The organism is Streptomyces sp. NPDC045998, assembly GCF_056430285.1.
Map to the genome: position 1 here is coordinate 448125 of NZ_JBWKLJ010000002.1, position 344184 is coordinate 792308.

Consider the following 344184-nt stretch of genomic DNA (forward strand, 5'->3'; position numbering starts at 1 on the left):
CCTCGGGGACCACCACGTCGTGGACCCTCCACCCCGGTGGGCCGTCCGCCGGGTCCGGGCCCGTGCCCACGTAGTCGAGCGACGGGGAGCGGGCCAGGCCCGTGCCGATGCCCTTCAGGTACGCCTCCTTGCGCACCCACGCCCGCGCGAACGCCGCCGGCCGCTCCCCTTCCGGCAGCGCGGCCAACTCCCGCACCTCCGCCGGGTGCAGAGCGGACCGGGCGTCGGCCACCGCCTCGTACCCCGGCCCCTTCTGCACGTCCACGCCCACCGGCACGGCGGCGAACGCGAGCAGCACCAGGTCGTCGCTGTGCGAGAGGGAGAAGTGCACGCCCCTGTCGTCCTCCGCCGCCGGCCGCCCGTGCGGGCCGCCGCAGCGCGGGCAGGGGTCCCGCACCAGCCGTACCCGGTGCGGCGCCACCCCCAGACACGCCCCGAGGAGCAGCCGCAGCGCCACATGGGCGACGGCGTAGCTGCGGTGGTCCGCGCGCCGCCGGAAGGCGGCCGCCCGCCGCAGTTCCGCCGCGTCCAGGACCGCGGGGGCGAGCCGTACGCCCCGCTCGCCCTGCCGCCCCGCGTCCACCATCCACAGGGCGGGTCCGTCGGTGGACGTGGGCCGGGCCACGCTCTGGGGGTGCTCGCCCAGCACGAACTCCGCCGGAACGTACCGCCTGCGCCGCCGGCCGCCCACGCCCGGCCGCTCACGCCCGGTCGCGGTCGAGCAGACCGGACGTGACGTCACGGACCGACGCGCACCCGGTGAGGGCCAGCGCCAGGTCCAGCTCGGCGAGCAGGCACCGCAGGACGTGCGCGACACCCCGCCGGCCGTCCAGCGCCAGCCCGTACAGGTACGGCCTGCCGTACAGCACCGCGTCGGCGCCGAGCGCGAGCGCCTTGACGACGTCGGCGGCGGTGCGCACGCCCGAGTCCAGCAGCACGGGGACCGACGGGCCGACGGCGGCACGCACCGCCGGGAGGGCGTCCAGGGACGCCACGGAGCCGTCGAGTTGGCGCCCGCCGTGGTTCGACACGACCAGCCCGTCCGCACCGTACTCCAGCGCCCGGCGGGCGTCGTCCGGGTGCAGGACGCCCTTGAGCAGGAGGGGCAGCCGGGTCTGCTCGCGCAGCCACGGCAGGTCGTCCCAGCACAGGGCGGGGTGGGCGAAGACCCGCGCCCAGTGCGCGGTGACCGCCTCGTCCTCCGGGTCCGGGCCGAGCCCCTCCCGGAACGCCGGGTCGCTGGTGAAGTTGGCGATGCCCACGCCGTGCAGAAACGGCAGGTACCCCCCGTCGAGGTCCGCCGGACGGTATCCGAACGAGGGCGCGTCGACCGTCACGACCAGCGCCGTGTACCCGCTCTCCTCGGCCCGCCGCACGAACGACCGCGCCACCGCCCGGTCCGACGGCCAGTACAGCTGGAACCAGCGCGGCAGGTCCCCGGCCGCCTCCGCCACCTCCTCCAGCGGGTGCGAGGAGAGCGTCGACAGCACGAACGGCACCCCGGCCTCGCGCGCGCCCCGCACGGCGGCCCGCTCGCCCTCCGGGTGCACCACGGTCTGCGCGGCCACCGGCGCCAGCAGCACCGGCGCCGGCAGCCGCCGCCCGAACAGCTCCACGCCCAGGTCGCGCGCGGCGGCGCAGCCGCGCAGCATCCGCGGCACCAGCCGCCACCGGTCGAACGCCTCACGGTTCGCCCGGGCGGTCGCGCCGACACCCGCGTTGCCCGCCACGTACCCGTACGCGGTCGGCGCCAGCACCTCGCGCGCCGCCGCCTCCAGGGCCGTCAGGTCCGTGGACAGCGCGGGCCGTTCGCCGTCGCGGCCCGCGAGGTAGATGTCGCGCACCAGGTCGGCGGCGGCGACGGCGGTCTCCATAGCGGGTCCCCTCACGGCAGGTCGTCGCGGATGTAGCGGGTGAGCAGGGGAGCGGCGCCCGCGTGCCGGTCCGTCAGCCAGAAGTGGCCGCCGGGCAGCACGTCCAGCGTGAAGTCGCCGGTGGTGTGCCGCCGCCAGCCCCGCACCTGCTCGACGGTGTTCTTGGGGTCCGACACGCCGAGCAGCACGGTCGCGGAGGCCGCGACGGCCGCGTCCGGCGGACAGCGGTAGCGGCGCAGCGAACGGTGGTCGGCGCGCAGCAGCCGCAGCGCCTCCCGCACGGACTCCTCGTCCTGCAGGAGCGCCTCGGGCACCCCGCCCAAGCGCCGCAGCTCCGCCACCAGCTCGTCGTCGCCGCACGCGTCCAGGTCGAGCTCCTCCCAGTCCTGCGACGGCGGCCGGGCGGCGGACGCGAACAGCCGGACCACGGTGCCCCGCTGTTCGAGCAGCCGGGCGGTCTCGAACGCCACCAGCGCGCCCATGCTGTGCCCGAGGAGGAACAGCGGCCGCTGCGCGTACGGCACCAGCGCCCGCGCCGACTCCTCGGCGAGGGCGCCGATCTCCTCGGCGTACGGTTCCGCGCGCCGCTCCTGGCGTCCGGGGTACTGGACCGCGAGGAGCTCGATGTCGTCCGGCAGCGCCGCCGACAGCGGGCGGAAGGCGCTCGCGCAGCCGCCCGCGTGCGGGAAGCACACCAGCCGGGCGGCGCACGCTTCCTTCCCGTCGTACGTACGGATCATGACGTCTGCTCCCGCAGGTGGGCCACCAGATCGGCAGGGGTCGGCCAGTCGTACAGGAACGTGGCGGGCAGGCGTACGCCGGTGGCCTTGGCGAGCCGGTTGCGCAGCTCGACGGCGGTCAGCGAGTCGAGGCCGATCTGGTCGAAGACGCTGTCCGGTTCGACGGCCGTGCCGGCGGCGTGACCGAGGACGGCGGCGGTCTCGCGGCAGACGGTGCCCAGCAGGTCGTCGGGGGCCGCGGGGGCTGCGGGGGCTGCGGGGGCCTCCGGGGCCGGGGAGGCTTCCGTACCGGCGGCAGCCGGCCCGGACGCGGACACCAGGTCCCTCAGCGGCGGCGGTACGGGGCCCCCGGCGCCCAGTCCGTCGAGGTGCCACCGCGCCGCCACGGCGACCGGCTCGTCGCGGCGGACGGCCGCGTCGAGGAGCCGCAGGCCCTGCTCGACGCCGAGCGGCACGACGCCCGACCGCGCGATGCGGGCGGTGTCGGCGGCGGTCAGCCCGGCGCCCATGCCCGCGCCCTCCCACAGGCCCCACACCACCGAGACGCCCGGCCGCCCCACCGTGCGCCGGTGCTCCACCAGCCCGTCGAGGAAGGCGTTGCCCGCCGCGTACCCGGCCTGTCCGGCGGAGCCGAGCGTCCCGGCGACCGACGAGAAGGCCACGAAGGCGGAGAGGTCCAGGTCGCCGGTGAGCTCGTGCAGGTGGAGGGCCGCGTCCACCTTGGGCCGCAGGCTCCGGTCCAGTTGCTCGGGCGTGAGCGCGGTGAGCACGCCGTTGTCGAGGACGCCCGCCGCGTGGACGACGCCGCCGACGCGTACGCCGTCGGCGGCGAGCCCGGCCAGGGCGGTGGCCAGTGCGTCCCGGTCCGCCGCGTCGCATGCCACCGCGCGGACGTCGGCGCCCAGACGGCTCAGCTCGGCGCCGGCGTCCTCCTGCACGCGGCGGCCCATCAGGACCAGCCGCCGCACGCCGTGTTCGGTGACCAGGTGCCGGGCCACGAGCCGGCCCAGCCAGCCGAAGCCGCCCGTGATCAGCACGGCGCGGTCGCGGTCCCACGGCTCCCCGTCGTCCGGCAGGTCGAGGACCACCTTCCCGACGTGCCGTGCCTCGGCCAGGTACCGGAAGGCCTCCGGGGCTCGGCCGACGGGCCACGACGACACCGGCGGCGGCTTCAGGGCACCTCCGGCGAAGAGCTCCACGAGGGCGGTGAGCATCTCCCGGATGCGGTCCGGACCCGGTTCGCGCACGTCGTAGGCGCGGTACACCACGCCCGGGTGGCTTGCGGCCACCTCGCCGGCGTCGCGCCGGTCGGTCTTGCCCATCTCCAGGAACCGGCCGCCGTGCGACAGCAGACGCAGCGACGCGTCCGTGTACTCCCCGGCCAGGCAGTTGAGCACCACGTCCACGCCCCGGCCCTCGGTGGCGTCGCGGAACCGCCGCTCGAAGTCGAGCGTGCGCGAGGACGCGATCCGCTCGTCCGGCAGGCCGGCCGCGCGCAGCGCGTCCCACTTCGCCGGGCTCGCCGTGGCGTACCTCTCGGCGCCCAGGTGACGGGCGAGTTGCAGCGCGGCGGTGCCGACGCCGCCGGTGCCCGCGTGGACCAGGACCGCCTCTCCCGGGCGCAGACCCGCCAGGTCCACCAGTCCGTAGTACGCCGTGAGGTAGGCCACCGGTACCGCCGCCGCCTGCCGGAACGACCAGCCGTCGGGGATCGGGCACACCAGCCGGTGGTCGGTCACCGTGACCGGGCCCACGCCCGAGAACAGGCCCATCACCCGGTCGCCGGGGCGCAGCCCCGTCACGCCCGGGCCGACCTCGGTCACCACGCCCGCGCCCTCGCCGCCCTGGCCCGGGCCGCCCGCGTCCGGGTCGACGGAGGGCGGGATCATGCCCAGGGCGAGCAGCACGTCACGGAAGTTGAGCCCGGCGGCCCGCAGCCGTACCCGGACCTGGCCGTCGGCGAGCGGGGCGCCTGCCTCCGGCCAGGGCACGAGGGCCAGGTCGTCGAAGGACTCCCTGGCGACGTAGTCCAGCCGCCAGTCCGGTGCGTCGGCGGGCGGACGCAGCCGGGCAGCCGCGCCGTCGGGGGAGAGGGTGGGGCGGTGGGCGGTGCCGCCGCGCAGGGCGAGCTGCGGCTCACCGCAGGCCACCGCCGCCGCGAGTGCCCGGCGGGAGGTGGACGTCCCGTCCGTGTCGATCAGCGTGAACCGGTCCGGGTGCTCGCTCTGCGCCGCGCGCACCAGGCCCCACACGGCCCGGTGCGCCACACCGTCGGCCGGCCGGTCGCCGCCCGCGGCGCCCCCCACGGCGAACGCGCCGCGCGTGAGCACCACGAGCCGCGCGCCCGCCAGCCGTTCGTCGCCCACGAACCGCTGGGCGACGCCGAGGACGCGGTGCAGCAGCTCCCGTACGGAGCCGGCGCCGGGAGCCGTACCGGCGCAGGGGAGCAGGATCACGTCCGGGACCGGCCCACCGGAGGCGAGCGCGCCGGTCAGGGAGTCCCAGTCGGGGTGGACGTACAGCGCCTCCGTACCGAACTCCTCCGTTCCGGACCCCTCGGCGCTGTCGCCCAGCAGGGCCCAGGTCTCCTCCCGCACGGCCGGTGCCTCCGGCAGCGCGGGAAGGGGGGTCCAGGACGGCACGAACAGCCCGTCCCGGACCTCCTCGGCCCGGCTGCCCGGAAGGGGCCGCAGCGCCAGCGAGGCGACCGACACCACCGGACGCCCCTCGCCGTCGGACACGTCGACCGCCACCGCGCGCGTGCCCGCCGGGACCAGCCGCACCCGCAGCCGGGCCTCGGCGCCGCCGTGGAACCGCACCCCGGACCACACGTACGGGACGAGACCGTGGCCCGCGTCGTACGGGAGGGGGTGCAGGGCCGCGTCCAGCAGCGCCGGGTGCACCCCGTACGACTCCCAGCCGGACGGCCGCTCGTCCCCGAGCGCCACCTCGGCGAACAGCTCCTGGCCGCGCCGCCACAGTGCCCGTACGGAACGGAACTCGGGCCCGTACTCCAGGCCCCGGGCGGCGAGGTCCTCGTAGAACCGGTCGATCGGTACGGGCGCGGCGCCGGGCGGCGGCCACTCCGCCAGGGCGACCGGTGCCGGTGCGCCGGGGACGGAGCGGCCGACCGTACCGTGGGCGTTGCCCACCCACGCACCGGCCGTCCGGGAGTGGACGGTGACCGCGCGGCGGCCCGAGACGTCGGCCGCCGCCACGAACACCCGCAGCTCGGCCTCGCCCTCCTCCGGTACGACCAGGGGTGCCTGCAGGACCAGCTCCTCCACCAGGTCGCAGCCCGCCTCGTGGCCCGCCCGCGCCACCAGGTCCAGCAGCGCCGTACCGGGCAGCAGCACCTCGCCCGCCACTCGGTGGCCGGTCACCCACGGGTGCGTCCCGGCCGACAGCCGCCCGGTCAGCAGCAGCCCTTCCGGCTCCGGGACTTCGGTGGCGTCCGTCAGCAGCGGATGGTCCAGGGCTCCGGGGAGCGCGGCGGAAGGACGCGGCGTGTCCGCCGGCCGGGGGCCACCGCCGTCCATCCAGTACGTCTCCCGCTGGAAGGGGTACGTCGGCAGCTCGACGCGCCGGGCCCCGCGCCCGGCGAACACCGCGGCCCAGTCGACCTCGGCGCCGCACGCGTACAGCCGGGAGACGGCGGTCAGCACGGACACGGCTTCCGGCCCGCCGGGCGGCGCGGCGGCGACCAGCTCCCGCCGGGCCTCACCGGCATCGCCGAGGCAGTCGGCGGCCATGGCCGTCAGGACCGCCGCCGGACCGATCTCCAGGAACCGCGTGCAGCCGAGCTCCGCGAGGGTGCGCACCCCGTCCCGGAAGCGCACGGCGTGGCGGGCGTGGCGCACCCAGTACTCCGGGTCAGCGAGCTCGTCCTGCTCCACGGGCCGCCCGGTGTGGTCCGACACGACGGTGAAGCGCGGGGGCCGGCAGGTCACGCCCGAGGCGACCGTACGGAGCCGGTCCAGCGCCGGCTCCATGAGCGGCGAGTGGAACGCGTGGCTGACGCGCAGCCACACCGCCTTGCCCCCGCCCGCCTCGAAGCGTTCGACGACGGCGGCGAGCGCCTCCCGGTCGCCGGACAGGACGGTCGCGGCGGGACCGTTCACCGCCGCCACCGACAGCCGGCCCGCGTACTCCCCGGCGCCGGCCAGCAGCCCGGCGGCCTCCTCCTCCGAGGCGCGCAGCGCCACCATGGCCCCGCCGGGCGGGAGCTCCTGCATGATCCGCCCCCGGGTCGCCACCAGCGCGGCGGCGTCCTCCAAGGACAGCACCCCGGCCACGTGGACGGCGGCCAGCGCGCCGACGGAGTGGCCCAGCACCGCGTCCGGCCGTACGCCCCAGGACTCCAGGAGGCGGAACAGCGCCACCTCGTACGCGAACAGCGCGGGCTGCGTGTACTCCGTACGGTCCAGCAGCCCCGCCTCGGCGGAACCCTCCGGAGCGAACACCACCTCCCGCAGCGGGCGGTCCAGGTGCCCGTCCAGCGCCCCGCTGACGGCGTCGAAGGCGGCCGCGTACGCCGGGAACGCCGCGTACAGGTCCTGGCCCATCCGCGCGTGCTGGGCGCCCTGCCCGGTGAAGAGGAACGCGGTCCTGCCGTCACCCGCCCTGCCCCGGACCAGACCGGGCCGCTCGTCGGCACCGCCGGACAGGGCGTTGAGCCCGTCGAGGAGACCGTCCCGGCCCTCCGCCACCAGCACCGCGCGGTGCGGCAGCCGGGCGCGGGTCGTGGCCAGGGAGAACCCGACGTCGGTGAGGTCCGCTCCCGGGTCGGCGGACAGGTGCCGGTAGAGGCGGGCCGCCTGTTCGCGCAGGGCGGGCTCGCCGCTCGCGGACAGCAGGCACGGCACGGCGGGCAGCGGCGCGCGCTCCCGCTGCACATCCGGTACGGGCTCCGGGGCCTGCTCCAGGATGACGTGCGCGTTCGTGCCGCTGATGCCGAACGACGACACCGCCGCCCGCCGCGGCCGCCCCCGCTCCGGCCACGGGGCCGCCTCGCTCAGCAGCGCCACCGCGCCGCTCGACCAGTCCACGTGCGGGGACGGCTCCTCGGCGTGCAGGGTCCGGGGCAGGACACCGTGGCGCATCGCCATCACCGTCTTGATGATGCCGCCGACCCCGGCCGCCGCCTGCGCGTGGCCGATGTTCGACTTCAACGAGCCCAGCAGCAGCGGCCGGTCGGCCGGACGGGTGCTGCCGTACGTCGCCAGGAGCGCCTGCGCCTCGATCGGGTCGCCCAGCGGCGTGCCCGTGCCGTGCGCCTCGACGGCGTCGACCTCGTCCGGCGCGACGCCCGCCGCGGCGAGCGCCTCCCGGATCAGCTCCTCCTGGGCGGGACCGCTGGGCGAGGTCAGGCCGTTGCTCGCGCCGTCCTGGTTGACCGCCGAGCCCCGCACCACGGCGAGGACGGGATGGCCCAGGCGGCGGGCGTCCGACAGCCGCTCCACCACCAGCAGGCCGGCGCCCTCGGACCAGCCGGTGCCGTCCGCCTCCGCCGAGAAGGACTTGCACCGGCCGTCGGGCGCCAGCCCGCGCTGCCTGCTGAACTCCACGAACGGCATCGGCGTCGCCATCACCGTCGCCCCGCCCGCGAGCGCCAGCGCGCACTCCCGCCGCCGCAGCGACGCGCACGCCAGGTGCAGCGCCACCAGCGACGACGAACACGCCGTGTTGACGGTGACGGCCGGGCCCTGGAGGCCCAGGGTGTACGCGATCCGGCCGGACGCCACACTGCCGGTGCTGCCCGTCAGCAGGTACCCCTCGAACTCCTCCGGCGCGGGGGACAGGCGCGCGCCGTAGTCGTCGTACATGGTGCCCACGAACACGCCGGTACGGCTGCCGCGCAGCGACGCCGGGTCCACGCCCGCGTGCTCGAACGCCTCCCACGCCGTCTCCAGCAGCAGCCGCTGCTGCGGGTCGACCGCCTGCGCCTCGCGCGGCGAGATGCCGAAGAAGCCCGCGTCGAACAGGGCGGCGTCGTACAGGAACCCGCCCTCCTTGGCGTACGACGTACCCGGCTTGTCGGGGTCCGGGTCGTACAGGGCGGCCAGGTCCCAGCCCCGGTCCGTGGGGAACGGGCCGACGGCGTCCACCTCGTCGAGGACGAGCTGCCACAGGTCCTGCGGGGACCGCACCCCGCCCGGGAAGCGGCAGGCCATCCCGACGATCGCGACGGGCTCGTCGCCGCCTCCCGCGAGGCGCGCGTTCTCGCCCCGGAGCCGCTCGTTCTCCTTCAGGGCGGCCCGCAGGGCCTCGACGATCTGTTCGGGGGATGTGGGTGCCATCGCTTCTCTCCGTAGCTCCGGGGCTCCGTGGGCCGGGCTCCGTGGGTCAGTTCTCGCCGTCGCTGCCGTCGCCGCCGTCGTCGCCCAGTGCCGCGCGCACCAGATGCTCGACGTCCATCGAATCGAAGTCGGCCGGGTCGGAACCGGGGTCGGAACCCGAGTCGGAACCCGGATCGGAAACCGACCCGGCGGAAGGGGCGAGTTCGGTACGCAGCCGGTCCGCCAGCGCGCCCGGGGTGGGGTGGTCGAAGACCAGCGTGGGCGGCAGCTTCACGCCGGTCGCCGCCGTCAGCCGGTTGCGCAGCTCCACCGCGGTGAGCGAGTCGAACCCGAGGTCCTGGAACCGGCGGTCCGCCGTCACCCTGTCCGGCGTGCCGTGCCCCAGCGCGGCCGCGGCCTCCGCCCGGACGGCCTCCAGCAGGATGTGGCGGTGCTCCCCTTCCGGAGCCTGCGCCAGCCGCTGCCGCAGCGCCGCCGTCCGCTCCTCGGCGGCTCCCGGCGCCGCCACCGGGGTGGCACCACCTGACGCGGGGACGAGCCCGCGCAGCAGGGGCGGCGCCGTGGCGGCGTCCAGGGAGCGCGCGTCCAGGCGGGCGGCCGCCAGTACGGGTACGCCGGCGGCGCAGCCCGCGTCGAAGAGGGCCAGGGCCTCCGCGTCGGACAGCGGCGCGAGGCCCGCGCGCGCCAGGCGGTTGAGGTTGGTCTCGCCCGCCTGCCCGGCCATGCCGCCCTCGGCGGCCCAGGGCCCCCACGCGAGTGACACGGCGGGCAGCCCCTCGGCGTGGCGCAGGCGCGCCAGGCCGTCCAGGAAGGCGTTGGCGGCCGCGTAGTTGCCCTGGCCGCCGTTGCCCAGCAGGCCGATGACGGACGAGAAGAGCATGAACGCCGACAGACCGAGCCCGCGGGTCAGCTCGTGGAGGTGGACGGCCGCGTCCGCCTTGGGCCGCAGCACCCGGTCCACGCGCTCGGGGGTGAGCGCGTCCACGAGGGCGTCGTCCAGCACGCCCGCCGCGTGCACCACGCCCGTCAGCGGGTGTCCGGGGTCCACGGCGGCGAGCAGGGCGGCCAGGGCCTCGCGGTCGGCCACGTCGCAGGCGGCGACGGTCACCTGGGCGCCCGCCGCGCGCAGCTCGGCGGTGAACTCGGCGGCGCCGGGGGTGTGCTCGCCGCGCCGCCCGGTCAGCAGCAGCCGTCGTACGCCGTGCCGGTCCACCAGGTGCCGGGCGACCAGACGGCCCAGCGCGCCCAGACCGCCGGTGATCAGCACGTGGCCGTCCTCGCCGAACGGCGGCGGCGCCGACGGTCCCTGGGGCTGCGGCCTGCACCGGTGCAACGCCGGCACCGACACCCTGCCCGCGCGGACCGCGAGCTGCGGTTCGTCCGTTGCCGCCGCGCGGACCACCGTGCGGGCGGAGTCCGGGTGCCCGTCGGTGTCCAGCAGGGCGAAACGGCCCGGGTGTTCGAACTGGGCGGCCCGGACGAGCCCCCACACCGGCGCCTGGGCCGGGTCGGGCGCCTCGTCGTCGGCCACCGCGACGGCGCCGGTGGTGGCGAGGACCAGCCGGGAGTCGGCGAGGCGCGGCTCCGCCAGCCAGTGCTGGACGAGCGCCAGGGCCGTGTGGCTCACCTGGGCCGCGGCCGCGGCCGGAGAGGCCGATCCGCGGGTGTCCGGCGCCGTGGCGATGACGACGGAGGGCACCCCTGCACCCGGCTCGGAGCTGTCCAGGGCACGCCGCAGCGCCTCCAGGTCCTCGTACGCGTGCACCGTCGCACCCGACGCCCGTACGGCGTCCGCCAGGCCCGTACGGTCGCCGACGACCGCCCACACGCCGGACGGATCGGTTTCCGGCTGGGTGTCCGGCTCGGTCCACTCCACGGTGAACAGTCCGTCGGGAGCGGTCGCGGCCCTCTCCCGCAGCACCAGTCCTTCGGCGCTGAGCAGGGGCGTCCCGTCCCCGTCCGCGATCAGGAGCGCGTAGGTGCCCGGTCCGGCCGTGCCCGCTTCCGCCCCGCGCGGGACGAACCGTACGCGCAGGGGGCCGCTCGCCCGGACCGGAACCGTGTGCGCGGTCAGGCCCGTCCACGCGAACGGCACCAGGAAGCGTTCCTCCTCGCCCAGCAGCGCGTGCAACGCGGCGTCCAGGGCGGCGGGATGCAACAGGAAACCGTTTCCCTCGGCGTCCGTCCCGGCGACCTCCGCGTACAGGGCGGTCCCCTGGCGCCATACCGCGCGCAGGTTGCGGAAGGCGGGCCCGTACGCGTAACCCCGCTCCGCCAGGCGCGGGTAGAGGCCGTCGAGGGGGACGGGTGACGAGCCCTGCGGAGGCCACTCGGCGAGTCCCGTGGCGTCGGCCGTCCCCGTACCCAGCGTGCCCGTGGCGTGCCGGGTCCACCCGGCGCCCGGTACGCCCGCGGGCCGGGCGTACAGCGCCACGGTACGGGCCCGGTCCCGGGCCGCGGCGCCCACCAGGAGCTGGATCTCCACGGCCTCCGTCGCGGAGAGCGCCAACGGCGCTTCCAGCGTCAGGTCGGACACGTGGTCCCCGCCCGTCCGGCGTGCCGCGTACAGCGCCAGCTCGGCGACGGCCACGCCGGGCAGCAGCGGCTCGTCCCCGATCGTGTGGTCCAGGAGCCAGGGGGCGGCCGCCGGGTCCAGCCGTCCGGTGAACACCCACCCGCCGCCTTCGGCCAGTTCCGCGCCGCCGTCCAGGAACGGGTGACCCGCCGCGCCGGAGCCCGGTGCGGGGCGCGCGGACGGAACCGGCAGCCAGAAGCGCTCCCGCTGGTACGGGTACGTGGGCAGCGGAACGCTCCGCCCGCCCGGGAAGAACCCGCTCCAGTCGACGTCCACGCCGTTGACGTACGCCCGCGCCAGCCCCTCCACGAACGTCCGTGCCTCGGGCCGTCCGTGACGCAGCAGCGGCACGGCGACCACGTCCGCGTCGTGCTCCCTGGTCAGGTTCGTACCGACGAGGGCGGAGAGGATCCCGTCCGGGCCAAGCTCGAGGAATGTGGTGACCCCGTCGTCCTCCAGGGACCGCACCCCGTCGGCGAAGCGGACGGCCTCCCGCAGCTGCCGCACCCAGTAGTCGGGGTCCGTCAGCTGTTCGGCGGTGGCGGGCCGTCCGGTGACGTTGGAGACGACGGGAAGGGAGGGCGGCGCGAAGGACACGCTCGTCGCCACCTCGCGGAACGCGTCGAGGACCTCGTCCATGTGCGGCGAGTGGAAGGCGTGGCTGACGCGGAGGCGCGTGGTGTGCCGCCCGGCGTCCCGCCAGTGGGACTCGACCTCCGCCACGGCCCGTTCGTCACCGGAGACCACCACCGAACGGGGCCCGTTGACGGCGGCGACGACCACCTGCCCGCCGTGTGCCGCGAGCGTCGGACGGACCTCGTCCTCGGTGGCCTGAAGGGCCGCCATGGCGCCGCCCGCCCGCGCGGACTGCATCAGCCGTCCGCGCGCGGCGACGAGCGCACAGGCGTCGTCCAGGGTCAGGACGCCCGCGACGTGCGCCGCCGCGAGCTCGCCGACCGAGTGCCCCAGCAGGTGGTCCGGCACCACCCCGAACCCCTCCACCAGCCGGTACAGCGCCACCTCCAGGGCGAACAGCGCGGGCTGGGTGTAGCGGGTCTCGTCCAGCAGGTGTCCGAGATGGCCCTCGTCGTCCAGGACCAGGTCCTTGAGCGGGACGTCCAGGTGCGGGTCCATCGTGGCGCAGAGGTCGTCGAAGGCCTCGGCGAACGCCGGGTACGTGTCGTACAGCTCCCGGCCCATGCCGGGCCGCTGGCTGCCCTGCCCGGTGAAGAGGAAGGCGGCCTTGCCGCCCGCGCCCGCCCGGCCCGTCACGACGTTCGCCGCGTGTCCCGAGGTGGACGCCTCGCCGCGCGCGAGCGCGTCCAGCCCGGCGAGCAGCCCGTCGTACGCCTCGGCACCGGTCACGCCCTCGCCGAGGACGACGGCGCGATCGGTGAGCGCCGGGCGGGTGGTCGCCAGCGAGAAGCCGACGTCCGCCACGGACCACGGCTCCAGGGTCTCCGCCGCCGGCCGCCGCAGCTGCCCGGCCCGCGCGCGCAGCGCCTCCCCGCCCCGCGCCGAGAGCACCCACGGGACCGGACCCGCCAGGGTCTCGGGGACGCGCGGCGGTTCGGCGCGGTCGTCGGCGGGCGCCTGCTCCAGGACGACATGGGCGTTGGTCCCGCTGATGCCGAACGACGAGACGCCCGCCCGGCGCGGACGGTCGCGCTCCGGCCACGGACGCGCCTCCGTCAGGAGCGCCACCGCCCCCGCGCTCCAGTCGATGCGCGTGGACGGCCGGTCGACGTGCAGGGTGCGCGGCAGCAGCCCGTGCCGCATGGCCAGCACCATCTTGATCACGCCGCCGACCCCGGCGGCCGCCTGCGTGTGCCCGATGTTGGACTTCAGCGACCCCAGGTACAGAGGCTGTTCGGCGGGGCGGTCATGCCCGTACGTGGCCAGCAGCGCCTGCGCCTCGACCGGGTCGCCCAGACGCGTGCCGGTGCCGTGCGCCTCGACGGCGTCGACGTCCGCGCCGGACAGGCCCGCCACGGCGAGGGCCCGCCGGATCACCCGCTCCTGGGAGGGGCCGTTGGGGGCGGTCAGGCCGTTGCTGGCGCCGTCCTGGTTGACCGCCGAACCCCGGACCAGGGCCAGGACCTCATGGCCGTTGCGGCGGGCGTCGGAGAGCCGCTCCAGGAGCAGCACGCCCACGCCCTCGCCCCACCCCGTACCGTCGGCCGCGTCCGCGAACGCCCTGCAGCGGCCGCTCGGCGACAGCCCGCCCTGCCGGCCGAACTCGACGAACATGCCGGGGCTCGCCATCACCGTCACCCCGCCCGCCAGCGCGAGGTCGCACTCGCCCGCGCGCAGCGCCTGCGCGGCTAGGTGCACGGCGACGAGAGACGAGGAGCACGCGGTGTCGACGGTGACGGCCGGGCCCTGGAGGCCGAAGGTGTAGGCCACGCGGCCCGAGATCACGCTGGTGGAGCTGCCGGTGAGCAGATGGCCGCCGCTGTGGTCGTCGGCCTCGTGCAGCCGGGGGCCGTAATCCTGCGCCATGGCGCCCATGTAGACGCCGGTGCCGCTGTCGCGCAGCGCCTCCGGGTCGATGCCGGCCCGCTCGACGGCCTCCCACACGGTCTCCAGCAGCAGCCGCTGCTGCGGGTCCATGCCGGTGGCCTCGCGGGGGCTGATGCCGAAGAACTCCGCGTCGAACAGGTCGGCGTCGTGGAGGAAACCGCCCTCCCACGGGGAGTCGCCGGCCCAGCCGCGGTTGGCGGGGGAGGGGGACACGGCGTCCCGCTCGTCCAGCAGCAGCCGCCACAGCTCCTCGGGGGACGACACACCGCCGGGGAAGCGGCACGCCATCGACACGATCGCCACCGGGTCGCCGGCCGAGGGGGCGGGCGTCGCCGCCGACCGCGCCGGTACGGGCTCGGCTGCGACACCGACGGCGGCCTCGGACCCTCCCGCGGCTCCGTCGGCTCCGTCGGCTCCGGCCGCCTCGGACTGTCCGTCGGCCCCGGCGGCTTCGGAGACGAGGTGGGCGGCGAGCCGCTGCGGCGACGGATGGTCGTAGATCAGCGTCTCGGGCAGGGACAGCCCGGTGGCGGCCGCGAGCCTCTTCGAGAGCTCCACCCCCGTCACGGAGTCGAAGCCCAGCTCCTGGAAAGGCGCGGCCGGATCGACGGTGTCGGCCGGGTCGAGGCCCAGGACCGCGGCCACCTCGGAGGCCACCAGCCGGAGGGCGAGGCGCGACGCCTCCTCGGGGGAGTGACCGCGCAGGCCCGGGAACGCCGTCTGCGGCCCGGCGGCCGATGTGGGACCGGCTTCCTCCGCGGCCGCCTCACCGATCCAGCAGCGGCGGCGCTGGAAGGCGTACGTCGGCAGGTCGACCCTCGCGGCGTCGCGCGGGAACACCGGCCCCCAGTCCACCGCCGCGCCGCCCGCGTACAGCCCGGCCAGGGCCCTCAGGAAGCCCTGAGGGCGGTCCTCCTCGCCACGGCGCAGCGACTCCAGCGTGACGGCGGCCGAGCCCGTGCCCTCCAGCGCCTCCCGTACGGCCGCGAGCAGCACCGGCTCCGGGCCGACGTCGATGAACACGTCGTGGTCCGCGAGCGCACGCACGGCACGGCGGAACTCCGCCGCCCCCGGGTCCCCGCCCGGGCCCGCGTGGCGGTGTTCGGCGACAGCGCGGACGGCGTCCTCCAGGGACAGCGCGCCGGTGACGTACCGGGCGGCGAGCTCTCCTTCGCCGTGGCCCACGGCGGCGGCCGGCCGCACCCCGAAGGACCGCCACAGATCGGCGAGACCCACCATGACGGCGAACAGCGCGGGCGCGCCGGGAACCCCGGCCGTGCCGCGCAGCACCTCCTCAAGCGGCCGGTCCAGATACGGCGCGCACGCGCGGGCGCACGCGCCGACGCTCTCGCGGAAGACGTCCGAGGCGTCGAGGAGTCCGGCGACCGGGCCGGGGTCCCACCCTCCGGCGACGTCCAGCCCGGGGAAGGCGAACACGACCCGCTCCAGCGGCCGGGCCACCCCGGCGAGGTACGACGACGGCGCGCCCTCCGCGAGGGCGGCGAGCTCGGCGGCGAACGCCTCCCGCGTGCCGGCCAGCACGACGGCCCGGTGCCGGAACGCGGTCCGCGACACCGCGAGGGAGTGCCCGATGTCGGTGAGGGCGTCCTCGGTACGGGACGCGTACACGCGCAGCCGGTCCGCCTGCGCGCGCAGGGCCGCCTCGCTCTGCCCGGACACCACCCACGGCAGCACGGCGCTCCGGAAGGCGGCCGGTCCCGGCTCCCGCACGCCTCGCGCACCGGGCGGCGGCGCGGACACGACGATGTGGCAGTTCGTGCCGCCGATGCCGAACGCCGAGACACCCGCGACCGGTTCCTCCGGGCGCGGCCAGGGGCTCAGCGTGTCGTTCACCCGCATCCGGAGGCCGGAGAGCGGGATGCGCGGGTTCGGCGTGGCGTAGTTCAGGCTCGGCGGCAGCCGGCCGTGGTCGATGGAGAGCACCACCTTGAGGAGCCCGGCCACACCCGCCGCCGCCCCCAGGTGCCCCAGGTTTGTCTTGGCCGAGCCGACCAGCAGGCTTCCGCCGTCCGCCGCCCCTGCGCGCGCGGCGCCGAACACCGCCCCCAGGGCGGCCGCCTCGACCGGATCGCCGACCGCCGTGCCCGTACCGTGCAACTCGACGTACTGCACGTCCGCCGGATCCGTCCCGGCCCGCTCGCACGCGCGCCGCAACAGGTCGCGCTGCGCCTCCTCCCGGGGGACGGTCAGCCCGTCACCGCCCCCGTCGTTGTTGACGGCGCTGCCGCGCAGGACGGCGAGTACCCGGTCGCCGTCGGCCAGCGCGCGGGAGAGCCGCTTGAGGACGACGACGGCGCCGCCCTCGCCCCGTACGAAACCGTTGGCACGCGCGTCGAACGTGAAGCACCGTCCGTCCGGCGACAGCCCGCCGAACCTCTCGACCAGGGCGGCGCTCTCGGGCGCGAGAGCGAGTTCCACACCACCCGCCAGCGCGACCTCGCACTCCCCGGCCCGCAGGCTCTGGCACGCCGTGTGCACCGCGACCAGCGAGGACGCCTGCGCGGCGTCCACCGTCAGGCTCGGGCCGCGCAGGCCGAGGACGTACGAGAGGCGGTTGGCGATCAGGCCGCGGCTCAGCCCGGTGAAGGAGTGGTGCGTGACGGCGGAGGAGCCCTCGTCGCCCGGCCGGTGCACGAGGTGGGCGTAGTCGCCCGTCATCGCGCCGATGAAGACGCCCGTGTCCCCGTCCCGCAGCGCGGCGGGGACGATGCCCGCGTGCTCCAGCGCCTCCCAGCCCAGCTCCAGCACCAGCCGCTGCTGCGGGTCCGTCATCGCGGCCTCCCGCGGGGCGATGCCGAAGAAGGCCGGGTCGAAGCGGTCGACGGCGTCGAGGAACCCGCCCCTGTCGCCGCACACGACCCCGTCCGGCCGGTCGGCGGGGGGCCCGTCGGCCACGGCGCTGCGCCCCTCCGAGAGCAACCGCCAGTAGGCGTCGGGGTCCTCGGCGCCGGGGAAGCGGCAGGACAGGCCGACGACGGCTACGGGTTCGTCCACGGGTCCGCCTACGGGTTCGCCACGCATGCGTTGCGGTTCCTTTCCGCTGCTCACCACTCCACCAGCAGCCGTGACAGCCCACGTGTGAGCAGGCCGTCCTTCCAGACCACCGGTTCCGGCGGCCCGGCGGCGGGCCGCAGCTCCGGGAACCGGCGCAGCAGGCGCTCCAGGACGATCTGCACCTGGAGCTTGGCCAGCGGCGCGCCCAGGCACCGGTGCACCCCGTGACCGAAGGTCAGGTGGACGGCGTCACGCCCCTCCGGCACCAGGTGCTCGGGTTCCGCGAAGACCTTGCCGTCCCGGTTCCCGTGCAGCAGGGAGACGACGACTGCCTCACCCGCCGCGATGGTGACCCCGTCCAAGGGGACCGGTTCCACCGCCACGCGCGTGAAGCTCACCGGGGTGGCGGGGGTGAGCCGCAGGAACTCCTCCACCGCGGAGGGCAGCGCCTCCGGACGCCCGCGCAACTCCTTGTACGCATCCGGGTCCGACAGCAGCGCGAGCGCGGACAGGCCGATCTGGCCGACCGTCGTCTCATAGCCGGCCATCAGCAGCGTGAGCCCCATGGTGACCAGCTCGGCCATGGACATCTCGCCCTGGTCGTGCACCCGGATCATGGCGGTGAGCAGGTCGTCCTCGGGCCGCTCCCGTTTGCGTTCGAGCAACCCGGCCATGTAGTCGACCAGTTCGACGCGGCGCCGGGACTTCTCCTTCGGGGTGCTGGCCGTGATGTCGAACAGCACCTCCACCAGGTCCCGGAACCGGTCGCCGTCCTGTGCCGGAACGCCCAGCAGCGAGCAGAGCACGGCACGCGGCAGGGGCAGCGCCAGTTCCTCCACGAGGTCCCCGGGCGGCCCCGCCTCCACCAGCCGGTCGAGGCGCTCGTCGGCCATCCGCTCGATGGCGGGCGCCAGGGCCGCCATCCGGCGGCCGGTGAACGCGCCGGTCACCACGCGCCGCAGCCGGGCGTGTTCCGCCCCGTCCATGCTCATCATCGAGTCGGGCACCGGCTGGGCGTCGTTGAACTTCGGCACGTGCGGCTTGACCGCCTCCGCCCGGCTGAACCTCTTGTCGGTCAGCACCAGGCGCCCCAGCTCGTAGTCGCGCACCAGCCACACCATGTCGCCGGTCGGCGCGGCGACCGGGACGACGGCCTCCTCGCCGTGCGCCATGAACGCCGGGAGCGGGCCCAGCCGTTCCAGCCCGATCCCGTAGCGCGCGGGGCTCATCCGCGTACCTCCGCGCGCAGCAGCCGCTCCCGGTCCGGTGCGCCGGGCCCGGTGCCGGCCTCCGTACGGACGACCAGGTCGTCCACGATGCCGTGCGCGACGCCTCCGTCGCCGTCCGAGAGCGGCTCCGCCTGCCGTCCCGCGGCGGCGCGCTGCCGCTGCGCACCCGTACCGTGCTTCGCGAGCCGCCGCAGGAAGTCCTCGACCGTCTCCAGGTCGCCGTACGCCTCCAGCGCCGGCCGTACGTCCTCGACGAGCCGCTCGGCCTGCACCGAGGACGGCACGATCTCACCCGTCAGCGCGCACACCCCGTCCCCCGGCCAGCCGTCGCGCGCCGCGCGCCAGTACGCCGCGCGCAGCAGCTCGCTGCACGGCTCCGGGCCGGGGTCGCCGCGCCGCGCGCGGTCGACCGCGGTGGCCACGAGCGCCCTGACCAGCAGGGCGAGCGCCGCCGAGTCGTCCACGTCCACCGGGACGTCCATGGCCCGCACCTCCAGGGTCGGGAAGCGCGCGTGCGGCCGCAGGTCCCAGTAGGCGTACGCGGCGTCCGGCATCGCGTCCACGTCCTGCATGGCGGTGGCCAGCCGCCGGTAGTGCTCCAGGGAGTCGGCGTACGGAGGCGGGCCCCAGCACGGGAACTGGCCGCGCACCATGGAGCGCCAGCTCTCGTAACCGGTGTCACGGCCGTCGCAGTACGGGGAGTTGGCGCTCATCGCCACCAGCAGCGGCAGCCACGGCCGGACGTGGTTGGCGGCCAGGACCGCCAGCTCGCGGTCGTCGACCCGCACATGGACGTGGAGGGCGCAGACCTCGAAGTCCTCGAGGGCGCTGCGGTACTGGCCGAGGGCCTTCTGGTAGCGCGGATTCGCGCCGATGTCCGAGGGGCCGCCGTTCCTGAGGACGGGTGTGCCGGAGGCGCACAGGCGCAGGCCCTCCTCGCGGGCGGCCGCGGCGGCACCGGCGCGCAGCCGGGCCAGCTCCGCCCGCAGTTGCGCGCCGTCCGAGCAGGGCGGGGTCTTCACCTCGATCTGGCACTGGGTGTACTCGCCGGAGACCAGGTCGCCCAGCACCGGCGTGGCACGGGCGACGACGCGGGGGCCCGCGGACTCGACGGCCCGGCTGCCGGGATGGACGAGGAAGTGCTCCTCCTCGACGCCCACGGTCGGTGCCTGGCCGTCGCCGGCCGTGAGGTGATCGACCTGACCCTGAATGCTCATGTCGACATAATCATCCATATGTCCACTGATGTCGCATCGCTGTCAGCCGGTGAACCGCCCTCGGTCACCACGTGGACGGGCCACCCCGGGGCGAGGCCCGCTCGGGCTCGGTAGGCCGAGTGGGGGTACGCCCCCGAGAAGATCTGGAGACACGTGTGCAGGAGCAACACCGTCACCGCGCGAACCGCGACCACGATCGCGACGACGACCACGACCGCGACCACGACCATGACCACCACGAGGACCGCACCCGCCTCCGCGACCGCGACCGTGCCCGGCGGCCGCGGACGCGGAGGGCGCACCGGACGCGAATACGCGGCGGCGGACCGGCCCTTGGCGCGGTGCTCACCGGCACGGTGGCGGCAGCGGCCGCCACCGTCGTCGCCATGACCGTGGGCACCGCCCGCCCGGACGGCGACACGCAAGCCGTCGAAGCCGGAGTGGGCGGCCGGCCCGCGCACCCCCGGGCAGCCGCGGACGTGCCCCGGTCCGGCGTGGACAGGGCCCTCGGCAAGGCGGCCACGTACGCCGATCAGGTGGTCGCCCTCGCCAACTCCGAGCGGCGGAAGGCCGGCTGTTCCGCCCTGCGCGTCAACAGCCGGCTGAGGGCCGCCGCCCAGGGGCACGCCGACGACATGGCCGCCCGCGGTTACTACCGCCACGACACGCCCGAGGGCCGGGACGCCGGCGAGCGGATGGAGGCCGCCGGCTACAGCTGGAGGACCTGGGGCGAGAACATCCACCGCGGGCCGAGGAGCCCGGCGCGGGCCGTGCGCGACTGGATGAAGAGCCCCGAGCACCGCAAGAACGTCCTGAACTGCGCCTTCAAGGACATCGGCGTCGGCGTGAACCTCCGCTCCAACGGCCCGTGGTGGGTCCAGAACTTCGGCGTCCCGGACTGACGGCCGGCCCTTCCGGCGGCGTCCGCGACGGTGCGGGAGCCGCGCCCTCAACGGCGCTGGATACGGGCCGCCCTGGCCGCGATGTCGGGCAGCTTCGCGTACAGGGCGGCGCCCGGGCACCGGGTGGGATAGCCGTCCGCGTGCCCGCCGACCACCGGCAGCAGGGCCTTCGCGCCCTTCGGGTACCGGGCCTCGTCGTTGGTGGAGACCAGGGCGACGCTGCCGCGCGGGTCCGGCCCGAGGGGGTCGAGCTTCCAGGCGACCAGCCGGGCGATGGCGGCGAGCATCGGCTCCGGGACCGTCTCGCCGCCGTCGAACGTGCCGATCGCCGCGATGCCGACCGTCCCCTCGTTGAACCCCCGCGTGTGCGCCCCCACGACGGCCCGGTCGACCCCGCCCGCCCGGCCCTCGTAGACGGTGCCGCAGGCGTCGACGAGGAAGTTGTAGCCGATGTCGTCCCAGTGCCGCCCGTACGCGTGCCCGGCGTACAGATCACGCAGCGTGCGCGGCACACTCGCGCAGTCGTAGCCGTTCGGCGTGCTCGTGTGGTGGATGACGGCGGCCCGCACGGCGGGCGCGTACCGGACGTCCGGCGGGGCCGTGCCCACGGAGTCGGCCTGCCACGCGGCCCGGAGCACGATCGCGGGCCGGGGCCCCGGATGGCGGCCGCTCCCGGACGGCGCGCGCGCCTGGGCGACGTCCGCACCGGGCGGTGGGGCGGCGGACGGCGTGAGCCACGGCGAGGCGGCGGCGAACCCCGCGAGCACGGCGACGGAGACGGCGGTTCGCGACCGGCGCCTCCTCGGCTCACGCAGGCTCACCCATGCTCCTCGCTCCTCGCTCCCCGCCGGCCCGATCGGCCCCGCCGGTCCATCGTCACCACCCCGGCCCCCGTCGCGCCCGCCGGACTGCTCCGACCGGGATCCGGGCCGATTGTCAGTGGCGGCTTCTACTGTTCGGGAAGTGGGACCCGGGGACACGCCGCCGGGCCTGACCTGGGGAGAGGTCTGCCATGTCGAAGACGTATCTGGAGCTGTCGCAGGACGGTGGCGGTGCGCACAAGTTCTACGAAGTGACGGTGGCGGGGCAGGTCGTGACCGTGCGGTACGGCCGCATCGGCGCCGCCGGGCAGACACAGACGTCGACGTTCCCCACCGCCGAGAAGGCCCAGGCGGCGGCCGCCAAGAAGATAGGCGAGAAGGTCCGCAAGGGGTACGCCCCGGCCGTGCAGGGCCAGCGCGCGCCCCGCTCGGTGACGCGCCGCCAGGTGACGTCCGCGCCCTCCACGGCCCATCGGGTCGCGCCGGTGCTGTGGCGGTTCCGCACCGGCTCCGCGGCCTTCGGCATCCACATCGACGACGAGCGCTGCTGGGTGGGCAACCAGGCCGGAGACGTCTACACCCTCGCGCACGGCGGCGACGTCCTCGCCCGCTACCAGCTGCCGGACGGCGTCAAGTGCCTGGTCGCCGACGACTTCTGGATCTACGCCGGCTGCGACGACGGCCGCGTGTACGACCTGTCGTCGAAGCTGCCCTTCGCGGCGTACGACATCGCCGCCGACGTCGACATCTTCTGGCTCGACATCCACCAGGGCGTGCTCAACGTCGCGGACCGCGCCGGACGGCTCACCGTCATCGACCACGAGGACGAGCACCAGTGGTCGCGCGGCGGCCGGGGTGAGCACGCCTGGATGGTGCGCGCCGACGACCGGGCCGTCTACCACGGGCACACGCACGGCGTGACGGCGCACGCCCCGGACGGCGGCGCCGAGTTGTGGCACACGCCCACGCGCGGCGCGGTGCTCTTCGGCTGGCAGGAGGACGACGCCGTGTACGCGGGCACGGGGCAGCGCGTCGTACAGCGGCTGTCGAAGGCCACCGGCGTCATCGAGGCGACGTACGGCTGCGACAGTGCGGTGTACTCCTGCGCCACCTCGCCCGGCGGCCGGTTCGTCTTCGCCGGGGACGGCGCGTCGTCGGTGTACTGCTTCGACCGGGACGGCACACGGCTGTGGAAGCTCGGCACGGGCAGCGGCTCGGCCCTGTCCATGCAGTACCGCGACGAACGGCTGTACCTGGTCACCACGGACGGCTCGCTGGTCTGCGTGGACGCGAGCGAGGCGGCGATCGCGGCCGCCCAGCAGGGCACGGTGCCGGTGGCCCGCGACGTGAAGCTCGCCGCCGCCCTGCCCACCTACGCCCCGGCCACCGCCGCCGCCTCGGTGACGACGGTGACGGCGGCCCCCGCGGGCGCCGTGGTCGTCGAGTGCGTACAGGAGGGCGGCCGGACGCGGGTCCACGTGGTGTCGGACGGGTACGAGCGGTCGTGGAACGTCCAGTTCCCGCGCGCGATACGCGAGCCCGGCGCGCGGTACGTCGTCGACGCGCTGCACGCCGCGTCGGGCGGCTTCTACCGGGTGCGTGGTGACATCAGGCGGCTCCGGTGACCGGCGCGGGGTTCGAGGCCGCCACGGGCGACGGCCCCGCACCGGCGGACGGGACCCCTGCAGACGGGATCCCGGCGGACGGGACCCCTGCAGACGAGGCCTCGGCGCAGCGCCGCGCTGCCGAGGTGCGGGTCGCGTTCGAGGGGATGCTCCAGATCCGGCGGCTGACCGGCTCCCCGGGCGGCGACCCCGGGGCCGTGCCCGCCGCCTGGGAGCTGAACCAGCCCGTACGGGCCGTGGCGCTGGCCCTGGAGGCCGCCGGGATCACGCCCTCGGCCGTCGACGCGGAGGGCCGGCGCGTCAGGACGGGGTACCGCGTCACGGCGGGGGAGCGGCCCGGGACGGCGCGGGTGGAATGGCTCGGCCCGCCCGGCGGCAAGGCGGCCCGGGAGGAGGAGGCCGCCCTGTCCGCGTGCGCCCGGGCGCTGGACCCGCTGGGCTGGGAAGCGCTGCTCTACCGGGGCCCGCGCAAACGGCGCTTCCTGGAGGTGGAGCCGCCCCACGGCCACGGCCCGGCGTGATCCGGAACCCGGTTCCTAGGAGGTGTCTTGCCGATCTCCTAGGCGATCGACGCCGAGATGATGGCCGACACCGCGAGGTTGCACGACACCGTCACCCACACCGCCGGGTGCGGCTCCGGCTCGACCAGCGTGGCACCCAGCCGGCCCGGGGTGATCAGGTCCACGACCCAGAAGGCGACGGCCATCATCACCAGCCCCAGCAGGCCGAAGGCCGCCGTGGACACCAGCCCCTTGCCGAAGTCCGTGTACGTCGTCCAGATGGAGGTGAAGACGATCCCGCCGATACCGAGCAGGGCCGAGCTCAGCAGCAGGGCCGCGTTGCGGTTGCGCTGCTCCCAGATCTGCCGGCCGAGCTTTCCGGGCGTCAGCAGGTCCACCAGGACGATGCCGAGAATCAGCAGGACCACGCCCAGGGCTCCGTAGGCGGTGGCCCGGCCAAGTCCGTTGACGATGTCGCTCATTGAGATGCCGGCTCCGTATCGATGAAAAGATCGTGGTGATCGCGGTCAAGGGCGCGCAAAATGTAGCGCACCAGTTCGGTGCCGTGATCCGGCGGCCATGACCCGGACGGCCCAGCAACGGGGCGACTCGGGCCCGTACGGCGGCCAGAGTGGAGGCGTACGCCCCGCCCGCACGCCCCCGGGAGACCTCCATGGACCGCACCATCCGACGCGACCTCGGCCTGTTCCTCCTGCGGGCCGGCACCGGAGCGGTACTCGCCGCGCACGGCAGCCAGAAGCTGTTCGGCTGGTTCGGCGGCGGAGGCATCGCGGGCACGTCCAAGGCCATGGAGGCGATGGGCTTCCGCCCCGGCCGGCAGAGCGCGATCGCCGCCGGGCTCGGTGAGGCGGGCGGCGGAACGCTCCTCGCGCTGGGATTCGCCACGCCCGCCGCCGGAGCCATCGCGGCCGGTGCCATGGCCGGGGCGGTTGCGGTGCACGCCCCCGCGGGGTTCTTCAACCAGTCCGGTGGCTTCGAGTACCCGGCCTTCCTCGGCTTCACCGCCGCCGCCCTCGGTATGGCGGGCGCGGGCCGTTTCTCCCTCGACCACGCCACCGGCCACCACTTCGACCAGCCCTGGACCCTGGCGGCCGCCTTCGTCGGCAGCGCGCTCGCCGCGGCCGCCGTCATCGGCAAGCGCGTCATCGACCAGGTGAGCGAGGAGGGCAGCGAGGACGGCGCCCCCGGGAACGGCACCGCCTGACCCGTGCCTCACCGGTCGGCCGTGACCCCGCCCGCCGCCGTCCGGCCCTGCTGCTGGGCCCGGCAGTACGTGTCGCGTGTCGTGCGGTAGCCCGGGGCCTCCACCACGGCCAGCATCGACGCCCACTGCGCCGCGTTCGTCTCGATGGCGTCGGCCACGCGGGCGCGGGCGGCGGGGTCCCGGGCCTCCTCGGCGTCGCCGAGCTGCTCGGCGTAGGACCAGGCGCGCTGGCGCCACAGGCTGAACAGCCCGTGCGCCGTGTAACCGGCGATCGGGTTCCACCGGTCGTCGGCGAGCGCGACCAACGGGTCGTACCGCCGGGCGACTTCCCGTACGGCAGGGCCGTACGCGCGGTCCACCACCGCCTGGAAGCGGTCGTAGTCGCGCTTGCGGCTGGTGCCGTCGGCGCGGGTGAGGCCCAGCGCGGCGAGGACGTACGGCATGTCCCGCTGGATGTGCGCGTTGGCGCCCAGCAGGACGTCCTGACCGGCGTTCACATCGGAGGTGCGGGCCGCGTCGAAGGCGATCCGCCAGGCCCGCGGAACCGGACGGCCGGCGTCGTCGGCGCGGTAGGCGTCCAGGTACAGGTTGAGGAAACCGGTGTTCAGGTCGCCCGCCAGCCACTGCGGTTCGTCGAAGGAGCCCGGCCGCCGGACGGTGTCCTCCAGCGACTGCTGCAGATGCGTGTAGACGGACGGGAACGGGGCCCGGTGGTCGCACCCCAGACCGTCGCGGAGCCGCGCCAGTACGCGCTTCGCGTCGCGTACGCAGTCGAGCGCGGGGCCGTCACACGTCAGGCCCGGCGGCCGCGGCGCGGGCGCCGGTGCGGCCCCGGCGGGCGCCACCGCCGTCGCACACAGCGCACCCGAGAGCGCGAGCGCGCCCATCGCCCTTGCGACCCTGTTCCTCCACCACATCCTGCGGCCTCCCATCGCCCCGGTCGCTGCCCGGCGGCAGCAACGGGACAACGAAGCCCGCGCGTACGGGGTCACGAAGCGGAGGAGTCGGCGAAGGGCGGTCCCGGCTCCGCCATGGAAGGCCCCGGAGGGGACCGCCAGACGGTTCGTCAGGCCCGTGTGGCAGGGAAAGCGGAGACGCGTCGGCGGTCTGCCGGTCGGTGTGGCCCGTCGTGGCCGGCCGGGTGAGCGGGGCTGCCCCCGCCGAGGGTGCTCCGACCGGCGGCCGGGACGGCGTCGCCCCTGCCCGGCCCGTGGCTCTGCCCGAGCCGACGGGCCGTCCCCGCCGAGGCGCCCGGGCACCCTGGGCTCGTCCCCGGCCCCCCGGCCCTCGGCCCCCGGCCCCCGTCCCCGTCCCGTGTCATCGTGGTGTCATGACCATCGAGGTTCGCCCGGCGTCGGTCTTCGAGGACGTCCGTACCGTGCTCGGCCCGAAGTCACCCGGCGCCAACGTCTGCTGGTGCCTGAGCTACCGGATCCCGTCCAAGCTCAACAACGAGCTCCGCGGGCCCGCCCGGGGGGAGTACGTCGCCGGGCTGTGCCGTGACGATCCCCCTCCCGGGGTGATCGCGTACGACGACGGCGAGCCGGTCGGCTGGGCGGCCGTGGCACCCCGCTCGGACACCTCCTTCGCCCGCAACCGCAAGATCCCGCACGTCGACGACCTGCCGGTCTGGTCGCTGTGGTGCATCCGGGTACGCCCCGGATACCGCAAGCGGGGGATCTCCCACGCCCTCATCGCCGGAGCGGTGGAGTTCGCCCGCGCCCACGGCGCACCGGCGGTCGAGGCGTATCCCCTCGACAACTCCGCCGCCGGCGGTGCCAAGGTCGACCTGACGATGGCGTACGCCGGGATCCGGAAGAACTTCGAGCGCGCCGGGTTCGTCCACGCCGCCGACACCACCTCGGTGCTGGCCGGCCACCCCCGGGTGCTGATGCGGCTGGACCTTCGCACGGCGGCGGGACACCGGGGCGGCACACGGAAAGCCCCGTCAGCCGGGGGCTGACGGGGCTGTGACGCCCGGGGGTCAGGCGTGGGTGCGTCGACGGGCCCACATGGGGCTGACGACGCCGATCAGGAGAGCCGCGATACCCACCTGGAAGATGTGGCGGATCCAGTCGATGCCGCCCGTCTCCCGCACTCCGAAAGCGGAGGCCAGCGCGTTTCCCACGACCGCGCCGACGATACCGAGGAGGACCGTCAGCCACAGGGGGATGGGCTGGCGTCCGGGGAGGACCAGCTTGGCCACGAGACCAATGATCAGACCCGCGATGATGGCCCAGAGGAAAGTCACAGCGTCTCCTTCCGTTCTCTGCCCGACCTTCGGGTAACACTCCGCGTGCCCGCCCTCCGCCGCCCTATGCGTACGCCGTCGGACCAGCCCCGGTTGCGGGCCGGTGAGCGTGGATGTCCGATGAGCGGGTAACCGCTTCGCACATGTCCGACCGGGCGACCCTCCGCCGGCCCGGGCACGGGGCCGCGCGGGAGGCGACATGGCACGACGGTGGCACGGGCCCGGCATCGCCGCTGTGGCGGTGGTCGTCACGGTCGCGGTCACCTCGTGCGGCACGCTTCCCGAGCGGCGCGACCGCGCCACGGCGGAGGCCGTCCAATTCGAACGGGCGCTGGACGCCGGGCGGCACGAGCGCCTGTGCGCCGCCCTCGCGCCGTCCACCAGGGAGGAACTGGAGCAGTCGGCGGGACGGCGGTGCGAGCGGGCGATCGGCGAGGAGGACCTGCCGCGCGGCGGCGGCGTACGGGGCGTGGACGTGTACGGCGACCAGGCCCGGGTGGTCCTGGAGCACGACACCCTCTTCCTGGCGCGGTTTCCCGGGGGCTGGAAGGTGACCGCAGCCGGCTGCGTGCCGCGTCCCCAGCGGCCGTACCAGTGCGAGATCAAGGGCGGGTGAGGCACATGAGGACGTTGTTCGCGGGAACGCTGCTGGTGATAGTCGCCGGGCTGGCGTACTTCATGACGCTGGGGCTGACGCACCGATGAGCACGCCACCGGCACCCGGCCGGCCCGCCGCCGCGGACAGGCACCCGCAGGGGCACCGTGCGCGGCGCTTTCTGCGCGACAACAGCCTGGGACTCTTCTTCCTGGCGACGTTCCTGCTCGCCCTCGCGGGCCAGACCGTCGCGGGATACGCGGAGTTCGACAACCAGCTCGTATCCGACGGGATGGCCCCCATCGGCTTCGGCGCCTACCTGGCCTCGTCGGACTTCGCCGTCGACGTCACGGAGAACTGGCAGTCGGAGTACCTGCAGTTCTTCCTCTACATCTTCGCCACCGTCTGGCTGCTGCAACGCGGCTCACCCGAGTCCAAGGAGCTCGACAAGGCCGGCACCGAGTCCGACGAGGACCAGATGGTCGGCGAGCACGCCAGGAGGGACTCGCCGCGCTGGGCCGCGGCCACGGACTGGCGCGGATTCGTCTTCTCCCGCTCCCTCGGCCTGGTCATGGGCGCCATCTTCCTGCTCTCCTGGCTGACCCAGTCCCTCACGGGCGTCGCCGCCTACAACGAACAGCAGCTGCGCCGGCTCCAGGCGCCCAGCACCTGGACGGAGTACCTCTCCTCGGCGGACTTCTGGAGCCGCACCCTGCAGAACTGGCAGTCCGAGCTCCTGGCCGTCGCCTCCATGGCCATCTTCGCGATCTACCTCAGGCAGCGCGGCTCCCCGGAGTCCAAGCCCGTCGGGGCACCCCACTCCGCCACCGGCGTCGAAGGCTGAACCCCCCCGCCATGGCTGAGCCCCCGCCACGAGGCGGGGGCTCACGCGGGGACCTGCCCGGGGACGCCGCCGGGGACGGCGTGGCCGGCTCAGCCGGCGAGCAGGGACTCCTCCTGCGACGCCTTGCCGAGCAGCTGGTGGCGCGCGGCGGCCAGGGCGGACTCGCCGTCCTGCGTGCCGGTGGACACGCACAGCGTGTACGTGACGTCTTCGAGGCGCTGCTGCACCGCCGGGCCGCCGGCCTCCGCGCGGAGGGCCTTGAGGGTCTCGTACTCCTCGATCAGCTTCGACAGAACGGCCGGGTGAGCCATCAGCACAACAGATCTCCTTTCGTCTCCCGGCAGGCGCCGTACGCCCCGGGTGACAGCGCTGGTTCCCCGCGCGCGCCACTCCATGCGGGCCCGGCCGGGACGATGGCCGGAAACCGCCGGAGCGGCACTTCGCCGTCCCGAGATGCGTAAATTCCCCAATGGGGTGAACTGGTGTAGAAGTGCACGAAGGGCGGCGAGGGGGTCGATCATGGGCGACCGGAGCAGCGTCACCGTGGGAGTCCTCGGTTCCTACGGGGGCCGGAACGTGGGCGATGAGGCGATCCTCACCGCCATGCTGGACCGCATCAGGGCCGGGCGCCCCGACGCCCACCTCGTGGTCTTCTCCCGCCATCCCGACCGCAGCCGCCTCCTCCATCCCGACGTGGAGGTGGTCGGCTGGGAAGGCGTGAACAGGGAGCGGATCTCCGAGCACCTGCGCCGGCTGAGCGTGCTCGTGCTCGGCGGCGGCGGCATCCTTTACAACACCGAGGCCCGCCGCTACCTGCGACTGGCCGGGACCGCCCAGGAGCACGGCGTTCCCGTCTTCACGTACGCCGTCGGCGCCGGACCCCTCAGCGACGAGACCGACTGCGCGTGGGTCCGTACGGCGCTCTCCGGCGCGGCCGAGGTGACGGTCCGCGACGAGGAGTCGAAGCTGGTCCTGGAGGAGGCCGGGCTGAACCGGCCGGTCACGGTCACCGCCGACCCGGCGCTGCTCCTCGAACCCGGCGACGGCGGCGGCGCGCTCCTCCGGGCCGAGGCCGTGCCCAGCGGGGTGCGCCTCGTGGGCATGAGCGTACGGGAGCCCGGCCGGGCGGCCGAGCACCTCGACGAGGACGGCTACCACCAACTCCTCGCCAGCGTCGGCGACTTCCTCGTCCACCGGCTGGACGCCCACGTCGTCTTCGTACCGATGGAGCGCGACGACATCCGGCACGCGCACGCCGTGGTCGCCCACATGATCGAGGCCGAGCGCTGCCGGGTGCTGCACGGCAGCTACCGGCCGCAGGAGGTGCTCGACATCGTCAAGCAGCTGGACCTCGCCATCGGCATGAGGCTGCACTTCCTGATCTTCGCCGCGCTCGCGGGGGTCCCGCTGCTGCCCCTGCCGTACGCGGGGAAGGTCTTCGACTTCGCGCAGGAGATCGGCGCTCCGGCCCTGCGCGGCGTGGTCAGGGAGGCCGCGGGCCCCCTCCTGGCCGAGGTGGACCGCCTCTGGGACGAGCGGTCGGCCCGCGCGGCGCACACGGCCGCCCGGACGGCGGCGATGAAGGTGCGGGCCGCCGAGACCGCCGACCGGCTCCTCGCCTACCTGGACCGCATCGCTCCCCGCCCCCTCGTCCACGACGCTGCGTCGGCCACGGCCGCGGTCGGCTGACCGTACGCACCCTCGGCTCCCCAGGGAGGAACCGTGACCCATCTGATGCCGCCCCGGGTCCCCCGGAGCGTGACGCTGCCCCCGCGCCAGGCGCTGCACGCGGGCGCCACGCAGGTCCTGGTGATCGGGGGCGGACCGGCCGGCATCGGGGCGGCCATCGGAGCGGCGAACGCGGGCGCCGAGGTCGTCCTCGTCGAGCGGTACGGGTTCCTCGGCGGCAACGCCACCGCGGCGCTGGTCATGCCGTTGATGAGCTTCCACAACGAGGTCAAGCAGGCCGTCGTCGGCGACCCGTCCCGGCTGCTGCCGCCCGACCACGGCGAGGGCGAGCCGGTCGTCGGCGGTGTGCTGCGGACACTGCTCGACCGGCTGGTGAGCGCCGGGGCGGCGATCCGCCCCTCACTGGAGACCGGCTACACGGTCCCCTTCGACCCGGAGCTGTTCAAGCTCGTGCTGTACGAGCTGCTGGAGGTCCACGAGGTCCGCACGCTGCTGCACGCCTTCGCCTCCGGCGTCGTCGACCTCCCCGACCGCGCGCGTGCCGTGTTCGAGACCAAGTCGGGGCCGCTGGTCATGGACGCGGACGTGATCGTCGACTGCACCGGCGACGGTGACATCGCCGCCGCGGCGGGCGCCTCGTACGACATCGGCCGGCCGGAGGACGGCTGGACGCAGCCCATGACGCTGATGTTCCGGATGGCCCGCTTCGACCACGAGCGGTTCGCCGCGTACGCCCGCGCCAACCCGGACCAGTGGAAGGGCGTGCACGGGCTGTGGGACCTGGTCCGCGCCGCCACCGACGCCGGAGAACTCGACCTGCCCCGCGAGGACGTGCTCTTCTTCGCCACCCCCAACACCGGCGAGGTCGCGGTCAACTCCACCCGCGTCACCGAGGTCCTCGGCACCAGCGTCTGGGACCTCACCCGCGCCGAGTTCACCGCGCACCGCCAGATGGCGCAGATCGCCCGCTTCCTGAAGGACCGGGTGCCCGGTTTCGCCGACTCGTACGTCGTGCAGAGCGGCGTCCAGATCGGCGTCCGCGAGACCCGCCGCATCACGGGTGAGTACCAGCTGACGGGCGAGGACGTGCTGACCGCCCGCACGTTCGACGACGCCATCGCCCGCGGCGCGTACCCCGTCGACATCCACAACCCCAGCGGCCGCGGCACCACCCTCAAACGACTCCCGCGCGGCCGGTCCTACGACATCCCGCTGCGCTGCCTCTTCCCCCGTGACGTGGACCGGGTCCTGGTCGCCGGCCGCTGCATCTCCGGCGACCACGTCGCCCACTCCTCCTACCGCGTCATGCCGATCGCCATGGCCACCGGGCAGGCGGCGGGCGTCTGCGCGGCCCTCGCCGCCACCCAGGGCACACGCCCGCAGGACGTCCCCGCGACGGCGGTCCAGCGCGAGCTGCGGGCGCAGGGGGCGAGCCTGCACTGAGGTTCCTCACCGGGACGCCCGCCGAAGTGGCATGCCCCAAAGAGGAGTTCTCCCGCCGGACGGTGCGGCGGAGACTGGTGCCGGGTGCCGGGCCGACGCGTGACCCGGCCCCGCCCTCCGCCCCACCCCCTGCCCTGACCCCGGGAGACTCCGTGCACCCTCCGGCAACCGGCGACGAACCGGCGACCGCGCCTTCCCAGCAGCTGATGGACCTGGCCCGGCTGCACGGGATCGACACCGCGTACCGGGCCGAGGACGGATCCCGGGTGCGCACGCCCGCGCGCACCCTCGTGGCGGTCCTGCGCGCGCTGGGCGTCGACGCCACCACACCGGGCGCCGTCGCCGCGGCACTCGCGGCGCACCGGCGGCGCACCGCGGAACGCCTGCTTCCCGGGGACTGCGTCGTGGCGAGGCAGGGGCGTGCCGCCGCCCTCGGCGTGCCCGCGGCCGCGGACGTGTGGATCGAGCTGGAGGACGGCGGCAGGATCGGCCTCCCCGCCGGTCCGGACGGCGGGCCGCCGACGCGCGTCCTCGACGGCGTACCGCTCGGCTACCACCGCGTCCACGCCCGCCTCGGCAACCGTCACGACACCGCCTCCCTCATCGTGTGCCCCGAGCGGATCGCGCAGCCGGAGCGGCGGCTGTGGGGGTACGCGGCCCACCTGTACGCACTGCTCTCCGAGCGTTCCTGGGGCATGGGGGACCTGACCGACCTGGCGGACCTCGCAGGGTGGTCGGCGCGCGCACACGACGCGGGCTTCGTCGTCGTCAACCCGCTCCACGCGATGATGCCCGCGGCCCTCGCCGATCACTCGCCCTACTGGCCGTCCGACCGCTGCTTCCCCGACCCGGTGCACGTCAGGGTGGAGGACGTGCCGGAGTACGAGGCGCTCGACGCCCCGGCCCGCCGCGTGGTGGACGAGGTGGCCGCCGCCGCGGCCGCACTGCGGCAGGACGTGCTGAGCGGGCGGGAGCTCGTGGACCGGGACCGGGTCTGGGACCTCAAGCGGCGCGCGCTGCGTACCGTCCACCAGGCGGGGCTGAGGCCCGAGCGGGCCGTCGCCTACACGTCGTTCCTGGAACGGGAGGGGGAGCGGCTCGACCTGCACGCCACCTGGTGTGCCCTCGCCGACCTGCACGGCCCCGACTGGCGGACCTGGCCCGAGGGCCTCCGCGACCCGGCGAGCCCCGAGGTGGCGCGGGCGCGCGAGCGGTACGCGGACGAGGTGGACTTCCGCCGCTGGCTGGCGTGGATCACCGACGAGCAGATGGCGGGCGTGCAGCGGGCGGCGCTCGACGCCGGCATGCCGATCGGAGTGATCCACGACCTGTCCGTCGGCGTCCACCCCGGTGGGGCCGAGTCATGGGCCCTGCGGCACTGCCTCGCCCCCGGCATCACGGTCGGCGCGCCCCCCGACGTCTTCAACGCGCGGGGGCAGGACTGGTGCCTCCCGCCCTGGCGCCCCGACGCGCTCGCCGCACAGGGGTACGAGCCGTACGCCCGTGTGCTGCGGGGCGTGCTGCGGCACGCCGGAGCGCTGCGCCTCGACCACGCCATGGGGCTCTTCCGGCTGTGGTGGGTGCCCGAGGGGTTCCCCGTCGGTGACGGCACGTACGTGCGCTACGACCACGAGGCCATGCTCGCCGTCCTGACCCTGGAGGCGCACCGGGCGGGCGTCCCCGTGATCGGGGAGGACCTCGGCACCGTGGAGCCCGAGGTGCGCACGGAGCTGAGCGACCGGGGCATCCTGGGGACGTCCATGCTCTGGATGGAGCGGAGCGACGACGGCGCCGGGGGCTCGGTCCCCCGGCCGGCGGGGGAGTGGCGCGCGGGCTGCCTGGCGGCGCTCACCAACCACGATCTGCCCAGTACGGCCGCCCGGCTGACCGGGCGCCACGTCGACGTCCGGGCCCGGCACGGGATGCTCGCCGGCTCCGCCGAGCGGGAGCGGGCCGCCGCGGCCGCAGAGATCGCCGAGTGGCGGGAGGCGCTGCGCCGCGAGGGCCTGGCCCCGGCCGACGCGGAGGACCCGGTCGCGCTCACCACGAGCCTCTACCGCTACCTCCTGCGCACACCGGCGCGCCTGGTGTGCCTGTGGCTGCCCGACGGGGTGGGCGACGTGCGCTCCCCGAACCTCCCGGGCGTCTTCGGTGCCTACCCCAACTGGCGGCTCCCGCTGGCCGACGAGGAGTCCGTGCCGCTGTCCCTGGAGCGGCTGAAGGGTTCGGCGCGGCTGGACGCACTGGCGGACGTCCTGCGCGCGGGCTGAGGGCGTCCTGCGCGTGGGCCGCGGCCGGGCTGAGGGCGCATCACCGGGCGCGACCTCGCCCTCACGCCGCTCCCTCCGCCGCTCCTTCCGTCCTCTTCCCCTCCGCTTTCTCCAGCAGCCCGGTGAGCACGCGCTGTGCTCGCAGGCCGTCCTCGAAGCCGGCCAGCCGGTCGCTCTCCTTGCCGTGGACGACGGCGTCGACCCACTCACCGAGCTGACGGTGGAAGGAGCCGGCCCAGCCCGGCACCTCGCCGACCGGATCGGCGAAGGGACCCGGTGCGGCCAGGGACTCGCGGTGCCACTCGGTACCCGGCCGCACCAGCAGCGTCCCGCCCTGCCGTGAGTGGTAGGAGAACTCCCCGCCCGTACAAACGACTTCGAGGGAGAGGCCGGTCTCCTCCGGCAGCGAGGCCTTGGAGGCGGTGAGATGGAAGTACACCCCGTTGCCGAGGCGTCCCGCGACGAAGGCGTCGTCGTCGACGTCGACCGCGCGCCCCTGCTTCTCCGGTACGTGCGTGCGCAGGCGCGTCACGCACGACGCCGTGTCCACCTCGGCGCGGAACAGGTAGTGCAGCAGGTCGATGAGGTGGATCCCCAGATCTCCCAGCGCGCCGCTCGTCGAGCGGCCGAGGCCGCTGTCGCGCCAGGTGAACGTGGAACGGGTCAGCGCGCTGCCGCGCCGGAACGCGGCCTCCACCATCAGCGGCCTGCCCAGCTCCCGGGAGGAGATCAGCTGACGCATCCGCTCGACCTCGTCCAGGAAGCGGTAGTTGAAACCGACGCAGCATGTCAGGCCCGTGCCGCGGACGGCCCGTGCCATGGCCGCGGCCTCGGCGACCGACACCGCCATCGGCTTCTCGCAGAGCACGTGCTTGCCCCGGCGCACGGCCTCGGTGGCGAGGGTGTGATGGGTGTGGTTCGGGGCGGCGACGATCACCGCGTCGACGTCCCGGTACAGGCTCGCGGCGGAGGAGAAGGCGCGGCAGCCGAAGGCGTCCGCGGTCGTCCGGGCCCGGTCGGCGGCGACGTCGTGGAGGCCCACGAGCTCCGCCCCGGCGGTGGCGCGGACCGCTCGCAGGTGTGCGGTGGCGATGTTGCCCGCGCCCATGATCCCTATGCGCATCGAATCCCCGCCCCTTCCCGCGACCGGCCGCGGGTCTCCTCGATCGCGTGCCGGACGGCGGCGGCGTACGGGTGCGGTGACGTCCGGGGGTGCGCCGCCCGTGCCTCGGCGGTCGCGTTCGCCACGAGGTACCCGCGCCGCACACCCCGGAGCATGCCGAGGTCGTTGCCGCTGTCCCCGAAGGCGAGCGAGTCCGCCGCCGCGAACCGTTCGACCAGGTACGCGACGACGGCCCGCTTGCCTCCGGTGCGGGGCAGGACATCGACGTCGTAGGCGCCGTCGGGGTCACCCGCCCCCGGGTTGCACCGGTTGGTGCTGACGCCGAGCCCGGCGCGGGCGCAGGCCGCCTCGATGCGCCGCAGAGCCGCGCGGTCGGCGTCGTCGCCGCGCGACGTGTAGTAGTAGCTGTCCAGGAACTCGGCCTCCTCCCCGCCGCCCTGGGGGCGCAGCGGGATCCCCTCCCCGGCGAGCTCGGCGACCACACCGCCGACCGCGGCCTTGTCGTAGCCGCTGTCCCGGAGCCGCCGGTGCCATCGCTCGTCCCGCCGGGGGCCGTCGGCGGTGAAGTACGTCAGGTCCGTCCCCAAGGAGGCGGCGAGGAAGTGCGGCAGGACGCGCAGCCGGTGGCGGTCGGCCTTGGCCAGCACGCTGCCGGGCGAACTCCCGGTGACCCAGCCGAACAGCAGACCGCCGCGCGCGGCCTCCTCGACGAGCAGGTCCTCCAGGTCCACCAGGTCCTGGCGTTGCCGCGGGCTCGGGTGGTGCGCCAGGTACGTCTCGTCGAAGTCGCAGAAGACGGCGAGTTGTACGCCGCCGGGGCGGGGCGGGGGAAGCGGGGCCGGCCGGCTAGCGGGCACGGGATGCGCAGTCATGGAGGGCCTCGATGGTGCGGTTCTGCTCGGCGATCGACAGGGCGTTGTGCAAGGGCAGGTGCAGGACGCGGGAGTGGAGGTGTTCCGTGCGGGGGAGCCGGCGCGACGGCGGCAGGACCGTGTCCGACAGCGGCCGTTGCTCATGCGTCAGCACCGGGTAGTACACGTCCGTCTCGACGCGGTGCTCGGCCCAGAGGCGGTCGCGCAGCGCGTCGCGTGCGCCGGCGGCCGGCTCGACCTGGACCGGGAAGAGGTGCCAGGCGTGGTCGGCGGTGAATTCCGGCAGGCGGAGCGCTCCCGCCGCGGCGAGGTCCGCCAGGCCGTCCAGGTAGCGGGCGGCGAGGAACGCGCGCCGGTAGTTGGCGAGGGTCAGGTACGGCAGGAGGCCGAGCGCGATCTCGGCCTGCGTGTTGTCGATGCCGGCGTTGTACCCGAAGGGCTCGGACTTCACGTTCTTCCTGCCGGGTGAGAAGCCGTGATAGCTCACCGCCCGGCAGCGCTCCGCCAGTTCGGGTGCCCTGGTGACGACGGCCCCCGCCTTCCCGCAGAGGCCGAAGTTCTTGTACGGGTTGAAGCTCAGCGCCGCCGCGTCCGCGTGCTGCCCGACCTCCGTGACGCCGATGGCCTGGCAGGCGTCCTCGACGAGGGCGAGCCCGTACCGGTCGCAGACCGCGCGCAGCCGGGGCAGGTCGGCGAGCTTCCCGTGCAGATGCACCGGGAGGACGGCCCGGGTGCGCCCGGTGACCCGCTCGGCCACGGCGTCCGGGTCGAGGGTGTAGTCGTCCCCCACATCCGCGAGTACGGGCCGTGCTCCGCAGGCCAGTACGGCGTTCTCGGTGGCGGCGAAACTGTTCGCGGGCATGATGACCTCGTCGCCGTGGCCGACGCCCACGGCGCGCAGCGCGATGATCAGCGCGTCCGTCCCGCTGCTCGTGGCTACCACGTGAGGGACGCGCAGGAACTCGGCCAGCGCCGCCTCGAACCGGCTCACCCCGGGACCGCTGGTGAAGGCCCCCGTGTCCAGCACACCGGTGAACGCCCGTACCGCCGCCGCGCGTTCCGCCGCGGACAGCAGCCGGTCCCGGGGCAGGAACCGCACCTCGCCGGGGAGCGGGTCGTCCCAGGTGAAGACCGAGCCGCTCGGCGCGGGTGCCAACCGGGGCCCGCCCCGCTCCAGCGCCCGGGCCAGCTCCCGGTTGGCGAGAGCCGGGCCGCCGCGCACCCCGGTGACGTCGCGGCCCGCGCGGACGTCGCGCACCAGGCGGAACAGGCTGCGGCTGTCGCCGGACACCGTCGCCTGCCCGGCCTCTCCCGGCGCGGCCCGCGCCCCGGCTCCCGGCACTTCGGATACGGAGTGATGGTCCCTCGGCATGTGGATGGCTCCTGGGTATCGGCGGGCCGCGCCGGCTGCGTGGCGCGACGGGCAGCGTACGGCGGGCCGCGCCCGCGCGGGACCCCGCGCCGACCCGCCGTCCCGATGCCGTGCCACGGCGCTGAGCTGCGAAGACACCCACGCGACGGGATCTCGGTGCGGGCGCCAAGGCGCGCTCGCAGAGGTGGACAAGCGGCTATGCCCGAAGCGGCTCCTTGTCGGCCTTCCGCGCTCGTCGGTAGCGTCGTCGGCGGCCCTGCCGGTCGTGCCGACCACTCTCTGGGCAGACATTTCCGGCGGTGTTCCTCCCACGGCGAAGGCTGTGCCGAGACGGCTGCCATGACGACACGACACGACGCGCCGACACCGAGGTGGGGACAGCGATGACAGGCCCGGACTTCGCCGACGCGAGCTGCTACCACGCGGCCTTCGCCGTCCTGCTCACATCGATGGACGAGCCGGCCGACCCGGTGGCCGTGCTCGGCGCCAACGCGACCACGGGCGCGCGCCTCGACGAGGACGGCCTGCTCGTCTTCGACGACCCGCTGGAGATCCTCTCCCTCGTCCTCGCCCGCGCGGAGCGTCCGCTCGTGCGGCACAGGGTCGACGGCGCGCCCTCTTGGGCGGCCGCCGAACGCGCCCTGGCGGCCGGCCGGCCGGTCGCCGCCGCCGCGGACCCCTTCCACCTGCGCTACTTCTGGCCCGCGTACGGACAGAGCCACGACCTGCACACCGTCGTGCTGCGGGACCCCGACGCCGCGACGGACACCATCCGGCTGCTCGACGCGGGGGAGGAGGTCTTCTTCGACGGCCGGGTCCCCCTCGCGGAGGTGAGGAAAGCCATGTACGCCGAGGATCGGGGTCAGTCGTGGGTGGAGGCGGCGTGGGACCCCCGGCCCCCCGCCATCTCCACCGGTACGGCCGCCGACGGTCAACTGGGACGGATAGCCCAGGAGTTGACCGGAGACCCGGGGCGGTGGCTCACCGGCCGCGGCCTCGTCGAGGCCCTCACCGAGCGCCTCGACGACTACCTTCGGGCCGTGCGCGAGCGGCCCCGCCCCCGGGAGGAGGGGCCGGCCCCCGGGCTCGGCCGCACGCTGCCCCTCGGCCTGCTCTGGTACCACCACACGCTGCGCTGGCTCGCGCGGTGGCTCGCGCTGCCGGGCAGGCCCGGCACCGCGGCCGAGACCGCCGAGCGGGCGGCCCGGGACCTCGCCGTCGCCAACGGCCTCATGATGCGGCTCGGCGTTCTCGCGCCCGACAGCCCCCGGGCGGCGGCGTTCCGGACGGAGCTCGACTCCCGGCTCGCCTCCCTGGCCCGCGATGTGGCGGCGATCGGTGACGCGCTGGCCCGCGATGTGGCGGTGACCGGCGACGCGCCGGCCCGTGGTGCGGCGGCGACCAGCGACGCGCCGGCCCGTGGTGCGGCGGCGACCAGCGACGCGCCGGCCCGTGGTGCGGGAGGGGCCGCGTGACCGCGCCGCACGAGCCGGTGACCGGCCTGCCACTCGATCTGTCGGCGCACCGGAACAACACGGCCTGCTGGGCACCCGGCGCCGTACCGGTCGAGGGCTTCGGAGGCTTCGACGGCTTCGGACGCGCCCTCCCCGCCCCCGCCCTGTCGCCGCGCGCCGATGAGTTGCGGCTGCCCGCGGGCTTCGGCCGGGGCGCCGCGGACAACGTGACCTGCGAAGGGCAGGTGCTGACCGTGGACGGCGGCCCGCTGCGCGCGCTCGCCCTGCACCTCGTCGGCGCCGGGACCCAGGGCACCGTCCGCGAGACGTTCCGCCTCCGCACAGGCTCCGGCGACGTCACGGACGTCGACGTCCGGCTGGGCGACTTCCTGACCCGGGGAGCCGTCCCCGGAGCACGGTGCTACCTGGAGGCCGACTTCCTGTACGACACCGGGGGCCGACCGGAGCCGAGCGTCCGGCCCCGCCTGTGGCACGCCGTCGCCGCACTGCCGGGGCCGACGCCGTGCACCGGTCTCGCACTCCCTTTCAACCCCGACCTGCACCTGTTCGGCGTGTGGCTGAGCCCGGCCGACGACCGGGAGGAGCGGCCGTGAAGTGCCTCTATCTGACCCAGGAGCTGGCGCCCCACTTCGTGGAGGGTGGCCTCGGGCAGGCGTCGCGGGCGCTGTCCGCCGCGCTGCAACGCGGGTACGGCCTCCGCCACGACCTCTTCCTGCCGTACTACCCCCGCCTCGTACGGGAACGAGGGCTGCGCACCGAAGCGGTGCTGGCACTGCCCTCGGCCACGGTCGGCGGCGTCACCGCGCGACCCGTCGTCCACCGGCTGCTCGGCACCGGCGACGGACCCGAGGTGTTCCTGCTCAGGGCCGACGAGTGGTACGACCGCGAGGGCATCTACCGCGACGGGCGGTACGTCGAGTTCACCGACGCCGCCGAACGTGCCGCCTTCTACGGTCTGTGCGCCGCCCGTTGGGCCCGCACGAGCGGACGCGCCTACGACCTGGTCCACGCAAACGACTGGCAGTCGGGAGCCGCCCTCGCCCACCTGAGGGCGCGCCGCGCCGCGGCGACCTCGCCCGCCCTGCTGCTCAACATCCACAGCGCCCACTACTGGGGCGGGTTCCCGGCCGACCGGCTCCCTCTCCTCGGGCTCCCCGAGCGGTGCGCCGAGGAGCTCGCCGCGCGCTCCGCCGGACGACCCAGCCTGCTGCACCTCGGCATGCTGGCCGCGGACGCGGCGACCACCGGGAGCCCCGGCTACGCGCGGGAGCTGACGGACGACCTGGCCGGCACCCCGCTGGCCGGAGCCCTCGGCGCGCTCGAACTGACCGGGATCGTCGCCGGAGTCGACGCCGACGTGTGGGACCCGACCGCTCCCGGACGGACCTCGGCCCCGTACGACGCCGCATCCGTGGAAGAGGGCAAGAGCGCCAACAAGCGGGCCCTGCAACAGCGGCTCGGTCTGACCGTCGACCCCGCGCTGCCGCTGTTCGGTGTGTGCACCCGGCTGGTGGACGAGAAGGGCAGCGACCTGCTGCTCGACGGCCTGGGCCCGCTGCTCGTCGCCGGACGGGCACAACTCGTGGTCGTCGGGCCGGGGGACGACCGGTACCGTACGTCCCTCGCCGCTCTCGCCACCGCGGCCCCGGGCGCCGTACACCACAGCCCCGACTTCGACCAGGACCTGGCCTGGCTGGTGTACGCGGGCGCCGACTTCTCCCCGATGCCGTCCCGCGTGGAACCCTGCGGGCTCAACCAGCTGATCTCCATGGCCTACGGCACCCTCCCCCTCACCACTCCGGTCGGCGGCCTGCGCGACACGGTCACCGATCTGTCCGCCGACCCGCGGCGGGGCACCGGCCTGGTCATCGCCGATCACACCGCGCGGGCCGTACGGGACACCGCCGAGCGAGCGGTGCGCCTCCTCGCCGGTGACCGCTCCCACCTCACCGACCTGCGGCGAAGGCTGATGGCGCAGGACTGGTCGTGGGACCGCACCGCTCGGGAGACGGCGGCCCTCTACACCGGCCTGGTGGCGGCCGTCCGCCGACCCCGGCAGCTCACCGTCCCCTTCGAAGAACAGGCACCTTGACCATGGGAAACAACGGCGAACGCCGCACCGAGAGCGACGTCCGTGACTACGTACGAGGACTCCTGCGGGCCATCGACGCCCTCTCGCTGCGCGACGTGACGACGATGGCGCACCTGCTGGAAGAGGCCTATGACGCCGGGCGCACTGTCTTCACCTGCGGCAACGGCGGCAGTGCCGCGACGGCCTCCCACCTCGCGATCGACCTGGCCAAGAACACCCGGTGCGACGGCGCCCCGCCCCTGCGGGCGCACTCCCTGGTCGACCACGTACCCGCCCTCACCGCATGGGCCAACGACGTCGGCTACGACGCGGTCTTCAGCGGCCAGCTCGAAGGGTTCGCCGAGCCGGGCGACATCGTCGTCGGCATCAGCACGAGCGGCGACTCGCCGAACGTCCTCAACGCCCTGCGCACCGCCCGTAAGCTCGGCGCACGCCCCGTCGGCCTGCTGGGCCCCACCGGCGGCCAGGCCGCGGAGCTGTGCGACCACTGGATCGCGGCTCCGGCCGACTCGATCGAGGAGCAGGAGGACATCCACATGTCCCTGGCGCACATCCTGACCCGCCACATGCGCACCCATGTGCGGACCAGGGCGTCGGTGCGCTCCGCGACCGGGGGCGTACCGCGGTGACCGGTCGCCCCGCCGTCCTCCTCGACCGGGACGGCACGCTGACCGAACCCCGGCACTACCCGAGCCGGCCCGACGACCTCGTCCTGAGACCCGGAGTGGGAGCACCCCTGCGCTCGCTGACCGGGCTCGGAGTGGCCCTGGTCGTCGTGACCAACCAGTCCGGCATGGCCAGGGGCCTGTTCGGACGGGCCGAACTCGACGCCATGCACGAGAGGCTGACCGGCCTCCTCGCCGCGCAGGGGGTCCGTCTCGACGGCATCCTGGACTGCCCCCACCATCCGGACGGTGTCGTACCCGGACTGTCGGTGGGCTGTGCCTGCCGCAAACCCGAGCCCGGCATGCTGCTGCGCGCCGCGCAACACCACCACCTCGACCTCACGTCCTCGTGGATGGTCGGCGATTTCGACAGCGACGTGGAGGCGGGACGCCGGGCGGGCTGCCGCACGGCTCTCGTACGGGCGGCCGCCGACGAAGGATCCGCACCGCCGCCGACCGCCACCCCGGATCTGCGCACGGCCACCACCGAGCAGGCGCTGCGCCACATCCTCGGGTGGTACACGGCGGGAGAACGCCCGTGACGCGCACAGCCGGTTCCTTCACCCGGGCCGACGGGCGCCGGGTGCGTCTGTACGCGGACGGCCGTCGCGCCCCGGCCTCGTACGACGTGACGGACCCACCCGGCCGCACGAGCCCCGCGAGCGGGTCGCGGCTGCGCTGGGACGCGCTCGCCGAGGAGTGGGTGGTGATGGCCGCCCACCGGCTCAAGCGGCCCTTCTCCGCCGACACGACCGTGTGCCCGCTGTGCCCCGGCACGGGGGTGGAGCACGAGATCCCGGGCGGCGGGTACGACGTCGCCGTCTTCGGCAACCGCTACCCGGCGCTCGGCGCCCCCGGCCCGCAGGCCGCCCCGCCCGCCGCCCCGGGGCCGTTCACCGATGTCCCGGCCGCGGGGGTCTGCGAGGTCGTGTCGTTCGGCAGCTGCCACACGACGACCCTCGCCGAACAGCCGGTGCCCCGCGTGCGCACCGTGATCGAGGCGTGGGCCGACCGGACCCGCGCGCTCAACTCCCGTCCCGACGTGGCGCAGGTGGTCTGCTTCGAGAACCACGGCACGGCGGCCGGCGCCTCGCTCGCCCACCCGCACGGTCAGATCTACGGCTATCCGTTCGTGCCACCGCTCCTCGCCCGCGGCCGGGACGCGGCGCGCCGAGCCCGCCGCACGGGCGGCGGCTGCCTGTTCTGCGACACCGTCGCGGCGGAGGAGACCGCGGCCGTACGCGTGGTCGTGGCCGGGCGCCACTGGACCGCGGTGGTGCCCTACGCCGCCCGCTGGCCGTTCGAAGTGCACCTCTACGCGCGGCGCCACGTACCGGACCTGCCCGCGCTCGACGAGGAGGAGCGGGCGGAACTGGCGCTCGTCTACCGCTCGGTGCTGCGCCGGTTCGCGGCCGTCGCCGAGACCCCGCTGCCGTACATGGCCCTGTGGGTGCAGGCTCCGGCCCGCGAGGACCGCGACCTGGCCCATCTGCACGCCCGGCTGTTCTCCGCGCACGGCACCGACGGACACGTCAAGCGGCTCGCGGCGGGCGAACTGGGCACCGGAGCCTGGGTCAGCGAGGCCGACCCCGAGGGGGCCGCGGCGGCGCTGCGGGCGGCCGACACCCAGGAGGCGGGCGAGCGTACGACGGCAGCCGCGACCGGCGCGGCACGACAGGGAAGGGGAACGTCACCGTGTGGGTGAGCAGCGCGCCACTGAGGATCTCACTGGCCGGCGGCGGCACGGACCTGCCCAGCTACGCCGGCCGTTTCGGCGGCACGGTGCTGGGCGCGGCCATCGACCTCCGCGTCACCGTCGTGGGCCGGGACCGGCCCGCCGAGGCGCTGCCCGGCGCGGGCCCGCGCGTCTGCCTCGACTCGTGCGGGCGCCCCGAGGGCACGCACCAGGTGGCCAACCCGTTCGCGCGGGAGGCCCTGCGGCGCCACGCGCGCGACGGCGACGTGGACCTGGTCTCCTTCGGCGACGTGCCCGGCGGAACGGGTCTCGGCAGCTCCGCCGCGTTCTGCGTGGCGCTCACGGCCGGCCTCGCCGGACCGGGAACCTCCGGCGCGGCCCTCGCGGAGGCGGCCGGCGACATCGAGATGACGGGGCTGGGCCGCCCCGTCGGCCGGCAGGACCACTACCTCGCCGCGCTCGGCGGATTCCGGCTGCTGCACTTCGGCCGGGACGGCGGCGTCGACGTCGAGGACGTCCCCGTCGACGCCGCCACACGACGCCGTCTCGACGACGAGCTGCTGCTGTTCTTCACCGGAACCGTCCGCGACACCGGAGCCGTCCTCGCCGACCAGCACGCCCGGGTGACCCGGGGGGACGCCGACGCCGAACGGCGGCTGCACGAGATCAAGGAACTGACCGCACCCGCGCTGACCGCCCTGCGGGACGGCGACCCGGCCGCCCTCGGGCGGCTGCTGGGGCGTCACTGGGAACTCAAGCGAGGACTCGGGAGCCGGGTGACGCTGCCCGGCATCGACCACGCCTACCGCACCGCGATCGCCGCCGGCGCGACCGGCGGCAAACTGCTCGGCGCGGGCGGCGGCGGCTTTCTGCTGCTGCACGCCGACGCGCACAGCCGCCCCGACGTGCGGGCCGCGATGGCCGAGCTGGGCCTCGCCGAGCAGCCCTTCCACTTCGACACCGCCGGGGCCGGCCTGACGCTGCTCCCGCCGTCGACCAACTGAGGAGACAATCACTTGTTCGCGCCGTACCGCCGTCTGTTCGCCCCTCCGGGCACCATCGCGTTCACCCTGGCCGGGTTCTCCGGGCGCCTCGCCCTGGCCATGTACGGCGTCAGCACCGTCATGCTGGTGGCAGCCCAGCGTGACTCGTACTCGCTGGCCGGCGCCGTCGGCGGTGTCTCGCTGGCGATGACCCTGATCACCGTGCCCCGGATCAGCCGGCTCATCGACCGGTACGGACAGAGCAAGGTCGCCGTGCCCGCCGCCGCCATTTCGGCGCTCGGGTCGCTCGCCCTCGTGCTGTGCGCCCACTACGGCGCGCCGGTGTGGACCCTGTTCGTGACGGCGTCGCTGTCCACCGCGCCCAACGCCGGCGGTCTGGTGCGGGCCCGGTGGGCCGAGATCTACCGCGACGACGAGAAATCGCTGCACGTGGCCAACTCCTTCGAGCAGGTCCTCGACGAGATCTGCTTCATCGTCGGACCCATCGTGACCGTGGCCCTGTGCACCAGCGTCTTCCCCGAGGCCGGACGCCTGGTGGCGGGCGCCCTCACCCTCGGCGGCACGCTGCTGCTCGTGGCGCAGAAGTCCAGCGAACCCCCGGTCCAGGAACCGGAGCCGGCCGCCGCGTCGCCGCTCCGCAACCGCGGGCTGCGGGTCATCCTGCTGACCCTGCTGCTGACCGGTACCATCTTCGGCTCCCTGGAGATCGTGACCCTCGCGTACACCGAGCAGCTCGGCCATGCCTCCACGGCGGGTGTGGTGATCGGACTCCAGGCCGTGGGCTCCGCGATCGCCGGCGTCCTCTTCGGCATGGTGACACCCAAGGGGCGGATGACGACGCGCCTGCTCGTCTGCCTGTTCGGGATGGGTGTCCTGATGCTGCCGCTGCAGTTCGCCGGCAACCTGCCCGCCCTGTGCGTGCTGATGTTCGTCGCCGGAATGGCGAACACGCCGACGATGGTCACGAGCATGACGATGGTGCAGGAGCTGGTACCCCGCTCGCAGATCAACGAGGCCATGGCGCTCGCCGTCACCAGCATCCTCGGCGGTACGTCGCTGGGCTCGGCGATCGCGGGCCAGGTCGTCGACCGGGTGGACCCCGCGGCCGGTTACTGGATGGCACCCGGCGCCGCGGCGCTGGCGCTCCTCGTCGTGGGGATCGGGGCCCGCAGGATCACGGCCGCGGTGCCGTCCACCCCGGCGGCGGCGCGGGCGGCGACTGCCGCCGACGGCTGAGGAATCCTCTCCGGGGAGCCGGCCCGGCCGGGCCGGGCGCGACCGCGCCGGGCCCGGAAGCTCCGGGCCCGACAGCGGCCCGCCCGGCGCGGGTCCGTCAGACCAGCCCTTCCTGCAGGGCCGTGATGACCGCCGACGTGCGGTTGGGGGAGCCCAGCTTCAGCAGGATCGAGCCCACCAGACGCTTGGCGCCGTGGGTGGATATCCCGAGGACCCGGGCGACCTGCTTGTTGCTCATGCCCTTTGCCAGCAGCGCGAGCGTCTCCGTCTCCCGGGGGGTCAGGAACACGTTGCGGGGGCCCTGCCCCAGCGCCCGGGTGCGGGTGTGGCTGCCGGACAGCAGGCGACGGGCCAGCGTGGTCGGCATGGGCATCTCACCGGCGAGGGCGCGTCGCAGGGTGTCGTCGAGCGACGGTGCGGTCAGTTCGCTCAGGGCGAGGAAGCCGTCGACCGGGAGGGAGACGAAGAGTTCGCTGTAGCGGTCGTACGGCGCCTCACCCAGGACCAGGACGGTCGGCAGCGGCCGGCGGTCCCCTTCGCCGCGGGTGCCGAGCAGTTCCCACTGCTCCAGGGTGACGATGAGGACGTGGAAGTCGCCCGAGTCGACGGCCCGGGACCACGTGGCGGCGGACGCCGCTAACACCGTGCCGACGCGCGGCAGTCGGCGCATCACGCTCTCCAGGCCGGCGGCCACCACCGGATTGTCGACGAGCAGCAGCACATTGCAGGTCTCTGCTCCGGTGCCGGGCTCGGTTCTTGCGGCTGAGACGTCCTCGGTTCGAGTCACAGTTGCCCTCACATCGCGCACATCGGCGCCTTCGCGCACTGCCGGCCGTCCTGCCGCCAGTGAATGAATCACCACATCGGGCGCGGTGTCGCCGCCCCGTCGGTTCCAGGGGATCTTATGTTTCGGCCAAAGGGGTAGCAACGCCTTTCAAGTTCTTTCAGAATTTTTGCGGTTCGGGGGGCCGACCGATCCGAAAGACCTGAGTCGCGCTCAGGGCGGGATCACCGGGGCGGATGTGCAGCTCACGGCGCGACGGCACCATGACCACCGCGGCGACGGTCCGTTCGGCCCGGATGTCACCCCGGTCCGGCACGCGGATCGGGCGGGCGGACAGCAGCGCGAAGTGCCCCTCCGGCCCCGCGGACGGCGGAAGCCGGCGCAGGCCCTCGCGCGCCGCCTCGAGGCGGCGCAGGGAGGACCTGCGCGCGAAGGGGTTGAGCGCGTCGCCCGGGGCGAGACCGGGGTGCAGGAAGTGGTTGGTGTGGACGACGCGGCCGTCCTCGGCGGGGACGACCGCGAGATCGCCGCCGCGGAACTCCACGTACGCGGCCCTCCGCGGATCGCAGAAGGTGAAGGAGCGTGAGCTCGCCAGCGGCAGCAGGCGCCCGAGCTCCTCGACGGCGCTGTCGACGTCCGACGCCGTGTCCAGCAGGTGGCGTACGGCGAGATAGGGGGGAAGCCCCGGCTCCCAGTCGCCCCCGAGCACGAGGTTGATGCCCACCGCGAGGCCCTCGCTGTTGATGCCGAGGTAGCCGAGCAGCCCGCCGAAGCTCAGCAGGAGACTCCTGCGTCCGGTATCCGTCCGGCCGACGTCGAGGACGCAGATCTGATCGTCGAGGTGTCCGTTCAGGTCGACCGTCTGCGCCAGCACGGACGGGCCGGCCCCGGCGGACGGCGTGACGGCGTACGTCGTGCAGTCCCCGGCCGCCGGCACCCGGCGGTACCCCATGATCTCGCGGCGTATCTGCAGCAGTAGCGCCTCGTCGGGGGTGAGGCCCGCGCCGTGTGCCAACCCCCGTACCTCGTCGAGCACGTCCGGCACCGCGGCCCCGATCGCCGCGCGGTGGGCGGCGACGCGCGGACCCAGCTCGGCCTCCGTGACCGGCCGGGGCAGGAGGTGGTTCAGCCGCGCGAGACCGTCGTCCAGGAAGGCGCGCAGGGCCTTCGCCCGGGACGTGCCGTGCCGCACGCCCAGGGCGAAGGGACTGCCGGTGGCCCGCACGTACGGCAGGGGGAGGCCACCCGTGCGCATCAGGCCGCCCCCGGCACGGACGGTGGCCTGCTCGCCGCCAGATGGGCCTTCACCGCCGGCCACTCGGAGCGGATGACGCTGTAGAACACCGCGTCGCGGCGGCGTCCGTCCGGCATCGGGTTGAAGCTGCGCAGGGTGCCCTCCTCCCGCGCGCCGATGTTCCGCAGGCCCTTGCGGGCGCGCGAGTTGAGCTCGTCCGTCTTGAACTCGACGCGTTCGGCGCCGAGGCGCTCGAAGGCGTGCTCCAGGAGGAGGTACTTCGCCCAGTTGTTGACGCCGGCGCCCTGGAAGTCGACGCCCAGCCACGACCAGCCGATCTCGATGCGCCGGTCGGCCTCGGCGAGGTTGCCGAAGCTCATGCTGCCCGCCGTGCGCCCCGACCGCCTGTCGGTGATCACGTACACGGCCCGGCGGCCCGCCTCCTGGTCCGCCAACATCGCGGCGAAGAAGCGCTCGAAGTCGTCGTCCGACTCCACGCGCGAGACGAAGTACCGCCAGATGCTCGGTTCGAGGGCGATGGCGTGCAGCGCCTCGCGGTCCGACGGGGCCACCGGGCGGAGCAGTACATGCTCGTTCTCCAGAGGCGTCTGCAGCAGGTCGTTCCAGTTCATGTCGCGGGTTCAGCCTTTCGGTGCTGTGTCCGGCGGGGCAGCGGGGACACCGGTGGTGCCGTCGTGGATCTCGGCGCGATAGGTGTCGAGGATGCGGCCGCGCCGCGGTTTGTACTGAGAGGTGAGCAGGCCGTTGTCGATGGCGAACGGCGGGTCGGCCACCACCGCCCGCTTGATCCGGGCGTCCTCCCCGAAGCGGGCGTTGGCCGCCGCGAGACGCTCGGCGATCGCCCGTTCGTCGACGGGCCGGTCCGGCGGCGGCGACACCACGGCGACGAGGGCCGCCCGGTTCGGACAGAACAGCACGCACTCCTCGATGGCGGGACCCTCGCGCAGGAACTCCTCCACCGGACGCACGTCGATCTTCCGGCCGTTGCCGAGCACCAGCACGTCGTCGCCCCGGCCCCGTACGAAGAGGAACCCGTCCTCGTCGACGTACCCGAGGTCGCCGGTCCTGACCAGGCCGCCGGGGCCGAACACCCGCTCCGACTCGCCGGGCGCCGCATAGGCGTACGCCACGTTCACCGGGTGGGCGCTGCGGACGGTGATGAAGCCGTCCGCGTCGATGACGACCTCCTTTCCGGGCACCACGCGACCGACGCTGCCCTCCCGGTGGGCGCCCGGGTGGTTCTTCGCCACGATGCAGGTCTCGTTGAGGCCGTACCCCTCGAACAGGGGCAGCCCGGCGTCGGCGTAGAACCGCAGCATCGCCGGGTCGGCGGGCGCCGACCCCGTCCACAGGTACCGGATCCGGTCCCCGAACACCGCGGCGGCCCCCCGCGCCTCGACGGCGCGCCGCGCCAGCTGGAAGAAGGCGGGCACCCCCATGACGACGGTGGGCCGGGCCCGGCGCAGCGCCGGAAAGACGTCCGCGTACGTCGTCAGGGTGACGTCGTGTCCGAAGCACAGGGCCGAGTAGATCCAGTACCGCTGCTGGAGCAGGGACAGCGGGAGGAAGACGAAGAGATGGTCCCCCGGTCCGTGCGCGAACATCGCTTGCACGGCGCGCAGCGAGCTGTCGATGCTGCCGACCGTGGCCGCGAGCGCCTTGGGTTCACCCGTGCTCCCGGAGGTGAACTTGAGGGTGGTGACGTCCCGCTCGTCGTACACGACGGGTGCCGGAACGTCACCGGGCCGCGGATCGGCGGCCGCCCGCGCGACCTCGTCGATACCGCGCACACCGGGCACCCCCGGGGCCCCGGGCTCGTGCGACGGCTCGTCGGTGAACAGGACGGTGAGGTCGTAGCGGTCCAGGAGGCCCGCCGTGGCCTCGAACTTCCCCGGTTCCAGGCCGGCGGTGACGGCGCCGATCCGCAACGCGGCGAGATCCAGCAGCACCCACTCGAGGCAGTTGGCCGCGAGGACACCGACGCGGTCGCCGCGTCGCACCCCGAGGCCGGTCAGAAACCGCGCCACACGCCCGGACTGCTCGTACAGCTCGGTCAGTTCGAGGGAACGCGTCATCCCCGGCCGGTACAGCGTGATGCGGTGTCCGCCGGTGGGCGGCTCGGAGACGACCCGGTTGACCACGGACCCGGACAGCACGGTGCTCACGCGGCGCCCTCCCCGAGCGCTTCCCCGAGGACCTCTTCGGGTGACTCGCTGAAGAAGACTTCCCGGGCGAGGCGGACACGGCGGCCCGGCGGCAGCAGTTCCACGTGGTCCGGCCACACCGCGGGCACCGGATCGCCGAGAGCCGCGGCGAGCCGGGCGGCGAAGCGGGGCATCAGCGGGGCGGCGCCCCGGGCGAGCAACCGGGCGGCGGCCAGTTCCAGGGCGGTGGCCGTGCGCGCCTCGGAGCTCCACGGACCGTGCGTGAGCGCGCCGGGGTGCTCGGTGCGGGTGAAGCGGACGGTGTCCCGCACGATGCCGTCGAGGGCGGCCGCCGCCGCGTTGAGGGAGAATCCGTCCTTCCCGAGGCTCGCCGTCAGCTCGGCCAGACGTCCCGAGAGGCGGTGGAGGAAGGCGTTGTGCTGCGGCGTCCAGCGGCCCGCGTCCGGGGCCAGCCCCGCGTGGTCCTCCTCCACCCGGCGGCCGAGATCGCCGAGCCAGGCCTGCCAGCCGCCGATGAGCGTGTCGCGCAGGACCGTCTCGTACGCCCGGCGGCTGAAGTCGGTGCGGCGCCCCTCGGGCCGGGTGAGGCAGAGGTGGAAACGGACCGCGTCCACGCTCTCCGGGGTCAGGATGTCCTTGCCCCAGATGGCGTGCCGGCGGCTGGTGGAGAACTTCTCCCCTTCGAGAAGGTAGAACTCGTTGACGTGGTAGTCGATCCGCGGCGTCCAGGACGGGTGCGCGAGCCGGTAGAGCGCCGGGTAGAGGATCGCGTGGTAGAAGCTGTTGTCGTACCCGAAGAAGTGCACCAACTGCCAGTCGTCGCTGGGCCGCCGAGCCTCCCAGTCCCTGCCGAGCCCGCGTCCGAGGAGCTCGATGCCGTGCAGGAATCCGTACGCCATCTCCGGCCACACCCAGATCACCTGGCCCGGGGCGCCCGCCTCGGCGGGTGCCACGCCCCACGACGACGGGTGGGTCAGAGGCACGTCCAGGGTCCCGCGCCCGAGGACCCGTTCGGTGAGCTCCCGCAGCCGGGCGGGTACGCGCCCCGAGCGGTGGTGCTCGGCGATGTCCGGCCGCAGCGTGTGCAGCGGCAGGGAGTAGCGGGTGACGGAACCGACGGCGGGCGGGACCGCCGACCGCGAGGCGCGCGGGTCGACGAGATCGGCGCAGGCGTTCGGCTCGCCGCACTCCTCGCAGATGTTGCCGCCCGCCGGCGCCAGGCAGGACGGGCAGCCGCCGCTCACATCGACCTCGTAGAGGTAGCGGCCGCTCTCCGCGTCCAGCAGCGCGGGCCCCTCGGCCGGGGCCACCGCGCCCGAGGCGACGAGGCGGGAGAAGAAGGCCCGCAGGCCCTCCGGGTAGGAGCCGTCCCGACTGGTGGCCGTGTACTGGTCGGGCTCGATGTCCATCAGGGCGAGCGTCGCGGCGATCTCGGCACCGTAGTGCGCCGCCGCCTCGCGGGGCGTACGGCCCTCACGCCGTGCCACGTCGACGACATAGCTCTGGAAGTCGTCACTCCCGGTGAGATGGTAGGCCTCGACGCCGTTGAGCCGCTGGAATCGCACGAAGGCGTCCGCGCCCAGGTACGGGCCGGACAGATGCCCCAGATGCAGGTCGCCGTTGGGGGTGGGCGGTGTCGAGAAGACGAACACGGGGCGGTTCGCGTCGGCGGCGTACGCCTGACGCGAGGGGTCGGCCGCCGCGCGTGCGCTGCGCTCGGCGTCGCGCCCGTACAGCGTGAGGAAGACGAGATCCTCGTCGGACGTGTTCTCGACGGCGTGGGTCTCGAACGGGGCGAAGGAGACGACGGTCCCCGCGGACACGGGGTGCCGTTCGCCGTCCACGACGACCGCGCCCTCGCCGGAGACGACGACGAACATCTCGCTCTCGTCGTGCCGGTCGCTCTCGGAGCGGGCCCCCGGTGCGACCCTGACCCACCCGGCGCCCACCCCGAGTCTCTCCACCGTGGCCATGTCCATGCCCGCCATGGGGCGCAGGGCGTCGGGTCGGTAGCTGCTGACGATCACGAATCGCTCCTCGGTGCGGTGGGTAGGGCCAGCTCGTCGGCGACTCGCGCGGCGATGGCGGGTCCGAGCCGGTAGCCGGAGCCGTTCGCGGCGCCGGCGAACAGAAGGCGGCCGTCGCCCCCCAGGTCCCTGACCTCGGGCTCCCGGCCGACGCTGTAGGCGTCGCAGAAGACCCGGCCCGCCATCGGCCCGTCCGCCAGCCGGGGCGCGTAGCGGCGCAGGACGACCTCCGCCTCGCTCAGATCGTGGGCGGTCAGCCCGGCGGGGGAGGCGTCGGGGTCCACGTCCCACTGCCGGCACGTATAGCTGAACAGCCACCGGCCGCGTTCGCGCAGCGGCAGCAGGAAGGCGTCCTCGTCCTCGAACACGATGACCGGTGCGTCGCTCGCCGGCCGGCCGCCCACGTGGAGGGCCACCACCTTCTTGACGCGCGCGCCGAGGGGCGCCACCAGCTCGCGCCACGCGGGGTCCGCAAGCCACGGGCCCGGTGCCAGCACCACGCGACCGGCGGCGAGTTCCTCCCCGTCGCCGAGTCCGAGGCGCACCTCCGGCGTACGACCGTGCTCCACGGTGGTGACCCGGACGCCTTCCCGGACCCGGACCCGGTCGGGCAGGGCGTCGGCGAGCGCCCGCGCGAGCGCGTTGACGTCGGCGTACTGGCAGCCCTGGGCCCGCCACACCCGCGCGTGCGCGGGCAACGGGCCGAGGAAGTCCGGCACGCCGGGGAAGCCGGTGAACCCGGGCGCCTCGGCCAGGGCGGCGCTGTCCAGGTAGTGCTCCCGCAGCAGCGCCGTCCGCTCGGCGGACGCGACGACCGCCATCGGCAGGGGGTGGATCGGCAGCGGATGGACGAAGCGCTCCCCCCGGCCCGGTGACGTCCCGTCCGTCTCCGCCCGGCCCGTTTCCGCCCGGCCCGTCTCCGCTCCGTACGGCGACGCGTCGCCCGTCCCCGGCCAGTCCTCGGCGAGCCGCCGGTAGTACGTCTCGCTGTACCGGGTCATCGCGCGGACCCGCTCGCTCGCCCCGCGCGGGAAGTGCAGTCCCGCCGAGCGCCGGCTCGCCCCGCTGCCGACGGCGTCCCGCTCGACGAGCACGACCGACGCCCCCGGGGCCCGCTGGGATATCTCCCGCGCGACGAGCACTCCCACGATGCCGCCGCCCACCACGGCGAAGTCCACTCGCTCCCCGCTCATCGCGCGCCCGGCCCGTCCGCCGCCGACCACTCGATGAACGACGGCAGTTGCGCGTCGCCGCTCGTGCCGGTGATCCGGTCCAGGATGCGCCGGCTGCGCCAGGCGTTCAGGCTCAGATTGGGGTCGGCCAGGCCCCGCTGACGGCGGGCGGCGTTCTGCAGGAAGACGTTCCGGTCCGGCGGGCCGTCCCAGCGCACCGCGAAGTCGGCGTCGATCCGGAACTCCGGCCCCTCGCGCTCCAGCCGTGCGGCGATCGGGTCCAGGAAGTCGAGGGGAGCCTGCGAGAAACCGGTGGCCCACACGACGGCGTCGGCCGTGACCGTCTCCCGGGCACCCGGCTCTTCCCGGTGCGCGAGGGTGAGGTCCCAGCCGCGCTGGTCGTCGCCCGTCGCGGCGATCACCTCCCGGCCGGGGAGCAGGCACGTCGCGTCCTTCGCCCGCGTCAGGAACCGCAGCACGTAGACCTGCTGGTAGATGGCGCGCAGCGTCGATTCGGAGATGCCGTCGCTGCTCAGGACGTGCCGGGTGACGAAATCCTCGCGCGTCTCGCGCGGCAGCCGGAAGAAGTGGTCCGCGTGCGACGGCGTGTAGTAGTCGTTGGTGAACGGCGAGTCGTCGATGGGGAAGAAGTTGGATCTGCGGGACACCCATGTGACACGGCGCGGCCGCTCCTCCTCCGGACGGGAGATCAGATCGAGGAAGGCCTCCGCACCGGACTGCCCGCCGCCCACCACGCACACCCGCTTGTCGCGCAGCCCCCGGGCGCGGTCCATGAACGCGGCGACGTGGAACTGGCTCTCGCCCCGCAGCCCCCGCGCCTGAGCAGGCAGCCACGGCACCCTCCCGACGCCCACGACGACGTTGTCCGCGGTGACGACCTGGCCGGTGGAGTGCACGACGAACCGGTCGCCGGCGAACTCCACCCGCTCCACCCGCTCCCCGAACATGACATGCGGGTTCCGGCGCCCCGCCCAGTCCAGGTAATCCCGGAACTCCTGCCGGGGCACCTCGCTGAACTGCGCGTTGATGAAGTGGTGGATCCGTCCCTGCTCGTGCAGGTAGGAGAGGAAGGAGTACGGGTTCGTCGGGTCGGCGAGCGTCACCAGGTCCTTGAACAGCGCCACCTGGAGCGACGATCCGGCGATCTGCTGGCCGTCGTGCCAGCTGAACGCACACTTCGCGTCGAGGAAGAGGTGCGGCAGCGAGGGGTGCCGGTGCAGCAGTGAGGCCAGGCTGAGATTGGCGGGCCCGGCCCCGATGCCGACGCACGTGTAGTGCGGCCGGTCGGCGCCGCCGCCGGCCCGTTCACCGACCGGGTCCGGGAGTCGAGGATTCATCCGCCCCAGCCTTCAACACCGGTCCGCGCGGCGGCAGCCCCTCCTTGGGCTATGCCTGTTGCGCCAGCTCCCTGGAGCGTCCTTCCGAGCCTTGCCGGACCCGCGGGCACTCGACAGCCTGAAGAAGGTCGCCGTACCCCGGCCGTGGACCGGGCGGGCGACCGCCCATGCCGACCGTAAGAAGGGCACGCAGGTGAGCGCAGGACCCGGTTCCCAGGGAAGCCGTGATGTGACCGCGGAGGTGACGGGGACACTGGCGCGCATGGTGGGACGCGCCCCCGACAGCCTTCCGCCGACCACCCGCCTCGTCCAGGACCTGGACTTCGACTCCACCAGCGTCCTCGAACTGCTGATGCTGCTGGAGGCGGACCTGGGCGTCGAATTCGACCCGGACACCTTCGGACCCGGCTCCTTCGAGACGGTCGAAAGCGTCGCCGCCTACGTACGCCGGCACCTCGACGACACTCTCTAGGGGGTGTCGTGCCGATCTTGCCGGGCTCGCGACGCCTGGCACCGCTCCCCCAGAGCCTCGCCTGGGGGTGCCCCCACGCCGCGTTGTCGTCGGTCGCCACTGCTCCGCAGTGGCTCCCTCCTCCGCCTTGCGATCCGTCCCCTCGGCCCCAAGGGGCCTGGGGAGACCCCATGCACCAGACCCCGCTCACTGATCCGGCCTGATCGACAAGACACCCCCTAGGAGCTCCCGATGCGCCCCCGCACCACGGCGGACCTGCCGCGCCTCGTGTACGAGAGGGCGCGCGACGCCGGCCCGCGCGAGGCCCTGGCGGTTCAGCACGGCGCGCCGGACGAGGGCGGCCCTCCGGTCACCGGGCCCGGCGGGCACGCCATGACGCCACTGGACTTCCCGCTGCCCGCCGGGGCCCGGGTGCTGACGGCACCGATCCCCGCGCGTCTCGGCGTCGCCGTATGGCGCCACGACCCGCCGAACGGCGCGGCGGCGGCCGACTACGGCGGCTGGTGCGAGGCGCTCACCTGGCTTCGGCTCGGCCTGTGCGACCGCCTGCTCGACACCGTCCTGGCCCATCTCTCCGGCCGGACGTTCGGCGGTGAACCACTGCTGCGCCGGCAGCTGTTGAAGGGCGCCCTGGCCGACGTGGAGATCGAGCGGCACGAACTGCGCGCCCTGCTCGCGGCGGGCCCGAACACGGCCGGCGGGCCGTGCGTCACCGCCCTGGCCGACCTGCACGAACGCATCACGGACATGGAGCGCGCGCTGTTGCGGCTGAGCGGCGCGCACGGATTCACCGAGGACGGACCGGGGGCCCTGGCCCATACGTCCGAACTCCTGGGAGACGTGTACGTCGGCGGGGGAGCGGACGTGGCCGCATGAACCTTCCGCACGACTCGGACGAGCGCCTGGCGGCACTCCGTCGGCAGGCCGCCGCATGGGCGGCGGAACTCCGCTCGCACGCCCTGGCCTGGGAACACGCGCAACAAGCGGCGCCTGCCACGGCTGCGCGGCCGCCGGAGCTGGAGCTGCTCACCGCGCTCTGTCACCTCTCCCTCCCCGAACGGTACGACGCGCCGCCGGTGCACGCGCACGGCCATCGCTTCACGACCCCCACCGCTCTGGAACGCGTCGTTCTCACCGAGGAGGCCGCGTACGGCGACGCGGCCCTCCTCATGGCCGCACCGGGCGCGCTGACGGCGGGCCCCGTCGTCGAGGCGCTCGGCAGTACCGACCAGCAGGACTGGTTCTACGGCCGCCTGGCGGGCACGACCGGCTGGACCTCCCTGGCCATGACCGAAGCGGAGCACGGCTCGGACGCCGCGGGAATGCGCAGCGCACTGACCCGTCCGGAGCGGGAGGCGGGCACAGGCGCGTTCACGACCGACGAGTACGCCCTGACCGGGGCCAAGACGTACATCGGCAACGCCGCACGCGCCCACACGGCCGTCGTCTTCGCCCGGACGGGCGAAGGGCCGCTGGATCTGCGCGCGGCCCTCGTGGACCTGCGCGCGGCGGGCGTCACGGCGGCGCCGCTGCCGACGATCGGCCTCGCCGGAGCCCTCGGCACCCTCGGCTTCGACGCCGTCGGAATCGGTGACGACCGCCTCCTGGGCCGGCACCTGTCGCCGGTTAGGCGGGGCATGTGGGGCTGGCTGCGCGCCTTCAACCAGCTGCGGACGGCGGCCGCGGCCATGGGCGTGGGCATCGCCCGCGCCGCCCACGACTACGTCCGGGAGCACCGCAGGGCCCTGACGGCGGACGGGAAGGCCCGCCTGGAGGACACCGCCCGACGCATCGCCGCCGTCCGGGAGCTGACCTACCGGGCCGCCGGCGAGATCGAGGCGCATCCCGATCGGGGGCACCTCCCCTCCGTGGCCAAGGTCAGCGCCTCCCGCCTCGCCGAACGCACCACGCGAGACGCCCTCCGCTTCTTCGGCCCCGGAGCGCGCCTGGACCATCCCCTGCTCGACAAGTGGGCCAGGGACGCCCGGGGAGTCGAGTACCTGGAGGGCACGTCCGGCATCCAGCGGCTGCAGATCTACAACACGCTCGCACGGGGCGGACCCGCCGCCGGCCCGCCCACGGGTCCGGGGGCGTGACCGATGGACATCGCCCCCGACCACGTACACGTGTGGTGGATCGGCCTCGACGGCCACGACGCGGACCAGCTGGCCGCCCTCTACCGGGACCTCGGTCCGGCCGAGCGGCGGCGCCACGCCGACCTGCCCCGGCGGCTACCCCGCGCCCGCTACACGGTCGCGCACGCCGCACTCCGCCGCATCCTCGCGCGCTACGCCGGCACGGAGCCGGCCGGTCTGCGCATGAGCCGGAACCGCTGGGGCAAGCCCGCGCTCGACACGGGCGTACCGGCACCGCACTTCAGCCTCTCCCACGTCGAGGGGACCGCCGTCGTCGTCGTCACCCGTTCCCGTGCAGCCGGGGTCGACATCGAGCGCCGCCGTGCGGACGCCTTCACGGCCGCCGTGGCGGCACGCCACTTTCCCCCCGGCGAGGCCCGGTTGCTGGCCCGGTTGACGCCGGCCCGGCGCGGTGCCGTCTTCCTGCGGCTGTGGACCCGCAAGGAGGCGAGCGTCAAGGCGGTCGGTGGGCGGCTGGCCGACGGCCTGTCACTGCCGGTCGCGGGCGGGGGGCGCGGTCTCGTCCTGCCCTGCCCGTCGGGCGGAGGCGGCCTCCTGCGGGCACGGGACCTGCGCGCTCCGCGGAACCACGCGGCGGCCGTCGTGCTGACCGGTGCGGACCCCTTCCGGGTCGTGCACCGGTACTGGCACCCGTAGTCCACCGAACCGGCCGGCGCCGCCCAGGGCCCCGGCCCGCACACGACAAGGGTGATGAACCGACATGATCGTCATGGGCCTCAGCGGCCTCCCCAACGCGCAGGACCGGCTGGCCAGGGACACACCCGGCCTGCACCCGCTCGACGAGCGCAACTGCCAAGGTCTGGACAGCGCGGCCGCGCTGGTCGTCGACGGCCGGATCGTGGCCGCCGCGGCCGAGGAACGCTTCAACGGCGACAAGGGAACCGGACGGCTGCCGGTCCACGCGATCGACTACTGCCTGAAGGCGGCGGGGATCGGGCCCCAGGACGTGGACGTCATCGCGCACGGCTTCGACTACGACCGGCGGCGCAGGGTGTTCGCGGGCTCCCTCGACCACTTCGACGCGGTGCTGTCGGGGCGCACCGTCGTCGACGGCCTGACCGCCCACGGCTGGACCGGCGTGGCCGACCGCTTCCGGCAGGTGGACCACCATCTCGCCCATGCCGCCTCCGCGTACCTGCCCAGCGGCTTCGAGTCCGCGCTGTGCGTGGTGTCCGACGGCATGGGCGAGACGGAGTCGCTCACCGTGTACCACGCGCGCGACGGGCACCTGGAGAAGCTGCACTCCCAGCCGATCTCCCAGTCGCTCGGCTTCCTGTACTCGATCTGCACCCGCTACCTGGGCTTCGCCTCCAACTCCGACGAGTACAAGGTGATGGGTCTCGCCGCCTACGGCGACCCCGCCGCCTACCGCCCCCTGTTCCGGGAACTCGTCCGGTTCGACGCGCAGAGCGGCGGCGTACGGGTCGACTGGCCGCGCGGCAGCATGGGATCGCCCGAGCTGGGCTACCCGAAGGCGCTGGCGTTCCTCGCGGGCAAGGCGTTCCCGGTCGGCGACCAGACCGAGGGCCACCTGCCGGAGCACGCGGACTTCGCCGCCGCGCTGCAGGAACGGCTGACCGAGGTGCTGACGGAACTGGTGTCCCACTGGCTGGCCCGGACGGGCGAGTCGTCCCTCTGCCTGGCCGGCGGCACCTTCCTCAACTGCAAGGCCAATCAGGCGCTGTGTGACCTGCCCGGCGTGGACCGCGTCTTCGTGCAGCCGGCCGCGGGCGACGACGGCACGTCGCTCGGCGCCGCACTGTACGCCTCCCACGAGCGCGGTGCGCCCTACGCCGGCCCGCCCGCGGGCTTCGACCCGTACACCGGCCCGTCCTACGGCGAGTCCGAGGTCCGCGCCGAACTGGAACGGGCCGCCGCGTCCGGCGCGCTGCGCTGGCGTCACACCGGCTTCGGCGACGCGTACTTCTCCGCCGCGGCCGCCGACCTCGCCGCCGACCGCATCATCGGCTGGTTCCACGGCCGCATGGAGTTCGGCCCGCGCGCCCTCGGAAACCGCTCGATCCTGGGGCTGCCGGCGGGGCGGCGCATCAAGGAACGCATCAACGGCATGGTCAAGTTCCGCGAGCCCTTCCGTCCCTTCGCCCCCGCCGTCCTGGACGAGGACCGCGACACCCTCTTCGAGACGCGCGGGCTCTCCCCGACCGCGTACATGCTGTGCACGGCCCAGGTGCGCGAGCGGCACCGGGCGGATGTCCCCGGCATCGTGCACGAGGACGGCTCGGCCCGGATCCAGGTGGTGCGTGAGGAGGCCAACGAGGTCTTCTGGAGGCTGCTGCGCGAGGTCAAGCGGCGTACCGGATTCGGCTGCGTGGTGAACACCTCCTTCAACGTCAAGGGGCAGCCGCTCATCATGTCCCCGTCCGTGGCCCTCGAGACCTTCCTGAAGACGTCCATGGACCGGCTCTACATCGAGGGCTTCATCGTGGAGAGGGTGACGGACGGGCGGTAGGCCCCCGGACTCCCGAGCCGGCCGTCACCCGGCCGCCACGGGCAGCTCCAGGTGGGACCCGCGGAAGCGTTCCCGGAGGAGCCGGTCGTGGGTGACGACGACCAGGGTGCCGGTGTAGGGGGCCAGGGCCGCCTCGATCTCCTCCACCAGGGCGGGGGCCAGGTGGTTCGTCGGCTCGTCCAGCAGCAGGAGGTCGAGCGGGCCGGCCGTCACCAGCCGGGCCAGTTCGAGCTTGCGGCGCTGCCCGACCGACAGCTCCCGCAGCGGGACGGCGAGGTCGGCGGCGTGGAACAGGCCCAGGGCGAGGAGTGCGTCGGCGTGCTCGTCCGGCTGCCCCGCCCTGCCGGCCGCGAACGCCGCCAGCAGCGGCCGGTCGTCGAAGGCGGCACCGGGCGCGCCCTGCTGGCGGAGGAACCCCACCCGCGGCGGTCGGCGCACGGTGCCCGTGCCGGGCGTCAGCTCCCCGGCCAGCACCTGGAGGAGGGTGCTCTTGCCGGCGCCGTTGGGACCGGTGACGAGGAGCCGTTCGCCCGGGGCGAGTGTCAGGGACGGAACGTACAGCCGCCCCTCGACCGCGACGTCTTCCAGGTGCACCGCCGTCGACGCAACCCCCTCGCCCGCCGTGCCCTCGACGCGCCCGGTGAACCGCAGCGGCTGCGGAGGCGGCGGTACGGGGTGCTCCCGGAGCCGCTGCAGCCGCTCGCGGGCGTTGCGGATGCGGCTCTGGGCGCCGTGTGCCCGCGAGCGCGCCCGGAAGGCACCGGCGCCGCTGAACGCCCTCGGCCCCGTGCGGGGGATCTCGGCCAGGCGCCCGATGCCCGAGTCGGCGAGCTGTTCCTGCCGGGCGACCTCGTTGCGCCACCGCTCGTGCTCCCAGGCCCACCGGGCGCGGGCCGCCGCCTTGGCGGCGAGGAAGCCGGCGTATCCGTCGCCGTAGCGCCGCACCGTGTGCCGGTCGTGGTCCACTTCCAGGACGGTGGAGGTGACGCGGTCCAGGAACGCCCGGTCATGCGTGGCCACGACCACCGTGCCCCGGTGGCGGCGCAGATGGTTCTCGAGCCATGCCACGGCCTCGTCGTCCAGATCGTTGGTCGGCTCGTCGAGCAGGAGCAGCTCGGGGGAGGAGGCCAGGGTCGAGGCGAGCGCGAGCCGGGAGCGCTGTCCTCCGGAGAGGGTGCCCAGCGGACGCGTACGGTCCAGGGGCGCGTGCTCGCCGAGTCGGCGCAGGGTCACCTCGACGCGGCGGTCCGCTCCGTGTCCGCCGCGCGCCTCGAACGCGGCCACCAGGGCGGCGTAGTGCTCGAACTCGTCGGGGCCGGCGGTGCCCAGCGCGGCCTCCGCGCCGCGGATGCGGCGCTCCAGGTCACGCAGTTCGCCGAGCGCGTGGTCCACGGCGTCGCCCACGCGCGCCGAACCGGGCAGGTCGAGCGTCTGGCGGTGGTAGCCGATGCCGCCCGGCGCCGTGACGGTCAGGCTGCCGTTGTCGGCCGGCTCCCGCCCGGCGAGCAGCCGTAGCAGCGTGGACTTCCCGGAGCCGTTGTCCCCGACGATCCCGACCTTCTCGCCCGGTCGGATCGTGAAGGAGACGCGGTCCAGCACGGTGCGGTCGCCGTAGCGCTTGGTCACCCCGGCGAGAGCCAGCTGGGACGTGCCGGGAGAGGAGGCGGGAGGGGTGGTGGTGCCGGAGGGAGCAGGGTGCAAGAGCAGTCCTTTCCTGGGGGAACAGGGTGGTGCGGCAAGGCGGAACGAGGAACGGCCGCCGACCGATGGGCAAGAATCTAGACGAGACGTTCCGTCTCGTCAAGCGATGTGGATGTGCGTGGTGCGGTGCAGCGGGTTGACGCGGGAGCTCTCGCGCCCGTTAACTTCCGGAAGAGAAACAGAGTTTCTCCACTCGAAACGCCACACTGGTCATCGTCCCAGGATCGAGGTCCCGATGGCGCAAACCTCCCTCCGGCGAGGTCTCTTCGCCGGACTGCTGAGCTTCGCCCTGCTGGCGGCGGTCGGCGGCCACGCCGAGGCCCGTCAGACCGTGACGCCCGAGAAGCCGACGACCTTCCCCACCGGCTCGTACGCCACCAAGGTCGGCGCCGACGCCGCCGACGTGTACTACCCGGCGACCACGAGCCGCGGCCTGCCGGTGGCGCTGCTCCTCCAGGGCGCCAACGTCGACAAGGCCCACTACGAGGGCTTCGCGCGTACCGTCGCGGCCTTCGGCTTCGTGGTCGTCGTGCCCAACCACATACGTCCGGTGTTCGGGGTGCCGGGCCTGTGGGCCTCCTCGGACCAGACCCTGGGCGCGGTGGCGTGGGCGTCGGCGGAGAACGGCCGGGACGGCAGCCCGCTCGCCGGCCGCATCGACACCGGCACGCTGACCCTGCTCGGCCACTCCTTCGGCGGGGCCGCCGGGCTGACCGCCCTGCAGGGGCTGTGTGTGCCGCCCTTCTGCGCGGGGCTGCCGCCCGGCGCCGTCAAACCGGCGCAGCTGAAGGCGGCCGCCTTCTTCGGCACCAACAGCGTGCCGCCGGGCGGCGGGCCCGTCGGCCCCATCGACAACACCGGCGTACCGGTCGCCCTGGTCCAGGGTGACGCGGACGGCGTCGCCGCGCCCGCGGCCGCGCGCGACACCTACCGGGCGCTGACCGCCAAGCCCAAGGCGCTCGTCGGCCTGCACGGTGCCAACCACTTCGGGATCACCGACGTCCAGAACCCGCCGGGCGCGGCCCCGGACGCCTCTCCCCAGAGCCTGGACCAGACCGAGTCCATACGGGCCGCCGGCCGCTGGTCGGCCCTGTTCCTCAAGGCGTCCCTGGGCGACCCCGTCGCCGCCTCCTACGTGCGGTACTGGGGCGACGCCACGGACCGGACCGTCACCGTGGAGCAGGCGTACTGAGCGCACCGCGGCGGCGCTCCGCCCTGAGCTCGCGGAGGTAGGCGAGGGCGTCGACCTGGATCGTGTGACGTGAGGACGCGACGTACCGCCGTGCCGTACGGGCCCGGTACGTCGCGATCTCGCGCCGCATCGCCGCGCGCCCGGGCAGTGCGCACCTCCCCTCGAGGAGGTCGGCCACCCAGTGCGACTGGGCTTCCGCCAGCGGCATGATCGCGCCCAGCGGCTGGACCAGCCCGATGAAGTAGAGGCCCGGGTGATCGGGGTGCACCACCCGGTGGTAGAGCCCGATGTCGTTGCCGGCCGGGTCGACGATCTCGCGGCCGAGGAAGGGGAAGCTGATGGCGTACCCCGTGCAGTAGACGATCGCGTCGACGGTCTCGCGCGACCCGTCGGTGAACACCGCCTCCTTGCCGTCCAGGCGCTCGATCATCGGCTTCACGGTGATCTCGCCGTGCCCCAGCCGGGACAGCAGGTCGTCGGAGATCGTCGGGTGCGCGGCCAGCACCCTGTGGGCGGGCACGGGCAGGCCGTAGTCGCTCAACCGGCCGCGGCTGAGCCGCAGCAGCAGTTGGAGCCCCCGGTCCTGGACGGCGAGCGGCGCGCGGGCCAGCCAGGAGCCGGTGAGATGGTCCGTGGGTATCCCGAAGAGGTACTTGGGCAGGATGTGTGCGCCGCGCCGCATCGCGAGGAAGGTCCGCCGGGACACCCGGGAGGTCTCCACGGCGATGTCGCACGCCGAGTTGCCGATCCCGAGGACGAGGACCCGCTGGTCGGCGAACGGGTCGGGCGTCCTGTAGTGGTGCGAGTGCGTCTGCGTACCGGCGAAGGACTCCGAGCCGGGCAGCGGGGGGTCGGGCCAGCGCGGCTGCCAGTGGTGGCCGTTGGCGACGAGCACCGCGTCGTACGAGCGGACGGTCTCGTCCCCGCCGTCGCGGTGCCGCGTCGTGACGGACCAGCTCCGTCCGTCGGGGGACGGCTCGACGCGTATGACCTCCGTCCGGAAGGTGATGGACGGGCGCAGGCCGAAGTGGTCGACGAACTCGTCGAAGTACCGCGCGATGTGGAAGTGGCTCGGGTAGACGGGATACGCCTCCGACATGGGGAAGCAGGCGTACTCCATGACCTGCCGGGAGGTGTTGATGTGCAGGGAGCGGTACGCCGAGGACATGCCGTTGTCGTTGAGGTAGCGCCAGTTGCCGCCCACCTCCGAGCCGGCCTCGAAGCAGTCGTACGGGATCTTCCGCTCCGCGAGCACCTGGCAGGCGGCGATGCCCGAGGATCCCGCTCCTATGACGCAGACGCGTTTCATCACGAGCCTTCCGACGAGAGACGGACGGGGGTGACCACCCGGTCACATGACCGGTCGGTCACAGGGTGGGGCCGCACCTGACGGCTTGTCAACAGTCCTGTGCTACGCGGGGATTGACGTCGAACCGGTGCGTTCGCGACGATGACCGAGCGGTCACATGACCGCCCGGTCATACAGCGGGAGCACTCATGCCCACCTCCACCTGGACACACCTCTCGCCCGCGCGGCGCGAACGGGTCCTGGTCGCCGCGATGGACGAGTTCGGCACGCACGGCTACTCCACGGGAAGCCTCAACGTCATCGCCCGCGAAGCGGGAGTGGCCAAGGGATCCCTCTTCCAGTACTTCGCGGGCAAGCTCGACCTCTTCACGTACGTCGCCGAACAGACCTCGCTGCGCATCTACGCGGCGATGCGGCCGTGGCTCGACGGATACGACGGCGGCAAGGAGTTCACCACCCACCTCACCGACGCGCTGGAAGCGTGGCTCGACTACTTCGCCACCCACCCCCTGGAGCGCGGCGTCACCGCCGCCACCAACATGGAGATGGACCCGGCCGTCAGGGAAGCCGTGCGCGCCCCCGTCCACGGGCTCTACCTCGCCGGGCTGCGGCCCCTCGTCCAGCGGGCCGTCGAGGTCGGCGACATCCGCGAGGACGCGGACACCGACGCCCTGCTCTCCCTGCTGCTCCTGCTCCTGCCGCACCTGGCGCTCGCCCCCTTCACCCCGGGGCTCGCCGGACCCGTCGCCTTCGCCGAGGACCGGCCCGGGGCCCGGCGCACCGCGATCGAGCGGCTGGTGATCCCCCTCCTGGCCGGATTCGTCACGGAGGAACGCCCATGACCGCGACGGCCTTCGACTACGACGTCCTCGTCGTCGGCTCCGGGTTCGGCGGCAGCGTCACCGCCCTGCGGCTGACCGAGAAGGGCTACCGCGTCGGCGTCCTGGAGGCCGGGCGCCGCTTCGACGACGCCGACCTCCCGCGGACGTCGTGGCACGTGCGCGACTACCTCTTCGCGCCCCGGCTCGGCTGCACCGGCATCCTGCGCATGACCCTCCTCGGTGATGTGCTCGTCCTCACCGGCGCGGGCGTCGGAGGGGGCTCCCTCGGCTACGCGAACACCCTGTACGAGCCGCCCGCCGCCTTCTACGAGGGCTCGCACTGGGCCTCCCTGACCGACTGGCGCACCGAACTCGCCCCGTACTTCGACCAGGCCCGCCGCATGCTCGGCGTCACCCCCAACCCGCTGGTCACCGCCTCCGACGAGGTGCTGCGGGCGACCGCCCGCGACCTCGGCCGCGAGGACACCTTCCGCCCCACCCCGGTGGGCGTGCACTTCGGGCCGCCCGGCACCGCGCCCGGCACCGTCGTACCCGACCCCTACTTCGGGGGCGCCGGACCCGCCCGCGCCGCCTGCCTGCACTGCGGCGCCTGCATGACCGGCTGCCGCCACAACGCCAAGAACACCCTCCCCAAGAACTACCTGGGCCTCGCCGAGCGCGCCGGGGCCACGGTGCACGCCGAACGCACCGTCACCGACGTCCGCGCCCTCGGCGAGGGATGGGCCGTCACCTCCGTACACACCGGCCGGACCCTGCGCCGACGGACGCGGACCCTCACCGCGCGGCACGTCGTCTTCGCCGCCGGCGCCCTGGGCACCCAGCGCCTCCTGCACCGACTGCGCGACACCGGAGCGCTCCCCGGCCTCTCCCCGCGCCTCGGGCGCCTCACCCGCACCAACTCCGAGGCGATCCTCGCCGCCCGCTCCCGCGACCGGAACGCGGACTTCACCCGCGGTGTCGCCATCACCTCCTCCATCCACCTCGACGACACCACGCACGTGGAACCGGTCCGCTACGGACGCGGCAGCAACCTCCTCGGCCTGCTCGGCGCCCTCCTCGTGGACCCCGTGCCGGGCCGCCCCCGGCTGCTGCTGGGCCTGGCCGCCATGGCGAGGAACCTGCGCGACCTGCCCGCCCTGCACACCCCGCGCCGCTGGGCCCGGCAGTCCCTCGTCCTCCTCGTGATGCAGAGCCTCGACAACTCGGTCACCACCTACACGCGACGCGGTCTCCTCGGACGCCGGCTCACCAGCCGGCCCGGCGAGGGCGACCCCAACCCCACCTGGATACCGGCTGGACACCGGGCCGCGCGACACGCCGCCCGCCACATCGACGGCATACCCTGCGGCACGTGGGCCGACCTCTTCGACATCCCCACCACCGGCCACCTCATCGGCGGCTGCACCATCGGCGACACGGGCGAGACGGGCGTCGTCGACCCCTACCACCGGGTGCACGGCCACCCCGGCCTGCACATCGTCGACGGCTCCACCATCTCCGCCAACCTCGGCGTCAACCCCTCCCTCACCATCACCGCCCTCGCCGAACGCGCCACCGCCCTGTGGCCCAACAAGGGCGACCCCGACCCCCGGCCCGCCCCCGGCGAGCCCTACCGCACCCTGGCACCCGTCCCGCCGCGCACGCCGGCCGTGCCCGCCACCGCCCCCGCCGCGCTGCGGCCGGGACGAGCCGCCCCCAGGAAGGACACACCGTGACGGCCTACCCGCCCGAACCCTGGCACCTCGCCGGGCAGATGTACCTCTCCCTCTGGCTCGTACCGCGCCACGCGCTGCCGCCGGGCCTGCCGCCCGGCACCCGGCCGGTCACCGTCGCCGGACGCGGCGTGGCCGGTCTCGCGTGGATCGTGTACGAGCAGGACAGCGTGCTCCACTACAACGAGCTCCTCGCCGCCGTCCTCGTACGCGACGGTGCCCGCCCACGCGTCACCGTCACCGACATCTGGGTCGACAGCCCCGCCTCCCTGGCCGGCGGCCGGGAACTGTGGGGCATCCCGAAGGACCCGGCCTCCTTCGACCTCGACCGTCCGGCAGGAGGAGGCCTGCGCGCCACCGCCAAGGCCGACCACGGCACCCTGGCCTCCGCCGAGTTCGCAGGCGCCCGCCGCCTGCCGGGCCGCTGGCCCCTCACCTACCACGTCGCCCAGACCCTCCACGGGCGCCTCAAGACCAGCCCGGTCCGCACCCGGACCGGTGTCGCCCTCGCGAGCGGTGCGCGCTGGTCGGTACCCGACGACAGCCCGCTGAGCCGCTTCACCCGCCGGGCACCGCTGCTCAGCCTGGTGCTGCGGGACTTCCGCCTGCGGTTCGGCGCAGCCTCCTGACCCCATCCCACACCGAGGAGCCGTCATGCCCGACGCCGCGACCCTCTGCGAGACCTTCCAGCGCACCGCCGCCACCCGGCCCCAGGCACCCGCCCTCCACACCGTCCAGGGCGACGTGCTGACCTGGGCCCAGTACGCCGAGCGCGTCGCCTCGGTCGCCGCCGGGCTGCACGGCCTGGGCGTCCGGCACGGCGACACCGTGGCCCTGATGCTCACCAACCGGCCCGAGTTCCACGTGGCCGACTGCGCCGCCTTCCACCTCGGCGCCATACCGTTCTCGCTCTACAACACCCTGCCCCCGGACCAGCTCACCGACGTACTCGCCCGGGCGCGGGCACGCGTCCTCGTCACCGAGCGGCGCTTCCTGCCCGTGCTCCGGCGGTCCCTCGCCGGTACGGACGTCGCCCACCTCGTCACCGTGGACGGGCCGGCCGAAGGGGCCACCGAGCTGGCCGCGGTGGAGGCCGCCGCACCGGCGGACTTCGACGTCGCGGCGGCCTGGCGGCGCGTACGGCCCGGTGACGTCCTCACGCTCATCCACACGTCAGGAACCACCGGCCGCTCCAAGGCCGTGGAGGTCACCCACGCCGGCATGACGGCCCAGCTGGACGCCACGGAGCAGCTCCTCGCCATCACGCACGAGGACAGCCACCTGTCCTTCCTGCCCGCCGCGCACATCGCCGACCGCTGGGCCTCGCACTACACGAACATCCGCTTCGGCACCCGCCTGACCTGCGTACCCGACCTCAAGGAGCTGCCCGACGCCCTCACGTCCGTACGCCCCACCCTCTTCGGCGCGGTGCCCGTCGTCTGGCAGCGGCTGAAAGCCGGGCTGGACGCGGCCCTCGCCGCGGCCGACCCGGGACTGCGGACCCTGGTGGAGGGCTGCGTCGACACCGCACGCCGCCTCGGCCCCGGCCGGCGCGCCGGAACACTGACGGCCGAACAGGCCGAGGAACTCGACGCGGCCGAACCGGTCCTCGCCGAACTGCGCAAGAGGATCGGCCTCGACCGCGCCCGGATCTGCGTCACCGGAGCCGCCCCCGCGCCGCCGGAACTGGTGGAGTACTTCCACGCCCTCGGCGTGCCCCTCGGCGACGCCTGGGGCATGTCCGAGCTCTCCGGCATGGCCCTGATGAACCCGCCCGGCGACCCCCGGCCCGGCACCGTCGGCCGGCCCGTGCCGGGCGCCCGCATACGGGTCGCCGAGGACGGCGAACTGCTGGTGAAGGCGCCCTTCCTGATGCGCGGCTACCGCGACGAGCCCGACCTCACCGCACAGGCCGTCGACCCGGACGGCTGGCTTCACACCGGCGACCTCGTCACCGTCGACGGCGAAGGCAACGTCACCATCGTCGACCGCAAGAAGGACATCATCATCAACACGGGCGGCAAGAACATGTCGCCCACCCGCATCGAGGGTGTCCTGCGGGGCGCCTCACCCCTGATCGCACACGCCGTGGTCGTCGGCGACGGCCGCCCCTGCAACGTCGCCCTCATCGTCCTGGACCGCGAGGCCGTCGCCGCCCGGTCCACGGCCGACGTCGAGCGTGAGATCGCCGCCGCCGTCGAGGACGCCAACACCCGGCTCTCCCGCCCCGAACGCGTCCGCGCCCACGCCATCCTGCGCGACACGTGGGAACCCGGCGGGCCCGAGCTCACCGTGACGCTCAAGGTGCGCCGAGCGGCGGTGGAGCAGCGGTACGCGCAGCTCATCGAGTCGCTCTACACCCACTGAGCCGGGGGCACACGGTGTTCTCCCCGGCCCTCGCGCTGCTCGCCGCCGTGCAACTGGCGCTCGCCGCCGTCGCCCTGCGCGGCCCGCGCCCCGGAGCGTGGACCGCGCTGCTCGGCTGCGCCCTCGCGTACGACTCGGCCGTCGTCGCCGCCGGTACGGCGCTGGGCCCCGGCGCGCTCCTGGAGACGCTCAGCACCGGCCGGTACGTCCTCCACGCCCTGCTCACGCCGCTGGTGGTGCCCTGCGCGGCGATGCTGGTGCGCGGCGGGCGCGCGGTGGTGGCCGGGGCGTGGGGCACGGCGTGCGTGCTCGCCGCCGCCGGGGCCCGGGCCACCCTGCCGGGCCTGGACCTCGTACCGCGGCGGTGGGCGGACACCCTGCGGTACGCGGACGCGGAGCCCGGCAGGGTGCCGGTGGCCGCGGTCGCGGCGATGCTGCTGCTGCTCGGGGCGGGCGTGGTGCTCTGGCGGCGCCGGCGCGTGCCGTGGGTCGCCGCGGGGGCGGTGGCCGTGTTCGCCGCCTCGGCGGCGGCCGTGGCCGTGCCGCCGCTCGGCAACGCGGGCGAGGCGCTCATGCTGGCCGGGCTGGTCGCCGCACCGCGCGAGGACCGCGCAGGCGCCGGCTCAGTGGTCGCGCAGGAGTGACCCGGCGCCGTACACCTTGTCCTCGATGCCGTTGTCGCGCAGCGCCATCCACCACGTGGCGGCGTTGATGGCGATCACCGGAAGGCCGAGCCACCGTTCGGCCTCGTCGGCCAGCGCCACCATGGACAGGTTCGTCCCGCACTGGACGAGGGCGTCCACCCCGTCGAGCGCGGCAAGACCGGTCAGCGCCTCCCGCAGCCGCTCCTCCCCGACGTGGGCGATGGAGACGGCCGTCGGGCAGCGCAGGCCGGTCACCCCGGCGACGTCGAAGCCCAGTTCGCCGAAGAACCGCCGTACGTTCGCGTCCCCGACCGGCTGGTACGGCGTCACCACGCCGATGCGCCGGGCGCCGTACAGGCGCAGCGCGCGCTCGCACGCCTCCGCTCCGGTGGCCACCTGGAGCCCGGTGATGTCGTGGATCTGCTGCACGAAGGCCCGGTTGCCCGCCACCCCGCCCCAGAAGGTCTCGGCGGACATGCCCATCACCATGTAGTCGGGCTCGCAGGTCAGCACCCGCTCGCAGGCGGCGCCGATCTCGTCGCGTATCTGCTCCAGCAGCCGCTCCATGCCCGCGTCGCCCGCCATGTTCTGGTCGCGGATGTGGATGCGCGAGACGTGGGCGGTCACACCGGGCACCGCCATCCGGTAGAAGTCGGGCTCGACGATCGTGTTCGTACTGGGTGCGATGACGCCGAACGTGCGGCGCCAGCCGAGGGCGTCGGTCACAGGGGCACCTTCCGGAAGGAGGAGGCGGGGGCGGACAGGCGCCAGGCCGCGTACACGAGGGCGGCCTGCGTGAGGGTGTTGCAGGACTGCTCCACCCACTGCAGTGGAACGCTCTGGTCGGGCCGGGCGGCGAGCGGGCCGAGCGCGTACGTGCCCAGCAGCCACACACCGGTGGCCGCGGCCGCGCGGGGCTCCCCGGCCGCGCGCGCCAGCAGGATCAGCCGTACGCCGCAGACCGTCACCGCCGCGATCGTGAGCACCATCAGCGGCATCGTCGTGCGGAGCGCGAGGGAGCCGGTGGCGGCCGCCGCCCACGTCACGGCGAAGCCCCACAGCGGGGGAGTCCGGGAGGCCTGCGGACCCCCGGCCACGGGCACGCTGAGCAGCGCGTGCGCCAGGAGCAGGAACCCCAGCGCGAGGAGCGGGAAGAGCGCCTTGTTGAGGGGCTGGACGTCCGGCCCGTCCAGCGCCACGGTGAGTTTCCAGCCGGCCTTCGACAGGCCCCCGGCGAAGACCAGGGCGGCGCCGGCGGCCGCGACGGTACGGGCGCGGGGGACGGCACGGCCGACCGGCCGCACGAGCCGCGCGGCCGCCACACCGGTCAGCACCACCGGGACGAAGTCCTCCAGGGCGAGCGCGACGGGGTAGTCCACGGCGCTCACCGCTCCGGGACCGTCGCCGGGAGCACGTTCCTGCTCCGGAAAGCCGCGGCGGCGAACCGGGCGGCCGCCTTGCGGCGGGTCAGCCACGCCACGCGGCCCCCGTTGCGGGTGCGGTCGGCGAGGATCCGGTCCGCGAGCCACGGGGTCACCGTCTCCACCCGGTCGGCCAGGACGTCGAGGACCTTGCGCGCCTTCGCGTACTGCTCCGGGGTGTAGCCGTGGACCAGCAGGTCGGTCACGAGCATCCCGGGGGACAGCCGCAGCGCCCGCACATCGTGCGGGCGGCTCCCGGCCCGTTCGTCGAGGTCGGCGGCCACGGCCCGCGTCAGGTACGCGACCGCGCTCTTCGTGGCGCCGTACGCGCCGAGGCCGGGCAGCACGCGCCCGTCGGAGCCGAAGCCCTCCATGTTCCACAGCCGCCCCCGCCCCTGGGCGAGGAAGCCGGTCACCGCGACCGCCGAACCGTGCGCGGTGCCCAGCAGGTTCGCCGCCGTCACCGCCTCGACGTCCCCCGCGGTCAGTTCCCACAGCGGGCGGCGGGGAGCGGCGGCACCCGCGTTGTTGATCCAGACGTCGACCCGCCCGTAGCGGTCGTACGCGGCGTCCCACAGTGCCTGCACCTGTGCCCGGTCGGTGACGTCCGCCACCCGGCCCAGCACCCGGTCCGGGGGGCCGGGCGGCTCGCCCTCCCGGCGGCCGCACAGCGCCACGCGGCAGCCGCGCGCCAGGAACGCCCGTACGAGCCCCTCGCCGATCCCGCGCGTGCCACCCGTCACCACCACGACGGTGCCGCCGCCGACGGCTCGGCCGCTCACGACTCCGCCTCCCAGGTCAGCACGCCGTGCAGGACACCCGTGAGGACGTTGCCGCCGAACAGCTCGTACGTGACGGCCAGCCGCCCGCCCGCCGACATGCCGGCCGTGGCGTCCAGGGCGAACTCCCGCGCCCGCACCCGGTGGACGTCGCCGTCCGTGAAGTGCCACAGCGGGAAGTTCGCCCGGCCGAACGCCTGGGCGCCGCCCCAGGCGTCGGGCCCCTCCCAGAACTCCCGCGTCCCGTCCCGCCGCCGCACCACGGTGAAGGCCCGGTCGAGCCCGCCGCCCGTCCAGGTGACCCGGTGCTCGGCGCGCAACAGGTCCAGCGGGGTGAGCCGGTGGACGACCCGGACCGTGCCCAGTGGCTTCTGGTCCGCGCCCCACAGCTCGCAGTCGCCCGCGAACCTCCCCGCCTGCTTGGTCGGCAGGATCCACGGCACGGGGCCGTTGGCGGTCTCGGCGTCCCGGTGCGCGGCGACGGCCCGCCGGGTGGCGGGGTCGGTGTCGTGGTCCGTGGTCCTGACGTACAGGCCGTTGAAGCAGCCGACGACGGTCCAGCCCTGGTACAGGACCGAGGAGTAGACCTGGGTGGCGCCGTCGGGCAGGACGTGGTTCCAGGTGTTCAGGCCCACCTGCCAGCCGGGGCCGTAGTAGTGGGCGTCGACGAAGGAGCCGTACGGCTGCCCGCTGCCGTGGAAGTCGGGCCCCTGGTAGAGGCGGTTGTCGTCGGCGTCGCCCACGGTGAACGCGAAGGGCGCGGCGAGGCGGAACCGCCCGGCGAGCGGCCCGCCGCCCGTGAGGCCGCCGTCCATGCGGTAGACGGTGGCGCCGTCCTCCGCATCGGACGAGCGGCGGATGTCCTCGTAGCCGCACCAGGTGCCGTGGGCGTCGAAGAGGGACGGGCGGCCGTGCCACTCGCCCGCGATGCGCTGCTGCCAGGCGCTGGGGGAGGACGGGCTCATCGCGTCCCCTCCGGCCGTCCGGTGATCAGCAGGTGCCGCAGGCGGTCCGTCGTCGCGGGGCCGAGCAGCCGGTCGACCCGGTTCCACACCGGGTCGATCTCCCGGCTGAACAGCGCGGACCGCAGCCGCCGGTCCCGTACGGTCAGGTCGGTGCCGGCGAGTTCACCGGCCGCCTCGGCGGGCATCGCGGCGGCGAGCGACAGCCAGTGGTCCGCGTACTCCTCCACGATCGGGCCCACCGCGCGCAGGGCCGCCTCGTCGGCGCGGTGCACCAGCATCCACGGGGACATCAGGGACCGCTGGCGCGGACCGACGGCCGCCGCGGTGAGTCCGGGTATCTCGGCGGCGCGGGCGTGTGGCTTGGTGAGCGGCCCGTACACGGTGTCGGTGTACACCGGATGGGCGGCGAGGTCGGCCCGCTGCACCAGGTCCAGGTGGAAGGCGTAACCGCCGCCCGCGTACACCGAGTCGAGCGTGAAGTGGGGCAGTGGGCCGTCGTCCGCGCCGAAGGCGAACACCATGTGGCTGTCCAGCCCCGCCGCGGGCAGCACCAGCCCGATGTACACCACCGACGCGACGGACCCGCCGGGGTCGCCGGTGAAGTACCGTACGCGGCCGACCGGTTCGGGGAAGGAGGGGCCGCGCAGGGCCGCCCACTCGGTGGGCCGCTCCACCACCCCCGTTCCGGCGACGAGCCGGTCGAGGACCAGGGCCGACAGCTCGGCGGACGGGGACAGCGCCGTTTCCGACATGATCACTCGCTCTCGACGGTGGGGTGGCCGGCGGTGGGGTGGAAGCCGTGCGCCTTCTGTTCCCAGGCGCGGGCGAACTCGGGGACGTCACGCCGCCCCGGTGAGGGGATCACGGTGGCGGTGCGTGCCGGGACGTCGCCCGTGATGCGGTCGGCCGCACCGACCATCCACCCCTTCGCGGCCAGTTCCTGACGCTTGCGGCGGTACGCGACCGAGATCAGGTCCGACCGCAGGTGCAGCTCCGCGCCCAGGTCGGCGGGGAGCAGCTCGGGGCGGGTGCCGTCCACGACCGGGGCGTCCTGGCCGAAGATCTTCATGACGCGCTTGCGGGTGTTGCCGTCGGCCCACGCACCGGTGAAGAAGTCCCGCAGCGCCACCCACTTCACCAGGGTCGTCGTCTCGTCCACCGGGATGTTGGTGTCGTAGATGACCATGCTGCCCAGCGGCAGCCGCACATGGAGCTTGATCAGGTTCGGCAGCATCCAGCCGGCCGTGGTCACCACCGGCGGCCGGTCCTTCGCCCGCGCCCTGCGGTCGGCGTACAGCCGCGCCCACAGCCCCTTGGCGGTGGGCGGGTGGAGGGCGACCGTCGCGAAGGCCGACCACTCGTCGGGCTGCTCCAGCGTGTACTCCTCGACCTCCGGCCGGTCGGGGTTCCCGAAGGAACCCGCGTGGACGAAGGGGGTGTGCGCGATGTCGCAGCCGTTCTCCAGCACCCGCTCGTAGTTGGAGCGCCACAGGTACTCGCCCCGGACCGCCTTGAACCGGCCCCCGTTCTCGACCAGTTCGTCGAACTCGGGCCACACCGGGACCGGGGGCCGCTCCTCCGGAGGCAGGTCGCCGAGGAACACCCACACGAAGCCGTACTTCTCCTGGACGGGGTAGGCGTCCACCCGCGCCTTCTTCGGGATGCCCCGCCCCGGCTGGTTGGCCGGGATGAGCGTGCACGCCCCGTCCGCGTCGAACCGCCACCCGTGGTACGGGCAGACCACGCAGTCACCCGCCAGGGTGCCGGCGGACAGGGCCGCGCCCCGGTGCGCGCACAGGTCGGACAGGGCGACGGGGCGGCCGGCGCCGGTGCGGTACAGCACGAGCGACTGGCCCAGGCACACCACCTTCCGGGGCGTGCGCCCGACGCGGTCGGCGAACTCGACCGCGTACCAGAAATTCTTGAGCATCCGTGCCGCTCCTCATCGTTGGAGTGGGGAAGTCAGCGGCGACGCACCAGGGCGAGGCCGGGGTGGGGCGGGGCGAGCAGCGACGCGAGCGCGCCGTGGGCCGCGGCGTCGCCGCGCAGGTGGGCGGTGCAGAACAGCGTGACGAGCCGGGCCAGCAGGGCCCGTGCCGAGCGCTGGGCCCCACCGGGCCGCTCCAGGAACCCGCGGGCCGAGGTGGGGTCGTGCGGGTCGCACGGAGTGAAGTGCCCCGCGCCGGTGAGCCGCGCCCAGACGTGCGCGCCGTCCGCGTCCCGCAGCGCCTCGGCGAAGGTGCGCTCCACCGGATCGGACGCGCCCTCACCGCCGTACCGGTCCGTGCTCGCGGCGATCACGCCGTCCGTCTCGCCGGACAGCAGCAGGACCGGCGCGGTGCCGCTCACCGGCAGCACCGTGCCGGGCGGCCAGCCCAGCATCGAGGCGACCAGCGTATGGGCGCCGTACGTGAAGACGGCGCGGACGCCCGGCGTGAACCCGGCGGACTGCAGCGCCACGGTGCCGCCCGCCGAGTGCCCGCCCAGCGCGACGCGGTCCAGGTCGAGCAGGCCCGCCAGGGGTGACCGGCCCGCCGGCTCCCCCAGCGCGGTGAGCAGCGCCCCGATGAGCGGGGTGGTGGGCCGGGAGCCGTACCCGGCGGGGGACGCGGCGTCGAGGTCGACGGCCGGGGTCAGGCCGTGGCTGCCGGCGAACAGCTCACCCACCAGGTCCGCCGTGACCGTCACCAGGCCCCTCTCGGCGAGGGCGATGGCGAGCCAGCGGTACGCGTCCTGCCCGACGTTGATGCCGGGCAGGAGCAGCACGACAGGGTACGGGGCGCGGGACGGATCGGCCGGCACCTCGCCCGTCAGGCGTTCGGCGTCGGAACCCGTGTGCCGGGCGGGGTAGAACACGCGCAGGTGGGCCGTGTCGAACGGCTCCTTGAGACCGGGCACGCGGGTGGCCCACCACAGGGACCGCACCTGGCTCATGACGCGGGCCCGCCGTACCGGGGCAGTTCACGGTCCCCGCCCCACAGGGCGCGCACCAGCCGGCCGGTGGTCTCCTCGCCGAAGTACCGCACGCCCATGACGTTGGCGGGGTCGCGTTCGGCGATGTTGCGGCGGCTCGCCAGGTCGGCGGCGGCGAGCGCGGCCCGCTGCTCCTCCGGTACGGGCTCCGCCTCGTCCACCCACCCCAGCCAGCGGTCCACGTGCGCGTGCGTCAGCCGCCGCACGAGCGCGACGTGGTGCTCGTCGCGGGGCATCGCGTAGCAGTACGCGGTGGGGGAGAGGCTCGCCCGGATGAAGCCGGCGCGGCTGGTGAACCACGACAGCTCCGGGTTCTCCTCGCGTACGGACAGCCACTCCCGGGCGACGGGCTCGTAGTAGCGGTCGTAGTAGTCGCCGTCGGCGAGCAGGTTCGTACGCGGTACGGAGTCGAGGTAGAACCAGCCGCCGGGCCAGCAGAGCAGGGCGATGCCCAGGTGCGGGACGCGGATGTGCGGGCCCAGCCAGACCGTCAGGTGGAGGTTGGCGAAGCCGCGCGTGGGGTTGCCCAGCCACGAGTGCACCATCCAGTCGACCTCCGGGCCGGTGTACGCGGCCAGCGAGCCACCGGGGCTCGTGGGCGGTGAACCGTAGCTCTCCAGGTCCTTGGTGGACGGGTCCCGGTGGAGCTCGAAGCGGGCGTCGATCTTCTCCTTGAGCTCGATGAGCAGGGCCCGCCACTGCTCGAAGGTGTCGGTCACGTCGGTGACCGGGGCTTCGTCCGTCATGTCCTGGACGGCCTTGAGGGTGTCGCTCACGGTGCTCCTCCTGGGCGTGCGGCCGCGACGAGGGCCCCGGCGAGGTGCCAGGGCCGTCCGTCGACGAGGTCGGTTCCGCGCGAGACGAGACGGCGGGCGGCCTGGCCCGGCCGGATGGGGGCGAGGGTGAGGCGGCCGTCCGCCGGGGTGGTGTCGGGGTGGCTGATCCGGCCGTCGAAGGGCGCCGCCCCACGGGCCTGCCACAGGCCGAAGCCCCGCGGCAGGCGGTGGATCGCGCCGGTGGCGTGACCGGCCGCCACCACGTTCACGCGGTTCTCGGCGCTGCGCTCCGGGAGCCCGAGGGCGCTCTCCCAGCCCTCCGTCCCGGTGAAGCAGACGGCGGCCGTGTCCGCTCCGGCGAGCGCGGCGAGCCGGAAGGTCTCCGGGTACAGGCCGTCGTCGCCGACGACCACCGCCACCCTGCCCCACGGGGCGTCGTACGTGTGGAGCCGCGACCCGGGCGGACCGTCGGCCCAGGCCGCGTGCCGCGTACTGCGGTGCAGCTGGGACTGTACGAGGACGGGGCCGTCGGCACGGAGCAGGTAACCGGTGTGGACGCGCTCGTGGGGCAGGGTGCAGGCGAGGTACGTGTCGGTGCCGGCGAGCGCGCCGGTCAGCGCGGCCACTGCCTCCTTGGCCAGTGCCTCCTTGGCCGGGGCCGCGCCGGCCGCGGGGTCGACGACTCCGCCGGGGAAGCAGAACAGCTCCGGCACCACGACCAGCGACGCGCCCAGGGCGGCCGCCCGGGCGGTCAGCTCCGCCGCCTCGGCCACCGCGTCGCGCGGGTCCCCGGCCCCGGGGCGTACGACGGCGGCCGTCACCTCGTCGGCCCGCCGCCCCGCGAAGGGCGGCGCCGGGTGGGGCGGCGCCGCGAGGGGGGCGTACAGCTCGGGCCGGCGGGCGGCGAAGACGTCGGTGCCGTCCGGGCGCCGCTTGTCGTCGGCCCGCGCCGGCTCGATGTCGGCGACGACGACCGCCTCGCCCGTGCGCGGGGCCCGGGCGACCACGGTGCCGTCGGGCGCGACGATCTGGCTCTCCCCGGCCCCGTGGAGCGCTTCCCGGGGAACCCCCAGCCCGGCGGCGACGGCGTCGACGTGCTCGTCGGGCAGCAGGGGGCCGACCTTGTTGGCGGCGACGACCCAGACTCTGTTCTCCGCCGCCCGCACCGGGATGTGCAGCGACGCCTCGTCCAGGGCGAAGGAGTTGAGGCTGTTGAGGAGGACCTGGGCGCCGCGCACGGCGAGCCCCCGGCACACCTCGCTGATGACGCCCTCCATGCACGAGTACAGCCCGATCCTGCCGACCGCCGTGTCGACGACCGGCCCCGGGGTGAGGGCCGGGTCGAGGTGGTCCCGCTCGCTGCCCATCAGGACCTGTTTGTCCGCGTGGGCGAGGAGCGCGCCGTCGGGGCCGTACAGGAGACCGGCCGCGGTCACCCGGTCCCCGCCGGGTGCGGCCAGGGTGACGTGGGTCTTGACGAACACGCGGTGCCGCGCCGCCGCGGCGGCCAGCGGCGCCAGGAAGTCGTCACCGGGCCGGCACGCCCTGCGCAGCGCGTGCGCCCGGTCGTCGTACCAGGACAGGTGGTTGCAGAACTCCGGCAGCACCACCAGGCGGGCGCCGCGCCGCGCGGCCGCGTCGATCGCGCGGAGGCATGCGGCCAGGTTGGCGCGGCGGTCGCGGCCCACGGCGAACTGGGCCGCGGCGACGCGCACGGTGGAGCCTTCGGCCATGACAGCCTCCCGTGGTCACTGGTTCCCCTAGCGGAACAGTGTTTCCCCAACATACACTCGGCTGCCACCCCGCGACAGGGGTGGGAAGCGACGACCGACCGGAGGTTGTGCCGTGCTCGTCCATGTCGTCCTGATGAGGTTCACCGACCCCGCCGACGCCCCCGAGGCGAAGAGGAGGCTGGAGGAACTGCCCCCGCTCGTCGGCGAGATCGCGTCCATGCGCGTGGGCCTCGACGTCACCGGGTCGGCCGTCTCGTACGACCTGTGCATGACCACCCGGCACACCTCGGCCACCGCGCTCGCCGCCTACCAGCGTCACCCAGCGCATCGCGCGCTGGGTGACTGGCTGCGCCCGCGGCTCGCGGACCGGGCGACGGTCGACTACGTCGACTCAGGAGACTCCGGGAGGCCCTGGGACTCCGGAGGCTCCGGCGATGACGGCCGGTCGCGCCACTAGGAAGTGCGGCCGGGCAGCGTCTGGATGGTGCCCGCGGCGAGCAGGGACGCGTAGTACGCGCCACCGGGGTAGAGGTCCGCGGTGCGCGTCCCGTCGAAGGCGTCCTTCGCCCAGCCGACCGCGAGGGTCTGCAGCGCGGAGACGTTCTTCTGCTGCGGCGTGCCGCACAGCAGCGTGCCCGCGTTGTCGGTGGTGGAGCCCTCCGCGTCCGTGTGGGCGCCCGACGTCAGGCGTACGCCGACGAACGGGCGGGGCAGCAGCTGCTGGAGCGCGGCGGTGCCGCTGCCGCTGTTGTTGCAGCTGTAGCCGGGGGCGGAGACGGTCAGGATGGGCAGGGACGTCGTCGCCAGCTGGGTGAGCGAGGCGTCGGTGTTGTTCCCGATGAACGACTTCACCGGGTCCAGCAGGACCAGGCCGCGCACCTTGGCGAACGCGGCCGGGTGGTCGGCCCGCAGTCTCTGCGCCACGTACTCCGCCGCCTCGCCGCCCGCCGAGTGGCCGGCGAAGACGAACGCGGACGGCAGCGCGCCCAGATCGATGCGCCCGGCCTCGCTCTTGGCCGACGCGTAACTGCGGGCCAGTGGGGACGAGCCGCTGCCGGCGGAGGCGAACCAGGTCGCCACGTTGTCGAGGAACGGCTTGTTGTTCCCGATGTTCTGCAGCGTGCAGCCGAACATGTCCGCGCTGCGCAGGGTCGGGGCGAACACCAGGTATCCGGCGGCGGCGTAGCGGCCGGCCAGGTCCGTCATGTGGTCGTTGGCGCGGGCGAAGCCGTGCTGGAGCCAGACCAGGCCCTTCGGGGTGCCGGACGGGAAGTACCAGTCGGCGGGCTGGCGGTAGGTGAAGACCGCGCACGACACGTCGACGGTGGTGGACGCCTTGGTGACGGCGGACGCGGCGGTGGTGGCGGGCGCGGAATGGGCGGTGGTGGCCGGGACGGCGCCGAGGAGCAGGGCGGCAAGTGCCGGAACGGTCACCTTGCGCAGGGCGGGCAGGTGCATGCGATCCTCCGAGAGCGGGCAGCCGTTTCCGAGAAGGAAACTGAGTTTCTGCACGCGATACGGGGATGACAGCGGAGGAGGCCGGGCCTGTCAATACCCGCCGTCGAAGCGGAGGCGGACGCACCGCTACGGGACGGCGCTTACGCCGGGCCCGGGTACGCGCCGGGAGGCATCCCCGGACCGCCCGCCCGGAAGGCCGCGGGCGCGTGCGTGACACACGGCTGCGTGTAGCCGTACAGCCCCTCGGCGCCGTACTCCCGCCCGTGCCCGCTGCGCTTGACGCCGCCGAAGGGCGCCCGCAGCGACATCCCCGTGCGGTTGTGCGTGTTGACGAAGCGGAAACCGGCCTCCAGCCGCTGTGCGAAGGCGAACGCCCGGTCCTCGTCGGCGCTCCACACCGAAGCGCCGAGGCCGTACTCGGTGGCGTTGACGCGGGCCACCACCTCGTCCTCGCCGTCGTACGGCAGCACCGGGACCACCGGGCCGAACTGCTCCTCCCGCACCACGGGCGCACCGTCGTCCAGGCCCAGCAGCAGCACCGGCCGCACGAAGTGCCCGGCGGCGAGGTCCGTGTCCGGACACACCCCGCCCAGCTCGACGGCGCGTCCGCCCCGGTCCCGGGCGTCGGCGACGAGCCGCCGGACGCGGTCCGCCGCCTCGGCACTGATCACCGGGCCCACCGTCGTGGCGGGACGCAGCGGGTCGCCGAGCAGCAGCGCGCGCTCGGCCGCCGCGACGTACTCCGCCACGAACCGCTCGTACCGCCGCCGTGGCACGTAGATCCGCTTGACCGCCATGCACACCTGCCCGGCGGTGGCGAAACTCGCGAGCACCAGCCGTTCCAGGTCGCTCCGCGCCAGCCGCGCGTCGTCCAGGAGCACGGCGGCGTCGTTGCCGCCCAGCTCCATGGTGGTCGGCGTCAGCGCGGCCGCGGCGACCGCGCCCACGGCACGCCCCGCCTCCGGCCCGCCCGTGAAGGAGACCTTCCGGATGTCCGCGTGCCCGGCGAGGGCCCGCGCCGTCGCCGCGTATCCGTGGACGACGTGCACCAGCCCCGGCGGCACGTGCCGCGCGCACGCCTCCAGGACCAGCGACACCGCCAGCGGGGCCAGCGGCGAGGGCTTGACCACCACGGCGTTGCCCGCCGCCAGCGCGGGCGCCAGCTTCAAGACCGTGAGCACCACGGGCGCGTTCCACGGCGTGAGCGCCGCGACCGCGCCGAAGGGCCGGTGGCTCACCGTCAGCCGCCCTGCCGCGTCGTCGGTGACCCGGTCGGCGAGCAGCCCGGGCGCGTGCTCGCCGTACCAGCGCAGGACGGCCCCGGAGAAGCGGATCTCGCCCGCGCAGTCCGCCACCGGCTTGCCCGACTCGCGCGCCAGCAACGGCGCGGCCTCGCCCGCCACCTCGTCGAGCGCGGCGGCCGCGCGCACCAGCGCACCGGCCCGCTCCTCCGCCGGCTCCCCGGCCCAGGAGCGGGCGGCCGCCTCCGCCGCCGCGACCGCCCGGTCCACCACCGCGCCCCCGGCCACCGGCACGCTCCCCACGACCTCGTCCACCCGCGCCGGGTTCCGGCGGACGACGAACTCAGCGGACACGCACGCCCTCCTCCGTACCACCGGCCGGCCGCAGTGAGGCGATCATCGAACTGCGCAGCAGCGCCTCCCTCGCCCTGACCGGGTCCGCCGCCACGGCCCGCAACTCCTCGCGCACCGCCGCCCGGGTGGCCTCGTCACGCGCGCGCAGCCGTTCCCAGTTGCGATGCGTCTCGGCCCCGACGTACGTCAGGGCACAGCGGCGGCGCCCCTCGGCGGCCCGGGTCAGCTCCGCGTCCGGGGCCGCACCGGCGATCACGGCGGCGAGCGCGGTGCCCATGAGGACGGCGTCGTGGATGCCGCTGTTCATGCCCATGCCCCCCAGCGGGTTGTTGACGTGCGCGGCGTCCCCGCACAGCAGCACCCGGCCGTACCGGAAGCCGTCCGCCACCCGCTGGTGGACCCGGTACAGGCTGGCGTGCGCGACGCGCCACGGCCGGGCACCCGGGCACACGCCCCGGAGCCGCTCCGGGAGCCGCGCCGATTCGGCCGCGTCCGGTGTGCCGTCCGGCGTGGGCAGCAGCACCCGCCAGTGGTCGGGCGTGCGCAGCAGCACCAGCCACTCGTCCGGATCGAGGACGTACGCGATCGGCGCCAGGTCCGGCATCGCCGCCGTCAGGTCCTCGTCCAGCGAGGCGACGAGGAAGCGCTCGGGATACGTCACCCCCGCGAAGCCCGCGCCCACGGCCCGTCGTACGGCCGAGTGCGCCCCGTCCGCGCCGATCAGCCAGTCACCGCCGACCCGCGAGCCGTCCTCGAGCACCACCGTCACCGAACGGCCGTCCCGCACCACGTCCCGTACCGCGCGGCCGAAGCGCACCTCTGCCGCGGGGTGCCGGCCCAGCGCGTCGAGCAGGATCGGCGTCAGCTTGCTCTGCTCGCACTGCACGCGGTACGGGTACGGCGTGTCGTCCGCCAGCACCGCCAGGTCCAGCTCGGCGACCGGCTGCCCGGTACGGCGCTCGCGGTACTGGAAGGTGCGGGCGACCAGCCCCCGGTCGAGCAGGGCCCCGACGACCCCCAGCCCGTCGAGCATCTCCAGGGTCGGCGGATGGAACGTCGACGCCCGCGACTCCGTCGCGAGGCCCGCCCCCTGTTCCAGCACCGTCACCGCAATGCCGCGCCGGGCCAGGACGAGCGCGGCGGTCAGCCCCACGGGCCCCGCGCCCGCCACCAGGACACGGCTCACGACGCGCCCCCGGGGCGTGTGTGCAGTGCGAAGGCGCCCTCCACGCCGGTGACCCGGGCACCGGTGAAGTGCAGGACCGTCTCGTCCGTGCCCTCGTCCACGAGTCCGGACAAGCCCCACGCGGGGCGGGGCGTGTCGGGGTGCAGGCTCAGCAGGGACGAACCGTTGACCTTCACCTCGCCCGCCCGCACGCGCCGTGCGACGGCCAGCGCGGCCGTCTCGTCGGTGCCCACCACGTACCCCTCCAGCCCGTACCCGGTGGAGTTCGCCAGGGCCACGGCCTCACGCACGTCGGCGTACGGGTGCACGGTGGCCACCGGCCCGAAGACCTCCTCGCGCGTCGCCGCCTCCGGCGCGCCGGTCACCAGCAGGGGCGCCAGGTAGGTGCCCCGCTCCGGAACGCGGGCGAGGGCATGGGCCTGCGCCCCCGCACCGGTGAGCGCCTCGACCGCCGCCAGCGCCCGCGCACGGTGGCGCGAGTGCGCCAGCGGCCCGTACTCGGTGGCCGGGTCGAGCGGAGCGCCCACCCGCAGCCCGGCGAGCGCCGCCGCCGTCGCGTCGAGAACGTCCGCGAGCAGCGGCGCCGGCACGACGAGCCGGCCCAGCGCACGGCACCACTGGCCGTTCAGCGTGGTGAGCAGCTCGGCGGCGACGCGGCCGGCGACCTCCACGTCCGCGTCCGGCAGCACGACCAGCGGGTTGTTCCCGCCGAGTTCGAGCTGGACGGGCTTCAGCGCCCGCCCGCACACGGCGGCGACCTCGCGGCCCGCCGCCGTGCCTCCCGTGAACGACACCACCCGGATCCTGTCGTCCGCCACCAGCCGCGCCCCCGTGGCGCCGTCGCCGTGCAGCAGCTGTAGCACGGCCGGCGGCGCCCCGGCGGCGGCCAGCCCCTCGGCCGCCGCCTCGACCAGCAACCGCGTACCGTACGGGGCCAGTTCCGGCGCCTTGACGACGACCGGGCAGCCGGCGGCCAGCGCGCTCGCCGCCTTGTGGGCGGCCATGGGCGCGGGCGCGTTGTACGGCACGACGCACAGGGCGGGCCCGAGCGGCGCGCGGCGCACCTCGACCACCCGGCCGTCCGGCCGTACGGAGCGGGCGTGCAGCAGCCCGGCGCGCAGGCGCGCGGCGGCCAGGCGGAAGGCCCCTCCGACGATGACGCCGAGACCCGACGTCTGGGCCAGCGGGACGCCGGTGGCGTACGCCTCGGCCCGCACGATCTCCGGGACGCGGGCCTCGACGGCGGCGGCCGCCGCCTCCAGCGCGTCCGCCCGCTCCTCGTCGGCGAGCCCGCCCCAGCCCTCGTCCGCGTGGAGCGCCGCCGCGGCGGCGAGGGCGCGCTCGACGCGTTCGGGGGAGCTCGCGGCCGCCCGCCGTACGGGCTCACCGGTGGCCGGGTCCTCCAGCATCACGTCGAGTTCCAGGGCACACGGCTGCCGGTCACCGTCCACCAGGTCGGCGATCGGGTCGGTCGGTCTCACCGGTCGGCCTCCACGGTCGCGAACAGGGCGTTCTCCCGCGCCTCCGTGGCGATGCCGGCCACTTCGAGCCGGCCGCGTTCCGCCGGGAACGTCATCACCAGGCCCATGGCCAGGTCGCGCAGCGCACGGCCCACCGGCCCGTCCATCGTGGCCCCCGACGTGCCGCAGGCCTTCAACGCGCCCAGTGCCACCTCGAAGCACGCCTCGGTCACCGACCCCTTGCCGAGCCGCCAGTGCGTGAACACCTCGGACTTGGGCCGCACCGGCGGCTCGGACGTCTCCAGCTCCAACTGGCGCCGCAGCCACAGGTAGGCGGTCTGGAGGCGCTGCGTCATGTCACCGATGAGCACCTGGTGCACGGGGCTGGACGCGATGGGCCTGCCCGTGTCGGCGAACGTGCGACGCGTGAGGGTCTCCAGCGTGTGGTCGTACACCGCCTGCGCCGCGCCCGTGTAGACGGCGGCGATGGCGAGCTGGTTGCCGACGAAGCTGCCCCGGCTGACCTGGAGCATGCGGGTGAACGCGCCGGGGAGGGTGAGTGCGTGGTCCTCCGGGACGAAGACGCCGTCGAGCCGGATGCCGTGGTTGGCGCTGGCGCGCATGCCGAGGCCGTTCCACGGCTCGCGGGAGGCGACACCGGGCGCGGTGCGCGGCACGAGGAAGAGAGCGAGCGCGTCGGGCCCTTCCTTCCCCTCCAGCTTCGCGGTGACGAGGTAGGTGTCGGCGACGCCGGTGGCGCAGCCGAAGGACTTCTCGCCGGACAGCAGCCAGCCGCCGGGGGCCGGTTCGGCGGTGGTGGCGATGGAGATGTTCGCCCCCGCGCTCTTGGCCGACTCACTGGCGAAGTTGGCGAGCCACCGCCCGGAGGCCATCGTCGTCAGCACCCGCTCGGCGAAGGCGGTCACGTCGCCGGTCTCCTCCGGGGTGAAGAGCCCGGCCCGGACGGCTTCGAGGGGCAACAGCCCGCGCGAGGCGCTGGTGTTGTGGAAGAAGTAGGCGAGCGCGGTGGACGGGCAGGCGGTGCCCATGGCGTACGTCGCCGCCGCCAGGTCCCGCAGCGTTCCGCCGAGTCCGCCGTACTCCTCCGGGACGACCAGGCCCAGGAGCCCGGCCTCGCGCAGCAGCGCCACGTGCCCCGCGGGGAAGGCGGCCTCGGCGTCCGCCCGGGCGGCGGCGGCCCTCAGGGCGGGCAGGACGGCCTCGACGCGTTCGGCCCGGGCGCGTTCGGCCGGGGTCATGGCGTCGAGGAGGCGTTCGGCGGTCAGGCGGGGGGCGGTGGGTGGTGGGGACGCTGATGGCATGGGTGCGGCTCCTCACTGGCTTCGGGTGCCTGGGGTGGGGCGTACGGCGCGCTGCCGGTACGGGGCACGGTGCACGATCGGTACGGTGCGCGGCGCGCGGTGGCGCAGGCCCGCGGAGTGCGGGCGTGGTGCTGGGCGTGCGGTCGGCGCGCGGAGCGCGGGCGTGGTGCTCGGCGTACGGGCTCTCGGCGCGCGGGTGCGACGGTGGGTCCGGTGCGCGCCGGCGTGCCCTCACCCGGCGGCGTACCGTCACGAGCCGGCGGCCGGGCGCACCGGACCGCCTCGCCGCCGCCCGTACCCCAGGGCGTGCAGCTCGTTCAGGCAGGGGCGCAGGGCTTCCCGTTCCACCGGCGCCTCGACGCCGAGCCGCGCACACAGCAGCAGCAGGCGCTCGGTGGGCAGCAGCCCGCCGCAGCCGGCCAGACCGGTGTCGAAGTCCCGGACGCCGTTCTTCATCGCGGTGAGGGCGTTGACCAGCCCGAGGCCGTGATGGTCGCGCAGCGCCAGCCGCAGGAGGGCGTCTCCCGCCTGCGGTACGGCGTCCTGGAGGAGTCTGCGCAGATGGCGCGGGGAGCCGTCGTCGTGCTCCTCACCGCCCCGGGGCCCGGCTTCGTCCAGCGCGATCTCCCCGCACCCCGCCTCCCGCAGCGCTGCGACGGTCTGCAGAACGGCCCGTCCGCGCGCGGGGTCGAGGGCGTCGTCGACGCGCCCCACGACCGTGGCACCGGAGCCGGCCACCGCGGCGACGACGGAGGCGGCCGCGGCAGCGACGCCGTCCGCCGCGACGGTCACCTCCACCACCCCGCACCCGGCGGCCGTCGCCTCCGCCGCCTCGGCGGCGTCCCTCACCCGCACCGAGACGCGCTCCGGCAGGGCGGGCGAGCGGCGCAGCTCCTCGCGCGGCAGCCGTACCCGGACACCGGCGGCGCGGACGGCGGCCGCCAGCCGCGCCACGCGCCGCCGGTTCCCCGCCTCCGCCGCCAGCGTGCGGGCCAGGCCCGTGTCGGCGACGGCGACCTTCTCCGGGAGCGGGTCGGCGAGCTGGCCCCAGGAGCGGGAGTGGAACAGCAGCGGGGAGGTGATGCGGGGCACTCCGGCCGCGATCACCTCGCCCACGAAGATGGTGTGGTCCCCACCGGGGTAGACATGGCGTACCCGGCAGTCCACCCAGGCGGCGGCGTCGGTGAGTACGGGACTGCCGGTGGCGCCCGGCAGCCAGTCGCCCTCTGCGAACCGGTCGGTGACGCCCGGCGTCAGCCCGGCGAACCGGCGGCCGAGCCCGATGTGGTCGCGCCCCAGCACGTTCACGGCGAACACGCCGTTGCGCGTGACGAGTTCATGGGAGCGGATGCGGCGGTCGAGGCAGACCAGGACGAGCGGAGGGCGCAGACTGACGCTGCTGAAGGAACTCGCCGTCATCCCGTGGCGGCGGCCGTCGGGCCCGGCGGTGGTGATGATGCCGACTCCGCTCGGCCAGCGGGCCAGCACCCGGCGGAAGGTGGTCTCGTCCACGGCGGTACCGGTGTCCATCGCCACATCCGCCCCCACGTCGTTGTCTGCATCGTTTCCTGATGCGAAACAGTGTCACGCACACCGTAACGAGGCGCATGAGTGGGCGTCAAGGGACTGTGATACGTGGCCGGGGGAGTGTTTCCCATGGGGAAATCGCGCCCTATGCTGGGGCGTGGTCGGCGCCCGTCGCCCCGGCCGGCTCAGCACGCCCGCACCACACCGGGGGACACCGTGACCGACGAGAACAGCAGCGAGAGCGGCAGCGAGAACAGCAGCAGGTCCATCGCCGCGGTCGAGCGCGCCATGGACGTGCTCCTCCTCTTCGGCCGCGCCGGACGCCCCGATCTGGGCGTCACCGAGATCGCCCAGGAGCTGGGCATCACCAAGGCGGCCGTGCACCGCATCCTCACCGCCCTGCGCAACCGCGACCTGATCATCACCGACTCCGTCACCCGCCGGTACGCGCTCGGCCCCGCGGCCATCTCGCTCGGCCGCGCCTACCTGGCCCGTACCGACCTGCGCATCCTCGCCGCGCCCGAGCTGCGGCGCCTGGCGGACCAGTGCGGCGAGACGGCCACCCTCTCCATCCGGCGCGGTGACACCCGGCTGTACGTCGACCAGGTCGTGCCCGTCCAGGAGCTGCGGATGGAGGTCGCCCTCGGCATCCCCTTCCCCCTGCACGCGGGCAGTTCGTCCAAGGCCATGCTGGCCTTCCTGCCGGAGGCCGAGATCGACGCGTACCTCGACCGGCACGCGCTGGAGCCACTGACCGACCGGACCATCACCGACCCCGCCAAGCTCCGCAAGGAGCTCGCCGCCATCCGGCGCCGGGGCTACGCGACGTCCGTCGGGGAGCGCGAGGCCGGGTCCGCCTCCCTGGCGGCCCCCGTCCTCGGGCACGACGGCCATGTCATCGCCGTCCTGAGCGTCGCCGGCCCGCAGACCCGCTTCAAGCCCCGCATGGGCGAGTGCGCGCCCCTGCTGCTCGAGGCGGCCGAGCGGCTGTCGGCCGAGTTCGGCCACCGGCCCACCGCCGACTGACCGACGGGCGGGCCCGTGCCGCGCTCACAGGCTCGCTCCCGGTTTCAGTACGCCCAGCACCGCCGCGCCCAGGACGCAGCACCAGATGGTCGCCACGTACGGGACGCAGCCGTCCACCGCCCGCCGCAGCGCCCGCTCGGTCCCCGGCGTCGAGCCCTCCGCGCCGAGGGCCGCGAAGGCCGGGCCGAACGGCCGCAGGGTGAGCCGGATGCCGAGCCCGCACGCGAGGGCGACGGCGTACAGCGCGACCTTCGCGCCGAGCCAGCGCGGCTCCGTGGTCACCCCGAAGGGTTCGTCGGCGGCGAGCGTGTACGCCGCCACGCCGAGCAGCACCGCCGTCGCGGCGATGCGGACGGTCCAGTCGGCGCGCCGCACCCAGGGGCGCCGGCCCGGGCGGTGATGGTCCGCGACCGTCAGCCACAGCCAGCAGACGGCCCCGGCCCAGGTGGCCGTCACCGTCCAGCCGTTCAGGACGGCTTCGGCCCCGTGCGGCTCCAGCGCCATCAGCGTGACGCCGCTGGGCAGGAACAGCACCAGGCACACCTTCGGGCCGAGGTCGAGGATCCCCATGATGCGCAGGGCGGTGGCGCGGGCCGCGAACGGCAGCTCCGCACGCAGGACGTAGCGGCTGGAGACGTACACGCCCAGGTCGCCGCCGAGCCAGAACACGAACAGGACGAGGTGGAGCAGGATCCACCAGCCGTGCGGATGCGCGCCCATGGTGCCCTCCCTCACGCCCGGCCGTCGGTCTGGGCCGGGGAAGGGGTCGGGGCCGGGGTCGGGATCGGGGCCGTGGCCGGGAAGCCGCCGGCCCGCCCGAGCAGCGCGGGCGCCTCCCGGCCCAGCAGCGTGCCCAGCCACGTACCCGCGCCGGAGGCGGCGTCCAGGTCGATCCCCGTGCGCGTCCCCATCCGCTCCAGCAGGTAGACGAGGTCCTCCGTCGCGATGTTGCCGGTCGCCGCCGGGGCTAAGGGGCAGCCGCCGAAGCCGCCCAGGGACGCGTCCAGCCACGTGGTGCCCGCCGCCACTGAGGCCACGGCGTTCGCGTAACCGGTGTTGCGCGTGTTGTGGAAATGGCAGCGCAGCGGAACGCCGGGCGCGGCCTCCCGCACCGCGTGCAGCAGCCGGCCCACCGCGTCCGGCGCGGCGACGCCGATCGTGTCCGCGAGGGCGATCTCGGCGGCCCCGGTCGCCGCCCCGCGGCGCGCGATCTCCACGACGCGCTCCTCGGGCACCTCGCCCTCGAAGGGGCAGCCGAACGCGGCCGCGATCGTCAGCGTCGGAGGGGCGCCGGCCGCGTGCGCGGCCTTCGCGATGCTGGCCCACGCGCCGAGAGCCTCCTCCGTGTCCACCCCCTGGTTGCGGCGGCAGAACGTGTCCGTGGCCACCACCACGCAGTTGACCTCGTGCACCCCGGCGTCCACCGCCCGCGCCAGCCCCCGCTCGTTGAGGACGAGACCGCTGTAGCGCACCCCGTCCGGACGCGGCAGGAGCGCCATGACGTCCTCGGCGCCCGCCATCTGCGGCACCCGGTCGGGGCGGACGAACGCCACCGCCTCGATCCGCCGCGCGCCCGCCGCCACGGCGCGCCGTACCAGCTCGGCGCGCGACTCGGGGGTGAGGACGGTGCTTTCGTTCTGCAGGCCGTCGCGCGGTGCGACCTCCACCACGCCGACGGAGGCGGAGGGCGCGTGAGTCACTGACTTCCCCATCGAGTTCTCCATGCGCCGCATTCTGCCCTGCCGGTTCCTCTAGCGAAACGGCGTTTCCCAAAACTACACTCGCGGCCATGACTGGACCTCTGTCCGACATCCGTGTCCTGGAGACCGGCACCCTGCTCGCCGGCCCTTTCTGCGGCCAACTCCTCGGCGACCACGGCGCCGAGGTCATCAAGCTCGAAGACCCCGGCCGAGGCGACCCCATGCGCCAGTGGGGGCGTGAACGCCCCTACGGGAAATCGCTGTGGTGGCCCGTCGTCGCCCGCAACAAGAAGTCGGTCACCTGCAACCTGCGCCACCCCGAGGGGCAGGCCCTCGCCCGCGAACTCGCCGCGCGCGCCGACGTCCTGGTCGAGAACTTCCGCCCCGGCACCCTGGAACGCTGGGGCCTCGGCTACGCCGAGCTCGCCGCCCTCAACCCCCGCCTCGTCCTCGTCCGCGTCACCGGGTACGGGCAGAGCGGACCGTACGCGCCCCGTGCCGGCTTCGGCTCGATCGGCGAAGCCATGGGCGGCATCCGGCACATCACCGGCGAGCCCGACCGGCCCCCGTCCCGGACCGGCGTCTCCCTCGGCGACGCGCTCGCCGGCACGATGGCCGCGTACGGAGCCGTCATGGCGCTGCACGCCCGGGAGCGCACGGGCAGGGGGCAGGTCGTCGACTCCGCGCTGTACGAAGCCGTCCTCGCCTACATGGAGTCGCTGCTCCCCGAGTGGGAGATCGGCGGCTACCAGCGCGAACGCACCGGCGCCGTCCTCCCCAACGTCGCCCCCAGCAACGCCTATCCGACCGCCGACGGCGCCACCGTCCTCATCGCCGCCAACCAGGACACCGTCTTCCGGCGCCTGGCCGAGGTGATGGGCCGCGAAGACCTCAGCGACAGCCCCCACTACGCCACCCACACGGCGCGCGGGGCGCACCAGCGCGCACTGGACGACCTCATCACCGAGTGGACCGCGCGGCAGCACTCCGAGGACCTGCTCGCGGCCCTGCACGCGGCCGGGGTCCCGGCCGGCAAGACCTACACCGCCGCCGACATGCTCGCCGACCCGCACTTCGCCGCCCGCCGGGCCATCGTGCGCCTACCGCACCCGGACTTCGGCGAGATCCCCATGCAGAACGTCGTCCCCCGCCTCTCGGAAACCCCGGGAGCCGTCCGCTGGGCCGGCCCGGCCCTCGGCGAGCACAACGACGAGATCTACGGAAAGCTGCTCGGCCTCACCGACGAGCGGCGCGACGAACTGGCCGCGGAAGGGGTGATCTGACGTGTCCGCCGCGTCCGACGGCCTGGACGAGGACTACCGGGCCGCCGGATTCGGCCGCCGCGTCGGCTGGGGGCGGCGGCCGGCCGTCCTGCTGGTCGATCCGGTACGGGCCTACGCCGACCCCGACTCCCCGCTCTTCCTGCGGACGGCGGCCGACGCCCTCGCCGCCATGGCACGCCTGGCCCGCGCCGCCCGCCGGGCCGGCCTGCCGGTGGTGTTCACCGCCGTGCGCTACGCCCGCGAACCGGCCCTCCACGTACCGCACTTCCACCGCAAGGTCCCGGGCCTCGACGCGTTCCGCGCGGACAGCCCGCACGGCCGCTTCACCGCGGTGTGCCCGCCCGCCCCCGGGGACGACACGGTGTACAAGCACTACCCGAGCGCCTTCTTCCGCACCGGCCTGCACGACCGGCTGACGTCGTACGGCGTGGACACCGTCGTCATCGGCGGCTTCTCCACCAGCGGTTGCGTCCGCGCCAGCGCCCTCGACGCCCTCCAGCACGGCTTCCGGCCCCTCGTCGTACGCGAAGCCGTGGCCGACCGCGATGCCGCACCGCACGAGGCGAACCTCTTCGACCTCGATGCCAAGTACGCCGACGTCGTGAGCCTCGGCGAAGCCTGCGCCGCACTCGGCGGCGGCGGGTAGCGGACACGCGGACAGCCGAAGACGGGATGGGTGCCGGGCACCGGTTCACCGAACCGGTGCCCGGCACGCACGGTCTCAGTGCCGGGCGGCCTGTCGCCGGCGCGCCACGAACATCCCCCCGGCGCCGAGCACGACCAAGGCGCCGCCGATCAGCGCCACGGGGACCGTGTCGCCGGGACCGGTCTTCGGGAGGCTGGGCGTGGTGGCGCTGCTCGACGGCCGGGGAGCACCGGGGGAGGGAGCGCCACCGCCGCCCGTGCCACCCGTACCGCCACCGGTGCCGCCCGTGCCGCCGCCCGCGCCGACCGTCAGCGGCACCTGTGCCAGTTCCCTGGTCGCCGTGATGGAGACGGCGATGACGCAGGCACCCGCCTTCGCGGTGCAGTCGACCCCACCCACCTTCCCCTTGACGGTGATCCGCGCGGTGGTGCCGTTGGAGGACGCGCTGTGCCAGACACCGGACGCGTCGGTCCTCCCGATGACCGAGGACTCCGGTGCGGTGTCGCAGTCCGTCGGCTTGGCCGGGTTCGGCGTGCAGAGCCCGATCGGAACGAACGGCTGGTTGGGGCTGAGCCCCTTCGCGGAGACGGTGACCTTGTCACCGGGTGCCAGGCCGGTGGACTTGCTCACGGTCAGCGAGGGCGCCGCCGCGGCCGGGGCGGCGAGCGCCGTGACCGCGAGGGCCGCTCCCGCCGCGAGGGCGGCGGTGCGACGGGACGGACGCAGGGACGTCATGGTGTACCTCCGGTATCGGTGTGAGGGAAACGGGATCGACCACGTCGTGAGAGGACAAGGGACGAGACGGCGCACAGCACGGTCACGCCGGTGGAAGCGGCCCACAGGGCGGTGGACGGCCCGCCCCAGCGCCCGCCCCAGCGCCCGTCCGGCGCGGAGGAGGAGCCGGGGCCGGTGGCGGCGCTGCCGGTGCCCGAAGGCTCGCCCGGTACGGCGCCGCCGCGGAAACCCACGGGGATGTCGACGGTGTTGGCGGCACGCACGGCGGCGGGGGCCGCGGACGGCAGCGGGGAGACGCCCACCACGCAGGCGGTGGTCCGGCAGTCGACGCCGAGGAACCTGGCCCGGACGGTGAGTCTGACCGTGGGCAGCCGCCCGGAGCCGTCGATGTTGACCAGCGTGGCGCCGCCGCCCAGGTCGCAGTCGCCGATGCCGGTGTAACCCTCCCGGCAGAGACCGACCGCGACGGAGGGGAGACCCGGCCGGAAGCCCCGACCGGTGACGGTGACCTCCTGACCGTCGGTCAGCCCGACGGCCGCGGACACCTTCGCCGTCGCCGGTCCGTCCGCCGCCGCGGCGCTCGTGGCGCCGCCGACGCCGCCGCACAGGCAGAGGGCCGCGCACACCGCCGCGACGGCCGAGGCCCGTCCGGACGAACCGGACCGGGCCGACGCGGATCGTGTCATGAGGATGCCTTCCTGTCCTGCCGTACGCGCCGGGCGGGCGCGTGCGGCGCGTACGCCACGGCCGCGCCCACCGGCCACAGAGCGACCACCACCAGAGCGTCGGCGGCCGTGACCAGCCGCCCCGCCGCCTCCCAGAGCCCCGCACCGGCAACGGCCCCGCACAGCCCCCACGCGGCGTACCGGCCGGGCAGCAGGCGGGCGCACCCGGCCGCCACCGCGAGGACGCCCGCGAGCGCGAGGGTGAGCTGCCAGGCACTCGCCGCCACCGCGCAGGCGGTCACCGCCGCGCCCAGGGCGAGCAGGAGCAGGGGCGGCCTCGCGGCGGGAAGGCCGCGCCACCTGGGGCTGACCAGTGCCCCGGTCGCGAAGAAGCCCACGGCCACGCCCGCCGCGCCGGCCGTGAACAGGGCGAGCGATCCGCCCAGAAGCTCGAACCGGAAGACGGAGAAGTCCTGTGCGGCCGACAGGGCGGCCGCCGTGCCCGCCCCGACCGCCGCCCACGCGCCCCGCCGTGCGGGCGCCGCACCCCCGGCAGGGGCCGTCCCGCCGCCGGCCGCCGCCGGAATCAGCAGGACGGCCCCGGCGCAGCCACACGCGGCGAGCGCCGTGCCGGGCCGGTCCGCGAGCACTCCGGTCACCGCCCCCGCCGCGCCGAAGCCGGCCAGGACGCCCGCGTACCACGGCGTCGTACCGGGCTGCCGGGACAGCGCGGGGACCCCGAGGACGGCCGCGGCCGCCACCGCCGTACAGAACACCGCCGCCGACGGCCACACCCCCGCGACAGCCGTCAGCAGGCAGGCCACCGCGGCGTACCGGGCGGCGACCGCGGCCGAGAGGGACCCCGCCCGCCGGCGCCGCCGGGCGGCCGCAACCGCCGTGAGGCCGCTCAGCAGTCCCGCCGAGAGCAGCACGTAACGGAGGGCGGTGCCCGGCATCCCGACGACACCGCCGAGCAGCGGAGCGCCCACCAGCAGGGAGCCGGGTACGAGTCCGGCGGCGGCACCGGTGAACGCGTCCACGACGCGGGGCCGGCGTGGCTCGGCGGTCATGGGGTGCTCCTTCCGGAGCAGGAGGAAAGGGACGGACAATCGTTTCCAACAGGGAAACGCTGTTGCCTATCAGGCCCCCTATACAGCCCGTGCCGGGTCTCGCTGTCAAGGGTTGGAACGGGAAACGCTGGATCTGCATGCGAAACACCAACAGAGAAGCCTGCCTTGACCTCCGGAATCGGGCGCCGCTACGGTTGCCGCCGCTCGTTCCCCACCCCCGCCCGGCTTCCGCCGCGGTGTGCGTCGGCGTGCGTCGCCGAGGGGCGACCGCGCCCGAGGACGGATGGAGTGACCGTGACCCCGCGCTCTTGGCTGTACGTGCCCGGCGACCGGCCCGCGCTGCTGGGCAAGGCCCTCACCCGGGGCGCCGACGCCGTCATCGTCGACCTCGAAGACGCCGTACCGGTGTCCGCGAAGGAATCCGCCCGCGACCAGGCCGCCCGCTGGGCCGCCGCGCAGCGACCCGGCGGGCCGTGCTCCCTCTGGGTGCGGATCAACCCCGGCGAGGCCGGTCACGCCGACGCCCGGACGGTCGCGGCCCCGGCCCTGGACGGCGTGATCATGGCCAAGTGCGCCGGGCCCGACGACGTCCGCGCGCTGGACGCCGTCCTCACGGAACGCGAGCGCGAGGCGGGCGTCGCCGCGGGCCGGATCGCGGTGTCGCCGCTCCTGGAGGACGCCGCGGCGGTGCTGGCGGCACCCGCCATCGCCGCCGCCTCGCCACGCGTCGTACAACTCCAGATGGGTGAGGCAGACCTGTGCGCCGAGCTCGGCATGGAACCGGGGGAGGACGAGCGCGAACTGCTGGCCCTGCGCACCCACGTCCTGCTGGCGTCCGCCGCCGCCGGTATCCGCCCACCCGTCGGTCCGGTCTTCACCGACTACCGCGACGCGGACGCCCTGCGGCGCTCCACGCAAGCGCTGCGACGACTCGGCTACCGGTCCCGCGCCTGCATCCACCCGGCCCAACTTCCCGTCGTCCACGACGTGTTCACGCCCACGCCCGCCGAGGTGGAGCGGGCCAGGCGGCTGGTCGACCGGTACGAGGAGGCCGTACGCGCCGGGCAGGCGGTGCTGACCGACGACGGCCGGATGGTCGACGAGGCGGTCGTACGCGGTGCCCGCCGCGTCCTCGCGGCGGGCGGAACCGCATGACGGCGCCTCCTACCCGGTCCGCCCGCCCCGCGTGGGCAGCAGCCCGCGCAGGTCGCCGCGGCCGGGCAGCGCCCGTATCCGGGCGGCCAGCGCCGTGGCCTCCTCCTCCGGCAGCACGCGTGCCGCGTTGAGCCGGTACTTCGTCTCGAGCTCGTCCAGCGTGAGCGGGTTCCCCGGCCCGCCGCGCGAGGAGCGCACCCGGTGTTCCCAGCGCCGGCCGTCGTACGTCCGTACCCGTAGCACCGCGCCGAAGGACCGGGGGAACTCCTCGTCGCACCGCTCGTCCACGACCACGCCCACCTTCTCCGCCAGCGCCAGGCGCCGCTGGTCCCCGAACGCCTCCGGCGAGAAGTCGTCGAGGTGCAGGCCGAGCCCACCGCCCCCGATCAGTGCGGAGGCGACGGTGTACGGGCCGGAGAACTTCGCGTGGTACGGCATCGTGGGCCGGACCTTGAGCGCGCGCGGCTCGCCGATGGTCCGCAACGGCGCGGCGGCGACCCCGAGTTCGGCGGACTCCACAGCGTCCGGGTCCAGCCCGGCGGCACGCAGGGCCAGCGCGCAGTCGATCCCCGGGTGGGTGAAGTGGTTCGAGGGATACGGCTTGAACACGGTCCGCGGCAGCTCCCACGCACCGTCCAGGTCCATCCGGTCCAGGCCCGCGAGGAAGGGTCCCGCGTGCCAGGCGTCGTCCAGATAGGCGCGGAAGAACCCGAAGCGCCCCTCCAGTACGGTGGGCGGCCCGGTGATCCCCTCGGCGGCCAGCTGCGCGGCGCTGACACCGGCGTGCGCCGCCCATCCGCAGTGGACGCGCTTGACGGTCCCGCCCGTGCGGTTCGCCTCGACGATCCCCCCGCCGAGGGAGCACGCGATGCCGAGGGCGTCGGCGAGCCGGTCGCCGCCGAGGCCGTAGAGCAGCCCGGCGGCGACGGCGGCGCCCACGGTCCCGCAGATCGACGTGGCGTGCAGGCCCTTCTCGAAGAACACCGAGTTGCGCAGGGCCGCGTCGTACGAGGCGAGCCCGAGGCGTACGCAGACCTCGCCGCCGGCGGCCACGGCCGCGATCAGCTCGCGGCCCGACGCGCCCGCCGCCTCGCCCGCGGCGAGGGCGGCGGGCACCACGGACGCCGAGGGGTGCAGCACCGACGGCAGGTGCGTGTCGTCGAAGTCGAGCGCGTGGGCGAGCGTGCCGGTGAGCAGAGCGGCCCGGTCGGCGGGCAGCCGCTCCGCCGAGCCGATCACCGAGGCCTCGGGTACGCCGCCGGCCCGCCGCGCCATGCGCCCCACGGCGGCCTGCGCTTCGGACCCCTCGCCCCCTTCCAGCGCGGCGAGGCAGTTGCCGACGGTGTCGAGGATCCGGCCCACGACATCAGCCGTGACGGCGGGCGGCAGCGGCTCGTCCCGGGCCGCGGTGGCGAAGGCGGCGAGCCGGTGGGCGTACGGCACGGCCGGGGTGCCGGTCGCGTCAGCCACGCTCCACCACCGCCAGCGGACGGGCCGGCGCGCCGGTGGCGCCGACCAGCGGGAGCGGGGCCAGCACGAGGAGGAACTCGCCGGCGCCCGCGTCGGCCAGTTCGTACAGGCGCATGGTCTCCACGATGTGGATGCCCGCCTCCACCAGCAGGATCCGGTGGACCGGGAGGGTGGCGTGGCCCTTGCCGGGCGCGATGTGCTCGAACGCGATGGTCTCGCCGCCGACCAGCCGGACGCCCCGCTCGGCCAGCCAGCGCGCGGCTCCGGGCCCCGGCCCGGGAGCACCGCCGGTCGTGCCAGTGAAGGTGTCGGCGTCGTGCCAGAGCCGTGACCAGCCGGTGCCGACGAGCACGGCGTCACCCGGGCGGACGGCCGCACCCTGGCGGCGTTCGGCGGCGGCGAGTTCGCCGGCCGTCACCTCGTGTCCGGCGGGGAGCACCGGCACGCCGTGCAGCCGCGCGACGTCGAGGAGGACGCCGCGGCCGACGTACGGGGAGAACTCCTCGATGCCCAGCGCGCCGAAGCCCTCGTGGCTCTGCACGTCCCCCGCCCGCTTCCCGCCGTGCAGCCGCCCCTCGTGGGAGACATGGGCGAGCGCGTCGACGTGGGTGCCCACATGCCCGCCCGTGACGATGAGCTCGTTGGCCGCCGAACCGCCGTCCGCCCGCACCATGTCGCCGTGCCGGCGCTCCAGGAGCATCCGGTACGGCGGGTGGTTGGGGGACTGGGGCATGCCGCGGCGCATGGGCTGGGCGAGGTCGAACACCTCGGCCCGGGCGGTGCGTTCCCACAGGCGGCTCGTCGGGGTGGTCAAATGGCACCTTCCTCACGCAGGGCGGCGAGCTCGTCGGCGCCGAGGCCCAGCCGGCCGGCGAAGACCGCGTCGTTGTCGGCCCCGGGGCGGCGCCCGGTCCAGCGGATGGAGCCGGGGGAGTGGGACAGGCGGAACAGGACGTTCTGCATCCGCACCGGCCCCAGGTCTTCGTCCTCGACGGTGGTGAGCGAGTCCAGCGCCCGGTACTGCGGGTCGGCGAAGACGTCGCGGATGTCGTACACGGGCGCCACGGCGGCCTGCGCCTCGCCGAACGCGTCGAGGACGTCCGCGAGGTCCCGGGCCGCGATCCAGTCGCCCACGTACCGGTCGAGGAGGTCGGCGTGCGCGGCACGGCCCGAACCGGTGGCGAACCACGGCTCGGTGGTCACCTCCGGATGGCCGACCAGGGCCAGCACGCGCTCGGCGACCGACTGCGCGGAGGTGCTGACCGCCACCCACCTGCCGTCGCGCGTGCGGTAGGTGTTGCGCGGGGCGTTGTTCACCGACCGGTTGCCCGTGCGCCGCGGCACGACGCCCAGCTGGTCGTACGCCATCGGCTGCGGCCCGAGCAGCGTCAGCAGCGGCTCGATGATGGCCAGGTCGATGACCTGGCCCGGACCGCCGCGCACATCGCGGTGGTACAGCGCCGTCTGTACGGCCCCGGCGAGGGTGAGCGCGGCGACGCCGTCGGCGAGGCCGAAGGGCGGCAGGGTCGGAGGCCCGTCGGGTTCGCCGGTGACGGCGGCGAAGCCGCTCATCGACTCGGCGAGGGTGCCGAACCCGGGGCGCCCGGCGTACGGCCCGAACTGGCCGAAGCCGGTCACCCGGGCGACGATGAGCCGGGGGTTCGCCTCGTGCAGGACGTCCGGCCCGAGGCCCCACCGTTCGAGCGTGCCGGGGCGGAAGTTCTCGATCAGGACGTCCGCCCGCGCGGCCAGCCGGCGCAGCAGGGCCGCGCCCGACGGTGTGCCGAGGTCGATGGTGACTGTGTGCTTGTTGCGGGCCAGCGACTTCCACCACAGGCCGACGCCGTCCTTCGCGGGGCCGTGCGTCCGCGCGGGATCGTGCTTGCGCGGGTGCTCGACCTTGACGACGTCCGCGCCGAAGTCGCCCAGGATCGTCGCGGCCAGGGGCCCGGCGAAGAGCGTCGCGCAGTCGAGGACCGAGACGCCACACAAGGGGCCGTCGGACATGGGCTTTCACCTCCCGGTGCCGTGAGGGAAATCCTGTTCCTCATTGTGGAACGGGAATGCCGAAGTTAGCATGTGCCGTCACGGCCCGACAGGGGAACGCTGTTCCGTTCACCGAAACAGGCGGGGAGGCTTGGGGCTTCCCGGCCGACACCGGTATCCGACTCCGGCATCCGACTCCGTCATCCGACACCGGTATCCGACACCGGTATCCGACTCCGTCATCCGACTCCGGAATTCGTCTTCGGCATCGAAGGGGGTGGGGGCTGCTCTCCGCGGCCCCGAGCCATGACGCGCTACGACCTGCTCATCACGAACGGCACGCTCATCCAGCCCTACGTCGGCGAGGTGCGCGCCGACCTCGCCGTCAAGGACGGCCGCGTCGCCGCCCTGGGGCACGACCTGCCCACCGCCGACGCCGACGAAGTCCTCGACGCCACCGGCCGCGTCGTCCTGCCGGGGGCCGTCGACGCCCACTACCACCTGGGCATCTACCGCGACCTGGCGCTGGACGCGTACGAGGAGACCCGGTCCTCACTGGTCGGCGGCGCCACCACCGTGCTGTCGTACTTCCGCACCGGAGAGCACTACCTCAACCGCGCCGGGAGCTACGAGGACATCTTCCCCGAGGTCCTGCGGGCCGTGGCCGGCCGGGCGTTCACCGACTACGGCTTCCACCTCGCCCCGATGACCACCGGTCAGATCGGCGAGATCCCGCGCCTCATCGCCGAGCACGGCGTGACCTCGTTCAAGTACTACATGTTCTACAAGGGCTTCAACCTCGCCTCCAGCTCCCGCGACGCCCAGGCGTTCCGGATGGCCGACGACGGCCAGGAGTACGACCTCGGGCACCTCTTCGAGCTGATGGAAGGCGTCGCGGCGGCCGCCGCCCCGGGCCGCCCGGGCGGCCGCGTCTCCCTCTCCCTCCACTGCGAACAGTCCGAGCTGATGCGGCTGTTCATCGACCGCGTACGCAAGAACGGCGACCCGCAGACCCTCGCCGCCTACCACGAGGGCCGCCCGCCGCTCACCGAACGCGTCGCCATCGGCGAGGCCGTGACCCTGGCCCACGCCGCCGGCTGCCCGGTCAACCTGCTCCACCTCTCCGGCGCCGACGCGCTGGACGCGGCACGCACCGCCCGGCGCGCCCACCCGGGCCTCGACATACGCACCGAGGTCACCCTCCACCACCTGTGCCTGGACCACGCCTCGCTCGACGCGGCGGGCGCCGGGCTCGGCGCCAAGGTCAACCCGCCCCTGCGCACGCGCCACGACAACGACGCCCTGTGGGCCGGGGTGCTCGACGGTGACGTCGACTGGATCGCCTCCGACCACGCCTGCTGCATGGAGGAGCACAAGGGGGACGACCTGTGGCCCGCCCTGCCCGGGTTCGGCGGCACGGCACTGCTGTACCCGGTGCTGCTCTCCGAGGGCCACCACCGGCGCGGCCTGCCGCTGCACCGGGTGGCCGAGCTGGTGTCCGCCAACCCGGCACGCGCGTACGGCCTGACCCGCAAGGGCTCCCTGCTGGTGGGCGCCGACGCGGACATCGTCGTGGCCGACCTCGACCGACGGCGGACCGTGTCGGCGGAGCTCCTGCTGTCCGGCCAGGACCACTGCCCGTTCGAGGGAGTGGAGCTGCGCGGCTGGCCGGTCACCACCATCGTCGGCGGCCGCGTCGCGTACCGCGACGGCGTCGTGGTGGGCGAGCCCTCGGGCCGGTACGTCCGCCGGGACTGACCCGACGCGTACGTCAGTGCTCACGCAGCAGCGAGCCGGCCCCCTCCACGCGGTCCTCGATGCCGTGCTCGCGCAGCGCGTGCCACAGCGTCGCGCTGTTGATGGCGATCACCGGCTTGCCGAGCTCGGCTTCGAGCGCGTCGGCGAGCGCCACGAACGACAGGTTGGTGCCGACCTGCACGACGGCGTCCACGTCCGTCCCGTCCAGCTCGCCCACCACCCGCCGCAGCCGCTCGTCCGGTACGCGCGCGATGTCCATCGCGGTCGGGCAGCGCAGGCCGGTCACGGCGGTCACGTCGAACCCGGCCTCGGTGAAGAACCGGCCCACCTCCCGGTCCGCCACCGGCTGGTACGGCGAGAACACCGCGATCCGGCGGCAACCCAGCTCCCGCAGGGCCGCCCGGCACGCACTCGCCCCCGTCGTCACGGGCAGGCCCGTACGGTCGCGCAGCCGCCGCTCGAACGCCGCGTTGCCCTCGACCCCGCCCCAGAACGTCTCGGCCGACATCCCCATGACCATCCGGTCCGGCTCGGCCGTCAGCACGTCCCGTACCGCGGTGTCGATGGACGCCCTGATCTGGACCAGCAGCGCCTGGAAACCGCGGTCGTCGCCCATCACCGGATCGGGGATGTGCATCGACCCGGCGCGGTACGCGACGCCGCGGACGCCCGCGGTCCAGTAGTCGTGCTCGACCACGGTGTTGGTACTGGGGACGACCACTCCGAAGACGGCGCGCGGCCCGACGGCGTTGGTCACCGGTCCGCCCTCCCTTCCGCGCGCACCAGCTGCGCGAGCACCTCGTCCACCGTCCGGTGCGCCCTGGTCCGCCCGGTGGGCCGGTCGAGGAGCAGGGCCTCCACCAGCAGCGGCGACGCGATCGCCGCCACGGCGTCCTCGCGCTCCCGCCGGGCGACCCCGGCGGCACGCAGCGCGTCGTGGAACGGGGCCAGCAGGTCGCCGACGTACCGGCGCCGCAGCCCGGCCGTCGCCGGGTCGAGGGACGCCGCGGCGATCAGCGCTTGCAGGAACCCCCCGACGGGCTTGTCGCGCAGCCGGTTGCACAGCAGGTCCACCTCGGCGTGCAGATCGGCGGCGAGGTCGCCCGTCGACTCGCGCGGGGGCAGCGGAGCGACGTCGATGAGCGCCGCCAGCACGGCGTACGGAGTGGGCCAGTGCCGGTAGACGGTCGAACGGGACACCCCCGTCGCGGTGTGCAGGCGCTGCGGCGTAAGTGCCGCGGCCCCCTCCGCGAGGAGCAGCTCCAGGGCGGCGGTCAGCACGACCGTCGTGGTGTCGTCGGTGGGCCCCGCGGGCCGGCCGGGTCGCGTCATGAGATTAACGATACACATTGCACCGGTTATTGATAAGCGGTACGTTCCGTATCGGAAACCTCAGTGAGCCACCGGAGGAGGACCCATGCGCCCACACGTGGAGCTCGTCGACGAGCGCGACCTGATCTGGCACCCCGCCGAGTTCCAGCACGCGACGGGCACCGCCGAACAGCTCAACCTCAGCTACGACGAGGAGGACGGCTCGGCCTCCCTCAAGGTCCGTTTCACCGCCGACTGGTCGCGGCCCGCCGGCGTCCACCACGCGGACACGGAGTGGTACGTCCTCGCGGGCGAGGTCGCGATCGGCGACTCGGTCCTCGGTCCCGAGGGCTACTGGACGGCGCCCGCCGGCGTCCTCACGCCCCCGGTCCGGGCCGCCGCCGGCACCGAGATCCTCCTCTTCCGCGAGTACGGCGACTGGCGCTTCGACCCCGCCGACCGCGATCGGCCGGGCGTGCGCGAGGACCAGAGGCTCGTCGTCCTCCGGACCTCCGACATGCCGTGGATCGACGTCAGGGACGGCAGCCCCATGCGCTTCGACCTCGGCGGCACCCCCGTGCCGGGCCTGTACATCAAGCTCCTGCACCGCGACGAGAAGACCGGCTTCTACACCCGCCTCATCAAGGCCAAGCCGGGCTGGCGCGAGGAACCCCTGGCGCACCACCCGTGCAGCGAGGAGGCGTACTGCCTGGACGGCGCCTTCGAGTACAACTACGGCAAGATGTGGCCCGGCACCTACTTCTGGCGTCCGCCGCTGATCCGCCACGGCGACTTCACGGCCGACGCGGAGAAGGGTTGCACCTGGCTCGTCCGCTCCGACAGCGACCTCGTCGACTGGTACACCGACGACGCGCGCGTGGTCATGACCGGAGAGGCGCTCAACTGGGGCCCCGACCACCCCGACACCGCCCCGCCCCGCTTCATCGAGCCCGTTCGCTCCCGCAGCATCGGCCCGTGGGAGGACCCCTCGCGGCAGTGACGTCGCCCATCCGGCCGCCACCCCCGATGACGGCCGTGCCGGACCGGTTCCCGGGCGTGCCGTGGGCGTGTTGTGGAGGGGGTGTGTGGGGCGAACGACATGTAATCGTTCGTATGTACGGTGCGTGTTAGCCTGCCCGCGCTCATGATCGTATGCACACGGGGGAGGCACGGTGGTCTCTGACGGCTACCAGGTCAAGGCGGGTATGACCGGCCAGGCCCAGCAACTCGACGACGCCGGTACGGAGATGGACGCCGTCAGCGCGGCCGTCAAGCCGCGCACCACCTACTCGTACGGCAACGTCGGCGGCGAAGACGCCGCGTCGGCGCTGAACGCCTTCGTCAAGGCGTGGGAAGCCGAGGCCAAGACGGTGGCGTCCGCGCTGCACGAGCTCGGCGCCAAGGTGCAGCTGGCCAAGAAGGCCTACCGCGGCGCCGACGGCCTGGTGCAGACGCGGGTGGACGGCGTCCCCGCCGGCGGCACGAGCGGCCTCACCGACACATCGACACAGGGCGAGCGGCGCTCCTCGGCCCTCTCGACCTACTGAGGGGCGGACCGGTGTCCTTCTTCTCCTCCCCTTTCGACTCCCCGTCCTTCCGCCTCGACTGGCTCGCCGGGCTGTCCAAGAAGATGCTCGGTGTCGAAAGCAAGAACGAGCTCCTCGACCTGATCGACAACGCCCTCTCGGTGCCCGAACCGGGCGGCGACCGGGCCCTGCTGGAGGGCGTGGCGAGGCTCTACCGCAGCCAGGTCGACCCGGTGGGCACCGTCTTCGACAGGGTCGACCGGGTGGGACGCAAGGGCCTCCCGGAGGTGTGGGTCGGTGACACGAGCGTCCTCGCCTCCGACGCGGTGAACGCCACCGGGCGGTCCGTGACCCAGATGAGCGAGGCGTTCAACGGTTGCGCCACGACCCTGCTGAGGCTGGCCGACGCGATCGACGAAGCGCAGCGCAAGGACCAGGAGGGCCGCGGACAGCTGCTGGAGCAGAAGAAGATGCTCGGCGGCAGGGACGGCTTCTTCGACGACCTGCACGAGGACGACGAGGAGGAGTGGGACCGTCTGAACGCCGCCCACTTCGGCTCCTACGCGGTCGACATGATGCGCGCCGCCGTCTCCCAGGCGCAGGAGGCCTGCCGCAACGCGGCCCGCGAGCTGAACAAGTGGGCCGCCGAAGCGCGGGCCGGCAAGATGGGGACCAGCGAACTCACCGCCGTCGACAAGATCATGCTCGCCGACACCGGCGTCGCGGGCGCCCACACCGAGCTCAACGAGATCCTCACCCCCAGCGACCTGGCGCGCGCGTCGACCCGGATGGACCAGCTGAGCCTGGACGACGCGACGGCCATGGACCGGATGCTGGCGAAGTCGAACAGCCCGGAGGAACGGGCCTACCTGATGAAGGCCCTCGCCGCCGGGCACAGCGTCACCGAGATCGGGAAGTTCCAGGACAAGATCCACGGCAAGGACCCCGAGTGGATGCGCCGGCACCTCTCTCCGGTGGTCACCGGCGCGGACAGCATGAAGGACAGGGGCCTGGAGTCGGACGGCTCGAACGTCAACAAGGAACAGGTGACGTTCAACGGCCAGGGGTGGATCCAGGGCGGCGACGGCTCCGAGGGCACCTGCGTGGCCTCCTCCACCGTCACCTCCCGCGCCATGGTCGACCCGGTGTACGCCCTCCAGCTCACCGGCGGCCCCGACGGGCAGCAGGACGACCCCGTCGCCTTCAGGCAGCGCCTCGTGGCCGAACAGCACCGCCTGCACACCGAGGGCGAAGGCGGCGAGAAGTGGACCGGCATGGGCCCCGAGGGGCAGGAGCGGATCAACGACACCCACGTCGGCAGTGCCACCGGCACCGACTACCAGCGCCAGGACCTGAACAGCGCCGCCGACCGGCGGGCGGTCCTCACCGAGGTCGAGAAGTCGGTGGCCGAGGGGCGGCCGGTGCCGGTCGACGTCTCGGGCAAGGAGGGCGCCCACGCCATGACCATCATCGCCCACGAGGGTGACATGCTGCAGGTGTACAACCCCTGGGGCACGACCACCTGGGTCAGCGAGGACGACTTCATCAACGGCAACATGGGCAAGGCTTCCAGCAGTGATCTCCCCAACGCGTACAGTGTCTACCTTCCGCGCTAGCCGGGGCGGTGCCGCGATCGCGGCGGCCGCGCTCCTCGCTCTCGCCACGGGCTGCGGCCCGGGCGCCGACGACCCCGGCGGCTCCCCTCGTACCGTGAGCCACCCGGTGGAAGACACCAGCATCAGCGCCAAGCCGGGTGAGCGCTTCACGCTCACCGTCCACGAGAACGTCTCCACCCGCGAGTACTGGTACCTGGTCGACCCCCTGCCCGACGGCTCGGTGCTCGTCAGCAGCGACCAGGAGTACGTGTCGGACTCCGGCGACGAGGACGGTGGCGGCGGCCGGCTCACCTTCACCTTCGAGGCGAAGGGCAAGGGCACCACGCACTTCACGCTGCTGCACTGCACCTTCACCACCTGCAAGGGCAACACCTCCAGCGTGCCCCCCGGGGCGACCGGACCCTCCGCCACCCCGACCGCGGGGACGGCCACCCCCTCCCAGGCGCCCGAGCGCATCACCTACACCGTCACCGTCGGCTGAGCCGAGGCGGCCCCAGCCGGACGCGACGAGACACCCGAGGTCCCACCATGAACGACCCGTATCCCCCGGAGCTCACGGACGACGAGCTGGCCGAGCTCGACCTCACCGTCCTGCTGCGTTACGGCCTCCCCGCCGAGCCCGGACCCCGCCGCACCGCCCTGTTCGGCGACGGCGCCGCGGCCGCGGCTGTCCTCCTCGACCGCCTCGCCACCGAGCCGCGTTCGGTCGCCTTCCTCGCCGACACCGTCCGCGCCGGCGGCCTCACCCACGCCGTGGAGCTCCCCGAGCCCCTGCCCCGCCCGGAGGCGGCGGAGCTCGTACGGGAATGGCTGCGGGCCGGCACCGAGATCGCGGGCGGAGCCACCGCCGACGACACCGCGGCCACCTGGCTGCGCGCCGTGGCGACCCTCATCGAGGTGAAGCAGCTGAACCGGGCGCGGGGCCGGAGCACGGGGTCCGCGTAACCGCGCGGCCAGCCACCTCCCGCAGGACCCGGGGAAGAGCGGGAAATGTGCTAGTGTCATGCGTTTGCGTGGTAGTCGCGGTGGGCGATCTGCCTGTTCGGTTCCGCTGGTGCCCGGGCCGTTGATCCCCGCCGGGCCTTCCTCGGTACGTTCCCCTGCGGAAGGCTGTCCATGAAGCATCCCGGTGACTCCGGCACCCCCCACGGCGATGGAGCCCGGTCCCAGGTCACGCCCCCGGCCGCTTCCTTCGCCGGCCTGCCGGTGGAGGTACTGCGGACACTGAACGAACTCGGGGTGCGCGAACCCTTCCCGATCCAGGCCGCCACCCTGCCCGATGCCCTGAAGGGGCGCGATGTCCTGGGGCGCGGACGCACCGGATCGGGCAAGACGCTCGCCTTCGGCCTGCCGCTGCTGACGCGTACGGCCGGGCGGCGCGCCGAACCCAGGCAGCCCCTCGCCCTGATCCTCGTACCCACCCGGGAGCTGGCCCAGCAGGTCACCCAGGCACTGGCGCCGTACGCCGAGGCGCTGGGGCTGCGGATGGCCACGGTCGTCGGCGGTGTCTCGATCGGCCGGCAGGTCGCCGCGCTGCGCCAGGGCGCGGAGGTGGTCGTCGCCACCCCCGGACGCCTGCACGACCTGATCGAGCGCAACGCCTGCCGTCTGGGACGGGTGAGGATCACCGTGCTGGACGAGGCCGACCAGATGTGCGACCTGGGATTCCTGCCGCAGGTCGTCGACCTGCTCGACCAGGTACACCCCGACGGTCAGCGGATGCTGTTCTCGGCCACCCTGGACGGCGACGTCGACCAGCTGGTCCACCGCTACCTCCACGACCCCGTCGTCCACTCGGTCGACCCCTCCGCGGGCGCGGTCTCGGCGATGGAACATCACGTCCTGGTCGTCCACGGCCCCGACCGCTACGCCGTCACCACGGAGATCGCCGCCCGTGACGGCCGCGTCCTGATGTTCCTCGACACCAAGCACGCCGTCGACCAGCTCACCCGGCACCTGCGGGCCGGCGGGGTGCACGCCGGGGCCCTGCACAGCGGCAAGTCCCAGCCGCAGCGCACACGGACCCTGGCGCAGTTCAAGAACGGCCAGATCACCGTCCTGGTGGCGACCAACGTCGCGGCCCGTGGCCTGCACGTCGACGACCTCGACCTCGTGGTCAACGTCGACCCGCCCACCGACCCCAAGGACTACGTGCACCGGGCCGGCCGCACCGCCCGCGCCGGTGAGTCCGGCAGGGTCGTCACACTCGTGCTGTCGGGCCAGCGCCGCGAGACGAGCCGTGTCATGGCCGAGGCCGGCATCGAGCCGACCGTCACCAAGGTGCGCTCGGGCGAAGCCGAACTGAGCCGGATCACCGGCGCCAAGGCTCCTTCCGGCACCCCCCTTGACGGTGGGCCCGCCGTCCCCCGCCCCAAGAACGGCAACGCTCCCTTCCGCGGCCTCGGCACCAGCAAGGACCCCTCCCGCGGCGCCGGCGGCAAGTCCCGCAAGGCCGGCGAGGCTCGCAAGCTGGCCGAGGCCCGCAAGGCGGCCCTCGTGCGTCGCAACGGCTGAGAGCCGCTGGACCTTCTCCGATGAGGCCGCCGGCGCTCGCACTGCGCCCGGCATGACAAGCTGTGCTCGCCCACCCCCGAACCCAGGAGGTCACCATGACCGCAGAGCCCGTTCCTACGGAAGGTTCGGAGCCGGCCGCCCCCGAGACGTCCCCTCTGGCGCCGGACAGCGACGGCACGTACGACCTCAAGCGCAAGTTCCGCGAAGCCCTCGCGCGCAAGCGCGGCGCGCAGGCGGACGCGGCCGACGTCGCCGCCAACCGCGATGCGCCGAAGGTGCGCGCGGCGCACGGCCCCGCCGCGAGCCAGCGGTCGTTCAGGCGCAAGAGCGGCGGCTGACCCGACCGGCCCCGGGCTCCAGCCGCTGCGCCGGCACCCCGAGCCAACCCACTCGCGCTCCCGGCGCAGTGACCCGCCACGCGTACACCTGTGCGCGTGGCGGGCGAGGCGTAGCCGAGGTTCTCGCCGGTGCGGAATGGCCGAGGTGCGGTGGGCGCGGGCGATAGTCCGGACCTCCCCGACCTGACCGCCCAAGACGTCATCTCGTTTGGTGAGTCTGTGCGACGATTCGTCGGCCAGCAGGAAGCCACGAGCGGGGGCGAAGGCCGATGGAATACGTCAATCTCGACGCACAGGTCGGCGACCTGTCTGGGGTCTTGGACCCGGCTCACTACCTGGAGCATCTGCCCTTGATCTCTGGTGATCTGCCGCCGGGTGCCCGGTCCTTCGCCACTGATAGGGATCACTACGACTTCCGCAGCAGGCGATGTGTGAAGGACCTGACGCTTCGGGCCGTCCGGGGTGCCGGCGGTGAGGAGGCCGAGGTCGAGTTCCAGCACAACTGCTGGAAGCACGACCAAGACCTGGTCATCCGCTACACAGGAGTGTCCAGCTTCATCATCGATCCCACCGCCGAGGGCCGCGGGACCAACCTCGGGGCTGTGATGCTCGACGAGATTCTGCCGCACCAAGACGGCTGCACCCACGAGATCGCCTGCTGGGACGGCACACTCACCATTATCTGCCGTGACCTTCGGGCGACCTGGGCTGCGACCGACTGCTCAAGCGAGGTGTAGGCGCGACAGGTCGTAGGCATCGTTGAGCGGCTGGTGCTGGAAGCGCGTCGCGGCCTCAGGGGGGTGGTCGACGTCGGCACGGCGACCGAGAGGTCCTGGCGGCGATCGTGCTCGTGGCCACGTCGGGGCACATGGCTGCAAGTGCCGACAGGGGCGTTTCACCGTGGTGGTCCATTGCCGTTACTCGCCCGTGGCGGTGCGGCGATGCCTAATATGTGTGGTTGTGAACCTTCCAGCACGCGTTCGGCAGGCTCTCAACGAGGCTGTCCATCCGACGGAGTTCGAGCGGTGTGCCTGTGCCCTGTTGCAGTCCCGGTATCCGGGGCTGTCGGCGGTCGAGGGCGGCCACGACTTCGGCCGTGACGCAGATATCTACTTTCCTTCCGGCGGCACAGACTCCCAGGCACGGGGACGTCTTATGGTCACTACCGGTGATCCGGTAGCCAACGTCCGCAATGGTTTGCGGCGAATGCAGCAGGAAGGCTTGCGGGTCGACCTCGTGGTGGTGGCTTGTTCACAGCCCGTCAATGCCCGTACGCGCGAGGCCCTCTACACGCTGTGCTCCGACCGGGGGCTACCTCCTGCGCATATCTATGGCCAGGACTGGTTTGTTCGCGAGCTGGTACAGGACGCAGCCTGGCGCAGAAGTCTCGTGGGGATCGAGGGCCGTCTGGGTGCCCTACTCGAAGCGCCTTTGGACGCGCCGATGGGTAGATGCCTGCCCCCGCTGGTGGGCAGGCATCAGGAGGTTGATGCCCTGTCTGCTGCGGTCGACGCCAGCCGTGACGTGGTGGTCGTCGGAGTCCCGGGGGTGGGGAAAACACGGCTGACCGGTCAGTTGGGTGATAGAGCTGTGTACCTCGAGCCCACGGCGCTGGGCTATTTGCATGACGACCTGCAGCTGACGGCGCCGGACGCAGTGGTCGTGGACGATGCCCATGCTCGCCCTGATGCGGTACGTGCCCTCAGGCATGCGCGTCAACAGACGGGTTTGGCGTTCTCCGTCGTGACGACGACCTGGCCGGACCGGCTTGACGAGGTACGAGGATGGCTGCCTGAAGCGGTAGTCGTCGACGTCGGCCTCCTTGAACGGGCGGAGATGAACGTCCTGGTGACGTCCGCAGGAGTCACCGGGCACCGTTCCCGGACCGCCGTACTCGATCAGGCGGACGGCAGACCGGGCTGGGCGCTGGTGTTGTGCGAGTCGCTGGCCCGCGGCCAAGGCCGGGACGTCTTCAGTGGCAGGGCGCATGTGGCGCACGTCGAGAGGTATCTGCGCGAGGTGACCTCCTCGCACACGGTGCTGGATGCGCTCGCCTGCGTGGCAGCCCTGGGGGGCGCATCGCCGGAGATGCTGTACGCACTCGCACCCTTGGTTGGGGTGGCTCCGGCTGAGCTCTCGGGTATGGTTGAGGGTCTTGCACACAACGGCTTGGTGGAGTGCCGCGACGACATCTGGCACTTGCAGCCGGTCCTGCGAGCGGCCTTGGTGGCACGCTGGTTCTTCACCACACCGGTTCGGCGACCGTGGGCCACGCTGACGGCAGCCTTTCCCGACCATGCGCTGAGCCTGGCGTCGGCGGTGATGTCCGCGGCTGAAGTGTCGTCTTCCCAACGGGCACGGGACCAGGCTGAGGCATGGGTCCGATCGCTGCCAGCCGCCACGTCCTGGGACACCAGCACTTTCGCCGTGGTCGCACAGTACGCACGTCTGGACGCCTCCGCAGCCGAGTTCGCCACCAACGCGGCCTTGGTCGTCCTGGCGGCCCCCCGGGAACCGGACCAGGCATACGGGATGGCCATCGACCCCATCGGTGACGCAGCGGTCCGCCAACTGATCGAGAGCGCGCGCCAGTTCCTACTACCTGAAGCGATCAAGGGCCTGCTGGCCTTGGCCGTGGGTGACAGGCGACGCCGCAACTCAACCCCGGATCATCCGCTCCGGGTGCTCAGCGACTTGGCCGGTGTCATCGATCCCGATTTTGGCACGTCCCTCGCCATCCGTACGCGTCTGCTAGGTGCTGTGCTCGACTGGACCCGCAATCTCTGCAGAACCGAAGAGCAGTGGTGCGTGGCCACCGAAGCCTTGGCCGGTATCTTCAGCGTCGAGGTGTCAGGGAACTGGCAGGACCCCGGCGCGCTGAATACGGTCACCATCGCCAACGGCATCGATGCCGCGGACAATCTATTCGGTCTGCTCCGCTTGTGGGAGCAAGTAGTGCCGCTCTTGACCAGCGATGCGTCCGGCGGCGACAGAGTGCCCTGTCCGCCCCACGCGCTGATCGCGCTACTGGACATGGCGCTGGGGTGGATCCGTCTCGGCCTCGGCGTCGCCCTCAAGGGTCAGACTCCCTCGACCAAGCAGATGCAGTACGGTGCCGAGGGAGGCCGCCGTATTCTGGACACCCTCCATCCACTCCTGCAGCGCAGTGCTGGCACAGCGCTGCGTGCTCACCGAGAACTCACCCACATCCGCAACCGCGCCCGCGCGGCCGGGTATGAGCTGCCCGTCTTCGACATCGATCCCGATCTGCAGTCCTTCTGCGAATGGGGACGCATCGACTTCACAGACGACTACGAGACCGCCGCTGAGCAGGTTTCCTCCCACGCCGCAGCCTTGGCGACAAAGCTGGCGGAACTGGGTCCTGCCGCAGGAGTGGTCCGCTTCGATGTACTGGCTGAACAGGCACGCCTGGTCGGCTACCACACCGGTCATCTGACGGCCGTCCGCTTGGGCGAACTGATGGCTGACCCGGCTGCCTGGTACCGAGAGGCGGCCGCCTCGGGATGCAGGATGCTGCTGAGCGTCGCCTTGACGCGATGGCTCACTACGGACCCCGACGCAGTTCCGTCGGCCGTGTTGCGTGCAGCCTTGGACGACGCTCGCACCCGGCCAGCTGCTATCAGTGCGGTCCTTGTGCGCGGCGTCGTGGACCGGACGGGGGAGCTGGTGATCGAGTCGATGCGGGCCGACGACGCGGCTCATCTGGACAGGCTTTTCCACCGCGAGGCGGATGACGTCATGCATCGGCTGCTTGTCCATGCCGAACCTGCCATCGCCGCGAGCGCAGCGGTCAGCTTCGGCGTGGGCGCACGGCACGGACCCACCCTGCACCCTGACTGGCAGGCTGCGTGGCGCAGCGCCATTCACAGGATGCGCATCGATCACCTGGCGCAGCACAACCAGTGGAGAGCGGGCCAGGTACTCGCCTACATCGCCGAGCATGACGCCGACACCTTCGAAGGATGGTTCTGCCGTCGGCTGCAGGACATGACTGGCCAGGGCTGGTATGCCTCCCCCCTTCCCCATGATGGTGATGGCATCCTGGCCCGCCTACCCCGCCCGCACCGGCTGCGGCTCGCCTCTCGGTGCGTCGGTCTGCCCTGCATCGGCCCCAGTGCCCTGACCCATCTCGTCAACTCGGACATCGAGCTGGCCCGGCAGCTGCTCGACGAGTACGCCGTCACCCCTGACAAGCTGGTCGAGGCCCTATCCGGACAGCACAACACAGCCTTGGAACAGATCGGTCCGCTTCTGCTGGAGCGGGGGGTGCGCGCCGAGAAGATCGCTGCGGCCGCTGGCTGGTACGACACCTGGTGGGGAGATCGCTCACGCGTGCACTCCGAGCTTCTTGAATACTTCACCGCCCTCGCCGACCGTGTCCCAGCGCTGCAGGCGGTGGCAGCAGCGGGCCGCTCACAGCAGCAGGAGCTGCTCCGCGAGGCTGAAGAGCAGGAACGCACAGCGCGCGTCCGCGGCCGGTGACCACAGAGCGTGGGTCGCCGGCCGGCGGCCTGACACAACCGGCAACGCGGCCGTGTACAGACCGATCCGAACGGCCCGGGGCCGCGGGACCGGCACGGAAGCCAACAAGGAGCTGAGCGACACCGATGGATGCAGAAGACCGCGCGGGGCTGATCACCGCAGTCTCCGAGATGGCTGTGCTGCATGCTCTGCAGCTGGCCGGCAAGCGGATCCTGGGCAAGCACGACCGCTCGGTGCGCGGACCGATGAGGTCCGTCGAACCGTGGTCGGTTCACACGCACCTGCGCGTGAACGAGCAAGACATCGCTGCCCTCCTCAAGGACGCCTGGCACATTCCCGTCGCCGTCGGCTTGCCGGACAGTCTCATCGAAGCACTCGACCACCACACCCGCGCCCTGCTGGCAGCCGGCATCGAGTACCGACGCGACGATCTGCTGCTGACGCTTTCCCGGCCTCCTGTTCTGCCTGCTGTGCCTTGGGGGACTCATGGCGCTGATCGCGATGGTGCTTCCTAGCGTGAAGCGATGTCCTCACAACCTTCGAGTCCGACGTGTGCCGGTGTAGAGTGAAGAACGCCCTTGACCTGCAGAAAGCCGGCAGGGAGCCGTCTTTCAGGAGTCCAACATGCTGCGCACCATGTTCAAGTCCAAGATCCACCGCGCCACCGTCACCCAGGCTGACCTGCACTACGTGGGATCGGTCACCGTCGACGCCGACCTGATGGAGGCCGCCGACCTCCTCCCCGGTGAGCTCGTGCACATCGTCGACATCGACAACGGCGCGCGCCTGGAGACGTACGTCATCGAGGGCGAGCGCGGCTCCGGGGTCATCGGGATCAACGGGGCCGCCGCGCACCTCGTGCACCCCGGGGACCTGGTCATTCTGATCAGCTACGCCCAGGTCGACGACGCAGAGGCCCGCTCGCTCGTGCCGCGGGTGGTGCACGTCGACGCCGCGAACCGGATCGTGGAGCTCGGCTCCGACGCCTCCGCGCCCGTGCCCGGGAGCGACACCGCGCGCAGCCCGCACGCCGTTCCCGCCGCGCGGGGCTGAGCGGCCGGACCCGGTGGGGGCGCGCGGCGGCGGTCGCCACCCCGATGAGTGATCCGGGCGCGCCGGGGAAGGCGCAGCGCGAGAGGCTGGACGGGCCCGCCCGATCGGGCCCGCTCGATCACCGAGGGGATGGACGCCATGACCAATCCGCCGACCCCCGACCCCGTACCCCCAACGCCGCCGAGCCCGGTGCCGCCCGACCCGGTGCCGCCGACGCCCGTGCCCCAGCCCGGGCCGACGGGGCCCGAGCCGGGCCCCGCGCCCGGTCCCGTACCGGCTCCGCCGCATCCGGGGCCGCCGCCGCCCGGGCCTGCGCCGGATCCGGTGCCGAAGCCGCCCGGACCCGATCCCGTGCCGGGGCCGGAACCGGAGCCCGGCCCGATGAGCTGACCGGCGGCCGTGCGAGGATGCGGCGGTGCGTGAGCTGCCCGAGTTGATCGACGTCGACGACCCCGCCTGGCCCGAGATCCGGCAGGAGCTGGACTCCAGCCGGGTGCCGGTCGAAGTTGTGCCCGCCGATGGCCGGGCGGGACGCGCCGCGCTCCTGCAGCTGCAGATCACGGCCAGGTCCTACCTGGGTGCCTTCGTCCTGCACTGCGGCGGCCTGGTGCTCGACCACGGCTGGCTGCGCGTCTACGGAAGCCCCGCGCCCGGCAACCCCCGGGGCCTGCCGGCCCTGGCCCGGGTCAACGGCTTCCCCGCGGAGTTCGACGCCGCCTGGCAGGCCGAGGCGGGGCTGGTCATCGCGCACGACGTCCTCGGCGGCGTCTTCGCCGTCAACGGCGCCGCGCCCGAGGAGGCCGGACGGCCCGGGGCACCCGGCGAGGTGGTGTACTTCGCGCCCGACTCCCTCCGCTGGGAGGCACTCGGCGCCGGACACGGGGCATGGCTGTCGTGGATCCTCTCCGGTGCGCTCGAGGAGTTCTACGGGACACTGCGCCGGCCGGACTGGCGCGACGAGGTGCGCGCGCTGACCGCCGGGCAGGGGCTGTCCTTCTTCCCGCCCCTGTGGACGGCCGAGGCCCGGCGCGACCTGTCGGCCGCCAGCAGGCGCGCGGTGCCGATGGCCGAGCTCCTCGGGATGAGCCGCGCCTCCTGCCGGCAGCTCGACGGGGCCGACCCCGGCTTCCTCGGTGCCGTGTAGCCGCCCGCGCGGCGACCACCGCCGACGATGACACAATGGCGGCCGGCGCGAGCACGGTCGGAATACGCGGGGGACGCTGGGGTGGAACACAGGCCTGGAGCGAGCCGCGAGGCCGGGCGGCTGGTGGCATGGGCGGTCGCCGCGGTGGCCGCCGGTACCGTCGGCACCGTCGGGTACGCGCGTACGGGCGCCGAGCCGTCGGCGGTGGTCGTCGACGTGCTGACGGGCCTTACCTACGCGACCGCGGGCCTCATCGCCCTCTGGCGGCGGCCCGCCAACGGCATCGGGCGGCTGATGCTCGCCGAGGGGCTCACCTGGTTCATCGGGAACCTGCAGGGCTTCGACCAGCCGCTGCTGATCGGCATGGGGGCCTGGTGGGAGGCGCTGAACCTCGCCGTACTGGCCCACCTGCTGCTGGCCTTCCCCGAGGGGCGGGTGGCGCCGCGCCGGGCCCGGATCACGGTGGGCGCCGCGTACACGCTGGTGGCGGTGGGCGGACTCGTGCGGGCCCTGAGCTACGACCCGGCGGCCGACCCGGGCAGCTCGTACCTCCTCTGCGACGACTGCCGCGGCAACGCGCTGCTCCTCGTGCGCGACCCCGCCGTGTTCGCCGGCGTCGACCTCGCCTACCGGTGGGTGGGGGCCGCGCTCACGCTGTGGGTGGCGGTGCTGATGGTGAGCCGGTGGCTGGCGGGCAGCCCCGCGTACCGCCGCGTCCTGGTGCCGGTCGCCGTGCCGCTGGCGCTCACGGTCGCCTTCGTCGGCTGGGAGGTGGTGTACGTCCTCCACCCCGGGCTGCTGCGCGGCGGGGAACTGCTGCCCCTGGTGCTGTCGGACCTGGCACAGGTCGCGCTCCCCGTGGCCTTCCTGGTGGGACTGTTCCGGATACGCCTGCGACGTGCCGACGTCGGGAACCTGGTCATCGCCGCCGGGCCCGACCCGACGCCGTCCCAGCTGCAGACGGCGCTGCGTGAGGTACTGGGCGACCCGACGCTGCGGCTCGGGATCCCGCACGCCACCGTGTCCGGCCTGTACACCGACCCCGAAGGGCGCGCGATCGGCGGGCCGGGGTCGCGGGGCCGCCCGGGCGCCGGTGCCGCCGTGACACCGCTCGGACCCGGCTGTACGCCGCCGGCCGTGCTGGTGCACGACCGGGCGCTGGCGCAGGAACCGGAGCTGCTCGAAGCGGTCTCCGCGTCCGTGGGACTGTGCCTGCGCACCATGCAGCTCGCCGAACGGGCCGCACGGAACGCCGAGCGGGCGCGGGAGCTGCAGTTGCGCCTGCTGTCCGCGGAGGAGCAGGAGCGGCGGCGCCTGGAGCGGAACCTGCACGACGGAGCGCAGGGCCGGCTGGTGTTCGCGCTCATGGGGCTCCGCCGGATCGGCACCCAGTGGGGCCGCGACCCGCAGTTGCGCGCCGCGGTCGACGAGACCGAGCAGACGCTGCGCACGGCACTGACGGAGCTGCGGGAGCTGGCCCGGGGGTTGCACCCGGCCGTACTCGCGCGCGAAGGGCTGCGTGCGGCACTGACCGGGCTGGCCGACGAGTCGCCGGTACCGGTGGTGGTGATGGCCGATCCGGTCCGGCTGCCGGAGCTGGTGGAGGCCACGGCGTACTACGTGGTCAGCGAGGCCCTGTCCAATGCGGGCAAGCACTCGGGGGCGCGGGCGGTGACGGTCACCGTGCGCAGGGAAGGGTTGTGGGTGGTGGTCGAGGTGGTGGACGACGGCGTCGGCGGGGCCGATCCGGAGGGCCGCGGCCTGCGCGGGCTGGCGGACCGGGTGGCCGCCGTCGGCGGCAGCCTGCGGGTGAGCTCCCCGGCCGGGGACGGCACGCGGATCGAGGCGGAGCTGCCGTGCGCGTGATTCTCGCCGAGGACTCCGCTCTGCTGCGGCAGGGCCTGGCCCGCCTGATGGAGGACTGCGGCATCACCGTGGTCGCGCAGCTCGGTGACGCCGAGGGGCTCGTGGAGCTCGTGGACGGGACCGGGCCCGACGTGGTGGTCCTCGACATCCGGATGCCGCCGACCCACACCGACGAGGGCCTGCGGGCCGCGCGGGCCATCCGCCTGCGCCGGCCCGGCACAGGGGTGTTGCTGCTGTCCCAGTACGTCGAGACGGGCAGCGTGCTGGAGGAGCTCACCCGCGACGGACAGGGCCTGGGCTATCTGCTGAAGGAACGCGTCACGGACGCGCAGGAGCTCTTCGACGCACTGAAGAGGGTCGCCTGCGGCGAGTGCGTCCTCGATCCGGAGGTCGTGGCACGGCTGATGCGCCGCCCCGGGCCGGCCTGTCTGCTGGACACGCTGACTCCCCGCGAGCGCGAGGTCCTGGCCCTGATGGCCGAGGGGCGCTCCAACGAGGGCATCAGCGCCTGCCTGCACATCGCCGCCAAGACGCTGGAGACCCACGTCCGCAGCATCTTCACCAAGCTCCACCTCGAACCCGACCCGGGCGAGCACCGGCGGGTCCGGGCCGTCCTGGCGTACCTCCAGGCCTGACGAAGCGGCGTGCGGCGGCGCGGGCCGCTGCCCCACGGACGTCGCGGACGCGGCCGGCCGGTGTGACGGGCGTGGGCCCCCGTACCCGCGCCACGCCGTCCGGCCGCGTCCCCCGCCGCCGTACGTGGCCCCCTCACGTACGGTCCCCGGCGCACACGGGAGCGTCAGAGGCGCATCACAGCGCGCGGCAGTTGATCCAGTCGTCGGCCGCCTCGCCGGGGACGAAGCAGGTGACGGTCTTGGACACCTTCTTGCCCTTGTAAATGCCGGTGCCCTTGACCTTCACGTTGCCCTTCCACCACCAGCCATGGACCCAGGTCCAGGCATCCGGGGTGGCGATCCAGCGCGTGGTGACCTTGTCGCCGTGCTGGTTGTACCCCTCGAGCTGGATCTGGTCGGCATAGGTGGTGTGCACCTTGAGCTTGTTGCCGTTGCTGCCGGCGCTGGCGGTCGTGGCGCCCGACAGCGTCACCGCGGCCAGGCCGATGGACGCGATCCCCACGGTGGCGCTGCGCACGAGCTTCCTGGTCCTGTTCATGTGGAGCTTCCCCCAGTTCGTGGTCATCAGCGCGGTCATCGGCGGGCACGCGGCCGCAACACCCTTCCCCCGTCCAGGAGTCGCGACTTCGCGGTGCCCGCCGACCCGCGACACCGAATCTAGGGCTCCGCGCCCCGGGGCACATCAGGGCTAGCCCTGAGCCGGACGGAACCGTTCGGCACGAACGGGTTTTTGAGCGCCCCGCCGTGCCCCGCATGCCCCCTTGTCACCGCCCGTCGCTGCCCATAGCTTGGGCGCCTGCCGCTGTGTGCAAGGCAAGGGGGGAATGGGGACCATGGCCGTACGCGGACGACACCGCCGGTACCAGCCGAGCCGGATCAACCAGGCGTCGCTCACCGTCGCCGCGGGCGGTGCCGGAATGGCGCTCCCGCTCCTCGGGGCGGGCGCGGCGCACGCGGCGTCCGTGGACGTGTGGGAGAAGGTCGCGGCCTGCGAGTCCACCAACAACTGGAAGATCAACACCGGCAACGGCTATTACGGCGGACTGCAGTTCACCCAGTCGACCTGGGAGGCGTACGGCGGCACGCGCTACGCCCCGCGCGCCGACCTCGCCACCAAGGACCAGCAGATCGCCGTCGCCGAGAAGGTGCTCAAGGGGCAGGGCCCGCGCGCCTGGCCCACCTGCTCGGTGAAGGCGGGCCTCACCCGGGGCGGCGAAGCGCCGGACATCAAGCCGCAGGCGAAGGCCGCGGCACCCGCCACGAGCCGCGCCACGCCGCCCGCCAGACCACGCTCCGCCCCCGCGACGCCGACCACCGTGCCCGGGCAGCGCGAGAGTTACACGGTGGCGCGCGGCGACTCGCTCTCCGGCATCGCCGAGGAGCGGAAGGTCAAGGGCGGGTGGCGGGGCCTGTACGCCGCCAACCGCGCGGTCATCGGCGGCGATCCGGACCTCATCATGCCGGGCCAGAAACTGACGCTGCGTACGGCGCCGGCGAAGCCGCCGGCCACCCCGTCCGCGAAGCCGCCGGCCCCGTCGAAACCGGCGGCGAAGAAGCCCGCCGCGAGGCCCGCGCCGCAGCCCGCACCCAAGCCCCCGGCCGCGAAGAAGCCGGCCGCCAAGCCCGCCGCCAAACCGGCCTCCGCCACGAAGCCCCGGAGCGTGGGCTTCAGCGCCCCCGTCGAGGCCAACCCCGGTACCGCGTACCGCAAGGCTGGCTCCTCCTGGTCCAGCGGCTACCACACGGGCGTGGACTTCCCGGTCCCCACCGGCACCGCCGTCATGGCGGTTGCGCCCGGGCGCGTGGTGTCCGCCGGCTGGGGCGGCGCGTACGGCTACGAGGTCGTCATCCGGCACGACGACGGCAGGTACAGCCAGTACGCCCACCTGTCCGCGCTCACCGTCCGCGAAGGGCAGCGCGTCAACAGCGGCCAGCGGATCGCCCGTTCAGGATCGACCGGCAACAGCACCGGACCGCACCTCCACTTCGAGGTGCGGACGGGGCCGGGGTACGGCTCCGACATCGACCCCCTCGCGTACCTCAGGTCGGGTGGCGTACGGCTCTGACCCCCCGCCGGGAACCGTGCTCAGCAGGACGAGGCCGCCCGCCGCCACCACCCCGCACCCCAGCGCCAGCACCGTTCCCGGCACGCCGTACCGGAACTCCTCGCCGAACAGCGTGAGCCCCACGGCGGCGGCCACCACCGGATTGACCACGGTGACCGTCGCCAGGGGTGCCGTCAGCCCCGCGCCCCGGTACGACGCCTGCGACAGCGCCAGCCCGGCCGCGGCGAACACCGCGACGGTCAGCAGGCTCGGCCACTGGCCCAGCGGGTAGCGCGCGACGGAGCCGACCGAGACGAAGCCGGCCGCGACGGCCTTCGTGAACACCGACGCGGTCCCGAACGCCACGCCCGCCCCGGCGGCCAGCAGCACTCCGCGCGCCCCCGGCCGCCGGGCCAGGCCCCGCGCCGCCGCGTACAGCACGGCCACCGTCCCCGCGCCGAGCCCCGCCAGCAGCAGCCGGGCCCCGCCGTCCACCGACGGCGGCCCCGCCCGCCCCGTCAGCGCGAGCAGCCCGGCCAGCCCCGCCGTCGCCATGACCACGCCGCGCCAAGCGGCCGCCCCCGCCCGCCGCCGGGTGAAGAGCGCGGCCAGGGGGAGCGCGAACACGATCGTCAGCGCGCCCAGCGGTTGCACCAGGCTCAGCGGCCCGTACGCCAGCGCCACGACGTGCAGCAGCGCGCCGAGCCCGTTCAGCAGCACCGCCGCCCACCAGGCGGCGCAGCGCGCCGGCGCACCCGGGCGCGCCGCGACGCGCTCCTGCGTGATCGCCCCGGCCGCGTAGGCGACCGCGGAGACCAGCGACAACAGCACCGACAGGGCGAGGAGGCTCATGCCCCCCACGATGGCGCCCGAGATCGTTCCCGTCGTCGTCCCTGAGCACTCCATCGGTCGTACTCCCGATGGAGTACGGGAGTACGAGAGGGCCGTTTGGCGGCGAGGCCCCGCGCTGACGTAAAGTTCGGCTTTTGAAACGTGCCAGACGAGTGATCGAGGAACCGAAGAGGCCATGACGGTGACTGAAGAGAACCAGGCGTACGGGCCGGGCATCGACCCCGAGCGTCTGGCCGTCTGCCTGAGCGTCCTCGAGGAGCTCGACAAGCTGGAGGTCGACCACCCGGACGCGATCGCCGTCCGCCGTGCCACGGCCGGTATCTACCGCACCGTGAAGCAGCGCCGCCGCCAGGAGCGCCGGGCCGCCAAGACCGCCCACGACAAGGCGGTCACCGAGGCCACCGCCACCGGCTCCGCCGAGCGCATCGACGACGAGACGCAGGGCCTGCTGCCCTCCTCCTCGGTGAGCGGCGAGATCGCGGGCATCCTCCAGCGCCCCCGCTCCTGCTACATCTGCAAGACCCGGTACGTCGAGGTCGACGCGTTCTACCACCAGCTGTGCCCGAAGTGCGCCGCCGAGAACCGGGCCCGCCGCGACGCCCGCACCGACCTGACCGGCCGCCGCGCGCTGCTCACCGGCGGCCGCGCCAAGATCGGCATGTACATCGCGCTGCGGCTGCTGCGTGACGGTGCCCACACCACCATCACCACCCGCTTCCCCAAGGACGCCATCCGCCGCTTCAAGGCGATGCCGGACAGCGACGAGTGGATCGGCCGGCTGAAGATCGTCGGCATCGACCTGCGCGACCCGGCCCAGGTCGTCGCGCTCGCCGACTCGGTCGCCGCCGAGGGCCCGCTGGACATCCTGATCAACAACGCCGCGCAGACCGTGCGCCGCTCGCCGGGCGCCTACCGCGAGCTCGTCGCCGCCGAGTCCGCGCCGCTGCCGGCCGGCGAGCTGCCGCCCGCCGAGATCATCGGCACCTTCGGCAGCGGCGCCGTGGAGACGATGGCGGCCCTGCCGTCGTCGCGCAACGGCAGCGGGCTGTCCGCCCAGGAGGTGGCAGAGCTCGCGCTGGTCAGCGGCTCCGCGTCGCTGGAGCGGATCGCCGCGGGCACCGCGATCGACGCGGGCGGCCTGGTGCCCGACCTGGCGGACACCAACAGCTGGATCCAGACGGTTTCCGAGGTCGACCCGGTCGAGCTCCTCGAAGTGCAGCTGTGCAACTCCACCGCGCCCTTCATCCTGATCAGCCGGCTGCGCTCGGCGATGGCGGCCTCCCCGGCCCGGCGTACGTACGTGGTGAACGTCTCCGCGATGGAGGGCGTCTTCAGCCGCGGCTACAAGGGCGCCGGACACCCGCACACCAACATGGCCAAGGCCGCCCTGAACATGCTCACGCGCACCAGCGCCCAGGAGATGTTCGAGTCCGACCGCATCCTGATGACCGCCGTCGACACCGGCTGGATCACCGACGAGCGGCCGCACCCGGACAAGGTCCGGCTCGCCGAGGCGGGCTTCCACGCTCCGCTCGACCTGATCGACGGCGCGGCCCGGGTCTACGACCCGATCGTGCGCGGCGAGGCGGGCGAGGACCTGTACGGCTGCTTCCTCAAGGACTACGCGCCCGCCAACTGGTGAGCCCCGTCCGGTGACCGGATGCTTGCGGAGTGTCCGGAACCTGCCTATGTGACGCGTTCCATCGAGCGCAGGCGTGCTCATTTGGTTAACCTGGAGCGACGGTCGGCCGACAGGGATCCACGAAACCCCCTTCAGGCCGACCCGGGGACAAGGCCTGCCACCAAGGCTGCGGTCCCGCCCCAGTACCGGCGCCACCGCGACCGATCGGCAGCTATGTCCTCATAGGTTCGCGACACGAAGGAGTGCGCGGTGACACCAGAACTGACGAAGCAGGAAGAGCGTTCGGCGAGAGACGGCGACGGGTCCGGTCCATCGGACACGCTCGGCAGCCTCGAAGTGTGGGCCCGTTCGGCCCCCATCCGCCTGGCCGGATACGAGGACGACCTCGCCGAGCCGCACATCCTGCCCGGCATCGACTGAGCCGGATTCCGCTTCACACGCTTCGCCCGCGTGCCCTCCGTCTTCCGCCGGAGGGCACGCGCGTGTCGTCACCGCTCCCGTGCGTCCGCACCGGCGAGCCGCGTCGGCGGCATGAACTCGCGGACGTACGTCCGGTGCCACCAGGCGCCCGTGGCGCGCAGCTCGCCCCAGGTCGTGAACCGGTACCGGTAGAGCCGCGCGCGGACGACCACCGGCGGCCCGTCCGGGAAGGGGTTGCGCCGCAGCAGCCGGAGCGTGTCCCGGTCCCCGTCGAGCAGCCGCTCCACCAGCCCGCCGAACCAGGAGTGGGCGTACGCGGGGGACAGCGCCGCGAACCACATCATCCAGTCCAGCCGCAGGTGGTACGGGGCGAACTGGCGCGGCAGCCGGCGGACGTCGCCGGGCTTGCCCTTGAACTCGTACTCCCGCCACACCGTCCCCGCGTGGAGGACCGGCTCGTCCGTCCCCTCGATGACGATCTCGTGGCGTACGCGGCCGACCGTGCCGAACGCGCCGTAGGTGTTGACCAGGTGCAGCGGGTCGAAGGACATGTTCATCGCCTGGTGGCGGGAGAGCAGGTTGCGCACCGGGCGCCGGCTGAGGAAGAGCACCAGGGCGGTGACGGCGAGGACGAGGATCCCGTACCAGAGCGGGGGAGCGGGCAGCGCGGGCGGGTCGGTGACGAGCGAGCCGTCCACGGCGGAGGCGGCGAGCACGATCGTGATCCAGTTCAGCCAGGAGAAGTTGCCGGAGAGCACGAGCCACAGCTGAGTGGCGATGACCATGCCCGCCGCCACGCTCGCCACCGGCTGCGGCGTGAAGAGCAACACCGGGACGACCAGTTGCGTGACGTGGTTGGCCGCGACCTCCACCCGGTGCAGGGGCCTCGGGAGATGGTGGAAGAACCAGCTCAGCGGCCCGGGCATCGGCTGCGTCTCGTGGTGGTAGTACAGGCAGGTCAGGTCCCGCCAGCAGGGGTCGCCGCGCAGCTTGATCAGCCCGGCCCCGAACTCCACCCGGAACAGCAGCCAGCGCAGCAGGAACAGGATCAGCACGGGCGGCGCGGTGCGTTCGTTGCCGAGGAAGATCGCCAGGAAGCCGGTCTCCAGGAGGAGCGATTCCCAGCCGAAGCCGTACCAGGTCTGTCCGACGTTGACGATGGACAGGTACAGCGCCCACAGCACCGCCCACATCAGCATCGCCACCGCGAGCGGCACCGCGTCGCCCGCCCCCGCGATCAGCGCGGCGGCGAGCGCCGCGCCGCTCCAGGCGCAGAGGGCGAAGAACCGGTCCGAGTAGTGCCAGTGGAAGACGCTCGGCGCGCGGCGCGGCGGCACCCGCCGCAGGTAGGCGGGGACGGGCAGCATGCCCCGCTCGCCGATCAGCGCGCGGAACTGGAGCGCGGCGCAGAGGAAGGCGACCAGGTAGATCCCGGCGAGCGCCCGCTGGAAGACCAGTCTGCTCAGCCAGTAGTCGGACGAGGTGAACCAGAACCACTCCATCGGTTCCAGTATCGGCGGCGGATCATCCCGCCGCGATCTTTCGCAGCGTCCGGCCGAGGCGCCGCGCGTACCAGCGCTGCACCACGGGGACCAGCGGTCCGCCCGCGCGGGTGTACCAGCGGGCGGGCCGGCTGAAGGCCGTGACCGTGAACCACACCGACCCGTCCGCGCGCAGGTCCACGACGAACGACTCCTCGCCGCGCTCCGGGTGGCCCTGCCGGGTGCCGTACGCGAAGCCCGCGCGGTCGTCCTCGTACACCGTCCACACCACCTCGCAGGGCGCGGTGAGGCGCAGCGGGCCCAGGCCCATGGAGACCTCGACGCCGGCGCCGGGCTCCGCGCGCGGCGACTCGGCGCGGATCCGGGCGCCCGCGGCGCGGTGCACGCGCCAGGTGGTGACGGCCGTGCCCGCCGTGCGGAAGACGTCCCGGCCGCGGCCGAGCGGGACCTCCACGCGCAGGTGGTGGTAGCCGGAGGGGAGCGGGCGCGTGCGGGTGGCGCCGGCCTCGGGGTAGCTGAGCGGGGGCGTGCCGGCGGTGGCGAGGCTGCGGATGAGGCGGGTCATGCCACGGGCTCCTTGAGGCGTGTGGCGCGGGCGGGGGGTGCGGCGCGGGCGGGGGGTGCGGCGCCGGCGGGAGGTGTGGTGCGGGCGAGGCGTCGCCAGGCGAGCACCGAGCAGAGGGCGAAGCCGAGGGCGTTGCCGAGGCCGTGGGTGGCGGCCATCCAGGTCAGGCTCGGGTGGGGGAGTCCGGTGGCCTCCCCGAGTGCCCAGCTGAGCGCCAGCAGCATGGTCGCCACGAGGACGGCGGCGGAGACGGCGAGCATCCCTCTCGTGAGCCGGTCGGGCCCGTCGCCCCGGACATCCTGCCAAGTGAGCAGGGCGACGGCCCACATGCCGGCGGTGAGCACGAGTGCCCCGGCCAGTTCGGCCCAGTCGTCCAGGAAGTAGCCGAGCAGCACCAGCAGGGTGCCGAGCGGCACGCTCAGCGCGGCGAAGCGCCCGGCGGGCCGGTCCGTGGCCCGGCAGACGAGACCGGCCACCAGGGCGGCGGCGAAACCGGCGAAGTGGAAGTGCGGCACGGTCAGCGCGAGGATCTCCAGGTCGAAGCCGAACAGCGGGTGCCCGAGGCGCTCCGCGACCAGCGCCACCGCGGCGACCGACGGGCTCACGAGCGCGGTCGCCACGGCGATCCGGACCGGCGGCGCCGACGCGGACGTACGGACCAGGCGGCCCGGCGCGTGCAGCGCCAGGAGCGCGGTGCCGACCGCGTAGCAGCAGGCGAGCGCGGTGGCGGCGATGCCGCGCGGCAACCACAGCGACGCCGCTCCCGGCAGCGCGAACAGTGGCCAGACCGCCCGGACGGCCGCCGTCCCCCCGCCGTCCTCCGGATCGATCAGGCGCAGACCCGCCGGGACGATCACCAGCATGCCGAGGGCCACGATCAGCCCGACGAGCACGGACAACGCACCCACCCCCTTCCTCGCGGTTGAACATGTTCAATTCTCGGGCTGAGCCTAGAGGCTTCATTGAACGCGTTCAAGTCCCATGGAGGGTGGGTGCTTCCGGTTGCGGGGTGAGGGCGGATCCGGCAGACATAGAGGGCAACCAGGGGCAACCCGGGCAAGCAAGGCTGAAGCGAGTGTTGAAAGGCGGGAGGGCCTCCGTGCGTACCACCCCACGTCGTCGCCGGTACGGCGCGCTCGCCACGTTCGCCGCATCCACCGTCACCGCTGGAGTGCTGGCCACCGGCTGCGGTGGCGACGACGACGGCGGCAAACCCCGTGGCGGCGGAGCGGTGGAGGGCCTTCCCGGGCGGGGCGAGGTGCTGCTCCAGCCCGTCTCCGCCCAAGGCCCCGCCCCGTTCACCCCCTCCACGGTCAGGCCCTCACCCGACGCGCCCGGCTCCCCGCCATCGGCCGAGCCCGGCACCGCACCGGCGGCCGGCATCGTCTCCGGCGCCACCCCCGGTCTGTACGGCGGCGCGCGCTCGGTCGCCAGTTGCGACGTGGCCCGCCAGACCCGCCTCCTCACCTCCGACGACGCCAAGGCGGCCGCCTTCGCCCGGGCCGCCGGCGTCGCCCACACCCGGCTCGCCGCCTGGCTGGATGGCCTCACGCCCGTGGTGCTGCGGTCCGACACCCGGGTCACCGGACACGGTTACCGCGACGGCTCGGCCGCCGACTTCCAGGCCGTCCTCCAGGCCGGAACCGCCGTCCTGGTGGACGAGTACGGTGCGCCGCGCGTGCGCTGCGCCTCCGGCAGCCCGCTGCGCTCGCCGGTCCCCGAGGAGGGCGCGGTCGAGCACAAGGGGCAGCCCTGGCCCGGCTTCGACCCCGGACGGGTCGTGACGGTCAACGCCACCCATCACGTCGTGGACAGGCTGTTCATCGTCAGCGTCGTCAGCAACACGCTGATCGAGCGCAAGGCCGGCACCGAGGGAGAGCAGGACCGCGTCGTGACCGACGAAAGCGTCCTCGCGGCCGCGCGCTCCCCCGAATCGGCCACCTCTCCGCCCGCCGCGCCACAGCCCGCCGCGCCGCAGCCCCCGGCCCCCGAGCCCGCCGCCCCGCAGCCCGCGGCGCCCGAACCCCTCGACCCGGGCCCGGAGCCGGAGGCCGAGGCCGAGGTCGAGGCCGAAGCCGAAGCCGAGACCGAGTTCCAGGCCGGCGACGGCGCCCCCCAGGACGCCGGCGAAGACGCAGGCGTACAGGACCAGGAGGCGGACCAGGACCAGGAGGCGGACCAGGACCAGGAGGCGGACCAGGACCAGGGGCAGGGCCACCTCATGGGGCCGGACAACGCGGCCGTCGAGCCGGAGCTCCACGAGGGCTGACGGCCTTCGTGAACGCTCCCCACGCTCTCGCGCGCGGTCGAAAAAGCCGACGAATGATGGCAGAGTGGCCCCATGGTTGATCCGGCAGCGGATGCCCTGTCGCTTCCCGAGGACTGGCCCGCCCGCCCGGATCTGAGTCTGTCCCTCAACCGCATGGGCAGCTTCGACTGGGACCTGGACACCGGGCTGATGCACCTTGACCAGGCCGCCCTCGGCGTGTTCCAGGTGGACGCCGACGAGTACGACGGGCGGCCCGAGAGCCTCGCCCCGCGCGTCCCGCCGAGCGAGGCGATCCGCCTCGACGGCATGGTGACCCAGGCGCTGAAGAGCGGCGGCAGCCACTACGGCGCGTACTTCCGCATCCGCGACCGCGAGGGCAACCTCCGCTGGACCCACACCCAGGGCTTCATCCGGCGCGACGAGACCGGCCGCCCGCGCCGCATCATCGGCATCGTCCGGGACGCCACGCAGGAACTGACCGAGTCCACCGCGCGCATCGAGGTGGACGCCGAGCGGCGCCGCCAGACCAGCGTCGTGGAGTCCACCACCGCGGCCCTCGCGCACGCCCGCACCGTCCAGGACGTCATCGACGTCCTGCGCGACTCGCACGGCCTCGAACACCTCGGCGCGACCAGCGTCGTCATGGGCCTGCTGGAGTCGGGACGCATCCACCTGGTCGCCGACGGCCCGGACGGCTCCTTCGTGCCGGGGACCCGCTACACCCGGGTGGACGAGCAGTACCCGATGAGCGAGGTGATCCGCACCCTCGCGCCGCGGTTCATCGAGTCGCCCGAGGACTTCGCCGACTCGTACCCCATCCTCTGGCCGCACATCAGCGGCCTCGGCATCACCTCCGCCGCCTATCTGCCGCTCATCGCCCAGGCCCGGCCCATCGGCGCGCTCGGGCTGCTCTACAGCGACAAGTACGGCTTCTCCTCCGAGGACCGCAACGTCCTGGTCGCGCTCGGCAGCAGCATCGCCCAGAGCCTCCAGCGCGCCATGCTCTTCGAGCAGGAGCACGACCTCGCCGAGGGCCTCCAGCAGGCGATGCTGCCGCGCCGGATCCCCCAGGTGGCCGGGGCGCACATCGCCGTCCGCTACCGCTCCGCCCGGCTCGGCCGGGACATCGGCGGCGACTGGTACGACGTCATCCCCCTGCCCGGCGGCCGCGTGGGCGCCGTCATCGGCGACGTACAGGGGCACGACACGCACGCGGCCGCCGTGATGGGGCAGCTGCGCATCGTGCTGCGCGCGTACGCGGCCGAGGGGCACACCCCCGCCACCGTGATGGCGCGGGCCTCGGTCTTCCTGCACGAGCTGGACACCGACCGCTTCGCCACCTGCACCTACCTGGAGGCGGACCTGGCGACGGGCGTGGTGCAGATCGTGCGGGCGGGCCACGTCGACCCGCTGCTGAGGGACACCGACGGCAGCTGCCGCCGGGTGCCCGTCCAGGGGGGCATGCCGCTGGGCCTCTCGGCGGAGTTCGGGTGGTTGGACTATCCCGTCTCCATCCTGGAGCTGGACCCGGGCCAGGCCCTGCTGCTGTACACGGACGGGCTCGTCGAGCAGCCCGGTTCCGATCTCGACGAGGGCATGCAGTGGCTGACCGCGGTCGTACGGCACGGGCCGGACGACCTCCAGCTGCTCGCCGACCACCTGTGCGACGTGGTCGACGAGCGCGGCGGCGACGACGACGTGGCGGTCCTGCTGCTGCGCCGCAGGGGCGGCTACACCCCGCAGGCCGGCGGACGGCTCCAGCAGCACGTCGCGCAGAGCGATCCCGAGGCGCTGCGCTCGGCCCGCCACATGATCCGGGCGGCGGTACGCGCCTGGGGCGCGGCGGAACGGGCCGACGAGATCGAGCTCGTCGCCGACGAGCTGATCACCAACGCGCTGCTCCACACCGACGGCGGCGCGATCGTCACCCTGCGGATGCCGGCCGGCCACGAGCGGCGGCTGCGGGTCGAGGTGGAGGACCGCTCCAGCGCGCTGCCGCGCCGCCGTGAGGCGGGGGATTCCGGGGTGTCCGGCCGGGGCCTGCTGCTGGTGGACCGGCTCGCCGACGTCTGGGGGGTGGAGTCCCGCGGCGGCGGCAAGTGCGTGTGGTGCGAGTTCGGGGTGGCGGAACGGCCGGAGGTGCACAGGTCTTCGGTCATAGCGGAAACCCGCCCGACATGATTTGTTAACTGTCTGTAGAGCGATCGTGCTTGACCGTAACCGACCGAAGGCGATTGACTGCCGTTCCGTGGCCCCGCCCTCGACGACCTGGGGATTCCTTGAGCAGCGATCTGCTGGCACCGCTCGATCTGGCCTTCTGGCACCTCGAATCGGCCGGCCACCCCATGCACCTCGGCGCGCTGGCCCGCTTCGACCCCGCACCGGGGCCGGGTGACGCGTCACCCGACTCCGCACCCAGCGGCGCGTCCGTGCTCGCGCTGCTCGCCGAGCGCGCCGCCGCCATCCCGCGCCTGCGGATGCGGGTGCGGGACGTCCTGCTGCCGGTCGGCGGCGCCCGCTGGAGCGTGGACGAGACCTTCGACGTCCACCGGCACGTACGCCACGTCCGGCTCCCCCAAGACCAGGACGGCGACTTCGCCACCGCCGCCACGCGGCTCGCCGGGGAGCTGATGGAGCGCCCGCTCGCCCGCGAGCTGCCGCCGTGGGAGATGTACCTGCTGACCGGGGCCCCCGGCGGGCCCTTCGCCGTACTCGTCAAACTCCACCACGCCCTCGCCGACGGCATGCGCGCCGTCGCCATCGGCGCCGGGATCTTCGACGAGATCGCCGACGCCCGGCCCCGCACCGCCGCCACCACCACCGTCCGCCGTCCGCGCCCGGCGACGCCCCGCTCGTGGCTCCCCGGCCCCTGGCACGTGGCCGGTGTCGCGGGCGCCGTTCGCGGCCGGGCCGAGGAGCTCGGCCGCGCCCTCGGCGTCGGCGCCTCCGTCCTGGGCGCCTCCGCCGTGCGGGCCGGCCGCCACGACCCTCACGGGACCCCGGCGCTCGCCGCGGAATCCAGCGGCACACGACGCCTGGCCACTGCCGAGCTGGACCTGGAGGAGGTGCGCCGGGTACGCCGGGTGACCGGCGGCACCGCCAACGACGTGCTGCTCGCCGTGGTCGCCGGGGCGCTGCGCCACTGGCTGCTGGAACGCGGCGACCCGCTCCCCGCCGCCGACCCGTGCGCGCTGGTGCCCGTCTCGCGGCGCAGGCCCGGTGGCCGTGCGGGTTCCGGTTCCGGCTCGCCGCCCGACTGCGGCAACAGGTTCTCCGCGTACCTCCTCGACCTGCCCCTCGGCGACCCCGACCCGCTGAGCCGCCTCGCCGCCGTACGTCGCGGCATGGACCGCAACAAGGCGGCCGGGCCCTCGCGCGGTCCCGGGGCCGTCGCCGTGCTCGCCGACCAACTGCCGCCGCTCGCCCACCGCTTCGGCACACCGCTGGCCGGGGGCGCGGCCCGCATGCTGTTCGACCTCCTGGTGACCAACGTGCCCCTGCCCCGCTCCACGCTCTCCCTCGCCGGCAGCCCGCTGTGCGCCCTGTACCCGATGGCCCCGCTCGCCCGCGGCCAGGCCCTCGCCGTCGCCATGTCGCCGTACGGCGGACGCGTCCACACCGGACTCGTCGCCGACGGCCGGGCCCTGCCCGACCTGGACCGCATCGCGCACGCCCTGCACACCGAACTCGCCGCGCTGGTCAAGGCCACCGACCGTTCTTCCGGGTCCTGAGGCAAGCTGGAAGCATGCCCGAACTGCCCGAGGTCGAAGCGCTGCGCGAGTTCCTCGACGAGCACCTCGTCGGCAAGGAGATCGCCCGCGCCCTGCCCGTCGCCATCAGCGTGCTGAAGACGTACGACCCGCCGCTCGGCGCCCTCGACGGCGGCGAGGTCACCGGCGTGGCGCGGCACGGGAAGTTCCTCGACATCGCGACGGCCGGGCCGGCCGGAGAGCTGCACCTGGTGGTCCACCTCGCCCGCGCCGGCTGGCTGCAGTGGCGGGACGTCCTGCCCTCCGGCCCGCCCCGCCCCGGCAAGGGGCCGCTGGCGCTGCGCGTCGCGCTCACCGGCGGTGACGGCTTCGACCTCACCGAGGCCGGCACCACCAAGCGCCTCGCCGTCCACCTCGTACGTGATCCGGCCGCGGTGGACGGTGTCGCCCGCCTCGGCCCCGACCCGCTCGCCGACGACTTCGACCGGGACGCCTTCGCGGCGCTCCTCGCCGGGGAACGGCGCCAGATCAAGGGCGCGCTGCGCGACCAGAGCCTCATCGCCGGGATCGGCAACGCCTACAGCGACGAGATCCTCCACGCCGCCCGCATGTCGCCCTTCAAGCCCGTCCGGAACCTCACGCAGGAGGAGACGATCGCGCTGTACGAGGCGATGCGCGCGACCCTGCGGGAGGCGGTGGAGCGCTCGCACGGGCTGGCCGCCGGGCGGCTCAAGGCGGAGAAGAAGAGCGGGCTGCGCGTCCACGGCCGCACCGGGGAGCCCTGCCCGGTCTGCGGCGACACCATCCGCGAGGTCTCCTTCAGCGACTCCTCGCTGCAGTACTGCGCCACCTGCCAGACCGGCGGCAAGCCGCTCGCCGACCGCCGCCTGTCCCGCCTGCTGAAGTAGGTCTACGGCAGCACCGACACCAGCCGCCGCCCCTCGCGGTCGCGCACCTCCAGCCGGGCGATCTCGTCGCGCCGCAGCGCCGTACCGCCCTCGATGACGGGCTCGTCACCGTCCTCGTGACCGTCCACGGGCGTCGCCCAGCTCATCACCGGCCACTCCCGCCCGTCCCTCCCCACCACCACCAGGTCGCAGACGCGGGGCCCCCGCACCCCCGCCACCCGCACGGCCAGCTCCGTGCCCCACGCCCGGTCCCGCAGCGCCAGCGCCGCCGTCACCCCGGTGGCCGGGTCGGTCGCCGCGACCGCGGCCCGCCCCGGTGACGCCGGCTCGTCGCCGGCCACGAGGAGGGCGGCTCCGGGCACGCCGACCGCGAGTGCCGCGGCCGCCGCGACCAGGCGTCCGCGCCACCGGCGTACCCGTGGAAGCCGCGCGGCGCCGCGCCGGTGCCCCTGCCCGCGCCGCGTCCTCCGCCCCGGTCCCCGGCCCCGCCCGGGGCCGGCCACCCGTACCGCCACCCGTCCCGGCCTCGGCGGTTCCCGGCCGGTCAGCTGCGCCAGCGCCGCCACCGTGCCGGTGAGGTCCGCCAGCCGCATGGCGCAGGGCACGCACGCCGCGAGGTGCTCCTCGCAGCGCAGCGCGTCCGCCGGTTCCAGCACGCCCAGCGCATAGGCGGCGACATCGGCGGCACCGGCGGCATCGTGGTGCCGCTCCCGCAGACCCATGGCTGTGCCCCATTCCCCGTATCGTCGTCGTTCGTCAGCGTCCCGTCGGTGCCGGGATCGTCCCGCTGTGCCGTCGTGAACGAGTACGCAGACGAGCGGCTTCTCGCTCAATCACCCCGCGCCTACACTCCGCACCATGCTGCGCGTACTGGCCGTCGACGACGAGAAGCCCGCCCTCGAGGAGCTGCTCTACCTGCTCCGCCGCGACCCCCGGGTGCGCAGCGCGGAAGGCGCCACCGACGCGACCGAGGCCCTGCGCCGCATCGGCCGGGCCCTGGAGGCGGGGCCCGGCGGGGAGGAGGCCATCGACGTCGTCTTCCTGGACATCCACATGGCCGGGCTCACCGGCCTCGACGTCGCCCGGCTGCTGGCCGGCTTCGCCCGGCCGCCGCTGATCGTGTTCGTCACCGCCCACGAGGGCTTCGCCGTCCAGGCCTTCGACCTCAAGGCGGTCGACTACGTCCTCAAGCCGGTCCGCACGGAGCGCCTCGCCGAAGCCGTACGCCGCGTCGCCGACCTCACCGCCCCCGCCGACCGGCCGGGCGTCGCCGCGGCCCCGGAGCAGATACCGGTCGAACTCGGCGGCGTCACCCGCTTCGTACCGGTCGACGCCATCGCCTACGTCGAGGCGCAGGGTGACTACGCGCGCCTGCACACCGACGAGGGCAGCCACCTCGTGCGCATCCCGCTGTCCACGCTGGAGGAGCGGTGGGCGGCGCGCGGCTTCGTACGGATCCACCGCAGCCACCTCGTCGCGCTCGGCCGCATCGACGAACTGCGCCTCGACGCCGGGGCGACCACCGTGCGCGTCGGCAGCGCGGAGCTCGCGGTCAGCCGCCGGCACGCCCGCCAGCTGCGTGAGCTGCTGATGCGGCGCGTCCGGGGCTGAAACCCCCTACCCCGGGCCGGACCTGCTGCGTAGACTCCACAACCCCTGCCCTCGACCCACCAGCCCCGGACGACGATGCCCGCAGAGCAGCCCACCGCGCGCCGCCCGCGCCGCGAGACCGTGACCGGCGTGCCGCGCTCCGCCCGAAGGCCGCCCCGCGCGCCCGGTCACGCCCCGGCCCGCTCCGAGATCAGCGAGCAGACCTCCCTCGGCCACACCTACGTACGCTCCCTGATGCGCAGCCAGCTGCGCGCCGCGCTGTCGGCGCTCGCCACCCTCGCCCTGGTCGTCGGCACCCTGCCGCTGCTGTTCGCGCTGCCCCAGGCCCTCGACTCCACCGCGCCGTCGCCCGCGCCCTTCGTCTGGGCCGCCCTCGGCGTCGGCGTCCACCCCGTCATGTGGCTCGTCGCCCACTGGTACGTGCGCCGCGCGGAGCGCAACGAACGCGACTTCACCGGGCTGCTGGAAGGCCGGTCGGAAGGGCGGTGAACCAGACCTACGCGGTGGCCGCCGTCACCACCGTCGTCCTCGCCACCGTGCTCATCGGCTCCCTCGGCCTGCGCATCTCCCGCACCACCTCCGACTTCTACGTCGCCTCGCGGACCGTGCGCCCGGGCCTCAACGCCGCCGCCATCAGCGGCGAGTACCTCTCCGCCGCCTCCTTCCTCGGCGTGGCCGGACTCGTCCTGCTCCAGGGCCCCGACATGCTCTGGTACCCGGTCGGCTACACCGCCGGGTACCTGGTCCTGCTGGTCCTCGTCGCGGCCCCGCTGCGCCGCTCGGGCGCGTACACCCTCTCCGACTTCGCCGAGGCCCGGCTGGAGTCGCCGCGCGCCCGGCGGCTCGCCAGCCTCCTCGTCGTCGGCATCGGCTGGCTGTACCTGCTGCCGCAACTCCAGGGCGCCGGGCTGACGCTGGAGATCCTCACCGGGGCGCCCGAGTGGGTCGGCGGGCTCGTCGTCGCCGTCGTCGTCACCGGGGCCGTGGCGGCGGGCGGCATGCGCAGCATCACCTTCGTCCAGGCGTTCCAGTACTGGCTCAAGCTCACCGCCCTGCTGGTGCCCGCCCTCTTCCTCGTCACGGCCTGGCTCGGCGACGACGCCCCGCGCGCCCGCTTCGACGCGCCCGCCGTCTTCCGGGAGCACACGCAGGTCCGCGTCGACGACACCGTACGCATCGACGTCGACACCCCGCTCACCCTCACCGTCTCCGGCCGCGTTGACCGGGTCGCGTACGACGGCGGCCGCGTCACCCTCGCCGAGGGCACCCACCACGTCGAGGCCGGCACCACGCTCGGCTTCCCCGAGGGCGCCCGCGTCCCCGAGCGCGCCGCCACCGGGACCGACCCCCTCGGCTGGTCGCAGCCGCTGGCCGGGGGCCGCGACGGCGGCCAGCCGGACGGGCGGCAGCTGTACGCCACGTACGGGCTGATCCTCGCCACCTTCCTCGGGACCATGGGCCTGCCCCACGTCGCCGTCCGCTTCTACACCAGCCCCCACGGCCGCGCCGCGCGCCGCACCACCCTCGTCGTCCTCGGCCTGATCGGGGCGTTCTACCTCCTGCCGCCCGTCTACGGCGCGCTCGGCCGGATCTACGCGCCCGAGCTCGCGCTGACCGGCGCCGCGGACGCCGCCGTCCTCGTGCTGCCCGACCGGCTGGTGGGCGGGCTCACCGGGGACCTGCTCGGCGCGCTGCTCGCGGGCGGGGCCTTCGCGGCGTTCCTGTCGACGGCCTCCGGGCTGACCATGTCGGTGGCCGGGGTGCTCGGCCAGGACGTGCTCCCCTCGCGCGGCGTACGCCACTTCCGGCTCGCCGCACCGCTCGCCATGGCCGTCCCGCTGGGGCTGAGCCTGGTGGCGACGAAGGTGCCGGTGGCGGACGCGGTGGGCCTGGCGTTCGCGGTGTCGGCGTCGTCGCTCTGCCCGCTGCTGGTGCTCGGCATCTGGTGGCGGCGGCTCACCCCGCCCGGCGCCATGGCCGGGCTCGTCACCGGCGGCGGGGCCGCGCTCACCGCCGTCATGGCCACCCGGGCGGGCCTGGCCCCCGAGGGCTGGCCGCACACCCTGATGGCCTGGCCCGCCGTCTGGTCGGTGCCGCTGGGCTTCCTCACCATGGTGGGCGTCTCCCTGGCGACGCCCCGCCACGTGCCCGCCGGGACGCCGGCGATCCTGGCCCGGCTCCACCTGCCGGAGGGGCTCGTCGGCCGCCCCGACCGCGAGGGGGCCGAGCGATGAGCGGTACCCCCGGGACCCTGCTCGCCGCCCTCACCGCCGCCGGGGCCGTGCTCCTCGCCGCCGGGTTCGCGCTCGGCCGGCTCACCGCCCGCCGCGCCGGGCGGGACGTCCTCGACCTCGGCACCCCCGTCGAACGCGCCACCTTCCACACCCTGCACACCGCGTCCCTCGCCGCACCGCCGCTGCGCGCCGGGCTCACCGAGGACACCGCCCGCAAGGCCGCCCGGCGCCTGCGGCCGCTGCTCGGCACCGAGGCGCTCTGCCTCACCGACCGCACCGCCGTCCTCGCCTGGGACGGGCCCGGCGCCGACCACCACCGCGACCAGGTGATGGAACGGGTCGCCGAGCTGCTCGAATCGGGCCGCAGCCAGAGCGTGCGCACCGACTGCGGTGACCTGGACTGCCCGCTGCGCTGGGCGGTCCTCGCCCCGCTCACCGGCGAGGAGGGCGTGCTCGGCGCCCTCGTCGCGTACGGGTCGCGCGAGTCGGCCGTCCTCGTGCGGGCCGCGACCGAGGTGGCCCGCTGGGTCTCCGTACAGCTGGAGCTGGCCGAGCTCGACCTGTCCCGCACCCGGCTCATCGAGGCCGAGATCCGCGCCCTGCGGGCCCAGATCTCCCCGCACTTCATCTACAACTCGCTCGCCGCCATCGCCTCGTTCGTCCGCACCGACCCCGAGCACGCCCGCGAACTCCTCCTGGAGTTCGCCGACTTCACCCGCTACTCCTTCCGGCGGCACGGCGACTTCACCCACCTCGCCGACGAGCTGCGCTCCATCGAGCAGTACCTGGCGCTCGCCGGGGCCCGCTTCGGCGACCGGCTCCAGGTCACCCTGCAGGTGGCGCCGGAGGTGCTGCCGGTGACGCTGCCGTTCCTGTGCCTCCAGCCGCTCGTCGAGAACGCCGTCAAGCACGGCCTGGAGGACTCGCGCACCACCTGCCGGGTGACCATCGCCGCGCGCGACGCGGGCGCCGAGGCGGTCGTCACGATCGAGGACGACGGCGTCGGCATGGACCCCGCCGTCCTGCGGTCCATCCTCGCGGGCGAGCGCCCACGGTCCTCCGGCATCGGGCTGTCCAACGTCGACGAACGGCTGCGCCAGGTGTACGGGGACGACTACGGGCTGGTGGTGGAGACGGCCGTGGGCGCGGGCATGAAGGTGACGGTGCGTGTCCCGAAGTATCACGCGGGTGTGCACCGCACCCCACCCATGCCCGGCCAGGTATGAAAAGTCCCGTTTTGGGGACGCGGGTGCAGGGCGGCGACCGCTCCACGCGATCGCGGCCACCGGGAGGTATCCACCGGAAGGCAGCCACCGGGAGGCAGCCATGCCCATCCATGACCACTACGAGCTGGACTTCGGGCAGGACACAGTGGTGGAGGTGCACCGCACGGACCGCACCGGCGCCGGCGGGCACCCGGTGTACGCCGATGACACGGGAATCGTCCTGGCCGAGATCAGCGACCAGGGCGAAGTGCGGATGATGGCGAGCGGCGGCCACCAGGACCCCGCCGCGAGGGTCCGGGCGCGTCCCGTCCAGCCGCAGTGACATCCGCGCCGACACCCACGTGCCGCGCCCGCGTCCGCGTGCGGCGCATCGCTGACGATCGCCGCCGACGCACGCGTACGCGCATGGTCACGGGCGCGCGCTCAGTACAGGCGCAGCGCCAGGTGCCCGAGGGGCAGGCCCACCTGCCAGGCGGGCAGCCACACGCGTGCCGACTCGTCCACCGCGAGGCCGGCCGCCGGGGCGGCGGACAGCGCGCCCAGGTCCGTGGCCAGTAGCTGCGTGGAGTCCAGCAGGCGCCAGGTCTCGTGCGCGAGCGCGAGCCCCGCGTCCTGCGGGCGCGCGAGCTCCTCGTCCGCCGCGCGCCGCGCGGCGAGTCGGCCGCGGACCCAGGCGTCCCAGGGATGCCCGTACGCGGTGAGCGCGAGCCACTCGTCCAGCCGGGCCTCCGTCCCGGCCTCCGAGGAGACCACGGCGACCCCGTCGCATAGGTAGAACGTGAGCGCGAGCGTCCGGCGGCCCGCCCGGTACTCGAGCGAACCGGGCGCGACCAGTCCGCCCGAGCGCAGCAGCTCATCGGCTAAGTACTCGGCACACAGCCAGGCCATGGGGACCGCCAGCCCGCCCCCGTCGGTGCCGTTCGTGCTCTCGGGCCGCAACGTTCCCACCTTCTTCCGGACGTTCTTCCGTGCGCGGTGCGTGTTTCCAGACGACGAGCCTCCACCGTGGGACACGGCCGGGGGTGCGCTTTTGCCCAACTCGGTGCTGTGGTTTCGAATACGTTCCGGCCGCGGCCGTGACCCACGGGGGCTAGGGGGAACCAGAGCCGTCAGAGGCGTTCGGGGTAGCCCGGCAGGTACCGGCCGAGCGCCCGCAGCGCGTAATGCGAGCGCGACTTGACCGTCCCGGCCGGTATGCCGAGCTCCGCCGCCGCCTCCTTCACCGACAGGCCGTCGAAGTAGATCCGGACCAGCACCGCGCGGTGCTCCGGGCTCAGCTCCCGTACCGCGGCGCGGACGTCGAGGGCCGCCATCGCCGACTCGGTGGCGTCGGCCGGGTCGGGGGTGGCGGCGAGCGCGCCGTCGCCGATCTCGGTGGGGCGGGCCAGACGGGAGCGGCGGGCGTCGATCGCGAGGCGCCGCGCCACCGTGAAGAGCCACGGCCGCATCGACTCGTAGGGCGCCTCGAACGCCTCGGGGTGCTGCCAGGCGCGGACCAGCGTCTCCTGCATCAGGTCCTCGGCGCGCTGCCGGTCACCGTACGTCAGCCCGAGCAGGAAGTTCAGCAGCGCGTTGCCGTGCTCTCGCTGGAGCTCCGCCAGGGTCCGCTCGTCGGTGGTCGGCGTCGCCGTCGCCGTCGTCATCGTTCACATCCCTTCGCGCCGTGCCGCGTCACTCGGTCCGTATCCGAACGCATCCGGGCGCGGAGGGACAGGCGGCGCACCGCGATCTGCGACGAGCGGTCGCACCGAGCGACGAATGGTGCGGCGAACGGTCGGCCGGGGTGCGTTGATGCCCTTGGTCCGGTTCAGGCAATTTGTGTGATTTTCCGACTTAAAGGATTGAATGATTCGTGGATCCCGTAGGGATTTCAGGGAGCCAGCACCTGGTGCACCCCCACCCGAAGCCCTACGGAGCCCGGCCATGACCACCGCCATGACCACCCCGCGCACCCGCCCACGCATCCGACGCAAGACGGTGGCCGCGACCGCCGTACTACTCTCCGTGACGGCGGGCTGTGCGGGCGCACAGCCCGCCGGCGCACCCGCCGCGGCACGGCACGAGACCGGGGCCCACGACCGGTCGGCCGCAGCCGTGCCGTCCTCGGCCGGCGGCGCCGCCGCCCACTCCGAGCGGCGCGGCTTCACGCTCGTCGCCAGCGGCGACGTCCTGCCGCACGCCTCGATCATCCGCCAGTCCCAGGCGGACGCGAACGTGACCGGCGCGGGCGGCGGATACGACTTCGGCCCGATGCTCTCCGGCGCCAAGCCCGTCGTCTCCGCGGCCGACCTCGCCATCTGCCACATGGAGACGGTGTACGGCCCCGAGGGCGGCCCCTACACCGGCTACCCGTCCTTCAAGTCGCCGCCCCAGATCGCCACCGCGCTGCGCGAGACCGGCTACGACTCCTGCTCCACCGCCTCCAACCACACCCTGGACGACGGCCTCGACGGCCTGCGCCGCACCCTGGACGCCCTCGACAAGGCGGGCGTCCGGCACGCGGGGTCCGCCCGCTCCGCCGACGAGGCCGCGCGGCCCACCCTTCTGAAGGCGGGCGGCGCCACCGTCGCCCACCTCGCCTACACCTACGGCACCAACGCCGACCCGCTGCCGCAGGAGCAGTCCTGGGCGGTCAACCTCGTCGACGAGAACAGGATCGTCACGGACGCGCGGGCGGCCCGCGAGGCCGGCGCCGACGTGGTCGTGGTGAGCATGCACTGGGGTACCGAGTGGCAGACGGAAGTCGACCAGCAGCAGCTGAGCCTCGCCCGCTCCCTCACCGCCTCCGGCGCGGGCGGCCGGCCCGACATCGACCTCATCATCGGCACACACGTCCACGCCCCGCAGGCCTACGAGAAGGTGAACGGCACGTGGGTGGTCTACGGCATGGGCGACCAGATCGCCGGTGACATGATCAACAACCAGGGCGCCTTCGACCCGCGCGGCAACCAGGGCACCATCGGCCGCTTCACCTTCGCGCCGCCCGCGAAGCCCGGCGGCCGGTGGGAGGTCCAGAAGGCCGAGTACCTCCCGCACTGGTTCAAGACCGCCACGGGCCGGGTGATCAATGTCAACGCGGCGATCGAGCGGGGCGAGAAGAGCCTCACCGCCGTACGCGACGAGATCCGGCAGGCCGTCCTCAGCCGCGGCGCGGACAAGGACGGCCTGCTGATGGGGCAGTGAGGCAGGAGACAGTGAGGCGGTGAGCGGGAGGGTGGCGGTTACGCCTCCGGCCCGGGCGGCGGCGCCTGCCCCGTCCGGGCCTCGCTCCTCGCCAGGTGGGACCGGCGGTAGGAGTAGCCGAAGTACACCACCAGTCCCAGCAGGAACCAGACGGCGAACCGCGCCCAGGTCTGCCACTGCAGGAACGTGATCAGCCAGAGCGAGAAGACCACGCCGATGGCCGGCACGAACGGCATCCCGGGCGTACGGAAGGTGCGCGGCAGGTCCGGCCGCTTGTAGCGCAGCACGATGACGGCGACGCACACGACCACGAAGGCCAGCAGGATGCCGATGTTGGTCAGCTCGGCCGCCTCGTTGATCGGCAGGAACCCGGCGATCAGCGCCGACGCGATGCCCACGATCCACGTCACCCGGACCGGCACGTGGCGCGTGGGGTGCGTCTTGGCGAACCACTGCGGCAGCAGCCCGTCCCGGGACATGGAGAACCACACACGGGTGCATCCCAGCATGAACGTGAACATCACCGTGAGGATGCCGATGATCGCGCCCACCGCGATGACGTCCGCGAGCGCGTCGAGGCCCACCGACTGGAACGCCGTGGAGAAGCCGCTCTCCTTGTCGATCTCGGAGTACTTCTGCATGCCGGTGAGCACCAGGCAGGCCAGCACGTACAGCACCATCGAGACGGCGAGCGAGTACACGATCGCCTTCGGCATGTGGCGCTGGGCGTCCTTGGACTCCTCGGCCGCCGTCGACATCGCGTCGTAGCCGAACACCGCGAAGAAGACGGTCGCCGCCCCGGTGAACGCCCCGCTCACCCCGAACGGGAAGAACGGGCTGTAGTGCGTGGTCGTGATGTGGAAGAAGCCGACCACGATCACCAGGAGCACCACGAGCACCTTCAGCACCACGACGACCGTCTCGACGCGGGCCGCGTTCTTGATGCCGAGCGTGAGCAGGTACGCGATCAGCAGGCAGAGCAGGGCGGCGAAGAGGTCCACCTTGTGGCCCTCACCCGTGCCCGGAGCGCCCAGCATCCAGGCGGGCAGCTCCGCGCCCACCTCGTCCAGCAGGAAGGTGAAGTAGCCCGAGATGCCGATCGCGACGACCGACACGATCGCGGTGTACTCCAGCAGCAGGTCCCAGCCGATGAACCAGCCGGCGATCTCGCCGAGGACCGCGTAGCCGTACGTGTACGCCGACCCGGCCTTCGGGATGAGCCCGGCGAACTCGGCGTAGCTGAACGCGGCGGCCGCGCTCGCCACCCCCGCGATGAGGAACGAGATCAGCACCGCCGGACCGGCCGTGCCGTTGGCGACGGTGCCGGCGAGGGTGAAGATGCCCGCGCCGATGATGCCGCCCACGCCGATGGCGGTGAGCTGCCACAGGCCCAGTGTCCTGGTGAGGCGTTCCGCCGCCTCGCCCTCTTCGATGTGCTCGATCGGTTTGCGGCGCAGAATCCCCTGCCCCGCGCGGAGTCCGGCCATGGGCGTCACCTCTTTGCATACGGCATCGGCTGACGGCCGATCATGATGGCTCAGCCGCGGGCCGGGCGGAAGACACCACACAGCAGGGGACTCGATTGCGCCACTCGTCCCAACGAGTGCAATCGGAGGCCCCGGCCGGTGTGGGTCAGGGGGAGAGGGCATCCGCCATGCGAGTTATTAATCATGAAAAACGATCAGATGCCCACGGGGCGGCGGATGGTGTTGCGCATCGCCGCCGCGCTCGGGGCCACCACCACCGTCGGGCTCTTCGCATCGGACCGGTTCGGGTCGCCCGGGCGCACCGCCGCCCCGCCCGCCCCGTCCCCCCTCGCCCCGGGCCTCCCGGGTGGCCCCGGCGCCCCCGGTGTCCCCGGCGCCGCCGGCGCTCCGGGGCGGGCCGCCGTCGCGCCGCCCGCGGCCGCCGGGCCCCAGGCACAGGCCCGCGCCCGCCTCGCCCCCTCCGCGTACCGCCTCCAGCCCATGGCCGGGGACAGCCCGGCCCGCTTCCGCCGCGCCCTGCCGCCGGTGCGGCAGCGGCCCTTCCTGCGGATGTCCGGCACCGGCCGCACGATGGTCCTCTCCTTCGACGACGGGCCCGACCCCCGCTACACCCCCGCCGTGCTGCGCACCCTGCGCGCGCACGACGTGCGCGCGATGTTCTTCGTCTGCGGCGAACTGGCCGCCGCACACCCCGACCTGCTGCGCGAGATGACCGCCGACGGCCATGTCGTGGGCAACCACTCCTGGTCGCACCCGAACGTCACCAAGCTGCCCCCCTCGCGCATCCGCGACGAGCTCGGCTCCACCAGCGACGTGATCGCGCGCGTCACCGGCTCCCCGCCCCTGTGGTACCGGGCGCCGTACGGCGCCTGGAACCGGCACTCGTTCGAGATCGGCGCCGAGCTCGGCATGGAGCCGCTCGCCTGGACCGTCGACACCCTGGACTGGACCGAGCCCGGGACCGCGAGCATCGTCAGCCGGGTCCTCGACGGGGCGGGGCCGGGCGTCGTGGTGCTCTCCCACGACGCGGGCGGCGACCGCTCGCAGAGCGTCGCGGCGCTGAAGACCTATCTGCCCCGGCTGCTGGCGGCCGGCTACCACGTGACCGTGCCGCGCAGATGACGGCTGCGTACGGCACCGGCCGCCGGGGCGCGTACCCCGGCGGCCGGTACGTGTGCGGCGGAGCTCAGCGAGCCTGCACCATCCGCGCGAAGACCACCACGTTGCCGTCGTACCCGCCGGCCTTCGAGTAGCCGCCGCCGCAGGTGATCACGCGCAGCTCCGCGTGTCCGGTGTCGCCGTAGACGCGCACGCCGGGGAAGTCCTGCTTGGAGAACACCTCGATGCCGTACACCTCGAAGACCGCCACCCGGCCGTCGTAGCGCGTGACCTCCACCAGCTGGCCGCGCTTGACCGAGCCGAGCCGGTAGAAGACGGCGGGCCCCGACTCGTTGTCGACGTGGCCCACGACGACCGCCGTACCGCGCTGGCCCGGCGAGATGCCGTTCTGGTACCAGCCCGCCAGGTTCGGGTCCTGGGCCGGCGGGGCGTCGATCCAGCCCTCCTTGTCCAGACCCACGTCCATGATCGGGGCGTCGACGTTGACCGCCTCGATCCGGATGCGCGACGCGGGCGCGTATGCCAGTGTCTGCAGCGAGGCCGGCGGCGTGGGGGCCGCGGCGACACCGCGCTCCGAGGGCGTCGCGAGGGCCGCGGGCTGCGGCGGGCCGAGCTGGTCGTCAACGCCGTTCCGCACCATCGCGAGACCGGTGAGCATGACGAGGGCCAGTGCGCCCCACGGCGAGCGTCTCCGCCAGTCGAAGCCGGTGTGGTCCAGACCCATGGTTCTCCCTTCGAGGCGTCTGTACGCACGGTAAGGGCGGCGCAAGGGGCGGGCGATCAGTGAGGCGCGAACGGGTGGCGGGGGTGCCGGACGGGTGATGACCCATACGTGTAGTCGTCCACGACCGGCCTGACGGTCTGTGACCTGCGGCTCCGTCAGCTCCGTCGGCGCGGCGCCGGCGTGTCGCCTCACCGGTGTGGACCAATGCCCAAAATGCGGTGATCCGACTGGCTTGTGATGGTTCGACGTGGAGAGACGTACTCGTCGAATTTCCCGGAGCGCCGCTTCGGGGCGTCTTCCACTGGAGGTTCAACCATGCGTGCTTCACGCGCTCTCGCGGTGGCCGCCACCGCGTTCGCGGCCGTCGGAGTCTGCGCTCCGGCGGCCGTCGCCACCGGTGGTGGTACCGGCGGCAACGGTCCCACCAACGTCACCGTCCGTCCCACGCAGGTGCACCAGGGCGGCCAGCTCGCGGTGAGCGCCTCGGGGTGCAACCGCGGCGGCAGCGTCACGTCCAACGCCTTCCCTCCCACCGCACTGACCCTGAACCGTTCGGGCAACTCCGCCGCCACCCCCCGGATCTACGACCACGCCACGCCCGGCCAGTACAACCTGGCCGTCAAGTGCAACGACAGCGCCCTGGTCGTCACCCGCACCTTCACGGTCATCGCCGGCCGCGGCGCGCAGGGCGGCCTCGGCGGCTCCATGGCCCCGAGCTCCACCGAGATGGCCATCGGCGCCGCGCTCGTCGGCACGGCGGCCCTCGGCGGCGGGCTGTTCATCAGCCGGCGCCGCCGCCTGAGCGGCGGAAAGGTCTGACCGGCCGAACCTCCCGGTCGGCCGAATACGCCCGTCGCCCCGAGTCCTCGCTGAGGGCTCGGGGCGACGGGCTTTCGGGGCGGCGGGCTTCCCGCGGGTGGTTCTTCCTTCGGTGCTTTGGTGCTTCGGTGCTTCGGGTCAGTGGCGGCGGTGGTCGGCCCGGCGGCGCACCACGAAGATGACGCCGGTGGCCGCGGCCACCACCAGGCCCGTACCGAGGGCGAGCTGGCCGGTGTGCCAGCCGCCGATGCTGCCGCCGAGGCCGCCGCGCGCGCCACGGGTGGGTGCGACCGTCGCGGTGGCCGTCCTGGTGACGGTCGGAACGGCGGTGGACTTGGTCGTCGGGGTGGAGGTGGCCATGGCGATCCTGAGGTCCACGGAGCCGGGGCTGCCCCCCGCGCAGGTGAAGTTCACCGTGTAGACGGCGCCGCGCCTGGCGTCCCAGTCGACGGTGGCCGTCGCCGACCCGCCGGCCGGGATGGTCACCGTGTCGAAGACGCCCGCCGACGCCATGGCCGTACCCGGACAGCCGGGGGCGGAGAGCGTGATCCTGCCGCCCGGCTGCACGCTCGTCGGGCTGATGAGGAAGTCGCCCTGCTGCGCGGCGGCGGGAGTGGTGAGGGCGAGAGCGGCCGCTCCCAGCAGAGCGGCGGACGCGGCACGTATCGCGCGCATGGTCGATCCTCCGGGTCCCGAGGGGCAGCTGCGGAACGGATTTCCACAAAGGGTCTGATATGCACCTCGATGCCCGACACGCTAGGAGCGCTGTACCACACCCGCGATCCCAGACGGGCGAATGGGGCACCGGAGTCCCCCGGACGGCGGATGCCCTCAGCTCCGCACGTGCGGGAAGAGGGCGAGGAGCGGGTCGGGTGTCGCCGACACCCCGCGGCCGAACGGCGCGTCGAACGCCCAGATCAGGAACAGCAGGAACGCGATGAGCGCGCTGAAGAGACCGGCCAGCAGCAGCTCGCGGAACGTACGCCGGATCTGGAGCATGAAGATCATGCCGACGGTGACCAGGGCGCCGATGATCAGACCGAACCACACCACCCCCGGCATGGTGGCGCCCGCGCTCTCGGCGCGCGCCGCGCGGGCGTCGTCCACGAGCGCCACCTGGTCCACCAGCGGCTGGTACGCCTCGCCCTCGTGGGCGTCGGCGGGCCGGTAGTCGGTGACGCTCCGCCGCATCCGCTCCAGCAGCTCGGTGCCCTTCTCGGTCAGCTCGCCCCGCTCGGCCATGTGCGGCCACTCGGTGTCGACGACGTGGGACACGTACGCCCGTACGTCGTCGCGCACGCCCTCGCGCACGGCCTCGGGCCACACCTCGACGCGCCGGTCCACCTGGTACAGGGCCTGGGCCTCCTGGCGGACGGTGTCCTGGGCGGCGCCGCGCCCCTCCCAGACGCCGGCGATCGCGAGGCCGAGGACGATCGCGTACACCACGCCGATCATCATCGTCATGTACTCGATGACGTCCGGGGTCTCGCTCGGATCGTCGTCATCGCCGACCCGCCGGTTGTTGATGACGACGATGGTGAGGACGACGGCGCACGCGGCGGCCATCGCGATGGACAGAACAAGCCATTCCGACAAGGCGTCTCTCCGTCGGTGATTGTGAGTGCGGATGAGTGCGGGTGAGTGCGGTGAGCCCGGATCAGCGGGACGAGCGGCCGCGCAGCGCGGCGGCGGCGAGCACCGCGGGCGCCGTGACCAGGAGCATCACGGACACCGGGGACGGGCCGCCGTCCGGCTCCGGCGGCGCGATGCGCTGGTAGGCGGGCAGCGGCACGGGGGACGGGGGCGGGGGCGGCGCCGGGGCCGGCGGTTTCGGCGGCCGCGCGGACGGCGGTGCCGGTTTCGGCGGCGGCGGCGGTGGCGGCGGGGGAGGGGGTGGGGGCACCGGCGCGAGCCGTACGGGAGCCGGTGGTGGCGGCTTGGGTTTCGGTTTCGGCTTGGGCGTGGGCTTCGGCGTCGGTTTCGGTGCGGGGGGCGGTACGGGCTCCGGTGGCGGCGGGGGAGGGGGTGTCGGCGTGGGAGTGGGCGTCGGGGAAGGGGACGGCGACGGGGTGCAGGTGTCGCTCCCCGCGATCGCCACCGCGTTCTCCGGTCCCGAGGGCCCGATGACGGCGTGGGCGCAGCTGTCGGCGGCGGCGGGCAGCGGGACCACCAGCAGCCAGGCGAGGGTGGCGGCGGGAACCAGCCGCGAGACGATCATTGCGTACACGCCGAACAGCATGATCAGACCGGTGGCGCGGCAGGGCGCGAACCGGGGTGATTTCCCCTGAAGGAGCGGTTCCGCGGCGACCTGTGTTTGCCCGGCGGAGAAATTTTCGCTCGCCGCGTTGAACACCGGCCACCTCCCCGCCCGTACCTAGGACCGTGAACGGCGCACACGCGGCGCCGACAACCGGCTAGAACCCAACGGGAGTTGACATGAAGACCTGGCGGAACGCCTCGCTCGCGGTGACCGCGGCGGCCGTGCTGGCGCTGACGACGGCGTGCGGTCAGGAGAAGGGCACGCAGAGCCCCAACGGCCAGGCCGTCGGTGCAGCCGCACCCGCCGGAGCTCCCGCCGAGAACGCGGGCGGTTACGGCTCCGACGGCGGTTACGGCGCCGGAGCCTCGGCCCAGGGCGGCGCCGCCGCGGCCAAGCCGGCCGGTCAACTCGCCGTCTGGGACAGCAAGGAGTTCGGCAAGGTCCTCACCGACAGCGAGGGATTCACGCTCTACCGCTTCGACAAGGACACGGCGAGCCCGCCCAAGTCGAACTGCGAGGGCGAGTGCGCCAAGACCTGGCCGGTCGTCTCCGCCGACGGCGCCAAGCCCCCGGCCGGTGTCGACGCCTCCCTGATGGGCACGGTGACCCGCGCCGACGGCACCAAGCAACTCACCGTCGACGGCTGGCCGATGTACCGGTACGCCAAGGACACCAAGCCCGGCGAGGCCAAGGGCCAGGGCGTCGGCGGCACCTGGTACGCGGCGTCCCCCGACGGCAAGAAGGCGGCCCCCGGCAACGGCGGCTCCGGCGACGCGGAGAAGCCGGAGAAGCCGGAGGAGCCCGCGACCGGCGAGGGCGGCGGCGAAGGCGGCGGCGAGGACGCCGGCACCCCGGCCGACCCGGCTGGCCTGTCGGTCCGCAAGGACCCCAAGCTGGGCGAGATCGTCGTCGACAAGAACGGCATGACGGTCTACCGGTTCCAGAAGGACTCCGCCTGGCCGATGAAGACCGCCTGCACCGGCGACTGCCTCAAGAAGTGGCCGGTGGTCGCCCCCGTCGACAAGAACGACACCGAGGGCGTCAAGCTCAAGGGCTTCGTGACCTTCAACCGGCCCGACGGCATCAAGCAGCAGACCATCGACTGCTGGCCGATCTACACCTTCGCGGGCGACAAGAAGCCCGGCGACACCAACGGCCAGGGCGTCGGCGGCACCTGGTTCGCCGTCTCCCCCGACGGCAAGCTCGTCAAGTAGCCCGCCGCCCCCCATTCCCCCCACAGCCGGCCGGAGCGCCCAGCGCAGTCCCCACGCGCCTCCGGCCCCGGGTGGCCGGTCTCCCACCGGCCGGACACCCCGTCGGCCCGCCGGTCCACGCCCCCCGCGTGGACCGGCGGGCCCGCCCGCTCGTGCACCCCGTCCCACACCGCCCGTACGCTGCTCGAACTCCGCACGTGCCAAAGGCGTGTGACCAAGAACGGACCGCTATTTTCCGTTTCCTCTCGCCCTCCTGGCGGGCGATCAGTAGCCTCGGCTCGAACACCGGCCATGAACACGGCCGCAACCCCCGTGGCTACTTGTTGGAGACATCGATGGAGCGTCCCGCCTGGGTCCCGCCGGGTATCGACATTTCGGTGCCGAGCGTGTCCCGCATCTACGACTACTACCTGGGCGGCTCGCACAATTTCGAAGTAGACCGGGAAGCCGCCCGCAGGGCCATGGAGTTCATGCCTGGCCTGCCCAAGATCATGCAGTCGAACAGGGCGTTCATGCGCCGCGCGGTGCGGTACGCCGTGAGCGAGGGCATCACCCAGTTCCTCGACATAGGCTCCGGCATCCCCACCTTCGGCAACGTCCACGAGATCGCCCAAGGTGCCCGCCCCGACGCCCGCGTGGTGTACGTCGACCACGATCCCGTCGCCGTCGCCCACAGCAAGGCCGTCCTGGAGGGCAACGAGCACGCCGCCGTCGTCGCCGCCGACCTGCGCAAGCCCCAGGACATCCTCGCCGCTCCGGAGACGACCGCGCTGCTCGACCTGGACCGCCCGGTCGCACTGCTGCTCGTGGCCGTCCTGCACTTCCTGGAGGACGCCGACGACCCGCAGCGCTCCGTCGCCGAGCTGCGCGACGCCCTGGCGCCCGGCAGCCTGCTGATCGTCACCCACGCCTCGTACGAGGGCGTCCCCGTACCCCAGGAGCGGGCGGGCGGCGCGGTGGGCGTCTACCGCGACATCCGCAACCCGCTCGTCATGCGCTCGCGGCCGGAGGTCGAGCGGTTCTTCGACGGCTTCGAGCTCGTCGAGCCCGGCGTCGTGTCGATGCCGCACTGGCGGCCCGAGCCCGACAGCCCGGTCGAGCACGAGGATCCATACGCCTTCGCGGGCTTCGCAGGGGTGGGGCGCAAGGCGTGAGCGTGCCGCCGCAGGAATCCGGCGCCGGCTCCGGCGCGGAGCCGGACGGCCTCGAGGACAGACTCCGGCGGTTCGCGACGATCTGGAGCCGGGCGATCTTCCCGGTCACCGCCACGTCGCTGACCCGCCCCGAATTCGAACGGCATCTGCTGCCGCTCGCCCGGGAGCTGAGCGGCGCTCTGCACGCCCGGCCGTTCGACCCGGCGCCCGCGCACGGCGTCGGCGCCGCCCTGGTGGCCGCCCACTGCACCGACCCCGACGCGCTCAGCCGCACCCTCGGCGTGGTCGACTCGTACCTGGTGCTGTACTGCCGGGACGCCGAAGCGCCGCCGGGCCCGCCCGGGCCGCCCGACCTCCCCGCCGAGGAGCTCCGGGCCCGCTGCGCCCGGCTCCAGCACGCCCTGGCCGCCGGTTTCGCCCAGGCGCTGCGCGAGCGCACCCGCACCGAGCAGGAGTCCATCGCCCGCTCGGCGCTCTCGGCCCGCAGCTTCGCCGAACGGGCGCTGCACGCCAGCGAGGCCCGCTTCCGGGCGGTCTTCGAGGGCGCGGCCATCGGCATCGGCATCGCCGACCTCGAAGGCAACGTCCTGGAGGTCAACGGGGCCCTCACCCGCATGTTCGGCGGCCTCGAGCGCCATGTGCGCGGCCGCAAGGTGACCGAGTGGGTCCACCCCGAGGACGCCCCGCACGTCTGGAACCTCTACGGCGAGCTCGTACGCGGCGAACGCGACCACTTCCGCGTCGAGAAGCCCTTCTACCGGGGCGACGGGACCGTCCTGTGGACCAACCTCACCGTCTCCCTGCTGCGGGACACCGAGGGCAACCCGCAGTACACCCTGGCGCTGATGGAGGACACCACCGAACGCCGCCTGCTGAACCTGCGGCTGCGGTACGAGGCGACCCACGACGCGCTCACCGGGCTGCCCAACCGGACGCTGTTCTTCGAGCGGCTCGACAAGGCCCTCTCGGCCGGGGACGGCGCCCGCTTCGGGCTCTGCTACCTCGACCTGGACGGCTTCAAGGCCATCAACGACAGCCTCGGCCACGCGGCCGGCGACCGGCTGCTCGTGGAGGTCGCCGACCGGCTCCAGTCGGTCGCGACCCGGCCGGGGGAGATGGTCGCCCGCCTCGGCGGCGACGAGTTCGTGGCGCTGACCACCGGCACGGACACCGAGCGGCAGGCCGACGAGCTCGCCCACCGCATCCTCGCCGCCCTCGCCACGCCCATCCGGCTGGACGGCCGGGAGCTCACCGTGCGCGGCAGCGTCGGCATCGTCGAGGGGCCGGCGGGGGAACGCGGCTCCGCGGAGGTGCTGCGCAGCGCCGACATCACCATGTACCGGGCCAAGTCGGCGGGCGGCAACCGCTTCGAGCGGGCCGACCCGGAGGCCGACGCCCGCGCCATCACCCGGCACGGGCTGACCACCGCGCTGCCGGCGGCGCTGGAGCGCGAGGAGTTCTTCATCGAGTACCAGCCGCTCGTCCACCTCGGCGACGGCAGCGTGCACGGCGCCGAGGCACTGGTGCGCTGGTGCCACCCGCAGCACGGGGTGCTCGGCCCCGACCGGTTCATCCCGCTCGCCGAGCACACCGGGCTCATCGTGCCGCTCGGGCGCTGGGTGCTCCAGGAGGCGGTCCGCCAGGCCAGGTTCTGGAACCGGCGCCACTCCGACGGCGGGCCCCTGCGGATCAACGTGAACCTGTCGCCGACGCAGCTGCACCACACCGGCCTGGTCGCCGACATCGTCGACGTACTGGACCGCTTCGGGCTGGAGCCCGGGGCGCTGTGCCTGGAGGTGACCGAGTCGGCCCTGATCGGCGCCGACGAGGACCTGCTCAAGCCGCTGCGGCAGCTGGCCGAGATGGGCGTGGACATCGCCCTGGACGACTTCGGCACCGGCTACTCCAACCTGGCCAACCTGCGCCGCCTGCCGGTGAGCGTGCTGAAGCTGGACCGCTCCTTCACCCAGGGCATGCAGCGGCACCCGGCCGACCCCGTCGACCTCAAGATCGTCGAGGGGATCGTCTCCCTCGCCCACAGCCTGGACCTCGCGGTGACGGTGGAGGGCGTGGAGACCGGCGTCCAGGCCGAGCAGCTGCGGGAGCTGGGCTGCGACACCGCCCAGGGCTGGTACTACGCCCGTCCGGGCGCCCCCGACCGGATCCACTCGCTGGTGCTGGCCGACGCGGTCTGAGACCGCAGCAGGACCTTCTGGAGCTCGCGCGCCGCCCGCGGCGGTGCCACGTCGCTGCGGTGCGCGAGCGCGATCGTCCGGCGCAGACCGGGCCGCGCCAGGGCCGTCACCCGCAGGTCGCGGCCGGCCCTGGCCGCCACCATGCTCGGTACGACGGCCACCCCGAGCCCCGCCCGTACGAAGCCGAGCACCGCGTCCATCTCGCCGCCCTCGACCGTGAACGACGGCTCGAAGCCCGCGGCCCGGCACGCCGCGACCGTCAGCTCCCGCAGGTCGTAGCCGTGCCGGAACATCACCAGCGGCTGGTCGCGCAGATCGGAGATCCGCACCGGGCGGCGCGGTGGCGGCGAGGCCGCGGACGACACCACCACCAGGTCCTCCTGGAGCAGCTCGATGGTGGTGAGCGCGGGGGAGGGGGTCGGCAGCGGCAGCACCACCAGCGCCAGGTCGAGCGCGCCGCGCGCCAGCTCCCGTACGAGATCGTGGGAGCCGCTCTCCTCGATCAGCAGCTGGATCCCCGGATGCAGGTCGTGGAAGGTGCGCAGCACATCGGGGAGCAGGCCGGTGCACAGGCTCGGCGTCGCGCCCAGCCGCACCCGCCCGCGCCGCAGCTGCGCCACCTCCTGCACCTCGTGGCGCGCGGTGTCGGTGTCGGCGAGGATGCGGCGGGCCAGCGGCAGCAGCGCCTCGCCCGCGTCCGTGAGCGCGATGTTGCCCCGGGCCCGGCTGAACAGCTCCGCGCCCAGCTCCTTCTCCAGCGCCCTGATCTGCTGCGACAGCGACGGCTGGGAGACGTGCACGCGCTCGGCGGCGTGCGTGAAGTGCCGGGTCTCGGCGACCGCCACGAAATAGACGAGCTGCTGGAACTGCATATCTCCACGATAGGCCCGCTCGATAGCCGCTCGCTATGGAGATCAGCGGCACCATGTCTTGGACCTCTCACCCCTGCCCCGCCTAGCGTCGCGTGCATGGCTCTGGCAACGCGGACGGATCGACAACCGTCCCTCACGCGCACCTTCTGGCGATCCACCGTCGGCAAGAAGACGGTCATGGCCGTCAGCGGGCTGATCATGATCGGCTACCTCGTCGCGCACGTGATGGGCAACCTGAAGGTCTTCTTCGGCCCCGGCGAGTTCAACGCGTACGGCCACTGGCTGCGGACCATGGGCGCGCCGGTGCTGCACCACGAGTGGGGCCTGTGGATCGCCCGCGTGGTGCTGCTCACCGCCGTCGTCGCCCACGGCGTCTCGGCGTACCAGCTGAGCCGGCGCGACATCAAGGCGCGCCCGACCGCGTACGCGCACAAGCGCCGCCGCGCGAGCTACGCGACCCGCACCATGCGCTGGGGCGGGGTGATCGTGGCGCTCTTCATCGTCTGGCACATCCTGGACCTGACGACGCTCACGGTGAACCCGAACGCCCAGGCCGGCCACCCGTACGAGAACGTCGTGGCGACCTTCTCCACCTGGTACGGCAACGTCATCTACATCGTCGCGATGCTCGCCGTCGGGCTGCACATCCGGCACGGCTTCTGGTCGGCCGCCCAGACCCTCGGCGTGGGCAACGCCACCCGCGACCGCGCGCTGAAGGCCCTCGCCAACGGGCTCGCGCTGGTGCTGACCGCGGGCTTCGTCTCCGTACCCGTCGCCGTCATGACCGGAGTGGTGAGCTGACATGAGCTACCTCGACTACACGACCGGCGAGCCGGTGGTCGACAAGGCGGCCCCCGAGGGCCCCATCGCCGAGCGCTGGGACCGGCGCCGCTTCGAGGCGAAGCTGGTGAACCCCGCCAACCGGCGCAAGCACACGATCATCGTCGTCGGCACGGGCCTCGCGGGCGGCTCCGCCGGTGCGACGCTGGCCGAGCAGGGCTACCACGTCGTCCAGTTCTGTTACCAGGACTCGCCGCGCCGCGCCCACTCCATCGCCGCGCAGGGCGGCATCAACGCCGCGAAGAACTACCGCAACGACGGCGACTCCGTCCACCGCCTCTTCTACGACACCGTCAAGGGCGGCGACTTCCGCGCCCGCGAGTCCAACGTGCACCGCCTCGCGCAGATATCGGTGGAGATCATCGACCAGTGCGTCGCCCAGGGCGTGCCCTTCGCCCGCGAGTACGGCGGCCTCCTCGACACCCGCTCCTTCGGCGGCGTCCAGGTCTCCCGCACCTTCTACGCCCGTGGCCAGACGGGCCAGCAGCTGCTCCTCGGCGCGTACCAGGCCCTGTCCCGGCAGATCGCGGCCGGGAACGTCGAGCTGCACCCGCGCACCGAGATGCTCGACCTGATCGTGGTCGACGGTCGGGCACGCGGCATCGTCGCCCGGAACCTGATCACCGGCGAGATCACGACCCACTTCGCGGACGCGGTGGTGCTGGCCTCCGGCGGTTACGGCAACGTCTTCTACCTGTCGACGAACGCCATGAACTCCAACGCCACCGCCGTGTGGCGGGCGCACCGGCGCGGCGCGTACTTCGCCAACCCCTGCTTCACCCAGATCCACCCCACCTGCATCCCGCGCACCGGCGACCACCAGTCCAAGCTGACTCTGATGAGCGAGTCGCTGCGCAACGACGGCCGCATCTGGGTGCCGAAGGCGAAGGGCGACACCCGCCCGCCGCACGAGATCCCCGAGGAGGAGCGCGACTACTACCTGGAGCGCATCTACCCCTCCTTCGGCAACCTCGTCCCGCGTGACATCGCCTCCCGCGCCGCGAAGAACGTCTGCGACGAGGGCCGCGGCGTCGGCCCCGGCGGCCAGGGCGTGTACCTGGACTTCGCGGACGCCATCCAGCGGATGGGACGGGCTGCCGTCGAGGCGAAGTACGGCAACCTCTTCGACATGTACCAGCGGATCACCGACGAGGATCCGTACGAGGTGCCGATGCGGATCTACCCCGCCGTGCACTACACGATGGGCGGCCTGTGGGTCGACTACGACCTCCAGACCACCGTCCCGGGCCTCTTCGCCATCGGCGAGGCGAACTTCTCCGACCACGGCGCGAACCGCCTCGGCGCCTCCGCGTTGATGCAGGGCCTCGCCGACGGCTACTTCGTCCTGCCGTCCACCATCAACGACTACCTCGCCCGCAACCCGCTGACGGACCCGGTCACGGCCGACCACCCGGTGGTACGGGACGTGGTCGGGGAGACCGAGGACCGGCTGGCCCGGCTGCTCGCCGTCGACGGCGACCGTACCCCCGACTCGTTCCACCGCGAACTGGGCGAGCTCATGTGGGAGTTCTGCGGCATGGCCCGCTCCGATGAGGGCCTGCGCAAGGCGCTGGAGCGGATCCCCGCCATCCGCGAGGAGTTCTGGCGCCGGATCAAGGTGCCGGGCACCGGCGAGGAGCTCAACCAGTCGCTGGAGAAGGCCAACCGCATCGTCGACTACCTGGAGCTCGCCGAGCTCATGTGCCTCGACGCGCTGCACCGCACCGAGTCCTGCGGCGGCCACTTCCGCGAGGAGTCCCAGACGCCGGACGGCGAGGCGGCCCGCAAGGACGAGGAGTTCTCGTACGCCGCCGCCTGGGAGTTCGGCGGCACCGGCGAGGCGCCCGTCCTGCACAAGGAAGACTTCGTCTTCGAGTACGTCCACCCCACCCAGCGGAGCTACGCATGAAGCTCAAGTTGCGCGTCTGGCGCCAGAAGAACGCCGACGCCCCCGGCGCCATGGCCACCTACGAGGTGGACAACATCTCGTCCGACATGTCCTTCCTGGAGATGCTCGACACCCTCAACGAGGAGCTCATCCTCCGCGGCGAGGAACCGGTCGCCTTCGACCACGACTGCCGCGAGGGCATCTGCGGCGCCTGCTCGCTCGTCATCAACGGCGACGCCCACGGGCCGGAGCGCACCACCACCTGCCAGCTGCACATGCGGTCCTTCCGGGACGGCGACACCATCGACGTCGAGCCGTGGCGCGCCGCCGCCTTCCCGGTGGTCAAGGACCTGGTGGTGGACCGGTCCGCCTTCGACCGGATCATCCAGGCCGGCGGCTACATCAGCGCCCCCACCGGCTCCGCGCCCGAGGCGCACGCCACGCCCGTGCCCAAGGCGGACGCGGACTTCGCCTTCGAGCACGCCGAGTGCATCGGCTGCGGGGCGTGCGTGGCGGCCTGCCCGAACGGCTCGGCGATGCTGTTCACCTCGGCGAAGGTCAATCACCTCAACGTGCTGCCGCAGGGCGCGCCGGAGCGCGAGACGCGGGTGCTCGACATGGTGGCCCAGATGGACTCCGAGGGCTTCGGCGGCTGCACGCTGACCGGCGAGTGCGCGACGGCCTGCCCGAAGGGCATTCCGCTGCCGTCGATCGCCGCCATGAACAAGGAGTGGCTGCGCGCCACGCGCAAGGTGCGGCGCAGCTGATACGGGCATGATTCAAGCCACTTCACGGGCGTGACCCGGGCCACGCGCATCGCCCCGGAACGGAAGATTCTCCACGAGATGGCCACATTCTCCGCAAGAATTTCCGTCCGGGGCGAACGTGTGTCCGTGAACAGCAAGATCAACTTCGTTGAATTGTGCACCGAAGGTGGTGGGTTGTCCGTATCGCGGCCAACCCGCGCCTGCGGAATTCCAGGCTCCGAGAACCCCCTGTAGGCATGGGACGTGCCGGGGGCACATGACCAAGCCCCCGGTGCCGAAACACCACCGCACCACCAGGGGGTAATAGTCATGTCCAGAATCAGCCGCCGCCAGGCCCTGAGCGTCACCGCGGGCGCGGCACTCGGCCTCGCCGCCGCAGGCCGCGCGACCGCCGCGCCGGAGAGCGCCGCCTCCGGTACGACCACGTCCGGCAGGGCCGCCGCCGCGTCGGCGCACGGCTCCGGCCCCGCGCCCTTCGACGAGATATTCCTGGGCCGTCGCATCCAGGGCGGCTCCACGCAGAGCGGGGGCGGACACGACGGGGGACACCACGGAGGCCACGGCTCCGGCTACTCCGTGCGGATCGACGGCGAGGAACTGCACGTCATGCAGAACGCCGACGGCACCTGGATCAGCGTGATCAACCACTACGAGCCGGTCGCCACGCCCCGCGCAGTGGCCCGCGCCGCCGTCCGCGAACTCCAGGGCGCCTCGCTCGTCCCCCTCGCCACGTCCTGAACCGGAGCCGCACCACCATGACCGTACGCAAGAACCAGTCCCAGCTCACCGCCGCCGAGAAGAAGCGTTTCATCGACGCGGTGCTCGAACTCAAGCGCAGTGGCCGGTACGACTCCTTCGTCTCCACCCACAACGACTTCATCATGAGCGACACCGACAGCGGCGACCGCGTCGGCCACCGCTCGCCGTCGTTCCTGCCCTGGCACCGCCGATTCCTGCTCCAGTTCGAGCAGGCGCTCCAGGCCGTCGACCCGGCCGTCGCCCTGCCCTACTGGGACTGGACCGCGGACCGCACGGCGTCCTCCTCCCTCTGGGCGCCCGACTTCATGGGCGGCACCGGCCGCGCCCGCGACGGCCAGGTCATGGACGGACCGTTCGCCGCCTCCGGGGGCCGCTGGACCATCACCGTCCGCGTGGACGGCCGCGACTACCTGCGCCGCGCGCTCGGCGCGAGCGGCCGCCAGCTGCCCACGCGCGCCGAGACCGACTCGGTCCTGGCCATGGCGACGTACGACATGGCGCCCTGGAACAGCTCCTCCGACGGCTTCCGCAACCACCTCGAAGGCTGGCGCGGCGTCAACCTGCACAACCGCGTCCATGTCTGGGTCGGCGGCCACATGGCCACCGGGGCCTCCCCGAACGACCCCGTGTTCTGGCTGCACCACGCGTTCATCGACAAGCTGTGGGCCGACTGGCAGGCCCGCCACCCCGGCTCCCCCTACCTCCCGGCCGCCGGCACCCCGAACGTCGTGGACCTGCGCGACACCATGCGCCCCTGGAACGACGTGACCCCGGCGGACATGCTGGACCACACCCGCCACTACACCTACGACACGGCGGCCTGAGCCGCCGCGCCCCCTCGCGGGCCCGGCGCCGGTGTGGTGCCGGGGTCCGCGAGGCGGGTGCCGATTCGCGTGTGCGCCAGGCCCGCGAGGGCGGTTTCAGCGCGGGGCCAGGCCCGCGAGGCGGGCGAGGCGGCGGTAGGAGTCCACCAGCGCCGCGCCGTCGTACGTACTCGTCGTCACCAGCACCTCGTCCGCGCCGGTCTCCTTCACTGCCTCCTCCAGCGCGTCCCGCACCTGCTCCTCGGTGCCGTGGATGTGCCCCCGCAGCCCCGCCTCGTAGAACTCCCGCTGTTTCGGCGTCATCTCCAGGCCCGCGACCCGCTCCGGCGGCGCGAGCGGCGGGAAGTCGCCCTTCGTGCGGGAGTACGCCAGCGACCACGCCTCCGGCGTCAGCAGCCGCGCCGCCTGCTCCTCGCTCTCCGCGACCACCACCGTGCCGGCCACGACGACGTACGGCTCCTCGGCCCACGCGGACGGGCGGAAGGCGGCCCGGTACCGCTCGATCGCGGCCACCACCTTCGGCCGCCCCTTCAGGTCGCCTATCACCAGCGGCAGGCCGGCCGCCGCGGCGATCTCCGCGCCCTCACCGGTGGCCAGGACGAACGGCGGCACCCGCAGACCCTCGGCGGGACGCGCGCGCACCCGGGGGTGCGCCGACTGCGTACCGTCGAACCAGCCCAGCAGCTCCGCCAGCTGGGCGGCGAAATCGTCGGCGTCCTCCTTGTCCCGGCCGAGGGCCCGCCGTATGCCGTCCGTGAAGCCCACCGAACGGCCCAGCCCCATGTCGATCCGGCCCGGGAAGAGCGACTCCAGCACCCCGAACTGCTCCGCCACCACCAGCGGCTGGTGGTTCGGCAGCATCACCCCGCCCGTACCGACCCGGATCGTCCGCGTCGCGGCGGCGACGGCGGCCGCCAGCACGGTCGGCGCCGAACCGGCCACCCCCGGCACCCCGTGGTGCTCGGACACCCAGAACCGGTGGTAGCCGAGCGCCTCCACCTCCTGGGCGAGGCGCACCGTGTCGCGCAGCGCCTGGGGACCGTCCTGTCCCTCGCGGGTGCGGGAACGGTCCAGCACGGAGAACCTGGTCGAAGCGATCAATGAGCTCACGCCCCTTTCAACGCCTGGCGCGCGCGAGGATTCCCCACGGGGCCGGGGACGTGCCTACGCTGGGGCGCGTGACGCGAAACAGCAGGCCCCTGGCCGTCTTCGACCTGGACAACACCCTGTCCGACGCCCGCCACCGGCAGCGTTTCCTGGAGCGCAGGCCCCGCGACTGGGACGCCTTCTTCGCCGCGGCGCCACAGGACCCGCCGCTCGCGCGGGGCGTGGCCATGTGCCGGGAGGCGGCCGGCACGTGCGAGGTCGTCTACCTCACCGGGCGGCCCGAGCGGTGCCGGGCGGACACCGTGGCATGGCTGGCGGAACACGGCCTGCCCGAGGGCCGCATCCACATGCGGCGCAACGACGACCGGCGGCCGGCGCGCCACACCAAGCTGGAGACGCTGCGCAGGCTGGCGCAGCGCCGGGAGGTCCGCATGCTCGTCGACGACGACGAGCTGGTCTGCGACGCGGCCGAACAGGCGGGCTTCCCGGTCGTACGGGCCCGCTGGGCGGAGAGCTCGGACGAGCTGAAGCAGGCCCAGGAGAGGGAGGGCCGTACCTGAGCCGGAGGGCCGTCGGCCCTGAGCGGTGGGCTCAGGCGCCGTGCTCCGACGGCTCCTCCAGGCGGAAGCCGACCTTCATCCCGACCTGGTAGTGCGCGATCCGGCCGTCCTTGATGTGGCCCCGGACCTGCGTCACCTCGAACCAGTCGAGATTGCGAAGCGTCTCCGACGCGCGCGCGATGCCGTTGCGCAGGGCGTCGTCCACGCCCTCGTGCGAGGTGCCGACGATCTCGGTGACGCGGTAGGTGTGGTGCGACATGGAGGTCTCCTCGTTCGCCCGATGCCATCGCCCGGTGCCTTCGGCCGGAGCCTTCGCCCGGCGGTGCCTCCTTCCACGGTGCCCCACGGCGCCGGGGACCGCGAGGCGTCGGCGGCTCACGGGTGCGCACCCGGGTGCGCACCCGGGTGCGCACAGGGGTTGACCCGTTCATTGGTCCATACCAAAATCCAGCCATCACGCCCGTGGCGAATTCGTTCGCTTCCCCCCACGCCGGGTCCACTTCCTGTTCACGCAAAAGGTGCCCTACGTGAAGAAGCGCATCCTCGCCCGCGCCGCCGCGCTGACGACAGCCCTGGTCATGGCCATGACGGCGACCGGTTGCGGCGCCCTCGCCGGTGACCAAGCCGGTACGCCGACCGTCCGCGTCTGGCTGATGAAGGGCAGCGTCTCCGACGACTTCCTGGCGCGGTTCACCCGCGCGTACGAGGACGAACACGCCGTCGACCTCGAGATCACCCTCCAGGAGTGGACCGGCATCGGCAAGAAGGTCACCGCGGCCCTGCACAGCGGCGACGCCCCCGACGTCATCGAGGTCGGCAACACCCAGGTGGCCCGGTACGCCGCGACCGGCCTGCTGTACGACCTCACGCTCGAATCGGTCCGCGACCTGGGACAGGCGGACTGGCTGCCCGGTCTGAAGGAGCCCGGCAGCATCAACGGCGTCCAGTACGGCATCCCCTGGTACGCGGCCAACCGGGTGGTCATCTACCACAAGGACCTCTTCGCGGAGGCCGGCGTCACCACACCCCCGAAGACCCGCGACGAGTGGATCGAGGTCACCGAGAAGCTCGGCGGCGGCGGACGGCACGGCATCTACCTGGCGGGGCAGGACTGGTACACCCTCGCCGGGTTCATCTGGGACGAGGGCGGCGACCTGGCGGTGGAGAAGGGCGGTGAGTGGACCGGCGCGCTCGACACCCCCGCCGCCCTGCGCGGCATGGCCTTCTACCAGCGCCTCCAGGCGCTCGGCCCCGGCCCGAAGGGCGCGGACGAGGAGACCCCGCCCCAGGCCGGCGTCTTCGCCGAGGGCGATGTGGCCCAGATCATCGCGCCGCCGAGCGTCGCCGCCGCCATCGAGGAGCGCAACCCGGCCCTCAAGGGCAAGCTGGGCTTCTTCCCCATCCCCGGCAAGACCGCCGACACGCCCTGCGCCGTCTTCACCGGCGGCTCGGACCTGATCGTCCCGGAGAAGGCGAGGGAGCGGGACGCCGCCATCGAGGTCGTCACGGCGCTGGCGGGCGAGAAGTGGCAGACCGACCTCGCCCGGACCATGAGTTACGTGCCCAACAAGACCTCCCTGGCACGCGTCGTCGAGGGCCAGGAGGCCACCGCCGCCATGGCCGTGGGCGCGGCGCGCGGCCGGGCCACGCCGAATGCGCCCCAGTGGGCGGCGGTCGAGGAGGCCAACCCCATCAAGCCCTACATGACGGCCGTCCTGGAGGGCCAGGACCCGAAGCGGGCGGCGAAGGAGGCGTCGGACCGGATCACCCGGGCGCTCGCCCACTGACCGCCCCGCGCGCGGCCGGACCCGGGCGCGGGGCACGCGCCCGTGTCCGCGCGAGGAGCCCCCGCGCGGCCGACCCGCATCCGTGGCCGCACGCCGGAGCTTGGCGCGGCCGGCCCGCGCGTACGCGGTTGCCGGTGCCCGGCGGGGGACCCGCGTGCGTACTGGTTGCCGGTGTTGGTGTCGTCGGCCTGCGCGTACGCGATCGCCGGGGGCCCGGCGTGGGGCCCGCGTCCGTAGCCGCGCGGGAGGCCGGTGCGGCCGGCCTGCGTGTGTAGCCGGTTGCCGGAGGCCGGTGCGGCGCCCGCCCGCGTGCGCCCCGGCCGCCGGGGCTCGCTGCCGCCGGCCCGCGCGTACGCGGCTGCTGGAGCCCGCCGTGGGACCCGCGTCCGTAGCCGCGCGGGAGGCCGGTGCCGCCCGCCCCGCGTGCGTAGCCGGTTGCCGGAGGCCGATGCGGCGCCCGCCCGCGCAAACCCGGCCGCCGGAGGCCGGTGCGGCGCCCGCCCGCGTGCGCCCCGGTCGCCGGGGCCCGCTGTCGCCGGCCCGCGCGTACGCGGCTGCTGGAGCCCGCCGTGGACCCACGTCCGTAGCCGCGCGGGAGGCCGGTGCGGCCCGCCCCGCGCGTACCCGGGATTCAGCAGGCGCACATCCGCGCTCCGCCGGACGGTCATGTCGAATCCAGCCTGCCGCGGGAGAAGTAGGGGGCCGGGCCGGCGCAGTCGTGGCCCGCCGCCTTCCCTCCGGCAGAGGAGACCGCCATGACCGCATCCCCGACAGCCGCCCCCCTCCCGGTTCCCGCGGCCGCCCCCGCCCCGGTGCCCACCCCAGCGCCGGCTCACGCGGGACCCCGCCCCCGGTACGCCGTCTCCCTCGCCCGCGAGCAGGACGAGGTACGGGCGGCGCAGCGGCTGCGCCACCTGGTGTTCGCCGGGGAGCTGGGAGCCCGCCTCGACGGGCCGGAACCCGGCCTGGACGGCGACGCGTTCGACGCGTACTGCGACCACCTGCTGGTACGGGAGGAGGCGACGGGCGAGGTCGTCGGCACCTACCGGCTGCTGCCGCCCGACCGGGCCCGCGTCGCCGGGCGGCTCTACTCCGAGGGCGAGTTCGACCTCTCCCGGCTCGCCCCCATCCGCGACGACCTGGTCGAGGTCGGCCGCTCCTGCGTGCACCCCGCCCACCGCAACGGCGCCGTCATCTCCCTCATCTGGGCCGGCATAGCCCGCTACATGACCCGCACCGGACACGACTGGCTCGCCGGCTGCTGCTCCGTCCCGCTCGCCGACGGCGGCGCCCTCGCCGCCGCCACCTGGGACACGGTCAGGGCCCGCCACGTCGCGCCCGAGGAGTACTGGGTCACCCCGCACAAGCTCTGGTCCGCCGAGGGCGCGCCCCGCCACGCGGCCCGCACCGAACTCCCGCCCCTGCTGCGCGGATACCTCCGCCTGGGCGCCTGGGTGTGCGGGGCCCCGGCCCACGACCCCGAGTTCGGCGTCGCGGACCTCTACGTCCTGCTGTCGCTGCGCCGCACCAACCCCCGCTACCTGCGGCACTTCCTCTCCCTCGCCCCCGCCTGATGAACGCCTGGCTGCCCGCCTCCCCCTGCACCCCGGACCACTGCACCCGCCACCCCGGACCGCCCGCCCCGTTCCCGCGGGCCGTCCTCCGGCTGGCCGCGGGGGTCCTGGCCGTGCTCATCGGGGTGGTGTGCGCGCCGCTCACCGTGCCGCTCGGGCGGGCCGTACGAGGGCGTCTGACGCGGCTGTGGTGCCGGGCGGTGCTCCGCGCCTTCGGCGTGCGCGTACGGATCACCGGTACGCCCCCGGAAGGGACGGGCGCGCGGCTCGTGGTCGCCAACCACATCTCCTGGCTGGACATCCCGCTCGTCGCCGCCGTCCTGCCCGGCCGCATGCTGGCCAAGAGCGACGTGCGCCGCTGGCCCCTGCTGGGGGCGCTCGCCGCCCGGGGCGGCACCCTCTTCCTCGAACGCGACCGGCTGCGCGCCCTGCCCGCCACCGTCCGCGAGCTCGCCGTGGCGCTGCGCGGAGGCGCGCGCGTGGTCGTGTTCCCCGAGGGCTCGACCTGGTGCGGCCGCGCCGGAGGGCGCTTCCGCCCGGCCGCCTTCCAGGCGGCGCTGGACGCGGGCGCCGGCGTCCAGCCCGTACGCATCGCCTACGCGCCGGCCGGTCCGGCCGCCTTCGTCGGCGACGACCCGCTCACCGCCTCGCTGTGGCGGGTCGCGGCGGCCCGGGGGCTGACGGCGGAGATCCGGATCCTGCCCCCGATCCCCGCCGGCCGCCACCCCGACCGCCGCTCCCTGGCGCGCGCCGCTCAGGCCGCCGTAACCGGCGCCGCGGGCGTCGCCGGCGTGGCCAGCGACAGCGCGAACCTCCCCTCCGCGTCCGTCCACCAGTGCGTCAGCTCCAGCCCCGCGCCCGCCAGCTCCCGGCGTACGCCCTCCTGACGGAACTTCGCCGACACCTCCGTACGCAGCTCCTCGCCGGCCTCGAACGGCACCGCCAGATCCAGCTCCGGGATCTTCACGGTCACCGCCTCACGCGCGCGCAGCCGCATCTCGATCCACTCCCGCTCCCGGTCCCACACGGCCACGTGGTCGAAGTCGTCCGGATCGACGTCCGCGCCCAGCTCCCGGGCCAGGACGGACAGCACGTTCTTGTTGAAGTCGGCCGTCACCCCCGCCTCGTCGTCGTACGCCGCGACCAGCGTCCCTTCGTCCTTGACCAGATCGGTGCCCAGGAGCAGCCCGTCGCCGGGTTGGAGCAGCGTCCGTATGGAGCGCAGGAAGACGGCCCGCTCCTCCGGCAGCAGGTTGCCGATCGTGCCGCCGAGGAAGGCGACCAGACGCGGACCGGGGGTGCCCGGCAGGGCGAGCCCCCGGGTGAAGTCCGCGACCAGGGCGTGCACCTGGAGCCCGGGCCGCTCCGCGCTCAGCGCCTCGGCGGCACCGCGCAGCGCGCTCTCGCTGACGTCCACCGGCACATAGCCCTCCAGGCCCGGCACCAGCGCGTCGATCAGGTGGCGGGTCTTCTCGGACGAACCGGAACCGAGCTCCACCAGGGTGCGGGCCCGGGTGGCGGCGGCGATCTCACCGGCCCGGGCGATCAGGATCTCCCGCTCCGCGCGCGTGGGGTAGTACTCGGGCAGCCGGGTGATCTCCTCGAAGAGCTCACTGCCCCGCGCGTCGTAGAACCACTTCGGCGGCAGCTCCTTCGGCGTACGGGTCAGACCGTGCAGGACGTCGGCGCGCAGATCCGCCCCGGTGGCGTCCTCGGGCAGGGTGCGGGTCAGCAGGAACGGGCTCACGCGGGCGGCTCCTTGAGCGGGTTCGTCGATACGTCGGTACGGGTGGCGGTCAGCACGGTGCCGTCGGGCACCTCGCGCCACCGGGGATCGTCGTCGTACGGCTCCGAGGCCACGACCACGCGACGGCCGGGGCCGGTCAGATACCAGAGGGTGTCCCCCCAGGCGGTCGCGGTGATGGTCTCGCCGTCCGTGAGCAGCAGGTTCAGCCGCGACCCGGGGGCCGCGGCGGCGACCTCGTACACCGTGGCCGCCAGCGCGTCGGACGGCTCGTCCCCGGAGCGCAGCCGGTGCAGGACCAGCGCCCACACGAGCGCCGAGTCGTTCCGGGCCTCCAGGGACAGCAGCGCGTCCCCCGGCAGCTGCCGGGCCAGGGGCGCGAGGGAGCCCGGCCAGCCCCGCACCGCGCCGTTGTGGCTGAACAGCCACCGCCCGGCCGTGTACGGCGCGGCGGCGGCCTCCGCGTCGGCGCCCGACAGGGTGGCGTCCCGCACGGCGGCCAGCAGGGCACCGCTGCGCACCACCCTGGCCAGGTCGGCGAACGACAGGTCCGCCCAGATGGGCCCGGCGCGCCGGTAGCGGGCGGGAACCGGGTCCGCGCCCCCGTCCGCGTACCAGCCGATGCCGAAACCGTCCGCGTTGACCGTCCCGTGCCGCTGCCGGCGCGGCTCCCAGGACTGCCGGTACAGGCCGTGTGCCGGCTCCACGAGCACGTCCCCGAGCGGCACCTCCGGGCCGAGGTAGGCGAGGTGGCGGCACATCAGACGGCCTCCGCGTCCCGCGCCGTACGGAACCCGGCGAAGATCTGGCGCCGCACGGGCAGGTCCCAGTTGCGGAAGGTGCCCCGGCACGCCACCGGATCGACGGCGAAGGAACCGCCGCGCAGCACCTTGTGCGCCGGGCCGAAGAACACCTCCGAGTACTCGCGGTAGGGAAAGGCGACGAAGCCCGGGTACGGCAGGAAGTCGCTCGACGTCCACTCCCACACGTCGCCGATCAACTGCCGTACGCCCAGCGGCGACCGCCCCGCCGGGTAGCTGCCGGCCGGTGCGGGGCGCAAATGCCGCTGGCCCAGGTTGGCGTGCGCCGGGGTGGGGTCCTCGTCACCCCACGGGTAGCGGCGGGAGCGGCCCGTGACCGGATCGTGGCGGGCGGCCTTCTCCCACTCCGCCTCGGTCGGCAGCCGCCGGCCCGCCCAGCGGGCGTAGGCGTCGGCCTCGTACCAGCTGACGTGCACCACCGGCTCCTCCTCGGGCACCGGCTCGACGATCCCGAAGCGCCGCCGCAGCCACTGCCCGCCCTCACGGCGCCAGAACAGCGGCGCGCCGATGCCGTGGGTACGGATCTGCGCCCAGCCCTCGGGGGCCCACCAGCGCTCGTCGCGGTAGCCGCCGTCCTCGATGAAGGACAGGTACGCGCCGTTCGTGACGGGTACCGTGTCGATGAGGAAATCCGGCACCACGCGCGCGTGGGCGGGGCGTTCGTTGTCCAGCGCCCAGGGCTCGGCCGAGGTGCCCATGGTGAACGGCCCGCCCGGCACCAGCACCTCGGCCGGCAGTCCGCGCGTGTCCGTCGCCGGTGGCGGGGCGGGGGCGTCCAGCGCGGCCGGGCCGCGCCGCAGCTGATGCGTGATGAGCATGGTCTCGTCGTGCTGCTGTTCGTGCTGGGCGATCATCCCGAAGGCGAAGGCGGCGTCGGTCAGCGGCCGTCCTTCCAGCGGGGTGCGTTCGAGGACGTCCAGGGCCCGGCCGCGCACGTCGGCGGCGTACGCGCGTGCCTCCGCCGGGGCGAGCAGCGGCAGTGAGGGGCGGGTGGCCCTGGGGTGCTCGAAGGCGTCGTACAGCGAGTCGATCTCAGGACGCAGTGCCTCGCGGCCGGCGACGGCCCGCAGCAGCCACTGCTCCTCCTGGTTGGAGATGTGCGCCAGGTCCCACACCAGCGGGGACATCAAGGGGGAGTGCTGTGCGGTCAGTTCGGCGTCGTCCACGCAGTCGGTGAGCAGCGCGGTGCGCGCCCGGGCGGTGGTCAGCGCGTCGAGCGCCCGCCGCCGGAGCGTGTCGGGGTCGGTCATGTACGGACGTCCTTCCCGGGGGTGCCGGAGCCGGTCCCGGTGCCGGTCATGGGGGAGAGGTGGTCGTCTGCGGGGCACCGGCCCCGTATGACGTAGTGCTCGTGGAAGGCGGCCACCGTGTCCCGTACGGCCGGGGCGGCCCCCATGCGGGGCAGTGCCTCCAGGGCGAGCGCGAAGCACGAGACGGCGGCGGCGTGCAGCGCCGGGTGCGTGAGCCCGTCCCGGGCGGCGGTGGTCCACAGCGCGTCACGCGGCGGGCCGACGGGCCCGGTGTCGTCCAGCAGGGGGCCGACGGTGCGGTACGCCGCGTCGGCGGCCTCCGGGTCGTCGAACAGGGCGGCCGTGACGGCGAGCGGGACGATCCAGCCGTCCTCGCCGGACTGGGCGTCGATCATGCGTAGTTCGAGGTGGCCGCGCGGCCGTACGGGCGGGAAGAGGGTGGTCAGGTGGTAGTCGAGGTCGGCGCGGGTGGCGGGCCTGGGGCTCCGGTCGCGCAGCCACTGCCGGAACGTCAGGCCGTCCGGGACCGCCCACGGCCCGTCGTCGCCCCGCACGCACATCACCGGCGCGTCCAGCGCGTGCGCGGCCCACGCCGCGCGCGGTTCGGTGGCGAGGGGCGGCGCCATGCCCCGTACCGGGTCGAGCGCCGACCACAGCGACTGCCGCGTCGAACGCCACCCGGTGCGGGTGCCGTGCAGGGACGGCGAGTTGGCGAACGCGGCCACCAGGACCGGCCCGAGCGCGTGCGCCAGCCGCCAGCGCCGCTCGAACCCGAGCGGCCCGGGTTCCTCGTGCCCCGCGTCCAGACAGACCTGTACGGAGGCCGAGTCGCGCATCATGGCCCGTCCGGCCGGCCCCGACCGGTCGAGGTACGCCTCCATGGCGTCGTACCGCGGCTCGCGCAGCAGCCGGGCGCGCGGCGGCTGCCAGGGATCGGTGCCGAAACCGGCGAGGGTGAGGCCGAGACCGCCGAGCGCGCCGCGTACGGCGGCCAGATCGGCCGAGACGGTGGTGACGCACTCCATGAGGGAGGCCGCGGGCGGCGAGCTGAGCTCCAGCTGCCCGCCTGGTTCGAAGGTTAGCGCCGACCTCAGGGGCAGGGCGCGCAGCCGGGTGAAGGCGGCGCGCAACCGGTCGGCGGAGACGGTGAGTTGCGGGACGTGCGGTTCATGGACGAACCATTCCAGTTCGACCCCCGTGGTACGTGGAGGGCCTGTCTTGAAGCAGATGCATCGCAACAGGTCCTCGGCTTCGTCCTCGGAGAGCGGGGTGCCGCTCTCCGGCAGGTCGCGCGGTGGCATGGGACTCCTCCTGTCGAAGGGCTCCGTTCCACCTAAGCCACCGCTGTCCGTTCGCACAAGAGTGCCCCGGGGTGGTCGCGGGGCACGGTAAATCGTTTGCCGCGCCCCTGATTGACCCATGAGGATCAGGGGTATGAGTGCACGTTTGCGCGGGATCGCGAAGCAGACCGAGGAGATCGTCGCGGCGGGCCGGTACCGCGCCCCCGGAGGCCGCGAGGTGGGCCTCGAACCCGCGCTGGCCGCCGCCCTGGCCGGCACGCGGATGTACGGCCCCGAGCCCGTCCCCGTCACCCCTGACTCCGACCGTACGACGCGGTTCGAGGTCACCGGCGAGTCCAGCCTGGAGGCCGCGCACCGTCTCGTCGGCGCCGACCCGGACCGCCCGGTCGCCGTTCTGAACTTCGCCTCGGCGCGCAACCCCGGGGGCGGCTATCTCAACGGCGCACAGGCGCAGGAGGAGGCTCTCTGCCGCGCCTCCGCGCTCCACGCCACGCTGCTGCGTGTCCCCGAGTACTACGACCACCACCGCGCCGACCGCAGCCCGTTCTACACCGACCGGGTGATCCACTCCCCGGGTGTCCCCGTCTTCCGCGACGACCGCGGCCGCCTCATGGACGCCCCGTTCACCGTCGGGTTCCTCACCTCGCCGGCGCCGAACGCGGGCGTCATCCTCAGCCGTACCCCCGAGCGGGCCGGGCGCGTACCGGCGGCGCTCGCCTCCCGGGCGGAGAGGGTGCTGGAGACGGCGGTGGCGGGCGGCTACCGGCGCCTGGTGCTGGGCGCGTGGGGCTGCGGCGTGTTCCGCAACGACCCGGCGGGGGTGGCGGAGGCGTTCCGGGCCCTGCTGGCGGGGGACGGGCGGTTCGCTGGCCACTTCGAGGAGGTCGTCTTCGCGGTGCTGGACCGGACGGCGCAGGGCGCCACGCTGGGGGCGTTCCGGGAGGTGTTCGCGGGACTCGCGTCCCGCCGCTGAGGGGGGCCGGGCCGGGCCTTGCGCGGCGCCGGCCTGCTCCGACCTGACTCTGGCCTGACTCCGGCCTGCGTGGACACCTCGGCGCGGTGCCGTGGGAGGGCGACTGTCAGTGCCCCCTGCCATGCTGGATCACGGCGTCGAACCCGGCCTGGCAGGAGACCGGGTGGCGTCACGACCCGTGCATCGGAGGATCACCATGCTGACGACCGATTACGCGCCCGGCACCCCCAACTGGATCGATCTCGGCGCCCCGGACGTCGACGCCGCCGTCGCCTTCTACTCCTCGGTGTTCGGCTGGACCGTCCAGTCGGCCGGCCCGGACTCCGGGGGCTACGGCTTCTTCCAGCTCGACGGCCGGACGGTGGGCGGCGTCGGGCCCCTGATGGAGGAGGGCGCGTCCTCCGCCTGGACGACGTACTTCACGACGCGCGACGCCGACGCGACGATGGACGCGGTGCGGCAGGCCGGCGGCTCCGTGCGCGTCGAGCCGATGGACGTCTTCACAGCCGGCCGGATGGCCGCTTTCACCGACCCCACGGGCGCCGACTTCGCGGTGTGGCAGCCGGGCGACATCACGGGCATGGACGTGGTCATGGAGCCGAAGGCCCTGTGCTGGACCGAGCTCTACACGACGGACTCGGACGCCGCGAAGGACTTCTACCGCGCCGTCTTCTCCTGGGAGTACCAGGACATGGACATGGGCGACGGCGTGGTCTACAGCATCATCTCCGCGCCGGGCGGCGGCAAGGGGGGTGATACGGGACAGGGCGGGCTCATGCGCCTGGGGAAGGAGAACATCCTGGCCGGATCGACCTCCGAATGGCATCCGTACTTCGGTGTGGCCGACTGCGACGCCGTGTACGGCGCGGCCACCGGCCTCGGCGCCACGACCCTGGTGCCGCCGGTCACCGTGCCGGGCGTCGGCCGGATCGCCATGCTGACGGATCCGGCCGGCGCACCGTTCGCCCTGATCAAGGGGGACCCGACCATGACCTGACCCTGCGCGAGGGGCTGATCGTGGCCGATGATCCGACCGTGGTCCAGGGGCTGCCGAGCGTGCTCAGATCCAGCCGTCGAGCGCCGCCATGAAGGCGTCGAAGTCGTCCCGGTGGATGGTGTGACCCGCGCCCGCGACCGTACGCACCTCGAAGCCGCGCTCCACCAGCAGCGCGGCGCGCTCCGCCGACACGAGCATGCTCGGGTCGGCGAGCGTCACCAGCGACGGCACGACCGGCCGTGCCGGGAGCAGGTCCGTGCCGGCGACCGCCTCCAGCCCGTAGGCCGTGGCCTCGTCCCACACCTTCAGGGTCTCCAGCTCGATGTCGACGTCCACCGCCTCCCACCGCGGGTTCATCGCGGCGACCTGTTCCGCCGTCGCGGCCTTGGCCTGGGCGAAGAGCTCGCCCCGGTAGCCGTCGTCACCGGCCGGCAGGTGCCAGGCGGGGTCCGAGTAGACCGCGCGCCGCGGCGCCAGCCGCTCGACGGCGAGCGACAGGGTCAGCCCGCCCAGCGAGTGGCCTATCGCCAGCTCGGCCCCGGTCGGCAGGGTCTCGACGACGTCGTCGGCGAATTCCCGCGCCGTGTACGACCCCGCGCGGGCGCTGGCGCCGTGTCCCCGCAGGTCGACGGCGACGACCCGGTATCCCTTGTCGGCCAGCGCGGGTCCCACCCGGCGCCAGGTCCGGTGGTCCGCCATGATGCCGTGGATCAGCAGGGCGACCCGGTCGCCCTCGCCCCACGTGGTGGTGTGCAGCCGCACGATGAAGCCTTTCGTTCGCGGTGAATTGGGGGTGGAGGAACACAACAGGAGAGGGATCAGGACACGGTACGGATGGGCCGCACGGCAAGCGCGCCCAGCACCGACAACCCGGCGGCGACGAGGAAGAGCAGCGTGTATCCGCCGCCTATGGAGACGAGCACCGAGGCGAGGAACGGCGCGACGATCTGCGGCCCGGCGTTGGCGACGTTGAGCACGCCCATGTCGCGGGCGGCGTCCTCCGCCTTCGGGAGCACCATCGTGACGAGCGCCGTGTCGACCGCCATGTAGCAGCCGAAGCCGAGACCGTTGACCACGGAGAAGACCAGCATCGCGGTCCAGCTCGTCGACACGGCCGGGATCAGCAGGGCGATCGACGCCAGCAGCGCGGAGGCGCCCACGAACAGCTTGCGCCGGTCGAACCGGTCCGACAGCCAGCCGCCCACGACGGTCGAGACGGCCATCGCCACGGCGTTGACCGGCATCAGGACCGCCACCGCTTCCTCCGCCGCCATCCCGGCCGGCAGGACGGTGTGGTCCTTGAGGATGTAGAGCTGGAAACCGGCGACCGAGAAGTAGCCGAGGATCAGCAGCGCCCGCCCGATGAACGCCCACCGGAAGTCGTGCGCCCGCAACGCACCGCCGAACGCGGCGATCTGCGCCCGCACCGGCACCGGCGCACGCGCGGGCAGCCGCTCCTCCCGCGCCAGCCCGCTGAACAGCACGGCCGCCGCCGCGACGATCACGCCGAACACCAGGTAGCCGGTGCGGTGGTCGTCGGCGAACGCCGCGCCGAGCAGGGCGCCGGCGGTCGTCCCGACCGGCAGCCCCAGCCCGACGGCGGCCGACGCCCGGCCCCGCGCGGTCAGCGGCACCCGGTCGGGGACGACGGAGGTGAGGGCGGCCTGGTAGACGTTCATCACCGCCTGGCCCAGGCACCAGGCGATCGCCACCAGCAGGACCGTGTCGACGCTGCCGAGCAGCAGCATCACGGGCACCGCCAGCAGTCCGCCGGCCAGGATCCACGGGTTGCGGCGGCCGGAGCGGTCCGACAGCGCGCCGGCGACCGGGTTGAAAACGGTCGCGAAGACCGCCGAGACGCCGGACACCAGGCCGAAGCTGGCCACCTTCCCGGCGGGGTCGATGGCCTCGATGTGCAGGGCGAGCAGCACGCCCGGCACCCCGATGTACAGCGCGTACATCGCGGCGTTCCCGACGAGGAGCAGCGGCAGCAGTCCGCGTGTCGCCCGGCGCACGCCGACCGCGGACGGAGACGGAGACGGCGATGAGGACGAGGGCGAGGACGGCGACGAGGACGAGGGCGAGGACGGCGACGAGGACGAGGGCGAGGATGGCGAGGGCGAGGACGGCGACGAGGGGGACGGGGATGGGGGCGGGGAAAGGGCCACAGTGCCCTCCAGAGGATGGGGATTTATCCTGATGACATCGACCTGGTGACACGTGTCAGCGATGTGTGGCCCACTGTCTAGCACCCTCTTCCGGCCAACCGCCAGACCCGCGCGCCGACCGGTCTGGAAAGATGACGCGAGCGATGAGCCAGACACCCCGACAGCCCGCCGAACGCCCGGTCCCGACCAGCGCCGATGTCGCGCGGCTGGCCGGTGTCTCCCGGGCCACCGTCTCGTACGTGCTCAACAACACCTCGGCGGTCCGCATCAGCGAACCGACCCGCCTGCGCGTGCGCCAGGCGGCCGAGGAGCTCGGCTACGTCCCGCACGCCGCCGCCCGCAGCCTGCGCGCCGGCCATACCCGGATCGTGCTGCTGCCCACCGCGCACGTCCCCGTCGGCCCGCTCTACAGCCGCTTCCTCAGTGAGCTCCAGGCCGCCCTGCGCCGCCTGGACTACACCGTCGTGCAGTACGGCAGCACCGGCCTGGACGGGGACGAGGCGGCCCGCGCCTGGGCGGAGCTGCGCCCGGTCGCCGTGGTGTCGTTCGGCGAGGTGGCCCTGACCCCGTACGGCGTCGACGTCCTCAAGCGCTCGGGCGCCCGGGCCGTCATCACGCTGGGCCCCGAATCCGTCGAGGGGGCCCACACCCTGGCCATGGACCAACGGGAGGTGGGCGCGTGCGCGGGCGCCCACCTGCTGGAGCGCGGCTACCGGCGCATCGGCGTGGTGGTGCCCGAGGAACCGGGTCTGGAGATGTTCTCCGGGCCGCGCCTCGACGGTGTGCGTGCCGCGGCGGCGGGCGCCGGCGCCGAGATCCGGCCACTCCCGCTCGCCTACACCGAGGAGTCCGCCGCCGCCCTCGCCGCCCGCTGGCCCGAGCTGGGGCTCGACGCCGTCTTCGCGTACAACGACGAGTACGCCATGCTCCTGATGCGCGCCCTCCAGGACGCGGGTGTCGCGATCCCCGGCGACACGGCGCTCGTCGGCGCCGACGACCTCCTCCTCGGCAAGCTGCTGCGGCCCCGGCTGTCGACGGTCAGGATCGCCATGGAGACCGGCCAGCGCCTGGCCGGGCTCGTCGACCGGATCGTCCGCGACCCGGACGCCGCCCCCGAGCGGCACGACCTCATGGCGGCCCGGCTGATCCCCCGCGAGTCCACCTGACCTCCGCGAGTCCACCTGACCTCCGCGAGTCCACCTGAAGCGTGCCCGCTCGGGAACATCGTCCGCCCCGCCCCCGCCGGCGGCTGACGTGCGGGCGGCGCCGAACGTCTCTAGCGTCGCCTGCATGAGCACCGTTCCGCAGCGCTTCGAGATCCTTCTGGTCCCCGAGCACGCCGAGGGCCGTGACGCGGCGCACCTCGAAGAGGTCGCCCTCCGCTCGGCCGTGGTGCGCGCCACCGGCGAGGTGGGCGTGTCCGGCTACCCCCACTACGTCGGCGAGGGCATGGAGGCGGACATCGACCCGGAAACCCGCACGGTCGAGGGCCTGCTGGTGGACGGCGCGGAGCTGGACTACGGGCTCTCGGCGCGCGTGTCCGCCCGTACGGACTTTTGAGCGGTCGGCGTTGACACGGCGGCGGTCCGGAACGGAAACTCGGCTGAGGCCAGGGATGAAGAGAACTTCACCTGGCGAACGCCCGAGGTGACGTGGGAGAAACCCGATGAGCATCCGCGACGTCTACATCGTCGACGCCGTCCGCACGCCGATCGGCAGGTTCGGGGGTGCCCTTTCCTCCGTACGACCGGACGACCTCGCCGCCCACGTCGTCAAGGCGCTCGTGGACCGTACGCCCGACCTCGACCCGGCCCGGATCGACGACGTGTACGTCGGTGACGCCAACGGCGCGGGCGAGGACAACCGCGACGTCGCCCGCATGGCCGTGCTCCTGGCCGGACTGCCGGTCTCCGTGCCCGGCGTGACCGTCAACCGCCTGTGCGGCTCCGGCCTCGAAGCCGTCATCCAGGCCGCCCGCGCCATCGCGCTCGGCGACGCCTCCGTGGTCCTCGCGGGCGGCGTCGAGTCGATGTCCCGCGCGCCCTGGGTGCTGCAGAAGCCGGAGCGCGCCTTCCCCGCCGGGCACCAGCAGCTCCACTCGACCACCCTCGGCTGGCGCATGACCAACCCGAGGATGCCCGCCGAGTGGACCGTCTCCCTCGGCGAGGGCGCCGAGCTGATCGCCGACAAGCACGCCCTCACCCGCGAACAGCAGGACGCCTTCGCCCTCGCCAGCCACCGGAAGGCCGCCGAGGCCTGGGCGAAGGGCCTGTACGACGGGGAGGTCGTCCCGTACGACGGCGTCGACCTGACCCGCGACGAGTGCATCCGCGACACCACGTCCATGGAAGCACTGGCCAAGCTGAAGCCGTCGTTCCGTCCCGACGGCACGGTCACGGCGGGCAACGCCTCGCCGCTCAACGACGGCGCGGCCGCCCTGCTGCTGGTCGATGAGGAGGGCCTGCGCGCCTGCGGGCGCGAACCGCTGGCCCGTATCCGTACCTCCGCCGTCACCGGCATCGAACCGCAGCTCTTCGGGCTCGGCCCGGTGGAGGCGGTGCAGCGGGCGCTCACCAAGGCCGGCCGGACCTTCGCCGACCTCACCACGTTCGAGCTGAACGAGGCGTTCGCCGCGCAGTCGCTCGGCTGCCTCGCCGAGTGGCCGGACCTCGATCCGGCCGTCGTCAACCCGCGCGGCGGCGCCATCGCCATCGGCCACCCCCTGGGCGCCTCCGGCGCCCGCCTGGCGGGGGCCGTCGCCCACCAGCTCGCCGCCGCGGGCTCCGGCACCGGTCTGGCGGCCCTGTGCATCGGAGTGGGCCAGGGCCTCGCCCTCGTACTGGAACGCTAGGAACGCGGGGCGGCGCGGCAGGCCCGGGGGAGGGGCGGGTCAGCCCTGCGGGTCGGGGACGTCAGGGGGTCAGCCCTGCCCCTTCGTCTTGGCCTCCTCGATCGACGCGCGCACCTTGTCCATGTCCAGGTTGCGGGCCTGCCCGATCACGTCCTCCAGGGCGGCCTCGGGCAGCGCCCCGGGCTGGGCGAAGACCGCGACGTTGTCCCGGACGATCATCAGCGTCGGGATCGACCGGATCTCGAACGCCGCCGCCAGCTCCGTCTGCGCCTCCGTGTCCACCTTGGCGAACACCAGGTCCGGGTGACGCTCGGACGCCTTCTCGAACACCGGGGCGAACTGCCGGCACGGCCCGCACCACTCCGCCCAGAAGTCGATCAGAACGAAATCGTTGTCACTGACGACCTGATCGAAGTTGTCCTTGGTGAGCTCGACCGTGCTCATGTGCCTACCTCTTCCCGGTGTCCGTCGGTATGGCTGTCCCCGCACAACGGTGCCCGGGGCCTGCGCTATTCCCCCTGCCCGTGCGGTGGCGTCGTACACGCTCAGCACTTGACGGAGGCCTGCGAGGCGGCGATCGCCTGGTCCAGCGCCTCCAGCTGCGGCCTGATCCGCTCGGCGGCCTGGGCGCCGGTGGTGTCGCGCGGCAGGGCGTCGATGGCCCGGGCGAGGCCGTCGTACGCCTCCGTCACCGCGTCGGCCTTCGCCTTCCTGACCCGTTGCGCGCTGTGCGTGACGGTGTCGAGGGCGTACGCCACGTCGTCCCTCAGGTCCCTGACGTCGTCGAGCCGCGTCGTCGTCGGGCCGAGGTCGGCCAGCTTCCCGGCGTCCATGCGGAGCCCGCCGAGGTCCTCGCACAGCGTCTCGGTGGCGGCGCGCTCCTCCTCCGCGGGGGTCATGCGCGCGCCCGCGCACCCGGAGAGGGCGAGGGCGCCGGCCGCGCACAGCAGGAGCGCGGCGGAACGCGCCGCGGCGCGGTACGAGTGGAGGTGGACGCCCATGCCCCCATTGCACGGCCGGGCGGCGGGACGCGCCCCGCGGATGCCTCCGAACGGGCGAACGCCGCCGGCCTCAGGCCGGGAGCAGGCCGGGGCTGTCCCTCAGGGTGACGAAGGAGCCGGCCGTGGCGAGCGTTCCGGTGGGCGTGGTGACCGCCGAGACGGTCTTGAAGCTGATCTGGGCGTCGTAGGAACCGAGCCTGATCAGCGTGTAGCCGCGGCGGCCGTTGTAGAACTTCATGTGCGGGTTGGCCTGGGTGAGGGCGGCCCAGTTGGACGGTCTGTCGACGCCGTCCCGTCCACTGGTGAGGGACGTCGTGCCGATCTCCGTGCCGACCGTGCGCGAGGTGGGGGTGTCGAAGTCGGCCTTGAGGTCGAAGGCGTACGCGTCGTGCGCGTCGCCGGACAGCACCATCAGGTTCTTCACCCCGGCGGCCTGGGCGCCGTCGAGGATGCGCTTGCGGGAGGCGGGGTAGCCGTCCCAGGCGTCCATGGACAGCTTGTAGCCAGGTCCGGGGACGTTGCGCCGCTGGGCGAAGGTGACCTGCTGCGGTACGACGTTCCAGATGGCGCCGGAGTCCTTCCAGCCGTCGAGGAGCCAGCGCTCCTGCTCCGCGCCGGTCATGGTGCGGGCGGGGTCCTCGGACTCGGGGCCGGGGGTCTGCCAGCCGTCGCCGTAGGCCTGGTTGGAGCGGTACTGGCGGGTGTCGAGGATGTCGAACTGCGCGAGGTCGCCGAAGTGCAGGCGCCGGTACAGCCGCATGTCGGCCCCGGTCGGCTGCTGCGGGGCCCGGAGGGGCTGGTGCTCCCAGTACGCGCGGTAGGCGGCGGCCCGGCGCAGCAGGAACTCGGCGGGCGGTACGTCGTTCTCGGGTACGGCGCCGGCGTAGTTGTTCTCGGTCTCGTGGTCGTCCCAGGTGACGACGAAGGGGTGCGCGGCGTGCGCGGCCGTCAGGTCGGGGTCGGTCTTGTAGAGGGCGTACCGCAGCCGGTAGTCCTCCAGGGTGACCGTCTCGCGGTTGAAGTGCGCGGGCAGCTGCCGGTCGGTGTAGCGGCGGTGGCCGCCCGCCGCGTCGACGGGGTACTCGTAGATGTAGTCCCCCAGGTGGACCACGAAGTCCACCTCCTCGCGCGCGAGGTGCCGGTACGCCGTGTAGTAGCCGTCGAAGTACGCCTGGCACGCGACGGCCGCGAACGACAGATCGGTGCCGAAGCTGAAGTCCCCCGGCGCCGTACGCGTACGGCCCACCGGGCTGATCCAGGTACCGGCCCGGAAGCGGTAGTAGTAGTGCCGGTCCGACATCAGGCCCGGCACCTCCACGTGCACGCTGTGGGCGAACTCCGGATGCGCGGTGGCGGTCCCGCGTTCGACGACGAAGGAGAAGCCCTCGTCGTAGGCCACCTCCCACTCCACCTCCACCCGCTCGGCGGGCAGGCCGCCGTCCACTTCGTACGGGGCGGGCGCCAGGCGCGTCCACAGCAGCACGGATTCGGGCAGCGGGTCACCGGAGGCGACGCCCAGGGTGAAGGGATCCTTGGTGATCTTCCTGGCGTCCAGCTCGGGCGCGCTCGCGGCACCGGCGACGGGCAGATGGGTGGTGAAGGCCAATGCGGCGGCCGCCCCCGCGACGGTGAGGAACCGGCGGCGGCCGATGCGCTGGGCGGCGGCCCGGAGCTCGGGCAGGTGAGTTCTCATATGGTGCGTCATATGCCCGGTTCACCATCGTTATTGCCCTGCCCATCCGGGTGGTGTGCGGTCCGTGCCGTTGACCGCCCTCCACCTGACGTATGGTCACCGCCCATAACGCTGCTCGGCGACCGAGGGGTTCGCTAGGTTGAGCGGCATGAGCAACCTTGATCGTCAGGCCGCACCCTCGCTCTGCGGTGGCCGGGGATTCGTCGTCGCGGAGCCGGTACGCGAACTCCTGAGCCCCCGCACGGTCCGGCTCGGCGAATCCACCGAAGTGCGACGACTGCTTCCCAACCTCGGCCGCCGCATGGTCGGCGCGTGGGCCTTCGTGGACCACTACGGCCCGGACGACATCGCCGACGAACCCGGCATGCAGGTGCCCCCGCACCCCCACATGGGTCTCCAGACCGTCAGCTGGCTCCACGAGGGCGAGGTGCTGCACCGCGACAGCACCGGCAGCCTGCAGACGATCCGCCCGCGCGAGCTGGGCCTGATGACCTCGGGGCGCGCCATCTCGCACTCCGAGGAGAGCCCCCGGCCCCACGCCCGCTTCCTGCACGGCGCCCAGCTGTGGGTGGCCCTGCCCGACGCGCACCGGCACGTGGAACCCCACTTCCAGCACCACGCCGACCTGCCCCTCGTCACCGCCCCCGGCCTCACCGCCACGGTGATGCTCGGCGAACTCGACGGCACCCGCTCGCCCGGCACCACGTACACCCCCCTGATCGGCGCGGACCTGGCCCTGACGCGCGGCGCCGAAACGAATCTGCCGCTTGAGCCCGACTTCGAGTACGCGGTCCTCGCCATGTCGGGCGAGACCCACGTCGACGGCGTACCGGTCCTCCCCGGCTCCATGCTCTACCTCGGTTGCGGCCGCACCTCCCTCCCCCTGCGCGCCGAATCGGACGCGGCCGTGATGCTGCTGGGCGGTGAGCCGTTCGAGGAGGAGCTCGTCATGTGGTGGAACTTCGTCGGCCGGTCCCACGAGGAGATCGAACAGGCGCGCGAGGACTGGATGAAAGGCACCCGCTTCGGCGAAGTCGCAGGCTACGACGGGGGCCGGCTGCCCGCACCCGAACTCCCGCCGGTGGCGCTGAAACCGCGAGGGAGGGTCCGCTGACCCGCCCTCGGCCAGGATGGGCAGACGGCCTCGCAGTAGCGGGCGAAGCGGTCGAAGGGCCGGGCCCCGCCCGTCCGCCAGCGGTGGTCATTCAGCGCGGCGGTGAAGGGGCTGTTCACACGATGCTCCTCGTCGTTCAGGGGTGGGTTCCGGCCGCGGTTTCGGTGGTGTACTGCAGTCCGTGCCCGAAGGGATAGAGCGGATCGGGGCTCTCCTGCGGGACATCGGGACGGCCGGCCTCGACCTCGGCCATGGAACGGGGAAGCTGGAAGGGCAGCGTTCCCCGCGGGGCGGCTCTGCCGAACAGGACGTCGAGCAGCGCCCGGTCACCGGCGCCGTAGGCGGCGAGCAGGGCGGCGCAGCGGGCGGCGATTTCGGGGATGACGGCGGGCCGTTCGAGGTGGATGGCGACGATGGTGGGCACCGTGTCGAGCAGGGCGAGGATCTGCTGGAGGCGGTCGTGGCCGAAGTCGAGCCGGCCGGCGTGGAAGAAGGACTCGAACACGCCCTGGCGAGGCTCGTAGGGGGTGTTCAGGCGCAGCACCGCGAGATCGGCGTGGCGGGGGTCGGTGACGATGTCCGTGTACCCGGCGGCCACGGCCGGGTCGAGGCCCTGCACGTACAGTCGGGGGCGGCCGGTCAGGGGCAGTAGGTCGGCGCGGTTCTCCAGCAGCGTCAGCGAGCGGCGCTGGGCGGCCTCGCCGGCGGTACGGAAGTCGGCGCGGCCGACGATCTCCTCGGCGGCTTCCGGGTCGACGTAGCGGCGGTCGTCGAACAGGCCGAGGCGGAATTTCTCGGCCAGCAGGCGGGCGACGGAGGCGTCGAGACGGGATTGCGCCAGCCGTCCGTCGCGGACCAGGCCGGTGATCAGCTCGGGGCAGGCTTCGCCGCCGATCTGGTCGGCGCCGGCGTGCAGCACCTTCAGCGCCCGCTCCTCGGGCGTGAGGTGTTCCACGCCCCAGGCGCGGGCGGTATGCATCTCGCCCATGATCGGTCCGTCGTTGAGCAGCCCCCAGTCGGTGCAGACGATGCCGTCGAAGCCCAGCTCCTCGCGCAACAGCCCGGTGACGATGCCGTGGTTGAAGCCGAATCCGACCTCTTCGTACGTGGTGCCGACCGGCATGCCGTAGTACGGCATCACCTGCGTGGCCCCGGCGGCGATGGCCGCCCTGAACGGCTTGAGGTGGTAGTCGAAGAAGCCGCCCGGGTAGACCTGCTCCCTGCCGTAGGGGAAATGCGGGTCCTCGCCGTCCTTCTGCGGGCCCCCGCCGGGGAAGTGCTTGACCATCGCGGCCACGCTGTCCTGGCCGAGCTGCCCGCCCGGACCCCTTAGGCCGTCGATGTACGCGGCGGCCATGCGGGAGGTCAGGTCGGCGTCCTCGCCGAAAGTGCCCGAGATACGGGCCCAGCGCGGCTCGGTGGCCAGGTCGATCTGTGGGTGCAGGGCGACGCGCAGCCCGACGGCCAGGTATTCGCGGCGCACGGTGTCGCCGTACCGGCGTACCAGGTCGACGTCGTCGGCGGCGGCCAGGCCCAGGGTCTCGGGCCACTGGGAGAACGGGCCGGCCATCATGGCGGTGCCCGGGTTGTCGGTGAACGCGTGGCGCGGGTCGGTGGACAGCGTCACCGGGATGCCCAGCCGGGTGGCTGCGGCCTGTTCCTGCAGGCGGTTGTGGAGCTCGGCCATCTCGCGGGGGGTGCCGGCGCCCAGCAGGTTGAAGTGCGACATGAGCCGGTCGGACATCATCTGCTCTGCGGTGAGGCCGACGGGTGCGGGGTTCGCTCCGATGCCTATCGAGTGGTGGAACAGCAGCCCGGCCTTCTCTTCCAGGGTCATCCGGGGCAGCAGGTCGGCCACCCGTTCCTCGACGCTGCGGCTGGGGTCCTGGTACGGGTGGGTCACTGCTGCTCCTCGGTGGTGCGGTGGGGGGCGTGGAAGGTGTGGGTGCCCGGCCCGGCCCGTGTGGGTTCGGCGCCCGGCAGGTCGATGGTGGCTTCGGCGCCCCGGGGGACGGTGACGTCGACGGTGAGCTGCCCTTCGTGCAGGCGCCACGCCACCTCGGCCCGGCCGTATGGTGTCTCGTGCGCGGCATTCGCCCAGGTGAGGCCGGAGCCGGGGCGGGGCCGGACGAGCAGGCGGCGGTAGCCGGGGGCGGCCGGGGCGAGACCTAACGATCTGGGAGCGCTGGGACAGCCTGCTCCCCGACGGCAGGGTCAACCCCGGAGAGATGACCTCCTTCAACCACTACGCGCTCGGCGCGATCGCCGACTGGCTGCACCGCACCGTCGCGGGATCCCTCAGCGCCGGGATGAGCAGCGATATCGCCAGGGTCAGCGTGGTGAGCAGCGCTCCGGTCCAGAAGAGCCAGGCGTAGCCGCCGTCCTGGTAGAAGGCGGTGCCGTCCACGACGGTGCTGTGTGTCGCGAGGGCGGCGAACGAGAGGGCGGTGACGATGGCGCCGAAGAAGTTGACGAGCATGTTGAGCATGCCGCTGCCCAGCCCCTGCTCGTCCTTGGACACCACGCCGACGACCAGCGCCGGAGCCACTGCCACGACGAGACCGGCGCCGAGGTTGGCGAGGCACGAGGTGAGGACGAGTTCGGTCTCGTTCGCGTGGAAGAAGCCCACCAGGGCGTAGCCGACCGCCATCAGAGCCAGCCCCGTCCACCAGAGCAGGCGGGCATCGATCGTGCGCAGGAGGCGGCTGGCGACCATTCCGGTACCGAACATCACCAGGTTCCAGGTCACGCTGACGGCGGCGTTGTGCTGTGCGGTCCATCCCAGACCGGCGGAGACCCCGGGGATGTGCGGGTAGAGGGCGAGCAGGATCGCCATGGCCGGCATGGTGTAGGCGACGGCCTGAGCCAGCCCTCCGGTGACGAGGACCAGGGCGACCGGGCGGCGGCGGAGCACCTTCAGGTCCAGGATCGGGTGGACGCTGGAGCGCTCCACGAAGAGGAAGACGACCAGTGCGGCCAGGCCGGCGGCGAGCCAGCCGAGGGTCTTGGCGTCGGCCCACCCCCAGCTCTGCCCCTGGCCGACCGCGTAGACGACCGAGGTCAGGACCCCGCCGAGGACCAGACCGCCGAGCCAGTCGAAGCCGGGCCGGAAGTCGTGCCGTGGGGTCTGCGGCACCAGAAGGGCGATCAGCGCGAAGCCGACGACGGAGGCCGCGGCGAGGAACCACATCACGCCCTTGTAGCCCCAGATGTCGACCAGCCAGCCGGCCAGGAACGGCGCTGCCAGGGCCACCAGGCCGACGCTGCTGCCCAGGATGGCGCTGGCCGGCTTCACCAGCCGAGGCGGGAAGATGTCCCGCACGGCGGGGAAGGACAGGGCGCCGAACGGGCCGTAACAGCCGGCTATCGCCCGCCCGACCAGCAGCAGCCAGAAACTGCCCGCCATCGCGGCGATGACGTCTCCGATCACTCCGAGACCGGTCATCACGAGCATGAGCTGTTTCTTGCCGTACCGGTCACCCATTTTCATCACGAACGGCGTCAGCAGCGTCGAGACGAGGATGACGGTCAGACCGAACCAGGCCACCTGGGTGGTGTGGAAGCTCTGCGCCACGCTGGCGGTGGCGTTGGCCCCCAGAATGCCGGCGGCGGCCAGGAGCTGGGTCGGCCAGATGAGCGCGATGAGTACGGCGACCAGACGCGGGGTCCATCTCGCGGTGTCGTCGGACGATGCTGCGTCGAGCGGGGGGCTCGCAGACGTCGGTGTCATGAAGCCGCTCCTTTCGCGAACAGGGAAGGTCGGGGTCGTGCGCGGAACGGCATGCCGTCACCCAGGCTGACATCCGGCCACAGGCTCGAATCAGTCCCTCGCTTTCGGACGATGATGAAGCCAATGCTTAGTCGACACTAGGTATTGGGAGAGTGGCCTGGGTCACATTGATGGCACCTAGTACGGTTGTCCGTATGGCGACACCACGGGGGCCGCGCGGCGGCTACGCGACAGGGCTGGCCAGGCGCAACCAGATCCTCGAGGCCGCGCTGCTGCGCTTCGGCCAGGACGGTTACCGCAAGACCTCACTGGCCCGCGTTGCCCGCGATGCCGGAATCACCGATGCCGGGCTGCTCCATCACTTCGGAGACAAGCAGCAACTCCTGCTGGCCGTGGTGCAGTACTGGCACGAGCAGCTCGACGAGCGGTGGGTACGCGTGTCCGACTCCGTGCGGGACGCCTTCCGCTGCCACCTGGAAGACACCGCCGAATCACTGCACATGCCGGGGATCCTCGAACTCGCCGTCGTGGTGGGCGCCGAGGCCACCGCTCCCGACCACCCGGCCCATGACTTCTTCTCCCACTGGCAGGAGAAGGGCGTACGGGAACTCGCGGATCGCCTGCGCGCCGGCGCCGAGTCGGGTGAACTCAAGGCGGGCCTGAACCACGAGAGCATCGCCCGGGAGTGCGCGGCACTCGACGCCGGACTACGGCTCCAGTGGCTGGCCAGCGGGCGTTCCTTCGACTTGATCTCCGTGATGCGCTCGCACCTGGACAGCCTGATGAGCAGGATCGCGGCCGACGGTAAGGGGCTGTAGCGCTCGGAGGATGCCGGAGCGGGTCGGAAGCGCACCCGTGAGGTGCCGGCGGGTCACAGATCCAGGACGAGGCGCGGGCAGGCGGCGCGCGAGACGCAGATGAACATCGTGTCGTTGCGGGCCTGTTCGGCGGGGGTGAGCAGGGAGTCGCGGTGATCCACCACGCCGTCGAGGACCGCGGTCTCGCAAGTGCCACAGGTGCCCTCCTGGCACGAGGACAGGACCGGTACGCCGGCCTCCTCGACCGCCTGGAGGATGGTCTTGTCCGGCGGGACGGTCACGGTGGTACCGCTCCGCGAGAGTTCCACCTCGAAGGAGGTCGAAGGGTCGTCTTCCTCCCGCCCCTTCGGCGTGAACCGCTCCATGCGGAGGGCGCCTTCCGGCCAGGAGGCACACCGCCGTTCCACCGCGTTGAGCAGGGGCTCGGGACCGCAGCAGTAGACGAGGGTGCAGGGCGCGGGGCTGCCGAGCAGCCCGTCCAGGTCGAGGAGGCCGGTCTCGTCCTGCGGGCACAGTGCCACCCGGTGGGGGTGGTCCTCGGTGAGCTGCCCGGCGAAAGCCATGGTGGCGCGGCTGCGCCCGCCGTACACCAGCCGCCAGTCGGCGCCCCTCTGCTCGGCGGCGGCGATCATCGGCAGGACCGGGGTGATGCCGATGCCGCCGGCGATGAACAGGTAGCGGGGGGAGTCGACCAGCTGGAAGTGGTTGCGGGGGCCGCTCACCTGTACCGTGTCGCCCTCGGCCAACGTGTCGTGCACGTAGCGGGAGCCGCCCCGGCTCTCCGGCTCGCGCAGCACGGCCACCTGGAGGAGGGAGGAGTCCCCCGGGTCGCCGCACAGCGAGTACTGCCGTACCAGTTTGGGGCCCAGCACCAGGTCGACGTGGGCGCCCGGGGTCCATGCGGGCAGCCGCTCGCCGCGGGGGTGGGCCAGGCTGAGCTGGACAACGCCCTCGGCGAGAGGCTCCTTGCGCACCAGGGTCAGGTCGAGTTCGGCCCCGGTGGGTGGAGGGCTCGTGATGGTCATCGGTGGTCCTCGGGGTGCCCCAGCAGCCAGTCCCAGAGTCGCGCCGGGTCCTCGGACTCCCGCCGCGCACCGCAGTGACAGACGGCCGGCAGCCGGTCGGAACCGAGCACCCAGTGGATCCGGCAGACGTCCTCGCCGGAGAGGACGGGCGGATGGAGCGGGGTCATCGGGACACCGCCCGGGTCTGCGTCGCGGCCGCCTCCTGGGCCAGGCGGGCGAGGATGCGGCGGGCGGCGAGGCCGCCGGTGTCGATGTTGATGCTCAGCTCCTGGTAGCCGGCCTTCTCGGTGTCCAGGGACTTCTGCAGCACGTTGAGGGCCACGACGTCCTGCATGACCACCGTGTGGTTGTTGCTGCGCAGGAACCCGGTGACGGCCTCGTCGTCGAGGGCGAAGTCGCGGGCCACGGCCCAGAAGTCGTACGTGGTCTTCTCCGTGGAAGGGGTGATGCCGTAGACGACCTCCACGTGGAAGGCGTGCGGGTCGCTGCCGTCCGCGTTCGGTCCCGGTGCGCCGACAGGGGCGATACGGGAGTGGAGCAGGTAGAGACAGGGCGCGTGGTACTCGATGTCCTGCCAGCGGGTGATCCGGCCCTCGATGCCCGTCGACTTCGCGTAGAACGGAGGGCACTCGGCGTCGTCCATGTGACGGCTGACGTGGACGATGCCGGCCGTGTCGTCGACCTCCGTGGTGATGGGGGTCTCCGCCACCTCTGGCGTACCGATGTAGCCGCCGTGCAGGTAGGTCTCGTGGGACAGGTCCATGAGGTTGTCGACGAGCAGACCGTAGTCCGCGTCGATCGGTTCCATGCCGGACACGACGGTGTAGTCGGTCGAGTCCATCCAGGGAGCGCGGGGCGGCAGGGTGTTCCCCGGCTCACGGTCGCCGATCCACACCCATACGAAGGAGTCCTGCTCGACGATCGGGTACGTCCTCAGGCGCGCTGTGCGCGGGATGCGCTGCTGGCCGGGTACGAAGACGCAGCCGCCGTCGGTGCCGTAGGTGAAACCGTGGTAGCCGCACACCACCCGGTCGCCGTCCAGCCGGCTCGGCGCCTGCGACAGCGGGAAGCGGCGGTGCACGCACCGGTCGGACATGGCCACCGCCCGGCCGTCCTCGGTGCGGTACAGCAGGATCGGCTCACCGAGCAGGGTTCGTCCGAGCAGCTCGCGCCCGACCTCGCGGCCGTAGGCGGCGACGTACCACTGATCGCGTACGAAAGCGGTCATGATCGTTCCCTTCCGGGTGTGGGGTTCAGTGCGCGGTGGCCTGGGCCGCGGCGGCGGGCTTCGTGTCCCCTGCCGTGCGGGGGCGCAACAGCAGCAGGAGAGCCGCGGTGGCGACGTAGATGATGCTGACCGCCAGGTACAGGTTCTCCGGGGTCCAGCCGCTGTCGAGGAGGCCGCCCGCGACGGTCGGGGCCACGATCGCGCCGATGCGGCCGATCGCGAGGGCACTGCCCAGCCCGGTCGCCCGGACCGCCGTGCCGTACGTGGCCGGGGTCAGGGCGTACAGCCCTGCCACGGAGCCGTTGGCGAACAGGCCGATCATCGCGCCGAGGGTGAAGGCGACGCCGAGGGAGGACGTGGAGGCGATGAAGGCCGACAGCAGCACTGCGGTGGCGATCAGATAGGCCACGAGGACGGAGCGGAGCGCGAAGCGCGCGGCGAGCGCCCCGAGCGCGGCCGAGCCGAAGATGCCGCCGACGTTGAGCAGCGTCCCGCCGGTCAGGCCCTGGCTGCCGGAGAGCCCGGCCTCGACCAGCAGGGTCGGCGTCCAGCTGGTGATGAAGTAGAAGCCGGCCATGACGAGGAAGAAGGCCGACCACAGCAGCAGCGTCGAGCGGCGCAGCGCCGGGGAGAGCAACTCCCGGAAACCGGCCGTGATTCCGGTCGGCACGGCGGTGGGCTCGGGCAGGGTGTCCAGCGGCGGTCGACCCATGCGCCGGGCCAGGACGTTGATCCTCTCCAGGACGCCCTTGGGCCTGCGGGAGGTCAGGAATTCGACGGACTCGGGCAGCAGGAAGAAGGCCAGCGGAACGGCGACAGCGGTGGTCAGGCCGCCGGTCAGGAAGACCGAGCGCCAGCCGAACTGGCCGATCAGAGAGACGGCGAGCAGTCCGCCGACGGTGGCGCCCGCCGCGTACCCGGCGGAGTTCAGGCTGACGGCGAGTCCGCGCCAGCGGCGGGAGGCGTACTCGCCGGCGATGACGTTGCTGCACGCCAGGACGCCTCCGATGCCGACTCCGGTGAGCACGCGCAGCGCTCCGAGCTGGACGGGCGACTGGCTGACCGAGGAGAGCAGCATCCCGATGGCGGCCACGGACAGGCAGCCGAGGATGACCGGCCGGCGGCCGATCCGGTCGCCCCAGGGAGCGACGAACATCGCGCCCAGAGCCATGCCGACGAGGCCCGCGCTGAGCAGCAGCCCCAGCTCGGAAGAGCTGAGCTCCCACTGAGCCGACACGGCTTTGCCGGTGAAGGCCATGACGAGTACGTCGAAGCCGTCGAGCACGTTGAGCAGTACGCACACCGTGATCGCGCTCCACTGGAAGCGGCTCATCGGCCCCTCGTCGAGGGCGGTGCGCAGGGAGGGGCCGGTCACCGCAGAATTCCGGGAAGTGGGCAAGAGGGTGGCAGAACCATGGCAGCACTCCGTTGTCGACTGCGTGGTCGTCGTCGTGGTGGTCGGCGACACCCCGCCCGTCAGGCGGGGGCGGGCCCGGGCGGACCGGGGCCCGGGCGTCGCCCGGTGCGGACCATCGTGGGGTCGGCGCCCCCGGGGCACCAGGGGTCTTTCCGGATGCCGGGAAACATCTGCGCAACGTCGGTCGCGCGTGGGCCGGTACTGAGGATCAGGCGCGGGGCGGCGCGGTTCGGATCTGCGGCGTGACCATGGCGCGGGAGATCGCCCGGGCGCTGGTACAGACGAGCCGGGCCAGCGACTGCGCGGAGGTGCTGCCGTGGCGTACCACCAGAGAGACGGCGGCGATCACCGCACCCCCGCTGCCGCGCACCGGGGCGGCGACCGACAGGGCGTCCATCGTGACCTGGCGGTCGCTGACCGCGTAGCCATTGGTCCGCGTCTCGGCCAGCATGCGCCGCAACGCACGCGGATCGGTGACCGTGCGCGGCGTGAAGCGCTCGATGGGGCCGGCGAGCGCCTGATCCTGTACCTCGGAAGGGGCGTGCGCGAGCAGCACCAGCCCGACGCCGGTGGCCGTGAGGGCGAAACGCCCGCCCACGCGCGTCAGTACGGGCACCGCACCGGACCCCGCGATGCGCTCGACGAAGACGACCTCTGTACCCTCGCGCACCGCGAGCTGAACGTTCTCGCGGGTGATCTGGGAGAGGTCCTCCAGGAATGGCAGGGCCCGCTCGCGCAGGCCCTGTCCCCGCGGTGCGAGGGAGGCGACTTCCCACAGTCGCAGGCCGACGCGGTAGTACCCCTCGTCTCCGCGCTCCAGCGCTCCCCAGGCGATGAGCTCGCCCAGCATCCGGTGCACCGTCGACACCGGCAGCCCGGACCGCCGGGACAGCTCGCTCAACGTCATCTCCGGGCAGTTCGCGCTGAACGCACCGAGGATCTGCAGCGCGCGGCCGAGCACGGGCCCCGGACGCTGCGGCTCACGTACGAGCGAGTCTTTCAAGGCGCCCTCACCGATTCCCGACTGTGCGACTCGTCAAAAGCCGTGGCGGTCAGTGTGCAAGAAGGTCACGGCCACGTCGAGACGTCGAAACGTCCGTACTGGGGGGTCGAGAAGCTCGGACCCCGTGGACAACAGAGCGCGCACGCCCCATTGACGATGACGTGAGCCGCCTCTACGTTGAACCGCATCCCGGCACGATTGATTCGCATCACGGAACCCAGGAGGTTCTCGTGGCACTCGCTCCTGCTACTTCTCCCCTCTCGCGCTTCACGGTTGACGGGCGCTCGATTGTCATCACCGGTGCCACCGGCGCCCTCGGCAGTGCGGCGGCACGCGCCCTGAACACCCTTGGGGCTCGTCTCACTCTCGCCGGTGGCAACGCCGGCAAGCTGGACGCGCTCGCCGCGGAGCTGGACGGGCCGGGGCCCGTCGTGACCGTCCGGCGCAGGCCGGACACACCGGACGATGCCGAGGCGATCCTGTCGGCGGCGATGCGCACGTACGGTGGCGCGCATGGCCTGCTCGTCGCTTCCGGCATGAACCACGTCGCGCCGATCACCGAGATGAAGGTCGAGGACTTCGACGCCGTCCAGTCGGCGAACCTCCGCGGCTCATGGCTGATGTGCCAGGCGGCGGGGCGGCACATGCTTCGTCAGGGCGGCGGAGGCAGCGTGGTGCTCGTTTCCTCCACCCGCGGCCGGCTGGGGCACTCCGCCGGGTACTCCGCTTACTGTCCGTCCAAGGCCGCGGTCGACCTGCTCGGCCGCAGTCTCGCCGCCGAGTGGGGCAGTGCCGGGATCCGGGTGAACGTGCTGGCTCCCACGGTGTTCCGATCGGAACTGACCGCCTGGATGTACGAGGACGACGAGAAGGCCACCGCGACCCGCGAGGCCATGCTCGCCCGCATCCCGCTGGGCCGGCTGGCCGAACCGGAGGATTTCGCCGGGGCGTTGATCTACCTGCTCAGCGACGCCTCCTCCTTCGTCACCGGGCAGGTGCTGTATCTCGACGGCGGGTACACCGCATGCTGACCGTCGCCGTCGTCGGCGCCGGACTGATGGGCCGGGGCATAGCCGAGGTGTTCGCGGGCGCGGGCCACCCCGTACGTCTGCACGATGTCGACGCTGAAGCCCTGCACCGCGCGGTGGACAGCCTGCGGGACGTCGAGGGGGCCGTCGACGGTAGTGCCGACCTGGCCGAAGCCGTCACGGGAGCCGGCCTCGTCGTCGAGGCCATCGCCGAGAACCTGGACGTCAAACGACAGCTGTTCGCCCGCCTGGACCTCCTGTTGCCCGACGCGCTGCTGGCCAGCAACACCTCCGTACTACCGGTGAGCAGCATCGCCGAACGCACCTCCCGCCCCGAGCGGGTGGTCGGCACCCACTGGTGGAACCCACCCGGCCTGATCCCTGTGGTCGAGGTCGTCCGCGGGAACCACACCAGCGAGGAGACGATGGAGCGCACCGCCGCTCTTCTGACGTCCCTCGGCAAACTGCCGGTGCGCGTCGAGCGCGACGTACCGGGATTCGTCGGCAACCGTCTCCAGCACGCCCTGTGGCGCGAGGCGATCGCGCTGGTCGCGGACGGAGTGTGCACCGCGGAGACGGTCGAGATCGTGGTACGCAACACCATCGGTCTGCGTCTTGCCGCGATGGGTCCGCTGGAGAACGCCGACTACGTCGGGCTCGACCTCACCCTGGCCATCCACGAGGCCGTACTGCCCGACCTGAATCGCTCCCCGAGTCCGTCTCCGTTGCTGAGTGAGCTGGTGGCGGCGGGTGACCTGGGGGCCAAGAGCGGGCGCGGCTTCCTCAACTGGCCCGAGGGCGGGCGCGAGCAGGCAGGCGCACGCCTCGCCCGGCACATCGCCCGACAGCTCACGGCCGTATTGACAGCGGATACAGCGAAAGGCGAAGACCTTGACTGACACTTCTTTCACCTGGCCCCTCGGCCCCGACGAGCAGGGCCTGGAGTTCTATGACCTCTCCCACCCGTGGGGCCACGGGACGCCCTGCTGGCCGTACTTCGAGGACGTGAAGATCGAGCGCCTGCACAGCATGTCCAAGTCCCGCGTCCTGACCCAGCGGATCACCACCGTGATGCACTCGGGCACCCACATCGACGCCCCCGGCCACGTCGTGGAGAACACCCCGCTGCTCCACGAGATACCGCTCAGCTCCTTCTTCGGCACGGGTGTGGTCGTGTCGATCCCCAAGAAGAAGTGGGAGGTCGTCACCGCCGCCGACCTGGAAGCGGCCACTCCCGAGATCCGCCCCGGCGACATCGTCATCGTCAACACCGGCTGGCATCACACGTACGGCGACAACAGTGACTACTACGCCTACTCGCCCGGCTTCTACAAGGAGGCCGGAGAGTGGTTCGCCGCCAAGGGCGTCAAAGCCGTCGGCACCGACACCCAGGCCCTCGACCACCCTCTGGCCACCGCCATCGGCCCGCACGGCCCTGGTGCCCCGAACGGTCTTCTGCCGTGGGCCTGCGAGGAGTACGAGGCCGAGACCGGCCGCAGGGTCATCGATGACTTCCCCGAGTGGGAGCCGTGTCACCGCGCCATTCTGTCCAAGGGCATCATCGGGTTCGAGAACGTCGGCGGCGATCTGGACAAGGTCACCGGCAAGCGGGTCACCTTCGCGGCCTTCCCCTGGCGCTGGACCGGCGGCGACGGCTGCATCGTCCGCCTGGTCGCCATCGTCGATCCCACCGGCCGGTACCGGATCGAGACGGGCGAGCGCGGATGAGTCCCATGCGCGTCACTCGACTCGACCAGGCCCCGCCGTACCAGCCGCCGTTGCACCACGGCGTTGGTGCGCTGCGGCTGCAAGGCCACGAAGCCGGGCGGACCGCACGGTTCTGGACCGGCCTGTCGTACTACCTGCCCGGCGGAGCGGCGGACGCGGCGCCGACGGCGGGGGAGACCGTGTACGTCGTCCTCGACGGCGAGGTCGTGGTCACCGCCGACGGCCGCGACGAGACGCTGCGGCGGTACGACTCCGTACACCTGACCAAGGGCCAGACGCGTTCGGTGGAGAACCGCTCCAAGCGCCCCGCCACCCTGCTCGTCACCATCGCACTGCCGACCGGGGAGGACTGAAACATGGGCGTCGTCATCACCGTCGCGCCCACCGGGCCGATCGCCACCAAGGCCGACAACCCCCACCTGCCGACCTCCCCGGAGGAGATCGCCGACGCCGTCGCCGACGCCTACCGGGCCGGTGCGTCCGTCGCCCACCTCCACCTGCGCGACGAACACCAGCGGCCGACCGCCGACCTGGACACCGCGCGCCGCACCATGGACCTGATCGGCGAACGCTGCCCCATCCTGATCCAGCTCTCCACGGGAGTCGGGCTCGACGTGCCGTTCGAGGAGCGCGAGCGGCTGGTGGAGTTACGGCCCCGCATGGCCACCCTCAACCCCTGCTCGATGAGCTTTGGCGACGGCGAGTTCCGCAATCCGCCCGGCGGCGTTCGCCGGCTGGCGGCCCGCATGCGGGAACTGCGGATCAAGCCCGAACTGGAGATCTACGACACGGGGCACCTGGAGGCGTGCCTGCGGCTGTGGAAGGAGGGCCTGCTCGCCGAGCCACTGCAGTTCTCCCTCGTGCTCGGCGTCCGTGGCGGCATGGCCGCCACGGCGGACAACCTCCTCACCATGGTCCGCCGACTGCCGCCGGGCGCGATCTGGCAGGTCATCGCGATCGGACGGCACAACCTGCCGCTCACGGCCATGGGCCTGGCGCTCGGCGGCAACGCCCGCGCCGGTCTCGAGGACACCCTGCACCTGCGCAAGGGCGAACTCGCCCCCGGCAACCGGCCGCTCGTCGACCGGGCGGTCGCCCTCGCCCGCGACCTGGACCTGACCGTCGCCGGCGTCGAGGGGACCGAACGGCTCCTCGGTCTGCCGGCCCTTGCCTGACCGTCGGCTGCCGCGGCGCCACGTCGCGCAGGGCACTCCACCGTTCTCGTCCCGCCGTGGCGCCGCCACCCACCAAGCGATGCGGCCCGTGCTCACCGCCCCCGGAGCGATACGGCAGGCTGGCCCCGGAGAACGACGGGAGAAGGGAGCAGTCATGCCGGTGACGGACCAGTCGGTGGGGCAGGAGACGAAGCGGGAGGCCACTTCGGGCGGCATCCAGGTCATCGCGCGGGCCGCGGAGGTGCTGCGCCTGCTCCAGGCGGCCCCGTCCGGTCTGACCCAGGCCGAGGTGGTCGAGCGAATCGGCCTCGCCAAGTCCACGGTCCACCGCATCCTCGGTGCACTGGAGGCGGAGGGACTGGTGACCGTGGCCGGCACCCGCGGGCGGTACCGGCTGGGTCCGGAGATCCCCCGCATGGCCGCTTCCGTGCGATCAGCCATGATCGTCGACCTGCGTCCCTATCTGGAGGATCTCTCCCGCCTACTCGAGGAAACCGTCGACCTGTCGGTCCTTGAGGACCACCAGGTGGTCTTCGTCGACCAGGTCATCGCCGACCGCCGGCTGCGCGCGGTCAGCGCGGTCGGCGCCGGTTTCCCCCTGCACTGCTGCGCGCCGGGCAAGGCGCTCCTCGCCGCCCTCCCGGCGACGGCGCTGGAGGACGCCGTACCGAACCGGCTCACTGCCGAAACGCCGCACACCCTCACCACCCGCCCCGCGCTGCACCGCGAGCTCGACGTCATTCGCCGTACCGGCGTCGCCTTCGACCGCGAAGAGCACACCGTCGGCATCTCCGCGGTCGGCGTCGCCATCCGCACGGCGGCCTGGGGCACCGCGGCCATCAGCGTGCCCACCCCGACGCAACGTTTCACCGGACGCGAGCAGGCGCTCGCCGACGCGTTGCTGCACGCCAAGGACCGTATCGAAACCGACTTCGGACCCGTGAGGTCCGCGTCGTGAGGTCCGCATCGTGACGGCGACCCGTGACTCGGCTCCGGGCACGTGCTTCCCGCGTTCCCCTCCGGCACCTGTCCCGAGACCAAAGGAATCGCCACCATGACAGCGAAGCCGTCTCCAAGATGCCCGGCGCTGGTCCTTCCACAACGTCCCGCGGACGGACGGCTGTTCGTCCTGCCGGCCGCTCTCATCGCGATGTTCGAAGGCTACGACCTGTCCGTGTACGGGGCCACCGTGCCGGCCCTGCTCCATGAACCCGGCTGGAACCTGTCCAAGGGAGACGCCGGCGACATCGGATCGCTCGTCGCCGTCGGCATGCTCGTCGGTGCCGGCGTCGCCGGCCGGCGCCTGGGCACCCGACGCCTGCTCCTGAACGGCCTGTCGTTCTTCTCCCTGTGCATGCTCGGCTCCGCCCTGGCCGACAGACCAGGCGTGTTCGCGGCGTCCCGTGCTCGCCGACCGGCTCGGCCCCAAGCGCGTGGTGACCGGCGCGTTCCTCGCCGGCTCCGCCGGGCTGCTCGTGATGAGCCGCAGCCCGGCCACCTGGGTGCTGTACCTGTGCCTGCTCGTATGCGGCTTCGGACTGCTGGCGTGCCAGGCGCTCGTCAACGCCTACCTGATCGACCGCATGCCGGCGCGTCTGCGCGTGCCGGCCCTCGGCTGGGCGTTGTCCGTCGGCCGGCTCGGCGCCATCGCCGGCCCCTCGCTGGGCGGGCACATCCTCGACTCCTCGCTCGGCCTGGAATGGAACTTCTACTTCTTCGCCGCCACCGCCACCGCCGCCGCCACCGCCACCGCCGCCGTCGGCGCCACGGCGGCAATCGCCGTCCCGGCCCGGCCGGCCGGTCACCGTGCCCCGCGCCGGCAGACGGCACCCGTCGGTCCCGTCGCTTCCGCGGAGCGCGCCCCAGGAGGCTGAACCCGCATCCGCCACACGACGCCTTCACACCCGGGTCTCGCCTGTTCCCGCCGGGCGTCACCTCACCGGAAGCTTGCCGCGCACCAGAGGGAGGAACACCCACCATGAGAAAAATCGCGATCGAAGAGCACTTCACCACCTCCGCCCTGGCCCACTACAGCCTGCCCGCCGCCGTCTTGTTCGACCCGCCCCAATGGGACGCGGCCATGAGGCACTTGCTGGACTTCACCGATGTACGCCTGCCCCAGATGGACGAGTGCGGCATCGACATGGAGGTACTGTCCCTGACCGCGCCGGGCATCCAGGCCGAGACCGACACCGCCCTCGCCGCCAAGCGCGCGGCACAGGCCAACGACTTCCTCGCCGAGGTCATCGGCAAGCACCCCACCCGCTTCTCCGGCTTCGCGGCACTCGCCCTGCAGGACCCGGACGGTGCCGCGGCCGAGCTGGAACGAGCGGTCACTCAACTCGGACTGCGCGGCGCGCTGATCAACGGACACACGCACGGTGAGTACCTGGACGCTCCGACGTTCTGGCCGGTGTGGGAACGCGCCGAGGCCCTCGGTGTGCCGATCTACCTGCACCCGGCGAACTCCTACGACGTGTGGCACAACCTGCGCGGCCACGAAGAGCTGATCGGGCCGATGTGGAGCTGGGGCGTGGAGACCGCCACCCACGCCCTGCGCATCCTCTTCGGCGGTGTCTTCGACCGCTTCCCCGCCGCCACCCTCGTCCTCGGGCACATGGGGGAAGGGCTCCCCGGCATACTGTGGCGCCTGGACAGCCGCTGGGGCTTCCTCGACCAACGCGGCATCAGTCTGGCCAAGCCCCGCCCCTCCGACTACATCCGCGACAACATGATGATCACCACCAGCGGAGTGTGCGCCCACGCGCCTCTGCTCGGCAGCCTGCTGGCGCTCGGCGCCGACCACATCATGTTCGCCACCGACTATCCCCTGGAAAGCAACCGCGACGCCGTCCGCTTCATCGAGACGGCACCGATCAGCGAGACCGACCGCGCGAAGATCTGCCACCTCAACGCCGAGCGCCTGCTCCGGCTCTGACCTGGCCACCGGTGGACTGGATCACGGCTTCGAGGCTGGACCCGCGGAGCCGGTTGGCGGTCGTGCCGGGCACGGTGACCCGGCAGACCGACGAGTGGACGGCCGGAAGGGCGTGCCGCCTTACCTGCCGGTCCGGATGACGTGTGCCCATGGGGTACGACGACGTCGAGTTCGCCGCAGCGGCCGCCCGGTTGACGCGGCAGCCGGCTGCGGCCACCGCCGGGCTCGGTCGGGCGAGTGGTTTCCGCTACGGGCGTGCGGATACGCGTGGGCCTGCGGTGCAGGTGCGGGCGAAGTCCACGGAGGCGGCGAAGTGCCGCTCGACGTCCGCGTCCGGCAGGCCCGCCCACCCGTGGTCGGCGCCCGGGACGGGCCGGAAGTCGGCGTGGCCGCCGGCGTCCCGTAGGGCGGCGGCGAGTTGCTCGCCCTGGGCGAGGGGGATGAGCGTGTCGTCGGTGCCATGGAGGATGAGGAACGGTGGCGCGCCGGCGGTGACGTGGGCGACCGGGCTGGCTGCGCGGGCCCGGTCGGGTGCCTCCGTGATCGCCGCCCCGATCAGCAGGGCCTCGCGGGTGGTGGGGTCGGCGGCGTCGTAGGCGCCGGGCCGGGAGTGACGTGGCAGGGTGGTCAGGTCGGTGGGCCCGTACCAGGCGATGCAGCCGCTGACCGGGGTGGTGAGGGCGAGCAGGGCGGCGAGGTGGGCGCCGGCGGATTCGCCCCAGCAGACGGTCCGAGCGGTGTCCAGGCGGAGTTCGCCGGCTCGGGCGTTCAGCCAGGCGAGGGCGGCGGTGACGTCCTCGAGCTGGGCCGGGTAGACGGCTTCGCCGCTGAGCCGGTAGTCGAGGCTCGCTACGGCGAACCCGGCCCGCGCGATGCGCGCGAAGGGGCTGGGGCTCCAGTGGCGGAAGCGCGGTCCCATGTCCGTACGCGTGCCCGCGCGCCAGCCCCCGCCGTGGATGTAGACGATGACCGGCAGCGGGCCCGGCGGCTCGTCGGGCATCCACAGATCGAGTTCGAGAGGGCGCACGCCCACGCGGTTGGCGTACGGGACTCCGCGCAGCAGCCATATGCCGGGGGCGGACTGTGCGGCGGGCGGGAGGGGCAGCTGTGCGGGGTTGGGTGGGGCGAGGAATGCGGCGAGGTCGGACGTCCGCGGCATGGGTGCCTCTTTCGGGGCTGCGGGTTCACGGGGGGCGAACGCGTTGAGACCATCAGATGGCGCCGTCGGGGTGAGCGCGAGCCTGCCCCTGTGGTCTCAATGAGGGCGCGAGGGAACGCGGGTGGTTTGGGGAGCCGCCTGCTGGGCGCAGCCGGGCTGCGGGGCTTCGGAACGCGTGCGGCGGCGGGTCAGTCGGGTACCGAGCGCCGTGGCCGCGCGTTCGCCGAGGCCGACACCTAGCAGTCCGGCCAGGCCGAGCAGGGTAGGCGCGGGTGCGGTGAGCCTCAGTGCCCAGCACATGGCGCCCATTGCCAGCCCCGCGGCGAAGGAGATCACGGCCCGGCGCGCGATCGCCACGGGGCGGGTCCGGTGTTCGGTGGTCACAGCGCTCCCAGTGCGGTCTGCCCGACGACCATGCCGAGCAGGCCGAACATGGCGACGAGCGGGGGAGCGGGGGCCTTCACCCGCAGCACCGCGTACAGGGCGCCGACCAGTGCCCCGGTCAGCAGCATGTGGACGTATGCCACCGAGGTCAGCTCCCGGTGCGCCACTGGTGGCCCGGCAGGAACCGCACGTCGTACTGCTGCGGTACGGTCCCGAACTTGGGCGGCTCGGGCACGTACGGCTCGCGCGGCAGGCCGAGTTCCCCGGTCGGGGTGCCGAGGTTTTCGAAGAAGCGCTCGAAGGTGCCGCCCGGCCCGGCGGCCACGCCGACGACCCGGCTGTGGTGGCGCTCGATGCGGTACGCGTGCGGGCAGTTCTTCGGTACGAAGCCGAAATCACCGGCGGTGAGCAGCTTCTCGTACTGCTCGCCCTCCAGGTCTTCCACGAACATCCGTACCGCGCCGTCGGTGATGTAGAAGACCTCGTAGGTGTCGGCGTGGGAATGGGCGGGGATGGTGTCGCCCTTGGGGCCCTCGACAGTGAAGAAGTTGAAGGTGTTCTCGGTCTGCTCGCCGCCTGCGTAGACGGTGATCAGGTCGGTGAACAGGTGGGCGCGGTCGCCCATGCCCTTCTCGATGAAGTAGGGCTTTCCGGGCTCGGCGGGTATGTGTGAGTCCGGGCGGTAAAGACGGGCGAACTCCATGGTCATGGATACCTCCGGCAACGAAGCGATGAACGTCAGGGTACCTGACATATGTCGGGAGGGCGCCCGCCCGCGCTGTCGATATGCTCGAAACCCCATCCCGCGAGGAGCCATGACCACCCCCGCCCGGAACCTGCCCCAGTTGCTCACGGAGGCCAAGCGCTGGTTCGAGGACGCGTTGCTGGCCAGCATGCGGGCTGCGGGCGAGCAGTCTGTGACCGTGGGACAGGCCGCTGTCTTCGCCGCCCTCGACGAGGAGGGCACTACGGTCTCTGAGCTTGCCCGCCGGATGGGCGTGACCCGGCAGACCGTTCATCAGGCGGTGCACGGCCTCATCGGCATGGGGCTGCTGGAGCAGGCGCCCGACCCCGCCTCAGCCCGCAGCCGCCTGATCCGCGCTACTGCCGAAGGTGCCCGTGTCCACCGGCGCGCTCAGGACACCATCGCCGTGATCGAAGACGTCCTCGCCGAACGCATCGGTGCCGCCGCCGTCAGTGTGCTGCGCGAGGTGCTGACCACCCCCATGGGGGAGCCGCCCTTGGTGGAAGCGCCCTGACCGGCGCTGGTCAGCCGGCGGTGGCGAGTACGGCGTCGCCGTATCGGGATCAGATAGCTGCCGTCGGCGAGCGAGACACGCACGATGTACGCGCTGGGTGCCGTACGCGCCCTTCCTGCGGGAGTCGGTCGACGTCGTCGAGGTGACCGGCTCGATGGGGGCGAGGACTTCGAGGTTCTGGTGCTGGGCGGCGCCAGGATGTGATGTGGCTGCGTCCGGGCGCGCCCACACCGCCGAGTACCGCGATGTCGTCACCTTCGCAGGGAGGCTCCCATGTCCTCCGTGCCGCCCGTGGTTCAGTCGGCCTGGCTGCCCGTGTGCTTGGGCAGGAAGAACATCAGAGCCCACATCGCGGCGAAGGCGCCGCCGACCCACCAGAGGACGTCGGTGAAGGCGTCGCGGTTGACCGCGCCGTCGGGTGAGCCGCCGGTGGCGGAGAAGAACACGAGGGCGGTCAGCGCGGCACCGAAGGCGATGCCGAGCTGGGTGGAGGTGTTGAACAGTCCCGAAGCCGAACCGGCGCTGGAGTGCGGGACGTTGGCGAGTGACATGTCGGCGATCGGTGCGCCGATCGTGCCGAAGCCGATGCCGAGCAGCAGGAGCGGGACGGCCGTCGCGAGGATGGTCAGGTCGGCCTGCCGACTGCTGACCTGCAATCCGTACACCACCATCGAGGTAAGTGCGACCAGCGCTCCGGCCTGGGGCACGCGCCGTCCGAAGCGCACGACGGTCTTCATCGCGATCACCGCACCGGCCAGCTCGCCGAGGGCGATGACCACGAAGGCCAAGGCCGCCTCCAACGGGCTCATGCTCAGGCCGCGTTGCAGGTACAACGTCCAGGTGGTGAAGAACAGGCCGGACAGCAGGCCGAGCGTCAGTTGCGCGGACAGGCCGCCGGAGAACTCCTTGCCTCGGAAGAGCGACAGGACGACGAGCGGAGCGTCGTCTTTCCTGCGCTGCTGGTGGCACAGGAAGAGGCCGAGCATGAGGAGACCGCCAACCAGCATGGCGAAGCTCCACAGCGGCCAGTGATGGGCGTGCCCCTCAGTGAGCGGGAAGACGATCAGCACCATGGCCGACGCGGACAGTAGCATGCCGGGGACATCGAGGCGCTCGGGCTTGTGTGCGGTCGACTCGCTGATGAACTCGCGTCCGAGGATGATCACGGCCAGGCCGATGGGCACGTTGATCAGGAAGACCGGCCGCCAGGACAGCCCGAACAGGTCGGCGTGGGTGACCACACCGCCCAGGGCGGGACCCGTGACGGCGCCGACCGACAGGACGGCACCGTAGAGGCCGAACGCCTTGGTGCGCTTCTCGCCGTCGAAGGTGACGTGTACGGTCGCCAGGAACCTGCGTGATCATGACGGCGGCGCCGCCGCCCTGCAGCACGCGGGCGGCGATCAGCGTGCCGGGGCCGGGTGCGATGCCGCACAGCAGCGACGCCAGGGTAAACACGGCGGTGCCGATGAGGAGGACCTTGCGCCGACCGTACGCGTCACCGAGCCTGCCGCCGGTGATCAGCCCGAGGGCGAAGGTCAGCGCGTAACCGGAGGTCAGCCACTGCACCGCGGCCGGTCCGGCGCCGATCGACTCCTGGATGGCCGGAACGGCGGTCAGGACGACCGTCTGGTCGAGGGTGTCCATGAGTTCGGCGGACAGGACGACCACGAGGGCGATCCTGGCGGCCAGGGGCGTCTTCGCCGAGGTGCCGGACGGGGCGTGAGCCGGGGACTCGGGGGTGTGCTGCGGCTCGCTGCCGAGCGCGGGGGAAGCCACGAGGGGACTCCTATGTGCAGGAATCGGGGAACTCGCCGTCAGCCGCGCCGGGGGAGGAACACACGAAACCCGGGGCAGTCGGCAGAGCTGCACCCGGGGAATGACAGGAAACTGCGGGGGTGGGTGACGCGACTCAGGCCAGTGCGACGTCCGCCCCCGGACACGTTCCAAGATCAGAACGTGGGGGAATGCGGACGGCTACAGGGCCTGGGAGATACGTCGTCACCTCGAAACCACTACGGAAGGAACAAAGAAGTCAGACCCGCCCCGAAGGGGACTTCGGGGCGCGGACCCATCCACGGTACGGCATCTCCCGACCTGTGCGCACGCCGCGCGGGCTTCGTTCACGGGGCGGGCCGGACCCGCGTCAGAGGCTTTTGAAGGACGGGTCGGCCCTATGCGAAAGGCAGGGCTGGGTCGCGCACGGGCCCTGTGGGTACGCCTCCGAGGGGCGGCCGCACGGCCAGGCGGCCATGGCCGTGAGCAAGGTGGTCTCCACCAGCCTGTACGCGCCTTCGGTGCCGAGTTCGGGAAGATACCACTGGACCAGCTCGACCAGGGTCTGCGTGCTCTGCCAGGCCGCGTGCTTCTTTGCCCGGCCTCCTTCCGGGCACGCCGCATGGATCACGCGGCGCTACTACGAGCTGACGCCTGCCGGCCATCGCGCGCTTGACCAGCGCACCACCGAGTGGCCCCGCTTCCACGGTGGACCTACTCGCCCGAGGGGGCGGGAGCTCACCCAGTCGGCGAGTGTGAGGTTGTGAACGCCGTCGCCACGTAGGCGACGCCCGGCCACCCGATGGCAGGCCGTCGCCCTGCGCCGTCGGCCCCGGTTGCGCTACGGCGGCCGGACACGGGCCGCCAGAGCCGACGGGCGTCGGCGCTGCAGCATGGGCATGGGAACGGTGCGCGGCGCGGCCTGGCTCGTCCGCTGCCCCTGCAACGCTGCAACGCTGCAACGCCTTCTGGGCCCGACAGCCGGCCAGGCTTGCCCCTATTGCTTCTCGGGGTCTCGCGGTGTCAGGGCCGAGGCCTCGTACGCGAGGCCGGTCGGCACCGCGGCGTCCACGGCCCGGATCACCTTGGCGCACCCGCTGTACTTCTGGGGCGACAGCTCCATCAGGCAACCGGACGCCCCGAAGAGCGTGCGGTCGTCGCCGTCTCTCTCCACGCCGACGATCTCGTCGAAGCGTATGCGGTGCAGTCGTCCGTCCCCGTCGACCTCCGCCACGCCGTCGCCGGTCAGCACCAGCCGGGAGCGGCGCGCCGCGCCGTACCTCGCACGCGCCAGCAGTGGCGGCCGGAACACCTCGCCTGCCGGCAGCCCGTCGTGCTCACAGCAGGCCCCTCGAGGCAGCGGCGATCCGTCCAGGGCGGCCAGCCGGGGCTCGACATCCGGCGCCACGGCCAGCTGCGCGGTGACCAGGGCCTGCGCGAAGCAGGCTCGTACGTCCTCGGGTGCTACGGCACGAAGGGCGGCCAGCCGGGCTGCGGCGTCCCGTGACGGCAGTCCGAACAGAAGGGAAGCGGCAGCCATGTCCAGCTCCGCCTCCACGGCGCGGGGGTGAGCGTAGCTCTCCCGGAAGCCCTCGATCTCCTCCTTGAGCTCGTCCTCGGAGGGCAGCTCCCGGCCCAGGCGCAGCGCCTCCTGCCAGAGCAGCTCCGCTATCTCGGCTTCCTGCCCGGGGCGGGAGTCCAGTGAGAGCAGGGTGTCCAGGGTGTGCTCGTCACGCAGGCTCGACTCGACCTGGACCGCGTAACTCAGGCCCCGGCGGTGCCGTGCGAGCTCGGTGAGCCGGTGCTCGAGGAGCGCGACGCCGAGAGCGGCGGCCGCTGAGCCCAGGGGCATGGTCAGGGCGATGGCGGCGCCCTCGATCGGTGCCTCGTCCCAGGACGCACCGGTACGTGCGGCCGGGGTCGTGCGGTGCGGCGGCCGGCCCTCGGGCAGTGGGAGCCGCAGGTCCTGGGGCGGAGGGCCGGTGAGTTGGAGGACGGCGTTGGCGCGGGTGAAGTACGCGGCGGCGTGGGCCTGGACGGTGTCCGCGGAAAGCCGGTCGTAGCCTGGCCCGGTGTAGGGCGCAAGGCCGGGACCCCGGGCCCCGAACCGCTGGTTGAGCAGGAAGGCGGCGGCCGGGGACGTGACCGAGGACGCCTCGGCGGTCAGAATGCCCGCCTCGTGCTGGATCCGGTCCAGCGGCAGGTCGGACAGGCCGGCGCAGACCGCCGCCAGGAAGGCGGTGATCTGTTCCGGACCTCCGGAAGCGGTGAAGCGGGTGGCTTCCAGGTCGACGGAGGCGTTGTGTTCGTGGTGCAGGCGGGGCAGCGTGCTCATCACCAGGTGTTCGATGAGGTGGGTGACACCGATGGTGCGGAAACTCTCGTCCCGGGCACCGCACCCGAAGGTGAGCGTCGCGCTGAGGGGAGCCGGGCCCGGGGCCCACAGGACGGTGACACCGTCGACGGTGGTGCGCTGCATGGGCCCGACTTTACCGACAGCCCGCGCCGGCCCCGCGCCCGCCCCGCGCCCGCCCTGCGCCCACCCCGCGCCCGCCCCGCGCCGGGCCTACGACAAGAGCGCCCAGTCCTACGAAGGCGCCGTCACCGCTGCTGTGGGAGCAACGACGTCTTAGCCGGTGACGATCACCACATCGAGTCGTCGTGGGCCGTGCACGCCTTCGACGCGGGCGAGTTCGATGTCGCTGGTGGCGGAGGGGCCGGAGATCCAGGTCTGGGCGCGGGTCGGGTCGAGGCGTGGCAGGGCCTGGGGGACGGAGGCGACGACCTGGTCCTTGGCGCGTACGACGCAGACGTGTAGGTCGGGGACGAGAGTGAGGGCGCGGCGGCCCTGGCCGGGGCCGCCGTCCAGGACGATCGTGCCGGTCTCGGCGATGGCGAGGGCGCAGCCGGTGATCACGGCGTCCGTGGTGTCCAGTTCGTGTGGCGTGAGGGTGGCGTCCGCGTCGTGGTGCTGCTCGGCCGTCGTCGCGGACAGCCACACGGCGGGCAACCCGGGAGGCACGGCGACGGTGTGGGCGTCGTGCCGGTCGAGGAGTTCCGCCACCAGAGCGGGGAGCCCGGTCTCCGTGGTGCGATGAACGCTCGCGCGGTAGTCGGCGAGGTTCTCGTGGAGGAGGTCCAGGATGGTGTCCGGGGTGTCGGGGGTGTGGGTGGCGAGGTAGTCGCGTGCCGGTTCCGGGGCGAGTGGCGCGTCGGCGAGTGCCCGGCGGATGCGGTCCAGGACGCGTTCGCGGGAGTTCTGCTTCACGTGCGGTTCTTCTTCCACCAGTCACGGAACGGTTCGGCGGGCATCTCGGGCAGGTCGCGGCTCTCCGACCACGGGCCGACGCCCGGCCCGGGCAGCTTCCTCGGATGCAGCGCGCGCGTCCTCGACGCGACGCGCTCGCCGGCGGCGAGAACGCCGGGGTGGTCCAGGACCCAGCCGGCGGCCTTCATCGCGGCCTTCTCCAGCCGGTGTCCCTTCCCGCCCTCCCCGGCGACCTTCTCGCGGAGGTGGACCAGGACCTCGGGGATGTCGATGGCGACCGGGCACACGTCGTAGCAGGCCCCGCACAGGGAGGAGGCGTACGGGAGGGAGGCGTCGATCTCGCTCCGCGTGCCCCGTAGTTGGGGGGTGAGGATGGAGCCGATCGGGCCGGGGTAGACGGAGCCGTACGCGTGGCCGCCGGTCCGCTCGTACACCGGGCAGACGTTGAGGCAGGCGGAGCAGCGGATGCAGCGCAGGGCCTGGCGGCCGACCTCGTCGGCGAGGGTGTCGGTCCGGCCGTTGTCGAGGAGGACGAGGTGGAAGGCCGTCGGCCCGTCCGCGTCGGTGGTTCCGGTCCACATGCTCGTGTACGGGTTCATCCGCTCGGCCGTCGAGGAGCGGGGGAGCGTCTGGAGGAAGACCTCCAGGTCCCGCCAGGTGGGGACGACCTTCTCGATGCCGACGACGGAGATGAGGGTCTCGGGGAGGGTGAGGCACATGCGGCCGTTGCCCTCGGACTCGACGACGACGAGGGTGCCTGTCTCGGCGACCATGAAGTTCGCCCCGGAGATCCCGACCTTCGCGCGCAGGAACTTCTCCCGCAGGTGCAGCCGGGCCGCCTCCGCCAGTTCGGCCGGGCTGTCGGTGAGGTCGTCGGGTGCCTCCCGGCCCCACGTGCCCATCTCCGTACGGAAGATGTCGCGGATCTCGCCGCGGTTGCGGTGGATCGCGGGGACGAGGAGGTGGGAGGGCCGGTCGTCGCCGAGCTGGACGATCAGCTCGGCGAGGTCGGTCTCGTAGGCCCGGATCCCTTCGGTCTCCAGCGCCTCGTTGAGGCTGATCTCCTGTGTGGCCATCGACTTGACCTTGACGACCTCCCTTTCGCCGGTCGCCTTGACGAGGTCCGTGACGATCCGGTTGGCCTCGGCCGCGTCCGCCGCCCAGTGCACGGTGCCGCCGGCCGCGGTGACTGCTTCCTCCAGCTGGAGCAGGTAATGGTCGAGTCTGCTGAGGGTGAGGTCCTTGATCTGCTGGCCGGCTTCGCGGAGCCCGGCCCAGTCCGCGAGTTCGGACACCGCCACGGCTCGTTTGTCGCGGATGGTGCGGGTGGCGTGGCGCAGGTTGGCGCGCAGGGTGTCGTTGCGTACGGCGTCGTGCGCGGCCTTGGGGAAGGCCGGCATGCCGATGAAGGTCCCGCTCATGCCAGTGGCTCCTCTTCCGTGCTCGCGAGGATCTCGGCGATGTGCAGGGCGCGTTGCGGGGCGTCAAGGCGGCGCAGCATGCCGTCGAGGTGCATCAGGCAGGAGTTGTCGGCGCCGCACAGGATCCCGGCGCCGGTGGACAGGGAGTTGCGGATCTTGTCGGCGCCCATGGCCGCCGACACGTCCGGGTTCTTCACCGCGAAGGTGCCGCCGAAGCCGCAGCACTCCTCCGCCCCGGGCAGCTCCACCAGCCTCAGGCCCTTCACCGCCTGAAGGAGGCGGCGGGGGCGTTCCCCCAGGCCGAGCACGCGCAGGCCGTGGCAGGAGGGGTGGTAGGTCACCTTGTGGGGGAAGTACGCCCCCACGTCCGTCACGCCGAGGACGTCGACGAGGAACTCCGTCAGTTCGTACGTCCTCGGGACGAGGGAGGCGGAGGCCTTGGCCAGCGTGTCGCCGCGGCCCTCGGCGCGGGCCTTCCGGGCGATCCTCGGGTAGGCGTCGCGGACCATGGCGACGCAGGAGCCGGACGGGGTGACCACGTGGTCGTAGCCCTCGAAGGTGCGGGCCATTCGGTGGACCAGGGGTTCGGTCTCGCGGCGGTAGCCGGTGTTGTACGGGGGCTGGCCGCAGCAGGTCTGGCCGGCGGGGAAGTCCACCGCGACGCCGAGGCGTTCGAGGAGTCTGACGGTGGCGACGGCCGTGGAGGGGTGGATCGCGTCGTTGACGCAGGTGACGAAGAGGGCGACGCGCATCAGGGGTTCCTCGGGGCGCGGTCGAGTCGGGCGGCGGCCGCGTTCCATGCGGCGGGGTCACCCTGGGGGGCGTAGTGCCGCAGGTGCTGTGTGGAGGCGATCAGGCGGCGCATGTCGGCGAGGTCGCCGACCAGGCCCGCGGCGCGGGCCTGGACGAGGATGTTGCCCAGTGCGGTGGCTTCGGTGGGGCCGGCGATGACCGGCAGGCCGGTGGCGTCGGCGGTGAGCCGGCAGAGGAGGTCGTTGCGGGAGCCGCCGCCGACGAGGTGGATGCGGGTGATGTCGCGGTCGGCGAGCTCGGCGGCCTGGCGCAGGGTGCGGCGGTGGGCGAGCGCCAGGCTTTCCAGGATGCAGCGGACGACTGCGCCCCGGCTGCCGGGAACGCGCTGCCCGGTGCGGGCGCAGTAGTCCCGGATGCGGGCCGGCATGTCGCCGGGGGCAAGGAACTCCGGGGCGTCCGGGTCGACGAGGGAAGCGAAGGGTTCGGCACGGGCCGCGTCGGCGAGGAGCGTCGGGATGTGGGTGGGCGGGTCCTCCCTCCCCCAGGTGCGCCGGCACTCTTCGAGCAGCCACATGCCCATGGTGTTGCGCAGGTAGCGCACGGTGCCGTCGACGCCGCGTTCGTTGGTGAAGTTCGCGGCCCGGGAAGCCTCGCTGAGGACCGGGGTGTCGAGTTCGAGGCCGGCGAGCGACCAGGTGCCGCACGAGATGTAGGCGAAGCCGGGTTCGGTCGCGGGCACGGCGACGACCGCGGAGGCGGTGTCGTGCGAGGCGACCGTCGTCACCGGCGTCCGGGGATCGAGCCCGGTGTACGCGGCGACGTGGGGCAGCAGGGTGCCGGCCGGGTCGCCGGGCGCGCGCAACGGCGGGAAGAGGCCGGGATCGAGAGAGAGCCGGTTCATGAGGTCCTTGGACCAGGTGCCGGTGCGGGCGTCGAAGAGGCCGGTGGTGGAGGCGTTGGTCTCCTCGGCTCCGATGGACCCGGTCAGCCAGTGGATCAGCAGGTCCGGGATGAGCAGCAGCGTGCGGGCGGCCCGTCGCTGGGCGGTTCCTTCGGTGGAGGTGAGCTGGAAGACCGTGTTGAACGGGAGGTGCTGGAGGCCGGTGATGCCGTACAGCTCCTCGGGCCCGACCTTGGCCCAGACACGGGCGGCGGCGCCGTCGGTCCGGTCGTCGCGGTAGTGGAACGGGTGACCCAGCAGGGCTCCGTCCGTGTCGAGGAGGCCGTAGTCCACGGCCCAGGTGTCGACGCCGAGGGAGGCGACGCCACCGCAGCGGGCGGCCCCGCGCAGCCCGTCGAGGACGCCCTGGAACAGGGCGAGGGTGTCCCAGCGCAGACCGTCCGGCAGGCGCACGGGTGTGTTGGGGAAGCGGTGGACCTCGATGAGGTCGAGGTTGTCCGGACCTACCCGGCCGACGATCACCCGTCCGCTGGTGGCGCCGAGATCGACCGCGGCGAAGGCGGACGCGAAGGAGGACGACGGGGGAGTGGTGGTCACGTGGATACCTCTCCGGTGCGGGCGGCTCATCGAGGAGCACAGGGGGAAGAAGGGGCGGACCGGCGGCGCCCGGCGGGCACCGTGTGGGGGCCGGTTCCCGTACGGCGTTGCGCCGCCGGTCCGCGGAGGCACCTGGGGCGAGTGCGTCGGCAACCCGCCCCAGGGCGCTCAAAGGGGCCTCAGCGAAGGAAGGCCGCGGCGACGCCGGCGTCGACGGGGACGAGCAGGCCGGTGGTGTGGGTGAGGTCGCCGCCGGTGAGGGCGAAGACCGCGTTCGCGACGTGCTCGGGCAGGACCTCGCGCTTGAGGAGGGTGCGCTGAGCGTAGAACTCGCCGAGCTTCTCCTCCTCGATGCCATAGGTGGCGGCGCGCTGGGCGCCCCAGCCTGCGGCGAAGATGCCGGAGCCGCGCACGACCCCGTCGGGGTTGACGCCGTTCACCCGGATGCCGTGCTCCCCCAGTTCGGCGGCGAGGAGCCGCACCTGGTGGGCCTGGTCGGCCTTGGTGGCGGAGTAGGCGATGTTGTTCGGGCCGGCGAAGACGGCGTTCTTGGAGGCGATGTAGACGATGTCGCCGCCGAGGCCCTGCTCGATCATGACGCGCGCGGCCTCGCGGGAGACGAGGAAGGAGCCCCGCGCCATGATGCCGTGCTGGAGGTCCCAGTCCTGCGCGGTCGTCTCCAGCAGGGGTTTGGAGATCGAGATGCCGGCGTTGTTGACGACCAGGTCGACACCGCCGAAGGCGAGGACGGCCTCGCGGAACACGGCGCTGATCCGCTCCTCGGACCTGACGTCCACGGTGGCGGCCACGGCCTTGTCCGGGCCGCCCAGCTCCTCGGCCACGGCGGCGGCGTTCTCGCCGTTCAGGTCGGCGACCACGACACAGGCGCCCTCGGCGACCAGCCGGTGCGCGATCGCCTTGCCGATGCCCGAGCCCGCACCCGTCACCAGAGCGACCCGGGCGGCGAGGGGCTTCGGCTTCGGCAGGCGCCGCAGCTTGGCCTCCTCCAGCTCCCAGTACTCGATCCGGAACTTCTCCGCCTCCTCGATCGGCGTGTACGCCGACACCGCCTCGGCACCGCGCATGACGTTGATCGCATTGACGTAGAACTCGCCCGCCACGCGTGCGGTCTGCTTGTCCTTGCCGAACGAGAACATGCCGACGCCGGGAACGAGGACGATCGCCGGGTCGGAGCCGCGCATCGCGGGCGCGTCGGGGCCGGCGTGCCGCTCGTAGTAGGCGGCGTACTCCTCCCGGTACTCCGCGTGCAGCTCCCGCAGCCGGGCCACGGCCTCGTCCGGCGGAGCCGTGGGTGGCAGGTCCAGGACCAGTGGGCGCACCTTCGTCCGCAGGAAGTGGTCGGGGCAGGACGTGCCCAGGGCCGCCAGGCGCGGGTGCTGGTCGTGGGCGAGGAAGTCGAGGACGACCTCCGAGTCGGTGAAGTGCCCCACTTGCGGGTGGTCCTGGGAGGCCAGACCGCGGATCACGGGTGCGAGCGAGGCGGCCCGCTCCCGGCGCTTCTCCTCGTCCAGCGCCGCGTAGCCTTCCAGAGGCGAGCCGAACGGCTGCTTCCCGCCCCGCTCGGTGAGGAATGCCTCGGCCGTGCGGATCATCCACAGGGCATTCGTCTCGCACTCCTCGGAAGTGGTGCCCCAGGCGGTGATCCCGTGCCCGCCGAGGACGACGCCGACGGCCTCCGGGTGGGCCTCCTTGATCGCCGCGATGTCCAGACCGAGCTGGAAGCCGGGCCGGCGCCACGGCACCCACGCCACCTTTCCGCCGTAGCACTCCGCCGTCAGCTTCTCGCCGTCGGCGGCGCAGGCGAGGGCGATGCCGGAGTCGGGGTGCAGGTGGTCGACATGCCGGGCGTCCACCAGGCCGTGCATGGCGGTGTCGATCGACGGGGCGGTGCCGCCCTTGCCGTGCAGGCAGTAGTCGAAGGCGCCGACCATCTCGTCCTCGCGCTCGACACCGGGGTACACGTCCTTCAGCGCCCGCAGCCGGTCGAGGCGCAGCACGGCCAGGCCGGCCTCGGTGAGCGTGCCGAGGTCGCCGCCGGATCCCTTCACCCACATCAGCTCCGTGTCGGAGCCGGTGACGGGATCGGTGCCCCTGCCCTTGGCGGAGACGTTGCCGCCGGCGTAGTTGGTGGTGCGGGGGTCGGAGCCCAGCCGGTGCGCGCGGCCGAGGAGCGCGGGGACTTCGGGGTGGGTGGCCATGTGCGATCGGTCCTTCGGAGTCGACGTGCGCGGGAAGGGGGAAGGAGGGCGCCCCGGAGGGGCGGGCGTCCTACGGTCCTGCGGACGGAGCCCTGGGAAGCCGGGCGGTCAGGCTCCCCAGCCGGCCTGCTCGCCACCGACACGGTCGGTGGCGATCCGCTCCTGCCACCCCGAAGCGGCGTACGCGGCGACGGGGTCCGGTGCGAGCCCCTGTTCCTCGCGGACTTCGCGCAGCAACGGGCGTACGTCGCTGTCGTACGCGTCCATCAGCACGGCGTTCGCGGCGAGGACGTCACCGTCGCGCTGGGCGGTGGCGAGCGCGTCGACGTCGACGAGGAGGGCCTTGGCGGTGGCCTCCTGGACGTTCATCACGGAGCGGATCACGGCCGGGACCTTCGCCTCGATGTTGTGGCACTGGTCGAGCATGAAGGCGACGTTCGCGGCCGGGGCGAGGCCGCCGTTCTGCGCGACCTCGTGCATGATCCGGAACAGCTGGAAGGGATCGGACGAGCCGGCCATCAGGTCGTCGTCGGCGTAGAAGCGGGAGTTGAAGTCGAAGCCGCCGAGCTTCCCCTCGCGCAGGAGGAAGGCCACGATGAACTCGATGTTGGTGCCCGGCGCGTGGTGGCCGGTGTCCACGACGACCTGGGCCTTGGGCCCGAGCTTGAGACAGTGGGCGTAGGACGTTCCCCAGTCCGGGACGTCGGTGGTGTAGAAGGCCGGCTCGAAGAGCTTGTATTCCAGGAGGAGGCGCTGTTCGTCGCCGAGCCGCTCGTACACCTCGGCGAGAGCAGCGGCGAGACGGTCCTGGCGCGTCACGACGTCGTCCTGGCCCGGGTAGTTGGTTCCGTCGGCGAACCACAGTTTCAGGTCCGACGAGCCGGTCGCGTCCATGATGTCGACGCACTCCAGCAGGTGGTCGACGGCCTTGCGGCGCACCTTCGCGTCCGGGTGGCAGACGCTGCCGAGCCGGTAGTCGTCGTCCTGGAAGGTGTTGGAGTTGATCGCCCCCAGCCGCAGGCCGCGCTCCTTCGCATACGCGGCGAGCTCGGCGTAATCGTCGACACGGTCCCAGGGGATGTGAAGGGAGACCTTCGGGGCGATGCCGGTGAACTCGTGCACCTTCGCGGCGTCGTCGAGCTTCTCCCACGGCGTCCTGGGGACACCGGGCTGGGCGAACACCCTGAAGCGGGTGCCCGAGTTCCCGTAGCCCCAGGAGGGCGTCTCGATGGTCTGGGCCTTGAGCACGGCCTTCACGGCGTCCCGCACGGCAGTCATGGGGCAACCTCGCAACCAGGGCCGCGCTCTACCGCGTCGGCGTCATGAATCGTTTCATCGACACCGAAGCACGCATGTGTGGGGCGGTCAATAGTCCCAGCAGAACATGGTGAAAGGATTCACCCCGGGGGGTGTGGGGGCGGCCTAGGATGGCGAGCGCACGGATCCGAGGCGAAAGGGCGGTCGGCAGTGGTGGGCATCAAGGACGTGGCGCGCCAGGCGGGCGTCTCCGTGGGGACGGTCTCCAACGTCCTGAACAGGCCCGAACGTGTCTCCAGTGAGGTCCGGGCCCGTGTCCACGCGGCGATCGACCTGCTGGGGTACGTCCGCAGTGAGTCGGCGCGGCAACTGCGTGCCGGACGGAGCCGCATGCTCGGGCTGCTGGTCATGGACACCAGGAACCCCTTCTTCGCCGTCCTCGCCCAGGGCACCGAGCGGGTGGCCGTCGAAGCGGGCCTCGGTGTGATGGTGTGCAACAGCGCCGAGAGCGCTGCGGCCGAGCAGGCCTACCTGTCGTTCTTCGTCGAGCAGCGCCTGCGTGGTGTCGTGTTCGCGCCGGTCGCGTCCGACGGTGAACCGTGGGGGGCGCTGCGACGCGCGAACATCCCGTTCGTCATCGCCGACCGGGCGGTCGACGCGCAGACGGCCTGTTCCGTGGCCGCCGACGACGTCCTGGGAGGCAAGCTCGCGGGCCGGCACCTGCTCGCCGCCGGCCATCGGCGTATCGCCTACGTGCGTGGCCCCGGTCATCTGCAGCAGGTCCGGGATCGGCGCGAGGGCCTTGTCCGCGCGGTGGAGGAGTCGGGGCTCGGCGCCGACGCGATCGTCGACATCCCCGTCGAGAAGCTGGACGTCGGCGCCGGCCGGGACGCCGGGGCCCGGCTCATCGGCCTGTCCCCCCGGCCGACGGCCGTCTTCTGCGCGAACGACCTCCTGGCCCTGGGCGTCATGCAGACGGCCTTCGACACGGGCGTGCGTGTCCCGGACGACCTTGCCGTCGTCGGCTACGACGACATCGAGTTCGCGGGGGCGAGCCTCATCCCGTTGACCTCGGTACGCCACCCGGCCGCGGAGATCGGCCGTCTCGCGGCACGACTCCTGCTGGAGGAGCTCGAGCCGTCGGACCCGGAGCACGGCCATCGGCACACCGGCATCGTGCTCCAGCCGGAGCTCGTCGTGCGCAGGTCGAGCATGCCGCGGCCCTGACCTGGGTCTGCCCCGTGGTCCCGCCGCGCAGCGTCGAGAACTGCCGCCGGCGCGGGCGGGCGTGCGCCGGGCGAGCCGGGCGAGCCGGGTGAGGACGCGCATCGCGTCGTCCCGCTCCTCGCCGGGGAGGAGACACCAGCCTCGTGCTCCTCATGCGGCCCGCCCCCTGCGCCGCAACAGAGTTTTGTGTGAATCCCGTCACAGTATTGACAGTGGCTGGATCGCGGACCTAGGTTCACGCCCAGCCAATTGAAACGATCCAGAGCGTCTTTGGGCACCACTCCCGGACTGCACAGTCGCGGGGCCAAGAAGGGTGTACGCATGCTCAGATGGGGTTTGAGCGAACGATCACGCAGCGGATTCCCACGGTCGCCGGGTTCGGCCGCGGTGCGCCTGACCGCGACCACCGCGGCCCTGGCGTTGAGCCTGACCGCCTGCGGTTCCGGCGCGGACGATTCGTCGTCCGGGGACACCGTGACCATCACCCTGGAGGGCCCGAACCAGTGGAGCGAGAGCGGTTCGTCGTTCGGGAAACCGTGGGAGGAGCTCGTCGCATCCTTCCAGAAGGCGGAGCCGAACATCAAGGTCAAGACCGTCGTGCTGCCGCTGAACAGCTTCGCGCAGACGATCTCCACGCACCTCGCCGCCGGTACCGCACCGGAGTTGGTGTTCAGTCAGGTGCCTCACAAGCCGCACATGGTGCACGCCCTCGACGAGTACCTCGCGCAACCCAACCCCTACATCACGTCCGGACCGGGGAGCGAGAAGTGGGCCGACGCCTTCCGCAAGCGCTACTACGGGCTTGAGAATCCGGCGCTCCGGAACGCTGAGGGCAAGCTGGAGTTCGTCCCCTTCAACCTGGCCGGGACCGGGCTGTTCTACAACAAGGAGGCGTTCGGCAAGGCCGGACTGACGGGGCCGTTCAAAACCTTCGAGGACCTCATCGACGGGTGTGCCAAGCTGAAGGGGGCCGGCTACACACCGCTCGCGATGGACCGGTCCGACCTGGGCCCCGACTGGACGATGACCGCGATCAGCGGGATGTTGCTCGACAAGCACGTCGACCGGCTCAACGTCTACACGGCGGACGGCAAGCCCGGAAAGGCGACCTCGGCGACGGGCGAACCCGTCGTCACCAACAAGTCGCTCGCCAAGGCCGTGCTCTCCGGCGATCTGACGCCGAAGACGCCCGAGGCCGCCGAGTCGCTCAAGCTCCTCAAGAAGGTGTGGGACTCCTGCGTCGACAAGCAGTGGTCGGGCAACACCGAGGGACTCAACGGTGCCGTGGTCGGACTGCGTGACTTCGCGGCCGGCAAGGCCGGCATGGCGTGGGGGGTCAACTTCGGTATCACCTCCTTGCAGGACGTGACGTTCGACTTCGCCAGCATGCCGTTCCCGCAGATCACCAAGGAGTCCACGCCGCTCGCCCAGGGCGCTCCGGCGAGGTTCGGGGCAGGTGTCGGCGGCACCAACTACATGATTCCGTCGACCGTCAAGGGCAAGAAGCTCGAAGCGGCCGTGAAGTTCCTGCAGTTCGTCAGTTCGCCGGAGAACGCGCAGCCCTGGCTGAAGGCCACCGGTGGCATCCCCGCGGTCGAGGGCGCCTCCGGCGCCGACGAGACGAAGATGTTCGCCGAGGGCAGCTGGGGAGACCCGGTCCCCCTGGCCATGCCCATCGGGCCGCCGGGTGTGACCAGGCTCAGCCTCGTCGAGGGATGGCTGCTGGGCACGAAGTCACTGCCGGAGCAGCAGCGTTACCTCCAGGACCTGTGGATCAAGGGGCAACGCCAGGCCGTCAAGGACGGCAAGTGGGGGAACGAGCCTTGGGCGAAGTGAAGACCGGCGGAAACAGAGGGCGGGCGACCCGGCCGGTACCGGACGAGGCGCGACGCCCGGAAGGAGGAACGATGACGAGGGGCGGGAAAGGCGTTCCCTGGTTCGCCTATCTGGCCCTCGTACCACTCTTCGCGACGCTGGCCGTCTTCGCCTACTACCCGGCGGCGAGCGGAATCTGGCACTCGTTCTACGAATGGCGGCCGGGCTTCGACTCGCCCTTCATCGGACTGGACAACTACAGGGCCATGCTGGACGACGACCTGTGGTGGCGGTCGTTCCGCAATCTCGGGGTCATCTTCGTCTTCGGCATCACCGTGGCGTGGGCCATTCCGCTGCTCGCGGCCGAGCTCATCATCAGCCTGAAGAGCAAGCGCGCGCAGTTCTTCTTCCGCACCGCCCTGATCGCGCCCATGGCGTTTCCCGGAGTCGTCACGGTCCTGCTCTGGGCGGCGATGTACGAACCCAACAACGGCGTCGTCAACCGCCTCCTGCGAGCCGTCGGACTTGACGCCCTGGCACAAAACTGGGTGGGCGATCCGCAGTTCGCGCTGCTGTCGCTGCTGTTCATCGGTTTCCCCTTCGTCGCCGGACTTCCGTTCCTGGTGTTCCTCACCACCCTGCAGAACGTCCCGGCCGAGGTGTTCGAGGCAGCCGCCCTCGACGGCTGCGGCCGGCTGCGGCGGTTCTTCGCGATCGACCTTCCGCTGATGGCGAGCCAGCTCAAACTGCTGGTGTTCCTGGCGACGATCAACGTCCTGCAATACGGCTTCGCGGCGTACCTGCTCACCGGAGGCGGGCCCGACAACGCGACCGAGGTACCGGTGCTGCGCATGCTCGGAGTGGCGTTCCAGGGCAGCGAGTGGGGCTATGCCGCCGCGCTGTCCACCACGCTGTTCGTCATGACGATCCTCCTGAGCATCGTCATCGTGTTCGTCAGAAGAGAGGACCGGGCCGATGTCCGTCGACTCTGAGGTCCAACTCCGCCTGCACAGCGCCCCGGACCGGAGCGAACCGGGGCGAACCACGGTGGGGCCGGCCACGTCGCGCGGACGCCGGCGAGGCGACCAGCTCGCGATCAAGGGCGTGCTCAGTGTCATCGCGTTCGTCGGGCTCTTCCCGTTCCTCTTCATGCTCATGACGTCGCTGAAGACCAACCAGCAGTACTACGAGTCGTGGTGGCTGCCCAGCCTGCCGTTCCACTTCGACAACTACGCCAGGGCCTGGGAGCAGATCCAGCCGTACCTGGTCACCTCGGTGGTCGTGGCGATCGCCTCCAGTGTCGGAGCGCTCGCGCTGTGCATGGTGGCGGCGTTCGTCTTCGCCCGTTACGAGTTCTTCGGAAGGAACGTGCTCTTCGGGCTGGTCGCGGTGCTGCTCATGGTGCCGGGCATCTCCAGCCTGATCCCGATGTTCGTGCTCATGCGCGACATGGGTCTGCTCAACACCCGCATCGTGCTCGTCGTCCCCCACCTCGTAGGCGGCGCGGTGCTGGGAACTCTGCTGATGAAGACGTTCGTCGAGCAGCTGCCGCAGGAGCTCTTCGACGCCGCGCGCGTGGACGGCGCCGGTGGACTGCGGATGTTCGTCTCCATCATGGTTCCGTTGTCGCTCCCCGTCGTCGGAACCGTCGCGCTGGTGACCGTGATCGGCGTGTGGAACGACTTCTTCTGGCCCCTGCTCACCGTCACGGAGAACGATCTGCGCACCGTGTCGGCGGGGCTGCAGTTCTTCCAGACCCAGCACGCGACGGAATACGGCCCGCTGTTCGCGGGATACGCCCTCGCGAGCATCCCGCTGCTCCTGCTCTTCGTGTTCCTGTCCAAGCATTTCCTCGCCGGAATGCAGGGCGGCCTTGCGGGCGGCGGCACCGGAAAGTAGACCCCGGCCACGGCCGATCGGCGCGGGCCGAACGGCCACCCCCGCCGGCCCCGCGGCCGGGACGGCTCCAGCCAGCCTGAAACGAAAGGACCGCACCATGGGCACCAACGGCATCGGACGAAGACGATTCCTGCAGTTCGGCGCTGTCGGCACGGTCGCCGTGCTCGGCAGCGGCTTCTTCCGGGTCACACCGGCCGGTGCCGCGGAGCGCGCGGACACCGGGCCCTGGGAGTTCGATTCGGCTCGGGGCTTGTTCATCCAGCCGATCACCACCACCGGCACAGCCGTGGGGTGGGAATTCAACAAGGACGGCGACGCCGAAGGATGGACGGCGGCGAAAGGGCTGGCGCCGTTCGTCGTGCGCGGTGGCACACTCAGCACCAGCGTCACCGGCTTCGACCCCTGCATGACCGCACCGCCGTTGCACCTCAACGGCATCCGCGACCGCATCCTCCGGTTCCGGATGCGGGCGACCGCCGGTGAGAGCGTCTCGGTCTACTTCGCCACCGACAAGTCCCCGACGCTCGGCGTGGACAAGCTGATCGAGATACCGATCAAGGCCGACGGCGCGTTCCACGAATACACGGTGGATCTCGCGGCGAAGAACGCGCGGTGGCAGCAGGGAACGGTGCAGGTGTTCCGCCTGGACCGGGAGCCGCCGGGCGCCGACGGCGCCCAGATCGAGTTCGACTACATCCGTATCGAACAGCTCGGGGCCAGAATCGCGGTCGCGCCACTGATCGTACGGCCGGGCTCGGTACGCCCCGGTGAAGAGGTCACCCTGGCGGTCCAGCTGTCCAACGTCGGCGGCGAACCGTCCACGGCCTTCCCCGCGACGATCACCCTGCCGAGCGGGGTGAACCTCGTCACCGGTGGCGCGACCCAGCAGGCTCCCGTCATCGCACCCGACGGCACGGCTCAACTGCTGTGGACGGCACGCCCGACGGTCGACGTGCCCGGCGTGGCCACGTTCGCCATGGAGGTACCCGGCAGCCGCCAGCAGTTCGGCGCGATCCTGCCCATCGTCCCGGTGCCGCCCCCGTCCGCCCACTGGTGGCCCAGCGGTGTGCACGTCTTCCAGGACCAGGCAGGGCATGTGCACCTGCAGAACAAGAACGTCCGCGCGATCGTCGTCCGCGGCTCCGGCGGCTATACGCAGCTCCTCCTCGACGTCCGGACGGGCCAGGAGTGGAAGCGGATGGCGACGTCGCAGCCGCTCAGCTACCTCGTCGGTCCGGCAGCCGACGGCGTCCGGCTGATGCCGATCGTGCCGGACACCGCTCAACTGGCCGCCGACCACGTCGTCCTGACGGGGCAGGTGACGGACGCGGACGGCGTGCGATGGTCCTCGCACCTGCGGCTCGCCGTCAGGCCCGTGTCCGACGACGCCGGCTCAGCCGCACGCGCCGTTCAGGCCACGTACTCGATCACGCCCGATCGGCAGGCGAGACTGCTCGCCTTCGGCGGTCCCTCGCTCACCGCCGGCGAGGGCAGCTTCGGCAAGCCCAAACACATGGGGCTCTTCCCCGGCCTTGAATGGCTCGTCGCGGGGGAGAGATCGTCGAGCACCCTCGATGTCTGGCCACCGGACAACCTCCGTATCGCCCCGCATCCGCTGAGGATCACGGTCCCGGTGATGGCGATCTCCGGTGGCGGGTCGACCGTGTCGGTCGCCTGGGACACGAACCAGCGGTGGGACGGCCAGAACCGCTATCCCAGCGCACGGTTCGCCTCACCGAACTGGCTCGCCGGGCAGGCCAACCATCTGCTCTCGCTGTTCGTCCCGGCTGTCCCCAACCCGGTCCCGGAGAACGCACCCTGGGCGACGACGCCCCATTCCGCCGCAGCCGGCCGGCCGCTCTCCGTCACGGCCGACTTCATCGTCAACCCCTCCGACGACGTGCTCACCGCCGTCGAGGACTGGTACTCGCTGCACGGCGTCCCCGAGCCCGCCACGATGCCCTTCAGCTGGGAGGACGAGCTCGCGCTCGTCCGGCACGCCTACCTCACGTCCTTCTGGGATCCGGAGGTCAAGGGCTGGGCGGCGTGGTCCGGTCAAAAGGCATTCCCCTACGTGCCGTACGGGGTGAACCTGCATATCGCCGGACTGCTGACCACGAACGCCGACGAGCGCACGGCCGTGTTCCACCGGGTGCACGAATTCGTCGTCAACCTCCTCACCACCAAAGGCCGCACCGCGCTCGGCAACACGGACGGCACGTACAGCGGCTGGTTCCACGCGCCGTTCTACCTCGGCAACCTCGAAGGCGCCCTCACCGAGTTCGAGAAGAACAGGGACGCCAGAATCCGCACGCAACTGCCGTCCGGCGGCTGGGCCTTCAACCCCAAGGAAGCGGAAGACGAGATCCTGGGGGAACGCGGGACCGAGATCATGGGCGTCTCGACCGTCCACGCCCAGGGCCTCCTGCGCTATGCCCGGCTCACCGGGGACACCGTCGCCCATCAGGCGGGCATGCGGGCTCTCCAGTTCATCGAGCAGTTCAACGTGCCACGCGCCGTGGGCGTCTGGGAAATGCCCCTCCAAACGCCGACGCTGCTCGGCTCCGCGTACGGCATCGGCGCCTACACCGAGGCGTACCGGCTCACCGGCGAGACCCGGTACCTGAACCGGGCCGTCTACTGGGCGCGGACCGGACTGCCGTTCCTGTACACGTGGTCGGCGCCCGACCGGCCGTACATGCCGTACGCGTCCATCTCCGACTACGGCGCGACGATGTTCACCATCCCGTGGTTCGGCCGACCGGTGCAGTGGGTGGGCCTGGTGTACGCCTACTTCCTGCTCAGTCTCCTCGACGCCTCCGCGGACCCGAGCTGCACCAAACCGTTCCACCTGCCGGCCGACATCGGGGGGTTCCCCTGGCGCCGGATAGCCGAGGGCATCGTGATCAGCGCGCTGCACCAGCAGCGGACCACCGAGCCGTACAAGGGCGGCTACCCGGACAGTTGGCTCCTGGTCCCGAACACGCCGGTGAAGGACTTCGACCTCAACCCCGACGACATCCTCAAACCCATGGTCATGCTTCTCGGCCACCCCGTCGACGTGCAGACCGCGCTGATCCACCCGAACACCCGGGTCTCCACCGCCGCCGACGTGCTCGGCGCCGAGCGCACCTCATCGAGGCTGACCGCCAGGCTGGGATTCTTCCCGGGGCAGGTATCGCAGCTCCTCGTCACCGGGATACCCGCCCCGCGTTCGGTCCAGGTCGACGGTCGCGGTCTCGGCCCGGTCACCGACCTCGACGCCGCGCCGGAAGGGTTCAAGCACATCGCGAACGGCACCACGTTCATCAAGATGCGCCACGCCCGGCAGTCGACGCTGACCGTCGACTACTAGAGCGGGCGAAGGACCGAACCCTGTGGGTCACCGTACGAGAGGGAGCACCGTGCCGAGCAGCAAGCTGGAGCTGGATCTGGTCCCCATCCCGCCGGGAGCCGCGCAGACCGGGACGCCGAGCACGCAGGTCGAGGCCCTGGCCGAGCGTTTCGGAGTGCACCCGTCCTGGTTCGACGGCGAACTGCCCGGCGCCCGGGTCGAGCTGCCCGCGTACGCCATCGGCCGCACGCCCGTCACCAACGGGCAGTGGGCGCTCTTCGTCGCCGACGGCGGCGGCGAGGCACCCGACTGGTGGCGAGGCCCCACCCCGCCGGATGACCTGGCCGACCACCCCGTCACGCACGTCAACCTGCACGACGCCCAGGCCTTCGCCACCTGGGCCGGTGTGCGCCTGCCGTCGGCGGCGGAATGGGAGCGCGCCGCGCGGGCCGACGAACACCGCGTCTTCCCGTGGGGCGACGAGATGGAGCCGTCGCACGCCCACTACGACGCCGAAGGGACCGCCCCGGTGGGCTCGCTGCCGGCCGGGGCCAGCCCGTTCGGCGTCCTGGACCTGTCCGGCAACGTCGCCGAGTGGACCGCCGACCAGCCCGACCCCGCGACCGCGATCGTCAAGGGCGGCAGCTGGGTCACGACGGTGCCGGCCAACCTGCGGGTGGCCGCGGTCGGGCAGTCGGGCTGGGCGCTGAACCGCACGGACTACATCGGCTTCCGCGTCGCGCGAAGCCGCTGAGGAGTGAAACGATGAAGTTCGAGCCCATCGCCGGGACCATGAGCGCCTGGCTGAGCGAGGTGCCCGCCTTTCCCGGTGCCCGCTTCTCGCTCGCTTTTCCGGAGGCCATCGGCGATGCGGCATCCGCCGTCTGGTACACGACGCTGGTGCCGGAGTGGGAGCGGCAGGAGGCCCGTACATGGCGGGCCACCGGACGCCAACCCGGCGAGCTGGCCTACGAGATGACGGTCGACCTCTCCTCGGACGACGCCGTCGTGGTGTCGTACACCGTGGAGAACGAGAGCGACCGCCACTGGCAGAACGCACTGGCCTTCAACTGCCTGTCGTGCGGCGGTGCCCGGGACGTCAGGGACCACGACTGCGAACGGCACTTCACGGGCATCGCCGGCGAACCCGTGCCCCTGCTCTCCGTCCCGCGCCGGCACAGCACCCGCCCCACCGTGCAGTTCTACTCGACCGCCGGCGCGCCCCCCGCGACGGACCTGCCGTTCGTCTCCGCCTTCCACGCCACGCCCGATGTCGTCCTCGACCCGTGGCTGGCGGTGTGCAGCCGCGACAGCAGCCGGACCGTCGCCACCGTCGGCCGTCCGGCGGCGTTCCTGTTCCACAACAGGGAGTACTCCTGCATCCACGCGGCCAGCGGCTTCGGGGCCATCGCGCCGGGAGGGTCCGCCACCGCGGGCAACGACATGTTCTTCCTCGACGCGCCGCCGGCCGACGCGCTGACCCGTATCCGCGCCTCGATGGAGGTGGGGGTATGAGGCTCCCGGTGACGGGCCGCGGCGCCACCCTGGGGCGGTGGCCGTGACGCGCCCCGAGCTCGACGTCGACGGGTCGCTCCTGCTGCTCAGTACCGCAGGCGTGGTACACGCGGTCGACATCGCCGGTACGGCGCGGCAGGTAGCGTTCGGCCCGGGCCACCGGCTCGGCGCCGAGGAACTCAGGCAGCTGCGCGGCGGCCGGCTCGGCGCCGAGGCCGAGCTGCAGCTGGCCGGGGACGACCGCCCGCTCCCTCAGCACGGCACCCGGTGGACGGGCTGCGGCAGCACGGAGAGCACCACGGTCCACAGCCACCGGGCCGAACGGCTGGAGGACGGTGGCCTGCACGTGGTGCTCAGCTCGTCGGGCGACCAGGGTCTGGAGATGGACCTGCACTTCCTGGCGAGGCCGGGTTCCTCCTGCCTGACCCGCTGGACGAGCGTCCGCGCGACCGAGGTGCCGCTGACCGTCGACCACGTCAGCAGCGGCATGCTGCGCGGCCTGGCGGCGCACGGCGACTTCGACGCCCTGTGGCTGCACACCTACGACGGTGGCTGGTGCTGGGAGGGGACCCTGCGGTCGCGGCCGGTGACGGACATCGCGCTGTACCCGGAGTCCTGCATCAACGCCTGGTCGGTGGAGACGACCGGTTCCTGGCCCTCGAAGCACCTGCTGCCGTTCTACGTGCTCGAGGACCGCGCGACGGGCATCTCGTACGGCGTGCAGGTCGACGCCGCCGCCGGCTGGCGCATGGAGGTCGGCGCCGATTCCGGCACCGTGTACACGCAGGCCGGCGGCCCCCACTACGCCGGTGGTCACTGGCGCCACGTGCTGGGCAGAGGTGAACAGGTGGAGACGGTGCCGGTCGTGGTCGGTGCCGTGGAGGGCGACCGCGCGGAGGTGGTCGACGCCTTCCACCGGCACCGCCGACTGCACCAGGCACCGCGGGAACCGCGTCGCGGCGTCGTCTACAACGAGTACCACGCGACGATGAACACGCTCGACGCCTCCACCGTCGCGGCCCAGACGGCCGCGCTGACCGGCACAGGCGTCGAGACCTTCGTCCTGGACGCCGGGTGGTACGCACCGCAGACGCCCGAGGGGGAGATCGCCACCTGGTGGACCCTGGCGGGGGACTGGACGCACGACGAGAGCCGCTTCCCCGCGGGCATGAAAGCCCTGGCGGGAGACCTGCGCGACGCCGGGCTCGTACCGGGCATCTGGCTCGAACCCGAGGTCGCCGGGGTCGCCTCGCGCCTCGTGGCCGAGCACCCGGACTGGCTGCTGCGGCGCGACGGCCGGCTGCTGCTCGACGCGGGCCGGGCGTTCCTCGACCTGCGGCAGCCACAGGTCCGCGACCACCTGGCAGGCGTGCTGGACGGGCTCGTCGACGACGGCTACGCGTACTTCAAGTTCGACTACAACACCGAGGTCGTGCCGGGACCGGATGCGACACCGCACGGACCGGGGCACGGCGCGCTGGAGCTCGCCGCGGGCTGGCAGGCGGTGCTCGACGGGCTGCGCGCCCGGCATCCGCACGTCGTCCTGGAGAACTGCGCGAGCGGCGGCGGGCGTACGAGCTACGGCCTGCTGTCGCGCACACACCTCGGCAGCGTCAGCGATCACGGCCACTGGAACGGCGGCTGGCGCAGCTTCCCCAACGTGTTGCGTGCGGTGCTGGACGTACTGCACCCGTCGCAGGCCGTCAGCTGGGCCGTGCTCGAGCCGGACCTGAGCCTCGCCGAGACGCGCTACCGACTGGTCACAGGGCTGCTCGGGCGCATGACCCTGAGTGGGCCCGTGGACCGCCTCGACGAGGACCGACGGGCGCTGATGGTCGAGGCGGTGGCCTTCGCGAACGCCTCGGCCGACCTGCTCGCGAACGCGTCGGTGCGCCGGCACGGCCCCGAGCAGCCGCCGCACCGCACCGAGGCGCTGACGGCTCTGGAGCTCTTCTCCCCGGCCGGCTGCCTGCTCGGGGTGTGGCGGCAGAACACCGACGACGACCGGCTGCGGGTGCGCCCGCACGGGCTGCGCGAAGGACAGCGCTACCACGTCCGGACCTTCCCGGCGGGAGCGGCACCGCGGGAACTGACGGGCGGCAGGGAGCTCACGCTCCACCTTCCCGACCGGTTCGACGCCGTCGCCGTCGCCGTACGACCTGTCGACACGAACGGCCGGGAGGCGACATGACGCACCTGTGGACCGACGGCGCGCCGGAGATCGACGCGCACGTGGGCATCCGCGCGGTGGTCGACCTGCCGGAGCGGCGCCGTCTCGCCGTGCGCTTCTCCGCCTCGTGGTGGGCGGTGCTGCACGTCGACGGCGAGCCCGTCGCCGAAGGACCGCCACGCGCCCCCGCCGACCACCCGGAGCACGTGGAGACGGCGCTCGACCTCGCTCCCGGTCCGCACGTGCTGGCGTTCCACGTCGTGCACCCGGGCGTGCCAACCGAACAGGCGGCGGTCGTGGCGCCGCACCTGTGGGTCGAGGTCGAGGGACACCCCGGCCTCGACTGGCGGGCGGCGCCGCTGCGGGCGTACCGGCCGAGGGTCCGCCGCCTCAACGGCAACCTCGGTTTCGTCGAGTGGTGCGACACGCGCGAGCTGCCGGCGTGGACGGGCCCCGGCACCGCCGCCGACACATGGGCGCCCGCCGTACCGGTGCCCGGCCTGCCGGTCCCCGCTCCCGACATGGGCCCACCGGTGTCCCTCACCCCCCTCACCGCCGTACGCGTGGCGCAGGGGGAGTTCGTCGAGCGCCTGCTGCTTCCCGAGGACGACCCGGCCGCCACAGTGTTCGCGCGGCAGTTGGCGCCGGACGGACAGGTGCCCGCGCAGGGCGTGTGGGCGCGTTTCGACCTCGGCCGCGTCCGCCTCGGGCGCCCGAGCGTCGAGATCGGCGCGCCCCCGGGAGCCACCGTCGACCTGCTCTACAGCGAGGACCTCGTCGACGGCCGGGTCACGCCCTGGATCTCGATGAGCAACGGCCTGTCGGCGAACCTCGACCATTACGTCGCCGCCGACGGGCGGCAGCGGCTGGGGCCGGTGACCCCCCGCGCCGGGCGCTGGGTCGAGGTGCACGTGCTGGCCGAGGGCGCGCCGGTCCACATCGGGGAGCTGCGCTTCGACGAGCGCAGCAGCGCCCCCGCCGACCCGGTCGGCAGCCTGGCGACCGGTTCTCCCCGGCTCGATCGCATCTGGCAGGTCGGCGTCGACACGCTGCGGGCCTGCTCCGAGGACGCCCTGGTCGACTGCCCGGTCCGCGAGCGCGGCCAGTGGCTGGGCGATGCCGTGGTCGGCATGGAGATCGCCGCCGTCTCACACGGGGATCTGCGGATCGTGGAGCGCACGCTGCGGATGGCGGCCGGCTGCGCCGACGACGACGGGTTCGTGGCCGGTCAGGGGCCCGGCGCCGTCCGGCACCTCGCGTCGTACTCCGCGCTGTGGCCGGGAGCGGTGCTGCGGCATGCCGCGCTCACCGGCAGCCGCAAGCTGCTCGGCGAGCTGGCACCGGCCGCGGCACGCAACGCCGCGGCGTTCTGCGCCCGCCTCGGTCCCCAGGGGATCGAGGGGCCTCTGCCGTGGCCGTTCGTGGACTGGGGCGCCGCCGACGACGGCCTGTCGATCTCACTGCTGGCCCTCGACGGACTGGACGCCTCGGCCCGCTGGCTGCGCGAGGTGGGACACAGCGCCACCGCGGCCGTCGACGAGGCCGCCGCGGCGCTGCGCGAGACGCTGACCCGTCGCACGTCCGCCGAACCGCTCGGCTACCACGCGGCGTCCCTGGCGCTCCGCGCCGGAGTCCTGCCGCCGAGCGCCGAGCCGGCGGCAGTGCAGCTGGTGCTCGACCACCTCGACTCCTGCTTCCCCCTCGACGCCACCGGACCACGGCTGTCCAGCCACCTCGCCACGGGCGAGCGCTTCGTGACGCCGTACTTCCTGCACTTCTCGCTCATCGAGCTGGCCCGCCGTGGCCGGGCGCACGAGGTGCTCGAACGCATCGAGGGGCTCTACGGCTGGCTGCTCGACCAGGGAGCCACGACATGGTGGGAGAACTTCGACCCCCGGTGGAGCCGGTGCCACCAGTGGTCCGGAACCCCGACGTGGCTGCTGTCGCGGATGCTGCTCGGACTCTGGGTGGATCCCGACGGCGGACTGCGCCTCGAGCTGCTCGCCGGCGAGCGGGGGGCGTCCGGTCGACTGCCGCTTCCCGGCGGCGGAGTGGTGGAGGTGTCGTGGCGGCGGGACGACAAGGCGATACGCTGGTCGGCTCGTCCCACCGGACACGTGGAGCTGCGCCAGGGCGATCTCGTGCACACCCTGGAGCCCGGCGCGCAGCTGAACCTCGTCCTGCCGATGTGACCCTCCGTCGCACCCGTCCGCGGCGCCGTGTGCCTGGGCGATGACGCCGGACGCACGGTTGCCGGACAATCCGCTCATGGTCGGTGGGACGCCGTTCCCGGTCGTGAGCCAGGCGAACATGTACCAGTTCCAGCCCGGCGGGCGGCTGCGGCACGCGCGGGTGGAATCCCGCATGGTCCTCCTGTGCCGGAGAGGAGGCGGCCACGTCTGGGTCAACGGACAGCGCCATGCGATGAGGGCCGGCGTGCTCCTCGTCCTGCCGTGGGGGCGGTCGATCCGTTATGCCGCCGACGTGATGGACCCGTTCCTGCTCGCCGGCGCGCACCTCGTACCCGAGCACGACCCCGGGCACCGGGTGGTGGCCGAAGTGCCGCACGACCGCGACCACCCGCTCACGGGATGCGGGTGGCGGCGCGACGGCACGGTCCTTGCCGGCGGCTCGGTCGTGGTCTCCTCCGCCGAGGAACGCCCGCGGCTGGTGGACGTCTCCTTGTACGCGGTCGAGGTGTTCCGGCGGGGCGTGCCGGACGAGGGGCTGATGCGGGCGCTCGGGACGCTGCTCCTGCACGAGCTGTCGGAGTCGCTCGGAGCGGCCGGTCCCTGGTACGGGGCGCTCGTCCCCGACGATCTGCGGCGCGTGCTGCAGTACGTCGACCAGGAGCTGCACCATCGGCTCACCATCGGCGAGCTGGCTGGTGTGGCGGGCTGTGGCGTCGCGACGCTGACGCGCCGCTTCCGTCGGCACCTCGACACCTCGCCGATGGGCTGGGTCGCCGCACGGCGGATCGCCCGGGCACAGGAGCTGCTCCGCACCACCGGCCTCACGGTCGGCCAGGTCGCCCGGCGGTGTGGCGTGGCCGACCCGTACTACTTCTCCCGCCTGTTCAGGCAGCACGTCGGCCAGTCACCACGGGAGTGGCGAAGCGCCCAGCACGTCCTGTGACCGCGAAGGGGCGGATGCTCAAGTGGCCGGCGTCAGCGGAGGGAACAGGTCACCGTCGAGGCGGTCGCCGGGCAGGAGGCCGACGCCGTCCGTGACCGGGTGCGGACGGCCGTCGTAGACCGTGTCCGCGTCCATGTAGATCACGACGTGCGCGAGCCGTGCCGCGTCCGTGCGGTTGGGCAGGGCCATGTGGCCGGTGTAGCTGTTGTGGAAGGTGACGTCCCCCGCGCGCAGCGGGACGGTGACCCGCTCGCTCCACCGCAGTCCGGGGTCGATCTCGAACAGGTCCCCCTCCTTGTGCAGGTCCTGGGGCCGCAGCCCCGTGTGGGTGTGGGAGCCGGGCAGGAAGGTCATGCAGCCGCGCTCGGCCGGTACGTCGACGAGCGCCACCCAGGCGGACAGCGCGTGCCGGCAGGTCCGGTGCGGCCAGTACGGGTGGTCCTGGTGGAACTCGGTCGCGGTCTCGTGGTGCGGCGGCTTGACGAGCACCTGGTCGTGCCACAGGCGCAGGGGCACACCGGCCAGCCGGTGCGCCAGCGCCGAGAGCTTCGGGTGCAGGGTGAGCGCGCGCAACGCCGCGCTCGTGCGCCAGACGTTGACGTACTGCCGGAAGGCCCGCATCTCCGGGCCGGTCGACGACGCACCGGGCAGTTCGGCGGCGGCGCGGGCGTAGCCGGCGGCCTCGGCCGCCGAGAGGACTCCGGGCACGCGCACGAAACCGTGCCGCCGGTAGTGCTCCACGCTCTCTTCGGAAAGCTCCATCGTGCTCCTCGACCTCATCGGCCCCTGCAGGGGGTCTCTGCGATACCCCTCATGCTGGTCGCCCCGGTGGCGGCGGGGCTAGCCAACGACTCGCACGAGCTAGCACGATACCGATGTGCCGTACGAAGACACCCCGTCCGGTGGCCTGTTGCACGGCACCGGCCTGTTCCCCGCCCGGGTTCCGGTGCACACCGGCCGGCACCGGCTGACCGGCGACGTGCCCGGACACAGCCACGACTTCCTGGAGATCGCCCTCGTCGTCTCCGGACGGGGGCGGCACCTGACCGCGGCCGGGCGCCGGCCGCTCGCCGCAGGGGACGTCATCGTGCTCCGGCCGGGGCCTTGGCACGGCTACGTGGACTGCGCCGGCCTCACCGTGGTCAACTGCTGCTTCGCGGCCGAGCTGCTCCGCGCCGACCTCGCCTGGATCCGCACCGAACCGGCCGTCAACCACCTGCTGTGGGGCGGGCCGAGCGCGCCGGGCAACGCCGGGGTCTTCGGCTTCCGGCTCGATGCGGAACACCACACGCGATGCCTGTCGCTCCTCGGTGAACTGACCGCGGCCGCCGGGCACGACGGCCCGGTCCACAGAATCGGGGTCCTCGGCCGCCTCGCGGTCTTCCTCGACGCTCTCGCCGCGGCGGCACCGCAGGCACCCGCCCCGGCCGCGGCGGACGCACCCTCGGCCCACCCGCTCGTACTCGGCGCCGTACGGCTGCTGGAATCCGATCTCGCACAGGCCTGGACCCCGGCCCGGCTCGCCGCCGAACTCGCGGTCAGCACGGGCCATCTCACCCGGATGTTCACCAGCCACATCGGACTCCCGCCCATGGCGTACCTCGCCCGCGCGCGGGCGGAGAGCGCGGCGGCGCTGCTGCGGGGCACCACACTGCCCGTGGCGCGCGTCGGTGCCGCGGTCGGCTGGCCCGACCCGAACTACTTCTCCCGCCGGTTCCGGACGCACTACGGCCTCAGCCCGACCGCCTACCGCGCGGCGGGAGACGACGCGGGATGAAGGGGGATGACGGGGGATGAGACGCGCGCTACACCGCTACGGTGCCGGGGCCTGTCGCGACGCTCATCGAGCATGTCGTCCGGTACGGAACAGATGGCAGCCCGAACCGGCGGCGAAGACCGCGCAGCCGTCGTCCATCCGCAGGAACTCCGCGTCTCCGGCACTGACGTCCGCCGCGGCGCGGGCGGGGACCCACACCTCGGCGGCGGTGCCCACCGGCAGGCCGAGACGCAGAGTGAAGCCGCCGCCGCCCGCCTCCCAGCGGGTGGTGACCGGGCCGTACAGCGAGTCGAAGCGGGCGCGCGCCGCCGTCACCGCACCGCCGGGGCGGGGGCGGACGACCAGGCGCCGGAAGCCGGGCGCGGCGGGCGCGATGCCGGCGACGGTGGCGTACATCCACGCGCCGACCGCGCCGTAGGCGTAGTGGTTGAAGGAGTTCATCCCCGGGTCCTGGAAGCCGCCGTCCTCCCGCACGGAGTCCCAGTGCTCCCACATGGTGGTGGCTCCGCGGGCGATCTGGTAGCCCCAGCCGGGGAACGACTCCTGGAGCAGCAGCCGGTACGCCACGTCCGTGCGCCCCGCGGCGGTGAGGGCCCCGAGCAGCATCGGCGTGCCGAGGAATCCGGTCGACAGGTGCCCGTCCCGCGCCTCGATCAGCTCCACCAGGCGGTCCGCGGCCGGCCCGCGCTCCGGCTCCGGCAACAGATCCATGGACAGGGCGAGTACGTACGCGGTCTGGGTGTCGCCCTTGACGCGGGCGCCGCCCTGCGAGACATAGGCCGCGCGAAAGGCGCCGCGGACGGCGGCGGAGAGCTTCTCGTAGGGGGCCGGGTCGTCACCGAGAGCCCGCGCCATGCGGGCGACGAGGGAGGCGCTGTGGGCGAAGAAGGCGGTGGCGAGGACGTCCTTGGGCGTCTCGTCGCGGACGTTGAGCCAGTCACCGTAGCCCGTGCCGGGGCGCAGGTGCCCCTCGCTGTGCCGGTGCAGGTAGTCCAGCCAGCGCTTGGCCGGCTCCCATGCCTCCCTGAGGATCCGGGTGTCCCCGTACGCCCGGTACAGCGCCCACGGCACGGAGACGCCGGCATCGCCCCAGCCCGGCGTGCCCGCGCCCACCATGCCGATCTGCGGCGCCACATCGGGGAACGCGCCGTCCGCCCGCTGGGCGTCGTACAGGTCCCGCAGCCACTTGGTGAGGAAGCGCGCCGACCCCATGACGTAGGCCGCGGTGGGGGCGAAGACGCCGATGTCGCCGGACCAGCCGAGCCGCTCGTCGCGGGCCGGGGTGTCGGTGGGAACGGACAGGAAGTTTCCGCGCTGGCCCCAGGTGATGTTGGAGTGCAGCCGGTTGAGCATCGGTACGTCGGTCTCGAAGTCCATGGTGAACGGGGCCGAGGTGTGCATGACGCGGCCGGTCACCGCGTCCAGGGGCGGCACCCCGGGGTAGCCGGTCACCTCCACGTAGCGGAAGCCGTGGAACGTGAAGCGCGGCTCGTAGGCCTCCACCGGCTCGCCTCTGAGGGTGTAGGTGTCGGTGGCCCGGGCCGACCGCAGGTTTGCGGTGTGGAGCGTGCCGTCCGGGTTGAGCGCCTCCGCGTGGCGCAGCCGCACCACCGTGCCCGCCGCGCCGGAGACCTTCAACCGCACCGAACCGACCATGTTCTGACCCAGGTCGAAGACGAAGACCCCTGGGGCGACTTCGGTGACCCGCCGGGCGGGGAGCTCGCCCGCCACCCGGACCGGGGCATCGGCCTGGGCCACGATCGCGGGTGGTGGGGTGACCGCCGCGGCTTCCGCCGGCTGCCACCCGGAGTCGTCGAAGCCGGGCTGCGTCCAGCCGTCCGTCTCCCGCCGGGCGTCGTAGTCCTCGCCCCCGATCAGGTCCGCGGAGACCAGCGGGCCCGCCGCCGCACGCCACGCCTGGTCCGACACGATCCGCTCGGTTGAGCCGTCGGCGTACGTCACCTCCAACTGCGCCGACAGCAGGGGGCGTTCGCCGTAGTGGTGCCGGCCGAAGGAGGCGATGGTGCCCGCGTACCAGCCGTCCGCCAGGTGGAAGCCGAGCGTGTTGGCCGCGCCGCCGCGCAGCAGGTCGGCGACGTCGTACGTCTGGTACTGCACCCGCTTGCGGTAGTCGGTCCAGCCCGGGGCCAGCTCGTCGGCGCCGACGCGGCGGCCGTTGAGGTGCGCCTCGTACAGCCCGAGGGCGGTGGCGTACAGACGGGCGCGGGCGATCCGTCGCGCGGGGAGGCGGAACTCGCGCCGCAGTTGGAAGGCGGGGGACGCGGCGGGGGCCACCGCCCCGCGCGGGGCCGTACCCCAGGCGGCCCACTCGTCGGCGGCCGCCCAGGCGCTGTCGTCGAAGTCGGGGCCCGAGCAGTCACCCGCGGGTTCGCCACCGGTGGTCTTCCACGTACGGCATGTCCGCACGTGGCGTACCGCGTCGGCGGTGGTGAACTCCAGCACTCCGAGGAGGCCGGCCTCCCCGGACCCGGCGCTGCTCGTGTCGACGCGGACCGCTACGGCGGTGCGTCCCGGCCGCAGCTGGGCGGTGACCTCGGCCACGGCTGGACGGCGCCAGTTCTCCGCGGTGGGATCGGCGACCGTGTGCAGGACCTGGGTGCCGCCGACGTAGGCGGTCAAGCCGCCGTCGGCGGCCACCACCAGACAGGCCCGGCGGACACCTGGCGGTACGTCGATGACGACGCGGAACCAGCGGATCGCGGCGGAGGCTCCGGTCCCTGCCCGGCCTGGGGCGCTGCTGTCCGCCAGGCGAATCCACTGGGCCCCTTCCAGGGGCGGCACCCCTGGCAGCGGGGACGCTGCCGCCGCGTCCACCAGGGTCGTCGGGGCGCCGATCCACTGGCCGGCCCAGTCCGAGCCGTCCATGAGTCCGGTCTCCCACCAGGAGGGCTCACTCCATTCGCTCGCCACACCGTCCGCGTCCCAGACCCGCACCGACCAGTGGTAACGAGTGCGGGGGGCAAGCGCGGCACCGGCGTAGGGAACCAGCACCGACTGGTCGGAGGCCACGCGTGAACTGTCCCAGACATCAGGGTCGTCGAGCAGGTCGGCGCTGGTCGCGACGTGTATCTGGTAGGCACTCTGCGCCTGACCCGGTCGGTCGGAGAGCAGCTGCCAGCTCAGCCGCGGCCGTTCCGTGTCGAGCCCGAGAGGGCATGTGGCGTACTCGACGGTGGGCTTGACGACGTGCAGAACCCCCACGGGAGTGCCCCTCTCGGACGGCAGCGCCGACAGCACGATGGTGAATCGTTTCAGGAACGCTAGGAGGGTGCGCTGCGACGCGTCAACCCCGGCGAGCGGCCGGTGAGCTGTGGCGCGGCCCAGAGCCGAGAGCGCTGATCGGATCATCCATGAACGGAGCGTTTTCCCCATGGCGCGGCGAGGAAGCGCGTTCCTAGCCTGGGGCCATGAGCGAAACCATGTCCTCGGTTCCGGTGAAGCTCCAAGCCGCTGATCTGACGCCGTTCGAGGAATCCACCGAACTCCTCGGCCACCCCGACGAGCTGCGAGCCCGAGCCGAGCGCGACGGGTACCTCTTCTTCCGTGGACTGCTCGATCCGGAGCCGATTCTGCAGCTACGCTCCAAAGTCCTCGACGTACTGTCGGAGCATGGTCTACGGGCGCCGGATGCCGATCCGCTCGACGGGAAACTGGATCTCGCCCGGCTCAACCAGCTGCCCGCCGACCGGATGCGGGTCGACATCGGTGTCACCGCGGAGCTCTACGCCGCCCTGCAGAGGCTGCCCGAGCTGCATCGGCTGCCGCACCAGCCCGTGCTCCTGGACCTCTATCGCAAGCTCTTCGGCACCGACGACGTGTTCGTCCATCCGCGGCACATCATGCGCGCCATGACGGCGCACCCGTCGACGGGCGCGACCCCACCCCATCAGGACTTCCCGCTCGTTCAGGGCAGTACCGCAACGTGGACCTGCTGGTTCCCCGTCGGGGACTGCGGTCGTGCGAGCGGTCCGCTCGTCATCCTGCGTGGTTCCCACCGGCAGGGCCGCCTGCCGGTGGGAACCGGGGACAGTGACGGCTACTGGACCAACTGGGGGGCGCAGCTGTGCGCGCACGAGACCGACTGGGTCGGCGGCGATTTCGCCGTGGGCGACGTGGTGACGTTTCCCAGCCTCACGGTCCATCAGTCGTTGCCCGCGGTGATCCGCGACGAGGTACGCATCTCCATGGACGTCCGCTACCAGCGCGGCGACGACGTGATCGAAGCCCGCTCCCTGACGAACCATGCGGAGCGTTCCTGGGACGAGATCTACCAGGGATGGTCAAGCGAGAACGCGGACTTGATGTACTACTGGGACCCGAATCGGCTCTCGTACGTCCCGTGGGACGAATCGCTTCTCGAGCCCGGCGCCCGCAGAATCTGCTGACCGACAGCCCTGGCCGGAGGGCCCCCGCGGGGCTTCATCGAGTTGCCGTGATCCCGCGGGTCAGGCTCGGCAGAAAGGGACCGCCATGTGCTGCGACGACGAGCTGCCCCCCGCGGTCGGCGAGGCGCTGGCGCGCTACCGCGCGCTGCTCGCCGCATCCCCGCTGGACTGGGGGGCCGAAGCGCCCGACGTCATGTTGGACGTCCTGGATCTGGCCCGCCGCTGGGGTGTGCCGGCGCTCGGTCCGGTCCTCGCCGCCATGGGGGAGGACCGGCGCGTCGACCGCGCCGCCGCCCTCCGGCTGCTGGTGAGCGCGGACGCGCCGCTGCCTCCGGGTGTCGTGGTCGTCGACGTCCTGACCGGGACCGTGCGGTACGGCGAACCGCTGCACGTGCTCGACGGGTCCTGTGGCCCCGCGACCTGGTGTCCCGGAGGTGTGGTGGTGGTCGTCGTGAACGACACGCCCCATGCGGTCGACGTCAGGGGCGCGGTCGGCGCGTGGACGGTGGCGGCCGGTGCGGTCGGCCGGATGGAGCTGGAGCCGCAGCCGGGTCTCGCGTCGCTGCGCGCCGGTGCGGTGACGGTCGACCTGTCGGCCGCCGTGCGCCGCGTGCCGCCGGCCGTGCTGGAGCTCTCGGCCACCACGCCCGTCCGATGGAGCGTCGTCGACGCGGCGGGGCAGCCGTGGGCGCCCACCGGAGGCCGGCTGAAGTACGACGTCCACGACCGGCCGTTCTTCCACGCGCAGGAAGCGACGCTCGAGGTGCCGGCCGGCGTGGTGCGGGTGACGGCGGCGCGGGGTGCGCAGTACACCGCGGTCTCGGAGCGGGCCGAGCTGCCTGCCTGCGGCACGACACGGCTGCACCTCGAGCCGGAGCGCTGGTGGGACGGCGACGGCGGCGGATGGACCGGAGCCGACCTGCACGTGCACGCGAACTACTCGGGTGACCAGGTGGTCTCGCTGCACGACGCGGTCCTCATGCAGCAGGGCGAGGGGCTGGACCTGATGGGACTGGTCGCCGGCAACTGGCACGGCGACGAGATCTACGACCAAGCGCTCGTGGAGAGCCGGCTGGGCCGTCCGCTGCGGCACGAGCACGGCACGACGGCCTTCGGGGTCGAGTTCCGCAACGACCTGCTGGGCCACTTCCACGCCACGGGCGGGCACACCTCACCCGCTCGCTGGGCGACGGGGCACGAGGGCGGCTCGCACCCTTGGGACTGGCCCGCGAACGCGGAGACGGCGGCCGAGCTGCGCGCGGGAGGCGCGGCCATCGGCTACTGCCACCCCGTGGTCCGCCCGTTCCCCCCGGATGCCGAGTCGGCGCCGGATCACCTCTTCGACTGGGTGATCCGGTCGGTGGAGGCGCGGGAGCTGGTGGTGGACGCCGCGCTCGGCCTGGTCGACAGCATCGACCTGCTGTTCTCGGTCGACCCCTCCGGCCCGGCCGAGCTCTGGTACCGCCTGCTGGGCTGCGGGCTGCGGCTCGCGCCGACGGCCGGGACCGACGCCTTCCTGTCCTTCAGCCGGGCCGGTGCCTTCTCCGGCCCGCCGGGCTCCGGGCGGGTCTACGCGTGGACCGGGGGAGACCACGACCCGGAGGCGTTCAGCCGCGCTCTGCGCAGCGGCCCCGTCGTCGTCACGAACGGTCCTTGGGTCCGGCTGCGGGTGGACGGACAGGACGAGGGCAGCCGGATCGACGGCGCGGCCGGGCGGAGCGTGCACCTGTCGGCAGCCGCGTACGGGCCCCAGGCACGCCGGCTCGACGTGGTCACGGCAGGCGGCCGTGTGCTCGGCTCCGCCGAAGGCGACGGGCTCGACGGGCCGCTCGCGGTGTCGCTCGACCTGGAGGTGCGGGAGCCGACCTGGGTGGCGGCGCGCTGTACGGGCGGAGCGCACCCCGGCGTGCTGGCCGAGCGGGCGTGGTCGCACACCGGTGCCACATGGCTGGACGTGGACGGAGCCGGCGTACGGCGCGAGCCCGACCTCGCCTTCTGCCGTCGGTGGCTCGACCTGCTGGCGGGCTTCGTGCAGGAGCACGGCCGGTTCCACGACGACCGGCAGCGGATCGATGTGCTCGCGGCCGTCGACGCCGCCCGTCCCTTCTACGCCCCCGGGCCCGGGGGTGCGAGCGAGGTGACCGCTGCGCCGGTCGGCCTGCGCGACCGGCCTTGACCGTCGGCGTTCGGCGAACGGTGCCCGGAGTGCGGCACATCCCGACGCCGCGCGGCGGCGCTGCTCACGTCCCCGACGGCCGCGGCTGCTCCGGCGGAACCGAGCTCTCGGCGTCCGCCATCGACTGGTCCAGGTCGGCCTGGGTGAACTCCGTCCACGGTGGGATGTCGGGGAGCCGGCGGAGGAGGTCGTAGGCCTCCGGGATCTGGGGCCCGCGCAGGACGGGGCAGTGGCAGCCGGCGATGACCTCGGCGTTCAGGTGCTGGAAGTCGGTGACGACCTTCCCGAACTTCTGGGCGTCCAGCAGGGCGACCCAGGGGGAGACCAGCCTTCCGCCGAAGAACTGGCCGTCGCGGAATTCGTCCGGCGACAGCGCTGCCGTCTCGGGCATGGGGGCCGGCACGTTCGTGGCGAAGGTGTCGACGGCCCACAGGACGTTGGTCTTCGGGTCGAAGAGGGCGCGGGTTGTGGGGTTGTCGTACAGGGGTGGTCGCTTGGCGACCAGGGTGCGGTCGCCCGTGTCGATCGTGTCGCCGTCGGTCATGAAGCGGCACCGGTTGATGGGGGTCTCCCACTCCTCGGCCATGCGGCCGATGGAGAACCATGTCGTGAGCAGGGTCGCGTTCGGGCATTCCGCGAGAACCGCCAGGAGGTTGCCGGCGTGGTCGCGGTCGTCGTGGGTGAGGAAGATCCACCGTACGTCCAGGGGATCCACGACGGACCAGGCCGCCTCCAGCCACTGGGCTCGTACTGCGGGCGCCCCGGTGTCCACGAGGACCGGTTCGGCTCCCCGGATCACCATCGAATTCATCGGGAAGTGGCCGACCGGTGGGGCCTCGAGGGCCCACGGGATGACGAACGTCTCCTCGGCGATCTTGTACGGCTGCAGAAGGCTGAAATTTTCCATGGTCGTCATCGCTGCTCTCCCTGGGACGGAATCTCCGCAGCGTCCATGAATCCAGTGCAGCCCCGTGCCGGGCCGTCGTCAAACGCAGCACTCGTGACGGCGGCTTCGGTGGGCGCCGCGCTCGCCGTGGACGAGGTTCTCGACGAGGCGGTTGGTTCCGTACGACCGGCCACCATCCGAACGGCGCGGGTGTGCCGCGGCGGACGGTGACCGGGGTGCCGCCCGGAGGAGAGGGGGAACGCCCTCCGCTCGCGGCCGGGTTCGGCGCGGGGGAGGGGTGCGCTCGGGGTGCTCCTCCGGACGGCGGGATCGTTCGGGCGGGGTCAGGGCTTCGCGGTGTACACGACGCCGGGAAGGTTCCGCGCAGCGGCGCCCCACACCTGGTCGTGGAGGGAACCGTCGAGGCCGAGCGTGTACAGGAGGTAGGAGGTGGTCACGGAGCGGGTGAGACGCTGCTGCTCGGCGCGGGTGATCGAGCCGCTGTCGCAGCCGAATCCGCTGCTGTCGGTGAAGCCGCAGTGGAAGCCGCCGGTGATGACGCGGAGCTGGGTGGGAGCGGGCTTGGCGTCGTACATCCTGCGCTGATGGCCGTCGACGCCCGCGATGGTGTCCTTGCTGCCGCCGACGTACTGGACCGGGACGGACAAGGCCGCGGAGGCGGTGACCGCCGAGGGCTTGGTCTCGGCGGCGGCGAGCGTGCTGACGGACTTGACGGACGGGTTGCGGGAGGCGGCGAGGAGGGCCGCGCCGCCGCCCATGGAGTGGCCGGCCAGGGCGTAGCGGCTGGTGTCGACGGCGCCGGCGAAGCGGGATCCGGTGGTGGCGTTCTGCGTGGTGAGCCAGGCGAGGGCGGCGTTCAGGTCGTCGGCGAACCCGCTGTGGCTGGGGGAGAGGCCGCCCTGGGATTTGGGGGCGACGGTGATGAAGCCCCAGGAGGCGTAGTGGCGCAGGGTGCTCTCGTACGTGGAGATGTTCTGGAGGAAGCCGTGTCCGAAGGCGAGGCCGGGGTGGACTCCCCGGGCGACGGGGGCGTTGGCCCCGGCGGCCGCGCCCGGGTACCAGACGCGGGCGCTGTAGGAGCGGCCCGAGGCGGAGACGGTGAGGTCCGTGTAGGCGACGGGGTGGGGGCCGGGGGCGGCGGGATCGGCCGCGAGACCGGCGTGAGGCGTGGCCGCCGTGGCGGTGGGGGCGGTCAGGGTGGCGGCGACGGCCAGCATGATGGCGGGGACGGCGCGCAGAAGGGTGCGTAGCACGGGGTTGCCCTCCTCGGGGGTATCGGAGAGAGAAACGCTGTATGCCACTTCAACACACTGGCATGCCCCTGCCAATACGGACGGCGTTTCTTTCCGTGGAACACTGTTCGCCTTTCCGATCCGCCGGACAGATCAAGTGCCCCTTGGTTAAAGTCGGTTCGCTTCTGGCGAGCGCCCGGCGGGGCGCGTACACGGCGTGCCTCTGAGGCCGCGCGGGATTGTGGGGGGCTTCATGAACATCGAACTCGGGGACGCCGTCACCGCCTTGCGGGACAGCCTCATGGAGGCCGCTGCGAGCGGCGAGGGCCAGGACATCACCTTCGACGTCGGCCAAATCGAGATGGAGTTCCTCGTCGAGATCCGCCAGGAGGCCCGGGGCACAGCCGGCTTCCGGGCCTGGGTCGTCACCGCGGATGCGGAGGGCTCCGCGGCGCGCAGCCGCAGCCACCGTGTGCTGGTGACCCTCACGCCGCGTCGCGGGGGCGGCCCGGTGCAGATCTCCGCGGACGGGCGGGGTGCGGCAGTCGACGGCGAGGCTCCGGACGGCCGGGTGCGCGCTCGGCGGCCGCGATGACAGGACACGTGTCCCTCCTGCCGTGGCAGGACCCGTACGAGCCGGGGAGGTCTGTTGAGCGGTAAGCGCGTCGTGCGCGTGGCGGCGGCGGGTGGCTGGGCGGCCGGTTACGAGATCGCCCCGGGTCTGATCCTCACGGCCGCGCACGCCGTGGCAGCCGTGGGCTCGCCGGTCGCGGTCTCCCCGCTGGGGGAGGAAGAGGAAACCGACTACCCGGGGCACGTGGTGTGGCGGGGGATGCCGAAGGACGCCACCGAAGACGATGCGCCCGAAGTGGACGCCGCGCTGGTGCGCATCACCGCCGACAACTGGAAGCCTGCCTCCCCCGACCAGGTGCTGTGGGGCAGGATCGCCGGGGACAGCACGTCCGTCGAGTGGCGTGCCACCGGCTTCCCTCATTCCGAGCGGCGGTCCCGGGAGTCGGAGCAGGCAGAGGGGAAGATCAGCCCCCTCAGCGGGCTCGTCGGCGGCATGTACGTACTGGACTGCACGACCTACCGTGGCCGAGGCACCAGCGACTCGTCCTGGAGGGGTATGTCGGGGGCGGCCGTGCTGTGCGGCGACCTCGTCGTGGGCGTCGTGGTCAATGACGTGCCCGACCGCATCCCGGCGCGGCTGGAGGCGGAGCGGGCCGTCACCCTTCTGCATGACGATACGTTCCTCGCCGCCCTGGAGGAGTTCGGGGCTCATGGACCACACGTCCCCCAGCCGGTCGAATACGCCACTCTCGCCCACCCCGACCACCACGCCGCAACGCAGCCCGCTGCCGGCTCGGTCGTGGAACTGCTGCATCCGGCCCGGGCGGTCGTCCCCTTCCACGGCCGGGAGGAGGAACTGCGCGCACTGACCGCGTGGACGGAGCAGTCCGACGGCGAGGTCGCGGTGGTCCACGCCCCCGGCGGCCGGGGCAAGACCCGGCTCGTGGTGGAACTCGCCCGCCGCCTCCCACCCGAGTGGTCCGTCGTCTGGCTGCGGCCCGGTGCCAGGATGGAACCCGGAACCTCCGCGCCCGGCCTGCCCTTGCTCTTGGTGGTCGACGGTGCCGACGGCCGCATCGAGGAGACGCGTTCCGTCCTGGAGTTCACCGCACGGTATCGGGATACGCCGGTCAAGACCGTCCTCCTCGCCCGTTCCGCCGGCCACTGGCTCGAGGAGGTCACCGGGGACTCACTGCAGCTCGGATCGATGCTGTCGACCGCGTGGGTCCGCGAGCTTCCCGCGCTGCCGCTGGACGGCCTCGACGGTTACTTCACCGCTGCCCGCGCCTTTGCCGCAGCCCTCAAAAAACTCTTCGGAGAGGGAGGGCCCCGCTGGGCCGAGTACGCCGAGCGCCCCCCGCCCGAGCTGACGGAAAGCGCGCTCGGCTCTCCGCTGACTCTGCACATGGCCGCCCTGGTGCACCTCTTGGACGCGGCGCAAGGGGTGGCGCCCACCGCGGGCGACACCCCGGCCATCGAGAACGCTCTCCTGGCACATGAGCGCGTGCACTGGCGCGGCACCGCCGGGGCACACCGGATCTATCCCTCTTTCCTGTGGGACACGCTGGAGGACGCGGTGACCGCCGTCGTGGCCCTGGGGCCGCGCGGGCCGCGCGAGGCCGCCGCCGTGCTGGCCGCAGTGCTCGGCGACGGCAATGGCGGCGGGGTGCCCGGCGGAGTCCGTGCCGTGCACGCCTGGCTCCTGTCCGTACTGCCCACCGATGCGGGCACCGTCGGGCACCTGCAACCCGACCGGCTGGCCGAACGGCTGGTGGGCGGGCGTTTCCGCGACCGCCCCGACCTGGTGGACGCGCTGCTGCCGACCGTGACACCCGACCAGGCCGCCAGACTCCTCACCCTCGTCACCCGGGCCTCCGTACGGGGAGCCGGCCCCAGCACCGGGCAACTGACCGACTGGTGCCTGCACCACCCGGCGGTGCTCGGCCCGGCGGCCATCGCCCTGGCCTCCCGACTGGAGGATCCCGCCCCCCTGCTGGCCGCACTGGAGGCCCTTGCCGATCACCCCGGCACCACGCTCGACGAGCTGGAGCAACTGGCCGCAGCCGTCCCGGCCCATACGTACCTGCTGGCCCCCTGGGCACTGGACCTGCACCGGCGCATCGTCCGCGACCGCCAGTTGCAGGCCGCCGTCGACCCCGCGGCACGCCCGGGCCTCGCCGTCGCACTGCGGGAACTGTCCAAACGCCTGTCGTCCATGGGCGAGCGGGAGGAATGTCTCCGCACGGTGCAGGAGGCCCACGACCTGTGGCAGAAGATCCCGGCGGACCACCCGCGCCACCAGGCCGAACGGGGAGCCTGCCGCGTCAACGCGTCCATCTTCCTCGGCAATGTGGAACGCCGACGGGATGCGTACCGGGCCGCGGAGGAGGGCGTGGTCCTCCTGCGCGCCGCCCTGCGCCCCGACGAACCCGCAAGCCAGGTGAACCTGGTGAAGGCCCTCGATACGCTCGCGGTGGCCGCAGGCGCCAACGGAGACCACGACACCGCGTGGCGCGTGGCCGAGGAGTGCAGGCGACTGTGCGAGGCCCTCCAGGCCGGCGACCCCATGGCGCACACCCCTCTCTTGGTCAACCACCTGAACAACCACGCCATCGTCGCGCTGGAATCGGGTCGCCGCGACAGCGCCCTGAAGTCCGCCTGTAGAGCGGTCGAACTCCAGCGACGGCTCGCCGAGGACGATCCCGACACCCAGCTGGCTGGTCTCGCCCTGGTCCTCGCCACTGCCTCCTCCGCCGCACAGGGGGCCGGGCTTCACGGCGAGGCGCTGGACCACATGCGCGAGTCCGTGACCATCCGCCGACGCCTCGCGAAAGCGCGCCCCCAGGCGTACCAGGCCGACCTCGCCAACGCCCTCAACAGCCTCGCCATCGACCTCGACAACCTGGGACACCTCGACGAGGCACTCGACGCCGCTGAGGAATCGGTGCGGCTCTACCGGGACCTGGTCGAGGAACAACCGCACATCTACAGGCTCCGTCTGGCACTGGCACTCAATACCCTGGCTTTGAAACGCCAGGCCAACGGCTACCGCCGCCGGGCGCACCGCATCGCGAAGCAGAGCGTCCACTGGTACCGCGAACTCGTCCGCCTCGAGCCGGACGCCTTCCGCAGCCACCTGGCCATGTCCCTCATCACCCTCGCCGGCACGCTGAAGTCCGAGGAGAGACCACGGGAAGCGGCGGAGGCGGTCGGCCACCTACGGGAGGCAGCCGACATCCTTCGAGACCTGGCCGAGACCGCCCCCGGCGCCCACCTCCCGGACCTCGCCGCCTGTCTCAACAACCTGGCGGGCACCTACCTCCTGCTCGATGAACCGCACAAAGCCCTGGAGACCGTCGAACAATCCATGGACGTCAACAGTGCGGCGGAGGCGGACCAGCCGGCGGCCTTCGCCGAGCCGATGCTCAGGAACTGGCTGATCGTCTTCCGGAGCCACTGCGCCCTGGGGGAGTTCGCGGAGGCGCGCCGTGCAGGCGAGGAAGCCCTGAGACGGCTGCGTACGCTCAGCGTCGAGGCACCCGCACGCTATGAGACCGATCTGTGGGCCGTTCTGTCGGCCACGAGCGGCCTGCTGTGGACCGACAAGGGGTACGAGGAGTCTCTCAGGCGTTCCCGCGAAGCACTGGACATCAGAGACCGCTGGATACGGCGGAACTCCGGCCCGCACCGCACCGAGCAGGCTGACGGTCTCGAAGCACATGCGCGGCAGCTGTGGCTGTTCGGCCGTGTGACGGAGGCGGCCGCGGCCGCGGACGAGGCGTGCGCACACCGGCGCGCCGTACACCAGGATCGAGGCGACGACGCCACCCGACTCGCCAGGGCACGTTCCGAGGCCCTGCTGGCCGAGCTGCTGGAGACCTGCGGTCGCTGGCCGGACGCCCTGGAGCCCTTGGAAAGGGCCCTCCCCGGACTCCGTGCGCAGCACGCCTCTGATCCGCCGGGCCTTCGAGCCGAGCTGACGACCGCGCTTTTGCAGCGAGCCCGTCTGCTGTGGCGCGCCGGTGACCCGGCAGGCGCCGTCGCAGCCGTCGAGGAGGCCGTCGCGATCGCCCGCACCGACGTCGGACTGCTGCCCGGCGACACCGTGCTGGGCAACGCCCTGATGCACCGGGCCATGCTGCTGTCCGAAGTGGCGGCGGTCTCGGACACCGCCCCGCCCGAAGCCTCCCTGCCCTTGCTCGACGAGGCCGTCGACTTCTGCCGGGCACTCCCGGAAGACTTCTCGGCCGACCTGCTGCGCGCCGGCACGCTGAACGCATTCGCCAAGTGGGCGGTGGCAGTGCCGGGCAGAGAGGAGGACGGCGTCGCGGCGAACGAGCAGGCCGTGGACATCCTGCGCCGCTACGCCGACGGCCCTGCCCTGATGGGCCTCGCGCTGACCGAGATGCTCACGGAGCAGGCACGGGGACTCGCCATGACCGGACAAGCGCAGCTTGCCGGGGAAGTCGCCGAGGACGCGGTCCGGAGAGCACGCCTTCTCTCCTCCCAGGAACCGCACGCCCACCGAGAAGTCCTCGCCCACGCCCTCGCCGCCTCCGCGCGCGCCCGGTGGGCAGCGGGCGAACACTCGGATGCCGCCCGCGCCGCCTCCACCGAAGCCGTCGCACTGTTCCGCGTACTCGTGCAGGAACAGCCACTGGCCATGGCCCGGCGAGCCGCTGAAGCGGAGGAGGTCCACAAGCGGCTGCACACATGATGCCCGGGGACTGCGAACGCCCGCCTGCGAACCGTAAGGGCCTTGAGGTGGCAGGGAAAGATCAGGGCTGTACTTGCGCGAGGAGGAGGGCGACGTCGTCATGGCCCTCGGTGTGGTGCAGGCGGGCCAGAAGACGGTCGCAGGTGGCCTCCAGGTCGGCGTCCGGGGTGGCCAGGAGTTCGAGAAGCGTGTGCAGTCGGGCGTCGATGTCGGTGCGCCGGGTTTCGACCAGGCCGTCGGTGTAGAGGAGCAGGCGATCACCGGGCCCCACGGGGATGGTGGTGGTGCGGAAGGGCACGCCACCGACACCGAGCGGTGCTCCCGTGGGCAGGTCCAGCAGGATCGGTGCCTGGCCGGTGCGGCACAGGACCGGGGGGAGGTGGCCGGCGACGGCGATGCGGAGGCGGGAGGGGGCCTCTTCGTGCACGGCGTAGAGGCAGGTGGCGATGGACGGTTCGAGGGTGGCGGTGATCCGGTCGAGGTGTTGCAGGACCTGGTCGGGCGCGAGGTCGAGCTCGGCGAGGGTCTGTGTGGCGGTGCGCAGCCGTCCCATGGCGGCGGCTGCCTGGATGCCGCTGCCCATGACGTCACCGACGACCAGTGCCGTACCGCCGCTGGTCAGGGGGAGTACGTCGTACCAGTCTCCCCCGATTTCGGCGGCGGATCCGGCGGGCTGGTAGCGGCAGGCGATGTCCAGCCCCGGCACGGTGGCCGGGATGCGGGGCAGGAAGCTGCGCTGGAGCGTGAGGGCGGCGTGGCGCTGCTGCTGGTAGGTGCGGGCGTTGTCGATGCAGACGGCGGCCCGTGAGGCGAGTTCCAGGGCGAGGGCTTGGTCGTCGTCGGTGAAGGGCATGGGGTTGCGGGCACGCAGGAAGTCGACGGCGCCCAGAATCTCCCCTCGGGCGATCAGCGGAACGGCCAGGTAGGAGTGGGCACCCGCACGGGCGAGCACGGCGGCGGCCTGCTCGTCGGGCGCGATGCGCGCCAGGTCGCGATCGTCGACGTGGGCGACGAGGACGGGCCGGCGGCTGCGCACGCATCGGCTGATCAGCCGGTCGGGGCCGTAGCGCACCGGAGTCTCGGGCGGGTCGGCGGCCAGGGCGGCGGGGGTCGGGTAGGCGGTGTGCACGATGAGGGGCCGGAAGACCATGGACTCCGTAGCCGTGCTGGAGGCGGCCTCGGTCAGGGCGGTGTCGAGAATGTCGACGGCGGCCAGGTCGGCGAATTCGCCCACCGCCACCTCGGCCAGTTCCCGCGCGGTCTGTTCTACGTCGAGGGTGGTGCCGATACGGGCGGAGGCGTCGGCGATGACGGCCAGCCGGTGCCGGGCGCGCTCGGCTTCCGCTGCGACGCGGTGCCGCTCGGTGACGTCCACGACGGAGGTGGCCAGGCCCAGCACGGTGCCGGCGGAGTCCTCGAGCCGGTAGGTGGAGACCGACCAGGCGCGTTCGGTGGTGGGGTCCGCCGGTACGCGGCCGACGGTGTACTGATCAAGCAGAGGCGTGCCGGTGGCCAGGACGAGCCGCATCGAGGATTCCACCGCGTCGGTGTCCAGGAAGGAGAGCACCTCGCGCACCGGGCGGCCCAGGTGCTGGGCCGCCGACAGGCCGTTGAGGTGCACCAGGGCTTCGTTGACCGTCACATAGCGCAGGTCGGTGTCGATCACCGCCAGACCGATCGGGGACTGATCTATCAACCGAACGGATAGCGCCAGGTCTTGCTCGACCTGCCTCAGCACGCTCTGATCGACCGCGAGGCCCAGCGCGTACCGGCCTCCGTGTTCATCCTGCAGCCGCATGTTGCGGAATTCGAGCCAGCGGACACTGCCGTCCCTGTGGACGACCGGGAAGACGCCGGCCCATGTCTCACCGCCGTGCATCACCTTGCGGAACAAGGTCAGCACCTGATCGCGGTCCTGCTCGGCGACCAGCAATCGGGCGGCGTACCGCCCGAGGGCCTCATCCGCGCGGTAGCCGAGGAGCGCCTCGGCCTGCGGGCTCCACAGAACGATGCGGCCGTCCCGATCCAGCACCACCGGTGCCACTCCCAGGGCATCCAGGAGGCCTCCGGCCGGACCTCCGGCCACCTCTGCGCGGCCGACTGCTCGCAGGTGGGCCCCGGCATCAAAGCCGTCTGCCACTGCCATGACCGGCCACCCTTCTCAGCTCGGCGAAAGACCCCAGCTCGGCGAAAGAATCGATTCAGCCTGCACGACTGCACCGGGCGGCGAACACCTCCATCATGACGCGGTCCGCACTCGCCGTATGTCCACGAAGGACAGAGGGGAGGGCTCGGTGCGTCGGTGCCCGGCTAGGGAAGGCTCGTCCAGCCACGCGCGCACAGGGGCCGGGGGCCGGGTGCCGCGGTGGTCGCCGCGTACGTCCTCGGCAGCAGGCATCTGGAGCCGACGACCTCGATCGCACGGGCGACGGCCGGCTGGAGCGGACCCCGCGTGAGGAAGGCGGCGCCCGCGTGCAGGGACTCCTGCTGAGCCCACAGCAACGCGTTGACGCCGGAGCAGTCGCAGAAAGACAGGCCGGAGAGATCGATCAGCAAGGACGTGGGACGGATCCGAAGGCAACTGCGTACGGCGTGCCGAATCGCCGGTGCGCTCTCCAGATCCATCTCACCCGACAGTCGCAGGGCGCTCTGGTCGACCGCGAGTTTCGTCGCGACATGGAAGCGCGGAGGAGGAAGTGTCACGGGCGACTCCCGATGTTTTCGGTGTCCTGCGGCAGAAGGTGGAACACCGCCGGGCCGCGAGGCCCGGCGACCAACGGCGGAAGCCGACGTTCCATTTCTCACCCGCAGGTCTATCCCGCTTACGGCGCGCTACGCAAGGCTCGTGCCCGAGCCGACGGGCCGCCGCTGCCGGTAGGTGCCTCGGCACGGCAGGCCCGGTTCCGCGTGGCGCGGACCTCACGGGTGAACGGGACCCCCTACCGCCGCGGCTGCTGTTCCGCGATGACCGCCCAGTCGTCCGCCCCGCGACCGTCGGCGATGGCCTGATCGAAGACGGCCCGCAGCAGCTGACCGATCGGCATCGGAATGTCGTGGTCGATCGCCGCATCGAGCGCGAGGTTGAGGTCCTTGCGGCCCAGGACCGTGGTGAAGCCGGCCGGCTGGTAGCTCCGTTCGGCGATCATCGACCCGTAGCCTGCGTATACGACGCCCGGGAAGAGCGTCGAGCTCAGCAGTTCGACGAACTGCCCGGAGTCGACACCGGCGCCTTCCGCCAGGCTGACGGCCTCGCCCAGTGACTGGATCGCGCAGGCGATCAGGTAGTTCCCGAGGATCTTCACGGTGTTGGCCTGCTCCGGACGATCACCGAGTCGCCACGTCCGCGAGCCGATCACGTCGAAGAACGGCTGCACGCGGTCGATCAACCCGCCGTCACCGGCCGCAAGGATGTTGAGCGCCCCCGCTTCGGCGACCGGAACGCGGCCGAAGACCGGTGCTGCGACATACCCGACACCGGACGCGGCGTGCGCTGCGCCGATCCGGCGGGCCAGGTCGGCGCTCACCGTGGCGAGGTTGACGTGAACAGTCCCGCCCGGAGTCCGGGAGAGGACGCCGGAGTCGATGAACGTCTCGGTGACGGCCCGGTCGTCGGACAGGACCGAGAAGACCACCGGCGCCTGCATGGCCTCCGAGACGGAGGCGGCACGACGGGCGCCCGCCGCAACGAGTTGCTCCGCAGGTCCGTCGGAGCGGTTCCACACCACGACGTCGTGGCCGGCCTTCAAGAGGTTGCGTGCGATGGGCTTGCCCATCGCTCCCAGACCGATGACCGCGATGCTGCCCATGGAGAGCACGCCCCTTCTGCTGAACCGTCCAAGTCGGTTCAAGGATGTCACGGGGCTACCATCCTGTCGAACCGTCTAAGCTGGTTCGGCGAGGTGTTGTCGCACTGCGGAGGTGGGACATGACCGAAGACGTACGGCGGGTGTTCCGGATGGACAACGAGGTCCTGGCGTTCCGGTTCACTGCCACCGTCAGCGACAGAGCCGGTGCGAAGCCGAGAGAGCGGCTGACCGACCCCGCACGACTGAAGATGTGGCTGCAGGCCACAGGGCTCGACGTCACCGATGTGTCGACGACCGATCTGCAGGACGCCGTCGAACTGCGCGAGGCGATCTACCGCATCGGGTCGGCGATCGCCGCAGGTGAACAGCCGGACTCCAAGGACGTCCGCACCCTCAACACGACCGCTGCCGCGGGACACGCGAAGGCCGCGCTGGAACACGAACGCGCGGAATGGCACCTGACGGACACGACCCCTGTCGGTGACGCCCTCGGCGTCCTGGCCACCGACGCCATCCACGTCCTCGGGGGCCCTGATCGCAGCCGCATCAAGAACTGCGAAGGCCCCGGGTGCGCGGGGCTCTACCTCGACACCAGCCGTGGAGCCAACCGCCGTTGGTGCTCCATGAACACCTGCGGAAACAAGGTCAAGAAGTCACGACTCGCCGCGAGCTGACCCCGCAGCGTCGCGACCGGAGCCGGCCGTCGACAGCGTCATGACCCGCAACCGCCCGTGAAAAACCCGCCGTTCACGGCCGCTCCCGGTGGCGGCGCCGCCCCTTGGGCAGGGCGACCGGCTCCGTGCCGGTGACCACCCGGGTGACGAGGGAACCGAGGGCTTCCACGGTGAGGGTCACGGTGTCTCCCGGCGTGAGCGGCGGCGGGACCCGTTCGCCGTTCCGGCCCCACAGCTCGGCCAGGCAGCCGCCGTTGCCGCAGGTGCCGGAGCCCAGGACGTCGCCGGCGACGACCCGGGTGCCGCGCGAGGCGTAGGCGGCCATCTCCTCGAACGTCCAGCTCATGTTGGACAGGAGGTCGCTGCCGACCTCCTCGCCGTTGACCTCGGCCGTCAGGGCCAGCCGCAGGAACCCGTCGCCGTCGCGGTAGGGCTCCAGTTCGTCGGCGGTCACCAGATAGGGGCCCAGGGTGGTGGCGGTGTCCTTGCCCTTGCACGGGCCGAGCCCCACCGTCATCTCGGCGGACTGCAGATCGCGCGCGGACCAGTCGTTGAAGATCGTGTATCCCACGATGTGGTCCCGCGCCTGCTCCGGTGTGAGGTCGCGGCCGTCCCGGCCGATGACCGCCGCCACCTCGAGTTCGAAGTCGAACACGGACGATCCGGGAGGTACGGGGACGTCGTCGTGGGGGCCGAAGACGGCGTGGGGGTTGGTGAAGTAAAAGGTCGGCGCCTCGTACCACCGGGCGGGTACCCCGGATTCGCCGCTCACGGAGCGGCGCACGCCCTCGACGTGCTCCTCGAAGGTGACGAAGTCCCTGACGGAGGACGGCTGGAGCGGGGAGAGCAGCCGGACCTCGGAGACGTGCGGCCCGGGCGGTACGTCCAAAGCCGCGGCGCCGGCGGCGAGGAGGCCGGGCAGGCCGTCGGTGTCACGGATCAGACCGGTGAGCGAGGTGACTCCGGGCAGGGGGAACAGCGTGCCGTCGTCCTCGACGACGGCGACACGGGTCCGGTGCCGGTGTACGAAAGCGGCGAAGCGCATGATGCGGCTCCCAGGTGAGGGGGGACACGGGACTGAGCCGCCCGGGACGGAGAGGAGGCCCCCGGTTTTCGCCGGACGGTCCGGGACCAGCGGACCGAGCCCCGTGGACCAGGGCCGGGAACGCGGCGGCGTGGGCCAGGGCGGGACACCGCCGGCCGCGTTCCCGGGGATCGGACGGTCGGGAGGATCAGACCGGCGGGGCGACGAAGCAGCCGCGGTCGGGGTCGTTGAACGACTCCCTGGCGACGAGCTCGTTCATCGGGTTGGCGGTGCCCCACTGGTCGGTGACCTCGGGCCGGGAGAAGTCGTAGACGTGGGGGTGCCAGGTGTCCTCGTCGAGGTTCTCCAACTCGGTGGTGTACTCGACGGTGTTGCCGTGCGGGTCGAGGAAGTAGGTGAAGGTGTTGTCGCCGGCCATGTGCCGGCCCGGGCCCCAGATCTTCGTGTGGCCGGCCCGCAGGACCCGGCCCGAGCCGCGCATGTACTCGTCGATGCCGCGCATCTCGAAGGAGATGTGGTGCAGCGAGGTGTGCGGGCCCTTGGCAAGGGCCATGGAGTGGTGCCGGCTGCTGATCCGCATGAAGTGCATGACCTCGCCCACGTGGGGCGAGCTGAGCGTGTCGGACAGGCGGAAGCCGAGGTGACGCTCGTACCAGGCCCGAGTGCGCCCCAGATCGGGGGAGTTGAGGACGACGTGCGAGAGCTTGACCGGGATCGCCTCCTTCTCCTCGATCTTCCGGTGCGTGCGGACCCCGACGTCGGCGGAGACCTCGACGGTGCGGCCGTCGACGTCGAAGAAGCGGAAGCCGTAGCCGCCGCCGGGGGTGTCGACGGCTCCGGGCCGCGAGATCAGCCGGACGCCGCCGGCCAGGAGCTGCTCGGCCAGCGTGTCCACGTCGGCCGGGGTCGCCGCGCCGTACGCGACGAGGTCGAGGCGCTTCTCCCCGGCCTTGCGGAGCCGGACGACGTACTGCTCCGGGCTGCCCTCGGCGGCGAGGAAGGCGATGCCGGAGTCCTCGGCGACCTTGGTGAGCCCCCAGACACCGGCGTAGAAGTCGAGCTGCTTGTCGTAGTCGGGCACGGCCAGGTCGACGTGGCGCAGGTGGGTGAGCAACCGGTTGTTCGTCACGGGGTGCCTCCTCGGGCGGGGGAGAGGGTGAGCAGGGCGGTGGCGTTGGCGCCGCGGACGGCGTGGAAGTCGGCCTCGGGCAGGTCCGCCGCGCGGAGCGCGCCGACCGGGTCGTCGGACCCCATGTCGAAGGGGAAGTCCGAACCGAGCAGCACCCGGTCCGCTCCCACCGCCTCCACCAGGGCCCGCAGCACCCGCGGGTCGTGCACGAGCGAGTCGAAGTACAGGCGCCGCAGATAGCTGCTGGGCAGCCGGGCGCAGCCGGCGGACGCATCGGTCCGGGACCGCCAGGCGTGGTCGCTGCGCCCGATGTGGGTGGGCAGGTAGCCGCCGCCGTGGGCCGCGACGATCTTCAGCCCGGGGTGCCGGTCGAGGACGCCGGAGAAGATCAGGTGCGACAGCGCGACCGCGTTCTCGGTGGGCTGCCCCACGGTGTTGGACAGGTACCACCGGTCGAGCCGCTCGTCGAGCGTGCAGCCGAACGGGTGCAGGAACACGACCGCCTCCGTCTCCTCGGCGCGCGCCCACAGCGGCTCGTAGGCCGGGTCCGACAGCTCCCGGCCGGGCGCGTGGCTGGAGATCTCCACTCCGACGAGCCCGTGCTCCAGGGCGTGGTCCAGGGCCGGTACGAGGAGGCCGGGGTGCTGCAGGGGAGCGAGCCCCAGGCCGCGAAGCCGGTCCGGCGCCGCGGCGCAGTGCGCGGCCGTGGCCTCGTGGGCCAGCCGCCAGACCTTCTCGGCCGTGGGCGCGTCCGCCCAGGAGTGGTAGTGCGACGGCGAGGGGCTCACGAGCTGTACGTCGACGCCCTGGGCGTCCATCCGGGCGAGCCGGACGGCGGGATCCGTCAGGGCCGGGATCCGGTCGCGGACCATGGGGCCGCTGACCGCGAGCGCGGCGGAGCCGTTGCGGCGGGCGTCGAGCGCCGCGGCCTCGGCGTTCCCGGGCAGACCCGCGACGAGCGCGTCGATCTCCGGCAGCAGGACATGGGCGTGGACGTCCACGGTGGGCGCGGTCACGGCAGCTCCCGGAGCATGGTCATGGTGCGGGCCATGAGGCCGGGCACATCGGCGTCGCGGACTCCGTCCAGCAGCCACCGGCCCAGGCGGACGGAGGCCTCCACGACCGGGCGGACCCGGGCGATCCGGCGGTCGTGGTAGGCCTGGAGCAGCTCCTCGTCCCAGGTGCCGGAGGCGGTGAGCATCCGGGCGAGGACCCAGGCGTCCTCCAGGGACAGCGCCGCGCCCTGCGCCAGGGTGGGCGGGCAGCAGTGCGCGGCGTCTCCGACGAGCACGACCCGCCCGCGGTGCCAGGAGCCTTCGACGAGCAGCCGGTCGAACCAGGCGTAGTTGACCTTCGAGGGGTCGGTGATCGTCGCGGTGATCTCCGGCCACGCGCCGCCGTAGGCGGAGGTGAGGCGGACCATCTCCTGGGCGTAGGACTCGGGCGGTATGGAGGAACGGTCGCGGTTCCCCTCGACGACGTACGCGTACAGCGTGGTGGCGCTGGTGGGGCAGTAGCCGGCGATGAACGCCGGGCCGCCGTAGGTGAGGTCGGTGTGCTCGACGCCGACGGGGCGCGGGGCGGCGACGCGCCAGATGGCCATGCCGGTCGGTTCGGGCCTGTCGGTGATCCCGATCTGCGCGCGGGTGGCGGAGCCGAGGCCGTCGGCGGCGATCACGACACCGTAGCGGTGCTCGCCGCCGTCGCTGAAGCGGACCGAGACACCGGTGGCGTCCTGGTCCACGATCGCGGCGGTGGTGCCCAGACGGACGGTCGCGCCACTGGCGCGGACGGCGTCGATGAGGATCCGCTGGAGCCGGGGGCGCTGCATGCCGACGGTGGCGGGCAGGTCGTCGCCGCCGGTGCGCAGGTCGCGCTGGACGTGCAGGACGGTGCCGTCGGGAGCGGTGATGCCGACCGACCCGAAGGGGAAGCCGGACGCTCTCACCTCTTCCCAGACGCCGAGTTCGCGCAGGACGCGCAGCGCGTTGCCCTGGAGGGTGATGCCGGATCCCGCGGTGGCGTTCCAGTCGTCCTTCACCTCGACGAGGTCGACGTCGATCCCGCCGCGGCGCAGCAGGATCGCGGCGGCGTTGCCGGCCGCTCCGCCGCCGACGACCAGGACTCTGCGGGGTGTGCTGCTCATGGGGAACTCCCTCGTTCCTCGGGCGGGGTGGGCCCCGGGGTTACTTGACGGCGACGGGGTTGACGGGGGACCCGACGGCGCCGGTGATGGGCAGGGGGGCCGCGGTGAGCCAGAACGCGTACACGCCGTCGGCCGCGCAGTCCTCGGCGAGGGCCTCGAAGTCCCACATCTCGCCGATGAGCAGACCGATGTGCGGGATGGCGACCTGGTGCAGGGGCTGGAAGGCGTGGTCGAACTCGTTGGGCCGCACCTCGAAGCCCCAGGTGTCGGTCGCGAGCGCGGCGATCTCACTGCCGTGCAGCCAGGACGCCGTGGTGAAGGACAGACCGGGGGCGGCGCCGCCCGCGTAGTCGCCCCATCCGTCCCTGCGGACCCGGGCGAGCTGCCCGGTCCGTACGAGGACGATGTCGCCGCGGCCGACGGTGACGCCGTGGGCCTCGGCGGCGGCCCTCAGGTGCTCCTCGGTGATGGCGAACCCGTCGGGCAGCTCGCCGTTCTCGCCCGCGGTGCGGCCGACGTCGAGCAGCACGGCGCGTCCCGCGATGTGCGGGGCCAGGTGCTCGATGCCGGTGACCTGGTCGCCGTCGGAGGTGACGACCTGCTCGGCGGGCCGGCCGTTCCAGGCCTTGCCGTGGTCGAAGATGTGGCCCAGCCCGTCCCACTGGGTGGAGCACTGCAGCGGCATCGCGATCACGTCGTCGGCGCCGCCGATGCCGTGGGGGAGCCCCTGGTTGCCCAGGGCCGCGTCCGTGCCGGTGTCCAGCATGGTGTGGACGGGGTTGGTCCGGCGCCGCCAGCCCTTCTGGGGGCCGTCGATGTCGAAGCGCTGGGAGAGCGAGAAGCTGACGCCCCGCCGGACGAGCGCGGCGCCTTCGCGGCGCTTGGCGTCGTCGAGGAAGTTCACGGTGCCGAGACGGTCGTCCGCACCCCAACGGCCCCAGTTGGAGCACTCCTTGGCGGCCCGGGCGATGGCGCCCTCGGGGTCGGTGCGGTTCACATCCCCTCCGCGACACATCGGGTGCGCTGCGCGCCCAGGCCCGTGATGGAGGACTCCATGACGTCGCCGTCGCGCAGCAGCCTGCCCCAGTGCATGCCGTTGCCCGCCGGCGAGCCGGTGAGCACGAGGTCACCGGGCAGGAGCCGCGCCGTCTGCGAGGCGTACGCGACCATGCGGGCCACGCCGAAGATCATGTCCCTGGTGGACTCGTCCTGCATGACCTCGCCGTTGAGCTTCAGGGTCAGCCGCAGGTCGCCGGTGTCGCCGACGGACTCGGCCGGCACGATCCACGGGCCCAGCGGGGTGAACCCCGGCGCGTTCTTGCTGCGCAGCCAGTCCGTGCCGATCTGCGGCATGTCCCGCCGGAACACCGTCGCCCGGTCGGTCAGGTCGTTGGCGATGGTGTAGCCCGCGACGTACTCCAGCGCTTCCCCGGGTGAAACCCGGTACGCGGGCCGGCCGATCACCGCCGCCAGTTCCAGCTCCCAGTCCGGCTTCGCCGCCCAGGCCGGAAGCGTCACGTCGTCGTACGGGCCCGTGATCGAGGTGGGGAGGCCGATGAAGAGGTACGGGAGGTCCTCGGCGGCCCGCCGATCCATGATCTCGGCGGCCTCGGCCCGCCGCTCCTCCTCGGACCGCTCGTCGTCGGGCGCACGGTGTGCGATATGCAGATCGATGACGTGCCGACGGTAGTTGGCACCCGACTGGAAGACCTGCCGCGGTTCGACCGGCGCGAGGACGCGGAACTCCGACACGGGGCGTCGTACACGTCCCGGCTCGACGGCGAGTGCGCGGAGGCGCGGGAGCACCGTCGGCCACTGCTCCAGCAGGGTCCGCATCGTCAACGCCGGGTCGGCCAAGGCCGATCGAAGGTCCAGTACCCGCCCCTCGCCGTCGACGAGGGCGGGGAAAGCGGGGTGGTCGTCCGCGGAGAGAGTGCCGAGGGCGAAGGGCCCGGCGAAGAGATCAGAGGCGGATGGGGGTTTCACCGACGTGTCCTCCTGACTGCGATGGGACCAATCTGGACCGCCTCAAGCAATCAGGGAAATCGATTCCGTGGATCTGTACCATCGCTCTGGTGGATAGCCGCAGGCAGTGTCGTTCCGGAAGGGGTCCCGCCTCGTGAATCTGGCCCGCCTCGACCTCAACCTCGTCGTCGCCCTCCGGGCCCTGCTCGAAGAACGCAACGTGACCCGGGCCGGGCAGCGTGTGGGCCTGAGCCAGCCCGCCATGAGCGCCGCCCTGGCCCGCCTGCGCCGTCACTTCGGTGACGAACTCCTCTCCCGCGTCGGGAGCCAGTACGAGCTCACCGCGCTCGGCCAGGTCCTCCTGGACCGAACGGCCACCGCGTACGACGTCCTGGAGCGGCTCTTCACCAGTCAGGCCGCCTTCGACCCGGCCACGGAGACCCGCGAGTTCAGCATCCTCGCCTCCGACTACGCCGTCTCCGTCTTCGGAGTCGCGCTCGCCCGCGCCGTCCACGAGGAGGCCCCCGGCATCCGTCTGCGCTTCACCCGTACCCCGGTCACCGTCGTCGACGACACCGCGAGCCTGCTCAGCGCCACCGACGGCCTCCTGATGCCCCACGGCGTCATCAGCGGCTTCCCCGCCACCGACCTCTACGAGGACGGCTGGGTCTTCGTCGTCGCCGAGGACCACCCCGACGTCGAGGACCGTCTCACCCGGCAGGACCTCGCCCGCCTGCCCTGGGTCACCTACCAGCGGACCTACGACGCCCCCGCCGTGCGCCAGCTGGGCATGCTCGGCATCGAGCCCCGCGTCGAGGTCTCCGTCGACAGCTTCCACGCGCTTCCCGCCCTCGTGGCCGGCACCCGCCGCATCGCCCTCGTCCAAGCCCGTCTCGCGCGCCTGCTCTCGCCCATCGCGGCCGTACGCGTCTTCGAACCGCCCTATGAAGCCGTCCCGCTGCGAGAAGCCCTGTGGTGGCACCCCGTCCACACCCACGACGCCGCCCACATCTGGCTCAGGGAGACCGCGGCGAGGGTCGGCCGCCGACTCGCCGACGCGTCATCCTGAGACCTTCCCACGCGCCGCGAGCGAAGCGGTGATCACCGACGTGTACCAGCGGTAGGAGGCCTTGGGGGTGCGCGTCCCGGTGGGGAAGTCGGCGTGTACGAGCCCGAAGCGCATCGGCCGTGCCGTCCAGGTGATGACCCCCTGTCAGGGAGGGTTTTACTAAACCGGGAGTGAACTGAACCCGTTAACTAGACAACGTTGTCATCATGCAGGCAGAGTGACCGGCGCATCCCAGTTCGCTGCTACGGAAAGGCTGCACGCGATGGTGTACGGAGCGCTCGACATCGGGGGCACGAAGATCGCCGGAGCTCTGGTCGACACCGACGGGCACCTCCTGGTCCGGTCCCAGTCGGCCACCCCGGCGCAGGGCTCCGCGGAGGAGCTCATGGCGGCCGTCTCCGGGGTTCTCGGCGAGCTGTCCGTCCACCCGGAGTGGGCCGCTCTCACCTGCCTGGGCATCGGCAGCGCGGGCCCCGTCGACACGGTGGCGGGTACGGTCAGCCCGGTCAACATCCCCGCCTGGCGCTCCTTCCCCCTCGTGGACCGGGTGCGGGCGCACCCGTCGGTACCGGCCGGGATCCGGCCCGTACTCGTGGGCGACGCGGTGGCGATGACCGCGGCCGAGCACTGGCTGGGCGCCGCCCAGGGCGTGGACAACGCGCTGTGCATGGTGGTCTCCACCGGCGTGGGCGGCGGGCTGGTCCTGGGCGGAACCCTCCACGCGGGCAGGTCCGGTAACGCCGGGCACATCGGCCACATCACCGTCGAGCAGAACGGCCCCGCCTGCCCGTGCGGGGCGCGTGGTTGCGTGGAGCGCTTCGCCAGTGGCCCGGCGATCGCCGCCCACGCGCTGGAGTCCGGCTGGACCCCGCCGCCCGGCGCTCCCACGACGGCCAAGGAGGTCGAGGCCTCCGCCCGTGCGGGCGATCCGCGCGCGCTCGACGCGTTCGACCGCGCCGGGCGGGCTCTGGCCGCGGCCATCGCGGCGACGACGGCTCTGGTCGAACTCGACCTCGTGGTCGTCGGCGGCGGCGTCGCGCAGTCCGGAGAGGTGCTCTTCGGCCCGCTGCGGCGCCACTTGGCCTCGTACGCGGTCCTCGACTTCACCCGTGACGTACCGGTGGTGCCCGCCGGGCTCGCGCTCGACGCGGGGCTGATCGGGGCCGCCGCCGCGGGTGCCTCGGCGGCCGGCCTGTCGAAGGCGGGCTCCGGCGCCACCACACCGGCCGGCCCGTGAGCTGAGCGGCAAGCCCCCGGCATCCCGGTTCCGACCCAGCGACGCACTCAGGAAGAACTCGTGGAACTCCTCACCAACACCGTCCAGTCCTATGACTGGGGCTCCACCACCGCGCTGCCGCGCCTCATGGGGACAGCGCCCACCGGTGAGCCCCAGGCCGAGCTGTGGATGGGAGCCCATCCCGCCGCGCCCTCCCGGGTCGACCGCGGCCAGGGGCCGCTGCCCCTGGACGGGGTCATCGCCTCGGACCCGGCGGCGGAGCTCGGTGCCGAGACCCTGCGCCGGTTCGGGCCCCGGCTGCCGTTCCTCCTCAAGCTGCTGGCCGCCGACGCCCCTCTCTCCGTCCAGGTCCACCCCGACCTCGCCCAGGCCGAGGCCGGCTTCGCGCGCGAGAACGCCCTCGGTGTCCCCCTGGACGCTCCACACCGCACCTACCGGGACGCCCACCACAAGCCCGAGATGATCGTCGCGCTCACCCCGTTCGACGGGCTGTGCGGCTTCCGGGAACCCCGCCGGTGCGCCGAGCTGCTGGACACCCTGCGGGTGCCCGGGCTGCGCGCCCACGCCGAGGCGCTGCGCGCCCTCCCCGAGGAGGCGGCCCTCGCGCAGGTCTTCACCACCTTCCTCCACCCGCCGACGGGCCTTGTCGACGACGTCGCCGAGGCCGTCGCGGCGCAGGCCGCCGCCGAACCGGGCGGCCCGTACCCGGCCGACCTCCTCGCCTACGCGCGGATCGCGCGGGCCCGCCCGGGCGACCCAGGGCTACTGCCCGCGCTGATGCTGCGCCACATCACGCTTGCGCCGGGGGAAGCGTTGTTCCTCGGTGCCGGCATCCCGCACGCCTACCTCTCCGGCCTTGGTGTGGAGATCATGGCGAGCTCCGACAACGTCCTGCGGTGCGGGCTGACCTCCAAACACGTCGACGCGGGCGAACTGGCGAAGGTCGTCCGCTTCACGGCGAGGCCCACCCGCGTCCTCGCCCCCCGGGACGAGGCGGGCGAGCAGGTCTACCCGGCCCCCGTCGACGACTTCCGGCTGTCGCGGCTCCGGCTCCGTACGGGCGAGCCGCCGCGCCCCCTGCCGGCCGGAGCCCCGCAGATCCTGCTGTGCACCGAAGGCGAGGCACAGGCGGTCTCGGCCGACACCTCCCTGCGGATCGGGCCCGGGCGCTCGCTCTACGTCCCCGCCGTCGAGGAGGTCCGGGTGGCGGGGAGCGGCACGGTCTTCCGTGCCACCGTCGGAGCGTGAACCGGCCCGCACACCGCCCGCCAGGGCAACGGGCGTTCCGCCGATACAGAACAGCCCACTAAACTTAACCGGTTATGCCCACGCTATTGTTTTTGGCCGTACACGGCCTCTAGCCTCGTTCTCGGTCGCCGGGTGGGTCACGAACCCGCCCACGTCACGGCCGTAAGGGAATCTCATTCCCCTTCGGTGAACATTTCTCCCGCCGCTCGGCGAGAGCCGCGGAAACACCTCCGAGCAGCGGGCATGCGCCGGCCCCCGTCGTACGACCCGCCGCTGCGCGGGGCCGGCGGCACCGCACCTCCATGTCAGGAAAGCCGCACGCCCCGGACCCCGTGCCGCGGCGCGCGCGACCGAGTTGGGACACCACCACATGAACAGGAAACTGGCCACCGCCGCGGGAGCGTTGCTCGCCGTCGCCGCCACGCTGCTCACCGCGCCCGTCGCCGCCGGGGCCGCGGACACGTCCGGCTCCGGCTTCCACGTCCAGAACGGCCGTCTTCTCGACGCCAACGGGCAGGACTTCGTCTTCCGGGGCGTCAACCACGCGCACACCTGGTACCCCACCAGGACCCGCCAGGCGCTCTCCGACATCAAGGCGCTGGGGGCCAACTCGGTGCGCGTCGTGCTCAGTACGGGCGACCGATGGACGAAGAACGACGCGGCCGACGTCGCGAACATCGTCACGCAGTGCAAGGCCAACAAGCTGGTCTGCGTCCTGGAGGCACACGACACCACCGGTTACGGCGAGCAGAGCGGCGCCGTCTCCCTCTCCGAGGCGGCCGACTACTGGCTGGAGGTCGCGAACGCGGTCAAGGGCCAGGAGAAGTACGTCGTCGTCAACCTCGGCAACGAGCCGCACGGCAACACCGGTTACACCGCCTGGACGCAGGACACCAAGGACGCGATCACGCGCCTGCGCGCCGCCGGCTTCCACCACACCCTCATGGTGGACGCCCCCAACTGGGGCCAGGACTGGTCGCACACCATGCGGGACGACGCGCCGGCCGTCTTCGCCGCCGACCCGGACCGCAACACCGTCTTCTCCATCCACATGTACGGCGTCTACGACACCGCCGCCGAGGTCCAGGACTACCTGAACCGGTTCGTCTCCCGTGGACTGCCCATCGTGGTCGGCGAGTTCGGTGACGACCACTCGGACGGCAACCCAGACGAGGACGCCATCATGGCCACCGCCCGGCGGCTGGACCTCGGCTACCTGGGCTGGTCCTGGAGCGGCAACGGCGGCGGCGTCGAGTACCTCGACCTGGCCACCGGCTTCGACGCGAGCCGGCTCACCCCCTGGGGGCAGCGGTTCTTCAACGGCCCCGACGGCGTCCGGCAGACCTCCCGCGAGGCGAGCGTCTACGGCGGCACCGGAGGCGGCGGCGACACCCAGGCGCCCACCGCCCCCGGCGCCCCCACCGCGTCCGAGGTGACGTCCACCGGGGCCCGGCTGACGTGGCCCGCCGCCACCGACGACAACGGCGTCACCGGCTACGACGTCGTCCGCGTCAACGGGACGGCCGAGACGCCCGTCACCAGCACGACGACGACGAGCGCCACGCTCACCGGGCTGACCCCTGCCACCGCCTACACCTTCGCCGTGTACGCCCGCGACGCCGCCGGCAACCGCTCCGCGCGCTCGGCCGCCGCGACCGTCACCACCACCGGCGGGCCGGCCACCGGCACCTGCAGCGTTGCGTACCGGTTGCAGGACTGGGGCAGCGGCTTCAACGCCGACGTCACCATCCGCAACACCGGCACCCACACCATCAAGGGCTGGCAGCTCGACTTCGCCTTCCCGGGCGGCCAGACGGTGAACTCCGCCTGGAACGCCAAGGTGGTCCAGCAGGGCAACCAGGTCCGCGCCACACACGAGTCCTGGACCGAGACCGTCGCGCCCGGCGCCGCCGTGAGCTTCGGTTTCAGCGCCTCCTCCACCGGCGGCAACGGCGTCCCCGCCGCCTTCGTCCTCAACGGCGCCGCCTGCGCCAGGGACTGACCCACCGCGCCCCTGCCGAGCCCCTGCCGGGCCCGCGCCCCTGCCGGGCCCGCGCCGCGCAGGGCGCACCGGCGGCCTCCCTCCGGCGCGGTCCCGGCCGGTGGGGGCCGCTCCGTACCGCCCGAACACCGCCGGCCCCGCCGCCACCCCGGGCGGGCACGGGCCGGCCCGCATTCCGAGGAGCCCACCCCGGTGCCGTACACCGACCTGCCCCTGGACCATCCGGCGGCCCGGACCGCCGAACTCCCGGCCGAGCCGGCGGACTTCGACGCCTTCTGGAACGAGACGCTGCGGACGGCCCGGGAGGCCGGCGGCGATCCGGAGGTCCGCCCGGTGCCCGACTCGCCGCTGATCACCCTCGACACCTACGACGTGCGGTTCCCCGGCTGGGCCGGCCAGCCCGTCGCCGCGTGGCTCGCCGTGCCCTCGGAGGCCGAGGACCCCCTGCCGACGGTGATCACGTACATCGGGTACAGCGGCGGGCGGGGCGCGGCCACCGACCACCTCCTGTACGCGTCCGCCGGATACGCCCACCTCGTCGTCGACAGCCGCGGTCAGGGCCACGACACCCCCGACCCGCACCCGGACAGCGGAACCCACTGGGTCCACGGCTACATGACCAGGGGAGCGGAGGATCCGCACACCCACTACTACCGGCGCCTCGTCACCGACTGCGTCCGCGCGGTCGACGCCGCCCGCGCGATGCCCCACGTCGACCGGGACCGGATCGTGGTCCAGGGCGCCAGCCAGGGGGGCGGGCTCGCCCTCGCGGTCGCCGGACTCGCCGGCGACCACATCGCGGGAGCCCTGCCCGACGTCCCCTTCCTCTGCCACATCCGGCGCGGCGCCGAGACCGCGACCGAGGGGCCGTACACGGAGATCGTCGACTACCTGCGCCATCAGGCCCCCTACGCGGCGGACCGGGTCTTCGCCACCCTCGCCTACTTCGACGGTGTGCACTTCGCCCGCCGGGCCACGGCTCCCGCCCTGTTCAGCGCCGGCCTGATGGACCCCGTCTGCCCGCCGTCCACCGTCCTCGCGGCCTTCCGGAACTACGCGGGGGAGAAGGACCTCAGGGAGTGGCCCTTCGGCGACCACGCGGGGGGCGGGGGTGCCACCGCCGTCGAGCACCTGCGCTGGCTGCGCCGTCGGGAACTCGCCCCCGTGCGGCGGTAGGCCGACGGGGATCCGGCGGAGGCGGGCGGCGGGTCCGCCCGAAGCGCGAGGAAAGAGGCCGTACCCCCCGGGGAGGTACGGCCTCTTGTCAGGCGCGCGGGCTACGCACGCCGGGGCGGACCCGTGGAGCCCCGTGGTGTCAGCGACGGCGTCGGGACCTGGAGCGCCCCGCTGTGCGTGCCTTCGATGACCCCGAAAAGAGCGCGCGCGACCTCCTCGCCGAAGCGGTGGACGTCATGGCTCATGGCCGACAGCGGCGGGTGGGTGAGCCGGCACAGCTGGGAGTCGTCCCAGGCCAGCAACGACACGTCGTCCGGCACCACCAGCCCCATCTCCGATGCCACGGCGGCCCCTGCGACGGCCATGATGTCGTTGTCGTACACGATCGCCGTCGGACGGTCGCGTGCCAGCAGCAGCCCACGGGTCGCCCGGGCGCCCTCCTCGCCGGAGAAGCCGGTCGACACCTGGCGGCGGCCGTCGAGACCGAGCTCAGCCATGGTCGCCTCGAACGCCTCGGCGCGGATTCCGCTGTGCCCGAGCCCCGCCGGGCCGCCCACCCGTGCGATGCGCCGGTGACCGAGCGCCGCGAGGTACCTCACCGCGTCCGCGGCCGCCGTGGCGTCGTCCGTCCACACCGAGGGGAATCCGCCGGTCAGCGACGGATGCCCCACGGCGACCGCGGGAAGTCCCAGCGCCCGCAGGGGCGCCACCCGCGGGTCGGCCTGGTGGAAGTCGACCAGGATCGCCCCGCCGATCGTCTGGCCCCGCCACCACCCCTCGTACAGGGCGATCTCCTCGTCGAGGTCCCGCACCAGACGGAGCAGCAGCGAGCACGAGCGCTGCGTCAGGACGCTCTCGATGCCGGAGATGAACTCCATGTAGAAGGGTTCGAGACCCAGCAGCCGGGCCGGGCGGCAGATCGCCAGGCCCACGATGCCCGCCCGCTGGCCGGACAGGCTCCGCGCGGTCTGGTGCGGGGTCCAGTCCAGCTCACGGGCGACCTCGAAGATCCGCTCCCGGGTCGCCCGGGACACCCCCGGGCGGTTGTTGAACGCCATCGAGACGGCGCCCTTGGACACGCCGGCCCGCGCGGCGACGTCGTTGATGGTGACGCGCTGGGCTGGGGCGTTCACGCCGGATCCACACTGAACAGGGCCGCGCGCACCCGCTCGACGCCGTCGCCGTCGCCGACGTCCGTGCATCCGCTCACCCGGATGGTGGCCTCCTCGCCGGGGAGCAGCGTGAGCAGCCCACGGTCCGCGCTCGCCGCGGGGCCGAGCCGGTCGGCCTGGAGGAGGAGGTCTCTCACCAGGGTCCGTGCCGTCACCACGACGTCGACGGCCGCGTCCTGACCGGGGACGGCCTCCAGCCGGACCTCGTACCGGGCGGGCGGGTAGGCGAAGTCCTTGTCGGGGACGGGGAAGTAGACCGCGCGCAGCCCGTCGGCGTCGGCGACGAGGAACTCCTTGGAGGACCCCGGCGCGGGCAGCAGCTCCGCCGGCAGCGCCGGCTTGGCGACCGAGCGGGCGCCGGCCTCCACCTCGACCACCGCCTCCCGCAGGACGGTCCCGTCCGCGTCGATCCGCCGCAGGACGACCGACGTGTGCCAGGGCGCGCCCGACTGGTTGTCGACGGCGAGCAGCGGACCGTCGTCGCCGGGGACGAGGGTGAGCAGCCGGTCCGCGTACACCCGGCGCAGCTCGTGGTACAGCGGCTTCAGGCGGCCGTCACCGTCGATCGCGGACCACGAGCTGACCGGCCAGCAGTCGTTGAGCTGCCACACCACCGTGCCGGCGCACACGGGCCAGTTCGCCCGCCAGTGCTCGATGCCCGCCGCCACGGCCCGGGCTTGGACCACCTGGGCCAGATAGTGCCAGCGGTCGAAGTCGCCCTCGGGGAGCGGGAAGTGGCGTTCGATGCCCCGGTTCAGCTTGCCGTTGCCGTCCTCGGCCTTCTGGTGGTGCAGCATGCCGGGGGAGTCCGGGGCGAGTTCCTCGCCGGGCAGGGCGCGGCGCAGTGTCGCGAGGGCGGGCGGGGCCTGCCAGCCGAACTCGGCGACGAAGCGCGGCACGCTCGCCCGGTACTCGGCGTAGTCCCGGCGGTTCCACACCTCCCACGAGTGGTGGGTGCCGTGGCGGGGGTCGTTGGGATGGTGGTCCCAGGAACCGGACCAGGGGCTGCCGGCGGTGTACGGGCGGGTCGGGTCGAGTTCGGCGACGATCCGCGGCAGCACGCCGAGGTAGTACCCCTCGCCCCAGGAGTCACCCGAGAGCGGTGCCTCCCAGTCCCAGTCGCGGAAGCCCCAGAGGTTCTCGTTGTTGCCGTTCCAGAGGACCAGGCTGGGGTGCGCCATGAGGCGGACAACGTTGTCGCGCGCTTCGGCCTCCACCTCCCCGCGCAGCGGCTGCTCCTCCGGGTAGGCGGCGCAGGCGAAGAGGAAGTCCTGCCACACCATGAGCCCGAGCTCGTCGCAGACGTCGTAGAAGGCGTCGTCCTCGTAGATGCCGCCGCCCCAGACGCGGATCAGGTCGACGTTGGCCTCGGCGGCCTGGGTGAGCCGGGTCCGGTAGCGCTCGGGCGTCACGCGGGAGGGCAGTACGTCGTCCGGGATCCAGTTGACGCCGCGCGCGAAGATCCGTACGCCGTTGACGACGAAGGTGCAGCCGGTGCCGTGCGCGTCGGCCGAGCGGTCGAGCTCGACGGTGCGGAAGCCGATCCGGCGCCGCCAGACGTCCAGCGGCCCCTCCTCCTCGTCCAGCAGCGTCACGTCGAGCTCGTACAGGGGCTGGTCGCCGTAGCCGCGCGGCCACCACAGCCGCGGCTCGGGCACCGTCAGGCGCACCACGGCCTCGTCGGCGTCGAAGGAGACCTCGGCTGCGGCGAGGACCTCCGCCTCCTCGGCGGGGACGCGGGTCTCGAAGGCGCCCTCGTCCGTCGGGACGGAGGCCCGGGCGGAGGTTCGGACGGAGGTTCGGACGGAGGCGCGAGCGGTCAGCGGGCGGCCGGCGCCACGCGGGGTGCGCTCGACCCGGAGCCGGAGTTCGACGTGACCGGTCGCGCCGTCGACCGTGACGAGCGGACGGACCTGGTCCAGCCGGGCCGTCGACCAGTGCTCCAGACGCACCGGGCGCCACATGCCCGCCGTCACGACGGTCGGACCCCAGTCCCAGCCGAAGCTGCAGGCCATCTTCCGGATGTACTGGAAGGGCTCGGGGTAGACGTTCGGCCGCTCCCCGGTGAGCGCGCGGACCCGCTCCGCCTCCTCGTACGCCGAGGCGAAACGGACCTCCAGGAGGCCCGCGCGGCCCGTGACGTCGAAGCGGTGGTGGCGGTGCATGTTGCGCGTCGCGCCGAGGACGTCGTCGGCCAGGGCGATCTCCGTGGCGGTGTCCAGTCCCTCGAAGACGAGCTCGGTGCGCTCGTGGGTGCTGTCGTGCGCCAACTCGGTGACGTAGGACCACGCCTGTCGGCCGACCCACGCGACCTCGGTCTCGTTCCGCCCGATGAAGGGGTCGGGGATGACCCGCGCGGCGAGCAGATCGGTGTGGACGCAGCCGGGGACGCGGGCCGGAAGCAGCGCGTCCCCGTGGCGCAGGCTCCAGCCCTCGGTCAGCTGGGTGACGTCCTTCATGTGTGCGGCTCCAATCGCCTGTCTGCGGCCGGTGCGTATACGACCCCGACAACCTAGCCGTCCGGTCGGCCACTGTCTATGAACCGGTAAAGCTCTGCAGGCGATCACTAGCTGTCTGCGAAGACAGGTGCTCCACCAGGCGATCCGTAGCGAATCCCGGCTCCTCTGGTAACGATTGGGCATCGCGCTGGAATCAAGAGCTTTACCGGTTCACATCGTCCCTGCCATAGTGCCGACATCCCACTTTGACCTGAGCCGTAACCCTGAAGGAGTTGGGCACATGGGGAAGACGAAGGCGCTCACGGGCGCGCTTCTGACCGCCGCGACGCTGACCGTGGCGGGATGCAGTGGCGGCGCTACCGCCTCCGGCGAGACCGCGGCGGCGCCCGCCGACCCGAACGCGGTCTCCGGCGAGATCAAGGTCCTCACCCATCGCACCGACCTCGTCCAGAACGGCACGATGAAGCGGTACGCGGCGGCCTTCAACAAGACCTATCCCAAGGTCAAGGTGGAGTTCGAGGGCATCACCGACTACGAGGGGGAGGTGAAGATCCGCATGAACACCAAGGCGTACGGCGACGTGCTGATGATCCCCGCGGCGGTCGCCAAGAACGACTACCCGAAGTTCTTCGCCCCCCTCGGGAAGACCGCCGAGCTGTCGCAGAAGTACCGCTTCAGCGACAAGACCGACGTGGGGGGCAAGGTCTACGGCATCGCCCAGTTCGGCACCGCCAACGGCTTCGTCTACAACAAGGCGCTGTGGAAGAAGGCCGGGATCGCCGAGTGGCCGAAGACGCCGCAGGAGTTCACCGCAGCCCTGAAGGCGATCGAGGAGAAGACGGACGCCGTCCCGTACTACACGAACTTCAAGGACGGATGGCCGCTCGTCCAGTGGACGTCGAACGTGGGGTCGGTGACCTGCGACGCGAAGGCGACCGACAAGCTGGCCGGCCCGGTCTCCCCCTGGAGGGCCGGAGGTGAGCTCCACACGATCGACACGCTGGTCCACGACATCGTGCGACAGGGGCTCGCCGAGAAGGACCCCACCACCACGAACTGGGAGACCTCCAAGGCGCTGCTCGCCGAGGGCAGGATCGGCACGATGATGCTGGGGTCCTGGGCGATCACCCAGATGCAGGGGGCGGCGAAGGAGGCCGGCGGCTCCCCGGCGGACATCGGCTTCATGCCCTTCCCCGTCCAGAAGGACGGCGCGTTCTGCGCCACCCTGGTCTCCGACTACCAGCAGGCCGTCAGCGCCTACTCGAAGAGCAAGTCCGCGGCGCGCGCCTGGATCGACTGGTTCACCGAGAAGTCGGGCTACTCGGAGCAGGAGGGCGCGGTGCCCGCGGTGAAGTCGGCTCCCATGCCGGCCACCCTCAAGGACTATGTTGACAACGATGTCACCTTCGTGGAGCGCTCCGAGGCCGAGACGGCCGCGGTCAACGACATCGACAACGCCGCCGAGATCGGCCTGAACAAGCCGGACTACCGGCAGAAGCTCATCGACACCGCGCGCGGAACAGAGGAGGGCGGCCTCCAGGGCTTCTTCGCCGATCTGAACAAGCGGTGGGACGAGGCGGCGAAGACCGCCGGTTCCTGACACCGGCGGAGCGGGCCCCGGCCGTATGGGAGGCCGGGGCCCCGACCTCCCGCAGCCGCGGACACGAAAGGCCGACATGACCGAGACACCCCCCTCCTCATCCCGGACGACGTCCGTGAAGAGGCCGCGCCCGACGCGACACGACCACCCACCAGGTCCCGGCGACCCCACGGCGGGACGCGCGCCCGTTCACGCAGCCGGGCCCGCGACGGACGTCGCGCCCGTGAAGCGCCGCGACGGCGGCAGAAGCGCCTCGGGGCGCTCCTGGCGCCGCTCCCCGCTCCGGCGGGCCACCCCGTGGCTCTTCCTGGCGGCGCCGCTGGCGCTGTTGATCATGTTCACCTACGTCCCGGTGGCGAGCATGATCTCGTACAGCTTCACCGACTGGGACGGGGTGAGCCCCGACCGGAACTTCACGGGCACCGACAACTACGTCCGGATATTCACCCGCCCCGAACTCTTCCGGGTCTTCTTCGTCAGCGGCTACTACCTGGCCGCCTCCGCCTTCCAGATCGTCGTCGCGCTCTACTTCGCCACCGTTCTGAGCTTCAACCTCCGGTTCCGCACCTTCTTCAAGGGGATCCTCTTCTTCCCCTACCTCATCAACGGTGTCGCGATCGGCTTCGTCTTCCTCTACTTCTTCCAGGACGGCGGGACCCTCGACTCCGTACTGTCCTGGCTCGGCGTGACGACCGACCACCCCTGGCTCGGCGACCCCACCTCCGCCAACGTCTCCCTCGCAGGGGTCTCCGTCTGGCGCTTCACCGGACTCAACTTCGTCCTCTTCCTCGGCGCCATCCAGTCCATCCCGGCCGAGCTGTACGAGGCGGCCCAACTGGACGGTGCCGGCAAGTGGCAGCAGTTCCGCCACATCATCGCCCCGAGCATCAAGCCCGTACTCAGCCTCAGCATCATCCTGGCGATCTCCGGCTCCCTGTCCGTGTTCGAGATCCCCTACATCATGACCGGCGGCGCGACCGGCACCTCGACCTTCGTCATCCAGACGGTCAAGCTCGCCTTCCAGTTCAACAAGACCGGTCTGGCCTCGGCCGCAGCCGTGGTGCTGCTCGCGATCATCCTGCTGATCACCTGGATCCAGCGCCGGCTCGTGCCCGACGACAAGGTGGACCTCGTATGACCCCCCACGTCACGACCCCCCACGTCACGACTCCCCACGTCAGCTCCGCCCCGGCTCCGGCGAGTCGGCGCCGCCGCCTCCCCGTCGGGACCGCGCTGACCTATCTGTCGTTGGTCGCCGCGGCGGTGGTCGTCCTGCTGCCCCTGACCGTCGTCTTCCTCACCTCCCTCAAGACCTCCAGGGAGGTGACCGAGGGGGGAGCGCTCTCGCTGCCGGGCGACTGGCTGAACGTCGACAACTACGTCACGGCGTTCACCGACGGCAACATGCTCGCGGCCTTCGGCAACACCGCCTTCATCCTGTTCTTCTCCATCGGCGGCACCGTGGTCATCGGCTCGATGACGGCCTACGCGGTCGACCGCTTCGAGTTCCGGGCGAAGAAGGCGGTCATGGCGCTCTTCCTCGTCGCCACCCTCGTACCGGGGGTGACCACACAGGTCGCGACCTTCCAGGTCATCAACGGCTTCGGCCTGGTGGACACCCGCTGGGCCCCGATCCTGCTCTACATGGGCACGGATATCGTCTCCGTGTACATCTTCCTGCAGTTCATCCGCTCCATCCCCACCTCGCTGGACGAGGCGGCCCGTCTCGACGGCGCCAACACCTTCACGATCTACCGGAAGATCATCCTTCCGCTCCTCAAGCCCGCGATCGCCACCGTCGTCATCATCAAGGGGATCACCACGTACAACGACTTCTACGTCCCCTTCCTCTACCTGCACTCGGAGGACCTGGGGACCATCTCCACCGCGCTGTTCCGCTTCAAGGGGCCTTTCGGAGCGCACTGGGAGGCCATTTCCGCCGGCGCGATCCTCGTCATCCTGCCGACGCTCGTCGTGTTCCTGTCGCTCCAGCGCTGGATCTACAACGGCTTCGCCCAGGGGGCCACGAAGTAGCGCCCTGGGCGGTCCGCCGCTCGGACGGGCGGTCGGGGCGGGGGTCCAGACGGGGCGGGGATCAGGCCGGCGGAGCGGAGGTGCTGCCACGCGGCACGAAGCGCGCGTACTCCTCCTCCACGTCCGCGACCTCCTCACCCGCGATGACCGAGAGCAACGCGCGGGCCGCGCCCGCACCGTACGCGGGGATGTCGCGGGCCAGGGCGGACAGGGGAGGGCGGACCACCCGGGTGAGGGGAGACTCGTCCCAGGCCACGAGGGACAGGTCGGCGGGAATGCCGAGGCCGAGCTCCTGGGCCACGGACAGCGCCGCCACGGCCATGATGTCGTTGTCGAAGATCATGGCGGTGGGGCGTTCCGGTGCGATGAGCAGGCGGCGGGTGGCGCGGGCCCCCTCGTCTCCGGTGTAGTCGGTGTGGACGATCTCCGGTTCGGACAGTCCGGCCTCCGCGCATGCCGTACGGAGGGCGGCGTCCCGCACGGCGGTGTGGGCCAGGCCCGCGGGTCCGGCCACCCTCACGATGCGCCGGTGGCCGAGCGCCGCCAGGTACAGCACGGTCTCGCGCACGCTCGCCGCGTCGTCCGACCACACGGCGGTCAGGGTCCCGGAGGTGTGCGGCGGACCGATGGCGACACCGGGCAGGCCGAGGGCCTCGATCGCGGGTACGCGCGGGTCCTCGGTCCGCAGGTCGACCAGGAACACGCCGTCCACCCGGCGCTCTCCCCACCAGCGCCGGTAGACCTCCAGCTCGCGTTCGTCGCTGTCGGCCATCTGCAGCATCAGCGCGTACGAGCGCTCCGAGAGGACGCTCTCGATCCCGCTGATGAACTCCATGAAGAAGGGTTCGGTGCCCAGCGTGGACGCCGGTCGCCGTACGACGAGTCCGACGGCCTGGGCGCGGGCCCCGCTGAGAGCACGCGCGGCGCTGTTGGGGCGCCAGCCGAGCTCCTCCGCGATCGCCTTGATCGAGGCCCGGGTCGCGTCGGAGACCCCGGGCTGGTCGTTGAGCGCGTAGGAGACGGCCACCTTGGACACCCCGGCACGGCGTGCGATGTCCGCTATCGTCGGCCGCTTCACACGTCACTCCCGCCCTGAACAGGTCCTCACGTCCTGGTGACCTTACCTCTCCCGGCGGCGCCGAGATCCTCATGCTGCTCTCGCCGAGGCACGGTCCCATCCGCGACGAGAATCATGGGCCGGCCGGACGTCGCGGACCCACCGGATGCCACGCCCTCGGGCGGGCCCGCCCTTCCGTGCCGACCGACCACCTGTCTGCACTGCCCCAAGCGATGGCCCCCCGAGTACCGCCGGTAATGGGGGGGCTGGCCCCACCCAAGATCAACCGGACAGCCGGATGGCGGGGAGAACGCCGTGTCGGCGATCGTGGGGCTGTACCGAGCAAGTCGCCTACAGAGAAGGCAAGATCGTGCGCATTGTCACGGCCACCGCCGTCGCATTGGCCCTCGTCGGCGGAGCCGCGCCGGCAGCCACCGCCCAACAGCCGACCACCGACGGAATCTGGCGCATGGACGGCTACGGCACAGTGCTGTCCATCCGGAACGGAACTTTCCAGGAGTACCAGACCACAGCCGTCAGCTGCCTCATGGGCGATTCCGCGCAGCGGACCGGCCCCGGCACCTACACCAAGCCTGACGGCACTGTCCTCACGGTGCGCACCCAAGGAGGCCGCGACCGTGGGTCCATGCGGGTGGACGGCTCCGTCGGCGACCGGAACCTGCGCCGGATCCAGGAGTTGCCCGACGCCTGCACGCGTCCGGCCCCCGAGGGGCCGCTCGCCGCCTTCGACGTCTTCTGGCAGTCCTTCGAGGAGAACTACCCCTTCTTTGCCGCCAAGGGCATCGACTGGCACGCCGTACGCGACCGGTACCGGCTCAAGGTGCACGCGAAGACGACCAAGGACGAGCTCTTCGCCGTCTTCAGCGAGATGGTGAAGCCGTTGTACGACTCCCATGTCGCCGTTCAGGACGGTGACCGCATCTTCGCGCAGGTTCGGCCCGGCACCGTCCTGCCGACCGGGGAGGTGGACACCAAGGTCAAGAAGTTCATCGTGGAACGCGACCTCAAGGACGCCCGGAACCTCCAGGACTTCGCCAACGGGCGGATCACCTACGCCGACCTACCGGGCGGGCAGGGCTATGTGCGGATCTCCGGCTTCGGCGGATACGTGAGCGGTGGCGCCCCCTACGCCGCCCAGCTGGCAGAGCTCGACAGGGCGCTGGATACGGTCCTCAGCCAGGAGCGCACCCAGCGCCTGAAGGGGCTGATCATCGACCTGCGGATCAATGGCGGCGGCTCCGACGCCCTGGGAATCCATTTCGCCGAGCGCCTCACCGACATCCCCTACGTCGCCTACTCCAAGCGGGCCCGCAACGACCCCGCCGACCCCACCCGGCACACTCGCCCCCAGCCCGCGTATGTCACACCGGCCCAAGGCCCCCGTTACACCGGGCCGATAGCGTTGCTGACCGGCGGCTCGACCGTCAGCGCGGGGGAGTCCTTCACCCAGGCCCTCATGGACCGGCCCGGCAAGACGGTCCGGATCGGCCAGCCCACACAGGGGGTCTTCTCGGACGTCATGCTGCGCAAGCTCCCCAACGGCATGTCGGCCTGGCTGCCGAACGAGGAGTTCCTGACCCGGTCGGGCAGGACCTTCGACGGCAGGGGCATTCCACCGCACCTCACAGAGCCGGTCTTCACGAAGGAGGAGTTCGACGAGAAGAGGGACTCGGCTTTCGACAGGGCTCTGAACGTCCTGCGGAACTACGGCGGCACCAGGAGCTGACCCAAGAGCAGCGCGGCGGGGGCAACCCGTTGACCACGCGCGGAGCCCGACGGCGATGCGGCTGGCCGTGCAACCTGGGTCGAGGAGGATGTCGCGCGGGGTGGCAACGTTCGGCGGCTTCGACCGGCACGCCTGCGCCCAGCGCTGTCGGGAGCCCGCGCTGCGCCGGGTCCGCGCCGAGCGCGCCTCCCGGCAGGCCAAGGGCGGAGGCCGCGGTTTCGCAGCAGCCTGCTGCGCTGCGTACGACGGCGTAATCGGCGTAATCGTGGGAAGGGAGGCTCTGTCGCTGACGGGACCTCCCGGTCGGCCGCCGCGCCGCTGCTGTCGGCGGTACGGTCGGTCTCGGCAAGCCAGAGCGCGTGCCCGAGTAATACATACCGACGAGGCCGTCTGCGGTGAAGGCACGTCAGTCGGAGACCAGCATGATGAAGCGGTCTGGAAGACCCGCAACCCCGAGATCGACCGACTGATAGCGGTCAGGATCCTCAGCGCTGATGGCAGTGCGGACAACGACCGGCAGGCGGCAAGTGGCCCGCTCATTTCCCTGCGCTTCCCTCTCACCAAGCCGGGACCCGTACGCACCGTGCATGTCGACGACTGACCCGCCGCGCGATATCCGGCCAGGTCCGATGCCTTTGTGCCATTCGTCGGCAACCCGCCTCCAACATCAACGACACCCGGCTACACAAGGACGCTGGGGTGGCGCGCTGCCGCCCTGTCTCTGATGGCAGATCGTTGGGGGAGGTCTGGACGGTTGCTGACCATCAACGTGGCGGTGCTGCTCGCAGTCATCGTCTTCTTCCGGCTACGGCGCCGTACGCAAGCCCGCAGCCGAGTCGAGGAAAGGAACACTGCAATCCTCGTCCTGGCGCTGGGTGTCCTGCTGGCGCCCACCCCGGTCGGCCAGGGGATCATGAACCTCCTGGGACAGCTCGCAAGCGGCGTCACACAGGCCAGCCGGTGAACTCCCGCGCGCGCAAGGGCCGGAGGCCGGTCGGCAGGCGTCCGCCGGTGCGGCGTCGCACCCGCAGGACCAGCAAGCAGCGGCATGCAGAGGACCGGCTCATCGGCATCCTCGTGGCCACAGCCCTGGCCGTCGGCCTGGTGGTGGCCGTCGTCAACTGGCTGCTGACCCACTGGTGGGTCCTGATCGTCATCGGCACGCTCGCGCTGCTGGCCGGTGGCGCCTGGCTCCACCACAAACAGCAGCAGGCGCGGTGGGAAGCGGTCCGTGCGCAGGGTCTGCGGTACGCGACGCGGTACGTGACCTGATGCGCCGCGACGGCTGCCAGGACGCGGCCCGTGTCGGGGGCGGCGGCGACCTGGGCGCCGACGTGAAAGCCACCGACCCCTACGGACGGCGCTGGGTGATGCAGTGCAAACACCGCCGCAACGGCCTCGCCGGCTCAGCGGTGGGCACCCCTGACCTCCAGGTGCTCAACGGCACCGCCCGCCAGGTCCACGGCGCGGACGTCGCGGTCATCGTCACGAACGGCCGGGTCACCAAGCCGGCCGTGGCCTTCGCCAAGCAACAGCACCTCTACGTGGTCGACCGCCACACGCTCGCAACGTGGGCATCCGGCTCACGCCCGCTCTGGGAGCTGCTCCGCGCCGTCCCGCCGCCCCGCAGGCCGACTGCCTTCTCCTGAAGCTGCCCGAACCTCACGACCCCACCAGCCGGAGGAGCACCCGTAGGGCGGCGGTCACCGCGCCGACCGTGCACCTGAGGAAGGCATGGCCTTGCCGGGGGCTGGTTTGGAAGTTACCGAGGCCCCGCTGGTGGTGGCCGAGTTCGTCGGCGTGGCACCGGCCCGGTTGAGAAGCTTGGCCCCTGCGGCGGTCGACCTCGACGCTTTGGCCCGGCCGGCTACCGCGAGCGCCGTGCGGCCCGTCTATTCACGGCATCGGCGCTGGTCGGCGGGTGGCATGCGGGACCGGATCCTGGGTGCCTCCCGTGCTGAGGCCGGCCTCGCGGGCCGTATCGTCTGGAGCCTGGTGAGCGTCGACTCGACGTTCTGCCGTGCGCATCAGCACACGGCCGGGGCCCGTAAGAAGCCAGCCTCCCGAAAAAGATCGACGCCCCGGCACCACCGCCCTGACGAAGGGCTCGGGCGGTCGTAGGGCGGGCTGGCCTGCAAACTCCATCTCGCCGGTGAAGGCGGATGCCGACCGCTGGCGTTCCTGGTCACGCTGGGCCAGGGGTGACGCACCGCAGATGGGTCGAGGTTCCCGAACGCGTCCGCGTTCCCCGCCCGCAGGGCGGACGGCCACGCACCCGACCGGACCATCTCGGTGGCGACAAGGCATACAGCTCACGTCGCAACCGCCGCTACCTGCTAAGACCCGCCGGTTTCGGCAGCGCGATCTACAAACGCCGCAACGAGGTCGAGCGAACGATCAACCGACTCAAGAACTCCCGGACCACCGCAACCCGCTTCGACAAGAGGGCTTCCGTCTTTCACAGCATCATCACGGTCGCGGCGATTCGCCTATGGCCCCGGCCGTGATCCGCAGACGGACCGAATCAGTGAAGGGGGTCTTCGAGCGTCGGGACGCACGGGGACAGCAGCGTCTCCGTGTGCTCGGTGACCGTGCCCCGAGCGAGTCTCACCACACGTACCTCGTTCTCATGGGTTGGGTCCTCGTCGTCGCGAATGTGCAGCAGGCCGTAGGAGCCGGGAGCAACCTTCGCGACATGCTCGAACAGACCGACGACATCAGACGAGCGGTGATTGGAATGCCCCCCCAGGTGGATGAACGGCTCGCCGTTCATCCACCTGAGATCAAGGAGATAGGGACTAGCAATCCGGGCGATGCGAAGCCGAAGCTCATCCACGACCTTCCGCAGCCGGACGTCATCGTCGTCATCAACTGCGGTCTCCCTGACGGTGATCCAGCCGTGGTATTCGAACACGCCGCGATTCTAGTGAGGTCAGCTGCGCCTCAGCAGCCCCGTCCACGGCATGATCCGCCGGGCAGTGTCTGGCTCGCGGTCCGCTTCAGGCGACCGTCCTCATCGCTGCAATCAGCGAGTGACTGTGACCACCGTCCCGAGGAATGGTCGGGTACTCGGTCACTGCGAACGGGGTGCGGCTGAGCGTGGGGCAGGCATCGCCACGGCTCCAGGGCCCAACTCGATTGCCCTCGGTACCCGGCACGGTGTGACATGTGGGCATGAGCAGAATGGCGCAGATCATCGTGTTGGCGCGGTACGAGGACGAGGTGATGGAGCCGCTGACGCGCCCGGACGAGGCCCGCTCCTGGCGCGGCTGCTTCGTGCGGATCCCCTGGTTCGTAGGAGGCTGGCACATCGAGTTCGAGCGGTGGAACCAGCGCCGCGGCGTGCTCGAGGACCTGGAGTCCCTGCCGTGGAACGAGCCCGCCTGCGTGCAGGTCATGCTGCACGACGAGGACGACGACCTGTTCGGTCTGTGGATGTTCCGCGGCGGAGCTCTCGTCGAGGTAGGTATCCCCGGCACCCAGCGGGTGCACATCGCTGCCCCGCAGTGGGACGCGGACCCCGGTTTTCTGGTCCGGACCGGCCTGGGCAGGGGAGAGGACCGGCACTCGCCAGAGCACGTACAAGACCCGCGGTCGTGCTGGTGACCGGGGCCGGACAGGTGCTGAAGTCGCCGTCGCCGCTCTTGCTTGCGGCTCGACCGGTTTCCTCTGGATCCGCACGTGACCGGCGGACAGTCCTCGTTGATCCGGAGGCTCCAGCCGGCGGTTGAGACGGTGCTCTCACCCGGATGCGCGGCGAAGCCGGGGTCGCCGGTGCAGCGGGCGCCTTGCAGGACTTAGGTGATGTTGACCGCCTTCTGCCGTGGCCAGGCTCTACACCGACTGGGTCAACCCGCTTCGACCAACGCGCGCGGGCCGGCGGCCGGGGAATGAGGATCGGGAAGGCTGTCGGCATGGACGACTCCCCCTCCCGCGTCTTGCTGACCCTGCGGCGCTTCATCGGCGTGCCGCTGCCCGGCACCGACTACTACCTCCACGCCGCCTATCCGGCAGGCGAGGCGTCCTACCGGGTTCGTCTGGTGAGCGTCTCGTCGGGCAGCCTGGTCGTCGTGTTGCCCAGGGCCTGGCCCGATGGCGGACAGATCGGGACATGGTGGTACGCGGGAGCGCTGCGCGCGACCGCGCGGCTTGTTCACCGCGGTGGCCTGGCCGGCATCCCGTACGGGCACGAGCACAAGCACGCCGTCGTCGACGTGGAGGAACTCGTCGTACGGGGAGAGGTCTCTCAGAACTTCGAGGTCACCGCGTCGGATGCCCTCGACTACGTGGTCGGCGACCTCGTCGGCGATCCGCTGTGGCACGGCGCCGCCGCCTCCGTGGACTCCCACCTCTATCGGCTGATCGGCTTCGATCTGCGCACCCCCGACGTCGTACGCGTCTATCTGGCACGCGACGACCGCGTCCTCGGAGTCGATCTCGCCGTACGGGACGACGAGAGCGGCCAGCCGCGCTTGGTGGGCTGGTGGGCCTCGGCCAAGGTCATCGCCATCCTCAACCCGGACGCCCCCGAGACGCTCGCCGCACACCGTGTCCTCGGGATGAGCGACGAGGTCTGCGACGAGATCTACGACCTGACCCGGTGGGCCTGACCAAACACCGGCCCCTGCCGTGGCATGCCGCTCAGGGCTGCGTACGGTCTGCTCGCCGTCGATCCCTCGTGCGGACGTGGTGGCCCGGGGCGCGGTCGGCCATTATCGGACGACGCCGGCGTCGTAGCGTAGTCGGCGGTCCTCGCTGTCGCGGCCAGCCCTTTCGCAGCTCTTCGTGAGCACCTCCACCTACCTGCTGCCGCTGCGCTGTCCCGGCGCGGCCCCCTACGGACCCTCTAGGAGACGTGTGCGCGCCTGTTCCAGGGCATGCTGTCGGCGAACGAAGCCGGACGGCATCAGCGCACCTTCATGGTCGGCCAGTCCGCCGTCGACTACCGCGCCCCGCTGACGTACCACGGGGAACCAGCCGACGTGGAGGTCTGGATCATCAACTGCCGTGGGCTCGGCCAGAACGCGGATACGCCATCCGGGGCGGTCCAACGTGGTTCCGTTCACGTGAAGTGGCTCTGGCACAGCTACTGCGGGTGCGGCCGCGCTGAGTGAGCGGATCAGCTCGCGGTTGACCGACCCCGATGGCGAGAACGAACCTCGGTTGAGTCTCCGGCCTCGGCTGCAGACCTCTTGCTAAGGAATTGTTTCGCTGCCTCGACCGCTTCCCCGTTGAGTTCTTCGACGGACACTCCCCAGCTCTCCTCCCAGACGTCTAGGTTGTGCGCGCACTGCACAAGTGGTTCCAGCTCTTCGGGATAGCCGAGGTCGTAGGCGATGTCTGCCCGGATGAGGTGAGTACCGGCGGCGGGATCCAGCGATCCGTCGGCGATCTGGCCGGCGATCCAGTAAGCCAGCGCCCACTTTGCGGCCCGGGGGTCCGCGGGTGGGTGGAAGAGCAGTCCCAGTTCCTCCAGTACGTGGTCGAAGAGCTCCGGCGCTTCGGGCTCTTCACTCCGGAGGAGTCCAGCCAGCATGGCCAGAGACGGGCTCTCGACCCCCGCCATCAGCGCGTCCAGGCCTGCCTGGATGAGCCTGTCCGACCCGACATGCCTGCCGAATGCCCTTTCGCGCGCGAGGTGTCTGAGGTGATCGAGGGCGTCGTCGCTGGTCATCAAAGTCTTCTCCGTCGGCATCTGGAAGGGGAAGGCTTGCACATCCGCCGACGCCGCTGCCATCGCGTTGCTCCCGTCGTCGGTGGCAGGACCTAAGGACGCGCTTCCGCAGGAGGGCGAAGCCTGCCCGTCCGGCCTTCTGGCGCTTGGGCATCTTGATCCGGTTGACGTGCCTTCCACGACGCCTGAGCTCCAGGGCAGAGCCAGGCCGGCGATGACGGAGTCCGGGTGGCGTGCGATGCCTGTAGCAGTGGGCGGGGCACTGTGGGGGATGGCGGCCTCTGCGGTGGCCGTCCCCTCCCACAGGGGGGCCGCCGCGCTTGCCCTCTGGCACGGAGGGGAGGCGGAGCCACCAGCGGCCGGCCGTCTCGCCGATGAAGGGGCGCGGGGCTCGGACTTGCTTCCCGCAGGTGTTCGGCCAGGGCTGGCGTGAGGCGACGCGCGGGACGTGGAGGCGTTCAGGGACTTGGAGGCGTAGCCCCCGTGCCGTACAACTGACGTCGCGGTGGAGCGAATGGAGATGTCCTCGAGCAGTCCGGGGATGACTGGACCCGTCTGGACGAGGGCAACGAGCACGTCAACGGGCCAGCCACAGCCGAGGACCGACGCCCATCTGCACGCGCCGTAGCCTTCCTCGGCCGCCCCGTTCGCGCGCAGGCAGTCAGGCGGCTCCCTGATGCTTGGGTCAGCCTGGCTTGACCGCCAGCGTCGCAAAATAGGTCGACATGTATGGGGCGGATGCGTTGGATTGGTGAGGTGCTTCTGCGAAGCCGGTGAGGACGAACCCCGCGGCGAGTTGCCCGCCGATCTGGTCGGTGAGGGTGTGGCTATATTCAAGAGGGGCGTCCGCGCCGAACTTCGTGGCGCGTTCCTCGGCGGAGTACTGCGTGACATCGCTGTAGGGCAGCTTGTGCACGACGACCAGCTCGCCGCGCTCGTCGAGGGCCTCGTGGTCGAACAAGTACGCATCAGGGTTGAGGAAGCCCACGAGCAGAGTTCCGCCCGGTCGCAGGACGCGGAAGCACTCACGCCACACCGGTGCCAAGTCGGGTACAAACAGGTTCGAGACCGGGTGGAACACAACATCGAATGCTGCGTCGCCCAAGGCGCTGAGGTCGCGCATGTCACCCAGAACGGTACGTAGCTCAAGTCCGTCGCGCGCCGCCACCATCTGGTCCTGGCCGAGCTGGCGGGGCGAGTTGTCGAACACGGTGACCCGCGCCCCTGCGGCGGCGAGGATCGGACCCTGCTGGCCGCCGCCGGAGGCCAGGCACAACACGTCCTTGCCGGTCAGGTCCGTCGGCAGCCAGGAGCGGTCGACTGGCTCACGCCCGGTGAGAACAATCGACCAGTCGCCCATGCGGGCGCGCTCGACATCCTCAGCACTCACCGGCCTCGACCACTCGTTGCCCTCCTCGACATACCTGTCCCAGGCTGCCCGATTATGGGCACCGGGGTCGACGATAGGGTCCTGCACGTTCAACTCCCTGCTACAGCCAAGCGGACACCAGCGGTACCGACGGTTCGGCGCCGCTAGCCAACACGATCGCAGGTGCGGGCTCAACGAAATGTGTGGGCGTCGAGGTGCCCACGGGCCTGCCGGCGGTTGGGCAGCGGGTGCGTAGGCGCTGGTTGACGGGGTTGCGGAAGCCGTAGGCGTATCGCGGGCGACGGTCTTGATGACCCGGTTGGTGCCTGCGGAGCGAGTGCACAAGGCCCTCGTCTGCGGCTACACGATGCCGAACACCGTGCAGTCCCGGCGACGCTCTCGACTCGCTGTAGAAGTCGGGGCCGACTTGGTCGCCTCAGCTTTTCGCAGGAGCACCGAAGGGACCCCGAGATCCTCGCCGACGCTGCTCGTGCTGGACCGCTACCTCTTCGCACCGTCGCAGACGAGCCCGCCTCTACTCCTGTGCCCCGTACGTATCGCGGGCGCCGAGTGGGTCGATCTGGACCGACAACACTGATTCCAGCCACGAAGCGCTGCGACTTCGCGGTGGTGGAAGCGGTCGTTCTGGTGGAGCTTGACGCATCAGGTGCCGCCCTTGGTGCCGCGGGCCCGCCATACGGGGCTCTCCTTCCATGCCCAGGAGGCGTCTGTCCACGGGGTGATCCGGCCCACCGCCTGTTCGGCGAAGGCGCGCACCGCGTCCTCCGGTACGGCACCTCGGCCGCCGGCACCGGCGACCAGGGCCAGCCGGTCTGCGGACGGGGCGTAGGCGATCGGGTCGCCGGGTTCCTGGAAGTGCAGCGCGACCGTCGCGCCGGCCCGGTAGGCGTCGAGTCCGGCTCGGCAGTAGGCGACCATCGGCTCGGGTGGCTCGTCGAGCGGGAACCACTCCACCGCGTCGCACTTGTCCGGCTCCTTGACCCGCGGGGTGCCGTTCCAGCGGCGGACCTCGAAGAAGAACCCGACCCTCGCCTGCCCGCCCGGCGGCCGGTGGTGAACGGTGACGGCCGCCCGCACATCCGCAGGATCCACGACGAGACCGGTCTCCTCCCGCGTCTCGCGTACGACGGCGTCGACGACGGTCTCGCGCTCCACATGGCCCGACGGCGCGTGCCATAGACCGCTCGCGTACACCTCACCCGCCCGCCGGGACAGCAGCACTTCCGGGCCCTGTCCTCCGTCACGGACGGCGAGCAGGTGCACGTCCACCGGCACGGTGTACCGCCCGCCGGTGCTCACGCGCGGCAAGGCGGGGGTGTCGGCTCGGGGATGAAGCGGGCCGTGTTGGGTCACGAGTAACTCTCATCTGCTGGGGCGGCGAGCGGGGCGCTGGACGAGGGGCCTTGTGGGTGGGCGAAGGCGACCGGGTGGTGAGGTTCTCCGTCTGAAGCCGCGTTCGCATGCCGCTGGTGGCGCTCTTGACGGAGCGTTCGGTGCAGCCGACCTCTTGTGCGGTCGCCGCCGGATCGAGGCCGTGGGGGTGGGGCGTGCAGGGCAACGCCGATCCGAGGAGGCGGGGTCATGGCGCCTGCCGGGGGACGGTGGTGAGCGGGGGCAGTGTCCAGCTCAGTGACGTCGGGCCCGTCCCGGAGGTGACGCGCTGGGCCCCGGTGTCGCGGAGGTCGACCCGGTACCGCTCGGGCCGGCCGGCCTGCACCCAGCGGGCGTGGAGGTTCTCGAGCTCAGCCCAGACGTCACGCGCCCCATGGACGCGCACGACGCCGTCACCCGGGCCGGCCACGGCCCACGAGTCGTCCTCGGGTGCGACGATGGTCATCGCCTCGGCCTGAAAGTCCCGCACCGTGCCGGGGACCAGGTACGCGGCGGCGAGCCAGAATCCGTGGGCGTCGTCCGGCGGTGGCGCGAGCCGGGTCGCTCGCGCCCTGCCGGGGGCGGTCTTGACGCGGGCGCGGTGGCCCAGGGCGTTAAGCCACCGGTAGCCGAGCAAGGGCCGGTACCCGCGCGACCGGCCCCGCAGGACCGCTTCGACCGTGCCCGCCGGGTTACGGGTGACAAGCAACTGTCCGGGCCAGCTCGGCGTGCGGGTCACGAGCGTCGTGAGCAGCCGGCCGCCCGGTGCGAGCTGCTCCACCCATGCCGCCGGGACCTGGGGAACGCCGATGCCGGAGTGGATCCGGTCGTACGGTGCCCGCGGGTCGTGCCCTTCAAGCGCGTCACCCTCGATCACCTCCGCACCGACGCCGAGACGGTCCAGGTTCCGCTGGGCGAAAGCCGTCATATGGTGGTCCCGCTCCACGCCGGTGGCGAGATGGGGACCGGTGATGGCGGCGGCGAGCGCGAGGGAGACGCCGGGCCCGGGCCCGAGCTCCAGATACCGCTGCCCGGGTGTGAGTTGCATGGTTTGGAGGGCTTCGACCGTGGCGGGGGTGTAAGTGGACATGGAGGTCATGTGGCCGCCGGTCACCCGCCCACGGGGGAGGGCGTCGAGGGGTTCGCCGTCGCGCTGGAGCAGGACCGACTCGTCGCTGTGGATCAGTTCGAGCCACTCCTCCTGGTCGTCGGGGTGGGAGCCGTCGAGGAGGCGCCAGTCGATCGGGTCCGTGCCCGGGCCGCTGACCCGGACGTACGCGTGCGGGAGCAGCACCTCGCGTGGCAGGCGAAGCAGCGCGTCACGCAGCAGCGGATCGGTCAGGACGCCGTCCGCCGAGAGCCGGTCGACCATGTCGGCGCGTCGACGGCTCGTCGCCGTGTGGAGGTCAAGGGACATGAACGGCGTCCTTCGCGGAAGCGGGCATGGTGGTCAGACGGCGGACCGGCGAGGTCCACAGCAGTGCCGCCGGCACGAGGTAGAGCAGGGTTCCGGCGATCAGCGCGGCGTGTACCGAGGAGGCGGCGGCGATGGCACCGGCCGTCAGGGCGGCGGCCGGCCGCAGGCCGGTGACCAGCCAGACGGACGTCTGCTGGGCGCGCGACTGCAGCTCGATCGGACACAGCTGCTGGCGGAGAGACCGCTGCGTCGTGCCCGCCGCGACCGCGGCCGCCGTCCGCAGCGCGCCGGCGGCCGCGATCACGCCCAGCCACAATGGCCCCGGCCGGGCGACGAGAAGGGGTACCCCGCACACGGTGTACGCGAGGAACCCGGCCAACATCACGCGCGCCGGCCCGCACCGGTCTACGAGGCGGGTGGCGACTACCGCCCCCGCGAGGCCGCCGACGGCCGTGACACCCATGACGAGCCCCAGGCCGGTGCTGCCGGAGTCGAGCCGCGTCAACAGCGTGTACGCGAAGTAGGTGGTCACGATTCCGTCGGCGTACGCGTGACCCGCGAGCGACAGCACCAAGGGACGCTGTATCGGATCGTGCAGCACGTAACCGACCCCTTCGCGGATGGCCGCGAGCAGCCGCGCGGGCCGGTCAGGACTCTCCCGCCGCACCACACTGGGCCGCGGCCCGATCCGAGCGGCGTACCAGGCACTCACCAGGTACGAGGCCGCGTCCAGCCACAGGGCACGGACCCCACCGACGAGCCCCACGACGAGCGTGCCACCGTAGGCCCCGGCAGTGTCCGCCAACGAGAACGCGGCGGCGATCCTTCTGTTCGCCGGGTGGAGCTGCTGCCGGTCGACGATCTCCGGAACGATGGCGATCGACGCGGCCTGATGCAGCACGGTCAGCGCCCCCAACAGCAGCGCCACCGCGTAGAGGACGGCCACGGACAAGACCCCTGCAGCCCAGCAGACCGGCACCACGGACACCACCGCGGCCGCGGCGAGATCGGTGCCGACCATGATCCGTCGCTTGGGGTACCGGTCGCCGGCCACCCCGGCGGGCAGAGCGAGGACGAACGCCGGAACCGTGGACGCGGCGGCCAGCAGCGACACCTGGCCGGGGGAGGCGTCCAGCTCCAGAACCGCGACCACCGGGAGCGCCACGCCGTGGACCGATGCCCCCGCGAGGGTCACCGCCTCGCCGGCCCAGTACGCGCGAAAGGACCTGTTGTGCCGCAGAGGAACGCCTGCTCCGGCGGCTGCGGTGGGTGTTGCCGTGTCCCGGGCTGGGCTGTCGGCCGTCACGATCGGCTCCGTTGTGACCGGCGGACGGTGCTCAGCACCTTCGGCGTCCGAGACGCTGGCCGTGGCCGTGGCCTTCGGTGGTCTTGTGCGGCTTGCGGCAATGTGTTCCCTGTCGGAGGCGTGGTCGTGCTGTCGGCGTGTTCAACGACGCCGCCGCGATTTCGAACACGCGCTCTTTCGGACGGGTTGCGCACGCCGGAATTGAGGGGTTGCGCGCAGATGCGCAGTGCACCGATCCTTGCTGCGCAAGAGCGCGCGGCCGAGGGCGGATGGCCGAAACGCCGATGCGCCGATGCGCCGATGAACCGATGGCCCGCCTGGCGGGCGGGTCGCCGGGGTGGACCTGGATGTGGAGGGGGCGACAGCCGAGGGTGACGCCGTGACCGTGAACGCCAGCGGTTGTATGTCACCTCACGGCCGCGCCGCCGCGCTCCGGGCGGTCGTTGGACCCTGCGTACGGGAGGCTGGTGGGCTCGGCTACCGTCGGCACCGGCAGACGCAACCGGCGAACCGGACTAGTGACTGGTGGCCGGGCCACCTTGCCGGGAGCGGGCGCAGGCACAAGGAAAGGCAGACGATCCCATGGACCTCGTCCTGGATCCGCCCCGCGGCGCCGGCCCCGTACGGCTGGGCATGACGCTCGATGAGGCCGTCGAGGCGGTCGCCGCCTGGGGGACACCGAAGATCGCGTACGACCACGACGATCCGTCGACGACGATCCACACGGCGTGCGACGAGATCTGGGTCAACGTGCTGCTGGAAGACGCCGGGAAGTCCGTTACCGCGGTGGAGCTGTGGTGGCCGGGTGAAGGCCGCCACACCGACGTCCGCGTGCTCCTCGACGGCGACGACGTCTTCACGACACCGGCCGAGGACCTCTTCCGGCGGGCGGAGGAGCGCGGGTGGACGGTCGACCGGACCGATCACGCGTACCCGTTCATCCCCGGCGTTTCCCTGGGCTTCACCCGCCAGACCTCCCAGGAGATGCCCCGAACGCGAGGCGGTCTCCCCCTGTACGTCACCTCGGTCCTGGTCGGCGGCGAGCAGTACTACGGCGAGCACTACTACGGCGAACCGCTCGCCGGCCTGGTCTGAGCAACGTCATCGGTCGTCATCGGTCGTCATCGGTCGAGTGGCCGGTGGCCCGCCGGTGACGAGACCGCGCGGACCCGAGCCCGGTGGCGAACGGCGGACGCTCCCTACCGCCGCGGGCCGTGGCGCGTCACCCGGTGCACCGCCCACGCGGCGAGCGCCCACCCCGCCGCGGCACCGCCGTGGCGTGCCAGCGGGCCTCGTCCTTCGCCGCCACCGCCGATGCCGTGACCGGGTGACAACGCCATGCGCGCCGCGCCCTCCTGGCCGGCCAGGCCGCGCAGCACGGCGCGCGCCTCGTCCACGGCGCTGTCACCGGCCGCCAGAAGCTCCAGGCCCCGCCGTGCCACCTGCTCCTGTGACAGGTGCCTGCGCGCGAGCTCACCCATGACGTCCATCAGCGCTTCCCGGAACACTTCCGCGGCCGACAGATTCGGGGCCATGCCGCGCACCGTGCACTCGACGTTGGCCATGGACTTGCCCAACATGCCGATCATGGGGCTGGTACGGATCCCGCGCCGGGCGGCGCACCGCAGGATCGTGGACAGGGCCGAGCCGAGGTTCATGCCGTCGAGGCGGCTCATCGCCAACTGGGGCACCACGCGCGCCAGATCGTCCCGGAACCCCGGCAGGTCCGTGCGCGGGGTGGACCGGCCCAGTTCGAGCCAGGCGGCGGCCAGCCCCCGCGCGTCGTTCTGGGCGATGCTGGTGAACGCGAGCGCTCCCACCGTCCCGGTGTGCCGGTCGACGCGCCCGGCCATCCCCCAGTCGATCAGGGTCGCCCCCGTCTCGGGGTGCAGAAAGACGTTTCCCGGATGCGGATCGGCGTGGAAGAAGTGCTCGACGAAGTAGCCCCGGTACATGTACCTGAGCAGTTCGGCGCCCACCCGTTCGCGCTGCTCCTCGCACAGGTCGTCCGCCGCCCCGGCGCTGAGCGCCCGTCCGGGTGCGACGCTCTGGATCAGCACCCGCCGCCCGGCCTGCCGTACCGCGGGCACCGTGAGGTGGCGGAAGCCCGCGGCCGCCCGGCGGCCGGCCTCCATGTGCGCGGCCTCGGCGGTGAAGTCGAGCTCCGGCCGCATGTAGTCGAAGATCCCCTGCAGGACCGCGTCGAGGTCCAGCACCTCCGCGAGCCGGGGAGCCGCCCGCCCCGCCATCCGGGCCGCTCGGCCCAGCGCCGCCATGTCCGCCCGCATCCGGCCCGCGGCCCCGGGCCGCTGCACCTTGAGCACCGCGTGGCTGCCGTCGTGCAGCACCACGGGATACACCTGGGCCAGCGACGCGGAGCCGCAGGGCCGGCCGGTGTCGACCTCGCGGAACAGCCGCCGCCAGTCGCGCCCCAGCTCCTCCTCGAGTACCGGCTCGAAAGAGGCGAACGGCGCCACCGTCACCGCGCCCTGCAGCCGTTCCAGTTCCGTCACCAAGGCGCTGGAGACGAGATCCGGCCGGGTGGCCAGTACCTGTCCGACCTTGATGTAGAAAGGCCCCAGCGCCTCCAACGCCTCCCGGATCCGCCGCGCCCGGCAGCGCTGCGCGGCCACTCTGTCCTCAGGCGCATCGGCGTTCTCCCGGGCCGTGAGCACATCCTGCGCGAGCAGCCCGGCCAGCCGGGCCACGGCAACGCCCCGCACCCCTTCTCTTCCCACGGTCACCGGCCTCAGGCCCGTCCCAGCAGCTGGGTTCCGGACACGTGTGCTTCCCGGGCCATGAAGAACGCCGTGAATCCGTCCAGGAGTTCGGGCAGGCTGATGGTGCCGTCCTTGTCTACGTCGAGTTCGTCGAAGCCGCGGTCGAGGTCGCCCGGATCGATCCGTCCTCCCGCGAACACCGTGCGGTACTCATGCCGGTCGATGGCCCCGCTGCCGTCGGTGTCCACTGCCTCGAACATGGCGCGCACAGCATGGTGCACACCGTCGCGCACGTACGCCGGGTCCGCGTCGCAGTTGCGGAGCATCGCCGTGATCCACTCGTCCTTGCCGATGCTTCCGTCGCCGTCCGTGTCCATGGTGGAGCGCATGTGCTCCCACCACGTGGTGAATCCGGCGTACACCCTGTCCTCCTGCTCCGGGGAGAGTTCCAGCTGCCAACACAGGGCACGGGCCATGGCCTGGAGGTCGGGGGCGTCGATCCTGCCGTCGCCGGTCTGGTCGAGCACCTGCGAGAAGAAACGGCCCAGCCGGTCCTCCCTGGAGTCGCGGTCCCGCCCGCGGACGGCCGCGGACGCCACCGCTCTGACCAGCCCCAGGGGCCGGGACAGGAGACCGGCGCCGGGAAGCGTGAAGCCGCCGGGGCGCACCTCGTCCGCCTCGTCCAGGTCCCGGCCTGCCAGCGCGGCGGCGGCGATGGGCATGTACCGGCCGCCCACGGGCAGCGGTTCCATCGCGGCGCGCGCGGTGTGGTGCACGGTGCGCGACAGCGTACGGTCGGCCTGCCCCACGTGCAGATGGAGGCGCTCCCGGTACGTCCGCGGCAGCTGCGCTGCCACCGCGCCGGGCATCAGCATCGCGGCCGAGGAACGCATCATCGCCCACAGTGGCGGACACCACTCCAGCACCGACGGCGTCGCGGCACCCCGGTACATGTCCCGCATCAGGAAGCGCACTTCGGTGTTGTCCTCCAGCACCTCGCGCTGCATCCGCTCGAAGTACTCCCAGAACCCGTCGAGATCGGGCGGCAGCAGGTCGCGGTCCAGGCCGAAGGCCCCGAGAGTGGCACGCCACTCGTCGTACAGCCTCGCCTCGGAGACGGCCGAGAGCGGCCGGCCGGCGAGCCGCTCCATGCTGCTCATCGCCTCGAACACGGTGCCGAGCACCCAGGCCCGTACCTCCGGCTGCTCGGCGGTGTAGGCGCGGCCCCGCTCATCGGTGCCCTTGATGCGCCGGTGGGCGCGCAGGATCCGGTGCGCCTCCTTGTGCCGCTGCTCGGGCGGGGCGTAGACGAAGCGCTGCAGACTGATCAGGGTGTGGTCGACGCGTCGCCAGGGGTGGGTGCGATAGGTGGAGTGCTTGGCCAGGCCGGCGCCGACCACCGGGTGCGCCGCTTGCAGCACCAGCAGGCGGGGCATCACCAGGGCCATCCGCCACTGGCCCAGCAGACTCCAGGTCACGGACCCGGGGCCGGGGAAACCCATCCAGTCGATGGAGACTTCGGGCTCGGAGGCCGACAGGGGTGCGGTCATGTCGGGGCGCCTTCCATGGGCTGTCGCCGCGCGGCGAAGAGGACCTTGAGCGAGGGCATCAGGGGGGTTCGGACGGTTTTCCGCGTCAGATGGGGTCCGGCTCGTTCGACGGCCCGCAGCTGGATCCGGTGCACGTCGAGGAAAGCCGTCATGACAGGGGTGAACTCCGGCGGCAGGAGCGGCAGGACGGCGCCGGCCCGGTCGAGGGCCGCGCCGGCGAGCTCGATCTGCTCTGACAGCTGCCGACCGGTGTGCGGCAGGCAGGGCAGCCCGGCCCGCAGGTCGTCGGCGAGGTCGCTGAGGCAGTCGATGCGCTGCGCCGCCTCGGCCGCGTCGCGCAGCGCGCGGACCACCTGCTCTGTACGGCACCCTGGGTGGACTCCGCTGAGCAGGAGCATCAGCGGATGCGAGACGCGGTCCACGTACGCCTGGAAGCCGGCCTCCGAGCCGAAGTCGCGGTAGTCGAGGTCGCCGGCCATGCCGTCCATGAAGTCGCCCACCCACGCCTCGGGGAGCCCGGTGCGTTCCAGGGTGAGCAGCAGCGCGGCCAGCCGGGGATCGTCCGCACGGCGGTCGGTGAGAGCCGCCCGTACGGTGGCCTCCCACGTACGGAAACGCTGGGGGCGCCGGTCGACCGGTCCGCTGTCGGCAGCGGTGTCCGTGGCGTGAGCGAACGCGTACACGCACAGGATGTGCGGCTGCAGCCACAGCGGTGCGAGCAGCCGGGTGGCCGCATAGTAGGGAGGCTCGAGTCGGCGAACCTCGCGGGCGATATCGCGGTACGTGTTCCGCGCCAAAGGCTCGTGGATTCCGGCACGGTCCAGCACGACCCGGTACGAGACGGACGGTACCAGGTTCATTCAGGCCGCCCCCGCCTTTCCGAAACGGCGTTCCCGGCCGGCATAGTCGGCCACCGCCTGCCAGAGGGCGTAGCGGTCGAAGTCGGGGAAGAGTACGTCGGTGAAGTACAGCTCCGCATAAGCGCATTGCCACAGCAGGAAGTTGCTGATCCGGTGTTCGCCCGAGGTGCGGATGAGCAGGTCCACGTCCGGTACGCCGGGCTGGTACAGCCGGCTGGTCAGCGACGCGACATCGATGCGGTCGGGGCTCAGCCGTCCGTCGGCGGCGTCCCGGGCCAACTCGGCCGCCGCCCGCAGCAGTTCGTCACGGGCCCCGTAGTCGACACAGAAGACCAGGTCCAGCGTCCGGTTGCCGCGGGTGAGCTGTTCGAAGTCGGCGAGGGTACGGCCCAGTGCGGGCGGCACCCGGTCGCGCCGGCCGCACCACAGGGCCCGTACGCCCTTGGCGTGCAGTTCGGCACGGTTGTCGGTGACGAAATCGCCGATGATCTCCAGAGTCCTGGCGACCTCCTCCGGCTCGCGTCGCCAGTTCTCGGTGGAGAACAGGTAGAACGACAGGTACCGGATCCCCGCCTCCACGGCGCCGTCGATGGTGTCGAGCAGGCGCGGCACGGCGGCGGCGTGCCCGGCGTTGCGGGCCAGGCCGCGGCGAGCGGCCCACCGGCCGTTGCCGTCGACGATCAGGGCGACGTGTGCGGGCAGCCGCTCCGGCGGCACCACAGGCTCCCGGCCTCTGAACGAATGCGGCTCCGACGACAACGGGGTACCGGCCATTTAATTCCACCCTCCCATGAACGTGCTCCCGGCGTCGTTCGTACCCCACCCCCCACCGCCTGAATCGCTTCGGATTTTCTGTCGCACCGTTGTACGACGACAGAATGGATGTCTTTATTCGATGCTTCGATTCTTCGATGCTTCGATGATGCGATGAGGGGAGAGCGCGAAAAGGAGAATGCGCGCGCGTCAAAGGAGAAGGCAGAATGCGATTTTGCGGTGTAAGCGGTGAGGCGCCGGTCCCCGTCCCGTGCTGCCGACGGGAGGGGAACCGGGGGCCGCGACCCGGTCAGTGGCGGGTGACCGCCGTGGCGAAGGGCGCCGCGTGCGCGGGGACGGACGCGAGGAGGGCGACCCACGAGCCGTCCGCGAACCGGAGCTCCATACGGCCCCTTTGCAGGACGCCCATGGGGTTGACCTGCAGGGTGGCGATCGCGGAGCCGGCCTCCCAGCACAGCCGCATCTGCGGCGTCGGCTGCCACAACGGGGAGACGTCGCTCAGCGCGAACCAGCGCCTGTCGGTGACGGCCAGGATGCCCGTGACCGAGCCGCGTGTCTCGGCGAGGCGGATGAGGAAGTGCCCGGCCGCGCTCCGCCAGCCGCCTTCCATGCTCTTGCCGTGCATCAGTCGCGTACCGGCGTTCTCGACCGCGTCGGGCAGGCGGTCCAGCGCGTCCGCCGCGGCGGCCGGTCGTGAGCGGCGGGGGTCGAGGGCGGCGGAGGTGAGCAACTTCCGCAGGCGTCGGGGCAGTTTCTCCTCGACGCGCCGCTGGAGCGCCGACGGCTCGGGGCGGGCGAGCAGCGGTTCGGGCGGGGTGGGCACGCCGGGCGCGAGTTCGTACGAGCACGCGTCGATGAGCCGCTCCCCGCTCTCCAGGGCCTGCCGGGCTCGTTCGCGTGTTTCCTCGGTCAACGGGTGTGCTCCTGTGCGGTGTCGGGCTTCTGAGCGGGGCCGGAGGGGTGGCGCGGTCGACAGCGGGTCCGCACCCTGGGCGATTGGGCCCGACACGGCGGCACGGGTTTCTCGCACGGCGGACCGGGGTTCTCGCGGCGGCAGCGCACGCGCCTCGCCCGCCGGTCGTCTTCCAGGCCGACGGGCTGGTGTACGGCGCGCCCAGGCCCCGGCACGTGGACAGGCCGTCGGCTCAGTCCCAGATCACCTCCCGCAGTGGACAGGCTGGACACGAGCGGATTCCTTCGGACGAAGTGGGCGTGGACGGCGCCGGTAGGGGACCAACCGGGGCCTCCCTCAAACGAACGGACCGGGAAGTTGGCCGGAACCGCATCAGGTGAACCAAGCCGTCCGCAGCGACCCGATGGCACACTTGTGCCCTCGGAGTGGTCAAGTGCCTCTGGAGGAGATCGTCTTGGACCCTGCTGTCGCGGCCGTCGCCGCCACCGCCGCGACCACGCTCGTCACCGCGATGACGACGGACGCGTGGGACCACACCAAGCGGGGTTTCGTCCGGCTGCTCGGGCGCGGCCAGAGCGAGGAAGCGGCGGCCGCCGAGGCGGAGTTGGAGCAGGCCCGCGAGACCGTCCTCACCGCCTACGAGCGCGGCGACGAGTCGGCCCTGGGCGCCGCGCACGACGACTGGGCGGCCCGGCTCGGCGCGGCCCTGGAGAACGCCGACCGCTCGGCCGAACACGAGAGGCTGCTGCGCGAGCTGCTCGCCGGGCAGCCCGGCGCCGACGGCGAGATCCGCGCCCTCGGGGCGGCGCTGCGCGGAACGGCAGCCGGTGGCGTCTACACCCAGGTGAACCAGAACGGCGGCGCGGGCGCACAGGGTCCGGGCGCGGCCGTCACCATCAACCACCACCATTACGCAGCCGGCGGTGCACCGGCTCAGGCGCCCCTCGGTGAATCTTGACCGAGCCGCGCTACGAACAGCACGTCGCCGCCGGCGCGGTGGCGGCACAGGGCCCGAACGCGACCGCGACCGTCCACCACCACTACTACGGGGGGCGGCTGCCGGCGATCGAGGCGTTACCCGCCCCGGCCGCCCCGGACACCGCATGGCTGATGGCGCAGCCCAGCCGCCTCCTCGACGCACGGAGCCACGTCGTCCCCTTCACCGGCCGGGAGGCCGAGCTGGAACGGCTGCGGCAGTGGCGCGACGCGCGGGACACGCGGCTTTCGGTGCTCCTGCTCCACGCCCCCGGCGGGGAGGGCAAGACGCGGCTCGCCACGGAGTTCGCCGAGCAGTCCCGGAGCCCGGACCTGCCGGCGGCCGAACGCTGGGAGGTCCTGCAGGCGGGCTTGCGGAGCGCAGGCCCGCCCGCGGGCGACGTGGCCGCCTCCCCCGCGGACGGGGCCGGTGTGCTGCTCGTGGTCGACTACGCCGACCGCTGGGCGCACAGCGAGCTGGAGCGCCTGCTGTCCGACCCCGTCCTGCACCGGCAGCGGCCCACGCGCGTCCTCCTGATCGGCCGCACCGTCCGCTGGTTCGCCGCCCTGCGCGGTGAGCTCGCCGACCGCCGCGCCGCCACCGGCGACCTGCTCCTCCCCTCCCTGGACGCGGACCGGCTGCGGATGTTCACCGCCGCCCGGGACCGCTTCGCCGCACACGACCTGTACGGCCTGCCGGACACGGCAGCCGTCGGGCCGCCCGTTTCCCTGAACCGCCGTGGCTTCGGCCTGACGCTGAACCTGCACATGGCCGCCCTCGTCTCCGTCGACGCCCACACGCGCGGCGAACGGCCCTCCCTCGCGGAGCCGCACGAGCTGTCGGCGTACCTCCTGGACCGCGAATACCGGGCGTGGCAGCGGCTGTTCGACGCCGGTGGACACGGGCAGGACTACCGGACCCGGCCCGCGGTCATGGCCAAGACGGTGTTCACGGCCGCCCTCACCGGTGCCGTGAGCCACGACGCCGGGGCGCGGGCGCTGCGCGCCCTCGACCTGCCGGGCCACCCGCAGGACCTCCTCCTCGACCACCGGTTCTGCTACCCGCCCGCCGACCGCGAGCTGGTCCTGGAGCCGCTCTACCCCGACCGGCTCGCCGAGGACTTCCTCGCCCTGCTCACGCCCGGGCACGACATCAGCGCCTACGACCCCGACCCGTGGGCGAGCGGGGTCCCGGCCGTCCTGCTGGACGGCGAGCTGAGGCCCACCGTGGCCCCGCGGGCCGTGACGTTCCTCGCCTCCGCGGCCGACCGCTGGGCCCATCTCGGCGAGCGGGTGCTCTACCCCCTGCTGCGCGCCGAACCCGGCCTCGCGATCGCGGCCGGCAGCCCCGCCCTGACCGCGCTCGCCGCCCTCGCCGACCCGAGCGCCACCAGCGACACGAGCGCGCCCAGCGGCACGAGTGCCACGACCGGCCCGGCCGGGAAGGGCGTCGACCCCTCCCTGCTCGCGGTCCTGGAGGCCGTCGAAGCGGAACTGCCCTCGGGCCGCCACGCGGACCTGGACAGCGGCATCCTCGCCGTCGTCGAGACCCTGATCGCGCACCGTCTGGCCACGACCACGGACCTCGGCCAACGCGCCTGGCTGTACGGCACCCTGGCGTGGCGCCGGGCCAACGCCGGCCGACGGGAGCAGGCGGTCGCGCCCGCCGAGGAGGCCGTACGCCTGCACCGGGAGCTCGCCGCGAGCGACCCCGGCCACCTGCCGCAGCTGGCGAACGCCCTCAGCGTCCTCGGCGACCGGCTGTCCGCCGCCGGCCGCTGGGAGGAGGCGCTGTTCACCGCCGAGGAATCCGTGGCGATCAGCCGCAGCCTGGCCGCCGCCGACCACGCCGCTCACCAGGACCGCCTGGCGGACTCGCTGGCCGGGCTCGGCAACCGGCTCGCCCGGCACGGCCGGTCCGAGGAGGCCCTGGCCGCCACCCAGGAGGCGGCCGAGCTGTACCGGCGCCTGGCCGACGCCGACCCCGTGTACCGGCCCGACCTGGCGGGACTGCTCAACAACCTGGGTCTGCGCCTGGTCGACGCGGGCCGCACCGAGGAGGGCCTGGCCGCCGCCGAGGAGGCGGTCGAGCTGTACCGGCGCCTCGCGGACGCCGACCCCGACGGCGAGCGGCACCACTTCGCCATGTCGCTCACCAACCTCGGGGCCGCGCTGCGTGCCGCCGGCCGCCCCGAGGAAGGGCTGGAGATCACGGAGGTGGCCACCGACCTGTACCGTCAGCTGGCCGACGCCAATCCCGCCGCCCACCAGCCCGACCTGACGACCGCGCTGATCAGCCTGGGGGCGTTCCTCGCGGACCTGGGCCGCGGGGAGGAGGCCCTCGCCCCGGCCGAGGAGGCCGTGGCGATCCAGCGGCAGCTGGCCGACACCGACGCCGCCGCCCACAGCCTCGGTCTGGCCAAGGTCCTGAACGACCTCGGCAACCGGCTCCTCGCCCTGGGCCACGAGGAGCGGGCCCTGGCCGTCACCCGGGAAGCCGACGACCTCTTCCGGCAGCTGACGCTCGCCCACCCCACGGTCGACCTCCCCGAGCACGCGGACGTACGCGGCCGGCTGGCCCGCACCCCGAGCAGCGTCCGGGAGGAGGCGCTGGCCGCCACGCGTGCGGCGACCGAGCTGTACCGGCAGCTGGACGAGACGTTCTCCGGGGTCGAACGGGCAGACCTCGCCACGTCGCTGGGGAAGCTCGGCCAGACCCTGGCCCGCCTGGGACGTTTCGAGGAGGCCGTCACCGCCGTGGAGCGGGCCGCGGCCGTCCACATCGAGACCGGTGACCGCCGCCGCGCCGCCGAGCTGCTCCTCGAAGCGGGCCACGCGCTGATGGGCATGCGACGCTCCGAGGACGCGGCCGCCTTGTTCGACGGGGCCGCCGGCCATTTCCGCCGGACCGGTGACCGCGTCCTGGAAAGCACCGCGCTGACCAACCTCGGCACCGCCCTGGCCGACGACGGCCGCCACGACGAGGCCGTCGCCGCCGCCGAACGGGCCGCGGCCACCTTCCGGGGCGCCAGGCCGCGGATCTTCGAGGTGGCGGCGCTCACCAACCTGAGCAACGCCCTGACGGCCGCGCTGCGGTTCGCCGAGGCCGCCGAGGTCAGCCGGCGTGCCGCCGCCCTCTCCGACGAGACGGGCGACGGCCGCCATGAGGGCCTGCCGTTGCACAACCTCGGCAACGCCCTCCTCGGCCAGGGGCGCCACGAGGAGTCCATCGCCCCCTCGCGGCAGGCCGCGGCCGTCTACCGCGAGCACGGCGACCACCGCCGCGAGGCGGACTCCCTCAGCAACCTGGGCGACGCCCTGTACGAGACCGGCCGGCTCGACGAGGCGATCACCGCCTACCAGCGTTCGGCCGCGCTCTTCCACGAGAACGACGACCGCGGCAAGGAAGGCCGGGTGCTCAGCCGGCTCGGCACCGCCCTGCTGCGTATGCGGCGCTACGACGAGGCCGTCGCCGCCACGCAGCGGGGCGCCGCGGTGTGCCGGGAGCTCGGCGACCGCACCGGCGAGGCGTCGGAGCTGATCAACCTCGGAAACGCCTGTACGGAGCTGGGCCGTTACGCGGAGGCCGCCACCGCCTGCGGGAAGGCCGCCGCACTCCTGCGGGGGACCGGGGACCGCGAGCGCGAGGCCCATGCGCTGGCCAACCTCAACGAGGCCCTGACCAGAGCGGGGCGTTTCGAGGAGGCCGCGACCGCCTGCGAGGAGGCCGCCGCCGGTTACCGCGAGGCGGGCAACCGAGAACGCGAGCGCGTGTTGCTGCACACGCTCGGCATCCACCTCGTCCGGCTGCACCGGTCGGCCGAAGCGATCACGGCGTACCAGCGGGCGCTCGGCCTCTGCCGGGAACTCGGCGACCGCGACAACGAGCTGGCGGTGCTGTTCAGCCTCTCCCTCGTCCTCGTCTACGAGGGCCGGTACGCCGAGGCCGTACCGGTCTGCGAGCAGGCGGCCGCCGGTTACCGCGAGGCCGGTGACCCGGCGCACGAGGCCGAACTGCTCGACCGGCTCGCATCCGTACTCATGGAGCTGGGGCGCGTCGCGGAGTCCGTCGCCGCCCGCGAGCGGGCCATCGTCGCGTTCCGCGCCGCGGGCGACGCACGCGGCGAAGGAGCGGCGTACGGCGAACTCGGGGAAGCCCTCTACCGGTTGGGCCGGCACGCGGAAGCCGTCACCGCCGGCCGGCACGCCGCCGAGACGCACCACCGGTCCGGCGACCGCGCCCGGGAGGCCCATGCGCTCACCGTCGTCGGGCGCGGCCTGACCGGGCAGGGAAAGCCGAAGAAGGCCGTCACCGTCTGCAGGCAGGCCGTCGAGCTCTTCCGCGGGACCGGCAACGGCCCCGGCGAGGCCCAAGCGCTGCTCCACCTCGGCGACGCCCTCACGGCGGCGGGCCGCGAGGAGGAGTCCCTGGCCGCCGTACGCCAGTCCGTCGGCCGGTACCGCGCGTCGGGCGACCCACGGGGCGAGGGCCTGGCCCTGTATCGCCTGGGCGAGGCCCTCATGGGCGCGCGCCGGTACGAGGAGGCCGTCCCCACGTACGTGCGGGCCGCCGCCGCCTTCGGGGAGAAGGACCTCCCCGCCATGGAGGGGTCCGCGCTGCTCAACCTGTGCAACGCCCTGCGGGCACTGGGCCGGAACGACGAAGCCGTCACCGCCTACCGCCGGGCCGCCACCGTCTACCCGCGAACGGCCGACCGCGAGCGGGAGTCCCAGGTCCACTTCCACCTCGCCCAGCTCCTGGAGCAGATGGGCCGGAACGGTGAGGCCATCCCGTCCTACCGGCGCGCCGCGGAGCTGTTCCGCGACCGGGAGGACCGCGCCAACGAAGGGCAGGCGCTCTTCCGGCTCGGCATCGTGGCCGTGGGACTCCAGCAGTACGAGGACTCCGTCCCCGCGTTCGAGCGGTACCTGGAGATCTGCCGGGAGACCGGCGACAGCCGGGGAGAGGGCATGGGTCTGCTCCTCCTCGGCGGCCTCCTGGTGGACGTGGGACGGTACGAGGAGGCCGTCGCCGTCAACCAGCGGGCGGCCGAGCACTTCCGCCGCTCCGGCCACCGGGAGTCGGAGCAGCTGGCGCTGAGCCATCGCGAGAAGGCACTGCGCGCCCTGGGCCGCTGAGGTCCAGGGCCCCCGGCGCTCACACCGGCCGGAACGCCCGGCGGTACGACGAGGGCGAGACCCCGATGGCGGCGGCGAGGTGCTGGCGGAGCGAGGCGGCGGTGCCGAAGCCCGCGTGGGCGGCGACCTGGTCGACCGGCAGGTCGGTGGTCTCCAGCAGGCGCCGCGCGTGCTCGACGCGCTGCCGGGTGATCCACTTGCCGGGCGGCATCCCCGTCTCCTCGCGGAACCTGCGGCAGAACGTCCGGACGCTCATGCCGGCGTGCTCCGCCAGTTCGGCCAGGGTGAGCGGCCGGTGCAACTGCCCCACGGCGAAGTCGCGGGTGGGGGCCGTCGTGGCGTCCGAGGGCTCCGGCACCGGACGGTCGATGTACTGCCCCTGGCCGCCCTCCCGCCACGGGGGCACCACGCACAGCCGGGCCACCCGGTTGGCGATCTCGCTGCCGTGGTCGCGCCGCACCAGGTGCAGACAGAGGTCGATGCCGGAGGCCACCCCGGCGGCGGTGAGGACCTGACCGTCGTCGACGAAGAGCACGTTGGCGTCCACCCGGACCCGCGGGAAGGACCGCTGGAAGTGTTCGGCCTCTTTCCAGTGCGTGGTGGCGGGCCGGCCGTCGAGCAGGCCCGCGGCGGCGAGGACGTACGACGCCGTGCAGATCGAGACGATGCGGGCGCCCGCCGGTACCAGTGTCAGGGCCTGGCGCAACGCGTCCGGCAGCCACTCCCGTTCGGTGGCGGAGCCCTCCGCGGAGCCTCCGGCCGAGCCCTCGGCAGGGCCCCCGGCCGGGCCGCAGGTGAAGGGCGGGATGACGACCGTGTCCGCCGTCCGCAACGCCTCGCTGCCGTGGGCCACGGCGATGGTGAAGTCGGCGCTCGTGGTGACCGGCCCGCCGTCCAGACTGCACGTCGCCACCTCGTACAGCGGCTTCCCGTCCCGTCCGGCCGCCGTGCCGAAGATCCGCACCGGGATGCTGAGTTCGAAGGGATAGACACCGTCGAGGGCGAGGACGAGAACACGATGCATGGCAAGATCCTTTCAGGTGTTGGCAAGCTTGCCACTCGCTCCTCTCCAGCGCGTACGAAAAGCTTGATCACGACGGGCCGCGGTGGCCCGCCACGACGGGGAACGGGAGTTGACGATGCGCGCGATCGGCCAGGACGGATTCGGTGGGCCCGAGGTTTTGAAGGTCATGGAGGTGGAGCGCCCGCAGCCCGGTCCGGCCGAGGTGCTGGTGCGGGTCCACGCCGCCGGGGTGAACCCGACGGACTCCTGGCACCGCGCCTCCGGCGGCCTGGCCGGCACGGTGGTACGGCTCGGCTGGGACGTCTCCGGCGTGGTCGAGGCGGTCGGCCCCGGCGTGACCACGCTCGCCCCGGGCGACGAGGTGTTCGGACTGCCGCGCCACCCGCTCCCGGCGGGCACGTACGCCGAGTACGTGACCTCCCCGGCCCGGCACCTCGTCCGCAAGCCCGAGGCGCTGACCCACATACAGGCCGCGGCACTGCCGCTGGCCGCCCTCACCGCCTGGCAGGCCCTGGTCGACGTGGCCCACGTACAGGAGGGCCGGCGCGTGCTGGTCCACGCGGCGGCGGGCGGCGTCGGGCACCTCGCCGTCCAGATCGCCAAGGCCCGCGGAGCGCACGTGACCGGGACGGCCCGCGCGGCCAAGCACGCGTTCCTGCGGGGCCTCGGCGCGGATGAGCTCGTCGACTACACCGCGACCGACTTCGAGACGGCCGTCGCGCCCGTCGACGTCGTCGTCGACACCATCGGCGGCGCCTACGGGCCGCGCTCGCTGCGCACGCTGCGCCCGGGCGGCGTCCTGGTCTCCCTCGCCTCCCCGGCCGAGGCGTATCTGGCCGACGAAGCCGCCGCCGTCGGCCGGCGCGCCGCCTTCATGATCGTGGAAGCCGACCAGGCGGGCATGAGGGAGATCGCCGCCCTGGTGGAGAGGGGCCAACTGCGCCCGGAGATCGACACGGTGCTCCCGCTCGAACAGGCCGCCAAGGCGCACGAGCTCGGCGACAGCCGCCGCACCTCCGGCAAGATCGTGCTCACCGTCGCGGACTGACCGCCCCGACGCGTACCGAGACGAGGAAACACCCCGATGACCACCTTCGTCCTCATACCCGGCGCCTGGCACGGCGCCTGGACCTTCGAACCGCTGGCACGCGGGCTGCGGGAACACGGACACCACGCCTACCCCCTCACCCTCACCGGCGTGGGGGACCGCAGACACCTGCTCACCGCCACGGTCAACCTCGACACCCACATCGCCGACGTCGTCAACCTCCTGCAGGACGAGCAGATCACCGACGCCGTACTGGTCGGCCACAGCTACGGCGGCATGGTGATCACGGGCGCCGCCGACCGCGTACCCGAGCGCGTGGCCGGACTCGTCTACGTCGACGCGATGGTGCCCGAGAACGGCGACTCCTGCTGGTCGCTGGTCACCGAGCAGGAACGCGCCTGGTACCTGCAGGGCGTGGGCGAGACCGGCTACACCAGCGCACCGCTGCCGTTCTTCGACCCCCGGGCGACACCGCACCCCCTGGCGTCCCTGCTCCAGGAGATCCGGCTGGAGGGCGGGCTCGACCGCTTCCGCGGCAGGGACTACGTCTACGCCACCGGGTGGGACGGGCAGTCGCCCTTCACCGCACTCCACGAGCGCCTCCGCGACGATCCCTCCTGGCGCACGCACGCGGTGCCCTCCGGGCACAACGTGATGCGGGACGCCCCCGACGACCTGCTGAAGATCCTGCTGGCGGCAGCCCGGCCCCCATCCGGCGCGTCAGGGCATGCGGCTCCAGAAACCGACGATGTGCGTGCGGTGGTAGTCGACGGGGCCGATGCGCAGCGGCGCCAGTGAATGCGTGTACGGCGGGCCGCCCGCGACCCCCGGGCGGTGGGGGAGCTAGGCGGGCGGCCCGGGGCCGTGCGGCGCGCCGGTGCGGGCGAAGGCGGCCCAGCACCCGGTCATCGTCACCGGCAGGCGGCGCTGCGCCGGGGTGAAGAGGCCACTCTCCCGCCCGTCCCGGTGCTTCAAAACCCATGGACGGTTCGGCCATGGCGGTGGCAAGGTCGCCTGGCATGAACGAGCACGGAGTCCTCGCCCTGTCACCCCAGCCCACCATGACCGGTGAGCTGCTGTCGGCCGCCGCGCGGCGGCGGTCCATGCGGGTCGAGGTGCTTCCGGCCGTCGGCGCCGCGGGCCTCGGAGGTTCCGGGGACGTCCACTACTACGGTGGGCCCCGGTTCGCGGCGGGGGTGGTGGACGACCTCGGGATCGCCCTGCTGGAGCCGGCCGATGGCTGGCTGACGGCGCTGCCGTACGCGTACACCCTCCGACGGGTCGTCCAGGCCACCCTGGGCGAGGCCCGGCAGCTGACCAGGCCGGTGTTCGTGAAGCCCCCGAGCGACAAGAGCTTCCCTGCGGCGGTCCACGCCGATGGCAGCCGGCTGCCGTACGGGAGGCCGGGGGAGCCTGCACCGGACACCCCGGTTCTGGTCAGCGACGTGGTCACCTGGGCCGTGGAGTTCCGTCTCTTCATCCTGGACGGAGAGGTCCGCACGGGTTCGCAGTACGCCACCTTCGGACGGCTCGACGTGGCACCGCTCGACGGCCACCGTCACCGCGCCGCCGTGCTCGACTTCGCGGCGCGGCTCCTCGCCGCGTGCGGGGACACGCTGCCGAGCGCGGTGGTGGTGGACGTCGGGCTGGTGACGGCACCCGACCCCGGAGGAGCGGAGGGGTGGGCGGTGGTCGAGGCGAACATGGCCTGGTTCAGCAACTGTTACGCCGCCGACCCCGACCGTGCCTTGGACGTCGTTCTGCGCTCCGCGGGCCCCCGGACCCGTCTGGCGGCGAGCGACCGAGCGTGGGTCAAGCCCTCCGGGCGCCGTCCCGTACCGTGATAGCCGTTGAAGACGCCGCCGTTCCGGGCCGGGTGGGCCGGCAGCCTGCGCTCAGCGGTCGGCCGCCCCTCCGGGCCGCAGGCCGGGGTGGGCCTCGACCAACCGGTCCGGGGCTGCCTGTCTCCACGAGTCGACGAGGATGTCCCGCAGTTCGTCCAGGTCCTCCAAGGCGGCGAGCCGCACGCGGACCCATGCGGAGCTCGCCTCGTGCGGTGGGACCCAGAACTTCCCCGGCTCGGCGGCGATCAGTTCGGCGCGCTCGTGCTTGGGGCAGCGCACGGCGAACGACGTCTGGTCGTCGGGGATGGTGACGTACATCTTCCCGGCCACGCGGAAGGTGGGCATGCTCCATGCCTCCTTCTCCACCGTCTCCGGGAAGGACAGCGCGATACGGCGGACCTGCTCGGCATCGATCATGGCCACCACGGTAGCGAGCACCACTGACAGCCCACCTTCCGCAGCAGGTCAGACGCTTGCAGGTGCGTCCGCCTCGGCGCAGAGGCGGACGCCGAGGGGGTCGTTGCCCTGCGGGCCGTAGCCCGCGAACGTCACCGTGTCACCGGCGGCGGCCTCGCGGCAGGGCGCGACGGTGCCGTCGCGGTACTCCACCGTCACCCGGTGCGGCGCGCCGCAGTGGTTGCCGACGAGCGTGTACCGCCAGCCGGCGGCCAGTTCCAGGCACGCCGGAGCCGGTGCGAGGGAACCGGCCGACGCCGCCGTCGCGGCGGGCACGGGACCGACTGCACCGAGGGTCACCAGCGCAGCAACGCTGAAAGTTGAACGGAAAAACCGCTTCACTGCCACTCCTGTCTTCATGAGTTGAACGACAGGGTTAGTGTGCGTCGCCGTCGGCGCGGGTGGACAAGGTTCGCGCCGACCTGTCCGAAGGCCGTGTGTCGCCGATGTTTCCTCCGGATGACGCCCTCGGGACGACGCCTCCGCCGACCTGCGGCGTTCCGCTCGCCGTCACGTCGCCCGGCGCGCCGCAGCACCTGGCGCAACCCGCCGTTCGCACCGGTCACAGGGCGCCCACCTGCACCGCCGCCCCGAAACGGGCGCAACCTGTCCGAGCGGCCGAACACTTCGGCCGGAAATCGCGCATGCTCACGGCCGCTCCCCGCTCCCCGCTCCCCGCTCCCCGCTTTCCGCTCCGGCTCCGGCTCCGGCTCCGGCAAGGCCCGTATCGGTGTGCGGGCGTGCGGTGCCCCCGGGTCACCGCGCTCCCGCACACCGGGTTCGCCGGTTCCGGGTCTACGGCGCCATCTCGTAAGCCCCGGACAGCGCCTCGACCCGCTCCCAGACGCGCGCCGACCGGCTGTCGTCGACGACCGGGCGCCGGACCGCGTCCAGGGCCCAGCGCTGCTGCTCGGGCGTGGCGGAGTCCTTGCCGTACAGCTCGACGGCGTACGCGGAGAAGTCGCGTACGAGGACGGCGAACAGCTCGTCCAGGACGTCCTCGTCCAGGCCGGTCGGACGGGCCTGCTCCAGGATCAGCTGGCTGTGCACGACCAGGGCGAAGAGCTGGCCGACGGCGAGGAGGAGGTCCAGGTCGCGGCTCTGCTCCTCGTTCGGCGCGGCGGTGGTGACGAACGTGCACAGGGCGTCCGCCTGCTCGCGGAAGCGGGCCACGTTCGGCAGGTGCGCGAAGGCGTCGAAGGCGGGGCGCCAGTCGTGGAAGCGGATCGAGCCCAGGCCGCGGGCCGGCCCCTGCTGGAAGAGGAACGCGTCGTCGGCGGCGTCCAGGCGCGTCGGCACGGGGGCGTAATCGGCCGGGTCCAGCAGGTGGTTGCGCATGAACTTCAGGATCAGCGCCAGGTTGACGTGGACCGTGCCCTCGAGCTTCGGCAGGCTGCGGATCTCCACGGCCGCCTGCGCGAAGTACGTGTCCTTCTCGAACCCCTTGGCGGCGATGACGTCCCACATGAGGTCGATGACCTTCTCGCCCTCGGTGGTCACCTTCATCTTGGTCATCGGGTTGAACAGCAGGTACCGACGGTCGTCGGGGCCCGCCGAGCGGAAGTAGTCGACGGCGCGGTCGCTGAACAGCTTCATGCCGACGAGCCGGACGTACGCGTCGGTCAGTTCGCGGCGCACGTGCGGGAAGGCGGTGACCGGGCGGCCGTACAGGATGCGGTTCTGCGCGTGCGTGACCGCCTCGTACATCGCGTGCTCGCAGATGCCGATGGAGGCCGTGCAGAGGTTGAACTTGCCGACGTTGACGGTGTTGAGCGCGGCGTCGAACGCGGCCCGCCCGGTGTGCAGGACGTCCTCGGCGCGCACCGGGTAGCCGTCGAGCCGGAACTCGCTGACGTACTTCGACGAGTCGACGACGTTCTTCACCAGGTGGTACGCCGGGTGGCGGCTGTCCGCGGCGAAGAAGACGTACCCGTCCGGGCCCTCGACGTCGGTGCGCCGGCCGAAGACGGAGACGAGCCCGGCGGCGTTGCCGTTGCCGATGTAGTACTTCGAGCCGCTGGCCCGGAAGCCGCCGTCGCCGTCGGGCTCCAGCAGCATGTCCGTGGAGTAGATGTCGGCGCCGTGGGTCTTCTCGGACAGGCCGAAGGCGAACACCTCGCCCTCCGCGAGCAGTTCGGCGGCGCGGGCGCGGGCCGCGGCGTTGTCGCTCTGCCAGACCGGTCCGAGGCCGAGGATCGTGACCTGCCACGCGTACCAGTAGTCGAGGCCGTAGAAGCCGAGGATCTCGTTGAGGGCGGCGATCCGCGCGGTGTCCCAGCGCTTGTCCGGCTGTCCCTCGGCGGCGGACGCGGGCGTCAGGAAGGTCTCGAACAGCCGCTCCTTCGCCGAGAACGCGAGGAAGTCCGCCAGCCATGCGCGGGAGCGGTATTCCTCGATCAGCTTGCGCTTGCCGCGCTCCTCGAACCAGTCGACGGTGGCGCGCAGCAGCCTGCGGGTCTCGGGGTCGAAGTGCGCGGGGTCGTAGGTGCGCGGGTTGAACAGCAGCGGGTCAGCCATGGATGTTCGCCTTTCCGGCTTGGGGACAGGGGGGGGGAAGCACAGGGAGAGCCGACGGGGTTCAGCGACCGGAGCGGAGCCGGTGGAGGGTGGCGAGCACGTCGTCGAGCCAGGCGATCATCATCCGCTCGTACGCGATACCGCCCCGCAGCACCGCGTGTTGGAGCTCCCGCCCGGCATCGAACGCGCCGCCCGTGCCGCCGGAACCGTCCGCGTCGATGGAACCGCGCGTGCCGCCGGAACCGCCCTCGCCATCGGAACCGTCCGCGTCGACGGAACCGGGTGCGTCGACCGGCCTTCCGGGAACCCGGTCCGCGCCGAAGTCCCGCTGCTCTCCGGCGAGATAGTGCGCGAGCCGGTCGCGGTGCAGGCCCTGGTGGCGCTCCACCTCCTCGATCAGCGCGGCCGGGTCGTCGAAGGCGGCCCCCCGGATCTTCACGGCGAGGTCGTGCCGGACGCTCTCGGGCTCGATCGGATCGTGCAGCCACCGGGAGAGGGCCGCCCTGCCCGGGGCGGCGACCGAGTACTCCTTCTTGTCCGGCCGGGTCTGCTGCGCCACCTCGCGCACGTCGATCCAGCCGTCGGCCTCCATGCGCTTGAGCACGCGGTAGATCTGCTGGTGGGTGGCGGTCCAGAAGTAGCCGATGGACCGCTCGAAGCGCCGGGCCAGCTCATAGCCGGAGCCGGGCTTCTCCAGCAGGGAGACGAGGATCGCGTGCTCGAGCGCCATGCCGTGATCCTGCTATGCAACTTGTTGCATAGACAAGTCGTGGCGTCCCGGTGAGACCCGGCTCACTCGGCGGCACGCCGTTTCATCCGGGGTGTGAGCGGCTACCCGGAACGGCATGACCGGGATGAAACGAACGGGCAAGCTTCAGGGTGGGACCGCGGTGGTGCGGCGGCTCATGCCGTCGGCCGAAGGGCCCGGCCGCGTCCTTCGGGGCGCGGACGGGCTGGAACGGTGGTCCGGAGCCGACTGGCTGATCGGCGCGGTGCGGTCCGCGGTCCAGGCCGCCCCGCTGGGCGCCGCGCGGGACGTGCTGCACGGGCGCTGGCTCGGGCATCCCCTGCACCCGCTGATGGTGCAGGTGCCCATCGGGACGTGGCTGTCGGCGGCGGTGCTCGACGCCCTGCCCGGCAACCGCCGGGCCTCCCGGGCTCTGATCGGCGTGGGTCTCGCGACGGCCGGGCCCGCCGCGGTGGCCGGCTGGGTCGACTGGGCCGACCTCCCCAAGCAGCAGCAGCGCGTCGGGCTCGTCCACGCCGCCGGCAACATCACCGCCGTCGCCCTGTACGCGGCCTCGTACGCGGCCAGGCGCCGCGGCCGCGTGTGGCGGGGCAAGGCGCTGGGACTGGCCGGACTGTCGGCGGTCATGGTGGGCGGCGCGCTGGGCGGCCACCTCGCCTACCGCCAGGCCTCCGGCGCGAACCACGCCGAACAGGTGCCGAACATGACGGAGCCCGGCTGGCACGCCCTCGGGGACCTCGCCGACTTCCCGGTCGGCAGGGCGGTACGGAGCCATGTCGGCGAGGTGGCGATCATGGTGTTCCGCGAGCCGGGCGGAGCCGTCCATGTGCTGGCCGACCGGTGCAGCCACATGGCCGGACCGCTGTCGGAGGGCGAGATCCACGACGGCTGCGTGCGCTGTCCGTGGCACGGCAGCGTCTTCCGGCTCGCCGACGGCTGGAACGTCCGGGGCCCCGCGACGGCGCCTCAGCCGTCGTTCGACACCCGGGTGACCGACGGGCGCCTCGAAGTACGGCTGCGGCACCTCGCGGACGTCACGGCGGGCGCGGCGGCGGCGACCCGTGCGACCCGCGCGGGGTGACGCGGGTCAGCGGACGGGCCGTTCCGCGTCGGCGGATCGGAAGGCCGGGCGCCCTTGGCCTCAGAGGCAGATGTGGTACGCCTTGCGCAGGGTCTCGTGCACCGTCCAGGTCGTCCGGTCCCCTTCGCGCAGGACACACGCGTCACCCGGCCCGAGTTCCAGGGTGTCCCCGCCCTCGACGGCCACGGTGGCGCGCCCGCTGACGACGACGAACAGCTCGTTCGCCTCCGTGTCCGTCACCACGCCGGGCGTGATCTGCCAGATGCCGCGCACCTGCTTGCCGTCGGCGGACTCCCACAGCACCTTCCCGGTCACCACCGGGTCGCCGGAGACGATCTGCTCGGGGTCCAGGGGCTCGGGCTCCAGCTCGGCGTCGGGAACGTGCACCACGAAGGAGGACTGGTTCGTCATGGGCCCTGACTGTACGCACTCAAGGTCGAGGCGTACGGGGAGGGGGTCGCATGGATCCAACCGACCCGAAGGTCCGCAGCGTGTCCGAGGAGCTGAGAGCGGTGAGGCTGCGTCCGTGATCTTCACCCGCTCCCCGTTCCAGTCGATGACCGCCGCCACCCTCGAAGCCCACGACGCCCAGGTCGTCCGCGCCGGCGTCCCCCTCCTCCGCGACATCTCCCCGCGCGATCGGCGCGGGCAAGTCGACGCTGCTCGGCCTGCGGGCCCCCATCGGACACATGAACCCCCGCCACCCCCTCCGTTGGCGCTGCGCGTACGCGAGGTCGTCCTGACCGGCCTCACCGACTCCATCAAGCGCCTACCGCGCCGGCTGCCGTCCGCCGATGAGGAGGAGCGGGCCGACCGGCGGACGGAGATGCTCGCTGGCGGGCCGGAACGAGGCGCGCTGGTCGACGCTCTCCTAGGGGGAACGCTGCGGACCCTCATCGCCGGTGCGCTGATGCCGCGGCCGCGGCTCCTGTTCCTGGACGAACCGGCCACGGGGCTCGATGTGGGCGGCCGTGAGCTGCTGCTCGACCGGCTGGACACTCTGCGCGAGGCCCACCCCGGACTCGCCTCCCTGCTGGTGACCCACCACCTGGAGGAGCTCCCGGCCGGTACGACCCACGCGCTGCTGCTGCGGGCCTGACGCGCCCTGGCCTCCGGCCCGGTCGCCGAGGTGCTGACCAGTGACCTCGTCAGCACCTGTTTCGGCCACCCCGTCCAGCTGGACCGCAGGGACGGGCTGTGGAGCAGCTGCCCGCAGCCTGTGCAGTCCTGCGCCCGCGGCTTGAGCAGTTCGGCGAGCTGGCCTTCGGCGCGCGCGTGGTCGGCGGTGGCGCTGTTCAGCCGGCCATGGGCGGCGACGACCTGCTTGGCGGTCCTTCTGCGCTCAAGCTCGGCCGCCTTGTGCAAGGCCACGACCCGCCCGCCTTCCCCGATCGCGGTCTTCAGTGCCGCGTCAGTCTGCTGCCACCGCTGCGTTGCCTCACGGTGTTCGCGCTGCTTCTGCTCGTATATGGCACGGAGGCTGGCCGGGTCAGCCAGCGCGCCGCTGTCCCGCAGCTTCTTGAACGCTGCCAGTGCGGAGCGGGCCGCCCGGTATCGCGACGTTGCCTCGGAGTCGTTCTTCTCCAGGTCGGCCAAGGCCTCGTTCCACAACCCGAGAAGCACCTCCGCGCCAGGATCCGCGCCTCGTCCTTCCCGCCGCCAAGGGAACTCCCAGACGATCGTGTTCTGCCACAGCGCCATGACGGTGCCGTAGAAGTCGTCCAGGCCGACACGGGTTGCCCCGCGCACGGCGGCGGGCAGGCCGAGCAGGTCCTGGACGAAGGCCCCGGCTGTCGTCTCGCCGGGTTTGGTGCTGCTCACCGGCAGCAGGTGCTCGATCTCGTCCTTGTCGTCGAGTTCTTCGAAGACACCCGGGCGCGCGGGTTGGATCCACTGCGAGTGACCGCCGGGGCCCGCGATGCGGAAGACCAGCCGGACGTACGCGCAGTTGCGGACCTCCGGCATGACCGTTGCCGTCAGCAGGCCCAACGGGTAGAGCAGCGCCTCGAGGGCGGTGGACCGGAAACGACCACCGGCCGTACGGGTGACGGGCTCAGCATGGGGCCGGATCGCCCGCGAGCGGCACTGGCTGCCCGAGCCCGGCTGGGTGGACTGCAGGCCGCCGTCGGCATTGAGCACCGGACGACGGCCCGGTAACGACCCGTACGACGGCGTAGGCCGGCTGCCGGCGCGCACTCGCAGAGTTCGCCAGGTCAGTCCGAGGGCGGCAGGGCAAAGCAGTGCGAGGCGCCAAGGCTCCTAAAGCCTGCCTGCCCTTGGGTTGCGAGCTCAGTATGCGGCTGCTCGGCTCCCTCAGCGTTGGACGTGATGGCCTCGGTTCCAAGCTTCACGGCTAGCTCCGCCGAGGCAGTACTCGTTGCGGTAAGGGAGTCCAGGAGACGTGAGATCTCCTGCTCATGCGAGCCGGGTGTCTTGATCTTCCCGAGCTCGCCGCTGAACCGTCGCTCGGCTGCGCTCACGGCCTCCCAGGCGTATGCCGCCGTCTGGTAGTCCGCTGGCTGGTAGCCTCCGTCGTCCAGTACGAAGAGGGCGGTCGATGCCCTGGCCCACTTATCGACGAGCTCACCGTGCAGCCCGTCGCATGCGGCGTTGGCCTGCTTCACCCAGTCCTCCAGCGTGAACCGTTCTCTTGTCGTGATCGTGAAGATCAACCCTGCGATGCCGGCCAAACCGGCAAGCACCCCGATCCACCAGCCGACATGCCTGCTCAGCCGCCGTCCTGTCTGTGTCTTCCTGCTCTTCGCTCATGTCGGCAGGTTGCCCCGGCGACGCAAGGAGGGGGCGTCGGGGACCCGGAAGTGCACTCGCGTGGCTGGCTGTTCCACCGAAGATCGCCACAGCCCCACGCGTGCCGCAGACCCAGGCAAGGACTGCGGCACGGCTACAACTTCAGCCCCCGTTTCCGTGACCTGGACGACCAGCGGTTCCGGCGGGGCACGATGCCCGGCGACGGCCGCCCGACCCCGCTGGGGGCGGCGTTCGCCGAGTACGGGCGCATCGTCAAGACCGAGCACCTGCTGCGCGTGGTCGACCCGGTGGACGACACCTACCGTCGGCAGATGAACCGGCAGCTCACCGTGCAGGATTCCTGCCACAAGCTCGCCCGGAACGTGTGCCACGGCAAGCGCGGCACCATCCACCAGGCATACCGGGACGGGATGGAGGACCAGCTCGGCGCGCTCGGCCTGGTCCTCAACGCCATCGTGCTGTGGACCACGAAACACATCGACGCTGCCGTCGCCCGGCTCCGCGCCGAGGCCACGAGATCCGGGACGAGGACATCGCCCGGCTCTCCCCGCTCAAGCACCGCAACGTGACCTGCTCGGCCGCTACAGCTTCACCGCCTCGGTTCCTGTCGCCGGCGCCCTGCGCCCCCTGCGCGATCCGGACACGCCCGAACTGGGCGAGGACGACGGCGGTGAGCCCGCGTGGACCAGTAGCCGAAGGCGCCGTCAGTAAGGCGTTCACGCGGCTGACCCGCGATCACTGGTTGGAGCGCAGCTTGCACACGATGGAGACTCGTTTGGACCGGGTGCACTGGAAGCAGGTTCAGGATGCCAGTCACGCGTCAGCTCTTGAGCCTCCCATCCGTCGACGGATGGCTGCGGTTCCGCGTCTGATGTCCGTTCCCACTCAAGCTCGATCGGCGCGGCGGCGATGAGGGTGGGTCGACGGGACCGGTTCAGGGCTGTCGCCGCGGACAATACGACCGGGGCCGCAGCAAGTGCGAAACACACAGGCAGGGGAAGGCGGCCCACCAGTAGTCCTGTGGCAGCTGTGGCCCCCGCTGAACCGGCGTTGAAGGCAGTGTTGACCCATGCACCCGCTCTGGTGCGACTGGCTGGATCGGCGCACTCATCGGCGATTAGGTAGGCGGTGGTGATAGCCGGGGCGACGAATAGGCCGCCGAGTGCCGCCCACAGAATGAGCACGTGGGGATGGGGGGAAAGCCCCGTAGCGGCCAAGGGCAGGCCCAGGGCCGCAGCGAGGAATGCCAGCCGTAGTCTGCTTGAGGCGCGCCATGAGATGGCTCCATAGACCAGGCCGCCGATCGCGCTGCCCCCAGACAGCGCGGCCAGGACCCAGGCGACCACCTCGGGTTCTTCATATGCGTCAGCGAAGGCGATTACAAGGAGATCGAACGCCCCTAGACACATGCCCACCGCGGCGGAGACGGCGATCGCCTGACGCAGCCCGGAACCACCTTGGAGTAGCCGACGGGGGAGGGCAGGTCGTACACCGGAGACGAAACTCTCTGACGGCTCCGGCCTGACGGGGTCCTTCCTCGTGGCAGGCCAGCCGTGGACCGCCGGAGACGAGATGAGGGTGAGTGAGCCGGTCAAGACGAGTGCGGCGCTCACCGCAAGACCGACCGATGGTGCCGCGACTTGCACCAGCAGTCCGACCAGCAGCGGTCCTGTGACAAAGAGGAGCTCCTCTGCGACCGCGTCCAGACTGTACGCACGCTGCAACAGGCGCCGGTCGGGAACCAACTCACTCCACAACGTCCGCATCACCGGGCCGAGCGGCGGCGTACACGCGCCGGTGGGCACCGCCAAGAGCCCCAGCAAAACTCCTGACGCACCTGGCCGCGAGGTCGCGAAGGCCAGTCCGGTCAGCAACAGCGCATAGGCGGACGCCATAGGGAGCAAAGCTCGGCGTGGCCCGTGTCGGTCGACCAGACCGGCCCGGGCCGGTGAGAGAAAGACGCTGGTCAGCCCGAACAGGGCCATGACGGTGCCGGCTATGGCATAGGAGTCGGTGGCTTCTTTGATCGCCAGAACCAGCGACAAAGAGACCATTCCGTAGGAAAGCCGGCCCAGCAACGCCGCACCGAACGTGCGACAGGCGTAGCGGGTGCGCAGCACAGCCGCGTACGAAGGGGCCAGGGAAGACGAAGACATGATCACGTTCCTCGAAGACAGCGCCGAAGTGAGGCGCTCGCACGTGCATGGGCAGCGAGGACTGCGCCCAGTGGGCGCGGTCTGCACCGGCTGCTATGCACGAGGGAAGAACATGCGGGCACCGTAGCAGAACATGAGAACGAGCCCGGTCGCCCCCGCCCTCACAGCTGTCGGCAAACGATCGTTTGACGACAGGGTGTTCGCAGAACCACTTGGCGCTTTGCTGCAGTCTCGGGAGGTCAGGACCCGGATGGCGCCATCGCACCCTGCCAAAACGGCTTGCATCTTTGCCGTACTGCGTTGCCGGATCGCAGGGTGGGGTCATGAGCGAGCGAGAGATGACGCGAGTGGACGGGTACGGCCTGGGACGTGGTCGTGGTCGGCGGAGGGGCGGCCGGACTTTCGGCCGCGCTGACCCTGGGCCGGGTGCGTCGGTCGATGCTGGTGATCGGCGCGGGAACCGCGCAACGCCCCGGCCATCGGGGGCGGCGCGCACGGCATTCTGGGGCCGGGAGGGCATGTCGCCACTGGAATTGCTGCGACTGGGCCGGGAGGAAGTCGCAGCGTACGGCAGCCGGGTGGCGCAGGTGCACCGGGACGGTGAGGAGTTCTCGGTGGTCACCGAGGACTGACAGCGGGTGCGGGCGCGGCGGGTACTGGTGACAACGGGGCTGGTCGATGAGCTGCCCGACGTGCCCGGGCTGGCCGAGCGGTGGGGGCGCGATCCTGCACTGCGTGTACTGCCACGGCAGGGAGGTTCGTGACCGGGCGATCGGCGTGCTGGGCAGCTTCCACCGTGCATGTCCACGGTGCGTGTGCTCACGAAGAGCTCACCGGCGATCTCGCGGTTCGTCCGGCCGTCGGCCAGCAGGTGCAGCACCTCCCCCCGGCACAGTGCGATCGCCGAGTCGATGGCGTCGGCGACCGCGGCGTAGTCGGCCGCGTACCCGAGGGCCTCGCCCAGCTTGTAGTACGCCTCGCCGGTCGCCTCCGGCACTGTACGGAGAGGGCGAGCTCCAACCCGGACCGCGCGAGGGCGACTCCCTGGGCCCCGGTACCGAGGGCGGAGCGGAGGGGCCCTGCATCGCCAGCGCGCGGGCCTGCAGGTCCGTACGGCCCGCCGCCCGCGCGTCCTCGGCCACCGCCTGGTCCAGGCCCTCCGCGAGCCGCACCGCGGACTTCGGCTCGTCGGCCAGCATCAGCCGCTCCGCCGACGCTTCGGCCGCAGGCCCGCGCCGTGTACGCGTCGGCCGCGCTGCCGCGCTCGGCGACCGAGCGGGACCAGTCGCCCAGCAGCGCGGCGTTGGCCCCGCGCCGATGGGCCGACGCGGCGCGCGGGAGGTCGCCCCGGGAGCGCCTCGAGTAGCCCGGCGTACTCGGCCGCCCGGCCGACCAGGAGCGACCGCATCACCACACCAGACAGTCCAGTTCGCCCGTTCTGTCCCGGCCGGCGCCCTCCGTACGATGATCAGTTGCTCTCCTCGACCGACTGACCGACTGGCCGACTGACCGGCACCCCCCGCGGAGAAGGCCGACCTCGAGGCGTAGTGGCGCGATCCGGGCCCGGGCGTCTCCCTCCGCACCCGCCTGCGCCTGGTCCCGGCGGAAGAACAGCTGGACGCGCGGTTCCGCGGCGGCCCGGTCGAGCACGTGGACGGTGTGCACCAGGTGCAGGTCCTCCGGCCGCAGGAGGAGACCGGCCTCCTCGGCGGCCTCCCTCACCAGGGCCGACCGGACGGACTCGTACTCGACGTGTCCCGCGAGCGCGTGCCAGTGCTCGGCCGCGTACGCCACCTCAGGGTGGCGCAGTCCGAGGAGCGTGCGCCCGTCGCGCTCCAGGTAGAGGTGCGCGCCGATCACGTTCCGCACGGCGCCGGAACGCTGTTGCGGCACCGTCGCGAGCGCGGGCGCGGCGACGGAAGCCCGCCGGTGGTGGGCGAGGATCGCTTCGTACGCCCACGGACACATCGTCAGCCGCGCCATGGTCGCCACGTCGAACCAGCGGAACATGATGCCCTCGCCGACCGGCAACCGGTCGGCGTCGCCGTCCCACCGGCCCGTGTACACCCGGATGTGGCCCTCCGTCACCTGGGGGCCTTCGGCGCGCACCGTCGTGAAGGGCGTGAGGCCGGGGAGGACGAGTCCGGCCTCCTCGCGCAGCTCGCGGGCGATCGCCTCGTCGAGCGTCTCCGCCCCCTCGGGTGCGCCGCCGATCAGCGACCAGGTGCCCGGATCGCAGATGGGTTTGTGGGCGTCGCGCAGGTGCAGCAGGTACTGGCCGCGCGCGTCGGTGAGGATCACGGCGGTACTCGTGGCGGTGCCGGGGCCGCTGCGTCGCATGGGTGCCACCTTCCTGAAGGGGGCGGCGGGCCGGACGGACCCGCCACCCGTCACCGTATCGATGAGGGAAAACGCCTTCGTCCGCCGGACGTCACGCCCGTGCCCGGGGCACGTGGCGCACGCCTGCGCGGGGGTGAGCGCACCCGGACGGCCGCGGTCAGCCCTCGGCCTCCACCGGCATGGTGACGATGCCGTGGAAGGTCGGGTTCGGCGTCCAGCGCGGCCTGGAGAGGTCGTAGCGCGCGGCCACCCCGGGCATCCGGTCGAGCAGGCCCAGCAGCACCTCCTCGACCTCCGCCCGGGCGAACGCCGCCGCGATGCAGGCGTGGTACCCGCCGCCGAACCCGAGGTGCCGGCGGCCGGTGCGGCCGGGGCGGAAGACCCCGGGGTCCTCGAAGGCCTCCGGGTCGCGGCCGGCGGCGCCGAGGAAGAAGTAGACGGAGTCGTCGCCGCGGATCCTCCTGCCGTGCAGTTCGATGTCGTCCTTCGCGTGCCGGGTGACGTACTGCAGCGGTGCCTCGAGCCGGATGCACTCCTCCACCGTCGCGCTCACGCGGGCGCGGTCCGCCTTCAGCGCCGCGAACTCCCGCGGGTGCGCGAGAAGCAGGTGCAGGCAGTTGCTCAGCAGGTACTGCGGGATCTTGTGCCCGCCGAAGACGAGGTGGATGATCTGCCGGATCACCTCGGCGTCCGTCAGGGCCCCGGGCCCACCGGAGTCGTCGGCGTCCCTCACGACGAGCCGGGTGAGCAGGTCGTTCCTCGGGCTCCGGCGCCGCTCCTCGATCGCGCGGGTCAGGAACCCGACGATCTCGCGCAGGCTGCGCCGGGTCCGCGCACCGGTCTCGCGGTCGGGCGCGGCCTTGACGACGAAGTCCTGCATGAAGGCGGCGATGTCGTCGGACCATCCGATGAACCGCTCGACCTCCTCCGCCGGGATGCCGAGCATCCTGCCCAGGACCATGGCGGGGACCGGATGGGCGACCGCCTCCACGAAGTCGAAGGAGCCGCCGGTCCGTTCGAGGACGAGATCCAGCTGTTCCGAGACGATGCGCCGGATCTCGGGACGGATGAGGTCGATCTCCCTGCTCCAGAACGCGCGGTTCATGTGGCTGCGCAGCCGGGTGTGGACCGGACGGTCGTTGTAGACCATCCAGGCCGAGACGATGTCGACGATGTCCTGGAACCGCCCCTCCTCGCCCGGCGGAACGTTCCTCATCTTGTTCCTCACCAGCGGACCGGTGAGGAAGGCGTCCCCCACCAGGTGGGCGGACACGTCCGCGTAGCGCGTGATGAACCAGGACCGGGTCTCCTCGTGCCAGAACACCGGCTCCCTGGTGCGGAGCGCGTCGTAGATCTCGTAGCGACCGTCCTGGAAGCGTTCGTCGTAGAGGCTGAACTGCTCGAGGGAAGGAGTCGGCATGCCGGAGATCCTGCCCTGCCGGTACGTGTGTCGCGTGGACCTCGCCGGGGCCCATGCGTGCGCTTGGCGCGAACGCGGCGCCCGGGCGCACACCGGCGAGGCCGTGCATAGGTGAGGGGCCCGCGCGGAAGGATGCTCCTGCGCGCGCGGGCGCGTGGTGATCCGCCGAGCGCTTCGACCGGGAGGACCGTTGGACGCAGGGCAGCCGATGTCCGGGGCTGAGGGTCTCTCCCGCCGTGGATTCCTCGCGGGAGCCGGGGTGGCGGCCGGCACCGTGCTCGTCGCCACGGGGACCGGGGCCGGGGCCGCCGACGCCGCCACCGCCGCGGCCCCGCCGCGGCCCGCCGGCCCGCGCCTGGAGTTCACCGCCGCCACCAACGGCTCCGCCGACCTCCTGCCCGCGGGCGACCGGCTCATCGCCGAGGTGCAGCACACCCTGTGGTCGGTGCCCCGCGCGGGCGGCAGGGCCCTCCCGCTCACCCCGCCCGACCTGGAGCCGAACCGGCCGGCCGTCTCGCCCGACGGCGCGCTCGTCGCCTTCTGCGCGTACCGGGACGGCGGGTTCCACCTGTGGACCGTGCGCCCCGACGGATCGGAGCTCCGCCGGCGCACCGAAGGGCCCTGGGACGACCGGGGCCCGGCCTGGTCCCCGGACGGCACCCGGATCGCGTTCGCGTCCGAGCGCGGCGGCGATCCGGTGACGGGCGCGCCGTACCGGATCTGGGTGCTCGACCTGAGGGGCGGAGGGCTCACCCGGGTGACTGGACTGCCCGGCCAGGACGGCCCGTCGCAGGACGGCGCCTGGGAGGACTTCGACCCCACCTGGTCCCCGGACGGCGAACGGATCCTGTTCGTACGGGCCCGGGCCCTGACGAGCCCCACCGGCACGGTGACCCTGGAGGCCCGGACGGTGGCGGCCGTGGCCGCCGACGGGAGCGGCGCGGTCGACGTCGTGCACACCGAGCGCGCCACCGCCCAGGTCATGGCCCCGGCCGTCGCACCGGACGGGAAGCGGCTGGCGTACCTCCGGACCACCCCCGCGCCCCGGGGCTCCTGCACCCTCGTGGTCGACGGCGCGCCGGTGGCGGTCGACGGCGACATCGCGCCCGTACCGCCGCGCTGGACGGCCGACGGAGAGCTGCTGCTGACCGTCGACGGCCGCTTCACGCTCGTCCGCCCCGAGGCGCCCCACACCGCCGAACCGATCCCCTTCCGGGCGGCGCTGCCCGTGGAGCGGCCGCGCTACCGCGCCAAGGAGCACGACTTCGACGGCGACCGGCTGCGCCCGGTGCGCGGAATCCACCTCCCGGCGCTGTCACCCGACGGCCGGAGCGTCGCCTTCGCCGCGCTCAACTCCCTCTGGGTGGCCGGCACGACCGGCGGGCGGCCACCCCGCCGGCTGCTGCGCGCCGACGCCACCCGCTATGTCCTCGGACCCGTTTGGGCGCCGGACGGCCGGTCCCTGGTGTACTGCGACGACAGCGACGGCCTGCTGGGCGTGTACCGGCTCGACCTCGGCTCCGGTACGCGCACGGCGCTCGCCACCGGCGGCCGGGTCCTCCCGGCCCCGTCGCCCGACGGCACCCGGCTGGCCTGCCTCGACATGGCGGGCAACGTCATCCTCCGCGACCTGTCCACGGGAGCCGAACGCGTCCTCGCCGCGCCCCTCGGCGGCGGAGGGCTGCCGGGCCGGCCGAGCTGGTCCCCGGACGGCCGCCATCTCGCGTGGTGCGACCGCAACCGGCTGAACCGGCGCTTCCGCGAGGGCTACAACCTCATCCGGGTCGCCGACACCGAGACCGGCTCCACCCGCCTGCACGCCGTCCAGCCGCACGCCTCGATCTCCGACCGCTACGACTCCGGTCCGGTCTGGTCGCCCGACGGGCGCTGGATGGCGCTGATCGTCGAATCGGCGCTGTGCCTGCTGCCGGTGGCGCCGGACGGCACGCCCCGCGGCCCGCTGCGCCGGCTCGGCGACGAAGCGGCCGACCACCCCTCCTGGTCGGGCGACTCCCGCACCCTGCTGTACCTCTCCGGGGACCGGCTGAGGCTGCTGCGGCTCACCGGCCGGGAGGACGGCCGGCCCCGCACCGTACGCGTCCCCCTGGACCACCGGCGCCCGACGCCGGCCGACACGGTCGTACACGCGGGCCGGCTGTGGGACGGCACGGGCGGCGACACCTCGGTACGGGAGGACGTCGACATCGTCGTACGCCGCGGACGCGTCGCGTCGATCGAGCCGCACCGGCCGGCCCGCGCCCGGCCGGCACTGCGGCGTGTCGACGCCGGGCACGGCACGGTGCTGCCCGGGCTGTGGGACACGCACAGCCACCCCTGGCAGAGCACCTACGGCGGCCGCCAGACGGCCGCCCAGCTGTCGTACGGCATCACCACGGCCGTCTCGCTCGGCGGGTTCGCCTACGAACAGGCCCGCCTCCGCGAGGCGATCACCGCCGGGCAGCTGGCCGGGCCCCGCCTGCTGACCTGCGGCGAACTGCTCGACGGCGCCCGCGTGGCGTACAGCATGGGCAGAGCGCACCACACGCGTGCGGGCCTGCGGCGGTCCCTGGAGCGCGGGGCCGCGCTCGACTGGGATGTGGTCAAGACGTACGTACGCGCCCCGGCCTGGGTGATGGAGGAGGCCGCCCGCTTCGCCCACGAGCGGCTCGGCGTCCCCGCGGGCAGCCACTTCTGCTCGCCGGGCGTACAGACCGGGCAGGACCTGACCACCCATCTCCAGGCGACGCAGCGTGCCGAGTTCGGGCACGCGACGACGGCGTCCGGGCGGTCCTACCAGGACGTCGAGGAGATCTACACCGCGCGGGGCGTGGACTTCACGCTGATCGCCACGCCCTTCTCGGCGATGAGCCTGGTGGGCGCCGACCCCGGGCTCGCCCGCGATCCCCGCGTCACGACCGTCATGGCGCCCTGGGACACCGCAGCCGTACGGGAGCTGGCCGCGCGCCCGCCCAGTGAGGCGCAACTGGCCGCGCTGCGCACCGAGACTGGCCTGTACCGGCGGGTGCTCGCCGCGGGCGGACTGGTCGCCCTGGGCACCGACGCACCGATCGTGCCGGTGGGCCTCTCGCTGCACATGAACCTGCGGGCGATGCACCACCTGGGTGGCCTGTCCCCGGCCGAGGCCCTCCGCACGGCGACCCTGCTGGCCGCCCGTGCCTTCGGGGCCGAGCGCGACCTGGGGAGCCTGGAGGTCGGCAAGGTGGCGGACGTGACGGTGGTGGACGGGGATCCGTTCGCGGACTTCGACACGCTGGTGCGTACGGTCTCGGTGCTGCGGGGCGGGGTGCCGTACGAACAGGCCGCGCTCGTCGCCGCGTTCGCCGGTACCGGCAGGGGTTCGGGTACCGGCCGCTCCCAGGAGCCTTCCGACGCGGACTGGTCGGCCGTCGGGCGGCAACTGCGGCGGGACGGCTGCTGCGGCGCGGACGGCGGACTCGGCTGAGCTTCTCGGGACGCGTTTCTCGGGACGTTCCCTTTACACCCTCTTTACGTCTGGGTACCGTAGCGATGGGAGCGCTCCCAAGTGGCGGGGCAAACACGGTCAAGCAACGCATTGTCATGCGCAGATCATCACTGCCACTCGAAAGGCTCGAAGGGTGAGGCCTTGTGTCACGACGTAAGACGTACTCCCTGGCAACCGCCTTCGCCACGCTCCTGTCCGCGATAGGGCTGCTCCTCCTGGGGCAGAACACGGCGCAGGCGCACGGCGTCGCCATGATGCCCGGCTCGCGCACGTACCTGTGCCAGCTGGACGCCATCACGGGCACCGGCGGGCTGGACCCCACCAACCCCGCCTGCAAGGACGCGCTCGCGCAGAGCGGCGGCAGCGCCCTGTACAACTGGTTCGCCGTGCTCGACTCCAACGCCGGCGGGCGAGGCGCCGGCTACGTCCCGGACGGCAAGCTGTGCAGCGCCGGCGACCGCTCCCCGTACAACTTCTCCGCCTACAACGCGGCCCGCGCCGACTGGCCCAGGACGCACCTGACGTCCGGGGCGACGATGCGGGTGAAGTACAGCAACTGGGCGGCGCACCCGGGCGACTTCCGGGTCTACCTCACCAAGCCGGGCTGGTCGCCCACGAAGCCGCTGGCCTGGGGTGACCTCGACCTGATCCAGACGGTGACCAACCCGCCCCAGCAGGGCTCCGTGGGCACCAACGGCGGCCATTACTACTGGGACCTGAAGCTGCCTTCGGGCCGCTCCGGTGACGCGATGATCTTCATCCAGTGGGTGCGTTCGGACAGCCAGGAGAACTTCTTCTCCTGCTCCGACGTGGTCTTCGACGGCGGCAACGGCGAGGTCACCGGCATCCGGGGCTCGAACCCGACGCCGACGCCCACCCCGACCCCGACCCCGACCCCCACGCCGACCCCGACCCCGACCCCCACGCCGACCCCGACCCCGACTCCCACCGACCCCCACACCGGCTCCTGCATGGCCGTCTACAACGTGGTCAATTCCTGGAACGGCGGCTTCCAGGCCTCCGTGGAGGTGATGAACCACAGCACCACGCCGACCAGCGGCTGGGGCGTCACCTGGAAACCCGGCACCGGCACGAAGATCAGCAGCATCTGGGGCGGATCCTTGACGAACGGCGCGGACGGCACGGTCACCGTGCGGAACGTGGACTACAACCGGACGATCGGCGCCGACAGCAGCGTCACCTTCGGCTTCACCGCCACCTCGACGGGCAACGACTACCCGATCGGCATGATCGGCTGCGTCACCCCGTAATCCCGTCGCTCTCCCCGTCCTCCGCCGAGCCCCACGCGCCCGGCGGGGGACGCGTGCGTGATCGACGTCGCCGCGAGTGCGGTGTCCACCGCGAGGTCAAGGAGGTGCGGGCCGATGGCCCCGGTGATTACCCCGGAGGGAGCAACGGGCGAGGGCGCGGGCGGTAGGCGGAATCCGGAAGCGGTTAAGCATGTCTCTCGCCCCGGCCGAAACGCATCGTTCCCCGTACGCGTTTCGGGGTACCCAGCCGTGCAGTCCACTGCCACCGCCCACAGGAGGCCCCATGTCCTTCAATCCGCTGGAGCAACGCGGTATCCCGCTGGACCGTCAGCTCAGGAACTGGCGCGAGCTGAACGTCGAGCCCATCGACCCCGACCACTGCGACCCGTACACCCGCTGCCGCATCATCACGATGAACGGCATCGAGGTCGAGGCGATCCTCTTCAGCCACCAGCTCGCCCGCAACACCATCGACCCCGAGGTGAAGCGGCAGCTGGCCGAGACCCGCTACATCGAGGCCCAGCAACAGAAGGTCGTGAACTGGCTGCTGCCCGGCGTGTCGTCGGTCCTGGAGACGACGATCGCGTACGAGCAGGTCGCCGTGGACCTCACCGCCTGGATCGCGCGGATGGAGCCCGACCCGTACCTGAAGCAGGCGTACCAGTTCGGCGTCCTGGAGGACTTCGACCACCTGTACCGGTACGCGAACCTGTACGAGATGATCGAGCACCGCAAGGCGGAGTCGATCGTCGACAACCTCACCGAGATCATCCCGGGCCGCCCGACGAAGTACCACCACCGGCACCCCGCCGACAACGTCCGCGACCCCTACGACCGCGAGCAGACGAACCCGCTGTCGAAGCTGCACGCCCTGACCGTCATGTCGGCGGAGCAGCAGACGATGAACTTCTACATGAACACCGGCTCCACCTACATGGAGCCCATCGCCCGCCAGCTCTACCAGGAGATCGGGCTCATCGAGGAGGAGCACGTCACCCACTACGAGTCGCTGGTCGACCCGGGCGAGACGTGGTGGGAGCAGCTCGTGAACCACGAGTACAACGAGTGCTACCTGTACTACTCCTTCATGGAGCAGGAGAGCGACCCGAAGGTCAAGGCCATCTGGGAGCTGCACCTCAACATGGAGCTGGAGCACCTGCGCATCGCGTGCGACCTGATGCGGCGGCACGACGGGCGCGACCCCGAGTCGGTGCTCGCGCCCGAGCTGCCCAACGTGCTCACCTTCGAGCCCAACAAGGCGTACGTACGCGACCTGCTCGCCACCCAGATCGACCTCACCACCCTGGGCGCCGGCTATGTGCGCGAGGCCCACGAGCGGTTCGAGAAGATGCAGGCCGCGATCAACGGCGGCGAGGAGCCGCCCAGCGAGCGCGTCATGGCCCAGCACCAGGACATGTTCGGCCGCGAGTACCGCGTCGAGACCGAAGGACCGCACCCCGACCCCGCCCTGCAGGAGAAGTAGGAGGCCCGCCGTGTCCCCGATCGACACCCCCCACGCCGGCGACGACAACGCCCCGGACGACGACGTCGTTTCGCTGCTGATGCGCCAGCACGGAGACATCCGCAACCTCTTCGACGAGGTCGAGCGGTGCACCGGAGACGAGCGCCGGGAGGCGTTCCGCCGCCTGGTACGCCTCCTCGCGGTCCACGAGACGGCGGAGGAGGAGGTCGTCCACCCCTTCGCCCGCCGTTCGATGCCGGGCGGCGACGAGGTGGTCGAGGACCGTCTCGCCGAGGAGCACGCCGCCAAGAAGGTGCTGGCCGCCCTCGACGGCATGGACACCGACGACCCCGCGTTCATGCCGCAGCTGCTCGCGCTGCGCGCCGACGTACAGGCGCACGCCCGCGCCGAGGAGCGCTACGAGTTCACCCACATCCGGCGCAGCACGGACGGCGCGCGGCTCGCGGCGATGGCGCGGGGCGTCAAGGCCGCCGAGGCCATGGCCCCGACCCGGCCGCACCCCGGCGTGGAGTCGGCCGCGGCCAACGTCGCGCTGGGCCCGGTCGCCGCGCTGATGGACCGCACCAAGGACGCCGTGCGCAAGGCTATGGGCCACTGACCGGACCGCCGGCCGCCGGCCGCCGGACACCCCCCCGCCCCCGCCGGACGCGCCGGCGGGGGCGTCGGTCGCGTGCGAGGTGGAAGGCCGAGCAGCAGCGGTCCGGCACCTCCATGGAGGAGCTGGAGCACATGCGCATGGAGGAGCTGGAGCGCATGCGCATGGAGGAGCTGCGCGGTCTCGCCCACGAGCGCGGAGTCGGCAGGGTCAGCGCGCTGCGCAAGCGGGAGCTCGTCGAAACGATCAGCGGAGCCGGCGGCTGACGGCCCGCACGGTCACCCGGCGTTCCCGTCGGCGTCGAGCCGTACGGCCGCGATCCGCAGGCCGTCGCGCGGCCGGGTGGGGATGCGCCCCAGGGGAATGGCGAGGTCCTGGTCCGGCACGTCGTACCGCAGCCGCGCCAGCCGGATGGAGAGGGCCTCCAGCAGCGCGATGGTGACGGCCTCGCCGGGGCACCGGTGCCCCGTGGACGGGTCGCCCCCGCCCTGTGGGACGAGCTCGTCCCGGTCCACCGGGTGCTGCAGGAAGCGTTCGGGGCGGAAGGTGTACGGATCGCCCCACAGCGCGGTGTCGTGGTTCTGGCCGTACACGTCCAGCACGACGAGCGCGCCCCGGGGGATCGGGTGGCCCCGCCAGTCCAGGTCGTCGGCCGCCCGGCCCGCGAGGAAGGGTGCGAAGGGGTAGAAGCGGCGGACCTCGTGCACGAAGGCCGCCGCGTACGCCGCGTCGTCGTCCTGGAGCCGCTTGCGGTGCTCGGGCCAGCGGTGCAGCGCGTGCGCGGCGAACGCGACGAACCAGGCCACCGCGACCGTCGGCCGGATGACATTGAGCAGTTCCACGGCGGCGGTGCGCGCGTCCAGGGCCCGCCCGTCGGAGTCGCGGTGCCGGGCCACCACGTCGACGACCGAGCCCTCGGGCATCTCGACCGCCCCGGCGCGTACGTCCTCCACCAGCCCGCCCAGCCAGGCCTCGCACCGGCGGCGTGCCGCGCGGGCGCGCCAGTGGCGCGGTCCCGGGGTGGCGAAACCGTCGACCATCGCCACCATGTCGCGCGCCACCGCGCCGGTGCGCGCGACCTCCAGGGGTACCCCGGTCCAGCGGCACACCCCCGCTGTCAGCACCTCCGCCGCCTCGTCGAACAGCACGACTTCCGGCTGCCGGCCCCACTGCCGCACGGCACCATCCCACGCGTCGCCGACGAGCTCCACCAGATCCGCGACGCGCGCCGGCGGTGTCAGCAGGGAGAGGAACATCGCCTTGCGGACCCGGTGGCCCTCCCCGTCAAGCGTGTGCACCGCACCGTCACCGAAGAGGGTGGCGCGTACCGGTTCCGGGAGAACCCCACCGCGGCGGACGTTGGCCTCGTCGTAGAAGAACCGCACGGCCTCGGGTCCTCGGAGAGCCACCGCGTGCCGCCCGAGGAGCCGGACCCGGACGACGCCGTCCGGGGCGCGCCGCATCCGGTTGGGCAGCCAGGCGTAGCCCTTCAGGAACAGGGAGGCGGTGCGATCGGCGAGGGGAGTTCGGTGTGCAGGCATAGCCCCACAAATGCCCCATACCGTACGAACGGAAACCGCGCCGGGCGGGCGGCACCCCCGCCGTGGAGCTCGTACGCCAACCGCTGTCGTCTTGTTACGGCCGCCCCGGGGTGACATGCCGACGGCCGCGGCGGGTACGGTACGGAAAATGAGCATGAAGGGCCGACCTGCCGGCCGGGCGGGTTTCGACGCGGAACCGGGGGAAGAGGCTTCCCTCGAGGCGCATCCGCTGGGGGACCTGTCCGGCCTGCGGGTGAACGGGGAGATCAGTGTGACCACGCGCTTGGCTTGGCGCACGGTGCTGGAGGAGCTAGTGCGGCAGCCAGGGGACGCCTGTCATGCCGATCTGGCGCAGGTGTCGTTCATCGACGTCGCCGGCGCCACCGATCTGGTACTCACCGCCCAGGCGATGCCGCGGGGTCGAAGGATCGTCCTGCACAGCCCTCCGCCACAATTGCCCCGCATACTGGAACTCTTCTGGCCGGAAGTGACCGAGATCGAGGTGGCATCGTGACGAGCGAGGTCACCGTCGGGGACCCCTTCGTGCATCCGGCGCTGTTCTACCGCGGCGCGGCGCAGTACGTGGCGGGCACGGTCCCCTTCATCCTGGACGGTCTGGACGGCGGCGAGCCCGTGGCCGTCGCGGCCCCTCCCGCCCGCCTGGAGCTGATCCAGACGGAGCTGGGCGACCGCGCGAGCGAGGTCCACTTCGTCGACATGACCAAGGCGGGCCGCAACCCCGGCCGCATCATCCCGGGCGTGCTGCGGGCGTTCGCCGACAGCCGGGGACCGGGGCGGATCCGCATCATCGGGGAGCCGATCTGGCCGGGCCGCACGGAGGTGGAGTACCCGGCCTGCGTGCAGCACGAGGCGCTGATCAACCATGCGTTCGCCGGACGTGACGTGACGATCCTGTGTCCGTACGACGCGGACGGACTGGACCCCCAGGTGCTGGCCGACGCCCTGGAGACCCACCCCGTCGTCCTCGACGACTCCGGTGAGGCGGTCTCGGCCGCCTACGACCCCGAGGGGGTCATCGCCCGCTACAACACGGCGCTGCCCGCCCCGCCCGGCGCCGCGTCGTACGCCTTCGCCGCCGGCCTGCTGCCCGGCGTACGGCACTTCGCCGTCGAGCAGGGCCGGCGGCTCGGCCTCACCGAGCCGCGATCGCAGGACCTGGCCCTCGCCGTCGCCGAGCTCACCACCAACAGCGTGGTGCACGGCGCCGGGGAGGGGGTCCTGCGGATCTGGGCCGAGGGCGGACAGGTCGTCTGCGAGGTCCACGACGGCGGGCGGCTGACCGACCCGCTGGCCGGGCGGCGCCCCCCGCCGCCGCACCAGCCGGGCGGACGCGGGCTCCTCCTCGTCCACCACCTGTCCGACCTCGTACGGCTCCACACCGGCGACACGGGTACCACGATCCGCTTCTACCTGAGCTGAACCCGGGCTCAACCGGGCTCAACCGGGTTCAACCGGGCTCAACCCGTGCCGTCGTGGCCCCCGCTGTGCCAGGGGGGCTCACGCCCCGGCGCCGAACCTCCGCTCGAAGGCGGCGAAGGCCACCTCCTGCCGCCACTGGACGGCCGCCTTCGGGCTGGTGGCCAGCAGCTCCTGACAGGCGGACCCCGGCGCCCGGAGCGTGGACGGCTCCGGACGGCACTCCGCGACGGGCCGGTAGCCCTCCCGGGTGGGGTTGCCCCGCCACAGGCTCCGGCCCGGCAGGAAGGCGTACTCCAGGGACGCCCGCGCCAGGTCCTTCAGCTCCGGGTAGCCGAGGTCGTACGTCGTGGCGGCGTACTGGTACTCGTGGCTGATGTCGGTGCGCGAGACACCGGGGTCGTCGGTGGAGAGCACGACCGGCACGCCGTACTCCCGGTAGGTGGAGAACGGATGGTCCGCGCCCTTCACACCGAGGATCTGGGCGTTGCTGGTGAACGGCACCTCCACCGCCACCTCCCGGGCGGCCATCGTGCGGGCGAGCCGCCGCCAGTCGTCCTCGTGGACCAGGTCGACGCCGTGGCCGATGCGCTCGGCGCCGGCGACGTTCACCGCCTCGCCGATGTGGAAGGTCAGGTGCTCCGGCTTGACCAGCCCCGGCCACAGCTCACCCGCGTGCAGGGTGATGTGGGCCCGGGGGTAGACGCGGTGCAGATGGGCGAGCATCCGCATCTGCAGGCGGTAGTCGCGCAGGGAGCTCTCCCAGTCCTCCGGCTGGACCAGGTTGACCGCCACGAACCGCGGGTCGCGCTCCGCCAGCCGCAGCCCCAGGGCCATCTGCGTGAAGACCCGCTCCGGCGCGCTGCCCCGCGACACCTGCGCGATCCAGCGGACCGTCAGCCGGCAGCCGGGCGCGGGCCGCGCGGTGCCGCAGCGCGCCGTCTCACGGAACTCGCGGTCCGCCTCGTCGGCCTCCGCACGCGCCTCGGCGACCAGCCGATCGAGCCTCCCGCCGGCCAGCAGCTTGCCGTGCAGCCGGGCGAGGTCCGCGTCCCAGCCGACCTCCGTCGCGAGCTGCTTCGCCCCGTCGGAGGCGGGGCTCACCATCGTCTCCAGGTACGACTGGTTCTGCGCGGCCGCGGAGTCGGCGACCTCGGCCAGCAGCTTGCCGCGGTGGCGCCAGGTTACCGCGCCGAACCGGCCGAAGGTGGCGAAGAAGTGGTCGTGGCCCGGCTCCCCTTCGGGGAAGCCCTCCATGGACCACGCCCGCACCAGCGCACGGTGGAACGCCGGGTCGCTCGCGGCGTCGGCGGCCGGACGCCTGCCCGGCCCGCACGGCGGCTCCACGGCGGTCATCGTCGACTCGTCGACGCACAGGCCGTCCTCCCCGGCGAGCCGGATCAGATACTCCGTGGAGACCGCGCCGGACAGGTGGTTGTGCAGGTCACCGCCCTTGGGCAGGTTCCGGAAGAACTCCCGCAGCCGGGCGGGACGGTGGCGGATGGTCTCCAGCAGGGCGTCGACGCGCGCCTCCGCCGGGGTCACGAGGCGCGGGTGGGCGGCGTGCGAGGACGGCGTCGACGGCGCGTTCGCGCCCTGGGCGGCGGCGGGCAGCGCGGACTGCGCCGACAACAGGCTGAGCACGGCGAGGCCGGCCGCGAGGAGGGCCCGTCGGCGGCCGGCGTGGTGGCGTTGGTTGATCACTGTCGCATGATCGCCACCGGAGGGCGGGGCGTACGGCCCGTTCGGCGGTGTTCACACCGACGGTCACCCGTCCGGGTGAACGGAGCGGGGAAGGGACGGCGCGGAGGTGCCGTGCCGGCCCGTCAGCTCATCTCGACCGGGGTGAGCACCACGAAGTCCGCGCCCGCCGGGTCGACGCAGACCGCCAGCCGTCCGACGCCCTCCGCGTCCTCCGGCCCCATCTGCACGCTGCCCCCCTTCGAGGTGACCTTCGCGACGGTCGCGTCGCAGTCCTCGGACCCGAAGACGGGGTGCCAGTAGGCGCGACCACCGTTCAACGACAGGTGCTCGGCAGGGAGCTGCATGAGCCCGCCGTGCATGCGCTCCTCCGGCTGGCCCGACGGGGTGATCAGCGAGTACGTTCCGCCGCCCCCGGGCAGGTCCATGTCCTGCGTCCGCCAGCCGAACAGGCTCCCGTAGAACTCCTTGGCCGCGGGCGCGTCCGTCGTCATCAGCTCCGTCCAGCACAGGGCCCCCACCTCGTCCACGGCCTCCATGCCCTTGAACGTGCTGGGCTGCCAGACGGCGAACTGCCCGCCCTGCGGGTCGGTGTACTGGGCCATCCGGCCCTCCCCGTCGGCGTCCATGGGGGCGACCCGCACCGTGCCGGACGACCGCCGCACCGCCTCGGTCGTGGCGTCGACGTCGTCCGTGAGGAAGTAGATCATCCAGGCGGAGCGGGCGCCTTCCTCGGTGAGCCGGCCGAGACCGCCGATCCTCTTGCCGTCCAGCGCCAGGAAGCCGAAGTCCGGCTCGTCGGCCGCCATCGGCTGGTACTCCCAGCCGAACACGGAACCGTAGAAGTCGGCCGCCGCCGCGACATCGGGTGCGCCGAGGTCGATCCAGCAGGGGGAGCCCTGGACGAAGTCAGTGGTGATCACGGTGATTCCTCGCGTCGCTGGTGCGGCGTACCCCTACCGCGGGCCCACCGCCGGTCTACCCGCAGGCTTACCGCAGCAGCGTGACACCGCGGGCCGTCCCACGCCCGCCGGGAGGGGCGAACCGGTGACGCGGGACGGCGCGGCGTCCGTCAGCCCCGCAGGGCCGCCGACACGACGGCCTGGGCCTCCTCCTGCACACGCGCCAGGTGCTCGGGGCCCTGGAACGACTCGGCGTACACCTTGTAGACGTCCTCGGTGCCCGAAGGGCGTGCGGCGAACCAGGCGTTGTCGGTGCACACCTTGATGCCGCCGATGGGCGCGCCGTTGCCCGGGGCCTCGGTCAGGACGGCGGTGATCGGCTCGCCGGCGAGGGTGCCGGCGGTCACCTGGGCGGGGGAGAGGCGGCCCAGCGCGGCCTTCTCCTCGCGGGTGGCGGGCGCGTCGACGCGCGCGTACGCCGGTTCGCCGAACCGGGCCGTCAGCGCGGCGTACCGCTCGCTGGGCGTGCGGCCCGTCACCGCCAGCATCTCGGAGGCGAGCAGCGCGAGCACGATGCCGTCCTTGTCGGTGGTCCACACCGAGCCGTCACGGCGCAGGAACGACGCCCCGGCGGACTCCTCGCCGCCGAAGCCGAGCGAGCCGTCGGCCAGCCCGTCGACGAACCACTTGAAGCCGACCGGTACCTCGACCAGCTCGCGGCCGAGGTCGGCGGCGACGCGGTCGATCATGCCGGACGACACCAGCGTCTTGCCGACCCGCGCGCTCGCCGGCCACCGCTCACGGTGGCGGAAGAGGTGGTCGATCGCCGCGGCCAGGTAGTGGTTCGGGTTCATCAGCCCGCCGTCCGGGGTCACGATGCCGTGCCGGTCGGCGTCCGCGTCGTTGCCGGTGGCGATGGCGAACCGGTCGCGTCCCTCGATCAGCGACGCCATGGCGTACGGCGACGAGCAGTCCATCCGGATCTTGCCGTCCCAGTCCAGCGTCATGAACCGCCACGTCGGATCCGTGTGCGGGTTCACCACCGTCAGGTCGAGCCGGTGCTCCTCGGCGATGCGCCCCCAGTACGCCACCGACGCCCCGCCGAGCGGGTCCGCGCCGATCCGTACGCCCGCGGCGCGCACGGCGTCCAGGTCCAGGACCGACGGCAGGTCGCGCACGTACGCGCCGAGGAAGTCGTACCGGCCCGTGGTGGACGCCGCCAGCGCGCGGGCGTAGGGCAGCCGGCGCACCTCCTTCAGCCCGCCGGTGATGATCTCGTTGGCCCGCTCCTGGATCCACCCGGTCGCCTCGGAGCCGGCCGGGCCGCCGCTCGGCGGGTTGTACTTGAACCCGCCGTCCGCCGGGGGGTTGTGCGAGGGGGTGACCACCACACCGTCGGCCAGGCCCGAGGTCCGCCCGCGGTTGTGGGTGAGGATCGCGTGCGACACCGCGGGCGTCGGGGTGTAGCCGTCGCCCGCGTCGATGAGCACGGTCACGCCGTTGGCCGCGAACACCTCGACGGCCGTCACCCGCGCGGGCTCCGACAGGGCGTGGGTGTCCGCCCCCAGGAACAGCGGCCCGTCGGTGCCCTGCCGGGCCCGGTACTCGCAGATCGCCTGGCTCGTCGCCGCGATGTGGTCCTCGTTGAACGCCGCCGCGAGGGACGACCCGCGATGCCCCGACGTACCGAAGGCCACCCGCTGGGCCGCCTCCGCCGGATCGGGGTGCACGGTGTAGTACGCGGTCACCAGCCGGGCCACGTCGACGAGGTCCTCGGGCCGCGCCTGCTGTCCCGCGCGCTCGTTCGGCATCTGTCCACTCCTCCGCATCGGTCCCGTGTGAGCAGTACACGGACCATGATCGCCTGTCTGTCCTCTTCGGGGCGGATGCCCCCCGTACGGACGTTCCCCCCGGACGGTGCCATCAGCCGCACGGGACGCGGGTACGGGCCCGCGCGGCCCGCGACGATTCGGGGAAGTCCGCCGCCCGCGGGAGGGTTCCCCGGCCCGCGTACCCGCAAGCGGGACTTTGGGCCCTCGCCGGTCACGCGCCGACGCGGAGGAGGGCGAGGGTGATGTTGTCGGGGCCGCCCGCGTCGATGGCGGCCTTCCAGAGCTCGAAGGCGGCCCGGCCGTCGTCGTGCACGCGCAGCAGGGCCGCGAGGTCGTCGTCCGGTACGGGGTCGGTCAGGCCGTCGCTGCAGATCAGGAACCGGTCGCCGGGGGAGAGGGCGCAGGCGGTCACGTGCGGGGTGACGGCGGTGAACGCGGTGCCGCCGCCGAGCGTCTGGGTGACGGCCGACGTGGTGCGCCGCCCCGGTGGCGGGGGCGGGCTGTCGTCGACGCTGACCTGGCGCAGACCGTCCCCGGACACGGCGTACACCTTGCTGTCACCGACGTTGAACACCAGCAGCGACTCCGCCAGCACGACGGCGCCCGCCACCGTGGTGCCCATGGTCAGCAGCTCCGGGTCGGCGCCGGCCGCCGCGTACACCGCGCGGTTGCAGTGGCCCACGGCGTCGCGTACGGCGTCCTCACCGGCCAGCGTGGGCCCGAGCGCGGAGAGCCGCCGCGCCACCAGGGCGCTCGCGACCTCGCCGGCCGGCTGGCCGCCGAGGCCGTCGGCGACCGCGACGACGAGCGGCGTGCCGAGCGGGAAGACCAGAGTCTGGGGGCTCTCCGTCACCGTGCCGCACAGCGTCCAGGGCCCGACGACCAGGCTGTCCTCGTTGTGCTCCCGGACCAGCCCGACGTGGCTCAGGGCGGTCACCGCCGCGTACGCCACCGGCATCGCCCTCCCTTCCCCTCCCATTGTGGCGCCGCGCGAACGGGAGCACCGTGGTGCCATGGGCGGTACCTCCGCGGTCACGGACGTCGCCGCGCTCGTACGGCAGCTCGGCGCGCGGGCCGACCCCGCGCGCCTGCGGCACGACGTGGAGGTCCTCGCCGAGGGGCCGCGCAGCCGGACGCGCGCGCCGGAGGCCATGCGGCGGGCCGAGGAGTACGTGGCGGGCCGGCTCGCCGCCGCGGGCTGGCGCACCGAGCGGCAGCCGTTCGACGTCCGGTGCCGCCTGGGCTCCACCGACCGCCGGGGCCATCAGGCGCTGCCGCTCGAGTTCCGGCTGCACCGGCGGCTGGCCGGCGTCAACCTGCTGGCCCGGCTGCCGGGCGCCCCGAGCCGCCGGACCGTGGTCGTCGGCGCCCACCTGGACACCGTCGAGGCGAGCCCTGGCGCCGACGACAACGCCTCCGGCGTGGCCGTGCTGCTGGAGACCGCGCGCCTGCTCGCCGGGCTGCCGCAGCCGCCCGCGGTCACGCTCGCGGTCCTCGACATGGAGGAGCTCGGGCTGATCGGCGCCCGGTACGCGGCCCGGCGGCTGCGGCGCGGCCGGCGGGCCGTCGGCATGATGTGCCTGGAGTCGGTCGGGTACTTCACGGACGAGCCGGGCAGTCAGCTGATGCCGCTGGGCTTCGAGGCGGCGTTCCCCGACGTGGCCGCCGAGGTCCGCGCCGGCGGGCTGCGCGGCGACTTCACGCTCGTGGTGCACCGCCGCGCGACGGACGCGGCGGCCCGGCTGTGGCGCCAGGCGGCCGGGGCCGCGCGGCCGCCGCTGCCCTGCGTCACCCTGCGCGACCCGCGGCCGCTCGGCCCGCTGGGCGCGCTCGCCGGGCTCGCGGTGCCGCCGCTGGCCCACCTCGACCGCAGCGACCACGCGGCCTTCTGGAACGTCGGCGTCCCGGCCCTGATGCTCACCGGTACGGCGAACTTCCGTAACCCCCACTACCACCAGCCCACCGACACCCCGGGCACCCTCGACTACCTGCGCCTTGCGGCGGTCGCCACCGCGACCGCCGCCACCGCCGCGTCCTGGCCCCGCTCCGTACGGGCGCGCTGACCGACGCTCCCCGCGCGCGAATTGTCGATACGTCGACCACAACAGCCCGATGGGCGCAACTGCGCGTGCCGGTTCCCGGACCCGGTTCTACGGTCGGAGCACCCTGCCCGTCCGTGGCAGGTCCCCGAGGGAAAGGACGCCCATGTCCCGTCGTCGTACGAACTCGCTGCTCCTGACCGTGCTCGCCGCCCACGCCGCGGTCCTGCTCGCCGCGCCCGCCGCCCCGGCCGCCGCCCACGCCGCGCCGCGCGTCGACTGGGACGCCATCGCGCAGTGCGAGTCCAGCGGCAACTGGAAGGCCAACACGGGCAACGGCCACTACGGCGGGCTGCAGTTCACCCAGTCCAGCTGGGAGGCGGCGGGAGGCCGCAAGTACGCGCCCCGCGCGGACCTCGCCACCAGGAGCGAGCAGATCGCGACCGCCAAGCGGCTCGCCGCCCAGCAGGGCATGGGCGCCTGGAGCTGCGCCCACCGCGGGTAGCGCCCGCCCCGTCGGACCGGCCCCCCGGTCACCACGACAGGTCGTCGAGCAGCAGCTCCGCCACCGGTTGCGGTCCGCCGGCCAGCGGCTGCTCCGTCCACATCACCTTCCCCGTGGGCGTGTACCGCGTCCCCCACCGCCCCGCGAACTGCGACACCAGGTACAGTCCGCGCCCGCCCTCGTCCGTCGTCGCCGCGCGCCGCAGGTGCGGCGAGGTGCTGCTGCCGTCGGACACCTCGCAGATCAGGCTGCGTTCGCGCAGCAGCCGTACGTGGATGGGCTCGGAGCCGTACCGGATCGCGTTGGTGATCAGTTCGCTGAGCATCAGCTCCGTGGTGAACCCGATGTCGCCCAGGCCCCACGCCTCCAGCTGGCGGCCGCACGCGGCGCGCACCGGCGCGACGGCCGCCGGGTCGGCGGGCACGTCCCAGTCCGCCACCCGGTCCCGTTCCAGCAGCCGGGTGCGCGCCACCAGCAGCGCGATGTCGTCCCTGCGGTGCGGGGGCAGCATCGCGCTGAAGACGGCCTGGCAGGTCTCCTCCGCCGTCCGGTCCGCCCGGTGCCCGGCCAGCGTGTCGCACAGCAGCCGCAGACCGGTGTCGACGTCGCGGTCGCGGTGCTCGATGAGGCCGTCGGTGTACAGCACCAGCCGGCTGCCCTCCGGCAGCCGCATCTCCGCCGTCTCGAACGGTCCGCCGCCGAGGCCCAGCGGCGGGAAGACGGGCACCGGGGGGAAATCCACCGTCCCGTCCGGCATGACCAGCGCCGGGGCGAAGTGCCCGGCCGTCGCCATGCTGCAGCTCCCGGACACCGGGTCGTAAATGGCGTACAGACAGGTGGCGCCCGTGATGCCGTCGCCGCTGCCGTCGCCCGCCTCCTCCTCGTCGATGCGGGAGACCAGCTCGTCCAGATGGCCCAGCAGCTCGTCCGGCGGCAGGTCCAGGGCCGAGAAGTTGTGCACCGCCGTACGCAGCCGGCCCATCGTGGCGGCGGCGTGCAGGCCGTGCCCCACCACGTCGCCGACCACCAGCGCGACCCGCGCGCCCGGCAGGGGGATCACGTCGAACCAGTCGCCGCCCACCCCGGCCTGCGCCGGCAGATAGCGGTACGCGACCTCCAGCGCCTCCTGTTCGGGCAGGACCCGGGGGAGCAGGCTCCGCTGCAGCGTGACGGCCATGGTGTGCTCGCGGGTGAACCGGCGGGCGTTGTCGATCGCGACGGCGGCGCGGGCGGCCAGCTCCTCCGCGAAGGCCAGGTCCTCCTCCTCGAACCGTTCGGGCCGCTCCGAGCGCCAGAAGTTGGCCATGCCCATCACCACGCCCCGCGCCTGCAGGGGCACCGCGATCAGCGAGTGGATGCCGTACGCCAGCGCCGTGTCGGCTCCGTCGGGGTCCTGGGCCCGCCAGCCGTGCGCCACCCTCAGGTCCGCCTCCAGCGCCGCGTGCCCGGTCGCCAGCGCCGCCGCCATCGGCGTCGTCGGATCGTCGAACCTGATCAGGTCGCCCACCGGCTGCAGCGGCGGGTCCTCGCGGATGCCGCTCACCGCCGCCCGCCGCATCTCGGTGTGCTCGTCGGTCGGCTCCTCGCCGCGCAGCACCGGGTCCAGCAGCTCCACCGTGACGAAGTCCGCGAACCGGGGGACCGCCACCTCCGACAGCTCCTCCGCGGTCCGCCGCACGTCCAGCGTGGTGCCGATCCGCACCCCCGCCTCGTACAGCAGCTTCAGCCGCTCCCGGGCCACCTCCGCCGTACCCGACAGGGCGCGCAGCTCGGTGGTGTCGCGGAGCGTGGCGACCGTGCCGGAGGCGCCGCCGTACGGGGCCGTGGGGCGGGTGTTCACGGCCAGCAGCCGGTCGGCGGCCAGGTGCACCTCGTCGGTGATGGTACGGCCCGAGGCCAGCAGTTCCGCGATGTCCTCGTCCAGACCCAGCTCGGTGACGTGGCGCCCCTCGGCCGCCGCGGGCAGCTCCAGCAGCCTGCGCGCCTCGTCGTTGGCGAGCGTCAGGCGGCCGTCGCCGCCGATCAGGATCACGCCCTCGCGCACGGCGTGCAGGACGGCGTTGTGGTGCTCGTACATCCGGGTCATCTCGGTGGGGCCGAGGCCGTGCGTCTGGCGGCTCAGCCGGCGGCTCACCAGCGCGGAGCTGCCGACGGCCAGGGCCAGCGCGCCGGCCGCGGAGACGAGCAGCACCGGCAGGTGGCGGTTGACGGCCGCCCCGACGTTCTCGATCTCCACCCCGGCGCTCACCAGGCCCACGATGGTGCCGTCCGCGTCCTCGACGGGGACGACGGCCCGCGCCGCGTCGTTCGGGGCACCCTCGAAGATCTCCGCGAAGGGCGTGCCCCCGGTGGCCCGCTCGACGCCCTCGGCGCGCGTGCCGACCAACGACGGGTCGGTGTCGACGAGGCGCGTGCCGTCCGGTGTCATCACCACGAAGAAGTCCACGCCCGCGCCGCGCCGCGCCTCCTCGGCGTGGGCCCGCAGGGCGGCACCCGGATCCGGCGACGTCAGCGCCCGCGCGGTGCCCGGGGCGTCCGCGAAGGACTCGGCGGCGGCGAGCGACCGGCTCTTCGCCTCCTGCTCGCCGTCGTGCCGCTCCTGGTACGCGAGCGCGACCACCGCGGCGACGATCAGCAGCACCGCGACGACGACCTGGAGCAGCAGCACCTGCCCGGCCACGCTGCGGGCCCGCAGCAGGGAACGGAGCCGGGCGCCCGACATGCGCCTGGGTCGTCCGAGACGTCCGTTCATGTCCCATTTCTAGCATCGGACCCCTGGGGGCAGCGACCGCGTGCGGGCCCGCCCGGGCCCGTCCGGAGACCGTCGGATCGGACCGCCGGCCTCCCCGGGAGCCGGCGCAGCCGGACCGCTGGAAGGGCCGGCGGGGGCTGCACCCTGGTGCGGGACACGGTCATGATCACCGTACGGGCCGCGCGCGCTCGCGAGCGGAAGCCCCGGTCACAAGGCCCCTCGTCAGGGCGGGTCCCGGCCTGTGGTGGACTGGGCGGCGCACCACCGCACAGCCACAAGGCGACAGGAGCCGCGTTGACCAGCTACCGCCAGCCCGGGGTCGTCCTCACCGACCACCGCTTCACCGTCCCGCTCGACCACGGCGACCCCTCCGGCGCGCACATCGAGCTGTACGCCCGCGAGGTCGTGGCCTCCGGGAGGGTGGGCGCCGACCTGCCGTGGCTGGTCTACCTGGAGGGCGGCCCCGGCTTCGGCGCCCGCCGTTTCGTCGGCGCCCAGGCGTGGCTGGGCCGCGCCGTCCAGGAGTTCCGGGTGCTGCTCCTCGACCAGCGCGGCACCGGCCGCTCCGCCCCCGCCAACCGGCAGACCCTGCCCCTGCGCGGTGGCCCCGCCGCCCAGGCCGCGTACCTCGCGCACTTCCGCGCCGACTCCATCGTGCGGGACTGCGAGCTGATCCGGCAGCGGCTGACGGGCGGCGCCCCCTGGACCGTGCTCGGCCAGAGCTTCGGCGGCTTCTGCGCCACCCACTACCTGTCCGCCGCCCCGGAGGGCCTGCGGACCGTCCTCATCACCGGCGGCCTGCCCTCGCTGGACGCCCGCGCCGACGACGTCTACCGCGCCGCCTACCCCCGCATGCGGCGCAAGGCCGAGGACCACTACGCCCGCTACCCGCAGGACGTCGGACGCGCCCGCCGTATCGCCGCCCACCTCGCCGAGCACCGCACGGTCCTGCCGGGCGGCCACCTGCTGACCCCGGAGGCCTTCCAGTCGCTGGGCATCCTGCTCGGCGGCGGGGACGGCAGCCACCGCCTCCACTACCTGTTGGAGAACGCCTTCGTCCGCGGCGCCGGCGGCCCGGTCCTCTCCGACGCCTTCCAGGAGGACGTGCGGGCGGCGCTGTCGTTCGCGGCGCACCCGCTGTACGCCCTGCTGCACGAGGCCATCTACGCCCAGGGCGCCGCTCGCGGCCAGGGCCCCACGGCGTGGGCGGCCGAGCGGGTGCGCGGGGAGTTCCCGGAGTTCGACGCCGCCAAGGCCCTGGAGGGCGACGGGCCGCTGCTCTTCACCGGCGAGACCATCCACCCCTGGCACTTCGACACCGACCCGGCCCTGCGGCCCCTGCGCGAGACCGCCGAACTGCTCGCCGCCCGCGAGGACTGGACGCCGCTGTACGACGCCGAGCGCCTCGCCGCCACCGCCGTACCGGTCGCCGCCGCCGTGTACCACGACGACCTGTACGTCGACACGGCGCACTCGCTCGCCACCGCGCGGACGATCCGGGGCCTGCGGACGTGGGTGACCGACGAGTTCGAACACGACGGGCTCCGCACGGGCGGCCACCGCGTCCTGGACCGGCTGCTCGCCCTGGCGCGAAACGAGATCTGACGGCGAGACCTGACGGCGCCCGACAGCGACCTGACGGCGACGTGACGGCGACGTGACCGCGACCTGACGGGGCGTCGGCGCCGATCGGCCCCGCCCGTATCCTGCGCCCATGACTGATCAAGCAACCGGTGAACCGGCCGCCCAGCTCCAGCCCATGCCCGAGGACTGGCAGCGCGCCCTCGCCGTCGTCGCCCACCCCGACGACCTCGAATACGGGTGCGCCGCCGCCGTCGCCGCCTGGACCGACGCCGGGCGCGAGGTGACGTACGTCCTCGCGACCCGCGGCGAGGCGGGCATCGACACCATCGACCCCGCGACCTGCGGGCCGCTGCGGGAGCGGGAGCAGCGGGCCAGCGCGGCGGTCGTCGGTGTCTCGGAGGTGGAGTTCCTCGACCACAGGGACGGCGTCGTGGAGTACGGCCTCGGCCTGCGCCGGGACATCGCCGCCGCGATCCGCCGCCACCGCCCCGAGCTCGTCATCACCCTCAACCACCGCGACACCTGGGGCGGCGTCGCCTGGAACACCCCGGACCACGTCGCCGTCGGCCGTGCCACGCTCGACGCGGCGGCCGACGCGGGCAACCGCTGGATCTTCCCCGAGCTCGTCGAGCAGGGCCTCCAGCCGTGGGACGGGGTGCGCTGGGTGGCGGTCGCCGGCTCCGTCAGCCCCACCCACGCCGTGGACGCGACGCCCGGCCTGGAGCGTGCCGTGCGCTCGCTGCTGGAACACCGCGCGTACATCGAGGCGCTGACGGACCAGGACCCGGAGGAGTACGCCCGTGCCTTCCTCACCGGCAACGCGCAGGCCGCCGCGGCGCGCTTCGGCGGGCGCCCGGCCGTGACCTTCGAGGTCTTCAGCCGCTGACGTACCGCCATAGCGGCACATCCCGAGGCCCCGGTGGGCGGGTGCGCCACCGGGGACCGCCTCTTCCCCGAGGGGCAAGCGACCGCTTAGTATGCGCCCCATCGTGGTTCCGTCCGACCCCTAGTGGAGGCCCGCATGCAGGCATGGCGCGTACACCGGAACGGTGAGCCGAGCGAGGTGATGCGGCTCGACGAGGTGGACCGGCCCACGCCCGGCGAGGGGCAGCTGCTGCTGAAGGTCCGGGCCGCGAACATCAACTTCCCGGACGCCCTGCTGTGCCGGGGCCACTACCAGGTGCGCCCGCCCCTGCCGTTCACGCCCGGCGTGGAGGTCTGCGGCGAGACCGAGGACGGCCGCCGCGTGATCGCCACGCCCGCGCTGCCGTACGGCGGCCTCGCCGAGTACGCCGTCGCCGACGCGGCCGCCGTGCTGCCCGCGCCCGACGCCCTCGACGACGCCGAGGCCGCCGCCCTCCACATCGGCTACCAGACCGGCTTCTTCGGACTGCACCGCAGGGCCGGGCTCCGCGAGGGCGAGACGCTCCTCGTCCACGCCGCCGCCGGCGGGGTCGGCAGCGCCGCCGTACAGCTGGGAAAGGCGACCGGCGCCACCGTCATCGGCGTCGTCGGCGGCGCCGACAAGGCCGCCGTCGCCCGCGAACTCGGCTGTGACCTGGTCATCGACCGCCGCAGCGACGACATCGTCGCCGCCGTGAAGGACGCCACCGGCGGCCGGGGCGCCGACGTCGTCTACGACCCGGTCGGCGGCGACGCGTACGCCAAGTCCGCCAAGTGCGTGGCGTTCGAGGGCCGGATCGTCGTCGTCGGCTTCGCGAGCGGCGACATCCCGGCGCCCGCCCTCAACCACGCCCTCGTCAAGAACTACTCGATCCTGGGCCTGCACTGGGGCCTGTACAACCAGCGGGACCCCGAGGCCGTCCGCCGCTGCCACGACACGCTCACCGAGTACGCCGCCAAGGGCCTGATCAAGCCGCTGATCAGCGACCGGGTCGGCTTCGCGGACGCGGCGGCCGCCGTGCAGCGCGTCGCCGACGGCACCACGACGGGTCGCCTCGTCGTCCTCCCGGCCGCGGGGGAAGCCCTCACGGAAGGAGCCGCCAAGTGACCGACGCCGCCGAACTGCGCGCACGCACGCGCGCGTTGCTGGAGGCCCACCCTCCGGCCACCACCGACCGCGCCGACTTCCTCGCGGCCCGCTTCGACGCCGGGCTCGCCTGGGTCCACTACCCCGTCGGCCTCGGCGGCCTCGACGCGCCGCGCTCCCTCCAGGCCGTCGTCGACGCCGAGCTGGCGGCCGCCGGAGCGCCCGACAACGACCCGCGCCGCATCGGCATCGGGCTCGGCATGGCGGCCCCGACGATCCTCGCGTACGGCACCGAGGAGCAGAAGCGCCGCTTCCTGCGCCCCCTGTGGCTGGGGGAGGAGGTCTGGTGCCAGCTGTTCAGCGAGCCCGGCGCCGGCTCCGACCTCGCCGCGCTCGCCACCCGGGCGGTCCGGGACGGGGACGGCGGGGACTGGGTGGTCAACGGGCAGAAGGTGTGGACCTCCAGCGCCCACGTCGCCCGCTGGGCGATCCTCATCGCCCGCACCGACCCCGACGTGCCCAAGCACCGGGGCATCACGTACTTCCTGTGCGACATGACCGACCCGGGCGTCGAGGTCCGGCCGCTGCGCCAGATCACCGGCGAGGCCGAGTTCAACGAGGTCTTCCTCACCGACGTCCGCATCCCCGACGCCCACCGCCTCGGCGAGGTCGGCGAGGGATGGAAGGTCGCCCAGACCACGCTGAACAACGAGCGGGTCGCCATCGGCGGCGCCCGCATCCCGCGCGAGGGCGGCATGATCGCCACCGTCGCGCGCACCTGGCGCGACCGCCCCGAGCTGCGCACCCACGACCTCCACCAGCGCCTGCTCGACCTGTGGGTGGACGCCGAGGTCGCCCGGCTGACCGGCGAGCGGCTGCGCCAGCAGCTCGCCGTCGGCCAGCCCGGCCCCGAGGGCAGCGGCATGAAGCTCGCCTTCGCCCGCCTCAACCAGCAGATCAGCGGCCTGGAGGTGGAACTCCTCGCCGAGGAGGGCCTGTTGTACGGGGACTGGACCATGCGCCGCCCCGAACTCGTCGACTTCACCGGCCGCGACGCCGGCTACCGCTACCTCCGCTCCAAGGGCAACTCCATCGAGGGCGGCACGAGCGAGGTGCTCCTCAACATCGTCGCGGAACGCGTCCTCGGCCTCCCCGCCGAGCCGCGCAACGACAAGGACGTCGCATGGAAGGACCTGGCGCGATGACGGACCTGCTGTACACCGAGGAGGAGAACGACCTCCGGGCCGCCGTGCGCTCGCTTCTCACCGACCGCGCCGACCCCGCCGCGCTGCCCGCGCGCGTCGAGGCGGGCACGCCGTACGACCCCGCCGTCTGGCGGGGACTCGCCGCCGACATGGGCGCGGCCGGGCTCCTCGTCCCCGAGAAGTCCGGCGGACAGGGCGCCACGCACCGCGAGGCCGCCGTCGTCCTGGAGGAGCTGGGCCGCGCGGTCACGCCCGCGCCGTACCTCACCAGCGCGGTCGTCGCGACCGAGACGCTGCTGGCCGTCGACGCCCGGGACCTCCTGACGGAGCTGGCCGCCGGCCGCAAGGTCGCGGTCCTCGCCGTCCCGCTCGCCGCCGGACCCGGCGACGACCCGGTCACCACGGCGACCGGCGCCTCCGGGGCCGTGTCCGGGGCCGTCCCGGGGCCGGTCTCCGGGGTCGCCGACGCCGTCCGCGCCGACGTCCTGCTCGTGGTGCGCTCCGACGGGCTGTACGCGGTCGACGCCGCCGACGCCGAGGTCGTGCCGCAGACCCCGCTGGACCTGACCCGGCCCCTCGCCACCGTGACCGCCGACGCCGGCGGCACCCGCCTCGCGGACGCCGGCGCCGCCCGCGCGGCCGTCCGCCGCGGCCTGCTCGCCGGGGCCGGCCTGCTCGCCTCCGAGCAGCTCGGCGTGGCGGAGTGGTGCCTGGAGGAGACGGTCCGGCACACCCGCGAGCGCCACCAGTTCAACCGCCCCGTCGGCTCCTTCCAGGCGCTCAAGCACCGCATGGCGCAGCTCTGGCTGGACGTCGCGAGCGCCCGGGCCGCCGCCCGGAGCGCCGCCGACGCGCTCGCCACCGCCGCCCCCGACGCGCCGCTCGCCGTGGCCGTCGCCCAGGTGTACTGCTCGCGCGTCGCGGTACGCGCCGCCGAGGAGTGCGTCCAACTGCACGGCGGCATCGGCATGACCTGGGAACACCCCGCGCACCTCTACCTCAAGCGGGCCAAGGCGGACCAGATCGCGCTCGGCTCGGCGGGGCACCACAAGCGCACGATCGCCGAGCTGGTGGACCTTCCCGCCCCCGAGATGGCCGGGTAAGGACCGCGGTACGTGCCCACCCCTCTACATGATGTTTAATTGCGAATCGCTCGCAACAACATCCGATCTTCAAGAGGGGTGCGGACCATGACCGCCCGATCCATACGCGCCATACGCGGCACGGCCGCCGCGACGCTGGCCGGGGCCCTGGCCCTCACTGCGGCGGCCTGCTCCAACCCCACCCCCGGGGAGAAGAACCACGGCGCCGGGGAGAGCGCGATCGTCGGCATCGCGTACGAACCCGAGACGCTCAGCCCCCTCCTCGGCTACGGCAAGGACGGCAACTCCAAGATCTTCGACGGGCTGCTCGCCTTCGACGGCGACATGAAGCTCCAGCCCGCCCTCGCCGCCGAGCTGCCCGAGGTGAGCGCGGACGGCCTGACGTACACGTACAAGCTCCGCAAGGGCGTCACCTTCAGCGACGGCAAGCCGTTCAGCGCCAAGGACGTCGTCTTCACCTACCGGACCATCCTCGACGCGAAGACGAACAACCCCTCGAAGACCGAGCTCGACGCCCTCAAGGACGTCAAGGCGGTCGGCGACGACACCGTCGTCTTCACGCTCAAGTACCCGTACGCGCCCTTCGCCGAGCGCACGGTCCTCGCCATCGCCCCCGAGCACATCGCGGCCAAGCAGGACGTCAACTCCGGCCCCTTCACCACCAAGCCCATCGGCACCGGCCCGTACGTCCTCACCGGCTGGTCCAAGGGCGAGAAGCTCAGCTTCAAGGCCAACCCCCACTACTGGGGCGGCGCGCCGAAGGTGGAGAAGTTCACCATGGCGATCATCAAGGACGACGACGTCCGCGCCACCCGCCTGCGCTCCGGCGACCTCGACGGCGCCATCCTGCCGCCCAACCTCGCCAAGGGCTTCAAGAACGACGGCGGCAAGAAGACCTACGAGGCCACGACGTACGACTACCGGACCGTGACCCTGCCCACCCACAACAAGGTCACCGGCGACACCGCCATCCGCCGCGCCCTCGACGTCGCCGTCGACCGCCAGGCCATGGTCGACAAGATCCTCGAAGGCGCCGGCAAGCCCGCCTACGGCCCGGTCCCCACCGACAGCGAGTGGTTCACCAAGGGCACCGAGCGCCCCCACGACCTGGGACGGGCGAAGAAGATCCTCGACGAGGCGGGCTGGAAGCCCGGCCCCGACGGCATCCGCGTCAAGGACGGCGTCCGCGCCGCCTTCCCGCTCTGGTACCTCTCCGGCGACAAGCTCCGCCAGGAGCACGCCCTCGCCTACGCCTCCGACGCCAAGAAGGCCGGCATCGACATCACCACCCAGGCCGGCACGTGGGAGGTCATCCAGCCGCGCATGAAGCAGGACGCCGTCCTCGCGGGCGGCGGCTCACCCGGCGACCCCGACTTCGACCAGTACCTGCTGCTGAAGTCCTCCCTCGGCGGCGACGGCTTCAACAACATGGCCTGGTACGACAACCCGGCCGTCGACAAGGCCCTGGACGACGGCCGCAAGACCAACGACAAGGCCGCCCGGAAGGCCGCCTACGACACCGTCCAGCGCGAGCTGGTGAAGAACCCCGGCTACACCTTCCTCACCCACATCGACCACGTGTACGTCCTCACCACCTTCTGGGACGGACTGTCCACGCAGGTCGAGCCGCACGACCACGGCCTCGCCTCCGGCCCCTGGTGGAACGTCGAGGACTGGACCCCGAAGAAGTGACCCTCAAGCAGGCCGGCCGCCGCCTCCCCTGGGGGGCGATGGCCCGGATGGCGGGGCGGCGGGCGCTGTTCGCCGTCCCCGTCCTCCTCGTCGTGACGTTCGGGGTCTTCGCCGTCGCCGCGGCCTCCCCCTTCGACCCCGTCAAGGCGTACGCCGGCACCGCCGGACTCACCGCCTCCCAGGAGAACCTCGACCAGCTGCGCGCCAACCTCGGCGTCGACCAGCCGCTCGTCCCGCGCTGGTGGCACTGGCTGACGTCCGCCGTCACCGGCGACCTCGGCGACTCCAGCGTCATGCGCCAGCCCGTCGCCGACGTCATCGGCGAACGCATCGGCTGGTCCGTGCTGCTGGCCGCCACCGCCTTCGCCGTCGCCATCCTCCTCGGCACCGGCCTGGGCGTGCTGGCGGCACGGCGGCAGGGCGGCTGGCTCGACCGGTGCGCCACCTCCGCCGCGTACACCCTGGAAGCCGCCCCCGCCTTCTGGCTCGGGCTGCTCGCCATCTGGTTCTTCGCGCTCGAACTGGGCGTCCTGCCGGCCGGCGGTCTCACCGACACCGCCAGCGACACCGTCACCTTCCAGCAGGTCGCCTCCCACCTGGTCCTCCCCGCGCTCGTGCTGGGCGTCTCGCAACTGCCGTGGTTCTTCCTGTACGTACGGCAGGGCGTCGCCGACGCGCTCGACGAGGACCCGGTGCGCGGCGCACGCGCACGCGGCCTCGGGGAGCGGACCGTGCTGCTCGGGCACGCGCTGCGGTCCGGGATGCTGCCGATGCTCACGCTCATCGGTTCACGCGTGCCGGAACTGATCACGGGCGCCTTGCTTGTTGAGTCGGTTTTCAGCTGGCCGGGCATCGCGGCCGCGACCGTGCAGGCCGCCACCTCCGTCGACTTCCCGCTCCTCGCCGCACTCACCGTGCTCGCCACGGCCGCGGTGCTGCTGGGCAACCTCCTCTCCGACCTGCTGTACGGACTCGCCGACCCGAGGGTGGGCTTCGATGGCTGACGTCCTCTGGCGCTCCCACGGGCGCACCCGCCGCTCCACCCGCACCGCACGGGTCGCGGTCTCCGCCGTGATCGTCGCGGCGGTCGTCCTCGCCGTGCTCGTCGTACCGCCGCTGGTGCGGCTCGACCAGCAGGCCGTCGACCTGTCGCTGAAGCTCCAGCCGCCGTCCTGGGCCCATCCCTTCGGCACCGACGACGTCGGCCGCGACCTGCTCCTGCGCTGCGTGTACGGGCTGCGCGTCTCGCTCCTCGTCGGGCTCGTCGCGGCGCTCGTCGCCACCGTCATCGGCACGGCCGTGGGCGCGGCCGCCGCCGCCTTCGGCGGCTGGACCGACCGCCTCCTCATGCGGCTCGTCGACACCTTCGCCTCGGTACCGCACCTGCTGCTCGGCATCTTCATCGTGGCGATGTTCCGCCCCGGCGTGTGGCCCGTCATCGTCTCCGTCGCGCTCACGCACTGGCTGTCCACCGCCCGGATCGTCCGCTCCGAGGTGCTGTCGCTGCGCGCGCGCCCCTACATCGACGCGGCGATCTCGGGCGGCGCCTCGCGGTGGCGCGTGACCGTCCGGCATCTGCTGCCGGCGGTGTTGCCGCAGGCGGGGCTCGCGGCCGTGCTGATGGTGCCGCACGCCATGTGGCACGAGTCGGCGCTGTCCTTCCTGGGGCTGGGCCTGCCGCCCCACCAGGCGAGCCTCGGCAACCTGGTGCAGACGGCGCGCGGTTCGCTGCTCGCCGGCGACTGGTGGCCGACACTCTTCCCCGGCCTGTTCCTGATCATCCCGACGCTCGCCATCGCCGGCCTGGCCGGTGCCTGGCGGGAACGGCTCAACCCGCGCCGCCGATCGGAGCTGATGCTGTGAGCCCCGTGAACCCCGTGACTCCCGTCCTCTCCGTACGGGAGCTGTCCGTGCGCTTCCGGATGCGCGGCGGCCGCCACATCGCCGCCGTCAGCGGCGCGAGCTTCGACCTGGCGGCGGGGGAGTGCCTCGCCCTCGTCGGCGAGAGCGGCTGCGGCAAGTCCGTCCTCGCCTCCGCCCTGCTCGGTCTGCTGCCCGGCAACGCGCAGACCGCCGGCACTGCGGTGATCGACGGCATCGACGTGCTCTCCGCCGACGAGCGCGTCCTCGCCCGTACCGTACGGGGCCGGCGCATCGGTCTCGTACCGCAGTCCCCGGCCGCGCACCTCACCCCCGTACGCACCGTACGGGCGCAGCTGGAGGAGACCCTGCGCGAGCTGACCGGCACACCGCGGGCGGACCTCCGCGCGGCGGCCGTCGCGGCCGCGGAGCGGGCCTCCTTCCCGCCCGGCCTCCTGGACCACCATCCGCACGAACTCTCCGGCGGCCAGGCGCAGCGCGCCGCCACCGCCCTCGCGCTCGTCGGCGACGCGCCGCTGCTGCTCGCCGACGAGCCGACCACCGGCCTCGACCGCGACCTGGTCGACCGCACCGTGGACGAACTGCGCCGCCACGCCGACGAGGGCCGTGCGCTGCTGATGATCACCCACGACCTGGCCGCCGCCGAGCGGATCGCCGACCGGGTCGCCGTGATGTACGCCGGCCGGATCGTGGAACTCACCGCCGCCGACCGCTTCTTCGGCGCCCCCGGCCCCCGTCACCCGTACGCGCGCGGCCTGCTCGCCGCCCTCCCCGAGCGGGACTTCACCCCCATCCCGGGCCTGCCCCCGGAGTTGGGCGCCCTGCCCGACGGCTGCGCCTTCGCCGCCCGCTGCGACCGCGCGACGGACGCCTGCGGGACGGTGCCGCGCCTCCGGGACGGCGTCGCCTGCCACCACGCCCACACCGCCGCCGAGGAGCCGACCCGTGCTTGAACTCGACGCCGTCACCGCCGGATACGACCCGCGCGCGCCCGTCTTCCGCGGCGCCTCGCTGACCCTCGCGCCCGGCGAGTCCGTCGGCCTCCTCGGTCCCAGTGGCTGCGGCAAGTCGACCCTCGCGCGGGTGGCCGCACTGCTGCACCGTCCGGACGCGGGCCGCGTCACCGTCGACGGCGAGCCCGTACGCGGCTGGCGCCACCGCGCGCCGCGCGAGCTGCGCACCGCCATCGGTGTCGTCTTCCAGCAGCCCCGCCTCTCCGCGGACCCCCGGCTGCGGCTGCGCGACCTGATCGCCGAGCCGCTGCGCGCCACCGGCCACCGCGCCGAGGCCGAGGACCGCACGGCCGAGCTGGCCCGCACGGTGGGGCTCACCGACGACCTGCTCGCCCGCCGCCCGCACGAGGTCAGCGACGGCCAGCTCCAGCGCGCCTGCCTCGCCCGCGCCCTGGTGCTGCGCCCGCGCTGGCTGGTCTGCGACGAGATGACCGCGATGCTCGACGCCTCCACGACCGCCGCGCTGGTCGCCGCCGTCGAGACGTACCGCCGTGAGCACGGCGCCGGACTCCTCGCCGTCGGCCACGACCGGGTCCTGCTGGAGCGCTGGTGCGACCGTACGGTGGACTGGGCGGAGTGCGTGCGCGGGGCATGACCAGCGGCCGGCTCGCCGTGCCCTTCGAGTGGCGCTGGACCACCCGGGTGAGTGACCACACAGTGTGATCCGCGCGGGCCGGGGCAGGCGCGCCTCCATGACCGACACCCCCCGGCCCGGTGCGTGGGACACCGACGGCACGAGCGCCCTGGACGAACTGGCGCGGCTACGCGACGAAGTGCGGCACCTGCGTGTCCAGGCCCGTAACCGCCCCCTGATCGCCCAGGCGCAGGGCATCCTCCGCGAGCGCTACCGGCTGGCGGACGCGGAGGCCGCGTTCGCGCTGATGCAGCAGGCCTCGCAGCGCTTCAACGTCAAGCTGCGCACCCTCGCCGAGGCCGTGGTGCGGCTCGCCCGGCCGGACCACGGGGCGGAGCGCTGGTTCCCGGGCCGGGCCCGGCGCCCCGCCCCGAGCCTGGACCTCCTCGCCATCGACGACGCGGCACACGCGCACCGCGGCGCCGTGCTCCAGGCGACGCTCTCGCAGACGCTGGCGGTCACGGCCACGGACATGGGCAACGTCCAGATCGGGGACCACGCCACGGGCGGGCTGTGGCTGGAGAAACACGCGGGGCTGAGCGAGGAGTTCGTGAGCTTCTTCCAGTACGTCGGGGACGACGGCACCGCCTGTGCGCAGGCGGCGCGGGACATGGCCCAGGTCACCGTCCGCGACGTCTCCACCGCCCCGGTGTTCACCGAGGACGCCCGTCAGGCGGTCCTCGACGCGGGCAGCCGCTCCGTGCACAGCGTGCCCCTGGTGAGCGACGGCCGCTGCATCGGGATGGTCTCCGCCCACTTCGCACGCCCCATCCAGGAGCTCCACGCCGCCCAGCTCAAGGCCCTGGACCGGACCGGCCGTCAGGTGGGGCGCTGGCTGGACTGGTACGACCGCACGGTGGTCCTCGACGCGCTCGAGTACCTGCACGCCGTGGCACGTCACCCCGGTATGACACGCGCCCGGCGCCGCTGAGGACGCCCCGGCACGCGTGCCCCGTCGGCCAACTGCGAGCGAGGGTGACCCGGTTGTCCGGACGGAGCCGCATACTCGGGACCGTCCCCCTAGGGGTGTCTTGTCGACCAGGCCCGATCAGGCCCGATCAGTGAGCGGCACCAGGCGTCGCGAGCCCGGCAAGATCGGCAAGACACCCCCTAGCACCCACGGGAGGTCCTCATGGCGCCACTGTCCCGCCGGTCCGCCGTCGCCGCCTTCGCCACGCTCACCGCAGCCGCCCCTTTAGGGGGTGTCCTGCCCGCACAGCGGGCCGCCGCCGCGCACCGGGCGGCGCCCGTCAGGCCGCTGCGCCGCGCCCACGCGCACAACGACTACCTTCACCAGCGGCCGCTCCACGACGCCCTCGCACACGGGTTCACCAGCGTCGAGGCGGATGTCTTCCTGGTCGGCGGCGACCTGCTCGTCGCCCACGAGCCCTGGCAGCTCGACCCCACCCGTACGCTCCGCTCCCTGTACCTCGAGCCGCTGCTCGCGCGCGTGAGGGCCCACCACGGGACGGTGTACGCCGGATACCGCGAACCCGTACAGCTGCTCGTCGACATCAAGGCGGACGGCGCGGCCGCCTACCGCGCACTGCACCGCCAACTCGCCCCGTACCGGCGCATGCTCAGCACCTTCGTGCACGGCACCGTACGGCCCGGCGCCGTCACGGCCGTCGTCTCGGGCGACCGCGCGGCCCGCGCCCCCATGGAGGCGCAGCCCGTGCGGTACGCCTTCTACGACGGCCGCCTGGACGACGTCGGCACCGCGGCCCCGGCCTCCTTCGCCCCGCTGATCAGCGCCAACTGGAACCAAAGCTTCACCTGGCAGGGCACCGGCCCCTTCCCCGCAGCCGAGCGGGCCCGCCTCCACGCCCTCGTCACCGCCGCGCACCGGGCCGGACAGCGCGTACGGTTCTGGGCCACACCGGACCACCCGGGAGCGGCTCGCGACGCCCTCTGGACGGAGCTGCTCGCCGCCCGCGTCGACCACCTCAACACCGACGACCTCGCCGGACTCGCGGCCTTCCTGCGGCGTACGGACGGCGGCGGGAACGGCAAGGGGACCGGTACGGGCGCCGCGTAACGGGTCGCGGCCGGTTAATACCCGTTCGGCCGACGTGCCGTACGGCCGTACGGCGCCCCCGCTCCGCCAGACTGGCCGCCGAATGCCGCACACCCCACGCGGCAACTGGCCGAGGAGGGCGACACATGGCCGTATCCGTCTCCGTGGTGCTGCTTTTGCTGGTCCTGGCGGTGATCTTCCTGCGCAACGGAGGCCTGAAGCTCTCCCACGCGCTGGTCTGCGCTCTGCTCGGCTTCTTCATGGCGAGCACCAGCCTGGCCCCGACCATCTACAACGGCGTCTCCGCCACGGCCGACGTGGTCAGCAGCCTCAAGCCGTAGCCGCGTCTCACGTCAGACGGCCGGAAAGCCGCGACTGGCGCAAAGCGCGTGGCTGAATCGTCTTCAGGGGGCGCCCTGATGTGCACCGACACCGGGAACCCTAGCCTTCCTTGCGAGCGGGCCGAGGCACGGGTTTCCGGCGGCTCGGCCCGGGCCATCGCCCATCGACGGAGGTACACCCATGTCCATACTCACCGGAGCCCGCCGCGTCGCCGCTGCGGGACTCGGCTCCGTACTGCTCGCGACGGGAGTGGTCGCCGTGACGGCCACCCAGGCCCAGGCCGCCACCCCCATCTGCAGCAAGACCGTCACCAAGACCTGGACGGACGGATACGGCAACAGGTTCTCCGGTCCTGTGGCGGCTTCTTCCACCGGATCCCTGAACTGCCAGCTGGGCCCCGGCAACAGCAGCTCGGCCGTCAAGGCACTGCAGAACTCCATCAACCGGTGCTACAGCTTCGCCAAGATCGATGTGGACGGCGTCTACGGTTCCGGGACCAAGGCCGCCGTAGCCAAGGTGCAGCGCTACCACGGCATCTCCGCCGACGGCCTCTACGGGCCGAGCACCCGGGCGGTCTTCAACTGGATCATCACCGGTTCCCAAAGGACCGGCCTGCCACGACTTCTGAACAACAGGAGGCCGGCACTGCCCAGGGGTGGTGCCGGCCTCTCGGTGGGTGGAGAGGGCCGCTGGACCGCACGTACGGGACAGCCCTCAGGACGCCGGTTTGACGAAGATCCCGATGCCGTTCGGCACGGCCCGCTGCACCCCGCCGCTGGGATGGTTGAGGACGCTCACCTTCGTCGCCCCCTCCTGCCGCGCCACCAACGTCGACGAGCCTCCGCCGTCCAGGTTGACGGCGTCCGAGGCGCCCAAGCCCTTCATGGTGGCGGCCAGTTCGGACACGGTCAGCCCCGACCGGAAACCCGGCCCGCCGTCCAGGGCGAGCAGCAGCAGGCGGGTGCCGTCACCGCCGACGCCCGCCGCCGTGCGTACCGCCGCCGTCACGCCGTCCAGCCCCCCCAGCGGCTCCCCACCGCGCAGTACCGGGAACCCGCCCACGGCGAAGCGGTACGACGCCGTCGACGCGTCACCGGCCGCCACCAGCTTGTGCCGGACGCTCACCAGGTCCCCGACCGCCAGCTTGCGCAGCTCCCGCGCGCCCTCCTCCCGTCCCACCAGGACCTCGGTACCGGACTCGATCACGCCCCTGCCGGGCGTCTCGGCGACCGCCTCGACCTTGCCGCCGCGTACCGTCACCTCGTACGTCTCCTTGCTGCACGGCGCGGACCGCTGAGTGTCCGTGCCGCAGGTGGCACGCACGCGTGAGGCACCGCCCCAGTCCTTGGTGAACACCCCGACGGACCCCACCGGCAGCGCGTACTGGTTCAGCCCGCCGAGCGCCAGCTCCCCGTGCGGCGTCGTGACGGCCCCGTCCAGGGCCAGTTCCCCGACCCGGGCCTTGCCGTCCTCGCCCACCCCCAGCACCTGACGGGTACTCGTCCCGGGCGGCAGGGCGGGCCCGAACCGCTGCCCGTTCGGTACCGCCGCCTTCAGCGGACGGCCGTCCGCGACCGCGGGGCCGACCGGTGCGCCGGTGGCCTCCACGCCCGGGTGCTGGGCCTCGCTGATGTGGAAGAAGTCGCCGTTGACCCCGGCCGTCGCGCCCGCGCCGTCGGCGAGCACGGACAGTGCCGACCGTGCCGCGACCACCCCCGGATACAGCAGCCCGGCCGACACGCGCGCGTCCGCCAGGTCCGCCGACAGCACATGCGCCCTCGCCGTCCCGCGCGCTGACGGGATGTCGAGCGTGCGGTACTCGACGCCCGTCGCGATCCGGGACCAGGCCGCGGCGGGCGCCGCGGGCGGGGCGCCCACCAGCCCCGCGCTCAGCAGGGCGGCCACTAGCAGCAGAGCCGTACGCGTGCGCGTCACAATCCCCCCAGGGAAGGAAGTAGGTCGGGGCAACGGAGCACCTCACTCGGGTCTCGAAAGAGTTGCCCCACCCCGGGCGCCCGCGAACCGGCCGACCGACGACGAATCAGAAAACGTCCGCCGTACGGGTGTCGCGCCGGTCACCCGTACGCGCGGTTGCGCTCCAGCCACCCCTGGGCGTAGTCCACGGCGGGCGCCAGCTCCACCAGCCGGCACGTCGGCGCCGAACCGACCGGGCCCCGCCGTACGGCACCGGGACGGTCGCGCTCCAGGTCCGCCCCGAGGGCGGCGAAATCGCCGTCGTCAAGAGCCACGTCCTCGTACGCCCACCAACGCCGCACCCGTCCCTCACGGATGACACACCGGTAGGTGCGGCGCGGTGGCCGCGCGACCCTGTACTCCCCGAGGTGGAACGCCGTGCACCGGTCGAACCCGGTGCCCAGCAGCAGGATCCGCGCCCCCATGTCGTACAGCCGGGCCAGCGGCGAAGCCTCCCCCAGATGGCAGTCGGGACGGTGGCCGGACACCACCCGTTCGGCGTGCGGGCCCAGCGCCGCGAAGGACGTCTGCGGATGGGCGCTGCGCACCGCGCCGGCCGTCGTGCGCACGAGCTCGGGCAGCACCCCGACGCCGGCGTCCGAGGGCATGGCCGCAGCGTCGTACGCCGGCATCGCCTCCCGCACCGCCGCGCGCTCCGCCTCCCCGAGGCCCCGCACCCGTTCCCGGTACGCCGGTGACGTGTCCGAGTTGCGGGCGGTGAAGGTGGGCACCACCACGGTGCCGTCCGCGCCGAGCGCCCCGCACAGCGCCCGGAGCACGGTCTGACCGCCCCCCGCCACCGGGCCCACCGCCCGCAGCGACGCGTGCGCCAGCACCACCCCGCCCGGCCGCACCCCCAGGGCGGCGAGCTGGGCGCGCAGCCGTTCCTCGGTGTGCGGTCCGCTTCCGGCCTCGTCCACGTCGTCTCTCGTCCCCCTCCTGCGTGCGTAAGGGCTGGTGCGCGGTCATCGTAGGAGGCGGACCCCGCCCGTCCCCGCGGGAGCGAAGCCGTTCAGGACACCGTTCGATTCCGTGGCGTAGAGTGGGCGCGGGCCGTGACTGGCGCTGGGGTGGAGTACCACCGGGGAGCGGCCTGACGGACCGACGTCGATGCCGCGCGCCTGGGCGAGCCACCGCGACGCTCAGGAGTCCCCATGTCCACGACCTCGTCCACCGCCCGCCTCATGGACGGCAGCGGCCTCGCCCGCCGGCTCGTCGAGGAGACCGCCGCCCGCGCGGCCGAGCTCACCCGCCGCACCGGCACCCGGCCCTGCCTCGCCACCGTCCTGGTCGGCGAGGACCCGGCCTCGGTGACGTACGTCAAGATGAAGCGCGCCCGCTGCGAGAAGGCCGGAATCCGCTCCCGGCACGTCGAACTGCCCGCCGCGACCACCACCGCCGAACTCGTCGCCACCCTCCGCTCGCTGTCGGCGGACCCGGAGGTGCACGGCATCCTGCTCCAGCACCCGGCCGGCCCGCACATCGACGAGCGGGCCGCCTTCGAGGCCATCGACCCCGCCAAGGACGTCGACGGCGTGACCATCAGCTCCTTCGCGACGATGAGCTTCGGCCTGCCCGGATTCGTCTCCTGCACCCCGGGCGGCATCATGCGCCTGCTCGACGCGTACGACGTCGACCCGGCCGGCAAGCGGGCCGTCGTCGTGGGCCGCAGCGCCATCCTCGGCAAGCCCGCCGGCATGCTGCTGCTCGCGCGCAACGCCACCGTGACGTACTGCCACTCGTACACGCCCGCCGCCGACCTGTCGGCGGCGGTACGGGAGGCCGACATCGTGGTCGCCGCCGTCGGGCGGCCCCGCTTCATCAAGGGCGAGGACATCAAGCCCGGCGCCGTCGTGATCGACGCCGGCTACAACGAGGGCAACGTCGGCGACGTCGACTTCGAGACGGCGGCCGCCCGGGCGAGCCTGATCACCCCGGTGCCGGGCGGCGTCGGGCCGATGACCATCGCGCTGCTCCTCGCGCAGACGGTGGACGCGGCGGAGCGGCAGCTCGGCGCGTGACCCCGGGTCCCCGGCCGGTGGCGGCGCCGCCACCGGCCGGGCCGGGCGCTCATCCGCCGCCGGCCTCCGCCAGGGCCGACGCCGGGTCCGGTGACTCAGGGCCCGACGGCGACCAGCGGGCAATCCTCTTGCTGTACG

The 344184-nt window shown here is 73.0% G+C and carries 290 protein-coding genes, 12 pseudogenes and 1 riboswitch (1 of these 303 cut by a window edge); of the genes and pseudogenes, 159 read left to right on the forward strand and 143 right to left on the reverse strand.

Features of this window, described 5'->3' with window-relative positions; translation table 11 throughout:
• The 7 genes and pseudogenes from AC07FJ_RS07000 to AC07FJ_RS07030 form a co-directional block, all read right to left on the reverse strand.
• Positions 1-742, reverse strand: partial view of a 4'-phosphopantetheinyl transferase family protein gene (locus AC07FJ_RS07000; protein WP_479046116.1) — the 5' portion only. Its footprint begins 65 nt before the window's first position; 742 of the gene's 807 nt are visible here — the first part of the coding sequence; it begins with the start codon at positions 740-742; its stop codon lies beyond the left edge, outside the window.
• Complete coding sequence (locus AC07FJ_RS07005; protein ID WP_479046118.1) at positions 702-1874, reverse strand: alpha-hydroxy-acid oxidizing protein; 1173 nt, start codon at positions 1872-1874, stop codon at positions 702-704. The genes AC07FJ_RS07000 and AC07FJ_RS07005 overlap by 41 nt, the downstream gene beginning before the upstream one ends.
• A gap of 11 nt (positions 1875-1885) precedes the next feature.
• A complete protein-coding gene (locus AC07FJ_RS07010; protein WP_479046121.1) occupies positions 1886-2614 on the reverse strand; it encodes a thioesterase II family protein in 729 nt (242 codons plus the stop codon).
• Positions 2615-2628: 14 nt separating this feature from the next.
• Positions 2629-8874 (reverse strand): annotated as a pseudogene (locus tag AC07FJ_RS07015) (type I polyketide synthase); the annotation flags it as partial.
• An 85-nt stretch (positions 8875-8959) separates the two neighbouring features.
• The gene (locus AC07FJ_RS07020) at positions 8960-17026 is read right to left on the reverse strand and encodes a type I polyketide synthase (RefSeq protein ID WP_479046123.1); all 8067 of its coding nucleotides are present in this window, start codon (positions 17024-17026) and stop codon (positions 8960-8962) included.
• A gap of 50 nt (positions 17027-17076) precedes the next feature.
• Positions 17077-18255: a cytochrome P450 gene (locus AC07FJ_RS07025; protein WP_479046126.1), complete on the reverse strand. Its 1179-nt coding sequence runs from the start codon at positions 18253-18255 to the stop codon at positions 17077-17079.
• Complete coding sequence (locus AC07FJ_RS07030) at positions 18252-19472, reverse strand: carboxylate-amine ligase (RefSeq protein ID WP_479046128.1); 1221 nt, start codon at positions 19470-19472, stop codon at positions 18252-18254. The genes AC07FJ_RS07025 and AC07FJ_RS07030 overlap by 4 nt, the downstream gene beginning before the upstream one ends.
• 155 nt (positions 19473-19627) lie before the next feature.
• Between AC07FJ_RS07030 and AC07FJ_RS07035 the strand changes: the two genes are divergently transcribed.
• The gene (locus tag AC07FJ_RS07035; protein ID WP_479046131.1) at positions 19628-20374 is read left to right on the forward strand and encodes a CAP domain-containing protein; all 747 of its coding nucleotides are present in this window, start codon (positions 19628-19630) and stop codon (positions 20372-20374) included.
• Between the two features lie 47 nt (positions 20375-20421).
• On the opposite strand, the gene AC07FJ_RS07040 is transcribed toward AC07FJ_RS07035, so the two are convergent.
• On the reverse strand, positions 20422-21195 hold the full coding sequence (locus tag AC07FJ_RS07040) for a peptidoglycan recognition protein family protein (RefSeq protein ID WP_479046132.1): 774 nt from the start codon (positions 21193-21195) through the stop codon (positions 20422-20424).
• A gap of 191 nt (positions 21196-21386) precedes the next feature.
• Between AC07FJ_RS07040 and AC07FJ_RS07045 the strand changes: the two genes are divergently transcribed.
• On the forward strand, positions 21387-22820 hold the full coding sequence (locus tag AC07FJ_RS07045; RefSeq protein WP_361428374.1) for a WGR domain-containing protein: 1434 nt from the start codon (positions 21387-21389) through the stop codon (positions 22818-22820).
• Entirely contained in the window at positions 22817-23341 is a 525-nt protein-coding gene (locus AC07FJ_RS07050; protein WP_479046135.1) for a hypothetical protein, read from the forward strand. Before AC07FJ_RS07045 ends, AC07FJ_RS07050 begins: the two co-directional genes overlap by 4 nt.
• Positions 23342-23379: 38 nt before the next feature.
• Here AC07FJ_RS07050 and AC07FJ_RS07055 read toward each other — a convergent pair whose 3' ends face one another.
• Positions 23380-23802 carry a DUF350 domain-containing protein gene (locus tag AC07FJ_RS07055; protein WP_361428370.1) on the reverse strand — a complete coding sequence of 141 codons (423 nt, stop codon included), beginning with the start codon at positions 23800-23802 and terminating at the stop codon, positions 23380-23382.
• Between the two features lie 191 nt (positions 23803-23993).
• Between AC07FJ_RS07055 and AC07FJ_RS07060 the strand changes: the two genes are divergently transcribed.
• Positions 23994-24545 (forward strand): DoxX family membrane protein, encoded by a 552-nt coding sequence (locus AC07FJ_RS07060; RefSeq protein ID WP_479046136.1) that lies wholly within the window; start codon positions 23994-23996, stop codon positions 24543-24545.
• 8 nt (positions 24546-24553) lie between these two features.
• Here AC07FJ_RS07060 and AC07FJ_RS07065 read toward each other — a convergent pair whose 3' ends face one another.
• Entirely contained in the window at positions 24554-25432 is an 879-nt protein-coding gene (locus AC07FJ_RS07065) for a DUF5995 family protein (protein WP_479046138.1), read from the reverse strand.
• Positions 25433-25875: 443 nt separating this feature from the next.
• Between AC07FJ_RS07065 and AC07FJ_RS07070 the strand changes: the two genes are divergently transcribed.
• Complete coding sequence (locus tag AC07FJ_RS07070; RefSeq protein ID WP_479046139.1) at positions 25876-26508, forward strand: GNAT family N-acetyltransferase; 633 nt, start codon at positions 25876-25878, stop codon at positions 26506-26508.
• Positions 26509-26529: 21 nt separating this feature from the next.
• On the opposite strand, the gene AC07FJ_RS07075 is transcribed toward AC07FJ_RS07070, so the two are convergent.
• Positions 26530-26796: a GlsB/YeaQ/YmgE family stress response membrane protein gene (locus tag AC07FJ_RS07075; RefSeq protein ID WP_361428362.1), complete on the reverse strand. Its 267-nt coding sequence runs from the start codon at positions 26794-26796 to the stop codon at positions 26530-26532.
• 199 nt (positions 26797-26995) lie between these two features.
• On the opposite strand from AC07FJ_RS07075, the gene AC07FJ_RS07080 reads away from it, so the two are divergent.
• Both AC07FJ_RS07080 and AC07FJ_RS07085 read left to right on the forward strand, forming a co-directional pair.
• Positions 26996-27412, forward strand: a complete 417-nt coding sequence (locus tag AC07FJ_RS07080; RefSeq protein WP_479046141.1) for a hypothetical protein — start codon at positions 26996-26998, stop codon at positions 27410-27412.
• An 85-nt stretch (positions 27413-27497) separates the two neighbouring features.
• Complete coding sequence (locus AC07FJ_RS07085; RefSeq protein ID WP_479046143.1) at positions 27498-28235, forward strand: DUF6766 family protein; 738 nt, start codon at positions 27498-27500, stop codon at positions 28233-28235.
• A gap of 89 nt (positions 28236-28324) precedes the next feature.
• Here the strand turns inward: AC07FJ_RS07085 and AC07FJ_RS07090 are convergent, their stop codons facing one another.
• Entirely contained in the window at positions 28325-28546 is a 222-nt protein-coding gene (locus tag AC07FJ_RS07090) for a DUF5133 domain-containing protein (protein WP_479046145.1), read from the reverse strand.
• Positions 28547-28754: 208 nt separating this feature from the next.
• On the opposite strand from AC07FJ_RS07090, the gene AC07FJ_RS07095 reads away from it, so the two are divergent.
• The 3 genes from AC07FJ_RS07095 to malQ all read left to right on the forward strand — a co-directional run bounded on the left by AC07FJ_RS07095 (position 28755) and on the right by malQ (position 33637).
• A complete protein-coding gene (locus AC07FJ_RS07095; protein ID WP_479046148.1) occupies positions 28755-29924 on the forward strand; it encodes a polysaccharide pyruvyl transferase family protein in 1170 nt (389 codons plus the stop codon).
• Positions 29925-29957: 33 nt separating this feature from the next.
• Positions 29958-31367 carry an FAD-dependent oxidoreductase gene (locus AC07FJ_RS07100; RefSeq protein ID WP_479046150.1) on the forward strand — a complete coding sequence of 470 codons (1410 nt, stop codon included), beginning with the start codon at positions 29958-29960 and terminating at the stop codon, positions 31365-31367.
• Positions 31368-31573: 206 nt separating this feature from the next.
• Complete coding sequence (gene malQ / locus AC07FJ_RS07105; protein WP_479046931.1) at positions 31574-33637, forward strand: 4-alpha-glucanotransferase; 2064 nt, start codon at positions 31574-31576, stop codon at positions 33635-33637.
• 61 nt (positions 33638-33698) lie between these two features.
• Here malQ and AC07FJ_RS07110 read toward each other — a convergent pair whose 3' ends face one another.
• From AC07FJ_RS07110 to AC07FJ_RS07120, 3 genes are read right to left on the reverse strand one after another with little or no spacing between them, the layout of a single operon-like run.
• A complete protein-coding gene (locus tag AC07FJ_RS07110) occupies positions 33699-34760 on the reverse strand; it encodes a Gfo/Idh/MocA family protein (RefSeq protein WP_479046153.1) in 1062 nt (353 codons plus the stop codon).
• The gene (locus AC07FJ_RS07115) at positions 34751-35632 is read right to left on the reverse strand and encodes an HAD-IIB family hydrolase (RefSeq protein WP_479046156.1); all 882 of its coding nucleotides are present in this window, start codon (positions 35630-35632) and stop codon (positions 34751-34753) included. Before AC07FJ_RS07115 ends, AC07FJ_RS07110 begins: the two co-directional genes overlap by 10 nt.
• Positions 35607-37004: a DegT/DnrJ/EryC1/StrS aminotransferase family protein gene (locus tag AC07FJ_RS07120; RefSeq protein ID WP_479046158.1), complete on the reverse strand. Its 1398-nt coding sequence runs from the start codon at positions 37002-37004 to the stop codon at positions 35607-35609. The genes AC07FJ_RS07115 and AC07FJ_RS07120 overlap by 26 nt, the downstream gene beginning before the upstream one ends.
• A 383-nt stretch (positions 37005-37387) precedes the next feature.
• On the opposite strand from AC07FJ_RS07120, the gene AC07FJ_RS07125 reads away from it, so the two are divergent.
• The 8 genes from AC07FJ_RS07125 to AC07FJ_RS07160 are packed head-to-tail and all read left to right on the forward strand — an operon-like array spanning position 37388 to position 45172.
• A complete protein-coding gene (locus AC07FJ_RS07125; protein ID WP_479046161.1) occupies positions 37388-38479 on the forward strand; it encodes a hypothetical protein in 1092 nt (363 codons plus the stop codon).
• Positions 38476-39072: a hypothetical protein gene (locus tag AC07FJ_RS07130; RefSeq protein ID WP_479046163.1), complete on the forward strand. Its 597-nt coding sequence runs from the start codon at positions 38476-38478 to the stop codon at positions 39070-39072. Before AC07FJ_RS07125 ends, AC07FJ_RS07130 begins: the two co-directional genes overlap by 4 nt.
• Positions 39069-40571: a glycogen synthase gene (locus AC07FJ_RS07135; RefSeq protein WP_479046164.1), complete on the forward strand. Its 1503-nt coding sequence runs from the start codon at positions 39069-39071 to the stop codon at positions 40569-40571. Before AC07FJ_RS07130 ends, AC07FJ_RS07135 begins: the two co-directional genes overlap by 4 nt.
• A 2-nt stretch (positions 40572-40573) precedes the next feature.
• On the forward strand, positions 40574-41200 hold the full coding sequence (locus tag AC07FJ_RS07140; RefSeq protein ID WP_479046933.1) for a D-sedoheptulose-7-phosphate isomerase: 627 nt from the start codon (positions 40574-40576) through the stop codon (positions 41198-41200).
• On the forward strand, positions 41197-41778 hold the full coding sequence (locus AC07FJ_RS07145) for a D-glycero-alpha-D-manno-heptose-1,7-bisphosphate 7-phosphatase (protein WP_479046166.1): 582 nt from the start codon (positions 41197-41199) through the stop codon (positions 41776-41778). The genes AC07FJ_RS07140 and AC07FJ_RS07145 overlap by 4 nt, the downstream gene beginning before the upstream one ends.
• A complete protein-coding gene (galT, locus tag AC07FJ_RS07150; RefSeq protein ID WP_479046169.1) occupies positions 41775-42941 on the forward strand; it encodes a galactose-1-phosphate uridylyltransferase in 1167 nt (388 codons plus the stop codon). The genes AC07FJ_RS07145 and galT overlap by 4 nt, the downstream gene beginning before the upstream one ends.
• Entirely contained in the window at positions 42938-43936 is a 999-nt protein-coding gene (locus AC07FJ_RS07155; RefSeq protein WP_479046171.1) for a GHMP family kinase ATP-binding protein, read from the forward strand. The genes galT and AC07FJ_RS07155 overlap by 4 nt, the downstream gene beginning before the upstream one ends.
• A gap of 12 nt (positions 43937-43948) precedes the next feature.
• Positions 43949-45172 (forward strand): MFS transporter, encoded by a 1224-nt coding sequence (locus AC07FJ_RS07160; RefSeq protein ID WP_479046173.1) that lies wholly within the window; start codon positions 43949-43951, stop codon positions 45170-45172.
• 97 nt (positions 45173-45269) lie between these two features.
• Here AC07FJ_RS07160 and AC07FJ_RS07165 read toward each other — a convergent pair whose 3' ends face one another.
• From AC07FJ_RS07165 to AC07FJ_RS07195, 7 genes are all read right to left on the reverse strand, one after another.
• Complete coding sequence (locus AC07FJ_RS07165; protein WP_479046176.1) at positions 45270-45959, reverse strand: helix-turn-helix transcriptional regulator; 690 nt, start codon at positions 45957-45959, stop codon at positions 45270-45272.
• Between the two features lie 157 nt (positions 45960-46116).
• The gene (locus AC07FJ_RS07170; protein ID WP_479046179.1) at positions 46117-47211 is read right to left on the reverse strand and encodes a C45 family autoproteolytic acyltransferase/hydolase; all 1095 of its coding nucleotides are present in this window, start codon (positions 47209-47211) and stop codon (positions 46117-46119) included.
• Positions 47211-47822, reverse strand: coding sequence for a GNAT family N-acetyltransferase (locus tag AC07FJ_RS07175; protein WP_479046181.1), 612 nt, complete (start codon positions 47820-47822; stop codon positions 47211-47213). Before AC07FJ_RS07175 ends, AC07FJ_RS07170 begins: the two co-directional genes overlap by 1 nt.
• 9 nt (positions 47823-47831) lie before the next feature.
• Positions 47832-49376: an AMP-binding protein gene (locus tag AC07FJ_RS07180; RefSeq protein WP_479046184.1), complete on the reverse strand. Its 1545-nt coding sequence runs from the start codon at positions 49374-49376 to the stop codon at positions 47832-47834.
• A complete protein-coding gene (locus tag AC07FJ_RS07185; protein ID WP_479046187.1) occupies positions 49373-51403 on the reverse strand; it encodes a class I tRNA ligase family protein in 2031 nt (676 codons plus the stop codon). The genes AC07FJ_RS07180 and AC07FJ_RS07185 overlap by 4 nt, the downstream gene beginning before the upstream one ends.
• Positions 51400-52596, reverse strand: coding sequence for an FAD-dependent oxidoreductase (locus tag AC07FJ_RS07190; protein ID WP_479046188.1), 1197 nt, complete (start codon positions 52594-52596; stop codon positions 51400-51402). Before AC07FJ_RS07190 ends, AC07FJ_RS07185 begins: the two co-directional genes overlap by 4 nt.
• Positions 52593-53933 carry a lysine N(6)-hydroxylase/L-ornithine N(5)-oxygenase family protein gene (locus tag AC07FJ_RS07195; RefSeq protein WP_479046190.1) on the reverse strand — a complete coding sequence of 447 codons (1341 nt, stop codon included), beginning with the start codon at positions 53931-53933 and terminating at the stop codon, positions 52593-52595. Before AC07FJ_RS07195 ends, AC07FJ_RS07190 begins: the two co-directional genes overlap by 4 nt.
• A 241-nt stretch (positions 53934-54174) precedes the next feature.
• On the opposite strand from AC07FJ_RS07195, the gene AC07FJ_RS07200 reads away from it, so the two are divergent.
• From AC07FJ_RS07200 to AC07FJ_RS07220, 5 genes are all read left to right on the forward strand, one after another.
• The gene (locus AC07FJ_RS07200; protein ID WP_479046935.1) at positions 54175-54405 is read left to right on the forward strand and encodes an acyl carrier protein; all 231 of its coding nucleotides are present in this window, start codon (positions 54175-54177) and stop codon (positions 54403-54405) included.
• A 231-nt stretch (positions 54406-54636) separates the two neighbouring features.
• Positions 54637-55281: an acyl-CoA dehydrogenase family protein gene (locus AC07FJ_RS07205; protein ID WP_479046193.1), complete on the forward strand. Its 645-nt coding sequence runs from the start codon at positions 54637-54639 to the stop codon at positions 55279-55281.
• Complete coding sequence (locus tag AC07FJ_RS07210) at positions 55278-56501, forward strand: acyl-CoA dehydrogenase family protein (RefSeq protein WP_479046195.1); 1224 nt, start codon at positions 55278-55280, stop codon at positions 56499-56501. Before AC07FJ_RS07205 ends, AC07FJ_RS07210 begins: the two co-directional genes overlap by 4 nt.
• A 3-nt stretch (positions 56502-56504) precedes the next feature.
• Complete coding sequence (locus AC07FJ_RS07215) at positions 56505-57197, forward strand: 4'-phosphopantetheinyl transferase family protein (protein WP_479046197.1); 693 nt, start codon at positions 56505-56507, stop codon at positions 57195-57197.
• Between the two features lie 64 nt (positions 57198-57261).
• Positions 57262-59031 carry a carbamoyltransferase family protein gene (locus tag AC07FJ_RS07220; protein ID WP_479046198.1) on the forward strand — a complete coding sequence of 590 codons (1770 nt, stop codon included), beginning with the start codon at positions 57262-57264 and terminating at the stop codon, positions 59029-59031.
• Positions 59032-59055: 24 nt separating this feature from the next.
• On the opposite strand, the gene abc-f is transcribed toward AC07FJ_RS07220, so the two are convergent.
• Positions 59056-60732 (reverse strand): ribosomal protection-like ABC-F family protein, encoded by a 1677-nt coding sequence (gene abc-f / locus AC07FJ_RS07225; RefSeq protein WP_479046200.1) that lies wholly within the window; start codon positions 60730-60732, stop codon positions 59056-59058.
• Between the two features lie 235 nt (positions 60733-60967).
• Here abc-f and AC07FJ_RS07230 point away from each other — a divergent pair, with 235 nt between their 5' ends.
• Positions 60968-61924, forward strand: a complete 957-nt coding sequence (locus AC07FJ_RS07230; RefSeq protein WP_479046202.1) for a poly(ethylene terephthalate) hydrolase family protein — start codon at positions 60968-60970, stop codon at positions 61922-61924.
• Here the strand turns inward: AC07FJ_RS07230 and AC07FJ_RS07235 are convergent.
• The gene (locus tag AC07FJ_RS07235; RefSeq protein WP_479046205.1) at positions 61902-63233 is read right to left on the reverse strand and encodes a flavin-containing monooxygenase; all 1332 of its coding nucleotides are present in this window, start codon (positions 63231-63233) and stop codon (positions 61902-61904) included. The genes AC07FJ_RS07230 and AC07FJ_RS07235 overlap by 23 nt on opposite strands.
• A gap of 188 nt (positions 63234-63421) precedes the next feature.
• On the opposite strand from AC07FJ_RS07235, the gene AC07FJ_RS07240 reads away from it, so the two are divergent.
• Genes AC07FJ_RS07240 through AC07FJ_RS07260 form a run of 5 tightly spaced genes read left to right on the forward strand, consistent with a single transcriptional unit; the run spans position 63422 to position 68798 of the window.
• Complete coding sequence (locus tag AC07FJ_RS07240; RefSeq protein ID WP_361428348.1) at positions 63422-64075, forward strand: TetR/AcrR family transcriptional regulator; 654 nt, start codon at positions 63422-63424, stop codon at positions 64073-64075.
• Positions 64072-65790 (forward strand): GMC oxidoreductase, encoded by a 1719-nt coding sequence (locus AC07FJ_RS07245; RefSeq protein WP_479046207.1) that lies wholly within the window; start codon positions 64072-64074, stop codon positions 65788-65790. Before AC07FJ_RS07240 ends, AC07FJ_RS07245 begins: the two co-directional genes overlap by 4 nt.
• Entirely contained in the window at positions 65787-66416 is a 630-nt protein-coding gene (locus AC07FJ_RS07250; protein WP_479046209.1) for an acetoacetate decarboxylase family protein, read from the forward strand. The genes AC07FJ_RS07245 and AC07FJ_RS07250 overlap by 4 nt, the downstream gene beginning before the upstream one ends.
• Before the next feature lie 25 nt (positions 66417-66441).
• Positions 66442-68154 (forward strand): AMP-dependent synthetase/ligase, encoded by a 1713-nt coding sequence (locus tag AC07FJ_RS07255; protein WP_479046211.1) that lies wholly within the window; start codon positions 66442-66444, stop codon positions 68152-68154.
• A gap of 14 nt (positions 68155-68168) precedes the next feature.
• The gene (locus AC07FJ_RS07260) at positions 68169-68798 is read left to right on the forward strand and encodes a hypothetical protein (RefSeq protein ID WP_479046214.1); all 630 of its coding nucleotides are present in this window, start codon (positions 68169-68171) and stop codon (positions 68796-68798) included.
• Here AC07FJ_RS07260 and AC07FJ_RS07265 read toward each other — a convergent pair.
• From AC07FJ_RS07265 to AC07FJ_RS07305, 9 genes are read right to left on the reverse strand one after another with little or no spacing between them, the layout of a single operon-like run.
• Positions 68778-69524 carry a maleate cis-trans isomerase family protein gene (locus AC07FJ_RS07265; RefSeq protein ID WP_479046217.1) on the reverse strand — a complete coding sequence of 249 codons (747 nt, stop codon included), beginning with the start codon at positions 69522-69524 and terminating at the stop codon, positions 68778-68780. The genes AC07FJ_RS07260 and AC07FJ_RS07265 overlap by 21 nt on opposite strands.
• Positions 69521-70177, reverse strand: a complete 657-nt coding sequence (locus tag AC07FJ_RS07270; protein WP_479046219.1) for a hypothetical protein — start codon at positions 70175-70177, stop codon at positions 69521-69523. The genes AC07FJ_RS07265 and AC07FJ_RS07270 overlap by 4 nt, the downstream gene beginning before the upstream one ends.
• Positions 70178-70182: 5 nt before the next feature.
• Positions 70183-71001, reverse strand: coding sequence for an SDR family NAD(P)-dependent oxidoreductase (locus AC07FJ_RS07275; RefSeq protein ID WP_479046221.1), 819 nt, complete (start codon positions 70999-71001; stop codon positions 70183-70185).
• Entirely contained in the window at positions 70998-71963 is a 966-nt protein-coding gene (locus AC07FJ_RS07280; RefSeq protein ID WP_479046224.1) for a hypothetical protein, read from the reverse strand. The genes AC07FJ_RS07275 and AC07FJ_RS07280 overlap by 4 nt, the downstream gene beginning before the upstream one ends.
• Positions 71960-72715 carry a hypothetical protein gene (locus AC07FJ_RS07285; protein WP_479046226.1) on the reverse strand — a complete coding sequence of 252 codons (756 nt, stop codon included), beginning with the start codon at positions 72713-72715 and terminating at the stop codon, positions 71960-71962. The genes AC07FJ_RS07280 and AC07FJ_RS07285 overlap by 4 nt, the downstream gene beginning before the upstream one ends.
• A gap of 2 nt (positions 72716-72717) precedes the next feature.
• Positions 72718-73893 carry an aromatic ring-hydroxylating dioxygenase subunit alpha gene (locus tag AC07FJ_RS07290; RefSeq protein ID WP_479046228.1) on the reverse strand — a complete coding sequence of 392 codons (1176 nt, stop codon included), beginning with the start codon at positions 73891-73893 and terminating at the stop codon, positions 72718-72720.
• A 32-nt stretch (positions 73894-73925) separates the two neighbouring features.
• Positions 73926-74897: an alpha/beta hydrolase family protein gene (locus tag AC07FJ_RS07295; protein ID WP_479046231.1), complete on the reverse strand. Its 972-nt coding sequence runs from the start codon at positions 74895-74897 to the stop codon at positions 73926-73928.
• Positions 74894-75712, reverse strand: coding sequence for a hypothetical protein (locus AC07FJ_RS07300; protein WP_479046234.1), 819 nt, complete (start codon positions 75710-75712; stop codon positions 74894-74896). Before AC07FJ_RS07300 ends, AC07FJ_RS07295 begins: the two co-directional genes overlap by 4 nt.
• Positions 75709-77445, reverse strand: a complete 1737-nt coding sequence (locus AC07FJ_RS07305; protein ID WP_479046237.1) for a nitrilase-related carbon-nitrogen hydrolase — start codon at positions 77443-77445, stop codon at positions 75709-75711. Before AC07FJ_RS07305 ends, AC07FJ_RS07300 begins: the two co-directional genes overlap by 4 nt.
• A gap of 112 nt (positions 77446-77557) precedes the next feature.
• Between AC07FJ_RS07305 and AC07FJ_RS07310 the strand changes: the two genes are divergently transcribed.
• Complete coding sequence (locus AC07FJ_RS07310; protein ID WP_479046241.1) at positions 77558-77902, forward strand: Dabb family protein; 345 nt, start codon at positions 77558-77560, stop codon at positions 77900-77902.
• Here the strand turns inward: AC07FJ_RS07310 and AC07FJ_RS07315 are convergent.
• From AC07FJ_RS07315 to AC07FJ_RS07340, 6 genes are all read right to left on the reverse strand, one after another.
• Positions 77899-78903, reverse strand: a complete 1005-nt coding sequence (locus tag AC07FJ_RS07315) for a hypothetical protein (RefSeq protein WP_479046243.1) — start codon at positions 78901-78903, stop codon at positions 77899-77901. The genes AC07FJ_RS07310 and AC07FJ_RS07315 overlap by 4 nt on opposite strands.
• Before the next feature lie 140 nt (positions 78904-79043).
• A complete protein-coding gene (locus AC07FJ_RS07320; protein WP_479046245.1) occupies positions 79044-80498 on the reverse strand; it encodes an aldehyde dehydrogenase family protein in 1455 nt (484 codons plus the stop codon).
• Positions 80488-81684: an FAD-dependent oxidoreductase gene (locus tag AC07FJ_RS07325; protein ID WP_479046248.1), complete on the reverse strand. Its 1197-nt coding sequence runs from the start codon at positions 81682-81684 to the stop codon at positions 80488-80490. Before AC07FJ_RS07325 ends, AC07FJ_RS07320 begins: the two co-directional genes overlap by 11 nt.
• Positions 81681-83165, reverse strand: coding sequence for an aldehyde dehydrogenase family protein (locus AC07FJ_RS07330; RefSeq protein ID WP_479046250.1), 1485 nt, complete (start codon positions 83163-83165; stop codon positions 81681-81683). The genes AC07FJ_RS07325 and AC07FJ_RS07330 overlap by 4 nt, the downstream gene beginning before the upstream one ends.
• Positions 83162-84466, reverse strand: coding sequence for an acyl-CoA dehydrogenase family protein (locus AC07FJ_RS07335; protein WP_479046253.1), 1305 nt, complete (start codon positions 84464-84466; stop codon positions 83162-83164). Before AC07FJ_RS07335 ends, AC07FJ_RS07330 begins: the two co-directional genes overlap by 4 nt.
• Positions 84467-84715: 249 nt before the next feature.
• On the reverse strand, positions 84716-85996 hold the full coding sequence (locus AC07FJ_RS07340; protein WP_479046255.1) for a flavin reductase family protein: 1281 nt from the start codon (positions 85994-85996) through the stop codon (positions 84716-84718).
• Between the two features lie 285 nt (positions 85997-86281).
• Here AC07FJ_RS07340 and AC07FJ_RS07345 point away from each other — a divergent pair, with 285 nt between their 5' ends.
• Positions 86282-87019: an IclR family transcriptional regulator gene (locus AC07FJ_RS07345; RefSeq protein WP_361426790.1), complete on the forward strand. Its 738-nt coding sequence runs from the start codon at positions 86282-86284 to the stop codon at positions 87017-87019.
• A gap of 24 nt (positions 87020-87043) precedes the next feature.
• Here the strand turns inward: AC07FJ_RS07345 and AC07FJ_RS07350 are convergent, their stop codons facing one another.
• Positions 87044-87739: a hypothetical protein gene (locus AC07FJ_RS07350; protein WP_479046258.1), complete on the reverse strand. Its 696-nt coding sequence runs from the start codon at positions 87737-87739 to the stop codon at positions 87044-87046.
• Positions 87740-87750: 11 nt separating this feature from the next.
• Complete coding sequence (locus AC07FJ_RS07355) at positions 87751-88731, reverse strand: hydroxymethylglutaryl-CoA lyase (RefSeq protein WP_479046261.1); 981 nt, start codon at positions 88729-88731, stop codon at positions 87751-87753.
• Between the two features lie 77 nt (positions 88732-88808).
• On the opposite strand from AC07FJ_RS07355, the gene AC07FJ_RS07360 reads away from it, so the two are divergent.
• Together AC07FJ_RS07360 and AC07FJ_RS07365 are read left to right on the forward strand one after the other, a co-directional pair.
• Positions 88809-90002 carry a CaiB/BaiF CoA transferase family protein gene (locus tag AC07FJ_RS07360; protein ID WP_479046263.1) on the forward strand — a complete coding sequence of 398 codons (1194 nt, stop codon included), beginning with the start codon at positions 88809-88811 and terminating at the stop codon, positions 90000-90002.
• A 1-nt stretch (position 90003) separates the two neighbouring features.
• Positions 90004-90648 (forward strand): isochorismatase family protein, encoded by a 645-nt coding sequence (locus AC07FJ_RS07365; RefSeq protein WP_479046266.1) that lies wholly within the window; start codon positions 90004-90006, stop codon positions 90646-90648.
• A gap of 75 nt (positions 90649-90723) precedes the next feature.
• Here AC07FJ_RS07365 and AC07FJ_RS07370 read toward each other — a convergent pair whose 3' ends face one another.
• The 3 genes from AC07FJ_RS07370 to AC07FJ_RS07380 are packed head-to-tail and all read right to left on the reverse strand — an operon-like array spanning position 90724 to position 93118.
• Positions 90724-91383: a neocarzinostatin apoprotein domain-containing protein gene (locus AC07FJ_RS07370; RefSeq protein ID WP_479046269.1), complete on the reverse strand. Its 660-nt coding sequence runs from the start codon at positions 91381-91383 to the stop codon at positions 90724-90726.
• On the reverse strand, positions 91380-92069 hold the full coding sequence (locus AC07FJ_RS07375; RefSeq protein WP_479046272.1) for a neocarzinostatin apoprotein domain-containing protein: 690 nt from the start codon (positions 92067-92069) through the stop codon (positions 91380-91382). The genes AC07FJ_RS07370 and AC07FJ_RS07375 overlap by 4 nt, the downstream gene beginning before the upstream one ends.
• Positions 92066-93118 carry a hypothetical protein gene (locus AC07FJ_RS07380; protein WP_479046275.1) on the reverse strand — a complete coding sequence of 351 codons (1053 nt, stop codon included), beginning with the start codon at positions 93116-93118 and terminating at the stop codon, positions 92066-92068. Before AC07FJ_RS07380 ends, AC07FJ_RS07375 begins: the two co-directional genes overlap by 4 nt.
• 294 nt (positions 93119-93412) lie before the next feature.
• On the opposite strand from AC07FJ_RS07380, the gene AC07FJ_RS07385 reads away from it, so the two are divergent.
• Positions 93413-94273 (forward strand): HpcH/HpaI aldolase/citrate lyase family protein, encoded by an 861-nt coding sequence (locus AC07FJ_RS07385; RefSeq protein ID WP_479046278.1) that lies wholly within the window; start codon positions 93413-93415, stop codon positions 94271-94273.
• Between the two features lie 9 nt (positions 94274-94282).
• On the opposite strand, the gene AC07FJ_RS07390 is transcribed toward AC07FJ_RS07385, so the two are convergent.
• Genes AC07FJ_RS07390 through AC07FJ_RS07400 form a run of 3 tightly spaced genes read right to left on the reverse strand, consistent with a single transcriptional unit; the run spans position 94283 to position 97750 of the window.
• The gene (locus tag AC07FJ_RS07390; protein ID WP_479046281.1) at positions 94283-95743 is read right to left on the reverse strand and encodes an MmgE/PrpD family protein; all 1461 of its coding nucleotides are present in this window, start codon (positions 95741-95743) and stop codon (positions 94283-94285) included.
• The gene (locus AC07FJ_RS07395) at positions 95736-96557 is read right to left on the reverse strand and encodes a cyclase family protein (RefSeq protein WP_479046284.1); all 822 of its coding nucleotides are present in this window, start codon (positions 96555-96557) and stop codon (positions 95736-95738) included. The genes AC07FJ_RS07390 and AC07FJ_RS07395 overlap by 8 nt, the downstream gene beginning before the upstream one ends.
• On the reverse strand, positions 96554-97750 hold the full coding sequence (locus AC07FJ_RS07400; RefSeq protein WP_479046286.1) for a CaiB/BaiF CoA transferase family protein: 1197 nt from the start codon (positions 97748-97750) through the stop codon (positions 96554-96556). Before AC07FJ_RS07400 ends, AC07FJ_RS07395 begins: the two co-directional genes overlap by 4 nt.
• 285 nt (positions 97751-98035) lie before the next feature.
• Between AC07FJ_RS07400 and AC07FJ_RS07405 the strand changes: the two genes are divergently transcribed.
• The gene (locus AC07FJ_RS07405) at positions 98036-99487 is read left to right on the forward strand and encodes a dihydroorotase (protein WP_479046289.1); all 1452 of its coding nucleotides are present in this window, start codon (positions 98036-98038) and stop codon (positions 99485-99487) included.
• Between the two features lie 13 nt (positions 99488-99500).
• Here the strand turns inward: AC07FJ_RS07405 and AC07FJ_RS07410 are convergent, their stop codons facing one another.
• Both AC07FJ_RS07410 and AC07FJ_RS07415 read right to left on the reverse strand, forming a co-directional pair.
• Complete coding sequence (locus tag AC07FJ_RS07410; protein WP_479046291.1) at positions 99501-100244, reverse strand: maleate cis-trans isomerase family protein; 744 nt, start codon at positions 100242-100244, stop codon at positions 99501-99503.
• Positions 100241-100819 carry a TetR-like C-terminal domain-containing protein gene (locus AC07FJ_RS07415; RefSeq protein ID WP_479046293.1) on the reverse strand — a complete coding sequence of 193 codons (579 nt, stop codon included), beginning with the start codon at positions 100817-100819 and terminating at the stop codon, positions 100241-100243. The genes AC07FJ_RS07410 and AC07FJ_RS07415 overlap by 4 nt, the downstream gene beginning before the upstream one ends.
• A gap of 85 nt (positions 100820-100904) precedes the next feature.
• Here AC07FJ_RS07415 and AC07FJ_RS07420 point away from each other — a divergent pair, with 85 nt between their 5' ends.
• The 15 genes and pseudogenes from AC07FJ_RS07420 to AC07FJ_RS07490 all read left to right on the forward strand — a co-directional run bounded on the left by AC07FJ_RS07420 (position 100905) and on the right by AC07FJ_RS07490 (position 115993).
• Positions 100905-101798: a DUF4437 domain-containing protein gene (locus AC07FJ_RS07420; RefSeq protein ID WP_479046295.1), complete on the forward strand. Its 894-nt coding sequence runs from the start codon at positions 100905-100907 to the stop codon at positions 101796-101798.
• A gap of 172 nt (positions 101799-101970) precedes the next feature.
• Positions 101971-102345, forward strand: a complete 375-nt coding sequence (locus AC07FJ_RS07425; protein WP_479046298.1) for a hypothetical protein — start codon at positions 101971-101973, stop codon at positions 102343-102345.
• Between the two features lie 11 nt (positions 102346-102356).
• Positions 102357-103940, forward strand: coding sequence for a peptidoglycan-binding protein (locus AC07FJ_RS07430; protein WP_479046301.1), 1584 nt, complete (start codon positions 102357-102359; stop codon positions 103938-103940).
• A gap of 106 nt (positions 103941-104046) precedes the next feature.
• Complete coding sequence (locus tag AC07FJ_RS07435) at positions 104047-104421, forward strand: protease inhibitor I42 family protein (protein WP_479046303.1); 375 nt, start codon at positions 104047-104049, stop codon at positions 104419-104421.
• A gap of 47 nt (positions 104422-104468) precedes the next feature.
• On the forward strand, positions 104469-104885 hold the full coding sequence (locus tag AC07FJ_RS07440; RefSeq protein ID WP_479046306.1) for a hypothetical protein: 417 nt from the start codon (positions 104469-104471) through the stop codon (positions 104883-104885).
• Positions 104886-105056: 171 nt separating this feature from the next.
• A complete protein-coding gene (locus AC07FJ_RS07445; RefSeq protein WP_479046309.1) occupies positions 105057-106454 on the forward strand; it encodes a DEAD/DEAH box helicase in 1398 nt (465 codons plus the stop codon).
• A gap of 95 nt (positions 106455-106549) precedes the next feature.
• Positions 106550-106792: a DUF5302 domain-containing protein gene (locus AC07FJ_RS07450; RefSeq protein ID WP_479046311.1), complete on the forward strand. Its 243-nt coding sequence runs from the start codon at positions 106550-106552 to the stop codon at positions 106790-106792.
• 269 nt (positions 106793-107061) lie between these two features.
• Positions 107062-107529 carry a hypothetical protein gene (locus tag AC07FJ_RS07455; RefSeq protein WP_479046313.1) on the forward strand — a complete coding sequence of 156 codons (468 nt, stop codon included), beginning with the start codon at positions 107062-107064 and terminating at the stop codon, positions 107527-107529.
• 50 nt (positions 107530-107579) lie between these two features.
• Positions 107580-107682 (forward strand): annotated as a pseudogene (locus tag AC07FJ_RS07460) (IS5/IS1182 family transposase); the annotation flags it as partial.
• A 70-nt stretch (positions 107683-107752) separates the two neighbouring features.
• On the forward strand, positions 107753-111295 hold the full coding sequence (locus AC07FJ_RS07465; RefSeq protein WP_479046315.1) for a hypothetical protein: 3543 nt from the start codon (positions 107753-107755) through the stop codon (positions 111293-111295).
• A 125-nt stretch (positions 111296-111420) separates the two neighbouring features.
• Positions 111421-111810 carry a hypothetical protein gene (locus AC07FJ_RS07470; protein ID WP_479046318.1) on the forward strand — a complete coding sequence of 130 codons (390 nt, stop codon included), beginning with the start codon at positions 111421-111423 and terminating at the stop codon, positions 111808-111810.
• 109 nt (positions 111811-111919) lie between these two features.
• Entirely contained in the window at positions 111920-112348 is a 429-nt protein-coding gene (gene panD / locus AC07FJ_RS07475) for an aspartate 1-decarboxylase (RefSeq protein ID WP_468283053.1), read from the forward strand.
• A gap of 415 nt (positions 112349-112763) precedes the next feature.
• Complete coding sequence (locus AC07FJ_RS07480) at positions 112764-113492, forward strand: DUF2625 domain-containing protein (RefSeq protein WP_479046322.1); 729 nt, start codon at positions 112764-112766, stop codon at positions 113490-113492.
• Positions 113493-113573: 81 nt separating this feature from the next.
• A complete protein-coding gene (locus tag AC07FJ_RS07485) occupies positions 113574-115358 on the forward strand; it encodes a sensor histidine kinase (protein ID WP_479046324.1) in 1785 nt (594 codons plus the stop codon).
• On the forward strand, positions 115349-115993 hold the full coding sequence (locus AC07FJ_RS07490; RefSeq protein ID WP_479046326.1) for a response regulator transcription factor: 645 nt from the start codon (positions 115349-115351) through the stop codon (positions 115991-115993). The genes AC07FJ_RS07485 and AC07FJ_RS07490 overlap by 10 nt, the downstream gene beginning before the upstream one ends.
• Positions 115994-116168: 175 nt before the next feature.
• Here the strand turns inward: AC07FJ_RS07490 and AC07FJ_RS07495 are convergent, their stop codons facing one another.
• Positions 116169-116531 carry a hypothetical protein gene (locus tag AC07FJ_RS07495; protein WP_361426682.1) on the reverse strand — a complete coding sequence of 121 codons (363 nt, stop codon included), beginning with the start codon at positions 116529-116531 and terminating at the stop codon, positions 116169-116171.
• 295 nt (positions 116532-116826) lie between these two features.
• Here AC07FJ_RS07495 and AC07FJ_RS07500 point away from each other — a divergent pair, with 295 nt between their 5' ends.
• Positions 116827-118059 (forward strand): transglycosylase family protein, encoded by a 1233-nt coding sequence (locus AC07FJ_RS07500; RefSeq protein ID WP_479046329.1) that lies wholly within the window; start codon positions 116827-116829, stop codon positions 118057-118059.
• Here AC07FJ_RS07500 and AC07FJ_RS07505 read toward each other — a convergent pair.
• Entirely contained in the window at positions 117940-118890 is a 951-nt protein-coding gene (locus tag AC07FJ_RS07505; RefSeq protein WP_479046331.1) for a DMT family transporter, read from the reverse strand. The two genes, AC07FJ_RS07500 and AC07FJ_RS07505, sit on opposite strands and share 120 nt — an antisense overlap.
• Positions 118891-119065: 175 nt before the next feature.
• Between AC07FJ_RS07505 and AC07FJ_RS07510 the strand changes: the two genes are divergently transcribed.
• Positions 119066-120532: an SDR family NAD(P)-dependent oxidoreductase gene (locus tag AC07FJ_RS07510; RefSeq protein ID WP_479046333.1), complete on the forward strand. Its 1467-nt coding sequence runs from the start codon at positions 119066-119068 to the stop codon at positions 120530-120532.
• A gap of 249 nt (positions 120533-120781) precedes the next feature.
• The gene (locus AC07FJ_RS07515; RefSeq protein ID WP_361426670.1) at positions 120782-120952 is read left to right on the forward strand and encodes a hypothetical protein; all 171 of its coding nucleotides are present in this window, start codon (positions 120782-120784) and stop codon (positions 120950-120952) included.
• 68 nt (positions 120953-121020) lie between these two features.
• On the opposite strand, the gene AC07FJ_RS07520 is transcribed toward AC07FJ_RS07515, so the two are convergent.
• Genes AC07FJ_RS07520 through AC07FJ_RS07530 form a run of 3 tightly spaced genes read right to left on the reverse strand, consistent with a single transcriptional unit; the run spans position 121021 to position 123918 of the window.
• Positions 121021-122454 (reverse strand): lipase maturation factor family protein, encoded by a 1434-nt coding sequence (locus AC07FJ_RS07520; RefSeq protein WP_479046336.1) that lies wholly within the window; start codon positions 122452-122454, stop codon positions 121021-121023.
• Between the two features lie 22 nt (positions 122455-122476).
• Positions 122477-123019 (reverse strand): DUF1990 family protein, encoded by a 543-nt coding sequence (locus AC07FJ_RS07525; RefSeq protein WP_479046338.1) that lies wholly within the window; start codon positions 123017-123019, stop codon positions 122477-122479.
• Positions 123016-123918: a YndJ family protein gene (locus AC07FJ_RS07530; RefSeq protein ID WP_479046340.1), complete on the reverse strand. Its 903-nt coding sequence runs from the start codon at positions 123916-123918 to the stop codon at positions 123016-123018. The genes AC07FJ_RS07525 and AC07FJ_RS07530 overlap by 4 nt, the downstream gene beginning before the upstream one ends.
• Positions 123919-124118: 200 nt before the next feature.
• Between AC07FJ_RS07530 and AC07FJ_RS07535 the strand changes: the two genes are divergently transcribed.
• The 4 genes from AC07FJ_RS07535 (at position 124119) to AC07FJ_RS07550 (ending at position 129906) form a co-directional block, all read left to right on the forward strand.
• Entirely contained in the window at positions 124119-125288 is a 1170-nt protein-coding gene (locus AC07FJ_RS07535) for a DUF6777 domain-containing protein (protein ID WP_479046341.1), read from the forward strand.
• Between the two features lie 72 nt (positions 125289-125360).
• Entirely contained in the window at positions 125361-127469 is a 2109-nt protein-coding gene (locus AC07FJ_RS07540; RefSeq protein ID WP_479046343.1) for a SpoIIE family protein phosphatase, read from the forward strand.
• Between the two features lie 98 nt (positions 127470-127567).
• Positions 127568-129019 carry a wax ester/triacylglycerol synthase family O-acyltransferase gene (locus AC07FJ_RS07545; protein ID WP_479046344.1) on the forward strand — a complete coding sequence of 484 codons (1452 nt, stop codon included), beginning with the start codon at positions 127568-127570 and terminating at the stop codon, positions 129017-129019.
• A 14-nt stretch (positions 129020-129033) separates the two neighbouring features.
• On the forward strand, positions 129034-129906 hold the full coding sequence (locus AC07FJ_RS07550; RefSeq protein WP_479046347.1) for an Fpg/Nei family DNA glycosylase: 873 nt from the start codon (positions 129034-129036) through the stop codon (positions 129904-129906).
• 2 nt (positions 129907-129908) lie between these two features.
• Here AC07FJ_RS07550 and AC07FJ_RS07555 read toward each other — a convergent pair whose 3' ends face one another.
• A complete protein-coding gene (locus AC07FJ_RS07555) occupies positions 129909-130628 on the reverse strand; it encodes a zf-HC2 domain-containing protein (RefSeq protein ID WP_479046350.1) in 720 nt (239 codons plus the stop codon).
• A gap of 136 nt (positions 130629-130764) precedes the next feature.
• Between AC07FJ_RS07555 and AC07FJ_RS07560 the strand changes: the two genes are divergently transcribed.
• The 5 genes from AC07FJ_RS07560 (at position 130765) to AC07FJ_RS07580 (ending at position 135299) form a co-directional block, all read left to right on the forward strand.
• Positions 130765-131517, forward strand: coding sequence for a LytR/AlgR family response regulator transcription factor (locus AC07FJ_RS07560; protein ID WP_468283010.1), 753 nt, complete (start codon positions 130765-130767; stop codon positions 131515-131517).
• A 75-nt stretch (positions 131518-131592) separates the two neighbouring features.
• Positions 131593-132006, forward strand: a complete 414-nt coding sequence (locus tag AC07FJ_RS07565; RefSeq protein ID WP_479046352.1) for a hypothetical protein — start codon at positions 131593-131595, stop codon at positions 132004-132006.
• A complete protein-coding gene (locus tag AC07FJ_RS07570; protein WP_479046354.1) occupies positions 132003-133751 on the forward strand; it encodes a sodium/solute symporter in 1749 nt (582 codons plus the stop codon). The genes AC07FJ_RS07565 and AC07FJ_RS07570 overlap by 4 nt, the downstream gene beginning before the upstream one ends.
• Positions 133748-134977 (forward strand): sensor histidine kinase, encoded by a 1230-nt coding sequence (locus AC07FJ_RS07575; protein WP_479046356.1) that lies wholly within the window; start codon positions 133748-133750, stop codon positions 134975-134977. Before AC07FJ_RS07570 ends, AC07FJ_RS07575 begins: the two co-directional genes overlap by 4 nt.
• A 100-nt stretch (positions 134978-135077) precedes the next feature.
• Entirely contained in the window at positions 135078-135299 is a 222-nt protein-coding gene (locus tag AC07FJ_RS07580) for a DUF6296 family protein (protein ID WP_479046358.1), read from the forward strand.
• A gap of 101 nt (positions 135300-135400) precedes the next feature.
• Here AC07FJ_RS07580 and AC07FJ_RS07585 read toward each other — a convergent pair whose 3' ends face one another.
• Positions 135401-135916 (reverse strand): hypothetical protein, encoded by a 516-nt coding sequence (locus AC07FJ_RS07585; protein WP_479046360.1) that lies wholly within the window; start codon positions 135914-135916, stop codon positions 135401-135403.
• A 170-nt stretch (positions 135917-136086) separates the two neighbouring features.
• Positions 136087-136620 carry a sigma-70 family RNA polymerase sigma factor gene (locus tag AC07FJ_RS07590; RefSeq protein ID WP_479046362.1) on the reverse strand — a complete coding sequence of 178 codons (534 nt, stop codon included), beginning with the start codon at positions 136618-136620 and terminating at the stop codon, positions 136087-136089.
• 280 nt (positions 136621-136900) lie between these two features.
• Between AC07FJ_RS07590 and AC07FJ_RS07595 the strand changes: the two genes are divergently transcribed.
• Positions 136901-138160, forward strand: a complete 1260-nt coding sequence (locus AC07FJ_RS07595; protein ID WP_479046365.1) for a CapA family protein — start codon at positions 136901-136903, stop codon at positions 138158-138160.
• Between the two features lie 38 nt (positions 138161-138198).
• Here AC07FJ_RS07595 and AC07FJ_RS07600 read toward each other — a convergent pair whose 3' ends face one another.
• Positions 138199-139647 (reverse strand): amino acid permease, encoded by a 1449-nt coding sequence (locus AC07FJ_RS07600; protein WP_479046368.1) that lies wholly within the window; start codon positions 139645-139647, stop codon positions 138199-138201.
• Between the two features lie 183 nt (positions 139648-139830).
• On the opposite strand from AC07FJ_RS07600, the gene AC07FJ_RS07605 reads away from it, so the two are divergent.
• Complete coding sequence (locus AC07FJ_RS07605) at positions 139831-140769, forward strand: polysaccharide deacetylase family protein (RefSeq protein WP_479046370.1); 939 nt, start codon at positions 139831-139833, stop codon at positions 140767-140769.
• 64 nt (positions 140770-140833) lie between these two features.
• Here the strand turns inward: AC07FJ_RS07605 and AC07FJ_RS07610 are convergent, their stop codons facing one another.
• Positions 140834-141490 (reverse strand): class F sortase, encoded by a 657-nt coding sequence (locus AC07FJ_RS07610; protein WP_468282980.1) that lies wholly within the window; start codon positions 141488-141490, stop codon positions 140834-140836.
• A 315-nt stretch (positions 141491-141805) separates the two neighbouring features.
• Between AC07FJ_RS07610 and AC07FJ_RS07615 the strand changes: the two genes are divergently transcribed.
• Positions 141806-142309 carry a hypothetical protein gene (locus AC07FJ_RS07615; RefSeq protein WP_479046373.1) on the forward strand — a complete coding sequence of 168 codons (504 nt, stop codon included), beginning with the start codon at positions 141806-141808 and terminating at the stop codon, positions 142307-142309.
• A 138-nt stretch (positions 142310-142447) separates the two neighbouring features.
• On the opposite strand, the gene AC07FJ_RS07620 is transcribed toward AC07FJ_RS07615, so the two are convergent.
• The 3 genes from AC07FJ_RS07620 to AC07FJ_RS07630 all read right to left on the reverse strand — a co-directional run bounded on the left by AC07FJ_RS07620 (position 142448) and on the right by AC07FJ_RS07630 (position 144527).
• A complete protein-coding gene (locus AC07FJ_RS07620) occupies positions 142448-142984 on the reverse strand; it encodes a hypothetical protein (RefSeq protein WP_479046376.1) in 537 nt (178 codons plus the stop codon).
• A gap of 156 nt (positions 142985-143140) precedes the next feature.
• Positions 143141-143905: a bestrophin-like domain gene (locus tag AC07FJ_RS07625; RefSeq protein WP_479046379.1), complete on the reverse strand. Its 765-nt coding sequence runs from the start codon at positions 143903-143905 to the stop codon at positions 143141-143143.
• A gap of 61 nt (positions 143906-143966) precedes the next feature.
• Positions 143967-144527, reverse strand: a complete 561-nt coding sequence (locus AC07FJ_RS07630; RefSeq protein WP_479046937.1) for a hypothetical protein — start codon at positions 144525-144527, stop codon at positions 143967-143969.
• A 218-nt stretch (positions 144528-144745) separates the two neighbouring features.
• Between AC07FJ_RS07630 and AC07FJ_RS07635 the strand changes: the two genes are divergently transcribed.
• The 3 genes from AC07FJ_RS07635 (at position 144746) to AC07FJ_RS07645 (ending at position 149132) form a co-directional block, all read left to right on the forward strand.
• Entirely contained in the window at positions 144746-145783 is a 1038-nt protein-coding gene (locus AC07FJ_RS07635; protein WP_479046381.1) for an SCO0930 family lipoprotein, read from the forward strand.
• 335 nt (positions 145784-146118) lie between these two features.
• The gene (locus tag AC07FJ_RS07640) at positions 146119-146937 is read left to right on the forward strand and encodes an SAM-dependent methyltransferase (RefSeq protein WP_479046384.1); all 819 of its coding nucleotides are present in this window, start codon (positions 146119-146121) and stop codon (positions 146935-146937) included.
• Positions 146934-149132: a putative bifunctional diguanylate cyclase/phosphodiesterase gene (locus tag AC07FJ_RS07645; protein ID WP_479046386.1), complete on the forward strand. Its 2199-nt coding sequence runs from the start codon at positions 146934-146936 to the stop codon at positions 149130-149132. Before AC07FJ_RS07640 ends, AC07FJ_RS07645 begins: the two co-directional genes overlap by 4 nt.
• Here AC07FJ_RS07645 and AC07FJ_RS07650 read toward each other — a convergent pair.
• Positions 149072-150004: a LysR family transcriptional regulator gene (locus tag AC07FJ_RS07650; protein WP_479046389.1), complete on the reverse strand. Its 933-nt coding sequence runs from the start codon at positions 150002-150004 to the stop codon at positions 149072-149074. The genes AC07FJ_RS07645 and AC07FJ_RS07650 overlap by 61 nt on opposite strands.
• Before the next feature lie 96 nt (positions 150005-150100).
• On the opposite strand from AC07FJ_RS07650, the gene AC07FJ_RS07655 reads away from it, so the two are divergent.
• The 5 genes from AC07FJ_RS07655 to melC2 all read left to right on the forward strand — a co-directional run bounded on the left by AC07FJ_RS07655 (position 150101) and on the right by melC2 (position 155082).
• On the forward strand, positions 150101-150805 hold the full coding sequence (locus AC07FJ_RS07655) for a succinate dehydrogenase cytochrome b subunit (protein ID WP_479046392.1): 705 nt from the start codon (positions 150101-150103) through the stop codon (positions 150803-150805).
• Between the two features lies 1 nt (position 150806).
• Entirely contained in the window at positions 150807-152753 is a 1947-nt protein-coding gene (locus AC07FJ_RS07660) for a fumarate reductase/succinate dehydrogenase flavoprotein subunit (RefSeq protein WP_479046394.1), read from the forward strand.
• Positions 152750-153499, forward strand: coding sequence for a succinate dehydrogenase/fumarate reductase iron-sulfur subunit (locus tag AC07FJ_RS07665; RefSeq protein ID WP_479046396.1), 750 nt, complete (start codon positions 152750-152752; stop codon positions 153497-153499). The genes AC07FJ_RS07660 and AC07FJ_RS07665 overlap by 4 nt, the downstream gene beginning before the upstream one ends.
• 309 nt (positions 153500-153808) lie before the next feature.
• Complete coding sequence (gene melC1, locus AC07FJ_RS07670; RefSeq protein WP_479046398.1) at positions 153809-154237, forward strand: apotyrosinase chaperone MelC1; 429 nt, start codon at positions 153809-153811, stop codon at positions 154235-154237.
• A gap of 17 nt (positions 154238-154254) precedes the next feature.
• Entirely contained in the window at positions 154255-155082 is an 828-nt protein-coding gene (melC2, locus tag AC07FJ_RS07675; protein WP_479046399.1) for a tyrosinase MelC2, read from the forward strand.
• Between the two features lie 96 nt (positions 155083-155178).
• On the opposite strand, the gene AC07FJ_RS07680 is transcribed toward melC2, so the two are convergent.
• Complete coding sequence (locus tag AC07FJ_RS07680; RefSeq protein ID WP_479046402.1) at positions 155179-156192, reverse strand: MsnO8 family LLM class oxidoreductase; 1014 nt, start codon at positions 156190-156192, stop codon at positions 155179-155181.
• Between the two features lie 68 nt (positions 156193-156260).
• Between AC07FJ_RS07680 and AC07FJ_RS07685 the strand changes: the two genes are divergently transcribed.
• Positions 156261-156749, forward strand: a complete 489-nt coding sequence (locus AC07FJ_RS07685; protein ID WP_479046404.1) for a phosphatase domain-containing protein — start codon at positions 156261-156263, stop codon at positions 156747-156749.
• Between the two features lie 31 nt (positions 156750-156780).
• Here AC07FJ_RS07685 and AC07FJ_RS07690 read toward each other — a convergent pair whose 3' ends face one another.
• On the reverse strand, positions 156781-157008 hold the full coding sequence (locus AC07FJ_RS07690) for a dodecin (protein ID WP_479046407.1): 228 nt from the start codon (positions 157006-157008) through the stop codon (positions 156781-156783).
• Between the two features lie 268 nt (positions 157009-157276).
• On the opposite strand from AC07FJ_RS07690, the gene AC07FJ_RS07695 reads away from it, so the two are divergent.
• The 3 genes and pseudogenes from AC07FJ_RS07695 to AC07FJ_RS07705 form a co-directional block, all read left to right on the forward strand.
• Positions 157277-158536, forward strand: a complete 1260-nt coding sequence (locus AC07FJ_RS07695; RefSeq protein WP_479046409.1) for an extracellular solute-binding protein — start codon at positions 157277-157279, stop codon at positions 158534-158536.
• 755 nt (positions 158537-159291) lie between these two features.
• The gene (locus tag AC07FJ_RS07700; RefSeq protein ID WP_479046411.1) at positions 159292-160110 is read left to right on the forward strand and encodes a GNAT family N-acetyltransferase; all 819 of its coding nucleotides are present in this window, start codon (positions 159292-159294) and stop codon (positions 160108-160110) included.
• A pseudogene (locus AC07FJ_RS07705) lies at positions 160110-160691 on the forward strand (lysophospholipid acyltransferase family protein); the annotation flags it as partial. The gene AC07FJ_RS07700 and the pseudogene AC07FJ_RS07705, both read left to right, overlap by 1 nt.
• 173 nt (positions 160692-160864) lie before the next feature.
• Here AC07FJ_RS07705 and egtD read toward each other — a convergent pair.
• From egtD to egtA, 4 genes are read right to left on the reverse strand one after another with little or no spacing between them, the layout of a single operon-like run.
• Positions 160865-161857 carry an L-histidine N(alpha)-methyltransferase gene (egtD, locus tag AC07FJ_RS07710; protein ID WP_479046413.1) on the reverse strand — a complete coding sequence of 331 codons (993 nt, stop codon included), beginning with the start codon at positions 161855-161857 and terminating at the stop codon, positions 160865-160867.
• Positions 161854-162615 carry an ergothioneine biosynthesis protein EgtC gene (gene egtC, locus AC07FJ_RS07715; RefSeq protein ID WP_479046415.1) on the reverse strand — a complete coding sequence of 254 codons (762 nt, stop codon included), beginning with the start codon at positions 162613-162615 and terminating at the stop codon, positions 161854-161856. Before egtC ends, egtD begins: the two co-directional genes overlap by 4 nt.
• On the reverse strand, positions 162615-163925 hold the full coding sequence (gene egtB / locus AC07FJ_RS07720; RefSeq protein WP_479046417.1) for an ergothioneine biosynthesis protein EgtB: 1311 nt from the start codon (positions 163923-163925) through the stop codon (positions 162615-162617). Before egtB ends, egtC begins: the two co-directional genes overlap by 1 nt.
• A complete protein-coding gene (egtA, locus tag AC07FJ_RS07725) occupies positions 163922-165226 on the reverse strand; it encodes an ergothioneine biosynthesis glutamate--cysteine ligase EgtA (protein WP_479046419.1) in 1305 nt (434 codons plus the stop codon). Before egtA ends, egtB begins: the two co-directional genes overlap by 4 nt.
• 133 nt (positions 165227-165359) lie before the next feature.
• On the opposite strand from egtA, the gene AC07FJ_RS07730 reads away from it, so the two are divergent.
• Both AC07FJ_RS07730 and AC07FJ_RS07735 read left to right on the forward strand, forming a co-directional pair.
• Complete coding sequence (locus AC07FJ_RS07730) at positions 165360-166199, forward strand: TIGR02452 family protein (RefSeq protein WP_479046421.1); 840 nt, start codon at positions 165360-165362, stop codon at positions 166197-166199.
• Positions 166200-166395: 196 nt separating this feature from the next.
• Entirely contained in the window at positions 166396-167196 is an 801-nt protein-coding gene (locus AC07FJ_RS07735) for a VOC family protein (protein WP_479046423.1), read from the forward strand.
• Between the two features lie 63 nt (positions 167197-167259).
• Here the strand turns inward: AC07FJ_RS07735 and AC07FJ_RS07740 are convergent, their stop codons facing one another.
• Complete coding sequence (locus AC07FJ_RS07740; RefSeq protein WP_479046424.1) at positions 167260-167958, reverse strand: alpha/beta fold hydrolase; 699 nt, start codon at positions 167956-167958, stop codon at positions 167260-167262.
• A 56-nt stretch (positions 167959-168014) separates the two neighbouring features.
• The gene (locus AC07FJ_RS07745) at positions 168015-169211 is read right to left on the reverse strand and encodes an MFS transporter (RefSeq protein WP_468282914.1); all 1197 of its coding nucleotides are present in this window, start codon (positions 169209-169211) and stop codon (positions 168015-168017) included.
• Between the two features lie 296 nt (positions 169212-169507).
• On the opposite strand from AC07FJ_RS07745, the gene AC07FJ_RS07750 reads away from it, so the two are divergent.
• From AC07FJ_RS07750 to AC07FJ_RS07760, 3 genes are all read left to right on the forward strand, one after another.
• The gene (locus AC07FJ_RS07750) at positions 169508-170530 is read left to right on the forward strand and encodes a LacI family DNA-binding transcriptional regulator (protein WP_479046427.1); all 1023 of its coding nucleotides are present in this window, start codon (positions 169508-169510) and stop codon (positions 170528-170530) included.
• Between the two features lie 124 nt (positions 170531-170654).
• The gene (locus AC07FJ_RS07755) at positions 170655-170924 is read left to right on the forward strand and encodes a hypothetical protein (RefSeq protein WP_361426543.1); all 270 of its coding nucleotides are present in this window, start codon (positions 170655-170657) and stop codon (positions 170922-170924) included.
• Between the two features lie 106 nt (positions 170925-171030).
• Positions 171031-172215: a thiolase family protein gene (locus AC07FJ_RS07760; RefSeq protein WP_479046429.1), complete on the forward strand. Its 1185-nt coding sequence runs from the start codon at positions 171031-171033 to the stop codon at positions 172213-172215.
• Positions 172216-172284: 69 nt separating this feature from the next.
• Here the strand turns inward: AC07FJ_RS07760 and trxA are convergent, their stop codons facing one another.
• From trxA to AC07FJ_RS07775, 3 genes are all read right to left on the reverse strand, one after another.
• A complete protein-coding gene (gene trxA / locus AC07FJ_RS07765; protein ID WP_361426537.1) occupies positions 172285-172659 on the reverse strand; it encodes a thioredoxin in 375 nt (124 codons plus the stop codon).
• A gap of 101 nt (positions 172660-172760) precedes the next feature.
• A complete protein-coding gene (locus tag AC07FJ_RS07770; protein ID WP_479046431.1) occupies positions 172761-173216 on the reverse strand; it encodes a hypothetical protein in 456 nt (151 codons plus the stop codon).
• A 70-nt stretch (positions 173217-173286) separates the two neighbouring features.
• Positions 173287-174909 carry an alkaline phosphatase D family protein gene (locus tag AC07FJ_RS07775; protein ID WP_479046433.1) on the reverse strand — a complete coding sequence of 541 codons (1623 nt, stop codon included), beginning with the start codon at positions 174907-174909 and terminating at the stop codon, positions 173287-173289.
• A gap of 148 nt (positions 174910-175057) precedes the next feature.
• On the opposite strand from AC07FJ_RS07775, the gene AC07FJ_RS07780 reads away from it, so the two are divergent.
• Positions 175058-176023, forward strand: coding sequence for a pirin family protein (locus AC07FJ_RS07780; protein WP_479046435.1), 966 nt, complete (start codon positions 175058-175060; stop codon positions 176021-176023).
• Positions 176024-176159: 136 nt separating this feature from the next.
• Here the strand turns inward: AC07FJ_RS07780 and AC07FJ_RS07785 are convergent, their stop codons facing one another.
• Both AC07FJ_RS07785 and AC07FJ_RS07790 read right to left on the reverse strand, forming a co-directional pair.
• Positions 176160-177926 carry a glycoside hydrolase family 3 protein gene (locus tag AC07FJ_RS07785; RefSeq protein ID WP_479046437.1) on the reverse strand — a complete coding sequence of 589 codons (1767 nt, stop codon included), beginning with the start codon at positions 177924-177926 and terminating at the stop codon, positions 176160-176162.
• Positions 177923-178180 (reverse strand): annotated as a pseudogene (locus AC07FJ_RS07790) (alpha-L-rhamnosidase C-terminal domain-containing protein); the annotation flags it as partial. The gene AC07FJ_RS07785 and the pseudogene AC07FJ_RS07790, both read right to left, overlap by 4 nt.
• Positions 178181-178194: 14 nt before the next feature.
• Between AC07FJ_RS07790 and AC07FJ_RS07795 the strand changes: the two are divergent.
• Positions 178195-178317 (forward strand): annotated as a pseudogene (locus AC07FJ_RS07795) (alpha-L-rhamnosidase-related protein); the annotation flags it as partial.
• Here AC07FJ_RS07795 and AC07FJ_RS07800 read toward each other — a convergent pair.
• Positions 178269-179753, reverse strand: coding sequence for an MFS transporter (locus AC07FJ_RS07800; protein ID WP_479046439.1), 1485 nt, complete (start codon positions 179751-179753; stop codon positions 178269-178271). The pseudogene AC07FJ_RS07795 and the gene AC07FJ_RS07800 overlap by 49 nt on opposite strands.
• A gap of 194 nt (positions 179754-179947) precedes the next feature.
• On the opposite strand from AC07FJ_RS07800, the gene AC07FJ_RS07805 reads away from it, so the two are divergent.
• Positions 179948-180571, forward strand: coding sequence for a TetR/AcrR family transcriptional regulator (locus AC07FJ_RS07805; RefSeq protein ID WP_479046440.1), 624 nt, complete (start codon positions 179948-179950; stop codon positions 180569-180571).
• Between the two features lie 53 nt (positions 180572-180624).
• On the opposite strand, the gene AC07FJ_RS07810 is transcribed toward AC07FJ_RS07805, so the two are convergent.
• From AC07FJ_RS07810 to AC07FJ_RS07830, 5 genes are all read right to left on the reverse strand, one after another.
• A complete protein-coding gene (locus AC07FJ_RS07810; RefSeq protein ID WP_479046442.1) occupies positions 180625-181596 on the reverse strand; it encodes a PDR/VanB family oxidoreductase in 972 nt (323 codons plus the stop codon).
• A complete protein-coding gene (locus tag AC07FJ_RS07815) occupies positions 181593-181763 on the reverse strand; it encodes a hypothetical protein (protein ID WP_479046444.1) in 171 nt (56 codons plus the stop codon). The genes AC07FJ_RS07810 and AC07FJ_RS07815 overlap by 4 nt, the downstream gene beginning before the upstream one ends.
• Positions 181760-182824, reverse strand: coding sequence for a Rieske 2Fe-2S domain-containing protein (locus tag AC07FJ_RS07820; RefSeq protein ID WP_479046446.1), 1065 nt, complete (start codon positions 182822-182824; stop codon positions 181760-181762). The genes AC07FJ_RS07815 and AC07FJ_RS07820 overlap by 4 nt, the downstream gene beginning before the upstream one ends.
• Before the next feature lie 25 nt (positions 182825-182849).
• Positions 182850-184199, reverse strand: coding sequence for an MFS transporter (locus AC07FJ_RS07825; protein WP_479046448.1), 1350 nt, complete (start codon positions 184197-184199; stop codon positions 182850-182852).
• Positions 184200-184449: 250 nt separating this feature from the next.
• Complete coding sequence (locus AC07FJ_RS07830; RefSeq protein WP_479046451.1) at positions 184450-185244, reverse strand: IclR family transcriptional regulator; 795 nt, start codon at positions 185242-185244, stop codon at positions 184450-184452.
• A 161-nt stretch (positions 185245-185405) separates the two neighbouring features.
• Here AC07FJ_RS07830 and AC07FJ_RS07835 point away from each other — a divergent pair, with 161 nt between their 5' ends.
• The 8 genes from AC07FJ_RS07835 to AC07FJ_RS07870 all read left to right on the forward strand — a co-directional run bounded on the left by AC07FJ_RS07835 (position 185406) and on the right by AC07FJ_RS07870 (position 192113).
• The gene (locus tag AC07FJ_RS07835) at positions 185406-186275 is read left to right on the forward strand and encodes an SDR family NAD(P)-dependent oxidoreductase (protein WP_479046453.1); all 870 of its coding nucleotides are present in this window, start codon (positions 185406-185408) and stop codon (positions 186273-186275) included.
• The gene (locus AC07FJ_RS07840) at positions 186269-187171 is read left to right on the forward strand and encodes a 3-hydroxyacyl-CoA dehydrogenase family protein (protein ID WP_479046456.1); all 903 of its coding nucleotides are present in this window, start codon (positions 186269-186271) and stop codon (positions 187169-187171) included. The genes AC07FJ_RS07835 and AC07FJ_RS07840 overlap by 7 nt, the downstream gene beginning before the upstream one ends.
• Entirely contained in the window at positions 187164-188000 is an 837-nt protein-coding gene (locus AC07FJ_RS07845; protein WP_479046458.1) for a cyclase family protein, read from the forward strand. The genes AC07FJ_RS07840 and AC07FJ_RS07845 overlap by 8 nt, the downstream gene beginning before the upstream one ends.
• Positions 188001-188005: 5 nt before the next feature.
• Positions 188006-188353 (forward strand): beta-D-galactosidase, encoded by a 348-nt coding sequence (locus AC07FJ_RS07850; RefSeq protein WP_479046459.1) that lies wholly within the window; start codon positions 188006-188008, stop codon positions 188351-188353.
• A 3-nt stretch (positions 188354-188356) separates the two neighbouring features.
• Positions 188357-189175: a beta-keto acid cleavage family enzyme gene (locus AC07FJ_RS07855; RefSeq protein WP_479046461.1), complete on the forward strand. Its 819-nt coding sequence runs from the start codon at positions 188357-188359 to the stop codon at positions 189173-189175.
• Between the two features lie 154 nt (positions 189176-189329).
• Positions 189330-190133 (forward strand): IclR family transcriptional regulator, encoded by an 804-nt coding sequence (locus AC07FJ_RS07860; RefSeq protein WP_479046463.1) that lies wholly within the window; start codon positions 189330-189332, stop codon positions 190131-190133.
• 445 nt (positions 190134-190578) lie between these two features.
• Positions 190579-191049: an MFS transporter gene (locus AC07FJ_RS07865; RefSeq protein ID WP_479046465.1), complete on the forward strand. Its 471-nt coding sequence runs from the start codon at positions 190579-190581 to the stop codon at positions 191047-191049.
• A 104-nt stretch (positions 191050-191153) separates the two neighbouring features.
• Entirely contained in the window at positions 191154-192113 is a 960-nt protein-coding gene (locus AC07FJ_RS07870; RefSeq protein WP_479046466.1) for an amidohydrolase family protein, read from the forward strand.
• Between the two features lie 247 nt (positions 192114-192360).
• Here AC07FJ_RS07870 and AC07FJ_RS07875 read toward each other — a convergent pair whose 3' ends face one another.
• The 4 genes from AC07FJ_RS07875 to AC07FJ_RS07890 form a co-directional block, all read right to left on the reverse strand.
• Entirely contained in the window at positions 192361-193272 is a 912-nt protein-coding gene (locus tag AC07FJ_RS07875; RefSeq protein ID WP_479046468.1) for an alpha/beta hydrolase fold domain-containing protein, read from the reverse strand.
• 96 nt (positions 193273-193368) lie between these two features.
• Complete coding sequence (locus AC07FJ_RS07880; RefSeq protein ID WP_479046469.1) at positions 193369-193656, reverse strand: DUF1427 family protein; 288 nt, start codon at positions 193654-193656, stop codon at positions 193369-193371.
• On the reverse strand, positions 193653-193799 hold the full coding sequence (locus AC07FJ_RS07885; RefSeq protein WP_479046471.1) for a DUF1427 family protein: 147 nt from the start codon (positions 193797-193799) through the stop codon (positions 193653-193655). Before AC07FJ_RS07885 ends, AC07FJ_RS07880 begins: the two co-directional genes overlap by 4 nt.
• A 5-nt stretch (positions 193800-193804) precedes the next feature.
• Positions 193805-194365 carry a quercetin 2,3-dioxygenase gene (locus tag AC07FJ_RS07890; protein ID WP_479046473.1) on the reverse strand — a complete coding sequence of 187 codons (561 nt, stop codon included), beginning with the start codon at positions 194363-194365 and terminating at the stop codon, positions 193805-193807.
• Between the two features lie 106 nt (positions 194366-194471).
• On the opposite strand from AC07FJ_RS07890, the gene AC07FJ_RS07895 reads away from it, so the two are divergent.
• Positions 194472-194915, forward strand: a complete 444-nt coding sequence (locus AC07FJ_RS07895) for a MarR family winged helix-turn-helix transcriptional regulator (RefSeq protein WP_479046475.1) — start codon at positions 194472-194474, stop codon at positions 194913-194915.
• A gap of 296 nt (positions 194916-195211) precedes the next feature.
• Here the strand turns inward: AC07FJ_RS07895 and AC07FJ_RS07900 are convergent, their stop codons facing one another.
• The 10 genes and pseudogenes from AC07FJ_RS07900 to rhaI all read right to left on the reverse strand — a co-directional run bounded on the left by AC07FJ_RS07900 (position 195212) and on the right by rhaI (position 207128).
• On the reverse strand, positions 195212-196264 hold the full coding sequence (locus tag AC07FJ_RS07900; protein ID WP_479046940.1) for an MFS transporter: 1053 nt from the start codon (positions 196262-196264) through the stop codon (positions 195212-195214).
• A gap of 58 nt (positions 196265-196322) precedes the next feature.
• A pseudogene (locus AC07FJ_RS07905) lies at positions 196323-196562 on the reverse strand (MFS transporter); the annotation flags it as partial.
• 499 nt (positions 196563-197061) lie between these two features.
• Positions 197062-197322: a hypothetical protein gene (locus AC07FJ_RS07910; RefSeq protein WP_479046477.1), complete on the reverse strand. Its 261-nt coding sequence runs from the start codon at positions 197320-197322 to the stop codon at positions 197062-197064.
• A gap of 366 nt (positions 197323-197688) precedes the next feature.
• Complete coding sequence (locus AC07FJ_RS07915) at positions 197689-199170, reverse strand: peptidase M16 family protein (protein WP_479046480.1); 1482 nt, start codon at positions 199168-199170, stop codon at positions 197689-197691.
• 150 nt (positions 199171-199320) lie between these two features.
• On the reverse strand, positions 199321-199959 hold the full coding sequence (locus tag AC07FJ_RS07920) for a LutC/YkgG family protein (protein ID WP_479046482.1): 639 nt from the start codon (positions 199957-199959) through the stop codon (positions 199321-199323).
• The gene (locus tag AC07FJ_RS07925; protein ID WP_479046485.1) at positions 199956-201380 is read right to left on the reverse strand and encodes a LutB/LldF family L-lactate oxidation iron-sulfur protein; all 1425 of its coding nucleotides are present in this window, start codon (positions 201378-201380) and stop codon (positions 199956-199958) included. Before AC07FJ_RS07925 ends, AC07FJ_RS07920 begins: the two co-directional genes overlap by 4 nt.
• Positions 201377-202132, reverse strand: coding sequence for a (Fe-S)-binding protein (locus AC07FJ_RS07930; RefSeq protein ID WP_479046488.1), 756 nt, complete (start codon positions 202130-202132; stop codon positions 201377-201379). Before AC07FJ_RS07930 ends, AC07FJ_RS07925 begins: the two co-directional genes overlap by 4 nt.
• Positions 202132-203661, reverse strand: a complete 1530-nt coding sequence (locus AC07FJ_RS07935; RefSeq protein WP_479046490.1) for a rhamnulokinase — start codon at positions 203659-203661, stop codon at positions 202132-202134. The genes AC07FJ_RS07930 and AC07FJ_RS07935 overlap by 1 nt, the downstream gene beginning before the upstream one ends.
• A gap of 149 nt (positions 203662-203810) precedes the next feature.
• Positions 203811-205850, reverse strand: a complete 2040-nt coding sequence (locus AC07FJ_RS07940) for a bifunctional aldolase/short-chain dehydrogenase (protein WP_479046493.1) — start codon at positions 205848-205850, stop codon at positions 203811-203813.
• Between the two features lie 108 nt (positions 205851-205958).
• On the reverse strand, positions 205959-207128 hold the full coding sequence (gene rhaI, locus AC07FJ_RS07945; protein WP_479046495.1) for an L-rhamnose isomerase: 1170 nt from the start codon (positions 207126-207128) through the stop codon (positions 205959-205961).
• Positions 207129-207317: 189 nt separating this feature from the next.
• Here rhaI and AC07FJ_RS07950 point away from each other — a divergent pair, with 189 nt between their 5' ends.
• From AC07FJ_RS07950 to AC07FJ_RS07995, 10 genes are all read left to right on the forward strand, one after another.
• On the forward strand, positions 207318-208334 hold the full coding sequence (locus tag AC07FJ_RS07950; RefSeq protein ID WP_479046497.1) for a LacI family DNA-binding transcriptional regulator: 1017 nt from the start codon (positions 207318-207320) through the stop codon (positions 208332-208334).
• 387 nt (positions 208335-208721) lie between these two features.
• A complete protein-coding gene (locus AC07FJ_RS07955; protein WP_479046499.1) occupies positions 208722-210170 on the forward strand; it encodes an ABC transporter substrate-binding protein in 1449 nt (482 codons plus the stop codon).
• Complete coding sequence (locus AC07FJ_RS07960) at positions 210167-211141, forward strand: carbohydrate ABC transporter permease (RefSeq protein WP_479046942.1); 975 nt, start codon at positions 210167-210169, stop codon at positions 211139-211141. Before AC07FJ_RS07955 ends, AC07FJ_RS07960 begins: the two co-directional genes overlap by 4 nt.
• Positions 211125-212048: a carbohydrate ABC transporter permease gene (locus AC07FJ_RS07965; RefSeq protein ID WP_479046501.1), complete on the forward strand. Its 924-nt coding sequence runs from the start codon at positions 211125-211127 to the stop codon at positions 212046-212048. The genes AC07FJ_RS07960 and AC07FJ_RS07965 overlap by 17 nt, the downstream gene beginning before the upstream one ends.
• Positions 212049-212145: 97 nt before the next feature.
• Positions 212146-215403 carry a hypothetical protein gene (locus AC07FJ_RS07970; protein ID WP_479046503.1) on the forward strand — a complete coding sequence of 1086 codons (3258 nt, stop codon included), beginning with the start codon at positions 212146-212148 and terminating at the stop codon, positions 215401-215403.
• Positions 215404-215452: 49 nt separating this feature from the next.
• Positions 215453-216136, forward strand: a complete 684-nt coding sequence (locus AC07FJ_RS07975; RefSeq protein WP_479046506.1) for a formylglycine-generating enzyme family protein — start codon at positions 215453-215455, stop codon at positions 216134-216136.
• Positions 216137-216147: 11 nt separating this feature from the next.
• A complete protein-coding gene (locus AC07FJ_RS07980) occupies positions 216148-216897 on the forward strand; it encodes a hypothetical protein (RefSeq protein ID WP_479046508.1) in 750 nt (249 codons plus the stop codon).
• Positions 216898-216934: 37 nt separating this feature from the next.
• On the forward strand, positions 216935-219088 hold the full coding sequence (locus AC07FJ_RS07985; RefSeq protein WP_479046510.1) for a glycoside hydrolase family 36 protein: 2154 nt from the start codon (positions 216935-216937) through the stop codon (positions 219086-219088).
• On the forward strand, positions 219085-221259 hold the full coding sequence (locus AC07FJ_RS07990) for an alpha-L-rhamnosidase-related protein (protein ID WP_479046513.1): 2175 nt from the start codon (positions 219085-219087) through the stop codon (positions 221257-221259). Before AC07FJ_RS07985 ends, AC07FJ_RS07990 begins: the two co-directional genes overlap by 4 nt.
• A gap of 76 nt (positions 221260-221335) precedes the next feature.
• Positions 221336-222202 (forward strand): helix-turn-helix transcriptional regulator, encoded by an 867-nt coding sequence (locus AC07FJ_RS07995; RefSeq protein ID WP_479046515.1) that lies wholly within the window; start codon positions 221336-221338, stop codon positions 222200-222202.
• 18 nt (positions 222203-222220) lie between these two features.
• Here AC07FJ_RS07995 and AC07FJ_RS08000 read toward each other — a convergent pair whose 3' ends face one another.
• Positions 222221-222964 carry a phytanoyl-CoA dioxygenase family protein gene (locus AC07FJ_RS08000; RefSeq protein WP_479046517.1) on the reverse strand — a complete coding sequence of 248 codons (744 nt, stop codon included), beginning with the start codon at positions 222962-222964 and terminating at the stop codon, positions 222221-222223.
• Positions 222965-223079: 115 nt separating this feature from the next.
• On the opposite strand from AC07FJ_RS08000, the gene AC07FJ_RS08005 reads away from it, so the two are divergent.
• A complete protein-coding gene (locus AC07FJ_RS08005) occupies positions 223080-223979 on the forward strand; it encodes an AraC family transcriptional regulator (protein ID WP_479046520.1) in 900 nt (299 codons plus the stop codon).
• A gap of 63 nt (positions 223980-224042) precedes the next feature.
• Here the strand turns inward: AC07FJ_RS08005 and AC07FJ_RS08010 are convergent, their stop codons facing one another.
• Positions 224043-227237: a family 78 glycoside hydrolase catalytic domain gene (locus AC07FJ_RS08010; protein ID WP_479046944.1), complete on the reverse strand. Its 3195-nt coding sequence runs from the start codon at positions 227235-227237 to the stop codon at positions 224043-224045.
• 170 nt (positions 227238-227407) lie between these two features.
• On the opposite strand from AC07FJ_RS08010, the gene AC07FJ_RS08015 reads away from it, so the two are divergent.
• Both AC07FJ_RS08015 and AC07FJ_RS08020 read left to right on the forward strand, forming a co-directional pair.
• Positions 227408-228385, forward strand: a complete 978-nt coding sequence (locus tag AC07FJ_RS08015; RefSeq protein WP_479046522.1) for a phytanoyl-CoA dioxygenase family protein — start codon at positions 227408-227410, stop codon at positions 228383-228385.
• Between the two features lie 85 nt (positions 228386-228470).
• Positions 228471-230561, forward strand: coding sequence for a CehA/McbA family metallohydrolase (locus tag AC07FJ_RS08020; RefSeq protein ID WP_479046524.1), 2091 nt, complete (start codon positions 228471-228473; stop codon positions 230559-230561).
• 64 nt (positions 230562-230625) lie between these two features.
• Here the strand turns inward: AC07FJ_RS08020 and AC07FJ_RS08025 are convergent, their stop codons facing one another.
• Positions 230626-231477 (reverse strand): MBL fold metallo-hydrolase, encoded by an 852-nt coding sequence (locus AC07FJ_RS08025; protein WP_479046527.1) that lies wholly within the window; start codon positions 231475-231477, stop codon positions 230626-230628.
• Between the two features lie 314 nt (positions 231478-231791).
• A complete protein-coding gene (locus AC07FJ_RS08030; protein WP_479046529.1) occupies positions 231792-232721 on the reverse strand; it encodes an alpha/beta hydrolase family protein in 930 nt (309 codons plus the stop codon).
• Positions 232722-232953: 232 nt separating this feature from the next.
• Between AC07FJ_RS08030 and AC07FJ_RS08035 the strand changes: the two genes are divergently transcribed.
• Both AC07FJ_RS08035 and AC07FJ_RS08040 read left to right on the forward strand, forming a co-directional pair.
• The gene (locus AC07FJ_RS08035; protein WP_479046531.1) at positions 232954-233295 is read left to right on the forward strand and encodes a trypco2 family protein; all 342 of its coding nucleotides are present in this window, start codon (positions 232954-232956) and stop codon (positions 233293-233295) included.
• Positions 233296-233349: 54 nt separating this feature from the next.
• Complete coding sequence (locus tag AC07FJ_RS08040) at positions 233350-237990, forward strand: tetratricopeptide repeat protein (RefSeq protein WP_479046533.1); 4641 nt, start codon at positions 233350-233352, stop codon at positions 237988-237990.
• Positions 237991-238051: 61 nt separating this feature from the next.
• Here AC07FJ_RS08040 and AC07FJ_RS08045 read toward each other — a convergent pair whose 3' ends face one another.
• The 3 genes from AC07FJ_RS08045 to AC07FJ_RS08055 form a co-directional block, all read right to left on the reverse strand.
• Positions 238052-240136 (reverse strand): SpoIIE family protein phosphatase, encoded by a 2085-nt coding sequence (locus AC07FJ_RS08045; RefSeq protein ID WP_479046535.1) that lies wholly within the window; start codon positions 240134-240136, stop codon positions 238052-238054.
• Positions 240137-240300: 164 nt separating this feature from the next.
• Positions 240301-240693 (reverse strand): STAS domain-containing protein, encoded by a 393-nt coding sequence (locus tag AC07FJ_RS08050; protein ID WP_479046538.1) that lies wholly within the window; start codon positions 240691-240693, stop codon positions 240301-240303.
• 236 nt (positions 240694-240929) lie between these two features.
• Positions 240930-241796, reverse strand: coding sequence for an NAD(P)-dependent oxidoreductase (locus AC07FJ_RS08055; RefSeq protein WP_479046540.1), 867 nt, complete (start codon positions 241794-241796; stop codon positions 240930-240932).
• Positions 241797-241915: 119 nt separating this feature from the next.
• On the opposite strand from AC07FJ_RS08055, the gene AC07FJ_RS08060 reads away from it, so the two are divergent.
• Positions 241916-242470, forward strand: a complete 555-nt coding sequence (locus tag AC07FJ_RS08060; RefSeq protein WP_479046542.1) for a CGNR zinc finger domain-containing protein — start codon at positions 241916-241918, stop codon at positions 242468-242470.
• A 73-nt stretch (positions 242471-242543) separates the two neighbouring features.
• Here AC07FJ_RS08060 and AC07FJ_RS08065 read toward each other — a convergent pair whose 3' ends face one another.
• The 6 genes from AC07FJ_RS08065 to AC07FJ_RS08090 form a co-directional block, all read right to left on the reverse strand.
• On the reverse strand, positions 242544-243515 hold the full coding sequence (locus AC07FJ_RS08065) for a fumarylacetoacetate hydrolase family protein (RefSeq protein WP_479046544.1): 972 nt from the start codon (positions 243513-243515) through the stop codon (positions 242544-242546).
• Between the two features lie 187 nt (positions 243516-243702).
• Complete coding sequence (locus AC07FJ_RS08070) at positions 243703-244644, reverse strand: VOC family protein (protein ID WP_479046546.1); 942 nt, start codon at positions 244642-244644, stop codon at positions 243703-243705.
• Complete coding sequence (locus AC07FJ_RS08075) at positions 244641-245660, reverse strand: amidohydrolase family protein (RefSeq protein WP_479046549.1); 1020 nt, start codon at positions 245658-245660, stop codon at positions 244641-244643. Before AC07FJ_RS08075 ends, AC07FJ_RS08070 begins: the two co-directional genes overlap by 4 nt.
• Positions 245657-246790 carry an FAD-dependent oxidoreductase gene (locus tag AC07FJ_RS08080; RefSeq protein WP_479046552.1) on the reverse strand — a complete coding sequence of 378 codons (1134 nt, stop codon included), beginning with the start codon at positions 246788-246790 and terminating at the stop codon, positions 245657-245659. The genes AC07FJ_RS08075 and AC07FJ_RS08080 overlap by 4 nt, the downstream gene beginning before the upstream one ends.
• Before the next feature lie 40 nt (positions 246791-246830).
• Positions 246831-247787 (reverse strand): cyclase family protein, encoded by a 957-nt coding sequence (locus AC07FJ_RS08085; RefSeq protein WP_479046555.1) that lies wholly within the window; start codon positions 247785-247787, stop codon positions 246831-246833.
• Positions 247784-248776: a fumarylacetoacetate hydrolase family protein gene (locus AC07FJ_RS08090; protein ID WP_479046557.1), complete on the reverse strand. Its 993-nt coding sequence runs from the start codon at positions 248774-248776 to the stop codon at positions 247784-247786. Before AC07FJ_RS08090 ends, AC07FJ_RS08085 begins: the two co-directional genes overlap by 4 nt.
• Before the next feature lie 133 nt (positions 248777-248909).
• Here AC07FJ_RS08090 and AC07FJ_RS08095 point away from each other — a divergent pair, with 133 nt between their 5' ends.
• Positions 248910-249824, forward strand: coding sequence for a LysR family transcriptional regulator (locus AC07FJ_RS08095; RefSeq protein WP_479046558.1), 915 nt, complete (start codon positions 248910-248912; stop codon positions 249822-249824).
• Here AC07FJ_RS08095 and AC07FJ_RS08100 read toward each other — a convergent pair.
• Positions 249816-249938 carry a family 1 glycosylhydrolase gene (locus AC07FJ_RS08100; RefSeq protein ID WP_479046560.1) on the reverse strand — a complete coding sequence of 41 codons (123 nt, stop codon included), beginning with the start codon at positions 249936-249938 and terminating at the stop codon, positions 249816-249818. The genes AC07FJ_RS08095 and AC07FJ_RS08100 overlap by 9 nt on opposite strands.
• 139 nt (positions 249939-250077) lie before the next feature.
• On the opposite strand from AC07FJ_RS08100, the gene AC07FJ_RS08105 reads away from it, so the two are divergent.
• From AC07FJ_RS08105 to AC07FJ_RS08120, 4 genes are all read left to right on the forward strand, one after another.
• The gene (locus AC07FJ_RS08105; protein WP_479046946.1) at positions 250078-251061 is read left to right on the forward strand and encodes an ROK family protein; all 984 of its coding nucleotides are present in this window, start codon (positions 250078-250080) and stop codon (positions 251059-251061) included.
• A 60-nt stretch (positions 251062-251121) separates the two neighbouring features.
• Complete coding sequence (gene manA / locus AC07FJ_RS08110) at positions 251122-252309, forward strand: mannose-6-phosphate isomerase, class I (RefSeq protein ID WP_479046562.1); 1188 nt, start codon at positions 251122-251124, stop codon at positions 252307-252309.
• Positions 252310-252679: 370 nt separating this feature from the next.
• Complete coding sequence (locus AC07FJ_RS08115; protein WP_479046565.1) at positions 252680-254311, forward strand: cellulase family glycosylhydrolase; 1632 nt, start codon at positions 252680-252682, stop codon at positions 254309-254311.
• Positions 254312-254503: 192 nt separating this feature from the next.
• The gene (locus AC07FJ_RS08120) at positions 254504-255487 is read left to right on the forward strand and encodes an acetylxylan esterase (protein WP_479046567.1); all 984 of its coding nucleotides are present in this window, start codon (positions 254504-254506) and stop codon (positions 255485-255487) included.
• 101 nt (positions 255488-255588) lie between these two features.
• Here AC07FJ_RS08120 and AC07FJ_RS08125 read toward each other — a convergent pair whose 3' ends face one another.
• Both AC07FJ_RS08125 and AC07FJ_RS08130 read right to left on the reverse strand, forming a co-directional pair.
• The gene (locus AC07FJ_RS08125) at positions 255589-256620 is read right to left on the reverse strand and encodes a LacI family DNA-binding transcriptional regulator (RefSeq protein WP_479046569.1); all 1032 of its coding nucleotides are present in this window, start codon (positions 256618-256620) and stop codon (positions 255589-255591) included.
• A complete protein-coding gene (locus AC07FJ_RS08130; protein WP_479046571.1) occupies positions 256617-259118 on the reverse strand; it encodes a glycoside hydrolase family 2 protein in 2502 nt (833 codons plus the stop codon). Before AC07FJ_RS08130 ends, AC07FJ_RS08125 begins: the two co-directional genes overlap by 4 nt.
• A 280-nt stretch (positions 259119-259398) precedes the next feature.
• On the opposite strand from AC07FJ_RS08130, the gene AC07FJ_RS08135 reads away from it, so the two are divergent.
• The 3 genes from AC07FJ_RS08135 (at position 259399) to AC07FJ_RS08145 (ending at position 262752) form a co-directional block, all read left to right on the forward strand.
• Positions 259399-260718 (forward strand): ABC transporter substrate-binding protein, encoded by a 1320-nt coding sequence (locus tag AC07FJ_RS08135; protein ID WP_479046573.1) that lies wholly within the window; start codon positions 259399-259401, stop codon positions 260716-260718.
• A 76-nt stretch (positions 260719-260794) separates the two neighbouring features.
• Positions 260795-261856, forward strand: a complete 1062-nt coding sequence (locus tag AC07FJ_RS08140) for a carbohydrate ABC transporter permease (protein ID WP_479046575.1) — start codon at positions 260795-260797, stop codon at positions 261854-261856.
• The gene (locus AC07FJ_RS08145) at positions 261853-262752 is read left to right on the forward strand and encodes a carbohydrate ABC transporter permease (protein WP_479046576.1); all 900 of its coding nucleotides are present in this window, start codon (positions 261853-261855) and stop codon (positions 262750-262752) included. Before AC07FJ_RS08140 ends, AC07FJ_RS08145 begins: the two co-directional genes overlap by 4 nt.
• A gap of 61 nt (positions 262753-262813) precedes the next feature.
• Here AC07FJ_RS08145 and AC07FJ_RS08150 read toward each other — a convergent pair whose 3' ends face one another.
• Positions 262814-263830, reverse strand: coding sequence for a LacI family DNA-binding transcriptional regulator (locus AC07FJ_RS08150; RefSeq protein WP_479046579.1), 1017 nt, complete (start codon positions 263828-263830; stop codon positions 262814-262816).
• A gap of 349 nt (positions 263831-264179) precedes the next feature.
• Here AC07FJ_RS08150 and AC07FJ_RS08155 point away from each other — a divergent pair, with 349 nt between their 5' ends.
• The 4 genes and pseudogenes from AC07FJ_RS08155 to AC07FJ_RS08170 all read left to right on the forward strand — a co-directional run.
• The gene (locus tag AC07FJ_RS08155; RefSeq protein ID WP_479046582.1) at positions 264180-265556 is read left to right on the forward strand and encodes a S41 family peptidase; all 1377 of its coding nucleotides are present in this window, start codon (positions 264180-264182) and stop codon (positions 265554-265556) included.
• Positions 265557-266310: 754 nt separating this feature from the next.
• Complete coding sequence (locus tag AC07FJ_RS08160) at positions 266311-266520, forward strand: hypothetical protein (protein ID WP_479046584.1); 210 nt, start codon at positions 266311-266313, stop codon at positions 266518-266520.
• Positions 266521-266567: 47 nt separating this feature from the next.
• Positions 266568-267205: pseudogene (locus AC07FJ_RS08165) on the forward strand (restriction endonuclease).
• Between the two features lie 241 nt (positions 267206-267446).
• A pseudogene (locus AC07FJ_RS08170) lies at positions 267447-268063 on the forward strand (IS5 family transposase); the annotation flags it as partial.
• Between the two features lie 17 nt (positions 268064-268080).
• Here the strand turns inward: AC07FJ_RS08170 and AC07FJ_RS08175 are convergent.
• A complete protein-coding gene (locus AC07FJ_RS08175; protein WP_479046586.1) occupies positions 268081-268470 on the reverse strand; it encodes an Imm7 family immunity protein in 390 nt (129 codons plus the stop codon).
• A gap of 260 nt (positions 268471-268730) precedes the next feature.
• Here AC07FJ_RS08175 and AC07FJ_RS08180 point away from each other — a divergent pair, with 260 nt between their 5' ends.
• Both AC07FJ_RS08180 and AC07FJ_RS08185 read left to right on the forward strand, forming a co-directional pair.
• Positions 268731-269162, forward strand: coding sequence for a hypothetical protein (locus AC07FJ_RS08180; protein WP_479046587.1), 432 nt, complete (start codon positions 268731-268733; stop codon positions 269160-269162).
• Positions 269163-269470: 308 nt separating this feature from the next.
• Positions 269471-270166, forward strand: coding sequence for a hypothetical protein (locus AC07FJ_RS08185; RefSeq protein WP_479046590.1), 696 nt, complete (start codon positions 269471-269473; stop codon positions 270164-270166).
• 509 nt (positions 270167-270675) lie between these two features.
• On the opposite strand, the gene AC07FJ_RS08190 is transcribed toward AC07FJ_RS08185, so the two are convergent.
• The 5 genes from AC07FJ_RS08190 to AC07FJ_RS08210 all read right to left on the reverse strand — a co-directional run bounded on the left by AC07FJ_RS08190 (position 270676) and on the right by AC07FJ_RS08210 (position 276714).
• On the reverse strand, positions 270676-271293 hold the full coding sequence (locus tag AC07FJ_RS08190) for a hypothetical protein (protein WP_479046592.1): 618 nt from the start codon (positions 271291-271293) through the stop codon (positions 270676-270678).
• 622 nt (positions 271294-271915) lie between these two features.
• A complete protein-coding gene (locus AC07FJ_RS08195) occupies positions 271916-272707 on the reverse strand; it encodes a class I SAM-dependent methyltransferase (RefSeq protein WP_479046594.1) in 792 nt (263 codons plus the stop codon).
• Positions 272708-273262: 555 nt separating this feature from the next.
• Positions 273263-273919, reverse strand: coding sequence for an NUDIX hydrolase (locus AC07FJ_RS08200; RefSeq protein WP_479046596.1), 657 nt, complete (start codon positions 273917-273919; stop codon positions 273263-273265).
• A 280-nt stretch (positions 273920-274199) separates the two neighbouring features.
• Complete coding sequence (locus AC07FJ_RS08205; RefSeq protein ID WP_479046598.1) at positions 274200-275408, reverse strand: methyltransferase domain-containing protein; 1209 nt, start codon at positions 275406-275408, stop codon at positions 274200-274202.
• Positions 275398-276714, reverse strand: a complete 1317-nt coding sequence (locus AC07FJ_RS08210) for an MFS transporter (RefSeq protein ID WP_479046601.1) — start codon at positions 276712-276714, stop codon at positions 275398-275400. The genes AC07FJ_RS08205 and AC07FJ_RS08210 overlap by 11 nt, the downstream gene beginning before the upstream one ends.
• Positions 276715-277296: 582 nt before the next feature.
• Here AC07FJ_RS08210 and AC07FJ_RS08215 point away from each other — a divergent pair.
• Positions 277297-277809, forward strand: coding sequence for a hypothetical protein (locus AC07FJ_RS08215; protein ID WP_479046602.1), 513 nt, complete (start codon positions 277297-277299; stop codon positions 277807-277809).
• Positions 277810-277913: 104 nt separating this feature from the next.
• Here the strand turns inward: AC07FJ_RS08215 and AC07FJ_RS08220 are convergent, their stop codons facing one another.
• The 5 genes from AC07FJ_RS08220 to AC07FJ_RS08240 all read right to left on the reverse strand — a co-directional run bounded on the left by AC07FJ_RS08220 (position 277914) and on the right by AC07FJ_RS08240 (position 283531).
• A complete protein-coding gene (locus AC07FJ_RS08220; RefSeq protein ID WP_479046604.1) occupies positions 277914-279437 on the reverse strand; it encodes an ABC1 kinase family protein in 1524 nt (507 codons plus the stop codon).
• A gap of 26 nt (positions 279438-279463) precedes the next feature.
• Positions 279464-280984: an oxygenase MpaB family protein gene (locus AC07FJ_RS08225; RefSeq protein WP_479046607.1), complete on the reverse strand. Its 1521-nt coding sequence runs from the start codon at positions 280982-280984 to the stop codon at positions 279464-279466.
• On the reverse strand, positions 280981-281844 hold the full coding sequence (locus AC07FJ_RS08230) for a phytoene/squalene synthase family protein (protein WP_479046609.1): 864 nt from the start codon (positions 281842-281844) through the stop codon (positions 280981-280983). The genes AC07FJ_RS08225 and AC07FJ_RS08230 overlap by 4 nt, the downstream gene beginning before the upstream one ends.
• Entirely contained in the window at positions 281845-282561 is a 717-nt protein-coding gene (gene uppS, locus AC07FJ_RS08235) for a polyprenyl diphosphate synthase (RefSeq protein ID WP_468282694.1), read from the reverse strand.
• A gap of 346 nt (positions 282562-282907) precedes the next feature.
• On the reverse strand, positions 282908-283531 hold the full coding sequence (locus tag AC07FJ_RS08240; RefSeq protein WP_479046611.1) for a hypothetical protein: 624 nt from the start codon (positions 283529-283531) through the stop codon (positions 282908-282910).
• Between the two features lie 454 nt (positions 283532-283985).
• On the opposite strand from AC07FJ_RS08240, the gene AC07FJ_RS08245 reads away from it, so the two are divergent.
• Both AC07FJ_RS08245 and AC07FJ_RS08250 read left to right on the forward strand, forming a co-directional pair.
• Positions 283986-284489: a hypothetical protein gene (locus AC07FJ_RS08245; protein WP_479046614.1), complete on the forward strand. Its 504-nt coding sequence runs from the start codon at positions 283986-283988 to the stop codon at positions 284487-284489.
• Entirely contained in the window at positions 284486-289645 is a 5160-nt protein-coding gene (locus AC07FJ_RS08250) for a tetratricopeptide repeat protein (protein WP_479046617.1), read from the forward strand. Before AC07FJ_RS08245 ends, AC07FJ_RS08250 begins: the two co-directional genes overlap by 4 nt.
• A gap of 19 nt (positions 289646-289664) precedes the next feature.
• Here AC07FJ_RS08250 and AC07FJ_RS08255 read toward each other — a convergent pair whose 3' ends face one another.
• Positions 289665-290669, reverse strand: coding sequence for a GlxA family transcriptional regulator (locus AC07FJ_RS08255; RefSeq protein ID WP_479046618.1), 1005 nt, complete (start codon positions 290667-290669; stop codon positions 289665-289667).
• A 115-nt stretch (positions 290670-290784) separates the two neighbouring features.
• On the opposite strand from AC07FJ_RS08255, the gene AC07FJ_RS08260 reads away from it, so the two are divergent.
• From AC07FJ_RS08260 to AC07FJ_RS08270, 3 genes are all read left to right on the forward strand, one after another.
• Positions 290785-291717 carry an NADP-dependent oxidoreductase gene (locus AC07FJ_RS08260; protein ID WP_479046620.1) on the forward strand — a complete coding sequence of 311 codons (933 nt, stop codon included), beginning with the start codon at positions 290785-290787 and terminating at the stop codon, positions 291715-291717.
• A 36-nt stretch (positions 291718-291753) separates the two neighbouring features.
• Entirely contained in the window at positions 291754-292515 is a 762-nt protein-coding gene (locus AC07FJ_RS08265; RefSeq protein ID WP_479046621.1) for an alpha/beta fold hydrolase, read from the forward strand.
• Positions 292516-292736: 221 nt separating this feature from the next.
• Positions 292737-293561 carry an ATP-grasp domain-containing protein gene (locus AC07FJ_RS08270; protein WP_479046624.1) on the forward strand — a complete coding sequence of 275 codons (825 nt, stop codon included), beginning with the start codon at positions 292737-292739 and terminating at the stop codon, positions 293559-293561.
• Between the two features lie 51 nt (positions 293562-293612).
• Here the strand turns inward: AC07FJ_RS08270 and AC07FJ_RS08275 are convergent, their stop codons facing one another.
• The 4 genes from AC07FJ_RS08275 to AC07FJ_RS08290 form a co-directional block, all read right to left on the reverse strand.
• Positions 293613-293978, reverse strand: coding sequence for an MmcQ/YjbR family DNA-binding protein (locus AC07FJ_RS08275; protein WP_361429420.1), 366 nt, complete (start codon positions 293976-293978; stop codon positions 293613-293615).
• A 48-nt stretch (positions 293979-294026) separates the two neighbouring features.
• The gene (locus AC07FJ_RS08280; protein WP_479046626.1) at positions 294027-294293 is read right to left on the reverse strand and encodes an alpha-amylase; all 267 of its coding nucleotides are present in this window, start codon (positions 294291-294293) and stop codon (positions 294027-294029) included.
• Between the two features lie 519 nt (positions 294294-294812).
• A complete protein-coding gene (locus AC07FJ_RS08285) occupies positions 294813-296534 on the reverse strand; it encodes an acyl-CoA dehydrogenase family protein (protein WP_479046627.1) in 1722 nt (573 codons plus the stop codon).
• A 61-nt stretch (positions 296535-296595) separates the two neighbouring features.
• The gene (locus tag AC07FJ_RS08290) at positions 296596-297264 is read right to left on the reverse strand and encodes a PadR family transcriptional regulator (protein WP_479046629.1); all 669 of its coding nucleotides are present in this window, start codon (positions 297262-297264) and stop codon (positions 296596-296598) included.
• A 175-nt stretch (positions 297265-297439) separates the two neighbouring features.
• Between AC07FJ_RS08290 and AC07FJ_RS08295 the strand changes: the two genes are divergently transcribed.
• Complete coding sequence (locus AC07FJ_RS08295) at positions 297440-298363, forward strand: Rieske (2Fe-2S) protein (RefSeq protein WP_479046630.1); 924 nt, start codon at positions 297440-297442, stop codon at positions 298361-298363.
• Positions 298364-298423: 60 nt separating this feature from the next.
• On the opposite strand, the gene AC07FJ_RS08300 is transcribed toward AC07FJ_RS08295, so the two are convergent.
• Positions 298424-298774: a cupin domain-containing protein gene (locus tag AC07FJ_RS08300; protein ID WP_361429410.1), complete on the reverse strand. Its 351-nt coding sequence runs from the start codon at positions 298772-298774 to the stop codon at positions 298424-298426.
• 115 nt (positions 298775-298889) lie between these two features.
• On the opposite strand from AC07FJ_RS08300, the gene AC07FJ_RS08305 reads away from it, so the two are divergent.
• Entirely contained in the window at positions 298890-299462 is a 573-nt protein-coding gene (locus AC07FJ_RS08305; RefSeq protein ID WP_479046632.1) for an ATP-binding cassette domain-containing protein, read from the forward strand.
• A 98-nt stretch (positions 299463-299560) separates the two neighbouring features.
• The gene (locus tag AC07FJ_RS08310; protein WP_479046633.1) at positions 299561-300520 is read left to right on the forward strand and encodes a hypothetical protein; all 960 of its coding nucleotides are present in this window, start codon (positions 299561-299563) and stop codon (positions 300518-300520) included.
• A 56-nt stretch (positions 300521-300576) separates the two neighbouring features.
• On the opposite strand, the gene AC07FJ_RS08315 is transcribed toward AC07FJ_RS08310, so the two are convergent.
• Positions 300577-301053, reverse strand: coding sequence for a hypothetical protein (locus AC07FJ_RS08315; RefSeq protein WP_479046636.1), 477 nt, complete (start codon positions 301051-301053; stop codon positions 300577-300579).
• 210 nt (positions 301054-301263) lie between these two features.
• On the opposite strand from AC07FJ_RS08315, the pseudogene AC07FJ_RS08320 reads away from it, so the two are divergent.
• Positions 301264-301843, forward strand: a pseudogene (locus AC07FJ_RS08320) (Tn3 family transposase); the annotation flags it as partial.
• A 5-nt stretch (positions 301844-301848) separates the two neighbouring features.
• Here the strand turns inward: AC07FJ_RS08320 and AC07FJ_RS08325 are convergent.
• Positions 301849-303288 (reverse strand): MFS transporter, encoded by a 1440-nt coding sequence (locus tag AC07FJ_RS08325; RefSeq protein ID WP_479046637.1) that lies wholly within the window; start codon positions 303286-303288, stop codon positions 301849-301851.
• A gap of 369 nt (positions 303289-303657) precedes the next feature.
• On the opposite strand from AC07FJ_RS08325, the pseudogene AC07FJ_RS08330 reads away from it, so the two are divergent.
• Positions 303658-304077 (forward strand): annotated as a pseudogene (locus tag AC07FJ_RS08330) (FAD-dependent oxidoreductase); the annotation flags it as partial.
• Between the two features lie 46 nt (positions 304078-304123).
• Here the strand turns inward: AC07FJ_RS08330 and AC07FJ_RS08335 are convergent.
• From AC07FJ_RS08335 to AC07FJ_RS08345, 3 genes and pseudogenes are all read right to left on the reverse strand, one after another.
• Positions 304124-304285: pseudogene (locus tag AC07FJ_RS08335) on the reverse strand (hypothetical protein); the annotation flags it as partial.
• A 410-nt stretch (positions 304286-304695) separates the two neighbouring features.
• Entirely contained in the window at positions 304696-305628 is a 933-nt protein-coding gene (locus AC07FJ_RS08340; RefSeq protein ID WP_479046639.1) for an NUDIX domain-containing protein, read from the reverse strand.
• A gap of 157 nt (positions 305629-305785) precedes the next feature.
• Entirely contained in the window at positions 305786-307048 is a 1263-nt protein-coding gene (locus tag AC07FJ_RS08345; RefSeq protein WP_479046640.1) for a cytochrome P450, read from the reverse strand.
• Positions 307049-307256: 208 nt separating this feature from the next.
• On the opposite strand from AC07FJ_RS08345, the gene AC07FJ_RS08350 reads away from it, so the two are divergent.
• From AC07FJ_RS08350 to AC07FJ_RS08370, 5 genes are all read left to right on the forward strand, one after another.
• A complete protein-coding gene (locus AC07FJ_RS08350) occupies positions 307257-310511 on the forward strand; it encodes an amidohydrolase family protein (protein WP_479046642.1) in 3255 nt (1084 codons plus the stop codon).
• A 164-nt stretch (positions 310512-310675) separates the two neighbouring features.
• Positions 310676-311803: a lytic polysaccharide monooxygenase auxiliary activity family 9 protein gene (locus AC07FJ_RS08355; RefSeq protein WP_479046644.1), complete on the forward strand. Its 1128-nt coding sequence runs from the start codon at positions 310676-310678 to the stop codon at positions 311801-311803.
• A gap of 283 nt (positions 311804-312086) precedes the next feature.
• Positions 312087-313286, forward strand: coding sequence for a hypothetical protein (locus tag AC07FJ_RS08360; protein ID WP_479046647.1), 1200 nt, complete (start codon positions 312087-312089; stop codon positions 313284-313286).
• Between the two features lie 10 nt (positions 313287-313296).
• Positions 313297-313884, forward strand: a complete 588-nt coding sequence (locus AC07FJ_RS08365; RefSeq protein ID WP_479046649.1) for a hemerythrin domain-containing protein — start codon at positions 313297-313299, stop codon at positions 313882-313884.
• 131 nt (positions 313885-314015) lie between these two features.
• A complete protein-coding gene (locus AC07FJ_RS08370) occupies positions 314016-314147 on the forward strand; it encodes a Rho termination factor N-terminal domain-containing protein (RefSeq protein ID WP_479046651.1) in 132 nt (43 codons plus the stop codon).
• Between the two features lie 12 nt (positions 314148-314159).
• On the opposite strand, the gene AC07FJ_RS08375 is transcribed toward AC07FJ_RS08370, so the two are convergent.
• Positions 314160-315422: a cytochrome P450 gene (locus tag AC07FJ_RS08375; RefSeq protein WP_479046653.1), complete on the reverse strand. Its 1263-nt coding sequence runs from the start codon at positions 315420-315422 to the stop codon at positions 314160-314162.
• Between the two features lie 148 nt (positions 315423-315570).
• On the opposite strand from AC07FJ_RS08375, the gene AC07FJ_RS08380 reads away from it, so the two are divergent.
• Both AC07FJ_RS08380 and AC07FJ_RS08385 read left to right on the forward strand, forming a co-directional pair.
• Positions 315571-315936 carry an STAS domain-containing protein gene (locus AC07FJ_RS08380; RefSeq protein ID WP_479046656.1) on the forward strand — a complete coding sequence of 122 codons (366 nt, stop codon included), beginning with the start codon at positions 315571-315573 and terminating at the stop codon, positions 315934-315936.
• Positions 315933-316862 carry an anti-sigma factor RsbA family regulatory protein gene (locus tag AC07FJ_RS08385; protein WP_479046658.1) on the forward strand — a complete coding sequence of 310 codons (930 nt, stop codon included), beginning with the start codon at positions 315933-315935 and terminating at the stop codon, positions 316860-316862. The genes AC07FJ_RS08380 and AC07FJ_RS08385 overlap by 4 nt, the downstream gene beginning before the upstream one ends.
• Positions 316863-316940: 78 nt before the next feature.
• On the opposite strand, the gene AC07FJ_RS08390 is transcribed toward AC07FJ_RS08385, so the two are convergent.
• From AC07FJ_RS08390 to AC07FJ_RS08405, 4 genes are all read right to left on the reverse strand, one after another.
• A complete protein-coding gene (locus AC07FJ_RS08390; protein ID WP_479046661.1) occupies positions 316941-318563 on the reverse strand; it encodes an adenosine deaminase family protein in 1623 nt (540 codons plus the stop codon).
• A gap of 122 nt (positions 318564-318685) precedes the next feature.
• Positions 318686-319483: a VOC family protein gene (locus AC07FJ_RS08395; protein ID WP_479046663.1), complete on the reverse strand. Its 798-nt coding sequence runs from the start codon at positions 319481-319483 to the stop codon at positions 318686-318688.
• A 149-nt stretch (positions 319484-319632) separates the two neighbouring features.
• Positions 319633-321273, reverse strand: coding sequence for a phosphoglucomutase (alpha-D-glucose-1,6-bisphosphate-dependent) (pgm, locus tag AC07FJ_RS08400; protein WP_479046666.1), 1641 nt, complete (start codon positions 321271-321273; stop codon positions 319633-319635).
• A 232-nt stretch (positions 321274-321505) separates the two neighbouring features.
• Complete coding sequence (locus tag AC07FJ_RS08405; protein ID WP_479046948.1) at positions 321506-322246, reverse strand: PP2C family protein-serine/threonine phosphatase; 741 nt, start codon at positions 322244-322246, stop codon at positions 321506-321508.
• Between the two features lie 61 nt (positions 322247-322307).
• Between AC07FJ_RS08405 and AC07FJ_RS08410 the strand changes: the two genes are divergently transcribed.
• Entirely contained in the window at positions 322308-323357 is a 1050-nt protein-coding gene (locus tag AC07FJ_RS08410) for a M28 family peptidase (protein ID WP_479046668.1), read from the forward strand.
• Between the two features lie 142 nt (positions 323358-323499).
• Positions 323500-323838, forward strand: a complete 339-nt coding sequence (locus tag AC07FJ_RS08415; RefSeq protein WP_361429797.1) for a transglycosylase family protein — start codon at positions 323500-323502, stop codon at positions 323836-323838.
• Positions 323839-323866: 28 nt separating this feature from the next.
• Here AC07FJ_RS08415 and AC07FJ_RS08420 read toward each other — a convergent pair whose 3' ends face one another.
• On the reverse strand, positions 323867-326590 hold the full coding sequence (locus tag AC07FJ_RS08420) for a SpoIIE family protein phosphatase (RefSeq protein WP_479046670.1): 2724 nt from the start codon (positions 326588-326590) through the stop codon (positions 323867-323869).
• A gap of 294 nt (positions 326591-326884) precedes the next feature.
• Between AC07FJ_RS08420 and AC07FJ_RS08425 the strand changes: the two genes are divergently transcribed.
• The 14 genes and pseudogenes from AC07FJ_RS08425 to AC07FJ_RS08490 form a co-directional block, all read left to right on the forward strand.
• Entirely contained in the window at positions 326885-328195 is a 1311-nt protein-coding gene (locus AC07FJ_RS08425; protein ID WP_479046671.1) for an alpha/beta fold hydrolase, read from the forward strand.
• 109 nt (positions 328196-328304) lie between these two features.
• Positions 328305-329060, forward strand: a complete 756-nt coding sequence (locus AC07FJ_RS08430; RefSeq protein ID WP_479046674.1) for a PIG-L deacetylase family protein — start codon at positions 328305-328307, stop codon at positions 329058-329060.
• A gap of 135 nt (positions 329061-329195) precedes the next feature.
• Positions 329196-330185 carry an NADPH:quinone oxidoreductase family protein gene (locus AC07FJ_RS08435; RefSeq protein ID WP_479046677.1) on the forward strand — a complete coding sequence of 330 codons (990 nt, stop codon included), beginning with the start codon at positions 329196-329198 and terminating at the stop codon, positions 330183-330185.
• Positions 330182-331369, forward strand: a complete 1188-nt coding sequence (locus AC07FJ_RS08440) for an acyl-CoA dehydrogenase family protein (RefSeq protein WP_479046678.1) — start codon at positions 330182-330184, stop codon at positions 331367-331369. Before AC07FJ_RS08435 ends, AC07FJ_RS08440 begins: the two co-directional genes overlap by 4 nt.
• Positions 331348-332472 carry an acyl-CoA dehydrogenase family protein gene (locus tag AC07FJ_RS08445; protein ID WP_479046681.1) on the forward strand — a complete coding sequence of 375 codons (1125 nt, stop codon included), beginning with the start codon at positions 331348-331350 and terminating at the stop codon, positions 332470-332472. The genes AC07FJ_RS08440 and AC07FJ_RS08445 overlap by 22 nt, the downstream gene beginning before the upstream one ends.
• 87 nt (positions 332473-332559) lie before the next feature.
• Positions 332560-334164, forward strand: coding sequence for an ABC transporter substrate-binding protein (locus AC07FJ_RS08450; RefSeq protein ID WP_479046683.1), 1605 nt, complete (start codon positions 332560-332562; stop codon positions 334162-334164).
• Positions 334165-334202: 38 nt separating this feature from the next.
• Positions 334203-335168, forward strand: a complete 966-nt coding sequence (locus tag AC07FJ_RS08455; protein WP_479046950.1) for an ABC transporter permease — start codon at positions 334203-334205, stop codon at positions 335166-335168.
• Positions 335161-336027, forward strand: coding sequence for an ABC transporter permease (locus AC07FJ_RS08460; RefSeq protein ID WP_479046685.1), 867 nt, complete (start codon positions 335161-335163; stop codon positions 336025-336027). The genes AC07FJ_RS08455 and AC07FJ_RS08460 overlap by 8 nt, the downstream gene beginning before the upstream one ends.
• 59 nt (positions 336028-336086) lie before the next feature.
• On the forward strand, positions 336087-336998 hold the full coding sequence (locus AC07FJ_RS08465; RefSeq protein WP_479046952.1) for an ABC transporter ATP-binding protein: 912 nt from the start codon (positions 336087-336089) through the stop codon (positions 336996-336998).
• On the forward strand, positions 336991-337653 hold the full coding sequence (locus AC07FJ_RS08470; RefSeq protein WP_479046687.1) for an ABC transporter ATP-binding protein: 663 nt from the start codon (positions 336991-336993) through the stop codon (positions 337651-337653). The genes AC07FJ_RS08465 and AC07FJ_RS08470 overlap by 8 nt, the downstream gene beginning before the upstream one ends.
• A 97-nt stretch (positions 337654-337750) precedes the next feature.
• Positions 337751-338623, forward strand: coding sequence for an ANTAR domain-containing protein (locus tag AC07FJ_RS08475; RefSeq protein ID WP_479046689.1), 873 nt, complete (start codon positions 337751-337753; stop codon positions 338621-338623).
• Between the two features lie 201 nt (positions 338624-338824).
• On the forward strand, positions 338825-339730 hold the full coding sequence (locus AC07FJ_RS08480) for a phosphatidylinositol-specific phospholipase C/glycerophosphodiester phosphodiesterase family protein (protein WP_479046692.1): 906 nt from the start codon (positions 338825-338827) through the stop codon (positions 339728-339730).
• 125 nt (positions 339731-339855) lie between these two features.
• Positions 339856-340050, forward strand: coding sequence for a hypothetical protein (locus AC07FJ_RS08485; protein ID WP_355361474.1), 195 nt, complete (start codon positions 339856-339858; stop codon positions 340048-340050).
• 181 nt (positions 340051-340231) lie between these two features.
• Positions 340232-340612, forward strand: a pseudogene (locus AC07FJ_RS08490) (peptidoglycan-binding domain-containing protein); the annotation flags it as partial.
• A gap of 153 nt (positions 340613-340765) precedes the next feature.
• On the opposite strand, the gene AC07FJ_RS08495 reads toward AC07FJ_RS08490, so the two are convergent.
• Positions 340766-341986: a phosphodiester glycosidase family protein gene (locus AC07FJ_RS08495; protein ID WP_479046694.1), complete on the reverse strand. Its 1221-nt coding sequence runs from the start codon at positions 341984-341986 to the stop codon at positions 340766-340768.
• A gap of 140 nt (positions 341987-342126) precedes the next feature.
• On the reverse strand, positions 342127-342945 hold the full coding sequence (locus AC07FJ_RS08500; protein ID WP_479046696.1) for an AAC(3) family N-acetyltransferase: 819 nt from the start codon (positions 342943-342945) through the stop codon (positions 342127-342129).
• 125 nt (positions 342946-343070) lie between these two features.
• A riboswitch (ZMP/ZTP riboswitch) is annotated at positions 343071-343159 on the forward strand.
• Positions 343160-343179: 20 nt separating this feature from the next.
• Here AC07FJ_RS08500 and AC07FJ_RS08505 point away from each other — a divergent pair.
• The gene (locus tag AC07FJ_RS08505; RefSeq protein ID WP_479046697.1) at positions 343180-344046 is read left to right on the forward strand and encodes a bifunctional 5,10-methylenetetrahydrofolate dehydrogenase/5,10-methenyltetrahydrofolate cyclohydrolase; all 867 of its coding nucleotides are present in this window, start codon (positions 343180-343182) and stop codon (positions 344044-344046) included.
• The last annotated feature ends 138 nt before the right edge of the window (positions 344047-344184 follow it).

Coding starts and splice junctions, on each gene's coding strand:
- AC07FJ_RS08430 (WP_479046674.1), top strand. CDS start 328,305: ATGACTGATCAAGCAACCGGTGAACCGGCCGCCCAGCTCCAGCCCATG.
- AC07FJ_RS07295 (WP_479046231.1), bottom strand. CDS start 74,897: ATGAGCCAGGTGCGGTCCCTGTGGTGGGCCACCCGCGTGCCCGGTCTC.
- AC07FJ_RS07690 (WP_479046407.1), bottom strand. CDS start 157,008: ATGTCGCACCACACCTACCGCGTCACCGAGATCGTCGGCACCTCGCAC.
- egtA (WP_479046419.1), bottom strand. CDS start 165,226: ATGCCACCGCGCGACCTGCCGGAGAGCGGCACCCCGCTCTCCGAGGAC.
- AC07FJ_RS08255 (WP_479046618.1), bottom strand. CDS start 290,669: ATGCATCGTGTTCTCGTCCTCGCCCTCGACGGTGTCTATCCCTTCGAA.
- AC07FJ_RS07255 (WP_479046211.1), top strand. CDS start 66,442: ATGCCCGACGCCGCGACCCTCTGCGAGACCTTCCAGCGCACCGCCGCC.
- AC07FJ_RS07930 (WP_479046488.1), bottom strand. CDS start 202,132: ATGCGCGTCGCCCTCTTCGTCACCTGCGTCAACGACGCGATCCACCCC.
- AC07FJ_RS07805 (WP_479046440.1), top strand. CDS start 179,948: ATGGCGACACCACGGGGGCCGCGCGGCGGCTACGCGACAGGGCTGGCC.
- AC07FJ_RS07935 (WP_479046490.1), bottom strand. CDS start 203,661: ATGAGCCGCCCGCACCGGAGAGGTATCCACGTGACCACCACTCCCCCG.
- AC07FJ_RS08140 (WP_479046575.1), top strand. CDS start 260,795: ATGACCGAGACACCCCCCTCCTCATCCCGGACGACGTCCGTGAAGAGG.
- panD (WP_468283053.1), top strand. CDS start 111,920: ATGCTGCGCACCATGTTCAAGTCCAAGATCCACCGCGCCACCGTCACC.
- AC07FJ_RS08035 (WP_479046531.1), top strand. CDS start 232,954: ATGAACATCGAACTCGGGGACGCCGTCACCGCCTTGCGGGACAGCCTC.
- AC07FJ_RS07220 (WP_479046198.1), top strand. CDS start 57,262: ATGATCGTCATGGGCCTCAGCGGCCTCCCCAACGCGCAGGACCGGCTG.
- AC07FJ_RS08130 (WP_479046571.1), bottom strand. CDS start 259,118: ATGAAGGACGTCACCCAGCTGACCGAGGGCTGGAGCCTGCGCCACGGG.
- AC07FJ_RS07370 (WP_479046269.1), bottom strand. CDS start 91,383: ATGACGTCCCTGCGTCCGTCCCGTCGCACCGCCGCCCTCGCGGCGGGA.
- AC07FJ_RS07600 (WP_479046368.1), bottom strand. CDS start 139,647: ATGGCCGGACTCCGCGCGGGGCAGGGGATTCTGCGCCGCAAACCGATC.
- AC07FJ_RS07440 (WP_479046306.1), top strand. CDS start 104,469: ATGAACGACCCGTATCCCCCGGAGCTCACGGACGACGAGCTGGCCGAG.
- AC07FJ_RS07450 (WP_479046311.1), top strand. CDS start 106,550: ATGACCGCAGAGCCCGTTCCTACGGAAGGTTCGGAGCCGGCCGCCCCC.
- AC07FJ_RS08300 (WP_361429410.1), bottom strand. CDS start 298,774: ATGACGAACCAGTCCTCCTTCGTGGTGCACGTTCCCGACGCCGAGCTG.
- AC07FJ_RS07315 (WP_479046243.1), bottom strand. CDS start 78,903: ATGCACCTGCCCGCCCTGCGCAAGGTGACCGTTCCGGCACTTGCCGCC.
- AC07FJ_RS07045 (WP_361428374.1), top strand. CDS start 21,387: ATGTCGAAGACGTATCTGGAGCTGTCGCAGGACGGTGGCGGTGCGCAC.
- AC07FJ_RS08450 (WP_479046683.1), top strand. CDS start 332,560: ATGACCGCCCGATCCATACGCGCCATACGCGGCACGGCCGCCGCGACG.
- AC07FJ_RS07655 (WP_479046392.1), top strand. CDS start 150,101: ATGGCTCTGGCAACGCGGACGGATCGACAACCGTCCCTCACGCGCACC.
- AC07FJ_RS07770 (WP_479046431.1), bottom strand. CDS start 173,216: ATGGGCGTCCACCTCCACTCGTACCGCGCCGCGGCGCGTTCCGCCGCG.
- AC07FJ_RS07285 (WP_479046226.1), bottom strand. CDS start 72,715: ATGTCGGAAACGGCGCTGTCCCCGTCCGCCGAGCTGTCGGCCCTGGTC.
- AC07FJ_RS07340 (WP_479046255.1), bottom strand. CDS start 85,996: ATGGACACCGGTACCGCCGTGGACGAGACCACCTTCCGCCGGGTGCTG.
- AC07FJ_RS07735 (WP_479046423.1), top strand. CDS start 166,396: ATGCTGACGACCGATTACGCGCCCGGCACCCCCAACTGGATCGATCTC.
- AC07FJ_RS07660 (WP_479046394.1), top strand. CDS start 150,807: ATGAGCTACCTCGACTACACGACCGGCGAGCCGGTGGTCGACAAGGCG.
- AC07FJ_RS08060 (WP_479046542.1), top strand. CDS start 241,916: ATGACCGAAGACGTACGGCGGGTGTTCCGGATGGACAACGAGGTCCTG.
- AC07FJ_RS08445 (WP_479046681.1), top strand. CDS start 331,348: ATGGAAGGACCTGGCGCGATGACGGACCTGCTGTACACCGAGGAGGAG.
- AC07FJ_RS07420 (WP_479046295.1), top strand. CDS start 100,905: ATGCGCCCACACGTGGAGCTCGTCGACGAGCGCGACCTGATCTGGCAC.
- AC07FJ_RS07895 (WP_479046475.1), top strand. CDS start 194,472: ATGACCACCCCCGCCCGGAACCTGCCCCAGTTGCTCACGGAGGCCAAG.
- AC07FJ_RS07215 (WP_479046197.1), top strand. CDS start 56,505: ATGGACATCGCCCCCGACCACGTACACGTGTGGTGGATCGGCCTCGAC.
- malQ (WP_479046931.1), top strand. CDS start 31,574: ATGGACCTGGCCCGGCTGCACGGGATCGACACCGCGTACCGGGCCGAG.
- AC07FJ_RS07860 (WP_479046463.1), top strand. CDS start 189,330: ATGCCGGTGACGGACCAGTCGGTGGGGCAGGAGACGAAGCGGGAGGCC.
- AC07FJ_RS07470 (WP_479046318.1), top strand. CDS start 111,421: ATGGATGCAGAAGACCGCGCGGGGCTGATCACCGCAGTCTCCGAGATG.
- AC07FJ_RS07445 (WP_479046309.1), top strand. CDS start 105,057: ATGAAGCATCCCGGTGACTCCGGCACCCCCCACGGCGATGGAGCCCGG.
- AC07FJ_RS07375 (WP_479046272.1), bottom strand. CDS start 92,069: ATGACACGATCCGCGTCGGCCCGGTCCGGTTCGTCCGGACGGGCCTCG.
- melC2 (WP_479046399.1), top strand. CDS start 154,255: ATGACCGTACGCAAGAACCAGTCCCAGCTCACCGCCGCCGAGAAGAAG.
- AC07FJ_RS07870 (WP_479046466.1), top strand. CDS start 191,154: ATGAGAAAAATCGCGATCGAAGAGCACTTCACCACCTCCGCCCTGGCC.
- AC07FJ_RS07205 (WP_479046193.1), top strand. CDS start 54,637: ATGCGCCCCCGCACCACGGCGGACCTGCCGCGCCTCGTGTACGAGAGG.
- AC07FJ_RS08415 (WP_361429797.1), top strand. CDS start 323,500: ATGTCCCGTCGTCGTACGAACTCGCTGCTCCTGACCGTGCTCGCCGCC.
- AC07FJ_RS08270 (WP_479046624.1), top strand. CDS start 292,737: ATGAACGAGCACGGAGTCCTCGCCCTGTCACCCCAGCCCACCATGACC.
- AC07FJ_RS08435 (WP_479046677.1), top strand. CDS start 329,196: ATGCAGGCATGGCGCGTACACCGGAACGGTGAGCCGAGCGAGGTGATG.
- AC07FJ_RS08055 (WP_479046540.1), bottom strand. CDS start 241,796: ATGGGCAGCATCGCGGTCATCGGTCTGGGAGCGATGGGCAAGCCCATC.
- AC07FJ_RS07970 (WP_479046503.1), top strand. CDS start 212,146: ATGGGCACCAACGGCATCGGACGAAGACGATTCCTGCAGTTCGGCGCT.
- AC07FJ_RS07990 (WP_479046513.1), top strand. CDS start 219,085: ATGACGCACCTGTGGACCGACGGCGCGCCGGAGATCGACGCGCACGTG.
- AC07FJ_RS07495 (WP_361426682.1), bottom strand. CDS start 116,531: ATGAACAGGACCAGGAAGCTCGTGCGCAGCGCCACCGTGGGGATCGCG.
- AC07FJ_RS07400 (WP_479046286.1), bottom strand. CDS start 97,750: ATGTCCGACGGCCCCTTGTGTGGCGTCTCGGTCCTCGACTGCGCGACG.
- AC07FJ_RS07775 (WP_479046433.1), bottom strand. CDS start 174,909: ATGAGAACTCACCTGCCCGAGCTCCGGGCCGCCGCCCAGCGCATCGGC.
- AC07FJ_RS08225 (WP_479046607.1), bottom strand. CDS start 280,984: ATGACCGCACCCCTGTCGGCCTCCGAGCCCGAAGTCTCCATCGACTGG.
- AC07FJ_RS08455 (WP_479046950.1), top strand. CDS start 334,203: ATGGCCCGGATGGCGGGGCGGCGGGCGCTGTTCGCCGTCCCCGTCCTC.
- AC07FJ_RS08275 (WP_361429420.1), bottom strand. CDS start 293,978: ATGATCGATGCCGAGCAGGTCCGCCGTATCGCGCTGTCCTTCCCGGAG.
- AC07FJ_RS08325 (WP_479046637.1), bottom strand. CDS start 303,288: ATGTCTTCGTCTTCCCTGGCCCCTTCGTACGCGGCTGTGCTGCGCACC.
- AC07FJ_RS07345 (WP_361426790.1), top strand. CDS start 86,282: ATGGACGTGCTCCTCCTCTTCGGCCGCGCCGGACGCCCCGATCTGGGC.
- AC07FJ_RS07620 (WP_479046376.1), bottom strand. CDS start 142,984: ATGCGCGCGATACGTGCCGCGTCCGCCGCTCTGCTGGGAGCGGCCGCT.
- AC07FJ_RS07030 (WP_479046128.1), bottom strand. CDS start 19,472: ATGAGCATTCAGGGTCAGGTCGATCACCTCACGGCCGGCGACGGCCAG.
- AC07FJ_RS08215 (WP_479046602.1), top strand. CDS start 277,297: ATGGACCTCGTCCTGGATCCGCCCCGCGGCGCCGGCCCCGTACGGCTG.
- AC07FJ_RS08065 (WP_479046544.1), bottom strand. CDS start 243,515: ATGCGCTTCGCCGCTTTCGTACACCGGCACCGGACCCGTGTCGCCGTC.
- AC07FJ_RS08370 (WP_479046651.1), top strand. CDS start 314,016: ATGCGCATGGAGGAGCTGGAGCGCATGCGCATGGAGGAGCTGCGCGGT.
- AC07FJ_RS07010 (WP_479046121.1), bottom strand. CDS start 2,614: ATGATCCGTACGTACGACGGGAAGGAAGCGTGCGCCGCCCGGCTGGTG.
- AC07FJ_RS07605 (WP_479046370.1), top strand. CDS start 139,831: ATGAAAAACGATCAGATGCCCACGGGGCGGCGGATGGTGTTGCGCATC.
- AC07FJ_RS07580 (WP_479046358.1), top strand. CDS start 135,078: ATGCCCATCCATGACCACTACGAGCTGGACTTCGGGCAGGACACAGTG.
- AC07FJ_RS07555 (WP_479046350.1), bottom strand. CDS start 130,628: ATGGGTCTGCGGGAGCGGCACCACGATGCCGCCGGTGCCGCCGATGTC.
- AC07FJ_RS08205 (WP_479046598.1), bottom strand. CDS start 275,408: ATGTCCCTTGACCTCCACACGGCGACGAGCCGTCGACGCGCCGACATG.
- AC07FJ_RS07415 (WP_479046293.1), bottom strand. CDS start 100,819: ATGACGCGACCCGGCCGGCCCGCGGGGCCCACCGACGACACCACGACG.
- AC07FJ_RS07405 (WP_479046289.1), top strand. CDS start 98,036: ATGACGCGCTACGACCTGCTCATCACGAACGGCACGCTCATCCAGCCC.
- AC07FJ_RS08380 (WP_479046656.1), top strand. CDS start 315,571: ATGAGCATGAAGGGCCGACCTGCCGGCCGGGCGGGTTTCGACGCGGAA.
- AC07FJ_RS08180 (WP_479046587.1), top strand. CDS start 268,731: ATGAGCAGAATGGCGCAGATCATCGTGTTGGCGCGGTACGAGGACGAG.
- AC07FJ_RS07640 (WP_479046384.1), top strand. CDS start 146,119: ATGGAGCGTCCCGCCTGGGTCCCGCCGGGTATCGACATTTCGGTGCCG.
- AC07FJ_RS08375 (WP_479046653.1), bottom strand. CDS start 315,422: ATGCCTGCACACCGAACTCCCCTCGCCGATCGCACCGCCTCCCTGTTC.
- AC07FJ_RS07995 (WP_479046515.1), top strand. CDS start 221,336: ATGGTCGGTGGGACGCCGTTCCCGGTCGTGAGCCAGGCGAACATGTAC.
- AC07FJ_RS07005 (WP_479046118.1), bottom strand. CDS start 1,874: ATGGAGACCGCCGTCGCCGCCGCCGACCTGGTGCGCGACATCTACCTC.
- AC07FJ_RS07565 (WP_479046352.1), top strand. CDS start 131,593: ATGCCCGCAGAGCAGCCCACCGCGCGCCGCCCGCGCCGCGAGACCGTG.
- AC07FJ_RS08025 (WP_479046527.1), bottom strand. CDS start 231,477: ATGACGACCATGGAAAATTTCAGCCTTCTGCAGCCGTACAAGATCGCC.
- AC07FJ_RS07290 (WP_479046228.1), bottom strand. CDS start 73,893: ATGCTCAAGAATTTCTGGTACGCGGTCGAGTTCGCCGACCGCGTCGGG.
- AC07FJ_RS07060 (WP_479046136.1), top strand. CDS start 23,994: ATGGACCGCACCATCCGACGCGACCTCGGCCTGTTCCTCCTGCGGGCC.
- AC07FJ_RS07575 (WP_479046356.1), top strand. CDS start 133,748: ATGAGCGGTACCCCCGGGACCCTGCTCGCCGCCCTCACCGCCGCCGGG.
- AC07FJ_RS07700 (WP_479046411.1), top strand. CDS start 159,292: ATGACCGCATCCCCGACAGCCGCCCCCCTCCCGGTTCCCGCGGCCGCC.
- AC07FJ_RS07965 (WP_479046501.1), top strand. CDS start 211,125: ATGTCCGTCGACTCTGAGGTCCAACTCCGCCTGCACAGCGCCCCGGAC.
- AC07FJ_RS08290 (WP_479046629.1), bottom strand. CDS start 297,264: ATGGCGCTCGAGCACGCGATCCTCGTCTCCCTGCTGGAGAAGCCCGGC.
- AC07FJ_RS07085 (WP_479046143.1), top strand. CDS start 27,498: ATGAGCACGCCACCGGCACCCGGCCGGCCCGCCGCCGCGGACAGGCAC.
- AC07FJ_RS08505 (WP_479046697.1), top strand. CDS start 343,180: ATGTCCACGACCTCGTCCACCGCCCGCCTCATGGACGGCAGCGGCCTC.
- AC07FJ_RS07525 (WP_479046338.1), bottom strand. CDS start 123,019: ATGACCCGCCTCATCCGCAGCCTCGCCACCGCCGGCACGCCCCCGCTC.
- AC07FJ_RS08485 (WP_355361474.1), top strand. CDS start 339,856: ATGGCCGTATCCGTCTCCGTGGTGCTGCTTTTGCTGGTCCTGGCGGTG.
- melC1 (WP_479046398.1), top strand. CDS start 153,809: ATGTCCAGAATCAGCCGCCGCCAGGCCCTGAGCGTCACCGCGGGCGCG.
- AC07FJ_RS07850 (WP_479046459.1), top strand. CDS start 188,006: ATGCGCGTCACTCGACTCGACCAGGCCCCGCCGTACCAGCCGCCGTTG.
- trxA (WP_361426537.1), bottom strand. CDS start 172,659: ATGAGCACGGTCGAGCTCACCAAGGACAACTTCGATCAGGTCGTCAGT.
- AC07FJ_RS07090 (WP_479046145.1), bottom strand. CDS start 28,546: ATGGCTCACCCGGCCGTTCTGTCGAAGCTGATCGAGGAGTACGAGACC.
- AC07FJ_RS08475 (WP_479046689.1), top strand. CDS start 337,751: ATGACCGACACCCCCCGGCCCGGTGCGTGGGACACCGACGGCACGAGC.
- AC07FJ_RS07350 (WP_479046258.1), bottom strand. CDS start 87,739: ATGGGCGCGCATCCGCACGGCTGGTGGATCCTGCTCCACCTCGTCCTG.
- AC07FJ_RS07120 (WP_479046158.1), bottom strand. CDS start 37,004: ATGCCGAGGGACCATCACTCCGTATCCGAAGTGCCGGGAGCCGGGGCG.
- AC07FJ_RS07755 (WP_361426543.1), top strand. CDS start 170,655: ATGAGCACCGTTCCGCAGCGCTTCGAGATCCTTCTGGTCCCCGAGCAC.
- AC07FJ_RS07855 (WP_479046461.1), top strand. CDS start 188,357: ATGGGCGTCGTCATCACCGTCGCGCCCACCGGGCCGATCGCCACCAAG.
- AC07FJ_RS08080 (WP_479046552.1), bottom strand. CDS start 246,790: ATGAGCAGCACACCCCGCAGAGTCCTGGTCGTCGGCGGCGGAGCGGCC.
- AC07FJ_RS07175 (WP_479046181.1), bottom strand. CDS start 47,822: ATGAACTGGAACGACCTGCTGCAGACGCCTCTGGAGAACGAGCATGTA.
- AC07FJ_RS08265 (WP_479046621.1), top strand. CDS start 291,754: ATGACCACCTTCGTCCTCATACCCGGCGCCTGGCACGGCGCCTGGACC.
- AC07FJ_RS08015 (WP_479046522.1), top strand. CDS start 227,408: ATGAGCGAAACCATGTCCTCGGTTCCGGTGAAGCTCCAAGCCGCTGAT.
- AC07FJ_RS07070 (WP_479046139.1), top strand. CDS start 25,876: ATGACCATCGAGGTTCGCCCGGCGTCGGTCTTCGAGGACGTCCGTACC.
- AC07FJ_RS07245 (WP_479046207.1), top strand. CDS start 64,072: ATGACCGCGACGGCCTTCGACTACGACGTCCTCGTCGTCGGCTCCGGG.
- AC07FJ_RS07560 (WP_468283010.1), top strand. CDS start 130,765: ATGCTGCGCGTACTGGCCGTCGACGACGAGAAGCCCGCCCTCGAGGAG.
- AC07FJ_RS08345 (WP_479046640.1), bottom strand. CDS start 307,048: ATGCCGACTCCTTCCCTCGAGCAGTTCAGCCTCTACGACGAACGCTTC.
- AC07FJ_RS07360 (WP_479046263.1), top strand. CDS start 88,809: ATGACTGGACCTCTGTCCGACATCCGTGTCCTGGAGACCGGCACCCTG.
- AC07FJ_RS07505 (WP_479046331.1), bottom strand. CDS start 118,890: ATGAGCCTCCTCGCCCTGTCGGTGCTGTTGTCGCTGGTCTCCGCGGTC.
- AC07FJ_RS07210 (WP_479046195.1), top strand. CDS start 55,278: ATGAACCTTCCGCACGACTCGGACGAGCGCCTGGCGGCACTCCGTCGG.
- AC07FJ_RS07915 (WP_479046480.1), bottom strand. CDS start 199,170: ATGCAGCGCACCACCGTCGACGGTGTCACCGTCCTGTGGGCCCCGGGC.
- AC07FJ_RS07115 (WP_479046156.1), bottom strand. CDS start 35,632: ATGACTGCGCATCCCGTGCCCGCTAGCCGGCCGGCCCCGCTTCCCCCG.
- pgm (WP_479046666.1), bottom strand. CDS start 321,273: ATGCCGAACGAGCGCGCGGGACAGCAGGCGCGGCCCGAGGACCTCGTC.
- AC07FJ_RS08230 (WP_479046609.1), bottom strand. CDS start 281,844: ATGAACCTGGTACCGTCCGTCTCGTACCGGGTCGTGCTGGACCGTGCC.
- AC07FJ_RS07335 (WP_479046253.1), bottom strand. CDS start 84,466: ATGCCATCAGCGTCCCCACCACCCACCGCCCCCCGCCTGACCGCCGAA.
- AC07FJ_RS07780 (WP_479046435.1), top strand. CDS start 175,058: ATGAGCAACCTTGATCGTCAGGCCGCACCCTCGCTCTGCGGTGGCCGG.
- AC07FJ_RS07170 (WP_479046179.1), bottom strand. CDS start 47,211: ATGCGCACGGGTGGCCTCCCCCTGCCGTACGTGCGGGCCACCGGCAGT.
- egtC (WP_479046415.1), bottom strand. CDS start 162,615: ATGTGCCGCCACCTCGCCTACCTCGGCCCGGAGGTGCCGCTCGGGGAC.
- AC07FJ_RS07840 (WP_479046456.1), top strand. CDS start 186,269: ATGCTGACCGTCGCCGTCGTCGGCGCCGGACTGATGGGCCGGGGCATA.
- AC07FJ_RS07095 (WP_479046148.1), top strand. CDS start 28,755: ATGGGCGACCGGAGCAGCGTCACCGTGGGAGTCCTCGGTTCCTACGGG.
- AC07FJ_RS07800 (WP_479046439.1), bottom strand. CDS start 179,753: ATGACACCGACGTCTGCGAGCCCCCCGCTCGACGCAGCATCGTCCGAC.
- AC07FJ_RS07550 (WP_479046347.1), top strand. CDS start 129,034: ATGCCCGAACTGCCCGAGGTCGAAGCGCTGCGCGAGTTCCTCGACGAG.
- AC07FJ_RS07520 (WP_479046336.1), bottom strand. CDS start 122,454: ATGGAGTGGTTCTGGTTCACCTCGTCCGACTACTGGCTGAGCAGACTG.
- AC07FJ_RS07610 (WP_468282980.1), bottom strand. CDS start 141,490: ATGGGTCTGGACCACACCGGCTTCGACTGGCGGAGACGCTCGCCGTGG.
- AC07FJ_RS07540 (WP_479046343.1), top strand. CDS start 125,361: ATGGTTGATCCGGCAGCGGATGCCCTGTCGCTTCCCGAGGACTGGCCC.
- AC07FJ_RS08020 (WP_479046524.1), top strand. CDS start 228,471: ATGTGCTGCGACGACGAGCTGCCCCCCGCGGTCGGCGAGGCGCTGGCG.
- AC07FJ_RS07815 (WP_479046444.1), bottom strand. CDS start 181,763: ATGACCCCGCTCCATCCGCCCGTCCTCTCCGGCGAGGACGTCTGCCGG.
- AC07FJ_RS07875 (WP_479046468.1), bottom strand. CDS start 193,272: ATGCCGCGGACGTCCGACCTCGCCGCATTCCTCGCCCCACCCAACCCC.
- AC07FJ_RS07980 (WP_479046508.1), top strand. CDS start 216,148: ATGAAGTTCGAGCCCATCGCCGGGACCATGAGCGCCTGGCTGAGCGAG.
- AC07FJ_RS07140 (WP_479046933.1), top strand. CDS start 40,574: ATGGGAAACAACGGCGAACGCCGCACCGAGAGCGACGTCCGTGACTAC.
- AC07FJ_RS07455 (WP_479046313.1), top strand. CDS start 107,062: ATGGAATACGTCAATCTCGACGCACAGGTCGGCGACCTGTCTGGGGTC.
- AC07FJ_RS07590 (WP_479046362.1), bottom strand. CDS start 136,620: ATGACGACGGCGACGGCGACGCCGACCACCGACGAGCGGACCCTGGCG.
- AC07FJ_RS07305 (WP_479046237.1), bottom strand. CDS start 77,445: ATGGCCGAAGGCTCCACCGTGCGCGTCGCCGCGGCCCAGTTCGCCGTG.
- AC07FJ_RS07355 (WP_479046261.1), bottom strand. CDS start 88,731: ATGGGGAAGTCAGTGACTCACGCGCCCTCCGCCTCCGTCGGCGTGGTG.
- AC07FJ_RS08115 (WP_479046565.1), top strand. CDS start 252,680: ATGAACAGGAAACTGGCCACCGCCGCGGGAGCGTTGCTCGCCGTCGCC.
- AC07FJ_RS07665 (WP_479046396.1), top strand. CDS start 152,750: ATGAAGCTCAAGTTGCGCGTCTGGCGCCAGAAGAACGCCGACGCCCCC.
- AC07FJ_RS08185 (WP_479046590.1), top strand. CDS start 269,471: ATGGACGACTCCCCCTCCCGCGTCTTGCTGACCCTGCGGCGCTTCATC.
- AC07FJ_RS07280 (WP_479046224.1), bottom strand. CDS start 71,963: ATGAGCCCGTCCTCCCCCAGCGCCTGGCAGCAGCGCATCGCGGGCGAG.
- AC07FJ_RS07240 (WP_361428348.1), top strand. CDS start 63,422: ATGCCCACCTCCACCTGGACACACCTCTCGCCCGCGCGGCGCGAACGG.
- AC07FJ_RS08420 (WP_479046670.1), bottom strand. CDS start 326,590: ATGAACGGACGTCTCGGACGACCCAGGCGCATGTCGGGCGCCCGGCTC.
- rhaI (WP_479046495.1), bottom strand. CDS start 207,128: ATGACTGCCGTGCGGGACGCCGTGAAGGCCGTGCTCAAGGCCCAGACC.
- AC07FJ_RS07630 (WP_479046937.1), bottom strand. CDS start 144,527: ATGATCGTCTCGCGGCTGGTTCCCGCCGCCACCCTCGCCTGGCTGCTG.
- AC07FJ_RS07650 (WP_479046389.1), bottom strand. CDS start 150,004: ATGCAGTTCCAGCAGCTCGTCTATTTCGTGGCGGTCGCCGAGACCCGG.
- AC07FJ_RS08190 (WP_479046592.1), bottom strand. CDS start 271,293: ATGGCAGCGGCGTCGGCGGATGTGCAAGCCTTCCCCTTCCAGATGCCG.
- AC07FJ_RS08360 (WP_479046647.1), top strand. CDS start 312,087: ATGTCCTTCAATCCGCTGGAGCAACGCGGTATCCCGCTGGACCGTCAG.
- AC07FJ_RS08350 (WP_479046642.1), top strand. CDS start 307,257: ATGTCCGGGGCTGAGGGTCTCTCCCGCCGTGGATTCCTCGCGGGAGCC.
- AC07FJ_RS08295 (WP_479046630.1), top strand. CDS start 297,440: ATGCCGTCGGCCGAAGGGCCCGGCCGCGTCCTTCGGGGCGCGGACGGG.
- AC07FJ_RS07925 (WP_479046485.1), bottom strand. CDS start 201,380: ATGAGCGGGACCTTCATCGGCATGCCGGCCTTCCCCAAGGCCGCGCAC.
- AC07FJ_RS07125 (WP_479046161.1), top strand. CDS start 37,388: ATGACAGGCCCGGACTTCGCCGACGCGAGCTGCTACCACGCGGCCTTC.
- AC07FJ_RS08285 (WP_479046627.1), bottom strand. CDS start 296,534: ATGGCTGACCCGCTGCTGTTCAACCCGCGCACCTACGACCCCGCGCAC.
- AC07FJ_RS07595 (WP_479046365.1), top strand. CDS start 136,901: ATGACCACCGCCATGACCACCCCGCGCACCCGCCCACGCATCCGACGC.
- AC07FJ_RS07730 (WP_479046421.1), top strand. CDS start 165,360: ATGAGTGCACGTTTGCGCGGGATCGCGAAGCAGACCGAGGAGATCGTC.
- AC07FJ_RS08480 (WP_479046692.1), top strand. CDS start 338,825: ATGGCGCCACTGTCCCGCCGGTCCGCCGTCGCCGCCTTCGCCACGCTC.
- AC07FJ_RS08460 (WP_479046685.1), top strand. CDS start 335,161: ATGGCTGACGTCCTCTGGCGCTCCCACGGGCGCACCCGCCGCTCCACC.
- AC07FJ_RS07080 (WP_479046141.1), top strand. CDS start 26,996: ATGGCACGACGGTGGCACGGGCCCGGCATCGCCGCTGTGGCGGTGGTC.
- AC07FJ_RS07110 (WP_479046153.1), bottom strand. CDS start 34,760: ATGCGCATAGGGATCATGGGCGCGGGCAACATCGCCACCGCACACCTG.
- egtB (WP_479046417.1), bottom strand. CDS start 163,925: ATGACCGACCCCGACACGCTCCGGCGGCGGGCGCTCGACGCGCTGACC.
- AC07FJ_RS08135 (WP_479046573.1), top strand. CDS start 259,399: ATGGGGAAGACGAAGGCGCTCACGGGCGCGCTTCTGACCGCCGCGACG.
- AC07FJ_RS07750 (WP_479046427.1), top strand. CDS start 169,508: ATGAGCCAGACACCCCGACAGCCCGCCGAACGCCCGGTCCCGACCAGC.
- AC07FJ_RS07235 (WP_479046205.1), bottom strand. CDS start 63,233: ATGAAACGCGTCTGCGTCATAGGAGCGGGATCCTCGGGCATCGCCGCC.
- AC07FJ_RS08100 (WP_479046560.1), bottom strand. CDS start 249,938: ATGCGCTTCGGGCTCGTACACGCCGACTTCCCCACCGGGACGCGCACC.
- AC07FJ_RS07940 (WP_479046493.1), bottom strand. CDS start 205,850: ATGGCCACCCACCCCGAAGTCCCCGCGCTCCTCGGCCGCGCGCACCGG.
- AC07FJ_RS08045 (WP_479046535.1), bottom strand. CDS start 240,136: ATGGCAGTGGCAGACGGCTTTGATGCCGGGGCCCACCTGCGAGCAGTC.
- AC07FJ_RS07025 (WP_479046126.1), bottom strand. CDS start 18,255: ATGAGCCCCGCGCGCTACGGGATCGGGCTGGAACGGCTGGGCCCGCTC.
- AC07FJ_RS07195 (WP_479046190.1), bottom strand. CDS start 53,933: ATGAATCCTCGACTCCCGGACCCGGTCGGTGAACGGGCCGGCGGCGGC.
- AC07FJ_RS07635 (WP_479046381.1), top strand. CDS start 144,746: ATGAAGACCTGGCGGAACGCCTCGCTCGCGGTGACCGCGGCGGCCGTG.
- AC07FJ_RS07230 (WP_479046202.1), top strand. CDS start 60,968: ATGGCGCAAACCTCCCTCCGGCGAGGTCTCTTCGCCGGACTGCTGAGC.
- AC07FJ_RS08000 (WP_479046517.1), bottom strand. CDS start 222,964: ATGGAGCTTTCCGAAGAGAGCGTGGAGCACTACCGGCGGCACGGTTTC.
- AC07FJ_RS07760 (WP_479046429.1), top strand. CDS start 171,031: ATGAGCATCCGCGACGTCTACATCGTCGACGCCGTCCGCACGCCGATC.
- AC07FJ_RS08260 (WP_479046620.1), top strand. CDS start 290,785: ATGCGCGCGATCGGCCAGGACGGATTCGGTGGGCCCGAGGTTTTGAAG.
- AC07FJ_RS07190 (WP_479046188.1), bottom strand. CDS start 52,596: ATGAGCGGGGAGCGAGTGGACTTCGCCGTGGTGGGCGGCGGCATCGTG.
- AC07FJ_RS07065 (WP_479046138.1), bottom strand. CDS start 25,432: ATGGGCGCGCTCGCGCTCTCGGGTGCGCTGTGTGCGACGGCGGTGGCG.
- AC07FJ_RS08145 (WP_479046576.1), top strand. CDS start 261,853: ATGACCCCCCACGTCACGACCCCCCACGTCACGACTCCCCACGTCAGC.
- AC07FJ_RS07820 (WP_479046446.1), bottom strand. CDS start 182,824: ATGACCGCTTTCGTACGCGATCAGTGGTACGTCGCCGCCTACGGCCGC.
- AC07FJ_RS08410 (WP_479046668.1), top strand. CDS start 322,308: ATGGGCGGTACCTCCGCGGTCACGGACGTCGCCGCGCTCGTACGGCAG.
- AC07FJ_RS08465 (WP_479046952.1), top strand. CDS start 336,087: ATGCGCGGCGGCCGCCACATCGCCGCCGTCAGCGGCGCGAGCTTCGAC.
- AC07FJ_RS07615 (WP_479046373.1), top strand. CDS start 141,806: ATGCGTGCTTCACGCGCTCTCGCGGTGGCCGCCACCGCGTTCGCGGCC.
- AC07FJ_RS07510 (WP_479046333.1), top strand. CDS start 119,066: ATGACGGTGACTGAAGAGAACCAGGCGTACGGGCCGGGCATCGACCCC.
- AC07FJ_RS08340 (WP_479046639.1), bottom strand. CDS start 305,628: ATGCGACGCAGCGGCCCCGGCACCGCCACGAGTACCGCCGTGATCCTC.
- AC07FJ_RS07890 (WP_479046473.1), bottom strand. CDS start 194,365: ATGACCATGGAGTTCGCCCGTCTTTACCGCCCGGACTCACACATACCC.
- AC07FJ_RS07380 (WP_479046275.1), bottom strand. CDS start 93,118: ATGACCGCCGAGCCACGCCGGCCCCGCGTCGTGGACGCGTTCACCGGT.
- AC07FJ_RS07055 (WP_361428370.1), bottom strand. CDS start 23,802: ATGAGCGACATCGTCAACGGACTTGGCCGGGCCACCGCCTACGGAGCC.
- AC07FJ_RS07500 (WP_479046329.1), top strand. CDS start 116,827: ATGGCCGTACGCGGACGACACCGCCGGTACCAGCCGAGCCGGATCAAC.
- AC07FJ_RS07810 (WP_479046442.1), bottom strand. CDS start 181,596: ATGACCATCACGAGCCCTCCACCCACCGGGGCCGAACTCGACCTGACC.